Below are 455,713 nucleotides of genomic sequence, written 5' to 3' on the forward strand. Positions count from 1 at the left end.
GAAGGGCCGCAACGGCAAGGTCTGGGTCGCGAGCACATGCTCGACTTCCGAAGTGCCGATGCCCATTGCGATGGCACCGAATGCTCCGTGCGTCGACGTGTGACTATCCCCACAAACGACCGTCATTCCCGGCTGGGTGAGCCCCAATTGCGGTCCGACGACGTGCACGATGCCCTGCTCGATGTCGCCCATCGGGTGTAGCCGGATACCGAATTCGGCGCAGTTGCGCCGCAATGTCTCGACCTGAGTGCGCGATACCGGGTCGGCGATCGGCTTGTCGATGTCGACGGTGGGCACGTTGTGGTCCTCGGTGGCGATCGTCAGATCCGGCCGGCGCACCGGCCGACCGGCCAGCCGCAGGCCGTCGAACGCCTGCGGGCTGGTGACCTCGTGCACCAAATGCAGGTCGATGTAGATCAAGTCCGGCGCGCTGCCGTCACCCGACACCACAACGTGGTCGTCCCATACCTTTTCGGCCAGGGTGCGCGGCTTGCCGCCCGGTGCGTCGGTTCCCATCGTGAACTCGCCTCTATTCGCCTCATTCGCGGCTCGCCGATCAATCTGGGCTGTGATCTCATAATGCGAGACGCTAGTATCTCTCTATGAGACAGCATAGCGGCATCGGCGTCCTGGATAAAGCCGTGGATGTGCTGCACACGATCGCGGAATCTCCCTGCGGGTTAGCCGAACTGTGCGAACGGACCGGCTTTCCCCGGGCGACCACCTACCGCCTTGCCGCCGCACTGGAGGTACATCGCCTGCTGGCGCGCGACGACGAAGGGCGTTGGCAGTTGGGTCCCGCGCTGACCGAACTGGCCGCTCACGTCAACGATCCGTTGCTGGCGGCGGGCGCGGCGGTGCTCCCCCAATTGCGCGAGACCACCGGGGAAAGCGTGCAGCTGTACCGCCGCGAGGGCACCTCGCGGGTCTGCGTGGCCGCCCTGGAACCGTCTGCGGGCCTTCGCGATACGGTTCCGGTCGGCGCGCGGCTGCCGATGACGGCCGGTTCGGGGGCCAAAGTGCTGCTGGCGCACAGCGATGCCGCCACCCAAAAAGCGGTGCTGCCGACGGCGAAATTCACCGACCGAACGCTGGCCGAAGTACGCCGGCGCGGTTGGGCGCAAAGCGTTGCCGAGCGCGAGCCGGGAGTGGCGAGCGTCTCAGCGCCGGTGCGCGATAGCCGCGGCGTGGTCGTGGCGGCCATCTCGGTGTCGGGACCCATCGACCGGATCGGCCGGCGTCCGGGAGCGCGCTGGGCAGCCGACCTGCTCTCGGCCGCCGACGCCATGGCTCGCCGTCTGTAATCGTCTCGAATGTGCGTCCAGGGCGGCGAGTGTGCGTGTGGGACGCCCATGACTTCGGGTGTGCACGCACGGCTTCGGGTGTGCACCCACGGCGGGTCCGCCCGGCGTGTCGTCGCCGCCGGCGCACACTCAAAGCCACCAGCGCACGGTCACCGCTGGGCATTTGACAAACTGACGGAATGGGAACCAATCAGCGCGCGAGCATCGTCATGTCCGACGATGAGATCGCCGATTTCGTCGTCAAGAGTCGCACCGGAACAATGGCCACCATTGGTTCCGACGGCCAGCCGCACTTGACCGCCATGTGGTACGCCGTCGTCGACGGCGAGATCTGGCTGGAGACAAAAGCCAAGTCTCAGAAAGCGGTCAACCTGACCCGCGACCCCCGAGTGACCTTCCTGATCGAGGACGGCGACACCTACGACACATTGCGCGGGGTTTCCTTCGAGGGCGTCGCGGAGATCGTCGACGACCCGGACGTCGCGCACCGGGTCGGGGTCAGCGTGTGGGAGCGCTACACGGGTCCGTACACCGACGAGATGAAGCCGTTCGTCGAGCAGATGATGAACAAGCGGGTCTGCGTGCGGATCGTCGCGCGGCGGACGCGCTCGTGGGATCACCGCAAACTTGGATTGCCGCCGATGCCGGTGGGTGGTTCCACCGCACCGGCCGTGCTGGGGACCGGCCAGTAATTTGTAGCCCCGATGGGATTCGAACCCACGCTACCGCCGTGAGAGGGCGGCGTCCTAGGCCGCTAGACGACGGGGCCAGAACCGATCCGAGCTGCCAGCATAGCTCACCCGACGGGGGCCACCTAATCACTCGGCAGCTGCTGTGCAGCCGGACGGATTTGCTGGGGTACCAGGACTCGAACCTAGAATGGCTGAACCAGAATCAGCTGTGTTGCCAATTACACCATACCCCATTGGCTGCCGAAAACCGCTGGTCAGAGCGGCTTTCGCGGGCTGTTACCAGCCGGGAAGACCGCCGCTGCCAGCCGTTGTTGGCCGACGAGCAGACTACCAAAGATTTAGACCGCGCCAGCGCGCGCGGCCCGCAACCGCCCCAGGCTGCGGTCGCGGCCGAGCAGCTGCAGCGACTCGAACAGCGGCGGGCTGATCGTCGTCCCGGTCGCGGCAACCCGGATCGGGCCGAACGCCTTGCGCGGTTTGAGCGCCAGACCGTCGATCAGCGCGGTTTTGAGGGCCTCCTCGATCGCGGGGACGGTCCAGTCCGGCACGCCGTCCAGCGCCGTCAGGGCGGCGTCCAATACCGCGGCCCCGTCCGGACCCAGCTCCTTGGCGGCGGCCTTGGGATCGATGGCGTATTCGTCGTCGTTGAGGAACTTCAGCAGGTCCCACGCGTCGCCGAGCACCACGATGCGGGTCTGCACCAGCTCGGCCGCGATGGCGAACGCGGCCTCGTCGAGCCCCAGGCGATGCCCGTGCAGCGCGAAGTAGTCGCGCAGCCTGCCGGTGAAGTCGGCCACGTCGAGCATCCGGATGTGTTCGGCGTTGACCGCGTCGGCCTTCTTCTGATCGAAGCGGGCCGGGTTCGAGTTCACGTCGGCAACGTCGAACGCGGCCACCATTTCGTCGAGGCTGAACAGATCGTGGTCGTCGGCGATCGCCCAGCCCAGCAGCGCAAGGTAATTCAGCAGCCCCTCGGGGATGAAGCCCCGGTCGCGGTGGGCGAACAAATTGGACTGCGGGTCGCGCTTGGACAGCTTTTTGGTGCCCTCCCCCAATACCGTTGGCAGGTGCGCGAATTCCGGAACGCGTTCGGCCACCCCGATCCGGATCAACGCCTGGTACAACGCCAGCTGACGCGGCGTCGATGGCAGCAGGTCCTCGCCACGCAACACGTGGGTGATCTTCATCAGTGCGTCGTCACACGGGTTGACCAAGGTATATAAGGGATCTCCGCTCGCGCGGGTCAACGCGAAATCGGGCACCGAGCCCGCCGCGAAGGTGGTGGTCCCGCGCACCAGGTCGTCCCACGCGAGATCCTCGTCGGGCATTCGCAGCCGCACCACCGGCTTACGGCCCTCGGCCAGGAATGCCGCGCGCTGCTCCTCGGTCAGCTCGCGGTCGAAGTTGTCGTAACCCAATTTGGGGTTGCGGCCGGCGGCGACGTGGCGGGCCTCGACCTCTTCGGGCGTCGAAAACGCGTGGTACGCCTCGCCCGCGGCGAGCAGCTTGTCCACCACCTCGCGGTAGATGTCGCCGCGCTGCGACTGCCGGTACGGGGCATAGGGTCCCCCGACCTCGGGCCCCTCGTCCCAATCCAGCCCGAGCCAGCGCAACGCGTCGAGCAGGGCCAGATAGCTTTCCTCGCTGTCGCGCTCGGCGTCGGTGTCCTCGATGCGAAAGACGAAGGTGCCGCCCGTGTGCCGGGCGTAGGCCCAGTTGAACAGCGCGGTGCGCACCATCCCGACGTGCGGGGTGCCGGTGGGCGATGGACAGAACCGGACCCGGACACCCCCCGGCGCGGTCACGACTTCCCTTTTCGGACCACGGGATTGGAGAGCATGCCGATGCCCTCGATGGAGATCGAGACGACGTCGCCGTCCTCGATCGGACCGACGCCCGCCGGGGTTCCGGTGAGGATGAGATCACCGGGCAGCAGGGTCATCACCGCCGAGATCCATTCCACGATCGCGCCCACGTCGTGAATCAACAGCGAGGTCCGGCTGTCCTGTTTGACTTGGCCGTTGACCTCGGTGCGCAGCGCGAGGTCGGCCGGGTCGACGTCGGTGACGACCCACGGCCCCACCGGGCAAAAGGTGTCGTGGCCCTTGGCACGAGTCCATTGGCCGTCGGCCTTTTGCTGATCGCGCGCCGACACGTCGTTGGCGATCGTGTAGCCCAGGATGTTGTCGGCGGCCTGGGCTGCGGCCACATCCTTGCACGGACGGCCGATCACCACGGCCAGCTCCCCCTCGAAGTGCACGGGTGATGCGTTGGCGGGCAATCGAATCGGCACATTGGGCCCGATGATCGCGGTGTTGGGCTTGAGGAAGATGATCGGATCGTCGGCCGCCGAACCCGTTCCGAAGTTTGCCATCTCGGCGATGTGGTCGGCGTAGTTCTTGCCGACGCAGACCACCTTGCCGGCCAGCATCGGGGCCAGCAGCCGGACGTCGGCGACCGGCCACGAGCGGCCGGTGAACGTCGGCGTGCCGAACGGGTGCTCGGCGATCTCACGGGCAGTCATCGCGCTGGGATCCTCCAGCGGACCCTCGATGCTGACGAAGGAAACACCATCCGGACTGGCGATTCGACCTAGGCGCATTCACCAAAGCCTAGTGAGGGCCTGCTCAGCCCAATTCAGCCGGGCGGGACGCGCCGTGTGCGAGCATGAGCGGATGCCCACGGACCCGGAGGTTACGGGCCAACTGAGCGCCGGTGCGCGCTGGTCGATCATGATCGTCTCGCTGTGGGTGACGGCGAGTTCGTTCCTCTTCATCAACGGCATTGCCTTCTTGATTCCCTCGCTGGAGGCCAAGCGCGCAGTCCCGCTGACCGAAGCCAGTCTGCTGTCGTCGATGCCCAGCTGGGGCATGGTCGTGACGCTGATCGGCTGGGGCTATGTGCTCGACCACGTCGGGGAGCGGCTCGTGCTGACGCTGGGCTCGGCGCTCACCGCCGCAGCGACTTACGCCGCCGCCGCGGCCCATTCGATGGTGTTGATCGGTGCCTACCTGTTTCTGGGCGGCATGGCCGCGGCAAGTTGCAACACCGCCGGCGCCCGGTTGGTGTCGGCCTGGTTTCCGCCACACCAGCGCGGCCTGGCCATGGGCATTCGCCAGACCGCCCAGCCGTTGGGTATTGCCCTGGGCGCATTGGTGATGCCCGAGCTCGCCGAACACGGTCTGCGGGCCGGGCTGATGTTCCCGGCGTTCGCGTGCACCGCCGCGGCGGTAGCCAGCGCGATCGGCGTCGTCGACCCGCCGCGCAAGCCACGGCAGGTGGCCACCGAACAGGAATTGGCCAGCCCGTACCGGGGATCGTTGGTGCTGTGGCGAATCCACGCGGTGGCGGGCCTGCTGATGATGCCGCAGACCGTGACCGTGACGTTCATGCTGGTGTGGCTGATGCGCCACCATGGCTGGACGATCGCGGAGGCCGGCGGTGTGGTCACCCTGTCGCAGTTCCTGGGTGCGCTGGGCCGTATCGCCGTCGGACGGTGGTCGGACCGGCTCGGCTCACGGATGCGGCCGCTGCGCATCGTCGCGGTCGCAGCGACGTTGGCGTTGTTGCTACTCACGCTCGCCGATGACGGCGATTGGGGTTTCGAAGTGCCGGTGATGATTGCCGTTTCGGTGATCGCGGTGCTGGACAACGGATTGGAGGCAACGGCGATCACCGATTTCGCCGGGTCGTTCTGGAGCGGACGCGCGCTGGGAATCCAGAACACCACGCAGCGGCTGGTGGCCGCCGCGGGCGCCCCGCTGTTCGGTGTCCTGATCGACGCGGCCAGATATCCGACCGCCTGGGCGTTGTGCGGTCTGTTCCCGTTGGCGGCAATACCGTTGGTGCCGGCCAAGCTGCTGCCGCCGGGCCTGGAAACCAGGGCAGCGGCTAGAGCCCGGCCGCGATCAGTTCGCCGACCTCGGCGGTAGAGCGCCGCTCGCTCCCCCGAGACGCGAGATAGGTCTCGACGGCCCGGTCCACCCGGCTCGCGGCCTCGGTGTCGCCGAGGTGGGCAAGCAGCAGCCCCACCGAAAGAATGGCCGCGGTCGGATCGGCAATGCCCTTTCCGGCGATATCGGGTGCGCTGCCGTGCACCGGCTCGAACATCGACGGGTTGGTCCGGGTCGCATCGATATTTCCACTGGCGGCCAAGCCAATTCCGCCGGACACCGCGGCGGCGATGTCGGTGATGATGTCGCCGAACAGGTTGTCGGTGACGATCACGTCGAAGCGCCCGGGATCGGTGACCAGGAAGATGGTGGCGGCGTCGACGTGTTGATAGGCCACCTCGACGTCGGGGTATTCCGCACCGACCTCGGCGAAGACCCGCGACCACAGTTTCCCGGCGAAGGCCAGCACATTGTTCTTGTGCACCAACGTCACATGCTTGCGACGCTGCCGGGCCCGCTCGAATGCATCGACCACGACGCGGCGCACCCCGAACGCGGTGTTGACGCTGACCTCGGTGGCCACCTCGTGCGGCGTTCCCGCCCGGATCGCGCCACCGTTGCCGGTGTAGGGACCCTCGGTCCCCTCGCGCACCACCACGAAATCGATAGCGGGATCTCCCGCCAGCGGGCTGCTCACCCCCTTATACAGCTTGGCGGGCCGCAAATTGACGTGATGGTCGAGCTCAAAACGCAAGCGCAACAACAGACCTCGCTCCAGCACCCCGCTGGGCACCGACGGGTCACCGATCGCCCCGAGCAGGATCGCGTCATGCTCGCGCAGCTCGGCCAGCGCCGACTCCGGCAGTAGCTCGCCGGTGGCGTGGAAACGCCGTGCGCCCAGGTCGTATTCGGTCTTCTGCACGCCCGGCTTGACCGCATCAAGGATCTTGACCGCCTCGCCGACTACCTCCGGCCCGATCCCGTCACCGCCGATGATCGCCAATTTCATGACAGGTCAACCACTTCCAGCTTGTTGGCGCCGACCGCGGTCGCGATCTCGGACCGGACGTCGCCGGGCACGTCACGGTCGAGCCGTAGCAGAATCGTCGCGCTGGAGCCTTCGGCGTCCTCGGAGAGCTGTGCGGCTTGGATGTTCACCCCGGCCGCACCCAGCAGGGTGCCGATCTTGCCCAGCGCGCCGGGCTGGTCGGCGTAGTTGATCACCAGATTGGTGCCCTGGGCCCGCAGATCGAAGTTGCGGCCATTGATCTGCACGATCTTCTCGACCAGCTGCGGACCCGACAACGTGCCCGCGACATTGATCCGCGAGCCGTCGTGACCGGCCACCCGCACGTCGAGGACGCTGCGGTGATTGGGGCTCTCCGAGGCCGTGCTGATTTCGGCCGTCACACCACGCTCGGCGGCCAGCGCCGGCGCGTTGACGAACGTCACCGGATCCTCGACGACGGCCGAGAACAAACCGCGCAGCGCCGAAAGCTTCAGCACCTCAACATCTTCGGAGGCCAGCTCGCCGCGCGCCTGCACCGACAGCGAGGTGGGAGCGCCATCGGTGAGCGCCGCGGCCAGCAGCCCGAGCTTGCGCGCCAGGTCCAGCCAGGGAGCCACCTCTTCGTTGACCACGCCGCCGCCGACGTTGACCGCGTCGGGCACGAACTCCCCGGCCAGCGCCAGCCGCACACTCTCGGCGACGTCGGTGCCGGCCCGATCCTGCGCCTCGGAGGTGGACGCCCCCAAGTGCGGCGTCACCACCACTTCCGGCAGCTCGAAAAGGGGGCTGTCCGTGCAGGGTTCGGTCGAGAAGACGTCCAGGCCGGCCGCGCGCACATGACCGCTGCCGATCGCCTCGGCCAGCGCAGCCTCGTCCACCAGGCCACCGCGCGCGGCGTTGACGACGATGACGCCCGGCTTGGTCTTGGCCAGCGCCTCCTTGTCGATCAGGCCGGCCGTCTCGGGTGTCTTGGGCAGGTGCACCGAGATGAAGTCGGCGCGGGCCAGCAGTTCGTCCAGGGGCAACAATTCGATGCCGAGCTGGGCGGCGCGGGCCGGCGACACGTACGGGTCGTACGCGATGACGTGGGTGCCGAAGGCCTCGATCCGCGCGGCGACCAGCTGGCCGATGCGGCCCAGCCCCACGATGCCGACCGTCTTGCCGAAGATTTCGGTGCCGTTGAACTTCGACCGCTTCCAGGTGTGTTCCCGCAGGGTGGCGTCGGCCGCGGGGACCTGGCGCGCCGCGGCCAGCAGCAGCGCCAGGGCGTGCTCGGCGGCGCTGTGGATGTTCGACGTCGGCGCGTTGACCACCAGCACGCCGCGCTCGGTGGCGGCGTCCACGTCGACGTTGTCCAGGCCGACGCCGGCGCGGGCGACGATCTTGAGCTTGGGGGCGGCGGCCAGCACCTCGGCGTCGACCGTGGTGGCCGAACGCACCAGCAGCGCATCGGCCTCGGGCACCGCGGCCAGCAGCTTCTCCCGGTCCGGACCGTCTACCCAGCGCACCTCGACCTGGTCGCCCAGGGCGGCGACAGTTGATTCGGCGAGTTTGTCGGCGATTAACACAACAGGCAAGTTCACGCGGCCAGCCTATCGGCTGTAATTGGCCGATGGACGTCACCGTCGTCGGCAGCGGACCCAACGGGCTCTCCGCGGCCGTGATCTGCGCCCGAGCCGGACTCAAAGTGCAGGTCGTCGAGGCGCAGCCCACGTTGGGCGGCGGGGCCCGCACCGCCGCCGACCCAGAATTTCCCGGAGTCCAACACGACATCTGCTCGGCGGTACACCCGCTGGCGCTGGCGTCGCCGTTCTTCGCGGAGTTCGACCTGTCCGCCCGCGGCGTGCAGCTGGCGGTCCCGGACATCGCCTACGCCAACCCGCTGCCGGGCCGGCCCGCGGCGATCGCCTACCGCGACCTCGAACGCACCTGCGCCGAGCTGTCCGACGGCGCGTCCTGGCGACGGCTGCTGGGCCCGCTGGTGGCCGACTGGCAAGCGGTCGTGGATTTGCTGCTCGGCGACAAACGGTCGGTGCCCGGTTCGTTGCCGTCGGCGCGACGCCTGGGGCTGCGGATGCTGACGCAGGGCACGCCGGCGTGGGGATCGTTGGCCGGCGAGGACGGCCGCAGCTTGTTCACCGGCGTTGCCGCCCATGTACTTTCGCGCATGCCGTCCTTGACGGCGGCCGGGGCCGGCTTGATGCTGGCGACGCTCGCCCATTCGGTCGGCTGGCCCATCCCGGTGGGTGGCAGCCAGGCGATCACCGACGCGCTGATCGCCGACCTGCGCGCGCACGGCGGTGAGGTGATCGCCGGGGTCGAAATCACCGAACCGCCGGCCGGTGTCGTCGCCTACGACACGGCACCGACCGCTCTGCTGCGGATATACGGGGACGCGTTGCCGGACCGATACGCAAGATCTTTGCGCCGCTATCGATTTGGACCGGGAGTCGCCAAAGTCGATTTCGTGCTCGGCGGCGAGATTCCGTGGTCGGATGCACGCCTGCGACACGCTCCCACCCTGCACCTCGGCGGCAGCCGGGAGCAGATGGCACTGGCCGAGAAGGAGATCGCGGCCGGACGTCACGCGCAGTGGCCGATGGTGCTGGCCGCCGCCTCGCACGTCGCCGATCCCGGGCGCATCGACGCGGCGGGCCGCCGTCCGTTCTGGACCTATGCCCATGTCCCGGCGGGTTCGACGCTCGATGCCACCGAGGCCGTCACCGCGACGATCGAGCGGTTCGCGCCCGGCTTTCGCGACGTCGTGGTCGCCGCCCGCGCGATCCCCGCCGCGCACCTGAGCGAGCACAACGCCAACTACGTCGGCGGCGACATAGGGATGGGCGGAAATTCCGCGTGGCGCGCGATCGCCGGACCCACGCCGCGGTTAAACCCTTGGCGTACACCGATTCCCAAGACGTATCTGTGTTCGGCGGCCACCCCGCCCGGCGGCGGCGTGCACGGCATGGCCGGCTACTTCGCCGCGCGCACCCTGTTGCGCCAGGAATTCGGCATCGAGAAAATGCCCTTTTTGGGGCCCGACTCCTCGGGCCTAAGCTAACGCCGTGACCAAACTCGCGATCATCTATTACTCGGCCACCGGCCACGGCACCACGATGGCCAACCGCGTCGCCGCAGCGGCCGAGGCCGCCGGCGCCGAGGTCCGGGTGCGCCACGTCGCCGAGACGCGCGACCCGGAATCCTTCGCGCAGAACCCGGCCTGGACGGCGAACTACAACGCCACCAAGGATCTGCCCGCGGCCACCGCGGACGACATCGTGTGGGCCGACGCCGTGATCTTCGGCTCGCCCACCCGGTTCGGCTCACCGGCGGCGCAGTTACGCGACTTCCTGGACTCACTCGGCGGGCTGTGGGCCGACGGCAAGCTGGCCGACAAGGTGTACGCGGGCTTCACCTCCTCGAACACCGTGCACGGCGGCCAGGAGACCACGCTCGTCGCGCTCTACTTCACGCTGATGCACTTCGGCGGCATCCTGGTGCCGCCCGGGTACACCGATCCGTGCAAGTTCGTCGACGGCAACCCCTACGGCGCCAGTCTGGTCACCACGCACGACAACATCGAGGACATCGGCGACGTCACCGGCTACGCGCTGGAACACCTGGCGCGCCGGGTCGTCACGGTCGCCGGGAAGTTGGCCTAGCCCTTGGCCTCGCGACATTGACGTAAGCGTGACGACACGCCGTACTTCGTCGCGCTGGCGTCGATTTCGGCGCACCTGTCGGTGGCCTCGCCCACGATCGACGCATGACGGAAGTGTTCGTTGGCAGCGAAGCGGTCGCGGCCGCCGCGCTCACCGCGCACCGGCTGAGGAGTCGGAACCGGCCGATCTTCCGTGGCGTCTATATGCCGACGTGGTGCGACCCGACGATTGACGACTACATCGTCGGCGCCTGGCTGTGGTCGCGTAAACGAGCGGTGGTAGCGGGTGTGGCAGCGTCGGCGCTGCACGGTGCCCAGTGGGTCGATGCGAAGACGCCCGTCGAGCTGGTCGCGAAAAGCGCGCGGCCACAACACGGACTGATCGTTCGCAACGAGACCCTGCGCGCCGACGAGGTCACGCAGGTCACGCGTCACTCGATCACGCTCCCGGTGACCACGCCCGCGCGCACCGCCTTCGATCTCGGCCGTCACCTGCCGCGAGGTGAGGCGTTGGCGCGACTTGATGCACTCGTGCGTGCCACCCCATTCTCCGTGGAGGACGTCTTATTGCTCGCTAAGAGACACCGGGGCGCTCGTGGCATGCGACGGCTCAATGCTGTACTCCCGTTGATCGATGGCGGCGCAGCATCACCGAAGGAAAGCTGGCTGCGTCTGCTGTTGCTCGACGCCGGATTGCCGAAGCCGACCACACAGATACCGGTGCATCGTGGCTGGCAACTCATGGGCCTGCTCGACATGGGTTGGGAGGACTACTTGGTCGCCGTGGAATACGACGGCGATCAACACCGGACCGACCGACGCCAGTTCGTCAGGGACATCAACCGGATCGAGGCGATGGAAGACCTTGGCTGGGTGGTGATTCGCGTCGTCGCCGAGCATCGCCCGCGTCACATCGTCGACCGGGTTGCTGAGGCGCTGGCGCGCCGTGGTTATCGCCGAAATCGACGTTAGCGCGACGACACGCCGAAAATTGCCGCACTAACGTCGATCTCGACGAAAGTAGTTATGCCGTCTCGGTGATCGGGCGGTCCACCCAGCTCATCAGGTCGCGCAGCTTCTTGCCGGTGACCTCGATGGGGTGCTCGGCGTTCTCCTTGCGCAACTGCTCGAGCTGCTTGTTGCCGCCCTCGACGTTGGCGACGAGCTTCTTGGTGAAGTCGCCATTCTGGATGTCGCGCAAAATCTCTCGCATCCGCTCCTTGGTGCCGGCGTCGATGACACGCGGGCCGGACAGGTAGCCGCCGAACTCCGCGGTGTCGGACACCGAGTAGTTCATCCGGGCGATGCCGCCCTCGTACATCAGGTCGACGATCAGCTTGAGCTCGTGCAGCACCTCGAAGTACGCCATCTCCGGCGGGTAGCCCGCCTCGACCATCACGTCGAAACCGGTCTTCACCAATTCCTCTGTGCCACCGCACAACACGGCCTGCTCACCGAACAGGTCGGTCTCGGTCTCGTCCTTGAACGTGGTCTTGATGACGCCGGCCCGGGTGCCGCCGATGGCCTTGGCGTAGGACAGCGCCAGCGCCTCGCCCTTGCCGGTCGGGTCCTGATCGACGGCGATCAGCGCAGGGACCCCCTTGCCGTCGACGAACTGACGACGGACCAGGTGGCCGGGCCCCTTCGGGGCGACCATCGCGATCGTGACGTTGCCCGGCGGCTTGATCAGGTCGAAGTGAATGTTGAGACCGTGGCCGAAAAACAGCGCGTCGCCGTCCTTCAGGTTCGGTTCGATGTCGTTGGCGAAGATCTCGGCCTGGGCGGTGTCGGGTGCCAGCAGCATGATCACGTCGGCCCACTTGGCGACCTCGGCCGGGGTGTCGACCTCGAGCCCCTGCTCGGAGACCTTGGGCCGCGACTTCGAGCCCTCCTTGAGGCCGACCTTCACCTGCACACCGGAGTCGCGAAGGCTCAGCGAATGCGCGTGCCCCTGACTGCCGTATCCGATCACGCCGACCTTGCGACCCTGGATGATCGACAGGTCTGCGTCGTCGTCGTAGAACATCTCTAATGCCTCTGGCACGGTGAATCTCTCTTTCTGGTTGAACTTTTGGAATATGTATCGCTTATTTGGCGGTGCCGATTCCACGCGGCCCGCGGGACAGCGACACCACTCCCGATTGGACGATCTCGCGGATACCGAACGGTTCCAGCACTCGCAGCAGCGCCTCGAGCTTGCCGCGGGTACCGGTCGCCTCGACGGTCAGCGAATCCAGCGATACGTCGACTACCTTGGCGCGGAACAGGTTTGCCGCTTCGATTACCTGAGCACGGGTACCTGAATCGGCCCGCACCTTGATCAGCGCCAACTCGCGAGCCACCGAGTTGTCCTCGTCCTGCTCGACAATTTTGATGACATTGATCAGCTTGTTGAGCTGCTTGGTGACCTGTTCGAGCGGAGTCTCCTCGGCGGAAACCACGATGGTCATCCGCGACATGTCCTTCTGCTCGGTGGCACCCACAGCCAGCGACTCGATGTTGAAACCTCGCCGCGAGAACAGCGCCGCGACGCGCGCGAGCACACCCGGCTTGTCTTCGACCAACACCGAAAGCGTGTGCGTCCTGGCGTACATCAGGCGTGCCCCTCGGTTTCGTCGTCGAACAGCGGGCGAATTCCGCGGGCGTGCTGGATCTCGTCGTTGCTTGTCCCGGCGGCCACCATCGGCCACACCTGTGCGTCGGCGCCGACGATGAAGTCGACCACGACGGGCCGGTCGTTGATCGCGCGCGCCTGGTTGATCGCGTCGATGACGTCTTCTTCACGCTCGCAACGGATTCCGACACAACCCAACGCCTCGGCCAGCTTCACGAAGTCCGGGATGCGGTGTGAGTGCGTGGCCAGGTCGGTCTGCGAGTAGCGTTCCTCGTAGAACAGGCTCTGCCACTGCCGCACCATGCCCAGGTTGCCGTTGTTGATCAGCGCCACCTTGATCGGGACGCCCTCGATCGCGCAGGTGGCCAACTCCTGGTTGGTCATCTGGAAGCAGCCATCGCCGTCGATCGCCCAGACCTCGGCCTCGGGGCGAGCGACCTTGGCGCCCATGGCCGCCGGGATGGCGAACCCCATGGTGCCCAGCCCGCCGGAATTGAGCCAGGTGCGCGGCTTCTCGTAGGAGATGAACTGGGCCGCCCACATCTGGTGCTGACCCACCCCGGCGACATAGATGGCGTCGGGCCCGGCGATCTTGCCGAGCTGCTCGATCACGTACTCCGGGCTCAGGCTGCCGTCGCTCTGCGGGCCGTAGCTCAGCGGGTACGTGGACTGCACCTCGTCCAGATATTTCCACCAGGCCGTCATCTCGATCTTGCCCGGAGTCTCGTACTGGCGCAGCATCGCGATGAGGTCGGTGATCACGGCTTTGACGTCGCCGACGATCGGCACGTCGGCGACCCGGTTCTTGCCGATCTCGGCCGGGTCGATATCGGCGTGGATGACCTTCGCTTCGGGCGCAAAGGAATCGAGCTTTCCGGTCACCCGGTCGTCGAAGCGGGTGCCCAGCGCGATCAGCAGGTCACTGCGCTGCAGCGCGGCCACCGCGGCAACCGTGCCGTGCATGCCCGGCATGCCCAGGTTCTGCCGGTGGCTGTCCGGGAAGGCGCCCCGCGCCATCAGCGTGGTGACCACCGGGATCCCGGTCAGCTCAGCCAAATCCCGCAATTGCTCGGTCGCCTCGCCACGGATGACGCCGCCACCGACATACAGCACCGGTTTGCGCGCCCGCGCGATCAGCTTGGCGGCCTCACGGATCTGCCGGCTGTGCGGCTTGAGGTTCGGCCTGTAACCGGGCAAGTCCATCTTCGGCGGCCAGGCGAAGGTGCACTGACCCTGCAACACGTCCTTGGGGATGTCGACGAGCACCGCACCGGGACGTCCCGAAGAGGCGATGTGGAAGGCCTCGGCCATGACCCGCGGAATCTCGTCACCGGAGCGCACCAGGAAGTTGTGCTTGGTGATCGGCATTGTGATGCCCGAGATGTCGGCCTCCTGGAAGGCATCGGTCCCGATCAGCGACCGCCCGACCTGTCCGGTGACGGCGACCACGGGAATCGAGTCCATCTGCGCATCCGCCAGGGGGGTCACCAGATTGGTGGCGCCGGGGCCCGACGTGGCCATCATGACGCCGACCTTGCCGGTCGCGTGCGCATAGCCGCTTGCCGCGTGACCCGCGCCCTGCTCGTGCCGAACCAGCACGTGCCGCAGCTTTTTCGAGTCGAATAGCGGGTCATAGACCGGCAGCACCGCGCCGCCGGGGATCCCGAAGATGATCTCGACGTCGAGTTCCTCCAACGACCGGATTACCGACTGGGCGCCGGTAAGTTGTTGCGGTGCAACATGTTTCGCTTGCTTGGCCGGAACTTTTGCGGAGGTTTCCGCGGCGCCCGGCGCCCAGTCGTCGCTGTTTTGCGACTCGGGTGTCTGTGACCTGGTGGGTGCGCTCACTGTGGTGATTGTCCTCTTAGTCCTGATTTGGCTGTGGAAGTTTCGTTGATACGCAAGAAAAAACCCCCGTCAGCTCTCGCTGATCGAGGGTTGCGCGTTGGTGCCGGATCGCTTCACATACTGAAGGAATTAGTCACGCACCAACGCGCCGACTAATTACTACGAGCATCCCGGGCTGTCCGGTGGTATCCATAGCGTTCGACGGTAGCCTTCGCACTGCTCAACCGTCAAATCCGGTGCGGGCCGGACCAATCATGGCCACCCGGGCGGTCATCGGCGGCGGCGCGAAATCGGCGACGCAGGCCGGGGTGAAATGATGCTCGGGTGGCTTCTGGTTCTACCGCCCCGACACCCGCGCGCATAGTGATCAAAATCTCACCGATGGCCCACCTCGCCGTGGGATTTCTGACCCTCGGGCTGCTGATCCCGGTGCTGGCGTGGCCGCTCTCGACCCCGCTGCTGCTGATCCCGGTGCTGTTGTCCGCATTGATCATCCGGCTGCGCACCGTGGCCGACGGCGACGGTGTGACGGTGCGAAACCTGCTCGACAGCCAGACGGTCGGCTGGGACGACATCGAAGGGCTGCGCTTCCACCGGAGTTCGTGGGCACGAGCCAAGCTCAAGAGCGGAGCGGAACTGCGCTTGCCGGCGGTCACTTTCGCGACACTGCCGCAGCTGACGGCGGCCAGTTCCGGGCGAGTGCCCAATCCCTACCGATGACCGCCTGAAAAGGCGATTCAGGCGATCGGATTGACGCCGTTGAGCAGCACCCACACGGCGATACCGGCGGCGATACCGGCGAGCAGGGCGACGAACGACCCGATGAACGGCCGGTGTGCCCATCTCCTGTTGGCGTCCAGGCCATAGCGGCCGGGTCCGGCCAGGATGATCGCCACGGCGAGCAGGATCAGTGTGATCTGGTACTCGTGCCCCTGGGGCAGGAAGTACGAGAAGGTGTGCGGCCGCGCCGAGATGCTGACCAGCAGCTCGTTGATCAGGAACGCCAGCGCGCCCGCCGCGGCCACCGGGGTGAACAGCCCCAGCACCAGCAGCGCGCCCGCGGCGATCTCCCCGCCCGCGCTGACGTAGGACAGGATGTCGGCGTGCTGGTAGCCGGCGTCGGACAGCGAGTTCTTGAAGGCGCCCAACCCCTGACCGCCCCACCAGCCGAAAAGCTTCTGCAGGCCGTGCGCGCCGAGCACCACCCCGAGGCCGACCCGCAACACCAGCAAACCGAGATTCTGGGTGCCGCGCCGCCCGATCGCGCGTTGCCGTTCGTAGTCCTCGCTCGGGTCGATCTCGGCGGGTTCGGCCGCCAGGTGCCGCGGCGCCGGCTGCGGCTGCACGTAAGGCAGCGGCTCCTGCTGGTCGAGGACGTTGTACGACGGCCCGGCGGGGCTGGCGACCTGATTCGGGTCTTGGTACGGGATGACGGAGGTAGTTCCGAAGTCGCCCGGATACCCGACGGGGGTCAGGTCATCTTCGGGGTCGACCAAGCGCGCTGTGGCGGGGCGTCCCGGGGCCGGCTCCGGAACTTCGCCGGGCCGCTGCCAAGGTGCGTCATTCGATTGACCGGTCACGGGTGTCAGGGTAAGGGCATTCAGGCCTGAATTGGGGATTTGAGCGGCGCTTTCGCCGGGTTATTGACGCCCGTACCGCGAAATGGGCGCGGATTGGCCTCAAATGTGCATCGCAGGGTTCCGAAATGGTGAACGCGCGCTGAAAACGGGCCGCCCGCCAACGCCGCCGCGATCGGCGTCCGGACGCCCCGACAGGCACGCCTGTGGCGCCGGTGCCCGCCCTATCCGTAGCCTGTCGATCATGCGTTTGGGGTGGCCGGTTCGGTGCGGGCTCGCTGCGCTGTGCGCGGCCATGCTGGTCGCGACGGGCTGCGCGCGGTTCAACGACGCCGCCTCCGCGCCCTTCACCACCGCCCCCGAACTCAAGCCCCAGCCCAGCTCGACGCCTCCCCCGCCGCCGCCGTTGCCGCCCACGCCGTTTCCCAAAGCCTGCCCCGCCCCCGGGGTGATGCAGGGCTGCCTGGAGAGCACCAGCGGCCTGATCATGGGGCCCGACAGCAAAACCGCTTTGGTCGCCGAGCGCACCACCGGCGCGGTCAAGGAGATCTCCGTCAGCGCCGAGCCCAAGGTGAAACTGGTCATCCCGGTCGACGGGTCCGGGGACGGCGGGTTGATGGATATCGTGCTGTCGCCGACCTACTCCCAAGACCGGCTGATGTACGCCTACGTCAGCACGCCCACCGATAACCGGGTCATCCGCATCGCCGACGGCGATATCCCCAAGGACATCCTGACCGGGATTCCCAAGGGCGCCACCGGGAACACCGGAGCGCTGCTGTTCACCAGCCCGACCACGTTGCTGGTACTGACCGGCGACGCCGGTAACCCGGCGATGGCGGCCGATCCGAAATCGTTGGCCGGCAAGGTGCTGCGCATCGAGCAGCCGACGACGGTCGGTCAGGCGCCGCCGACGACCGCGCTGTCCGGCGTCGGATCGGGCGGCGGATTGTGCGTCGATCCGGTCGACGGCTCGCTGTATGTGGCCGACCGCACCCCGACCGCGGACCGGTTGCAGCGCATCACCAAAGCCTCGGAGGTCTCCACGGTGTGGACCTGGCCGGACAAGCCGGGCGTGGCCGGATGCGCGGCGATGGACGGGACCATCATGGTCAACCTGGTCAACACCAAAATGACGGTGGCGGTAAGGCTTGCGCCGAACACGGGCGCGGTCACCGGTGAACCCGACGTCGTCCGCAAGGACACCCACGCCCACGCATGGGCCTTGCGCATGTCGCCGGACGGAAACGTTTGGGGCGCCACGATCAACAAGACCGCCGGCGACGCCGAGAAGCTTGACGACGTGGTGTTCCCGCTGTTCCCGCAGGGCGGCGGCTTCCCGCGCAACAACGACGACAAGGCTTAGTTTTTTTCCGCGAGCTGGGGCACCTCCCGCTCGCGAGCGTCACGGTACGGCGGAAATTGGGCCGATTATTGTCCCTGGCGTTACGCTCGCGCTTCCAAGCGCTAGGCCTGTCCGCAGGCGGCCAGTACCAGCTCACGCACCCGGGCCGCGTCAGCCTGACCGCGGGTGGCCTTCATGACCGCGCCGACGATCGCGCCGGCGGCTTGAACTTTGCCGCCGCGAATCTTTTCCGCCACATCGGGATTGGCGGCCAGGGCCTCGTCGACCGCGGCCTGGGTGACGGAGTCGTCGCGCACCAGCGCCAGACCGCGGTCGGTCATCACCTGCTCGGGTTCGCCCTCTCCGGCGAGCACACCCTCGACAACCTGGCGGGCCAGCTTGTTGGACAGCTTGCCCTCGTCGACCAGTGCGATCACCGCGGCGACCTGGGCGGGCGTGATGGCCAACTCGTCCAACTCGATGTTCGCCTCATTGGCCTTCTGCACCAGGAAGTTTCCCCACCAGGAACGCGCCTGGGTGCTGGACGCGCCGTGCTTGATGGTCGCGGTGACCAACTCGACCGCGCCGGCGTTGACGAGATCGCGCATCACCTCGTCGGATACCCCCCACTCTTCCTGAATCCGCTTGCGGCTCAACCAGGGCAGCTCGGGGATCGTCTGGCGTAATTGCTCGACCAGTTCGCGGCTGGGCGCGACGGGTTCCAGGTCGGGCTCGGGGAAATACCGATAGTCCTGCGCGGTTTCCTTGGCGCGGCCCGCGCTGGTGGTGCCGCCGGCCTCCTGAAAGTGCCGGGTTTCCTGGGTGATTGAGCCGCCGGACACCAGAACGGCGGCCTGGCGCTGCATTTCGTAGCGCACCGCGACCTCGACGCTTTTCAGCGAGTTGACGTTCTTGGTCTCGGTCCGGGTGCCGAACTCGGTCGCACCGGTCGGCTTCAGCGAGACATTGGAATCACAACGCATCGACCCCTGGTCCATCCGGACGTCGGATACTTCCAAGGCACGCAACAAGTCTCGCAATGCCGTCACGTAAGCCCGGGCGATCTGCGGCGCGCGGGCCCCGGCTCCCTCGATGGGCTTGGTGACGATCTCGATCAGCGGCACGCCGGCGCGGTTGTAGTCGATCAGCGACGTCGTCGCGCCGTGGATGCGTCCGGTCTCGCTGCCCAGGTGGGTGAGCTTGCCGGTGTCCTCTTCCATGTGCGCGCGTTCGATCTCGACCCGCCAGGTGGTGCCGTCTTCCAGCGGCGCCTCGAGGTAGCCGTTGATGGCGATCGGCTCGTCGTACTGCGAGATCTGGTAGTTCTTCGGCATGTCCGGGTAGAAGTAGTTCTTTCGGGCGAACCGGCACCACGGCACGATCTCGCAATTCAGTGCCAGCCCGATGCGAATCGCCGACTCCACGGCCGCCTGGTTGAGCACGGGCAGCGAGCCGGGCAGCCCCAGGCACACCGGGCACACCTGGGTGTTGGGTTCGGCGCCGAAGGTGGTGGAGCAGCCGCAGAACATCTTGGTCGCGGTGGACAGCTCGACGTGCACCTCCAGCCCGAGCACGGGATCGAAACGAGCGATGACGTCGTCGTAATCCAGCAGCTCGGCGGAAGTCACAGTCATGGAAAAGATCCTAATGGTGGCCGGGCGAACCGCAGGGCCGGGCACATTGGCGCACGCTCACGACGAGCGGGGTTCACGCCGGGGCAGCCCGCCCCACGGGCCTGCCGGCGGCAATGTCGCCCACCGCGGCCGCCATCTCTAGATAGGCGCGGCGGCTCTGGTTGCTCAGCCGGTCAAGCCCGAGTTCCTTGCCCTCGCGGATGTGCCGATCGAATGGCAGCACGACGGTGGCGGCGACGCGAGCCGACAACGACTCGAGTTCCTTGCTGGCCACGCCGTCCAGCTTGGCCGGCTCGGTGTAGTTCAAGGCAAGCACCGTCGAGTGCATCAAGCGCCGATATCCGTTGTTCGACAACCACTCCAGTGTTGTCCTGGTCTTGCGCACCGCATCGATGGAGGTCCCGCTGACCACCACCAGGGCTCGCGCCTCGGGCAGAACGGCGTCCATCACATGAGAGTTGATCGCCTTGACGCAATCCACCAGCACCACCGAATAGTGTTTGCGCAGAATCGAGAATGCCTTGGCAATGTCCTGGCGCTCCAGCCGCCAGTCGGTGCGGCCGTAGTCGGGCAGCCCGAGCACCTCCAGGCCGAAGCTGTTCATGTGGGTGTGCGCCCGCACCTGCGCATACCGGGTCACCGAATCGCGGGCGAGCAGATCGGCCAGGCTCAGCGGGTTGCGGCGACCGTGGCGCTGCGCCAGGTCGCCGGCGTCGATGTCGACGGCGAGGACGCGGTCGCCGCGCGCCTGCGCCAACGTCGATCCGAGCGCCTCGACCACCGCGGTCTTGCCGACGCCACCCTTGAAGTTCAGCACCGCGACCGGAAACGCGCCGCCGACGGCGGCACCGATGCGTTCCCGCAGTTGCTGTTCGTACACGGCGTCCTTGCCCGGGCCGACGTCGATGCCGGTCACCCGGCGGAGCACCTCGCGCCAGCCGGGCCCGCTCGGCCTCGCGTTGTCCCGGTGGTCCAGGCCGTCGAGGGCGGTCCCGCCCAGCGTGAGTTCGCGGCGAAACGGCGCGACGCGCCGCGCCCGGATCAGCAGGGCGGGCGTCGGGCGCCCGGACGGACGGTTGCGCGGCTCGGGCACCGTGGGTGCCGTCGGGTCGGCGTCGGTGCGCCAACGCGGTGGGCCCGCCGGATACACCGGAGCGGCGGGCAGGGAATTGACGCCGCGAACCCCTTCGCGGTTACTCATAGCCGCTGGGGTAGCCGTTTCGGCCCGCCAGCTAAACCAGAAGACGGTGCGCGCCGCGGCGGGGGTTAGACCCGGTGGGCTTTCTTGAGGATCCGCGCGGCGCGTTCCCCGATGACCACACAGGGCGCCATGGTGTTGGTAATGGTGATCTGCGGCATGATCGAGCCGTCGGCCACCCTGAGGTTCTCGATTCCGTAGACCTTGAGATCGCCGTCGACAACCGACATCGCATCGCGGCCCATTTTGGCGGTGCCGACCTGGTGGAAAAATGTGGTGGCCGCGTCCCGGACGAACTCTTCCAGTTCTTTTCCCCGCAGGTTGCCCGGCATGACTTCGCGTTTCACGTACGGGCGCAGCGGCGCGCTGTTGGCGATCTCGCGGCACCACTGCACGCAGGCGACGGCCTTTCGCACATCGTCGGGATCGGCCAGCGTGTTGTCCTCGATGCGGAGCGGATCCGTCGGGCCGGGCCCGCCCAGCCGCACCCGGCCCCGGCTCTTCGGATGGGCAATCGCGGCGTGGAAGGTCCATCCCGTTTCGGGAAGGCCGAACCGGGCCGCCGTCTTGTCGGTGGCATAAGGCATCTCCACCTGCCAGGCGAAGACGTCCGGATGGGTGAGCCCGTACGCCTCCGTCTGACCCAGCACGACGACTTCGGCCGCATTGTTGCGCGGTGGTTGCGGCTCGCGGTACTCCCAGATGCAGTCGAAGGCAACGTGGTCTTGCAGGTTGCGGCCGACGCCGGGCAGGTGTTGGCGCACCGGAATCCCGAAGCGGCCCAGCTCGTCTTGATCTCCGATACCGGAGAGCATCAGCACCTTGGCCGTGTTGTTCGCGCCCAGCGACAGCACGACTTCGGCGTCGGCATCGACGCGGTGGGTCGCCCCGTGCTGGCGAATTTCGACGCCAACCGCCTTGCCGTCCTCGACGACGACCCGCTGCACGATCGCATGGGTGAGGACGGTGAGGTTGGGCCGGTCCATCAACGGGAAGACATATGAGCGAAACACGGACTCCCGCTGGCCATTTCGGATCCGGACATCACCGAGCGCCGCGCCTGCGGTAGCCTCCATCAGCCGCCCGTTGGCGGACGGGTACACCTTGGTGCCGGTGGCCGACGCCGCATCGAGCGTCGCCAGCGCCAGCGGGTTGGGGTCCGGTGGCGGCTGGACGAAAACGGGCCCGCCGCTTCCGCGGTAGGCAGGATCCGGGTCGCCCTGCCAGTCTTCGATGTCTCGATAGATGCCGAGCACGGACTCGTAGTTCCATGCCGTATCCCCGGCTTCGGCGGCGAAATGGTCCCAATCGTCGCGGTGGGCCCGGATCCACGCCATCACGTTGATGCTCGAGCTCCCGCCCAGCACCTTGCCCATCGAGTAGGCGATCGAGCGGTCGTTGATGTGCGGGTTCGGTTCGCCGGCGAAGCCCCAGTCACGCTCGGAACCGAGGTTGGCGGGCCATTGTCCGGGGGCGACGACTTCGGCGACGTTGTCGTCGCCGCCGGCCTCGACCAGCAGCACGTCGGCATCGGGGTTCTCGGCCAACCTGCGCGCGACAACCGAGCCCGACGAACCCGAACCGCACACGATGAAGTCGTAGCGCGGCTTCAGCGCGGCCGTCAGCCTGCCCTGGTTCGCCGCGACACGCGTGGCCAGCGTCCGGTCCACGTTGAATTCGATTGCCGTGTCTCGCATTTCCCCCCCGCGTGTGGCGTTTTCTCTCTCACCGCCCACTATCGGCCGCTCCCCGATGCGCGTCTTGCCCGCGCGCGCCAAGAACTTGCCGACTCGCGCAGCGCTCAGCTCAACGCCCAGGCGCGGTACTCCCGCGGCGAAAGGCCGTGCGCGGCCTTGAACAACCGGGAGAAGTGCGCGGCATTGACCAGGCCCCAGCGTGCACCGATCACACCGACCGGAACCGCGACCAACTCGGCGTTCGCGAGGTCCTTGCGGCAGTGCTCGATCCTGCGGTTCCTGATCCACTCGGTGACGGTGTGACCGTCGGTTTCGAACAGCCGCTGCAGCTGGCGAAGCGAGAGGTGAAACGCCGCCGCGATCGCCATCCCGTCCAGCCCGGGATCGCCGAGGTTTCGTTCGACGAAGCCGAATATCCGCAGCATCAAGTCGGGTTGGACCCGACTGCGCCCCTCCGGACGCGCCCGCGCCAACTGCTCGCACAGCGACGCCTCGAGCATGTCGAACAGCGCATCGGCCAACCGGATGCTCGCGGTCTGGGGTTCTTTGATGGTTTGGCGGCCGAGCTCGACGAGGAAGGGAGCCAGCAGCGCGCCCGCTCCCACCCGACCGTCGAAACGTCGAGCCGTGAGCCGGGACAGTTGCGCCGGCGGGATCCGCACCAATTGCCGCGGCAGTATCGCGCTGTACATGTGGAAATCCCCGCTCACCGCGAAATCGAACGGTCGGGTGGTGTCGTAGAACACATAGTCGCCCGGCGACAGGTTTGCCTGGCGGCCGTCCTGACTGATCACGCAGCCACCCGCGACATGCACGGCGACCTTCAGATACTCGGGACCGTGGTGCTCGATGAGCTGCGGGGCCGCGCGCGACAGCTGGCGGGGAGTGCGGCGCAACACGATGTCACCACTGAAGTGCAGCCGGTTCATCCGCACCGTGCCGAGATTGGACGTTTCCACTTTTGCCCGGAAGGAGTCGGCATCGCCGATCGACAGCGCCACCGGAACGAAGGTGTCGCCGACCAGCCGGTGAACCGTCTCGACGCGCGCCGCCGCCGTCGGCCGCACGCATTTACTGTCGGTCATGAACCGTGCAACGCCTCGTCCGCGCGGTTTGTTCACCGCCCGGATGTCAGCCGAAGAAGGCGGCGGCCTCGTCGTGGCGGGCCTCGGGCACCAGCTTGAGGTGGCGCGTCGCGTCGGCCAGCGAGACCCGGCCGATGTCCTGCCCTTGCAACGACACCATCTGGCCGTATTCGCCGGCGTGCGCGGCGTCGGCGGCGTTGACCCCGAACCGGGTGGCCAGCACGCGGTCGTAGGCGGTCGGGATACCGCCGCGCTGCACATGGCCCAGCACGGTCACGCGAACTTCCTTGTTGATCCGCTTCTCCACCGCAACGGCCAGCTGCTGGGCAATGCCGGTGAATTTCTCGTGGCCGAATTCGTCAATCCCGCCCTCCCGCAACGGGATCGAACCAGGGATCGGCTTGGCTCCCTCGGCCACCACGCAGATGAAGTGCGAATCCCCGCGCTGGAAGCGGCGTTTGACGAGCCGGCACACATCCTCGATATCGAAGGGCTGCTCGGGAATCAGCGTCATGTGCGCCCCGGAGGCCAGCCCGGCGTTCAACGCGATCCAGCCGGCGTGGCGGCCCATCACCTCCACCAGCATCACCCGCTGGTGAGACTCGGCGGTGCTGTGCAGGCGGTCGATGGCGTCGGTGGCCACGGTCAGCGCGGTGTCGTGACCGAAAGTCACGTCGGTGCAGTCGATGTCGTTGTCGATCGTCTTCGGCACGCCGACCACGGGAACGTTCTCCTCCGACAGCCAGTTCGCGGCCGTCAGCGTGCCTTCGCCGCCGATCGGGATGAGCACATCGATGCCGTTGTCGTCGAGGGTCTGCTTGATCTGGTCCAGCCCGGCGCGCAGCTTATCGGGGTGCACGCGGGCGGTGCCCAGCACCGTCCCGCCCTTGGCCAGCAGCCGGTCGTTGCGGTCGTCGTTCTGCAGCTGGATGCGCCGGTTCTCCAGCAACCCGCGCCAGCCGTCTTGGAAACCGACCACCGATGAGCCGTACCGGGCGTCGCAGGTGCGCACCACCGCCCGGATTACCGCGTTAAGCCCCGGACAGTCGCCGCCGCCGGTGAGAATTCCGATCCGCATCTGTTCATCTTGCCCGCACCTGCGCTCCACGGCGCGATGTGGGGCACCGCACAGCTAAACCGTCGGCGCCGCCGGCAACGGTCCGCGCGCCGCCTCGTAGGCGGCACCGACGCGATAGAGGCGGTCGTCGGCCAGCGCCGGCGCCATGATCTGCAGACCCACCGGCAGCTGGTCATCCGGCGACAGCCCCGACGGCACCGACATCCCGCAATGGCCGGCCAGGTTCAGCGGCAGTGTGCACAGGTCGAACAGGTACATGGCCAGCGGATCGTCTACCTTCTCCCCCAGCCGGAACGCGGTGGTCGGGGTGGCCGGCGACACCAGAACGTCGACGGATTTGTAGGCCTCGTCGAGATCGCGGGCGATCAGGGTGCGCACTTTCTGCGCCTGGTTGTAGTAGGCGTCGTAGTAGCCTGCCGAGAGCGCGTAGGCACCAATCATGATGCGGCGCTTGACCTCTGGTCCGAAGCCGGCGGCCCGGGTCAGTGCCATCACTTCCTCGGCGCTGTGACTACCGTCGTCACCGACCCGCAGCCCGTAACGCATCGCATCGAAGCGTGCCAGGTTGCTCGACACCTCCGACGGCAGGATCAGGTAGTAGGCCGCCAGCGCGTAATCGAAGTGCGGGCAATCGACTTCGCTCACCTGCGCGCCCAGCGCGGTCAGCTGCCGCACCGCCTCCTCGAACGACGCCAACACTCCGGGTTGGTAGCCCTCGCCGCGCAGCTGGGAGACCACACCGATCCGCACGCCCTTCAGATCGCCGGCCGCACCGGCCCTGGCGGCGCCGACCACGTCGGGCACCGCGGCATCGATGGAGGTGGAGTCCATCCGGTCATGGCCGGCGATCACCTGATGCAGCAGCGCGGTGTCCAGCACGGTGCGCGCGCAGGGGCCACCTTGATCCAGCGACGACGCGCAGGCCACCAGGCCGTAGCGGGACACCGTGCCGTAGGTGGGCTTGACCCCGACGGTCGCGGTCAGCGCGGCGGGCTGGCGAATCGAGCCCCCGGTGTCGGTGCCGATGGCCAGCGGCGCCTGGAAAGCGGCCAGGGCCGCCGCGCTGCCACCGCCCGAGCCACCGGGCACCCTCTCGAGGTCCCACGGGTTACGGGTGGGGCCGTAGGCCGAGTTCTCCGTCGACGAGCCCATCGCGAACTCGTCCATGTTGGTCTTGCCCAGGATCGGGATGCCGGCCGCGCGCAGCCGCGCGGTGACGGTGGCGTCGTACGGCGAACGCCAGCCCTCCAGGATCTTGGAACCGCAGGTCGTGGGCATGTCGACGGTCGTGAACACGTCTTTGAGCGCCAACGGAACGCCGGCCAGCGCCGAGGGCAGCCGCTCACCGGCCGCCACCGCTTCGTCGACCGCGGCCGCCGCCGAGAGCGCTTCGTCTGCGGCGACGTGCAGAAACGCGCTGTAGCGGTCGTCGGTCTCCGCGATCCGGTCCAGGCAGGCCTGGGTGATCTCGACCGACGACAGCTCCTTGGTGGCGACCTTGGCGGCCAGCGTCGCGGCGTCGGATCGGATGATCTCGTTCACTCGCTGTCCCCCAGGATCTGCGGGACGGCGAACCGGCCGTCGACGGCCTCGGGCGCCGCGGCCAGCGCCTCCTGCTGGGTCAGGCACGGCATGATCTCGTCCGGGCGGGTGACGTTGACATCCTTGAGCGGATTGTCGGTCGCCTCGACGCCGGTGACGTCGACCGCCTGGATCTGGCTGACGTGGGTCAGGATGGCGTCGAGTTGGCCGGCGTAGCTGTCCAGCTCGGTATCGGTCAACGCCAGCCGGGCCAGCCTGGCCAGGTGCGCGACCTCGTCGCGGGAGATCTGGGACACGAGCGAAAAGCCTAACCGGAATGCCGCCGCCACCTTGGACCGCGCCCCGCCCGCGCCCCGCGCTGCGGAAATGCCGTCGGCGCGGCTCTGTGCAAAAGTGGGCGCGTGCCGTCGTATCTGTTGCGCATCGAGCTCGTCGACCGCCCGGGAAGCCTGGGCGCGCTGGCGGTGGCGCTCGGTTCGGTGGGCGCCGACATCCTGTCGCTCGACGTCGTGGAGCGCAGCGCGGGGTACGCGACCGACGACCTGGTCATCGAACTGCCCGCCGGCGCGATGCCCGACACGCTGATCACCGCGGCCGAATCGCTGAGCGGCGTGCGGGTGGACAGCGTGCGCCCGCACACCGGGCTGCTGGAGGCACACCGCGAGCTCGAACTGCTCGACCACGTCGCCGCCGCCAAGGACAACGAGGAGCGGCTGCAGGTCTTGGCCGACGAGGCGCCCCGGGTGCTGCGGGTGAGCTGGTGCACGGTGCTGCGCGGTTCCGAAGGGGAGGTGCAGCGCCTCGCGGCCAGCCCGGGCGCGCCGGAAACCCGCGCGGTGTCGGCTCCCTGGCTGCCGATCCAGGAGGCCGCGACGCTGGACGGCACCGCCGACTGGGTGCCGCAGGCCTGGCGCGACATGGACATCACCATGGTCGCCGCGCCGCTGGGCGACCCGCACACCGCGGTGGTACTGGGCCGTCCGGGTCCCGAATTCCGGCCGTCGGAGGTGGCCCGCCTGGGTTACCTGGCCGGGATCGTCGCCACCATGCTGCACTGAATCAGCGCGCCGAGGCGGTGGCCTTGGGCGCCACCGTGTCACCGTCTTCCCACAGCAGCAGCTGACGAACCGCCGGACGCGGACCGTAAGGCCGCAGCATGGTGCTGGCCGGACGCGGGCGCACCACTTGGGGCCACCAGAACCAGCGCCCGAGCAACCTCGCGATAGAGGGCGTCATGAACGAGCGCACGATCAGCGTGTCGAACAACAAGCCGAGACCGATCGTGGTGCCGATCTGACCGAGCACCTGAAATCCGCTGAAAACAAACGCACACATGGTCACGGCGAACACGATGCCCGCCGAGGTGACCACCGAGCCGGAGCCGGCCATCGCCCGGATGATGCCGGTATTGAGGCCGGCATGGATCTCCTCCTTGAATCGGGAGATCAACAACAGGTTGTAGTCGGATCCGACCGCCAGCAGCAGGATGATGGCCAGCGCGAGCACGACCCAATACAGCTGAATGCCGAACAGGTACTGCCACACCAGAACTGACAACCCGAACGAGGCCCCCAGCGAGAGCGCGACCGTGCCCACGATGACCACGGCGGCGATCAGGCTGCGCGTGATGATCATCATGATCAGCAGGATCAGGCTCAGCGCGGCGAATGCCACGATCAGCAGGTCGTATTTGGCACCGTCCGCGATGTCCTTGTATGTCGCCGCGGTCCCGCCGAGATAGATCCCGGCATTCGCCATCGGCGTGCCCTTCAACGCCTCGTGCGCGGCCTTAGCGATCGGATCAATGTGCGAAATGCCTTCGGGCGTCGCGGGATCGCCGTCATGCGTGACGATCATCCGAGCGGCCTTGCCGTCGGGTGAGAGGAACAGTTTGAGCCCGCGCTTGAAGTCGGGGTTGTCGAACACCTCCGGCGGCAAATAGAAGGTGTCGTCGTTTTTGGCCGCGTCGAAGGCCTTCCCCAGCGCGGTCGAGTTTTCCAGCGCGAGCGCGTTCTGCGCGTAGATGCCGGACAGCGTGGCGTAGTTCGCCAGGGTCAGATCGCGATTGGTCTCCTGGCTTTGAATCTGGGGCGGTATCAACGCCACCAGTTTCGGTTGCAGCGCGTCGAGCTTATCCAGGGAAGCCGTGAGGTTTTCGAATTTCTCGGTGAGCTGGTCGATGCCGTCGAGCGCATCGAACAGCGATCTGAACGCGAAGCACGCCGGAATGTCGTAACAGTGCTTCTCCCAATAGAAATAGCTGCGAATCGGCCGGAAGAAATCGTCGAAGTTCGCGATCTTGTCGCGCAGGTCTTTGATCGTGGCGAGCGTGTCGTGGAAGCTTTCCGTCTCGTCGTGGGTGGTGCCGGCCAGCTGCTGCTGTAGGACGAACTGCTGTCTCAAGATGTCGATCGTCTTCGATAGTTCGTTGGCCTGCTTGAGGGCGTCATCGGCCCGATCTCGTTGGTAGGTCAGGTTTTGCTGCTGCGCCGCGCTCTGATTGCTGACCACGAACGCGAGCGAGCTGTGCACGAGCGGGGTACCCAACGGCCGGGTGATGGTCTGCACCTGCGCGACCCCGGGGACGTGGAACACGGCCTTGGCGACCTTGTCCAGGATGAGCATGCTCTCCGGGTTACGCATGTCGTGGTCGGTTTCGACCATCAGCAACTCGGGCTCCAGCCGGGCCCGCGAGAAGTGCTTCTCGGCGGCCGTGTAACCGATATTGGCCGGCGCGTCGGCCGGCATGTAGGGACGAGTGTCGTAACTGGTCTTGTATCCGGGCAACGCGATCAGGCCCACCAGGGCCAGCGCGCACGCGGCCGCGAGAACGGCGCCGGGCCAACGGACGATCGCGGTGCCGATGCGCCGCCAACCGCGGGTTCTCATCGCCCGCTTGGGGTCGAAGATGCCCGCCTTGGACCCAAGGAAGAGGATCGCGGGGCCCAGGGTCAGTGCGGCGAACAGCGCCACGAGCACGCCCAAAGCGGCTGGGATACCCAGACTTTGGAAGTAAGGAAGCCGGGTAAAGCTCAGGCAGGCCGTCGCGCCCGCCACGGTGAGCCCAGATCCCAACACGACGTGGGTGGTGCCGTGATACATGGTGTAGAAGGCATTTTCGCGGTCCTCACCGGCCTCGCGCGCTTCCTGGTAGCGGCCCGCGAAAAATATCGCGTAGTCCGTTCCGGCGGCGATCACCAGCAGCGTCATGATATTCGTCGCATAGGTCGACAACCCGATGATTCCCTCGTTTCCGAGGAAGGCGACAAGACCTCGGGCGGCGGACATTTCGATCATGACCGTGCCGAGAACCAGCAGCGTGGTCAGCACCGAGCGGTAGACGAAGAACAACATCACCGCGATCATCCCGATGGTGATCGCGGTGACCTTGGCCGTCCCCTTGCTGCCCACGTCGAACTGATCGGAGATCAGCGGCGCCGCGCCGGTCACGTACGCCTTGACGCCCGGTGGCGGCTTCATGTGGTCGATGATGTCGCGAATCGCGCCGACACCCTCGTTGGCCAAAGCCGAGCCCTGATTGCCGGCGAGGTTCACCTGAACATAGGCGGCTTTGCCGTCGCTGCTCTGCGATCCCGCCGCGGTCAGGGTGTCGCCCCAGTAGTCCTGGACATGCTCGACGTGCTTGTGGTCCTGCTCGAGCTTGCGGATCATCTCGTCGTAAAAGCGGTGGGCGTCCGCGCCGAGTGGCTTGTCGCCTTCCAGCACGATCATGGCCGAGCTGTCGGTGTCGAACTCGTGGAACGCTTGACCGATGCGCTTAATCGCCTTGAGCGACGGGGCATCTGGCGAGTTCAGCGCCACGTTGTGGGTCTTGCCCACCTCTTCCAGCTGCGGCACCGCGATGTTCGTCAGGGCGGCGAGCGCCACCCAGAAAAGCAGGATCGGCAGCGCGAGCCGGCGGATGTTGCGCGGCACAAAGGGCCGCGTCTGCTGTTCGTTGGTTTGGTTGCTCATCCCGACTTATCCAGACAGAAGGTGTAGGCGTCAACTTTGTTGACGGTCCGTTGGTCTTTGACTTCACCGTTGACGATGATGCGGCACCCGAGGGTGTCTCCAGTGCCTTGCGCCACGACATTGGCCACGACCGCGGGCTCCGTCGTGGTGATCGTGAACGACCACGGCAGCGGCGCGTTCTTCACTTGCTGCGGCTGGGCATTGACGTCGAGGTAGTTGATCGTCGCCGTCGCGCCCGGGGCGCCGAAGACCTCGAGCACCACCGACTTGGGGTTGAACGGCACGATCTCGTTGGCCAGACCGCTGTTGGCCCGCGTGTGATCCTCGGAGCCGAAGATTCCGTGTAGGCGATAGATGCCGAATCCGGCGACGGCGACGACGAGCACCGAGACCACCACGATCCAGCCCTGCCTGAGCAGAGAGGACATTGAAACCGCCTTCACCCGTCGGCCTTTCGATGGTCGGGGCGTTCTCGATCACTCTAGGACTACGACCGTTGCCTCGCGCGAACGCGATCGACCGGTATCACAGTACGGTACTGGACCGTACTGTACAAGAGACGCGGCCGTACACATTCATCGGCTTCATCGGGCGCGGGGTTACCCGCTGGATCGGGTCAGGCCCGGAATCAGGAAGTGGTCCACGAGCAGCTGCACCGTGCGACGCGTGGGCGGCCGGTCGGGAATGATGGACCGGAAGATCAGGTAGCCGGGCAACAGATCCCAGAGCTCATCATCGGCGATGACATCCTGGCTGATCTCGCCACGGTCGACAGCCAGTTGCAGCACGTGCCGAATCAAGGCCTTGCGTTGCTTGAGGAACTGCTCCTGCAGTGCGTCGTTGAGCGCGGGGTGCCGCGACACCTCGACCATCACCGCGCGGATGGTGCTGGCGTGCTGGCGCCCGTGCTCGCCGCAGGCTTCCCCGAGACCGATCAAGTCGCCACGCAATGTCCCGGTATTCGGCGGGACCGCGATCTCGCGGACGCCTTCGATGAAGGCGGCCAGCACCAATTCGGCTTTCGAGGGCCAGCGCCGATAAACCGTGGCCTTGCTGGCGTGGGCGGCACTGGCGACCGCGTCGATCGTCAGCTGGTCGTAGCCGTGTTCCTGCAGCAGCTCCAGTGTCACCGCCAGCAGTTCGGCCTCGCGTGGAGACCATGGCGATGGCTCCGTGTACTGCTCGGCCGTCTGGGTCATAGCGCCCACCATAGAGCCGCAAGGGCAGTACGGACCAGTACTCCGCTGTTAATCGGCTGTGTTGTCGGGCGCCGGGCCGTCGGCCAGCAGCCGGCGAAACCCGTCCTCGTCGAGGATCGGCACGCCCAATTCCACCGCCTTGTCGTACTTCGACCCCGGCGAATCGCCGGCCACGACGTACGCGGTGTTCTTCGATACCGACCCCGCGGCCTTGCCGCCGCGGGACACGATGGCCTCCTTGGCCTCGTCGCGGGAGAACCCGTTCAGTGAGCCGGTGACCACGATGCTCAGCCCGGCCAGGGTGCGCGACGTGCTGGCGTCTCGCTCGTCGGCCATCCGCACGCCGGCCGCGTGCCATTTGTCGACGATCGCGCGGTGCCAGTCGACGGTGAACCATTCGGTGACCGCGGCGGCGATGGTCGGCCCGACGCCCTCGACCGCGGCCAATTCCTCCGTCGACGCCGACTTGATCGCGTCGAGGCTGCCGAACTCCGTCGCCAGGGCGCGCGCGGCCGTCGGCCCGACATGCCGGATCGACAGCGCCACCAGCACTCGCCACAGCGGCTGCGCCTTGGCCTTGTCGAGGTTGGCCAGCAGCCGCTTCCCGTTGGCCGACAGCGTGCCGGCCTTGGTGGTGAACAGCTCGGTGCGCAGTAGGTCGTCCTCGGTGAGGGTGAACAGGTCGCCCTCGTCGGTGATCACCGCGGCGGCCAGCAGCGCGGTGGCGGCCTCGTAGCCCAGACCTTCGATGTCGAAGGCGCCGCGGCCGGCGACGTGAAATACCCTCTCCCGCAACTGCGCTGGGCAGGATCGGGAGTTGGGGCAACGGATGTCGGCGTCGCCCTCCTTGGCCGGGGCCAGCAGGGTGGCGCACTCGGGACATTGTGTGGGCATGACGAATTCGCGTTCGGTGCCGTCGCGCAGATCGGCGACCGGACCGAGCACTTCGGGAATCACGTCGCCGGCCTTGCGGATCACCACGGTGTCGCCGATCAGCACGCCCTTGCGCTTGACCTCGGAAGCGTTGTGCAGGGTGGCCATCCCGACCGTCGACCCGGCGACCTTGACCGGTGTCAGGACGGCAAATGGTGTCACCCGCCCGGTCCGGCCGACGTTGACCCGGATGTCGATCAGCGTCGTCTGCACCTCTTGGGGCGGGTACTTGTAGGCGATCGCCCAGCGCGGGGCGCGCGAAGTCGACCCAAGCCGGCGCTGCAGTGCGACGTCGTCGATTTTGACGACGACACCGTCGATTTCGTGGTCGACGTCGTGGCGGTGCTCGCCCCAGTAAGCGATCCGTTCCAGCGCGCCGGCGGCGTTCTCCACCCGCGAGGTGTGGTCGGAGACGGGCAGGCCCCAGGCGCCCAGCGCCAGATAGGCCTCGTGCAGGGAGGACGGCCGGAAACCCTCGGTGTGCCCGATGCCGTGGCAGATCATCCGGAGCTGGCGGCGAGCGGTCACCGCGGGGTCCTTCTGCCGCAGCGAGCCCGCGGCACTGTTGCGCGGGTTGGCAAACGGCACCTTGCCGTCCTCGACCAGCGCGGCGTTGAGCGCTTCGAAGTCGGCGACCCGGAAGAACACCTCACCGCGGACCTCGAGGACATCGGGGATCGGGTAGTCGTCGGTGGCCGTCAGCCGTTCCGGCACGTCCTCGATGGTGCGCGCGTTGAGCGTGACGTCCTCGCCGGTGCGGCCGTCGCCGCGGGTGGCCGCGCGGACCAGCCGGCCGGCGCGGTAGACCAACGCCAGCGCGACGCCGTCGATCTTGAGCTCACACAAGAAGGGCACGTCGTTGCCGACCTCGGCGTGGATGCGCGTGGCCCACACGCCGAATTCCTCGGTGCTGAACACGTTGTCCAGCGACAGCATCCGTTCCAGGTGCTCGGCCGAGGTGAAATCGGTGGCAAATCCCGCGCCGCCGACCAGCTGAGTCGGCGAATCGGGGGTGCGCAGCTCGGGATGCTGCTCCTCGAGTGCGGCCAGTCGCCGCAGCAGCTCGTCGAAATCCGCGTCGGTGATGATCGGCGCATCCCGCACGTAGTAGCGGAACTGGTGTTCGCGCACCTCGTCGGCCAGTTCGCGCCATTGCCGGCGAACCTCGGGTGGGACGGGGTCAGCTTCTGGCGAACTCACCTTGGCAGGCTATCGAAGGCGCCCGACAGCGTTGCTAGATGGCGTCGGGATCCTCGGCGAACGCCTCCGCGGCCTTGCGGGCCAGCTCGATCGCGGTCCGGGCCCACTGCGGCGTCGCGGCGGCCAGACCGCAGGCCGGAGTGACGCCGATGCGCTCCCGCAGCGCCGAACGGCCGAACCCGAGCCGATCGGTCACCGCGACGACGGCGGTGGCCACCTCCTCGGCGGCCGGCCGCTTATCCGGAGCAGTGGCGGCGACCACGCCCAGCATCACGGCGCGACCCGATTCGACGAAGGCCGCGACGCCGTCGAGGTCGGCGGCCCGCAGCATGGCGACGTCGACCGATATCGCGCTAATTGCACTGCGCGCCAACAGATCCCACGGCAATTCGGCCGCACAGCTGTGCAACATCACCTCGGTGCCCACCGCCTCGGCGCAGCTGTCGAGCAGCGGGCCGGCCACCGATTCGTCGAGCGCGGCAACCGGACTCAGCGCGGTGACCCCGCTCAGCCGGCCACCCAGCGCGGCGGGCAACGACGGCTCGTCGAATTGCACCACCACGGGTGTGTCCAGGCGGCGCGACAGCGCCGCGCGATGGACGGCGACGCCCTCGGCCAGCGATGCCGTCAGGTCACGCAGCGCGCCGGGGTCGGTGATTGCCCGGTGGCCGTTGGACATCTCGAGCCCGGCGGCCAGCGTGATCGGGCCGGGTGCCTGGACCTTGACCACCCGTCCGCCGCCGCGCAGGCCGGCCGTCTCCCAGGCTTCCTCGATGGCGTCCATGTCCTCGTCGAGCAGGCTGACCGCCCGGCGGGTCACCGCGCCCGGCCGGGCGACGATGCGGTAGCCGCGCGGCACGGTGTCGATCGCCACGTCGACCAGGAGCGCGCCCGCCCGACCCAGCAGGTCGGCACCCACTCCCCTGGCGGGTAGCTCGACGAGGTGCGCCATCGCGGCGCCCAATTCACCGACGACGACCTCCGCCGACGGCCGTGCCGCGGTACCGGGCCACGAACCCACGCCGGTGGCGGTCGCGAAAACATTCACCGGGCAACCGTATTCGACGTCACCCTGCGCCCCGCTGGCCAGGGTGTGTTGACGTCGGCCGACGCGACTATTCTCAGGAGTTTAGAGGGGTGCAAAACGGTGTGGCGCAGGGCGAGGTTCGCGTGGCCGCTGCTGATATGTGGCGCGGTGATGCTGACTGCGGCGTGCACCCGGGTGGTGGATGGCACGGCATTGCCGGGGTTTACCGGCGGCGCCCGGGGTATCCGCGGGGTTAATGTCGACACAATTCTGCTGGACCAGTCGCGGATGCAAGCCATCACCGGCGCCGGCGAACACCTGTCGATCATCCCGTCGATGGACGGCAGCGCTCCGGTGGACATCGACACGCTCGCCGAAACCACGCCGCGGCCCTGCCGCTTCCTCTTCGCCGAGACCGCGACGTTTGGTCCCGATATCGAAGAGTTCCACAAGACCACGTTTCAGGATCCGCCCGACGGCGCCCTGATCTCCGAGGGCGCCGCGGCCTATCGCGATGCCGAGACCGCGCAACACGCCTTCACCGCGCTGGTCTCGACCGTCACCGACTGTGCCGGCGGCTCGACCGGCCAGCTGTTCGTCGGCGACTGGAAGGCCGACGCCACCTCGCTGCATCTGGGACCGGGTGGCTGCGGCCGCGACTATCGGGTGCTGTCGGTGGCGTTGCTGGAAGTGACTTTCTGCGGCTTCCCGCAGTCGGTGTCCGACATCGTGATGACGAACATCGTCGCCAACTTCCCGCGCTGACGATCCGGTGTCCTTGTCCGACAACGATTTTCGCTGTCACCAGTGTGCCGTGGTCTCCAATTCGAAGTTGGGGTGGCCGTATTGGATCCACATCGCGACATGCAGGGCGGTAACGGCCGCCGAGACGGCCAGGGCGGTGAGCGCCAGCGCAAACCCTCGCTGCGAGCGATGTTTGACCTGCCACATTCCCACGAGGGCGAGAACGCTGCTCAAGATCGGGCTGGCGTACATGCCCATGATGCTGAGTACGAAGGCCGCAACGGCAAGGCCGTTGGTCTGTGCTTCCTGCGCTGTGATCTGGTTCTCGTTCATCGTCTCTCGTTCCTTCCCCGTTCGGGGGTCAATGCATTACGAGACGAATGTTCTCCGCAAGCTCTTGGAGGATCCTTGGAACGCGAAAGCGGGTGTGGAAATCAGCGCGACGTGCGGGCGATGGTAGCGCTGCCGAGTACTTCGTCGCCGGCCGAATCCGGGCGGTACAGCACGACGGTCTGGCCGCACGCCACCCCGCGCACCGGGACGCGCAACCGCACGCACAGCTCGTCGCCGACCAATTCGGCCACCGCACTCGCGGTTTCACCGTGGGCGCGCACCTGAACCTCGCACTCGATCGGGCCCCGCGGGGCGGCTCCGGCGGTGAAGACAGGATCCCGTCCCGTCAGCGCATGCACCTCGAGATCGGCGGCGCTGCCGACGTGCACCGTCGCGGTGTCGGCATCGATGGCCGTCACGTAGCGCGGCAGACCGTCCGGCCCGGGGCCGGCGATGCCCAAACCCTTGCGCTGCCCGATCGTGAAACCGTGCACCCCGTCGTGATTGGCCAGCACCGCGCCGTCGGAACCCACGACGTCGCCCGGGCGAACGGCGATGCGCTCCCCCAGAAAAGCGCGGGTGTCCCCCGACGGGATGAAGCAGATGTCGTGGCTGTCCGGTTTGTCCGCGACGGCCAGGCCGCGCCGAGCCGCCTCCGCGCGGATCTGCGGCTTGGGGGTGTCGCCGATCGGAAAAGCGGCGTGGCGCAACTGCTCCGCGGTCAGCACGGCCAGCACGTAGGACTGGTCCTTGTCATGGTCGACGGCCCGGCGCAGCCGGCCTTCCGACAGCCGGGCGTAGTGGCCGGTGACAACGGTGTCGAAACCCAGTGCCACCGCGCGCGCGGAAAGTGCGGCGAACTTGATCCGCTGATTGCAGCGCACGCACGGGTTGGGCGTCTCGCCGCGCGCGTAGGACGACACGAAATCGTCGATCACGTCTTCGGCGAACTTCTCCGCGAAATCCCAGACATAGAACGGGATTCCGAGCACATCGGCCACGCGGCGCGCGTCGGAGGCGTCTTCTTTCGAGCAGCAGCCCCGCGAGCCGGTGCGCAGCGTGCCGGGCGCCGACGACAACGCCAGATGCACGCCGACCACGTCGTGTCCGGCATCGACCATCCGAGCGGCGGCGACCGACGAATCGACGCCACCGCTCATCGCGGCAAGAACTTTCACCCGGATGCTCCCGCGGCGGCCAGCGCCGCCCGCCTGGCCCGATCCACCGCGGCGGGCAGCACCCGCAGCACCTCGTCCACATCGGCGTCGACACTGGTGTGCCCCAACGACAGCCGTAGCGATCCCCGCGCGGTGGCGGCGTCGGCGCCCATCGCGATCAGCACGTGCGAGGCCTGCGGGACGCCCGCGGTGCACGCCGACCCGGTCGAGCATTCGATTCCGTTGGCATCCAACAGCATCAGCAGCGCGTCGCCTTCGCAGCCGCGGAAGGTGAAGTGGGCATTGCCCGGAAGCCGCGACACGAATGACCCATTGACACGGACATCGTCGATCTCGGCCAGCACGCCCTCGACCAGCCGATCGCGCAGCGCGCGCAGCCGTACGCCGTTGGCCTCCAGGCCGTCGACGGCCAGCCGCATCGCGGCCGCCATTCCGACTGCACCGGCGACATCCGGCGTGCCGGAACGGATGTCACGCTCCTGTCCACCGCCGTGCAGCAGCGGCGCACAGGCCACGTCGCGGCGCAGCAACAGGGCGCCCACCGCCTGTGGACCGCCGAACTTGTGCGCCGCAACGCTCATCGCCGAGAGCCCGCTGGCGGTGAAGTCGACGGGCAGCTGACCGACCGCCTGTACGGCGTCGCTGTGCATCGGGACGCCGAATTCGGCCGCGACGGCGGCGAGCTCGGCGATGGGCATCACGGTGCCGACCTCGTTGTTGGCCCACATCACCGAGACCAGCGCGACGTCGTCATGGCTCTGCAGCGTCTCGCGCAGCGCCGGGGCCGACACCGATCCGTCGGGTGCGGTGGGCAGCCAGGTCACCTGGGCGCCCTCGTGCTCGACCAGCCAGTCGACCGAATCCAGCACCGCGTGATGTTCCACCCGGCTGGTGATGACGCGCAGCCGGCGCGGATCGGCGTCGCGGCGGGCGCGGTAGATCCCCTTGACGGCCAGGTTGTCGCTTTCGGTGCCGCCCGCGGTGAAAATCACCTCCGACGGGCGCGCACCCAGCTTGTCCGCGATCAGCTCGCGGGACTCCTCGATGCGGCGCCGGGCCGTGCGGCCGCTGGTATGCAGCGACGAGGCGTTGCCGACGGTGCCGTACACGGCCGTCATCGCCTCGATGGCGGCAGGGTGCATCGGGGTGGTGGCGGCGTGATCGAGGTAGACCATGACGCGCCCCAGGATACCGGGCCGGGCCGAACCCCTAAGCGGCCAGCTCGTGGCGTTGACCTGGGCGCCGCGCCACCCCGACGCCCACTGCCGACTGAGAGCGGCGAGCCAGGGCGCGGCGATCGGTGCCCGGCAGCTGCAGAGATTCCACGTGAACATGCGCCAACGTGCGGCGCTGGGTGATCAACCGGCCCATCGCCGCCAGCAAGGTGTCGTCCCCGACGAAGGCCGGCGCGGTCGAAAGCAGGCCGTCGACGTGGTGATATGTCAACCGAAGCGGCTGGACCGGGCGACCGGAGTCGATCGCGGCCTGGAACATCGCCGGGTAGAACGACCCGCAGGCCACCCCGCACCACGTGGTGCCCTCGGGAAAGGCCACCACGGTCTGGCCGGCGCGCAGCCGCTCCGCCACGGCATCCACCACCCCGGGCAGCTGCCGCAGGCTGGCCCGGTCGATCGGAATGATCTTCAGCAGCCGCGCCGTGAGCTCGCCGAACATGTCGGCGCGCGCGACGTACCAGCCGGGCAGCACCGCACCGATGGCGAAGACGTCCAGCCAGGACATGTGCGGCCCGACCACCAGGACGCCGCGCAGGTTGCGGATCGGGGCGCCGGACACGCTGATCCGGATCCCGAAAACCCGCAGCACCATCTGGCAGTAGAACCGCCGGATCCGCAGCTGCGCGGGCGCCGGCACCAGCGCCAACGGCGCCCCCAGCACCAGCAGCACCACCAGCATGAGGCGAAGCGTCACCCGCAGCACCACCAGCCACCGCGGCGACGCGGGGGCGACACCCACACAGGTGCTGTCGCACGTCGCGCGCGGCAGCCAGGCGTGGTCGGTGGCGACCGCGGGAGCGTTCATCGGTCGCCGCCCGCCATCTCCGAAGCCGCCGATACCGATCGCAGTCGTCGCAGATATCGGGTATCGGCCTGGCGTTTGTCCAGCAGCACGCAGAAGTCGCCGACACCGAAGTCCGGGTCCAGGGCGGGCTCGCCGCAGGATTTGGCGCCGAGCCGCAGGTAGCCGCGCATCAGCGCCGGAACCGAGGGCCGCGCCGGCGGCGCGATCTCGTCGAGAGACTTGCCGTCCACCACCACCGGCCGGTGCGGGTACACCCGGTACTCCGGCGGCGCGGCGTGCCGGCTCCGCACGAAATCGCGCACGCCCCGAAGCTGGCTGCCCGCCGCGTCCCCACCCGATTCGAGGTCGCTGTCGCTGCCGATCGGCACCGACACGCACCCGATCACGTAGTCGTAGCCGTAGCGGTCCAGATAGGCCAGGATCCCCGCCCACATCAGCAGCACGACGCCGCCGTTGCGGTGGCCGTCGCGGACCACGGCGCGGCCCATCTCCACCAGTGACGGCCGCAGCGGGTCTAGCGCACCAAGGTCGAATTCCGTCGCGGTGTAGAGGCCCCCGGCCGCAATCGCACCCGACGGCGCCAGCATCCGGTAGCAGCCCACCAGCTCGCCGGTGTCGTCGTCACGGACCAGCAGGTGGTCGCAGAACTCGTCGAAGCGGTCCACGTCCCGGTCGCCCGCACCCGATTCCGGCAGCGCGAAACCGGGCGTGCTGGTGAACACGTCGTAGCGCAGCCGCTGTGCCGCCTCGACCAGACTGGGGTCGGTGGACAGCAACAGCGAGTAACGCGGCCCAGAAGAGCTGGTCGCAGCTCCGTCCGGCCTATCACTCGGTATCAGGACAGAAGCAATGCTCATGTCAACAACGTGGCGCAATCGGGGAGCGAATCGGCATCGACGCTATGACGTGTTGGTGCACGCAAGATGACGAAATGTGTTGTACACGCTTGTTGGTTAGTGGGTCTGCTTGCGCGTATTCGTATGAGCGGCAACGCAATAAACACCTGCACGTCTCTCGCTATTAACGTGCTCGCCAACTTCGAGACCTGCCACCGGCGCGATATCCCGCATCGACTGAAACGCGAATTATGTTCGTAGCCAACGGTTCTCCGCGATGTTACGGTGATACAAGGTCTAATGAGCGACTTTCGGCTCCGATATCACCCGCGATGTCGGAATCGAAATGACAGTGGCGGTCCGGACCCGTTGTGGTGGTGGAAATCACGAAAAAGCCCCCGACGCCGGGCGCGGGGGCTTTTTCGTTGGAAGATCAGCCCTTGCGAGCCTTGATCGCGTCGGTCAGCTGAGGGGCAACCTTGAACAGGTCGCCCACCACGCCGTAGTCGGCGATCTCGAAGATGGGCGCCTCTTCGTCCTTGTTGACCGCGACGATGGTCTTCGAGGTCTGCATGCCCGCACGGTGCTGGATCGCACCCGAGATGCCCAGCGCGATGTAGAGCTGGGGCGAGACCGTCTTGCCGGTCTGGCCGACCTGGAACTGGCCCGGGTAGTAGCCGGAGTCGACGGCGGCACGCGACGCACCGACGGCCGCACCCAGCGAGTCCGCCAGCGCCTCAACCACATTGAAGTTCTCCGCGCTGCCGACGCCGCGGCCACCGGAGACCACGATGGTGGCCTCGGTCAGCTCCGGGCGGTCGCCCGCGACCGCGGGCTCGCGAGCGGTGATCTTGGTGGCGTTCTCCGCGGCGGCCGGCACCTCGACGGTGACCTGCTCACCCGCTCCGGCCGACGGCTCCGCCTCGATCGCACCGGCCCGCACGGTGATCACCGGGGTGTCACCGTTGGCCTGCGCCTCGACGGTGAACGCGCCACCGAAGATGGAGTGGATGGCCTTGTTGCCCTCCTTGACGTCGACCACGTCGACCAGCAGGCCAGAACCGAGCCGGGCCGCGAGCCGGCCGGCGACCTCTTTGCCGTCGGCGTTGGCGGCCAGCAAAACCGCTGCCGGAGAAGCGGATTCGACCAGCGAGGCCAGCACGTCGACGACCGGGGTGACCAGGTACTTGTCGACGTCGTCGGACTCGGCGACGTAAATCTTGGCGGCGCCGGCTTCCTTGAGTGCGTCGGCCAGCGGCGCGGCCGTGCCCGGGGCACCGACCACGACGGCGGACGGCTCGCCCAAAGCGCGAGCGGCCGTGATCAATTCGGCGGTGACTTTCTTCACCGCGCCTTCAGCGTGCTCGACGAGCACCAGTACTTCAGCCATGGGTTATCTCGCTCTTCTCGTCAGTGGGTTAGATGATTTTCTGGCCGACCAGGTACTTGGCGATCTCGTTGCCGCCTTCACCCTCGTCGGTGACCTTCTCACCCGCGGTCTTGGGCGGCTTCGGAGTCGACGACAGCACCGTCGACCCGGCGTTGGCCAGGCCGACCTCGTCGCCCTCGACGCCGATCTCGGCCAGGGTCAGCACCGTGACCTCTTTCTTCTTGGCGGCCATGATGCCCTTGAAGGACGGAAAGCGCGGCTCGTTGATCTTCTCGGTGACGCTGACCACCGCGGGCAGCGTGGCCTCGAGCGTGAACAAGCCGTCGTCGGTCTCGCGCTCGCCGGTGACCTTGTCGCCCTCGATGGACAGCTTGCGCAGGTGGGTCAGCTGCGGCAGGCCCAGGTACTCGGCGATGATCGCCGGGACCGCACCGCCGGTGCCGTCGGTCGCCTCGTTGCCGGCGATGACCAGCTCGGTGCCCTCGATGGTGCCCAGCGCACGGGCCAGGGCCCAGCCGGTCTGGATCACGTCGGAGCCGTGCAGGCCTTCGTCCTTGAGGTGAACGGCCTTGTCGGCGCCCATCGACAGGGCCTTGCGGATGGCTTCGGTGGCGCGTTCCGGACCGGCGGTCAGCACGGTCACCGAGCCCTCGCCGCCTTCCCGCTCCCGGATTTGCAGGGCCTCTTCGACGGCGCGCTCATTGATCTCGTCCAGCACGGCGTCGGCGGCCTCGCGGTCCAGCGTGTAGTCGCCGTCCGTCAGCTTGCGCTCCGACCAGGTGTCTGGGACCTGCTTGATCAGGACCACGATGTTCGTCATGAGTGTGGTTCGTCCTCCTCGACGGAGTCTCGCAGCAGTCAGCCACGAGACTTTCAATACGCGTTTTGCAGCGCACGGTCGTGTTACTACTCGGTAACTTTGTGCAGCCTGCCATCACACCATAGCGGGTCGTACTGCAGGTTCTTGCAGGCCCGCCTCCCCCCGCGAGCGGGGCCTACCCGCGCAACGGTTCGCGAATCCGACACTTCGCGTTAGCCTCCCTATGCAATGAGCGCATTCGTCCCCGACGTTCCCCACGGCACCCCCGACCGCAGTTCACCGGCGGTCTCCCCGGCAAGCCCAGCGGTGTTGACGCTGACGGGCGAGCGCACGATCCCCGACCTCGACATCGAGAACTACTGGTTCCGCCGCCACCAAGTGGTGTACCAGCGGCTGGCAACACATTGTGTGGGCCGTGACGTGCTCGAGGCCGGATGTGGCGAAGGTTACGGTGCCGATTTGATCGCCGAGGTCGCTCGGCGGGTCGTCGCGGTGGATTACGACGAGGCGGCGGTGGCCCACGTCCGCGACCGCTACCCCAGGGTGGAGGTCATCCAGGCCAACCTGGCCGAGCTGCCGCTGCCGGACGCCTCGGTGGACGTCGTGGTGAATTTCCAGGTCATCGAGCACCTGTGGGACCAGACCCAGTTCGTCAAGGAATGCGCCCGGGTGCTGCGGCCTTCGGGGCTGCTGATGATGTCCACGCCCAACCGCATCACCTTCTCCCCGGGCCGCGACACCCCGATCAACCCGTTTCACACCCGGGAGCTGAACGCCGACGAGCTGACCGAGCTGCTGGTCGACGCGGGGTTCGCCGAGGTGGCGGTCAGCGGGCTGTTCCATGGCGCGCGCCTGCGCGAGATGGATTCGCGGCACGGCGGTTCGATCATCGACGCGCAGATCGCATTGGCGGTGGCCGGCGACGAGGGAGCGCCGTGGCCGGCGCAGCTGGCCGCCGACGTCGCCGCGGTCACCGTCGACGACTTCGACCTGGTGGCGGCCGGCGACCGCGACACGCATCCTATTGGGGACAGCCTGGATCTGATCGCGATCGCGGTGCGCCCGTGAGCGATTCCGCGACACCGGTGCCCGGCATGTTCACGCTGGTGCTCCACACCCACCTGCCCTGGCTGGCGCACCATGGCCGCTGGCCGGTCGGCGAGGAATGGCTCTACCAGTCCTGGGCCGCGGCCTATCTGCCGCTGCTGCGGGTGCTGCGCGCCCTGGCCGACGAGGACCGCCACCGCCTGATCACCCTCGGCGTCACCCCGGTGGTCAATGCCCAGCTCGACGACCCGTACTGCCTCGACGGCATGCATCACTGGCTGGCGAACTGGCGGCTGCGGGCGGCCGAGGCCGCCAGCGTGCGGTCGATTCCCAAGTCGAAGTCGGCCGGCTACCAATCCTGCACACCGGAAGCGTTGCGGGAGTTCGGGATTCGCGGATCCGCGGAGGCCGACCAGGCGCTCGACGACTTCGCCACCCTCTGGCAGCACGGCGGCAGCCCGCTGCTGCGCAGCCTGATCGACGCCGGGACCGTGGAATTGCTCGGCGGCCCGCTCGCCCACCCGTTCCAGCCGCTGCTCGCCCCGCGACTGCGCGAATTCGCGCTGCGCGAAGGCCTGGCCGACGCGCAGCTGCGGCTGGCGCACCAGCCCACCGGCATCTGGGCGCCCGAGTGCGCCTACGCCCCGGGCCTAGAAACCGAGTACACGGCCGCCGGGGTCACCCACTTCATGGTCGACGGTCCCTCGCTGCACGGCGAGACCGCGCTCGGCCGGCCCGTCGGCGACACCGACGTGGTGGCGTTCGGGCGCGACCTGCAGGTCAGCTACCGGGTGTGGTCGCCGAAATCCGGCTACCCCGGGCACGCCGCCTACCGCGACTTCCACACCTACGACCACCTGACCGGGCTCAAGCCGGCGCGGGTCACCGGCCGCAACGTATCCTCCGCAGACAAGGCGCCATATGACCCCCAGCGCGCCGACCACGCGGTCGACGTACACGTCGCCGACTTCGTCGACGTCGTGCGCAACCGGCTGCGCAGCGAGTCCGAGCGGATCGGGCGCCCGGCGCACGTGATCGCCGCCTTCGACACCGAATTGTTCGGTCACTGGTGGTATGAGGGCCCGACCTGGTTGGCCCGGGTGCTACGGGCGCTGCCCGCCGCCGGGGTGCGGGTGGGCACGCTCAGCGATGCGCTGTCCGGCGGATTCGTCGGCGAGCCGGTCGCGCTGCCGCCCAGCTCGTGGGGCTCGGGCAAGGACTGGCAGGTGTGGGCCGGCGAGAAGGTGGCCGACCTGGTCCAGCTCAACAACGAGGTCGTCGACACCGCGCTGAGCACCGTCGACAAGGCACTGTCGCAGAACTGCGACGGGCCCACGCCGCGCGATCGCGTGGCCGACCAGATCCTGCGCGAGACCCTGCTGACGGTGTCCAGCGACTGGCCGTTCATGGTCAGTAAGGACTCCGCGGCCGATTACGCCCGCTACCGCGCACATCTGCACGCGCACGCGACCCGTGAGATCGCCGGGGCGCTGGCCTCGGGCCGGCGCGACACCGCGCAGCGGCTGGCCGACGGGTGGAGCCGCGCCGACGGTCTGTTCGGCGCCCTGGATGCCCGAAGGCTGCCCCGATGAAGATCCGGCACCGAGACTGCGGTGGTGGCGCCGAGACTGCGGCCACGGTGTGCTTCGGCGGCAAATCCACGCCCTCGGCGCAGTCTCGGCGACACGGGGGGTGGACGTGAAAATCCTGATGGTGTCGTGGGAGTACCCGCCGGTCGTGATCGGTGGGCTGGGCCGTCACGTGCATCATCTGTCGACCGCGCTGGCCGCCGCCGGGCACGACGTAGTGGTGTTGTCACGCCGCCCGACGGGCACCGACCCCAGCACCCACCCCTCGTCCGACGAGATCCGCGAGGGCGTGCGGGTAATCGCGGCCGCCCAGGATCCGCACGAATTCACTTTCGGCACAGACATGATGGCCTGGACGCTGGCGATGGGTCACGCCATGATCCGCGCCGGGCTCACTCTGAAGAAACCGGGCTCTTCCCGGCCGTGGCGTCCCGACGTGGTGCACGCCCACGATTGGCTGGTCGCCCACCCCGCGATTGCTCTTGCCCAATTCTATGACGTGCCAATGGTTTCCACGATCCACGCGACCGAGGCCGGTCGGCATTCGGGCTGGGTTTCCGGAGCGATCAGCCGCCAGGTGCACGCGGTCGAATCGTGGCTGGTGCGTGAATCCGATTCGCTGATCACCTGTTCGGCGTCGATGAGCGACGAGATCACCGAGCTCTTCGGTCCCGGCCTGGCCGAAACCACGGTGATCCGCAACGGAATCGACGCGGCGCGTTGGCCGTTCGCGCAGCGGCGTCCCCGCACCGGGCCCGCCGAGCTGCTCTACGTCGGTCGCCTGGAGTACGAAAAGGGTGTGCAAGATCTGATCGCCGCGCTGCCACGGATCCGGCGCACCAACCCGGGTACCACGCTGACGATCGCCGGCGACGGTACCCAGCAGGACTGGCTCGTTGAGCAGGCCCGTAAACACCGGGTACTCAAGGCAACTCGCTTCGTCGGACACCTGCATCACGACGAACTGCTGGCGGCACTGCATCGGGCCGGCGCGGCGGTGTTCCCCAGCCACTACGAGCCGTTCGGGCTCGTCGCGCTGGAGGCCGCCGCGGCCGGGGCCCCACTGGTGACGTCCAACATCGGCGGCCTGGGCGAAGCGGTGATCAACGGACAGACCGGGGTGTCGTGCCCGCCGCGCGACGTGGCGGCGCTGGCCGCGGCGGTGCGCACCGTGCTCGACGATCCCGAGGCCGCGCAGCGGCGCGCCCGCGCCGCCCGCGAACGGCTCACCTCTGACTTCGATTGGCAGACGGTGGCAGGCCAGACCGCTCAGGTGTATGTGGCGGCCAAGCGCGGCGAGCGTCAGCAACTGCCCCGGTTGCCGATCACCGAGCACGCGCTGCCCGACCGCTGAGCCTACGGTCGCACATGGTGCGCGTCGAATGTGTTGAGGAAAGTGTGGATCGCGTTATCAGCTGGGAGGGTAGGCGGGTGGCGGGTACGCCCCGCGCAGGGCCCAAGGGAGCCAGTTGAAGACGTACTCGAGCTCGTCGCTTATGTCGTAGTCCGGACTGGGATCCATGTAACGAACCTTTCCTCGACTGATGATGGGTGTGATCTTTGCGAAATTGCTGGTGTCCGAACGATTTAGATGAATGGACGGCGTACGCGACAGAGGGGCGTCCGTGTTGTCACTTGATGGTGCGGGCCAAGTCGCCGGCCATTGCGGCCAGTTGGGGACCCCACGTCGTCCACCCGTGATCCCCGCCGGTCGGAATGTCAAAATGTCCGTTCGTCCCGCCGACTTGGCGGAATTGTTGATAGAACGACCGATTGGTGCCCTGGGCCTGATCCGCGTATCCAATCATCGCGGCCGGGTCGCTGGCAGTCAGCGTGCCCGGACTGAACACCCACAGCCTGGTGTTGTTGTTGACGAGGATAGGAAGGTGTACGTATGGGTCGTGCCATTTCCAGCGGCCCAGCTGGGGCGGACCCCACATATTGGCGGTGTCAACCCCGCCGTATTGCATCATGCCGGCGCTAATGGCTCCGTTAACAGCAGTGCTTGACGGGTATAGGAACCCGGACATCGAACCGGCATATCGAAACCGATCGGGGTGAAAAGCTGCGAGTGTCATTGCCGCAGTGCCACCTTGAGAGGCCCCGACGATAGCATGTCCGCCGGCGGCCAGACCCTTGTTGGCCGACAGCCAGTTGGGTAGCTCGTCGGTGAGAAACGTCTCCCACTGACGGCCGCCGTCGCGTTCCCAGTTGGTGTAGAAGCTGTAGGCGCCCCCGGCCGGTGCGACAACCGAAATGCCTTTGTTACCAAGTGTCGTCATCGCATTGCCTGCGGTCACCCAGTTGCTGACGGCGTCACCGGCGTCGAACGAGTCGAGAAGGTAGACGGCGTGCGGTCCTTGCCCAAGAAATGCGACCGGGATATCGCGTCCCATCGACGGGGAGGGCACCATCAGATATTCAACGCCTGTGTCTGCTCGCGCGCGCGCCTGGATAAGTAAGCAAAGTCCGAGTACGGCGACTAAGAGGATGCGCAGCACTCGGGTCCCTGTCTTCATGTGTGGCACTTCCCCTCTCGCGACTATGCCGGTCTACCTAACCCGACCGAACATCAATTCGGCGCTGGCTGGCCGTAGACGGCCACCGCGACGCTTCGGTCAAGACTGTTCTCCGACCACACCCCGATCTGCGTGTTGGCGCAGTCGGCCATGACCCCATAGGACACTGGGTCGTAGTACCACTGGGTGATGATGTCGAGGTTGTTGATCGCCATTGCCCGTGTGATCGCGACGGTTTCGCTCACCTTGCCGCGGTAGCCCGCCGCCGTCGCACGATCCTGTGGACTCGAACCATCGGAGCCGGTATTCCCATCGAGTACGCGGTTATTCAGCACATCACCGGCGTGCCATTGGGCAGCGAGCTGCAACTGCGGACTGATGGTGATCTTTGAATTGCAGCCGGCTTGCTGTTGAACCGTGTGGACATTGACGACGACACTGTTGTTGAGCCGCTTGTTGTCGGCGGCGGCGACCGCACAACTCCCCTGCACGGCGACCAATCCGATCATGATGGCCACCAAGGCAACGGTGGCAGCCCGAAAGCTCTTCGTCATCGAATTCAATCCCCTATACCGGCAGGAAGTCCGAGATCAGCCAACGGTCGCCGACTCTGTCGAGTGTGACCTTCACGCTGGATGCAGTGTTCGTGGGAGGGTCCGCGCCTATCGTCGTGGTCTGGTCTACGAAAACCAGTACCACCGCGTGGTTTTGGCTCACCGAAACCGAGGCCGCGGCGGGGACCGTGGCGACCGCAGAGATGGCCTTCTGCCTGGCGCCCGGAACCACCACATCGTGGATCAGCGCGCTGTAGGAATCACGGAATTGTCCGGTGAGCCGGTCGCGTGCCGCACTGAGGTCCTTCTCGACGGTGTCTGGCTTGTAGGAGAGCATCGCGATGGTGCTGTCGGTCGCTGCTTGGATCGACTGTGCCCGCGCGACATCGCTCGAGTCGGCGATGCCGCTCTGCCACTTGAGCCAACCGGCGGCCAGCCCAAGCGCCACGGTCAGCGTCGGCAGTGCACCGTAGACCAGTAGGCGCCGCCAGCTGCCGCCAAAACGCCGTGTCGCAGTATTGCCGTTGATCTCGTCGGCTGCATCAGGCATTGGGTCGCCTCCCCTGCGCCGGTTGCGGAGTTTTCTCACGGTACGAAATCGACATTCGACGCCTTGAAGCCAGTTGATGTCTCCTGCACTTCGATACGCATGCGCCACAACCGGGGTTCCTGTTGTGGTGCAGCGGCATTCGAGGTCTTCACTGATACCGCCACCAATACCTTCGCCTTGTCTTTATCGACGGACTCGAGGCCGGCGCCAACTACGGTGCCGACGGTGTCTGTTTGCGCATGCTTGACAAGCTCGATAAATTGCTGCGATCGATTGCGAAAGTCGTCGACGAAGGGCGCGGTCGAGCTGTCCACGATGCGAGCCACGTCTCGTTCGGCCGTGGTATGTCCGATGGTGGTGAGATTGAGCGCGGCCTGCCGAGCGGCCTCCAAGAAGTGGGCGACTTTCTGCTCGGCGCGATGTGCCTGATAAAGATTCCAGACAAACAATCCGCAGACGGCGCCCAGGGCGACGGCCGTGATCACGCAGACAAGGCAGGCCCACCGCCGTGCGTACTTCCGTGTCGAAGGCGCAGGGCACGGTTCGTCGCTTTCACCGGCGTTGCAATCACTCGCGTTGTCGTCGGCGGCAGGCGGGCATGGCGCGGCTTCGGCCTCTTTAGCAAGTGCGCCGTACTCCTCGTCGATCTGGGTGCTGAGCGTCATGTCAGACACTCCTGCGCGTTTTGCGGGCACCGCGGGGCTGGGAAGATGGTGGGTGGCGGCTCGGTAAGCCGATGGGACCTTGATGCCGTGAGAGCTCGAATGTCAGATTGGCGATGGGGGTCTGCTGCGGGACCTCGGTTTGTCCGATGTGGGCGATTGTGCGCCGCGGGAGAACGTGTTTCACCTTGCCAGCCCGATGTCGCGTTCATCTTCGTGTCAGTTCCTTTGGTGCAGGCATGGTCCCGAACCTGTGGTCCGGAATCGGTTCCGTTCCCACGTCGTCGACGAGTCGATGTGCCGCGGGCGTGTGTCGGGGTTGCGGATGGTGAGCACAGTTACGAACCCGTGGGGATAAGGAGGGACTGCCACGTCTTGTTCTCGCGGCCTCCGCGGGCCAGATCGGATTGGGTGTGCTGCTTTCCGTCGGGCCCAATATATGAGCCGGTGATCGGGTCGTATTGCGTAACCGCGATCGGCTCCGGTGAAGGTGGCGCTGGCAGTTGCGGAATCCCCTGCCCGGACAGGGTCGCGTTCGGGTCGCCCTTCCAGTTGAAGCCGTCATTGAGTGGGACATAGTTCTCATCGCTTTCGCACATTGCGGCAGTGGGGGCGCGTTTACCTGGTTTGGTCTCACAAGGGATGTTCCTGACACCCCTTACATTCAGCGGCGAGTCTTGCGGGACGCGGCAGTAGAGGTTGCCCGGTGCCCGGTCCGGCCAGTCGACCGCGGCAGCCGTGCGCAGCTGCTGGGGCGGAAGGTATCCCGTCAGGCACGGCGGAGGTACGTTCAGGTTGAGTGTGAGGTTCAGGTTCAGCCCGGAAAACGGGCTGTTGGTGTCCGATTCGGATAATGCTGAGGCTTGCAATACCTCCACGCTCATCGGAAGCAGGACCAGCAGTTGTTCGACGTCGGCCTGATAAGTGACCAATACCGGAGCAGTTGTCGCGAGGTTGGCGAGCATCACCGGCAGCGTCAGCTGCATCCGCTCCACGAGTTTGCGGGTCTCATCAAGCGCGGCGGGGCCATTTTTGATGATGCCGGTGAGGTCGTGGTCGCGGGTTTGAAGTTGGTTGGAGATGGTGGCCAGATGCGCCGCCCAGGCCCGAATCGCAGGTGCGGTGTCCGTCTGGGTGTCCAATATCGCTGCCGAATTGTCTGTCAGATTTGTCAACTCGTCGAGGTGGCGTCGAGAGTCGATTGCCAGCGCGGTAGATCCCTTGACAATTCGGGCGATCTCGGGCCCCAGTCCACCGAAAGCCGTGTACGACTCATCGATCACCGTTTTGAGATTGTCTCTCGGGATCGCTTGCAGACCGCGGTTGGTTGCGTCAAGCAGCGAGTTGATATCTGGAGGTACCGACCCCTGGGCGATGACATCGCCGTTCCTCAATGGCCGAGATGTGTTGTTGCGGGGCAACAAATCCACGTACTGTTCGCCGAGGGCGGTCTGGCTATGAACTTCGGCAACGAGATCCGATGGGATGGGAATGCTGGATTTCAGTGAGAGCACGGCCTGGACGCCGTTGCCGGTGAGGCGGATGCTTTTGACCTCTCCGACTTCGGTGCCGCGATAAGTGACGTTCGCTCGCGAATAAAGCCCTCCCGAGTCGGGCAGATCCAGAGCGACTTGATATCTGCCGGCGCCGAATTGCAGTTCTGGTAAGCGGATATACCCCAAGGTCATGATCAGTGTCGCTACGAGCGTGATTGCCGCCAACGCCACCAGACGGATCCGGGTATTCGTCGTGAGGTGCAGCGCGCGCATTTTCACCGTCCCTGATCGCGCCGATAGGGAGCCACGAGCGGATTACCGGCGGTGTAAGGGCTTGGGATTTGGCCGATAGTGCGGCCCCATTGCATCTCCAGCTCGGTGAGGTTGCCCTCCCAGCGGGTACCGGTAAAGAAGGTGTTGTCAATCCGGCTTAGTGTGAGATCGATGACCAACGTGCTGTTCGCGTAGTCACCGCGCATCCACTTGGGAAGCCCTTCTTTATGCCAGGGGTAGGTCGACAGCACGCTGAGCGAACGGGTCAACGCTTGACCAGAATCGGCTAGTGATTGCACGACTGGGCCAAGCTGCTTGAGTTCGTTGACGATGCTGTCTTTGGTACGGATCACCACGTCTGCCGAGAGCGCGCTGAACTTGCCCAAGGAGTCGAGTGCATCGGCGAGGTGCTGTCGCTGTTCGCTGAGAACAGCAAGCGCATCGGGGATTACTTTGATCGCTTTGTCGAGAACGGGTTTCTGGTCGGCGATCTGAATCACCAACGCGTTCAAGCTATCGGTGGCGGCGATGATGTCGCCGATCTGGTCATTCAGGTTGCCGGTGAACGTGCTCAATTGCTCGATGAGGCTTCGCAAGTCGTTCTCACGGCCCGCGAAGGCGGTGCTGAGTGATCGCGTAATTTCTTGAATCTGGCCAATTCCGCCGCCATTGAACAGCAGCGAGACTGCCGCAAGGGTTTTTTCGATTGTTGGGTAAGCGCGCCCGGACGACAACGGAATCAGTGAGCCGTTGCGCAACACGCCCTGCGGGGCGGTGCTGGTGGGCGCCGCCAGCTCGATGTGCCGGGTGCCAAACACGCTGGTCTGTCCGACTGTAGCGGTGGCATTGGCTGGCAGATGGATATCACCGTTGATCGTCATCGTCACCAGCGCGTGCCAGCCCTGGCGCTGTATGTCGGTCACGGTACCAACGTTGACGTCGCCGACTCGGACACGCGAATTGCGCTCGACATTGGAAACGTCGGGCAGCTGGGCTTGAATGGTGTATGCACCGGCACCGCGACCTTGCGTGCCGGGCAAAGGGATAGAGTTCGCACCCTGCCACCCGCAGGAAGCCGACCCCATCGTCGCTGCCAGCCCCAGGGCCACGGCAACAATTCCGCGCCGCGCCATCATGATCCGGCTCCGCTGGGAAGCAGCATGTCCTGCAGCCCATTGGCCGGACCGGAGTGCTGTGCCGGGCCTGCGGGTTCAGGGGCAGGTGGTGCCTGTGCCGACGCCGGCTGCGCCTGCGCGGGCGACGGTGCTGAGGGCGGTGGCTGAGGCGCAACATAGTCCGGCCGCAGCCAATCCTCGCTGTAGGTAAGCTCGTTGGGCCGCGCCATCGCTCCGTTGAAGAGGTTCTCTCCCAACGGCGGGAAGTTGTACTGCCGGTTCTTGATGATCGGCGCCAGATATTGGACGCATAACTTCGATGCCTTCTCGGCGCCGAGGCGTGCGGTGGCCTCGATGGCGCCGCAAATGAAGGCGATCGGATTCTCGAAGCCGTTCAACTCCATCGCGCCATATAGTGCTGCTTTTGCGGGGTGATAGATATTGATGAAGTTCTGCAACGTGGTCGGGGCCATGTGCAGCGTCTCTTTAAGATCTCCGAGGCTTTGGACCAGAGCGGTGCTGATTGAGGCCACCTTGTCCGAGGTCGTTCCCAGGGTCTCCCGGTTGGCGGCCACGAAGGATTGGACGTCGCCGACCACGGAGTTGACGTCGCGCACCGCGTCGCCCACCTCGGTGGGATCGTTGGACAACAGTTGGGTGGCGGTGGCGAGATGCTCATTGAGCGAGCGGATGGCCGTCGTGCTGCCCTGCAGTGCCGTCACGAGGATGGACAGATTCTTGACCGTGCTGAAGATATCGTTGCTGTGATCACCGAGCGCCGAAAACGCCTGCGACATAGCGATGATGGACTTCCTGATTGCCTCGCCTTGGCCGCGCAGGTTGTCGGCAGCCGTGTTGATCAGGGCGCCTGCCGTGCTTACACCACCGGGTTGGGTCGGCTCAAGTGCAGCGGTGAGCTTTTGGAGTTGTCGACGCAGGTCGTCGAACTCCACGGGTACCGCGGTGCGTTCCTGGGGGATCACGGTGTTATCTGCCATAACTGGTCCACCCGTGTAGGCGGGTGTGAGCTGCACGGCCCGCACGGGCACCAGCGACGGCGAAAGTATCACCGCGTCCGCGTTGGCCGGCACTTGGTATTTGTCGTCGTACCAGAAGCTGATCTTGACCCGATCACCCTGCGGCTCAATCCGTTCGATCTTGCCGACCGGCACACCGAGAATCTCGACATCATCGCCGACGAAGACCCCGTTGCTGTTAGCGAAGAACGCCACGACCTTCTTGCGGTTAATGTTCTCGGTGAAGTGCACGGCGATGACTGACCCGGCCACCAGCAGCGCCGAAAGCGTCACGGCCACGATCATTCTCGGGCGTTTGATCTTCATCGGCCGTTCCCGTCTGTCGTTGGCGTATCGATCGGCGGGAAGACTACTGGTGTCGAACTCGGCACCGGCGTCGACGCTATTCCCGGCGGCCCAATCCCCGGCGGACCCGGGGGCGGCCCGCCGGGCGGCGGTGCCGGCAGTGGTGGCCGGTAGGGGTAGCGAGGATCGCCGAGATTGCCCGTAATCGAGTCGGGCAGCGTCGTATTCGGTGGTCCGCCCTGTCCCGTCCGAGGGTAGGGCACCGGAAGCGGCGGGGTTCCCGGCTGGCCCACCTGCGGGTCGGCGCGCTGCGAAGGCAGCAAGACATTGGGGTCAAGACCCAGATCGGAAAACGCGGCGTCGATGAACGGCAACATGAACTGTCCCGGCGGCAGGTTCGAAAGATAGGCCTTGAAGAAGGGTGCGGCAGAGACACTTTCGCCAAGCGACATGAGATAACTGTTGAGCATCTTGATGGTTTTCTGCACCACTTCTTTACGGTTGTCGACGATGGTCAAGACGCCGTTCAGCTTCTCCAATGCGGGCTTGAAGGTGTCACGATTGTCGGAGATGAATCCCTTCACTTCTGCCGCGAGGGCCGACACGTTGTGTGAGATCTGATCCAGCGAAGAGCTCTGCGCAAGCAGTTGCCTCAGTAATCCGTTGAGGTTGGTGATAATCCCGACCACTTGGTCACTGCGCTGCGCCAGAACAGCCGTCGCCTTGTTCGCGCTTTCGAGCAGTTTGCGCAGCTGCGCGTCACGCGCGTCCAGGGTGTCGGAGAACCGCGTGACACCTTGGAGCGCAACCTTTAGCGCAGGCGGTGTGTCTTTGAAAGTCTTGGACAACGTCGCCAGCGACGTGGACAGCTGGTCGGTGTTCAGCCCGCTGATTGTCGTCGCGAGCTCACCAAGTGCGTCCGGCAGTTGGTACGCCGAGTGCGTTCGGTTGAGGGGGATCGGACCGTTCTGTCGACCGTTCCCCCGCGGAGTGACCTCTAGGATCTTCGCCCCGAGTAGGGTTTTGGTCTTGACCGCCGCCTCGGTGCAATCACCGAGACGAACACTGTTGTCGATGTTAAACGTGACGAGGACTCGTGGCCCGTCGAGGCCGATGCTTTCGACCTTGCCCACCTTGAGGCCGGAAACCTGCACGGCGGCACCGGGAATCAGCCCTCCTGCCTCTGCGAAGTAGGCCGAGTATTGCTTGGTTTGGTCGATGATCGGCAGCTTGTCGTAGTTCAGCGCGATCGCGGTGATGGCAGCGGTCAACCCGACGCCGATTGCGCCGATGGTGACCGGATCGCGCTCCGCGAACAACCTCACTTTGGTGTGCACCGTCCGCTGGACTGGCCGGTCAGCTTGACGTACACCGGTTGGCCTCCTTTGCCATTGACCTTAAGCAGCAATTGGCAGGTGTAGAAGCTGAAGAAGTCGCCGTATATGCCCTGGCGACTGAGGATCTGGTAGGCGTCGGGCAGCGTGGCGATGAGGTTATCGACGTAGTCATGGTCGGCGAGCACAATCGCTGCGGTGCGATCGGTTTCGTGCACAACTTTTTGCAACGATGGGCGCGACTGCGATAGCAGGTCAGCGATCGAGCCAGCGGCGGCATTCGAGTAAGCGACAGACTTGGCGATGTCGTCCTTGCGCCCAGAGAGTGTGGCCACCAGTTGGGCGAGCGAGTCGACCGCCTTGGCGAACTGTGTGTTTTGGTCACCGAGCGACCCGAGCACCGTGTTCAGGTTGACGATGACCTGGTCGATCAGTTGGTTTCGGTCAGCCAGTGTGTTGGTAAGCGCCGCGGTCTGCTGGAAGAAGCCGCCGATGGTATCGCCCTGTCCTTCGAATGCTGAAATCAATTGGCCTGAAAGTGCATTGATTTGGTCGGGATCCAGCGCGCGAAACAGCGGCCGGAATCCCCCGATCAGCGCGTCCAGGTCAAGCCCCGGCGAGGTGTTCGACTCCGGAATCGTCTCGCCGGGCCTAAGAGTGGTGGTCGCGCCCGCACCTTCCTCGAGCGCCAGGTATCGACCTCCCACCAGGTCGGCATAGTGGATGACCGCTCGGGTGCCCCGATTCAGTACCACCGACTTGTTGGTGCTGAACTGCACTTTGACCGTGGCATCCGGTTGCAGCGCGATGCGTTCGACCTTGCCAACCTCGACTCCGGCGATGCGGACGAACTGCCCTTGCTCGAGTCCTGACGCGTTGGAGAAGATCGCGTTGTACGCGTCGTCATCCTGCAGTCGCAGCTGCCCGAAGATCGCGAACATCGCCAGTGTGAAGAACAGGCACACGATGACGAAGATGCCCAGGCGCCAAAGGATGCCGGTCAGTTTGCCTCTCATGACTGCTGCACGCTCGTTGGTGGCCCGGACGACGGTTGTGCCGGTGTCGATTTCGGTGAGACAGGCCCGGCCCTGGGTGGTTCAGGTGCGGGATCGGAGGGAACGCCCGGGGGTAGACCCGGGTACAGCGGCGTGCCGTCCGGCGCGTACCACGGTGCGCCGTAAGGCGGTCCGCCCGGGTAGGCGGGGGGCGGGCCCGGCGCCGGGCCGGCCGGGGCGCCGTAGCGGATGCTGGGCGGTTCCGGGGTCCCACGGGTGACCGGGAAGAAATTCATCCAGCCCGGGAAGCCGATGCCCAGGTTTGGTACCCAGTCCATCCCGGTACCCCATCCGGTGTTGGTGACAAGCTGGCGGACGGGGAAGTTCTTCGACACGTCCGGCAGCGACCCACAACCCGGTTTGCCGCCGGAACCGCCTTTGGCGGCAACGATCGGCAGGTTGTCCGGATAGCGGTACGGGTCGTCTCCCCAGTCGAGGCCCATCGAGAGGATGCCCGAAAACCCGTTGCCGCCGGCGATACGGTCCCAATGATACTTGTCGATCAAGAGTTGGCTACCCACGATCGAGCAAGTCAATGACGGGTTGTACTTCAGCAACAGCGCTGTGGTCGGTTCGAGGTCGTTAACGGCGTGGATGAGGTTGTCTTTATTGGCGCCAAGCAGTTCGATACCGCTGTGCGTGACGCCGATGACGTTGAGCAGCAACGAATCGAGCTCTTGACGGTTGCTGGTGATGGTGGAGCTCGTGGTGCTCACCGCGTTCAGCGTTTTCATGATGTTCTGTGCCGCATCGCCGTAGGTTGCGCTGAAGCCCTTCAACGAGCGCCAATCGCGCCGGATCTCCTCAGCGCGTGGATTCAATTGAAGTAGAACATGATTCGCATCGGTGATGGCGTCGCCAATTGCTGGACCTTGCCCGCCGACGCCCTGTGCGAACGCGGCAAGCACGCTGTTGAGCTTGTCGGGATCAACCTGGTCCAGCACACTGACGAGATTCTCGAAGACGGTGTTGACCTCGGTCGTCACGTTCTGAGAGCCGATCACGGTTCCGGCGGCGAGGTGCTTTGCACTCGGTTTGTCGGGATAGATCAGATCGACATACTTGGGGCCGAAGATTGTGCTGGCACGAATTCGCGCAGTGACGTTGGCTGGAATCTGCTGAAGTTGATCAGGATCGATCGACAGGTCGAGGCGCACCGAATCAGGCTTGCTACGAATGTCTTTCACGCGTCCGACTTGTACACCGCGCATCTTGACCTTGGCACCGGGTTCCATCACGAGCCCCGCACGCTCGGATGTGAGCACCACCGGAACCGAGTCGGTGAACGTCTGCCTGAACTGTCCGACAGTCACCCCGACAAAGGTCACCACCAGCGCAACGAACGCCAGCGCCCACCAACCGGGATGGAGCTTGCCGTGCGATCGCGATTTCATCATCGACTATCCCGAGAAGTTGAAATGTCCGTTGGGGCCGTAGATTGCCAGTGAGACCAACAGCGTGACGATCACGAGGGTGACGAGAGAGGTACGCACGGCGCGCCCGACGGCGTCGCCTACTCCGGCAGGGCCTCCGGTAGCCGTGAAGCCATAGTAGGTGTGCACCAACATGACGACGGCCCCGACGACGAGCGCCTGCAGGAACGACCACAGCAGATCGGTGGGGTTGAGGAAGGTGTAGAAGTAGTGGTCGTACACGCCCGACGCTTGGCCGTAAACCGTGGTCGTACCGAACCGAGTAGTGATGTAGGCCAACAACACCCCGACGGTGTAGAGCGGTATTACGACGATTATTCCGGCGACCAGTCGCGTTGAGCACAAATAGGCGACGCCGCGGATCGCCATTGCCTCAAGGGCATCGATTTCTTCGTTGATGCGCATGGCGCCCAGCTGGGCGGTTGCCCCGGCGCCGATCGTGGCGGCCAGACCGATGCCGGCGATGAGTGGCCCGAGGAAGCGGGTGTTGAGGATGGCGCTGGTAAATCCGGCCAGGGCGTCGACGCCGACCTGCTGCAATTGGGGGTACAGCTGGATAGCAATGGTCGATCCGGCGGCCGAGGTCAGGAAGCCGATGATGCAGACGGCGCCGCCGATGAGCGCCAAAGCGCCTACGCCGAGGCTCATTTCGGCGATCAGCCGCAGTAATTCACTGGGATAGCGCGTCACTGCCTGTGCGCTACCCGCGATCGTCTCGGCACAGAACTGGATCTGCCGACCCAATTGGTTCCATCCATGCGCGGTCGTGCCCACCGCTCGCCGCAGGCCGGGGTGAAACGTGCTCGGGGTGGATGTCGCGGCCACGGTCATAGCGTCGCCTTCACTCCGACGGCGGTGACGACCACGTTGATGGCAAATAGTGCGAGAAATGTGTAGACGACGGTCTCGTTGACTGCGTTGCCGACGCCGGCGGGTCCGCCGGCCGCCGACATGCCCTTGTAACAAGCGATCAGGCTTCCGGCGAGCCCGAAGACGGCCGCCTTCGACAGGCAAATGAGTACCTCGGGGACACCGACGAGTAGCGGTAGGCCGGCGGCGAAGGCACCAGGAGTGATGTGTTGGACGAAGACTGAGAAGAAATAAGCGGCGATGATCCCGACCATGGTGACCACCGACGCCAGCAGAGTGGAGACGATCGTCAGCGCCGCCACGCGCGGAACGACCAATGCCTGCACGGGGTTGATGCCAAGGACGCGCAGCGCGTCGAGTTCCTCGCGGATCGCGCGGGCCCCAAGGTCCGCGCAGATCGCGGTGGCGGCCGCGCCCGAGATCACCAACACGGTGACGATCGGACCGCTCTGGGTAACAGCGGCTAGCGCGACGCCCGACCCGGACAGGTCGGCCGCCCCGAATTCGACAAGCAGGATGTTCAGAACGTAGGCCGCCAGTACCACCAGCGGGATCGCCATCAAGACGGTAGGCAGGAAGGAAACCCTCGCCGCAAACCACATCTGCTGCAGGAACTCCCGCCACGGCCATGGCGGCCGAAACATCAGAACGAGTGTGTCCAGGCACATCGCAAAAAAGCCCCCGACGGGGCGCACGACGGCCGCCGCCATTCTGCTCGTCGCCGTCATCGAACGGCCGGTTCGACGAGGGGGCCCCGGTTGCAAGTGACGTCGCGGGTGACGGGCGGCCGCAACCCGGACGCCATGGGATTAATCGCCACGCTGAATAATTCGCCGATTTGAGGTAGGGGTCTGCTGATACGCGCCACCGGGCTCACCGAACTGTACCGACGGGGCAACAGCGGCCGACGACGAACACAGCACACCCCTCGTCCGGCGCCGCGGTGCGTGTCGATCCCGTCATTACGCCACTCCCATTCAACAATGTGTTGTTTAACATACAATGTAACATCCAACATGTAAAGCGTCTTATGGCATAATCGCGACGAGGAAGGACGGTGCTTCAGGAGTGGGTGCAACACGACGCGCGCAAACCAGCAACGAAAGTCGGCAACTCCTGATCGCTGCTGCCGCAGAGCTTTTCGCCGAACAGGGCTTCCGGAAAACCACGGTCGCCGACGTCGCGGATCGGGCCGGCATCAGCCGCGGTTCCATCCCGTGGCATTTCGGCAACAAAGACGGACTGCTGGAAGCCGTGATCGAGGACTTCTCGACCAACTGGCGGGACGCGGACCCACCCGACGACGGGCCGGCGGCGGGCTTCGATCAGCTCCTGCACTTCGTGCGACAGCCCGAAACTCGGCTGCTCATCACCCTGCTCGCCGAGGCCGTGGAGCCCAATTCCCCGGTACGCGGCTTCTACGTCGAACTGCATCGCATGATGCGTAAGTGGGTGTCCGACTGGACCATGGGGGCTCCGATACCCGCCGGCGTCAGCTCCGAGGAATTCGGCGTCGCCCTCACGGGCGCGATTATCGGCGCCCACCAGCAATGGCGGGTGTCCCCCGACGACATCGACATCGACTGTGTGTTCGGCACTCTCAAGGTGATCTTCCTTCAGAGCTGATTTCCGTCGGCGTCGAAGACGTCGATGGCCGCCACCGGACACATGCCCGCGGCCTTTAATACCTGGACGGTCTGCCCGCGGGGTTCGGCGTCCAGCAAAGTGACCCAACCACTTTCATCGGCACTAAACACTTTGGGAGCGTGGCGTATACAGTAGCCGCTTGCCATGCAGGTTTCCGACCTCACCTCAACGTGCACGACGTCGCTCACAACGTCACCGGCCGCGATTCCCAGCCTCGCGCAACCACGTTCACGGTGCGCCGTACCGGCGGCCGACTGCCCTCGCGAATGTCGGGGAATGCCGCCAGCAGCTTACCGAGGATGACCGTTCCCTCCAGCCGGGCCAAGGGAGCGCCAACACAGTAATGAATGCCGTGGAAGAACGCGAGATGCTTGTTGTCGGTACGCCGAATGTCGAAGACCGACGCATCCGGAAATGCCCGTGGATCCCGGTTCGCGGCCGGAATACAGGGCATCACAAGAGTTCCCGGTGCCAGCGGGTGCTCGCCCACAACCGTCTCGGTGGTTACCTTGCGGACAGTCAGGTGCAGGGGCGGGTCAAATCGCAGCATCTCTTCGACCGCGGCCGGCATCAGCGCGGGATCACCGACCAAGGCGTCTTTGGCGTCGGGGTGCGCCATCAGCAATGTGATGCCGTTGCCTACCAAGTTGGTGGTGGTCTCGTTGCCCGCGACCAACAACAGCGCCACCTGGGAAACCATGTCGTGCTGGGTGAGCACGTCTCCGTCGAACGTTTTCGTCGCGAGCATCTGGGAGATCAGATCGTCACCCGGCGCGGCACGACGCTGCTCGATCAACTCGCTTAGGTAGTCGAACAGGACCAGGCTGGTTCGGATCGCTTGATCACGACGGTCACCCGTCACCATCAGATCGAATGTCGAGGCATAGGCGAAGGACCATTCGCGGAAGTGTTGCCACATGTCTTTCGGCACGCCCAAGATGCGGGCGATCACCGCGACCGGAACCTCGGCCGCCAAATTCATCAGATCGATTTCCTGTCCCCGCTCGTAGCGGGCCAGCGCCTCATCGGTGATCTCCGCGACGACTCGCCGCCAGCCGCTGACCGCATCCGGGGTGAATGCATGCCGAAAGGTAGACCGCACCTGGGTGTGGCGCGGTGGATCAGACGCCATGAAAAGTCGACTGGCGATGTCGACGAACCGGCGGTGCTCGGGATCGGAGGGATCGTGGATTCCCGGGCCGGTGAGATAGAAAATGTCACTGGAGAAGGTCTTGGGGCCCGCGCCAATCCTTCGGACGTCGTCGAAACGGGTCACCAGCACGGCCTGCAAAATCTCCGCCGCATGAACACCGTCACCCATTTCCCGCAGTGCGTCATAGTACGGAAACGGATCCTGCTTCGCTCCGCCGAACAACTCGCCGAGTAACCGAGCGGATTCACCGGCGCTCGCCGTTGCCTGCTTTTCCGCGTTCGACATCGTCATGTTCCCTCCTTCACAAAGGACCTCGGCCACTCGAAACCATCTCAGCGACTTTATGTTTGAGAATTTTTCCGGCTCCCGATATCGGCAAGCCGTCGACAAAGGTGATGGCCTGGGGCACCTTGTAACCTGCGATCAGCACCCGGCAGTGATCCCGCAGTTCTGTTTCGGACACCACCGCGCCTGGCCGAAGCACGACTGCCGCATGCACCGCTTCTCCCCAGCGCTCATTCGGAATGCCCACGACGGCACATGTTTCGACGCCCGGATGCTCGGACAAAGCGTTCTCGACCTCGGTGGAGTACACGTTCTCACCGCCGGTGATAATCATGTCCTTGATGCGATCCACGATGTGGATGTAGCCGTCGGCGTCGAGATAGCCGGCGTCCCCGGTGTGCATCCATCCCCCGCGCAGCGCCGCCGCGGTCGCCTCAGGCTGGTTGAGATAGCCCACCATCACATTGCCGCCGCGGACCAGCACCTCACCGACCGTTCCGGTCTCAACATCGCGATCCTGCGCGTCAACGACCCGAAGCTCGGTGTTCAGCACACTCGTTCCATTCGAACGGCGTCGGATCGGATCCAAATGGTCCCGCTTTGACAGGATCGCCCCGAACGGCGCGAGCTCGGTCATGCCATACCCCTGTATGAAGCCGGCCGCGCGAAACACACCAATCGCCTTATCCAGCAACGCTTCCGACATGGAAGATGCACCGTAGATGACACTCTGGACCGAGTCGAACGCGGCCGGATCAGGGTCGTTGCCGACCAGCATCTGCACCATCGTCGGCACCAACAGGATGTCGGTGACGCCGTGCTGCAGCGTGGTCTGCGCGACCGATTCGGGAGTGAAGGACGAGAGGGTCACGTGCGTTGAGCCCACCTGGTTGGCCAGGGTCCAAACACCAATCGCGGCCAGGTGGAACATCGGCGCCACGTGCAGGCAGCTGCCGCCCCGGGTCACCAACTCGTGCTCAGTCGCCAGGGCGCCGAACGCGGCGATCAACATGTTGGCGTGGCTCAACATCACTGCCTTGGAACGGCCCGTCGTCCCACCGGTGTAGAACAGTCCAAACAGATCGTCCCCACCGCGCATTCGGTCCGGCAGTGGCGAACTCTGCGCCACCAGCTGGTCGTAATCCAACAATTCCTCCGGCGGGGGCCCGTCCGCCATGTGGATCACCGCCGCCAGCCCGGGTAGACGCTCGCGCAGTTCGGGCACCAAATTGGTGAACGCCTGGTCGACGAACAGGATCTCGACCCCGGACTCGTCCAACGCGTACACCATTTCCGGTAGCGCCCACCGGGTGTTGATGGGGTTGACGACGCCTCCGCTCCACGGTATCGCCATCAAAGCCTCGTGGTAGCGGTCGGAATTGTGGGCGAGAATCCCGACTCGATCGTCGTCGGTGACACCCAGTGCCGCGAGCGCGCCGGCCAGCCTGGCGATCCGGTCGGCGGACTCGGCGACCGTACGAGTTCGCCCGTTGTGTATCGTTGCCGCTCGCTGCGGCTGTAGTCGCAGCGAGCGATGCACGGCCTGGGTCATCCACATCGGTCGGCCTCCGGACGCCGACGGCAAGGCGCCACCGTTTCCCGCAGCACGCTCACTGCCGTTTGGTCCTGGCCGCGAGCCACTCGGCCATTCGGGTGAACAGTTCAACGATACTCAATTGCGGTGTCTCGGTATCGATCTCGCAGTAGCGGCGATAGATGTTGGCGACGATGCGCTCGGCGTCTAGCCAGGTGGCGAACTCGCCGAGGTCGATCCGGTCGGCGGCTTCCAGGAAGGTGTGCCCGGCGCGGTGTGCGGAATCGGCGTACTCCATAACGAAGCGGAGGTAATCGCGGACGCCCCGGATGCCGTCGGCATCACCGACCGGCCCGTGACCCGGGACCACGATCTCTGGATCGAGAGTCAGCATGGCGTCACAGGCTGCCACCCAATTGTCAATCGGACCCGCCCATGCGATTGGAGTACACCCAAAGAACATCAGATCACCAGCGAAAAGCACACCGACATCCGGAACATGTGCCACGGCGTCGGCGCCCGTGTGAGCAGGGCCGAGGTTATAGATGTCGACGCGCCGTCCTCCGACGTCGAGGCTGTATTCCTTGGCGAACGTCACCTCAGGCTGTCGCGCGGTAATGCCCCCAAAATCGAAGCCGCCGAACCGGTCCCGCGCATACGTGGTCAAGACCGGGCCGAGGTCCGCCTTCTGGAAAAACGCCATCATCTCCGGTGCCATGTCATGGGCGATCTCGTCGGCCGTCGCCTCCGCGGCCACAATTCGTACCGACGGGTCCAGCAGCATGGCGCCGTGGGTGTGATCCCCGTTGGAATGGGTGATCAGCGCGTCGCGAATGGGCGCGGTGTCGGTGATGGGGGCGAGCGCGTCCAACATTTCGCGAGTCAGTTGCGCGTCGAAGAGCGTGTCGACCAGCAGGGACTGGCCGTCGCCGGCGACCAAACCCGCATTGCTCCAACCGAATCCGCCGTCAGGCAGGACCCAGGCCCACACCCGGTCAGCAATCGCGTGTAGGCCGCGGGTGAAGGGGAATCGCGCCGCTGCTCGATTTAGTCGCGGGGGTGGTTCAATCGCGCCAGGACGCGGCCGCGCGGTCAGCGGTACCGGTGATGCCGAGGCCCGCACGGTCTGGCGGATGTGGCCCAAGCCCTCTACCTCGAGCGTGACAACGTCACCGTCGTGCAGCCAACCCCGAAACGACGCCAACTCGTTGACGCGAAGGTGCTCGACGAGGGTGCACGTTGGTACTGTCCCTGATCCGAACACCTCACCGGGATACAGCGGAACGCCGCGAGACGCGTACGAAATCACCTCGGCAAACGACCAATCCATCGAGGCGGTCGACCCGGTGCCGACCACGTTGCCGTTCACCGATGCGGTCGCCCTCAGGTCCAGGATGCCGTCGCGGCAGTACGGTGCCAACTCATCAGGGGTGACCAGGAATGGGCCGAGAGTGAGTGCGCTGTCCTTGCCCTTGGCTTGGCCGATACTCAGTTGCGTATCCAGCATCTGGTGGTCACGCGCCGTCCAGTCGTTGAAAATCGTGTATCCGACGATCTGCTGTTCGGCCTGCTCCACCGTGAGGTCGGCGCCGCCACCGGCGATGACGGCGCCGACCTCCAACTCGAAGTCCGGCCAGGCGCTGCCGGGCGCGATCGCCACGTCGTCATAGGGTCCGATCACCGTCGATGGACACGCGAAGTAGAACGCCGGCGCCCGATACCACACGTCGGACAGCTCGCGTGAACGGCCCAGTGCCACTTGGCAATTACGCATGTGCTCAAGGAAGCAGAGGCAGTCGCGAACAACTGGCGGACGGGGAATGGGCGCCATCAGTTGCACATCCGCCAAGGCGACTACCGAGTGCGGGGAATGCTGCACACGGACACCAGCCTCATGCAGCGCCTCCGTGCCGGCGGATATCAGGTCGATCAACGTTGCGCCGGGGGGCAAAGCATGGATCGCGTCGTCGAAGACCACACCGACCAGTGGACCTTCCGCCGCCCGATAGGTGGCCCAGCGCATCAACACCTCCGTTTGTGAACCGCGTTTCTATGTCAGTCAACATACAATCGGTCGATCATCATGTAAAGTCTCGCGATGGTCCGACAATTCGTGGGTTTCGGCAGTCGACACGCAGATCTCGCTGCTAAAGGAGGGTTCGGTGCGAGGCACGGCAAGAGTGGTAGGTGTCGGAATGGTCCCGTTCGCAACACCGAGTAGAAGCCAGACCCACGACGTACTCGCCCGCGGCGCCGTCACGGCGGCACTCGGCAACGCGGGAATCGACTACGGCCCCATACAGCAGGCCTACGTCGGGTATGTGTACGACGACTCGATTAGCGGCCAGTTCACGCTCTACGGGATCGGGACGACCGGCATCCCGGTGATCAACGTCAATAACAACTGTGCGACCGGATCCAGCGCACTGTGGGTGGCCCGTCAAGCTGTCGAAAGCGGTAGCGCTGATTGCGTGCTGGCCGTGGGCTTCGAGCAGATGCAGGGCGACGCCTTGGCCGTGCAATGGGCTGACCGGCCAGATCCACTCACCGAATTCCTCAGTACGGCAACGATTCTGCAGGGAGATGAACCCGGCGTACCGTTGTCGATATCACCATCCCCGACCCCGGGCCAGGAGAGGGTGGTGGTCACAGTAGTTGCCTGCGGCGTCTGCCACACGGACCTGACCTACCGCGCGGGAGGCATTCACGACGAGTACCCGTTCCTGCTCGGCTATGAGGCGGCAGGCACTGTCGAGACGGTCGTCTCTGGCGTAATCAGCATCAGGCCAGGAGATTTCGTGATCCTTAACTGGCGCGCGGCGTGCGGGCAATGCCGAGCATGCAAACGCGCCAGGCCCTGGTACTGCTTCGACGCCCTCAACGCCGCGCAGAAGATGACGCTTTCAGACGGCACTGAGCTCACCCCGCGCTGGGCATCGGCGCGTTCGCGGACAAGACACTGGTGCATGAGGGGCAGTGCCCCAAAGTCGACCCGCGAGCCAACCGGGCCGTCGCTGGCCTACTGGGCTGCGGCGTGATGGGGGGCATCGGTGCGGCGATCAACACCGCAGCGGTGAACCGCGACGACACGGTGGCGGTGATCGGCTGCGGCGGCGTTGGCGACGCCGCGATCGCGGGAGCGCGGCCCGTGGGCGCCAAGGTGATCATCGCCGTCGACACCGACAACACGAAACTGAACTGGGCCCGTCACTTTGGGGCGACCCACACCATCAACGCTCGCGAGCTAGACGTCGTGGAGACGATCCAGGATATGACCGACGGCTTTGGCGCCGATGGGGTGATCGACGCAGTTGGGCGGCCCGAGACGTGGAAGCAGGCGTTCTGCGCTCGCGACCTCGCCGGAATAGTTGTGCTGGTAAGAGTTCCGACTCCCGACATACACATCGACATGCCGCTAGTCGACTTCTTTTCCCGCGGCGGGGCGTTGAAGTCGTCGTGGTATGGAGACTACCTGCCCGAACGTGACTTTCCCACCCTGATCGATCTCTCCCTGCAAGGTCGGCTCCCGCTCCAGAAATTCGTCACGGAACACATCGGACTGGACGGTATCGAGGAGGCGTTCGAGAAGATGCATTCCGGAGCGGTGCTGCGATCGGTGGTCGTGCTATGACGAACGGTATGCAGCGAATTCGTGCGCGGCGTTCGCCCAGTGTGCTGCACAAGATTTCCCGCGTGAGGCTCGGCAAGTCGCTCGCCACAGTGATAGTCGCCGCTGCTGCGGGCTTAGCCCCACAAACCCCCGCGCCGCGAGCACACGCCGCTCCGGCACCGGAGGTGGAGTACATGTACGACGTAGCGGTGCGGCGGCACTACAACTTTCCCAACAATGATGCGCTCGGCTACGGCCGAGGGATTTGCGACGAGGTCAGGAATGGCGATGGCTACGGCCAAGTGATGGGTGACGTCAAGCGTGAGGTGACCTCGAGCGATGAATTCGCGGCCAATTATCTGGTCTCGTACGCTGTCAACCTGTTGTGCCCTGATTTGATCTGGCAGCTGCGAAACTCGGCGGCGGGCTATCGACCACCTCCGCAGTAACCGTGGGGCGAACGGGGCCAGACCGGGGACGGCGCAAATCACAACGATCGAACGCGCCGATACAGCCCGAACGTGTCCGTCACGCGCTGCCCGACCGCTGAGCCCACGCATTGTCGATCCCGGCCGAATAGGCGCAGTAGCGCCAGAGGTGTTCGCGTTCCTGTTCGCCGTGCCGCGTCCAAGGCAGATAGTGCTCCGGGCGGGGCCGCCAGTCATGCCAGAACCCGCCGGAGGGTGGCGCCGGGTCGGTCGCTGCCAGCCAGATCGCGGTGTCGACGCCCTGTTCGGGCGTGCGCGACAGCGGACCGGTGAGCGCCCGGAACGCCGGCAGCGACGCCGCCACCCCGGGAGTATCGGACCACCCGGGGTGCATGGAGTAGACGCGGACGCCGTCGTCGGCCCAGTGCCGGGCCAGGATCGGGGTCAACACCACCTGCATGCGCTTGGTCCGGGCATACGCGGTGGCGCCGCGGTAGGGCTCGTCGAAGTATTCGGGGTCGTCGGTCGGCAGCGAATGGGTGTACATCCCGCCAGAGGACATCAGGATCACCCGCGGGTTCTCCGCGCCGCGCAGGACCGGAAGCAAGCACTCGGTCAGCAGCGCCGGTCCCAGCACGTGCGTGGCCAGGGTGACCTCGTGCCGGTCGGCCGCGAACTCGCGCACCGCCGAGAGATCGGCGACGTCGCACACCTCCACCTGCACGTCGGCGTCCTGGTTCGCGTCGACGATCTCTTTGCGGGCCAGCTCGCCGCTCGTCTCGTCGCGCACCGTCAACAGCACGCTCGCGCCCAACTGCGCCAGGCCCTTGGCAATCGCCTTGCCGATGCCCCGGTTCGCGCCTGTGACCAGCGCGGCTTTCCCCTTCAGCGCGTGCGGCTGCGGGTCTTGGGGCCATCCCCAGCTGCGCAGTTGATAGCCGATGCGGGTATAGCCTCCGACGATCGACCGGTCGAGGGCGGCATCGAGCAGGGACAGCAGGCGAGCGTCAACACCATGCAGTCCGTGGTACCCACCCCGGCGCAAGGCATGCTCTCGCCGGCATTGGGTAACCCTGGACACCATGGGACTGCAATATTCGAGCGTCATCGACGCGCCGCGCGAAGACGTGTTCGCGTGGTACGCACGCCCGGGTGCCTTCGAGCGGCTCTGTCCGCCGTGGTCGCCGATGCGGCTGGTCACCGAGGCGTCCTCACTCAAGGACGGGCGGGCCGAGCTCGCCCTGCCGGCCGGGCTGCGCTGGGTGGCCGAGCACCAGGCCGACGGCTACGACCCGCCGCGGCGCTTCGTCGACACCATCGGCGGCGACGGGCCGGCCTCGCTGCCGGCCCGGGTCGCCGTGCGGTGGCGGCACATCCACGAATTCGACGACCTCGGTGACGACCGGACCGAGGTGATCGACCGCGTCGAGACGCCGGTGCCCGGCGCCGTGTTGCGCCCGATGTTCGTCTACCGCCACCGCCAGCTGGCCGACGACCTGGCCGCCCACCGGGTGGCGGCCCGGCATGGTCTGGGCCCGTTGACCGTGGCGGTCACCGGGTCGTCGGGACTGGTCGGTTCGGCGCTGTCGGCGTTCTTGCGTACCGGCGGACATCAGGTCATCCCACTCGTGCGCCACAGCCCGCACGGCAACGAACGCCGGTGGAATCCCGACGATCCGGACCCGGAGCTGTTGACCGGGGTCGACGCGGTCATTCATCTGGCCGGCGCCTCGATTGCCGGCCGATTCACCGATGATCATCGGAATACGGTGCGCGACAGCAGGATTGGGCCAACGCGTCGACTGGCCGAACTGCTTGCCCGCACCGCGGCCGGCCCGCCGGTGCTGATCTGCGCGTCGGCAATCGGCTACTACGGATACGACCGCGGCGACGAGATGCTCACCGAGGCGAGCGAGCGCGGCGACGGGTTTCTGGCCGACGTCGTCGCCGACTGGGAAGAGGCGGCCGCGCCGGCCGCGCAGGCCGGGGGCCGGGTGGTGCAGGTGCGGACCGGCATCGTGCAATCCCCGCGCGGCGGCACGCTGAAGCTGATGCGTCCGTTGTTCAGCGCCGGGCTGGGTGGCCGGCTCGGCGACGGCCGACAGTGGTTGTCCTGGATCGGGATCGACGACCTGGTCGACGTGTATCACCGCGCACTCTGGGACACCACGCTGTCCGGGCCGGTGAATGCCGTTGCGCCGCAACCGGTTCGTAACAGTGAATACACCCGCACCCTGGGCAGCGTGCTGCGCCGGCCGGCATTGCTGCCCGTTCCGTCGCTGGGACCGCGAATATTGCTGGGCGAGCAGGGCGCCCGCGAACTGGCGTGTGCCAGTCAGCGCGTCGCCCCGCAGCGGCTGGCCGACGCGGGCCACCGGTTCCGCCAACCCGACCTGGATACGGCCCTGCGTCACCTGCTCGGACGCTCCCGGTAGCGCTGGGTCGCGATGCGGCCCGAACACCGATCAAACACTCCGGATGCCGGGCGCTCACCCAGCGGCGCCCGAATCATGGCTGGGGAGCACCCAATTCACCCCGAAAGCGTCGCATCCCGGCGAAGACCCGATGAGCGGCCGCGAGATCCTCGTCGGGCAGGTGCTGCATCGCCTCGCGCGTGTGCGCGCCCAGTGGGGTGAAGAACGGCCGGGCGGTGTCGAGGCCGGGCCCGGTTTAATCGGCTGAAATGGTGGAAACGCTGGTGTCGTGGTGTGGGAGAGTCTGGCCGCCGCCGTGACCGGCCGGCGTTCGTGGCGACTCGGCTTGGCCGCGGTGCTGCTGGGTATCGGCTTCACGGCGTTGATCGGCGCAAACGCGGCGGCCGGCCAGGCACCGCTGTCGGTGCCCGCCGATTCCGACTCCGCCAGGGTCGACGCCCTGGCCCGCCAATTCCCCGGGGGCGATCGGGTTCCGCTGCTGCTGGTGGTCAGCCGCGCCGACGGGGCGCCGCTGGACAGCGCCGACGTGGCCGCGGCCCGGGCGGCCCGCGACCGCATGCAGGGCGTCGTCGCGCCGTTCGGCGCGGCCGACCCGCAGCCGCCGATCGTGTCGTCGGACGGCAAGGCGGCCATCGGCGTGGTGACGATCCGCGCCGACCTGTCCGGCATGGTGCTCAACCAGGGAGTCGCCGCGCTGCGCACCGCCGCCGACGCCGGCCTGCCCACGGATCTGCGGGCACACGTCACCGGAGGCCCGGCATTCGGCGCCGACATCGCCAACGCGTTCACCGACGCCAACATCACGCTGCTGGCGGTGACCGCATCCGTGGTGGCGCTGTTGCTGATCGCGACCTACCGCTCGCCGGTGCTGTGGCTGGCGCCGCTGCTGGTGATCGGATTGGCCGACCGGGTCGCCGCGGCGGTGGGCACGGCGGTGGCGTCGCTGACCGGGCTGAGTTTCGACGGCGCGACCTCCGGGATCACCAGCGTGCTGGTGTTCGGCGCGGGCACCAATTACGCGCTGCTGCTGATTTCCCGCTATCGGCACGAACTTCGAAGCCACCGCGACCACCACGACGCGTTGCGCCTCGCGGTGCGCAGGGCCGGACCGGCGATCGTCGCCAGCAATGCCACCGTGGTGCTGGCCTTGCTCACCCTGCTGTTCGCGTCGACGCCCAGCACCCGCAGCCTGGGAGCGCTGGCGGCCTGCGGCCTGGTGGTCGCCGCACTGTCCGTCTTGGTGGTGCTGCCACCGGTGCTGGCGTTGTGCGGCCGGCGACTGTTTTGGCCCCTGGTCCCCCGTCCCGACGGCGCCGCCACTCTTGATTCCGGGGCGTGGCACCGGGTCGCCGTGCAGGTGGCCCGCCGTCCCGCGCTCGTCGCCGTGGTCTCGATCGCCGTGCTGGCGGGGCTGGCCTGCGGCCTGCTGGGGACTCGAATCGGCTTGTCGCAGACCGAACAGTTTCGGGTGCAGGCGGATTCGGTGTCCGGCTACGACGTGGTGGCCGCGCACTTTCCGGCCGGGCTGGCCAACCCCACGCTGGTCGTCGCGCCGACCGACGCGGCGTCACAGGTGCGCGCGGCGATCGCCGCCACCGCAGGTGTGGTCTCGGTGGCCGATGCGGGCCGGTCACCCTCCGGCCTGATGCGATGGTCGGTGGTGACCGATGCCGCGCCGTCGTCGGATCGCGCGTTCAGCACCATTGCCGCACTGCGTAATTCGACGAAATCCGCCTCGCCGGGCGCGCTGGTCGGCGGACCCGACGCCCAGGCGCTCGACGTTCGAGATGCCGCGGTGCACGACCGGCTGATGCTGATCCCTGCGATCCTCGCGGTGATTCTCGTTGTGCTGTTCGTGTTGCTGCGCTCGGCACTCGCGCCGCCCAACCTGCTGTCCGCGACGATTCTCGGCGCGCTGGCCGCGCTCGGCCTCGGTGCCTGGACAAGCCTGCACGTCTTCGGATTTCCGGCGCTGGACAACAGCACCCCGCTGTTCGCGTTCCTGTTCCTGGCCGCTCTCGGCGTGGACTACACGATCTTTTTAGTCACCCGCGCCCGTGAAGAGGCAGCGCGCCACGGTGCACGCGACGGCATGATCCGTGCGGTGTCGGCCACCGGCGGCGTGATCACCAGCGCGGGAATCGTTTTGGCGGCGGTCTTCTGCGTGCTGGGCGTCTTGCCGCTGATCGTGCTGACTCAGCTCGGCATCATCGTCGGGCTGGGTATTCTGCTCGACACCTTCGTGGTCCGCACCCTCGTCATACCCGCGCTGTTCGCCCTGATCGGCGATCGCATCTGGTGGCCCGCCGACCCGGTCGGCGCCAAAGAGATTGAACCGCAGGACAATCTCATACGACAGGAAGGGAGCAGGCTGTGAAGCGCTCGACTCTCGCCGCGACAACGCTCGCCGTGGCCGTGGCCGCGGGAACCGGAAGTATCGCCAGCCCACGACGCGTTCCCGCGTGGTACACGCGGCTGCGCAAACCCGTCTACCAGCCGCCCGGCGCCGCCTTCCCCGTCGTCTGGACCGCCCTGTACGCCGACATCGCGACCACCTCCGCGGTGACCGTCGACAAGTTCCGCGCCGCGGGACGACACGACAAGGCACGCGGTTATGCCGCTGCGTTGACCGTCAACCTGTTGCTCAACGCCGGATGGAGCTGGCTCTTCTTCCGCTTTCACACGTTGGGAGCAGCCGTGGTCGGTGCGGCCGCGCTCGCGGCCAGCAGCGCAGACCTTGCCCGCCGGGCCGCCGCGGCCGATCCGCGCGCCGGCGCGGCGCTCGCGCCCTACCCGCTGTGGTGTGCCTTCGCCACCGTTCTGTCCGCCCACATCTGGTGGCTCAACCGTCGCGTCCAATAATGCCCGCGCTCTTGTGGTTTCGCCGCGACCTGCGATTGCGCGATCATCCCGCGTTGCTCGCCGCGGCCGAAAGCGGCGACGTGCTCGCCTGCTTTGTGCTCGACCCCCGGCTCGAGAAATCGTCGGGCCGGCGCCGCCTGCAGTTCCTGAGCGATGCGCTGCGCCAACTGCGCGACGACCTGGACGGCCGGCTGCTGGTGACCCGCGGGAACGCCGAAGAGCAGATTCCCGGTGTCGCCCACAAGATCGACGCGACAGCAGTGCATATCTCCGAGGATTTCGCCCCGTATGGAAAGCGCCGCGACGAAAAGGTCCGTGCGGCACTGGGTTCGGTGCCGTTGGTCGCGACGGGATCGCCGTATCTGGTGTCGCCCGGTCGCGTCACCAAGGACGACGGCGAACCCTACAAGGTATTCACGCCGTTTCTGCGGAAGTGGCGCGAGGTCGGCTGGCGCAAGCCCGCACAATCGAGCGCCGATTCGGCACGCTGGCTCGACCCGGCTCGCATCGTCAAACAGTGCACGATCCCCGACCCCGGCGTCGAGCTCGGCTTCGATGCCGGTGAGGCGGCCGCACTTTCGCGATGGGAGCAGTTCACCGGCGACGGGCTGGACCGGTACGCGCAGGATCGCGACCGGCCCAACCTGCCGGGCACCAGCCGGATGTCGGCACACCTGAAGTTCGGCACCATTCACCCCCGAACCATGCTCGCGACAATGAACCTGCGCACACAGGGGGTCCAAACCTATTTGCGGGAGTTGGCCTTTCGCGACTTCTACGCCGCGGTGCTGCATCACTGGCCGGCCAGCGCCTGGCGCAACTGGAACAGCGACTTCGACGACATCGAAACCGACACCGGTGCGGACGCCGACCATCGCTTCCAGGCGTGGAAGGCCGGCGAAACCGGCTTTCCGATCGTCGACGCCGGCATGCGCCAACTCCGCGAGACCGGCTTCATGCACAACCGGGTGCGGATGATCGTCGCGTCGTTTCTGGTCAAAGACCTTCATCTGCCCTGGCAGTGGGGCGCCCAATGGTTCCTGGATCAACTCGCCGACGGCGACATGGCCAGCAACCAGCACGGCTGGCAGTGGTGCGCGGGGTGCGGCACCGACGCCGCGCCGTACTTCCGGGTGTTCAACCCGACCACGCAGGGCGAAAAGTTCGACTCCGCAGGCGATTACATCCGGCGCTGGATCCCCGAGCTGAGCACCGCCGAGGACGTCCATCTACGCAAAGGCGAACGGCCACAAGGGTATCCGGCACCGATCGTCGACCAACGCGCCGAGCGGGCCGAAGCACTGCGCCGCTATCGGAGCATCGGCTCCTAGCCGACGCTCGCGCGGTATCAAGCGATCTGGCGCGGGCACTTTACGGCACATCGAAACAATCTTTTGGCGAAATCACCTACCCACACCTGTTTGGCATGTAATCATCAGCCGATTCACAGTCGTCAAGTCAAAGCGCCAGGGAGGCGATATGGCCCACTCGATCGTTCGGACGTTGCTGATTTCAGGTGCTGCCGCGGGGCTGATGGCCGGCGCCGGCGCTTGTTCGTGCTCGATCGGAGGGTCGTCGTCGCACGCGGTGGCGAAGAACGACGTCGCCAGCCAGATCACCCAGAAGTTGACCGACGCCCAGGGCAACAAGCCCGACTCCGTCGACTGCCCGGCGGATCTGGACGCGAAAGTCGGCGCGCAGCTGAACTGCACGATGAAGGTCAAGGGCACCACCTACGGCGTCAACGTCACCGTGACCAGCGTCGAGGGCAGCAACGTCAAGTTCGACATGGTGGAGACGGTAGACAAAGCCCAGGTCGCCACGGCGATCAGCGACAACATCACCCAGCAGTTCGGGACCAAGCCCCAATCGGTGACCTGCCCCGACAATCTCAAGGGCGTGCAGGGCGCGACGTTGCGGTGCAAGCTCGTTACCGCCGAAGGCCAGACCTACGGGGTGAACGTGTCCGTCACGGGCGTCGACGCCGGCACCGTGGACTACCACTTCGTCGTCGACGAACAGCCGTCATCGCCGTAACGATCAGTAGCCGACCGCCGCGAAGTACCCCACGATGCCCAGCAATTCAGCCAGGGTGGACGCGGCCACCGTCGCCACCGCGTAAGGCCAGCCCGGCCGTCGGCGAACCAGCCGGATGATCGTCACGACACATCCGATAACTGTCAGGGCGGCGGCCACCGATACCGACAGCAGGACCGCTGTGGCGGCCCGGTCTGTGCTGCAACGCGGCGGCGGGCAGTAATCGGTGAAGGCCAAAAACATGAATTCCATGCCGGCGGCCACACCCCAGCCGACGACGGCGACAACCATCAGCACGATTGACAGCGCCGCATCCCACCCGGGACGCGTCGGCTTGGGATCGTAGGGACCCCAGCCGGGCGAGGTCAGTGGGCCGCCTTCTTGCGCTCGATATCGGCCAGGGCGGCGGCCAATTCGGCCCGCTGGGCGGCCGAGCTCTCCCAGGACAGCTGCCGGTTCTTGACCACCTTCGCCGGCGCGCCGACCGCGATCGAATAGTCGGGAATATCGCCGCGTACCACGGCGTGCGAACCCAGCACGCAACCCCGCCCGATCGACGTGCCGCGCAAGACCGTCACCTTGACCCCGACCCACGTGTCCGGTCCGATCCGGATCGGGGACTTGATGATGCCCTGGTCCTTGATCGGCAGGTTGATGTCGTCCATCCGGTGGTCGAAATCGCAGACGTAGCACCAGTCGGCCATCAGCACCGAATCGCCGAGCTCGATGTCGAGGTAGCAGTTGATCACGTTGTCGCGGCCCAGCACGACCTTGTCACCGAACCGCAGCGAGCCCTCGTGCGCCCGGATCGTGTTCTTGTCGCCGATGTGCACCCAGCGACCGATCTCCAACTGCGCCAGCTCGGGTGTCGCATGGATTTCGACGCCCTTGCCGATGAACACCATTCCGCGAGTGATGATGTGCGGATTGGCCAGCTTGAATTTCAGCAGCCGCCAATACCGCACCAAGTACCACGGGGTATAGGCGCGGTTACGCAGCACCCACTTCAGCGAGGCCAGCGTCAAGAACTTGGCCTGGCGTGGGTCTCGCAGCCGCTGGCCCCGCCAGCGGCGGTGGACCGGGGCGCCCCACATGCTCGTCACAGCCGGAAAGCCTAACGCGGTCAATCATGAGTGCGCGAACCGCCACGGGTTACCCTCACCTGTACTCAATCGCTGCCGAACGGCCGGGTCCGCCCTCGCGCGGCCCGCCTTGGACGAAGGATTTGGGAAACCCAAGGTGCTTGCCCGACAACCCATCAGTGGGCTTCGGCGTTGCTCATCCGTGGTGCTGGCAGCCGTGTTGGCGATCGGGCTCGGCGGTTGCGGCAACACCGACTCGTGGGTCGAAGCCGCGGCCGCGCCCGGCTGGTCGGCACAGTACGCCGACGCGGCCAACAGCAGCTACACCACGACCGGCGGCGCCAGCAAGCTGTCCCTGCAATGGACGCGGTCGGTCAAGGGCAGCCTGGGCGCCGGACCCGCGCTGGGCTCGAGCAATTACCTCGCCCTGAACGCGCAAACGCCGGCCGGATGTTCGCTGATGGAATGGGAGAACAACGACAACGGCCGGCAACGGTGGTGTGTGCGGTTGTTCCAGGGCGGCGGTGTCGGCGGTCCCCTGTTCGACGGCTTCGACAATCTCTACGTCGGCCAGCCGGGCGCCTTTCTGTCCTTCCCGGTGACCCAATGGACGCGGTGGCGCCAGCCGGTGATCGGAATGCCTTCCACCCCAAGGTTTCTCGCGGACGGCCAACTACTGGTCACCACACACCTGGGGCAGGTGCTGGTGTTCGACGCACACCGCGGCATGGTCGTCGGCAGCCCGCTGGACCTGGTCGACGGGATCGACCCGACCGACGCGACGCGCGGGCTGGCCGATTGCGCCCCGGCGCACCAAGGCTGCCCGGTCGCGGCCGCCCCCGCCTTCTCGGCGGCCGGCGGCATGGCGGTGCTCGGCGTCTGGCAGCCGGGCGCCCCGGCGGCGGGGCTGGTCGGGCTCAAATACCACCGCGGGCAGACTCCGCTGCTGACCCGGGAGTGGACCACCGACGCCGTCGGCGCCGGCGTGATTTCCAGCCCGGTGCTGTCGGCCGACGGATCGACCGTCTACGTCAACGGCCGCGACCAGCGGTTGTGGGCCCTGTCCGCCGCTGACGGGAAACCGAAGTGGTCCGCGCCGCTGGGATTCCTGGCCCAGACGCCGCCGGCCGTCACCCCGCAGGGGCTGATCGTGTCCGGTGGTGGACCCGACACCCGGCTGGTGGCCCTCAAGGATGCCGGCGATCACGGCGATCAGGTCTGGCGCCGCGACGACGTCACGCCGTTGTCGTCGTCGGGCCTGGCCGGTTCCGGCGTCGGTTACGCGGTGGTGAGCGGGCCGCCCCACGACGACGCGGCGGGCATGTCGCTGCTGGTGTTCGATCCGGGCAACGGCCACACCATCAACAGCTACCCGCTGCCCGCTGCCACCGGCTACCCCGTCGGCATCGCGATCGGCACCGACCGCCGGGTGGTGGCCGCCACCAGCGACGGCCAGGTCTACGGCTTCGCCCCGGCGTAGGCCTGTTAGTTAGATAGCCAGCGGCGGGATCGCGTTGCGCGGCACCTGGGCTTGGCACGGGCCGGCGAACGCGGGCAGCATCTCGCCCGGCGCGAAGTAGAAGATCAGCTGGTCGTCGGTGATCGCGAAGTTCTGATAGTGCGACGGGTCGCGGCCTGACGACGGCAGGATGGCCGCACCGAGGGCGTTCTGCCGTTCCAGATCGGCCTTGACCAGCGGGAAAATCGCCTCCAGCGGCGACGTGTTGGGGACGAACAGGTTGTCGAAGGTGATCGGCTGCTTGGTGGCGAGGTTGTAGTTGAACGCCTTGTACCAGGTGGACGTGTGCGATCCGCCGACGTCCTGGAAGAACTTGAGCACCACGCTGCGGGTGTTGTGCGGCGGCTGACCGGCGAAGCGCTGTTCGGTGGTCGCCTCCATCTGGTACGGCTGGTCGCGCGGCCCGGTGGTTTGCGCGACGGCGAGGAATCCGTCGCGGTTCTGCGTGATGTAGTCGGTCAGCGGCTGCGGGTCGGGGTAGTCGGCCGGAAACGTCACATTCAGCGTGTAGTTCGCGCCGGTCGCACGGATATGGCACATCTGCCCGGCCTCGACGGTGCCGCCCAGGCTGGCACACGATGGCGGGTCGGCGGCGGCCGGCCAGCCGGGCAGAACCGTGGTGATCAGCACCGCGGCCGCGATCAGATAACGCATAACTCGAATTGTCCTCGTCGATTCAAAAGGCGAGGTCCCCCGGAAAGTGACCGCCGACAGCGTACAGGGCGTTACCGCGACGGGCGGCACACATAGGCCGTCGCACGCGAGGCGGCCCCGGTGCCGATGCGGGTGATGACCACCGACAGGGCCTGGCCGCCGCGCGGCCGCAGCCGCCGCCGCAACGCGTCGGGGTCGACCTGCACCCCGCGCGCCAGAATCTCCAGCGCCCCGCAGTCGCGGGCCGTCAGCGCCTGGCGGAGCCGGCGCTCGTCGAACTCCAGCTGCTCGAGCACCTCGAACCCGCGCACATCCGGCGGCAACCGGTCGCCGGACAGGTAGGCGATGTCGGGGTCGAGCTGCCACAGCCCGTGCCGCGCGCCGTAGTGGCGCACCAGGCCGGCCCGGACCACGGCGCCGTCCGGGTCGACAATCCATTGCCCGGCCGGGCGCACTGAACAGTCGTCGGGTTCGGCATCGGTGAGCTGTTCGCCGCGATCCAGGATGCTGGCCCGTCGGCGAACACCCGGCGCGGCCAGCCGGCCCGACCACAGGCACGCTTCGCGCACCGAGCCGCGATACGACGTCACCTCGATTTCGCCGTCGAATCCGAGCCGTCTCAGTTGGTCGAAATCGATTCCGGGAGCGCACTTTACGACGAGGGCGCCGTCCCGGTAGCAGTCGATCAACTCCCCCAGGCCCGGTTGGTAGTCGGCCGGGTTGAACCGGCGTCGCCCACCGCTGCGGCGCGCCGGGTCGACGATCACGACGGCGTCGCGGGTCACCGGGTGCAGCGCGTCGGCGCGGCAGACAACCGCGCCGGGGCCCAGGTTGTGGGCCGCCATCGCCAGCCGCACCGGGTCGATATCGCTGCCCACGACGCGAACGCCCGCGACGCGCAGCGCGGCCATCTCGGTGCCGATCGAACAGGTCGCATCGTGCACCAGCGCGCCGGCCGCGCTCAGCCGTCGGGCCCGATGCAGCGCCACCGGCGCCGCGGTGGCTTGCTGCAACGCTTCGTCGGTGAACAGCCAGCCGGAGACCCCCAGCTCCCCCAACTTGTCGACGGCGCGGCGGCGCAGCAGCGTGGTTTCCACCAGCACCGGCGCCCGATCGCCGAAGCGGGCCCGGGTCGCGGCGATATCGGCGATACGGGTGGCGTCGGTCAACGCGAATTCGGCGACCGCGGTCAGCGCCGCGACGCCCGAATCCGAGCGCAGGTAACCGACGTCGTCGGTGGTGAAGCGCAGGCCTGGAGCGGACTGGTTCAGGAGGGTTTGACCCCGGTGACCATCACGTTGTAGAACCAGCCCTTCGGCGCCAGGTGCCGCCAGATGTTGGCGTCGACCCAGCTCAGCGTCTTCCAGCCGTTGAAGGCGAATTTCGCCCAGCCCCAGCCCAGCCGCCCGGGCGGCACCGACGCCTCGAAGGTGCGCACCGGCCAGCCGAACATCGCGGCGGTGAACTCCTCGCTGGCGGTCTCGACCTGCACGGCGCCGGCGTTGCCGGCCATCCGCTCCAGGTCCTCGGGCGCGAAGGTGTGCAGGTCGACGATGGCTTCCAGCGCCGCGACCCGGGAGGACTCGTCGAGCTCGACCTGCGGGCGCCGCCAGCCGCCCAGGCCGGGCAACTTGGTGACGTTGGTGGCCACCCGCCAGGTCAGCGTGGACAGGCTGCGGGCGTAGACCTCGCCGACATTGGTCGGCTCGCCGGCGAAGACGAACCGGCCGCCGGGCTTGAGCACCCGGATCACCTCGCGCAGCGACAGTTCGACATCGGGAATGTGGTGCAGCACGGCATGCCCGACCACCAGGTCGAAGGTGTTGTCGTCGTACGGGATGCCCTCCGCGTCGGCGACCCGGCCGTCGATGTCCAGGCCCAGCGATTGCCCGTTGCGGGTGGCGACCTTGACCATCCCGGGTGACAGATCGGTGACCGATCCGCGCCGCGCGACGCCGGCCTGGATCAGGTTGAGCAGGAAAAACCCTGTGCCACAACCTAATTCGAGAGCCCGGTCATACGGCAGTTGACGCTGGACCTCGTCGGGCACGGCGGCGTCGAAGCGGCCGCGGGCGTAATCCACGCAGCGCTGGTCGTAGGAGATCGACCACTTCTCGTCGTAAGTCTCGGCCTCCCAGTCGTGGTAGAGCACCTGGGCGAGCTTGGTGTCGTGCCGTGCGGCTTCGACCTGGTCGGCGGTCACGTGCGCCGCCGGAGTTACGTCGGTCATGCAGGGCAGCCTAATAGCCGCCCGATCCGCCTTCGAACGAGGTGAAGTGCTGATCGCCGGTACCGGCCTAACTCCTCGACGTGGCCGATGCTCTTCGGGTCAGCGATGCGGGGCTGCAAGTGCTGGCAGCGCACTGCGAGCCGATTTCGGCGGAGTTGGTGGCGGCGGCTCCGCTGCCCCGCGTTGGGCTACCAATTCAGGCGACATCCGGCGCCGTGGGTGCTGCCCACGCAGCCGTGGGCGGAGCCATCACCGCCTTAGCTCGACGGGTGCAGACAAGTGCAGTCAAATCCGCCATGGCGGGCGCGAAAGACAGCCTCCTGGCGGGTACGTAACTGATGTAACCAACGCGCACCTGTTGTTGATCCAACAACCCGAAGCGTTTTCCTGGTTCGCCAGCAAAATGGCGTTTTACCGCAATTACTACCGTGACGAACTCAGCCCGCCGGCGACCTTCGGTTTATTGCTTTCCGCTCCCGCCGACAAGCTCGGCGAGGTCCGTGAACGCTGGCTATCGGTCGGCGTCCAAATCGCGGAAGTGGACGGATGAGCATTTCCGGACGCGACTGAAACGAACATTCGAAAATCCGAGCTCTTGGGCGTAAGCGAAATTCCCTATGCCCCGACCGGTTTCATCGATAGGTGCTAGTCGCCAACCTAGTTGTTTGGTGGTGGTTGGGGTTGGAAGGGTTGGTACCACCACCATTGGGCGCGTTCGCCGGTGGGTCCGGGGCATGGTGGGACATCGGGCGGGGCAAGATTCGGCGGGCGCGCAAGTGATCCTGGACGGAGCCGTCGGCCGGAGGTGTCGGTGATGGTGAGGTCGTCGGCGGGTCCGGTGATGGTGATGACGCCGCGGTGGTGTGCCCGGTGGTGGTACGGGCATAGCAGTACCAGGTTGGCCAACTCGGTGGGTCCGCCGTCTTCCCAGTGGCGGAGGTGGTGTGCGTGCAGACCGCGGGTGGCGCCACAGCCGGGGACCGCACACGTTCGGTGGCGGTGCTCGAGCGCGCGGCGAAGCCGCCGGTTGACGGTGCGGGTCGCGCGCCCGGCGCCGATCACCTCGCCGTCACGTTCGAACCACACCTCACAGGTGGCATCACAGGTCGGCCGCCGATCCGCGCCAGAAAGCAGCCGTCATCAACTGCCCCAGCGGCACAGCCTGATTGGCCACCAAAACGCTCGACACCGCGGGCGACCCGGGTCCGCCGGGGGCTCAGTGCCCGGCGGAGGTGAGCTGGTGATCCGCCTCGAGCAGCATCCACGCGCTCAGCTGTATCGAGAGATCGCGGCTCGGGTTCGGCGCCGACGCGCGCGACAGGTCCGCGAACTGGGCAACGGCTTCCAGACCCGCCGGCGCGGTGACCGGGCGGTTCCAATGCGCACCGAACAGCGGCAGCCCGTCCACCTCGCCGCGGTTGCCCCACGCCGCCCGCGCGGAGGCGTGCACGAGCTGGGCGGCGGTGGTGTCGCCCAGGGCCAGCGCGGTCTGGGCGAGATACCTGGCGAGGATGCCCATGAACAGCCCGGAGTCATTCCCGTTGCACCCGGCGATCACGCCCCCGTGGGCGAGCCTGTCGGCGGTAGCGGCGACGAGCGCCGCCGCGCGGTCACGATGGCTCGAATCGTTTGTACGCAAGGCTAATTCGGTCTCCAGCCCGATGGCCACGCCCTGACAGTACGTCAGCAGGGAGCGGTCCATCCGCCCGCTGGGTTCGTGCACGCCGTCGAAGATGAGGCCGCTTTCGGGGTCGCGCAGCCGGGTGTGCAGGAAATCGGCGAGTTGTTCGGCGTGGGACAGGTTGCCCAGGCGCGCCATCGCGATGCCGGTCGGTCCGATCCCGGAGGTGCTGTAGTAATCGTGGCCGATCTTCCAGGGCACCGCACCGATGTCCGGGTTCCAGCCGTTGAGCAGGGCGGTCCGCAGCTTCGGAACGGCATCGTCGAACCGGACGCCGAGCAGCCTGTCGGCGCGTTCGAGCGCCAGCACCAACCACGACATGTCGTCGCAGTATCCGTTGGTCCAGCCGGTGAGATTGCGGGTGTGAATGCCGCGCGCGATGGCGCCGATCCGGTCGATGCGTTCGGCGGTGCGTGCGCGGTACGCGGCATCCACCGCGCAGTCCAGCAGGTGGGCCTGCCACCAGTAACACCAACGCGCCAACAACAATTGGTCGAACACCGACGACGGCCAGTGCAGCGTGCCCAGGGCCGTCCCGGGCTGCCACCAGAGCGTGTGCACGTGCCGCTCCATGACCGCCCGCTCGGCCAGGTCCGCGCGCTCCCCGGGTCCCACCGGGCCAGGGGACGACGTCGTCGTAACCGCCGCCGCCTGCGTCGGCTGGTTCACCGCGGTGAGTGCGATGGCGCCCGCGACCGCGAACAACAGACCGCGGCGGCTGATCCCCTTGGTCGGGCGATCCATCCGCTCGAGCTCCCCTTTGCTGAAGAACCATCGCCGGTCGGAAACCGGGCAGCCAATTTTATTCCGACATCAACGAAATCCTGAAGAGCGCGCGTCCTGCCGAAGGTGGAGTCTGCAAACGACGGCTCAGACGTCGGACTCAGAAACCCCGAACACCGCATTGATGCCGGCCTTGGCCGCTGCCAGAGCGTGATGCGGGCCGTCCAGGAAACGACGCGCCCACACCGCGGCGCAGTCGTACACGTCGTCGGGCGCCACCAGCTCGTCGATCAGGCCCAGCTCCAACGCCTCCTCGGCGTCCACGAAACGCCCGCTGAACACCAGTTCCTTGGCCTTGCTCGCCCCGGCCGCGCGGGTCAGGCGGGCCATACCGCGGCCACCGGGGGTTCGGCCGGACAGGATCTCGGTCGCCCCGAACTTCACGTTGTCGCCGCTGATCCGCCAGTCGGCGGCCAGCGCCAGCGTCAGGCCGGCACCCAGCGCGTAGCCGGTGACCGCCGCGACGGTCGGCTTGGGGATGGCCGCGACGGCGTCGACTGCCTCGGTGCGCACGCGGTCGGCGAACTCGGCCTCGGCCGCGGTCAGTTTCTCCAACTCGATCATGTCGTCACCGGCCGAGAAGATCTCGTGCCCGCCGAACAGGATCACCGCCGCGACGTCGTCGCGCTGCCCCACCTCGGCGGCCGCCGCCGCGATCTCGCGGTAGACCTGCCGGGTCATCGTGTTGGTGGGCGGCCGCGACACCAGCAGGACGGCCAGGCCGGCGTCCTGCGAGCCGTCACTGACCACGACGTGGACGAACTCGCTCAATGCCGCCACCCCATGCCGCCCTTTTCGCGGGCCTGGTGGTAGCGGTCGGAGTCGAAGAACTCGAAGATCCAGTTATCGCCCTGGATCTCCAAATGCGGTTGTACCGGCACGATTTGGCGTTCGACGGCCAGCACTTCGGCGACGGTGCGCCCGGTCAGAGAGTCCAGCTGGGTCCAGGTCGGCGGCAGCAAAAAGCAACGCCCGGCCTCGAAGTCGTCGATCGCGGCCTGCGGCGTCGACCAGCCGGCCCGGTCGGATTCGGTGTTCTCCCCGTCGGCCCGCTGACCCTCGGGCAGGGCCCCGACGAAGAAGTAGGTGTCGTAGCGACGGGTGCGCTCGGCTTCCGGCGTGACCCAGTTGGCCCACGGCCGCAGCAGGTCCGAGCGCAGCACCAGGTTTTCGCGGCGCAGGAAGTCCGCGAACGACAGCGTCCGGTCGTCCAGCGCGCGGCGGGCATCGGCGTAGACCGACGCGTCGCGCACGATTCCGTCCGGGTCATCGGCAGGGCCGGCGAACAACACCCCCGACTCCTCGAAGGTCTCCCGGGCCGCCGCGCACACCAGCGCCGCGGCCAGCTCGGTCTCGATGCCGAACCGCTGTGCCCACCAATCCGGCGCCGGACCGGCCCACGCGATATCGGCGTTACGGTCGCGGTCGTCCACCCCGCCGCCGGGGAAAACCATCGTGCCCGGCGCGAACTCCATCTTCGAATGGCGGCGCATCAGGAAGGTCTTCACACCGCCGGGCACGTCGCGGATCAGCATCACGGTGGCCGCCGGCCGGGTCGGCAGCGGCTCCGGGGTGGTGTTCATTCCAGCCTCCTGCGGTGCGCCGCGCGGGAGCGGACCCGCCGCGCGAAATACCGCCCGTCGATCACGTCCAGCGCGATCGACTGACCGAAGGCGGCCGATAGATTCTCGGCGGTCAGCACATCCGACAGCAGCCCCGCGGCCACCACCCGTCCCTCGGACAGCAGCATGCAGTGACTGAAGCCGGGCGGAACCTCCTCGACGTGGTGGGTGACCAAGACCAGGGCGGGCGCGTCGGGGTCGGCGGCCAGATCGGTCAGCCGGGACACCAATTCCTCGCGGCCGCCCAGGTCCAGGCCGGCCGCGGGTTCGTCGAGCAGTAACAGCTCGGGATCGGTCATCAGCGCGCGGGCGATCAGCACCCGTTTGCGTTCACCCTCGGACAAGGTTCCGTAAGTGCGGTCGGCGAGGTGTTCGGCGCCCAGGCTCTCCAGCATGTCGACGGCCCGCTGATGGTCGACGTCCTCGTAGCGTTCGCGCCAGCGGCCCAGCACCGCGTAGCCCGCCGAGATGACCAAGTCGCGCACCACTTCGTCGGTGGGGATCCGCTGCGCCAAAGCCGAAGAGCTGAGCCCGATCCGGGCCCTCAGTTCCGATACGTCGACCCGGCCCAGCTGCTCACCGAGCACGAAGGCGATGCCGGACGACGGGTGCTCGGCCGCCGCGGCGATGCGCAGCAGTGACGTCTTGCCCGCCCCGTTGGGACCGATGATCACCCAGCGCTCGTCGAGTTCGACTGCCCAATCCACCGGCCCGACCATGACGTGCTCGCCGCGTCGCAGCGAGACATTTCTGAAGTCGATCAGCAGATCGGGGTCGGCTTCGGCGGTGCCGGTAGCGAGGCCGGTTTCGGAGCTTTCGGGACCGGTTTCGGGCACCCGATCATCGTGCCGTACCGCGCGAGTGGGATGGCTGCCGGGTCGGTCCAGCGACACCTACTCGGGCGGAATCTCGACGCGGCGCACTTCACCGTCGACGGCATCGGCGGCCTCGATCTCGCCGCGGGTCACGCCGAGCAGAAACAGCACCGTGTCCAGGTAAGGGCTGCTCAACGACGCGTCGGCGACCGCACGCAACGCCGGCTTGGCGTTGAACGCCACTCCCAGCCCGGCCGCGGACAGCATGTCGATGTCGTTGGCGCCGTCTCCGACGGCGACGGTCTGCGCCATCGGCACCCCGGCCTGGTGCGCAAAGTCCCGCAGCGCCTTGGCCTTTCCGGGCCGGTCGATGATCTGGCCGACCACCCGGCCGGTGAGTTTGCCATCGACGATCTCGAGCTCGTTGGCGGCGACGAAGTCGAGCATCAGCTCCTCGGCCAGCGGTTCGATGATGCGCCGGAACCCGCCGGAGACCACGCCGCAGTGATAGCCCAGGCGTCGCAGCGTCCGCAGGGTGGTCCGGGCGCCGGGCATGAGCTCGAGCTGGTCGGCGACTTCGTCGATCACCGTGGCGGGCAGGCCCTCCAGGGTCGCCACCCGCTGCTCGAGGGACTCCGCGAAGTCCAGCTCGCCGCGCATCGCGGCCTCGGTGATCGCGGCGACCTGGCCCTCGGCGCCGGCCTTGGCGGCCAGCATCTCGATGACCTCGCCCTGCACCAGCGTCGAGTCGACGTCGAACACGATGAGCCGTTTCGCCCGCCGCTCCAGGCTGTAGTCCTCGACCGCGATGTCGACACCCTCGTTGGACGAGACCTTGTTCAGCGCGGTCCGCAGCGGGCCGTCGGCTCCCGGCGGCACCGAGACCCGCAACTCCAGGCCGGTCACCGGGTAGTCGGAGACTCCGCGGATCAGGTCGATGTTGACGCCGAGCGCCGCGACTTCGCGAGCGACCGCGCCGAAGGCCCCGGCCGTAATCGGCCGGCCCAGCACGAAGATGGTGTGCGTCGAGGGCTCGCGGATGATCGGCACGGCCTCGCTGCGCTCGATCGTGACGTCGAGCCCCACCGCGTGGATGGCGTCCTCGACATCGTCGCCCAGCACGATGCTTTCGGCGACTTCCGGCGGGCAGCACAGCAACACACCGAGCGTCAGGCGGCCCCGGATGACGACCTGTTCGACGTTGAGCAGGTCGATTCCGTGCCCGGAGAGCGCATCGAACAGCGCCGACGTCACACCCGGTTGATCCACGCCGGTGACGGTGATCAGCACCGACACCTTAGGTGGTGTGTTCACCCGAGATGGGCCATTAGCTGCGGACGTCGACGTCTTCGAGCCGGGTGACGTCGTGGCCCTCTTTGCCATGGCTTCGACCGACGTGCGACTCGGCGCGCATGCGCTCGACCATGTGTGGATAGTGCAGCTCGAAAGCCGGTCGCTCCGAACGGATTCGGGGCAGCTCGGTGAAGTTGTGCCGCGGCGGTGGGCAACTGGTCGCCCACTCCAGCGAGTTGCCGTAACCCCATGGGTCGTCCACGGTGACCACTTCGCCGTAGCGCCAGCTCTTGAAGACGTTCCACACGAACGGGAACATCGAGGCGCCCAGGATGAAGGCCCCCACCGTCGAGACGATGTTCAGGCCCTGGAAGCCGTCGGTGGGCAGGTAGTCGGCGTAACGGCGCGGCATGCCCTGGTCACCCAGCCAGTGCTGAACCAGGAACGTGGTGTGGAAACCGATGAAGGTCAACCAGAAGTGCAGCTTGCCCAGTCGTTCGTCGAGCAGCCGACCGGTCATCTTCGGGAACCAGAAGTAGATTCCCGCGTAGGTGGCGAACACGATGGTGCCGAACAGCACATAGTGGAAGTGCGCGACCACGAAGTAGCTGTCGGTGACGTGGAAGTCCAGCGGCGGGCTGGCCAGCAGCACCCCGGTCAGTCCGCCCAGCAGGAAGGTGATCATGAAGCCGACCGAGAACAGCATCGGCGTCTCAAAGGTCAACTGGCCCTTCCACATTGTGCCGACCCAGTTGAAGAACTTGATCCCCGTCGGCACCGCGATCAGATAGGTCATGAACGAGAAGAACGGCAGCAGAACGGCTCCGGTGGCGAACATGTGGTGCGCCCACACCGCGACCGACAGTGCGGCGATCGACAGCGTCGCGTAGACCAGCGTGGTGTAGCCGAAGATCGGCTTGCGCGCGAAGACCGGGAAGATCTCCGAGACGATGCCGAAGAACGGCAGGGCGATGATGTACACCTCGGGGTGGCCGAAGAACCAGAACAGGTGCTGCCACAACAAAACTCCGCCGTTGGCCGAGTCGTAGATGTGGGCGCCCAGGTGGCGGTCGGCGGCCAGTCCGAACAGCGCCGCGGTCAGCAGCGGGAACGCGATCAGCACCAGGATCGAGGTCACCAGGATGTTCCAGGTGAAGATCGGCATCCGGAACATCGTCATGCCGGGGGCGCGCATGCAGACCACGGTGGTGATCATGTTGACCGCACCGAGGATCGTGCCCAGACCGGCGACGGCGAGGCCCATGATCCACAGGTCGCCGCCGGCCCCGGGTGAGTGGATCGCGTCGGTCAACGGCGTGTAGGCGGTCCAGCCGAAGTCGGCGGCCCCGCCCGGCGTGATGAAACCGGCCATCGCGATCGTCGCACCGAACAGGAACAGCCAGAACGAGAAGGCGTTCAGACGCGGGAACGCCACGTCGGGCGCACCGATCTGCAACGGCAGCACCAGGTTGGCGAAGCCGAACACGATCGGGGTCGCGTAGAACAGCAGCATGATCGTGCCGTGCATGGTGAACAGCTGGTTGAACTGTTCATTCGACAAGAACTGCAGACCCGGCGCGGCCAGCTCGGTGCGCATCAGCAGCGCCAGCAGCCCGCCGATAAAGAAGAAGATGAAGCAGGTGACGCAATACATGATGCCGATCAGTTTGTGATCGGTCGTCGTGATCAGTTTGTAGATCAGGTTCCCTTTGGGACCAGTCCTGGCCGGGTACGGCCGAACGGCCTCGAGTTCTCCCAACGGGGGCGCTTCGGCTGTCAACAGCTCCTCCAAACATCCATCCCAGACAGGGGTTCCCCCAAATCTTAGCCCCCGATCTCGCCGGTGGCAGGCCTGGTCCTACAAACTGTCGTAATTGGGTCATCGCGGCCGCCGGGCCGCGCCGGCAGACCGGTTCCCAGCTGGCCCGATGTTAGCCTCGAACGCGTGCAATCCGGCGGTAGACGACCCACCCCGAGACCCTTCAAGGAGTCCGTCAAGGACCGCTTGATGGCCACAGTCACGGCAGTCGCGATCACGGCGGCCGCGGCCGTGACATGCAGCGGTTGCGGATCCGATTCCAAAGGACCGACGGCGCGCTCGATGGTCACACCGACCACGCAGATCGCGGGCGCCGGGGTGCTGGGCAACGATCGCAAGCCCGACGAGTCGTGCGCGCGGGACGCGGCGCCGGCCGATTCGGGGCCGGCGACCCGGCAGGCCCACAACGCCGCGGGGGTCACGCCGGACTCGGTCCAGGTGCCCGCGGAGGCGCAGCGCATCGTCGTGCTTTCCGGCGATCAGCTCGACGGCCTGTGCGCGCTTGGCCTGCAATCGCGCGTGATCGCCGCGGCGCTGCCGGACGACTCGTCGAGTCAGCCGTCCTATCTCGGCGACGCGGTGCACGCACTGCCCGGCGTCGGCTCCCGGAGCAATCCCGACCTGCGGGCGATCGCGGCGCTGCACCCGGACCTGATTCTGGGCTCGGTCGCGCTGACGCCGAGGACGTATCCGAAGCTGGCGGCGATCGCCCCGACGGTGTTCACCGCGGCACCCGGCGCGGCATGGGAGGATAACCTGCGCATTGTCGGCGACGCGACGGCACGCGGCGGCGCCGTCGACGCGTTGCTCGGCGGTTTCACTCAGCGGGCCAACCAGATCGGGGCCTCCCACGACGCCGCCCACTTCCAGGCGTCGGTTGTCCAGCTGACCACCGACAAGCTGCGGATCTACGGCGCCAACAACTTCCCGGCCAGTGTGCTCGGCGCGGTAGGGGTGGACCGGCCGGCTTCCCAACGGTTCACCGACAAGCCCTACATCGAGATCGGCGCGACCGACGCCGACCTGTCGAAGGGCGTGGATTTCTCCGCGGCCGAGGCCGACGTCATCTACATGTCGTGCGCCACCCGCGCCGCCGCCGACCGTGCCGCGACGATTCTGGACAGCGCCCCGTGGCGCAAGCTGTCCGCCAACCGCGACAACCGGGTCTACATCGTCAACGACGAGGTATGGCAGACCGGCGAGGGCGTGATCGCGGCCCGGGGCATCGTGGATGACCTGCGCCTGGTCAACGCCGCAATCAATTAGCGCCGATTCGGTACGCATACCTCGCCATAGGTTCATGCGTGACCAGCACGATTGGCCTGAAACCTTTACCGTAGCTAAGCTTTTCTAGGACGCAACCGAATCGAAAAGGGATCGCTATGAGCATTGTTTCCGCGTATGCGGCGACTTCGGCGACGGAGCCACTGACCAAGACCACCATCACCCGCCGCGATCCGGGCCCGCACGACGTCGCTATCGACATCAAGTTCGCCGGCATCTGCCACTCCGACATCCACACGGCCAAATCCGAATGGGGTGTGCCGAACTACCCGGTCGTCGTCGGCCACGAGATCGCCGGTGTGGTGACCGCCGTCGGCGCCGAGGTGACCAAGCACAAGGTCGGCGACCACGTCGGCGTCGGCTGCATGGTGAACTCCTGCCGCCAGTGCAGCAGCTGCAAGGCCGGACTCGAGCAGTACTGCAAGGGGGGCGCGACCTTCACCTACAACTCCACCGACAAGGACGGCACCCCGACGTACGGCGGCTACAGCCAGGCGATCGTCGTCGACGAGAACTTCGTGCTGCGCATCCCGAACTCGCTGCCGCTGGACAAGGCGGCGCCGCTGCTGTGCGCGGGTGTCACGCTGTTCTCCCCGCTGCGCCACTGGAAGGCCGGGCCGGACACCCGGCTGGCGATCATCGGCCTCGGCGGCCTCGGCCACATGGGGGTCAAGCTGGGCGCGGCGATGGGCGCCGAGGTGAGCGTGCTGTCACAGTCGCTGAAGAAGATGGAAGACGGGCTCCGCCTGGGCGCCAGCAACTACTACGCCACCTCCGACCGCGACACCTTCACGAAGTTGCGCAGCAGCTTCGACCTGATCCTGAACACGGTCTCGGCGAACCTGAAGCTCGACGACTACGTGGGTCTGCTCGACGTCGACGGCACGCTCGTCGAATTGGGCATCCCCGAGCACCCGATGGAAATCGGCGCGTTCCCGTTGGCGCTGGCACGCCGCAGCCTGTCCGGGTCGAACATCGGCGGCATCGCGGAAACTCAGGAGATGCTCGACTTCTGCGCCGAGCATGATGTGACCCCCGAAATCGAGGTCATCGAAGCGGATTACGTCAACGAGGCCTACGAGCGGGTGCTCGCCAGCGACGTGCGCTACCGCTTCGTCATCGACATCTCAACTCTGTGAGGCGCCCTCGGCCACGTCGTCGCGCCGCCAGCCGATCTCTTCGGCCGCGGCAGCGTGCTCGTCGTCGGGAGCAACCGTGCTGACGCTGATCCCGGCAAGCGGCCAACCGGCGGCGGCCAGGATGGCGGCCACCCGCTGAATGTTTTCTTTGCCGGGGTCGTGGTGGGTCAGCTTGGTGATGAATTCGGCGATCTCGTCCTTGCTGACGACGCCGTCAGCTCCCGGCTGCGATTCCTGCACCGCAATCTTGTGAGCGACCTCTTGAAGTTGCTCGGGGGTCAGGGGGGTGCTCCGCAGCAGAGCGAACAACGCCACCTGGTCGGGGCCGGGAACGCCTTGCGGGTAGCCGACGTCCAGCCAGCGGATCACTGACTTGAGGAATTTCGCGTGCTTGTGAGAGTGATGTTCCGACACCCCCCCAGTCTCGGGGTAGGGGCGCTGCCGTGGCGTCGGACCATGGTGACAATTCACATGCCGTTCACGACCTGAACATCTGACGCTTTGAATCCCGCGCCGGTGGCCGGCGGGCGGCCCGAGCAAAATCCATTCTCTTTGCTGCTCCAGCGAACTACGATGAGCGAGCCGACAACGGCCCGGGCCCGGCCCGGAAGAACGGAGTGGTCATGTCTGGTCTCACGAGCAAACTCCTCGTCGCCCTGGTTCTCACCTTTGCCGCCTCCGCGACCGGGGGATGCACCATCAACTGCCCGGACGGCCTCGGGGTCTGCGGCATTAGCTGACGCCTCCTAGGCCGACGCCGGGTGCCCGGCGAACCGCTGCACGGTGCGGCCAGCGGTGGCGCCCTCCCCTGGCCTCACAACGCGGGTCGCGGCTTGGCGCAGGGACGAACCAGGGCGGCCACGAGGTGGAGGTGTCGTAGTAGATGCACGTCAACGATGCGCCCGTGAGATTGGCGGTTTTCAGATCCGCCCCATACAGCGCGGTTTGATCGAAGTTTGCGCCCGTAAGGTTGGCGCCGGGTCCTCGCGAGCGTCGTCGAGTAGGCCTGTCCCTTGATGGTTCCCACCGCCACGATCGCTCCGGTGACGAGCGCGACGACGGTGGGAATGACGAGTTCGGTTAACCACCAACGTATTCCGTGGCGCTTTCGAACACTGTGCGACGGCGGATTCGGTCGAGGGCGGCCGGCCACCTGGGGTTGCTTGCGCCGCGGCCTACGGCGTTCACCATTGAGCGGCAGCGCCCGCCTCTGACGATCTAGGACGACGACGGCCCGTGCCATGGGGCGCAGGCTAACGTCGGGCGCCTAAGACAGCGCAAAATGTGGGCATCCAGCTGGTTGCCTATCAGCTGTTTTCCTCGCGGAGAGCTTGCATGGCCAAGTTGTTGAGCAATTGCCGGCCGACGTCGGTGCGCAACTGGGGCAGCATCGCCGACACGACACCGGCGGCGGTGAGCGCGAGACGGACCAGACCGTCCGGCGCGGTGGCCGCGTCGCGCAGCACCTCGTCCTCGACGCCGGGATCTCCCGAATGCTGCGCCATCGCCATCCGGGCCACCAGTCGGTTGTCGCGGTCGAGATCGACCTCGTCGGGCGCGGCCGCCGAGGTCAGGGTTTGGCCGATCTCCGCGATTTCGTGCGGTTCGCACAGCTGAGCCACCAGTTGCCACAGGATCGACACGGTGGCGCGGATCAGCTGCCGAACCCGGTCGTCGGGAATGACCTCGTCGTCGATGATCACGCGCATCCCGGCTTCGTCGCCGCGCTCGCCGTGCTGAATCAGCGCCAAAGCGCGACGGAAGTCTGTTGCGCCCACGGGCTCGTCACTGCTCACCCTGTTCATCCTGCCCGAGCCGGGTCTGGCAGTTCTGGCCGTGGCGCAGGCAGCGTCGATCCGCCTGCAGGAAACGAGATTTCGCGCCGGCCGGCGATGCCGCTTTAGAAGTCCCAGTCCTCGTCCTCGGTGACGACGGCCTTGCCGATGACATACGACGAGCCGGAGCCGGAGAAGAAGTCGTGGTTCTCGTCGGCGTTGGGCGACAGCGCCGACAGGATCGCCGGGTTCACGTCGGTCTCGTCGCGTGGGAACAGCGCCTCGTACCCGAGGTTCATCAGCGCCTTGTTTGCGTTGTAGCGCAAGAACTTCTTGACGTCCTCGGTCAGCCCCACCTCGTCGTAGAGGTCCTGGGTGTACTCCACCTCGTTGTCGTAGAGCTCGAAGAGCAGTTCGTAGGTGTAGTCCTTGAGTTCGGTGCGCTTGGTCTCGTCGACCATCGCCAGACCGCGCTGGAACTTGTAGCCGATGTAGTAACCGTGGACGGCCTCGTCGCGGATGATCAGCCGGATCATGTCGGCGGTGTTGGTCAGCTTGGCCCGGCTCGACCAGTACATCGGCAGATAGAACCCGGAGTAGAACAGGAAGCTTTCCAGCAGCGTGGAGGCCACCTTGCGCTTGAGCGGCTCGTCACCGCGGTAGTACTCCATGACGATCTCGGCCTTGCGCTGCAGGTTGGGGTTCTCCTCCGACCAGCGGAAGGCGTCGTCGATCTCGGCCGTCGAGCACAGCGTGGAGAAGATCGAGCTGTAGCTCTTGGCGTGCACCGACTCCATGAACGCGATGTTGGTGTAGACGGCCTGCTCGTGCGGCGTCAGCGAATCGGGAATCAGGCTGACCGCGCCGACGGTGCCCTGGATGGTGTCCAGCAACGTCAAGCCGGTGAAGACGCGCATCGTGAGTTGCTTCTCGTTGGCCGTCAGCGTTCCCCACGACGGGATGTCATTGGACACCGGCACCTTCTCGGGCAGCCAGAAGTTTCCGGTCAGCCGGTCCCAGACCTCGGCGTCCTTCTCGTCTTGCACCCGGTTCCAGTTGATCGCCGAAGCGCGGTCGATCAGCTTCATGTTTTCGGTCACCAGAACCCCACTTCACACGCTGTTTTGGCTGCTGAACTGCTTGCTGTTACTCGGACCACAAACACTACCCCTGGGGGCCGACAAGCCGCTGCAACACAAGAAGTTGTGTCTACGTGTCGCAGCGTTTAGACGGAATCAGTCCAGTCCGGCATCCCGCAGAGTATGCGTCAGCCCGTCTTCCAACGCGCTGAGCGCGATGTCGGTCAGGCGGCTCAGCTCGTCGATGTCCTCGCCGCCTTTACTCATCCACGCTTCCAGCGAGGCAAACACCGCGGTGGCCAAACTGTGTGCCGCGATGTCGGCGATCATGGCCCCGTCGGCAGTCGGCTGTGATCGTTCGTGGATGAATCGGCTGATCTCGTCGGCGACCTGATCGCGCATTCGCCCGATGTGCGTGGTGATGATGTCCTGGTCGAGGTCGCGGGACCGAATGGTGGCGGCCTCGCGGACCATCGCGAAGTCAAAAGGGAAGGCGTCCACGGCTTTTCGTACCGATGCGGTGATCGGTTCCCCGTGCGGGCGCAGCGCCAGCGCGCGAGCGAACCACTCGAAACCGATATCGTAATCGGCGAAGATCACCGCGTGCTTGGACGGGAAGTGCCGATAGAAGGTCCGCTCGGTCACGCCGACGTCGGCGACGATGTCGGAAACACTGGTTTGGTGCACGCCGTCCGCGACGAAGCGCTTCATCGCCGCCTGTATCAGGGCCTGACGCGTGCGCTGCCTACGAGTTTCCACGCCGTCAGCATCCACTAAATGTCACCATTGACGCAAATATGTCACATGTGACATTGTGCCTCTGTCGACGGACTATCACCGGAGGAGTGGGCATGGCGGACTATGACGCGATCATCATCGGAGCAGGTCACAACGGTTTAGTCGCCGCGAATGTGCTGGCCAAGAGCGGCGCGAAAGTGCTGGTGCTCGAACGCGCGCACTTCCTCGGCGGCATGGCCGCGACCCGGGAACTCTTCGACGGCTACAAGCACAGCGTCGGCGCCTGGGCCGTGCTCATCTGGCGCCAAGAGATGACCGAACGCCTCGAGCTGACCAAGTGGGGCTTCGAGCTGATGGATCAGTGGACGTCGACGTGCACGTTCGGCGACGCCGCGGACACCCCGTTCGTGATGTACAACGACCTGGAGCGGATGGGACGCCATCTCCTCGAGGATCACGGAGCCGACGTCGCGACCGGCCTGGGCGGGTTGTTCGCCCACATCGGGCGCTTCGCACCGTATTTCGTCGACTCGGCGTTCGGCCCGCCGCTGGACATCATCGAGGTGATCGCCTCCCAGCCCACGCCGCAGGACCGCCACGACTTCGCCCAGATGTGGTACGGCAGCACGATGGACACGGTCCGCCGCTTCCTGGCACCCGACCAGGGACGCTGCATCCAGGGCTCGCTGGCCGCGATGTCCATCGACGCGTTCGACGGCGGCCCGTGGACCCCGGGCTCGAATGCGTCGACGCTGTACCACTACCTGATCGGTGGCGGCAACGTCGAATACATCATGCCGCGCGGCGGCATCGGCTCACTGAGTACGGCACTGTGCAAACGCGCCGAGTCGCTGGGCGCCGAGGTGCAGATGAAGCAGCACGTGAAGGAGATCCTGGTCGAAGGCGGGCGCGCCGCCGGAGTCCAACTGCGCGACGGCACAACGATTTCCGCCGACGTCGTGCTGTCGTCGCTCGACCCGTACACCACGTTCGTGAATCTGGCCGGCGCGCAGAACTTTCCGCCCGACTATATCCGCAAGATCAAGGAGATCAACTTCAATCTGGGATACATCCAGGCGCACCTCACCATTGATCAAGCGCCGCAATGGATCGAGCGCCTGCAGCCCTACATGCAGGACAATGGGCAATGGTGTCCGACCGTCGCCTATGCACCGTCGCCGGAATACATCAGCGACGCATGGGAGCAATACCGCAAGGGCATGCTGCCCGATGCGCCTCCCACGTACCTGTACATCCCCAGCATGGTCGACTCCTCGCTGGCGCCCGAAGGCAAGCACAGCGCAACGATTTTCACGCCCTACTTCCCCACCGGGCTGGACGCCGACGAAAACCGAAGCTGGAAAGAGCAATACGCGGACACCTGCGTGAAAATCTTTGACACGTATGCGCCGGGCTTCGCCGACTCCGTCACCAACCGCGTGGTGTTCTCCAACCGCTACTTCGGCAGCACCTTCAGCGCACACGCCGGCGACTACTCGCATGGCCTGCTGCAGCCCAACCAACTGTGGACCGGGCGGGTGGTCGAGGGCGCCGACAAGTTCGCCACCCCGGTCGAGGGGCTCTACCTCTGCGGCCAGTGCACGCATCCGGGTCCGGGAGTGACCGGCATCCCAGGGTGGAACGGCGCGGAGGCCGCGATCGAGCACCTCAACGCGCGCGTCGCGCAATAGCTGCTGCCACTGTTCTCAGCCTTAGTGCCCTTACCGTTAGGCCATGGCTGAGTCCGCGCTGCTTCCGGAGCACCCGGAGTTGCGCATGCTGGCACAGGCTTTGGAAGATATCGGTGCCATTGCCGAGATCTTCGACGATAAGTGGCGAATCGTGTTCACCTCGAGTGAAGACGCACTGGCGCGGGGCCTAGACCCGGCGGCGATGCGCAATCACTACGGACTGTCGCTGGCGGTTCGGCCGCACCATCACCCCGAATGGGTCACCGGGCCCCGGACGCGTTGCTTTACCGAACCCATTGCGGAACTAACCACCAACGAAAAAGCGATCCGCGACGCAGGTTCGATCGCGGTAGCGGAGCTATAGGCGAAACCCTTTCACACGATGTACCATTTGGTACATGTTTAACGAGGACAGTATCGAGATCGATGCGCCCCCGCAGCTGGTTTGGGATGTCTTCAGCGACGTCGAGCACTGGCCCGACTGGACCGCGTCGGTGACATCCCTGGTCGGACTGGACGGACCCGGCCTCGCCGTCGGCAACCGGTTCACGATCAAGCAGCCCGGCATGCAGAAGCTGGTGTGGAAAGTCACCGAGATCGAGCCGGGTACGTCCTGGACCTGGGTGCAACGCTCCCCCGGCGTCAATGTCATCGCCCGCCACTTTGTGACCGCGCGCCCCGGCGGCGGCACGTTGGTACGCCAGGAACTCGATCAGCGCGGCTTCCTCGGCGCGCCGGTCGGGTGGCTGATGGTCAAGAAGACCAGGCGGTTCCTCGAGATGGAGGCCCGGGGCCTCAAGGCCCGGTCTGAGGAGCGCAGTCGCGCCAATGGCCCGCACGCCTGACCTGGCGCGACGGCGCGAACTGCTCGACGCCCTGATCGACGCGTTCGCCGACGGCGGCATCGGCGACCGCTCACTGCGCGAAGTAGCCGGCGCGGTCGGCACCAGTCATCGAATGTTGCTGCATCACTTCGGGTCTCGAGAGGAGCTGCTGCTGGCGGTCGTCGAGGAGGTCGAGCACCGCCAGATGGGCCTGCTCTCGGAATTGCCGACGGACCCGGCCGAAGGCTTCGCCGCGATGTGGTCCGATCTACGCCGGCCCGATCTGCGCCGGCTGGAACGCCTCTTCTTCGAGTGCTACGCCCGCGCCGCCCAGGGCGAAACACCTTTCGCCCGAATGGTTCCCGGCGCCGTCGACGGCTGGCTCAGCGCGGTGGATGCCATCGGACAAGAGCCGACAGACTCTGCGATGGCGCGGCTCGGGCTGGCCGTCACCCGCGGACTGCTGCTGGACCTGGTGGCCACCAACGACGATGCCGGCGTGGACGCGGCCGCAAAGGCTTTCGCCGACCTGCTCAGGCTTTGGGCAACACCGAAATAAGGGTATCGACGAGTTCCTCGGCATTGGTGTGCCACTTGTCCAAATCCATGTGGCCGCTCAGGTCCAGACCCGTGATGCCATGGGCGCTGGTCAACAGCAGCGCTCCGTAGCGTCTCGCCTGCGCCGGACCGGTGATGCGACCGACGAGGTCGAGAAACAGATCCTGCGCCCGTTCGGCCACCTGCATCGCCTCGGTCGGGTCCCCCGCCGGCGGGGTGAACATCAGCCGGTACAGGTGCGGGCGGGTGCGGCCGAGGTCAATCAACGAAAGCAGCCCGGAGCGCAAAGACTTCTCGGGCGAGTCGTCGCTATTGGCCAAAGCCTCTAGTAGGTCGCCCAATTCGCTCAACGCGCTGGTGGCCAGGACCGCGAGCAACGATTCCTTGTCGGCGAAGTGGCGATACGCCGCCGAGTGCGAAACACCAGCCCGAGCGCCCACCTCGCGCAGCGTGACCGCCTCGACGCCGCCGAGGTCGAGTAATACCCCCGCGGCCTCGAGCAGCGAGCGGCGAGTCGCCGCAGCACTCTCCGCTCGTGTGGTCACCCGCCGAGCATAAGCCAGCCATCCAGTTGACAATGTCAACTGGAACGCCTAACTTCAGTTGACAACGTCAACTCAAACACTGCCGCCGGATGGAGATCGTCATGAATTCCTCGAATCGAACCGACCGTCAAGAGCTGATCGTCGTGACCGGCGCGTCCACCGGAATGGGCGCAGCAACGGCTAAAGAGCTGGCCCGCAGAGGTTTTCACGTGCTCGCCGGTGTGCGCCGCGACGCCGATGCCGACGCGTTGCGGGCCGACGGGCCTGAGGGGCTAGAACCGGTCATCCTCGACATCACGATGGAATCGGATGTGGCCGCGATCGCGGACCGCGTCGCGAGCGACCCGCTGCGCCGGCCGCTGCGGGCGCTGATCAACAACGCCGGCATCGCGATCAACGCGCCGGTGGAGACCTTGCCGATTATCCAGTGGCGCAAGCAGTTCGAGGTGAACCTGTTCGGCCACATCGCGATGACCCAAGCCCTACTGCCGGCCCTGCTACTCAGCTCGGGCACCGTCGTGAACATCAGTTCCGTCGGCGGGAAGGTGGTCTTGCCGACCTACGGCGCCTACGCCGGTTCAAAGTTCGCGCTCGAGGCGGTCAGCGATGCCCTGCGACGGGAGGTCGCAAAGCTCGGCATCAAAGTCGTCGTCGTCGAACCCGGCGGGGTCAAGACCGAGATGGTCGAACGGGGAATCGCCACCGCCCAAGAACTGAAAGCCAACATGACCGCTGCCCAACTCGCACGCTACGGCGACCTGACGACGGCCGTTACGGCGCAAGCAGAATCCTTCACCGAGGCCGGCGTTTCGGCCGAGCACGCCGCAAAGGTCATCGCCAAGGCGGCCACCTCATCTCGCCCGCGCACGCGTTACACGATTGGGCGTGACGCCGCGATCCTGCTGCGGGTCAGCCGCCTCGTCTCCGACCGGGCGCTGGATCGGATCGTGCGCATGAACCTGCGGTCTTTTGTCAAGGATTCAAGCGAAAAGACCAGCGCCGCAACGGCTTCCGTCGGCACATAGCCGCTCCGCCCGGGTACGACCGACGGCGATGCTTCAGTCGGAGGTGTGCACGATCAGAACGTCGGTCTTGGCCTTGCGAGAGACTTCGGATGGCACCGATCCCAGCAGCCGCCCGGCGACGCTGGCGAGTCCGACGTTGCCGATGACCAGCAGGTCGGCTTTGGCCTCTTCGGCCAGGTTGACCAGCGCGGTGATGGGGGCACCGACGATCGACTTCTCCTCGACGTTCTGGGCGCCGGCTTTGCGCGCCCGGATCGCGGCTTCCCGCAGGATTGCGTAGAAGGGGGCCTCGCCCACCGTCCGGTAATCCTGACCGTGGTCGCTTCCGGGCGGGATGGCGTAGCGGCCCTTCTCCTCGGGGACCGGGAGATGCGCCGTCGCAATGATCAACTTCGCGCCGTGATCAGCAGCGATCGCGCCCGCGCGGTCCACCGCACGCAACGACGACTCCGAGCCATCGGTGCCGACTACGACAGTTTGATAGGCGCTCATTTTCCTCCAATGTCCCAGACGAAGCCCTGAACTCCCAGACTAAAACGAATTGGTATAGGTGAATAGCCTGGGATTATGCCTACCCGGCGGGGCTCAGCTCTGAGCGGCCGCCGAGTCGCTTGGCGCGCGAGCCGCCGCGTACCCCGAAGAATTGATACTCGTCGGCCTTGACCGAGTGGGTCGCCCGCCAGTATTGCCAGGTGTAGCCACCCCACAACACGGTGTTCTTGCCGTGCTCGTCGAGGTACCAGCTGCTGCAACCGCCGCTGTTCCACACCGAGCCCTTCAGCTGCTCCTGCAGCTCATCGTTGAACTTGTCCTGGGCCGCACGAGTCGGCGCCAGTGCTTGCGCACCGAATTCGTCGCACTTCTTGATCGCATCGGCGACGTAGCGGATCTGGGACTCGATCATGAACACCACCGAGTTGTGCCCCAGCCCGGTGTTGGGACCGAGCAGGAAGAACAGGTTGGGCATGTCGGAAACCGTGATCCCCCGATGCGCACCAATGCCCTCCCGGTTCCACCGGTCGACCAGGTCCTCACCGTGACGTCCCTTGATCTGCACGTAGGTGTACGAGTCGGTGACGTGAAAGCCGGTGCCGTAGACGATCACGTCGACCGGACGTTCGGTGCCGTCGGCCGTCACGATGCCGTCGGGCGTGATCCGGCTGATGCCATCGGTGATCAGCTTGGTCTTGGGGTCGGCGACCGCCCCGTAATACGTCGACGAGTTCAGGATTCGCTTGCAGCCGATGCGGTAGTTCGGGATCAGCTTGCGGCGCAGCTCGCGATCCTTGACCGAGCGGCGGATGTTGTATTTGCAGTACGCCTCAATGAATTTCAGCGCGTTCGGCCGCTTGGTCATGCCGAAGGCCAGCGCCTCCTGCCCCCAGTAGATGACCAGCCGCACCAGCGCCCGTAGCCCGGGAACGTTCTCCATGGCCCGGCGCACCGCAACCGGGAGGTCCGGGTTCGACCGCGGGACCACCCACGGCGGGGTGCGTTGGTAGAGCTGAAGTTCGCCGACCTGCCCGACGATCTCCGGCACGATCTGGATCGCGCTGGCGCCGGTGCCGATCATCGCCACCCGCTTGCCGGTGAGATCGACGCCGTGGTCCCACTCCGCGGAATGGAAAGCGGGACCGCGGAATTCGTCGCGGCCCTCGATCTCGGGGATCGACGGGATGTGCAACGCGCCGGCGCCCGAGATCAGGAACTGGGCGACGTATTCGCGCCCATCGGTGGTGAACACATGCCAGCGGTGCTCGTCGTCGTCCCAGTGGCCGCGGTCGACCAGCGAATTGAACTCGATGTAGCGGCGCAGCCCGTACTTCTCGGTGACTCCCTTGAGGTAGTCCCAGATCTCGGGCTGGTAGGAGAACGGGTTCTTCCAGTCCGGCTTGGGTTCGAAGGAGAACGAGTACAGGTGCGACGGGATGTCGCAGGCGCACCCGGGGTAGCTGTTGTCGCGCCAGGTGCCGCCGACGTCGTCGGCCTTCTCCAGGATCACGAAGTCGACACCCTGCTGCTGCAGCTTGATGCCCATACCCAGGCCGGAGAACCCGGTCCCGATGATCAGCGCGCGGGTATGCACCGGCTGCTGCGCCGGCGATGTCGGTTCGGCTTGTGTCAATGCGTCGGTCACAGTGGATCGGTCCTTCTATCGGCCTGTCAGCTATCGCGTCAGCCGGCGCACCTCATGTCTACCCGCGGCCTGCTGACGCGAATACCCAGTACCCAGGGTATCGGATACATTGAGCGTGATCGATGACGAGGGTGTTGTCAACGCCCGTGCAAGCGCTCAGCTGGCCGCGGGATTGCTTCGCACGGCGCTGTGGACCGGCTGATCGGGGTCAACCGCGATGCCCAGCGCCTCGGCGGTGCCGACGATGACCCCCATCATGATCGTGGTCAGATGGGCGACGAACTGCTCACGCGGCATGCGCCGCGGGCTGCCTGGCTCGCCCAGCCACCACTCGGTGGACGACGCCGCGGATCCGAACGCGGCGTGCGCGGCCAGCTCGAACGCGGCGTGGTCGAGCTTGAAGTCCTTGAGCTCGTTGTCGAACATGTCGGCCATGGTCAACGTGATCTGACGGCCCTCGTTGAGGGTGCGCACCGTCGACTCGGTGGTCGCTCCGGAACGCGCCGAGATGAACACGCGCAGCACGTTGGGATGCCTGTCGACCAGGGTGACGTACTCCTCGACGCTGCGCCGGACGATCTCGCGCGCCGAGTCGTTGGCCAGGTCGATCGACGGGAAGATCCCCGCCCACAGCATGTCGCGCAGTCGCTCGCCGATCGCCTGGAACAGGTCCGACTTGTCGTGGAAGTGGCGGTAGATCTTCGGCTTGGCGGTGCCGGCCTCTTCGGCGATCTCGCGCACACTGAGCTCCGGGCCCAGCCGGTCGATCGCCCGGAACGCCGCCTCGACGATTTCGCCGCGCACCTTCTTGCGGTGCTCACGCCAACGCTCGCTGCGCGCGTCGACCTTGACTCCCGGCTTCACGCTCGGGTGGGGTCTGGCGGGTCGGGGCATTCTCACCACGTCAAGCACCATACCCCTCTGCCGCTCGTGACCTGCGCATATCATCACGCCGCGCGCAGCACCTCACCTGGATAGCGACCGAACTCGAGCCGGTAGTCGGCGGCGAACCGAACGTCACAACCCGTTTCGCCGTCGCACACACTCGGCGCCGGGATCAGAGCATGCAGGACACGCAGCCCTCGACCTCGGTTCCTTCCAGCGCCATCTGCCGCAGCCGGATGTAGTACAGCGTCTTAATTCCCTTGCGCCAGGCGTAGATCTGCGCCTTGTTGACGTCGCGGGTGGTGGCGGTGTCTTTGAAGAACAACGTCAGGCTCAGCCCCTGGTCCACGTGCTGGGTGGCCGCGGCATAGGTGTCGATGATCTTCTCGTAGCCGATCTCGTAGGCATCCTGGTAGTACTCCAGGTTGTCGTTGGTCAGATACGGCGCCGGGTAGTAGACCCGACCGATCTTGCCTTCCTTGCGGATCTCGATCTTGGACGCGACCGGGTGGATTGAGCTGGTCGAGTGGTTGATGTAGGAGATCGACCCCGTCGGCGGCACGGCCTGCAGGTTCTGGTTGTAGATGCCGTGCTGTTGCACCGACTCCTTGAGCCGCTGCCAATCCTCTTGCGTCGGAATGCGAATCCCCGCCTCGGCGAACAGTTCCCGCACCCGCTCGGTGGCCGGCTCCCACACCTGATCGGTGTACTTGTCGAAGAACTCGCCCGACTTGTACTTCGAGCGCTCGAAGCCACCGAACGCGTGACCGCGTTCGATCGCAATGCGATTCGATGCCCGCAGCGCGTGATACAGCACGGTGTAGAAGTACATGTTGGTGAAGTCGATACCTTCTTCGGAGCCGTAGAGAATCCGCTCGCGAGCCAGGTAGCCGTGCAGGTTCATCTGCCCAAGGCCGATGGCGTGAGAGTCGTTGTTGCCCTGCTCGATTGAGGGCACCGACCAGATGTGCGTCTGGTCGCTCACCGCGGTCAGCGCCCGGATCGCCACCTCGATCGTCTGGGCGAAGTCCGGCGAGTCCATCGTCTTGGCGATGTTCAGCGACCCGAGGTTGCACGAAATGTCCTTGCCCACTTTGGCGTAGGACAAATCGTCGTTGAACACCGACGGCGTGGAGACCTGCAGGATCTCCGAGCACAGGTTCGAGTGGGTGATCTTGCCCTCGATCGGGTTGGCCCGGTTCACCGTGTCCTCGAACATGATGTACGGGTAGCCGGACTCGAACTGCAGCTCGGCCAGCGTCTGGAAGAACTCCCGCGCCTTGATCTTGGTCTTGCGGATGCGCGCGTCGTCGACCATCTCGTAGTACTTCTCGGTCACCGAGATGTCGGCGAACGGCACGCCGTAGACGCGTTCGACGTCGTACGGCGAGAACAGGTACATGTCCTCGTTCTTCTTGGCCAGCTCGAAGGTGATGTCGGGAATCACCACACCGAGGCTCAGCGTCTTGATCCGGATCTTCTCGTCGGCGTTCTCGCGCTTGGTGTCCAGGAACCGGTAGATGTCGGGGTGGTGCGCGTGCAGGTACACCGCGCCCGCGCCCTGGCGCGCACCCAGCTGGTTGGCATAGGAGAACGAGTCCTCGAGCAGCTTCATGATCGGGATGACACCCGAGGACTGGTTCTCGATGTTCTTGATCGGCGCGCCGTGCTCGCGAATGTTGGTCAACAGCAACGCAACTCCGCCGCCGCGCTTGGACAGCTGCAGCGCCGAGTTGATCGAGCGCCCGATCGACTCCATGTTGTCCTCGATGCGAAGGAGGAAACAGCTTACTGGCTCACCGCGTTGCTTTTTCCCCGAGTTCAAGAACGTCGGGGTGGCCGGCTGGAACCGGCCGTCGATGATCTCGTCGACGAGCTTCTCGGCCAGGGTGGTGTCACCGGAGGCCAGCGTCAGGGCGACCATCACCACCCGGTCCTCGAACCGTTCCAGGTAGCGCTTGCCGTCGAACGTCTTGAGCGTGTACGAGGTGTAGTACTTGAAGGCCCCGAGGAAGGTCGGGAACCGGAACTTCTTGGCGTAGGCCCGATCCAGCAGCGTCTTGACGAAGTTGCGGCTGTACTGGTCGAGCACTTCGCGCTCGTAGTAGTTCTCCTTGATCAGGTAGTCGAGCTTCTCGTCCTGATTGTGGAAGAAGACCGTGTTCTGGTTGACGTGCTGCAGGAAGTACTGATGCGCGGCCTCGCGGTCCTTGTCGAACTGAATCTTGCCGTCGGCGTCGTACAGATTCAGCATCGCGTTGAGCGCGTGGTAGTCGGTCTCCCCCGGCAACGCATGGGCTCCGGTGGTTACAGGCTCTGCAGTGACGGTTGGTGGCACGTCTGGTCCTTCCAGAATTCTTCCAAGCCCGCGCGAACGGCGTCCACGTCGTCCGGGGTACCCATCAGTTCGAAGCGGTAGAGGTAGGGCACGTCGCATTTGCGGGAAACCACGTTGCCCGCATAGGCGAATTCGGCACCGAAGTTGTTGTTGCCCGCGGCGATGACGCCGCGGATCAACGACCTGTTGTGCTCGTTGTTCAAAAAGGCGATGACCTGCTTGGGGACATAGCCACCGTTGTTGATGTCCGGAGTGGCCTTACCGCCGCCGTACGTGGGCAGTATCAATACGTACGGTTCGTCGACCTCGATGCGGCCGTGCAGCGGGATTCGCGTGGCGGGAACACCCAGCTTCTGAACGAAGCGGTGGGTGTTCTCCGACACCGACGAAAAATAGACCAGGTTGCGCTGCGTGCTATCCATGGCACCGCAACCTCCTTACTTGCTCATCTACTGCATCAGGCGCTGAGCGCGGCTCCAGCGAGCGCCTTGATGCGATCGGGACGGAAGCCCGACCAGTGGTCGTTTCCTGCCACCACGACGGGAGCCTGCAGATAGCCCAATGCCATCACGTAGTCGCGCGCCTCGGTGTCCAAGCTGATGTCGACCTTCTCGTAGGCCAGACCCTGCTTGTCGAGCGCCTTGTAGGTGGCGCTGCACTGCACACATGCCGGCTTGGTGTACACGGTGATGCTCATTGAAGCCGCTCCTCTGCGGGGAAGAAGGTCGGAAAATTTGCTATGGACTGGCAACTGCTTGGGGCACTACATCGCCGGTATGTTCAGCGATCCGTCAAGCCCCCAGATTCCCGTCCTGCGACTCTCGATTCGAAGCCGTGACTTCGACGAGTTCGAGCCGATTCCGGGAGGTTCCGTGGGCCGCGCTGGCTTGGTGAACCTGGGATCTGCCGGCTCGCCAAACACTACACCTAGTGGCTGACAAGATCTGCAGATACAAGATGTTCTGAATAACAATTCTGAAATTCCCTGGTCGCAAGCCCTGTCACACCGACACGGCTCGGCGTGTCGCAGATCACAAACCTTGCCCGGGACGCCCATGCGTAGAGGTATAGCACCGGCCACCGACAACCGGTGCGCCGTCCAGTCGGATCACGACGCCCCGCCCGCCGCTAGCAAAGCCGCGAGCACGTGCTGGCGGCTTTAGCTATTCACTTTCTCGAACGCTGCTGGTCACCGGGCGGACGGCTTGTCGGATACCGCCAAAATTCAGCCGACTTCGGCCGCGAGCTTGCCGACCGCATCCCGCACGTTCGCCACCAGTTCCGCATTCTTGGCAGGCGGCTTGCCCTCCAAGGTCGCGAACGGCACCGACAGTTTGATGCCCTCGATGACCCGCGCGCCGGCGATGCCGAATGACTTGCGGGTGTCGTCGTGCGCCCATACTCCGCCGTAGCGGCCGAACGCTCCGCCGATGACCGCCAGCGGCTTGTCCTTCAGGGCACCGTCGCCGAACGGGCGGGACAGCCAGTCGATGGCGTTCTTGACGACCGCCGGGTAGCTGCCGTTGTACTCCGGAGTGACGACCAGGGCCGCATCCGCCTCGGCCGCCGCGGCGCGTAACGCAACGACCGGAGCCGGCGTCGTGGCCTCGGCATTCATCGAGTCGTCGATTTCCTCGTTGTAGAACGGCAGATCGCCCAGCCCCTCGAACACGGTCACCGTGACATCGTCGGGAGCCACGGCAACCGCCAGTTCGGCGATCTGGCGGTTTATCGATGCCGCCCGCAGGCTGCCTACCAACGCCAAGACTTTGATCCGCGCCACTGTTTCGTTCCCTTCGGTTAATGGTCTACATCTTCGCATGACGTAAGCGGACTATAGTCCGATTTATTCCGGTCGCGTTAAAGTGCAGTGGTGAGCGGTGTCGAGAGATTGGGCGAGTTGCCCGTGTCGGCTCCGCGGGAGCTGCCACAGGAGCGAGGTGACGCGGCACGCAACCGGGAGCTGTTGCTGCAGGCGGCTCGCCGCCTGGTCGCCAAGCGCGGCGCGGGCGCGGTCACGATGGACGACGTCGCGGCGGCCGCCGGTGTCGGCAAGGGCACGCTGTTCCGCCGGTTCGGTAGCCGGGCCGGCCTGATGATGGTGCTGCTCGACGAGGACGAACGGGCCAGTCAGCAGGCCTTCCTGTTCGGTCCGCCACCCCTTGGACCGGACGCCCCGCCGATGGACCGGCTGGTGGCATTCGGCCGCGAACGGCTGTGCTTCGTACACGCGCACCACGCGCTGTTGTCGGCGGCCAAAGGCGAACCGCTCACCCGCCACGCGGGGGCCGCGGCGGTGCAGCGCACCCATGTGCGGGTGCTGTTGCAGGCCGCCCACACCAGCGGCGATCTCGATGTGCAAACCGACGCGCTGTTGGCCCTGCTCGACGTGGATTACGTTGAGCATCAACTGAATTACGGCGGCCATACGCTGGAGAGCCTGGGCGATGCCTGGGAAGGCCTGGCGCGCAAGCTGTGCGGGCGGTGACCTGACGGACATGGCCCCGCCGACGTCGAGCTGGGTCCTGCATGTCGATCTCGACCAGTTTCTGGCCTCGGTCGAGCTGCGCCGCCATCCCGAGCTGGTGGGTTTGCCCGTAATCGTCGGCGGCAGTGGTGATCCCACCGAGCCGCGCAAGGTCGTCACCTGCGCGTCGTATCAGGCCCGCGAGTTCGGGGTGCACGCGGGCATGCCGTTGCGCACCGCGGCCCGGCGCTGCCCGGACGCCACCTTCCTGCCGTCGGATCCGGCCGCCTACGACGAGGCCTCCGATCAGGTGATGGGGTTGCTGCGCGATCTGGGACACCCGGTCGAGGTGTGGGGCTGGGACGAGGCCTACGTCTCGGTGACAGCGGCCGATCCCGCCGACGTCGCGGAACAGATTCGCACCGTTGTCCTTTCGGAAACCGGGCTGTCCTGTTCGGTCGGCATCAGCGACAACAAGCAGCGGGCCAAGGTGGCCACCGGGTTCGGGAAACCCGGCGGCGTCTTTACGCTCACCGACGCGAACTGGATGGACGTCATGGCCGATCGTCCGGTCGACGCGCTGTGGGGCGTGGGCCCTAAGACGGCGAAAAAGCTTGCGGCGCTGGATATCACCACGGTGCGAGAGCTGGCCCATAGTGATGCCGAGCTGCTGACCTCCACCTTCGGGCCACGTACCGGCCTGTGGCTGCTGCTGCTTGCCAAGGGCGGCGGCGACACGGAGGTCAGCGCCGAGCCGTGGGTCCCGCGCTCGCGCAGCCACGTCGTCACGTTCCCTCGCGACCTCACCGAGCGATCCGAAATGGATTCGGCCGTAACAGAATTAGCGAGTCGAGCCCTGGAGGAAGTCACGGCGGCCGGGCGCGTCGTCACGCGGGTGGCGGTCACCGTACGCACCGCGACCTTCTACACCCGCACCAAGATTCGCAAGCTGCCGTCGCCGACCACCGATGCCGACGCCATCGTCGCGGCAGCGCTGGGCGTCCTGGATCTGTTCGAACTCGACCGTCCGGTCCGGTTACTCGGGGTGCGACTCGAATTGGCCATGCCGGCCTAGTTGCACCGGAGCGGGGCGCAGCGCCCGGGTGAAGATGACGTTCACCCGGCGCATCGCCACGCTGTAGGGCCACCACGCCAGCCGCTTGAATGCGTAGAGCGCCCGGATGTCCGGCGACGTGTAGATCAGGTATCTGTTCTTCGCCACTCCGGCCAGGATCTTCTCGGCGGCCCGTTCCGGCGACACCGCATGACCGCTGAAGCGATCGACCCACCGGCCGACCCTGGGGTCTTCGCGGTCGACGCCGGCGATCTCGACCGTGTCGACCAGCGGCGTCTTCACGGCCCCGGGCACCACGACCGAGACCCCGATGCGGTGGGCTGCCAGGTCGAAGCGCAACACCTCGGACAGGCCGCGAAGTCCGTACTTGCTGGCGCTGTAGGCGGCATGCCACGGCAGTGCGACCAGCCCGGCCGCCGACGACACATTGACCACATGCCCACCGCGGCGAGCCGCCACCATCGGGGGCACGAACGTCTCGATGACGTGGATCGGCCCCATCAGATTGATCGAGACCATCTTGGTCCACTGCTCGTGGCTGAGCCGGTCGACGGTCCCCCAGGCCGACACTCCCGCGATGTTCATCACGACATCCATGCTCGGATGCGCGGCATGGACGTCGGTGGCGAACGCCGCGACCTCGTCGTAGTCGGCGATATCCAGCACGCGGTGCGCAGGCACTTGCGCGCCCAGCGCGCGGGCGTCGGCCACGGTCTGGGCCAGCCCGTCGGCGTCGCGATCCGTCAGGAACAACTCGGCCCCGTGCGCCGCCAGCCGCAACGCGGTGGCCCGGCCGATGCCGCTGGCCGCGCCGGTGATCAGACTGCGCTTCCCCGCGAAATACCGCGCGGATCCCCTCTGCGCCATGAGGGAGACGATACCGCCGGTAACGCGCTGGGCCGCGTTACCCGCGGCCGCCACCCCACAAGGAGTTCAGCCACAACTGCTCGAGCAGCCGGACGCGCCGGTCGAGGTCGCCGTCGCGGCCGATGAAGATCGGGTCGCCGGTCAGCATCAGGGAGGTGGTCCCGATCAGGGTGCGCACCAGCGTCGGGATGTCGTCGCTGATCGGATTCGCGGTCCCGGCCGCCATCTCCGCTTCGACGATCGCGACGATATCGCGCAGCACCACCTCCAACTGCTGCTCGAGCATTTTTTGGATTTCGACGTCGGTGTAGCGGGCGGCGTTGCAAGCCGTCATCACCGGGTCGTTGTGCGCGTAGACCGCGGCGGCGCTGCCGACCATCCGCTTGGCGAACTGCTCCGGCGACTCGTCGGGCTGACGGGGAGCGAAAAACTGCGTGAGTTCTTCAAGCTCCTGGGTGGCCTCCGCGACGATCTGCGCGAGCACCGCGTACTTGGAGTCGAAATAGAAGTAGAAGCCGGACCTGCCCACCCCGGCGCGAAGACTGATGGTGCTGACCGACAGCTCCGCGAAGGGCCGCTCCTGCAGCAATTCACGCACCGCAGCCATGATTGCCTGCCGGTGCTTGTCGCCGCGTCGCCGCGTCGCCGGCTCGCCCGGCTCCGCGTGGCTGCTCATCCCCTGACCTTGCACCACGCCACTCCAAAAGCAAACTTGACAGCCGTCAACTTTTTCCCGAAGGATAGTGGCAAGTGACGGATGTCACCAGCCCCGGGTCCGCAAAAGGAGCGTCCATGCCTGCCACCATCAGCACCCCGCACTACCTGCTCGACCAGGCAAAGCGCCGGTTCACACCGTCGATCAACAACTTCCCGGGCATGGGCATCGTCGAACGCAGGTTGCTGAACCATAAATTCCCGGAGCGCAAGCTCGCCGACCCGCCGCCGGGCAGCGACCTCAAAGCGGCCGTGGGCGATGCGGGACTGCCGGTCATCGGGCACATCATCGAGATGCTGCGCGGCGGACCCGACTATCTGAAGTTCCTCTACGAGACCAAGGGTCCGGTGGTCTTCGGGGACTCACCGGTGCTGCCGGGCATCGCCGCCCTGGGCCCGGACGCCGCGCAGGTCGTCTACTCCAACCGCAACAAGGATTTCTCCCAGCAGGGCTGGGTCCCGGTGATCGGGCCGTTCTTCAACCGCGGCCTGATGCTGCTCGACTTCGAAGAGCACATGTTCCACCGGCGGATCATGCAGGAAGCCTTCGTCCGTTCCCGGCTGGTCAGCTATGTCGAACAGATGGACCAGGTGGTCTCGAAGACGATCTCCAACGACTGGGTGGCCAACGACGCGCGCTTCCTGCTCTACCCGGCGATGAAGGAATTGACGCTCGACATCGCCTCGATGGTGTTCATGGGCCACGAGCCGGGCACCGACCACGACCTGGTGACCAAGGTCAACAACGCGTTCGCCATCACCACCCGCGCGGGCAACGCGATCATCCGCACCCCGGTGCCGCCGTTCACCTGGTGGCGGGGCCTCAAGGCGCGCGAGCTGCTGGAGAACTATTTCCGCGAGCGGGTCGCCGAACAACGCGCCAACCCGGGCACCGACCTGCTGTCGGTGTTGTGCCTGACCGAAGACGAGGACGGCAACAAGTTCTCCGACGAAGACATCGTCAACCACATGATCTTCCTGATGATGGCCGCACACGACACGTCGACGTCGACGGTGACGACGATGGCCTACAACCTGGCCAACCACCCGGAGTGGCAGCAGCGTTGCCGCGAGGAATCCGACCGGCTCGGCGACGGTCCCCTCGACATCGACTCGCTGGAGAAGCTGGAGTCGCTCGACCTGGTGATGAACGAGTCGATCCGGCTGGTGACACCCGTGCAGTGGGCGATGCGGCAGACGGTGCGCGACACCGACCTGCTGGGCTACTACATCCCCAAGGGCACCAACGTCATCGCGTACCCGGGTATGAATCACCGCTTGCCCGAATTGTGGAAGGACCCACTGAAATTCGACCCGGAACGGTTCACCGAGCCGCGCAACGAGCACAAGCGGCACCGCTACGCGTTCACGCCGTTCGGCGGGGGCGCCCACAAGTGCATCGGAATGACGTTCGGGCAGTTGGAGATCAAGACGATCCTGCACCGGCTGCTGCGCAAGTATCGGCTCGAGCCGCCCCGCCCCGGCTACAAGTGCGAGTGGGATTACGGCGGCATGCCGGTGCCGAAGGACGGCATGCCAATTCTGTTGCGCCCGCTCTGAACTCGGAAATCAGGCCATCAGTCGGTTCGCGCACGCGATCAGCGCGCGTAACGCCGACTGCGTCGGATCCTCGGACAGGCCCACTGCCCATTCGGCACGGATGCCGTCGCTGCCGCGGATAAACGTGGCGGTATACCCGTCCGAAGCCATCTGATGAAACTTCAATGTCTCGATCGCGATCCCGCGCTCGTGCAGCATCGCGGTGAGCGCGGCGATCGGCCCGCTGGCAGCGGCGGTCGACGTGCGGATGCAATCGCCGACGGTGATCATCGCCCGGAAATTGCGGGCCTGCGGACCGAGCCGCCCGGTGGGCCGATCGGTGTCGGCGCACACCCAGTGCCCCAGTCGCAGCGGGCCGGCGGTGTGGCCGTAGGCCGTCACGAAGTTTTCCCACGTCATCGCGCCGGCCTGTTCCCGCAGGCCGAGCGGTAGGGGGACCCCGAAGTTATCGCCGAACCACGCGTTGGCGTCGCGCCGGCAGGCGGGAACCCTGGTGGGATTGCGCTCCGAACGGGAGAACGGCCTAGAAAAGGGCTCGGAAGAGGGCTTTGTGCGGGGCTGGGTAAGAGGCACGGTGTCGGTCTTCTCTGGTCGAAAGGAGCGACCGACGGTAGTAGCTTCCGACCCACAGCGGGGGGTCGGTCTGGATCAGACCCCGCTGCGGGTGCTGGCTACTACGGCACTCTTCAGAAGACGCACGAACGCGACAGTAGACGCCGTTCGCGCGCTGGTGCAACTTCATTTCGGGCAGCGTGTCCCGCATTACACGCATAAAGCAGGTTTACACGTGTCGAATAGTGGCTATCCCGTCGTCGCCTCATCCCATTCCCCCGACGAAAGGCGCGACGATGAAGTCGAGGGCAGCCGAGAAGGCGCTTGACGCGGCGGCAATGGCGAGGGGGCTGATCGAGGTGTTGCTGGTACCGACGAGATTGTCCTCCGCGTGGGAACAGGTAGCGGCCGCACAAAACTGATCGATCAAACAGGTTTACCCGTGTCGAACAGCGGCTATCCCCTCGTCGCCTCAGCCGCAAGCGGCTTGCATCCCCTCAGATGAAAGGCAAACGACAATGAAGTCGATGACCGCCAAAAAGACCCTCAAGGTTGCCGCGGCGGCGGCCGGTCTGGTCGCAGTGATGCTGGTACCGACGGGATGTTCAACGGCGGTGGGCGGCACGGGTGGCAGCGGCGGGCTGACCATCAACCTCCCCAGCCTTTAGCGCGACGAACACCGGCGATCCGGCGCCAACCATCGCGTTGCCGCCGGGAGGTTTCTACCGCGTGAACAGCACTCTTTCCTGTCCGCGGCGCCCGCGACCTGCGGGATTTCCCCGATTACGTTGTGCCAGTACAGGTATGACAAAACAAATCGTGAGAAACGTCACGAAATCTGGTTTACACATGTGCAACAGGGGGCATGCGGAGATGTCCGTAACCGTAACGGCTATTTGTCCCCTCTCGGAAAGGCAAGACGATGAAGTCGCAATCCACCAAGAAAACCCTCAAAGCCGGCGCAGCCGCCCTCGGGCTGGCCGCAATGCTGATACTGCCGACTGGATGCTCGACCGCAGCGGGCGGCGCGGGCGGCGGCGGCGTTCTTGGCGGTAGCAGCGGCGGTACCTGCATATTGATCGTCTGCCTGTAACCGTTCGGGCAGGCGGCCCGCCGGGAACATAGGTTCCCGGCGGGCCGCCTTCCTTTTCAGCGTCAGCCGATTTTCCCGGCCGCAGAATTCAGCCGCAGGTAGGCCTGAATCGTCGTTCCGGTGCTGGCGGTGTGGGTGCGGACCAGATCCGAGATCGCGTTGACCAGAAACAACCCGCGGCTGGCCGGGCCGGTCGGGCCCGGGTCCAGGCGTCCCACCAGCGGGTCGTCGAGGCGCCCGTTGTCGCGCGCCTCGCACACCAGGTGATGGTCGTCGCGCCAAAAGGCCAGCCGGCACGCACCATCGGTGTACATCAGGCTGTTGGTGGCCAACTCGGTGGCGACCAGCTGCAGATCTTCGATGCCGTCCTGGGACAGCCCGACCCAGCCGGCATAGTTCACCGCGAACGACCGCGCCGGGCGCAGGTCCGCGGATTTGCGGACCATGTAGGTCACCGCGCCGGGATTAGCGGTTAAGGGCTGATTGCACCGCGCCAGCACGTCATCCGGCGCGTAATCGGCGCTGTGTTGCAGCGAACCGCATTTCCACAGCAGCGGATGAGTCGCGCGGGCGCCTGCCAGCACATCGTCGTCCAGCCGTTCCGCGTCGTAGAGACACAGCGCGCTGAGCTGCCGATCTTCAAACGCGCTGTTCACCAGCGCCTCGTGCTGCATGCAGGCCAGGAACTCGTCCGCACTGCGCTCGGGCCAGCAGACCTGGCTCACAATCCGCCCACGCCGGTCCGCGTTCTCCTCGACAAAGGAGCCCTCGAGCGCCAGAAACCGGCTCGGGTTGCGCGCCACCTCGGCGATGTCCACCAGCTGCAGCCCGGCCGTCGAGCGGTCGCCACCCAGCGCGGCGCGCAGCAAGCCCAAATAGTCACGCGGTACCGCCACGAGGACCGGCTCGTCCATCGCCAAGCCTTCGAGGACGAAGGGCACCACGACGTCCAGGTACTCCCGTTGCGAGTGATAGAGGAGCGCGGAATGAACGAAGGCTTGCCGCCCGTTCTCCGTGCTCCTCACCATTTCGGCGCTCCCGCTTTCCGTTACCAATGCCAACCCCCTGCTGGACCGGCTCCCCTTCGTATCCCCGCGCCCCATTGCCTTTCCCAATACCCCGCGCGTGCATTCCTTATGCAGAAAAGTCGTCACGAAACCGCCTCGGCTAGGCGGGATGTTCGTCACAGCCACCAAGAGGCGGCGGCGTCGAGATGACGGCGAATGCGGTAGCGCGCCAAGCTGTCGTCGCCCGCGGTGATCGCCTCGAGTATCCGCGAGTGCGCGTGCTCGACGGCGTCGACGTCGCTGCGGGCGGGCGGCTCCTGGCCGGTGCTGGTCCAGTGCCGGCGGAACAACTCCACGATGATCCGCAAAAACAGGTCCAACAGCGCGTTGCCGGCCAGTTGCGCCAGTCCGTGGTGGAACCGCAATTCCTCGGATGTCGCCTGACGGGCATCGTCGGCGGCGTGCGCAGTGCCGTCGAGCGCGGACCGGTGGGTATACAGGAAGGCCGCCACCTCGGGTTCGGCACGCCGTTTGACGACCTTGGCGACGTTGTCGATCTCGATGGCGTCGCGGACACAACGCAGGTCTTCGCGGCTCGGCTTTCGGTACTGCAGGTATAGCGCGATGGTGTCGATGCTGGCTTGGGCATGGGGCTTGGCGACGACCAGCCCGCCGCCGGGTCCGCGGCGCATCTGCGCGACCGAGTGATATTCGAGCAGTCGCACCGCTTCCCGTAACACCGCACGGCTCACCCGGTAGCGCTGAAGCAACGCCGTCTCGGTGCCGAAGACCGAACCGATCTGCCAGTCGCCGGAGCCGATCTCGTCGCCGATCGTGGCCGCAAGCACCTCGGCCAACTTGCCGCGTGGGACTTCCCCGTCGGCCTGCTCACGCCGGTGACCGGGTCGCGCGGCCCGGCCCGCACCTGGGTGATGCTCTTGCAGCCAGGCATTCACGGCTTCGACGTGCCGTTCGGACAGCGTCTTGGCCCGGGCCGAATCGCCGGCGGTCACGGCGGCCACGATTTCGCAGTGGTCGTGGTGCATGTAGTCGAGCGCCTCGATGGCCTCGCTTGCCGAGTCGGTGCGCGATCGCAGGGCGTAGCGGGTGGTGAGCCTCATCAACACGTCGATAAATAGTTGGAGCACCGGGTTCTTCGACTGCTCCGCCAGCGCGATGTGAAACTCGTCGCGCGGCGCCGGCAGACCCGGCCGCCAGTGTTCCTCCTCGCGCAGCACCGCACGCAACCGCTCGATGCCGGCTTCGTCGATCCGCTCGGCCGCAAGCGAGGCCGCCAACGGTTCGAGCACCAGCCGCGCGTTGAGCAGATCGGCCAGGGTGGTGCCCAGGTATTCGAGATAGATGACCACGGCGCGAGTTGCGGGTCCGGCGTCGGGCTCACTGATCAGCAGACCGCCGCCTGGTCCGCGGCGCATCCGGGCCACCCGATGGTGCTCGACGAGGCGGACGGCCTCGCGCAGCACCGACCGACTCACGCCATAGCGCTGTTGCAGGGCTTGTTCGGAACCCAGCGATTCGCCGACCGGCCAGCCGCGGCGAACGATGTCCGCCTCGATTTGGCGGGCAATCGTCGAGGCCAGCTTCTTTGTCCCGCCCGCGGGCGGGATGGGGCTTATCTGATGCTCAATACTGCTCTCCCACAAGCATTCTCAGCAGGTGAGCAGCATGCAACCCGCGACCGGACCCCCGCCCACGGAAACCACGCCTACCTCGGGGCGCTGCGTCACCTGCCGGTCGGCCGCCTCGCCGCGCAACTGCAGGCATCCCTCGTGCAGCGCCCAGTAACCGTGCATGCGCCCGGCCGAGAGTTGACCGCCGTAGGTGTTGAGCGGCAGCTGCCCGTCGCGGGCGATCCGCGCGCCGCCCTCGACGAACGGACCGGCCTCGCCGTCGCCGCAGATTCCCAGGGCCTCCAGCCAGGCAAGGGTGAGATAGGTGAAGCCGTCGTAAAGCTGGGCGACCGCAAGGTCGGCGGGTTTCAGCTCGGTGCGCGACCACATCTGCGCGGCCGCATCCGACATCGCCATCTTCGGGTAGTCGTCGCGGTGGAACCAGCCGCCCGCGCCGTCGGACCCGCCGATCGCCTCCACTCGCACCGGTCGGTGCGGGCAGTCGGGTCCGTATTCCGCGTTGGACACGACCACCGCGATCGAGCCGTCGATGGGCACGTCGCAGTCCAGCAGCCCGAACGGCGTGGACACCAGCCGCGCCCCCAGGTAGTCGGCCATGGTCATCGGCTCGCGGTAGACCGCAAGGGGATTCAGTGCGGCGTTGCGCCGGCCGTTGAGCGCCAACCAACCCAACTGTTCCTTGGTGGTTCCGTACAGGTCCATGTGGCGGCGGCAGTTCAGCGCCAACCAGTTCGCCGCGGAATATGCCTGGGCCGCAACGAGATCGTTGACATCATCCATCGCACCAACGGCGGGTTTCTCGGCACCCTCGGGAGTTTCGAACATGCGCGCCAGCGGCGCTGCGGGCGCGTTTTCCTCCTTCTTGACCGGCACTGTGCCGCCGAGCATTTGGATGGTCCGGTAGATCACGACGTGCCGGGCGCGTTTCTCGGACACCGCGCGGCATGCCGACATCACCGGGCTGAGCAGTCCGCCGGTACCGAAACCGCTGCCGCAGTCGGCCGCTTCGATACCCAGTTCGGCATTGACCTCCTCGGCCGGAGTGTCACCCAATGTCGCGATGCCGTCGATGTCGACGGGCGCCAGGCCGGCGTCGGCGATCGCACCACGCACCGCTTCCATCGTGAGGTCGCGCCCCGGGATGCCGGTCCGTCGGCCGATTCGGGAAATCCCGATACCGGACACGATCGCGTCTTTCTCGAAATACGTCATCCGCACCGCCCGTCAGAGGAGAACCCGTCGAACCAGCACCATACCCACACCGAACCAATAGAGTGTACTGTATTGCCCGTGTCAGCCGAGTCGACGTCACCGCTGCTCATCGAGCATTGCTCCGATTGCGCACGCTGGGTGCATCCCGCAACCGGGGAATGCCGGGAGTGTGGCGCCGCGTTGGTCGCCCGCCCGATTTCCGGAGCGGGCACGGTGTTCACCTACACGGTCAACCACCATCCGTACAACCCGGAGATCCCGGTCCCCTATGTGATCGCCATCGTCGAGCTGGCCGAACAAGCCGGGCTTCGGGTCGCCGCCAATATCGTTGACTGCGAACCGGATTCGGTGACGTGCGGGATGCCGGTCAGCATCAAGCCGGAGAAGGGCGCGGGCGGCGCGCCGTTGTTCGCACCGGCGGCCGGCTGATCAGCGCTTGCGGGCGGTCACCAGCAAGTACTCCCACTCCATCGTCGAGGACCCGGCCAAGTATCGGTCGCCCAGCTCGGCCAGCTGCGTGTCCAACGCGGCAACACGCTCAGGCTGGTCTGCGATACCTCGGTACGCGGCGAGCGTCGGCCCGTAATTCGCCTTGAAGAAGTCCCGGAAAGCTGCCCCATCGGCAAAGCAATCCACTTGCAGCACACGGCGTTCCGCGCTGAACTCGACGACGCGGTCTGACAGCAGCGCACGCACGTAATCGGACTCGCCCCACATCGTCGCGGGCTGCGCACCGGGTGGTGGCGCCGCAACGTAGGGCTTCATCGTCGCGAACATCCGACCAACGAATCCTTCCGGTGTCCAGCTGATCAACCCGATCGTCCCGCCGGGGCGACAGACCCGCACCAGCTCGTCGGCGGCGCGCTGGTGGTGCGGCGCGAACATCACGCCGATGCAGGACAGCACCGCGTCGAACCCGTCGCTCTCACACGGCAGCGCTTCGGCGTTGGCCTCGAGCCACTGCAGCTTGACGCCGCGGGTCCGAGCGATCGCTTGACCGCGGTCCAACAGGTCGGGGCACAGGTCGCTGGCCACCACATCGGCGCCGGTCAGCGCCGCCGGTATCGCCACATTGCCGCTGCCCGCGGCAACGTCGAGCACCCGGTCGCCCGCGCCGATCCCACTCGCCCGCACCAGTATCGGCCCCAGCGGTGCCGCCACCGCGTCGGCCACCGCGCTGTAGTCGCCCAACGCCCACACCGCGCGATGCTTGCTTTCTTCGGCAGTGCGGTCGGCTTTCGTTGCTGCGGTCATGATGGCTTTCCCTTCTGGTCGTTGGCCACCATCGTCAAACTGTCCGATGAACCGATTCCAGTGCCAGATCTGAACCCCTCGAGGTACACAATCTGTACTAGTCAATCCCTCCGCCAGGGCGTCTACTGAACACACGTGAGGTGGAAGGTGCCCAGATGTCGAAGTATGGTCAGTTCTGTCCGGTCGCCAAGGCGATGGAATTGCTCGACGAACGATGGACACTGCTCGTCGTGCGTGAATTGCTGCAAGGCAGTGCGCATTTCAACGATCTACGGCGGGGAGTGCCGAAGATGTCCCCGGCATTGTTGTCCAAGCGGCTGAAGTCGCTCAGCCGCGCCGGTGTTGTCGAGCGTACCGATGTCGACGGCCGAACCTCGTATGCGCTGACACCCTGCGGGCGCGAACTCGCGCCGGTGGTGGATGCGCTCGGCGAGTGGGGCCTTCGTTGGATGCCCGAGATCGGAGATGACGACCTGGATCCACACCTGTTGATGTGGGATATCCATCGTTCGATCTCCATCGATGAGTGGCCGCGGGCGCGCACTGTGGTGGCGTTCCACTTCACCGAGGTGGCGCTCAAGGCCTCGCGCTGGTGGCTGATGGTGTCCGAAGGAGCCTCGGACGTCTGCGATTTCGACCCGGGGTACGAGGTCGCAGCGACGGTCGAGACGCCCTTGCGCACGCTTACCGAGTTGTGGCGCGGCGACGTCTCGTGGTCACGCGCCATGCTGAGTGGCGCAGTGACGATCCGCGGAAGCGCCGCGGTTCGCCGGGCCGTGCCGGCCTGGATCGGTCAGTCACGATTGGCGGCGGTTCCCCGCCCAGCCTGACCGTCGGGGCTAGTTGATCAGCGGGTCACGCGGCATGCCGAGAATCCGCTCGGCGATCTGATTCCGGGTGACTTCCGAGGTACCGCCGGCGATCGCCATGCCGCGCGCGCCCATGATCAGCCGGCCCGGCGCCGCTCCAGCCCCGTCGACCAGCGCGACCTCGGGCCCGGTCAGGGCAGCCATGATCGCGGCGCCCTCCACCATGTGCTCGGCCAGCTTCAGCTTGGTCACGTTGCCTTCCGGCCCCGGTCCCGCCCCTTCGACGCTGCGGGCTACCCGGCGCAGGTTCAGCACCCGCAACGCGGTTTCGTTGGCAAGGTAGTACCCGACCCGAATATCCGCGCCCGCCAACCGATCTGAGTGCTGCTGGGCCAACTCCACCAGTGCGGTCGCCAAGCCCTCGTAGAACGACCCGCTGCCGCCGATGCTGACCCGCTCGTTACCCAGCGTCGCCCGAGCGACCGTCCACCCCGAGTTGGGTGTCCCGACGACGTCTTCGTCGGGAACGAACAGGTCGTTGAAGAACACCTCGTTGAAGTCCGAGCCGCCGGTGATCTGCCGCAACGGCCGCACCTCGACCTCGGGCGCCTTCATGTCGACGATCACCGTGGTGATGCCGGCGTGCTTCGGGGCATCCGGGTCGGTGCGCACCGTGGCCAGACCGCGCGCGCAGTAGTGCGCCCCGCTGGTCCACACCTTCTGGCCGTTGATCTTCCAGCCGCCCTCGACCCTGGTGGCCTTGGTCTTGATGGACGCCGCGTCCGAGCCCGCCTCGGGTTCGGAGAAAAGCTGGCACCAGATCTCGTCCTTGCGCAACGCCTTCTCGACGAATCTTTCGATCTGCCAGTCGGTTCCGTGCTGAATGAGGGTCAGGATCACCCACCCGGTGATGCCGTAGTCCGGGCGCTTGATGCCGGCCGCGCGGAACTCTTCCTCGATGACCAATTGCTCCACCGCATCGGCGGCCAGACCCCACGGCTTGGGCCAGTGCGGCATCACATAGCCGGTCGCGATCAGCTTGTCGCGTTGCGCCTGCTTGTCCAGGGCGGCCAGCTCGGCGGCGTCGGCGTGGATCCGGGTGCGCAGTTGCTCGGCCTCGGGCGGCAGATCCAGGCTGTTTTCCCGGACCGTGCCCGCGGCGGTGCGATTGAACACATCGCGGGCCGGGGTGTCGCCGCCGAACAGCGCCGACGTCACCAGCGCACGGCGCAGATGCAGATGCGCGTCGTGCTCCCAGGTGAAGCCGATGCCGCCGTGCACCTGAATGTTGAGTTCGGCATTGCGCGCATAGGCCGGAAATGCCAGTGCCGCAGCGACTGCCGCGATCAGGCGGAACTGCTCCTCGTCTTCGGAGGCCGCCCGCGAGGCATCCCAGACCGCGGCCGTCGCCGACTCCACCGCAACGAGCATGTTCGCGCAATGGTGCTTGACCGCCTGGAAGGTGGCGATGGTGCGGCCGAATTGCTGGCGCACCTTGGCGTAGCCGACAGCGCTGTCCACGCAATCGGATGCGCCGCCCACCGCCTCGGCGGCCAGCAGGGTCCGCGCCCGGGCGAGTGCCGATTCCCGCGCCCCCGCGATGATGTCGCCGGGGCGCACGCTGACGTTGGTCAGGCGGACGCGCCCGGAACGCCGAGTCGGGTCGAGGTTGTCGGGCACCTCGACCGACACCCCGGCGCGGCCGCGGTCCAGCAGCAGAATGTCGTCGCCGGCCGCGATCAGCAGCAGCTCGGCCAGCCCCGCCCCCAGCACCACGCCGGCCTCGCCCTCGGCGACACCGCCGTTGACCTGCACCCGGCTGTCCAGGCCGATGCCCGCGGTGACGGTCCCATCGATGAGGCCGGGCAGTAGCCGTGACTTTTGTTCGGCCGAGCCGTCTTTGGCGATCACGGCCGAGGCGATCACCGTCGGGACGAACGGACCCGGGGCAACCGCGCGGCCGAGCTCCTCGATGACCACGACCAGCTCGGGCAATCCGTAGCCGGAGCCGCCGTGTTCCTCGTCGACGTGCAGGCCGAGCCAGCCGAGTTCGACGATGTCGGGCCAGAACGTGGGCCGGCTCTCGTCGGGGCTGTCCAGCAGCGCGCGCGCCGCCGGGCGTGCCTTCTGCGACGTCAGGAATGCCCGAGCGACCTCGGCGAGCTCGCGATGGTCGTCGGTAAGTGCGATACCCATGGGGACCTCCCTCGCGCCAGTACCCGCCCCGCAGCGTTGCCGGGTGGTCGGCCGGCCCCGCTCCGAGGGGGAGCGGGGCGGCTGCCTAAAGAGTGTACTTATTGCGCTCGGGCCTCTAGCGGGCCCCTACACGGGGTCGCTACTTGGGCGCGAAGCGCTGTCCGGCGTCCAGCCGCAGGCACTGGCCGTTGAGCATCGGGTTGTCGACGATCGCCAACGCCAGCTTCGCGTATTCCTCGGGCCGGCCCATCCGCTTGGGGAAGGCCGCGTCGCGCGTCAGCGTCGCCGCCATCTCGTCGGGAACCATCGAGGTCAGCCCGGTGAGGAACAGGCTCGGGGCGATTGCCAGCGCGCGGATCCCCATCGATCCCAGGTCGCGGGCCATCGTCAGACACATGCCCGCGATCGCCGCCTTGGCGGCGGTGTAGGCGACCTGTCCGATCTGGCCTTCGAAGGCGGCGATCGAAGCGGTGTTGATGATGACGCCGCGCTCTTCGTCTTCGGGCTCGTTCTTGGCCATGTGCGCGGCGGCGAGCCTGCTGATGTTGAAGGTGGCGATCAGGTTGAGATCGATGACCGATTGGAAGGATTCGAGGTCGTGGGGGCCCGACTTGGTCAGCGTGCGCTTCGCGATGCCGCCACCGGCAGTGGTGACCACGACGTGCAGGCCGCCCAGCTTGTCGACCGCGGTCTGCAAGATCTCCTCGGTGCCAGTGAAGTCGGTGACGTCGACCGGGTAGAACGCGCCGCCGATACCCTCGGCAACCGCTTTGCCGTCGGAACCCTCGCGGTCGAAGATGGCGACATCCGCCCCGCGCTCGGCGAACAGTTCGGCCGTGGCACGACCCATCCCCGACGCGCCGCCGATGACGACGGCCTTCTTCCCATTGATCTCCATCCGGACGTCTCCTTTTTGGTTGTCAGATCCTGAGCAATCTGTAACGTTACGTTGGAACGCTAGCGTGTCCGCCCGGAAGGGTTGTCACCGAGCCATGCCAAGCTGACGATCGTGCTCCTTCTCGAGGTGGTAGCGACGTCGGCTGACGTCGGCGCCACGTCGTCCCGGCTGACCAAGGTCGCGCGCATCGCCGACCTGCTGACCCGCGCCGCACCCGTCCCCGAAGTGGTCGCGATCGTCGTGTCCTGGCTCTCCGGCGAGCTCCCGCAACGTCAGATCGGCGTGGGCTGGGCGTCCTTGCGGTCGCGCCCACCCGCGGCCGCCGAGCCGAGGCTCACCGTTACCGGCGTGCACGCCACCTTCACCGAGATCGGTGCCGTCGCGGGCAAGGGATCGCAGGCGCGCCGCGCCGGCCTGCTCGCGACATTGTTCGCCGCCGCAACCGAATCCGAGCAGACGTTCCTGGTCCGGCTGCTGTCCGGCGAACTGCGCCAGGGAGCCCTTTCCGGGATCATGGCCGACGCGGTGGCCAAGGCCGCCGACATCCCGCCCGCCGCTGTCCAGCGCGCGGCGATGCTGGGCGGCGATCTGCCCTCGGCGGCAGCCGCCGCCCTGTCCGGTGGCACGGTCGCGCTGCAGGCGTTCACCCTGCGGGTGGGCCGGCCGGTCGGACCGATGCTGGCGCAGACCGCGACCACCGTGGCCGACGCGCTCGAACGCCACGGCGGTGCAACGATTTTCGAGGCAAAGCTGGACGGTGCGCGGGTGCAGATCCACCGCGCCGGAGACGTGGTCACCGTTTACACCCGAAGCCTGGACGACGTCACCGCCCGGCTGCCCGAGGTGGTGGAGGCGACGCTGGCGCTGCCCGTCACCGACCTCATCGCCGACGGCGAGGCGATCGCGCTGCGGCCCGACAACCGGCCGCACCGCTTCCAGGTCACCGCATCCCGGTTCGGCCGATCGGTGGACGTGGCTGCGGCCCAAGCGGCGCAACCGCTTTCGGTGTTCTTCTTCGATGTCCTGCACCGCGACGGCGCCGACCTGCTCGACGCACCGACCACCGAGCGGCTGGCCGCGCTGGACGCGCTGGTGCCGGCCTCCCAGCGGGTGGACCGGTTGGCCACCTCCGATCCCGATGCCGCCGCGGCGTTCCTGGAGGCGACGCTGGCCGCCGGTCACGAAGGGGTGATGGCAAAGGCCCCCGGCGCGCCCTACCTTGCCGGCCGTCGCGGCGCGGGCTGGCTCAAGGTCAAGCCGGTGCACACGCTCGACCTGGTGGTGCTCGCCGTCGAATGGGGTTCGGGACGCCGCACCGGCAAACTGTCCAATATCCATTTGGGCGCCCGTGACCCGACAACGGGCGAATTCATCATGGTGGGAAAGACTTTCAAGGGCATGACCGATGCCATGCTGGACTGGCAAACGACGCGGTTCACCGAACTCGCCGTCGGATCGATGGATGGCTACGTGGTCGAGTTGCGGCCCGAGCAGGTCGTAGAGATCGCGCTCGACGGCGTGCAGAAATCGACCCGGTACCCGGGCGGTCTGGCGCTGCGGTTCGCCCGGGTCGTGCGCTACCGCGACGACAAGAGTCCGGCCGAGGCCGACACCATCGACAACGTCCGTGCGCTGTATTGATTCACCCCGGCGACCGGTCGCGCGTCGTCGTAGGGTTTGACCGTGACTGTGCACGACAGAGATGTCAGCTACATCCGCACCGATGACGACCTGCCGCCCGTCGCCATCATCGACCGCTCCCCCATCAGCCTCCGGCACAAGATCGTCTTCGGGATCATCGCGGTGATCGGTGCCGTCACCTGGGCGATCATCGCGTTCGTTCGCGGGGAACCGGTGAACGCGGTCTGGATCGTGATCGCCGCGATCTGCACCTACATCCTCGGCTTCCGGTTCTATGCGCGGTTGATCGAGATGAAGGTCGTCCGCCCACGCGACGACCACGCCACGCCCGCCGAGATTTTCGACGACGGCGCCGACTACGTGCCGACCGACCGCCGCGTGCTGTTCGGCCACCATTTCGCGGCGATCGCCGGCGCGGGACCGCTCGTCGGGCCGGTGCTGGCCACCCAGATGGGCTACTTGCCGTGCAGCATCTGGATCATCGTCGGCGCGGTTTTCGCCGGCGCCGTCCAGGACTACATGGTGCTGTGGATCTCCACCCGGCGCCGGGGCCGATCGCTGGGCCAGATGGCCCGCGACGAGCTGGGCAACATCGGCGGCGCCTCGGCGATCGTCGGCATCCTCGTGATCATGCTGATGATCATCGCGGTGCTGGCACTGGTGGTGGTGCGTGGTCTGGCCCAGAGCCCGTGGGGCGTGTTCTCCATCGCGATGACCATCCCGATCGCTATCTTCATGGGCTGCTACCTGCGGTTCCTGCGACCCGGGCGGGTGGGCGAGGTATCACTGATCGGCTTCGTGTTGCTGATGGCCGCCGTCGCGTCGGGCAATTGGGTCAGCGAAACCTCTTGGGGCGCATCATGGTTCACCCTGTCCGCGGTGACGGTCTCCTGGCTGATCACCATCTATGGCTTCGTGGCGTCGGTGCTGCCGGTGTGGTTGTTGCTTGCGCCGCGCGACTACCTGTCGACGTTCATGAAGGTCGGCGCCATCGCCTTGCTGGCGGTGGGCATCTTTATCGCGCACCCGCTCTTGCAGGCGCCCCCGGTCTCGCGGTTCGCCTTCAGCGGCGACGGCCCGGTGTTCCCCGGGGCGCTGTTCCCGTTCCTGTTCATCACCATCGCGTGCGGCGCACTGTCCGGTTTTCACGCACTGATCTCGTCGGGCACGACACCGAAGCTGCTGGAAAAGGAAAGCCAGATGCGTTTCATCGGCTACGGCGGCATGCTCACCGAATCGTTCGTCGCCGTGATGGCGTTGATCAGCGCGTCGATCCTGGACCAGCACGTGTACTTCGCCCTCAACGCCCCCGCCGCACAGACCGGCGGCACCGCGGCCACGGCGGCGCATTACGTCAACGGACTCGGCCTGTCCGGAGCTCCGGCGACCGCGGACCAGCTCAATCAGGCCGCCGCGGGTGTGGGCGAAAAGTCGATCGTGTCGCGCACGGGCGGAGCTCCCACGCTCGCGGTCGGCATGTCCGAGATCCTCTACCGCGTGTTCGGCGGCGCGGGTCTCAAGGCGTTCTGGTATCACTTCGCGATCATGTTCGAGGCGCTGTTCATTCTGACCGCCGTCGATGCGGGCACCCGGGTCGCGCGTTTCATGCTGTCTGACGCACTAGGCAACCTGGGTGGTCCGCTGGCCAAGCTGCAGAACCCGAGCTGGCGCCCGGGCGTGTGGGGTTGCAGCCTGGCCGTCTGCGCGGGCTGGGGCGGCATCCTGCTGATGGGCGTGACCGATCCGCTCGGCGGCATCAACACGCTGTTCCCGCTGTTCGGCATCGCCAACCAGCTGCTCGCGGCGATCGCGCTGACCGTGATCACGGTGATCGTCATCAAGAAGGGCCTGCTGAGGTGGGCGTGGATTCCGGGCGTCCCGCTGCTGTGGGATCTGACGGTCACGCTGACCGCGTCGTGGCAGAAGATCTTCTCCGCCGATCCGGCGATCGGCTACTGGTCACAGCACGCGCAGTATTCGGCCGCCAGGGATGCGGGTAAGACGGCCTTCGGGTCGGCCAAGAATGTCCACCAGCTCGACGAAGTCATCAGGAACACCTTCGTCCAGGGCACGCTGTCGATACTTTTCGCGGTCGTGGTGGTCATCGTGCTGGTCGCCGGAATTATCGTCTCGCTGAAGGTAATTCGCGGTGGCGGTAGGCCGTTAACCGAGGATGACCCGATACCGTCGAAGGTGTTCGCGCCCGCGGGCCTGATCGCCACCGCCGCCGAGCGGGAGGTGCAACGGCAGTGGGAGGCGCCCCGGGCAGCGCTGCCCGACGAACGCCACGCCGGACAACGCTAGAGTCCCCAAGTCGCCTGCACCGCCCTAAGATTGTGCGCAATGAGAGTCGGTATCGACTTCGGCACCACCCACACTGTCGTCGCGCTTGTCGACCGGGGTAACTACCCGGTCGTCTCGTTCGACGGCGTCGATGCCTGGCCTTCGCTGATCGCCGCCAATGCGGACGGGGAGCTGCGCTTCGGCGTGGACGCCGCCGCCGTGCGCCACGATCCACGGTGGTCGGTGCTGCGATCGATCAAACGCCTGCTGGGCGACGCCGGACCACAAACCGAGGTGACGCTGGCCGGCCGCAGCTACCGGTTGACCGAACTGCTCACCAGATTTCTGGCTCAGCTGAAAAGTGATCTGCTGCAGCGCTCGAACGGCAGCCTGACGCCGGGTGACACCATCGAGGCGGCCATCAGCGTGCCCGCCAACGCCTCCAGCGCCCAGCGCCTGTTGACGCTGGATGCGTTCGTGGCGGCGGGTTTTCACGTCGTCGCGCTGCTCAACGAGCCGTCCGCCGCGAGCCTGGAATACGCCCACCGATACCGCTCCACCATCACCGCCAAACGCGAATACGTCCTGATCTACGACCTCGGCGGCGGCACCTTCGACGCGTCGCTGCTCAAGATGACCGGATATTCGAACGAGGTGGTGATCAGCGAGGGCATCCAGCAGCTGGGCGGTGACGATTTCGACGAGGCGATTGTGCGGCTCGTCGTCGACGGCGCGAAACTGCGCGACGTGGGCGCCGGCGCTCTCGCCCTGCTTCGCGAGGAGTGCGCGGTGCGCAAGGAGGCCGTCGGGCCACAGACGCGCCGCTTCCTGGTGGACATGACGGGGATCGAGGACGCGGTCGATCGGCCGCCGTTTTCGTGCGGCATCGACGACGTCTACTCGGCGTGCGCGCCGCTGGTTACGCCCACGATCGACCTGCTCAACCGCATCCTGCACGGCGGCAGCACGGACGTGGCGTGGTCGGAGGTCGCCGGCATCTACGTGGTGGGCGGGGCCGGCGGGTTTCCGCTCATCTCGCGGATGCTGCGCGCCTCCTTCGGTGACAAGCGGGTCAAACGCTCACCGCACCCGTTTGCCGCCACCGCTATCGGCCTGGCCGTGTTCCTTGACAAAGAGTCCGGTTTCGCGTTGTCCGAACGCTTTTCGCGACACTTCGGCGTTTTCCGCGAGGCCGAGGCCGGCGCCGGCGTCGTCTTCGATCCGATCGTGGGCAAGGACGTCTCGCTGCCCGCCGACGGCGATACCCCGCTCGTGGTTCGACGGACATATCGGGCGGCGCACAACATCGGGCACTTCCGCTTCGTGGAGTGCAGTCGCCTGGTCAACGGCCGCCCCGACGGGGACGTGACCCCCTACGATCCGGTTCTCTTCCCCTTCGACCCCGCGCTCTACGACCGCGACGACCTCGGACGCCAGCCGGTTGGCCGGTGGACGGACGGGCCGGACGTCGAGGAGCGCTACGTCGTCGCGCCCAGCGGCGCCGTCGAGGTGACGCTCACGACGCAACCGGGCGGTTTCATGCGGACCTTCCGCCTGGAGCGCGCCGCCGGGTAGTAATCCGGCTTCATGACACGGCGGCGGCCGGCGAGACGCTTTGCTCGAAGCCGATCGAATTCGCCAGCTCTCCATGGTCTTTCGAATACGTGCGGTAGCCGGCCTCGCTGCGGGCACAATGAGTAGCGAATCGCCCGACACCGAAAAGGACCGCCCATGCCCACCTGGCTCATCACCGGCTGCTCGACCGGACTCGGCCGAGCGCTCGCCGAAGCTGTCATCGAGGCCGGACACGATGCCGTCGTCACCGCACGCGACGCCGCCAAGGTCGCCGATCTCGCGGACATCGCGCCCGATCGGGTGCTGCCCGTCGCGCTCGACGTCACCAAGCCCGACCAGATCGACTCGGCCGTACAGCAGGCGCAGCAGCGGTTCGGCGGGGTCGACGTGCTGGTCAACAACGCCGGCTACGGATATCGCGCCGCGGTCGAGGAAGGCGACGGCGCCGAAGTCCGCACCCTGTTCGAGACGCACTTCTTTGGCGCGGTCGCGATGATCAAGGCCGTCCTACCCGGCATGCGGGCCCGCCGCAGCGGCGCGATCGTGAACATCTCCTCGATCGGTGCGCAATTGACACCGGTGGGCTCGGGCTACTACGCCGCCGCGAAGGCAGCGCTCGAGGGCATGAGCGGCGCACTGCGCGGCGAGTTGGCACCGCTCGGCATTTCGGTGACAGTCGTTGAGCCGGGTGCGTTTCGCACCGACTTCGCCGGACGCTCGCTCGTCCAGTCGACCACCGTCATCGACGACTACGCCGCAACCGCGGGACAACGTCGCAAGGAAAACGACACCATGGACGGCAACCAGGCCGGCGACCCCGCCAAGGCCGGCGCCGCGATCGTCACCGCCGTCGAATCGGGCGAGCCGCCGGCATTCCTGCTGCTGGGTCCCGACGCGCTCGCGTTCTATCGCTACACCGCGGACGCCCGTGCGAGCGAGATCGCGAAATGGGAACAGCTGACCAGCGGCACGAACTTCGACTGACTCAGGACCGTTCGTCCGAAGCGATCCGTTTGGCAAGCGCCCGTGACTGTTTGGCCACGTAGCCGATCAGCGCGGGCACGACGCCGCCGTCACGCATGTGTCGTGCTCGAGGCCCGCCGGATAGCGGCTCGTGCCATCGTCATGATTGGCGTGCTCGCAGATCCCTACGAAGAATTTTGCCCGTCGGCGATTTCGGGATCTTCTCGACGAACTCTACCTGACGAATCTTTTTGTAAGGAGCCACTTTTCCCGCGACGAAGTCAATGACCTCACCTTTCGAAAGCGCCACGCCACTTTGCCTTACCACAAAGGCCTTCGGGATCTCTTCACCCGAAACGTTGTGGGTCACACCGACAACCGCGACGTCAGCGATGCCTGGGTGGGTCAACAGGAGCGCCTCGAGTTCGGCCGGCGCGACCTGATAACCCTTGTACTTGATGAGCTCCTTGAGCCGGTCAACGATGTACACGCAGCCGGCGGCGTCCACCCGCGCCAGATCACCGGTATGCAGAAATCCGTCCGCGTCGATGATCTCCGCGGTCGCGGCAGCGTTTCCCAGATAGCCCGCCATCACATTGGGGCCGCGGAAGCACAGTTCACCCGGCTCGCTCAAGCCCGAAGAGGGAACGGGTATTTCGTCCCCGGTCTCGATGTCGACGAGCTTGCTCTCCGAGTTCGGAACGGTCCACCCGCACGAGCTGATCGGAGCTTCCACGCCCTCGGGGTGCCGGCCTTCCAGCGGAATCACGTGGCTGGCCGGGCTTAGTTCGGTCATCCCGTATGCCTGCACGACGCGGCATCCGAGCCGTTCCGTGACCGCCTTGGCCAGTTCCTCGTCCAGGGGCGCGGCCGCCGACGTGAGGGTATGCAGGGAAGACAGGTCAAACGAATCGACCATCGGGTCCTTGGCCAACGCGACGGCCACCGGCGGTGCGATGTAAGCCTGTGTGACACGGTAGTTCTGGATGTGGGCCAAAAACGCGGCCAGGTCGAAGGCGGGCATGACGACGAGCCGCGCCCGGTTTCGCATCGCGGCACACAAAAGCCCGGTCAACCCGTAGCTGTGAAAGAAAGGAACCACCGCGATCAGTGTCTCATCGGGAACCACGCCTGACACTGGGTGCAATTGGGCTACGTTGGCGACGAGGTTGCGATGGGTCAGCATCACGCCCTTGGGTTTCCCGGTGGTCCCCGAGCTGAAGGGAAGCACGGCCACATGCGTCGCAGGATCGAAGGCGATCTCCGGACCTGCACTGCCACTTGGATTTACAAGGGCGTCAATATCGAGCAGCAGCACGTTGTCACTCGATAGGCCCGCCGCGTTAGCCGCCTCCTCGGCCTGCTCACGGAATCGTGGTGCTGCGATCAGCAGTCGTGCACCGGAATCTCGCAATTGACATGCGATCTCGTCCACGGTGGACAAGACGTTGATCGGCGTGGCCGTCGCGCCCGCCCGCAGGATTCCGTGCAACGCGGCCGCGAACGCCGCGCTGTTCGGCGACAGCAGCGCCACCACATCGCCGACACCGATGCCACGTTGAGCCAACTCGCAAGCGAAGGACTGGATCTGGGCGACCAGCGCGCGGTAGCTCAGCTCGGTCCCGGTCGCGGCCTCGACAAGGGCAACGCGATCGATGTCGGCCTCGCCGAGGTCGCCGAAGACGTACTCGTACACACCTGTGTCCGGAATGACAACGTCGGGAAACGGGCTTACGAAATTCATGATGACTCCTGTGCATCTGGGATGGTTCAGTCGCGACCGGCTTCGATGATCTTGTCGGCCAAACCAATTGGATCGGTGAAGATGACTTCGTGATTTCCCGGCATCTGGACGAGCCGGTACATCCCGAGCCGGCCGGACATGCGGGGATGCCAGCCCCACTCACCGGGCGGCAGCGTTATGTCCTCGGTACACACGACGTAGCTTTTCGGCGTGTCGAGCGCGTAGAACTTCTCCAAGTCCAGGGGTTCGCAGAACGGCCGGAAGGGCTGGGGCGATAGCCGATCGTAGGTCCAGCATGCCGTCGCCAACTCCGTACCGTTTACGAATCTCTGCCGCCAATACTCAAACGGCATCGTCACCGTGTCGTCTGCCGACTCCGAGGCCAACTGAGTCAGCATCGCTCGGTCTTCGGGCGGAATATTGTCGAGCAGACATTCGCCGTCATTGAGCACAAACCCGCTCACGAACACCAGGCGACTGACGTGCTCCGGAATGGCCTCGACCGCCTTGCAGATGATGGTGCCACCGAAACTGTGGCCGACCAGTACGATATCGCTCAGCCCGTTGTCGAGAACGAAATCCACGATCGATCGGGTCGCCTCCGCGTGGGTCACCGATCTGTCCGCATTCGGCCCATGACCGGCGATCGCCGGAGCAAACGCTTTGTGCCCTTTGGCATTCAAACGCTCGATGACACGATCCCACGACGAACCGTCATGCCACGCCCCGTGCACTAAGACAAACGTCGACATCCCCTGCCCCTTTCACACCAGCGGGGCAATGCGTTCGGACACGCCCAGCAGCGACTTTCCGTAGATCTCGTAACCGACAAAGGAATTCAATGCGGCGTGGCGCGCGGCGACGTTGGCGTCGCGCCAATACTGCTGCATCGCACTGGAATCGGCGAAGCTACCCGCGCCGTGAACATTGATCAGCGTCTGTATCGCTTCGAGCACTTGCCGGGCGGCATAGCCACACTGCGCGCGCACCAGAGCACGAAGTGGGTACCCAGCCTCGCCGTTGACGATCTCACCCGCGTCCAATGCGTCGGCGACCTCGTAGGCGTGCAGCCTGGCGGTCCGCAGCTTGAGCTTCGCCTCGGCGACCTGTATCTGCACTCCCGCCGAATCACTCTGGTGGGCAAAAGATGTGTTGGACAGCGACTTCGACGGAGCCGTTTGAAGCACCAGGTCCGCGGCCGCCTGACCGAGACCGAGCAACGGCCCCAAGAGAAGCAGGGCGGCCATCGGAGCCAACGGCAGGTGATACCCGGAGTCACTGTCCGATATCCGTCCGGTCGCCAGCGTGCCGAATGCGATCGCGCGGTGTTGCGGCACGAACACCTCTTCGGCCAACAATGTTTGACTTGCGGTACCGCGCATGCCGGCCGTGTGCCAGGTGTCGCGCAGCCGCACTTCGGACGCGGGCACGAAACACAGGAACGTCTCCATGTCGGCGCCGTCCTGACCGGGCACCACGACGCCAATCGATGCCCAGTCGGCATGCGGGGCGCCCGATGCGTATGACCAGCTTCCGCTGATCGAGAATCCGCCATCCACGCGTCGCGCGCTGCCCGGGGCCAGCCCGCCGGCGATCCGGGAGTCGGGCACACCGAAGATCTCGGATTGGGCCTTCTCCGAACCATGCCGCGCCACGACCGCGGCCGTGGCTGCGATGCTCACCAGCCACGCCGCCGATGCATTTGCCTGGCCGAGCGTTTCAGCGATCTCGAGCATCGTCCGTTGCCGGGCGTGCACTCCCCCGAATCGACGCGGCTTGAGCAAGCGAAAGAAGCCGGCGTCGGTCAGCGCATTAATCGCTTCGTCCGGCAGCTTGCGCATGGCTTCACTTGCCAACGTGCTTTCGCGAAGCAGCGGCTGCAATCGCACCGCATCCGCCAACAGCTCCTCGTGTGCTGCGGGACACTGTGCTGATGATGTAGTCATCTCACTCCGATCGCGTCTACGAAATCCGTTGTCGGATAACGCTTTCACAGCGAGGCTAGAGTCGCTAGAGCCGCGATACCTCTTATCAGTACAGTTCGCGCAACGTTTGAGACACTTTGCTACGCGTACTTAGGTTCGTCCTCCTACCGGGGCCGGCAACCCGCGAACGCCCAAAAGTGCTAATCCGCAATAAATGTGACGTCCGACACATTAAGCGATCCGTACCGGCATGCGCCGCGAATGCCCGAGTAGTCCGCTCAAGCGGACTGCGATGCGGGAGAAGCGGAGTTCGAAATGGGCGAGAAAAGCCAACCGTCTATGGTTGAGGAACTCAAGACAACCGATGCCTTCAAGCAGGTCGCCAAATTCTTTCCGTGTCTGCAAACACTTGGCCCCTTGGACCGGCGCAAGCCGTTTTCGCTGACCCAACGTGCCGCCACCGTCGGGCCGATCAGCGTCCTTGACCTCGCCTTCAATGTGGATGCCTGCATCCGCTGCCCCTACGACCGGCCGTTTTACCAAGTCAATATTTTCGCGTCCGGACAATTGCAGCTATTCCAGCGCGGCACCTCGATTACCTATGCGCCCGGGCTTGCCAATATTTGTCTTCCCGAGGGGGAACTGCACGTTCCCCGCTGGCCAGCGGGCTGCCGAATGGTCGCATTGCGGGTAAGCCGCAATGCGCTCGAGGACACGCTCGGCGAGGCGCTCGGACGCCCGTTGACCACGCAAATCGAATTCGACCCGTCCATGGTTACTACCAAAGGGCCCGCACGCAGCTGGATGCACATGTTCACCGTGTTCGCCCACGAGCTCTTTCGAACTGATAGCGCCCTGACACAACCGTTGGTGGCGACGCCCTTCGTGGACAGCTTGCTTCACGCATTGCTGCTTGCCGCCGACCACCCATACCGGGGTGTGCTAGCAGAACGTACCAAACTTGTTGCACCCCAAACGATTCGGCCCGCAGTCGACATCATAGAGTCGGAGCCCCATCTGCCGCTGACGGTCTCTTCCCTGGCCGCCGAATGTCACGTCAGCTCGCGCGCCCTGCAGCAGAGCTTCATTCGCCACATGGGCATGTCGCCGATGACGTACCTGCGGCAGGTGCGGTTGAGGCGCGCGCATCAGCAGCTGCTCGAGTCGGATCCCTCAATCGAAACCGTGGCCTCGATCGCCAAGCGCTGGGGGTATTCGAACGCCGGACGGTTCGCCGCGGCGCACGCCTCCCGGTACGGCGAAACACCGGCGGCGACGCTGCGTCGCTCGGGACACGCGACGTCCCTAACGCAACCCGACACGACGACGGCGTAACCAGGGCGCCGATCGCCGGACAAGACCGAGAATGGCTTCGCTCTTTTGGAGAGGGTTATTCTCCAAAGTCGAGAGACGAATTACGATCAATACGGATCCGCCGTCTCGAACCCCTCGCACAACGATCGGAGCCCAACATCGACGCCTGGATTCTCGATGCGGTACGCACGCCCCGTGGGCGGGGCCGCCCAGACGGCGGGCTGCACAACGTACATCCGCAGACGCTCTTCGCGACCTGCCTCACGGCGCTGGCCAAACGCACCGGTTTCGACCCCGCTGACGTTGATGACGTGATCGCCGGCAACGGCATCCTGTCCGGTGACCACGGCGACGACATCGCGCGCCTGTCCGTTCTGTTGGCAGGCTGGCCCGAGACCGTGCCCGGGATGACGCTCAACCGCTTCTGCGGTTCGGGTCAGCAAGCGGTCACCGTCGCGGCGTCCTCGATCGCCGCGGGCGCCGACGATCTGGTGATCGCCGGCGGCGTCGAATCTATGTCGCGGTGGGGCGTCACAGCCGGTGTGCCGACGATCGACGGCAACAACGCGGACTTGCGTGCGCTTTATCCGACTGTTCCGCAGGGCATTTCGGCTGATCTCATCGCGACTCTCGAGGGCTTCACCCGCGAGGTCGTCGACACCTACGCCGCACTGAGCCAGAACCGGGCCGCCGCCGCGATCGACGAGCGAAGATTCGATCGCTCCCTGGTCGAAGTGGCCACACCCGACGGCACACTCGGCCGCGACGAGCACCCCCGCCCCGGGACCTCCCCCGAGACGCTGGCGCGGCTGCGGCCGGCGTTCGCGGCGATGGGCGCGACGGGTGTCGACGGCGAGCACCGCACGTTCGACGAGATCTGCCTGCAGCGCTACCCCGGCATCGACCACGTCGAGCACGTTCACCACGCGGGAAACTCCTCCGGGGTGGTCGACGGCGCGGCAGCCGTGTTGCTCGCGTCGCCGAACTGGGCACGCACCAACGGGGTAAAGCCGCGTGGTCAGATCCGGACGGCCGCGGCGATCGGCAGCGAACCGATCATCATGCTCACCGCACCCGGACCGGCCGCGCAGCGCTGCCTGCAGCGCGCCGGCATGACCGTGGCGGACATCGACCTGTGGGAGATCAACGAAGCATTCGCCGCCGTCCCGCTCAAGACGATCCGCGACCTCGACATCGATCCGGACCGGGTCAATGTCAATGGGGGCGCGATCGCCCTGGGCCACCCCATCGGCGCGACGGGCGCGATGTTGATCGGGACCGTTCTCGATGAACTCGAACGTCGGGACCTGACAACAGGACTGGTGACCATGTGTACCGGCGGCGGCATGGGTACGGCGACGATCATCGAGCGGGTGTGACGATGCCGAACACGCTCGAACTCGACCGGCCGCGCGACGGCGTCGTCGTCCTCCGGCTGAACCGCCCCGAGCGGCTCAACGCGATCAACGAGGTTATGCAAACCGAATTGATCCAATTGCTAGGCGATTTGGCCGACGACGGCGCAGTACGCGCCATCGTTCTCACTGGCGCCGGTCGGGGCTTTTGCGCCGGGCTCGACATGCGCGACTTCGGGCCCAGCATGGTCGAGGCCGACGCACCCGCGCTGGACCGGATGCGCTTTCAGGAAGGAATGGCCGCACTGGCCGAAGCCCTGCGCGCGCTGCCCCAGCCCGTGATCGCCGCGGTCAATGGCCCGTGCGTCGGCGCGGGATTCGCGCTGTGCCTTGCCTCCGACATCCGGATCTGTTCGGCGACAGCATCGTTCGGCAACGCCGCGATCCTGCTCGGGTTGTCGGGCGCCGAGATGGGCATGAGCTACCACCTGCCCCGCATCGTCGGGACCAGTGTCGCCGCCGACTGGATGCTCACCGGGCGCACGGTCTCGGCGACGGAGGCCGACCGGCGCGGCCTGATCAGCGAGCTCGTCGAACCGGATCGGCTGATCGACCGCGCGATCGAGCTGGCGTCGCTGATCGCGGACCTGTCGCCGCTCGGCGTGCAGCTGACCAAGCGTGCGCTGCAGGTCAACACCGACGCCGCGAACCTGTCCGCGGCGCTCGAACTCGAGAACCGCAATCAGGTGATCTCGCACGCCACCGAGGAAGCGGCCGCACGCCGGCAAAAGTGGTTTTCGGGACCGAGGCGGTGAGCGGTCCCCTGCGCGGGGTCCGCATCGTGATGATGGGCGGCCTCGGGCCGGCCCCGTTCTGCGGGATGTTGTTGGGGGACCTGGGCGCTGACGTCATTCGCGTCGATGCGCTGGCGGGCGTGGACGGTCCACTCCCCGTCGACTACACGGTGCGCCGCAGCCAGCGGTCCGTTGCCGTCGACGTGAAGGATCCCCGCGGCCGCGACCTGGTGCACCGGTTGGTCGCCGACGCCGACGCCTTCGTCGACGTGTATCGCCCCGGCGTGGCCGAACGGCTGGGCATCGACCCCGATGCGTTGCGGGCGCACAATCCTGGTCTCGTGTACGCGCGCATGACCGGCTACGGACAGGACGGGCCGCTTGCCGGACATGCCGGCCATGACATCAACTACCTCGCGCTGGCCGGTGCCCTACATGGCATCGGCACCGCTGAATCACCCATTCCGCCACTCAATTTGGTCGCGGACTACGGCGGCGGCGGAATGCTGCTGGCGGTCGGCCTGCTCAGCGCGATTCTCGAGGCCCGCGAGTCGGGCGAAGGTCAGGTGCTCGACGTCGCGATGGTCGACGGAGTCGCGACCCTGCTGGCGCCGTACTTCGGGATGGTGCCCGCCGGCACCTGGCGCGACCGTCGCCAGGACAACCTGCTAGACGGTGCCGCGCATTTCTACGGCGCCTACGCCACCGCGGATGGACAGCACGTCGCCGTCGGTGCGATGGAACCCAAGTTCTACGCCGAACTCTGCGATCGTCTTGGCGTCGACGTGCCGCATGACGACGACGAGCCGGCCACCTGGGCAGCACACCGCGCGGCGCTGGCGGCCCGCTTCGCCGAGAAGTCCCGCGACGAGTGGGAACGACTCCTCGACTCACCGGGATGCTGTGCGACACCGGTGCTTTCGCTAACCGAGGCGCCGCGCCATCCACACCTTGTCGCGCGGGAAACCTTCCTCGACGTCGACGGGATCACCCAGCCCGCGCCGGCCCCACGCTTTTCGCGCACCGTGGCAGATGCGCCCTCGTCGCCGTCGTTGCCGGGCGACCACACCCACGCCGTGCTGCGCGAAATGGGATTCGACGAGCACGCCGTCACCGAACTGGTGCACGCCGGCATCGTGGTACAGAGCGCGGCGCCAAGCGTTGACGAACGAAGGAGATGACAGATGTCGTGGGATTTCTCCACCGATCCGCAGTGGGCACAACAACTCCAATGGGTCGAGGATTTCGTGCGCACCGAGTGCGAGCCGATCGACCTGATCGTCAAGGAGTCGCACGACCTCAACGATCCGGTACGCCAGGCGCTGATCCCCCCGTTGCAGGAGATCGTGAAGGAGCGCGGGCTGTGGGCCACCCACCTCGGGCCGCACCTGGGTGGTCCGGGATTCGGCCAGGTGAAGTTGGCGCTGCTCAACGAGATTCTGGGCCGCTCGGAATGTGCGCCGATCGTGTTCGGTTCGCAGGCACCGGATTCCGGCAACAGCGAGATCCTCGCGCACTACGGCACGCCAGAGCTCAAGTCGCGCTACCTCGAGCCGCTGCTGGACAACCGCATCGTGTCCTGCTTCTCGATGACCGAACCGCAGGGCGGCGCGGACCCCAAGGTGTTCACCACGTCCGCGGTCCCCGACGGCGAGCACTGGATCATCAACGGGGAAAAGTGGTTCTCGTCGTTTGCCTCGATGGCGTCGTTCATCATCGTGATGGCGATGACCGACCCCGATGCGCCACCGTATCAACGGTATTCGATGTTCGTCGTGCCCGGCGACACGCCCGGCATCAACGTGATGCGCGACGTCGGACTGGGGTATCAGCCCCCCGGCGGCGGGCGGGAGGGCTACGTCCGCTACGAGAACGTCCGGGTGCCGGCCGATCACATGCTGGGCCCGCGGGGCGGGGCATTCGTGGTGGCGCAGACCCGTCTCGGCGGCGGTCGCATCCACCACGCGATGCGCACGGTCGGCTTGGTTCGCCGGATCTTCGACATGCTCTGCGAGCGCGCCGTGTCGCGCTATACCCAGGGCGAGGCGCTCTCCAACAAGCAACTCGTGCAGGAGATGATCGCCGATTCGTGGATGGAGATCGAAGCATTCAGGCTGTTGACCCTTCAAACCGCTTGGAAGATAGACCAATTCAACGACTACAAGGCGGTGCGCGCTGACATCTCCGCGGTCAAGGCGATGATGCAGAAGGTGCTGCACGACGTGTCGGCACGGGCGCTGCAGCTACATGGATCGTTGGGGACCACGCATGAGATGCCGTTCGTGCAATACCTGGTGGAGTCCTTCGTGCTCGGCCTCGCCGACGGCCCGACCGAAGTGCACAAGGTGACGCTGGCCCGCATGTTACTCAAAGACCGGCAGCCCGCGCCCGATCTGTTTCCCTCCGAACATCTGCTGCGGTTGCGCGCGGCCGCGGAGGCCAAGTTCGCCGACAAACTGGCAGGCATCCCGCGCGGTTAAACCGCTTTGGTTTCGCCGACGTAGGACAACACCACGTCGGACTGATCGGTCATTCGGGTCAGCGTCGCATAGGAACGGATGAACGACTGCCCCACGCAACCGTCGATCTTGACGTGGAAGTTGCTGATCATCACCCACGGATTGGAACCCCTGAACTGCTTTTTGGTTACCGGTATCACGATCACGAAACCGGGCTTGAGTCCCACGTTGATCGAGCCGCCCACCGGGGCGGAAAGCACCGGCAGGAAGTTTCCCGGTACGGGAAACGCGCCGGTGAATCCCAACGATGGTGTGAGACCGGCATTGCCGCCCAACTCGACGCCATTGGACGTGCTCATGTCGATTCCACAACCGATCTCGTAACCCACTTCGAGCAGGCCCTGCCCCGGTTCGGGCCCCCGCAGCGAACCGACGAATATTCCGCTCGAGAGGTATTCACGAGACGAGACGGCGGTGGTCAACGGGGCCACCGGAACTTGCATCTCGTCCTTGGCGCCCAGGCCCAGGATCCAGCCGTCGGGAGTATTGACGGTTACCGGAGGATTCGACGGCACCCGTCCGTCGTCTGCAGCCGTGGCGGCAACCGGCTCGGCCTGCGGATCGCCACCCGCTGCCGGAGCCACGATCACCGACACGGCGACGCACACGGCAACCACCGCAGCACGACGTACGACCTGGGCAATCGGCCTCACGCGCAACAACGTATGTGCCGCGATATTCGAGGCCGCAAATTTGCTGGCCGGTCCGGTGAAATTGTGTTGCGTTTGTAACTGATATGCGATGTTGCGCTGGCACTGCCGGTTGGTTGCCGATCTTTATCGATATTCGGCATTCCACGCCGCTAGAATTGCGAGCGTGACGCACCGCAGACGACAGGGAGGGCGGCGATGAATATTTGTTCGTACGCTCGCGGACTTGTTGCCGGTGCGATCAGCGTCATGGCCCTCGGGTGCGGTACCGGTCTGGCGCACGCCGACCCGAGCAGCCCACCGATGCCCCCCACCCTGAACCAACTCGAGATCGCGGACGCTCCGTCGCTGTTCACCAATCCGGCCGATCGGGGCCGTCCATTGGAGAAGAACTGGGACGGTTTCGGAATGTATTGCCAAAATATCTTCGTCCGGTGCGGGTAATCGGCTCGCGGTCCGGTCGGCTCACTCCACCATTGACCGCGCCCGCGCCAGTAGCCGCGGCAGCGCCGGCGCCATAGCTTCCCATTCCTCGCGGGGCGCAGGCCTGCGGCGGTTGTGTTTGACGATCAGCGACCAGGTCGCCGCCGACTTGAAACAGGCCAGCGCGCTGAACCAGGCCAGGTCGACGACCTCGTGCCCCAGCTCGTGCTGGTAGATCTCGGCGAGTTCGGCGACCTGCGGCGCGAGACCGGCCGACGCCGGAACACGTTGGTAGGTCTGCGGATCGCAATTGATCAGAAACCAGCCCGCATCGATTCGCGGATCACCGACCGACCAGATCTCCCAATCGATCACCGCGTTGACGCTCGCCCCGGCGGTCAGCAGGTTACCCAGCCGAAAGTCACCGTGTACCACGCTGGGTGCGACAGCGGTTGGTGCGCAACGCAATAACGCGTCGCGCACACCCTGCCAGCCGGGCACGAGTGCGGTGTCGACGGTCCGCAACGTCTGGCACCAGCGCTCGACCTCCGAGACCGGATCGATGACCGGTTCCCCTTCCAGCCCGAGATCGCTCGGTGACAGACCATGCAGCGCGGCCATCACCCGGGACGCGTTTCGGTAGCGATCTGCCACCTCCGGTGATGACGGACAGCCGTCGAACAGCGGCTCTATGCAGTCACCGTCGACGTGTGACATCACGAATAGCGGAGGGATCAGGGGTGGATCTCCCGAGTCCTCCCACAGCACGTCGGGCACCGGAACCCGGCTTGTGGCAAGGGCTTTGAGAATACGGGCCTGCCGCAGCACATCGCGGTGCGCGATCGGCTCGACACCGGGCGGGGCGAGCTTGATCACCACCGGTCTGCCGGATCGCGAGCCTCGAAAGGTCAAGCTGGAGGCGCCACCGGCCAGCGCTGTGACGTCCGTGACGCCGGCTCCCGTGAGTCGCCGGCGCAGCTCGTCGCAATCGACGTCGACCATCAGCCGGCGGGCTGAAACCAACCGACCTCGGCGAGGAAGGTCTGGGTATGCGCGATCCGGCCGGTCAGGGTTTTCGGGTCGCCGGTGCACAACCGCAGTGCGGTCTCGGTGATCAGTTCGATGTCCTCCGTGTCGGTCTTGGCCAGGTCGAGGGTGCCCGCCCCCGGGGTTGCCACGGGATTGGACGGAGCGGCCGCGTTGACGGCGATGCCGTCGTCGTACAGTTCCGCGGCAAGGCTTTTCGTCAGCCGGTTAAGTGCCGCCTTGACCGTCCCGTAGATGCCGAAGCCGGCGGTTCGGTCGAATTCGGAAAAGGGAGGACCGGGCGGTAGGTCGCCGCCGACCGATGTCAGGTTCAGGATCCAGCCCCGCCCCCGGTCGCGCATCGCGGGAATTGCCAACTGGCTCAGATGCAATGGCCCTAGCACATGCATTTCCATCATGAGCCGGGCGCGCCGCTCGGGAAACCCGTCCAGGGGCCGCAGGAAGGTGACCGCGGCGTTGTTCACCAGGATGTCCGGAGCGCCGACGGTGTCCACCACTTCGCCGAACAGCCGCTCGCGCTCCTCGGCCTGGGAGAGATCGGCTTGGACGGCAATGGCCCGGCCGCCCGCGGCGACGATCTCGTCGACGGTCTCGCGCAGCGATCCGTGGTACTTCGGATCGGGGTCCATCGTGCGCGCGGTCAGCGCGACCGTGGCGCCTTGCGCGGCAAGCCGTGCCGCGATCGCCTTGCCCAGCCCTCGGCTGCTGCCGGTGACCAGAGCCACCAGTCCGTCGCATCGTTGGTTCGCGGTCATCGTCGACCCTCCTCGGGACGGTTGGGGAAACGGAAATGGCTTCTCCAAACTAGAGAATGCCATTATCACTGATCCACCGGGAGTACCAGCACGGTGTCCCGGCATCGTGGCCTAAATCGTGGGGACTGTGTCTTTTTAGCCACTCACACCATGGCGGCAGCGGCTCTTACGTTCTGTTCATGCAGGTCATACCCACTCTCCCCGACACGTCCGTCGCACAAGCCGCCACTCGGCTGGCGCAGTCGACCGAGTCACCGTCAGTGTTCAACCACAGCGTCCGCAGTTACCTGTTCGGTGAGTTGGTCGCCGCACACGAGGGCATCCGCCCGGGCGCCGACTACGACGGGGACGCCCTGTTCCTGGCATGCGTGCTGCACGATCTCGGTGCCGGCTCCGCGGCGCCGGGCAAGGAAAGGTTCGAAGTGGAAGGCGCCGACCTCGCGGCGGCACTGCTGACCGAACACGGCTGCGAGCGACGGCTCGTCGACGGCGTGTGGGAGGCCATTGCCTTGCATACGTCGACGGGCATCGCCGACCGGCGCGGAGCCCTGTGCCACTTGTTGAGCAGCGGCGCGAGTATGGATTTCGGTCTCAACGCCGAGTTCATCGACGAGGAAATCGCCGCCGCGATCCATGCCTGCTATCCGCGGATGTCCATGGCACGCACGCTGCTGGATGCCATCGCCGCGCAGGCACAGCGCAGCCCCGGGGCGGCGCTGCCCTATACATTCCCCAACCAGGTGCTGCGTGAACGCCAGACCGATGGCATCACCCTGCTCGAACTCGCGGCCGCGCACGGCCGATGGGGCGACTGATCAGATTTGGCGTCGACGCCGAGCGTCGATCGAATAGCGGCCGCCCCCGAGGAAGACCAAAAGGAAGAAGCCGAAGCAGAACAGGATCGCCGGCGTTCCGCCGTTGCCCGCCGGTCGATCACCGATCGGCCACAGCGTATGTGGCTGATGCATCCAGAAATAGGCGATCGCCATTTCGCCCGAAGCGATGAATGCCGCAGCGCGAGTGAACAATCCGGTGCCGACCAGTAGGCCCGCAACGAGTTCGATGACTCCGGCGTACCAGCCGGGCCACCTCCCGACCTCCTCGGGCGATATCGCGCGGACGGGCCAGCCGAACAACAGCATCGAGCCATACCCGGCGAAGAGGAAGCCGTAGACCAACCGGAACAGGCTCAGCACCACCGGCGCACACCGGTCCAGGCGCTGGTTGAGTTTTGTCGTCACACGGGCAACGGTACGGCCGTCGGCAAGGGGGTGGTGTAGACACATCCGTATGCAAGGAGGCGCACTCACGTACCTGCTCCTGTTCGGCGCGATCATCGCGGAGGTGGTGGCGACCAGCCTGCTCAAGAGCACCGAGGGCTTCAGTCGCCTGTGGCCGACCGCGATCTGTCTGGTCGGCTACGGCGTCTCTTTTGCGCTGCTGGCGTGGTCGATCCAGCGGGGTATGCAGACCGACGTCGCCTACGCGCTGTGGTCGGCGATCGGCACGGCGGCCATCGTGCTGATCGCCGTACTGTTTCTGGGCTCCCCGATTTCGGTGACGAAGGTGATCGGAGTCGGGCTGATCATCGTCGGCGTGGTCACGTTGAACCTGTCCGGCGCGCACTGAACGCGCCGACGGCTTGCGTCCAGACGAGCAATCGCTGCCAGAGCCGCAACCGGCTCGACGCCATGTTGTGGCAGTGCGCGCTGTCGGGCAACACCACCGTGGTGATGTCGGAGCTATTGCAATAGAGGGCGGCCTCGGCGCGCGGGTTCGGCGAGACGTCAACCACGCCATAGCCGAGCAGCACCGGGACGTCGATCAGCGCGGCGCGCTCGGCGACGACGCCGGGAATCATGGCCGTCCCGAATATCCGCGGCACCACCGACTTCGCGGTCACGCAGTCGGCTGCCACGACATCGGCGGGAACGTCGTCGAGATGAAACCAGCTCTGCAAGTGCTCGCGCGGGCCTTCGAAATAGGCTTCGGGAAGAGCCGACAGGATCTCCCGCGCCAGCACCGCGCGACCGTCCGCGTTAGCAGCGCGGGCAATGAACGCCGGGTCCAGGTTCAGCGGTGCGACATGCTGATTGGTGCATCCCAAAATCGCCAGCCCCGCATAGCTGCCGAACAGCGCATGCTGAGTGATCGCCAGGTAGCCGCCCAGCGAATGCGCGACGGCAATCGGCGGCGCGTGGTCCCCGGTCGCGGCGGGCAGCTCGGAGATAGCGCGAGCGAGCGCGGCAGCGATAACGGCGAAGTCGAAATCACGTGCGGGCTTTGAGCTTTCGCCGGTTCCCAATGGATCGACCGTCAGCACCGAATAACCGTTCTCGGTCGCGAATTCGGCGAAGCTGTAGCCGCTGTGGCCGACGACATGCAGATCCCAGTATTCGCGGCTGTAGGTACCACCGGGCAGGCAGACGAATACCGCCGGGGCCGCATCGCGGTTGCGCGCCGGGTAGTAGGTCGCGGCCAGAAATGCCTGCTCCCCGATCACTTCGCTGACGTCGAAACGCAACGGCGTGCGCAGGGGGGCAGAAGTCACGACCAGACCCTAACGCCTGTTGCGGCGCCCGGACCGGGACTCCAAGAATTCGTAGAGGCCGGGACGAGAGCCTCTTCTCGTGATCAGGATTGCCACCGTCGCCGGCGCCGCCGCCGTCGCGATTCTGACCGGTGCCGCCACGCTAGGCCTGGCGGTAGGCACGGCCCAGGCCACTCCCGGTAACGCTCCCAGCGGCGCGGGCATCCGCTACGGCGATCCGACGGCGGCCGCCCCGTTCTGGCGCTACCAGCAATACGACGACGACTGCGTCGAGATGGCGGTCGCCGATGTGGTTGGAGAACTCACCGGCGCTCAGCCGTCCGAGCACGAAATCGTCGCGCTGGCTCGGTCGACGCCCAGCAGCGTGCACCCGGGTCCGGTCTACAAGAAGCCGACGAGGCACCGCAGCGGCGACGGCACCTCGTTCGACGATGAGCCGACGCTGCTGGCGCACTACGGAATCCGCGCGGTGAGCACCGACAGGGAAAGTGCCGCAACGACCCACGTTCCGACGGGCATGGCGGCGCTGGAGCAGGATCTGGCCAAGGGCCGCAAGGTCATTGCCGGGGTCAACGCCGAAGTCATCTGGGGCGATCCCGTCGAGGACAAGGACTCGCACGGCAACCCCCTGGCCAACCACGCGGTGGTGGTCACCGGTATCGACACCGCGGCCGGCGTCGTGCACCTCAACGACAGCGGCAGCGAGCAGGGCCGCGACGAGCAGGTGCCGATCGACGTCTTCGTCCGCTCGTGGGATGGCAGCGACGATCAGATGACGGTCACCGACTAGGCGCGGGCCGTCAGCGGCACGCTCAGCAGGCTGATCAGCGCGTCGGTCAGCACAGGTGGGCGTTCCTCCATGATGTAGTGGTCGCCGCCTCGCAGCCGGATCAATTCGGCGTGCGCAATGCGCTCGGCCAGTTCGCGCGCGGTGCTGAACCGGATATAGGGATCGCGGTCGCCCCAGATCACCGAGACCGGGCACCCAATGGACCGCCATCGCAAACAGCTGTTGCCAGCGCGATAGTTTGCTGGCATTGTCAGGATCAAAGTGGCTGTATCACAACATGTCTCAAAACCACCGCGGTCGGGCGGGTGTCTTTGACGCGCTGGGAAGGGGAACGTCATGAAGATGCGGGCGGCTCGGATGCACGGATACAACGAGCCGCTGCGGCTCGAGCAGATCCCCGTCCCCGACATCGGCCCGAACGAGGTCCTGATCAAAGTGGCGGCCGCCGGCATGTGCCGCAGCGACTACCAACTGGTCGACGGCTATTTCCGCGAAAACTTTCCGCTCACGTTCCCCATTACGCCGGGTCACGAGGTGGCGGGACGAGTGCACGCGGTGGGTGCCGAGGTGCCCGCATCGGCGGGCCTGGCCGAGGGCACGCTGGTGGTGGTCAACCCGAACTGGGGTGACGGGCAATGCCGGCAATGTCACGAGGGCAATGAGCAACTCTGCGCCGCCGGGCAGCTGGCGGGGTTCGGGCCGCCCGGTGGTTTCGCCGAGTACATGCCGGTGCAATACCGCCATGTCGTCGCGGTACCGGCGCGGGCCGATCACACCCCACAGATGCTGGCCCCGCTGACCGATGCCGGGCTGACGCCCTACCGCGGCATGAAAAAGCTTGCCGCGGCCGGAAAACTCGGCGGGGGCCGCACCGTGGTCGTCAACGGCATCGGCGGGCTCGGGGGCTACGGGGTGCAGTACGCCCGATTGCTCGGCGGCGGGGCGACGGTGGTGGCATTCGCCCGCAACGATGACAAACTCGCCGTCGCAAAGGAAAACGGCGCCCATTTCACCGTCAACACGCGAAACAAGACGGCCGAAGAGGTACGGAACGAACTGGAAGACCTGACCGGCCGCCGAGAAGTCGACGCGGTGCTTGACTGCGCGGGAGCCAAAGAGTCATTGGAGCTTGGGTTTTCGATCCTGGGGAAGGAAGGCGCACTCACCTGTGTCGGCCTGATCGGGCAGCAGGGCGCACAGGTACCCATATTTCCGTTCGTGAGCGGAGAGAAGTCGTACTCGGGATCGTTCTGGGGCAACCACAACGACTTGACCGAGGTTCTCGCGCTCGCCAGCCAGGGGCTGATCAAACACCACATCGTCCCGGTCGAATTGGACGACATCAACGAGCGCCTGGATGCGTTGGGGCGCGGCGACGTCGTCGGACGCGCCGTCGTCATCTTCGACTGAACTAGGCGGCATCCTGGGCGGGCCTCGGGTGCCTGGTGGACGGGTCTTGGCAGGCGTGGTTGATTCCCGGCAGCACCTGGTGTGCGACGTCCGCGCCGGTGCGAATGGTCACCCATGCGGTAATTCCACCGATCAGGCAGACACCCGCGGTCATGAGCATCGCCAGCGAGAAACCAGGGCCGAGTGGTTGGCCGGGTCCCGCGCTGATGCCGGCGGCGACCGGCAGCACGGCGACGGCGAGGAGTCCGGCGACGCGCGAAATGGCGTTGTTGACACCGGATGCGGTGCCCGCGTAGTCGTCGTGAACGGCGGCGAGGACCGCCGCGGTCAGTGGCGCGACCGTGATCGCGAGCCCGAGGCCGAACGCGACCACGGCGGGCAGCACCGCACCCGGATACGTCGTCCCGGGCACGATGCGTGCCATCAGAGCCACGCCGAGGGCGGCGACGAACGGTCCGACCGTCATCGGGATTCGCGGGCCGGTTCGCTGCGCGAGCTCGCCTATCCACGGGGAGCCGATCAGCATGATGATCGTCATGGGTAGGGTCGCCAGCCCACTTTCCAGCGCGGTGTAGTGCAGGCTTTGTTGAAGCTGCAGGACCAATAGGAACAACGCACCACCGACTGCCGTGTATACGGCCAACGTGGTGAGGTTGGCGCCGGCGAACTGCCGGGAACGAAAGAGCTTGAGCGGCAAGAACGGTGACTGCACCCGTCGTTCGATCAGCGGGAAGGCGGCCAACCCGGCCACACCGATCGCGACGCCGGCGACGGTCGTCAAAGTCCAACCGCGGGACGGAGTTTCGATCAGCGCGTAAACCGCCCCGGCCAAACCGACGGCGACAGCGGCGGTTCCGAGTACGTCCGGGCCTCCGGCGGCGGTCGGATTCCGGGATTCTGGGACGTGGCGCACGGCGATCCATGCCACCGCCACCGCGAGCGGAACATTCAGGAAGAACACCCAGCGCCACGACGCCGAGTCCACCAGCCAGCCACCGATGAACGGGCCCAGCGCCGTCGTCACCCCGGACATACCCGCCCAGATTCCCACCGCGCGACCCCGGTCGTCATCGCTGATCCCGGCGTCGATCAAGGCAAGGCTGCCCGGCACCAATGCGGCCGCGCCGACACCTTGGACCAGCCGGGCGACGATCAACCAGCCGATGGTCGGGGCCAGGCCGCAGGCCAATGACGCAGCGGTGAAAACGGCCAGCCCGACAAGAAAGACACGGCGCCGGCCGTAGCGGTCGCCGGCCGCGCCCCCGGAGAGAAGCAGGGCGCTCAGCGTCAGCAGGTAGCCATCCAGCACCCACTGCTGGCCGGTCAGATCCGCGGCCAGCTCCCGCCCGATCGTCGGCAGCGCAACGTTGACGACGGTGCCGTCCAGCATCGCCAGGCCCGAGCCGAGGACCGCCGCCGCGATCAGCCAGCGTGCACCGGCCGACGCCAACGGCAGTTGGCGTGGCTGGACGATGCCACCACACGTCGGGTGATCCACTGCAGAGAATCCTGCCCGCTCTGGGGCTCCCCCGCCAACGCCGTTTCGTCGCCGGTGCGTGGGGTTGCGTTCACGTAGCGGTCGTCAATTTCGCGCCTGGTGTGCAAAAACCGCTGCCAGACTGACGAACTGCGCGGCAGGGCAGATCGGTGCGATACTGCCACCACATCTAGGGAGTAGGACTCACATGACCGATCTCGATCAGACCCCCTCCGACGCAGTGTCTGCCGCCGGTTCCCGACCGGCGGACCTGGCCGAGCACTCCCGCACCGGGATGGGCGCCCCCGCGCTGCAGCGCGCGATCACCGACCACCTGCGCTACTCGATCGGGCGCCCGGCGGCTGCCCTGCGGCCCGAGCACTACTATCGGGCGCTGGCGCTGGCCGTGCGGGACCGCATGCAGGACCGCCGGGTGGCGTCCACGCAAACGTCACTCGATCTCGGACGCAAGGTCACCTGCTATCTGTCGGCCGAATTCCTGATGGGTCCGCAGCTGGGCAACAACCTGCTGAACCTGGGCCTGGAGGGCGCCGCCAAGTCCGCGCTGGCCGCGATGGGACAACGGCTTGACGAGGTGCTGGCCTGCGAGGAGGAACCGGGACTGGGCAACGGGGGCCTCGGCCGGCTCGCAGCGTGCTACCTGGACTCGCTCGCCACGCTCGAGCGTCCGGCAATCGGCTATGGAATCCGCTACGAATTCGGCATTTTCGACCAGGAGATCCACGACGGCTGGCAGGTCGAGCAGACCGACAACTGGCTGGATCGCGGAAACCCCTGGGAGATAGCCAAACCCGACGTCAACTATCTGGTCAAGTGGGGCGGCCACGTCGAGCACTACACCGACGAGGGCGGACGTGAGCGCTCTCGATGGGTGCCCGGGTTGTTGCTGAAAGGCGTCGCGTACGACACGCCGATCCAGGGCTATGGCGTCAACACCTGCAACGTGCTCACGTTGTGGAGCGCGCGAGCGGTCAAGTCGTTTGCGCTGGATGCCTTCAACACCGGCGATTACTACAAGGCGGTCGAGGACGAGGTCACCTCGGAAACGGTCACCAAGGTGCTCTACCCCAACGACGAGCCCGAAGCGGGTAAGCGGCTGCGCCTGCTGCAGCAGCACTTCTTCGTGTCCTGCTCGCTGCAGCACGTGCTGCACATCATGGACGATCTTGCCGACGCGGGTGTGCGGGAGCTCCCCCAGCGATTCGCCTTGCAGCTCAACGATACTCACCCGTCTATCGGGGTCGCCGAGTTGATGCGACTGTTGATCGACGAACGACACCTGGAGTGGGAGGAGGCGTGGAACATCACCGTCGCGACCTTCGCCTACACCAACCACACGCTGCTGCCGGAAGCACTGGAAACCTGGCCGCTGGAGATGTTCGGCCAATCGCTGCCGCGACACCTGGAGATCATTTACGAGATCAACCGGCGGTTCCTCAACGAGGTGCGCACCCGGTTCCTCGGCGACGCGGATCGCGTCCGCCGGATGTCGCTGATCGGCGAGGACGGCGGCAAAAACGTCCGGATGGCACACCTGGCCACCGTCGGCAGCCATGCCATCAACGGCGTCGCAGCGCTGCACTCGGAGTTACTGAAAGACAGTGTGCTCAAAGACTTCTACGAGATGTGGCCGGAGCGGTTCAGCAACAAGACGAATGGCGTGACACCGCGGCGTTTCCTCGCTCTGTCCAATCCCGGGCTCCGCGAGCTGCTGGACCGCACCATCGGAGATGGCTGGCTCAAGGACCTAGGCAAGCTGCGTGGACTGGAACCGTTCGTCGACGACTCCTCCTTCCGGGAGCAGTGGCGCGACATCAAACGCACCAACAAAGCGCGGCTGGCCAACTTCATCCACGACACGACCGGTGTCGAAGTGAACCCGCAATGGATCTTCGACATCCAGGTCAAGCGAATTCACGAGTACAAGCGCCAGCACCTCAACGTGCTGCACATCATCGCGCTCTACTACCGGCTCAAGCAGAACCCAGAGCTCTCAATTCCGCCGCGGGCCTTTATCTTTGGCGGTAAGGCAGCGCCCGGCTACTTCTTGGCCAAGCGGATCATCAAGCTGATCAACGCCGTTGGAGAGACGATCAACAGCGACCCGGACGTCAACAAGTTCCTGAAAGTCGCGTTCATACCGAACTTCAACGTGCAGAACGCACACATGATCTATCCGGCCGCCAACGTATCCGAGCAGATCTCCACTGCCGGCAAGGAGGCCTCGGGTACCGGAAACATGAAGTTCATGATCAACGGCGCCCTGACGATCGGCACCCTCGATGGCGCCAACGTCGAGATTCGCGAAGAAGCCGGGGCGGAGAACTTCTTCCTGTTCGGCCTGACCGTCGACGAGGTCGAGGCGCTCAAGGCGAGCGGCTACCGTCCGGCGGATTACATCGACGGCAACGACGAGCTGCGCGCGGTGCTGAATCTGATTGCCGACGGGACCTTTTCGCACGGCGACACCGAGGTGTTCAAGCCGCTGGTGGACAACCTGCGCTACGACGACCCGTTCCTCGTGTGCGCGGACTACGCCTCCTACGTGGAATGCCAGGCGCGGGTCAGCGCCGCGTGGCAGGACGGGGAGTCGTGGACCAAGATGTCGATCCTGAACACCGCACGCAGCGGCAAGTTCTCATCCGATCGCGCCATCGCGGAGTACTGCGACGACATCTGGAAGGTCTGGCCGCTGACGGTGAAGATCTGAGCCGTACGGCTACGGCGCCCGCCCGGGTGCCGTAGCCGGCGGTTGTCCGCGCTAGCGGGTCTCTTTCGCGACGTAGACGATGATGTAGCCCACCGGGATACCGGTGCGCGCGGCGATGCATTCGCGCGCCACCAAGTCGACCGTGGCCCGGCGACTAGCGCGTGCGGCCGCGGCGATTTCGGGGATCCGGATGAGCCACCCATCGGTCTCTCGAGTGATCTCGATGTCGAAGCACTGACCGACCTTCGGGAAGGTCACACGCGCAACGCTGCGCGGCGATTGCGCACGTCGCAGGGTGGGCTGAATAAGCATCTGCTTTTCCTGAGTCGACAATGGGCCGCGCGCAAGAATAATGCGAAACGGTGCCAAACACCTAATCGGCTGGGGCCCCTGGGTCCCTGGCCGTGATCTGACCGTTGCGTGACCGTTAGTCAGGTATAGCCCGGCAGGTCCGGCACACCGCTGGAGGTCAGCCAGCCGCCGCCGTCGACGACCAGTACGGCACCCGTCACATAGGACGCCGCGTCGCTGGCCAGGAACAACACCGTCTCGGCGACTTCGGTGGTCGAGCCGGGGCGCCGCAGTGGGTTCTGGATGGCGCGGTGCTGGTCGTCGCCGGCGATCCTGCGGACGCCCTCCGTCCCCGACATCGCCCCGGGGGCAACGACATTGACCCGAACCCCGTCGGGCCCCCACTCGATCGCACAGGCGCGGCTGAACGCGTCCACGCCGGCCTTGGCCGACACAACGTGCGCTTGCAGGGCCATGCCACGGTACTGGATCGCCGCGCTGATGTTCACCACGGCGCCGCCGTGCTCGCGCAGCCAGAGGTCATATGCCGCCTTGGAGACGTTGAACGTTCCCACCAGGTCGATGTCGACCACCGCTTTGAAACCGTTCGGACTCAGGCCGCTGATCGGGACGGGGAAGTTCCCGGCCGCGTTATTGACGACGACGTCGAGGCGACCGAAGGCGGCCAGCACATCCTCGACGACGAGGGTGACCTCGTCACTGCGGCGGACGTCGCAAACGCCGTATACGGCCTCAATCCCCTCTTCCCGCAACGCCCTAACCGCGGCCTGAAGATTGGGCTCCTTGCGGCTGCAAATGGCCACCCGGGCGCCGTGAGCGCCCAAAACCCGGGCGATCTCCAGACCCAGCCCGGTGGCCCCACCGGTGATCAGCGCCACCTTGCCTTGCAGGAGGTCTGCGCGAAAAGGACTCGGGTGCAACGTCATTGGGATTCCAGTTCGGAAATCAGGTCCGCGAGGGCAAGGATCCGCGCAGCGTCGCGCACGTGCAGGCTTTCGATCATGCGGCCATCGACGGTGATGACGCTGTTCCCCGCCGCCTGGGCCTCCTCGTAGGCCGAGACGATCTTGCGCGCGTCGGCCAATTCCCTCTCCGAGGGGCCGAACAACTCGTTCGCCGGTGCAACCTGGGAGGGATGGATCAGCGTCTTGCCGTCGAAACCCATCTCGCGACCCTGTTGCGCCTCGGCCCGGAAGCCGTCCTCGTCGGCGATGGCGTTGTACACGCCGTCCAGGATGGCTTTTCCCGCCGCCCGCGCACCCAATACCGCCAGCGACAACGCCGGTGTAACCGGTGCACGCCCGGGAACGTGCAGGCCGTGCAGGTCGTTCACCAGGTCGTTGGTGCCGATCACCAGCACCGTCAACCGATCGCTGGCCGCGGCGATCTCCTCCGCCCGCAAGATGGCCCGCGGCGTCTCGATCATCGCCCACAGCCGCAACGACGGCGGCGCATCGAGCGCGTCGAGCGCGGCGGCCAGCGCTTGGACCTCGTTACCGGTCTCCACCTTCGGCACGAGCACCCCGTCGGCGGCCGAACCGGCCACGGCGGCGAGATCGTCGTCGTGCCAGTCGGTACCCACGCCGTTGATGCGAATCACGACCTCGCGAGGCCGATAGCCGTCGGACGAGACGGCGTCGCACACCCGCGCTCGGGAGTGGACTTTGGCGTCGGGGCCCACCGCGTCCTCGAGGTCGAATATCAGCACGTCGGCCGGGAGTGATTTCCCCTTCTCGAGTGCTCGATCTTTGTTGCCGGGGAGGTAGAGAGCGGATCGGCGCGGGCGCGGCGTCGGTGCCATGGGGCCAGCGTAGGGCTTTGGCCTCGCCCGCCCGGAGAGTGGTGGCGGCCCGCATTGCGGAATCGGCACGGTTTTGTCGCACAATTCGCGTCATTCCAAAGACTCGCGAAATCAGACGATGAGAAACCGTGTTGACGGGTTTATGCTGATATTCGCGGCGCAATGCCGACCAAAAAGGTAGGTCGAAGCATGAGCACGGACAAAGTTAACCGCGGCATCCTCCTCACCATCATGGCGCTCGTAACCATCGCGTACGTCGCGTTGTACGAGCACGCCTCCGCCAATTTCAGGCTGTACGTGCCTCTCTGCATGGCAGCCTTGGTGGGCCTGCTGATCCACGACGCCGTGAGCAGCCACAAGCCCCGGCGGCACTGAGCGTTCGATCTTGCCGCCGTTGCCGCTTTGAACAGCGGAGATAGATCCCGGTGGGTCCTCGTCGCGGATTGGTGATCCGAAAACCCATCCGTAGGGCGCACAGCCACGAATCACCTCATGTGGGTCCACTTCAGCGCGCCGACGATCTGGCGGTGCGGGTTTTCTGGTTTCTCGGCGACCACTGGCTCGGCTACCGGTCGCCCACAGATGAGGAGGTAGCCGAGTTGCGCTGCGCAGCGTTCCACTTCTGGAAAGAGGCATACAGCGGTGACCCGCTGTTGGCCAAGGCCGGCGACATGGCTGACGCCGTCCTCGAGTTGTTGTCCCCGCTACGCGGGCCGGACAGCGCCGCGAACTTGAAGAACGCCAGCGACGCGTACCAGCGAGCGAGGTTTTGCCGATGACCAGACGGATCGTCAGTCGCACCGATCTTCATTCGGTGCCTGCCAGCGCCGATGACACCGGTGACCTCTCTCCGCAGGGGGTGGGTTGGTTTCGGTTCTACTTCGATGACGGCCGGTGGGAGTGGTCCGAGCAGGTGCAGCGGTTGCACGGGTACGAGCCCGGTGCCGTGACGCCGACGACCGAGCTGGTGCTCTCGCACAAGCATCCCGACGACCGGGATCAGGTCGCGGCGACCATCGACTCCATCACGCATACCCGTGGGGCGCTGAGCAGTCGGCACCGCATCATCGACACCGCGGGCACCGTGCGCTGGGTGGTCGTCATCGGGGATCAGTTCTTTGACCGTCGTGGCGTGGCGATCGGCACCCACGGCTTCTACGTCGACGTCACCCCCTTGCGCCATTCACGCGAGGACGCCATCACCACGCGCTTGGGCGAGATCGCGGACAAACGTGCCCCGATCGAGCAAGCCAAAGGCATGCTGATGCTCGTCTACGACCTCGACGACAATGCCGCATTCGATTTACTCAGCTGGCTGTCCCAGAAAAACAACATCAAATTGCGCGTCCTCGCCGAACAAATCGCCGCCACTTTGCGGGCGACCGCGACCGGCGCAATCGTCGATAAAACAATTTTCGACCACGCACTGATGACCGCACATCGTCTCGCCGATTAGGACGAAGCCAGTTCGTCGAGACTCGGGGAAGCTGTGGAACTCTCCGACGTTGATACCTGCGTGACCGCAATTGGCTTTCACGAGGGTGAAGTAGCGACGCAACGACGAGCCGGAGTCGAAGTTCAGGCACGTCGGCTCGAAAAAATGCTCGATGCGACCGGTTTGTCCAGGGGCGCCACCCAATTCCTGGCGGCGCAACGGTTTGCCGTGTTGACCGGACGCGACCGGGAGGGCGTCTTGTGGACCTCGCCGTTGTCGGCGGAGCCGGGGTTCCTGCGCGGCGCCGGCGACACACTGCGGATATCGGCACTGCCCCGCCAGGGTGATCCCCTGCACGGGCTCGCCGTCGGCCAGCAGGTTGGGTTGATCGCCATCGATTTCCCCACTCGGCGCCGAATGCGGATCAACGGGACGCTCATCGAGGTCGACACCGCGGGCATGACGGTGCAGGTGGACCAGGCCTACGGAAACTGCCCGCAGTACATCCACCGGCACGAGGTGGATGCCGCCGTGATCACCGCTCCCTCGGTTGACCCAAGGCGCACAACGACTTTGAGCACCGAAGAGCAAGCAATGATCGCGGCATCGGACACGTTCTTTCTGGGCACCACCCACCCCACCCGGGGCGCCGATGCGTCCCATCGCGGCGGTCCGGCGGGATTTGTTCGGGTCGACTCTCCCGGCCGGTTGTGGTGGCCGGATTGCCCGGGCAACAACATGTTCAACAGCTTCGGCAACCTGGCCGTCGATGACGAGGCCGCGCTGCTCTTCGTCGACTTCCCAACCGGTGCCACGTTGCACGTGTCGGGTACCGCGCGGGTGCAGTGGACTGCCCCCGGCGCGGATGGCGACGATGGCGGTGTGGGTCGTCGCGTCGAGTTTTCGGTCGGCGCCGTTATTGCGTCGTCACTGCAGCGCGGTGGGTACGCCTCGCTGCCCGAAACGAATATCGAACGACCGCAGTAGTTTCGTTGATATCAGCCCGGCTGCGCTCTCCTGGCATCACGCCCAGGCCCGAAGGCACGCTCGGGTCCGCTGGGCTCCCTCGGGCGACGGATCGAACGGAATGGCGACGAACTCGTCCACTCCCGCATCGCGGAGCCCGTCGAGTTGCTGGGAGACGGTGGACTCGTCGCCGATCAACGCGGCGTCCTCCGGGCCGGAAAAGCCCTCTCTGTCAAGCATCGCGCGATAGGACGGCAGGTGGCCGTACATCGCGAATTGCTCGGCGGCCAGTGCACGAATCTTGGCGACATCGTCGGTCACACTGACCGGCAAGGCGGCGGCCACCGCGACCGATCCGTCCGGGCGTCCGGCCTCGGCGGCCGCGTCGCGCAGGGTGGGTCCGACGTGTTCGCGCAGCGTCTTCGGGCCCGTCATCCAGGTGATGGTTCCCGCGGTGCGCTTGCCGGCAACTCGCAGCATCTGCGGACCCAGCGCCGCGACGTACACCTGCGGCGTCGGGGCGTTCGGGATCTGCAGCGCTCCCCTGGTGGTGACGAGTTCGCCGGGCGCGTCGGCGGGTTCGCCGGCGAGCAGGGGCAGCAGGCCGTCGAGGTACTCCGACAGTCGTTTCACCGACCTGTCCCATGAGATGCCCCACATCCCCTCGGTCACCGCACGGTGAGTGACGCCGATGCCCAAGGTGAATCGTCCGGCGCCAATGATGTTGAGCGTCAAGGCCCGCTGCGCCAGCAACGACGGATGCTGGTTCTGGATTGGCACCACGCCGCTGGCGACTTCGATGTCGGGAACTTCGCGCAGCGCGGCCGCCAAGACGGTCAGCAGGTCGACGTCGAACGGCATCTGCGTCATCCACAGCCGAGCGAACCCTGCCTCGCGCGCTTGGGTTAAGTCCCGGATACAGGATTCGATCGGCGTCTTGTTGTTGAGGTTGGTGATCAGGCTGATTCGCATGGATGTGACCTTTCGCCGTATTGGGCGCAGCTTACGCTCGGTTGCCTTTTACACCTTGGCCTTTCGGGGCAGGCGCGGCACAAACCGGGGCAGCTGGCCTTCAGTCTGTGCATATATCGCTTCGGGCATGTTCCGTCCGGGCAACCTTGTTCGACATGCGTCAGAGCATTCTAGAACCGCCTTGGCATCTCCGGTGCGACTAACGGACGGGGAAAATCGACAGGAAGCGGAGGTGAAGCGACGACTGCCGGCCGCGCCCTCGCGGGCCTATCAGGCGACCGCCAGGCCAGATTCAAGCTGCAATTTATGGTCGCGACCGGGACCATCATGCTGTGCTGACGAACCTAACCGTAATGCAGTCGTCGAAGCCTGCTCAGCATGCGTTCACTCCCAATTCCCTCTCACTCGGCAAGGTGTGCGCCTTCACGTTAAGGTCGTCGGAGCCGGGGGTGGCGTCGCGAGCTGACGGACGAAGGGTGGGGGGGGGCATGTTTTTGGGTACCGTCGACGACTGGACTGCCGATGGCACCGTCATGTCCTGGTGTCCCACGGCGACGACTTATGCGTGCGTAGCCGATGCTCAGCCCCACCCCGCCCCGGTGAGTTACCAACAGTCGCAACATCTTCGATACTACCGGCACCAAGTCGGCCGCGGCCACGATATCCCACGGTTGTGCATCGGAGCCTGGGAAATCGAAGGCACCTGCGATATCGAGGCGATGACGCAGGCCGTGAATAGCCACGTCCGGCGGCATGACACCTACCACGACCGGTTTGACTTCGGCGACAACGACGAGATCCACCGCTACGTCATCTCCGACCCGGACTTCATCACTCTGGCACCAACGGATCTCGGCATGATGGAGGCACATCAGATCCGCAAACTGCTCCTCGATACCCCCGATCCGCTGCGCTGGGATTGCTTCACCTTCGGCATCGTGCAGCGCGAAGACCGGTTCACCGTCTTGATCGCCATCGATCACTTGCGCGCCGACGGAATGTCGGCCGGCGTGATCTTCCTCGACATCCAGACGACGTACTTCGCCACGCTGCAGAATGACGGAGCGACGCTGATACCCACGGCCAGCCACCGCGAGTACAGCGCGAATCAGCGAGCGTACACCGCGAACCTGAACGAAGAATCACCCGAAATCCAGTCCTGGCGAGCATTTCTCGCGGCGAACAACGGCGTGTTGCCGAGATTCCCACTGGAACTGGGCGACGCGACCCCGGACACCTCGGGGGCCATCGACGTGTTCGACTTGATCGACGCAGATCAGGGCGGACGCTTCGAAGCGGCATGTCGCGCGGTGGGGACGCGATTCAGTGGCGGTGTGTTCGCCTGCGCCGCCCTGGCCGAGCATCGGTTGACTGGAGCAGCAACGTATTTCGGACTCACACCGTTCGACAACCGCCGCAACCCCGACCATGCCCTCACGGTCGGCTGGTTGGCCAGCTTCGTTCCGTTGACGATCCCCACCGCCGGCGCTTCATTCGACGAGGTCGTCAGGGCCGCCCAGGCGTCCTTCGACGCGAACACCGCCCTCGGCGCGGTACCGTACTATCACCTGCTCGCGACGCCGGACGGATCGTCGGGTGACATCAAGGTTCCGGACCGTCCCGTCCCGATGCTGTCCTACATCGACATCCGTAAACTGCCGTTCGGCAACGATTTCGACGGTCTTCGCGCCGGCATCTGGGGTGACAATCGCCTCTCGGAAACGGTGTGCATGTGGGTCAATCGCATGCACGACAAGACACAACTGGTGGTCGGCTACCCCGGCACCGAGATCGCCCGTAAGTCGGTGCGGCGCTATGTCCAGGCAATGCGTGCCGAGTTCACCCGAGTGTCCGACGGCGCCCTTCAACGGCAATGACGCGGCTGGCGCTGCTGGACCAGGCGGCCTTCCTACGGCTGCGGGCCACCGAGCAGGGCAGCGCGGTGCAGTGCACGTGGATATACGACCGCGACATCAACATCGACGAACTGCGCAGCGTCCAAACCCGGCTCGGCGATGGCCTGCTCGGACGACGGATCGAGCGCTCGCCGTTGCCATTCGGCCGTCATCGCTGGGTGCTCGACCGTCACTCACCCGACATTGCGCTAGAGCCCCGACAGCCGCGGTCGGAGATCGGCGCGTGGATTGATCGGCGCGCACGCGTTCCCGTCGACCCCGAATACGGGCCCACGTTCCATGTGGCCGTGCTGCCGTTGGACGACGGCGGCACCGCGGTCACCTTGGTTTCATCACACTGCATCGTCGATGGACTCGCGTTGGCAACGGCGATCACCGAAGCGGTCAACGGGGAACGACGCAATCTCGGTTACTCACAACCGAATTCACGTAGCAAATGGCGCGCGGTGGCCGAAGACCTGGCCCATACCGTCGTCGCGCTACCCGCGGTCATTCACGCACTGATCGCGACTCTGCTGATCGTGCTCAAGGCCTCCTTCGGCCCGCGCGCCGCGCCCGGAGCACCGCGGCGCGTGACGCACGACGATGACCAGACCGCGCCCCCGGCGGTGACTCTGCAGACCGACGCCGCGGCCTGGGATGCGCGTGCGCGCAGCATAAACGGAAGCAGCAATACGCTTTTCGTCGCCTTCATGGCCCGCCTGGCGCACCGGATAGGCAGGGTGGCATCGGACGGAAACTCCGTGACGATCGTGCTTCCGGTCAGCGACCGCACGTCCACCGACGACGATCGCGCCAACGCGCTGACCTCGATCACGCTCACAGTCGACGGCCGAGCGGCGGTCGACGACTTGAATGACGTACGCGCGGATGTCAAGAGCCTGCTGACGTCCCTGGAAGACCAGCCCAACGAGATGCTGGCCGGGCTGCCGCTCATCCCGTTCACGCCACGATGGCTGGTCCGGCGGGCCGAAGGCACAGCCATGTCAACCGGCCAACTGCCGGTGGGCTGCTCCAACATGGGTACCTTCGATGCCGCCCTCGGCCGTATCGACGGTGCGGATGCGACCGAGGTGTCGGTGCGGCTGGTCGAGCAAGGGATGACCCGCAGCCGCATCGAGCAGATGCGCGGCCAATTGTTCTGCGCCACAGGCACAATCAGCGGTAGCCGATTTCTTGCCGTCAGCGCCTACCAGTGCGGCGCGGACAACACCGCCGCCGCAACGCGCGAGCTCGCATGCGGCGCGCTGGCCGACGTCGGGCTGCACGCCACCACCGTCCACCACGGCGGTGGCTGATGGTGAGCCTGGGACTGCCGACGAAAAACCGTGGACGACAGCGCTTTTACGCCGGTTTTGGTGTCACGATTGCGATCTGGTCGGCGATCGTGCTGTGGTTCGCGATAGACATCGTTCAGCTCGACGTGTACTGGATGTCGTACTACACGGCCACCTACGCACACGGCTTCGTGCGCCGCGGTCTCGCCGGTGAATTGGTGGGTTTGTTCCCGGGCCACTACTTCGCGGTGAGCCTCAGCCTGCGGTGGCTGTCGACGACGGTGTACCTGTGCGGCCTGGCAACGGTCGCGGCCGTGGTACTCGTGCGGCGCCGGTCGGAGCGCAGCCTGATGGTCGCAATGCTGATTCCGTTGCTGCCGTTCGGTGTCCCGTTCGCGGCCTATTCCGCCCGGCCGGACCTGTTCGGCGCAGCAGCCCTGGCGCAGTTCGCCTCGGCGTTGATGTTCGCGCGCTCCCGCGCCGTTGCGATCAGCTGCTGCCTGGCTTACGGGGCCGCGGCCGCCGCGTTGACGCTGGTGCACGAGGCGGTCGGGCTGCTGTTCGCGTTCGGAGCCGTGCTGGCCGTCATCGTCCTCGGTGGCGCGCTGGGAGCCAGCCAGAGCTTGGGCGCGTTCTTGGCGGTGACGCCGGGCGCGGTGACCGCCGCTGCCGTGGCGGCGTTCGGCCGCCACGGCCTCGCCTCCCGATTGTGTTCGGAGGTTCCGCATCACCCGATGCCGAACGTATTCGGCACAGTCACCTCGCCGCCGGCGTTGTTGCGGTACGTGCTCAGCGGGCGACCACCACCGCAAAGCGACTACCACGACTGGGTGTGCCGCAATGTGATGCCGACCTACGACGACGGGATCGTGGATGCCATCCGAAGTGTCGGCCACATCGGAGTAGCCGGCCTGACCGCCTCCCTGGCGTTCGGCGCCGTCGGGCTCGTCGCGACGATGTGGGGCCTCAGCGAGGTTTCCGGCGTGCCTCTGCGTGCGTTCGCCGAAGCGGTGCGGGGCCGAACGACGTGGGTTCTCACGGCGCTGTTGTTGTTCGTCCCGATCTTCCTCACCGGCTACGACTGGACCCGCTGGCTGACGACCGTGTCGTTCGATATGGGGGTGGTGTTTATCCTCTTCGCGGCGCGCAGGCCCGAGATCGAGCAGGAACCCACGCCAAAATCGTTGCGAGTGTTCACTTTTCTGGTCGTCGGACTCGGGCTGGTCGTGATTGGAAGCGTTCCGGGTTTCGGTGTACCGCGAATGGTCTAGCCGCGGCTAGGGTGTGCGTCTAGGGCGACGACACGCCGCGGGAGGCCGCCCTGGGAGCACACTCAAAGCCGCAACGCTCCGTCAGGGATGCCAGGGACCCTGGCCGTGCCAGTGGAACGAGTCGTGGGGTTCGCCGTCGTTGTAGAAGTCGTCGTGGCAATGCCCGCCGTTCCAGTTAAATCCCCACCCCTGATTCCACGGTTGGCCAGGACACCAGTGGTAATCCGGCAACGGTGCGGGCGCGGCCGGTGCCGGCGCGACGCCCAGACCGATGAAACCCAAACCTGCAGTGAGAATGGTCGCGCCTACCGCGGTAGACATCATTGCGTTCACACTTCCTTCGATGGCGGCGCGTCACCGCGCGGCGACAGACAAAGTGGACGGATACCTGAATGGGCGGGTCGAACAGGCCCGCTAGGGACTTTCTTCAACCAGGGTGTCTTCGATGCCTTTCGGCTGCCAGGACCGCCGTCCTCCTTGCAGCTTGGCCATTACTGCACGAGACATCCGCGACAGCAGGGGTGATGCACGCCGGTGCGGTTTTCGGCGTACTCGGGTACCGCGAAGGCCCGCACGGCAGGGATCCCAGGCTCGGTTCCGGCTGTCCGCCCGCACGAACGGCGGTGATGAAGTCCTGCTCGACCGTCCACCGGGTTTCAAGGCCGGCGGGTAGTTCGGATGTGTGCAGTTCGTCGTCGTCGCGTCGAGCGCCACGGATCTGGTCGGTGATGAAGTTGAATTGCAGCGTCCCGGACCGCCCGATCGATCCGTCGCTGTCGCCGAGGTGCCTTATACCGGTGGAGCTAAGGGGATTCGAACCCCTGACCCCCACACTGCCAGTGTGGTGCGCTACCAACTGCGCCATAGCCCCGAGAAGTTGTGCCAATCGAAGCTACACCACTGGCCACTGTCCATCAAAGTTGCTGGTCAGGCGGCATCGAGCTCGGCCTCGGGCGGTAAGAATTCCAGCACCGGCCGTGTTTCCGGTGACACCACCCAACCGACGGCCGCGATCACCAGCACAATCCCGCTGATCGTGAAGCCCCAGCCGTAATTCAGCTGCTCGGCGACCCAGCCAACCGCCATGGACCCGACGATCGCCCCGAGATCCGTGACCATCTGCACCGCAGCCACGGGAAGGCCCGCGCGGGCCTCGCTACCCAGGATGTCGGCGACCGCGGCCTGCAGCGGTGACATGAAGATGCCGGTCGTCGCGCCGCTCACGAACGCCGCGACCATGAACGCCGCCAGCGACGACGCGAGACCAAGCCAAACGGTCGCCACCCCGGACGTCGTCAGGCCGATGATCAACAGCGTGCGCCGTCCCATCCGGTCAGACAGGTAACCGCTGGGCACGACGGCCACAGCGTTACCGGCCGCGAACGCCGCGAGCGTCCAGCCGATGACGCCGACGTTGCAGTGCATCACGTCGGAGAGAAACAGCGGGACCAGCGCGATGCGCAGCCCGAACGCCGACCAGCCCGTCGCGAAATTGGACAGCAGCGCCGACCGATAGGCACGAACGCGCAGCGCCTCTCGCATCGTCACGGTTGATCGGGTCGGGGGCGGCGGCGCGGCCAGCGCCGAATTCCGCAGGCTGTAGAACAGCACCACCGCCACACCCAGCAGCGCGACGCCGTACACGACGAACGGCGCGGTCAGCCCCCAGCCCGCCGCCAGGCCGCCAACCGCCGGCCCACCGACCGCGCCGATCATGAACGAGGTGGTGAACAGGCCCGCGATCCGCCCGCGCGCGTCGGCCGGGCTGATGTGGATCATTAGTCCCAGCGCCGAGACGTAGAACATCGTCGACCCGATGCCGCTGAGGACACGGAAGAGCAGTAGTTGCCAATATGCCTGGGAATACGCACACGCGGCGGTGGACAATGCCACGATCAGCAAACCACCGATATAGATGCGCCGCTCACCCAGGCGCTGTGCCAGTAACCCGCTTACCGGTGCGAAACACAACCGGCTCAGCGAAAAGACGGTGACCAGGAAAGTCACCGCTTTGATGCTGACCCCGAAGGTTCGCGCGAAGGTCGGCAGTGCCGGCGATACGACGCCGTAGCCCAGCGCGATCATGATGTTCGCCCAGCTGAGGATCCAAACTTCGCGCGGCAGCTGAACAGAACGTGATCCGCGCCCCCCTGCGCGGGCACGACAGAGGGTAAAGGTCACCCAATGACTTTATTAACTACCTCGCGCGCACTTTCTTGCACCTCGGCCAAATGCTCGGGCCCGTTGAAGGATTCCGCGTAAATTTTGTAGACATCCTCGGTGCCCGAAGGCCGCGCAGCAAACCACGCATTGGCCGTCGTCACTTTCAGTCCGCCCAGTGCGGCGCCATTGCCGGGCGCGGCGGTCAACTTGGCGGTGATCGGCTCCCCCGCCAACTCCGTCGCGGTCACCTCTTCGGGCGACAGCTTGGAGAGCCGGGCCTTTTGCGCGCGGTCGGCGGGCGCGTCGACCCGCGCGTAGTACGGGGTGCCGTACTTGCCGGCCAGCTCTTCGTACCGCTGCGACGGCGTGGATCCGGTGACGGCCAGGATCTCGGAAGCCAGCAGCGCCAGGGTGATGCCGTCCTTGTCGGTGGTCCACACCGAGCCGTCGCGCCGCAGGAACGACGCCCCCGCCGACTCCTCGCCGCCGAAACCGATGGTGCCGCCGATCAGGCCGTCGACGAACCACTTGAATCCGACGGGCACCTCGACGAGTTTGCGTTCGATCCCGGCGACCACCCGGTCGATGATCGACGAGCTGACCGCGGTCTTGCCGACCGCGATGCCCGCCGGCCAGGACGGCCGATGGGTGTAGAGGTAGTCGATGGCCGCGGCCAGATAATGATTCGGGTTCATCAGCCCCGCGTCGGGAGTGACGATGCCGTGGCGGTCCGAGTCGGCGTCGTTGCCGGTGGCGATCTGGTAGCGGTCCCGGTTGGCGATCAGCGAGGCCATCGCGTTCGGGGAGCTGCAGTCCATCCGGATCTTGCCGTCGTGGTCGAGCGTCATGAATCGCCACGTCGCGTCGACCAGCGGATTGACCACGGTCAGGTCGAGGTTGTGCCGTTCGGCGATGGCACCCCAGTAATCCACGCTGGCCCCGCCCAGCGGGTCGGCGCCGATCCGCACCTCGGCCTTGCGGATCACGTCGAGGTCGACCACGTTCGGCAGGTCGTCGACGTAGGCGTCCATGTAGTCGTGGCGCTGCGCTGTCTGCAGCGCGCGGGCCAACGGAATCCGCTTTACCCCCGAGCCGCCGTCACGCAGAATCTCGTTGGCGCGCTTAGCGATTGCGTTGGTCGCGTCGGTGTCGGCCGGGCCGCCGTTGGGCGGGTTGTACTTGAAGCCACCGTCGTACGGGGGGTTGTGCGACGGTGTCACGACGATCCCGTCGGCCAGCGTGTCGGTACGGCCGCGGTTGTAGCTGAGGATGGCGTGGCTGACCGCCGGAGTCGGCGTGTAGCGGTCGGCCGAGTCGATCATGGCGACCACGTCGTTGGCGGCCAGCACCTCGAGCGCTGACACCCACGCCGGCTCCGAAAGCCCATGGGTGTCCCGTGCGATGAACAACGGCCCGGTGGTGCCGTGCGCGGCCCGGTACTCGACGATCGCCTGGGTGATCGCCAAGATGTGGTCTTCGTTGAAGGCGCCACCCAGGGCCGAGCCGCGGTGGCCCGAGGTGCCGAAGACCACCTGCTGGGCGACGTCGTCGGGGTCGGGTTGGATGGAGTAGTACGCCGTGACTAAATGGGGTAGGTCGACGAGGTCTTCGGGCTGGGCCGGTTGACCGGCTCGCGGGTTGGCCATGTCTACAGATTGTGCCCGTGTCGGACGCGCCCGTCGCTCTACGCTGCGTAGCGCATTGGCAAACGAAAGGGAACCAACGAGTGCCACGACCTGACTATCGCGAGTTGGGCGCGGTGTTCGCCGGCGGAGCGGTGGGCTCGATGGCCCGCGCGGCGCTGAACACTCTCGCCCAGCCCGACCCGGCGACGTGGCCGTGGCCGACGTTCGCGGTCAACATCGTGGGCGCCTTCCTGGTCGGCTACTTCACCACCCGCCTACTGGAACGATTGCCGCTGTCGAGCTACCGGCGGCCGCTGCTCGGCACCGGATTGTGCGGCGGCTTAACGACGTTTTCGACCATGCAAGTCGAGACGCTCAAGATGCTCGAACACGGTCACTGGCTGCTGGCGCTGGCCTACACCGCCACCAGCATCGTGCTGGGCCTGCTGGCCGTGCATCTGGCCACCGCTTTGGTACGCCGGGTGCGGGTGCGCTCATGACGGCGACGATCTTGGTCTGGGCCGGTGTCGCGCTGATCGGCGGCATCGGCTCGGTGTCACGTTTTCTCGTCGATCGCACGGTCACCCGCCGGGTGGCGCGACCGTTTCCGGTCGGCACGCTGGCGGTGAACATCAGCGGGGCCACGCTGCTCGGATTCCTCGGCGGCCTGGCGTTGAGCAAGGAAGCGGCATTGCTGACCGGCACCGCCTTTGTCGGCGCCTACACGACCTTCTCCACCTGGATGCTGGAGACTCAGCGCCTCGGCGAGGAGCGCCGAACGTGGGCGGGGGTGGCCAATATCGTGGTCAGCGTCGTACTCGGCGTCGCCGCGGCATTACTCGGACAATGGTTGGCGGAGCAGCTATGAACCAGCCCTGCCTGAAGTTGACCGCGTACTTCGGCGAACGCCAGCGGGTCGTCGGCGACGATGGGCGCTTTCTGGCCGACGCGATGTTCGACGTGTTCGGCGCCAACGATGTTGCGACCAGCGTGATGCTGCGCGGGATCGCCAGTTTCGGGGCTAGCCATGAGCTGCGCACCGACGTGTCGTTGAGCCTGTCCGAGGATCCTGCGATCGCGATCGCCGCGGTCGACGTGGAACCCAAGATCCGCTCCCTGGTCGACGAAGTGGCCGCGCTGACCGCCCGGGGATTGTTGACCCTGGAGCGGGCCCGGCTGGTCACGCGGGAACGGGGTACCGGCGCGCTCGGCGACTTCGACACGCACAACGGCGACGCCGCAAAGCTGACGGTGTATGTCGGCCGCCAGGAGCGCGTCACCGGCAAGGCGGCCTACTACGCGGTCTGCGAATTGCTCTATCGGCACGGATTCGCCGGTGCCATAGCGCTTCTCGGCGTCGATGGCACCGCACACGGACAGCGCCACCGGGCGCACTTCTTCGGCCGCAACGTCAATGTCCCAATGATGATCATCGGGACCGGGACGACCGAGCAAGTTTCTTCTGCCGCAACGGAATTGGCCGACGTATTGGCCGAGCCGCTGCTGACGGTCGAACGGGTGCGATTGTGCAAACGCGACGGCGAGATGTTCGCACGCCCACAACAGCTGCCGACGACGGACGACCAGGGACGCACCCTGTGGCAAAAATTGATGGTGTACACCGCCGAAGCCACCCGGCATGACACGCTGCCCATCCACCGCGCCCTGGTGCAGCGACTGCTGCATTCCGGCACGGCGCGCGGGGCGACGGTGCTACGCGGCATCTGGGGATTTCACGGTGACCATAAACCGCACGGCGACAAGCTATTCCAGGTCGCACGCCGGGTCCCGGTGACGACGATCATCGTCGACACACCGGAGTCGATCGCGCGCAGTTTCGACATCGTCGACGAGCTGACCGGCCGTCACGGGCTGGTCACCAGCGAAATGGTTCCGGCGGTGCTGTCGCTCGACGAGAAGCGACGCGTCGGCGACATTTCACTGGCACAGCTCGACTACTGACGCCAAACCCGTTCGGGTGCAACCTCTCAACGATGCGGATGACACGGCGGGATCAGGGCTTTGTCCTCGTCGATCAGCTGGCCCATGATCGTGTGGTAAACGGCTTGCCGGGTAAGTAGGTCATCGGTGGACGGGGGCGCGAACGAGTCGCGTCGCAGCTCGGTCACCAGCGCTACCGCATCTGTGGCGATCTTGGCGATGCGGTGCAGATGCGGTGCAAGTTCGGGCGCCGACACCTGCTGCGAATAGGCGACGAGCTGATCCGACCAGTCCCGGTACTTGTCCAGGCCGGGGCCGCCGGGAGTGATCAACGAGGCATCGAGCATCTCGGGGTGCTCATGGATGAAGCCCACGACCGCGTTGGCGGTGCGGCAGTCCCGGCTCGGCTGGTCCCGCTGATACACCGCGAAAACCCCCGCGAGCACGGCCGCGATGACAACCACGGCAAAAGCGATCCGATACCGCAAACCCGGCGGCGGGGCTACGGAGTCGTTCGCCTGCGCCAGCAGCGCGAGCGCTTGCGGGCTGGCGTTTGCCGCAGAGCGCAACAGCTCGAGGCGTGCCGGTAACGGACGCGCTTTGTGGATCGCCCAGGCCATTCGAGCCGCCATCAGCAACGCCAACGCGGACCAGGTCAGGCCGGCCCGCGCGTTGTTGCCGACGAATTCGAGCACCGCGGCCACCACCCACAGGGCCGGCACGCTCCATGCCGCCCTGCGCTGCCACCCCGGCACCCGGCGGCCGTAGGCCATCGAAAGGTCGCCGAGGCGGATGGCTGCCGCCAACACGGCGGGGTCCGAGGGAACCTCACCGCGGCGCAGCGCCTTGACGGCTTGCGAGCGTTGCGCCAGGTCCAGTCCGGTCACGGTGCGCGCATAGCTTTGCTGAATCGGGCGCCGGGCACGCGTCATCAACGCGGTGACGATCACGCTGAACACCAGCACCGACAGCAGCGGCCAGGTCCAACCGGAGGCCGCGAAGCCTGGGAGCCCCAGCCCACAGATCACCGAAAGCGTGACCGTGAACGTTGCCGCATTCACCAGCCACAGGACCCACCACGGCGCCACTACAAGCCGAGCCCACATGGCTACTCACTTTCGCAGAGACAGCTCAGCTCTGGCGGGCCCGGGGCACGTCGTCGGGGGTGCGGGGCAGAACGTACAGTGCCATCCGCCGGTTTGACATATCGTGCTCGCCGAGGAATACGCAGCCGCCTCGCTCGCAGAACTTGCGCGCCAAGACGTTGCGGTGGTCGGGATCGAACATGATTCGGCGACAGCGCGGTTCAAGGCTGAAGATGCTGACCAACAAGTGCGGCAGCAGGTAGCTGACGTGCCCCTGGCTCAGGTAATCCAGATCGGCCACCGCGACGTGCAGGCCCAAATCGTAGGGGTCGTACTCATATCTCGTCGCGATGGAATCCTTTGCTGCCCTGTAGAGTTCGAGGTATCCGTGGTCCACCCCGTCCAGGCTGGCCACGAAGGGGCGGGAGAAACTGCTGTCGAGTTGCGCACGCAGGTAGCGGCGCCAGCGCTCCGGCGGCCAGGGATACTCCCATGATTCGGCCAAGTGCGGTCGATTCATCCACGCGGACATCATCTCGGCATCGGCGTCCGGGTCGGCGAGACGCAACCCGTACGGCTCGGGCAGTTGCGGTATCGGCGGCGGCGCGACATCCCGGACCTCGGCGCTGATGTCGATCAGTTGCCGGGGCAGGATCACTTCAAAATCTGTCATGTCTTTCGCGCAGCCTACCCCCATCGTTGCAGGCCTAACCGCGATTCCTGATCCACCGATCGGCAAGCGCGGCAACCCAGCCGGCGACCGCGTCCGAGCGCTCGGGCGGGGACTCGACCAGCACCAGTTCGTCGACGCCCAATTCGGCTAACACATCGACGTCGCCCTCACGCGGATTGCGCAGCGCCACAGCCAACCGCAGCTCGGCACGGTCGCGACCCCCCTCGGCGCACCAACGTTCCAGCTTGTCGACGCAGTCGCGCACCGCCGCCACATCCTCGAGGTTGAATCCGTACCAGCCGTCTCCCCAGCTTGCCACCCGCCGCAGCGCCGAATCGCTGTTGCCTCCCAACATAATTGGGATGCGACGATCGCGAACCGGCTTGGGATTCACCCGAATCGAATCAAAGCCGACGAACTTCCCGTCGAACGAGGCGACGTCGTCGCGCCACAATGTTCGCATCGCCGCAACGTATTCGGCCGTGCGTGCCGCGCGATGCTCGAATGGCACTGAGAGAGCGGCGAACTCCTCTTTGGACCACCCGACCCCCACGCCCAGCGTCAGGCGCCCGCCGCTCAATCGATCCAGGCTGGCGGCCTGCTTGGCCACCACCACCGGATTGTGCTCGGGCAGCAGTAAAACGCCCGTCGCGATCGTGATCCGCGACGACGCCGCCGCGGCGAACGCCAGCGCAACCATCGGATCAAGCCAATCCGCTTGTGCCGGAACGGCAATGACCCCGTCATCGGAATACGGGTAGTGCGAGGCGGGGCGGTCCACCATGACAACGTGCTCACCCGCCCACAGGGTGGCAAAACCGCATCCGTCCGCGCACGAGGCGACGGCGTCGATCACCGCCCGGTCGGCGCCGGCGCCGATCCCCAATGCATGCAATCCGAGCTGCATCGCACGATCGTCTCACGCCGAGTTTCAGCGGCCCCTGAGCAACTTCGCCAGGACCGCCGCGTGGCTTCCGTCCAGTTCACGGGTGGCACTCACCAGGGTCACGACCCCGCGTTCGGTGAGCTGGCGCAGCTCGTCGAACGCGGCGTTGTCGCTCAGTTCCGCCCGGTAACGCGACGCGAATTCGTCGAAACGTTCCGGCCGGTGGTGGTACCACTCGCGGAGTTCTCTTGACGGCGCAACGTCCTTGCACCAGATGCCCACCCGCGGGTCGTCCTTGCGAATTCCCCGCGGCCAGATGCGATCAACCAGAACGCGCTGGCCGTCGTCGGGATCGACATCGTCGTACACCCGAGCCATCCGGATTCTCTGCGATTTCACGAACAGCGCCTCATCGTCTACCCGACGTTACCCGGGTTTCGTCACACCCGTGGGTGGCCAATGCCGGTTATCCACAATCGGCGCCTTTGCCGGTGTTCGAGTCAGTGGATTCCGCTATACTCGAACATATGTTCGATGATGAACGGGCGTTGATCGAGCGCATAGCGGAGCTCGAGCGGATCAAGTCCGCGGCGGCGGCGGGTCAGGCGCGGGCCGCTGCGGCCCTGGACGCGGCACGCCGAGAGGCCGAAGCGGCCGCGGGTGTGCCGGCCGCTCGACGCGGGCGCGGGGTGGGCGGCGAGATCGCGCTGGCGCGGCGGGATTCGCCCGCTCGGGGCGGGCGGCATCTGGGCTTTGCCAAAGCCTTGGTGCACGAGATGCCGCATACGCTGGCGGCGCTGGAATGCGGCGCGCTCTCGGAGTGGCGGGCCACCGTGATCGTGCGCGAAAGCGCGTGTCTGGACGTTGAGGACCGTCGCAGGTTGGATGCCGAGTTGTGCGCCGACCCGACGAGTCTGCACGGCATGGGCGAAGCGCGACTGGCCGCCGCGGCCAAGGCGATCGCCTACCGGCTGGACCCGCATGCCGTCGTCGAACGCGCCGCCAGGGCCGAGCACGACCGCACGGTCACCATCCGCCCGGCCCCGGACACCATGACATATCTGACGGCGTTGTTGCCGGTAGCGCAGGGAGTGTCGGTGTATGCGGCGCTGCGCCGCGAGGCTGATACCCGCGGCGACGGGCGCTCGCGCGGGCAGGTGATGGCCGACACCCTGGTTGAGCGGGTCACCGGGCGCGACGCGGCGGTGCCCGCGCCCATCGCGGTCAACCTGGTCGTTTCGGACGAAACGCTGCTCGGTGGCGCCGCCACGGCGGGCGACATCTGCGGCTACGGTCCCATTCCGGGCGCGGTGGCCCGCGCCATGGTGTCCCGCGCGGTCACCGACCGGCGCTCCCGAGCGACGCTGCGCAGGCTCTATGCCCATCCCCGGTCCGGGGCGCTGGTCGCGATGGAGTCACGGGCGCGGCTTTTCCCGCGTGGTCTGGCCGCCTTCATCGAGTTGCGCGATCAACGCTGTCGCACACCGTACTGCGACGCGCCGATCCGACACCGCGACCACGCCCAACCATGGGCCGCTGGCGGACCTACCGCCGCAACCAACGGTCTCGGCGCGTGCGAGCGCTGCAACTACACCAAAGAGGCCGACGGCTGGCGGGTCACCACCAACATCGACGAAACCCACACCCACACAGCCGAATTCACCACCCCAACAGGCCACACCTACCGATCAACAGCCCCACCACGGGCACCCACAATCACAATCAGCAACCTCGAAGCCCGAATCGGCATCGCACTCGCCCGGCACGCCGCCTAGGTCGCGGTGAACCGAACTCTCCGTAGTCTGGACGACATGAGTGTTGCATCGGAGGTCAGCATCCCCCTGCAAGACCGCTTCGCCCGCGAGCTGCCCGAGATGGGTGTCCGCTGGCAGTCCGAGACGAGCCCGGACCCGCAGCTGCTCGTTCTCAACGAGTCGGTGGCCGCCGGGCTCGGCCTCGACGCGGCGTGGTTGCGCAGCGACGACGGCCTGCGCTTTCTCGTCGGCAACCTGCTGCCCATCGGGGCGGTTCCGGTGGCGCAGGCCTATGCCGGGCATCAATTCGGCGGCCTTGTCCCGCGGTTGGGCGACGGGCGGGCACTGCTGCTCGGTGAGTTGTCCGACGAGCACGGACGCGTTCGCGACATACACCTCAAGGGCTCCGGCCCGACTCCGTTCGCCCGCGGTGGCGATGGCCTCGCGGCGGTAGGGCCGATGCTGCGCGAATATGTGATCAGCGAAGCGATGCACGCCCTGGACGTGCCGACGACACGCTCGCTGGCCGTGGTCGGCACCGGACGGCCGATACAGCGCGACACAGTCCTGCCGGGTGCCGTGCTGGTCCGGGTCGCCAGCAGTCACCTACGGGTCGGCAGCTTCCAATACGCCGCCCTGACCCGCGACGTCGATTTGCTGCGGCGCCTCGCCGACCACGCGATCGCCCGCCACCATCCCGGCGCGGCGCAGGCCGAACATCCTTACCGGGCACTGTTCGAAGCGGTCGTCGCCGTCCAGGCCTCACTGATCGCGCGATGGATGCTGATCGGATTCGTCCATGGGGTGATGAACACCGACAACACCACGATCTCCGGCGAAACCATCGACTACGGCCCCTGCGCGTTCATGGAGGCTTACGACCCGGACACGGTCTTCAGTTCGATCGACCAGTGGGGGCGCTACGCGTACGGCAATCAGCCCGCCATCGCGGGGTGGAATCTGGCCCGGTTCGCCGAGGCGCTGCTTCCGCTGCTCGCCGACAACGTCGAGGAGGGAATCGCGTTCGCCGAGCAGGCGTTCGGCGTATTCCAGACCGAATACGACGCCACCTGGTCGTCCGGCATGCGCGCCAAGCTCGGGCTACCCGCCGACGTCGACGCCGGGGCGCTCACGTCGTTGATCGACGAGTTGCTGCGCCTGCTCAAGGAAAGCCACGTCGACTACACCTCGTTCTTCCGCCACCTCGGCCGGGCGGCCCGGGGCGACGCCGAACCCGCGCGCGGCGGCTTCGTCAACCTCGCCGGCTTCGACGAGTGGATGTCGCGCTGGCGCGCGTTGGGCCCCGACGCCGCATCGATGGATCGCTCCAACCCGATCTACATTCCGCGTAACCACCTGGTCGAGGAGGCCCTGACCGCCGCGACGGCAGGCGATCTGGGCCCGGTGCGGCAGCTGCTGGAGGCGGTGAGCGCGCCCTACGACGAACGGCCGGGTTTCGAGCGCTACGCGAGTCCGGCCCCCGAAGATTTCGGCACGTACCAAACCTTCTGCGGCACTTAGCCTTACGCCAACTTCGCGAACTCGGCCTGCAGCCCGTCCAAATAGCGAAGCGTCTCGTCTCGGGGCTCGGTCGGCAGATCCACCAAGATATGCTCGGCGCCGAAATCGAGATAGCCCTGAAGTTCTTTCGCCGTCGGTTCGCCGCCATGGAAGTTGATCGAAGGCACCTCCGGACCGGCCACCTCACGCAATTGCTCGAGCTGAGGCGACAGCTCCTGTACCGACGGCGTCATCGAGAGCCAGCCGGCATGGAGCCGGGCGATGCGCTTGAAACCCGCCGGTCCCCCGCCCAGGTAGAGCGGTGGATACGGTTGCTGCACCGGCTTGGGCCAGCTGTAGATCGGATCGAAGTCGACAAATTCCCCGTGGAATTCCGCCTTCTCCTGCGTCCAGATCTGCATCATCGCGTCGAGCCGTTCGTCGACCACTCGCCCCCTGACCGCGGGATTCACACCGTGGTTCGTTATTTCCTCGCGCAACCATCCGACGCCCACGCCGAAGCGAAACCGCCCCCGCGACACCACATCCAGCGATGCGACTTCTTTGGCCGTGTGAATCGGGTCGCGCTGCACCACCAGCGCGATACCGGTGCCCAACAGTAGATTTTGGGTCACGGCCGCCGCCGCCGTCAGCGCCACGAATGGATCCAGCGTGCGGTAGTACTTCGGCGGAATCGGGCCGCCGCTCGGGTAGGGGGTTTTCGTATCGACCGGGATGTGCGAGTGCTCGGCCAAAAACAGCGATTCGAACCCCCGCTCCTCGAGCGCACCGGCAAGCTCGACGGGACCGATTCCCTCGTCGGTGACAAAAGTCAGGACACCGATACCCACCGTTGCTCCCTTCCCCGATTGACTCCTCACCAGTCAACCGCATCGACGCTCGCGTGTCACCGGATCAGATCCCAGGTGGGCCGAAGTCGTGCGACAGTTTGACCGATGACGAATAACGTCGCGGTAATCGGCGCCGGGCCAGGCGGACTGGTCGCCGCGCGCTGGCTGTTACACCAGGGACTTGAGCCGACCATCTTCGAGCAGGCCCCCATGCTGGGTGGGCAATGGGCGGGTCTGGATGGTCGCAGCGGCGTGTGGCCGAGCATGCACACCAACAGCAGTCGCACCGTCACAGCCTTCAGCGACCTCGATCACACGACGGACCATGTCTACTTGTCCAACCGCGAGGTCCTCGACTATTTGCACCGCTACGCAGACACGTTCGGCCTGACGCCGCGCATCCGGCTCGGTACCCGGGTCGAACTGATCAAGAAGGATCCAGCCGGCTGGGTTGTCACTCACGCCGGCGCCGACGAGCGCTTTGAACGAATTGTGGTGGCCAGCGGTCGATTTCATGCCCCCGCCATCCCTGCCGTGCCGGGGCTCGAGACCTTCTCCGGCCCCGTTGGCGTCATCTCCACCTATCACTACCGGGACGGATCGACGTATCGCGGCAAGCGAGTGCTCGTCGCCGGCTGTGCGATCAGCGCCCTGGAAATCGCGTCTGAGGTCGCCGAGCTCGGCGCGGCGCGCGTCGTCGTGACCCAGCAGCGGCAGCGCTATATCGCGCCGAAGTTCGCCGCCGGCGTTCCCTCCGACCACCGGCTCTACACCCGGTACGGCGCCTTGGCCACCGAGCATCTGGCCGCCGCCGAAGTCGACCAGATGCTCAAGGAGATCGTCGTCGGCGCCGCGGGCAGCCCGGATCAGTACGGCGCGCCCGCACCCCACCCCTTGTTGTCCACCGCCGGCGTGACGCTCAGTCAGCACTATCTACCACTGGTGGCCGAGGGCCGAATCTCGGTGCGCCCCTGGATGAAATCCGTTGCAGGCCCAATCGTGACGTTCGCCGACGGGCAGGCCGAGGAGTTCGACGGGATCGTCTTCGGCACCGGCTACCAGCTGTGTCTGCCCTTCCTGAGTGACGATATCCGGGCGATCCTCGACCTCGACACGGTGCATATGAACGCCGACCGCTACACCTTTCACCCCGACCTGCCGGGCCTGGCATTCATCGGCCTGTGGGACCAGTCCGGCGGATACTTTGTGCCGCTGGAACTTCAGGCCAGATGGGTCGCGTACACGTGGGGCGCCACGATCCCGGCAATCGGTGCGAACGACCAACGGTCGGCGATCGATGCGTATCGCGCCAATCGAGGAACATCGCAGAAAACCCGAATGGACCTCGCGGCGCTGACCTTCGCCCGCGCCGCCGGGGTCGAGCCCCGCCTGGGCAACTGGCCGCGGCTGCGCCGCGCCCTACTGTTCGGCCCCCTGGCGCCGAGTTGCTTCCGGCTCGAGGGCCCGGATGCCTTGCCAGATGCGGCCGAGCGGTTCGCCCGCGATGCCGCCCGCTTCGGAGCGATCACGTCAAACGACATGACCGAACGCGAAGCGAGCCAATGGTCGCGGGTCCAAGCCGCCGACCGGGGCCTCAGGCCGTCGGCGTCGCCGCTGCTTTAGGCCCGCGCCGCGCCGCGCCCCACAACCCGACGCCGATACCGATGACGGCGCCGCCCAGGCCGATCAGCTGTTGTGACCGCCTGAGCTCGCGGTGGACACTCAGCCCACCCAACAGGTCAGCCGCGTCGGCCCCGCCGGACGCGAGGAACCAGCCGCGAGTGTTCTTGCCGCGCAGCGCCGCCGAGGCGAGCAGCCCGCCGATCAACGCATCGCGGTATCCCATCGATCGCAGCAGCAGTCGTGCCGTCGGGGTCGGCTCCCCCGGGTCGCCCCACAGCTTGTTCGCACCGAGGGGATCGACGAGAAAATGGACACCAGAAGCGAGTCGGATACTGCCCGCGACAAGCGCGGCACGGTCGATCGGCATGGCCGCAGCCTATCCCTGCCTCACCGGGCCGCGGTAACCCCGTCCGCTCCCGCGCCGACGGCGTGTTTGGCAAGGCGGGCCGCGCCGGGAGCGCAGCTTTCCACGACCGCCTGTAGCTCGTCCGCGGACAGCCGAGCGGAGGCGCCGGTGAACTTCGGGTCGATAACGCTGGTGCCGAATTCAAGCCACTTCGCGTCCGCTTCGACACCCAGGAAACCCGCCAGCTGCACCAGCGACGAACGGGTGTCGGCGACCAGGCCCGCGTAGGACAGCGGAAGGTAACGGTCCGCGGGCAAGTCGGCGAGCTCGGATTCGCCGGTGACGATCAGCTCGCTCCACATCCGGGCAAAGCGCGTGATGGGCAGGTTCTGGCCCATCAGGGTGTCGACCTCGCAGGTGTCACCGACCAGCGACGCGAGCTCGATCGGTATCGCCGTCGGATCCAGCCGCAGGCCGGGGTGTCGGCGCTCCGGGTCGAGATCCAGCAGCTCCAGCGCGTCTTGAATCAGTGCCATCAGGCGAAATCCGGTGTGTTCGCTCATCGAGACCGCGGTGTCCGGGCCGTTGCGGAACAGGTGCACGAACTTTGCATCGGGGAATGTCTCACGTAGCCACGGGACACTGCTCAACGACATCGCGGACCGCTCCACCACCACGGTCCCGCCGAAATGCCTTGCGAGCCAGGCGAAGAGCCGCCCATAGTGTAGCCGCGACGTTTGCTCCGGCCACGACGGAACCTCCGCGGCAAGGGCATCGAATACTCCGTCGGGGTCCGACGACAGATGCGGCAGCGTCATCATCGAAATCGCGGGGATCCCGGTCGTGTTCGCGTCGAATCGAATGCCCTGCAGCCGCGGATAGATGAACTCCGGCATGGCCGAACCACCCCGGACCATGGAGTCGAAGATCGGGTGCGGCTCGGCCAGCATCCGCCAGAATTGTTCGCCCGACAGTACGTGGTCGGCCGCCGACGATGCGCGCACCGATAGGTAGAACTCGTTGAGGCTGAGCACATCTGGGTGAGCGGTGAGGATTCGCGACAGCGCGGTCGATCCGCTTCGCCCCACCGTGACGATGAATGTCAGCCCTCGAATCGGGTGCGCCGCGTCAGCGCCGTGCGCGGTGACGTCGAATGGACCGCCGACGGGGACCAGGGGCGCGACCGCCGACGCCGACTCCCGGGGTTCGTGCTTCTCGGGTTTGAACGTGAGGTAGCGCTTGTAGCGGCCCACGCTGCCCAGCAGGTAGTCGAAGTCGACGATGGTCTGGCGATGTGGCTCGCCGATGATCGCTCGCGTACCGGTCGTGTCGTACGTGCGGCTGTGCCCCAGGTACGGGAAAAATCCACTGGCCCACCGCAGTCGTCGTTCCAGCAGATTGGGGTCCTCGATCGGGCCCTCGACCAGCGTCAAGGGGATCGGCGAGAGCGCGTTGAAGAGGTCCACCAGCGTCTGTACCGCGACGTCGTGGTGGTGCACGACGTGGTAGGTGCTCAGGCCATCGGGAGCCAGCCGCATCAGGCGGACCATCTCGTCGGCGGCTTCGTCGGCCGGCATGTAGTTCAGATGGCCGTTGTGATCGCCGCTGAGTCTGATCGACATTTTGGTGCGCATCGGCCGCCCGGAGACCGAGAACAGGCGCATGCCGCTGTCCGCGGACGTGGACAGAAAGGAAAGCGGGTGCAGCGGGAAGTCCGGATGCGGCGGGCGATCGACGATCAGGGCGCTCGGCCGCAGCACGACGACCCGGCGCCCGGTGCGCCACGCCCAGTCCCGCACCAGCGACTCGGACTCGAACTTGGACTGCTCGTAGTTGTTCTCGAAGCCTTCGTCGTCTCCCAACTCGGTCTCGCAGATCAGACCCGAGCGGCGCTTGCCGGCGACGAAGGCGGTGGACACATGGAAAAGATCGGGCTGGCGCGATCCGGCCTCGGCGAGTTCGAGGATGCGAGTGGTCCCGCCGACGTTGGTGCGGCGCAGGTCGGCGAGGTCGGCGTCCAGCTCGATGCTGCCGGCGCAGTGCAAGATGGCATCGGCGCTGTCCGCGAGTTCCCGGAATCGGTCATCCGATAGCCCCAATTTGGGCGCGGAGAGGTCCACCGGCACGACGGCGAGCCGTTGGCGCAGCTCGTCCTCCGTCCACACCTGCCCATCGGTGACCGCCAGTGGGAGGGCCTTGCCGATGCGGGCGATTGGGTCCGACTGCGGCCGGGTAAGCAGGGTGAACGTCTCGTCGCCCCGAAGGAGTTCCCCCAGGATATGAATCCCGAGAAACCCGGTCGCGCCGGTGATCGCCCAGTGCATTGACACCCGTCCTCGCGCGAAACGTCGCGCCGAAACTGCCCGAATAGCCCCCTCGCGAACTTACTTGCCCAGCAGAGGTGCCGCCATCTGGTATGGATATTGGATCCCATTACCGCAGTTCAACGCGGTAGCGCGGCTGAGCAAGGCCTGTCCGCTACCGTCGGCTGTAATAGGTTTCTCGTCGCCGCCGATTCATCAATGAGAGACTTTGGAAGCGTTGCCTGGACATCACCTGCTCTCACGGCAGGCTGACTGCACCACCAGAGGAGACGAGAAATAGTGACAGCAGCTGCTGGCGCACCGGGGAGGACGGCGTGGTCCATGAGGATCACGGCGGACGTGCACGCCGACAACTACTGCTGGCTGAGGGCCGTATGAGCGATCCACGCGTGGACGACCAACGTCGCACGCCCTTTGTCGCACGGACGATCCATCAATTGTCTGTGCCCATCATCTTGGCGTGGCTGGCCCTCACCGTGATCGTGACGATGGCCATCCCCTCGCTCGAGAAGGTCGAGCAGGAGCGTTCGGTCTCGCTGAGCCCGAAGGATGCGCCGTCGATCCAGGCCATGCAGCGCTTGGGTAAAGACTTCAAGGAATCCAATTCCGACGCCTTGGCGATGATCGTCCTGGAAAGCCAGCAGCCCCTGCGCGACGATGCCCACCACTACTACAACCAATTGCTCAAACAATTGGAAAGCGATCCGGACCATATCCAGCACATTCAAGACCTGTGGGGAAATCCGGTCACGGCGAGCGGCGCGCAAAGCGAGGACGGTAAAGCCGCGTACGTGCAGCTCAAGCTTGCCGGCAACCAGGGCACGAGCCTGGCGAATGAGTCAGCCGACGCCGTGCGCCACATCGTGGATCGGATTCCTCCCCCGGCCGGGCTCAAGGTCTATGTCACCGGCCCGGCGCCGCTCATTTCGGACCTGAATCACAGCGGTCAGAAGACAATCCTCAAGGTCACGCTGGTGAGCCTCGCGGTGATCTTCATCATGCTGCTGCTCGTCTACCGGTCGCTTACCACCGTCATTCTGCTGCTGCTGATGGTCGGAATAGAACTGCAGGTGGCGCGCCAAATCGTCGCGTTCCTTGGGGATATCGGCGCCATCAGTCTTTCTACTTTCGCCGTCAATCTGCTGATCACTCTCGCGCTCGCGGCGGGAACCGACTACGGAATCTTTTTCGTCGGCCGCTATCAAGAGGCACGCCAGGCCGGCGAAGATCCGGCAACGGCCTATTTCACGACGTACCGCAGCACCGCCAAGGTTGTCTTGGCGTCCGGTTTGACGATCGCCGGATCGGTTTTCTGCCTCAGCTTCACCCGGATGCCCTATTTCCAGACGATCGGTATCCCCTGTGCGGTGGGCATGCTGGTTGCGGTGGCGATTGCGCTCACGCTCGTCCCGGCCGTTCTCGCCATCGGTGGCCGAGTCGGTTTGTTGGAGCCCCGGCGAAAGATCACGGATCGTCGTTGGCGCAGGATCGGCACGGCGGTCGTCCGGTGGCCGGGACCCATTTTCGCCGCGGCGTGCGCGGTCACTCTGGTGGGCCTGCTCGCCCTGCCGGGATATACGACGAACTACCACGACCGGGTGTATCTGCCCGAAGACCTGCCGACCAACCAGGGCTACGCGGCCGCAATTCGACACTTCCCACTGGGCCGGATGTTGCCCGAGTTCGTGTTGATCGAGGCCGATCACGACATGCGCAACCCTTCAGATTTTCTGGTCTTGGAACGCCTGGCCAAGGGCGTTCTCTCGGTTCCGGGCGTATCCCGGGTGCAATCCGTCACCCGACCGGCGGGAACCGCGATGGCGCACACGACGATTCCGTTCCGGTTCGGCGTCATGAACGCAAGCCAATTGGTGAACCTCGAATATCAAAAAGCTCGCATGAACGACATGCTCGTGCAGGCCGACGAGCTGAACAAAACGATCAGAATCACGACAACGCTGTATCACCTGATTCTTGAGCTCAACGCCGTGACCCATGACCTGGCCGGCAGGACGCACGAAGTTCAGCAAATCACCGGCGAGCTACGAGATCAGATTTCTAACTTCGAAGACTTCCTCAGACCGATCCGCAGCTACTTCTACTGGGAAAAGCACTGCTACGACATTCCCGTCTGCTTTGCGATCAGATCGCTTTTCGATTCGTTCGACGGCATCGACGCGATCAACGACAAGCTGGGCGAACTGGTCATCAACATCGACAAGATCGACGTGCTGATGCCGAAACTGGCCGCCGAGCTGCCGATTCAGATCGAAACCATGAAGAGCATGCGCAACATGATGCTGACCATGCATTCGACGATGACCGGCATCATCGGTCAGGCCGACTCGCAGGGCAATATCTCCACCGAGATGGGCGAGGCGTTCGACGCAGCGAAAAACGACGACACGTTCTACCTGCCGCCGGAGATTTTCAAGAACCCCACCTTCGAGCGCGTCATGGGACTGTTCATGTCGCCGGACGGCAAAGCGGCGCGCATGACCATTTCGGATAGGGGTGATCCCGCAACTCCCGAAGGTATTGCGCGCGTCCAGGCGATCAAGACCGCGGCCGAGGAGGCGCTCAAGTCGACACCGCTGGAAAGCGCCAGCATTTACGTCGGCGGCGTCTCGGCGACGTACAAAGACCTGCAAGACGGCTCCCGGTACGACCTGATGATCGCCGGAATCGCTTCCCTCTGCCTTATTTTCGCGATCATGCTGATGATCACCCGAAGTTTTGTGGCCGCGATGGTGATTGTGGGAACGGTCGTCACGTCGCTGGGGGCGTCCATCGGATTGTCCGTACTGCTCTGGCAGCACATCATCGGGCTCGGGCTGGAATGGCTCGTGTTGCCGATGTCCGTCATCATCCTGTTGGCGGTGGGATCCGACTACAACCTGCTGCTCGTCTCGCGAATGAAGGAAGAGCTCGGCGCCGGTATCAACACGGGCATTATTCGGGCGATGGGCGGTACCGGAAAGGTCGTCACGGCCGCCGGCCTGGTATTCGCCGTGACCATGGCCTCGATGGTGGTCAGCGATCTGACGGTGATCGGGCAAATCGGGACCACGATCGGTCTGGGCCTGCTGTTCGACACCTTGATCGTGCGCGCGTTCATGACGCCATCCATCGCCGCGCTGCTGCGACGCTGGTTCTGGTGGCCGTTGAAGGTGCGGCCGCGTCCGGCCAGTTACCTGCTTCGGTCCGAGGGGTCCCGTCCGCTGGTGCGTGCCCTGCTCGGCACCCGGGCGCCCGACTAACACCCCAAGCAGTCGTTCGCGGCCCGTACCATGGCCGACATGTCCGAGCCGGTACCAGCTACCGACAAGACTGTCGGGCTCGACGGTAGCGAGACCGTCGCCGCGCCCACTGCCGCGGAACCCGAGGCGGCCACGTCGGCGAACTCCGCCGGTTTCGCGTGGTCGCGCGACGACGACGTCGATGCGCCGAGCGACGCGGCGAACCCGCGCCAATCGTGGCGCGCCACCTGGCGCACCGCTGCCGCCCTGCTCGCGGCCGGGCTCGTGATCGCCGGTGCGATAGTCCTCGGGCGTTCACTGTTGACCACCCATCCCAAGGCGGCGGCGCTCGCAACCACCGCGACACCCACCTCCAAGGCGGCCCCGGCTCCAGGAACGGCGGCGACGGCCGCCCCGTCGTCGATTGTGTCGACGCCGGGTCAGGACAAGAAATACGTTCAGGATCTCAACGACCAGGGCATCTCCTTCGCCGATCCGGATGCCGCGATCTACAACGGCAAGATGGTGTGCGAGAACATCCGTCTGGGCATGACGGTGCAGCAGATAATCGCGGATTTCCGGGCGAGCAACCCCGCGCTCGGCAGCCATGCCGAGTCGTACGTGACCATCTCGGTCCACGCCTACTGCCCGCAGAACAGCAACCTCGTTGGCAGCGGGCCCTAGGCGGGACGTGGACGCCGTATGGGCAACTGATCACACCGGCCGCATCGGCACCAAAACGGTTGAACTAGAACACTTCTGAAATGCGACACCGTATGCGCCATCGAAATTCCAAACCATGTGGCGTCAGGTTCACGACGCCGATGTGGCGGGTGTGATCTACGCCCGCCCGAAGACGGCGAACCACATCGCGATGTATTGGCAGAGCGCCGCGATCGCGGTGCACGCATGGAACAACTCGTGATAGCCGAACGTCCTCGGCCACGGGTCGGGCCGGCGCAACCCGTAGAACACCGCGCCGATGCTGTACAGCGCGCCGCCGACGGCCAGCAAGACGGTCGCGGCCACGCCGGCGTTGTGCAGGATCAGCGGGCTGTACCAGATCGCAACCCAGCCGAGTAGCAGGTACAGCACAACCCCGAGCCACCGCGGCGCCGACGGCCAAAACAGGGTCAGCGCAATTCCGGCCGCCGCGCCACCCCACACGATCGCGAGCACCACGTACCCGGTCCCGCGCGGCATATCCAGCCTTGCGAACGGTGTGTAGCTGCCGGCGATGAACAAAAAGATCATCGAGTGGTCGAGCCGTCGCATCCACTTTCGGGCGGTCACCGACTCCCAATAGACGCGGTGGTAAATAGCGCTGACGGCGAACATCGCCACAATCGACAAGGTGTATGTCAGCGTCGAGTGCCCGGCCCGCTTGGATTCCAGCGCCCACGACGCCGCCGCCAGCACGGTACCCGCAATGAATGCGCATACGGCGCAATAGACGTGGATCCAGCCGCGCAGCCGCGGCCTCGCCAGGACCGCCGAATCGCTTTGATAACTCATTGTCCCCCCACGAATTTCATCGTCCTGCCGTAGCGTGGGCAATGGTTGTGTCGCGCCTATGAATTACCTGTACGCGCGTGACGCGAGGACCGGTGATATGTTCCGGCCACGACGTCACGGCCGCGCCCAAGGAGGATCGCTATCCGGACGAGCATCTGGTTTCGCTGGATGGCCAGGTACGGTGCGCCGCGCGCGTTCTTGGCGGTGCAGGCTCGCCGCGGACAACCCCTGGCCCGGTTTCTGCTGGGCCGGGCCCGCGGAGGCGAGAGCTATCGCCTGGTCGAGGACATCAGGCAACAGGGCCGCCTGGTGCGGCGGCCGTTTGTGTGGGTGAGCGCCGACCACGAAATCTGCCGGACGGTGTTGCGCGACGACCGGTTCGGGGTTACTAACATCGTAAATGCCCCTCTCCCCCAACCTTTTCCGGCATTACTGGAACGAACGGATCCCGGCCTGCCCAATCCGGTGGAGCGTCCGGCGATGGTGATGTCGAATCCCCCGGATCACACCCGGTATCGGCGCTTGTTCGCCCAGAGCTTCACGCCACGCGCCATCGACAAGCTCGGTACTCGGGTCGAAGAAATCACGGCCGAACTGCTCGATCGTTTGGAACACAACCCGCGACCCGACCTGGTCGCCGACTTCGCCACCGAACTGCCGGTCGCTGTGATCACCGAGATCCTGGGGTTGCCAACCGACGCGCGCCCGCAGGTGCGCGAGTGGGGCTATGGCTTGGCCCCGCTCTTGGATTTCGGTACCAACTGGAAGACGTTTCGCCACGCTGTCGAGCAGCTACGCGATGTCGACCGCTACGCCGCCCAATTCATCGAACGGGCGCGTGACGGTGACTCGCATGACGATCCATTCGGCCGCGTGGCCGCCGGCGGCGAGCTGACCCATCGCGAATTCGCCGCCAACGCAGCACTTCTGGTCGGCGCCGGGTTCGAGACGACGGTGAATCTGATCGGCAACGGAATCGTCCTGCTGCTGCAGCATCCCCAGCAGCTGGCACTACTACGCGACGACCCAGACCTCTGGCCGGCGGCGGTCGAAGAGATTCTGCGATTCGAAAGCCCCGTGCAGATGCTCGTGCGCACCGCGCGCCGCGACGCCGAAGTCGCTGGGGAGCACATCCGCGCCGGCTCGATGTTCGTGCTGTTGATGGGCGGCGCCAACCGCGATCCACGCGTATTCAGCGACCCCGGCCGGTTCGACATCACCCGATCCAATGCTCGAGACCACGTGGCATTCGGATCGGGCATCCACGGTTGCCTCGGCGCGGCGTTGGCGCGGATCGAGGGCGCCATCGCCCTGCGCACCCTATTCGAACGATTCCCCGGCCTGAGCCTGCGCGACCAGCCCGAACCACTCGGGCTGGTCACCTTGCACGGATATAAACGCCTACCGGTCGAATTGCGGGGAGACGCGCAGTCCGTCGACCTACGATGACGCCGGCGGCGGAGTCAGTTCCCCTGCGTGTTGGGGGCAGTAGGCGTTCACCGCGATCGTGGTGAACTGGACCGGGCTGTCCCCCTTGAATGCGGGGTTGCTCTCCTCCAGGTCCTTGATGACCTCGGTCTCGGGCATGCCTTCATCCATCAGTTTGCATTCGCTCTTGCCGACCCCGATGGCGACGCTCGGCGTCTGATAGGTGATGCCGGCGTTCTTCAGCTCGGTCAAAAAGTTCGTATCCGGACTCGGATCAGCCTGTGCCGGTGCGGCAACGGCGATGACAGCAGCAAAACTCGCAAAAACGACAACCCCTCGCATCGCTTCATCTTCCTATAGGCCGGCGCCGCTGTCTCGTCGACGTTTTTGGGATCGGTAGTCGCGGCCGCCCGATGTACTCATCGCAATCGCAAGGCCACCCAAGCAGCGAATGTGCAACAAATCGGGACAACGAAAGGAGCCCCTCCGTGACCAGCCTCTACGCGCTCAAGCCATGGTTCACCAAGCGTTTGACACCCATCGTCGACGCCGCAGTGGCGCGGCGGGTCTCCCCGGATGTGTTCACCGCTGCCGGCGTGACCGCGGCCGCTGGGGCCGGGGTGGCGGTCGCGTTCGGATGGTGGCCGCTCGCCGCGCTGTTCATGGTGCTCCGGCTGGCCGGGGCCAACCTCGACGGCGCGGTCGCCCGCGCCCGTGGCGTGAGCCGGCCCTGGGGGTTCGTCGTCAACGAGATCGGTGACCGCGCGGCGGATCTGCTCGCCTTCGCCGGCCTGGCGGTCTGGGCGGCCCGGCAGTACGGAGCCGGACTGCACTGGCTGTCCTGGCTGGTGTTGCAGGTGCTTGTCGCCGCGCTCGCCGCGACGCTTCCGACGTTCGCGTCGCTGGCCGCGGCGGCCGCGGGCGCAACGCGACGCAACGGTGGCCCGCTGGGCAAGACCGAGCGTTGCCTGTTCGTGGTGCTGGCCACCGCCTTTCCGGTCATCATGCCCGTGCTGCTGGCGCAGCTGGTGAACGGTTCACTGATCACCACGGTGCTGCGACTGCGGGCGGCGCGCCGCGAGCTGAGAGCTCAGCGCGTCGTCTTGGTGGAGCACTTCGACGCGGTAACGCAGCCGATCAGCACGATCACCCAACCGCTGAACCTCGTCACGCAACCCCTCACGGCAGTGGCAGCATGACCGCGAACCGGATGCCGAGCGTGCTTCGGCACTGGCTCTGGCGGACCGTGTGCGCCGCGTCGGGTGGGCTGACTGTGAGCGGACGCTGGCGCACCGCGGGTGGTTGCGTGGTCGTGGCCAATCACAGCTCGCATGCCGACTCCGCGGTACTGCTGGCGGCGCTGCCGCCGGCCACTCGGCCGGTGATCGGCGCGGCGGCCGACTATTGGTTCGCCGTGCCCGCGCGGCGCGTCGTCGCGACCTCGCTTATCGGCGTCCTGCCGGTGCGCCGATCCGGTGACGGCACCTATGCCGCGCTGCTCGCCGCGGCGGGCCCGGCCCTGAAGGCCGGACGCACCGTCGTCATCTACCCCGAGGGGACCCGATCGACCGACGGCACCATCGGCGAGTTCCGATCCGGTGCACTGCGACTGGCGCGCGATTGCGGCGTACCGATCGTTCCCGTCGCGATCGCCGGAACCGCCGACGTGCTGCCGAAGGACGGCCGCTACTCCCCCGCCCCGATGCGCGTCCACCTGGGCGCCCCCCTCGACCCGCACACCACGTCGGGCCCTCAATTGCGGGCGCACGTGCTGGCCTTGGGCGGGCATTCGGAGGCCGATGCCACCGACCGCTACGCACTCGCGTCCTGAGATGACGATCGTCGAGAACTACCTGTCGTTCGTCCACCGCGATCGGCGGATGCCGCTCAACGTCGATCTGGGTCCACTGCACATCCACGTCTACTCCCGGGCCGTGTTTCTGCTGTGGGTCACGGTGGCGATCCTGGCCCTGGCTGGCATCGTCGTTCTCGTCGCGCGCAAGCGGGAGCTGATCCAGAAGTGGCGCACCTGGGCGCTGATCGCACCCGTGGTCGGCCTCCCGGTGTGGCTCGGCCACGGCACCACCGCCGCGCTGGCGGCGGCACTGGCCGTCGTCGCGGTGACCGAATACGCGCGATTGGTGCGGGTGCGCCGACTGGATACCTGTGTGCTGGTGGCGCTGGCGGTGCTCTACCCGCTCGCCGCCTGGTTGCGCCCGTCGCTGTTGCAGCTCGCGCCCGTCGCCGTGCTGCTGTGCGCGGCGCCCTCGGTGCTCGACGGCGACGTTGAGCACGGCGCCAAGCGCACTGCTTTCGCCGGGTTCGGATCTGTGTGGATCTGCTGGTCGCTTGCACACCTCGTCATGGTGTGGCCGGACGCGTACTTACTCTGCTTCGCCGTCGCCGCCACCGACGTCGCCGCCTGGTGTGGCGGAAAGGGGTTGCGCCGCATGGCGTGGGCGCGTCAGCCGTTGTCGCCGTTGAGCCCCAACAAGACGGTCGGCGGGATGGTCGGCGCGATCATCGGGGCGTTCGTCATCCTCTCGCTGCTGGGCACTATTTCGATCGGACTGCTCGTCGCCGTCTCCATCGGTGGCCTTTTCGGCGACCTGCTGGAGTCCATGCTGAAGCGCCAAGCCCAGGTCAAGGACGCCGGCTGCTGGCTGCCGGGCTTCGGAGGTCTGCTCGATCGGATCGACTCGTTGCTACTGGTACTCCCCCTGGCCTATCTATTCGGATGAGGACTCACATGATGACCTATTCTCTGGTGCCCACGATCGCCGGCCGCCTCCCGCGGGCCATCACGATCGGCGGTCTCGACGTTCGCGACGTGAGTCTTACTCTCGAGCGCAATATTGTTGCACTGGACCGTATTTCGTTCACCGCACGTCCCGGCACGTTGACGGCGGTGATCGGCCCTTCGGGTGCGGGCAAGTCCACGCTTGCCAAAGTGATCACCGGAGCCGCACGTCCGACCAGCGGTGTGGTGGCATTGGACGGGCGCGACCTGCACACCGCGTCGTACGCGTCGTGGCGCAACCGGATCGGGATGGTGCCGCAGGACGACGTGGTGCACCCTCGGTTGACCGTCAGGCAGGCGCTGGAATTCGCCGCGGAACTGCGGATGCCCGCCGACACCGGCGCCGGCGATCGCGGTCAGGTAATCGCCTCGGTGCTCGAGGAGCTCGAGCTGACACCCCACACCGCGACCCGCATCGAAAAGTTGTCGGGCGGGCAGCGCAAGCGGGTGTCAATTGCCTTGGAGCTGTTGACACATCCCTCGCTGCTGGTGCTCGACGAACCCACGACGGGGCTGGATCCCGCGCTGGACCGCGCCGTCATGACAATGCTGCGCCGGCTCGCCGACGCGGGTCGGATGATCGTGGTGGTGACGCATTCGTTGACGTTCCTCGATGTGTGCGACCAGGTACTGCTGCTGGCCCCCGGCGGCAAGACCGCATTCTGCGGTCGCCCGGGAGAGATCGGATCGGCCATCGGAGCCCGCGACTGGGCCGACATTTTCGGCATCGTCTGCGCCGATCCCGACGGCATTCAACGGCGCTTCATGCAAGACGTCGGATCGCAGGCTGAACTCACGGCGATGCAGGTCATCTGCGATCTGCCCGCGGAGCCGGGCGAACCCGCACGGGCCGGCCGATGGCGCCAGCTGTCAACGCTTGCCCGCCGCCAAGTCCGGCTCCTTATCGCCAACCGCGGTTACTTCGCATTCCTCGCCGTACTGCCGTTCATCGTCGGGCTGCTGCCGCTGACCGTGGCCGGTCACGCCGGACTCGGCCAGGCGGATGCCTCCGTGCCGCTGGAAGCCAAGCATGTCATTGCGTTGACGAGCTTCGCCGCAATCCTGATGGGCATCACGCTCACCGCACGCGACCTTGTCGGTGAGCGCGCGATCTTTCATCGCGAGCACGCGGCCGGATTATCTACCGCCGCATACCTTCTGGCGAAGCTCGTGGTGTTTGGTGGAGTCGCGATGATGCAGTCGGCGATCCTGGTTCTGATCGTCACGGCGCCCGGGATCGGTAAGCCGGGGCCGTCGGGGGCTGCGGCACTGGGCAGCCCGATGTTCGAGCTGTTCGTTGGCGTAGCGGCGACGTGTGCGGTGGCGATGGTTGCGGGGCTGGCGATTTCGGCGTTGGCGCGCACCAGCGATCAGGTCATTGTGCTGCTGGCGATGACGCTGATGGCGCAGCTGGTGCTCGCGGGTGGGTTCATCCCGGTGACGGACCGGCCGCTGTTCGAGACCCTCGCCTGGTTCACCCCCGGGCGATGGGGCTTCGCGGCCACCGCGTCGACGGCAGATCTGACTCACCTCGTGGTGGGAATCGCGAAAGATCCCCACTGGCAGCACTCGGCGTCGTCATGGTTCTTCGACATGAGCATGTTGGGAGTGCTCGCCGTGGTCTTCGCCGGTGTCGCGTGGTGGAAAACGCGCACCAAAATGCGTGGCTGATCTAGACGTCGTAGTAGAGCTCGAACTCGTACGGGGTCGGCCGCAGGTTAAAAGGCGCGAGCTCGTAGTCGCGCTTGAAGTTGATCCACGTCTCGATCAAGTCGGGCGTGAAAACGCCTCCCTCAGTGAGGTATTCACTGTCCTGCTCCAACCGGTCGATCACCGCCGCCAGCTGGGTGGGTGCCTGCGGGATCTCCGCGGCCTCCTCGGGCGGCAGCTCGTAGAGGTCCTTGTCGACCGGCGGTGGTGGCTCGATCTTGTTCTTGATGCCGTCCAGGCCGGCCATCAGCATGGCCGCGAACGAGAGGTAGGGGTTGCCCGACGAGTCGGGAGAACGGAATTCCAGCCGCTTGGTCTTCGGGTTGGTGCCGGTGATCGGGATGCGCACGCACGCCGAGCGGTTGCGCTGGCTGTAGACCAGGTTGATCGGCGCCTCATAACCCGGGACCAGACGCTTATACGAGTTCACCGTCGGGTTGGTGAACGCCAGCAGCGACGGCGCGTGGTACAGCAGGCCACCGATGTAGTGTCGGGCGGTGTCCGACAGCCCGGCGTACCCGGTCTCGTCATACATCAAGGAGTTGCCGTCTTTCCACAGCGACTGGTGGCAGTGCATGCCGGAGCCGTTGTCACCGAACAACGGCTTGGGCATGAACGTCACGGTTTTGCCGGCCTGCCACGCGGTTTGCTTGACGATGTATTTGAACATCTGATGATCGTCAGCCGCGTGCAGCAACGTGTTGAACTTGTAGTTGATCTCGGCCTGGCCCCCACTGCCGACCTCATGGTGACCCTTCTCCAGAAGAAAGCCCGCGTTGGTCAGATGGGTGAGAATGTCATCGCGCAGGTCCACGTAGTGGTCGGTGGGGGCAACCGGAAAGTACCCGCCCTTGGGACGGACCTTGTAACCGAGGTTCGGGCTGCCGTCGGACTCGTTCGCTTCTCCGGTGTTCCACCACCCGGATGTCGCGTCCACCTTGTAGAAGGAGCCGTTGGTGCGCGAGTCGAAGCTGACCGAGTCGAAGATGTAGAACTCGGCCTCCGGGCCGAAGTACGCGGTGTCCGCGATGCCCGAGCTGATCAGGTAATTCTCGGCCTTGCGGGCGACGTTGCGGGGGTCGCGCGAGTACAACTCGAACGTGAAGGGGTCGTGCACGAAGAAGTTCACGTTGAGCGTCTTGCGGGCCCGGAACGGATCGATCGTCGCGGTCTCCGGATCGGGAAGCAGCAACATGTCGGACTCGTGGATCGACTGGAACCCGCGAATCGACGAGCCGTCGAACGCCAAGCCCTCCTCGAAGACGTTCTCGTCGAAGGCGTATATCGGAATTGTGAAGTGCTGCATGGTGCCTGGCAGGTCACAGAAGCGAACGTCGACATACTCAACGTGCTCATCTTTCGCGAGCCTGAAGATGTCGTCGGGTGTCTTTTCGGACAATGAATGCTCCTTTGCGTTATAGCGCGACAGCGCTTTCTACGCCTCGACTATTTCGTCCGCGTGACGAGCTCAAGTCGAACCTGTTGCACCTCAAAAAGACTTGCGGGACATCGCCGTTGACTTCTTTTGCCGGACTCCTTCCGGTGGCATGTTTCGGCATTGTGTCCGATAGTCATATGAGCCAGCGGACGCTGGTGGCAGCAGAGGTCGGAGTATTCATGGCGCACCACACGAAGTCGCAGCCGAATGGCGAACAGCCGGAGCACGTTCGGCAGCTCGACATCGATTAGTTTGTCGCGATCGACCTTGGCGACGAGCGGACGAATCGACAGCACAAAATGGGCGAGCTCTTTCAATTCCATCGCGAAATCATCGTCAGCGGCGACGACCCGCTGTCGAAGACGATCGCCGAGGAACTAAGGGGTGCGGGTGCGCGGATCATCAAGATCAACACCGCCGCCGATCTTCTGGGCGCCGGGGTCCATCGCGCGCGCGCCGTCGTCTGCGCTGGACCCAATGACGCGGTGAACCTCGAAATCGCGTTACTGGCACGGGAATACAGTCCGGATGTCCGCGTGGTGGCACGTCTGGCCAACGACGTGCTACGCGAAGCGGTGACCTCGGTCAACGGCCCCGGCGCGATCTTGGACGTCGCCGACCTCGCGGCACCATCCCTCGTCGAGGCAGTGCTGTCGCGTAACGCGCATCAGTTCGACACAGCCGGTATCGAATTCGTCGTCTGGGGATCCGAGGCGCCTTATAACGCGACGCTGCGCGAGATCTACGCCGACCTGGCTCCGGTGGCGGTGGTCCACGGCAAGAACTCACCCGCCCCCGGCGAGGTGGTGCCATGCCCCGGACGGGATCTGCAGGTCTACGCCGGCGACTGGACCTCGATGATCGGCGTCAAAGACGAATTGGAAGCCCGCGGGATCACGGTGCCCCCCGCGACCGCGACGCGCTCGCGTCACTCCCGGGTGCGGCGCGCCATCGATGCCGCGCGCGCCATGCGCGACGACGTGAACCCGCTGCTTTTCCCCTCGTTGGCCTTCGCGCTGTTCCTCACTCTCGGCTCCACTGCCGTGGAACACTTCGCCTATCAGCATCAGCGGATGTCGTGGATCGATGCGCTGTACTTCACCTCCGAGACGATCACGACCGTGGGCTACGGCGAATTCGGTTTCGGCCAGGAGTCCCTATTCCTGCGACTGTTCAACGTCGGGCTGATGTTCGGTGGTGCGATCGTCACCGCCATCCTCGTCGCGTTTCTCGCCGACCTGATGCTGTCCCGCCGCTTCGTCCAGACGGCCGGGCTGCGCCGGGCACGCCATATGCGCGACCACATCGTCGTGATCGGGCTGGGCTCGATTGGCGTCCGCGTCGTCAGCGATCTGACGACCGCCGGATACGACGTCCTCGTCATCGAGCCGAACGTGAACAACCGTTTTCTGTCTACCGTGGCCGAGCTGGACGTGCCGGTGATTTTCGGAGATTCGGCGATGCGCCAGACGCTGGAATCGGCCCGTGTCGATCGCGCCCGCGGAGTGGCGGTGGTGACCCAGGATGACATGGAAAACATCGAGACCGGGATCGTCTTGCTGGAGATCTTGGGATCCGACACCAAGGTGCCGATCGTCATGCGCGTTCAAGGCCGCGCGCTGGGCACCGCCGTGAATCGGCGGTTCGGTTTTGAAAACGTGCGGTCGATCGTCGACCTGGCGGCCCCGTGGTTCATCGGCGCGGCGATGGGCCTGCAGGTGCTGGGCACGTTTTGGGTTGGGCAGCGCTCCTTCATGGTCGGCGGAATGCTCGTGGCGGCGGGCAGCGAGCTCGATGGCCTGCGGATGGTCGACTTGTCCACCCAGGTGCGGGTCATCGCGATCACTCGACCGGAAGGGCCTGTTCGGCTGCGCCCCCGCCGCGACGCCCTGCTGAAGGCCGGCGACACCGTCTACGTCATCGGCCCGTACCGCGAGTTGATCGCGACACTGCGCAAGGGCCAGCCCCCGCCGCTGACCGCCGTCAACGGTGAGCGCGCAATGACGCTGGCCGCGGCACGTTCGGCGCACCGGCCGGACGCGCGCCCGCCGCGATGGGCGCCCGACCTGGAGGCTTGAGTCGCGCTGCGCTGGTCGCGGCGCAAATATAGTCGGATGGTCGACGGTGCCGGTGGAGGCGTATGGACATGCCCTTTGACGATGCAAGTGCGTCGCTTTCGGCTGCCGAACACGCGGATTCGCTGGTTGCCGCCGCCCGCAGCGACCCGGCGGCGCGGCTGGCGCTGCTGCGCCGGCTCTACGAAGTTCCGCGCGGTGTGGATCGGGGCTACTTGCCCTACCGGCGCGCGGCATCGGCGTTCATGGGATGGCAGCTGCGTCGTGGGCTGCTCAACCCCCACGACGACTCGTGCCCGGGCAGCCCATGGTGGCGGGCCGTGAACGAGACCCTGTTGCACGACACGGCGGAGGCCCGGGCTTTCGCATTCGGGCATCGGGGCGAGCCCAGTTCGCCCGCGGTCAGCACTCACCTCGAATTCATCCGACAACCAACCGCACGCAACTGGTATCGCGCGCACAACGCCTCGATCGCCGCGGGCTATTTGGCCAACGAGGCGCTAGCCCGTCAGGAAACGCGGGTGGAACGGTTCTTCATCAACGTCGTCCTCATCCGGGTGCTCTACGCCCATGCCCTGGTGGCCGCGCCACACCTGGCCATGGGCTGGCTTGCCCCGTTTGCGCGCCCCCTCGGCGACCCCCGCTTGGGCATGACCGGGATCTTCTTGTCGCTTTCGCGCATCCTCCCGGACCGCTATCCGCTGGGCGATGACGTCGAAACGTACATCGCGCTCGAGCACGGCTTCGGCCACTTGCTCGACGTCGGGGTCATCCAGCCCAGATGGGGCCGCCTCTACGAGTGGTCCTCGGACGAGCTGGGTCGCCCGGGGCTTCGCGACCTGCTGGCGGGTAACACGCCCACGTATGCGTGGGATGTCGAAGACGCCGAAGTCTGGCGGTTCACGCCGTCGCGACTGGCCCGTGCCGCGCGTCGGATCGTCCCGGCCTGAGCTCTTCTCAGAGTGCCGCGGAGCATCGAAACCGCTTTCCTGCCAACCGTTTTAGGGCAGGGCGTCACGCCTTGGCGAAGCAGTACATCCGATAGTCGGTGGATCCGCCGCTTTGCATGTCCTGGTAGACCCGCCACACGAGCACGTAGCCGTTGACCAAGAGCCACCTGTGCAGCACTGCCGGCACGAGGCGATCGACCGCGCGTACCCACCACTGCGAATTTCTCTCCATGCCGCGCACGACCTGCTCATTGATCGTCGTGTGGGAAAGCTCGGCCATCGGCGCATTGGCCAGTTGCGCTTCCCACCCGGCAACGGTGTCAGCGAAGCGGAAGTCGGCATACAAGAAATGCCCTCCCGGGCGCAGCACACGGCCCACCTCATCGAGGAAACGCGGAAACTCGCGGTAGAGATGCGAGGACTCGATATTGATCACCGCGTCGAATGATTGGTCGGGGAAAGGCAGATGCTCGGCGTCGCCTTTCACGAATTCCAGGCCGTCGAGATGGTGCCTTTTTTGGCAGAACGCGATGCCGACCGGATTCAAGTCCAGTCCGGTGTAGCAGGCCGGATGCACGGTACGCATCAGGTAGGAGGCTCCGCCGCCGTGGCCACAACCGACCTCCAGCACCCGCTTGCCGGCCAGGTCGACCTGGGTCGCGGTGCGGTGGTAGAGCTGGATAAAGTACCGGTCGTGCTCGTCGGCAGCCGATAGCGGCACGCCCATCGGCGGATCTTCCTCGTACCCGTAATTGAGGAACAACACATCGTCCGAACGAAGCCGACGAGTCAAGTATGGATAGAAATATTGGTAAATGAACTGGATGAATTTCGCTTTAATCGTCCAAATCGGTGACGGACGAAACTCCGGGGCCTCGAGTTCCATGGACGGAGTGTAGTGCGGTAGTTCACCGCGCGAGAGAATTTATCCGAATTCGCACGTCGGCGATGACGGCCCCGGCACCTCAGCCGCGGTAGCTATCCACCTTCGCGGCGAAGTCATCGAGCAACCGAAGCGATTCGTCGAGCGGCCGGCTGGGCAACAGCAGTGCTAGCCGTTCGAAGCCCAATCCCTCGGCCGCGCGCCAATAGTCGGGGTCGGTCGGTGTGCCGAACATTGCCAGTGGCACGTCGCGTCCGCTGCCCTCGCGCATCTGATCAATGCGATGGCGTAGCCGCTCCAGCGGGAGCGGGTTCGATAGCCAACCGGCGTCGTGGCGAATCACCCGTTTGACCGTGGCATCCGAGTCGCCACCGATGAAGATCGGCGGGTGCGGTTTCTGAACCGGCTTGGGGCGCTGGTAGGAAGCGTCGAAGTCGACGTACTTGCCGTGGTACTCAGCGGGTTCGGTTGTCCACAGCGCTTTGATGGCCTCGATGCGTTCGTCGAGCAGCGCGCCGCGGGTCTTCGGGTCCGTGCCGTGATCGCGTAGCTCCTCGATGTTCCAGCCAGCACCGACGCCGAACACGAAGCGGCCGCCGGAGATCAAGTCGATGCTGGCCGCTTCCTTTGCGGTGGTGATCGGATCGCGCTGGATGAGCAGCGCGATCCCGGTGAACAACTCGATGGACGAGGTCACCGCTGCCGCTGCGGCCAGCGTCACAAACGGATCGAGTGTCCGGTAGTAGATCGAGGGCAGTTCGCCGCCCATCGGGTAGGCAGACTCCCGACTCGCCGGAATATGCGTGTGCTCGGCGATCACCAGCGAGGCGAAACCCCGCTCTTCGATCGCGCGTGCCAAGGACAACGTGTCGATGGTGTCGTCGTTGACGAACGTTGCGATTCCGAACTTCATAGTCGCCCTTATCTGTCGGCTGCCGTCTGTCGAGATGGGCAACGCGCGCAAGCACGACGCTAATCCCGATGAGGTGGCGGCGGTACCGGTGTGGCTGCCGTCGTCACACCAGCAACGGTGGCCTCCAGCGGGACGGCCTTCGCTATTGCCCGCCTCCGAGCGACAAACCTCGCCACGGGTCGATTGTCGCTGTGAGGCAGGCACATCGGGCACCACGCTAGAGAGCGACTCAGGCGAGGACTACAGCGGTTCGCCAATGTCGGGCAGTAACGCAATGTCTTGCGGCTGGCCGGGGTTGAGGGCCGAGATCTGCGGGTCGTTCCAGGTCTTGATAGTGCCCTTGTACATTGCCGCCAGCACTTTGCCGTCCAGTTTGAGGTGCTCGGTGAGGGCGGGCAGGTTGTAGCTGATGTGCGGCGCCGAAACCGCCACGACGATGTTCATCAGCCCGGGTGTGCGGTCATATCGCGCTCGGACAGGTAGGCGCCCGAGGCGCCGATGTTGACGTCGCCGCTCGCCGCTTGTGCGATTCCGGAGAGGTCCTTGGAACCGGTCTCCTATAGCGTGACCTTTGACGTCGGGGGTGCTGGGGCAATTGTCGGCGCGGGAGCCGCCGACGAACCGCTGGGTTTGCCCGACCCGCAGGCCGCCACGGCCGAGACCAGCGACACCGCAACCAACACCATGCCGTAACGAATCTTCACGCCCTCACCCTTGTTTTCAGCTCCTTGTCGTCGCTCATCTCTATCATCGGTGCATGCACAGGGCGTTATCGATCATCGCTTCCGCGGCTAACTTCCGGGGCCTGCGAGACGTTTCCACGGCATGAAGATCGCGTTCATCTTTCTCCCGCTCTACTTCGGGCTCCTTCTGGGCTTCTTCACGCACCGCTTGGCGCTAGGGCTGGTGGGTGCCTGTTGTGGGCTACTTTTCGCCGGCTTGATACAGCCGGCCTACCGTCGGTCGCGGCGCCGACTGCACACCCAGGCGAGCATCGACGAGATCGACGCGATGGACGGCGTGGAGTTTGAGGACTACGTCGCCGCACGCATGCAACACGCGGGCTGGGAGGTCAGCTTCACGCCCGCCGTGGGCGACTACGGCGTCGACCTGATCGCGCAAAAAGACGGCCAGTACGCGGCGATCCAGTGCAAGCGGTACGGAAAGGCGATCGGTGTCGCCGCCGTTCAGCAAGTGGTAGCGGGCGCGCGTCATCATGGGTGCACGCGCAGCATCGTGGTGAGCAATCAGGAGTTCACCACTGCCGCAAAGCAATTGGCCTACACCCACGGCTGCCAATTGATCGGCCGCAAGGCGCTGCAGAGCTGGGTTCCCGCGCCGATGGGAAAAACGTTGCGTGACTGAGGATCTGGATACAACGCGATCATCGACGGCCGGGAGGCCGCCACGTCCGCATCGCCATATCGAGCTGTTCGTCTTCGAGCGCGTCGACCGCCAACCGAGTCTGGTCGCTGCGACTTCGCATACCATCGAGCATGATGGCCACGTACCGTCGCCACAACTCGCCATTGATAAAGCCGGCACACTCGCCCACAAAGCCCGCCAGCAGCCCAATGATGGGCATATCGGTAGCGGACAGGTCTGACCGCAGATAACCATCTGCCTGCGCACGCTCAAGGAGTACGGAAAGCACCGGCACGAACCTTACTCGCGCCGCCTGCAACCGCCCCCCGCCGTAGGGCTTGACCGCCGGATGCGCCAGCACATTGTGATACCACGCCGGGTGCCGCCGTAGTTCGACACAACCAAAATCACACGGTCACCGTCGATGAAATAGATCAACGGTGTGGCAACGATGCCAATCCAAACCGTGAAGAACCGAAGCGCTCTCACCGTTCAGGCGTCCCACCGCTTAAGAACTCGCACCTACCTGCGCAGCGGCCCTGGTCAAAGCTTTGGGCGTCAAGAGGATTTGCTCGAAACTGTGGAACCCGCCACTCTACCAAGCATTTTGAGCCTCGCTTGACGGCGTCAAGCGGCGAAGTCGCCGACGATGGTCATTTTGTTTCCGTCTGAGGCGGTGGCGAAGCCGGCCGTGGTGTACGCGCAGTTCAGGATGATCGCACGGTGCGGAGGGCTTTGCATCCACAAGTCCAGCGCTTTGCTCGGATTCGCAGCGGACCCGGTGCCCCAGAAGACGACCTCACCGCTGTATGGGGTCCGGTAGCCCGCATCCGTGATCCGCACCTGCGGCGACGAGCCGTCCGAACCGATATGACCGTTCCCACCGTTGCGCAGCATGTCATCGGCGTGCCGTTGCGCAGCTTCGGTCAAACGCGGATCGCTACCGACCGCCCCGCACCCGTCGCGGACCCGGTTGATGCCGCCGTACAACGCGGCCCCTGGACCGTCGGCGCGCGCAGCGAAAGTCCCGGTACCGGGAGCGGTTACGAACAACGCGCCCAGCGCGAACACGACGATAACCTTGACTTTCATCGTCATCTTGCCGGTTGCCATGCATTGCTTTTCGATATTTGGCCAGCAAACGTTACCGTCTCGTGATCACGATGCGGTGGCGGGTCTTTCTGCGCTGGGGTGCAACGCATTACGGGCGACCTAATGCCCCAACGGCCTCAGCGATCGACCCCTGCGTGACCGGAGCGAACCAGCGCGTTGCCGGGAAGCAAGAACCCGGGCAGCTGGCGCTTTCGGACCGCCCGCAGCGCCCCTGAAGGGACCACCCGCTTGAAGAAAACACCGGCGTCAAACGCTGTGCGTACTTCCTTGACGTAGGAACTCGGGATGCCGAATCGGATCAGGCCTTGGCTGACGTCAACCAGGTCAGCCCGCCGAAAGGTCTCCACCAGCGCTGCGTGGGGTCGGGCCGAGCGGTATCTGGAGAGTCGATGATGTTCAGCAATGACGAGCGCCAGCTCGTCGGACCAACTCTCCCGGCCGGTCTCTTGCAACCATGCGTCCTGCGCCTCTATCGACGGCACCAGATAGTCGAGCGTGTCGAATGCGGCCAAGTCATGAAATGCCGCGGCGATCGCGAGCTTGTCGTCGAGGTCGGGCGCGGATGGAGTGAGCGCGCGGGCGAAGTTCACGATGCGGTACACGTGCGCTTTGTATGCGTCGTAGCCGGTGTTGTCGCCGCGGGCGTGCCAGCGGTGAGACTCGAGGATCTCGTCGGCCAAGGGCAAGCTGCGGAGAATCTCCGGCGTGGTCACGGCTTTGAGCGTACGTGCGGTCCTGCCGTTCTCCACTGGTCGAGCTGCCGGGAATCGAAGCCGGCGCGTTAGCGAAGCGACCACCGCCGACTCAAAACGTCCAGCTCTTTTGCGGATCGATGACGAAGCCGTGCCGCTGCGCAGTGGCGTCAAAGGCGACCAGGACGATCGCGACCCGCCCCGCGCCCGGCCGGTGACCGAAAGTCAGAACTTTGCCAAGCCTCGCGACGAAGCGAGAAGGTTGGGCGGATGACCTTTCGGCGCGAGCGCCCGGTGCTGCTGGGTCGATCTCCGAAAATTTAAGGCGAATGCCTCATGCACCGCAATCGGCCTGAGGTCGACGATTCAAGCATCGAAAGATTCGACACCGCACGCGAACCGCTGTCGTGAATCAGCAGCGCGCGCGAAAGAGTTTGGAAGGCAGTCATGTTCACCATCGAAGAACTCGCCGAAATTCCGCTCTTCTCGACGCTGAAAGAGAAAGAACTGGAATACCTGGCCGGCGCCGTCGAGGACATCCACCTTGTCGCCGGGGAGTACGTGGCCCACGAGGGCGAAGGCCGATCCCTGGCAATCGTAGTCGAAGGTAAGGCCGAACTGACGAAGCTGGTGAATGGCGTTGAGCAGGTAATTGGCGTGCGACTTCCGGGTGAAGTCGGAGGTGAGGTCCCGATGACGCTCGGCACGCCGCTGCCCGCCAGCATGCGAGCCGCCGAGCCCTCGCGCGTACTGAAAGTGACGGTCGAGGTATTCCACACGCTGGCCGCCATGGCCCCCCAGATCTCCGAAACGGTCGGTGCCGCCGCGTTGGAGCGCATCGAGATGCTCAGAAACGCCACCGCGCAGCGACGCGAACCCGCGATGTCCGTGATCGGCCCGCGCGTGGACCCGGGAGTGCATAAGTGCGACACCTTCCTGCATCGCAACCAAATTCCCTACGAACGCCTAGACCCCGACGATCCCGCGGCTGTCGCACGCACCGGAGGCAAAGCCTCCGCGTATCCGGTTGTGGCGCTGCGCGATGGCACCGAGCTGGTTGCGCCGACGATGCGCGCCGTCGCGACCGCGGCCGGGCTCACGGTCGAACCAAGCCGTGAGCAGTACGACGTGCTGATCGTGGGCGGCGGGCCGGCGGGTCTGACCGCGGCGGTCAACGGCGCCTCCGAGGGCCTGCAGACCGGACTGATCGAATCCTTCGCCCCGGGTGGGCAGGCGGGCACCTCCACCCGGATCGAGAACTACACCGGATTCCCGTTCGGCGTCTCGGGCGACGAGCTCGCGAGCCGGACGCTGCAACAAGCGAAACGGTTGGGCGCCGAGATCGTCGTGACCCGTCGGGTCGAAGGCGTCGACCCAACCGAAATGACCGTCACGCTGGACGGGGGCACCGTGCTGCGAACGAAGTCGATCATCCTCGCGATGGGCGTGGAATGGCGCCGCCTGCACGTCGATTCGATCGATCGATTCGTCGGCTCGGGTGTCTATTACGGCGCGGCACGCAGCGACGCCGCTCTTGCGCAAGGCAACGACGTGTATCTGATCGGTGCGGGCAACTCGGCCGGCCAGGCCGCGATCTTCTTCTCGCAGCACGCCCGATCGGTCACGCTCCTGGTGCGGGGCGAGTCGCTCACCGAGAGCATGTCTCAGTACCTCATCGAGCAGATCGCAACGAAAGCCAACATCCGGGTGGAAACGCGAGTCGAGGTCGTCGCCGGCCACGGCCACGAACAACTCGAGGCGATCGAGGTCACCGACCGAAGCACCGGCATCTCGTCGCGACGGGACGCGAAGGTGCTGTTCGTCCTCATCGGGGCCCAGGCGGCGACGGATTGGCTCCCGCCGCAGGTCTCGCGCGACCAGCACGGCTTCGTCTTGACCGGAACCGACGCGATGAAGGCGGGACAGTGGAACGCCGATCGCGAGCCGTTCGCCCTCGAAACCAGTGCCCCAGGGATTTTCGCGGTCGGGGACATCCGCTCCGGATCGGTGAAGCGCGTCGCCGCATCCGTGGGTGAAGGCGGCGTCGCAATCGCCCTCGTGCACCGCTGCCTTCAGTTCGCTGACTAGCTGCGCGCCGGCTAGTGGCCAGCCTCGATGGCGGCGACAGTGGCGGCCGCGTCGGGCCCACAGACGCTGCGGAGGTTGACTGTTCCGGCTGTACGCAGATCTTCGATGCGCCGCTTGAGGTCGCCAGAAGAGAGGTGGGCGTACAGGTTTGCACCCGGGCACGAGGTCGAGGCCAGGTCGCGATGGCCGGCCAGAGTGTCGGACGCGATATGAAACGTTTGGGTTGCCCAGGCGAACGCGAGTGCGGCGGAATGGAGTTGAGCTTCGGAGACGACTTCTTGGTCGAAGTCTCCTTCGCAGAGGACCAGGAAGTGGCCCGTCGTGTCGTAGTCCGTCGCGGTGTCACCGGCGATCTGTGGCGTGCGCAGTTCATAGATGTTGCCGTCGCGGTCGATGCCGACGTGATAGGCGATGTCGACCCATCCCTTTTGGTCTTGGTGGTAGCGCTGATCTTGGCGGAGCCGACCCGGGGCGTTGCGGTTGTCGCCGAGGACGACGGCCTCGTGATGCAGGGTCATGCGGGTGATGGTGTGAGGCTTGCCGCCTGGGCGGGCGGGACGAGCACCCCAGGCATCTCGACACAACATGTCGGCCGACACCGCCGCGATCGGGCGTGCAGGCGCGGGCGATGGGACTGCAGGAGCCGTCCACGGCGGGCTGGGGCGCGGGGCGGACTCAGGTGCAGGTTCCGAGCACCCGCCCAGGATCGCCGCGGCCCCCGCACCACCGACCAGCCGCAGCAGCCCTCGACGGCTGATCGGCTCGGGGCCGGAGCCGTGCCGGCCGGAAGCGACTGTGTCCACCACAAGCACCATACGAAGCGCCACGGTCGCTGAGGGCTGCAACGGCGAAACGGGACACCCGAGCATCGATGAGTCAGGGGCGACGTGCGCGGCCCAGCCGGCGTATCGGGTGGGCCAGGCTGGTCGCGATGGTTTGCCCGAGGAATCCCGTGGCATCGAAGTATTCGCGCCAGTGCGTGATCTTCCCGGCATCGAAGGTCAGCACCCCGGCCACCGGGGCGGCGGCAATGAGCGTTCCGTCGGCTCGCCTGAGGCGATCGATGCGCGCGGTATGCACGACGTCGTCGTTGCTGGCGATGCTGAGGATCTCGACGTCGATCGTCGCAAGCCCCAAGACCCGATGCGCGATGCGGAGAAAGCGCACTGCTTGACGCGGGCCGGTGAGCTTGGGAATCGGGCGTTGATCCCAGACACCTTCGCTGGCAAGCGCATTGAATGATTCGCACATCGCGTCGAACGACTCGCCCCACGCCGCGAAGAATTCGAGCGCCAGCAGCTCATGCTGATCATGCGTCGTCATGACGGACACGTGGCCATCTCCTATCCAATTTGCTAGCGATCGTTCGCCGATCGTGATGATCCTCAGTGACGCCGTCAAGCGCTCACCGATCCTCATCCTTCCTCAGTTGGCGACATCGTGGCCAACGGGGCTGGGAATCCGACATCACGATTATTTAGCACCGGTTCAATGCCGGGATGACGCACTTGAGATGCGAAGACTATTCCGATGTGAGTGCTGTCGCGTTAGGATTCTAATTTCAATTCAACAATGTGGCTTGCGGCGGAAGGGAGCGCCATGTCGTACCGGGTGCAATTGCTGTGTGCATGGGCCGGTCCGGCCACCGTGGTGGTGACCCTGCTCGGATGGCTGATCGCCGGCATCCTGCCGATCCCGCTGGGATCGTCGAGCAGCACCCAGGAGGTCGTCAGCTTCTACGGCCACGACACGCGCGTGCTGAGCGGGCTGGTCATCGCGCAACTCGGCATCTGCCTGGTCTTTCCACTGATCGGCTTGATCGGCTATTTCCTGCTGCGCATCGAGGGCCGACGGCCGATCTTGACTTTCGTGCAACTGGTCACGGGAGCAGCAACGGGCGTACTGCTGCTGCTCCCCATGTTGTTGATGGCCGTGATCTCGTTTCGGCCCTATCGCAATCCCGAAATCACGGTGACGCTCAACGACATCGCGTGGCTGGTGTTCCTCACCCCGATCGCGCCGTTCATCATCCAGAACGTCGTCATCGGGATCGCCATCCTCAGCGATCGGGCGCAGACCCTGCCGCGCTGGGTCGGCTACTTGAACTTCTGGATTGCGGCTTCATTCCTCCCCGACGTCCTGGCCTTCTTTTTCCACAGCGGCCCGTTGTCGTGGCGCGGAGTCCTGGTGTTCTGGCTAGCCCTAACGACTTACAGCGTTTTTCTCATCGGCATGGGGCTGGTCATGCGATCCGCGATATTGCGATCCGCTAGCGCAGCGGACCCAACCACCCTGGGGGCCAACGCATGACAGTCGAAACCGACCAACATCGTTCCACCCGTCCGCCGTTCGACCCGGTCAGCATCTCGCCGGTCAGCTTCTGGCAACGCACCGCCGAAGAACGCGAACCACATTTCAAGATCCTGCGCGACGAGCGCCCACTCAGCTGGCATCCTCCCCTTGAAGGCACACTGATCCCCGCGCCGGTTGACGGGGTCTGGGCGATTACCCGCAATGAGGACATCGCCTACGTCAGCAAGCATCCGGAGATCTTCTCGTCAGCCCAAGGGGTGCAGATCGAGGCTGTCCCCGACGACATCCTCGATGCCGCCGAATCGTTTCTGGGCATGGACGGCGCGAGGCACTCAAGCCTGCGACGGCTGATCAGTTCGGTGTTCACGCCGCGACAGGTGGCAGCGATTCAGGACCAGGTCACCCAGCAGGCCGTCAAAATTGTCGACGACCTCCTCGGCACCAGCGAAGGCGATTTCGTCGAGCAGGTGTCCAAGCCATTGCCGATGTGGACGATCTACGAAATGGTCGGTCTTCCCGCCGAGCGGCGCGACGAAGCGGCCCTGCACGCCGACGGCATGGTGTCCTGGGCCGACGCCGACGTCGCTGCCGGGCGCGAACCTGGTGCGGTGGTTACTGATTCGCTCGTGGGGCTTCTCACGCTCGGCCTTGAACTGGCCGAGGAACGGCGCGCGCATCCCGAGAACGACTTGATGTCGCGACTGGTGGAGGCCGAGGTCGAGGGCCGGTGTCTCACCGACGACGAACTGGGCGCTTTCTTTGTCCTTCTCTCCGTTGCCGGCAACGACACCACCCGCAACACGATGACGCTGACCACGATGGCCCTGCAGCAATACCCCGAGCAACGCCAACTGCTGGTCGACGACTTCGACGGCCGTATCAAATGCGCCATCGAGGAGTTTGTTCGTTGGGCGACCCCGGTGATGACGTTCCGCCGCACCGTCATCCAGGACACCGAGCTACACGGCCAGCGAATCAGCGAGGGCGACTGGGTCGTCATGATGTATTCGTCGGGCAACCGTGACGAACGAGTCTTCACCGACCCGAATGTCTTTGACATCCAACGCAAACCGAACCCCCACGTCGCGTTCGGCGGAGGCGGACCGCACTACTGTATGGGCGCATTTCTGGCGAAGATGCAACTGGAAGCCTTCTTCCGCGAACTGATCTTCCGCGCCCCGACGCTGCGCGTCGGTCAGCCCGAATACCTCACCGGGAATTTCGTGCGCGCCGTCAAATCCCTTCCCTACACTCTCGGCTGACCGGCGCCACCGCGTGCCTAGCGGCTACCAATTGCTCGGCGAGTAATCCTTCAGGAAGCAGCCGCGCAGGTCTTCGCCGGCCTCCCCGCGCACGATGGGGTCGTACACGCGGGCGGCGCCGTCGACCAGGTCGAGCGGGGCGTGAAAACCCTCCTCCGCGAGCCGCAGCTTCGTCGGGTGTGGACGTTCGTCGGTGATCCAGCCCGTATCGACAGCGGTCATCAGAATGCCGTCGCGCTCTAGCATTTCGCCGGCGCTGGTGCGAGTGAGCATGTTCAGCGCGGCCTTCGCCATGTTGGTGTGCGGATGGCCCGGGCCCTTGTATTTGCGGCTGAACTGCCCCTCCATCGCGGACACGTTCACGACGTACTTGCGGCGGGCGGCCGATGCGGCCATTGCCGGGCGCAGCCGGCTCACCAGAATGAATGGCGCGGTCTGGTTGCACAGCTGAACCTCGAGCAGTTCCATCGGGTCGACCTCGTGCACGTGTTGGGTCCAACTGTTGATGGACGCAGTGTCGGGCAGCAGGCCACCGGCGTCGATGGCGGTGCCCGCCGCGATCCGATCCGGCGATGCGCTTCGCGCGGCGAGGGCCAATTCGGTTACGGCGTGCGGAGTTTGGTGCTCCGCGAGGCTTCCGGCAAGTGCCGCGGGATGGGCGTCGCTGACGCGGTCGAACGTGACCACGTCGACGAGTTCCGGCGCCGGGGTGCGCTCCGCCTCGACGAGCGCCGAGTAGGAGCCGGGAGCTCGGCGCACCGTTTGGGCGGCGTTGTTGATCAGGATGTCGAGCGGACCTTGCCCGGCGACGGTGTCCGCGAGCGCGACCGCCTGAGCCGGGTCGCGCAGGTCGATGCCCACGACGTGTAGCCGGTGCAGCCAGTCGGCACTGTCAGGCATCGTGGCGAAGCGGCGCACGGCGTCGTTCGGAAACCGGGTGGTGATGGTCGTATCGGCCCCGTCGCGCAGCAGCCGCAGCGCGATGTACATGCCGATCTTGGCGCGGCCACCAGTGAGCAGGGCACGCCTACCGGTGAGGTCGGTGCGCGCGTCGCGCTTGGCGCGGTTGAGCGCGGCACACTCCGGGCAGAGCTGGTGGTAAAAGGCGTCTACGACGGTGTAGTGGTTCTTGCAGATGTAGCAGGCGCGGGACCGGCGCAACGTGCCGGCGGAAGCGCCAACCGCCGTGGACACCAACGGCAGGCCCTGAGTCTCGTCATCGATGCGCCCGGGCGCGCCGGTCGCGGTCGCGGCGACGACGGCGCGGTCGGCGGCCGCGATTTCGTCGCGCTTGGCATTGCGGCGGGCCTTCTTGACTGACTTGAAGATGCCCGCCGTGGCCCGGCGCACCGTGACGGCATCGGGATGCTCGGGCGGCAACGACTCGATATCGGCCAGCACCTGCAGGCATATGTCGAGCTTGTCCGGGTCGATCGCGTTCACGTAGGAAGGGTACGGCGTCACTCCCGCAAGTCGCGTATTGCTCGGCTTCCGCGGTCGGAGGTCACCCGACGACGGTGAGGACGCCGATCGAAGCGGCGGTAGATTGCCTGGGTGACCGATGACCGGGTTTCTGTTCAGATCAGCGCCAGCGGTGTAGCCGATGTAACGATGGTTCGCGCCAGCAGGCACAACGCGCTCGACCAGCCGATGTTCGAAGGATTGATCAAGGCCGCCGAGCAGGTGGCCGCCGATGCAACTGTGCGCGCCGTGGTCCTTCACGGTGAGGGTAAAAGCTTCTGTTCGGGGCTGGACGTCGCCAGTTTCATGGCGGGAAGCGCAGGCACCGGTGTCCTGCTTTCCCGCGACGAAGGCCGGCTGGCGAATTTCGCTCAACGGGTGGCCTACGACTGGTCGCTGGTGCCGTCCCCGGTGATCGCCGCGATTCACGGCAACTGCTTTGGCGGCGGTCTGCAGATCGCACTCGGCGCCGACATTCGGATCGCGGCACCGGACTCGAAGCTGTCCATCATGGAGATCAAATGGGGACTCGTGCCGGATATGGGAATCACGCAATCACTGCCGCGGCTGCTACCGATCGACGTCGCCAAGGAATTGACGTTCAGCGGGCGAATCGTCTCCGGTAGTGAGGGATTAGCGCTTGGGTTGGTGACACGCACCGCAGAGGATCCGCTGGCTGCGGCGTTGGAATTGGCCGCGGAGATCGCCGCAAAGTCCCCCGACGCCGTCCGCGCCGCCAAGCGGCTCTATGACCAGACCTGGCCCGGAAACGACCCCGCGGGCGCGCTGATCTTGGAATCCGAGCTGCAATCTGGGCTGATCGGTTCGCCCAACCAGATCGCGGCGGTCACCGCCGGAATGTCCGGAGAGCCACCGGTTTTCACCGATCCAACGTCGTGAACTGCTTTCCACTGCACGCTCGATGAGGTCGAGGACTGCTCGCCGTTCCTGCAACACTTGTTATCCCCCTTCGCAGTTGCGAGCGGAACCCCCTACATGCGGCCGCCGGAGTTTGCGTCGATCCAGTCGGCGTATCGAGTAGTGAAAATGGTGGCGTTCGCATCGGGTGCGAGGGTGTGATCGTCGATCACCGCGCCGAAGTATGGCGCCCGGGCGTCAGTGAGGACCCGACGTTGATCACCATTGGCGGCAAGGCCCATGCGGACAAAGTCGTCCATTCCCATCGCTTCGGGTCCTGCGATCTCCGTTACTTCGTTGGTCGGACGCCCGACAGCCGCGCCGGCCACGGCGGTGGCGACATCGTCGGCGGCGATCGGACGGAACAGCGCGTGTGGCAGCCTGACGAAGTCTCCGTCTGTCGCGGAATCGGCTAAGCCGATGGCGAATTCGTAGAACGGAGTTGCTCGCACGATCGAATATGGCTGGCCCGAATCTGTGATCAGGTTTTCCTGGGCCGCTTTCGCGGTGTTGTAGCCGCTATCCGGCATGATCTGCGCGCCCACTACCGACAACGCGACATGGTGTTTGACTCCCGCTTCCCGTTCAGCGGAAAGAAGATTCCTGGTCGTGGTTGTGAAGAAATGCATCACGGGCTCATCGTCGAACAATGGTGAATCGGCGACGTCAACCAGGACATCCGCCCCGGCGACGGCGTCGGAGAGGCCTTCACCGGTGAGTGAATCGACACCTGATCGGCGTGAAGTGGCGACCACGTCATGTCCCTGCGCACAGAGCTTGGTCGCTACTTTCGAGCCGATAAGCCCGCTACCGCCAATGACTACGACCTTCATGTTGAACCTTTCAGAGTTGCGTTTGACTGGTCATTCAAACTCATCCAGCCCCACCGACTTTGCTTGGGTATGAAGGGATTTCAATCCCCACGGTTCATCGTCAATAGGTTCACCGGGGAATTTCAAGTCGAAGCGTCTGCACAGTTCGGGGACACTGTCGACATCCATCTCCAGTTCGTACCGCGCACAGAGTTCATCCAGGGTCTCTGTCGAGATCTTATCTATGCCGCCGAGGTCAGACAGCTCGTCGAAGAACTGCTCAAATCCCGCGGGGGAAATAATCTCCAGGATCCGGGCGGGTTCATCGCCCGCGTTCCAGAATGTGTGCCACTGGCCTCGCGGCTTGAAAATGAAGTCGCCGGACCCACCGTAGAGCACCTCGTCGCCAAGCAGCGCGCCCACGCGTCCGTCGATGACCCAGCTGTACTCATCTTCGTTGTGGTGGCGATGAAGCGGTGCGGCTAGTGCGCGGGGTGACATCGGATGCTCGAGGACCGAGACGCGTCCTTGTGTCTGAGCCCAATCGACGATGTGGCGGACACCTATCGTCCCATTGAACACCGACTTTCCTTCCGTGCGGCCGACAGACTTAGCCGGCGGGCCGCCCGGCCTCAAGATATCGATCGTCACTGCAGCCCTTCCTTCTCGTTATCAGTTATCCAGCACGCCAAGGTATTTCAGTCCTGCTTCAGTTGCGTCCGGCCACGAAGCCGCCGTCGACGTTGAGAATCGCGCCGGTGACCCAGCTGGCCGCATCGGAGAGCAGATAGGTGACGGCGTTGGCGACGTCGGCAGGGGTGCCGACCCGCCCCAGGGGATGAAGCGGCGCGAAAGTGTCGAGTGTGGCGTCGATCTCGTCCTTGGGGACCCAACGCTCGAGCGCGGGGGTCTTGACGGCGGCCGGCGCCACCGCGTTGACGCGGATCTTGTGCCCGGCCAGCTCGATGGCGAGGTTATGGGTGAGCGCATGCAGCCCGGCTTTTTGCATCGAGTGCCCGCACGATGGGGTCACGCCCACGGCCTGATGTGCCCACATGCTGCCGATGTTGACGATGGCGCCGCCCTCACCCTTGGCGATCATTCCGCCAATGACGGTCTGCGTCAGGAAGAACAAGGCATAGTTGAGCTCCATGTACGAGTCGTAGAACTGTTCGTCGTACTCGAGAAACGGCTTCGGGATGAAGAATCCGGCCGCATTGACGAGGAGCGTCGCGTCACTGTGATGCTCGGAAAGCGCGCGCTGGATATCCGCGACCGCGGCGCGATACGTCAGCTCGGCGGCGATGCCCCAGCCTTCACCACCGCGGCGCTTCAGCTCAGCGACGGTGTCGTCGACACGCGCTTTCGAGCGTCCGACGATCACCGCGGTCCCGCCGTGATCGACGACGTCGATGGCGACCTGCCGGCCGATGCCGGCACTGCCGCCGACAACAACAACCTTCTGGGCCTCAAAATGCATTCGGGCAGCCTTCCTGGTTCTCCTGACGGCTCCGACCGCCGTCCTTCGCAGCTACAACGCGCGATGTCCGCAGCCGGGGCCAGCGGCCCCACAAACGGGGGTGACAATCCCGCGATGTCTGGTCGTACTGAGACTGCGGCCAAGCGGGGTGAGCTGTCATCACCCGAACGACCTGTTCACCCGGGTGATTAGCACATCTCCGCGAATCCGGGCGTGGATGGATGAGGCTGTGCCATCGGCAATTTGCGCTTACGTCAAATGTGTCCGCTAACTCGGCGTCGTTCTCAAATCAGCACCGATTTCTAGGGCCAAGGCGCGTACCCTGACCTTTATGGTTAAGGCCAAGACCAAGATCAAGACCTGCGTGCATTGCGGCCACACATTCGACGCGAGCGGCCGACAGCGTGACCTGTCCGATCCCGACTGGCATCCGCACGCATCAAACTATTGTTCGCATGAGTGCAGTGACCAGTTCTATTGCGATCTGTCGCATAACTGCTCGACCCACGTGAAAGAAAAGGCTCGACGCGAAGCCGCCAAGGCGCGCCAAACGTAAATCTTTGCGTCCCAGTTCGATGCACGCGTCGGCGTGCGGTACCGGATGCTACGGCTACGGCTCCGCGGGGACAGCATGCCGCGGCTGGTGTAAGAGTGCTCGAACCAGCGGACGCGGCCCGATGGACCGAAGCATCTGGCTGGCCGGGCGGACCCGTACCCGCTTCGGCCACCAGAACCAGCGTCCCATCACCGTCATGATCGAAGGCGTGATCAGCGTTCGGACGACGAAGGTATCGAACATCAGGCCGAGTCCGATCGTCGTGCCGAACTGGCCGATCGCCCGGAGATCGCTGGTGATCATCGTGGCCATGGTGACGGCGAACACGAGACCGGCCGCGGTCACCACCGGGCCGGTGAGACCCATCCCGCGGATGAGTCCCGTTTTCAGGCCGGCTCCGATCTCTTCTTCGATTCGAGACACCAACATCAAGTTGTAGTCCGACCCCACCGCCAAAAGCACGATAAGTGCGAATTCGGTTGCTACCCAGTGCAACTGGAAATTGAGAAGGTGCTGCCAGATCAGTGTCGAGAACCCGAAGGCAGCCCCCAGCGACATCACGATCGTGCCGACGATGACGCCCGCCGCGACCAAAGCACGGGTGACGATCACCATGATGATGAAGATGAGCACGATCGAGGCGATCCCGGCGATCAGCAGGTCGTACTTAGCGCCGTTGGCAATGTCGTAAAACGTTGCGGCCGTGCCGCCGAGGTAGATGTCGGCATTCTGCAGCGAAGTGAGTTTCAGTGCCTCCTTGGCCGCATTACGCTCCTTATCGACGGACGAAATTCCTTCCGTCGTCGCCGGATCCACCGAGTGAGTGATGATGAAGCGAGCAGCCTTGCCGTCGGGCGACACCATCAAGCTCAGCCCCAGTTGGAAGTCCGGGTTCTGGAAGATTTCGGGCGGCAGGTAGAACAGGCTCTCGATCTGAGAGTCGTTGAAGGACTTACCCATCACGGCGTTCGTGTCGGTCAGCCGGTCGAACTGATCGACCAGGTTGTCGAACGTGCTGTAGATGGTCAGAGTCGTATCGCGGATCGCCTTTGTGACGGCGATATTCTCAGGGATGATCGCCAGCAATTCGCGCGTCGCGGTAGCCGTGTTGTTGAGGTCGCTGGTCAGGGCGTGGAACTTTTCGGCCAGTTGATCGAAACCGTCGAGGGCGTCGAACAGGCTTCGCAGCGACCAGCACATGGGGATGTCGTAGCAGTGCTTCTCCCAGTAGAAGTAGCTGCGAATCGGTCTCCAGAAGTCGTCGAAATCCGCGATGTGGTCCCGGATTTCGTCCGTGATGGCCGCCGTCTCTCCCGTGGTTTTCGAGCTGTGGTCCGCGGCGTCCGCGAGCTTCTGGGTCACCGCGTACTGGCGCTCCAACAGGGTGATCTGGGTGTCGAGGAAGCCGGTGATCTTCTTGATGTCGCCGACACGGTCCTTGAGGTAGTTCAGGTTGCTGCGGATGGGCGCGGTTTGCACACTGAGCTGGAACGGAACTGATCCATCTTGGATCGGCGGTCCAAGAGGTCTGGTGATGCTCTGCACCCGTTCGATGCCGGGCACCCGGAAGATGGCTCCGGCAATCTTGTCCAGGACCAGCATGTCGGTCGGATTGCGCAGGTCGTGGTCCGATTCGATCATCATCAGGTCAGGGTTCAGCCGGGCCTGGGTGAAGTGTCGATCGGCCGCGTCGTACGCCTGAACCGAGGACGCACTCTTCGGTAGGTAGTACAAGTCGTTGTAGCGCGGGTTGAAGCCCGACAATCCCAGGGCGCCGACAATCGCCATGATGACGGAGGTGGCGAGGATGGGTGCCGGCCACCGCACGATGGCCGTCGCCAGTCGGCGCCACCGGGTGTAGTTGAACTTTCGCTTCGGATCGAATAGACCGAAGCCGCTCGCGAACGCGATCAACGCCGGCGTCAGGGTCACCCCGGCGACCACCACCACCAGCAGACCGATTGCGCACGGATACGCCAGCGAACTGAAGTAGGGCAGCCGAGTGAAATGCAGACACGCCAGCGCCCCGACGATCGTCAAACCCGAACCCAGCACCACCTTGGTGACCCCGGCGAAGGTGTCGTAGTAGGCGGCTTCGCGGTCTAGTCCCCGCTCACGACCCTCCTGATAGCGGCCCACCATGAATATCGCGTAGTCGGTGCCGGCCGCGATGGCCAATGCGGTTAGCAGGTTGACGGCAAAGGTCGACAGCCCCATGATGCCGGTGTCGCCCAGCAGCGCTACCACGCCTCGGCCGGTGGCCAGTCCGACGAACAGAATCACCATCGTCAGCAGCACAGTGCCGATGGACCGATAAACGAACATCAGCATGATCGCGATGATGATGATGGTGATGATCGTCATCTTGAACAGGCTCGCGTTACCCACGACGATCGTGTCGTCGGTCAGGGCTCCCTGACCTGCGACGTAGGCCTTCACCCCCGGCGGCGGCTTCGAGTCCGCAACGATCTGGCGAACCGAGTCAACCGATTTGTCGCCGACGGCGCCGCCCTGGTCGCCGCGCAGGTTGACCTGGACGTAGGCGGACTTATGGTCATAGCTCTCCACACCCGAGGCCGTGAATCGCTGCCCCCAGAAATTCAGCGCATGCTCGACGTGCTTGGTGTCCTGCCGCAGCTTCTTGACCAGCTCGTCGTAATACCGGTGAGCGTCTGGACCGAGAGGCTGGTCACCGACCAGGGTCACCAGGACGAGGTTGTCGGAGTCGTACTCCTTGAATTTCTCCCCGATGTGCTTCATCCCGGTCACCGAGGGCGCGTCGGAGGGCGAGAGCGGCACCGAGACGTCCTCGGCCACCTTCTCCAACTGTGGGACGAAGATGTTGACGCCGACCGCGATCAGCAGCCAGATCACGATGATCGGCAGTGCCAGGATGCGAATGGTGTGGGCGATACGCGGTTTGCGTTCAACTTCGGTGCGCGGCGCGACAGGGATCTCGTCCGTGTCGCTCGCGTCGCTCGTGTTGTCCGTCATGCGGACTTGTCCAAGCAGGAAACCTGCGCGTTGCGGGTGTTGACCTGCCGTTCATCGACCAATTTGCCGTCGACGGTGATTCGGCAACTGATCGTGGGGCCGTCACCCTGGGCGACCACGTAGGCGAAGATGCCGGGCATCTCCGCGACGATCGTCTGGGACCACGGCAACGTGGTGAAGTTGGCTTTCTGCGGTTGTGCCTCGGCATCCATCCAGTTGACGACGCCGGTGGTCCCCGCTGGTCCCAGGATTTCGTAGACAGCGGTCTTCGCCGCGTAAGGCGGGGTCGCGTCGCGGGGATCGGGCTTGGGCAGGCCGGGCCCTGGGAAGACGCCGTGGAGCCGGTCCACCGCGACGCCGCCGATGATCACTGCCACGGCCACGACCAGCGGAACCCACGCACGCTTGAGAAGTGTTAACACCGCGCCCCCCGGTTAGCAGTGCTCGTTGGACTGATATTAAGGCATTTCGTCGCGTGCGCCACCGCTACGCAAACGCCGTTGCGGTCGGGTTGATTCCCGCGCTGACCGCCAGATCGATCGTCGAGTGTGCGCATGATTACTCCGGAGCAGACGATTCGGTCGCCGCGGAGGGGCTGCTCGTCAGGGCGGGTTGCACACCGGGACGGTCGCGGCACAACGCCGCGATGTCGCATGGCACCGGTTGGTAGCCGGCAGGGGGATTGGTGATCGACAACGCGGCGCACAACGCGCCCAGGGCGAATAGTGTTGCGCTCACCCCTAATACGTGGGCGAATCCGGTGGCGCTCGCCGTGCCGACGCTGATCAGGCCGATGGAGCCGATCGCGATCAGCGTGGCCAGCCGCGAGACGGCGTTGTTGATCGCCGAGGCCAGGCCGCTGTATTCGGTCGGCACCGAGGCCAGCGTCACCGACATCAGCGGTGTGATGGTCGCGACCAGCCCGATGGCCAGCACGGTCATCCCGGGGAGCAAGTCGGTGATCGCGTGGAATCCCCTGGGCTTCGGGCGGATCAGCAGTAGCCCGATCCCGGCCACCGCGGGACCGGCGATCAGGAACGCGCGTGGTCCCACCCGCGCGGCGATGCGGCCGACATGCCGGGCGAACACGAACGACATCGCCGGGATCGGCAGGGTGGCCAGTCCCGCTGCGGTGGCCGAGTAGCCGCCGATCTCCTGGGTGTAGAGGGCAATCGCCATCGATCCCAGCGTCAACCCGCCGTAGACGAACGCTGTGACCAGGTTGGCGGCACCGAAGTTGCGAAAGGCGAACAGCGGCAACGGAAGCATCGGCTGCCTGCTGCGGCGCTGCCAGCCGACGAAGCCCGCCAGTGCGGCCAGCCCCACCACCAGCGGTGTCAGGATCATCGGGTCGGTCCAGCCGTCGCGTTGCGACTCGATCAACGCGTAGACGGTCGCGGCCAGCCCGACCGCCGACAGGCCCACCCCGGCGGTATCGACACGGGCCCCTTCGAGCCGCCCCGACATCGGGCACAGCCAGAACGTCAGCGCATACCCGACCGCCATCGGGATTGCCGACAGCACGAAAATCCAACGCCAGCCGAGGAAATCGACGCACAGTCCGCCCAGCAGTGGGCCCAACGCGAAGGCGATTCCCGTCCACCCGGTCCAGACGCCGATCGCGGCGGACTGGCGTGCCTTGTCGAACACCGTGCTGATCAGCGCCAGCGAGCCCGGCACCAGGAACGCCGCGCCGAGGCCCTGGATCAGACGCGCGGTGATCAGCATCGCCGGTGAGGTGGCAGCCGCCGCCAGAACCGAGCCCACCCCGAAAGCCAACAACCCGAACCGCATCACCGGAACGCGTCCGAACAGATCCGAAATGGACCCGCCCGGCAGAATCGCGGCCGCCATCGCCAACAGGTACCCGTCGACGATCCATTGCTGCAACGCCAGGCCGCCGCCGAGGTCGTGCACGGTGGCCGGCAAAGCCAGGTTGATCACGGTGGAGTCGAGGAACGCGACCATCGACACCATCACCGCGACCACCATCGCGCGGCTGGTCGGAGCCACGTCGCGCAACGTCATTGCGAGGGCCGTTCGGCACGCGGCGGCGACTGAGCGCCAGACGCGGTGCAAGCGTTGGTCATCGGCGTCTCCTCAGAGCACCTCGATCATGTCGGCAGGATGGCGACTACTTCGACTTCCAGGCGCAGGTTGGGCCAGACCAGCCCGTCGATGATGGAGAGCATCGCGGCGGGCTGGTGCTGGATGATCTCTGGGAACAGGGCCAGGTAGGCGGGCAGATCGTCGCGGCTGGTGAGCCATTGGCGCACGCTGACGATGTCGGTGAGCGTGGCGCCGGCCTTGCCGAGCGCGTTTTCGACATTGGCCCAGCACAGCCGGGCCTCGTCGGTGAAGTCCTCGGGCGGGGTGCCGTCCTCGCGCAGCCCGGGTGTTCCGGAGACGAAAATCTGTGTGCTGCTTCCGGATACGGTGACGGCGTCGGCGTATCCGGGAGCGATGTGAGCTCCCACTCCGGTGAGGATCGGGGTAATGGTGGTCATCTCGAGACTCCTTGGTGATGTTGGGATTTCGGTGTGAGAGGGCAGATGTCTTTCGCGACGCTCACTCCGCGGGGCTCGTCGCCCGCGACGACTCGCGCGAGGGCGGCGGCGGCCTGATCCAGGCCGCACGACCGCGGGGACGGCATGCTCAACCGGCCGGAGTCGAGTAGCGCGGTCAGGCGGCCGAGTTGGGCGCCGTCGGATCGGACGTAGACCGCGGTGACGGCGATGCCGCGGGTGGATGCGGACGGGTCGGGGGTGATGGTGGCCAGCCGGGCGCCGTCGTCGAGCGCGGTCATCGCCGCGGCAGCACCCCCAGGTGCGGCGTTGGCGACGGCGTCGATGCGGCCCTTCGCCAACGCCCTTGCATGGAGTGGCCACATCGGGTCGCGGTAGTCGATCACGTCGCGAGCGCCATACCCGCGGACTCGGTCGGCGCTGCCGGGGCCGGCGGTGGCGAGCACATCGACGCCGCGCAGGACGGCCAGCTGGACGATCAGCCCGCCCGTGATTCCGCCCGCGCCATGAACGAGCAACGTCTCGCCACCGTGCAGGGCCAACGCCTCGCAAACCACCTGCTCGGCCGTCAACGCCGGCACCGGAAAGATCGCCGCGATCTGCCACGTAACCCCGGCCGGTTTGCGAGCGAGCGACCCGACGGGCGCGATCAGCAAGGGCGCCCAGGTGCCTTGGTCGCGCAGCGGCACGGGGTGGCACAGCACCTCGTCGCCAACACCGAATCCGCCCGGCTGGGCGCCGACGGCCTTGATGACCCCGGCCGCCTCGACGCCGAGCGCCAGCGGCGGCCTCGCGCCGACATCCCAACCGCCCGTCCGAATGATGTTGTCCCAGTTACCCACCCCGGCACCACGAACGTAGATGAGGACTTCGTCGGCCGCCGGCGGTCGCGGCTCGTCCACTTCGAAGGTCTCCACTCTGCCGCCGAGCATGCGGACCCCCGCTACCCGCATGGTCATGGACTCCTCCTGCTATGTCGTATCGCGGCAAGGGATTTCGCGTCGCTACCGCGGCGGCTCGTCGTCCGTGGTCAGCGGGCCGTCTCCGGTGTCGACCAGGAAGACCGCGAGCAATTCAGCGGGTTCGGTGGCGCTGGCATTTTCACTGACCGTGTGGTGCGCGCCCGGGGCTTCACTCCACGTCTCACCGGCGTGATAGACGCGTGCCGGCTCACCTTCGAGTTGGCTGCGGATCGCTCCGGAGATCACGTACGCCATGATGAACGCCGAGTTCGCGTGGTGGTGTGCACCGCTTTTACCTCCGGGCGGGTAGCTGACGGTGACCGCTTCAAGTGACTTGCCCGGAACATTGGTGGGTTGATTGAAAACTGGTCGGACAACCGGGCTTTGATCCGAATTCTGTGGCGCCGGCGCGGCGTGGGCCGCGGGCGCGAGCAGCACCGCAAGTGCCAGTGCGGCGAGCGGTATTTTCAGCGCCATCACTTGGCTGCTCCTTTTCAGTCTTCGGCCACGCGCAGGATCGTCTTGCCGGGGATGCGCTTGCCCGGAGCGAACGCGGCGGCAGCTTCGGCGAGTGGCAACACGGCGCCCACCACTGGTTTGAGGCGTCCATCCCGCACCCGCGCGGCGAGATCGGCGAGCCGGGCGCGATCGGGTTCGACAAGGAAGAAAAGTGCCCGCCCGTCGTACGGCCGGTTCTTCGGCGGCTCGGCGATGGTGACGAGCGTTCCGCCGGCCCGCACCAGATCAGCCGACCGGGCGAGGACGTCTCCGCCGATCACGTCGAACACCACGTCGACTTCACCTACATCCTCTAGCTTTTCGGCGTCCAAGTCGACGAAGGCGTGGGCGCCGAGCTCCAACGCCTGGGCTCGGTCCGCGGCCCGGCCGGTGCCGATGACACGCGCACCGACCTCGCGAGCCAGCTGCGCTGCGATCGACCCGACCCCACCGACGACGCCGTGGATCAGGACTGTCTGTCCAGCCGCGAGACGGCCGTGGTCGAACAGGGCTTGCCACGCGGTTAATCCGGAGATCGGCAGCGCCGCGGCCACCGTGTGGTCAATGTCGACTGGCAGCGGTGCGAGATTGCGGGCGTCCACAGCGGTGTACTCGGCCAGCGAACCGTTGCGAGCCCAGTCGGCGAGCCCGAACACCCGCTGACCCACGCTCAACCCGGTCGTGCCGTACCCCAACTCGGCCACGACCCCGGACAGTTCGTGGCCGGGGACGCTCGGCGTCCGGTCACGACCCGCGTGGTCGATCCAGGTGTGCGGCCAGTCAAGCTCTCCGCGGGTGAAACCCGCGGCGTGTACCCGCACGATGACGTCGTTGTCGGCCGCTTGCGGGTAAGGAAGCTCCGTCAGCGAGAAGCCGGCGACGCCGGCGTCATGATCTGAAACAGTGATGGCTCGCATTACAGGTCCTTTCTGATGTGAGTTGTTGTCGTCGGGTCGGCCGCGGGCTGCGGTTGTACGCTGACGAGCTCGAGGCCTAGCTCGCGGACCAGGTCGAGAAGTCCATAAAGCTGTGACTGGTCGCGGATTTCACCGGTGAACACGGTTTCATTCGCGCCGGCCTCGAGGCGCATCCCTTCAAATGCGCATCCGAGCCGGTCGGTCAAGCGGCCTTGAATGCACATCCGGTACGTCGTCGGCTGCATTTGTCCTCCGCTCGCGAACTGCTGAACCAGCATTTATCGTCGCGAGATGAGTCGTCATCACCCGGCGAGCTAATTCACCCGGGTGAGTACAACGCATCACTGGGCGGATCGGCACGCAGCAGGGATTTACCTGGCAACGCCAAGAAATCCAGCTTCGAAAACCTTAGGTTTCTTGGCTATCCGGTTGCTTCGCGGATGTAGCGGCCAATCTGGCGCAGCGAGCGGATGGCTTCGGGGATCAGCGGCGCGGCGAATTGGAACACATGGATTTGGCCCGGCCACACCTGCACTTCGACTGGCACGCCTGCGGTGGCCAGTCGTTGGGCCGCCAGCTGTGCGTCGTGGAGCAGCACCTCACTACCGGACACATGGATCAACGTGGGTGGAAGGCCGGGTTCGATGTGATCGAGTGGCTCGTAGAGCGCATCGGGATGCCCAGTGGCGTCGCGGTGTGCTGCGGCGCGGGTGATCAAGCGGTGGAAGGCGTCGAAGGCTCTGGGCGCAAACATCGCATCCGAGCCGATGTTGGGGTGGGTCGTCTTGGGTTGTGTGGCCAGTTGCAGCAGCGGTGACATGGCCACCAGCGCCGCCGGTTGCTCATCGCACTCGAGCAGGCGTTGGGCCAGCGCCAGCGCCAGGTAGCCGCCGGCGGAATCGCCGGCCAGCACGATCTGGTCGGGTTGATAACCTTTTCGGCGCAACCATCGGTAGCCGTCGTAGCAGTCGTCGATCGCGTCGCTGATCGAATGTTGCGGAATCTTACGGTAATTGGGTACCAGCACAGGGCTGTCGGCGAACCTGGACAGCGTGCTCACCAGCCGGCCATGCGAGTAGGCGCCGCAGGTGAGGAAGGCCCCGCCATGCAGATACAGCACGACCCGGCGGGTGCCGTCGGCCGGTAGCACTCCGGCGGCGCGGATTAGCTGCGCGGTGCAATGCGCCAGCGCGATGCCGGCGCGCACCGTGCCCGGTGGCGGCGTGACGGCGCGGGCGGCGATCTCGACGACGCCCCAGGGCCACGGCGCCGAGGGCAGGTAGCTGCCCACACTCAAGGTGGGCCGGATCATCAGGCGGGCGCTCAGCCAGGCGATGCGACCGGCCATGCTCGGACCGTCCTGGACGACGTCGACGACGGCGCCCGCGCGGTATGAGTGCCGCCGAGCTTTTCGTGCCCCGGCTGCTCTTAGACCGGGGCGCGGTGAACCCCACACCGTGGCGGGTGCGCTCATGTCAATACTTCCGGACCGGGCTCATCGTGCCCTCCGTTAGTTGAGGGACGGCCCGCATGCCTCGCAGAGGCGGGCGCTCTGCAGGTCACGGCGCTCCCAGACGGCGGCTCGTCCCCGGGCCAAAGTTCTCCGGCTTCGCCTGCCCGCGTAGGCCATCGACCCGGCCGCGACCACGGATCCCGCACAAACGGCGGCGGCGATACCGAATTCGACTGGCTGACCGTTGATCAACATGAGGGCCGCGTAATCTCCGGACACCACGGCCGCGAACAGCGAGGTAACCCGTATTCGGGTCATGATTTCGGCCCCTCGGGCCCGATCGGCCGCACAGCGAAAACGCTGCGCAAATATCCAGTGGGGCGCCCGCAGGTGGTGCACACCGGGCGGGTGCCCCATCTGGACGCCACAGCCCGTTTGTCGCCCACATAGGTCGCCATCGCCCATTGCACGGTAGCCAGACAGTCTTGACAGAGCGTCTCGACGAGGTCGCCATCTGGGCTTAGCCCCATCTGGTCGCATCCGTCGACGGCGTGGATCTCGGCGATGGCCACCGCCGGCGCACCGCATGTACTGCCGCTCGGCACCCGCTGGGCGCTACAGATGGGCTGTAGCGCATGAAGTTGATCCTCGATCGCCGGGATGGCGTCCATCGCGGCATCTCCTTTCCAATGCGCCCAATGCCGTACAAAGGCGGCCGCGTCACGCAATCGATGCGGCAGCCGCGCTGTTCGCGCGGGGGCTGATCCGTATTCGGCAGGCGCGCGTTGAAATCGTCGACGCTTCATCTGGTTTCTCCAATTTGTTGCGATGGCGTTCCGCGGTGATCAACGCAGCCACCGGCATCGCGACCCGTTGCTCGCTTGTGGGGACCCGAACACAGATTTGAAAAACATGGCCGGCTCCACCCGTCCGCTCGACATCTGTTAAGCGAGCATCAAGCGATGTGGGATGAGCGGTCATCACCCGGCGAACTGATTCACCCGGGCGATTTGGCGCACGACCAGCGAGGGAGGACTCCATTTATTGTTTCGGCAACGGCGATTAGAGGAAGAAACGCCCGGAAACCGGGGCCGCTAGGAAACGAAGCCGCAAATGTTCACGCGCTTCCTTGAAAGCGATCGCCCTTTCGACAAAGAGGTGCCTGCAGATGGGCTGCCCGCAATGGCACCCGCGGTGGGCCGAGTTCACACGTGGCGCCCGATTTGTCGAGACGGCGGGCATGCTGCGAATCGGAAGCGGTCAGCGGTTCATCGCGCTGCCTCAGAGACTTGCGCGACGGTTCGCGAGAATGATCGTCAGCCAATGCTTTTGGACATACAAACATAGCGGTGCTATGCCATAGCGTAGTCAAGACTCTGGGCGCCCGTCACCAAACCGCTTGGCAGATCAGGCGATTCCGTAATCCCGCATCTTGCGATAGATCGTCGCCCGCGACATCCCCAAGGCTATCGCCGCCTGCAGCTTGTTGTTGGCGTTGTCCTCCAAGCTGCGGACGATGGCGTCTCGCTCAAGCGCCTCCAGCTGGGTGAGCTTGCGCTTCGCAAGCGATCGACACTCCGGCGGCAGCTTGTCGGCACCGATAACGCCTGAACGTTGTCGCGCAACGGTTTCCGCGACAACCCGCCGCAACTGTGCCACGTTGCCCGGCCAGGGAAGCTTACTGAGTTGACGCATCGCATCGGCTCCAAGGCGCACATCAGCGCCGGAGGTCAGCTCGCGCAACAGGAACGGCACCAGTACTTCGATGTCCTCAATCCGGTGTCGCAGCGCGGGCACGGCCACGGTGTGGGTAAACAGTGGCAGCAGCAGCTCAACCTTCGGTGAAGGCGCCGACGAACTCATCGTCGCTGCGATCCATCCGCGACTCGCACGCGATTGCAGCACCGGAACGACCGCTGCCAGCGTTCCCTCGTCGATGCAATCCACGTCGGAAATCACCGCGGCAAAGTCGTCGCCATCGGTTTGCGTCACGATCTCGGCGACGAAAAGCGCTGGCGTCGATATTGTTTCAGCCCGGATTACCCGCACCGTCTTTGTCGGATGGACGTACTGTGCGACGGCTTGAGCCAACTTGGCTCGTCCCGATCCCCTCTCGCCCTCGAGCAGTACCCAATCTCGGTCTCGACAACATCGCTCGACCTGCTCACAGCTGCGTCGCCATGCGCTGCTGCGCCCAACGAGGCCAGGAACGTGCGACGCGACCGATTGGCGAATCCCGACACGGGAAGCTGTCGCTTCGGTCGGCAGGTGCACATGGAAAACGACGTTTGTCCTGCCACGGACCTCCGCATGGTCGACGACAGAGATGTTGGCCGTAGTTCCACTCGGCAGCACCGCCAGCGGCTGTCGCGTGGCCGTGGTGTGAAGCAGATCCGAGGCGTGTTCGAGCAGAGCGATTTGGTCATTGATGTCGAGTGTCTGGCGCAGGAACCGGTTCATCAGCAACACGTCGCCACCGATCGCCAGCACACCGAGCGGGAATCGTCGCGCCTGGTCGCGATACGCCCGCAGAAGAGCGATCTCACTCGCGTGGGCCGACTCTTGCAGCCGGTCCTCGATCTGGCTGCCCAGGCTCTTGACCAACGGCAACAAGACCGGATTCGAGCGGCTGGCCCAGCAGGTGAGATCAACGATTCCGACGATCTTCTGGGTTATCGGGTCACGGATTGGCGCACCAGCGCAGGCAAGCTCGACCAGCGGCCCAACGAAATGCTCGCCTCCACGAATGAACACGGGGCGCCCGATCTCGAGCGCCGTGCCGATCCCGTTCGTACCGGCGAATTCCTCGGCGTAGCTGTAGCCGGGGGCAAGGCTCACCGAATCCAGTGCCTCCATGAAGGCCCCTTCGGAAGCTGAGCGTTCGATCACTACGCCGTCGGCCGAGGTGAGGATGACCGACATTGCCTCGGTGGTCACGTCCTGCGTGATCCCCCGTAGCACAGGCTCTGCGGCGTGAACTAGTCGCGAGCCGGTATCCGGCTGCCGAACAAAGGGCAAATCGAGCCGGTCGGGGTGAACCCGCATCGCCTGGGACCGACGCCAGGAGTCCAGCACGCCGGAGGGCAAGGCATCCGCCGCCAAGGACCCCTCGCACAGAAACCGTTCCCGCACCCGCCGAACGTCGGTTTCGACGTCGGCCCGCAAACTCATCGACGCATGCACCTCGCTCCGACCGCGCGGTGCAGCCCGCCCCCGAATACCGGCGTCCTTTGGTTGAAACGCGCAAGCCTGCTCAGAATGAGGTGTTCAGTATACGTCCGCGGCGGTGTCATGTGTCACGTCAGTTAATCACCGGACCGGACGACATGACGGGTACGCAGGCAGCGGCATCTGGGGATCTTCCACAACTCCGTTGCGGAGAAAGATGCGACCATCTGCGTGCCATGGACCTGATTGGCCAGTATCACCTGAGCAAAGTTTTTACCAAGCTTGGCGTCAGCTGACGCAGCCAGCTGCAGACGGCATTTCGCTAGCGTCGCCGCAGCGCAGACGCACGTCGCGGGCTTTGGCGCGGCCCGGCTCAGCGAAGAGCGCGCATTCGTCAGCGGCGGCGACTAGTGCGACTATTTGGGTGAAATGGAGCTGATCGACCGATTCGCCGAGCGCACCCTGCTCGACTCAGTGCTGCACGACGCCGGGTCGGGCCAAAGCCGGGTACTTGTCCTCCACGGTGATCCGGGCGTCGGCAAGTCGGCGTTGACGGACTATGTGGCACAGCAGGCCGGGGGCTGCCGAGTGGTCCGCGCCGCCGGCGTCGAATCCGAGATGGAACTCGCCTTTGCTGCGCTACACCAGCTGTGCGCACCGCTGCTGGATCGCCTCGACCACATCCCGGCACCGCAGCGGGATGCACTGAACATCGCATTCGGGATGAGCGCGGGCCCCGCTCCCGACCGGCTGGTGATCGGGCTCGCCGTGCTGAGCCTGTTTTCCGATGCCGCTGAGGACCGGCCTTTGGTCTGCTTGATCGACGACCTGCAGTGGCTCGATAACGCCTCAGCGCAGATACTCGGATTTCTGGCCCGACGACTGGCCGTCGAACCGGTGGCTTTGATCATGGCGACACGCGTCATCAAGCCAGAACTGGCCAAGTTGCCGAGTCTGGAAGTCGGCGGACTACGCGACGGAGATGCCCGGGCGCTGCTGGACCGAGCGTGGGCCGCGCCGTTGGATGAGCGGGTCCGTGATCAGCTGGTCGCGGAGACGCGCGGCAATCCGCTTGCACTCATGGAGCTACCTCGCGGACTCGCAGATAACGAGCTGGCCGGCGGATTCGGGATGCCCAGTGCGCTAAGGCTTTCCAGTCGCATCGAAGAGAGCTTTCAGCGCCGCACGGCCGCTTTGCCCGAGGAGACCAGACGACTGCTGCTGATCGCGGCCGCCGAGCCGACCGGCGACCCAATCCTATTGTGGCGAGCGGCCGGCCAGCTTGACATTGGCACCGACGCCGCCGCACCCGCTACCGAGGATGGGTTGGTCGACTTCGGTACCCGAGTGCGATTCCGACATCCGCTGGTGCGTTCGGCCATATACCAGTCTGCGCCCGTTCAAGACAAACGGACGGTGCACCGCGCCTTGGCCGATGTGACAGATCCGGATAGCGAACCCGACCGCCGCGCCTGGCATCGGGCCGAGGCGACCGCCGGACCGGACGAGGACGTCGCCGAAGAACTCGAGCGCTCGGCCGACCGCGCCCAGGCACGCGGAGGATTCGCAGCGGCGGCCGCTTTCCTCGAACGCGCGACCATGCTGACGCTGGAACCTGCTCAACGGAGTGCGCGGGCGTTGGCCGCAGCGTCGGCAAAGGTGCGAGCGGGTGCCTTCGACGCGGCGGTGCATCTTCTCGCCGTGGCCGACGCCGGGCCGCTCAGCGATTTGCAGCACGCCCACGCCGACCTGATCCGCGCACAGTTGGCCTTCGTCACCAACCGGGGCAGCGATGCACCACCACTGCTGCTCAAGGCCGCCCAACGGCTTGAGCCCATCGATGACGCGCTCTGCCGCGCGACTTACCTGGAGGCGCTGGGCGCGGCGATGTTCGCCGCCCGGTTGGCAGTAGGTGGCGGCGTTCTCGAAATCGCGCGCGCGGCTGAAGCGGCTCCGCAGCCGGCAACCCCGCGCCTGGCCGACCTGCTTCTCGATGGTTTTGGCGCATACTTCACCGGCGGATATGCGGCGGGTGTGCCGCCTTTGCGCCGTGCGGTCAAGGCTGCCCGCCGAAAAAAGTCTGCCGACGACAAGCTGCGTTGGCTTTGGCTGGCTGGTATCGCCGCATTGCACGTCTGGGATGACGAGAGCTGGGATATCGTCTCGGCGCATCACATCGACCTGGCCCGCGCCGCCGGAGCGCTGACTGAGCTGCCGTTCGCGTTGATTTCGCGTGCGGTGATGTTGCTGTTTGTCGGCGAATTGAGCGCTGCCGAATCGCTGATTCACGAAACTGAAACGATCACCGAGGTGACTGGCGACACCGTCGTCGCTCCCCGCGCCGTGTTGGGCCTCGCCGCATTTCGCGGCCGCGAAGGCGAGGCATCGATGTTGATCGGCGCCATCACGAAAGACGTCATACGGCGCGGCGAAGGGGTCGGGCTGACCATTGCCGAGTGGGCGGAGGCGGTCCTCAACAACGGCCTCGCCAACTACGACAAAGCGATGACCGCCGCGCAGCGCGCCGCCGAACACCCTACTGACATCGGCGTATCGGCTTGGGGAACGGTCGAGCTGGTTGAGGCTGCCGCGCGCAACGGTGCGCCGGACATCGCGGCCGGCGCCCTCGCGCGGCTCTGCGAAATGACCCGCACCAGTGGCACCGATTGGGCGCTGGGCATCGAGGCACGCTCCCGCGCGCTACTCGCCGCCGACGCCGAACCGTTGTATTGCGAGGCGATTGAGCGCCTTGCCCGCACCCGCCTGCGCGTCGAACTGGCCCGCACCCACCTGCTCTACGGCGAATGGCTGCGACGACAGCGCCGCCGCACCGACGCACGAGTACAACTACGCACCGCCCACGACATGTTCGACACCATGGGCATGGCCGCCTTCGCCGAACGGGCCCGCCGCGAGCTGCTGGCCACCGGCGAAACCGCTCGATCACGCACACCCACCACCAGCGCCCAACTCACCCCGCAAGAAGAACAGGTCGCGCGGCTCGCCGCAGCGGGACTGACCAACCCCGAAATCGGCGCGCGCCTTTTCATCAGTGCCAAAACGGTCCAATATCACCTGAGCAAAGTCTTCACCAAACTCGGCATCACCTCACGCAGCCAGCTTCCTTGACCTGCCTAGGGATACACGTGGGCACCGGCGCGCCGCCATTGACCAGCCAGTCTGGCGGACGGCGACCAATGACTAGTCAATGTGCTAGGTGCACCGACTAGGCATCGGCCGATGCGAACGCGGAACACCCTGTCGCATCCTTTGCTCATTAACGAAATCCTTGCTCGAGACGGGCCGACGAATCGTCTACTACGCCGACGTCGAGGCCAAGGGAGGAAACGTGTCTCAGTTTGAGACGCTCACTCACCTCATGTTGAGACGCTCACTTGCCGCCCGCGGCGGTGTCATGGATCTCGACAGCTAATACACCGGACCGGATCGGAAGAGTGACGGGGAGGCAGCGACGGCACACGCCGTCGATCACGAAGGCGGCTCGGCTGTAAGGAGATCCGACGCCGCCCATCCCGGCAAAAGCACCCGATGCGGCGCAACAACCAAATGTGACCAGCGAAAGGCATGGGGGAATGACTGTCTATCAGCTGACCGATCGCCTACATGGCCGTACCGTATGCGTCCAAGCAGATCGCATCGCGCCGACGGTGGCCTCATGGCTGGCCGAGTTGGGCGCCTGCAGTCCATTGGCAGAAGAACTCAGCCGAGCCGTGCGCGACGGTGACTGGCCTGCAACATACGGCATAGCCGACTATCTGTCGGTCAAAGTCCAGGTAGCAGCATGACATCGCGGTCGGTTGCTGCCGAGTTGGGATGGGACAGGCCCAAACGCGCTGTCCACGAGACTCCATTCGGCTTGCGGCAGTCTGGGACCACCGATGTCCGGTACTGGGTGGGGCGCGATCTGCAGACGCTTTTTGCCCTCATGCTGCGACGCTTACTCGCCGCCCTGGGCGGTGTCATGGGTCGCCGGAGCCAATACACCGATGCAAAAAGGGGAGAAATACGGTGAGCGGGCACGGCGTGAGCGCGGCTCACGAAACAAACATTGAGCCGTTGGCGGGATGCGAATCGGCAAGCCCAAACGGCCACCGCCAGCGTGCGCCGGAGATAGTGGCAGAGAACGCGTCTGATTCAATGGGGTCGGCGATCACCAGTTCACCCAAGGCAATTGGGAGTCCGGCCCGATCGCAGCGCAGAACGAGCCCGCCCGACTCCGCAGAGAACAACTGGGATGCCGAGAAGCCAGCGGCGGCGACCCAGGGCGCGATGCCGAATGTTTTCGCTCAGCCGCTGGGTTCAACGAATTCCTGGAGTTCGGACATGACCGGCTCAGATGGACGCACCGGTAGCGGCGGCGGAGAAGGCGCTGCGCGAGCAGTTTTGCTCGCCACCAAGCTGCATGTCCCGGCCGTCGGGGCCCAGCTCGTTCAGCGGGCCGCCCTGCTAGACGCACTGTCGGCGGGACGCCTGCGCAAGCTGACCCTATTGAGTGCGCCGGCGGGATGGGGCAAGACGACGCTACTGGCGCAGTGGGCCCTGGGTGCAAGCGAGGACCAGCGATTCGGTTGGCTTTCGCTTGATTCCTCCGACAACGACCCGGTGTGGTTCTGGATGTATGTGTTAGCCGCGCTGCAGAAGATCAGTCCCGGGGTGGGGTCTCGCGCGGTCGAACTCCTTGCGATGGGCGCCGATCCGGTGCAGGTCGTGCTGCCTACCCTGTTGAACGATCTGGACACGATCGCCAGCCCGATGGTGCTCATCCTCGATGACTACAACCTGGTGGTAAGTCGAGCGGTCCATGAGCAGCTTGCATTCTTCATCAGCCGTATTCCCGAAACTCTTCACCTGGTGTTGTCCACCCGATCGGATCCGATATTGCCGTTGGCTCGGCTAAGAGCCAGCGGCGAGCTCGTCGAGGTCCGAACCGACGATTTACGTTTCGGGGCTGTTGAGTCGGACCAGCTGCTGAACGATGTCCTCGGGCTGGACTTGCCTGATGCGGATGTTCAGCTTCTGCACCGACGCACCGAAGGGTGGGCTGCCGGCCTCTATCTCGCCGCCCTCTCGCTCGCCGGGCGTGCCGATGCCTCGGCGTTCATCAGAACCTTCGCGGGCGATAACCGTCATATCGTCGACTACCTGATGGCCGAGGTGCTCGACGGCCAGCCACCGCCGCTGCGGAGTTTCTTGCTACGTACCTCGGTTTTGGGACGACTCAGCGGTGAGCTGTGCGACGCGCTCTTGCAAACGTCCGGCTCGGCCTCGGTTTTGCAGAAGATCGAACGCGAAAACCTGTTTGTGGTGCCCCTGGATACATCGCGGCATTGGTATCGCTATCACCAGCTGTTCCGGGAACTGCTGCGCACCGAGCTGCGGCGCGGCGAGCCCGATCTCGTCGCGGATCTGCACCGACGAGCCGCGGCCTGGTTCGAGACCGAGGGACTGATCGATGAGGCGGTCCGCCACTTGGTCGCCGGCGGTGACATCGCGCGCAGTGCCGATTTGATCGCCGCGGACTGGGTCGACGAATTCAACGGGGGCGGCGTGTCGACGGTCTCCGGCTTGCTGGATTTGCTTCCCGAAAAGGCCGTTTTACAGGATCCGCGGCTGAGCGTGGCCCGCGCCTGGATCGCCCTAAGCCTGGGTCAACTCGATGACGCCGCCGAGTGGATTGAGGCAGTCGAGACCGGATCCCCGCCCGATGATGATGCCATCGGCGCTCAGGTTGTCGTGTTGCGCGCGGTTCACTCGTTCAAGACGGCAAAGGTTGCCACGGCGCTCGAGGAGAGTCGCCGGGCGATCACCCTCGATCTCGGGGAAGCGCCGCCTGGCCGAGCAAGCGCCTACTGCATTTATGGGTCCGCGCTGTACTTCTCGGGCAACACCCACGAGGCACAAGCCGCTTTCCGGCGGGCCGCGGAACTCGCAGAAAAGGCGGGCGATCGTCGCGCCCGCATCTACGCGTTGGGTCATCTGGCGCTGATTTCGGCCGAACATGGCCAGCCCGCAGCCGCCGAACGTGACATCCGCCGCGCCTCCGGCAGCTCCCGGGACCTGGCGGATGCAGAACACCTCGTGGACACGATGGTGTCCCTTGCTGCGGCCAAACTCCTTCGTATACAAGGAAATTCGGTCGCGGCAGCGGCCGCCGCCGACACAGCCGCCAGGTCGGCCCGCCAAGGCGGGGCAATTCTCGAGGTCGCCAAGACGCTGTTGGTCAGGGCGGAGATCGCTGAGCACCTCGGCGACCACGACACCGCAGAGGCCATCCTCGAAGAAGTCGGCACCCTGGTGCGCGGGTGCGCGGACGCCGGCATCGACTCGACGCTGTTCGGTTCGGCCGAGCGGGGTACGGGCGTCACGGTGACTTCGCGCAACGATGTCGCGGTCGTCGAGGAGCTGACTCCCAAGGAGCTTGAGGTTCTTCGCTTACTTCCCACCAGGTTGTCGCGACGTGAAATCGGTGCGCGGCTATACGTTTCGCTCAATACTGTAAAGACCCACCAGCGCGCCGTATACCGCAAACTCGGCGTCGAGCACCGCAGCGCGGCGGTCAGCCGGGCGCGAGAACTCGGCCTGCTGTAATCCGCCTGCCGCCAGATATTGTCAGTGTTTGGACGTGCCTGCGCTCCACGCAGTTCTGCCGGTAGAAACAGGGAAGTCCGCGATCAGGTGCAAGCTCACCCAGGTGAATTGCGCGCGCGGATGAGGACAACTCACCCCCTGCGCGGAGATAGTAGTCCGCGATCGCGAACCGCCTGAATCACCGTCTCGACCAACCGTGCCGCCATCGAAGGCAGTGCGAGTTCGGCAGCCGATGCGGTGAAAGGACACACATGCACAAAAAGGAGACCGCATGTCACAGAAAGAGGCCACCGCCATGACGACTGATGGCCCAGGGAAGTCTCTAACGACCGGCATCGCGCCTCTGCTCGCACGGTACGGTCTAGTCATAGTCCTGGCCTGGTTCGGCGCCATGAAGTTCACTTCCTATGAATCCCACGGTATTTCGCACTGGGTGGCCAATAGCCCCCTTTTGAGTTGGGTTTACCACATCATGTCCATCGACGCCTTTGGTCGATTGAACGGATCAGTAGAATTGATTACTGCCGCACTGCTGGCCGTCAAGCCGTGGTTCCCGAAGGTTTCCGTGGTGGGCGGCATCTTCGCCTCCCTATTCTTCCTGACCACACTGAGCTTCATGATCACGACACCCGGCACCGGCGAGGCGTCGGCTGGTGGCTTTCCCGTGTTGTCCGCCGACGGGGAGTTCTTGATGAAGGACATTGCGCTCCTCGGCTTGGCGCTGTGGCTGCTGGCGGACGCGATAGACGCAACTCGCAGACAGGCGACGCTCGCCAAGATCGACTCACGCCCCCGCTGATGAGGTTGCGTAGGTTCCGTCTTTGCCGCGGCATGGCGGCCGGCTGTTACGACATGGAAGGGACACTTGATAGTGAGTGAATCACCAAGGCCCATGGGCAGTATCGAACGCAGTGCCCACGATGGACTGCGGACGATCATCACCGACAACGCTCAAGAGTGCCGGTTCGAAGCCACGGTAGGCGGCCAGGTGATCGGTCGGCAGCCCTACCGGCGCTACCGCGGCCATATCGTGTTGATGGCCACCGAAGTCGATACGCAATGGCGTGAGCGGGGCGTTTCCTCGGCGATGATCAGTGGTGTGCTCACGCTGATCCGGCAGGCCGGACACACGGTCATTCCGCGGTGCAAGATCACGGGTGACTACATTCTGCGCCATCCCGAATACCAAGACCTGGTGGCCGGACAGTATCAGGGATTGCTGCGACCCGTGTCGCGGCCCGCTGCGCCGGCGGATCCAGACAGCACCTGATCGGGGCCTTCCGACTCGACGCAATTCGAAAGGGCGGACATGCCTGAGGTTTGTCGGGTATGCGGGCCGACGACTTGCTTGTAACGCTGACCGCCGACCGGACTTCGACTATCCCGAACGTCGGCAGCCATCGAACCGAGCTCCAGGACCATGCCGATCACCCGCTCCCATCCATTACCAGAACGGAAATCGCGCCTTTGGCTTCGAAGACCGCGAGGTGAATCCGATCGGAGGTTTCGTGTCCGTGCTGTCGCAGCACGGCTTCGAGATCGGCACTGGTTAGTCCGCACCGACGCAGGTTGCGTCGGTCGACGTGTCCGTTGCGGATCAGCACCTTCAGCGGTGGATCGATGAAACGCCGAATCCCCGGAATGAAGCGCAATCTCGCTAGTACCGCGTGGGCCGCGAGAAGGCAGATGAGCGCCGTACTTGCGTTGAGCCACGAGGTGTCGCTGGCGGTAGCAGCCCGACCGACGATGGCTCCGGCGGCGACCGCAGCGATCCAGTCGAATGGAGCGAATTCGGCGAGGGTGCGGCGCTCCATGAAGCGAAACAGGACTGCGGCCGTGAGGAACAGCGCCGAGGTTTTGACGGCGGCGTCGACGGCCCCGGTCGGGTTACCGATCAGGACATGAAGTATTCGATCCACGGGTGCCTCCGTTTCAGGAGTGAGCCATCGATTCTTGCCGCCTTTGCCGTCGGCGTGTCGGCTGTACTGGGGTCAGGTAACCAATGTGGAGACGTCCAAAACCATTGGCAATCAGCCCATTCGCCGAAGACGTGCACGGCAGGATAGCAATGTCGGTGTCCACTTCGCGTCGTCACGAGGCGCCTCGGTGCGTCTGGACGACGCTTCACTCACCGGATCTACTTGCCGCCGGTCTCGACGACGGCGACGACTTCGATCTCGACGCGCTGGTTGGGCAGTGCGAGCGCCTCGACGCCCAGCGCGGTCCACAGCGGCAGACTTTCGCCGAATCGCTTGCGGAACTCATCCACCATCACCGACATGTGTTCACCACCAATGGAATCATCGTCCGTGGGAACGTGGTAGGAGTGGACGTTCACGACGTCGCGCCAGCTAGCGCCCGCTTCGGCGAGAGTCTTTTCGACGTTGTCGCACGCCTTGACGATCTCGTCCTGCAAAGATGTGGGCGACAAGGTGAAGTCCGCGTCCCAACCGCCTTGGCCGGAGATTTCGATGCGATCGCCGATGCGTAGGGCTTGCCTGTAGGAGTTGCGGGTACGGGCGATCTCACCGTATCCGGGGGTGTCGAAGAATTCGGTCTTGGTCATGCGAGCGTTTCCTCTCATTTCGTGTTAGATGTGTTGTGCGCGAAGCGCGGTCGGCCAGTGCGCCAAAACTGGGTGCGCTAGCGGTTGGCCCGTCAGTTCTCATTGCCTCCCGGTGTGGTTGGGGTTTCGCCTCTGATGGCGACAATGGCCGCCGCGTCCTCCACTGCGACGTGGTTGGCGGCGCAAAGTACGGCGCGCACGTCGCCGGCGGGTACGACCGCGGCGCCGGAGGCATCGGCGAAGACGTAATCGCCGGGACGGACCGCCACCCCCGCGACCACGACCGGACGGTTCGCCTCGTAGGGCGTGACGACGTCGCCGCCCCACCGCGTTGTTTCGCCTCGGCAATAGACGGCGAGATCGTAGAGTTCGAGCTCGGCGAAGTCGCGCAGCCGTCCATCGGCGAGAATGCCGGCGAGCCGGTGGTTTCGGACGCGCGACAGCTTTGCCCCACCGCCCAGTGACGCATCGGTGTGGCCGTTGCTGGCCAGCACCAGCACGCGCCCGTCGGAGCCGCCTTCGATGGCGTCGTAGAACAGTTTCTTGAAGTTGTAGCGCTCCGGCGGGAGAGCTTCCCGGCATGCCGGGAAGTAGGAGATGGTCACGGCAGGGCCGAAAAGCCGGCGTCCGGGTGTCGGGCTGACCAAGTCGAGTAGATGACACCGATGTTGGTGACGGCGCCCCATGGCGTCCACGATGTCGGCGGTGCGCACGCGCCCGGCGAGCGCGTCGAGGGATTCCATCAGCGGACCGGGATCGGGGCACGCCAGGATTGGGCGCCGCGGAAGTCGAGCCCCCCATCGGTGGACGTTTGCACCAGCCGGGCCAGGACATCTTCGCAGACCGGGTAGCGCACCACGATGCCTGGCGCACGGTGGTAGCCACCGCGAAGGTCGCGCAACGAAAGGTTGGCGTTATAGCCGCTGCGTCCGCGAAAGCCTTCGTTGACGATACTCATTGGTGCTCCGCGTTGACTGTCATTCTGCGCCTGCCGCCTCCGGTAGCCGGACGAATTGACTGGCCGTGAATTCGGCGTCGGCACCGCAAACGAATCCCATTGACAGCACGGCGCGGGGGAAGAAGAGGTCGGTGAGATATGCGAGTGCGACCGCCCAGCGGTTGACGAGCCGTGGCAGCGCGTACAGGTGATAGGCGCGGGCGACAAGCTTTGCGGGATAGCCGGATAGGTGCACGCCCAGCGGGTTGGCGACGGCGTAGCGGGGACCCAAGTCGACGACCAAACCCTGGTCGCTGTGGCGGTAGTCTTTGCACTTGCCGTAGCCGAGGCTCGCGGCGACGTTGCGGGCCAACGTCTTACCTTGTCGGGTGGCGTGCTGGGCGGTGGGCGGGGCGATCGTGCCCGGCTTGGTCAGGTCCGGAACGGCGGCGGCGTCGCCCGCGGCAAACACTTCGGGGTGACCCGGTACCTGCAAATCGGTCTGCACCTTCAGCCGGCCCCGCTCGGTTTCCAAGCCCAGCGTGGCGATCAGCGGTGACGGGGTCACGCCAGCCACCCACGCCACCGTGTGAGTGTCGATGCGCGAACCATCGCTGAGCACCACGTGATCGGCGTGAACTTCCCTGACGGTCGTGCCGAGCCGGACATCGATTCCGCGAGCGCGCAACACGCGCATCGCCGCATCGCCGAGCTTCTGCCCCAGCTCGGGCATGACGTGGTCGGCCAAGTCCAGCAGCACAAACCGCACCGAAGCCCGATCGAAGCCCATCTGCTTTGCCGCCGCGTCGGCGAGCGCGCGCAGCTGCGCCGCCAATTCGGAACCGGAATACGACGCGCCGACAACGACAATCGTGCGCCGGGCTGCCGCGCGTGCCTCGTTTTCATCGACGTGAGCCAGTTCCAACTGCTCGATCACATGATCACGCAGATATAGCGCCTCGGCCGTCGACTTCAGCCCGTGCGCGTGGGTAGCCAAACCGGGCGTATCGAAAAGCCGGGTCACCGAGCCCGGCGTCAAGACGAGCCGATCCCACGATAGCGTCCCTACCCCGCCCTCCGGATCCGTGAACGAGAGCGTATGCCGATCAAAGTCAACGCTGTCGACCCGGCCACGCACCGCCCGAACGCCCTTGAGTGTTCCGGCCAGCGGAACACAGACAAACCGTGGGTCGACCAGTCCACCGGCCACATCGGCCAGCAATGGCGTGTACTGCATGTAGTCAACCGGCGAAACAATGGTCACCCGCACATCCCAAGCGCGCGCCCTGTCGAACCGCCGGGCCAGTCGGCGCGCGCACTCGAAAGCGGCGAACCCGCTGCCGACGATCACAACCGAGGTGGTCGGTTCCGTCTTCTCCGGTTGACTGTGAGATGGGAACGCGTTCATATCTCTTCTCCTGCATTGGATTCGGGCATCCACATGGTTCCGGGGATCGATCGCACGAGGTCGCAGTGTTCCTTGGCGGCCACGGCGTCCTGGACTGCGCGCAGGTCCCGGTCCCTTCGGATCTGTGTCGTTTGCAACGCCTTTCGCGACGGCGCTCAACATGTTGTTCGTTGCAGAGGTTGGTCGGTAGTGAGCATCGCCCGACCCCGGTCCATCCGTCATCATCCCTCAAGACAATTCACCCGGGTGATAACGCTCAAGCCGCGATGGCGATGGCTGCATCAAAGGGGCTCATTGGATCCGGGGGTGCAACTTCCACGGCTATAGCCACCACAGGATCACCGGCATTCCGACGATCGCAATCGCTCGTCGGGCGACGCGATGCGGCATCCCCACCACCGGAACCACGGAGGCGTCGTCGGCCTAATCGGTTCGTGCATCAATTGAGTTCATCGCGGGCTATGAGTCGGCGGGCCGCCTCGGTGATCGAGCCGGACAGCGACGGATAGATCGCAAGCGTCTGCGCCAAATCGTCAACGGTGATCCGGTTTTGAACAGCTATCGCGATCGGCAGTATCAGTTCCGAGGCGATCGGCGCGACCACTACACCACCGATAACCACGCCGCTGTCTTGCCGGCAAAATAGTTTGACGAAGCCCTGACTCAGCCCTGACATTTTCGCCCGCGCATTGGTTTTCAACGGCAGCATGATGATGCGCGCCTGAACCGAGCCGTCGTCGATCGCATCCTGCGAGACGCCGACCGTCGCGAGCTCGGGGTGTGTGAACACCGTGGCCGCGACAGTGCGCAACCTGAGCGGGTTAACGGCTTCACCGAGCGCGTGGTACATCGCGATCCGGCCTTGCATCGCTGCAACCGAGGCCAACGGCAGCTGACCAGTGCAGTCCCCCGCCGCGTAAATGCCCGCGACGGGTGTCCGCGATACCCGGTCGACGGCAATGTAATTGCCGGGCCCGGGTTCAATGCCCACGCGCTCTAGACCTAGCCGGCCGGTGTTGGGCAGTGACCCAAGAGTCATCAATGCATGGCTGCCCTCGACGGTGCGGCCGTCGGTCATTGTCACTAGAACCCCGTCGTCGGTGCGCCGTACGGATTGTGCCCGGGCCTTTTTGATCAGTTTGACGCCGCGTCGGGCAAACGATTCCTCGAGCACCCGCGCGGCATCGGCGTCCTCGCACGGCAACACCCGGTCGCGGCTGGCTACTATGGTGACGGTCACACCCAATTCGGTGTAGGCGTTGGCGAATTCGGTGCCGGTCACCCCGCTACCCACCACGACGAGGTGGTCGGGCAGCGAGTCCAGGTCGTAGAGCTGACGCCAGGTCAGGATGCGCTCGCCGTCGGGATGCGCCGACGGCAGGATCCGAGGCCTGGCGCCGGTGGCGATCAACACCACGTCGGCCTCGCGGATCGTGGTGCGGCCGTCGAGTGCGGTCACCTTGACGTGGTGATACGCCAGACCGGGAGCGGCATCAACTAGCTCGCCGCGGCCCGCGATCAACTCGACGCCCGTACTCAGCAGCTGGGCGGTGATATCCATCGATTGCTCGGTAGCGAGCGTCTTGATCCGCTGATGTATTTCTGCCAAACAGACTTTGGCGTCGTCGATGTGGATGTCGAACCCCAGGCGGGTTGCCCGTCGCAGTTCGGTGCGCAGCCCCGTAGAGGCGATAAAGGTCTTCGATGGCACGCAGTCACACAGCACCGCGGCGCCGCCGACCCCGTCGGAATCGACGACAGTGACGCGGGCGACGGCGGGACCGCGTGCGGCGGCGACCAGTGCCGCCTCGTATCCGGCCGGGCCGCCGCCGAGGATCACAATGCGGGTCACCACAGCTCAAACCTCACCTACTGGCCGCACGACAGGTCATCAGAGACGCCATCCCTCGCCGGCGCCGATGTCTTCGTCGACGACGATATGCATGGCAGCTTCCTCAGCCGAGGCGGCGCCGCCGTCGATGCCGACGTCGTGGGCAAGGTAATCCGCACCTGGGTCCGTAGGGTCGACGTCGTAGGCGACCAGCCGGCCCGCGCGCATGTCGCCTACCTGATCGTCGATTCGCTCGCCGTCGCTGTCGGCGCTATCACCGATTCCGTCGCCATCCCACTGATCGGTCACGTCGGGCACCTCACGGGCCAGTCGACGGGCCAGACTTTCATGGGTACGCGCTTCCCTCGCGGTCAGACCCCACGCCAGCAGTTCACGCGGGCGTTCCGGCGGTGAGTAGCCTTCGTCGAAGTCGATGCCGGTCTGTTCTGAGTCCAGGCTTTCTTCTGGTTCGAGCAGATGGGCCTGCACATCATCGAATTCGGAAGTCCCCATCAGCGCCGTCTCCATTCCGCATCGGCAAGGTCTTGTTCGCGCCGCGACGTCTCGCGCCGCCTCGACGGTTGTCTCAACCGAGCGCCTCAACAAGTCCGCGGCAGGCTCGTTCACAACGACGGCATACGTCGGCGCATACGCGGCAATGCTCGTGTTTCGCCGCATGCCTGTCGCACTCGTCTGCGCTTGTCCTACAGGCGGTAGCGCAGGTTTGGAGCACCGTCGCAGTCAAGTTGGCGTCGTAACCCGTGTGTCGGGACAAGACGCGGCCGGTTGTCGCGCAGACATCCGAGCAGTCAAGGCAAGTACGAATGCATTTGGTTAGGTGATTGACGTCGTCTTCACTGAGGCAAGCGTCTGCACACGCGGTGCAGGCTTGGTCGCATTCAATACACGCGTCGATACATGCGACCAGCTTGGCTGTATCAATCTGGCCTAGATCTCGCGGATACGTCTCCAGCATTCTACTGGCGGCGCTCACTGTGTCCTCCTTGTTCAGGGCGATCGTTGTCTTACACCACAGAACGCGGCTGGGCGCGTGTAGATGTTGAGAGCATGGCGCCCACAGGGGTGAACTGTCGTCGCCCACCTCCGTCACTCACCCGGGTGATGGACGACAGCCTCGACCACGCGCCGGCCGCTCTTTGTGCGCAAAAAACCCAACAGTTTTCGTCATCGAAGCGCCCACCCCGGCCCCGCTCGTGAATGTTCCAGTGGCAGTTATCGCGCGTTCGCTCCTGCGCGCAGGTGGGCCTCTGTGCGCATCCGTTCGATCATGTGCGGATAGTGCAGTTCGAAGGCGGGCCGCTCAGAGCGGATGCGGGGCAGTTCGGTGAAGTTGTGCCGCGGAGGTGGGCTGCTCGTTGCCCACTCCAGGGAGTTGCCATAGCCCCACGGATCGTCGACGGTTACCGGTTCGCCGTAGCGCCAGCTACGAAACACATTCCACACAAACGGCAGTATCGAAGCCCCGAGGATGAATGCCCCGATCGTTGAGACGACGTTCAGCCCGGTGAACCCGTCGGTGGGCAGGTAGTCGGCGTATCGCCGCGGCATCCCCTGATTGCCAAGCCAGTGCTGAACCAAAAATGTTGTGTGAAAGCCGATCAGCGTCAGCCAGAAGTGCAACTTGCCCAGCCGTTCATCGAGCAGCCGCCCGGTCATCTTAGGGAACCAGAAATACACCCCGGCGTAGGTGGCGAACACGATGGTGCCGAACAGCACGTAGTGGAAGTGGGCGACCACGAAGTAGGTGTCGGTGACGTGGAAGTCGATCGGCGGGCTGGCCAGCAGCACACCCGACAAACCGCCCAACAGGAATGTCACCAAAAAGCCCGTCGCGAAAAGCATTGGGGTTTCGAAGGTCAGCTGGCCCTTCCACATGGTGCCGATCCAGTTGACGAACTTGATTCCGGTGGGGACCGCGATGAGGTAGGTCATGAACGAAAAGAACGGCAGCAGCACCGCGCCGGTGGCGTACAGATGATGGGCCCACACCGCAATCGACAGTGCGCCGATGCTGATGGTGGCATACACCATGGTCGTGTAGCCGAACATCGGCTTGCGGGAGAACACCGGGATGACCTCGCTGATGATGCCGAAGAATGGCAGCGCGATGATGTAGACCTCAGGGTGGCCGAAAAACCAGAACAGATGCTGCCACAACAGAACTCCGCCGTTGGCCGGGTCAAATACGTGTGCGCCGAGGTGGCGGTCGGCGGCCAACCCGAACAGTGCGGAGGTCAGCAGCGGAAAGGCCACCAGCACCATGATGCTGGTCACCAGGATGTTCCAGGTGAAGATCGGCATCCGAAACATCGTCATGCCCGGCGCGCGCAGGCACACCACGGTGGTGATCATGTTGACCCCGCCCAAGATGGTGCCCAACCCACCGACGATCAGTCCCAGGATCCACAGGTCACCCCCCGGCCCCGGCGAGTGGATCGCGTCGGACAACGGGGTGTAGGCGGTCCAGCCGAAGTCCGCGGCGCCGCCGGGTGCGAGGAAGCCTGCCAGGGCGATCAGTGCGCCAAACACAAAGAGCCAGAATGACAATGCGTTGAGCCGGGGAAACGCGACATCGGGGGCACCGATTTGCAGGGGCAGCACCAAGTTGGCGAACCCGAACACGATCGGAGTCGCGTAGAACAGCAACATCACCGTGCCGTGCATGGTGAACAGCTGGTTGTACTGCTCGTTGGACAAAAACTGTAGCCCGGGTGCCGCCAATTCCGCGCGCATCAACAGCGCCATCAGGCCGCCGATGAAGAAGAAGCTGAAGCAGGCAACGAGGTACATGATCCCGATCAGCTTGTGATCGGTCGTCGTGATCACACGATAGATGAAGGTGCCCTTGGGGCCGATGCGCGCCGGGAAAGGCCGACTGGCACGAAGCCCTCCCAACGGGGGCGCCGAGGTGGACATGGGTCGGTCTCCTAGCCGGGTGAAAGTTGATGCCTCACGGAATCTCTAGCGTTGAAGTGCCCGCGACCAGGAGGATGCGAACTTGGACACGCCTTCATGTTCAAGTACAACGAACACATCGGGCAGATCGATACCAACAGCAGTCAGCCGGTCAACGGCTTCGTGCGCCTGCGTCGCCTTGCCCGTCACGTTGTCATCGGCGGTGACACCGCGCTCGGCCACCGCCTCAAGTGTCGCCTCAGGAATGGTGCTGACCGTGTTGGGCGCGACGAGTTCGGTGACATACATCGTGTCGGGGTACGCGGTATTTTTGACGCCGGTAGAGGCCCATAATGGGCGTTGCACGCGAGCACCCGCGGCGCGCAGCGCGGCGTAGCGCGGCTCGGCTTCGAAGACCTGCCGGTAGGCGGCGTAGGCCAATCGCGCGTTGGCGACGCCCGCCTGTCCCCGCAGTGCGAGCGCCTCATCGGTGCCGATCGCCTCAAGTCGCTTGTCGACCTCGGTGTCCACCCTGGACACGAAAAGTGATGCTACCGAATGTATTTGAGATAGATCAGCGCCGGCGTGCCGGGCGGCTTCGATGCCGGCCAGGTAGGCATTCATCACCGCTCGGTGTCGCTGTACGGAAAAGATCAACGTCACGTTGACGGAGACACCTTTGGCCAGCGCCGCGGTGATCGCAGGCAGTCCCGCCGCGGTGGCCGGTATTTTGATGAACACGTTGGGCCGGTCGACGATCTTGGACAACTCGACGGCCTGCGCGACCGTCGCATCGGTGTCGTGCGCCAGCGACGGATCTACTTCAATGGACACTCTTCCGTCGACGCCGTCGGAGGCCTCCCACTGCGGGCGCAGCACATCGCAGGCCGCCCGGACGTCGTCGGTGATCGCGGTGCGGACCGCGGTTTCGAGGTCGATTCCGCGGGCCGTCAGCCCAGCGAGCTGGGCATCGTAGGTGCGGCCGTGGGTTAGCGCGCGCTCAAAGGTGGACGGGTTAGTGGTCACGCCGACAACGCTTCTCGTGTCGATCAGCCGCTGCAGCTTGCCGGATTGCAACAGGTCGCGAGACAAGTCATCCAGCCAGACCGACACCCCGGCCGCCGACAATCTAGCCAGATTCGGGCTCTGCGTCATCCGTTCACCGCACGTTATTGAGTGGGCGTGGCATGTTCTGCCGTAGCTGCCCCCGCGCCGGCGCCGTCACCGCGGTCGGGCAACGCCCACTCGGGGCGGACGTAGTGGCAGGTGTAGCCGGATGGGTAGTGTTGCAAGTAATTCTGGTGCTCGGGTTCGGCTTCCCAAAACTCGCCGGCCGGGTTGACTTCGGTGACGACTGCGCCGGGCCAACGCCCCGAACCCTCGATCTCGGCGATGGTGTGCAGTGCGGTCTGCTTTTGCTCGTCGTCCAGATAGAAAATCGCCGACCGGTAACTGGTCCCGACATCGTTGCCCTGACGGTTCTTGGTGGTCGGGTCGTGGATCTGGAAGAAGAATTCCAGCAGTGCCCGGTAATCGGTCTCGTCTGGGTCGTAGGTGATTTCGAGCGCCTCGGCGTGGCCGGGGTGATTGCGGTAGGTGGGGTGTCTGTTGCTGCCGCCGGTGTAGCCGACACGCGTGGACACGACACCGGGCTGCCTGCGGAACAGATCCTCCATGCCCCAAAAGCACCCACCGGCGAGAACGGCAATCTTGTTGTGGTCAGTCATGATTTCTCCTCGCCGACGCTATGGTGTTGCTCCGACGTGTCTTTGGTGAACAAGCCCAGATATTGCCCATAACCCTGGGCTTCCAGGTCGTCGCGGTGGATGAATCGCAGCGATGCTGAGTTGATGCAGTAGCGCAGCCCGCCGGCTTCGGCGGGACCGTCCGGGAATACATGCCCCAGATGGCTGTCGGCGTGGGCTGACCGCACCTCGACCCGATCCATGAAGTGGCTGCGGTCGCGCCGCTCAACAAGGCTGTCGGCGTTGATCGGCTGGGTGAAACTGGGCCAGCCGCTTCCGCTGTCGAATTTGTTCACCGAGGCGAAAAGCGGTTCGCCAGACACAATGTCAACGTAGATGCCGGGTTCGTGGTTGTTGCAATGCTCACCGGTGAACGGAAGCTCGGTACCGTTCTCCTGGGTGACCTGGTACTGCTCGGGGCTCAGCGCGTCAACCGCGGCAGGGCTCTTGCGGTATTGGTGTGACACGGATATTCCTCCAGCGGGTCAGTTGCGGCCGGCCATGATGCCGCCGTCGACGTTGAGAATGGCGCCGGTGACCCAGCTGGCCTCATCAGACAGCAGATACGTCACGGCGTTGGCGACGTCGGCGGGGGTGCCCACTCGTCCGAGGGGATGAATTGGCGCGAAAGTGGCTAGCGTGGCGTCGATCTCGTCCTTCGGGATGAAGCTCTCGTAGAGCGGGGTCTTGACGACGGCCGGCGCCACCGCATTGACCCGAATCTGATGCCCGGCAAGCTCGATCGCCAGATTGTGCGTCAGCGCATGCAGCCCAGCCTTTTGCATCGAGTAGACCGACGAGGGGGTCAGACCGATCGCCTGATGTGCCCACATGCTGCCGATGTTGACGATGGCCCCGCCCTCACCCTTGGCGATCATGCCCGCGACGACGGTTTGCGTCAGGAAGAACAGCGCATAGTTGAGCTCCATGTAGGAGTCATAGGACGCGGCGTCGTACTCGAGAAACGGCTTGGGGATGAAGAATCCGGCAGCATTGACCAACAGCGTCGCATCGCCGTGCTGCTCGGAAAGCGCACGCTGCACATCCGCAACGGCGGCACGATCGGTGAGTTCGGCGGTGATACCCCAGGCTTGGCCACCCCCGTCGGTCAGTTCGGTCACGGTGTCATCGACACGTTCTTTCGACCGGCCGACGATCACCGCGCTCCCGCCGTGAGCGACCACGTCGATCGCGACCTGCCGGCCCATACCGGCGCTGCCGCCGACAACGATGACCTTCTTGGAATCGAAGTGCATGGTGAGAGACCCTCCTGCTGTTCATTTCGACGACTCCTGCTGGGCCATCAACTGGCCTCACTCTGCTGGCTGGCCGGGCGAGCCGTCATCACCCAAGCGTTGTTTCACCCGGGTGAGTTCGGCCGTGGCCCCGGGCCCAACCGAGCGTTGCCGCTGTCACGGGGTCGCGCCGGGGCGAAGCTGTGGGTAGCGAGCTCGTCCTGGCGCCGATTCGCCGCACCGACGACGGCGACGACGGACTGCAGGTCGCGAGCCCGATCACGCTGTCGGCCACCCCGGTGACTTACCGAACCCGAGCACCCCGGCTCGGCGAACACAGCAGCGACATCCGGGCGTGGCTGGACACCACCGCACGCGGCCACTCCCGGCCGGGAGAGCAGGACGTCGTCACCCTGGATTGCCCGAAGCCGCCGGGCTGGTCGGACTCGTCGGAGTCGTCGGACTCGTTGGAATCGTCGGAGTCGTCGGAGTCGCGGCACTCGTCGAGGTCGTGGGGCTCGTCGAGGTCGTGGGACTCGTAGGCCGCGTAGGGCTTGTCGGGGTCGTGGGGCTCGTCGGGGGCGTCGTACTGGCGGGTGTGGTAGTCGCAAGGCCCGGGCCCACGCCACACCAGTCCGCGACGTCTTTCGGGTACTGCTCGAGCGGTGGAGGACAACGCTGCCCCGGCGGGAAATTGGCGCCGGCGTTGAGCAGATCGCAGGGCACGTAGACCTGCTTGCCCGAGGGAATGTTGGTCAGGCACTTCGTCGGCGGCTGGCCATGGGCGTTGACGGGAACGATGGCAGCCACCACCACCACCGCGCCGAGCACCCATGCAAGACGGCGACAGGTCATGAGCCCTCCTCACCCTAGCCGCGAAGGTTCATCACTGGAGTTCACTGGTGGCAAACCCAAGCAAACGAAATACGACCTCCGCAACACGAGCGCCCATCGTATGACGACTAAAGAGTTAGTCCCCGCTCGGGAACGGGTCGTTTTGACCGCTAGCATAGGGGTCAGGCCGAGTCCTTCTGCGGCTCGGCAGCAGTTCCTTGAAGACCCCCAGCCGGCCGCCTCTATCTTCCCGCCTGAAGTGTTTGAGCATGGTGCGGGCGGCATTTTGGCCGGGCATCCCGCTGATGCCGGCGACCGGATGCGTGCCCGATCCCGTCAGGTAAAGGCCCGCGACTGGGGTGCGGTAGCCGGCGAACCCGGCCACGGGTTTATTGGGGCCGAAACGGGTGATGGTGGGGTCGACGTGGTAAACCGAGCCGTCGATCGCCCAGAACCGTTCCTCGATGTCGGGCAGCACCAGCGGACGCACGGCGACCTGCATGTCGGCGACGCCCTTGTAGTAGATCTCGGCGTCCCGGAGGATGCTGTCGGTGATCTTCTTGCGCGCGACGTCCCAGCCGTCCTGAGGGAACGACGGTGTGAGGCCCGTCCAGAACCACCACAGGTCCTTGCCCGGCGGTGACATCGACGGGTCGAACGAGTTGGTCACTTGGGCCAATCCCGGGATCGCGTCGGGCACCTCGCCGCGCACGCAGGCCTTCGCGGCGTCCAGCGCCTGCTGATAGGTGTGGTAGCAGTTGCACGCCTGGCGCATATCGATGCCGTCGCCACGCCACTTCTCGTGTTTGGACATATCGACGCGACCGGACAGCGCGACGTTGACCTTCGCATCGGCAATCCCCCGTTTGCGCGTCGGGATGTGGTCAGCGGCGTTTTGCTTCTTGGGTTCCAAGACACCGCGGGGCAGTAAGCGGGTCAGCGTGGTCTTGGGACTGCAGGCGGTCAAAACCGCACGGCGGGCCAGGATTTCGGCCCCTCCCCTGATCCGGACGCCGGTGCAGCGGTTGTTGGCGACGATCAGCTCCTCGACCGGCGAATTGGTGATCACGTCACCGTGGTTGTCCCTGATGACGCCGATCAGCGCTTTGGGCAGCGACCCGGTGCCGCCGTGGAACATCGCCACGCCATACCTTGACAGCACACCGAGATAGATCAGCGACCAGCCCGACATGTCGGCGTCGAACGGCATAAAGGGCAGACCCGTTAGCATCGGTGCACGGATCATGTCGTGCTCGAAGCTCTCCTCGACGGCCTCGGCCTGCGAGCTCGACATCCAGCGGCCCAGGGCCACCAGCTGTCTGCGATTTTTCATCAGCGCACGCGCTGACTTGAGAATGCTGCTGATCTCCGGCCCGACCACGTTGGTCTGCATCATCGGCAAGCCGATCTGCACGGCAGCATCGATCACCTCATACAGCTCGAGCAGCGCCCGAGCATCTTTCTTGGAGAAGTACTCGAGTTCGGCCGCGGTCTTTCGCGGATCACGCCACAGCCCCAGCGACGCACCATCGGCCGACAACTGGAAATGCGCTGGGTCGATCACGGTTTGACGCAGCCCATAATTCCGGGACAACCCCAGGTCTCGGTCGATCGTCGTCGTGCGAAACAACGACGCTTGGATCGACGCCTCGTTGATCATGTACTCGGGAGCTTCGGGAGCAAACGGGTTGGTCGACGTCATGCCGCCCGCGGTCGGAGAGGCCTCCACGACGAGCACATCAAGGCCGGCCTTCGCCAGGTAAGCCGCGGCGACCAGACCGTTGTGTCCGGACCCGACGACGACAACATCTGCTTCGCGTGGCGTGGGAAAGTCCTTCATTACCCATCCATTCACTTGGAGGAAACAAATTTAAGAGATATTAAATTCGATAGTCCGACCACACCCCGGTGCCCACGGACATTCGGATTACTCGGGCGGGGGGCGAGACTTCGTCGCCGCCTGGGATGGACCGTCCACGAAACCGGCAGCGGGCCGGTAGAGCGTGTTCCAGAAGATGTCGGTGTAGTCGTCGAGCCGATCCTCGTAAGCACCATCGTCGAGAGGCGGTGTGGCGGAAAGGGTTCGATGCACCATGCTGGCCAGCCACATCGCAACCTCCGCGGCGGGCAACTCGGGCTGGATCCAGCCGCCATGGCATCCGCGCTCGATGTGCCCGCTGAGATCATCGATGCTGGTGCGGACAAATGCGCGATAGGCGGCGTCTGCGCGCGTGTCGAACAAAGCCGTGTCGCGCGCCGCGGCCAGCACCGCCGAGTGCGGTCGATAGCGCGCCAGAGCCGCGGCGACATCCTTCCGTAGCTCCGCTCGGGTGGGCGCCCTATCCCGCACAGTCCACTCGGTAGGTACCGATCCTGCCGCCACACGTACATCCTCGAGCCAGGCCACCAGTAGATCGACCTTGTCGTCGAAATACGCATAAAAGGTGGTGCGAGTGAGATCAGCTGCGGCGCTTAATTTCTCAACGCTGATCTCGGTATAGCGCGTCCCGGCCGCATGAAACTCCTCGAGGGCACGCCTCAGCTTGTCACGGGTCGTAATGCGCCGCGACTCACGGTCGCTCTGTTTGCTACGGGTGGTCGGAGGCATCATGCTGCGTCGTGTCGTGAGTGGGTGCGTACAGGGTGTTCCACACGATGGTGGTGAGGCTGTCGACCCATCTCTTGGGATTGTCCAACTGCCCAGTGGCGGCGAGCTCGTAGAGACCGCTCTGGGTCATCGAAGCCAAAAGCTCCGCGGTTCTGCGTGATTCAAGGCTGGGATCGAGGCTTCCTCGGGTCTGCCCGCGAGCTAACTCTGCGGCGTATCCGCGAAGTCCGTTCTCGAACAGCGACGAGAAGTGCTGGCGGACACCGGAATCATGGGTGGCCACCTGCTCGACCGCGCGCAGCAGGTGGCGGTGTTGCCGGTAGGTGGCGAAGATGCGCTGGGTAACTGATCTGAGCTGTTCCCAGGTGCCGTCGCGCGGCAGTGTCCACCATGCGAGCGTGGCGTCGAAGAGTTCCACGACCGCGTCCTCGGTTAGTGCGCGCAGGAGATCGCCGGTGTCTTCGAAGTAGACGTAGAACCGCGACCGCGAGATGTCGGCCGCGCGGCTGAGCGTGGCGACGCTGAGGTCGGAGTAGACGGCGCCTTCTTCGAGAAGAACCTCCAGGGCCGGGGAAAGCCGGGCGACGATCGCGTGGCGTCGCTCTTCTCGGTTGCGTTGCCGCGCCGACTCAAGCCGCGTCAGATCCGCGGGCTGGTCTGCAAGCATCGTCCACATAGTATGCAACCCACTCAGCTCTCGACCCGGACGCGCCGCAGCCACATCAACCCGCTCCCACCGGGCGACGGGCCAGCATCACCGGGCGGCGGGCCGCAATCGTCAGCGCCTCCGCGAGTTCCCTGGCGGAGCGCTCGCCGGCCGCAACGGCGGTGTTGACATTGCCGGACGAGTTGTACGACCCCGCGAGATGGATGCGACCGCCCCGGCGGCGGGTGGCGTGGAAACGGCCGAGCTCGCGGTAGAGGCCGGGGTGGCTGTACACCAGGACCGGATACCAACGGTTCACGCGGACGAACTCGATCTGGTCGGCAACACCGGGCATCAACGGTTCGGCGTCCCGCAGCAGTCCGGCCAGCACCGCGTCGTCATCGTCGTCGGCGTGCTCGACGGCCCATTCGTTCATGGAATACAGGCCGATCAGACCTTTGCCCGCCGGCGCGCGCCCCGGCGCCTTGTTGTGCTCGGCAATGATCGCAAACAATGCGTCCGAGGACGGCCGCGGAAAGACGACGAAGGACGCCGGCATGCCGGCCGGCGGCCGGGACAGCCCGACGTTGATGTTGATGCAGGAGGTGTAGCGCAGGTCTCGCAGGAACGCGGCACGATCGGGCTCGAGTTGCGGGAGCAGATCGGGAACTTCGTTGCCCATCGAGCTGACAATCGCGCCCGCGCCGGTCTCGGTGTGCTGGCCGTCGGGGCCGGTCCAGGTGATTTCGACGCCGTCGGGGCGCTCGATGACTTCCTCGACAGTGACCCCAAGCCGCACGTCCAACGGCGCGGCCAGCCGCTGCATGAACGACGAGTACCCGTCACGAAACGCAAAGAGCTTGGTACCCAACACCTTCTGCCACAGGAAGAAGAACTCCACGACCGAGATGACGTCGCCGGGCACACCGGCGCCCGCACGCACCGTCGGCTCTATCAGGTAGTCGTAGAGCTCCCCATCGATCCCACGCCGAGCGGCATAGGCGGCAGGCGTCTCGCGGTCATAGGCACTGGCAATCGAAAGATCCTCGTAGCTCAGCAGTTTCCCGATTCGCAGCGCATCGATCGCCAGCTTGACGACCTGGAACTTGGCGCGCACGGACAGGAGTTTGGTTCGGGCGGCGTCCAGCGCGAGATTGTCGGCCCGGAGTAGATGCAACGTCTGGTCGCGGACGAAACCCATCAACGAGTTCGACGGGATCAGCGCGTCGCGCATGCCGATCTCGTCGACCAATCGCATGACCGCCGCATACGCCTCGGGAAGCACGGTTGCGCCCGTCTCCATCAGGAAGCCGTCCCGCTTGACCGTCAAGAGCTGGCCACCCACCCGGTCGCGCCGCTCCAGCACGACGACCTGACGCCCTTGCTTGTTCAGTCGGTGCGCAGCAGCGAGGCCCGATGGACCCGCGCCGACCACGAAGACCGGTCCTGAAGCGGCGGAATCCGACATTGCGACCTCCTTGTCGACAACGTGTTGACATGCTGACCTTACATGGTGTCTTGACTTTGCGACACTATGTAAGGACATACTGTAAGTTCTTCGCTGGACCAGCCTCAATGACGAGAGAACGGACTTCTGCCGTGAGCAATGTTTTGGCCTTTGCGGACCCCGCCGCCCAGGACGCGGCGCAGACCGGCGGCAAAGGAGCCAACCTTGCCGCGCTGACCGCGAAGGGTTTCCCGGTCCCGCCGGGGTTCGTGATCACCACCGCGGCATACGACAGCTTCATCGAGCAGTCCGGGTTGAACGACCCCATCGCCGCCTTGCTGGGCGAAGCCGATTACGACGATGCCGCGGCGTTCGAACAGACCACCGCGCGGATCCGCAGCGCCATCGTCGAGGCACCGCTGCCCCCCGAGCTGGCCGCGGACATCGCCGCGCGCTACCGGCAGCTGCCCGATGACTGCTACGTGGCGGTGCGGTCCTCGGGAACGGCCGAGGACCTAGCCGGAACATCATTTGCGGGGTTGCACGACACCTACCTGGACATCCGTGGCACCGATGCGGTCATCGACGCGGTTCGGCGCTGCTGGGCGTCGATGTGGACCGCGCGCGCGACGCACTACCGGCGCAACGCCGGCATCGACCATGGCAGCGCCAAGATCGCCGTCGTGATCCAGGAAATGGTCGAATCCGACGTCTCCGGTGTACTTTTCACCGCCAACCCCGTGACGGCGGACACCGACCAGATGGTGATCAACGCCAACTGGGGTCTGGGCGAAAGCGTGGTCGCCGGGATCGTCACGCCAGACTCCTGGGTGCTCCACAGCGAAACACTCGAGCCCGTCGAGCGCATCCTCGGGAACAAGGAAGTCTCCATCGTCCGTCATCCCGATGCGGCCCACGGCACGCTCAGCCGCGAGAACGCCGCGGAGGACCGCGGGCGGTTCACCCTCGCCGACGAACAGCTCGCCGAACTCGGCGCGCTGGGCAGGCTGGTGCAGAGCGCGTACGACGAACTGCCGCAAGACATCGAGTGGGCCATCGCGCGGGGCCGGCTGTACCTGCTGCAATCGCGACCGGTTACCGGCGTCGACCTGTCCTGGGACAGCCACGTCGACGACTGGCAGACGCTGCCCGACCACGACGACGCCGTGTGGACGCGGACCTGGGCCGACGAGCAGTGGACCGGTGCGGTGACGCCCCTGTTCTATTCGTGGCGGGCAGAGATGTTCACCCGCGCCTACTCGCGCTGCGCGGACCTGTGGGGAATACCAGAAATGAAGCGCGGCCGGATGTTCAAATTTCACAAGGCCGAGGCGTACTTCCACTGCGGGCTGGAGCGGGCCATCATCGAGCACACCGTGTTTCCGGCTTTCCGTCCGGGGCCCAACGTGCTCAACCACGTGCCTCCCACCTGGCATGGTGAGATTTTGTCGTCGCCCTTCAGCATTGCCCGGTACTTGAAGATGCACGCCCGCATCACCGCGGCGGGCGATCCCGCCAACACCCCGTACGCTTTCCTGAAGACCTTCGACGACTGGTTTTACAACCGCGTCGATGAGGCTTCCGGTCTACCCGACGAGCAGCTTCGGAAGCTCTCCGACCGGGCGCTGGAGCGCCATGTCGAAGACCTATTGGAGCTGGAATTTTCTTTTGCAGAACAGCTTTGGGCGGGCTATTACCTCTACGCCAGGGACGCGTTTTCCTTCCTCGGCTGGATGCTGGCCAATTGGTACACCGGCGACAACCCACTGGCCTTCGGTGAGCTGCTCTCCGGGACCGCCCGCCGCACGGCCACCCTTCAGGAAAACGTCGAGCTGCTTGCCTTTGCGGAAGAGATCCGCGGATCAGAGCAATTGCGAACACTTTTCGGCGCCCACGAAGGAAACGCATTTTTCACCGCGCTCGAAGAATCCGGGCCGGGCCGCGATTTCTTGAGCCGATACCGGGCATTCGCCCGGGCCAACGCGCACCGGGGACACGCCGAGCGCGATATCTACTACCCGCGAAGACTCGAGGACCCCTCGATGGACTACCGGGCGTGGCAGACGATGTTGTCCAGCCCCGAGGCGCTCGATCCGGAAGGCAACGAGCAACGCGTCAACGCCCGGCGCAACGCGGTCCTGGCCGAGGTCGTCGACAACATCAAGCAGCGTCCCTTCGGGTTCCTGCGGGCCGAGCTGTTCAAACTGGTGCATGACTGGCTGCTGAAGTTCCTGATCGTCCGTGACGACGAGAGGTATTACATCGACCGCTCGACGTATGCGGCCAAGCGCGCATTCCTCGAGATCAGCCGCAGGCTTCAGGAGCGCGGCATCCTCGGCAGCGACCGTGACTTCCAATTCCTCAGCCGCAACGAACTTTACGAGGTACTGCGGCGCGGTGAGGCGACGCCGTTGGTCAAAGCCAAGATTGCCGGGAGGATGCGGGACTTCGACCGCTTCGTCGCGCGAGAGGCCAAGCTGCCCGTCTACCTGCAGGCCGGCAAGCCGGTGACGCTGACGGATACCGACACCGAAGGCGACCTGACCGGCGTCGGAACCAGCCACGGCACCATCACCGGCAGGGCCCGGGTCCTGCACAGCGTCGAGGAGATCGGGCGCGTCCAAAAGGGCGACATCCTGGTCACCAACCACACCGATCCCGGGTGGACTCCGGTGTTCCTCGTCATCTCCGGGATCGTGCTGGAAACCGGTGGGATGCTGGCACACGGTTCGCTGTTGGCTCGCGAATACGGTTTCCCCGCAGTACAAATCGCCGGTGCCACCGAGCTGATCCCCGACGGGGCGCTGATCACGGTCGACGGCGACACCGGCCGGGTTCACATCGAGACCGAGGACGAAGAGGTCGAGGTCGCGGAGATGGCGGAGGTGGCCCGATGATCGAAAGCGACCTCCGGCGTGATCAGCTGCACCTGCCGGTGCCCTTGCCTGCCGAGTACAGCGAGAACTTGATCCTGATGGGCTACGACGAGGCCAGCAAGCATGCGTTCTATTGGCATTGGAGTCGCATGCACACCGATCCGAACCGCTGGGAAGGCCTGGTGGTGATCTACCGTCCCGGTGGAGAGATTCTGTGCCGCAGGGAATTCGGAGCGCACGGCAACAATCTCGATGTAGCGAGCTCGGGTAACTGTTCGTTCACCGTCGAGGAACCCCTGCAACGCTGGCACGCCCGGTTCAGCGGACACGCGACCAAAACCACGACCGACATCGCGGCCAGCGCTATCGTCCCCGACGGCCCAACGGTGTCGCTCGAGGTCGACATGATTTTCGATGGGGTGTTCGGCACCTTCAGCGCCGGTGCCGCGATGGACAACCAGGACTGGGGTGATGGCCACCTGGAGCAGGGCGGCCGCGTGACCGGCGACATCGTCATCGACGGGGCCGAGGCCATTCACGTTGACTGCCTCGCGTTTCGCGACCACACCTGGGGACGGCGGAACTACCTGACGCTGGACCGGCATGCCTGGTGCTACGGGTTTTTCCCGAGCGGTCGGGTTTTTCTGGTTCTCGAAGCCTGGCACGACAGCGATCACGGCCCGGAGCATGCCAAGTTCGGATTCGTCGTCGAAGACGGCAAGATGGTGCCGGCATCGCCGATCAGGACTCCCGGGCTCGAGGATCCGGCGGGAACGCCCAGGACGTTCACCGTGGAACTCGATAGCGAACTCGGTCCGATGTCCATAGACGTCACGATGATGCATGCGATGTCCTTCCACCTGGCGCATCCACTCGAAATGCCCTTGGGCACAAGCTGGACCGATGAACGCAACACGATCAATGTCGAGGGGCCAACGGTTGTGGAGTGGAACGGCGAGCGTGGCACCGGATGGGTGGAACGCACGAACCGGGCCGGCCGCCTGGCACGGAAGGTTGGTTCATGACGTATCGCGTAGTGCAATGGGCGACAGGCTCGGTAGGAAGCTGGAGCCTCCGACAGATCATCGACCACCCCGATCTCGAACTCGCCGGGGTATGGGTGTCCTCGGCCGCGAAGGACGGTCGCGACGCAGGCGAATTATGCGGACGACCACCCACCGGCGTACTGGCCACCACGTCCCGGCAGGCGATCCTCGACCTCGACGCCGATGTGGTAGTCCACTGCTCGGTGGGCGTCGGCCCGCAGGGACTGCTGCCATTCGACGACGACGTGATCGCCCTGCTGGAATCCGGCAAAAATGTCATCTCGACGGCATCGTATTTCTCCCCGCTGATCGAAGGCCCGGAGCGAATGGCGAAGCTGGAAACGGCCTGCGCCAAAGGCAGTTCCACCCTGTACGGAGCGGGGATCGACCCAGGATTCGTGTGCGACCGGGTGGCAGCTTTGCTCAGCGGGAGCGTCGCCAAGATCGACAAAATCCGCATGATCGAGTCGATGGACGTGTCGACCAATCCGGGCGAACTGCTGCTTTCCGAGGTCGGGTTCGGCAAGCGGCCCGAGGAGCGCAGCCTGGACTCCCCCGGGGTCCTGTACTACGGGCTGCGCCTGCTGCCGGCCGCAGTCGCCAAACTCGCCGACCTGCTTGGTGTCGAACTCGACATGGTGATGCCGAGCAGGGCAGACGTGGTCCTCACCGATCGCGAAATGGACGTCGCCATGGGCACTCTCAAGGAGGGCACGATCAGGGCCGTTCTCCACGAATTCTCCGGGATGCGCGGCGGCGAAGCTTTCATCACGCATCAGTGGGTCACTTACATGGGCGACGAGGGAATGCCCGAGGATTGGGTACTCGCCCCGAAGGGCGAGAAGGGCAAGCCACCACCATATTTCGTGAGAGTCGAGATCGACGGCCACCCCGGACTCAAAGTCGACATGGTCTACACCGACGACGAAGACGCATCCTCGTTCTCCTTCCCCACCGCCACGGTCTGCATCAATTCCATCCCCGACGTCGTCGCCGCTCCGCCAGGATTCCTGCAGGAGAAGATCTTCGGCCACTGGCGGTCAGGCTGACACCAGTTATCAATCATTCTGCTGGTATATGTGTTCGGCCCCAACGGATTTAGTCGCTGTGGGCGATTGTTCGCGGCGCAGCAGCTCGATCTCGGCGGCGAGGTCATCCAGCGTCTTGGCCGCGGCGTCCGGGTGAGTCTCCTGATGCCGGACGGCGCCGAGGAGCAGCACGGTGTCAACCAGGATCCATGCGGCGAACACGAACACGATCAGCCACCAAGCGAGCAGACCGTTCCATGCAAACGGACCGGTCTTGAAGAAGTAGATGAACGCGGCGGGGAAGAACATCATCACAATCCAGAAGTTGAAGTAGCCGGCCCAGCGCGGGAAGGCGGGGACCGGCCGAGCGTCCTTGAGAATCGCGGCGCCCATGACGAAGCCTTGGATCACCGCGGTGGACAGGATGCCCAGGAACGGCAGCCAGGCAAGGTCATTGAGACGCTGGATAATCTCGGGGTCACCCTCGGGCCGGAATGCGGCTACCTGCCAGAAGGCGCACGGGAAGATCAACTCGAGCACCAAGCACGCCCCACACATGATCATGGTGTAGGTCAACGGCGAGGTTCGGCCCTCGATCCGCTTCATCTGAACTGCCCACGCCGCGCACCATGGGAGCATCAACGCTCCCGCCAACATGTTGATGAGCATGCCGATGCGGATGCCAGAGGTGTTGCCCGCAAAGAATTCCTTGATCTCCTGCGGACCCAACTGTGGCGACGGTGGCGGGACGAAACGAGCGATGCCCCAAAAGCCGAGGAAGAACAAGGCTACCCACGCGAATCCGAGGTAGGCGCTGACCTTCTGCGTACGAATCCCCACGAGCTCTTCTCTCCTCCCGGCCGCGATGCCACGTTCTCGCGCTCTCCATCGGAGCGCGCTAAAAGGCTACTCCGTGCCGAAGGCAAAAACCGTTGTCGAATCGTAGGTCTGGCCCGGGTTGAGCGTGGTGGCTGGGAAGCTCGGGTGATTCGGCGAATCCGGGTAGTGCTGGGTCTCCATCGTGAATCCCGCGCCCTGCCGGTAGACATGCCCGCTAGTGCCCGCGAACGCCCCGTCGATGAAGTTGGACGTATAGAACTGCACACCGGGCTCGGTTGTGGAGACGGTCAGGGTGCACCCCGTCTGCGGATCCTCGGCCCTGGCCGCTTCCACCAGCCCGGTGTTGTTGCCGCGGTTGATCACCCAGTTGTGGTCGTAACCGTGGGCCAATAACAGCTGCGGGTCATTCGCGGTGATACGCGCGCCGATCGGGGTCGGCGCGGTGAAGTCGAACGGTGTGCCCCGCACCGGGGCGATCTGGCCGGTCGGGATCTGCGTGGGGTCGGTGGGCGTGTAGTTGTCGGCATGGATGGTGACCCGCTGGCCGTAGCTGTCGAGCGTGTCCTCGCCGGCCAGGTTGAAGTAGCTGTGATTGGTCAGGTTGATCACGGTCGGCGCATCGGTGGTCGCACGGTAGTTGATGCGCAGTTCGTTCCGCTGGTTCAGGGTGTAGGTGACGGTGGTCGTCAGCGTTCCCGGGTAGCCCATTTCGCCTGCGGGACTCACATATTGGAGCTTCAGGCCCACGCTGTCGTTCGTGTTCTGCTGACTGGCCTGCCACACCTTCGTATCGAAGCCCGCGGTGCCGCCGTGCAGGCTGTTGCCGTTATTGTTGATCGGCAGGTGATACTCGTTGCCGTTCAACGAGAAAGCGCCCTTGGCGATCCGATTGCCGTAGCGGCCGACGATCGCGCCGAAATAAGTCTTGGCTGATCCGGTGTTGTCGAGGTAACCGGCCAGGGTCGGGAAGCCCAGCACCACATTGCCGACATGCCCGGCGCGATCGGGGACCTCGATCGACTGAATGATGCCGCCGTAGGTCAGGATTCGCACGCGCATGCCGTGCCCGTTGGTGAGCGTGTAGCGGGTCACCGGCGTCCCATCCACCTGACCGAACGGCTCGCCGGCGATCGACGGCGGCTCCGCGGGTGTGGTCGTCGTGTTGCTGCATGCCGCCAAACCCGCGACACCGGCGACGGCGATCAGCCGAAGCAGTCGATTGCCGCCCACGGGCGCTCCCTCACACTCGTTCTGCGCGCACCTGTGCGCCAGAATTACGCCCACTGAGGCTAATGCCGGCCATCGGTTGACGTATGAAAAAGGGCCGCATCTCCGCGACCCATTTGTCGAGCTGCCGGGAATCAAGGACCTTGTGCATCAGTCTCGGTTTGGCTGCTCAAACCACAGCAGACCGCCCGGCTCGGTTGAGCCTATGCCGTATCCGGCTAGCCACAAGCCGTAGTCCGTCTCATAGCGGTCGACCGAACCCACGGACATGTCGACTGCGGGGTACGGATTGCTGTCCTCAGGCTCGCCACGGTGTGCAGCAGCCCGGCCAATGCAAAATGGGCAGCCGTCATGATCATCGAAGAACTCCAGTGCCCGTCCGGTAATCCGCACCTTCCTGCCGTCGGGTAACTCGAACTCCGCGTCGTCAGCATCCTGGTCGTCGTCCATGCCGCTATCGTCGCAGCCACCACCGACGAAAAAGGGCCGCATCTCTGCGGCCCTTCGGTGGAGCTGCCGGGAATCGAACCCGGGTCCTACGGCATTCCCTCAAGGCTTCTCCGTGCGCAGTTCGCTATGCCTCTACTCGGATCTCCTGATCACGCGAACTAGCCAGGACGACGATCCCAGTCGCTGTTGGTGTCCCGATGAGTCCCGCGACCGAACTCATCGGTGGATCCCTCTAGCTGATGCCGGGGTCCGGGGCGAGGGCGTTCCCGGTCCGACAGACTAGCTTCGCTTAGGCAGCGAGAGCGTAGTCGCGCTGATGAGAATCGGCGCTTATATGGTTGCAACGACGCTTACGGTGGTCTCTTGCCTGCACCGGCACGCTTCCCTTGATTCGATGCGCGAAGTCGAAACCGTTCAGCCCCTTGTCTTGTGTTTTCGCACATCCCTGCCGCTTTTCGGCAGGACACTCCATTGTACGGCCCTACCAACCAGCGGCAACGGAATTATCTTCCCGGGCCAGGCTGCGGTCAGATCACAAAGTTCAGCCGCTCGACGATCCGCGCCGCAACATCCCTGTCACCACCGAGTTCGATGTCCTGCGGGCGCGCCGGGCACATCGGGCGCCCGCCGGCGAGCCTGGTGAACTGCAGGGCGTCCACCCGCACGGTCGCCGTCGGCTCCTGCCCGCCGAAATCTGCCACCACCTGGGCGCGCCCGTCGACACTGACCCGGATGCTGCGCGCCAGCGGACCGGTCAGGTCGAAAAGGATGCGGGAACCGTCGGGCGCCTTGGCCAGCTTGCCGACGACGAAGCCCAGGGTGGCCGCGACCTCGTCCAGCGACAGTCGCGAGGCAGCACCTTCCAGCTCGGCGTCCGACGACGGACGCTGAATCGCCAGGCGGATGTCCTGCTCGTGCATCCAGCAGTCGAAGACCCGGATCCGCATGAACCGCCCGTAACTCTCGGGACCCGCGGGCGTGATGGTCTCGGCGTTCCAAACTTCCTCGGACATGTCCTGCAGGACCTTGCGGCGTCCGTCGGTTACCGAGCGGTATTGCTCCAGAACGCTGCTGCCGGATTGCGTGCCGAGGTGGCGCACCCAGCACTCGTTCATTGCCCCTATGTCGTTGCGCACATGGTCGAGCGCCTTGACGTCGATGTCCGGTTCGGGCGCGGCGATGCCCGAGAGGAACGACTCGGTGCCGATGACGTGCGACACCACACCCTGCACGTCCCAGCCCGGCAGCGGCGTCGCCGCCCGCCACTGGGCCTCGGGCAACCCGGCGAGCAGCGCATCGATGGAGTCCCACACCGCGAACAGACCGTTGAGCACATCGGACTTGTCGAGAACGGTGACAACACGTGCGGCCATGGTCGGATGCTAGGCCGATTAACGGCCCAGCGTTAGACCCAGCCGCGCCAAAATCAGGCCGGCGATCGTCAGCATGCCCGCCACCGCGACCGTCCAGACAAACGCGCCGAAGGCCGTCACGAATGCGCCGAGGGCAATCACCAGCAATGCATGGATGAGGCGGGCGACGACAAAGCCCCGCCCCCGCAACACCGACACCAGCACCGAGCGGGGTATCTCGCGGAGCAGGCGACCCAGAATGAAGATCAGCGCCGCGGTCACCAATCCGGTCGCCCCGCGCAGCCCCACGGTGGAATGACCGTCGTGCTGGGTGAACCCGACAATTTGGGTCAGGATCGCGAGAACAGTCGCGACGACCGTCAGCCGCCGCAACATTTTCGCCAGCACGGCGCCGATATTCCTGCGGACGAGATCGCCCAGCGCCGGGTCGCTGCCGGCGGCACCGAGAAACCCGCGCAGGGCGTGGCCGAAGTTGCCGCGCTGCAGCCGATTGACGGCCATATTGTTCAGCGCGGCGGCGTGGTTTGCATCCAGCGCCAGCGCTTGCCGGTAGGAGTCCGTCGATTCCCGGATACGGCCCATGTCATGCAGGATCGAGCCCCGCAGCACCAGCCCGTCGGGGCTGGCCGGGTCGAGCCGCAACGCCTCGTCGACGACCACCAGCGCGGAATTCAATTGGCGGGATTTTTGCAGCAGCCGTGCGTAAACCCGATGTTGCAGAGGCTCATTCGGATGAGTTTCCACTCCCTGCCACGCCATCCAGAGCGCGTCACCGTGACGACCGAGGCCATCGAGCGACAACGCATAGATCCGCATGGCCAACTCGTGCTGCGGCGTGGCGGCAAGTGCGGCGTATGCGCTGCGCGAAGCACCGTCATAGTTTTCCAGCAGGTATTCAGCGCGAGCGTGTTGCGCCAAAAGGCCGGGATCGCTTGGGTTTTGCGCCAGGGAACGGCGCAGAATATCCCGTGCGCGTTCGTAATTCTCGGTGTCGAAGTACGCCTCGGCAATATGAATGGCCTGGTCGGCTTGGTTGACACCGGGCTCCGATGCCATCGACGGCTACCGAATTTTCCTGCGCCGCAGGTATTTTGCCAGATCGTCGTAGGTTCCGTCGTTGTTACCGAATTCGACGATGTTGCGCGCGACTTCGAACCACGGCCCGGTGCTCGGACGGATCTGCGCCGCCGCTTCGTCCACATCGGCCATCGTCACCGGGCGAACCTGCCCGCTGCGCATCGACGCCGACATCGCCAATTGCGTTGCGCTGTCGCATACATGCGCCAGGTCGGCGCCCGAAAACCCGTCGGTGCGCTTCGCGATCGACTTCAGGTCGATACCCGCCACCGGCCGATCTTTGAGGTGCGAGCGCAGAATCCCCGTCCTGGCTTCGGCGTCGGGCAATCCCACGAAGATCATCCGGTCGAACCGGCCGGGCCGCCGCAACGCGGGGTCGACATCCCAGGGCGCATTGGTGGCACCCAGCACATACACCCCGTCGTTGGTGGACGTCGCCGAGTCCATTTCTTCGAGCAAGGTGTTGACGACCGGCCGCATCCCGGAGCTGCCGCTCAACGCCGAACGCCGATGCCCTAACGCGTCCAATTCGTCGAAGAACAGCACGCACGGAGCGTTGCGGCGAGCGCTGTCGAAAACCGAACGGATGCTGCGTTCACTCTCCCCGAACCAATGGTGCAGAACATCGGCGATTCCCACCTGATAGAAGTTCGCCCCGAGTTCACCCGAAATCGCTTTGGCGATATAGGTTTTGCCGCAGCCGGGTGGCCCGTACAGCAACAGGCCACCGCGTGCCGAGACCTTGTACGCCTTCATCAGCTCGGGATTGCGGATCGGGCCGAGCAGCGAAAGTTCAATTTGGCGTTTGACATCGGCCATGCCCGCGACATCGTCGAGGCGTACCGCGCTGCGCTCCAGGACGTCGAAGTCGCCTTCGTTGACGACATCGGCGGGCGCGTCGACGAAAGCCGGCTCGATGATGTCGGCGACTTGCCGCTCGGCGCTGGACCAATCGAACTGCGCGTCGCCGGCTGATCGCCCGGTCACCGGCGTCCCCTCGGTGGCCGGCTGCGCAGGCGCCGCGAGCGCGGTGCTGCAGCGCTGCACCAGGCTCAGCGCGTCGGCGTTGCCGGCGTCTTGGCTCAGCGCCGCGCTGCAGTGGCCCAGCGCCTCCGCGTAGCGCCCCCGGTCGGCCAGCAGGCCGGCCAGATGCAACCGCAACTCCACCCCGTCGGGGCTGCGTTCCACGGCAGCGGACAGCTCCCGAATAACCGGGTCTTCACCCAACGTTTTCTCCCGACCTAGTCCCGCCGGGACCATAGTAGGTCGCGCCAGCGAAGTTAGTTGGCGGCGATCATGGCCACCGACCCCATGGCCAACACCATGCCGATCCCCTGCCAGCGGGTCACCCGCTCGCGCAACACCATCATCGCCAGGACGACGGTGGCGGCCGGATACAGCGAAATCATGATGCTGGCCAACGACAGCAGCCACGACTGCAGCGCTATCAACTGGGTCACGAGGGCACAGATGTCCAGCAGCGCAATGGCCAACGCCAGCTTCATCGATTCGCCCCGCGGCAGCCGCAGATTGCGTCTCGAGGCGGCCAGCACGGTGATCACCACGGTGGCCGACAGCCGCGCGAACATCAGCGGCCAAAGCTTGGAGTCGTGCGGTGACTGGTGCAAGAACACCAGGTCCAGCCCGAACGCACACCCGGCGAAAATCGTGAGCCAGGCCACTTTGGGGGTGAACCGGAACTGTGTCTTGCCCTCGACCGACGCCTCACGGCTGACCAGCATCACCGCGATGACGGCCAGCACGACCCCCGCCGACGCAGCTGGGCCGGGCCTCTCCCCCATCGCGACCCCGACGGCCACGGGTACCGCGGCATTGAGCACGCCCGCCAGCGGCGCGACCACCGAGATGGGGCCGGAACCCAGCGCCGCGTAGAACGCCCACATGCCGAACGCCTGACCGACGCCGTAGAGGCAGCCCCAGAAGATCGCGCCGGAATGGATCGGACCTCCCGCTGCGAGAGCGATCAGGCCCAGCAACAGAGCCTCGAGCGGGTACGCGGCGAGCATTACGCGCAGCGCCGCGACCCGCCGAGCTGCCACGCCGCCCATAAAATCGCTGACCCCGTACGAGACGGCGGACAGCTGCGCGTAAGCGGCTCCGATCAGTTCATACCCTTTGCTCGGCGACCCAGTTCACGTAGTACTTCACGCTGGGCGTCGCGGCGCGCCATGTCCTGGCGCTTGTCATGTGCTTGCTTGCCTCGCGCTAGTGCGAGTTCGACCTTGACCTTGCCCTCTGAGAAATACAGCGAGAGAGGAACTAGCGTCAGGTTACCATCTCGGATTTTTCCGATGAGTGTGTCGATTTGTCGCCTGTGCAACAACAGCTTCCGATTGCGACGCGGATCATGGTTTGTCCAGCTACCGTGTTCGTACTCGGGAATGTGCAAGTTACGCAACCACACTTCGCCGTCGTCGACGGTCGCGAACGCATCGGCCAGCGAGGCTTGTCCTTGCCGCAGACTCTTCACTTCGGTACCGACTAAAGCCACTCCGGCCTCGAACGACTCCAGGATCGAATAGTTGTGCCGCGCCTTGCGATTGGAGGCGACAATCTTTTTGCCGCCCTGCTTGCCACCAGTCGCCTTGCCCCCGCTGGACTTTCCGGCCACAGCTAACGCCGTACGTACAGGCGCAGCGTCGCGTAAGCCGTCAAGCCCGCCATCGACACGCCGAGCAGGAACAGAATCGGAGAGATGTAAAGGATGTCGGCGTAGTCAACGCGAGCGATCAAATTGGCTTGGTAGAACTGGTTTAACGCGTTGTCCAGGAACAATGCGCGCACCACGAGCAAACCGCCAATCGCAATCGCCACACCGAGGGCCGCCGCGAACATCGCCTCCACCAGGAACGGCAACTGCGTGTACCAACGACTGGCCCCCACCAGCCGCATGATCCCGATTTCGGTACGCCGCGTATAGGCCGCAACCTGAACCATGTTGGCAATCAACAGAATCGCGCCGACAGCCTGCACCAATGCGACGGCGAACGCGACATTGCTCAATCCGTCCAAGACCGCGAACAGCCGGTCGATCAGGTCTTTCTGGTTGAGAACCGAGAGCACTCCGGGCTGTCCCTGCATCGCAAGGTCAAAGTCCTTGTGCTGCTCGGGATTGTTCAACTTGACGATGAACGACGCGGGAAAGGAATCCTTGCCCGCAACGTCCTTGTACTGCGGGAACTTTCGGATGGCGTCGTCGTAGGCATCCTGACGATTAAGGAAGCGAACCGATTTGACGTCATCGCGGCCCTCGATCTTCGTGCGCAACGCCTTGCACGGATTGGTGCTGCACGCCGGGTCGTTCGCGGATACGTCTTCGGTGAGAAACACCTGCGTCTCGACGCGGTCGAGGTAGATGGCGCGGGAGTGCTCGGCCAACCGAACCACCAGCAGACCACCGCCGAACAGCCCGACCGAAATCGCGGTCGTCAGGATCATCGCGACCGTCATCGTCACATTTCGACGAAGACCGGTCAGGACCTCGTTGAGCAGGAAGCCGAAGCGCACTAGCGGTCCATCCCGTAGACGCCGCGCTGCTCGTCGCGCACTAGCCGGCCCAGCGACAACTCCACGACGCGCTGGCGCATCGAGTCGACGATGTGGTGGTCATGCGTCGCCATCAGCACCGTCGTCCCGGTGCGGTTGATCCGCTCCAGCAGATCCATGATGTCGTTGCTGGTATCGGGGTCCAGGTTGCCGGTGGGCTCGTCGGCCAGCAGGACCAGCGGGCGGTTCACGAACGCACGCGCGATCGCCACCCGCTGCTGCTCACCACCGGACAGCTCGTTGGGCAGCCGATTGGCCTTGCCGGACAGGCCGACCGTCTCGAGCACGTCGGGCACGACCCGATTGATCTGCTCGGCGCGCTTGCCGATGACTTCCAGCGCGAAGGCGACGTTTTCATACACCGTCTTCTGCTGTAGCAGACGGAAGTCCTGGAAAACGCAGCCAATCACCTGGCGCAGCTTGGGCACATGCCGGCCCGGCAGCTTGTTGACGTGGAACTTCGACACCCGCACGTCCCCGGTGGTCGGCGTCTCCGCGGCCAGCAGCAGCCGCATGAACGTCGATTTGCCCGACCCCGACGGGCCGATCAGGAAGACGAACTCACCCTTGTCGATTTTGACGTTGACGTCGTCTAACGCCGGACGGGCCGACGCTTTGTACTTCTTGCTGACATGGTCAAGGGTGATCATCACGGCACGCCAGTGTAGCGGTGAATTTCGCTGAACCGCGAAGATCAGCGCGCCGGTGGCGCCGATGTGGGCGACGGTCCCGGCCCCGGCATTGGCTGCTGCGGGGGTGGTGAACTGGGGCTGGAGCTGGGCGGACAGAAGGGCGGCGGCAGCAGGCAGGGCAGCTGGAACGGCGGCGGTGAGGTGGTCGTTGGCGGCGGTGGTTCCGTGGTGGTCGGCGTAGGCGGCACCGTGCTCGTCGGCGTCGGGGTGAACGTTTTGGTTGGTGCAGGATTCTCCACCCTGGTGCGGGGCACCCAGGTGTAGTTCGGGTCGGGCACAAAACCCGGCGGCACGACCTGCGGAGCGGCCGGCTTGGGAGCCGGCTCGGGGCGATTGGCGTCGTAAACCCACCAGACGGCGAGGAAGGCGAGGATCAGCGCCACCGTCGAGGTGCGCATGCGGCCGCCGAACACATAGCGCGGCCAGCGGCGGTCCTCGTCGCGGTTCTTCTCGAGGACGTTGAGGGTCAGCTTCACGGTTTCACCGACTCGTGCGCGATCTCGTGTGCTGCCTCGGCGGCCTGCGCGGCAGGGACGCCGGGGTCGTCCTCGACGACGCTCACCGTCGCCTCGGCGGTCGTGACGATGCCGGCGCGGCCGAGTGCCCGCATGACCAGCACCCGCAACTGGCGGCCCGCCTCGAACTGTTTGCCGGGCAGCGTGCGGGCCACCATGCGCAGCGTGACGGTGTCGACTTCGATGCTTTCCAGGCCCATCAGAGTGGGCGCGTCCAGTAGCAACTCACCGAGCAGCGGGGTGTCCATCGCGTGGTCGCACACCTCGTGCAAGACCTCGTTGACCCGGTTGAGGTCGGTGCTGGTCGAGACGGGGATGTCGACCACCGCGCGCGCCCAGTCCTTGGACAGGTTGATGGTCTTGACGATCTGGCCGTTGGGGATGGTGAACAACTCGCCGTCCGACGAGCGCAGCCGGGTCACCCGCAACGTCACGTTCTCGACCGTGCCGCGCGCCTCGGCGTTGATCCCAGCGACGGTCAATGAGACCAGGTCACCGAAGCCGTACTGCTTCTCGACGATGATGAAAAAGCCCGAGAGCAGATCCTTGACCAGCTGCTGAGCACCGAAACCCAGCGCGGCACCGATGACGGTGGCCGGCGCGACCAGACCGCCGACCGAAAAGTTCAGCACGTCGCTGATCTGGACCACGCCCCAGATCGCGATCAGCACGATCGACACCCACTGGATCACCGACGCCACGGCCTGGCGGTGCTTGGTCGCCTCCGAACGCACCAAGGCGTCGCTGGAGGCGAAGCCGACGTCGAGCTGTCTGGTGACCTGGTCGGCCACCCAGGTGACGCCGCGGACCGCGAGCACCGCGGCGATCAGCAACATCACGATGCGCAGGCCCTGGTCGAGGATCCAGCCACCGATGTGGCCGTGCCAAAAGCCGTGCCACTGCTGCGTCATCGAGAAGGCAAGAAGAGTTGTATTAGTCGTCATCTTTTCGGTTGCGCCACCGGATCCCCGCTTCCAGGAATCCGTCGATGTCCCCGTCCAAGACGGCCGCGGGATTGCCAACCTCGTACTCGGTCCGCAGATCCTTGACCATCTGATACGGATGCAATACGTACGAGCGCATCTGGTTACCCCAGGAGCTGCCGCCGTCCCCTTTCAGCGCGTCCAGCTCAGCACGTTCTTCTAAACGCTTGCGCTCCAACAACTTTGCTTGAAGAACCCGCATCGCCGCAACTTTGTTCTGCAATTGCGACTTTTCGTTCTGGCAAGTCACGACGATACCGGTTGGGATGTGGGTGAGTCGAACCGCCGAGTCGGTGGTGTTCACCGATTGGCCGCCGGGACCGCTGGATCGGTACACGTCGACACGCAGATCGCCTTCGGGAATATCGATGTGATCGGTGGTCTCCACGACCGGGAGCACCTCGACTTCGGCGAAGGATGTCTGACGCCGGCTTTGGTTGTCGAACGGGCTGATCCGCACCAGCCGATGGGTGCCCTGTTCCACCGACAGCGTGCCGTAGGCAAACGGTGCGTGGACTGCGAAGGTGGCGCTTTTGATCCCGGCCTCTTCGGCGTAGGACGTGTCGAACACCTCAACGCCGTACTTGTGTTGCTCGGCCCACCGGATGTACATCCGCATCAGCATCTCGGCCCAGTCCGCGGCGTCCACCCCGCCGGCGCCGGAGCGGATGGTGACCAGCGCCTCGCGCTCGTCGTACTCGCCCGACAGCAGGGTGCGCACCTCGGCGGCCTCGATGTCGGCACGCAAGGCCTTCAGCTCGGCGTCCGCCTCGGCCAGCTCGTCGGCGCCGCCCTCCTCGGCGGCGAGCTCGTAGAGCACCGGCAGGTCGTCGACCCGCTGGCGCAGCTGCTCGATGCGGCGCAGCTCGCCCTGGGTGTGCGACAACTCGCTGGTCACGCGCTGCGCGTTGGCCTGGTCGTCCCACAGTTTGGGATCGGAGGCCTCGTGTTCGAGCTTCTCGATGCGGTGGCGCAGACCGTCGACGTCGAGCACCCTCTCCACCGTGGTCAGGGCGGAGTCGAGGGCGGCGATATCGGCTTGACGGTCGGGTTCCACAGCCGACCACGTTACCGGCGCGCAGGTCGGCGGCGAATGCTCAGGTCGCGACGCGCAGCTCTTCGACAACCCGCCGGGGTTAACCGTCTAGCATCGAGTCACCATCATGTGCGCCCGCGACTGCGACGCCCAGCCCGTTCTCAGCCCCTTGCGTCGCAGCCGGGCACGGACAGAAGGCTTGGGTATGCGTCGATTTCATGTCGCCATCGTCGGCTCCGGACCGTCGGGGTTCTTCGCCGCAGCGTCTTTGCTGAAGGCCGCCGATACCTCCGACGAGATCGACGTCGCGATCGACATGCTCGAGATGTTGCCGACGCCGTGGGGGCTGGTGCGCTCGGGTGTCGCGCCCGATCACCCGAAGATCAAGTCGATCAGCAAGCAATTCGAAAAGACCGCCGCCGATCCGCGCTTCCGGTTCTTCGGCAACGTGGTGGTCGGCGACCACATCGAGGCCGCCGAACTCGCCGAGCAGTACGACGCCGTGATCTACGCGGTCGGGGCGCAGTCCGATCGTTCCCTCAACATCCCCGGCGAGGAGCTGCCCGGCAGCGTTGCCGCCGTGGACTTCGTCGGCTGGTACAACGCGCACCCGAACTTCGAGCAGATCTCCCCCGATCTGTCGGGGGCTCGGGCCGTGGTCATCGGCAACGGCAATGTCGCCCTCGACGTCGCACGCATCCTGATCACCGCCCCCGACGCGCTGGCGACCACCGATATCGCCGATCACGCGCTGGAATCGTTGCGTCCCTGCGGCGTCGAGGAAGTGGTGGTCGTCGGCCGGCGCGGACCGCTGCAAACCGCGTTCACCACGCTGGAGTTGCGCGAACTCGCCGACCTGGAAGGCGTCGACGTGATCGTCGACCCCGCGCAGCTCGACGGCATCAGTGACGAGGATGCCGAGGCCGCCGGCAAGACCACGAAGCAGAACATCAAGGTGCTGCGCGACTACGCCCACCGCGAACCCCGCCCGGGAAACCGCAGGATGGTGTTCCGGTTCCTGACGTCGCCGATCGAGATCAAGGGCGACGAGCGGGTCGAGGGAATCGTGCTCGGCCGCAACGAGTTGGTCGCCGACGAGAGCGGGCGGGTGTCGGCCAAGGACACCGGAGAACGCGAGGAGCTACCGGCGCAACTGGTCGTGCGCTCGGTCGGCTACCGCGGCGTGCCCACCCCGGGCCTGCCCTTCGACGAGAAGAGCGCGACCATCCCCAACACCGACGGCCGTGTTGCGGGCCGCCGCAACGAATACGTGGTCGGGTGGATCAAGCGTGGGCCGACCGGAGTCATCGGCACCAACAAGAAGGACTCCCAGGAAACCGTCGACACCCTGATCAACGATCTGACCGGCGCCGACGAACCGTCCGGATTCCCCGATGACCATGCCGACAAATTGGCCGGCTGGCTGGCCTCGCGCCAACCGAAGCTGGTCACCTCGGCGCACTGGGACATCATCGATCGCCATGAGCGTGCGGCCGGCGAACCGCACGGCCGCCCGCGCGTCAAACTGCCGAGCCTGGAGAAGCTGCTACGGATCAGCCACGGCTGATCGTATCCAATAGCGTTGGGGCTGGGCTTGATTCAGCGCCTGACGACAACGAGGCCCGCGCCGGCGAGCAACAGGACGATCGCTGAGGCGATGGCCCACCCGGCGCCGGCCAGCCACCAGACGATGCCCAGCACCGCGAGCGCCGGCGACACCGCGAACAGCACCAGGACCGGGTGCTGCCGGATCACTGCAAGTGCACTTCTCGCCCGGATCGGGTCGATCTCTTTGCCCGCCATGGCTAAAGAATGCCACCTGGCACCCACAATGCAAGAAGCAAATGGATCCCGCGCCGATCCGGCACCACAACCGCTTTCGCCATCTAGCCCGCGGGGGCTTCGGGCGGGGCGAACTTCCAATTGTCGGGATTCTTCGAGGAATACACCACCTGATGCAGCTCGCCCATGCTCGGCCACTGGTCGACGTCGACCGCCATCCGCCAGTAGACGGGAAACTCGTTGACGGTGGGCCCGTTGATGACACCGGCGATGGTGACGTATTGCTGGCCGGTGACGTCGGGCCGGGGGCTTACGCCGGTCACCAACAACGTGCCGCTGAGGAGCTCGCCGCGCGGGCCGCGCGGAATGAACCGCTGGGCAAGAAATCCCCCCAGTACCGCGACGAGCAGAAGCAGCAGACCGAATTCCCACACGCCGCCATCGTAGGACGACCGGCACCACGTTCGGGTGAGTTGACCTAGGACCCTACTGTCGCACTTGGATTCGCCGTAGCGTCGACCTCGAACCGCCGAGGAAAGGTGAGGTCGATGACTGATGAGCCCGCGGTCGTCTTGTCCGAAGACGAGAGTTGGCGCAGGTTGGGCGGGGTCGCCCTGGGCCGGCTGGTGACGAGTTTCGCCGGCGAGCCCGAGATCTTCCCGGTGAACTATGCGGTGCAAAACCGAACCGTGCTGTTTCGCACGGCCGAGGGCACCAAGTTGTTTTCCGCCGTCGGGCACAGCGTGGTGCTGTTCGAAGCCGACGACCATGACGTCGCGCAGGGCTGGAGCGTGATCGTCAGGGGCCGCGCCCGGGTGCTGCGGACCGCCGCGGAGATCGAGGAAGCCGAACGCGCCCAGCTGGTGCCGTGGACCGCGACCGTCAAGAAGCACTACGTCCGGGTGACCCCGACCGAAATCACCGGGCGTCACTTCACCTTCGGCCCGGAACCCGACCCGAACGCAAGCTTTGCGTGATCCGGTCAGCCCGCGAGCAGCGCGTCGAGTTCTTGCGCGTCACCGCCGGTCAGCCGCCGGTGCATCGCCCACGCGATCCTGGCGGCCTGCACTTTGGCCCGCTCGGCCGCCGGCCCCCGATACATCTCGTCGACGGTGTTGTGCCAGACGGTCAGCCAGCGCACAAAATGCTTGCTGGACAACGGAGTTCGTCGGTGAATGACACGGTGAACGGTGAGCGCACTGCCACGATAGCGGCCCGCGCGAAACAGCACGGTCTCCCAGAAGTCGCACATGACGGGGATGTGCGCGTCCAATCCCTCCGACCGCAACTGCGCGAACGGCTCGATCAGTACCTCGTCGATCAGCACCCGGTCATAGAAGCGACGCAACAGTGCCTCGACGTCGGCGCGATCGACCAGATCGTCCATCGTCACACCACCAGGGACAACGGTCCGCGCGCGTAATGAGCCTTGCGCCGTTTGCTGATGGCCACCAGGCGAGCCACCGCGGCTTCGATCCCGCGAGCCAGCTCGTCGACATCGGCTACCCCGTCGTAGTCGGCGAGAATTCCGATGAACAGGTCGTCGGCATAGCTGAGCATCGCGACACCGGTACGCAGCTGCATCGCGATCGGCGGGACCGGAAACACACCCAGCACCTTTTTGCCCATCACTCGCAGCCGCCGCCGCGGACCGGGAACGTTCGTGGCCACGGTCACAACACCGCGCTGCGGCAGCCGTGTCAACAACCCGAGCGCCCACGCGGTGAACGCGAACGGGACATGATTTGCCATGGACACGAACGCATTTCCGGCCTGCCGTTGTCCGCCGGCCTTCGTCCGGTCCAATCGCGCATGCACGGCCCGTAGCCGCCGGACCGGATTCTCTTCGTCGATCGGCAACTGTGGCAGCATCACCGAAACCCGGTTGTCGGTCTTGTCGAACGCATCGGTAGACCGCATCGACACCGGCACCAAGGTGCGCAATGAACCGGGCTGCAGCCGCTCGCCGCGCCTGACCAGCAGATTGCGATAGCTTTCCGTAATCGCCGCTAACGCAACATCATTGATGGTCACGTCGAAAGCTCGGCACACCTGCTCGACGTCGGCCAGGGATACCCGCGCGCCGCTGTATCGGCGCAAATCGCTGATCGGCCCGTTCAAGGTCGACGGAGCCGGACGCAGCAGACCGAGCGCGATCTCCGCGGCGCCCTGGGCCGCTCGCGCGACGCCCGCGGTCACAGAGGCCGACATGCTCCACAGCCCGCCCAGTATCGCCAACGGGTTGACCTCCACTGCAGGTCTTTTCGCTTCCTTCGCGGCCCTGACGTGCCGGGCAAAAGTGTCACCGACGCCGTCATCGCACAGCCCGGCGAGCATGTGCGTGGCCGCGATCCCGTCGGCCATGCAGTGATGAATCTTGGTCAGCATCGCCCAGCGTCCGTCGCTGAGACCTTCGATCACCCAGATCTCCCACAACGGTCGATCCCGGTCCAGACGCCGCGCCATCAAATCGGCGACCACCCGGAACAACTCCGGATCATCTCCGGGCTGTGGCAGCGCCACGCGCCGCACATGCCGGCCGATATCGAAGCTCGGATCGTCCACCCATTGCGGAGCGCCGAGGTCGAACGGCCACAACCGCAGCCGCTGTCCGAACCGCGGGCAGGCGCGAATCCGCTCGGCGAATTGCGACATCAGCGCGCTCTGGTCTGGCGCCGGGCCTTCGATGACCGCCAGGCCGCCGATGGCCAGGCTGACCCGCGGATCGGCGTCTTCGGCTTTGAGGAAACCGGCATCGAGTGTGGTCAGGCGGTTCATGATTAGCGACCCTCCGAGCTACGTGAGGCTTATCTGCAACCCGCAGTTACATCATCTCGCCGCAAGGTGTTTCGTGTTAGGGCCAAAAGTCCCTTCGTCGCGGGGTCCGGATTCACTACAGTGCGGACCCCGAAGCCCCTGTGCCCCAGGGGCATTGGCCCCAGATCAGTGCCATTGGTCCCTATTGATCAGATCCGGCGGGCAATACTGTTGCCTCCGCGGCACAACCAGCATTGGATGTTTATGTGGCGTCGCCACGCTTCGACGCCGTGAGGGCTCATCGTCCGACAGAAAGGTCGTCGAAATGGCCACTGACCAGAGCGTCCAACAGAAATCCTCGCAGCCCCTGATCGGAAAGGGATGGCTCCAGGGTGTTGCGCTGGTCATGATCTTCGGTTTTCTCGTGATGGGCATCCTGGCCTATCGCACCTATACCGCGGCAATGCCCATGCCGGACAAGGTGGTCAGCGAATCGGGCCAGGTGTTGTTCACCGGCGACGACATCACCCGCGGCCAGGAACTGTTCCAGTCCCGCGGCCTCATGCAGTACGGGTCGATCCTGGGCCATGGCGCCTACTTAGGACCCGACTACACCGCCGACTACCTGCGCATGGCAACCGACGACGTGGCCGATCAGCTGCGCGCGCAGGGTATGGCGGATCCGCGCGATCGGGTGGTCACCGAATTCCGGACCAACCGCTACCACGCCGATACCAAGACGCTGGTCTTCACCGACCGCCAGGCCGCGGCGTTTGACCACATTCAAAACCACTACGCGGCTTACTTCGGCGAGAACTCAACCAAATACGGGCTGCTGCCGCAGTTCATCACCGACAAGGCACAAATCCGTGACTTGACAGCGTTCTACGCCTGGACGGCATGGGCTGCGGCCGCCGAGCGCCCCGGCCACCAGTACAGCTACACGAACAACTGGCCGGCCGAGAAGCGGGTCGACAACGGTCCCACCGCCGCGGTGATCGTGTGGTCGGCGTTGTCGCTGATCGCACTGTTGGGCGGCATCGGAGTCATGTTCGCGATCTACGGACGGTGGAGTCAGCAAGTCGGCTGGCACAGCGCCGAGGCATCCAACCTGTCCTTCCGCCAGCCCGGCGAGGTGAGCCTGACACCGGCGCAACGGGCCTGCATCTGGTTCTTCGCGGTGGTGTCGGTCTTATTCCTGGCGCAGACGCTGCTGGGCGCGGCCGCCGAGCACTACCGTGCCGACTTGTCGACGTTCTTCGGTCTGGATCTGGCTCGGATGCTGCCCTACAACCTGGCCCGCACCTGGCATGTGCAGCTGGCGCTGTTCTGGACCGCCGCCGCATTTCTCGCCGGCGGTATCTTCCTGGTGCCGTTCATCGCCCGTCGCGAGCCGAAACGTCAGGGGCTGCTCGCTTATGTGCTGTTGGGCGCGGTCGCACTGGTGGTGTTCGGCTCGCTGATCTCCGAAGCGCTGTCCATCTACGGCGTCATCCCCCCGGGCGGGCTGTTCTCGCAGCAGTGGGAGTACCTCGACCTGCCCCGGTTGTGGCAGATCCTGCTGATCGTTGGGCTGTTCGTGTGGATCGCGATCATCTGGCGTGGCATGCGCGCCCGGCTCAAAGGCGAATCGAAGTTGAACATGCCGTGGTTGTTCTTCTTCTCGGGGCTGGCGATCCCGGCGTTTTATGCCGTCGGGCTGCTCGCCGGTAGTGACACCCACTTCACGGTCGCCGACTTTTGGCGGTTCTGGGTGGTGCACCTGTGGGTCGAGGACTTCCTCGAGCTGTTCACCACCGTGATGGTGGCCTACATGTTCGTGCTGCTGGGCGTGGTGCGCGAGCGAATTGCGTTGGGCGTCATCTTCCTTGACGTCATCCTGTATTCAGCGGGCGGTGTCATCGGCACCATGCACCACCTCTACTTCTCCGGAACTCCAGTCGAGCACATGGCACTGGGCGCCTTCTTCTCGGCGGCCGAGGTGATCCCGCTGACCTTCCTGACAGTCGAGGCGTGGGCGTTCCTGCAGCTGGGTGCGCGCCAGCAGTCGGGTGACGCGAACCCGTTCCCGCACCGCTGGGCCGTGATGTTCCTGGTCGCGGTCGGTTTCTGGAACTTCCTGGGAGCGGGCGTCTTTGGGTTCTTGATCAACCTGCCGGTGGTGTCCTACTACCAGATCGGGACCGCGCTGACCGCCAACCATGCGCACGCGGCGATGATGGGCGTGTACGGCATGCTCGCCGTCGGCCTCGCGATGTTCGCGTTCCGCTATGTGATTCCACCGGACAAGTGGCCCGAAAGGCTGGCCCGAATCTCGTTCTGGTGCATGAATATCGGGCTGGCGTGGATGGTGTTCGCCACCTTGTTGCCGCTGGGTGTGCTGCAGCTCTACCACTCGGTCGGCGACGGGTACTTCGAAGCACGATCACTGGGCTACATCACCAAGCCCGGCAACGCGGTTCTCGAATGGCTGCGCCTCCCTGGCGATGTCATCATGATCGTCGGAGGTGTCCTGCCCTTTGTCTGGATCGCGTGGACCGCGCTGCGCCACTTCCGTTCCGGTACGACGGTCGAGGAGCTGCCCGAGCACGCGCTCTACGCCGAGGTCGGACCCACCGCGCCGGCGAAGGACTGATCGATGTCACCGCCGGCCACGTCGGTGTGGCTGATCGCCGGGTATTCCCTGGCACTGGTGGCCATCGGCTGGAGCTTCGACGCGATGGCCCGGCACGCGTCGGCGCGCGCGGCGGGGTGGCGCACCGGCCAATTCGTATACCGCCCCGACCACGACGCATGGGTGTGCCCACAGGATCACTGGTTGTGGCCGAGCTCGTTCGATCCCAAACACCGGGTGATGCGGTACCGCGCTTTGCCCGTGGTGTGTAACAGCTGCCCGGTCAAAGCGAATTGCACGACGTCGGATCACGGCCGCGAGATCAGTCGCGATATCGACCCGTGGCCGCATTCGGATGCCGGACGGTTCCACCGCGGGATCGCTTGCTGCGTAGCCGCATTGGGAGTGATCCTACCGCTGGCCACCTTGGTGGCCAACCATTCCGTCAGCGATCTGCTGGTGCTGACAGGAACGATTCTGGTCGTGGTGGCGCTGGGCCTGCCGCTGGCCCGCCACCTGTGGAACACGCCGTCCAACGCGCCCGAGCACCTACCGCACCGCACCGCGATCGAGGACCAGGTGGCCGCCGCGATCGACCGGTATTCCACCCGCTGGGGCAGCTGGGAAGGCAAGAAGGAGAAGGCAAAGTGACTGGACTGGCAATCGCGATTCTCGTCGTGATGATCGTTGTACTGGTCGTCGTTGCGTGGTGGTCGCTGACGGTGCTGCGTGAATACGAGCGCGGGGTGGTGTTCCGGATGGGCCATGTCCGCCCGCTCTACCATCCCGGGCTTCGGCTGCTGATCCCTTTGGTGGACAAGATGATTCGGGTCGACCAGCGGCTGGTGACATTGACCATTCCGCCGCAGGAGGTGATCACCCGCGACAACGTCCCGGCCCGCGTGAACGCCGTCGTGATGTTCCAGGTGATGGACCCGTTGAAGGCGATTCTGGCGGTCGAGAACTACGCGGTCGCCACGTCGCAGATCGCCCAGACAACGCTGCGTTCGCTGCTGGGCCGCGCCGATCTCGACACGTTGCTGGCACACCGCGAAGACCTCAACAGTGACCTGCGCACCATCATCGAGAAGATGACCGAGCCGTGGGGCGTCGAGGTTCGGGTGGTGGAGATCAAGGACGTCGAGATACCCGAGTCCATGCAGCGGGCGATGGCCCGCGAGGCGGAGGCTGAGCGTGAGCGCCGCGCCAAAGTCATCAACGCTCGCGGGGAACTGCAGGCCTCCGAGGAGCTGCGCGAAGCGGCCGAGACGCTGTCGAAGAGCCCGGCGTCATTGCAATTGCGGTATCTGCAAACGCTGTTGGAGCTGGGAGCCGACCAGAACTCGACAGTGGTGTTTCCCCTCCCGGTCGATATCATCACGCCGTTTCTGCGCAACCCCGAGGCGCTGAAGGGTGTCGTCGACAACTTCAATCACCGGGGATGACGGGCGCCGCGAGCGCCGTGGTAGGACTGCTGGCATGAGTCAGGACGATCTCGCGTTGGCGATGACGCTTGCCGACCGTGCGGACGCACTGACCCGCGACCGGTTCGGCGCGCTCGACCTGCGGATCGACACCAAGCCGGACCTGACCCCGGTCACCGATGCAGACCGGGCGGTCGAGGCCGAGGTACGTGAGGTGCTGGGCCGCGAGCGGCCCGACGACAGCGTCGTCGGCGAGGAGTTCGGCGGGACCACCACATTCACCGGCCGGCAGTGGATCATCGACCCGATCGACGGCACCAAGAACTTCGTGCGCGGGGTTCCGGTGTGGGCCAGCCTGATCGCACTGCTCGACGACGGCGTCCCGGTGGTCGGCGTCGTGAGTGCACCTGCGCTGCAACGTCGGTGGTGGGCGTCGCGCGGCCAGGGCGCCTTCGTCTCGGTCGACGGCGCCGGGCCGCGACGCTTGTCGGTTTCCTCGGTGGCGCAACTGGATTCGGCGAGTCTGTCGTTTTCCAGCCTGTCGGGTTGGGCCGAACGCGGCCTGCGGGACCGCTTCATCGAGCTGACCGACGCAGTATGGCGGGTGCGCGCGTATGGCGACTTCTTCTCGTATTGCCTGGTCGCCGAGGGGGCCGTCGACATCGCGGCCGAACCGGAAGTCTCGGTGTGGGATCTGGCCGCGCTCGACATTCTGGTGCGCGAGGCGGGCGGAACGTTCACCGGCCTGGACGGCGTCGCGGGTCCACACCGCGGCGATGCGGTAGCGACAAACGGCCTGCTACACGAGCCAGTACTGCGCAGCCTCGGTGTGAACTAGCTAACAAGCGCTCTTTATCTTACTCCGGAGTAAGATAGGTTCTCGACTGCATCGCCCCAACTACAGAGGCTGCTGAAATGACGGACACTGTCTCCGGCTCAGATACTTCCAGCCCGCGCAAAAAACGGCGCGGCCGCAAGACCGGTGTCGGGCTGCAACCGCACCGACGCACCGGGATTGACATCACCCTGGCGGTGCTCACCCCGCTCGTCGGCCGTGAGTTTCTGGACAAATATCATCTGCGCGACCCGCTGAACCGGGGCCTGCGCTATGGCACCAAGACGATCTTCTCCACCGCCGGCGCCGCGTCCCGGCAGTTCAAGCGGGTCCAGAACCTGCGCAGTGGGCCCACCCGGCTGAAGTCCAGCGGCAAGGACTACTACGACCTGAGGCCCGACGACGAACAGAAGATGATTGTCGAAACCCTCGAGGAATTCGCCGAAGAGGTACTGCGGCCCGCGGCGCCCGACGCCGACGAGGCGGCAAGCTACCCGCCCGACCTGATCGCGAAGGCCGCCGAACTCGGCATCACCGCCATCAACATCCCCGAGGACTTCGAGGGCATCGCCGCGCATCGTTCCAGCGTGACCAACGTGCTGGTGGCCGAGGCGTTGGCCTACGGCGACATGGGCTTGGCGCTGCCCATCCTGGCGCCGGGCGGCGTGGCATCGGCGCTGACCCACTGGGGCAGCGCGGATCAGCAGGCCACCTATCTGCCCGAGTTCGCCGGCGAGAATGTCCCACAGGCCTGCGTGGCCATCGCCGAACCACAACCGCTGTTCGACCCCACCCGGCTGAAGACCACCGCGGTGCGCACGCCGAGCGGATACCGGCTCGACGGCGTGAAGTCGTTGGTCCCGGCTGCGGCCGACGCCGAGTTGTTCGTCGTGGGAGCGCAACTGAACGGCAAGCCGGCGCTGTTCATCGTCGAGTCGGGCGCCAAAGGCCTTACCGTCAAAGCGGATCCGAGCATGGGAATTCGTGCGGCTGCCCTGGGCCAGCTCGAGCTCACCGGGGTCTCGGTGCCACTGAATGCCCGGCTGGGCGAAGACCACGCCACCGGTGAGGACTACTCCGAAGCGATCGCGCTGTCCCGGCTGGGCTGGGCGGCGCTGGCCGTCGGCACCTCACACGCCGTCCTCGACTACGTCATCCCGTATGTGAAAGAACGCGAGGCATTCGGCGAGCCCGTCGCCCGCCGTCAGGCCGTGGCGTTCATGTGCGCCAACATCGCCATCGAGCTCGACGGGCTGCGGCTGATCACCTGGCGCGGCGCGGCGCGTGCCGAGCAGGGCCTTCCGTTCGTCCGCGAAGCGGCACTGGCCAAGCGGCTGGGCGCCGACAAGGGCATGCAGATCGGCCTTGACGGCGTGCAACTGCTCGGCGGCCACGGCTATACCAAGGAACACCCCGTCGAACGGTGGTACCGCGACCTGCGGGCCATCGGGGTCGCCGAGGGCGTCGTAGTCATCTAGCTCCGCACTAGCGAAAGATCAATCATGGCAATCAATCTGGAACTGCCCCGCAAGATGCAAGCGGTGATCGACAAGGCGCACCAGGCCGGCGCGGAAATGATGCGACCGATCGCCCGCAAGTACGACGTGCACGAGCACGCCTATCCGGTGGAGCTGGACACGCTGGCGAGCCTGTTCTCCGGAGCCGCCGAATCCAATGCCGTGGGGCTCGCCGGGGCCGAGGCCTTCCGCAGCAGCGAGAGCAAGGAAGAAAACCGCAACGGCTCCAACATGGCGGCGGTGCTGCAGACGTTGGAAGCCAGTTGGGGCGACGCGGCGATGATGCTGTCGATCCCGTATCAGGGCCTGGGCAACGCGGCGATCAGCGGTGTGGCCACCGACGAGCAGCTCAACCGGCTGGGCCGGGTCTGGGCCGCGATGGCCATCACCGAGCCGAGCTTCGGATCCGACTCGGCGGCGGTGTCGACGACCGCCAAGCTGGACGGCGACGAATACGTCATCAACGGCGAAAAGATCTTCGTCACAGCGGGTTCGCGCGCCACGCACATCGTGGTGTGGGCGACGCTGGACAAGTCGCAGGGTCGCCCGGCCATCAAGTCGTTCATCGTGCCGCGCGAACATCCCGGCGTCAGCGTCGAGCGACTGGAGCACAAGCTCGGCATCAAGGGCTCCGACACCGCGGTGATTCGGTTCGACAACGTGCGCGTCCCCAAGGACAACCTGCTCGGCAATCCCGAAATCGAATCGGGCAAAGGGTTTTCCGGCGTCATGGAGACCTTCGACAACACCCGGCCGGTCGTCGCCGGCATGGCCATCGGAATCGCCCGGGCCGCCTTGGAGGAACTGCGCAAGATCCTGACCGAGGCCGGGGTGGAGATCGACTACGACCGGCCCGCACACGCCCAATCCGCCGCGGCGGCCGAATTCCTGCGCATGGAAGCCGACTGGGAATCCAGCTACCAGCTGACGCTGCGTGCGGCGTGGCAAGCCGACAACAAGATCCCCAACTCCAAAGAAGCGTCGATGGCCAAGGCCAAGGCCGGCCGGGTGGGCACCGACATCACCCTGAAGGCGGTCGAATTAGCCGGTACCACAGGCTATTCGGAGCAAACGCTGTTGGAGAAGTGGGCACGCGATTCGAAGATCATGGATATCTTCGAAGGCACCCAGCAGATTCAGCAGCTGGTGGTCGCCCGCCGGCTGCTGGGTCTGTCGTCCGCCGAACTCAAGTAGCGATCGGACGCGGCGGGCCGGCGTCGTCGCGCCCGAGCAGGTCGAGCTGCCACCACGCGACGTCGTGCCAGGCGCCCAATTTCCACCCCACCCGCCGGTAATGACCCGCCGGCGCAAAGCCGAACGCCGCATGCAACGCATTGCTGGCCTCGTTGGGTTGCGCAATGCCGGCGAACGCCTGACGAAAACCCCTCTCCGCCAACCGATGTAGTAATTCGGTGTAGAGCATCCGGCCGCCACCCGCGCGTCGCCGATCCTGGGCGAGATAGACGGTCGTCTCGACCGCCCACCGATAGGCAGCACGCGGATTGAACTGTTGCGCATAGGCATAGCCGACGATTTTTCCGTCCGCCTCGAGCACCAGCCATTCGTGCATCGCCAGCGCCCTTTCGATGCGCTCGGCCATCTCCGGCGCCGTCGGCGCGTCGGTCTCGAACGAGATCGCGGTGTCCAGCACGTAGGGCCGATAGATTTCCGCACACGCCGCGGCGTCGGCCGCGGTCGCGCGTCGAACGCGCATCAGGCAGCGACTGCGTTCAGTTGCTCGCGGGTGTCCCCGTCGAGCTCGATCGAAGCGACATCCAGATTCTCCTCGAGATGCCTCAGCGAGGAGGTACCCGGAATCAGCAGCACGTTGGGCGCCACACTCAGCGTCCACGCCAGCGCGACCTGCGCGGGTGTGCGCCCGAGTCGCTTGGCGGCACCCTGTACCAGCTCATGACTGAGCACCGGGTTCGGCTGAACGAACGCCGCGCCCAACGGGAAGAACGGAACGAACGCGATTCCGCGCCGGGTGCACTCCTCCAGCACCGCGGCGGAGTCCCGGTGGATCAGGTTGAAAGCGTTTTGCACACAAGCGATCTCGGTGCGATCCAGGGCATGCAGCAGGTGCTCGCGGTTGATGTTGCTGAGCCCGATCCCACCGATCAGTCCCTCGTCACGGGCCTCGATCATGACCGAGAGCTGATCGTCGAACAGCTGGTCGGGGGCGTCGCTCTCGAACAGACGCAGATTTACCGCGGCCAATTGGTCGACGCCGAGCGTCCGCAAGTTCGTCTCGATGTCGCGGCGCAGGTCCGCCGGCTCCTCGATCGGCAGCCAGGCGCCGGCGTCGTCGCGACGCCCGCCGACCTTGCTCACCAACGCCAGGTTCTCCGGGTACGGGTGCAGCGCCTCGCGGATGAGCTCATTGGCGACGTCGGGGCCGTAGAACTGGGCGGTGTCGACGTGGTTGACGCCGCGTTCGACGGCCCTGCGCAACACCGCTAAGGCCTCGTCCCGATCGCGCGGCGGCCCCATCACACCAGGACCGGGCAGTTGCATCGCCCCAAACCCGACACGGGCAACCGAATAGCGGCCAAGCGGAAAGGAATCCATACGGTGAGGTTAACGGCGTGCTCCGGTTCACGAGGCACGGCGTCGGCCGATGACGCCTTCCGTCCATGCCCGCTCTTCGGTGTAGAGCGCTTCGTCCTCGGTTTGCACGCGTTTGCCCTTGCCGGCGCCTTGCCCCTGACCGCCTTGACCGCCCATCGGCATGCCGCCGCCCATACCTGCGCCCGTCCCATTCAGCGCGGCGTACGCGGCCGGGACCGCGACCTTGCCCGGGCCCACGCCCGGCGCCGCCGGGCCGGCCCCCGATGGCGCTCCCGCAGGCGCCCACGTCGGCTTCGGCAGGCTCGGCACGCCGACCCCGCCACCCCCGACCGAGGCCGGCTTGACCTGCGCCCCTTTCGGCAGGCCTTTGCCGGCCGCGGGAAGCGGCGGAACAGCGGTCGGCATCGATGCGTTGGGCATCGCCGGCATCCCGGCGCTCGGAAGTGTGGGCATCCCGGCGCCCGGGAGGCCGCCGGCCAGTTCATCCGCCAGGTTCCCGGGGTCGACACCGTCTGGGATACCGGTTCGGCCGTTGAAGTCGACCGCGTCTGCCGCCCCGGCCGCGGTCGGGAACATCGGCGGGTTCAGCGGCGGCAATACCGTCTTGTCGCGGTAAAACCGCAGCGCCGTCTCCGACTTTTTCTGCAGAATTGCGTACCACTCAATCGAGGTGTCGATGAGGGCCTGCATTTTGCATTCCACACCGGTCTTGTAGGTGTTTTCGACAAACAAGATGTCACCTGGCCCGGGGTGCTCTTCGGGAATGAGATAGTTTCCATCGAAATCCTGGGTCGCTGTCCCGCTGGCGGGCCGGATCTTTTCCTGGGCGTCGACGATGTCGTTGGCCTGGTCGCGAAGCGAGCAGCACAATTGCACCATCGAAGCTATCCACTGCCGTTGTAGTTCGAAATTTTGCTCGACGGCCGTCCTCGCGTCACCCTCCCAGGAAGTAAACGGGCGAAACCGGGAAGCAACCTGCTGCAGCGCAAACTGGAACGCGTGCCATTCCTGGACGAACGCCTTGCACGTCGCACCCTGGTCGCCGGCTTCGATCGCCATCGTCGCCTGCCTGACCTCGTAGTAAGGGTCAACCGCGACCGGCGGCGCCGGCCGGGGTGCGGGCGGGTCAAAGGGCATGTCCGAGTCGTCGGAGGCCGACACTAGGCCATTTCCGCCGACGGAAGCCGGCATGGGGCGGTCGTCGTTCATGGCGTCCGCGGCTCCCTCATCGACCTCTTCGTAGGCTTTGGCCGCATTCCGCAGGGTTTTCGCGAGGGTTTTCCATTCCCGCTCGCAGCCCTTCAGGTACAGCCGGATTGAGTCGGCGGAAAGCCCGAGTTGCGTGACGGCGTCCGAGGCCATCGAAAGGCCGCACGGCGCCACCGGGTTGGCGGACGGAATGGGAGGGAGTAGTTCCTCGATTTCGTTGGCCCGGGCGATCAGCTCGGCGTATTCCACATTGAGCGCCTGCGGCTGTGTCATGGCAGCTCATCTCCTCTGCGCGGATGTTTTGTATTGGCGTTTTGGCTGCTTCGGCGTGATCACCTAGGACTATTCCGGCGCAGGCGGCTGGGGTCTCTCGCGCAAAAGTGGGGTTCGGGGGATGAGATGTCCTCCCCCTATTGGGGGAGGAAGGCGCGCAGCCGCTTGGCGCAAACCACCTCCCGGCAGACCCGGCCAAGCAAGAATGAGGACGCGCCCGCCCAGGCGGCGAGCGCAGACGACATCTCCGAGGGCCCGTGGAGCAGCCGATGTCACATCAACCAGACCGCGTCAAAGTGATCGTCGCCGATGACCACCCGGTCACCCGGGAAGGCGTCGTGCGGGCACTGAAGTCGAGCGGAAGGATCGAGGTGATCGCTGAGGTCGCCGACGGCCGGGCGGCCCTGACCGCGATCCGCGATCTAGGGCCCAGGGTGGCCCTGATCGATTACAAGATGCCCGAACTCGACGGACTCGACGTGGTCCGAGCGGTGGTACGCGACGGCTTGGACACCCGTGTCATGTTGCTCAGTGCCTTTGACGACAGTGCGGTGATCTACCAGGCCCTGGCCGAAGGCGCCGCGGGTTACCTGACGAAAGACTCCGACAGCGAAGAGATCGTGGCAGCGGTGCTCAAATGCGAGAAGGGTGCGACGTATCTGCCTACAGAATTAGCGGGGGCGCTGGCGGGTGAGGTGAAACTTCGAGCCCGCGGTGATTCCGCGTTGTTGACCCCACGCGAGAGCGAGGTGGTGCGACTGATCGCGGAAGGCTTGTCCGTCCCCCAGATTGCGGCACGCCTCGTCGTGGCGCCCAGCACCGTCAAGACCCATGTGCAAAACCTGTACGACAAGCTCGGCGTCTCCGACCGGGGAGCGGCGGTGGCCGAGGCGATGCGGCGCCGGCTGCTGGAGTGAACTCAGCGCTGCAGCGGCCATTCGACGCAGATGTGGGCTCCCGACGCAACGTCGACTATTTTGAGCGTGCCGCCGGCTGCTTCCACCCGCGCCCGTTGCGAAGCCAGACCGATATGTCCTTCGGCGAGGCGGCGCATCATCGCATCAGCCGTTATCCCGATGCCGTCGTCCGCCACATCGAGACGGCAGACGTGATCGTCGACATTGAGCTTCACCGACGCGTGATTGGCCTGGGAATGCCGGACCACATTTGCCAACAGTTCGCGGACCACACCGAAAACCATTGGGTCGATTGAATTTCTGCGTGGGCAGTCGATTTCGGTCGTGATCGTGACGCCCGAGCGCTCGGCGGTGGCGGTCGCCAGCTTTTCGACCGCGGCACCCAGCCCGACCTGCTCGAGCACGGCCGGATGAAGCTCGAAGGTTGCCTCCCGCAATCGCCGGGACGCGTCGTCGAGGCTGGCGACCGCACGGTGCAGTGGCTCGGCCGGAGATTTCTTGGCGAAGTCGACGACGTCGCGCCGGGCCGCGAGGACGTCTTGCAGCGGCCCGTCATGGATCGCTTCCGAAATCTCTCGCCGTTCCCGCTCCGAGGCCGCCATCGTCTCAGCGAGCAGCGCCTCCCGCGAAGCGGTGATTCGGGCCAGTTCGGCAACGTATCGCCGGCGAAAGAGGACGGCATGTAGCGCTGTGCCACATAGGAATCCGTAGATCAGCACGATGACGAAGGTCTTCGGCCAGCCCAGTTGATGCGGAATGACGGGGTCTTGAAGTATCGATACGGTGAATGCGGCGAAGGCAAAGGTCAGGCCCACGGTGGCGCGCCGTCCCGATAGGTCCAGCGAAACCATGCGCGGCACCAACACCATCAACAACAGCGGAATGTGCCCACCGGGTGACAACAGTTTGAAGCCGACAATCGCCACCACGTCAACCATCGCGAGGATGAACAGCGTGCGGTCCGTCGCCATCGACCGGCTTGCGGAGGAATACACCAGAATCAGCACGCTCAACGCAATGAGGGCATAACCCACGGCCACCGCATCGTCCGGAGCCCATCTCGGGGCACGGTAATCCGTATGGACCACGACGGCCCCGATCATGATGATCACGACGACCATCCGCTGCACCGACACGACTCGCAGTGAACGCCAACGATGTTCACGGAACACCGCGTCCAGCTCCGTGCCGGTGATCTCGGTGTCGTTGGCCGAGACTTCGCGTGACGGCTTCAACTGCCATCCTCTGACTCGTGTTGTGACTCGTCAAAGGCTATACGGGCGACCGAAAAGCGACCAAGCGAAAGCTCGGCATCGGTCAGGGCTAACGTCGTCGTATGGACACTTTTCAGGCGTTGGTAGCCCGTCAGGATGGTGACCGGATCACCGCGTCGGTCGAGACGCTCAGCCCGTCCGACCTGCCGCCCGGTGAAGTGACGATCCGGGTGCTGTTTTCCAGCGTCAACTACAAGGACGCGCTGGCGCTGACGCCCAGGGGCGGCGTCGTGCGCGACTATCCGATCGTGCCGGGCATCGACCTCACCGGCGAGGTCGTCGAGTCTCGGTCGCCGGACTTCAGCGTGGGTGACAAGGTGCTGGCCCACGGGTACCAGATCGGCACCGGCCACCACGGCGGCTACGCCGAGTACGCGCGGCTGCCGGCCGATCAGGTGGTGACACTCGGCGCGCTGAGCCCGCGCGAGGGCGCGGCCATCGGAACCGCCGGCTTCACCGCCGCGATGAGCGTGCAGGCGCTGATCGATTGGGGCATCGCGCCCGACGACGGGCAGATCGTGGTCACCGGCGCCTCCGGCGGTGTCGGCTCGGTCAGCGTGGACATGCTCGCCGCCGCGGGCTACCAGGTGGTCGCCTCCAGCGGTAAAGAATCTGCCGCCGGAATGCTGAAAGAGCTTGGCGCCAAAGAGATTATCGGCCGGCTACCCGCCGATCCCGACGCCAAGCCTCGTCCCCTGGCCAAGGCGCGATGGGCGGGCGCGGTCGACTGCGTCGGGGGCGCGACATTGGCCGATGTGCTCAGCACCGTCGAATACGGGGGCGCGGTGGCGGCCAGCGGCCTCACCGGCGGGCCCGCGCTGCACACCACCGTGATGCCGTTCATCCTGCGCGGCATCTCCTTGCTCGGCATGGATTCGGTGCTGATGCCGATCGCGCGGCGCCGCAAGCTGTGGGCGCTGCTCGGCGCCTCGCTCAAGCCGCGGCACCTGGACTCGGTCACCAGCGACGTCGACGTCAAGGACGTCGTCGGCGTGTTGGATCAGCTGCGCGCGGGCAGCTACTCCGGCCGCGCGGTGGTACGTGTCGCCGGCGGATTCTGAGCTGGCAGTAGGCTATTCGAGCGCCGGCCGGAGGCTTCCGGCCCTATCTACAACGGAGGCAACATGCGCGCAGCACGCGTGACTCGGCTTGATGGTCCAGACGCGATCGAGGTGGGCGAGGTTGACGAACCCACCGGCGACGGGATCGTCGTCGAGGTGCACGCCGCCGGTGCCGCGTTCCCGGACGCGCTGCTGACCCGCGGCCTCTATCAATACCGGCCCGACCCGCCGTTCATCCTGGGAGCGGAGATCGCCGGGGTCGTTCGATCGGCGCCGGACGGCGCGCATGTGCAGCCCGGCGATCGGGTTGTCGGTCTGACAATGCTCAGCGGAGGCATGGCCGAGGTCGCGGTGCTCGCCCCCGACCGGGCGTTCAAGCTGCCGGACAACGTGAGCTTCGAGGCGGGCGCCGGCTTGCTGTTCAACGACCTGACGATGTACTTCGCGCTGACGGTGCGCGGCCGCCTGCAACCGGGCGAAACCGTGCTGGTGCACGGCGCGGCCGGCGGGATCGGGACCTCGACACTGCGACTGGCGCCGGCGCTCGGAGCGTCGCGCACCATCGCGGTGGTCAGCAGCGAGGAGAAGGCCCAGATCGCCACCGCGGCAGGCGCGACCGACGTGGTGTTGGCCGAGGGCTTCAAGGACGCGGTCAAGGAATTGACCGGCGGCCGCGGCGTCGACATGGTCGTCGACCCGGTCGGCGGTGACCGGTTCACCGATTCGCTGCGCTCGCTGGTCGCGGGCGGGCGGCTGCTGGTCATCGGCTTCACCGGCGGCGAGATCCCCACCGTCAAGGTAAACCGGTTGCTGCTCAACAATATTGACGTTGTCGGTGTCGGTTGGGGCGCCTGGGCGGGAACACACCCCGGATCACTGGAAGAGCAGTGGGCCGGACTCGAGCGCCTGCTCGCCTCGGGGCAGCTGGCCGCGCCGCAGCCGGAGGTGTACCCGCTGGAACAAGCCGCCGCCGCGGTCGCGTCCATGGAGAACCGCACCGCCAAAGGAAAAGTCGTCCTGCGCGTCCGCTGACCCCATCTGATCCGCGACACTTAAACGTCTGCGACGACACGCCGTCGCGGTCCGCAATGGCTTAAGTCTCGGCACCAGGACCGCAAGCACGGCCTCACCCTTGTGCACGCCCAAAAGAGAAAGTAATGTCACTTTCAGTTTTGTCGTCAGCTCCGAGGAGTGTCACCCATGGAATCCTTCGTTCACCTGCGCAAAGGCAAGACACCGCATCGCCTGCACGCCGACCTCGACGGCCTTAAGGACGACGAGCTGGGCCGCGGCGGATTCACCGGGCGTACCGCCAACATCTACCGCCGCCACGACCCCACCGCCTACCGGGCGTCCGGACCGCTGCGCCCCGTCGACGTGCTGTCCAGCGAGCTCAAACCCAGCGACGCCACCGACGCCCAAGGTGGACCGCTGCTGATGTTCAGCAACGACGACTGCCGGGTACTGCTGAGCCGCCGCCACGAGCCGATGCCCTACTTCGCCCGCCACGTCGACGGCGATCTGCTGTCCTTCGTCCACCAAGGCACCGGGCTGCTGGAGACCGAGTTCGGTCCGCTGCGCTACCGGGAGGGCGACTGGGTCTACATCCCGAAGGCGTGCACCTGGCGCCAGGTGCCGGATCGCGAAACCACGCTGCTGATGATCGAGGCCACCGACGAGTTCCGGGTGCCGCCGCCCGGCCCGCTGGGCCGTCACTTCCCGTTCGACCCGTCGCAGGCCACGATTCCCGAACCGGCTCCGATCGAGGACGACGGCCGCGACGAGTACGAGGTCCGCCTCGTTCACGAGGGCGGTCCGACAACGCTTGTTTACCAACATAATCCACTCGACGTCGAAGGCTGGCGCGGCGACAACTTCGCGTTCACCTTCAACATCGACGACTACAACGTGATCACCTCCGACAGCGTCCACCTGCCGCCGACGGTGCATCTATTCATGCAGGCGACCGGCGTGTACGTGATGAACTTCCTGCCCAAGCCCGCCGAGGGTGTCGTCGGCACCGAACGCACGCCCTGGTATCACCGCAACGTCGACTACGATGAAATCGCGTTCTTTCACGGCGGCTCGCTCTACGGCATTCCGATGCCCCCGGGCCTGATTACCCATGCGCCGCAAGGCGTTCACCACGGCGCACCAGAGAAGGCGCGCGAACGAGCACGCCGCAAGTTCGACGAGCATTCGCGCGTCGACTGGCAGGTCATCGCCGTCGACACCCGCCGGCGACTGACACCGTCACCCGAAGTACTGGCCAACGATCTAGGACAACACTGATGAGTCAAGCCGTGAAGCGATCCGTCAAGCACGACTACGAACGAATCCCGTATCTGGTTGCCTTCCAGAACAATTCCGGCGTCCGCGACGTCTACGGCGGGCTGGCCGAGATCACCGTGCTGGAGAGCTATCTGCTCAAGCCGAAAGACAAGCCGTCGGACACTGTGCTGGTGTTCATGCACCCGATCGGCGGCGGCGCCTATCTGCCGATGATCAACGCGCTGGCCCGGGCCGGCCACCACGTCATCTACTGCAACAGCCGGTTCCGCGGCACGGACTCGGCGCTGCTGATGGAGAAGGTCGTCGAGGATCTGGGCGAGTGCATCACGGACGCCAAGAACCGGTTGGGCTACGCCAAGGTGGTGCTGGCCGGGTGGAGCGGCGGCGGCTCGTTGTCGGTGTTCTACCAGCAGCAGGCCCAGCACGCGACGATCACGTCGAGCCCGACCGGCGACGGGCCGGACCTCACCAAGCTGGAGCTGCCCGCCGCCGACGGCATCATGCTGCTGGCCGCGCACATCAGCCGGCACGGCACGCTGACCGAATGGCTCGACGCGTCCATCCTCGACGAATCCGATCCCACCAAGCGTGATCCCGAGCTGGATCTCTACAACCCCGACAACCCCAACCAGCCGCCCTACACCGAGGAATTCCTGGCCCGGTACCGTCAAGCGCAGATTGACCGCAACCGCCGCATCACCGCATGGGCCAAAGAGAAACTGGCTGAATTGACCGCTCAGGGCCGCCCCGACGACGAGTTCGGATTCGTCGTGCATGGCACGATGGCCGACCCCCGCTGGCTGGATCCGACCGTCGACCCCAATGAGCGCACGCCGGGCACCTGTTATCTGGGCGACCCGCGGGTGGTGAACATGAGCCCGGTCGGGCTGGCCCGCTTCTCGACGCTGCGCGGCTGGCTGTCGCAATGGAGCTACGACGAAGCCCGCGGCGACGGCGTGGACTGCGGGCGCGACATCGCGATCCCCGCGCTGGTGATCGGCAACCTGGCCGACGACGCCTGCACACCCAGCCACACCCGGAGGCTATTCGAGGCGATCGGGCATCCCGACAAGGAGATGCACGAAATCCCCGGCGCCACACACTATTACGCCGGCCCGGACCAGCGCGACAAACTGCGCCAGGCCGTCGACATCGTCACCGATTGGCTGGTCCGGCACGATTTCGCGAGCGCCGAATGACCCCAAGCGGACCGCTGGACGGCATCCGGGTGCTCGAGCTGGGCACCTTGATCGCGGGTCCGTTCGCCGGCCGCCTGCTCGGCGACATGGGCGCCGACGTCATCAAGGTGGAGCCGCCGGGCGCCCCGGACCCGCTGCGCTACTGGGGCCAGGCCGAACACCAGGGGCACCACGTGTTCTGGACCGTGGCCGCGCGCAACAAGAAGGCCATCACGCTCGACCTGCGCCGGCCGCGGGGCCGCGAGCTGTTCCTCGAGCTCGTCGAGAAGTCCGACATCGTGGTGGAGAACTTCCGTCCGGGCACGCTGGAGAAGTGGGACCTGGGCTACGACGTGCTCAGCGCGCGCAACGCCGGCATCATCCTGGTCCGGGTGTCCGGCTACGGGCAGACCGGGCCCGACGCCCACAAGGCCGGCTACGCCTCGGTGGCCGAGGCCGCCAGTGGATTGCGGCACCTCAACGGCTTTCCCGGCGGACCACCACCCCGGATTGCGCTCTCCCTCGGCGACAGCCTGGCCGGCATGTTCGGCGCCCAGGGCGCGCTGGCCGCGCTGTACCGCCGCAGCGTGACCGGGCGGGGACAGGTCGTCGACGTCGCGCTGACCGAATCATGCTTGGCCATCCAGGAATCCACCATCCCCGACTACGACGTTGGCGGCGTGGTGCGCGGACCGTCGGGCACCCGGCTGGAAGGCATCGCGCCGTCCAACATCTATCGCAGTGCCGACGATTCGTGGGTGGTGATCGCCGCCAACCAGGACACCGTTTTCGCCCGGCTGTGCGCGGCGATGGGCCGCCCCGAGCTGGCCGGCGACGACCGGTTCGCCACGCACACCGCGCGCGGGCGCAACCAGGACGAGCTCGACAAGATCATCGGCGCGTGGGCTGCCGAGCGCCAGCCCGGCGACATCGTCGAAACCCTTTCTGCCGCAGGCGTGATCGCGGGTCCCATCAACACCGTCGCGGAGGTCGTCGACGACCCTCAGCTGCGGGCGCGCGGCATGCTGGTCGAGCACTACGACGAACGCATCGAACGCAATGTGTTGGGGCCCGGTGTTATTCCGGTGCTGTCGGAATCGCCGGGCAGCGTCCGCTGCGCCGGGCCCGCCTGCCCGGGACAACACAACGACGACGTCTACGCGGGGCTGCTGGGCAAGACCGCCGAGGAGCTCGAGGCATTGCGCGGTGAGGGGGTGCTGTGAACCTGCACGTCGATATCCGTGAGGTGGCTCTGCGCGACGGGCTGCAGATCGAAAAGCCAATCCCGTTGTCCGCCAAGCTGGAACTGCTCGCCGCGGTGGCCGCCACCGGCGTGCGCGAGGTCGAGGTCACCGCGTTCGTGTCCCCGACGAAGGTGCCGTCGATGGCCGACGCCGCCGAACTCGCCGCCGAGCTGCACAACTACCCCGACATCGAATTCTCCGCCCTGGTCGCCAGCCCCAACGGCGCCAAGCGCGCCGTTGGGGCCGGACTGCGGTCGATCGAATACGTGGTGGCCGCCGACGATACGTTCAGCAAGGCCAACGTCGGGCGCACCAGCGCGGAAGCCACCGACCAGATCGACGAGATCCTCGCGATCGCGCACGGCAACTCTGGCTTTCCGGTCACGGTCGAGGTTGTCATCGCCACCGCGTGGGATTCGCCGTTCGAAGGCCCCACCCCACCGCAGCGGGTGCTGGAGATCGCCGCGGCCGCCCGCGACCGCGGGGCCGACCGCCTGTCGATCGCTGATACCATCGGCACCACCACCCCGGGCCGGGTGAGTTCGCTGATCGCCCAACTGCGTCCGGTGATCGGCGACCTGCCGCTGGGCGCACACTTCCACAACACCCGCGGCGCCGGGCTGGCCAGCGCGTACGCGGCGGTCACCGCCGGCGTCACCCGGCTGGACTCCTCGGTCGGTGGGCTGGGCGGCTGCCCGTTCGCGCCGGGCGCCACCGGCAACATCGCCACCGAGGACCTGGTCTACCTGCTGACCGACAGCGGCATCGACGTGGACGTCGACCTGCAGGCCGCGATCGCCGCCGCCGATGTCGCGAAATCGGCTGTCGGCCATGACCTGCCGAGCGCGCTGCTGCGCGCCGGCGACCGGATCCGGAACTGATGTCCTCACCCGTCCCCGACGCGTCGCGGGCGCTGACATCCAAAGGCCGTCAGACCAGACAGGCCATCGAACAGGCAGCGCGAAAACTGTTTGCCGAACGCGGCTTTCACGGCACCACGCTGGCCGACATCACGTCGGCCGCCGGAAAATCACCGGCGGTCTTCTACCGTTACTTCGCCGACAAGGAAGACCTGTTGGCCGCGCTGGCGGAGTCGTTCCTGCACGATGTGGTGGCCCCGTCCGGGTTGAGCGTGCACCTGCCGGAGTCCGCGGATGACAACGCGTTCTTCACCTCGGTCGTCACCGGTTACTGGAACATCTTCAAGCAGAACATCGGCATCATGATCGCGGTCTCACAGCTGGCCGCCACTCAACCGCGGTTCGCGGCCGTGCAGAACGAGTTTCGAAAGTTCGGCATGGACATCGTCGCCGCCTCGGTGCGGCGCGCCCAGGAGCAGGGCTACGGCAACGAGCTCAACCCGCAACACACCGCGGCGGCCATCGCGCTGCTGTTCGAGAACTTCACCACCGTCTTCGTCGGGCAGTCCGGTCTCGGAATCCAGATCAGCGACGAGGACGCCATCACCACCCTATCGACGGTTTGGAAGAAGACTCTCTACGGCGTGTAAGGAGATCATCGTGGATTTCACCCTCCCAGAACATCTTCCGGGTGTGCTGGCCGAGATGGATGCGTTCATCGAGGCGGAGATCAAGCCGCTGGAACGCGAGAACATCCAGTATTTCGACCAGCGCCGGGAGCATGCCCGCACCGATTGGGACAACGACGGCATCCCGACGCAAGAGTGGGAGGAGCTGCTCGCCGAGATGCGCCGGCGTGCCGACAAGGCGGGCTGGCTGCGGTACGGACTGCCGGCCTCGCTGGGCGGCCGCGACGGTACCAACGTCGACATGGCCGTGATCCGGGAACACCTGGCGCACAAGGGGCTTGGACTGCACAACGACCTTCAGAACGAGTCGTCGATCGTCGGGAACTTTCCGCAGGTGATCATGATGGAGCGCTTCGGCACCGACGAGCAGCGCCGGGTGTGGTCCGAGGCGTTGATCACCGGCGAACGGTCCATGGCGTTCGGACTGACCGAGCCGCAGCACGGATCCGATGCGACCTGGCTGGAGACCCACGCCCAACTCGATGGCGACAGCTGGGTGATCAACGGCTCCAAGCGATTCAACACCGGCGTGCACCGCGCCACCCATGACTTGGTCTTCGCCCGGACTTCCGGCGAGCCGGGACAAGCCCGGGGTATCACCGCGTTCCTGGTCCCGACCGACACGCCCGGATTCACGGTCCCCTACTACTGGTGGACGTTCAACATGCCCACCGACCACGGCGAAGTCGAATTGACCGATGTGCGCATCCCCGCCGACGCGGTGCTCGGGGAGGTCGACCGCGGCCTGGAGGTCGCGCAGACGTTCCTGCACGAGAACCGGATTCGCCAGGCCGCGAGCAGCCTGGGCGCGGCGCAATACTGCATCGACCGGGCCGCCGAATATGCCGCCAAGCGCACCGTGTTCGGCAAGCCGTTGTCGGTCAACCAGGCCGTGCAATGGCCGCTGGCCGAGCTGCAGACCGAAGCGCAGATGGTGCGGTTGCTGGTGCAATTCGCCGCCTGGCACCTGGACCGCGACCACCACATGGAGGTGTCCGACAAGGTATCGATGGCGAACTATCGCGCCAACCGGCTGGTCTGCGACGCCGCCGACCGTGCCATGCAGGTCTACGGTGGCCTCGGCTACAGCCGTCACGAGCAGTTCGAGCACATCTACCGCCACCACCGCCGCTACCGGATCACCGAGGGGGCCGAGGAAATTCAGATTCGCCGAGTGGCGCAGCGGCTGTTCAAGTTTGGCAAGCAGTGACCGAGGAGCTGGACACCAACCTGGCCTCGGTGTTGGCGCCGGTACTCGGCGCCAACACCACGATCGAAAACCTGCGCGCGCTGACCGGTGGTGCCAGCCGCAGCACGTGGGCGTTCGACGCGGTCACCGACGGCCAACGCCGCGCGCTGATCCTGCGCACCGGGCCACCCGATGAGGTGCACGCGGGTATGGAACTCGAAGCCCGCGCTCAGGCCGCTGCCGCCGCTGCCGGCGCGCCGGTCCCTCACATCCTGGTGGCCGACGATTCGCCTGCCGCACTGGGCAATCCGTTTCTCGTCTGCGACGAGATCAAGGGCGAGACCATCGTCCGGCGCATCCAACGCCAGCTCGACGGCGCCGACGGTTACACCCGCCGAACCGAGCTGCTCCGGCAATGCGCGCAGGCGCTGGCCGCCATTCACCGGGCCGACCCGCAGATCCCCGGCCTGGCCTACGAGGACCAGCTCGTCGAATACCGCGAGCGGCTCGACGCGATGAACGACACCACCGCCACCTTCGAGTGGGCGTTTCGCTGGCTGAGCGCCCACCGCCCGCAACCGTCGGCGAGGGTTCTGGTGCACGGGGACTACCGGATGGGAAACCTCATCGTCGACGGATCCGACCTGGCCGCGGTGCTCGACTGGGAGCTGGTACACCTCGGCGAGGCGTACGAAGACCTGGCTTGGTTCTGCATCCGCGCCTGGCGGTTCGGCGCACCGGCCAGCCTCGGCGCCGGCGGCCTCGGCAGTATCGAAAGCTTCGTGCGCGACTACGAGCAGGCCAGCGGCACCACCGTCGACCGGTCGGCGCTGCACTGGTGGCTGGTGCTGGCCACGCTGCGCTGGGGTGTCATCTGCCGCTTCCAGGCGGAGCGGCATTTGAGCGGTCAATCCCGCTCGGTCGAGCTGGCGACGATCGGTCGCCGGGTGAGCGAGACGGAGTGGGACATCCTGAACCTGCTCGAGGAGGTTCGGTCGTGATCGGCGCTTACGGCCGTCCGCTGGCGGCCGAACTCGTCGCTGCGGTGGCCGAATTCCTGGAAACCGACGTCCGGGCGGCGACCAGCGGACAGGTCAACTTCCACTCCCGGGTGGCCGCCAACGCATTGCGCATCGTCGAGCGCGAACTGCTCGACGAGAGCGAGGCCGAATCGCGAGCCGCGCTGGCCGGCTTGGGTTTCGCCGACGAGGAGCAGCTTGCCGCCGCCATCCGGGCCGGCGAGCTCGACGAGCGTGCCGGCGAAGTCCTGGCCGGCCTGAGAACCCTGGTGCGCAATCGGTTAGCGGTCGCCCATCCCGGATACGACAGCGAATAGGAGCCGCCATGCCCGCTGCTACTGCCGAGGTCGTCGTCGACACGGCCGACCGGCTCTTCGCGTTGATCGTCGCCGGCGACAAGACCGCGGTCGCTCGAATGTTCAGCGACGACATCGCGGTGTGGCGAGTGGGCTCGCGCCGGGACGACGACAAGGCCCGCGCGCTGAAAGTCATCGACTGGTTCATCGATGTGACCACCGAGCGTCGCTACGAGATCCTCGACCGCCGCCTCTTCGACGACGGATCGATCAGCGGCTTTGTCCAGCAGCACGTCCTGCACGCCACCGGCCATGCCGGCCAATCGATCTCCTTGCGCGTTTGCATCGTGATCAGGGTGGGCACAAATGGTCTGATCGACCGGATCGACGAATACTTCGACCCCGCCGGAATAGCGCAGCTGATGAGGTGAGACGGACGATGACGACGCTGGAAACACTGCTGAACGATCCCGCCCTGGCCGGGGTGTGGAACATCGTTGCGGACCGGTCGGCCGTGACCTTCAAGATCAGGAACATGTGGGGCCTGGTGAACGTCAAAGGCCGCTTCACCGAGTTCGCCGGCGACGGACAACTCACCGGCACGGGCGCGGTCTTCGGTCGCCTCGACATCCGCACCGCGTCGGTGAACACCGGCATCGGCCGTCGCGACGAGCACCTGCGCTCGGCCGATTTCTTCGATGTCGAACGCTTTCCCGAGATCAGCGTCGTCGTCACCGCGGTGCACCCGACCGAGGGCAAGGCCGCGGATCTGCGCGCCAGCTTCACCATCAAGGGCGTCACCGCGCCGGTACCGCTGCCCGTCACGGTCACCGAGGCGGGTGACGGTTCGATCCAAATCTCGGGCGAAACCAAGATCGATCGATCCCAGTTTGACATCGGCTGGAACAAGTTCGGCATGATCGCGCCGACGGCCGAGGCGGCGGCGCAGGCCGTTTTCGTGCGGTCCGGCCAATAAAGCCGGGCGCGCACCAGTAGCATCTGGACCGTGCCCGACGCCACCATCGCTCTGCGGATACTCGTCTACAGCGACAACCCCAACACCCGCGACAAAGTGAAGCGGGCCCTGGGCAAGCGCCTGCACCCGGATCTGCCCGAGTTGAACTACGTCGAGGTGGCCACCGGCCCGATGGTGATCCGCACCATGGATGAGGGCGGCATCGACCTGGCCATCCTCGATGGCGAAGCGACGCCGACCGGCGGCATGGGAATCGCCAAACAACTCAAAGACGAACTCGAAACCTGCCCACCGATCCTGGTGCTCACCGGTCGCCCGGACGACGCGTGGCTGGCGACCTGGTCACGCGCCGAGGCCGCGGTGCCGCATCCGATTGACCCGATCGTGCTGGGTCGCACGGTGCTCGGGTTGCTGCGCGCTCCCGCCATCTAGCCCACGGCTGCGCTTCCGTAACGGACCCGGGTCGTCCCGGTCCGCTTGTCTCCGTACCGCTCAATGAATGTCGCGCAACGCCGGCCGGGCGTTCCCGGCTGCCCGCCGGTCGGTTGTTGTCTAAACTCGGCGAAGACCACAGCCGAGTGATTACCATCACCCCGAGCACGTGTCCCAGCCACCTCAACGCTATGTTGAAGATCACTGTGACGGGCTACAGACCCAGCTCGTCACAGCAGCCCGGTCGCCGCCTGGTCGCTTTATAGGCGGCCCACGACGGATCTTGGAGCGAGTTGAACGTCTACATACCCATCCTGGTGCTAGGCGGAATCGCCACCGCCTTTGCTGTCGGCTCGGTCGTGATCGCGAGCCTGGCCGGCCCATCCCGGTACAACAAGTCGAAGCTGGCGGCCTACGAATGTGGAATCGAGCCGACCGAAACGTCGGTGAGTGGCCCGCATGCGACGCCCGGGCAGCGGTTTCCGGTGAAGTATTACCTGACCGCAATGCTTTTTATCGTCTTCGACATCGAAATCGTGTTCTTGTATCCATGGGCCGTCAGCTACGACGCACTGGGAACGTTCGCTCTGGTCGAGATGGTGGTGTTCATGCTCACGGTCTTCGTGGCCTACGCCTACGTGTGGCGCCGCGGCGGCCTGACATGGGATTGAGGTAAATCGTGGGCCTGGAAGAACAGCTACCCGCCGGCATCCTGCTCGGGACTGTCGAGAAGATCGCCGGCTACGTCCGCAAGAACTCGCTGTGGCCGGCAACATTCGGATTGGCCTGCTGTGCGATCGAGATGATGGCAACGGCCGGACCGCGGTTCGACATCGCACGGTTTGGCATGGAGCGGTTTTCGGCCACACCGCGTCAGGCCGACCTGATGATCGTGGCCGGACGGGTGAGCCAGAAGATGGCCCCGGTGCTGCGCCAGATCTACGACCAGATGGCAGAACCCAAATGGGTGCTGGCCATGGGCGTCTGCGCGTCGTCCGGCGGAATGTTCAACAACTATGCGATCGTTCAGGGCGTGGACCACGTGGTTCCGGTGGACATCTACCTCCCCGGTTGCCCGCCTCGTCCGGAGATGCTCCTGCACGCAATTCTCAAGCTGCACGAGAAGATTCAGGAAATGCCGCTGGGCGTGAACCGCGAGCATGCTATCGCTGAAGCCGAGCAAGCGGCACTGGGCGCCCGGCCCACCATCGAGATGCGCGGGCTGCTGCGATGAGCTCACCGGAGCAGGACCCGAAGGTAGCCGCCAACGAAGTGGGCGGCACGGTGCCCTCGCCTGACGAAGAAGTGATCAGCGTGCGCCGCGGCATGTTCGGCATTTCGGGATCGGGTGACACGTCCGGATACGGACGCCTGGTGCGGGAGGTCACCCTCCCGGGCAGCAGCCCCCGGCCGTACGGCGGCTATTTCGACGACGTGGTCGACCGGCTCACCGACGCACTGAAGGCCGGCGACATCGAATTCGGAGACGCCATAGAGAAAGTCGTCGTCGACCGCAACGAACTGACGTTGCATGTGCGCCGCGAGGCACTGCCGCACGTCGCCCAGCGGCTGCGCGACGAACCCGAACTGCGCTTCGAGATGTGCCTGGGTGTCAACGGCGTGCATTACCCGCACGAGACCGGCCGCGAATTGCACGCCGTCTACCCGCTGCAGTCGATCACGCACAATCGCCGCGTGCGGCTGGAAGTGTCTGTGCCCGACGGTGATCCGCACATCCCGTCGCTGTATGGGATCTACCCGACCAACGACTGGCACGAGCGCGAGACGTATGACTTCTTCGGCATCATCTTCGACGGGCATCCGTCGCTGACCCGCATCGAGATGCCGGACGACTGGCACGGCCATCCGCAACGCAAGGACTACCCGCTCGGCGGAATTCCCGTCGAGTACAAGGGAGCACAGATACCCCCGCCCGACGAGCGGAGAGCGTACAACTAATGAGCACAATCACTGACTCGACGCACGATGGCGGCGCCGAAACTGTCGTGGTCGCCGGTGGACAGGACTGGGGGCAGGTCGTCGAGGCCGCCCGCGCCGCGGATCCCGGTGAACGCATCGTCGTCAACATGGGGCCCCAGCACCCGTCCACGCACGGGGTGTTGCGGCTGATCCTCGAGATCGAAGGCGAGACCGTCACCGAGGTCCGCTGCGGAATCGGCTACCTGCACACCGGAATCGAGAAGAATCTCGAATACCGGTACTGGACGCAGGGTGTCACCTTCGTGACCCGGATGGATTACCTGTCACCGTTTTTCAACGAGACCGCCTACTGCCTCGGGGTCGAGAAGCTGCTCGGCATCACCGATGAGATCCCGGAGCGGGTCAACGTCATCCGCGTCCTGATGATGGAGCTCAACCGGATCTCCTCGCATCTGGTCGCATTGGCCACCGGCGGTATGGAACTGGGCGCCATGACGCCGATGTTCGTCGGCTTCCGGGGACGCGAGATCGTCCTGACCCTGTTCGAAAAGATCAGCGGCCTGCGGATGAACAGCGCCTACATTCGCCCGGGTGGGGTGGCGCAGGACTTGCCGCCGGGCGCCGAAGCCGACATCGCCGACGGCCTCAAGGGACTCAAGCAGGTGCTGCGTGAAATGGGCGATCTGCTCAACGAGAACGCCATCTGGAAAGCGCGGACCGAGGACGTCGGCTACCTCGACTTGGCCGGCTGCATGGCGCTGGGCATCACCGGTCCGATCCTGCGCGCCACCGGGTTGCCGCACGACCTGCGCAAGAGCGAACCCTACTGCGGGTACGAGAACTACGAGTTCGACGTGATCACCGCCGATACGTGTGATGCCTACGGGCGCTACATCATTCGCGTCAAGGAGATGTCGGAGTCGATCAAGATTGTCGAGCAGTGCCTGGACAAGTTGAAGCCGGGGCCGCACATGGTCGAAGACCGCAAGATCGCCTGGCCCGCCGACCTGAAGGTAGGTCCCGACGGCATGGGTAATTCGCCCGAACACATCGCCAAGATCATGGGCGGCTCGATGGAAGCACTGATCCACCACTTCAAGTTGGTCACCGAGGGCATCCGGGTGCCGGCCGGCCAGGTCTACAGCGCGGTGGAATCACCCCGCGGAGAACTCGGCGTGCACATGGTCAGTGACGGCGGAACCCGGCCCTACCGAGTGCATTACCGGGATCCGTCCTTCACCAATCTGCAGTCGGTCGCCGCGATGTGCGAGGGCGGGATGGTCGCCGACCTGATCACCGCCGTGGCCAGCATCGACCCGGTCATGGGCGGAGTCGACCGATGACCGCACCCGTGGGAGGCAACGGCTCGGGCGAGCGGGTGTTCATCCGGCTGGGGCCGCCGCCCGAAGAACCCAACCAGTTCGTGGTCGAGGGTGCGCCGCAGTCGTATTCGCCGGAGGTCCGGGCGCGCCTCGAGGTCGACGCCAAGGAGATCATCGGCCGCTACCCCAACAAGCGCTCCGCGTTGTTGCCGTTGCTGCACTTGGTCCAGGCGGAGGATTCCTACCTGACTCCGGCGGGCCTGGAGTTCTGCGGCGAGCAGCTAGGGCTGACCGGCGCCGAGGTATCGGCGGTGGGCAGTTTCTACACGATGTACCGCCGCGGCCCCACCGGCGATTACCTGGTCGGCGTCTGCACCAACACGTTGTGCGCGGTCATGGGCGGCGACGCGATATTCGATTCGCTCAAAGAGCATCTCGGCATCGGCAACGACCAGACCACCGCCGACGGGTCGGTCACGTTGCAGCACATCGAATGCAACGCGGCATGCGACTTCGCGCCCGTGGTGATGGTCAACTGGGAGTTCTACGACAACCAAACGCCGCAGTCCGCGCGCGATCTCGTCGACTCGCTGCGCGCCGGCAAGCCCGCGGCACCGACCCGCGGCGCTCCGTTGTGCAAGTTCCGCGAGACGTCGCGCATCTTGGCCGGCCTCCCCGACGAGCGCCCCGACGAAGGCCAGGGTGGCGCTGGCGCAGCCACTTTGGCCGGGCTGCAGGTGGCGAAGGAGAAGGGCATGGAACCCCCGCCGGCTCCCGGAGGCAAATCATGACCACCCCGCTGACCCCGGTCATCAGCCGCTACTGGGACGACCCGAAGTCGTTCACGCTGGAGACCTATCAACGTCACGACGGCTACCAGGCGCTGAAGAAGGCGCTGGCGATGGAGCCCGACGCGGTGATTGGGGCCGTGAAGGACTCGGGCCTGCGCGGTCGCGGCGGCGCCGGCTTCTCGACCGGAACGAAGTGGTCGTTCATTCCGCAGGGCGACTCCGGCCCGGCCGCCAAGCCGCACTACCTGGTGGTCAACGCCGACGAATCAGAACCCGGTACATGCAAAGACATCCCGCTGATGCTGGCGACGCCCCACCTACTGGTGGAGGGCGCCATCATCGCCTCCTACGCCATCCGGGCCAGCCACGCCTTCATCTACGTGCGCGGCGAAGTCGTGCCGGTGTTGCGCCGGCTGCAGAACGCGGTGGCCGAGGCCTACGCCGCCGGCTACCTGGGCCGCGACATCAACGGATCCGGCTACGACCTGGAGCTGGTGGTGCACGCCGGTGCGGGCGCCTACATCTGCGGTGAGGAAACCGCGCTGCTGGAGGGACTGGAGGGCCGACGCGGCCAGCCCCGGCTGCGCCCGCCGTTCCCCGCCGTCGCAGGGCTTTACGGCTGCCCCACGGTGATCAACAACGTCGAGACCATCGCCAGCGTGCCGTCGATCATTCTCAATGGGGTCGAATGGTTCCGGTCGATGGGCAGTGAGAAATCGCCTGGCTTCACGCTGTATTCGCTGTCCGGGCACGTCACCCGCCCCGGCCAGTACGAAGCCCCGCTGGGCATCACGCTGCGCGAGTTGCTCGACTACGCCGGTGGGGTCCGCGCCGGACACCGGCTGAAATTCTGGACACCGGGCGGATCGTCGACACCGCTGCTCACCGACGAACACCTCGACGTGCCACTGGATTACGAGGGCGTGGGTGCCGCCGGCTCGATGCTGGGCACCAAGGCGCTGGAGATCTTCGACGAGACCACCTGCGTGGTGCGCGCGGTGCAGCGCTGGACGTACTTCTACAAGCACGAGTCGTGCGGCAAATGCACACCGTGCCGCGAGGGCACGTTCTGGCTGGACCAGATCTACACACGGCTCGAGACCGGCAAGGGCACCCACGAAGATCTCGACAAGCTGCTGGACATCTCCGATGCGATCCTCGGAAAGTCGTTCTGCGCGTTGGGCGATGGCGCGGCCAGCCCGGTGATGTCATCGATCAAGCACTTCCGCGACGAGTACATCGCCCACGTCGAAGGAGGCGGCTGCCCGTTCGACCCGCGAGACTCCATGCTGACGGCGAACGGAAAGGCGTGACGCTTTCATGACTAGTGCGGCCAAAACCGAGACCGGTGGCGAGACGACGCCGCCCGACATGGTCAAGCTGACCATCGATGGCAACGAAATCACGGTTCCCAAGGGAACACTGGTGATTCGCGCGGCCGAGTTGATGGGGATCCAGATTCCCCGGTTCTGTGATCACCCGCTGCTCGATCCGGTCGGCGCCTGCCGCCAGTGCATGGTCGAGGTCGAGGGCCAGCGCAAGCCGATGGCGTCATGCACGATCGTCTGCACCGACGACATGGTGGTGCGCACCCAGCTGACCTCCGAGGCCGCGGACAAGGCGCAGCACGGCGTGATGGAGCTGCTGCTGATCAACCACCCGCTGGACTGCCCGATGTGCGACAAGGGCGGCGAGTGCCCGCTGCAGAACCAGGCAATGTCCAACGGCCGCACCGATTCTCGCTTCGACGACGTCAAGCGCACCTTCGCCAAGCCGATCAACATCTCCTCGCAGGTGCTGCTGGACCGCGAGCGGTGCATCCTGTGCGCGCGCTGCACGCGGTTCTCAGAGCAGATCGCCGGCGATCCGTTCATCGACATGCAGGAGCGCGGCGCCCTGCAGCAGGTCGGCATCTACGCCAACGAGCCGTTCGACTCCTACTTCTCGGGCAACACCGTGCAGATCTGCCCGGTGGGCGCCCTGACCGGCACCGCCTACCGATTCCGGGCCCGCCCTTTCGATCTGGTCTCCAGCCCCAGCGTGTGCGAGCACTGCGCCGGCGGCTGCGCCGAGCGAACCGACCACCGCCGCGGCAAGGTGCTGCGCCGGCTGGCCGGTGATGACCCCGAGGTCAACGAGGAGTGGAACTGCGACAAGGGCCGGTGGGCGTTCCGGTACGACACCCAGCCCGACGTGCTCACCACTCCCCTGGTCCGTGACGACGACGGCACGCTGCAGCCGGCGTCGTGGGCACACGCGATCGTCGCGGCCACGAGAGGACTCGAGGCGGCCCGCGGACGCACCGGTGTGCTCGTCGGCGGCCGCGGCACCTGGGAAGACTGCTACGCATATTCGAAGTTCGCGCGAATTGTGTTGGACACCAACGACATCGACTTCCGGGCTCGCCCATCCTCACCCGAAGAGGCGGAGTTCCTGGCGGCGCGGGTCGCGGGCCGACAGCTCACGGTCAGCTTCTCGGACCTCGAGTCGGCGCCGGTGGTGGTGCTGGTCGGGTTCGAGCCCGAGGACGAGGCACCGATCGTGTTCCTGCGGCTGCGCAAGGCCGCCCGCAAGCGCGGCGTGCCGATTTACGCGGTCGCGCCGTTCGCCACTCGCGCGCTGACGAAGATGTCGGGCCGGCTGCTGCAAACCGTGCCCGGCGCGGAACCGTCCACGCTGGACGGCCTGGCCACCGGCGAGGTGGGCGAGCTGTTGTCGAAGCCCGGAGCGGTCATCATGGTCGGCGAACGCCTGGCCACAGTGCCGGGCGGATTGTCCGCGGCGGCCCGGCTCGCCGACGCAACCGGCGCCAAGCTGGCCTGGGTGCCGCGGCGCGCCGGAGAACGAGGCGCGCTGGAGGCCGGAGCACTGCCCGGGCTGCTGCCCGGCGGTCGTCTGGTGGCCGACGACACCGCCCGCGCGGAGGTGGCCGCGGCGTGGAATGTCGACGAATTGCCTTCGGCCGCTGGGCGTGACGTCGACGGTATTCTGGCCGCCGCGACGGACGGAAGCCTGGGCGCGCTGCTGGTCGGCGGTATCGAGCCCGCCGACTTCGCCGATCCCGATGCCGTACTCGCCGCGCTGGACGCGGCGAGCTTCGTCGTCAGCCTGGAACTGCGGCAAAGCGAGGTCACCGAACGCGCCGACGTGGTGTTCCCCGTCGCACCCACGACGCAGAAGGCCGGCGCATTCGTCAACTGGGAGGGCCGATTCCGGCCCTTCGAGCCCGCGCTGCACGGCAGCACCCAGCGGGCCACCCAATCCGACCATCGAGTCCTCGACACGCTAGCCGACGAGATGGGCGTGTATCTCGGCATGACCAATGTCGCGACGGCCCGCGAAGAAGCCGCGGCGCTGGGCAACTGGGAGGGCGAGCGGGCAGGCGGCGCAACGGTCCAAGCACCGAAGCCCCCGCGGCCCGGTCAAGGCGAAGCCGTGCTCACCGGCTGGCGGATGATGCTCGACAACGGCCGCGCGCAAGACGGCGAACCGCATCTGGCGGGAACGGCACGTAAACCCGTCGTACGGCTGTCGGCCGGCACCGCGACCGAAATCGGCGCGGCCGAGGGCGGCACCGTCACGGTCAGCACGCCGCGCGGATCAATCAGCTTGCCGCTGAACATCACTGACATGCCCGACCGGGTGGTGTGGCTGCCGCTGAACTCGCCGGGTTCGGCGGTGCAGCGGGACCTGGGCGTCACGATCGGCAGCGTCGTGAAGATCGGAGTGGGCAAATGAGCGACTTCGGGCATGACCCCTGGTGGCTGGTGCTCGGCAAGGCGCTGGCCATCTTCGTGTTCCTGATGCTGAACGTATTGCTCGCAATCCTGCTCGAGCGCAAGATCCTTGGCTGGATGCAGCTGCGGCCCGGCCCCAACCGGGCGGGCCCATGGGGCGCCCTGCAGAGCCTGGCCGACGGAATCAAGCTCGCGCTCAAGGAGAGCATCACTCCCCGCGGCGTCGACTGGTTTGTCTACATGGCGGCGCCGGTCATCTCGACGATCCCCGCGTTCACCGCGTTCGCGTTCATCCCGTTCGGCCCCGAGGTGTCGGTGTTCGGGCACCGCACCCCATTGCAGCTGACCGACATGCCGGCCGCGGTGCTGTTCATCCTGGGGCTGTCGGCGATCGGTGTCTACGGCATCGTGTTGGGCGGCTGGGCATCCGGCTCGACCTACCCGCTGCTGGGTGGGGTGCGGTCCACCGCGCAGGTCATCTCCTACGAAGTGTCGATGGGGCTGTCGTTCGCGGCGGTCTTCCTGTTCGCGGGCACCATGTCGACATCCGGAATCATCAAGGCGCAGGACGGCGTCTGGTACGTATTCCTGTTATTGCCGTCGTTCATCATCTATCTGATCTCGATGGTCGGCGAAACCAACCGCGCCCCCTTCGACCTGCCGGAGGCCGAGGGCGAACTCGTCGCCGGCTTCCACACCGAGTACTCGTCGCTGAAGTTCGCGATGTTCATGCTGGCCGAATACGTGAACATGATGACGGTTTCGTCGCTCGCCACGCTCATGTTCTTCGGCGGCTGGCATGCCCCGTGGCCGCTGAACATGTGGGACGGCGCCAACAGCGGCTGGTGGCCGGTGCTCTGGTTCACCCTGAAGATGTGGACCTTCCTGTTCATCTACATGTGGCTGCGCGCCAGCCTGCCCCGGCTGCGCTACGACCAGTTCATGGCGTTGGGCTGGAAACTACTCATCCCCGCGTCGCTGGTCTGGGTGCTGATCGCGGCGGTCATCCGCACGCTGCGCAACCAGGGCTACGCGCATTGGACTCCCCTGCTGGTGGTCTGCAGCCTCGTCTTCGCCGTGGCGCTGATTCTGTTGCTGCGCAAGCCATTCAGCACGCCGGGCAATCGTGCACTGGCGCGAGAGCTTCGCAAACGTAGCGACGCCCTACCGCCACCACCGGCATTCCCGACACCACCGCTGCCGGGCAAAGCGCTGACGGCGTCTGTCAGTGCGAGCAAGGAGAAAGCACATGGCTAAATTCCTGGACGCCGTGGCCGGATTCGGCGTGACATTCGCCGCGATGTTCAAAAAGACTGTCACCGAAGAGTATCCGGAGAAGCCCGGCCCGGTCGCACCGCGCTACCACGGCCGTCATCAACTCAACCGGTACCCCGACGGCCTGGAGAAGTGCATCGGCTGCGAGCTGTGCGCCTGGGCCTGCCCGGCCGACGCGATCTACGTCGAGGGCGCCGACAACACCGACGAGGCAAGGTTTTCGCCGGGAGAGCGTTACGGCCGGGTCTACCAGATCAACTATCTGCGGTGCATCGGTTGCGGCCTGTGCATCGAGGCCTGCCCCACCCGCGCCCTGACCATGACCAACGACTACGAGATGGCCGACGACAACCGCGCCGACCTGATCTACGAAAAGGACCGGCTGCTGGCGCCGCTGCTGCAGAACATGCTCGCGCCGCCGCACCCCAGGACCGACGGCGCCACCGACAAGGACTACTACCTGGGCAACGTCACCGCGGATGGCTTGCGCGTCAACCAGAACGCCGGAGAAACAAGGTGACCGCCGTACTTGCCACCAACCTGGCGACCGACGTCATCGTTCGTACCTCGACCGGAGAGGCGGTCGCCTTCTGGGTGCTGGGCGCTCTCGCCGTGATCGGCGCGATCGGAGTGGTCACGGCGGTCAACGCGGTGTACTCGGCGATGTTCCTGGCGATGACCATGATCATCCTGGCGATCTTCTACATGATCCAGGACGCACTGTTTTTGGGCGTGGTTCAAGTCGTCGTCTACACCGGCGCGGTGATGATGCTGTTCTTGTTCGTGCTGATGCTGATCGGCGTGGACTCCGCGGAATCGCTGAAGGAAACGCTGCGCGGACAGCGCGTCGCGGCGGTGATCACCGGGGTCGGGTTCGGCATTCTGCTGGTCGCCGCCATCGGCAAGGTGACGACCGGGGGCTTCGTCGGACTGACCACCGCCAACGCCAACGGCAACGTCGAAGGCCTGGCGGCACTGATCTTTTCGCGCTACCTGTGGGCTTTCGAGCTGACCAGCGCGCTGCTGATCACCGCCGCGGTCGGGGCGATGGTGCTGGCGCACCGCGAGCGTTTCGAACGCCGCAAGACGCAGCGCGAACTTTCCGAGGAGCGATTCCGGTCCGGCGGCCGCCCGACCCCGCTGCCCAACCCCGGCGTCTACGCGCGTCACAATGCGGTGGACGTGGCCGCGCTGCTGCCCGACGGCTCGTACTCGGACCTGTCGGTGTCGAAGATGCTGCGGACCCGTGGCGCGGACGGCAAAGAAACCCCCCGCCAGCAGGCCATCAAAGGCGGTGCATCGTGAATCCGGCCAACTACCTTTACCTTTCGGCGTTGCTGTTCACCATCGGGGCCTCCGGTGTGCTGTTGCGCCGCAACGCCATCGTGATGTTCATGTGCGTCGAGTTGATGCTCAACGCCGTGAACCTGGCGTTCGTCACCTTCGCGCGCATGCACGGCCACCTGGACGGGCAGATGATCGCGTTCTTCACGATGGTGGTGGCGGCCTGCGAGGTCGTCATCGGCCTGGCCATCATCATGACGATTTTCCGTGCCCGTAAATCGGCGTCGGTCGACGACGCGAACCTACTCAAAGGTTAAAGATTGCCGCGATGACACACTTGACCTGGCTGCTCGTGGCACTACCGCTGGCGGGTGCCGCAATCTTGCTGTTCGGCGGCAGACGCACCGACGCATGGGGACATTGGCTGGGCGTGCTCGCCGCGCTGGGAGCGTTCGGGGTGGGCGCCACGCTCCTGTCGGACTTGCTGAGCCGCGACGGGGAGCATCGCGTCATCCACCAGACGCTGTTCACCTGGATTCCGGTCGACAATTTCCAAGCCGACCTCGGGCTGCAGATCGACCAGTTGTCAATCTGTTTCGTGCTGCTGATCACCGGCGTGGGATCGCTGATCCACATCTACTCGGTCGCCTACATGGCCGAAGACCCGGACCGCCGGCGGTTTTTCGGATACCTCAACCTGTTCCTGGCCTCGATGCTGCTGCTGGTCGTCGCCGACAACTACCTGGTGCTCTACGTTGGCTGGGAAGGCGTCGGTCTCGCGTCCTACCTGCTGATCGGTTTCTGGTACCACAAGCCATCGGCGGCCACGGCCGCGAAGAAGGCGTTCGTGATGAACCGGGTCGGTGACGCCGGCCTGGCCCTGGCGATGTTCATCATGTTCGGCACGTTCGGAACGCTCTCGTATGCCGGCGTTTTCGCCGGCGCCCCCGCCGCCAGCCGGGGCGTGCTGACCGCGATGGGCTTGCTGCTGCTGGTGGGCGCCTGCGGTAAGTCCGCACAAGTCCCGCTGCAGGCCTGGTTGGGTGACGCGATGGAGGGCCCCACCCCGGTGTCCGCGCTGATCCACGCCGCCACCATGGTGACCGCCGGTGTGTACCTGATCGTGCGGTCCAACCCGCTCTACAACCTCGCTCCCGGAGCACAACTCGGCGTCGTCCTCGTCGGCGCCGTCACCCTGCTGTTCGGGGCGTTCATCGGCTGCGCCAAGGACGACATCAAACGCGCGCTCGCGGCGTCGACGATGAGCCAGATCGGCTACATGGTGCTGGCCGCGGGTTTGGGTCCCGCCGGTTACGCGTTCGCGATCATGCACCTGCTCACCCACGGTTTCTTCAAGGCCGGCCTATTCCTCGGCTCGGGCTCGATCATTCACGCGATGCACGAGGAACAAGACATGCGCCGCTACGGCGGGCTGCGCGCCGCCCTGCCCATCACATTCATCACCTTCGGCCTGGGCTACCTGGCAATCATCGGCGTGCCGCCGTTCGCGGGCTTCTACTCGAAGGACGCCATCATCGAAGCGGCATTGGGCGAGGGCGGCGTCCGCGGCTACACGCTGGGCGGGGCCGCGCTGCTGGGCGCGGGCATCACCGCGTTCTACATGACCCGCGTGATGCTGATGACCTTCTTCGGCGAAAAACGTTGGGCGCCGGGCAGTCACCCGCACGAGGCACCCGCCCTGATGAGCGGGCCGATGATCCTGCTCGCCTTCGGCTCGGTGTTCTCCGGCGGCCTGTTCGCCATCGGAGGCACCCTGCCGCACTGGCTGGAACCGGTCGTCGGTGCGCATGAGGAAAGCGCGCACGCCGTTCCGGCCTGGGTCAACACCGCGCTCGCGCTCGGGGTCGTCGCGATCGGAATCGCGGTGGCTTATCAGAAGTACGGCAGGGCCGAGATTCCCAGAGTTGCTCCCGTCCAGGTGTCGGCACTCACCACGGCCGCACGCAGAGACCTGTACGGCGATGCCTTCAACGAGGAGGTATTCATGCGCCCTGGCGCGCAGCTGACCGACGCGCTGATCGAAGTCGACGACGCGGGTGTGGACGGCTCGGTCAACGCGCTGGCCGCACTGGTCAGCCGGACCTCGAATCGCTTGCGGGGGCTACAAACCGGCTTCGCGCGCTCCTACGCGCTGTCGATGCTGGCGGGCGCCACTCTCCTGGTCGCGGCGATCCTGGCGGTGCAACTGTGGTGAGCTCGAACATTCCGTGGCTCTCGGTGCTGTGGCTGGTGCCGCTGGCGGGTTCGATCCTGATCATTCTGTTGCCGCCCAGCCAGCGACAGCTCGCCAAGTGGGCCGGCGTGGTGTTCAGCGTCGTGACGCTGGCGGTGGCGCTCGTCGTCGCGCTCGGCTTCAAAACCGGCGGCTCCCCTTACCAATTCCTGGAAAAGCATCCCTGGATTCCGGCGTTCGGCGCCGGCTACAACCTCGGCGTCGACGGCATCGCGGTGATCCTGGTGCTGTTGACCGCCATTCTGATTCCGCTGCTGTTGGTGGCGGGCTGGAACGACGGTGGCGAGGGCACCCGGGGCGTGCACGCCTACGTCGCTCTGACCCTGGCCATCGAGTCGATGGTGCTGATCTCGGTGATCGCACTGGATGTGCTGCTGTTCTACGTGTTCTTCGAGGCCATGCTGATCCCGATGTACTTCCTGATCGGAGGCTTCGGCAAGGGCACCAATCGGTCCAAGGCCGCGGTGAAGTTCTTGCTGTACAACCTCTTCGGCGGTCTGATCATGCTCGCGGCGGTGATCGGGCTGTATGTCGTGACCGCACAGCACGGCTCGGGCACGTTCGACTTCCGCGAAATCGTCACGGGCATCTCCTCGGGCCGCTTCGCCGGCGTGGACCCCGCGGTGTTCAAGGCGCTGTTCCTGGGCTTCATGTTCGCCTTCGCCGTCAAGGCGCCGCTGTGGCCGTTCCACCGCTGGTTGCCCGACGCCTGCGTCGAGGCCACCCCGGCGACCGCGGTGTTGATCACCGCGGTGATGGACAAGGTCGGCACGTTCGGCATGCTGCGCTACTGCCTGCAGCTGTTCCCCGATGCCTCAACATATTTCCGGCCGCTGATCGTGACACTGGCCATCATCGGGGTGATCTACGGTGCGATCGTCGCGATCGGGCAAAAAGACATGATGCGCCTGATCGCATACACCTCGATCTCACACTTCGGGTTCATCATCGCCGGCATTTTCGTGATGACCACCCAGGGGCAGAGCGGTTCGACGCTGTACATGCTCAACCATGGCCTGTCCACGGCGGCGGTGTTCCTGATCGCCGGATTCCTGGTGACACGGCGCGGCAGCAGGCTGATCGCGGACTACGGCGGGGTGCAGAAGGTCGCGCCGATTCTGGCCGGCACCTTCCTGGTCTCGGCGATGGCCACGCTGTCATTGCCCGGCCTCGCACCGTTCATCAGCGAATTCCTGGTCCTACTGGGCACTTTCAACCGGTATTGGCTGGCGGGTGCGTTTGGGGTGACCGCGCTGGTGCTGGCGGCGATCTACATGCTGTGGCTCTACCAGCGGATGATGACCGGGCCGGTGGCCGAAGGCAGCGAGCGAATCACTGATCTACGGCTGCGCGAGCTGATCGTCGTAGCACCGCTGCTGGCGCTGCTGTTCATTTTCGGCGTCTACCCCAAGCCGGTGCTCGACATCATCAATCCCGCCGTGGATCACACCATGATCACCATCGGCCAGCATGATCCCGCGCCGAGAGTGCCAGTGGGCGTACCCCGGACAGCCGAAGGACCGCACCAATGACCCTTCCCACCCCCAGCATCGAATACTTCCTGCTGTGCCCGATGCTCATCGTCTTCGGCATCGCGGTGGTCGGTGTACTGGTTGAGGCGTTCGTGCCCAGGAACATTCGCTACGTCTCCCAGGTGACACTGGCCCTCGGCGGATTGATCGGGGCGTTCGTCGCCGACATCGTGGTCAGCCGTTCCCTTCCGGCGGCCGGTCGCAGCGCAGTGTTGGGTGCGGTGGCCATCGACCGGCCGGCGCTGTATCTGCAAGGCACCGTGGTGCTGGTGGCGCTGCTGGCCGTCATCTTCATCGCCGAGCGCAGCAACATGGCCGCAACCGCCAACAAGGTGAAGGTCGCGGCGGGTGTGTCCGGGCAGGCCTCCGGATTGGATGCCTTCACCCCGCAGGCGTCCGCGGTCCCCGGCAGCGACGCCGAACGTGAGGCCGAACGGGCCGGGGCCGCTCAGACCGAGCTCTTCCCGCTCCTGATGCTGTCCGTCGGCGGCATGATGGTGTTCCCCGCCGCCAATGACCTGTTGACGATGTTCGTCGCGTTGGAAGTGCTGTCGCTGCCGCTGTATCTGATGTGCGGGCTGGCGCGTCACCGCCGGCTGCTGTCGCAGGAAGCGGCGATGAAGTACTTCCTGCTGGGCGCCTTCTCGTCGGCGTTCTTCCTCTACGGTGTGGCGCTGATCTACGGCGCGACCGGCACGCTGTTGCTGCCCGGCATCCGGGACGCCCTTGCGGCCCATGGTGATAGCTCGATGGCGTTGGTCGGCGTCGCGCTGCTGTCGGTCGGGCTGTTGTTCAAAGTGGGCGCGGTGCCGTTCCACTCGTGGATCCCCGACGTGTATCAGGGCGCGCCGACGCCGATCACCGGGTTCATGGCGGCGGCCACCAAGGTCGCCGCATTCGGCGCGCTGCTGCGAGTCGTCTACGTAGCGTTGCCTCCGCTACACGAGCAGTGGCGTCCCGTGTTGTGGGCGATTGCGATCCTGACGATGGCCGTCGGCACCGTCACCGCGGTCAACCAGGTCGACGTCAAACGCATGCTGGCCTATTCGTCGGTCGCCCACGTCGGATTCATCCTCACCGGTGTGATCGCCGACAATCAGGCCGGCCTCGCCGCCACCCTGTTCTACCTGGTCGCCTATAGCTTCAGCACGGTCGGCGCGTTCGCCATCGTCGGCCTGATTCGCAACTCCGACGGCGTCGAGGACGCCAGGCTGTCACACTGGGCCGGGCTCGGTCAGCGTTCTCCCATTGTGGGCGTGATGCTTTCGATGTTTCTGCTGGCCTTCGCCGGTATCCCATTGACCAGTGGATTCATCAGCAAGCTCACGGTGTTCAAGGCAGCGGCACAGGGCGGCGCCGTGCCGCTGGTCATCATCGGTGTGATCGCCAGTGGGGTCGCCGCGTATTTCTACGTCCGGGTGATCGTGCTGATGTTCTTCACCGAGCCGACCGACGACACCCCGCAGGTCGTGGCACCGGGCATCCTGAGCAAGATCGCGATCGCGCTGTGCGCCGCGATCACCGTGATTCTGGGGATCTTCCCGCAACCGCTGCTCGACCTCGCGGATCACGCCGCACAGTTGCTGCAGTAACCCGCCGCCTCGGGGGCGCTCCCACAATCAGGTCGGATGCCTTCTCTCCGATCATGATTGCGGGCGCGTTGGTGTTGCCGGCGGTGATGGTCGGCATGACCGATGCGTCGGCGACGCGCAGTCCGTCGACCCCGCGCACCCGCAGATCTGGCGCCACGACGGCGTCGTCGTCGACGCCCATGCGGCACGTCCCGACTTGATGGTGGTACGTGCCGACGGCACGCCGGACGTAAGCGCGCAGATGGTCACGGGTGCGTGCCGCCGGCCCGGGCGCGACCTCGGCAGGCCGCCAGTCGCGGAAAGCCGGGCTGGCCCCGATCTCTCGGCAGATCTCCACCGCGTCGACCAACGCCTCGAGGTCGTAGGGTTCGGCCAGGACGTTGGGATCGCAGTGGGGCGCGGTCGCCGGATCGGCCGAAGCCAGCCGCAGTGTGCCCCGCGACCGGGGACGAATGATGCCGGGCGCGATCGTATATCCGTTGTGCGGCACAGGATAACCATCCGCCGGATATACCACGTGCATGAATACCGGCTGCAGGTCGGGGCCGGGACCGCGCCAATAGGCGCTGGAGGTGAACAGTTGGCACTCGAGCAGGTTGTGGTGCGGCGCCTCGATCGGCCGAGATGCCTCGTAGATATTGCTCACCAAAAGGTGGTCGTGCAGGTTCTCGCCCACCCCGGGAAGATCGACGGTAGCCTCCACCCCGATCTCGGCGAGATGCTCGGCGGGGCCAATACCGCTGAGCATCAACAACTTTGGCGATCCGATCGTGCCGGCACTCAACACCACTTCGCTCTCGGCCGAAGCCTGAAGTATCTGCCCGCGCACGGAGTACTGCACGCCGACCGCGCGGCCGGCGCGGATGATGACATGGTGCACGAGCGCCCCGGTGGTGACGGCCAGGCGCGGATTGCCCCGCGCCGGGGCCATGAAGCCGCGCCACGCGCTGGCCCGGCGTCCGTTGCGGGTGGTCAATTGGCTGTAGCCGACACCGGTCTGGCTTGGTCCGTTGAAATCGTCGATCACTTGGTGGCCCAGGGCATTCGCGGCTTCGACGAACGCAACCGACGTCGGGTTCGGTCGAGTGATCCGCTCGACCGGCAATGGTCCGCCCGCGCCGTGCCAACGGCTCCCGCCGTCCACGTGGTCTTCCGAGCGCAGAAACAAATTGAACACGCTCTCGAAATCCCAACCCGTACAACCTAGTTGGGCCCAACCGTCGTAATCGCTGCAGTGTCCGCGCATGTAGATCTGGCCGTTGAGCGAGCTGCTGCCGCCCAATACCTTTCCCCTGGGCCAATACAGCCGTCGATTGCCGGCGTGCCGTTGCGGGGTAGTCACGAATGCCCAGTCCGCAGCGCTGTGCAGCAACGCGGGCCATCCGGAACTGGCGTGGATATCGGGGTTGATGTCGGCGGGTCCGGCCTCCAGCACGTGCACCGAGTAGCCGCGGTCGAGTAATCGACGCGCGATCACACTGCCAGACGCACCCGCGCCCACCACAATGTAATCGGTCGTGTGTGTTCGCTGGCTCATCGTGGCCTCCCCCCGTCGTACGGCGTCGTCTCGTCACACCGCGTGCCACCACATACTGCTCACGCGCCGACCGGGCGGCCAGGACCAAAAACCTTGCAGGTACGTGGAACGACCTACAAAAACAACCAAAGCCAGCACAAACTCGCGATGACTCGCAGCGTTGTCACGCCCAACGCGTGATCAGCCCACGAACGGGCGGGTGGCCAGTACGTAGATCGCCAACACCGCCAACGGAGCCACCAGAGGTACCCACGGCAAGTTCAGCGGAAACGCTATCGCCACCATGCCCACAACGGTAAATCCCACGGCGCCAACAAGTGTCGGCCAACTCGCCATGACGACCGCGTCGGCCATTCCGGCCGCATGCCGGGAGATCAGGTAGGCGGCCGCACACAGCCCCGACAGTCCCACGAACACATGAGAAGGATTCCAGACCACGATTGCGATCACCGAAAGCAACACGGCAACCGTTGCGGCGGGCCGGAACACGACACCGACCCCCACCGCGGCCAGCGCTGCAATCCCGATGCCCACCGCCGGTCCGTGGGCACCCGCCGCGACCAGGCCGACCATCAACAGGCCGAATGTCGTTGCCAGAGCGTGGACCCCGAATCGCGCGACGGACGACATGACTACCCTCGCAGCCGTCCGCGCACCCGGTGGCGGCGATCCGGCATCACGCCCATCGACTGTTCCAGGGTGTGATCGCCCTGCCAGGAGACGATGTCGACACCGATGGTCGCCATGTCGCGATACATGGCCGAGCGCTGCAACGCCCACAGCCGATCCACCAGTGGCTCCTGTTCGTCTTCGAACGGCGAAACATCGAGGGCGTCGACGGCGATCACGACATGGCCGCGCTTGCGCAGATCGATCAGCGCCAGTGCGAATTCCGTGTCGAGCAGTGTCGAGAACGCGATGACGATCGCCCCGGCGGGAACCGCCGCGCGCGGCGCCAGTGTGCCGGTGGTGTTTTCGAATCGGTCGCCCGCGGCAAGCACGGTATCGAGGACACGATAGAACTGCCGCTGACCGATGTCGGCGCCGAGCCAGCGCGGCCGATTTCCGCCGAGCGTCACGATTCCGGCGCGATCGCCATAACGCAGCGCGGTCTGCACCACCTGAGCCGCACCACGCACCGCTCGTTCGGTGGCATCGGTCGCCGGACCCGCGGGCTGCCGATACCCGTCGAGCAGGACCACGACGTCTGCGGCGCGGTCGGTCAATCGCTCCGTCACGTGCAACTGCCCACGACGCGCGCTCACCGGCCAATTCACCGCCCGCAGTTGGTCGCCCGGAACGTAGGGGCGGATATCGGCATACTCGACGCCCGGGCCGATATGCCCGGTCAGGTGGGCGCCGAGGCGGTTGAGCAACTCGGTTCGCGGGATGGGCGTCGACTGCGGCGGCGTCAACGGAAACACGATGACATCGGCGGCATCGACGATCGCCGTTCCCGTGAGCAGCCCACCGCGCGCAACCGCGTCGAGTCGGGCGCTGATCGAGTATCTACCCCAGCGCTGCGCGGTTGCCGCAACGGTTTTCGCGTGCGGGGAATCCGAATCGAGCGCTTCGAGCTGCATGCCCTCGACGGCGGGCACCGTCAGCTCGATTGCCCAGCCGACGGGCGCCCCGGCTTCCGGCGTTGCCGACAGCGTCACCCGCGCCCGCTCCCCTTCGAAGCATCGCTGCGACTCCGGTCCACCATGCACGTGGATCGTCGGCACGAGATGTTGCCAGCTGATCGAGCACAGCACGCCGAGCAGAGGCGCTGCGAACGCAATGAGCTGCCAATGCGCACCGATCACGGCTGCAACGAGCGCAACACCCGCGCAGGTCGCAATTGCCTGTGTCAATGGCGATGCACGCCAGCGGAACTCGGCTGTTTTCACGGCGATCTCATCCGGCGCCCTCGTTGGTGCGAGGTACCGGTAAGCGCCGCAACAGTTCTCCGACGACGTCGGCGCCCTGAATCTTGCGCACCCACATCTCCGGGCGCAGGGTGATCCGGTGTGCGATTGCCGCGATGGCCAACGCCTTGACGTCCTCGGGTATCACGTAGTCGCGACCAAGCAACAGCGCCCGGGCCCGGGCGAGCTGAACGAGGTCGAGTTCGGCACGCGGGCTGGCGCCGACCGCGACCTGCGGATGGCGCCGGGTGGCGGTGGCCAGCGACACCACGTAGTGCAGCACGTCCTCGTGCACCGTCACCTGCTCGACCGATTCGCGCATCGCCAGCAGATCCTGGGCGTCGACCACTTGATTGACCGTCGGCTCGGCCGAACCGCGTTCGAGGCGCCGCCGCAGCATCGAGGTCTCGTCGCGCTCGGATAGGTAGCGCAGTTCCAGCCGCATCGCGAATCGATCCAGCTGCGCCTCCGGTAACGGGTAGGTGCCCTCGTACTCGATCGGGTTGTCGGTAGCCAGAACAATGAATGGCGTTGGCAGCTTGTGAGTTTCACCGTCAATGCTGACCTGGCCTTCGGCCATCGCCTCGAGCAGCGCCGCCTGGGTCTTGGGCGGGGTGCGGTTGATCTCGTCGGCAAGCAGCAGGTTGGTGAAGATCGGGCCCGCGCGGAACGCGAAGTGGCCCGATTGCATGTCGTAGATCGTCGAACCGAGCAGGTCCGCCGGCAGCAGATCCGGCGTGAACTGTACCCGGGTGAATCGCAGACCCAGTGCCGCGGCAAAGGATCTCGCGATCAATGTCTTACCGAGTCCCGGCAGGTCTTCGATGAGTACGTGGCCGCGCGCGAGGACCGCGGTGAGGATGAGGGTGAGCGCGGAACGCTTGCCCACCACCACGCGTTCGATTTCGTCGAGCACCGCCTCGCAGTGTGCGGTGGTCGTACTGGCCGGCATCGCGGTCGGCATCGTCGCACCCCCTGTCATACCTGCTCCAATTTCCGGAGGATCTCTTCGAACGCGGCCCGGCCGGGCCCGGGCTGGTGGTCTGCGGCGCGTCTGATGTTGTTGGGATTGACCCATTCCCACAGTTCGGCGCCGAACAGCATGCGGCCGGTCGATTGGAATGCCGCCGGGTCCTTGGCCAGTCGTTGGCCCGTCGCGATTTCGTACCGACGGGCGAGCATCGGACGCAGATGCCGATCCCAGTCCGCCCGGGTGGACTCGGACCAGCGAATCGTCGTCTCGGTGGTGGCAAGCCAGCGGCGCAACGAATCCCCGAGATCGTCGGGGTCCGCGTCGGCCGGGGGCTCGATGCCCCGCCCCAGCAGCCGGCGGACATCGAGCAGCACCAGGGCCAGGGCGAGGCCCGACGCCACCAGCACGAAGGCGCGGTCATGCACGATCAGCACTAGGAGTTCCGCCCCCACGATCAAGCAAACACCCAGAGCTATCAGCCTTTTCATGCGGGGCTCCGAATCTCCGCGAGAACCAGACGCAGCACCTCGACCGCTACGTCCCGATGCCCCTCATTCATCACATGAGGACTGAATCGTGCTTCCTCGAACAGGTTCACCAACTGAACGGCGTTATCAATATGCAGCGCATGGCGTTCGACGGCGCGGGCCAGCACCTCGGTCGGAGTGTCGAAGTCCTGGGGAGCGGCCCCGGGAACATTCGCGAGCTCACGTTCCATCGCGGCATAGCACGCGATGATCGCCTCTCGCGGTTCCCGACTGCGATCCGCCATCTCGGCCAGTCCCAGTTCGGCGGCCCGCACCAGGGATTCCGAAGGCCGGGACGGCGGCACATACTCGGCGTCGTCGTGATCGACGAGGATGTGCGGCGTCGCGGCGCGGTATCGCCGTCGCGACATGATCAGCGTCGCGACGACGAGGAGCAGCATCACCGGAATCGTGGCGGCCAGCAGAATTCCCAGCATCTCGCCGTCGTCGTTGTGCGGGGGTGGGTGCTGCGGCACGGGTGCGGCCGTGTGTGATGCCGCGCCGGTGTCCGGTGCCCGCGGTGCGGGACCGGCGCCGTGCGGCGGCGAAAATCGGGCCAGCAACATCGCAATCAACAGCCACGCGAAAATTACCGCGAGCCCGATCAACAGCACGCGCCAGCTCGGTCGCCCCCGGCCGGTACCCAGCATCCCGGAGATGTCGCCCGCCTTCGGCGCCATCGCCCGCGGATCCCGTAGTCGCGCTATCACCGAGACCGCGAGCAACGCGAGTGACGCACTGAGCAGGACGACGATGAATACCAGCGCCGCCCGGCCACTGCCGTCGGCGTGCGGCGCACGATCGCGCGCCGGAAGATATCCGCGCAGGGCAGCGGCAACGACGATCAACAGCACGATGAGCGCAACGACGCGCCCCGTCGGCTTATCGGGCATCTGCCACACCGCTCGCCGGTTTTCCTATGCCGTTGCGGCACAGGCTTGATTCATACTTGCACGCGGGCTAGCCGACGGTAAAGGGCCGGAAGCTGCCGTCGAGAACCTCGTGATGACCGATGGTGCGCCCGGTGACGAGGGCGGGGTCCACGAGCACCAATTGCGCTGCCGCCCGCGCGAATTCATCTTCGGTTGCCGTGTCGTTGAAAGCTGTTGCGTAGTACGACAGACCGGGTGTCATGATCGGCTTCGACGGTGCCAGCGCGTTGACGGCGATGTGGTGGTCGGCCAGATCGAACGCCGCGCACTGGGTCAGATGCTCGAGTGCGGCCTTGGAGCCCCCGTAACCAGGTAGGACACCGCCACTTCGCTCGGGATAGGGCCCGTCGCCGGGTAACCGCGACGCCACGGAAGTGATGTTGATGATCGAGCCGCCACCGGCCTCGATCATGTCCGGGGACACCATCTGCATCAGCTCGTAGGCCGCGAACACGGCGATGTCGAAATGGCGGCGAAACGCGGACAACGGCGTGCTGACGAACCCCGGCCAGCCGGGTTTGGCGGCGCCGGCCGGTTTGGCGGGCTGCACGCGCGGCTGTGCCCCCGGCACCGGCGGGCGCCCCGGCGCGGTGAAGGCCGCGTTGTTGATCAGAATAGTGATGGGCCCCAACGCATCTCGTGCTTCAGTTACCAGCCGGGCAACGTCGTCTCGGTCGGTCAGATCGGCACGGACCGGCACCGCGCGCCCGCCGGCCGCCGCGATGGCGGCCACGGTCTCGCCGATGGTTCCCGGCAGCCGGTCGTCCCACACCTGCTCGGTGCGCCCGGCCACCACCACCGCTGCGCCCTCGGCGGCGAGCGCCAGCGCGATCGCCCGGCCCAGCCCACGGCTGCCGCCGGTGACGATCGCCGAACGCCCCGCGAGTCGCCGCGTCATCGCGTCACCCCATGCACGACGATCGCGGTGGTCTGATCCACCCACGCCTCGTCCAGCTTCTCGTCCGGGCGCAGCAGCATCCGCAGCATGGTCGCTCCACCGATCAGCTCGATCAACCGGTCCGGGTCGACGTCGGGATGCGCTTCACCTCGGTCGACGGCCTCGCGCAGTCGCACCTGGACCGCCGCGAACAGGTCGGTGAAACGCGACATCACCCGCGCGTTGAGTTCGGGATCGGCCGACATATCCGCCACCAGCCCGGGCAGCGCGGCGCGCACCACCGGGCTGGTGAAGACATCCCGCGCCGCCGCGATCATCATCCGCAGATCGGCGGCGAAGTCACCGGCCGGCGTCTCCAGCGCGCTGGGCGCCGTCGGGAACGCCGTCTCGTGGACCAGTTCGGCCTTGCTCGACCACCGGCGATACAGCGCCGATTTCGTGGTGCCGGCCCGCTCGGCAACGGCGGCCAGGGTGAGATTCGAATAGCCGATTTCCACAAGCAGTTCCGCGGTGGCCGCGAGGATGGCAGAGTCAATACGCGGATCCCGGGGGCGCCCAGCACCTGGGGCCTTGTCAAGGTCGGACGGGTCTGCTTTCATAACGCTACCTACCGTATCGTAATTGCCGCGAAAGGTCTCAACGTGGCCAATGAACCTGTGCTCGACAACGTCGACCGACTGCAGCGCTCCAGCCGCGATGTCACGACGCTGCCGGCGGTGATGTCGAAGTGGCTGTCCACCGTCCTCCCCGACGGCGCGAAACCCGACGTCACGGTCGAAAGCGGCATCGACTCGACGGGCATGTCGTCGGAAACCATCATCCTGACCGCGCGGTGGCAGCAGGGCGGGCAGTCGATCGAGCAGAAGCTGGTGACACGGGTGGCGCCCAGCGCCGAGGACGTGCAGGTCTTCCCCACCTACCGACTTGATCACCAATTCGAAGTGATCCGCAAGGTCGGCGAACTCACCGACGTCCCGGTTCCGCCGGTGCGCTGGCTCGAACCCTCCGGCGAGGTGCTGGGCACGCCCTTCTTCGTGATGGACTACGTCGCCGGCGAGGTGCCGCCGGACGTGATGCCCTACACCTTCGGCAACAATTGGTTCGCCGACGCGGCGAAAGAGCGGCAGCGCGAACTGCAGGATGCGACCGTCGGCGTGCTGGCCAAGCTGCACTCAATCCCCAACGCGGAGAGTACGTTTGGATTCCTCACCGACGGTAAGGGCGAGACCGCGCTGCGCCGGCACTACAACTGGGTGCGGGACTGGTACGACTTCGCGGTGCCCGACATCGGCCGGTCGCCGCTGTTGGAGCGCACCTTCAGGTGGCTGGAAGACAACTGGCCGGCGGAAGTGGACGCGGGTCAGCCCGTGCTGCTGTGGGGCGACGCCCGGGTGGGCAACGTGTTGTACCGCGACTTCCAGCCGGTGGCGGTACTGGACTGGGAGATGGTGACGTTGGGCCCGCGTGAGCTCGACGTCGCGTGGATGATCTACGCGCACATGGTGTTCCAGGAACTCACCGGGCTTGCCGGATTGCCGGGATTGCCTGACGTGATGCGTGAGGAGGATGTTCGCGCCACCTACCGGCGGCTGTCCGGCGTCGAGGTGGGCGACCTGCGCTGGTTCTACGTGTACTCCGGCGTGATGTGGGCGTGTGTGTTCATGCGCACCGGTGCGCGGCGAGTGCACTTCGGCGAAACCGAGAAACCCGACGACGTCGAGTCGCTGTTCTACCACGCCGGATTGATGAAACGTCTTATCGGAGAGGACCAGTAATGCTAGGACCGCTCGACGAGTACCCGGTACACCAGATTCCCCAACCGATCGCATGGCCCGGCTCCTCGGACCGCAACTTCTACGATCGGTCCTACTTCAACGCCCACGACCGCACCGGAAACATCTTCCTGATCAGCGGCATCGGCTACTACCCCAACCTCGGCGTCAAGGATGCCTTCGTGCTCGTCCGGCGCGGGGACTCGCAGACCGCGGTGCACGTTTCGGACGCGATCGACCAGGACCGGCTCAACCAGCACGTCAACGGCTACCGCGTCGAGGTGATCGAACCGCTGCACAAGCTGCGCATCGTCCTCGACGAAACCGAAGGCATTGCAGCCGATCTCACCTGGAAGGGTCTGTTCGACGTCGTCCAGGAACAGCCCCACATCCTGCGGTCCGGCAACCGGGTCACGCTGGACGCCCAGCGGTTCGCACAGCTCGGCACCTGGAGCGGACACATCGTGATCGACGGCGAGGAGATCACGGTCGACCCCAACACCTGGCTGGGCAGCCGCGACCGGTCCTGGGGCATCCGCCCGATCGGTGAGGCCGAACCGGCCGGCCGGCCGGCCGACCCGCCGTTCGAGGGCATGTGGTGGCTATACGTGCCAATGGCTTTCGACGACTTCGCCATCGTGCTGATCATCCAGGAGGAGCCAGACGGGTTCCGCTCGCTCAACGACTGCACCCGAATCTGGCGCGACGGCCGCGTCGAGCAGCTGGGCTGGCCGCGGGTCAAGATCCACTACACCTCGGGCACCCGCATTCCGACCGGCGCCACGATCGACGCGACCACCCCGGACGGCTCCCCCGTGCACTTCGACGTGGAGTCCAAGCTGCCGGTACCCATCCACGTCGGCGGTGGCTACGGCGGCGACTCGGACTGGATACACGGCATGTGGAAGGGCGAGAAGTTCGCCGAACGCCTGACGTACGACATGACCGACCCGGCGATCATCGGGCGCGCCGGCTTCGGCGTGATCGACCACGTCGGCCGCGCGGTCTGCATCGAGGGCGACAGGCCCCCGGTCGAGGGTTGGGGGCTCTACGAGCACGGCGCGCTGGGCCGTCACGACCCGTCCGGCTTCGCCGACTGGTTAACGGTCGCGCCGTAACCCTTTTCGCGTCCGTGGTGCGGAGGTTCAGCGCCGGTAGGCCGCGCCCGGGTGATCGGCCGGCAATAGCGGTCCCGCGCCGCCCAGTCGCTCGCGCAAGGTGCCGCGTGCGAAGTGTTCCGGTACCCGGCCGCGTCGACGCAGTTCCGGCACAACCAGTTTCGCGAAGTCGCCGAAGGTGCCCGGCGTCGTCACGTAGGCGAGGTTGAATCCGTCGACATCGGCTTCCTCGACCCAACGCTCGAGTTCGTCGGCGATCTCGGTGGGCGAGCCCACCAGCACCGGGCCGCGACCGCCGATACCGATCTCTTCGGCGAGTTCCCGCGCCGTCCAAGTTCGCTCGTCGGTGGCGAACGACGCTAGCGCCGAACGGTTGGCGCCGGTGCGAGCAGCCCCGCCGTCGCGTAGGTCGGCAACAGCCCGATCGCGGTCGTGACGAGGCCCATCGTCAGCAAGGCGATTACCAGAACGGCCTTGCGGCCCAACCGTCCCCGAAGTGGCCCGACACCACCGCGCCTATCGGCCGGGCCCCGAATCCCGCCGCATAGGTGGCGAAGGAGGCCAGCGTCCCGGCCGTCGACGAAACATGCGGAAAGAAGAGCGGTTTGAACACCAGCGCCGACGCCGTCGCGTACAGATAGAAGTCGTACCACTCGATCGTGGTGCCGATCATGCTGCCCAGAGCCACGGTTCGCAGCTGTGTTCTTGTATTGGCAGTAGCGGCCGGCTCGGTGATGATCACGTGATCGCAGATTAGCCAAGGCACCCCGGTCGGCATACGGTTGCCGTCGCCGTGCTGCGAACACCGCTCTACCGCAGCTACCGGGCAATGCGGTTGACTAGAGGGCGTGACAAAGCCGTCGTGGACTGTCGATGTTGTGGTGGTCGGCGCCGGCTTTGCCGGCCTTGCCGCGGCGCGAGAGCTGACGCGACAGGGCCACGACGTAGTGGTCTTCGAGGGTCGCGACCGCGTCGGCGGGCGTTCGTTCACCGGTAGCGTCGCCGGATTGCCGGCCGACATGGGGGGCGCGTTCGTCGGCCCGACCCAAGACGCCGTGCTCGCATTGGCGGCCGAGTTGCAGATCCCGACCACGCCTACCTACCACGACGGCAAGAACGTCATCCACTGGCGCGGCTGGACCCGGTCCTATCACGGCACCATCCCCAAGCTTTCGCTGACCGGGTTGCTCGATATCGGCCGGCTGCGTTGGCAATTCGAGAGGATCGCGCGCAGCGTTCCGGTCGACGCACCGTGGCAGGCGCACCGCGCGCAACAGCTCGACGGCCTGTCGTTCGGGCAGTGGTTGCGGTCGGTGCGTGCCACCGCCTCGTCCCGCGACCTGATGGCCATCATGGCCCGGGTGACCTGGGGTTGTGAACTCGACGACGTGTCGATGCTGCACGCGGCGCGCTACATCCGCGCCGCGGGCGGTCTGGATCGGATGCTCGATACCGTGGACGGCGCCCAGCAGGACCATTTCGCCGGCGGCACCCAGCAGATCGCCCGGGCGGCGGCGGACGAACTGGGCGCGCGCGTCGTGCTCAGCGCGCCGGTGCGCCGCATCGAGCGGCACGGTTCCGGCGTCACCGTCACCTCCGACCGGGGCGCGGCCGACGCGGGATTCGTCATCGTCGCGATCCCGCCGGCCCATCGCGGGGCCATCGAATTCACTCCCCCGCTGCCCGCCGAGTACCAGCAGTTGGTCCAGCGGTGGCCGCAGGGCCGGCTCAGCAAGGCCTTCGCGGCGTACTCGACCCCGTTCTGGCGGGCCAACGGTTTCTCGGGACAGGCGCTGTCCGACAAAGGCCCGGTGTTCATCACCTTCGACGTCAGCCCGCGGGCCGACGGGCCGGGCATCCTATTGGGCTTCGTCGACGCCCGGGCGTTCGATTCCCTACCCACCGACCAGCGGCGCCGCGATACGTTGCGTTGCTTCGCGTCGCTATTCGGCGACGAGGCACTGCGCCCTCTCGACTATGCGGATCATCGTTGGGGCACTGAGGATTTCGCGCCGGGTGGCCCGACCGCGGCGGTACCGCCCGGCTCGTGGACGCGGTTCGGGCGGTGGCTGCGCGAACCGGTCGGGCCCATTCATTGGGCCGGCACCGAGACCGCCGACGAGTGGACCGGGTTCTTCGACGGCGCCGTCCGGTCCGGACGGCGAGCGGCGGCCGAGATCACCGCCCTGCTATGAGCTGATCCGCGCGACCGGCAGGGTGACGGATTCGGCCAGTAACCGCAGCTGCCCGGTGACCTCCCGGTGGTGTTCCAGCATCGAGCAGTGACCGCCGGGCAACTCGACCAGGCCGACCACGTTGGGCGCGGTGCGGGCGATCTCGCGGGATGCGGCGATCGGCGTCAGCCGGTCGTCTTGGCTGCCGATGACCAGCGTCGGGACGGCCAACCCGGACAGGTCGAGGTATTTCGAGCCCAGCGATTCGACGAGCGTCCTCGCACAGCCCCCGCGCCCGGCCGGTGCTGTCTGCACGAACAACTCGTGAATGAGCTTGGCTACGCTCGGGTCGGCATCCTTGCCGACGGCCAGCATCGCGACAAATGAGCGACTGGCCAGCAGGGCCGCACTCGGAATCGGGAACCCGCCGAACAGGTTGATCAGGTGCCGCGCGGCAATCGACCGCGCGGGCGACAGTCGGCCCGGCACCGAGAACAGCTTCACCTGGCGCACCAGGTCGCCGCTGGTCGTGTTGATCAGCGCGACGGCATCGGCGCGACGCTGGACCTTGTGGCGATAGCGGGCCGACCACGCGGCAATCGTGATACCGCCCATCGAGTGCCCGGCGAGCACCGCCCGCTCGTGCGGCGCGACCGTCGCCTCCAACACGCAATCCAGATCGGACGCAAGATGTTTGAGGCTGTAGCCGCAGCGCCGCGGGACCCCGCTGCGGCCGTGGCCGCGGTGGTCGTACGCGATCACTCGGTACTCGGTGGCCAAGTCGGCGATCTGGTAGGCCCACGCGCGGATCGCGCAGGTGATGCCGTGAGTCAGCACGATCGGGTAGCCGTCCGGCGGGCCGAAGACCTCCGCGTGCAGCGGGGTGCCGTCGACCGCGCGGACGGTCAGGGTGCGGCTTGGCGGCAGTGCGCCGGGCAGTGGGTCGATCACACGTGTCGATCGCCGAGCACTCATCGCCAGCTCCCCCCTCGAACACGGCCCCCTTGCCGCACTCCGGATGTGGCGATCTTATAACGGCACGGTCGTCCAACTATGCAATTTCGGCCAATCCAGCGCGCCGAATCTCAGCACACAATTCGCCGGTAACCACCAAACCCCGGCGCGGTGCCGGTTACCGTGTGAGAGGCTGATTGTCATGTTCCCGATGTCCCGTCGGGCGGTGCTCACAGCAACGATGAGCGCGGTCACTGGCGGGCTGGTGGCTGCCTGCACATCGGGTAAACATTCAGCGTCGCCGCCTTCACCGCCGGAGATCAAACCCGACACCCAGTCGGTCCTGATCGTCGGCGCCGGCATGGCGGGCCTGGCCGCCGCGCGCAAGCTCGTCGACGCGGGATGGCCGGTGCGCCTGATCGAGGCCCGCGACCGCGTCGGTGGCCGCGTCGCCACCAACCGCGACTGGGGCGTGCCGATCGAGATGGGCGCGTCCTGGATCCATGGCACCGCCAGCGATCCGATGATGGAATTGGCCCGCAAGGCGCACGCCGAGGTCATCCCGACCGACTATTACGGGTGGGCGAAGCTCGCAGTGGATCGCCGGCTGCCGCCGATGGACTACGACGCCGACCCCTGGCATCAGTTCGTCGAGCGGGCCTGTGACCGTGTCACCGGCGGGAGCCTCGGCGCCGCGATCGACGCCGCGGCCAAACGGGCCGCGCTTTCCAGTTCGGATCGCGCCCAGCTGGCCTTCTTCGTCGCCACCGAGATCGAGGACGAATACGCGGCCGGCGCAGACCAGTTGTCCGCCACCACATTTGACACCGGCGACTACGCCGACGGGGACCAGGCCGTCATCACTAACGGCTACGACGCCCTGCCGACGCTGCTCGCCGACGGACTTCAGATCGTCTTCAATGCGCCGGTCACCGCGATCACTCGACGAGACAACTCCGTCATCGTGCACGCCGCAAACCAATCCTTCGAAGGACCCGCCGCGATCGTCACGGTTCCCCTCGGGGTACTCAAGGCCGGTTCGATCACCTTCGACCCGCCGCTTCCCGACGGCCATGCGCGCGCGGTGAACGCGCTGGGATTCGGTGTGCTGTCCAAGAGCTTCTTCCGGTTCGACCGGCGAACGTGGAAGACGGACAACGCCTTTTACCTCTTCCTGGGCACCGACCCGGGCGCGTGGGCGCAGTGGTTCACCCTGTCCAACTCCGCCGGACCGATCGTGGTGGCTTTCAACGCCGGCGACCGCGGCCGGGCGGTAGAGGCGTCGTCGGCCGCCGACGTGACGGCCCGTGCGCTACCGATCGCCCGCCAGCTGTTCGGCGACGACATCGCGCCGGTGGACGTCCGGACCTCGAGTTGGAGCACCGACCCGTACGCGCGGGGCAGTTACTCGTTCCACGCGCCCGGTTCCGGGCTCGACGACCGCCGGCGGCTGCGCGAACCCATCGGCGACCGGCTGTACCTGGCGGGTGAGGCCGTCGACACCAAGAATCCGTCGACCGTCATCGGCGCCTTGGTCAGCGGCCGCAACGCCGCCGACCAACTGATGCAGCGGCTGCAGAACTAGCGCGAACGCGACGCTACGCCGACGCGTTGTCGCGTCGCGTGTCCGCACCGGGCTCGGGGCCGGTCGCGGTACCGCTGGCGAGTAGCCGCAGCGCCTGGTCGGATCGCGAGCCCGGTTCGGCGGTATGGCCGATCAACGACAGGCCGCCCCCGCTGGTGATATCCAAGACGTTGTAGATCAGCGACAGTTCACCGATGTCGGGATGCCGAAATCGCTTGACACCGTGCCGATGCGCCTTGACGTTGTGCGCGGCCCAGCTGGTACGGAATTGGCCGCTGCGGGTCGCCAGCTCGTCGACCAGGTCGGTGACGGCCGACGAGCCGGGCGAGCGTACCGCTTCGGCCCGCAGCAGCGAGACGACATCGTCGGCTTCGCGGGCCCAGTCGGGGAAGAACTGCTTGGCGGCGGCATCGAGAAACATGAATCGGACCAGGTTCGGCGTCGCCTTTGCGCCGGCGAAGACCGGTGCGTACAGCGCGCGCCCGAGTGCATTGGCGGCCACCAGATCGAGGTGACCGCTGATCACGATCGCCGGCGCGGTGACCATGCTGTCCAGCAATGCCCGCACGCCGCCGGGAACGGTTTGGTCCGTGGCGCGTCCCGGTCGGGTTCGGTCGCCCTTGCTGGTGGCAGCGCGAACAAGATCGAACAGATGGGTTTCCTCTGCCTCACCGAGTTGCAGGGCTCGGGCGACCGCATGCAGGACGTCCTCGGAGACGCCGGCCACGTTTCCCCGCTCGACCTGGGTGTAGTACTCGATGCTCACGCCGGCCAGCTGGGCGACTTCTTCGCGCCGCAGTCCGGGCACGCGCCGGCGGCGGCCCGGCGGCAGTCCGACTTGCGCGGGCGAGATTCTGGCCCGTCGGGACATCAAGAAATCCTTGATGTCCTTGGCAATGTCCATCTCCCCCGAATACCCGCACAGGCAAGCAAACATCCGCACCTGTTGACCGACTGTTGGTCTTGTAAACCGACCACTGGTCGGTTACCGTCGGATCATCCGTGAGTGGAGGTAGCCATGAGCCAGCCAGATCCGTCGCAGTTTCGTACCCGGATGTTCGCGCGCGCGTTCGGCCCGTTTTTTCTGATCGTGCCGTCCATCATCGCGGTGCGCGCGTCATCGCAAATGCCGGTGTTACTACACGAATTCAGCACCAGTCCGATGTGGCAGTGGGTGCTGGGGGCCGTGCTGCTGATGTGGGGCAGCGTCATCATCGCCTTCCACCAGTATTGGCGAAGCGTCGCAGCGGTTTTGGTGTCGTTGCTGGGGTGGTTTCTCGCCATCCGGGGCATCCTTGTGCTGGCGATTCCCGACGTCTACGACTCGGCCGGTAAGTCGTTGCAAGAGAACGCTATTCCGTTGGTGCGCGCCATCTTCGGCGCGATCGCATTGGTGGGCCTGTACCTGACCTACGTGGGCTGGATCGCCAAACCCGCCGAGCCGGATCGAGCGGATGCCGCGGGTAGTTAAGCATCCCGACATTCGCCGTGCCGAGATCCTGGATCGGGCCACGGCGCTGTTCGTTGCGCGCGGGTACGACAATGTCAGCCTCAACGATCTGATCGCCGACGCCGGAGTCTCCAAAGGAGCTTTCTACCACTGGTTTCCGTCGAAGGAAGCGCTCATCACCACACTGGCCGAGCGCAGCGTCCGCGGCCAGCTCGCCGTCCTCGAGGAGGCCTCCGCCCATTGCGAAGGCAACGCTTTGGATCGGCTCAACACGCTGCTGCAGGCCGGGTTCGACGTCAAGATGCGGACCGGCACACCCGAGCAATTGGCCGCGATGGTCTCGCTGCTACGGCCCGTAAACGCGCATCTGTACGGACGCATCATCGCGGTGAGCGAAGAGCTGACGCGACCGCTGCTGACCCGATTGATCTGCGACGGAGTGGCCGAAGGCATCTTTGACACCTTCGACGCCGAAGGGGTGGCCGACATGATCCAAGGCCTCGCCGCACGCCTCAACACCAACGTCGTCCAGATCATCGATGCCCCCGACGAACCCGGCAGGCAGCGCGCCATCGATGTCCTGACCGACAGATGCAGGCTGCACGGGTTGGCCGTCGACCGGGTTCTCGGGCTTCCCGACGGAAGCATCGCGGTGCTCAGTCGGGCACAGCTCGAGGCGATGGTGGCGGCTTTGCCGCGCGATTACTGAGCCCGGGATTGGGCATAGCTGATACATGACGGCTAACGATCCCCCGCAACAGAGACAGCGCTCGACGACCGACAGCATCGCCACGGTCGCCATGTTCGTGCTGGCCGCGATCGCGGGAGCCCTGTCCATCACCTTTTCCTTCTTCTTCGTAATGGCGACCGATTCGTGCGCCGGCAAGAACTGCGACACATCGGCGCTCGATTGGGCCTACGCGGTGACGTGGGGCGGTGTCGGGATCGCGGCCGTCGTCGCCGTCGGCGGCATCATCGTCGCGGCGGCGCGCAAGCGGGTCATGTGGGTATGGCCCACCATTGCGCTGGTCCTGATCGTCGTGGCGGGCGTGATCGGATCACAGCTGGCCAACTCCGTCACCACGCACCATTGATGCACGCGCTAAAGGGTTGCGCTACAGCAGAATTCGGCGCTACTTTTCCAGCGCCTTCGCGCACGCGTCCAGGATCGCGACAAAACTCGAGCGCAGCAGCCGGCGGGTGAGCGCCTCCAGCGCCTTGCCTCCGGCCGCGGCCGGATGGGTGTAGTTGGTCAGCCAGTCGACATGCGTCCCATCGCCGGCGGCCGTGAACGTCAGGGTGCCGCCGTCGTGATCGAACGGCGGGATCGACTTGACGATCAAGTAGGTGTAGCTGTGGGGCCGATCGTAGGCCGTCAGCTCTTCGCGAAACCAGCTGCCGACCGCGATCACCTCGCGCAACGCTCCCGGGCCCGGACCCGACGTGCCCTTGGCCCAGTAACCCTTGAGCGCCAACGGCGAGGCGGCCAGATTGACCGGATCGGCCAGCCAGTCGAACACTTGCTCCACCGGCGCGGCGATCGTGCGTTCCACATGAATCTCGACCATCGGCACTAATGCTAGCCGCCGCCCGGGCGCGCGACTGCTGGCAACGATCAACATCTTTGCGGTGACGCAGAACACCCCAATTGTCGCCTTAGAGAAATCATAAGGAGATTTTGCTGGTACCCGCTTGAGTTGGTCACGATTAGGTCACGACGTGCGGGTACCGACAGCCAGGGCGTGACCGAGCCGAGAACTAGCGTCAACCCGCCGGTTAGCTACGCGCGCCGGCTCGGCGTTGCCGACGTTGACCTCAGCTACCTTGGACTTCGGGGAGTCGGGCGTCCCCGTGAATCAATTCGGATCGAAGGGCAAGGCTAATCATGAATTTCAGCAGTATCGTCGCGCGCCGGCGCGTCGCCGGCATCAGCGCGGGCTGCCTGCTCGGGGGAATGGCCATGGGCATCGTCGCCGCACCGTCGGCGGTTGCGGCCCCCGACTGCAGCCCCGCCGGCGTCAACGCCACGGTTTCCTCGACGCAGGACGCGGCACAGCAGTATCTCGCCGCCCACCCGGGCGCGAACCAGGTGGTGACGGCCGCGTTCAACCAGCCGCGTGGGGAGGCCGCGTCCAGCCTGCGCGGCTACTTCACCGCGCACCCGCAGGAGTACACCGACCTGCGTGGCATCCTGGCGCCGATCGGCGAAACCGAGCGTCAGTGCAACGTCTCGGCACTGCCGGGGAACCTGGAATCGGCCTACCACGAATTCATGGCCGGCTGATTCCGCCCGCAGCGACCCGCCACAACGCCGTGGCGGGTCGTTTTGCGTTTCCCGTGGATCGGTGTGAACCGCGCCATGGGCGGGTAATTCCCAGTCAGCCAATGGGTCTGGAGGTGACGATGCGGTTGCGCCGAAGCACGCTCGGCGGTCCGGGGATCGCGCGCAAACGCCGGGGCAAAGGGTTCGCCTACTACGGACCCGACGGCAACCCGCTGACGGACGAGGCCGCCCTGCAACGGATCAAAGACCTGGTGATCCCGCCGGCGTGGAAAAAGGTGTGGATCTCGCCGCACACCAACGGCCACATCCAAGCCGTCGGCACCGATGTCGCCGGGCGCCGCCAGTATCTCTACCATTCCGCCTGGCAGCAGGAGCGAGCCGAGGAGAAGTTCGACCGCGTCCTGGATCTGTCGACCCGGTTGCCGGATTTCCGCGCCCGCATTGTCGCCGACCTCGCTCGTCGGGGCGCGACGCGGGAGCGCGTGCTGGCGCTGGGACTGCGGCTGCTGGACCGTGGCTACTTCCGCTCTGGGGGTGAGCAATACGCCGACGAACACGAATCCTACGGAATTGCCACCCTGCTGTGTGAGCACGTGACGGTGCACCGCGACACCGTCGAATTCGACTACCCCGCCAAGAGCGGCGTGCAACGCACCGTGGCGGTGCCGGACGCCGGAGTGGTCCGTGCGGTGCGTTCACTGATGCGCCGCCGTGACCGCAGCGCGCGGTTGCTGGTGTACCGCAACGCATCCGAATGGACCGAGGTTCGGGCCGAGGATCTCAATGTCCGGTTCAAGGAACTCGTCGGCGACGAATTCACGGTGAAGGACCTGCGGACATGGCACGGAACGGTGCTGGCGGCAGCGGCATTCGTCGACGCGGATCCACCCGTATCCCAACGCGTGATCAAACGCGTCGAGGCCGCGGTGATGAAGGAGGTCGCCGAGGAACTCGGCAACACTCCCGCGGTGGCACGCGGGTCGTATGTCGATCCGCGAGTCGTCGCCGCCTACGAGCAGGAAATCACCATCGCCACGGCCGCCCGGCGCGCCCAGCGCGCCCGTCGGCCCGACGCGGCGCAGGAGATCCTCGAAAAAGCGACTCGCATGCTGATACGGCGAATAGCGAAGGATGGCAACGGATCCCGGACACCCACCCTCGCCAAGACGGCCTGACCCATGCGGATGACGGCGCTAGAGCTGGTTTTCGCGACCGACGAGTGCCCAGACCGTTTTCCCCGACGACTTCGGCGTGCTGCGCCATACGCGACAAAGTGCGGAAACGATCGATAGGCCCGACAGGGTTTCGCTGCCACTTTCATCCTCGAGCCGGCCGGCCGGCACCTGGCTGTCGTCTTCCACCGCCACTACGACGGTGTCTTGCAGGCTTTCGACAATCAGCACCGGCGCGCTGTCGGTGTGCTTGAGGACGTTGTCAACCAGGATGGTGGCGATCGTGCCCACGACGGGAATCAGACAGCCCTGGGCCCACGCGGTAAGCCATTGCCCGATCAGGGCGCGGGCGAGCCCCAGACTGACCGCTCTTGCCGGAAGCTGGGTTCGCAGCCGCCGTCGGTCCCGCAACGGCCGCTTGATGGCGGCAGCCAGCGCCGCCTCGCGGCCGGAATACAGCGGAACGCATCGGGCGATACCGGTCGCGGTGATCGACCGCCGATACGCAGAGTGCTGACACACCAGCAGGATCGGTACATCGGGCCACGCCGTGACATGCCAGCGAGCGCTGGTAAACACCGACCATGCGGATTCCGCGGGCACCGATAGGCCGTTGACGTCGGCGATTACCGCTCGCGGCTCATCCAGCGCAGCGTCGATCACGGCGTCGCGAAGCGTGCGGTAGGTGGCGCTGTTCAGCAGTCCGGTCACCTTCAGAACCGCGACATCATGCGTATGTTCCACGCACACGCCGACGGACGAGCCGGCCTGAGTCACCCTTTTCGACTACCCGTCCCCTCGGTAGGTAACCGCAGGCGATCGACGCTTCGTGCACCGGTCGATCGGCATGATTTCGCCGGCCCGGTTTCACCCCGGTCAGGCGGGGAATTCTCGCCAAGGTGTCCCATCAATGACAGGAGGGTGACCGTCGTGCCGAACCCGTCGATCAAGAACGAGAAGATGTATCGCGAACTGCGCAAACAGGGCAATTCGGAGGAAAAGTCCGCGCGAATCTCCAACGCCGCCGCGGCACGGGGCAAGTCCTCGGTCGGCCGCAAGGGGGGCAAGTCCGGCTCGTACACCGATTGGACGGTGCCGGCACTGAAGAAGCGCGCCAAAGAGCTTGGAATGTCCGGCTATTCGGGCCTTACGAAAGACAAATTGGTCGCCAAGCTGCGTAACCACTGAGTCCGCGCCGGCCTTCAGCCGGTAAGACCAAGCCGGTCGGCCAGCACCAAAAAAGCGACCGCGTAATCGTTGTCAACGGTCTGGGACCGGATGCGGCCCCAGTCGAGCCGTTCGCGAATCGCCCGCACCGCGGGCAGTAGCGTGGCGAAATCGCAGTGATGCTCGTGCAGCGCGCGCAGTTTCTGGATCAGCACCATCGTGGGCGGCAGCACCGGCATCGCGATAGCCAGTACGTCGCGCAGCTCGGCGCACTCCAGCATCGCCGAATCCACCGGTTCGCCGTTGAGTCGGTGCAGCACGTCGACCAACGTTTCGCCGATCCGCGCCTTGAAGAGCCAATCCTCCGGGGGATTCTCGATCGCGAACCCGGCGGCGCGCAGCGTCGCGGTCGCGGTCGCCACATCGGCCTCGGCGACCACCAGATCGACGTCATGACTGGGTTCGGGTGCGCCGTAAGCCCACAACGCGTAACTGCCGGCCAGCGCAAAGCGGGGCCCATCCTGCTTGAGCGCCGACGCGGCAGCACGCAGCGCCTCGCGCAGGTGTGCCCGGCAGTCCGGCGAATTCGACGAGGTCTCGGTGGGTGCCATCGTGACTAGGTCATACCCGGCCGGCCGGGCGGGCAACCCGTTTGTCATCTGTTTAAAGAGGGGCGAATTGGGCAATCGCCAGGTATGCCGCTGCCACCGCTTCGCGTCTACGATCGGGCTGTCGTGGTGGTTCCCGCCCACAACGAAAAGGCACGTCTCCCGGCATGTCTGCGGGCCGTACTGACCAGCGCGCTGTGTGTGCCGATTCCGGTCTCGGTAGTAGTGGTGCTGGACGCCAGCGACGACGACAGCGCGAAGCTGGCGGGCGAATACGGGCCGGATGTGCACTTCGTCAGCGTCGACGCCCGCAACGTCGGTGCCGCACGGGCGGCGGGTTTCGGCTACGGCCGGTCGCTGTGCCGCGACGAGGACGAGTGCTGGTACGCCACCACCGATGCCGACAGCCGAGTGGACCCCGGCTGGCTGATCCATCAGCTGGAGCTCGGCGCGGACATGGTGTTGGGCGTGGTACGGGTGGTCAACTGGCGCCACCATTCCCCCGACCTCGCCGCGCGTTATACACGGGCTTACGAGTCGAATCGGGACGGCCAGCACGACCACGTCCACGGCGCCAACATGGGTTTCAGTGCGCGCGCCTACTGGCGGGTCGGCGGCTTTCGCACGCTGACCTCCGGTGAGGACGTCGATCTGGTCGAGCGATTCGAGGCCGCCGGTTATCGCATTCACCGCGACACCGACTTGTCGGTCATCACATCGGCACGAACCCGGGCCCGCGCGCCACGCGGATTCGCGCATTATCTAAGACAATTCGGGACACCGGCGGTGGGTGATCGCGCGTGACCGCAGGGTTGATCAAACACTGGCTGGATTCCGGACGGCTCGAACTGCCGCTGCCCGCGTCGGGACGCACGCTGGAACGCTGGCAACGTCTGGCCCTGCTCGCCGAAGAAGACGTCGTCGCGGCCCGCATTGTCGAAGCCCACGTCGACGCCGTTGCGATCATCGACGAATTAGGCGGCAAGCCACCCGATCTCGGTCAACTGTGGGGGGTGTGGGCGGCCGAATCACCGGACGCCGTGGTGACGGCCACCAACGTGAAGGGCGCGTTCACCCTGAACGGCACCAAGGTTTGGTGCTCGGGCGCCGGATTCTGCACCCACGCCCTGGTGACCGCCCGACTGTACGACGGCCGGCGCGGCCTGTTCGCGGTCGCGGTCGCCGACCCTGCGGTGAAGGCACTGCCGTCCACCTGGTGGAACGCCGGGATGGCCGGAAGTGACACTCGGCCCGTGCAGTTCACCAATGCCCAAGCCGTCTCGGTCGGCGACCCGGGTGACTACCTGAACCGGTCCGGCTTCTGGCACGGCGCGATCGGCGTCGCGGCATGCTGGCTCGGCGGTGCGCGCAGGGTTGCCGAACCGCTCTATCGCTGTGCCGCAAGTGAATCAGCGGACGCGTATTCGTTGGCGCATCTGGGCGCGGTCGACGCGGCGCTCGCCGCCGGCGACGCGATGCTGACCACCGCGGCAACCCACGTCGATGCCGACCCGTTCGACCGGTCCGACAGTGCCGAACTGCTCGCGCGCCGGGTTCGGGCGATCGTCGAACACGCCGCCGACGAGGCGATCACCCGCACCGGCCGTGCGTTGGGGCCCGGTCCCCTGTGTCAGGACGGCCGGCATGCCCAGCGGGTGGCCGATCTGAGCATCTACATACGGCAAAGCCACGCCGAGCGGGATCTGGCCGCGCTCGGGGGGCTCGCGGGTCAGCGGCGCTGAGGGCGACGTGCAGACGCTCCCGGCTGGCAACTGCGCCAGATTTGCGGCCAAGCCGCTGACGCACAGCGGTACACCGGCACCGGTATGGCTGGCCACCCTCGACCGAGGACCGCTGCCGCCGCTGGATCTCCGCGACTGCCCCGGTCTGGTCGTCGTCGCGCCCCACCCCGACGACGAAACGCTGGGCCTGGGAGCCACGATCGCCCAACTCGTCGCCTCGGAGGTCGACGTCCAGGTCGTGTCCGTCAGCGACGGCGGGGCGGCCCACCCCGGTTCGACCCCGCTGGACCGGATGCGCATGGAGGCCACCCGGCAACACGAACTACGCAGAGCAACAGGAATTTTAGGGGTTTCCTCGCCCGTGTCGCTGGGCCTGCCGGACGGTCAGCTCGCCGACCACGAGGACAAGCTCACCGACTTGCTCGTCGAATTCCTCGACGCCGCCCCGGTGCGCCCGTGGTGCGCCGCCACCTGGCGAGGTGACGGGCATCCCGACCACGAGGCAGTCGGGCGTGCCGCGGCCACGGCCTGCACCCGCACCGGCGCCGTACTGCTGGAGTATCCAATCTGGATGTGGCACTGGGCAATTCCCAACGATGCGGCGGTGCCTTGGGACCGCGCCCGTGCGGTAGCCGCGCCGGACTGGGCGGTTGCCCGTAAACGCCTGGCCGCGCAATGCTTTCGCAGCCAATTCGAATCCAACGCCGGCTCACCGCCCGTGCTACCGACGTACGTGCTGCCTCGGCTGATGGCAGTGGGAGAGGTGATGTTCCGCTGAGTGCGCGCCTACCCGACGGGTATTTCGACCAGATGTATGCCGCCACCGACGATCCGTGGCAGCTGTCGACGCGATGGTACGAGCGGCGCAAATACGCAATCACACTGGCCATGTTGCCCGATCGCCATTATCGGCATGCCTTCGAGCCCGGCTGTTCGATCGGCACCCTGACCGCACAGCTGGCACTGCGCTGTGATCACGTGACCGCGGTGGACGTCGCTGACGCGGCCGTGCGCAGCGCGGACATGCGGCTCCGGCAAGCCGGATGCCGAGACCGGGTGACGCTGGCCCGGTCTTCTCTCGATGCGGCGTGGCCGCCCGGACCCTTCGATCTGCTCGTGCTCAGTGAAATCGCCTACTACCTCGAGGCGGAAACGCTGGCCGCGGTGCTGGACACCGAATGCGTTCGGTTGCCCACCGGCGCGAATGTTGTTGCCGCGCATTGGCGCCACCCGGTGGCCGACTATCCGCTCACCGGCGATGCGGCGCATGCCATCATCGCGCGGACACCGGGCCTGACATCGCTGGGCCGATACCAGGACCGCGACGCCGTCATCGAGGTGTTCGACACCGGCGACGGCCGATCGGTGGCAGCACGCGAAAAGGTCCCCGGAGCCCAGTAGCAAAACAGTGGGTATCGAAAACCTATGCGCGTAGCGACCTTCAACATCCTGCACGGGCGCACCGTGGGCAACGGGGTCGACCCGCAGCGGCTGCGTGACTGCGTCCGGCAACTGGATCCCGACGTCCTGGCCTTGCAGGAAGTCGACTGTGATCAAGCACGTTCCACGCGCGCCGACCTCACCGCGTTGGCGGCCGAGGCGATGGGAGCCGTGGAGCATCGCTTCGTGGCCGCGATCTCCGGCACTCCCGGCGCGACCTGGATGGCCGCCACCGGCGACGAACAACCCGGGACCGCAGCGTATGGGATCGCGCTGCTGTCCCGGTTCCCGGTGCGTAGTTGGCAAGTGGTGCGCTTGCCGCGCATTCCGATGCGGTTTCCGATGTACCTGCCCGGGCCCAACCGCGTGATGATCGTCGACGAAGAACCCAGGGCGGCGGTCGTTGCCCGGCTGGACACACCATTGGGCCCGCTGACGGTGGCCAATACGCATCTGTCCTTCGTGCCGGGCTGGAATCGGCGCCAATTGCGCCACCTGATCCACGATTTGCGTGGATTTCCGGGTCCGCGACTGCTGATCGGCGACCTCAACATGACACCCCCGGCGGTACGCCGCTGGTCGGGCATGCGGGCGCTGGCGGTGGCCGACACGTTTCCCGCTGTGGTCCCCGATCGCCAGCTCGACCACATCCTGACCGATGACCGCAACTTGCGCAGCGGAGACACCGAGGCCGACCCGATGCCGATCTCCGACCATCGGCCGCTGGTGGTCGACCTCGATCGCGCGTGAGTGGCCGTTTGGCGCCATAGCCAGCGGGTAGAACCCTGCATTCCCGCCCGGGGCTGCACCTACTGGAACGGCGCGGCGATGGAATCGACCGACTACGTCGATCTCGACGAAATCCCCGAAGCGGTGACCTCGCCGACCGCCGCGGCGGCGCGAAACGCCGCGCACTTGGCCCGCACCCTCAAGTCAGCGCAACTCGCCGTACGAATAATGTTGATGCATAGCTAATTTCGACCCGACCCTGCTCACTTATCTCGGATCGGTGTGTCCGGGCCGCCAATAGCAATGAGCCGTTGCCGGACCCGTTCGATGTCTTCCAGCGACGGCATCTCATGGATGCTCCGGGTGATCTCCACGCCGATATCGGCGTTGTCGACCGGACGTCCGCGTGTCGCGAGCTCGCTGGCGATCTCGGCGACTTCGTCGTCGGAAACGCGGCGCGGCAACAGGGCCAGCAGCGGGAAGTAGCCCGCGGCCGGTACGCAGGTCGGGTAACCGACCCGCAGAAACGCGAGAATGGTCGACACGCGATCGCCCAGGCCCATCCTTGACTACCTCACTGCCCCTGCCGCGGGCGCGACGTCCGCGGTCCCTGCCAGGTATAGCCAGGTGCCGCGCGTTGAAACGCCGACACGTGATTCGTGACCGAACGTTGCCCTGCGCGCTGAATGTGGCCGGCACAACAGTGGGCCGGCCCCATCCGAGACTGGGAACTACTGGTGTTCCTTCTGACGCTCCTCGGCAGCCTTGGCGCCGCCACGGGCGGCCTCGGCTTCGGCTTCCTTCTTGGCGGCCTCGCGCTGAGCATCGGCCTTGTCCTGCTGGGCCTTGCCCTCCTCGACGACGTCGTCACGGCCCATCAGCGATCCGCCGACCTCCTTGGCCTTTCCCTTGACGCCCTCGACAACTCCCTTGATTCCTTCTTCCGGGCCGCTGTTGTGATCGCCCATGGCTCGATCTTCCCTCTGGTTCGTTGCGCTTGCGCTCGTCTGAGCGCGAATCTGATTGATCAGCTCGGGTCTCAATTGCGAACTGCGCAGACAAATCGCCTGCCACGTCGATCAATTCGTTCGCTTACAGGGGCTTCCCCCGATGTGGCCGGCTAAACGGCAGCCCGAAATCCCGCCCAATCCCACCGTGTCAACGCGTCGCATCGGGCCCTGGATCACTCGGCCGAGTCTGAGCGTCCGAGATAGCCGGCTGCGAAGGCTCACCGCCGCGGCGTACCCGTGGGCGGCCGGCTCAAACGGCGGCCGACCGCGCAGGTTCGATCAGCGCCCCGGATTTCACCAGAGCCTCGATCTGGTCTGCGGTCAGCCCGATCTCTTTGAGGATCTCTTCGTTGTGCTCGCCCTGGCGGGCGGGCAGCTGGGTGGTCAGGGTGTCGTCGTGGTCGCTGAAATGCCAGGGCGGTGCGGGGATGGTGATGCTGCCGCCGTGCCGGTCGGACACTTCGCGGGTGACGCCCCAGCCCTTGGCCCAATCGGTTTCGCTGAACTCGGCCATGTCGCGCAGTTGACCCGTGGCGATCTTGGCCTCGTCGAACTGCGCGTCCAGCGAGTCCATGGAATCGAAGGTATAGATCCAGGTCTGCACGATCGCGTGCAGTGCCTCCAGGTTCTGGCGGCGTAGCTCCGGTGTGCGGAACCGCGGGTCGTCGGCGAGATCGGCACGCCGCATCGCGTGCAGGTAGAACGGGAAACTCATGCTCCCCACCAGACTCATTGGCGAAACGAACTGGTGGCCTTCGGGACTGGTGAAGAATACGCAGTCGGTGGCGCCCAGGATCGGCGTCTCCTCGCCGAGGTCGACGTCCGAAAGGTCATAGTGCACACGCTCGTTGAGCGACGTCAGTACCGCCGCCATCGCCACGTCCACGTATCGACCTTCGCCGGTGACCCGCCGATGCTGCAAGGCCGCCAAGACCGCGATGGCGGCATGCAGGCCCGCGTAGATGTCGCCGTGTGACAACGAGTCCGACCGGCGATCGGCACCGTCAACCCCGAACTGCCGCAACGTGTTCTGGGTGAACCCGACCTCGGCCTGCACGGTGGGCGCGTACGCCATGCGAGTTCGCCACGGCCCCGTCTGCCCGTATCCGCTGATCGAGGCGTAGACGACCGCAGGGTTGCGCGCCGCCACCGACTGATAGTCCAGGCCGAATGACGCCAGCGCGCCCGGGCGGAAGTTTTCGACGATGATGTCGGCCGTATCACACAGCTGCAGCACCGCGTCGCGCGCCTCGGGCACGTTGAGGTCGATGCTCAAGTTGCGTTTGCCCGCGTTCTGTTGGGCGTAGTAGCCGCTGATCTCGTCCCGGCGCGGAAACGCCAGGCGGCTGATGTCGCCGCGGGGCGGTTCGATTTTGATCACCTCGGCGCCCAGGTCGAGCAGATGCTTGGTGCAGTGCGGGCCGGCCAGCACCCGGGTGAAGTCGATCACCCGGACACCCTCGAGCGGGAGCGCCATGACTACCGCCCCCCGAACCGCGCGGCGCCGGGGCCTTCGGCGGCCAGCGAGGCCAGCCCGATCTTGAGGTCCTCGGATTTCCAGATCTCCTTCTGCAACTCCTGCATCGCCTCGTCGGTCTCCGCTACGCCGTGCGAGACGGCGTGCGAGACAATGGCTTTCGTGGACGCGTGGGCGACGGTCGGCCCGTTGGCGAGCTCATGGGCGAGCGCACTGGTTACCGCTGCGAGTTGTTCGTCGGCGACCACGCGGTTGATGATGTTCCACCGTTCCAGCGTGCGGGCGTCATAGCGACGGCCCAGCAGCGCCATCTCCTTGGCCCGCGCCGCGCCGGCACGCTGGGTAATCCGTTGAATGCCACCCATCAACGGGTTCAACCCGAGCGAGGCCTCGATGTTGCCGATCTTGGCCGACTCGCTGGCGACGATCAGATCGCAGGCCATCGCCAGCTCCAGACCGCCGCCCAGGCACGCACCGTGCACGGCGGCGACGATCGGGATCGGTAGCGAATCGAATTCCCGGAGCAATTCGACGACCCCGATCATGGGCGCCTCGCCGCTCTCGGCGCTGTCGAACAGTGATACGTCGGCACCGGCGCAGAAATTGCGCAGGCTGCTGCGCAGCAGCACGGCACGGGCCGGTTGCGCGGCGGCCCACCGAACTCCGTCGAGCAACGCGTCGAACAACGCGGTACCCAAGAAGTTGTGCGGGGCGTGCTGCATGGTCAGCACGGCGACGTGCCCGTCCATCTCGCGGGCCACCGGCGCCGAATCCCGGTCCGGGGCATGCACCGGCGATATCGCACCGGCCGGTTGATCCAGGGTCTGCTCGGTCATGGGAATTCCTCAAATTCTTACTATGTCGTCCGTCATACTTATGACGAACACCACCATAAGATCTATTGAGCTAGATCGTCAAGAACTATGTATGATGGGCGACATGCCAAAGCGAAGTGACAGCAAGGACCGGATGATCGTGGCGGCCCGCCGGCTGTTTCGCGAGCACGGCTACTTCGGGACCGCGCTGTCCGACGTCGTCGCCCAGAGCTCGGCACCTCGGGGCTCGCTGTACTTCCACTTTCCCGGCGGCAAGGAAGAACTCGCCACCGAGGTAGCGCTGGCGCACTCCGCCGACGCCATCGCCCATATCAACCGGGCCGCGGGCACCACCAGCACCGCCGCCGAGTTGATCGCCGCGTTCCTCGGCCGTCCCCGCGACGAGATCATGGCCAGCGACTACCGCGAGGGCTGCGCCGTCGCCCCCATCGTCATCGAATCCACCCCGGCCTCGGCGCAGCTCACCGACACGGCCCGGCGTGGCTTTCAGGATGTCGTCGCCACCTTGGCCGCCCGCCTCGCCGAGAAGGGCCTTCCCGAAACCCGGGCCCGCCAACTCGCCCTCAACGCCGTCACCGCCATGGAAGGTGCACTCATTCTCAGCCGGGCGCTGCGCAGCCCCGAGCCGTTCGATGCCGCCATCGCCGAACTCACCGCCAGCGCCGACGCCGCAGCCGGGACACCTGTCCAATGACGACAACAACAGCAGATGAATTGCGCGCCAACCTGATTGGCGCCTGGGAGCTGCAATCGTACGAAAGCAGCGCGCTGGACGGATCCGACGTGAGCTACCCGTTGGGCGCCGATGCCCGCGGCGTCATCATGTACACCCCGGACGGCTACATGTCGGCCCAATTGATGCGCGCCGGCCGAACACCCTTCGACCGCGACGATCCACATCATGCGCACGACAACGAGCTCGCCGCGGCGGCCGGTGGATATATGAGCTACGCCGGCCCGTTCTCCGTCGTCGACGACGGCCTGATCGCTCATCACGTCGAAGTCAGCTTGCTGCCCAACTGGATCGGTGGAATCCAATACCGCAAGGCCCGATTGCGAGACTCCTTGCTGGAACTCGGCCCGCCCGAACCGATCGTGCTCAACGGCGTGCCGCGCAACGCCAAGCTGGTGTGGCGGCGCACCTGAGCGCAGAACTACCGATGGCCTAGGTCCCGGTACTAAAGTCTGGGCAGGATCGCAGACGAAGGAGGCCGAGACGAACCCTCAGGATCCGTTCGGACACAATCCTTTTAGCCCGGAGTCCCTGAGCTACGATCCGCTGGGCCGCGCCCCCTACACCCCGCCGCCGGTATTCCTGCCACCACCCCCGCCGCCGCAGCCCCCGCCCGTCAATACCTTCGCGACGCTGTCGGTGGTGTTCGCGTTCGTGTTCGCCCCTGTCGGAGCGATTCTCGGGCATCTCGGCCTGGCGCAGATCCGGCGCACCGGCGAGCTCGGACGTGACCGGGCACTCGTCGGGTTGTCCTTGTCGTATGCGTTCATCACCCTCACCGTCATCGCCCTGGCGGCGTGGGCCACGCTGTCCACCCTGGCCGGCTCGCGGCCGCACCAGAGCGCCGCGCCGGCTATCACGGCCACCCCCGGCACCACCACCGAGGCGCCGCCGCCACCCAAGGTCGCGCCGGATGACGTCATCAGGCTGCTACCGAAGCTCGATGCCCTGAAAAGTCTTACCAACGACCAGAACCTGGAGGCCGGCCAAACCTGGGACCGGCCAAGTAAAAGCGATACGGACGCCACGATCGATCGTCCGCAGTGCTGGGGCGCCGTGATGCCCGGCGCCCCGGAGGCCTACGACCTCAACACCATCCTGCGCTATCGCGCGGAGGCGTTCTCCGATACCCAGACCCTGCTGAAGTCGATCCAGATCATCCAGGCGGTGATCGGGTTTCGTGATTCGCCGACCGCCCAATCACAAGTGACGAAGCTGGTCGACGGCTGGCGCGATTGCGGCGGGGCACCCGTGACGCTGACCGACCGGGGCGGTCCGACGTACACCTTGACGCTCAGCCCTCCTGCCGACGCCGGCAACGGCATCACCACGATGGATCTGGCACCCAAGGGCCTCAAGGTGCGGTTTGTCCGGGCAGCCGCCGCGAAAGCCAACGTCGTGGTCGACCTCTACGCCGTCAGCCTCGGCACGACCGATGCCAGCGGCCCCCGGCAAACGGCCGTGAGCATCGCCAACTACATCCTCAACAAGATCCCCGACTAGGGCATCGAAATGGCCACCGCAGTACGGTGGGCACATGAAATACCTCGAGGTCGACGGAGTGGGAACAGTCAGCCGGATCGGGCTGGGCACTTGGCAGTTCGGCTCACGCGAGTGGGGCTACGGGGACGAGTACGCCGCCGGCGCTGCCCGCGACATCGTGCAACGCGCCCGCGCGATGGGGGTGACGCTGTTCGATACCGCCGAGGTGTACGGGCTGGGCAAGAGCGAGCGGATTCTCGGCGAGGCGCTTGGCGACGAGCGCGCCGAGGTTGCGGTGGCCAGCAAGATCATGCCCGTCGCGCCGTTCCCCGCGGTGATCAAACAGCGTGAGCGCGCCAGTGCGCGCCGGCTGCAGCTGGACCGCATCCCGCTCTACCAGATCCATCAGGCCAACCCGGTGGTCCCCGATTCGGTGATCATGCCGGGCATGCGCGACCTCCTCGATGGCGGCGACATCGGCGCCGCCGGCGTCTCGAACTATTCGCTGGATCGCTGGCGTAAGGCCGACGCCGCGCTGGGCCGTCCCGTCATCAGCAATCAAGTCCATTTCTCGCTCGCCTTTCCGAAGGCGCTCAAGAAGCTGGTGCCGTTCGCCGAGAAGGAGAAGCGCGTCGTGATCGCCTACAGCCCGCTGGAGCAGGGGCTGCTCGGCGGCAAGTACAGCGTCGACAACCGTCCCGGCGGAATCCGCGCGATCAACTCACTATTCGGCACCGAAAACCTGCGCCGTCTCGAGCCGTTGCTGCAGTTGCTGCGCGACGTCGCGAAGGAGGTCGACGCCAAGCCGGCCCAGGTCGCGCTGGCCTGGCTGATCAGCTATCCAGGCGTGGTCGCGATTCCGGGTGCATCCAGCGTCGAACAACTCGAGTTCAACGTGGCCGCCGGCGACATCGAGCTGCCCATCGCATCCCGCGACGCGCTCACCGAGGCGGCGCTGGCGTTCCGGCCGGTGTCACCGGTTCGCTTCGTCACCGACCTGGTGCGGGAAAAGCTAGGGCGTCGCTGACGCGGGGGCGAGTGCCGGGGTGCCGGCGGGGGCGCCCCTGGCGATCACGATCGGCATCGAGGTCGATGAGTTGGTGCTCAGGATCGTGTGCACGATTGCGATCAGGTCCTCGATGGGCATCAGCTTGCCGGGCATGCAGCGATCCGACACCCACACCGGGACCGCCTGCATGGCCAGTTCCATATCCCACCCGGCGTTCATGCCGGTCGCCGCCTCGCCCTCGCCGCCGGCGCACTCCCCCACGATGAGGTTGGTGAAGCCCACGTCGGGGTGTTCGGCACGCCACGCGTCGACCAGCCGCTCGAGGGCGGCCTTGCTGACGCCGTAGGCGCCCAGACCCTGCCAGGACGGTCCGTAGGGACCCGCATCCGAGGACAGGTATACGGCCTTGCCGGCGGACGCGGTCAGGTGCGGTATCGCTGCCGACGTCACCAGCGACGCCCCGATGACATTGGTGTCGAAGATGCGGCGCCAGGTTGCGGCGTCGGTGTCGACCAGGCGGACCAGCGGGCTGATGGCGGGCGTGAACACCACGTTGTCGATGCCGCCGAGGGCCTGCGCCGCCTCGTCGATCGCCGATCGACATGAGGCCTCGTCGGTGATGTCGCACTCGACGGCGATCGCGCCCGACCCGGCCTCCTTTGCGGCGGTCTCGAGGCGCTCACGCCTGCGGGCCAGCAGCGCGACCTGATCGCCGCGCTGGGCAAGTCCGATTCCGATACAGCGCCCAAGGCCACTCGATGCGCCAACCACCACTGTCCGTGACATATTTGCCCTCTCCTGTAACGAGCCCGCTGCAGGCACAGCGTATCTAGCAGGGACGGCACATGTACCGCCGGGCACATCTTCGGCCAGGGGCCATGTCAAACATGTTGCGCGCCTTAAGAAGTGGACAGCGATCAGGCGCGCCGCGAGCGCCGCAGGGATCGCTCCACCGAGAAGCGGGTAACGGCATCGCGACCGCCCGATTTCTGCTGATACATTGCCGCGTCGGCACGCGCGATGACCGAGGAGACCGGCTCTGCGTGCAAGGCGATGGTCGCGCCGATGCTCAGGGTCGCGTGTATCGCATGTCCTCCCACGTCGATGGGTTCGCCGGCTCGGTCGCGAATCTTGTCGGCGGTGGTGGCGACCTCATCGATGCCGTGGACGCCGGGCAGCAGGATCAGGATTTCATCGCCGCCGGTGCGCCCGACGGTGTCCTCCCGACGGACACTTTCGCGGATCCGGGCCGCCAGCGTGGCAAGCACGACGTCGCCAACGCCGTGTCCCCAGGTGTCGTTGATGTCTTTGAAGTGGTCGACGTCGCAGAACAAGATGCCGACGTATGTTCCGGCGGGTCGCTGCTCCTGGAGAGCGGCCTCGAGACGCACCATGGTCTCGGCCCGATTGGCCAGTCCGGTCAGGGTGTCGAAGCGGGCCAAGCGTTCGAGCCGCCGCTCGGTTTCGACCTGGTCATCCGCAAGCCGTAGCGCGGCGATCATGCCGTCGGTATTGCCTTCGGCGTCGACGTACGGCTTCGCGTGGCCGTCGACCCAGCGGTATCCGGAGTCGACGGACAGGATCCGGAATCGGTGGATGACCGCCTCGCCGTCGGCGACGCGCTGCAGCGCGGTCTGGACCGCGTCGCGGTCGTCGGGATGAATGCGGTCGCTGAAGCCCGAGTTCAGCCAGTGCTGCGGCGGGCCACCCAGCGCGGCGACGACCGACGGTGAGACCCACGAAGCCTCACGCCCGTGCAGGTGCACGATGACGTCCACGGCGTTGTCCGCCAGGATCCGATAGCGCATCTCGGCATCCGCGCGCAGCTTGCTGACCAGCTCCTTATCGATCAGCAGTTGTTGCTCACGCTGACTCAAGTAGAACGTGACCGCTCCGACGACAAGCGTTCCCACCACGATCGGCAGACTCCACTCCGTGTGCTCGCCGGGCAGGCCGAGGCCGAGGAAGATCGCCCTGGACAGCGCCACGACGATGGGAAAAGCGGCCAGAATGCCCGCCAATCGGACCAGCGAGCGCCAGTCGGGTCGGCCGAAGAGCCAGGTGAGCGGAAACCGGTCCGGGCGGGCCAGCGCTGCCGCCCCGACGAGCAGGAGTAGAGCCACGGCCGTCGAAAGCGCTTGGCCGGTTGACGGCGAGACGCCGACCATGGCCATCGCGTCGAACAGGTAGGCCGCGGCGGTGACGAGCGGGGCGACCGCGCCGAGGGTCAGACATGCTGGCCAGATCCAGCGGGTTCTGCGATCGACGCGCATCAGCGCCACCGCGGCGGCCACCAGCAGCAGTGGCGCTGCCGTCTGCGGGCCCGGACGTCCCGGCCACGACGCTTGGCGCACGCGCACCGCGTCGGAAAACCAGAACTGGTCCAGGCCGAACGACCCATCGGTGGCGTACTCCGCGAGCACCGAGATGGCGAACGCAATCACCGCAACAGCCAGGAGCCGGCCCGTCCACACTCGCCGGCGTGACGGAGATCCCTGCTGCGCCAGGGCCGCGGCACCCAGCGCGGCCAAGCACAAAGCGGTCCACGGCGTCATCACCGGCCAAGTGGGATAGACCCGCGTCAACAGGTCGACGTCGGCCGTCCAACCCACCCAGGTTGCCGTGGCTACGACAACGACGACGGTGGCCTCCGCCCGCGCGAACCGCGTCAGCGCCGACTGCGGACGTGCTTTCGTGTCAGGCACGGCCATCAGCAGTTCCCCCCTGACGCGGCAGCGGGGAACCATATTGTCCGGCCGCCACGCCAAAAAGGATATTTTGCGCCGACAAGCCGATCAATGTCATCACATCGGCAAGAACACCGGTCGTCGATCGTCGCGCCTAGCCGGCCGGAACCACTTGCAGCACCACAGCGGTGTGGGGCTCCACGGTCAGCGCCCCGCCCCCGGGCACCTCTTCCGCGGGCGTGGTCTCCTGCGGTCCGGTGTACACCACGAGATTCCACGCGGCGCCGAATTCCTTTGGCGGAAGGGTGAATTCGAGTGGCTCGTAGTGGGCGTTGAAACACAGCAGGAAAGAGTCGTCGAGCACCCGCTGTCCGCGCGCATCGCGGCCGGGAATGCCGTGTCCATTCAGGAATACCGCGACGGACTTGGCGAAGCTCGCACCCCAGTCCTCGTCGGTCATCTCGTCCCCGTCCGGGGCGAACCAGGCGATGTCGGGCAGGCCGTCCTGGCCACGGCGGCCCACCGGCTTACCACTGAAGAATCGCCGCCTGCGAAACACCGGGTGGTTGGCGCGCAGCGCCGACACCGTGCGGGTGAACTCCAGCAGGTCGGTGTCGGCATCGGCCCAATTGATCCAGGTCAGCTCGCTGTCCTGGCAGTAACCGTTGTTGTTGCCTTGCTGAGTGCGGCCGAGCTCGTCACCGTGGCAGATCATCGGCACACCCTGCGACAGCAGCAGCGTGGTGATGAAGTTGCGCTCCTGGCGGGCGCGCAGTTCGTTGATGCCGGCATCGTCGGTCGGCCCCTCGGTGCCACAGTTCCACGAGCGGTTGTGGCTCTCGCCGTCGTTGTTGTCCTCGCCGTTGGCCTCGTTGTGCTTCTCGTTGTAGGAGACCAGGTCGCGCAGCGTGAACCCGTCGTGGGCGATGACAAAGTTGATCGACGCCACGGGCCGGCGCCCAGTGTGTTCGTAGAGGTCGGCCGATCCGGACAGCCGGTAGGCGAACTCGTCGAGGGTGGCGGGCTCGCCACGCCAGAAATCGCGGACGGTGTCACGGTATTTTCCGTTCCACTCCGTCCACTGCGGCGGGAAGTTGCCCACCTGGTAGCCGCCGGGTCCGACGTCCCACGGTTCGGCAATCAGCTTGACCTGGCTGACGGTCGGATCCTGTTGCACGAGTTCGAAGAACGTCGACAGCTTGTCGACGTCGTAGAACTCGCGGGCCAACGTCGAGGCCAAGTCGAACCGGAAGCCGTCGACGTGCATCTCGGTCACCCAGTAGCGCAACGAGTCCATGATCAGCTGCAGCGAATGCGGATGACCGACGTTGAGGCTGTTTCCGGTGCCGGTGTAGTCCATGTAGTGCTGCTTGTCGTCGTCGACCAGCCGGTAGTACGCGGGGTTGTCGATACCGCGCATCGACAACGTGGGGCCCAGGTGGTTGCCCTCGGCGGTGTGGTTGTAGACGACATCGAGGATCACCTCGATGTCCGCTTCGTGCAGGGCGCGCACCATCGCCTTGAACTCCTGCACCTGCACCCCTGGAGAGGTGCCGCTGGAGTACTTGAAGTCAGGCGCCAAAAACCCAATTGTGTTGTAGCCCCAGTAATTCGACAGCCCACGTTCGACCAGGGTGGAGTCGTTGGCGAAGTGGTGCACGGGCATCAGCTCGATCGCGGTGACACCCAGGCTCTTGAGGTGATCGATGATCACCGGATGCGCGACGGCTCCGTAGGTGCCGCGTATCTGCTCGGGGATATCGGGATGAGTCTGCGTGAGCCCCTTGACGTGTGCCTCGTAGATGACCGTATCGGCGTATTCGTGACTCGGTGGGCGGTCATTGCCCCAGTCGAAGTACGGGTTGATCACCACGGACTTGGGCATGCTCGTCGCGGAATCGTCGTCATTGCGGCTGTCGGGCTCGCCGAAGTTGTAACTGAACAGGGTCTGGTTCCAGTCGAACGTTCCGTCGATGGCCTTCGAATACGGGTCCAGTAGCAGCTTGTTCGGGTTACATCGAAGCCCCTCGGCGGGGTCGTACGGACCGTGGACGCGATAGCCGTAACGCTGGCCGGGCTCGATCGCCGGTATGTACCCGTGCCAGACGAAGTAGTCGACCTCGGGCAGGGTGATCCGCGTCTCGGCGCCATCGGCGTCGAACAAGCACAGCTCTACGCGCTCGGCAATCTCGCTGAACAGCGTGAAGTTGGTGCCGGCGCCATCGTATGTGGCGCCCAGCGGGTATGCCTTGCCCGGCCACAGTTCACCGGTGGGCGTCGGAGCAGGCGCGTCTGCTCTGGTCATGGCGCCCTTCATACCCTGTGGATGCGGCGCCCAAACTGTGAGCTTACCCCGGTTGACTCGGAGTCATCCCAAAGATGCTCGTGGACAAAGGCTTTGCGGCCTCCCGGGGGCGAAATCGGCGATACCGATCAGGTCGTTCCCCCGCCCGCCGGTTCGATTTTGGAACTCTTGGCCTTCGCGGCCTTGCGCAACGTGCGGTTCGTCGAGCGCAGATCGGTGTTCGTCGCGGACAGTTCCGCATTGTCGTCTTCGAGGTTGAGGATGCGTGCGATGCCGGCCAGATTGACGCCGGCGTCGACCAGCGCGCTGATGCGCCGTAGCCGGGCCAAGTCATCGGCACTGTAGCGCCGGGTCCCGCCCTCGCTTCTCGACGGCGTGAGAAGGCCGTGCTGCTCGTAGAGGCGCAGCGACTGTACCGGGACACCGGAAAGCTCGGCGGCGACGGAGATTCCGTACACACCACGGTCAGACGCCGGCGCGCCGGCCCAGTCCGGGGCATCGGCCATTGAGTACCTCCCCGCTCGTTCGTACAGAAAATCTATTTATCACACTTGCATCGAAATTTCGATGGTGTTATATAAAACCTATGCCTATCAACATAGATAATACCGATAGGCGATAACAGATTGGAGTGAACGATGGCTGCAATGCTGATGCGTACCGACCCCTTCCGTGAGCTGGACCGCTTCGCCCAGCAGGTACTGGGTACGGCCGCCCGTCCCGCGGTGATGCCGATGGACGCCTGGCGCGAGGACGAAGAATTCGTTGTCGAGTTCGACCTGCCGGGCATCGACGCCGACTCGCTGGATATCGACATCGAACGCAATGTGGTGACGGTGCGGGCCGAGCGTCCGGCCGTTGACCCCAACCGGGAGATGCTGGCCACCGAGCGGCCACGCGGAGTGTTCAGCAGACAGCTGGTGCTCGGCGAAAACCTCGACACCGACGGGATCGAGGCTTCCTACACCCAGGGCGTGCTGCGCCTGCGCATTCCGGTGGCGGAAAAGGCCAAGCCGCGCAAGATCAGCGTCGGCCGTGGCGAGCGACACCAGGCCATCGATGACCGCGACGCAAAGCGTGAGGTCATCGACGCCTAGTCGATTGACGAGCGGCGGCGGCCGCAGTGCGCGCACTCAACAGCCGCCGCCCACCGCTGCTAACCGACCAGCGCCGACTGTTATGACATGATCTGGAACGCCCTCGGCGTTGAGCAGTCAGCGCCATTGATACCGACGCCGTGGTTTCGCGATTTCGCGCTCGTTCACCCCCTATATTCGGAGGTGCGCGCGTGGCGCGGTCGGTCGTGTCCGGTGACCTGAACCCAAGGAGACGTGTTCCGCGATGAGTTGGGACCTCAACGGCCAATCGGCCGACGTCGAACAAGCCCTGGCCGGCGGTGCGCCACAACGAGCAGGCTGGTTCCGGTTCTACTTTTCCGAACAACGCTGGGAGTGGTCCGAACAGGTACAACGATTGCACGGCTACGAGCCCGGCACCGTCACCCCGACCACCGAACTGGTGCTGTCGCACAAACATCCCGACGACCGTGGGCAGGTCGCGGCGACCATCGATCAGATGCTGGACACTTACCAGTCATTCAGCACCCGCCATCGGATCATTGACACCCGCGGACAGGTGCGTCACGTCGTGGTCGTCGGTGACCAGCTTCGCGACGACCAGGGCGCCGTGATCGGAACACACGGGTTTTACGTCGACGTTTCCCCGCCGCCCGATCAGGTGCGCGAAGACCTCGTCACCGCGAAGCTGGCCGAGATCGCCGAGCAGCGCGCCGGCATCGAGCAAGCCAAAGGCATGTTGATGCTCGTCTACGGCATCGACGCAGACGCGGCCTTTGACCTGCTCAAGTGGCTATCTCAGGAAGCCAACGTCAAGCTGCGGCTGCTGGCCGAAAGAATTTGCGATGAATTCCGGCGTTTCGGCCCGGGCTTCGCCTCGCAATCCGAATTCGACCACCTACTGCTAACCGCGCATCAGCGCGTCGCTGATCGGAAATCCTAAGGGCCGAAAGAGCCTCGGCTCTTGAGATTGTTACTTTTTGCTCGGAATAACGATGACGACGATCAGCGTAAGGATGGAGAAGAACAGCCCGAGAATCCCCCATCCCAGCGGATTGCGGCCTTTCATCGCGGCAATGAGGCCGCACACGATCGCGGCGATGATGCTTCCGATGAAGACGAAAATTCCCTTGATCCCACGCAGAATAAACCCTGCCGCAACGGGATCCGAACTAGCCAGAATGACCGAGTGCAACATGCCAGTCCCTTTCTTTGCGAGAAGTTGTTACGGAATACCCTCGCAAAGCCCCACCAAACAAACGGTTAAGGCTGCTTAGAGTTCGCCGGAGAAATCGGCGGTGATCCAGCGGTCGGGCCGGATGGTGAAGAGCACGCTTTCCTGCCCCTCGATGCTGCTGACGAACGCCCGCCCACCCTCCTCGCCGAGGTAGCGGATCGCGATCTCTTCGCGCACGTCGAGCGGGGTCGGCTTGGTGGTCTCGACCACGGTGCCCTCGACGACCACATATTGATACGGCGGCTCTTCGCGCTGGACGACCAGCGTCACCACGCCGGCCCGCTCGATGAGCTTGGCCTTGCGAGACGACGCGCCGGTGTTGACCCGGATGTTTCCGCCCGGCTCGTAGTCGTACCAAATCGGGACACTGGCCGGCGGACGGCCGTCGTCGGCGGCGACCGACAACACACTGACGTGCAGTGCTGCGAGGAACTCTTCACGCTGGGGGATGTTGAAAGCAGTCATGGCCAAATTGAACACACCAGCCCCGTCCGGCTATTCCCTCACGACAACGGGTGGGCTCCCCTTGCCCGCCCGGTCAGGTGCCCGCGATCCAGGCTTGTTCCTGGCCGGGCTCGGGTAGGACGCGCCCGCCTTCGACGGCGAAACTGGCTGGGCTGCTTTCGAAAACCACCAAAACCTGTTCGGCGGGCACACCCGCTATCCGGGTGACGGCGGAGGCGATTTCGGTGGCAAGCCGGGTGACCTCGGTCTTAGGGTGGCCCTCGCGTATCCAGCCGCTGACCAGGACCGGGCTGGCCGGCGCACCGTCGGTGTAGAGGTTGTCCCCGGACAATTCGTGAAAAGCCACATTCACATAAGTACTGGGCACGTGATTGATCTGTGAATGGATGGTCGCGATCTCACGCGCGAGCGCCGCCTTGATCGAGCGAGGCAACGTTGATTCGGTGGTTGTGCAGGTATAGATCGGCATACTTGATCTTTGGACGAGCGCCGGCGGTTGTCGATGTTTCGCCGACAATCCTGCGGCTCATCCGGTGTACTCCGAAACAACGGCAAGACGTGCTGGTGACACGTAACGAGTGGTCGCAAACTCCTACGGTGTCAGTTGGTGAACAACGCGGGAATCTTCACCACCAGCTCGTAGAGGCCATAGACGAATGGCACCCCCACCCACAACCAGCTGGCCAGACCCAGCAGCTTGCCGCGTGGCGATGTCGTCTCGATCGATTGCGCGGTCATTGCCCAGCCTCTCCGGAGATCACGCTCGCCGGCTTTCGCGTATCCACCCCTGCCACAACGAAGCTGGGCGGCCGCGGAGTACGAATCAGCTCATTGCAGACCACGCCGATCAGCAACAGGATCACCATGATCGTGAATGACCATCGATAGCGCTCGGGGCCTACCACATGGGCCGCAATGCGATTGTCGGCAATCGCGTTGACGATCACCGGTCCGAGCACGCCCGCGGTCGACCAGGCGGTCAGCAACCTGCCGTGGATCGCGCCGACTTCGAGGTAGCCGAAGAGGTCACGCAGGTAGGCCGGCGCCGTCGCGAAACCCGCGCCGTAGAACGACAACAGCAGGATGCACACCACCAGGAACAGCGGCTTGCTCGTGTTTTGCGCGACGATCAAGACGCCGTACAGCATCGCCCCGACACCGAGATAGAGCCGGTACATGTTCTTGCGGCCGACCGCATCCGAGGCCGTGGACCAGAGTATGCGTCCCAATGAGTTTGCCAGCGACAGCATCGCGACGAATCCCGCCGCGGCCGCCGTCAGCGCAGCGGGAGAAGTCGCATGAGGAAAGTAATCCCGGTAGATGGGTGCCGCCCGCTCCAGGATCCCTATTCCCGCAGTGACGTTGAAGCACAACACAATCCACAGCAGCCAGAACTGGGGCGTCTTGATCGCCTCGTTGGCGGTGCGATCCGGCCCCGCGGCGTGCGGCATCTTAGACGCGGCGACCCTGACAATGGGTGGTTCCCATTCGTGCGGTGGCACTCGGACCAGCAGGACGCCCACCGACATCAGCACGGCGTACGCCACACCCATGACCAAGAACGTCTCCGCCAGTCCGTGCCGATCGGTGCCGAACCATTTCATCAACTGCGACGACCATGGAGAGGCGATGAGCGCACCGCCGCCAAATCCCATGATGGCGAAGCCGGTCGCCATGCCCGGCTTGTCGGGGAACCATTTCATCAGGGTGGAAACCGGTGAGATGTAACCGATTCCGAGGCCGATCCCACCGAGGACGCCATAGCCGAGGATGATCAGCCACATCTGGCCGATCTCGGCCGCCGCCGCCGCGACGAGCAAACCGCCGCAAAAGCAGGTGGTCGCCACGAACATCGCCCACCGGGGGCCTCGCCTTTCGACCGCCGTGCCGAAGACGGCTGCCGACACGCCCAGCATGACAATGCCCAGCGTGAACGGCATGGCACTCAAAAGCCCCGATGCTCTTAGCGATTCATGCAACGGAAGCTTGAAAACGCTCCAGGAGTACACGCTGCCGATCGCCAGATGTATCGAGAGCGCGGCAGGTGGAACGAGCCACCTACTCCATCCTGGGCCGGCAACGATTCGATCACGCGACAACACCCCAGCAGACTCCATTGTCCTCTTTTCACAGCGGGCTCCGCGCGCATCAGAACGCCCGGTGGTTTCCTGTCAGTAGCCAATTGGTAAGCAAGACAGAAACATCCCGGAGCATCTTGACGACGCTTTCGTGGAGCGACTGCCGATCCTTCTCGGCGAGTCCACCCGATGTTAGCGATCCAGGTCACACCATGAAGTCGAGGAAGTGTGATGAAAACGCTTCTAGTCAACGAAACTAACGAGTTGCCCGGCCCATCAAGAGCGGGTGGACGATGCGCGGCATTCCGCGCCACACGGCTTCCTCGGCGTCGACAGCAAATCCGCACGCGCGCATCAACTCCGCGGTCGGGCGGTTGCAGCAGCATCCGCCGGCGAAGGCGCGCCAGGGGCGGAACAGGTAGTCCTGCCACGCCGCAAGCAACCGTGAATTCGCCCGCACGTGTTCGACGAACAGCAACTGCCCGCCGGGGCGCAACACGCGAGCGATCTCGCGCAGCGCGCGTTCGGGATCCTCGACGGTGCACAGGACAAGTGTTGAGACGACGGTGTCCACGGACTCATCGGTCAGTGGTAAACACTCCGCGGGCGCGTTGACGATCCGCGCCGGACGGGCATGTCGCCGCAAGCGACGGGCGAGCTTGCGGCGCATTGCGGGCTCCGGCTCCATCAGCACGAGGTCATCGATGCCGTCGGAGTAGTGTGCGATGTTCAGCCCGGTTCCGGCACCGATCTCGACGACGCGTCCCCGCGCGCTACTCACCACCGTGCGTCGCCGGCGGCGCATGCCTGCCAGTTCGCCGAGCCACACGAACGGGTCGTACACCAACGCCATGATCCGCAGCCACGCCGCGGACGGCGGTCGCACTGCTAGTTCTATTTCGCTCGCGGTCTCAGTCATGGGCGCAAACGTAGACGGGGCCACGGGGCGCGCGCATCGCCCAAGGCGGCCATCTTTTGCCGATGGCCCGTTTCGGCTAGCTCAGAGGAGCCCGAGACGCGCGGCCTCGGCAACGGCGGCCGTGCGCGAGGTGCGCCCGAGCTTGCGGCGGATGTTCGCGACATGACGATGCACTGTGTGCGGGCTCAGCACCAGGTGCTCGGCAATCTCGCGATCGTTCAGACCGCGCGCGAGGCAGCCGAGAATCTCCCGTTCGCGCGCGGAGAGTAGGACCGGCTCCGGCTTGCTCGCGTGCTGCGGCAACGGCGACGGAGGTCCCAACGCCTCACGGCATGCGCGCGCAACGGAATCCACATCGCCGTGCCACGGGAAGTGGGCGCTCCCGGGCAGCGAGATCAGCGTGGCGCCGGGGATCGCGGCCGCGACCTCGCGCCCGAGCCGGTGCGGCACGGCGCGGTCGTCGCGACGATGCACGACCAGCGTTTCAGCGCTTACGTCAGCAAGGTACGCCCGTACGTCGAGGCGATAGACGAGACCCAACAATGCGGCGGCGGCCTCGGCGGTCGCGGCTTCGCGCTGCAACCGCGCAAAGCGTTGGTGCTCCGCGGATTCGGCCGCACCGAGGAACATATTGCTGAGCAGACGGGAGCCGAGTCCCCAATGCGCGCGGACCGCCGCGACGATCGCGTCGCCCACTTCCGGTGCGGTGATCGCCGAGCCGTCGGCGTACGACCCGTACAAGACCAACCGGTCGACGCGCTCGGGATACGTTGCGGCAAAGGCGATTGCGGTGCAGCTCCCGCAGGATCCGCCCAACAGCGATACGCGCTCGTAACCGAGTTCGTCCAGGAGCGCGCGCAGCATCGCCACTTCGCCGTCCAGGGTCAGGTCCGAATCTCGCACCGTGCGGTCAGACATGCCGACGCCGAGCCGGTCGTAGCGAACCATGGTGTATCCGCCGGCGACGCCTTCCCAGAATCGCCGGAAGCCGGCACCCTCCCAGTCGAGTTCGAGATGGCTCACCCACCACGCCGGAGCCACCAGCGGTGGGCCGTCCCCGCGGACGTCGAACGCCACGCGGCGGTCGCCAACGCGCAGGAACCGGATCTCGGACTTTGCCAGCATCGCAACGAGCGTACGACGTTCTGGCCGGCGAAAGAACCGTTATCGAAAGGCTAGAGCAACCCGAGGAGTTGCAGGTCCGTGACGTATTTGACGATGATCGGCGCGGACACATGCGGGATGTCGTTGTCGGCCCCGATTTTGGCTTCCTGCACCGCGGCGCGGAATCGGTCGGTCGGCGCGGCGGACCCACGAGTGGGCACCGCAGGACGCACCTGCCGGAGGTCGCGAGACTGCAAGATCTGCAGCACCGTGTGCTTTCGCTGTCGATCGGGCAGCGCCCGCAGGCCGGTCTCAAACCGCTGCAACCATTCGTCGAAATCGTCGATGCGCTCGATGGCGTAGCCGGCCTCGATCAACCAGTCGACGTACGTGTCGAGCCCGATCCCGTCATCGTGCGGGTTCATCACGTGATAGGTCTGGAACCCGTCGACCATCTGGGCTCCTAAGGTGGCGATCGACTCGGCGACGAATTCGACGGGCAGCCCATCGAAATGGGCCCGCTGCCGGTTCCCATTGGCATCGCGCTGGTAGAACGAACCGGGCGCAATGCCGGTGGCCACCACGCTGAGGACCATCCGCGTGACCACGTCCGAGACGTTGAGCTGGCCGACAAAACTCGTGTCGGCCAAGATCATGCCACTGCGGAACACCGAAACCGGAAGCCCGCACAAGTCGTTGGCCTCCCGCAGCAGCACCTCACCGGCCCATTTGCTATTGGCATAACCGTTGACGGAACTGCCGTCGTTGAGTCGAGTCTTGCTGATGACCCGGATGTCGGCGGCCTCGGTGAACAACGACGGCTCAATCGGGTCGCCCACGTTGGCCGTGGACACGTAGCCGTAGGGCTTCAGTCTTGTGGTCAGCGCCAACCGAATTAGTTCGGCGGTACCCGCGACATTGGGGCCGAACAGCTCACTGTAGGGCAGCACACCGCTGACCACCGCGGCCGAATCGACTATCAAATCGACCGAGTCGGCTAGTTGCCGCCAGGTCCGTTCGTCGAGGCCCAGGCTGGCTAGGGCCTTATCCCCCGCGATGACCCGCAGATGGTCGGCGGCCAATTCCTGGAAGTGCGCCATCAGTCGCGGGTCGCCGCTATCGAAGATCTGCTCCAGCCGACGCTGAGCGTCTTCGTCGGTCTTGCCCCGGACCAGACAGATCAACGTGCCGTCGACCAGTTCGAGCTGCTCGAGCCATTGCAGCACCAGGTAGCGCCCGAGGAAGCCCGTCGCACCGGTCAATAAGACCGTCCGCACCTGCGCACTCGGGCCCGGCAGCGCGGCGGCCGCCGAAAGCGTTGCGGCGTCGATGAATTTGTCCAGGGTGAGATCGGCGGCGTTGACCTCGGTGGGTTCGGCACCGTGCACCGTCACATAGCGCGGATCCAGGGTGTGGCGATCCACCTGCTGGCTCAGCGCGCTCACCGATGGCCCGTCGAAGAGGATGCGCACGGTGAGGTGTGTGTCGAGGGCTTTGTTGATCGCGGCGATCAGGCGCATCGCCGAAATGCTGTCCCCGCCGAGGTCGAAGAAGGAGTCGTCAACCCCGACCCGCTCGAGACCGAGTGTCTGGGCGTAGATGTCGGCCAGCGATTCCTCGACCGCGTTACTCGGGGCGCGGTACTCGCTTTCCCGGTATCGCGGTGCCGGCAAGGCGCGGGTGTCGAGTTTGCCGTTGACCGTCAACGGCAGCGCGTCGACGACGACGATCGCGGCCGGCAGCATGTAGGCCGGCAACCGCTTGGCCAGCGCGGTGCGCGCACCGGCGATGTCGACCGCCCCGGCCGCCGCTTCTATGATGTAGCCCACCAGACGCTTGTCACCGGGGCGGTCCTCGCGCACGATTACCACCGCCTGATCCACGCCAGCCAAACCGCTTAGCGCAGCTTGGATTTCGCCCAACTCGATGCGGTACCCGCGGATCTTGACCTGCTCGTCGGCCCGGCCCAGGTAGCGCAGCTGGCCGTCGGAACCCCAACACACCAAATCCCCGGTGCGATACATCCGCACCCCAGAAGCGAACGGACAGGCGACAAACCGCGCCGCCGTCAACCCCGCCCGGCGCAGATAGCCCAACCCCACACCGCGGCCGGCCACATACAACTCACCGACCACCCCGGGTGGGACCGGCCGCAACCACGCGTCGAGCACGAACAACGCCGCGCCCGGTATCGGCACCCCGATGGGCACCACCCCGGCCCCGGCCTGCAGCGGCACACTGACCGTCACACACAGCGTGGTCTCGGTCGGCCCGTAGGCGTTGGTCATCACCCGCCCCGGCGCCCAACGATCCACCAATTCGACCGCGCACGGCTCCGCGGCCACCACCAAAGCCGCCGACTCCAAACCTTCCAGCGACAACGCCGATACCGCAGACGGGGTTTGATGCAGGACGGTGACTTGCTCGTCAATCAGCAAGGCCTGGAAGTCTTCTGGGAAGGCGGCCACCGACTCGGGGACGATCAGGAGCCGACTGCCATGAAGCAATGCACCCCAGATCTCTTCCACCGAAGCGTCGAACGCATAGGAGTACCACTGCGACCACACCTGCCCCGGACCCGACGGCAGACCGACATGCAACGGCTTCAACAGTTGAGTCACGTTGTGGTGAGTGGTCGCTACTCCTTTGGGCACACCCGTGGTGCCCGAGGTGTACACGATGTGGGCGACGTCATCGGCAGCGGGCACCGGCAGCGCCGCAGTGGAGTGCGTGGCGATAACGGGATCGTCGACATCAATCACCACCAGCCCGTGGCCATCAAACCGCGAAGCCAGTTCAGCGGTGCTGATCGCCGCGATCGGCGCAGCATCAGCGAGCATGAAGTCGATGCGCGAATCGGGCACCGCGGAGTCGATCGGTAGGTAGGCCGCCCCAGACTTCAGCACAGCCAAAATAGCCACGATCGCCTCGGGAGAGCGTGAAAACATCAGCGCCACACACTGACCCGGACCCGCACCCCGACCAACCAGCAAGTGCGCCAATCGATTAGACGCCTCGTCGAGCTCTCGATAGGTCATCGAGCGGCCCGCGCAGCTGATCGCCAACAACTCGGGCGTGCGAACCGCCTGTGCGGCAAACAATTCCGGAATCGACTCCCCGACCTCCGGCCGGGTCAACACCGCGCGGTTGCCCCAGTCGTCCAACCGCGCGATCTCACGTCCGTCGAGGAGGTCGATCGACGATAACCGCCGCAACGGATCGGCCGTCATGGCCACCAACAGCCGCTCCAACCGATCGGCAAGTGCCCCAACGCTTTCCGCATCAAAAACATCGGTGCGGAATTCCACCGACCCACCGATCCCGGCGGGTGCACCGTCCTCGGTCCAGCGTTCGGCCAGCGAAAACGCCAGGTCCATGCGGGCGCTCTGGGTATTTGCCTGCATCGGGATGATCTGTAGATCGCCCAAGGCCAGCCCCGCGGTGGGGTCGGTGCCCCATCCGGGCAGGTTCTGCCACACCAACCCGACCTGGACCAGCGGGTGACGGCTCATGGACCGGATCGGGTTGAGCCGCTCGACGAGCATCTCAAACGGCACGTCTTGATGTTCGAGAGCGTCCAGACTGCGAGCCCGAACCTGGGTCAATAGGTCAGCGACGGTGGGATCCCCGGCCACTTCGACGCGCAGCACCAGCGTGTTGACGAAAAAGCCCACCAACTCGTCCAGCGCGGGATCATTACGACCGGCGATCGGAAAGCCCACCGCCACATCCGAACTCGCGCTCATCTTCGACAGCAATACCGCGAGCGCCGCCTGGACCACCATGAAACTGGTCGCGTTGTGCTCGCGGGCCACCGCCCGTACTCGCTGCTGCAACTCCGACGGCCACTGGACCGTAACGCTCGACCCATGGAGATCGGCGACCGGCGGATAAGGCCGGTCGGTGGGCAGTGACAGCTGCTCGGGCATCCCCGCCAGTGCGTCCTGCCAATAGGCCAGCTGCGCGGAGATGGGGCTGTCGCTGTCGTCGAGATCCCCGAACTGGGTGTGCTGCCACAGCGTGTAGTCGGCGTATTGCACCGGCAACGCGGCCCAACCGGGCGCCTGCCCCGCACACCGACTGGCATAGGCCACGCTCAGATCACCCACCAGCGGGTTCACCGACCAGCCGTCGGCGGCGATATGGTGCGCCACGGCGACAAGGACGTGTTCATCATCGGTGACCATGAAAAGCTTTGCCCGCAACGGGATCTCAGTCGCCAAGTCGAACGTGTGCCGCGCGGCTGAGTCCACCTCATTGCTCAACCGGGCCGGTGACCACCCGTCGGCATCGACCACAGCCCAGCCGAAGTCCGCTCGCTCGGGTGCCAGCACCTCCTGGTACGGCACACCGTCACGATGCGGGAATACGGTGCGCAGCGATTCGTGCCGAGCCACCACATCGGCCAGCGCCGCGCCCAACGCATCGACATCGAGCCGCCCACGCAGCCGCAACGCCACCGCCATGTTGTACACCGGCGACGGCCCTGCAACTGGCCAAGAAACCACAACCGACTCTGGCCAAACGACAACGGAATCACCGCGGGCCGCTCGCCGGCCACCAACGGCGCCCGACCGCCCGCATGCACGCGAACCCGAGGCGCCAATTCCGAAATCGTTGGGGTGCCGAACAGGGTGCGCACGGCGAGGTGGGTGTCGAAAGTTTTGTTGATCGCCGCGATCAAGCGCATGGCCGATAGGGAGTCGCCGCCGAGGTCGAAGAAGGAGTCGTCGATGCCGACGCGTTCGACGCCGAGTACTTGGGCGTAGATCCCGGCCAGGATTTCCTCGACCGCGTCGCTGGGGGCGCGGTAGTGGTCGACGTCGGAGTATTCCGGGGAGGGCAGCGCGCGGGTGTCGAGCTTGCCGTTGACCGTCAACGGCAGCGCATCCATCACGACGACCGCGACCGGCACCATATACGACGGCAGCCGCTGGGCCAGCTGGGCGCGGATCTCGGCCGGGTCCGCGGCCCCGGTCACATACCCGACCAGACGCTTATCACCCGGACGGTCCTCACGGGCGATCACCACCGCCTGATCCACGTGATCCAAACCGCTTAGCGCTGCCTGGATCTCACCAAGTTCGATGCGATACCCGCGGATCTTGACCTGCTCGTCGGCCCGCCCCACATACCGCAGCTGCCCATCGGCACCCCAGGACACCAAATCCCCGGTCCGATACATCCGCGCCCCGGGCCCACCGAACGGACACGCCACAAACCGCGACGCCGTCAAATCCGGGCGCCCGACATAGCCGCCGGCCACCCCGGCACCGGCCACATACAACTCCCCGACCACCCCGGGCGCCACCGGGCGCAACCAGCCGTCCAGCACGAAGAACGCCAAATGCGCCAACGGCACCCCGATCGGGCTGGTGTTGCTGTCCACATCGGCGTCCACGATCTCGCGGAACGACGCATGCACCGTCGTCTCGGTGATGCCATACATGTTGATCATCCGCGGCAATCCCGGATGATTGTGCAACCACGTCTGCAGCCGTTGCGGCTCCAACGCCTCCCCACCGAAGACCACGGTCTGCAACTTGAGCTGCTGACCCAGCTCGGGCTGCAGCGCGTCGGCGGCCTGCAGCGCGTAGAACGCCGAAGGCGTCTGGCTCAGCACGCTGACCTGTTCGCTGACCAGCAACGCATGCAGGTCTTCCGGCGAGCGGACCACGGCGTCGGGCACCACGACCACCCGGCCGCCGTGCAGCAGCGCACCCCAGATCTCCCACACCGAATAGTCAAACGCCAACGAATGACACTGCGTCCACACCTGCCCCAGTTCCATCTCGGCGTCCAACGACTCCAACAACTGGGTCACATTGCGGTGCGTGACCGCCACACCCTTGGGCTTACCCGTGGTGCCCGAGGTGTAGATGATGTAGGCAACGTGATCGGCCGCGGGTATCGGCAATGCGGTGTTCGGTGCGGCGCCGATCGCCGGGTCCTCGACATCGAGGACCGCCACATCAGCGCCCTCCAGCCGCGCGCGCAGGTCCGCGGTGGTCAGGGCGGCGATGGGCGCGGAGTCCGACAGCATGAACTCCATCCGCGCCCCCGGATGCGCGGGATCCATCGGCAAATACGCCGCCCCCGTCTTCAGCACCGCCAGCAACGAGACGATCGCTTCGGCAGATCGGTTGAGCAGCACCGCCACCCGCTCACCCGGACCCGCCCCGCACCCGGATAGCACGTGCGCCAACCGGTTTGCGGCCTCGTCGAGTTCGCGGTAGGTCCACGACCCGTCTCCGCTGTTGACCGCCACGGCCTCCGGGGCGCGCGCGACCTGCGCGGCGAACAGTTCCGGAATCGACACCGGGGCGCTGGCGGGCAGCGTCAACACCTCCCGGTTGCCCCACTCCTGCAACCGCGCATGCTCATCACCATCAAGCAAATCAATCGACGACAACCGACGCGACGCATCAGTCGTCATCAACACCAACACCCGCCGCAACCGCTCCACCAACGAGTCCACGGTCGCGACATCGAACACGTCGGTGCGGAATTCCACCGCCCCGCCGATCCCGGCCGGCGTGCCGTCTTCGGTCCAGCGTTCGGCGAGTGAAAAGGTCAGGTCCATGCGCGCGGTGTGAGTGTCCAGCGGCATCGGGGTGATCTGCAGATCACCCAGAGCCATCCCCGCGTCGGGGTCGTGATGCTGCCCGGGCAGGTTCTGCCACGCCAACCCGACCTGAATCAGCGGGTGACGGCTGAGGGATCGAACGGGATTGAGCCGCTCCACCAACAACTCGAACGGGACGTCCTGATGCTCATAGGCGGCCAGGCTGCGCTGACGTACCTGGTCCAACACCTCAGCGACGGTGGGATCCCCGGCCACTTCGACGCGCAGCACCAGCGTGTTGACGAAAAAGCCCACCAACTCGTCAAGAGCGGGATCATTACGACCGGCGATCGGAAAGCCCACCGCCACATCCGAACTCGCGCTCATCTTCGACAGCAATACCGCGAGCGCCGCCTGGACCACCATGAAACTGGTCGCGTTGTGCTCGCGGGCCACCGCCCGTACTCGCTGCTGCAACTCCGACGGCCACTCGACGGTCACGCTCGAGCCACGGAGATCGGCGACCGGCGGATAAGGCCGGTCGGTGGGCAGTGACAGCTGCTCGGGCATCCCCGCCAGTGCGTCCTGCCAATAGGCCAGCTGCGCGGAGATGGGGCTGTCGCTGTCGTCGAGATCCCCGAACTGGGTGTGCTGCCACAGCGTGTAGTCGGCGTATTGCACCGGCAACGCGGCCCAACCGGGCGCCTGCCCCGCACACCGACTGGCATAGGCCACGCTCAGATCACCCACCAGCGGGTTCACCGACCAGCCGTCGGCGGCGATATGGTGCGCCACGGCGACAAGGACGTGTTCATCATCGGTGACCATGAAAGCTTTGCCCGCAACGGGATCTCAGTCGCCAAGTCGAACGTGTGCCGCGCGGCTGAGTCCACCTCATTGCTCAACCGGGCCGGTGACCACCCGTCGGCATCGACCACAGCCCAGCCGAAGTCCGCTCGCTCGGGTGCCAGCACCTCCTGGTACGGCACACCGTCACGATGCGGGAATACGGTGCGCAGCGATTCGTGCCGAGCCACCACATCGGCCAGCGCCGCGCCCAACGCATCGACATCGAGCCGCCCACGCAGCCGCAACGCCACCGCCATGTTGTACACCGGCGACGGCCCCTGCAACTGGCCAAGAAACCACAACCGACTCTGGCCAAACGACAACGGAATCACCGCGGGCCGCTCGCCGGCCACCAACGGCGCCCGACCGCCCGCATGCACGCGAACCCGAGGCGCCAATTCCGAAATCGTTGGGGTGCCGAACAGGGTGCGCACGGCGAGGTGGGTGTCGAAAGTTTTGTTGATCGCCGCGATCAAGCGCATGGCCGATAGGAGTCGCCGCCGAGGTCGAAGAAGGAGTCGTCGATGCCGACGCGTTCGACGCCGAGTACTTGGGCGTAGATCCCGGCCAAGATTTCCTCGACCGCGTCGCTGGGGGCGCGGTAGTGGTCGACGTCGGAGTATTCCGGGAGGGCAGCGCGCGGGTGTCGAGCTTGCCGTTGACCGTCAACGGCAGCGCATCCATCACGACGACCGCGACCGGCACCATATACGACGGCAGCCGCTGGGCCAGCTGGGCGCGGATCTCGGCCGGGTCCGCGGCCCCGGTCACATACCCGACCAGACGCTTATCACCCGGGCGGTCCTCACGGGCGATCACCACCGCCTGATCCACGTGATCCAAACCGCTTAGCGCTGCCTGGATCTCACCAAGTTCGATGCGATACCCGCGGATCTTGACCTGCTCGTCGGCCCGCCCCACATACCGCAGCTGCCCATCGGCACCCCAGGACACCAAATCCCCGGTCCGATACATCCGCGCCCCGGGCCCACCGAACGGACACGCCACAAACCGCGACGCCGTCAAATCCGCCCGGCGCACATACCCCATGCCCACACCACGACCGGCCACATACAACTCCCCGACCACACCAACCGGTACCGGCCGCAACCAGGCGTCCAATACAAACAACGCCGCACCCGAAACCGGCGCACCGATCGGCACCACCCCGGTTCCCGCCTCGAGTGGCTCGCTGATCGCGACGTCCACCGTGGTCTCGGTCGGACCGTAAGCGTTGATCATTATCCGACCCGGCGCCCACCGGTCCACCAGCTCGGGCGGACATGCTTCACCGCCCACCACCAGCGCCGCAGACTCCAAACCTTCGAGAGACAGCGCCGCCAAAGCAGAAGGGGTCTGGCTCAGGACACTGACTTGCTCGGCAATCAGCAAGGCGCGCAGGTCATCCTGGGCGCCGACCACCGACTCCGGCAGCACCACGAGCCGCCCCCCATGCAACAACGCACCCCAGATTTCCCGGACTGAGGCATCGAATGCATAAGAATGCCACTGCGTCGATACCTTCGCCGAACTCGGCGTTGTCAGGGCGGCATCCAGTCCCTGCATCAATTGGGTGACGTTATGGTGAGTGACCGCAACCCCTTTGGGGACACCTGTCGTTCCCGAGGTGTAAATAATATGGGCCAGGTCATCGGCGGCCGGCATCGCCGGCGCATAGCTGGGTTGGGCATCAACAACCGGGTCATTGACATCAATCACCGGCAGTTGGTGCCCGTCGAGCCGCGTTCGCAGTTCGGCAGCGCTCAACGCGGCGATCGGACGCGCATCACCAATCATGAACTCAATGCGCGCATCCGGTACCGCAGGATCAAGTGGCAAATATGCCGCCCCCGACTTCAGTACCGCCAAAATCGCGACAATCGCCTCGGCCGACCGCGGCAGCAGCACCGCAACACACTCGCCGCGGCCAGCACCCGCAGCAATTAACAAGTGCGCCAGCCGATTAGCGGCTTGGTCTAACTCGCGGTATGTCAGCGACCGGCCCGCACAGGTTACCGCCACCGCTTCCGAACTGCGAGACACCTGAGCAGCGAACAACTCCGGAAGCGACACCCCGACGACCGGCGCAGTCAACACCGCCCGATTACCCAACACATCCAACCGAGCGCGCTCGCCGATATCAAGCAGATCCATCGACGACAACCGCCGCGACGAATCGGCCGTCATCGCCACCAGCACCCGCTTCAAACGATCAGCAAGAACCCCAACGCTTTCCGCATCGAAAACATCGGAGTCGTATTCGAGGCGCAGCAATAGTTCGGGGCCGGGCGTCGCTTGCAGAGTCAGTGGGTAGTGAGTGGATTCACGAGTAGTGAACTCCGTGATAGCGAGCTCGCCGAGTTCCACCGACGCCGCGGCGTCGATCGGGTAGTTCTCGTAAACGAAGAGGGTGTCAAACAACTGGTGGTGGCCGGTGACGCGATGGATCTCGGTCAGCGCCAAGTGTTCATGGTCCAGCGTGCGCTGGTAAGCATTGTGCAGTTCGTCGAGTAGACCCGCGATTGTGGTCTGCGCGGTGACGCGTGCCCGCACCGGTACCGTGTTGATCAACAGTCCGACCATCGATTCGATCCCGGCGACGTCGGCTGTGCGCCCCGAGACCGCGGCGCCGAACACCACGTCATGCTGTCCGGTCAGCCCCATCAGCAGCTGCGCCCAGCCGGCGCGCAAGACGGTATTGACGGTGGTGTGGTGCGTCCGGGCCAGCTGATCGAGAGCCCGAGTGATCGGCACGGACAACCGGAACGATTGCGCGCCTTGCTGTCCCAGCCGGTGCGTATGCGAGGCGCCCACCAACGTCGGCGTGTCGAATCCGGTCAGCGCCTCCGCCCAGACCGCGCGGGCGGAATCGAGATCCTGATCGGCCAGCCAGGTTACGAATCTGCGGTAGGGCACGGCCGCGGGCAGGTGCTGTTCGTTATAGACGGCAAAGATCTCGTGCAGCAGGATCGGCAGTGACGAGCCATCGAGCACGACGTGGTGGTTGGTGAGGACGAACCGGTACCGGTCAACGGCGGTTCGGACCAGCGCCGCCCGGAACACCGGCGGGTCGGCCAGCTCGCAGACCCCGGCACGTTCGCCGGCACACAACCGCTGGAGCTGCTCGTCGACATCGACCTGGTCGGCGCCGAGATCGACGTAGCGCCACGGCACCGCGGCGTCGGCCGGGATGATCTGCACGGGTGGATCGATCTCCGTGGAGAAGCGGGCGGCCAGATTGGGATGGCGGTTGACCACGGCTTGCACCGCCTCGCACAACCGCTGCGGATCAAGCGGGCCGGCGATGCCGATGCTCAGCTGAATCGCGTACGGATCGACATCGTTGCCGTGCGCGGCCGTGGCGTGGAAGAGCAGTCCCTGCTGTAGCGGAGTCAACGGCAAGACATCGGCAACGGGATACTGCCGCTCGAGTTCGCCGATCTGCTGCTGGGTAAGACGCGCGGGGACGACATCCGATGGGCTCAGGCCGCCGCCCCCGCGGCGCACGTGCGCGCAGATACCGGCCAGGGCCTCAAACCACAACTCGCTCAACCTGTTTGCCTGGTCATGGTCGACCACGGAGGGCGCCCAGGTCCACTGGGCCTGCAGCTGTGGACCCGCCTCAGTGACGAGTGTGCCGGCGTTGAGGGCCACGGTGTGGGTCAGCGGCATCGGCACTGCGGTCGCGACAGCGGTGGCCGACAAGCCGTTGGGGTCGGGCAGCCAGACATCGCCGGTCAGCTCGGACGTGCCGCCCAGCCGCCCCAGGTAGTTGAACAGGAGCGCCGGGTCGGAATCCCCCAGATTCACCTCGGTGTTCGCGTATCGCAACAGCCCATAAGTGATGCCCTCGGGGAGCGCTCGCAGCTGTTCTTTGGCGTCTTTGATCGCCACCCCCAGCGCCGCCTCGCCGGCGACTACCTGTTCCCAGTTCAGCCCGCCAACGCTCAGCGCCACAGGGTACTTGGCGGTAAACCACCCCACCGTGCGCGATAGGTCCACCGTGGAGCTCAGCTCCTCGTGGCGCCCGTGACCTTCCACGTCAATCGCTATCGGCGACTTGGCGTTACCCAGCAACTGCGCAATCGCCAGCCCGAACGCGATCAACAAAACGTCTTGCACGCCGGCATGAAACGCCGCGGGCACCTCGCTGAGCAGCATGCGGGTCGTCTCGGCGTCCAGCACCACGGACAAGTGTCCTGCGCCGGCATAGGTATCCGCATCGCTGTGCACCGCAGGCAATGCCGGCGGGATCGCCGCCACTTCCTGCCAGACCTGCTCGTGGGCAACGACTTCCGGGCGGTAGGCGTATTCGGTTAGCAATGACGACCACTTGACAAACGACGTGCCGCCCGCCGGCAACGCGATAGGCTGCCCGCCGCGGTGCAGAGACCATGCAATGTTGATGTCTTCCAACAAGATTCGCCAGGAAACCCCATCGACGGCCAGGTGGTGAACAATCAACACCAGCTGACCGGTGGTAGCGACCCAGAGCGCGCTGAGCATGACGCCGGCATCCGGATTCAGCCGTGCCCGCGCCTCGACCAGCGCTTCATCGGACAACACGTCCACCGATCGCACGCACCCGCCGGCGTCCACCGAGCCCGGATCGGGCACCCACAGCGACCATCCGCCGGCGCCATCGTCGTCCACGTGCAGCCGCAGCATGTCGTGCCGATCCAGCAGGGCCTGCAGGACGGCCACCACATCGGCCTCGCCCACGCCGGCGGGAGCCTGCACCACCATGGTCTGGTTGAACTGATCGACCGGACCCTCAATGCTGTGCAGCCACCGCATGATTGGGGTCGCGACGACCTCACCCACACCCACATCGGCCACGAAGTCGTCGGTGGACACCGTGGCAGCCCGGGCCAGCCGGGCCACGGTCTGCTCGACGAAGATGTCACGCGCACGGCACATCACGCCGGCGGCCCGCGCCCGCGCCACAACCTGCAACGACATAATGCTGTCGCCGCCCAAGTCGAAGAACGAGTCGTCGATCCCGACCCGCGGTAGCCCCAGAACTTGGGCATAGATGCCTGCCAGAATCTGTTCGACCCCGTCGGCAGGGGCGCGGTATTTCCCGGCGGCGTATTCGGGCGCCGGGAGGGCACTGATGTCGAGCTTGCCGTTGTCCGTTAGCGGCAGCGCGTCAATGGTCACGATCGCCGACGGGACCAGGTAGGCGGGCAGCCGATCGCCGAGCCGGGTGCGGATCCGGGCGGGGTCGGCGGTGCCGGTGATATATCCGACCAGGCGCTTGTCACCGGCGCGGTCCTCGCGAGCGATCACCACCGCCGCAGCGACGCCATCCAGTGCGGCCAGGGCGGCCTGCACTTCGCCGGGTTCGATGCGGTGGCCACGGATTTTGACCTGCGCATCGCCACGTCCGAGGTAACGCAGTTGCCCATCGGGGCCCCAGGACACCCGGTCGCCCGTGCGATACATCCGTGTCCCGGGGCCGCCGTAGGGGTTGGCGACGAAGCGTTCCGCGGTCAGGTCGACCCGGCCCACGTAACCGTGCGCCAGCGCGGGCCCGCTCAAATAGAGCTCGCCGACCACCCCGACGGGAGCCGGGTTCAGGCGCGCATCGAGCACCAGCGCGCGCACCCCCGGAATGGGAGCACCAATGCCGATCGGCTGCCCCGGCCGAAGCGGCGTACTGCACGTGGCCCAGATGGTGACCTCGGTGGGGCCGTAGGCATTGAACATCTGCCGGCCCGGCACCCAGGCCGTGGCCAGGCCCTCCGGGCAGGCTTCCCCGGTGGTGATCAGGGTTTGCGCGCCGGCTAACCGGGCGCGATCCAGCGACGAGAGCACCGTCGGGGTCAGTACCGCGACATCTATCCGCTGGTCGTACAGCAACGCCGTCAACGCCTCTCCGGCGGAGGCTTCCGGTGGCGCCACCACCAAGGTCGCTCCTGCACCCACCGCCAGCAACAGCTCGCCGACGGACACATCGAAGGTTGGCGAGGCCACCATCAGCACCCGCGCAGCGGGGGTCAGTCCGAACGCACGGTGGTGGTCGGCCACCCCGAGCAAACCGGCGTGGCTGACCGCCACCCCTTTGGGGACGCCGGTGGATCCGGACGTGAAGATCACATGGGCGGTGTTGTCCGCCCGTAACGGGGCCAGCCGGTCGGCGTCGGTGATGGGGTCCGCGGACCGCCCGGACACGTCCAGACCGTCGACGGACACCACCGGACGCGACCCGGCACCGGCCAGGGTGTCGCGGCCACGGGTCAGCACACACACCGCCGCCACCGTGTCCAGCACCGTTGCTATGCGCTCAACCGGATGGGCCGGATCTACCGGCACATACGCCGCACCAGCCTTGAGCACCGCCCACCAAGCCACAACCAGTTCCAGGCAGCGGTCCATCGCCACGCCCACCGCGCACTCCGGGCCGACCCCGGCCTCGATCAGCACCCGCGCCAACCGCGTGGACCGCTCGTCAAGCTCGCGATAGGAGACGCTCCGGGAACCGTCGATCACCGCCACCACATCGGGACCGGCCGCAACCGCCGCGGCCAACAGCTGCGGCACCACCCCAACCGGTGCGGTCACCTCAGCGCCGGACCACGCCGACAGGACCAGATCACGCTCGCCGTGATCCAGGACCGACACCTCGCCCACCACCACCGACGGATCCGCCACCAAGAGACGGTCGAACAGCGATTCCAGGCGGGCGATGTGCCCGTCGATCTCGTCGGCGGTGTAGCGCTCCGGATTCCACGCGAAGTGAACTCGCGGTGCGCCGTCACCCAGCCGTGGATAGATGTTGACCGCGACGTCTTGGATGGGGAAGTTGGTCAAGATGTTGCTGGTGGCCTCGGAAGACCCGAAATAGATCGGGGCCGCGAAGTCGAGAACGTTGACCACCGGACCGAACTCGACGTTCATGTCGGGATGAGTTCCATCGCCGACGATCTCCGGGAAACGCCGAAACTGTTGATGCCGCAGTGCACCGATGACGGCCGTACCAACCCGATCAGTGACTGCACCGATGGTGTCGGCTTCGCAGACATCGATGATCAGCGGCACCATGTTCGACACCATGCCCGCACAGCTTTTCAGCGCCGCAGTCGTGCGCGCCGAAACCGGTAGTGACAGCGAGACAGTCTGCCGCCCGGTCGTTTTCGCGATGAACACCGCCATTGCCGCGACAACCCTCGCGACGTCGAAGGGGCCCTGCGCGTTCTCCGACAACCGATGCGTGCAGGCCAGCTCGCGCACCAGCGCGTGGCGCGGCGCCACCGACCGCTGCATCCCCGCCAGGTCCGTGACTTCCAGAGACCCGCGCACCACCGACTTCCAGTACTGGGCATCGGCATCGCTGCGTGACGACTCCTGATACCTCTGATCCGCGGCACGGATCACGGCGAACTCCGAAAAATCGACTTCGCCGGTATTGGCAGGCGCTCCCGAATAGACGGCCGCGACGTGCCGCATGAAATTGTTGGCGCCATAGCCGTCCATCAGGACGTGGTGCACCCGCACGTAGAAGTAGGACAAGTTCTCGGCGACTCGCAGGAGCACGAAGTTCGTGAGCCGGTCACGGTCCAGATCGACCGGCCGACGGTAGTCGTCGTTCATCCAGGTGCGAGCAGAACCTACTGGGTCGGACTCGGTGCGCAGGTCAATACATTGCAGGGTTTGCGGAACCGAATGGTCGAGCACGAAAACGGGTTCGCCATCGACCAGGGATAGCCGAGCACATGGTGTGCCGAACCGCGTTGCCGCCGATTCGCATGCGGCCATGAGCCTTTCAGCATCGACTTCGTGATCGATCTCGACGTAACCGGCAAAGTTGTACGGGACTTCGGGTCGCAGTTCCTGGGCAGCCCATATCGACCGCTGAGCAGGGGTCAACGATCCCAACAGGTCCGGTTGCGCACCGTAATTGAGCATCTGATGACGAACTTTCTATTTGGGCCGGCGTCCCGGCGCTCGCAACCTTAGCGTCGTTGAGTTGGCTTGCGGCACAACATAAAAAGGAACAATCATCCGGTTCGACCCGCAGCCAGTTTCGCACGCAAGCCGCTGTCGTCGTCAAATAGATTGTGCTGCATCGTGTTACCTCATCGCCGAGTGAAGACGTCGCGATAAGGCGCGACGGGAGTAGTCACGCCCAGCTCGATCGCCGCAGCGGAATGTTCGGCCGCGCCGGAGTCTCTGGTCGATAGCCGCACTATGTGTGGCTATCCAGGTAGCCCCCGCGTCGAAAGAATTTCTCCCCATTGCATTCCACTCCGTCCGACGAACGGACCCGAGTGATCAGCAGGCCGCGGTTGCCTCCCCGACGCGTGTTGGGCCCGCACGCCACCACACCGCCCTCTTCCTGCACCATCACCCGACCCGGCGTACCGCCGTAACAGGCATCGGAAACGCGCGCCTCGAGGATCTCGATCCGCTCCCCGCGATAGAAGCAGTAGGCCCGGGGATAGGGATCGGACAGTGCGCGCACGAACCGCTCGAGATCCTCGGCCGGCCAGCTCCAGTCGATCAAACTGTCGCGCTCCGAACGCTTGTGGAAGTACGACCGTTCAGACTTGTTCTGCGGCCGAAAGACCGCGACACCGGACTCCAGCGCAGTCAGCGCTTCCGCCAGCACATCAGGGATCAGGTCCATTCCTCGCAGTACTAATTCTGTGCCGGTGTCGGTGGGGCCGATCGGCACCGCCCGCTGGACCAGAATGTCCCCGGTGTCCAGGCCGTCATCCATCCGGTGCACGGTCAATCCGAACTCGGACTCGCCGCTGATCAAGGCCCACAGCACCGGTGAAAACCCGGTGAACCTCGGCAACAACGAATCGTGAAAGTTCAGGGTTCCGTGCGGCGGAAGGTTGTACAGTTCCGCCGGCATCCGGTAGTACCAGCTGTTGACGACGATGACATCGGGTTCGGCGCGCTTGACCAGGTCGATAGTTTCCGCATCAACCGTCTCGGTGACATGCAAAGGGATGCCGTGCTTGCGCGCGAGTTCGTCGACCGGTGCCGACCAGATGGCCTTATAGGACTCGTCGCTGGCCGGGTGGGTCACGGCAAGCATGACTTCATGCTCGAGATCAATCAACGCCTGAAGGGTCTTATGGCCCCAGGCCTGGAACCCGAAAAACACAATGCGCATCAAGCAAAACCCACTAACTCGTTGCCCGCCCGGCACGGGCTCTTGCTAAGCACCGCCTGCCAGCGGAAGATGTTACCTTAGCCTCGCCTAACTCAGCGAACGGACCGTTGTAGTTAGAAAGGGGCGGATCAACTCCCGGGCGTTTGCGGCTGCCCCGTTGGTTCTCTCGACAGAAATACCGCCGAGACGCTCGCGCCAACCGCCAGTGCGGCGGCCGCGGCAAACACTGTCGTGTAAGCGTGCGCCAGCTGCGCCCCGCCACCGCCTTCGTGGCGATGGAGCTGATTGGTCAACAGCACCGCCATCAACGCGGCCCCGGCGGCGCTGCCCACCTGATCGTTGACGCTTCGCAGCGTTGCACCCCGAGCAATCTGACGCGGCGCCAACGACTGCACGCATGCCGCCGACAGTGGTGTCGCGGCGCACCCAACACCGATGCCCACAATCATCAGGCCGGCCAGCAACGTCGGTGAGTAGGCCGCTTGCCGGGCGACACCGAGGGTGAAGATGCCCAGGCCCGCCGCCATCAGCGGGAAGCCGATCTTGACAATCCTGCCGGGCCCGAACTTGTCCATGAGTGCCCCGGCAACGGGCGTGCTCACTACGACGCCGATGCCCATCGCGATCAGGTGCAATCCCGACTGCATCGGGGTCTGGTGCAGCGCGACCTGAAAATAGCTCGGAACTACCAGCAATATCCCTACGTAAGTGACCGCGAAGATCAGCAGCGTTACGTTGGCCTGCCTGACCACCTGGTTCTTCAGCAGTCGTAGGTCGATAAGTGGGTGATCCGTGCGACACCAGGCGTGCAAAACAAAGGCGGCGATCAACGCCAGGCCGGTAATCAGGGGGATCAGCACATGGCGATCGGCGATCGTGTGACGCCCCGGAATGGCCGATACCCCAGCCAGCAGGGTCGCCATGCCGGGTGACAGCAGCAGCGCGCCGGTGACATCGAGTGCCTCCGACGGTGCGCTACGATCCTTGGGAAACATGACTGCCGCGAGCACGAAGGCGATCAGCCCGATCGGCAGGTTGATCAGAAATATCCACTTCCAGCCGTAGGTGCCGATCAACCAGCCGCCCAGAATCGGTCCGCCAACGGGGCCGAGCAAGAAGGGAATTGCTCCTACCGCGATCAAGCGCCCGAGGCGCTTGGGGCCTGACTCGCGGGTCAAGATCACATAGCTCAGCGGTGTCATAATGCCGCCACCGGCTCCCTGGAGCACGCGGAAAATGATGAGCAGCAATATGTTTGGAGCCACCGTGCACAGCAGCGAGGCCAGCGTGAACAACAGGACACCGCCCATGAACAGCCGCTTGGTGCCGAACCGGTCGGCCGCCCAACCGGTGATCGGGACGACGGCAGCAAACGCGAGCATGTAGCCGGCCATCGTCCATGAGACGACGACCTGAGTAGATCCGAATTCGACGGCAAATGTTCGTTGGGCGACGGCGACAGCGGTACCGTCCAAAAATCCCATCATGCTGGCCAGGCCGCACACCGCACCGATCCGGAGCAGCCTGGCGTCGAGCTTGTCGGGATAGTCGGCATCACCCACGCCCGATTGCCCGATGGTTGCCGAAGACGCGTCGTTCATAGCGTTGCCGAGCATATAGACGGCGGCCGAGGGCGGTTTGCCGACGTTGCGTTAGCGTCGTGGGTGTGACCCTCAAAGACATCGCCCTGACCACCCTCGAGGGCCAGCCGACCACGCTGGCCGAATTGTCCGACGGCGCAACCCTGGTGGTGAACGTCGCCTCCAAATGCGGGCTGACCCCGCAGTACACCGCGCTGGAGAAACTGGCCAAAGACTATGGCGACCGCGGCCTGACGGTCGTCGGCGTCCCATGCAACCAGTTCATGGGCCAGGAGCCGGGCACGGCCGAGGAGATCCAGGAGTTCTGCTCGACGACCTATGGCGTGACGTTCCCGTTGCTGGCGAAGACCGATGTCAACGGCGATGGCCGCCACCCGCTTTACGCCGAATTGACCAAGGCCGCCGACGCCGACGGCGGCGCGGGCGACATTCAGTGGAACTTCGAGAAGTTCCTGCTCTCGCCCGACGGCGAGGTGGTCAACCGCTTCCGGCCCCGCACCGAGCCCGACGCCCCCGAGGTCATCACCGCCATCGAGGCCGTGCTACCCCGATAGACGGTCGGGCTACGCGATGCCCAGGTAGACGAATTGGATCACTGTGGTCACCGCGCAAAGCGCCAACACTGCCGCCATGATGCAGTAGTCGATCCGACCCGGGCGGCAGTGACCGGCCGAAAGCTGGCCGTACCCGCCGCGCGCCGTGATCGCGTCACCCATCTCGTCGCCACGGCGCAATGCCACGGTGATCACGGCAGCCATCACGTCCACGCCTTCGGCGAACCACCACCGGACGCGTGACCGCATTCCCGACACCGCCGCCCGTGGGCGCAACCGCCGGGCCGCATACAACACCCGGAATTCTTCGACCAGCATCGGAAACGCCCGCAAACCCAGCGCAACCGCCACCGACCAGGCCTCGATCGGAATCCGCATGCGCTGCAACGGTTTACCCAACCGGGCCAGCGCGGGCGCGATCTCGGCGACGTTGGTGGTCCACGAGACCAGCGCACCCAGGGCCAGGACGATCACCGTCATCGCCAAGAACTGCAGTAAATGCAACAGCCCACCGAGCGGTACCCGCACCGAGGCGACCGTCATGACCGGACCGCCCCCGGCCAGGGCAGCGGCCCCGATGGTCAGCAGCAGTGTCAGCCACGCCCAGCGCGGAATCGTCGGCGCCGCACCACGCGGGATGCGTGCCCACCGCAGCGCACCGACCATCACACCGGCTGCCACCGCGATCGTGGCCCATCCCGGACAGATCGCGAGCATGGCCGCAATCGCGGCGACGACAACCAGTTTCGTGCCCGCCCACATCCGATGCACCGCGGTGTCGCCGGGCACCGGTGTCAACAGCACCGGGGCTCGCCGCTCCCGTCGCCGCGGCTGATCCACCGGCCGCCGTGGGCCAAGAGCGCTGCTCGACACCGCCGCCGACACCGAGCCGCCCGTGAGGTGCACCGAGCGCGGGCAGACCTCCTGCAGGCCCGAGAAGTCGTGCGATATCACGATGACGGTCAAACCGGTCTCGCGACGCAGCTCCGCCAGCAGCCGCACCAGCCCCTCGGCGCTGGCCGCATCCAACCCGGCCAGCGGCTCATCGAGGATCAATGCTCGCGGCGAACGGATCAACAAGCCGGCCAACACAACTCGGCGCATCTGCCCGCCGCTGAGCTGATCGATGCGCCGATCCGCCAAGTCCGGATCCAGCCCGACCATCATCAGCGCTGACTCGATACGCGCGCGATCGTGCGCGCTGAACAATGCCGCGGAAGCGATCTCGAGCCCAACTCGCTCACGCATCAGTTGCAGCCGCGCCGCCTGAAACGACAATGCCACCGCACCGACCTGCTCAGAGGCCGGTCGCCCGTCGATGAGGCAGCGACCGGACGTGGGTTCGATCAGCCCGGCCATGATCCACGCCAGCGTCGACTTTCCCGATCCGTTGTCGCCGTGAATCAGGACACCCTCGCCCTCTTCGACGACAAGATTGACGTCGCGCAGCGCCGTCTTGGCCCACGGCCCGCCGCGGCCGTACTCGTGCCAAATCCCTTCCAGTTCAAAAATTATCGAGCAGGCTGAACCCGTCGTACGAAGCCCCGGCGAGGGCGTGGCGGCCGCAAGGATCATCTCGGCGTCTGATGCATTGCCGTCGAGCCGCAGCACCCGATCGGCCGCGTCGGCCTCGCGGCGGTGGTGGGTGATGTGAGCCAGCGACATGTCTCGATGCCGAGTCAGCCCGGACAGCACCGCCATCAGGGACTCCCGCCCGCGCGGGTCCACCATGCTGGTGACCTCGTCGGCGATCAACAAGGACGGCCGGCGCGCCAAAGCCGCGGCGATCGCCAGCCGCTGTAGCTCCCCGCCCGACAGGCCATTCGTGTCGCGCTCGACCATCCCGTCGAGTCCCACCTCGGCCAGCAACCCGGCGACGTCGACGTCCGTCGTGGGTGGCAGTCCCCAGACGACGTCATCGGCGACGCGTGTTCCCAGTACTTGGCTTTCGGGATGCTGCATGATGACCGCGGTGCCGCCGACGCGCCCCAATCCCACCGTTCCCGCGCGCTCGATCGTGCCCGCGGTGGGCTCGCGCCCGGCCAGCACCAACATCAGCGTCGTCTTGCCCGATCCGTTGGACCCGGTGATCGCGAGGTGCTCCCCCGGCGCCACCGTCAGCGACACCGGTCCCAGGGCATCGCGGTCGGTATCGGGATAGCGGAACGTCACATCGTCGAGCCGGGCCGGTACCGGTGCCACCGGTCCCTCATGCTCGGGTGCGTCGAGCTTGTGCACGTCCGGGATACCGGCCAACCTGTTCAACACCCGCGACAACGCCCACCACCCGATCAGCGTGGCGATGCTAATCCCGACCACCGACGAGGCACCGATGAGCACCGGCCAGTTGCCCAGTGCCATGGTGTAAACGGACTTGAGCAACCGCGCCGGGGCGCCGAGGTGCGGGATCCAGGACAATACCGCGACCGTGCCGTCGACATTGGCCGTCAACGAGTCAAAAGCCAGCCGCCGCAGCGGCGCCAGCACCGCCAGTGCCGCAACGGTTCCCACACCCAGCAGGCCACCGGCGGCCGCGCCGACCCCGGCCACCGTCAGCGCACCCATGTCGCGCCGCCTGACGATCCCGGTCAGTCCACCCACGTATGCGCAGGCCGCCACCGCCGGGACGCCCTCGGCGCCGGCGACCAAGAACGCGATCGTGCACCCGGCCACGGCGGCAACAGCGAGCACCGAGAGGCGGTAGCGGTACGCCAACAACCCCATCGGCACACTGCCCAATACCGACAATGCGCCCGCGAACGGAATGACCGTCCCCAGGATCGCCGCGGCGGCCACCAGAGCGGCGGTCACTGCGGCCTGAGCCATCTCGAGCGGCGCCACCCCGGGCGCCACGGAGCGGACCGACCGCACGTCGAGGTCACGGAAACCAACAGTCATCTATCCACTGTGCGCAGTCGCTGCTGAGAACTCACTGAGACGACGGCCGCAGCAAGACTCGTTCTTCGACAAACACCTGGCCATCGGGCATGGAAATGGCCCCGGAGAATTCTCCAAGGGCCACTCGCTAGTAGCGGGGACAGTGTGGTGTTTCAGGACATGCGAATAGGGTGTCTCAAGACATCGGAATAGGTATGTCGGCCAGTTTCAGCGGGTGTCGAAGGCTCGTCTGGTCATCACCGCCGTCCTCGTCGAGGGCCGTTCGCAGTCGCAGGTCGCCCGCGATTACGGGGTTTCCCAAGGGTGGATATCGCGGCTGCTCAAGCGCTACACGCTCGAAGGCGAGGCCGCATTCGAGCCACGATCGCGACGGCCCCATAGCAGCCCGACACGGCTCGCGCAGACCACGATCGAGCTGATCATCGACATCCGACGCACCCTGGTCGGCAAAGGGCTCGACGCCGGGCCGCACACCATCGCCTGGCACCGGAACACCACCACCGGCTACGGGTTTCGGTGGCCTCCATCAGCCGCCACCTCGCCGCGGCGGGACTCGTCCAACCCAGCCCACAAAGCGGCCCAAAGCGTCCTACATCCGCTTTGCCGCCGAACAACCCAACGAACGCTGGCAAGCCGACTTCACCCACTGGTCTTTGGCCAATAACACCCACACCGAAATCCTGTGCTTCATCGACGACCACTCCCGCTACGCACTATCGGTCACCGCCCACCGCCGCGTCACCGGCCCCATCGTCGTCGACGAATTCAAGAAAACCTATGCACGCCATGGCATTCCACACTCCACCCTGACCGACAACGGCATGGTCTTCACCACCCGATTCGCCGGCGGCAAAGGCGGACGCAACCAATACGAAGCCGAACTGCACCGCCTGGGCGTGCGCCAAATCAACTCCACCCCAACCACCCCACCACCTGCGGCAAAGTCGAACGATTCCACCAAACCCTCAAACGCTGGCTCACCGGCCAACCCCGCCCCACCACCCTGACCCAACTACAAACCCAACTCGACGCCTTCATCGACGAATACAACCACCGCCGCCCCCACCGCGCCCTACCCCACCGCGCCACCCCAGCCACCATCTACACCAGCCGGCCCAAAGCCGACCCAGCAACCCGCATCGACACCCACAACCGAGTACGCACCGACCGCGTCGACCAAGCCGGATCTGTCACCCTGCGCGTCAACGGACGCCTGCACCACATCGGCGTCGGCCGCATCCACTACCGAACCCGCGTCCTGATCCTGGTCCAAGACCTCAACATCAAAATCATCAACGCCGCCACCGGAGAACTACTCCGCGACTTCACCCTCGACCCCACCAGCGACTACCAACCCACCGGCGCCCCCAAAGGCCCCACACGGAAAAAGGCCCGAACCTAACGCAGGTTCAGACCTATTCCGATGTCTTGCGACACCACACTAGTAGCGGGGACAGGATTCGAACCTGCGACCTCTGGGTTATGAGCCCAGCGAGCTACCGAGCTGCTCCACCCCGCGTCGGTAAATGCAAGGTTACCGGCCCGGTGTCGAGCCGACCAAATCGCGGGCTCAGCGGGGGTATCAGCACTGACCTCAATGGGAAGGCGGGTTCAGCCCGTACCGCTGCGCGATGTCGTCCATCCAGGCCGGCGACCCGTAGGTCAACCCGTACTTGTCCGCGAGCTTGCCGAACTCGGGCAGCAGGTGCAGCGGCGTGCCCGCCGGGTCCTGCGCATGCTCGACGAGCAGCTCACCGAGCTCCCGGAAGTAGTTCTCGAACCCGCCCGGGGTGATGATCTCGACGATGCGGCCCGGCTCGCTGCCGGCGTTCCACATCGCGTGCATCTGCCCGCGCGGCTTGGTGATGTAGCCACCCGGACCGAGGACCACCTCGCTGTCGTCGGAGCGGAAGCCGATCTCCCCCGCCAGCACGATCGAGTGCTCGTCCTCGCGGGTGTGTCGGTGCGCTGCGGTGAGCAAGCCGACCTCGAACGGGTGCTCGACGATGGACACCTCCCCGCCGTTGGTCTTGCCGGACAGTTTGAACACCGCCCCGAAGCCCGGGAGTTGGACGACGTCGCCCTCCCCCGGCTGCACCACAGTCACCCCGATTTGAGTCGGCTCGGTCATCAGAGATCGCCTCCTGGAGTCGGCCGCCTAGGCGGTGCCGTTTTCGGACTTGAGCAGCCACGCCTCTTTTTCCAGTCCGTCAATGATCGCATGCAGCAGGTCAGCGGTCGTGGGATCGGCGTCGTCGACGGCGTCGTGCACCGCGCGCATGGTGCTCACGACGGCGTAGATCCGATTGCTGATCATGTCGACCGCCTGGCTAACGCCGAGCAGGCCCGGCGGTATGGCGGGAACGGCGGTCGTCGCAACGACTGTGTCGGAGCGACCATCGGGAACCGCGTCCAAGGCGCGCATGCGTTCGGCGATGGTGTCGCTGGCCGCACGCGCCGTGTCGACGATGGCGTCGAGCTGCAGGTGCAGATCACGGAAGTTCGTCCCGACGACGTTCCAATGCGCTTGTTAGGCTTGCGGATGTAGCTCGATCAAGTCGACCAACACGGTCTGTAGGTGGTCGTAGAAACCGGCCGGGCGTGAAACGACTTGACCTCGTCGGCATTACGACGATGTGCGGACAGCGAAGTGATCATGGTGCACTCCTCTTGTGTTCGGTTGCGGCCGTTAGATAGGCCTGGTAATCCCCCGAGCCTTTCATCCGGCGCATCGTGTCCGCGTGAGCGGCCGGGTCCGCGCAGGGCGCCGTCGCTACCATCGGTCCCGTGCCCGCCTTGAATTTGTCGTATTCGAGCGCGCGGGCCTGCCGGTACAGCCGGGCGAACTCGCGGATGAGTTCCGGATCGTCGACGGCCAGGAAGTGCCAGCGTTGGGTGTTGCCGCCGTTGGGAGCGCGCACGGCCGCATCGAGAATGCGGGCCTGCGTCTCCAGCGGAATCGGCTCCGGCCGCAGCCGTCGCATCATCCGGGTGGTGTAAAGGCCTTCATAGATGTCCATTTCACCGTTCCCTTCCGCTACTCGGGCAACGTGCTGTTGAGAATGAGGTCGACCATGTTCCCCCGCTCGAACGTTGGGTCAAAGCGCGCCAGCACGTCGTCGTTCATCGTCCCGAAAGTGGTGGCCGGACGATGCTTCATACCGTCGTTGAAGGCGACCAGGATGCGGTTCTTGAAGTCCGGACGCGGATGGGCGGCAATCACCGCGTCAATGGCGTCCGGGGCGAGCTGCTCTCGGCCGACGCCGACCACATCGGTCTTGACACCGGCTGCGAGCAGGGCGGTTTCGGGGTCGAGACGCGCGGGAACTTCGGGTGTCGTGTGCAGCGCGATACCGAGCCAGACCTTGTCGGCATCGGCTTGTCCGACACCATGTTTGAGCAGGAAGTCGCGCGCCGCGTCGGCACCGTCCATCTCGAAGCGCTGGGTCGACGTGCGGTAATGTGCGGAGAGGCCGAGGTCGTGGAACATCGCTGCCACGTACAGCAGTTCGGGGTCCGGTTGCAGGCCAAGCCGACGACCGTGCAGCGCGCCGAATAGGAATGTGCGGCGGGAATGGTGAAAGAGCACGTCTTCTTCGGCGCTGCGAATGAACTCGGTTGCCTCGCGGACAAGTGGGGTGTCGGGTATCGCGATGCCGGCGACGGTTTCGATTGACCGAGTGGCCATAATTGCCTCTCATTCCATGCCTTTCGCTAAAGTTTGCGCCGCCGCGGGGCTATCCGGCTGGGGCGATACGGCCGCTTTTCCCACAGAATCCGACATACGTTAGGCGGCGAGGATCGCCTTGGCCACCTCGTCGGGGTGGGTCAGCAACCCGTTGTGCGTGCCGGGAACGACGATGGGCTGCACGCCAATTCGGGCGGCGGATTCGTCCGCCGGCCGCGGCATCGCCCGATCGTCGGCACCGGTGATGTAGGTCATCGGGATACCGAGGTCGAGCGGGTGGATGTCGAGGGAATCGAGAAAGTACCTGCCGGGCTGCAGCGTCAACATGTTGGCCACGAACCGCTGCAGGTCAGCAGAGACGCCTTGCATCAACTCCTGCTCGACGTATTGCAGGGTGGCCGGAACGGCCCCTACCGGGGATTCCGCTATCCAGCGCAACGCGGACAGGCGCTTGTCAGGCGGGTTTTCGTCGACCAGGGACCTGCCCGGCAGCGGCACGTGCCCGTTGTAGTAGACGAGTCGCTCGACCCGATCGGGAAGCAACGCCGCGGCGCCGGTGGCGGGGTAACCGCCCCAGCTGTGCGCAACCAACACCACGTTGCCGGATTCCAGCCGGCGCACTTGGTCGACGATGTACTCGATCGCATCCTGGAGTCGGTATCGCCGCGAAGGATCGTCGCCGTCGTTCATCCCGGGCAGCGTCAAGGTGATCGCCCGATGACCCGCGGCCCGGAGCCGTTCGGCGACCAGTCGCCACGACCATGCTCCATGCCACGCGCCCGGAATAAGTACGTAGGTTGACACTCGTCTCACCCGGCCATCCGCAGCATTGTCGACGGGCGGATCAACTCCGCGCGAGGACCGACCATGTTCATCAAGCGTAGGAATCGCTGGACCATCGTTGGATCCGTCTGCGCCGCAACAATCATTCGGTCCACCAGAGCGTTCCGCAGCCGCACGGACACAGTTCTTTTCCCGGCTATTTGCGGCAACGCCAAATCAGAGCTCACTGCCGTCTGCCAAGCCACGCCAATCTCTTTGGCAGCAGCACGGAAATACCGCCGCGGTAGGCCTTCGTCGCCCTGCGCAAGGCAGTCACTCAGGATCAGCGCTTCGATGGCCGCAACCGACATCCCCTGGCCATAAAGAGGATTGAAGCTGCAGACGGCGTCTCCCATCACGAGCAGACCGTCGGGGATGCGGGACAGCTTGTCGTAGCGTCGCCACCGATTAGAGGGAAATCTGTACTGCGTAACGTCTGCGAGTGGTTCCGCGGACCGCAAGGCGGCCAGCACGTGTGGGGGCGCGACGCCGGTCAGGCAATTGAGCAGAGCGGCAATATCTTTGGGCGCTTGCTGCCCGGCCAGTGTTTGCACCGCAAGCATGTAGGTATTGTTCTCCCCCGCGAACATCGCGAATGCCATTGGGCTGCTGGGCTCTGCCGCGGTGAGCGTGACGTTCTCCCACAATGCGCCCGGCGGGAGATAAACCGGCAGGCCGGCGTAGGTGACGTGCACCTTCAGTTGGTCTTCGCGCGGCCGGCCGTAGCCGAGTTCCTGCAGAAAGATCGGTGTTCGCGAACCGCGCCCGGTGGCGTCCACGACAAGATCCGCCGTGAGGGTGTCTTCGGCGCCAGAGTCGCGCCGCGCCAACACAACACCGGTCACGCGGCCCTGGTTCTGGGTCGCCGGCAGCCGCACCGCCTCGCAACCCTGCAGAAATTCCACGTTGGGAGCCGCACGCACACGGCGACGCAAACTCCACTCGAGAAACGGCCGGTGCGCGTAGTGGATGACGATGGACTCGGGATCGGGAACTTGGCCGGAACGCAGCAACTGGTGCCCGCCGAAATTGATGCAGAGCCGCGACAGGTCACCGTCGCCCCAGACGCGGGCGCCGCCGGCGAGCAGCTCATCGAGGAAGCCGGGGAATAGTTGGTCCAGAATCCGTGTCAGCCGGGCCGCCGGGATGTGCGGCAGGCCGCCTTGCGGCACCCCGCGACGCGTCTGCGGTCCGTACGGAAGGATGTCGCGTTCGACCACGATCACGGAGCGGTAGAAGTCGGCAAGTACTCGCGCGGCCAGCAACCCGGTAATGCTGGCCCCGAGAACTATTGCGGTATCCCTAGATTCGGACGAGCTTGTCTTCACGATGACTCCTGTGCTGGTGCCCGCGAAAACGGGCCGGCGCTGTGGCAGCACGCCGGCCCGTCGCTTAGCGGTGCCCTACTCGGGCCAGGTGTTGCTGAGGATGATGTCGACGAAGTTGTCGCGGACGAATGTCGGATCGAAGTGCGCGAGCACGTCGTCGTTGACCGTGCCGAAGGTGCTGTGCGGTCGGTGCTCCATCCCATCGTTGAACGCAGCCAGGATGCGCCGCTTGAAATCCGGACGCGGATGAGCAGCGGTGACCGCGGCGAGCGCCTCAGGCGAAAGCTCGTCGCGGTCGATCCCCAGCACGTCGGTTTCGACGCCCGCCGTCACCAGCGCGACTTCGGGTGCCAGGAACTCGGGGATCCCGGGCGTCGTATGCAACGCGATGCTCAGCCACACCTTGTCGGCGTCGGCCTGATCGACGCCGCGCTCCAACAGGAACTGCAGCGCAGCGTTGGCGCTGTCGACCTCGAAACGCAGCTGCGAGGTGCGGTAGCGCGAGGTGAGGCCGATGTCGTGGAACATCGCCCCGGCGTAGAGCAGCTCCAGGTTGGGTTCCAGTCCGCGCCGGCGTCCCTGCAGGGCCCCGAACAGAAACACCCGGCGGGAGTGGTCGAAGAGCAGGTCGTCTTCGGCATCGCGGATATGGGCGGTGATCGCGCGCACCAGTGCGGTGTCGGGTATCTCGATGTCGGCAATGGTGTCCATCAACTGACTATCCATGGTCTCGCCTCCTCGTCGCTGTTGGTTGCCAGTTTGCGGGCGGATGTGCAAATCGACCCTTGTCGTTCCAGCCGTCTTCTCCACAGAAAGCGACACAATGGTTTGGTGGCCGAAGCCGGAGCGCGTTCGCGGGTGGTGGTAATCGTCGTCTTCGACGGGGTGACGCTGTTGGACGTCGCGGGAGCCGGTGAGGTCTTCGTCGAGGCCAACCGGTTCGGCGCCGACTACCGGCTCAAAATCGCGTCGGTGGACGGGTGCGACGTGACCAGCTCGATCGGGACGCGATTGGGCGTCACCGACCGCCTGTCGGCCATCGATTCGGCCGATACCGTCATGGTCGCCGGCAGCGACAACCTGCCCGGACGAGCGATCGACCCCGCGTTGGTGGAGGCCGTCAGATCCGTGGGGGCACGGACCCGCCGGCTGGCCTCGATATGCACGGGTTCGTTCATCCTCGCGCAGGCCGGCCTGCTCAGCGGCCGGCGCGCCACCACGCATTGGCACGAGACGCGGCGGTTGGCCCGGGCGTTCGGGGATGTCACCGTCGAGCCGGACGCGATCTTCGTCCGCGACGGCGACGTCTTCACCTCCGCCGGAGTTTCCTCGGGCATCGACCTGGCCCTGGCGTTGGTCGAAATGGATTACGGGACGGAGCTGGTCCGCGACGTGGCCCGGTGGTTGGTCGTCTATCTCAAACGCGCGGGCGGGCAGTCGCAGTTCTCGGTGCTGGTCGAGGCCGACCCGCCGTCGGGATCGCCGCTGCGCACGGTCACCGATGCGATCACGGCCGATCCCGCGTCCGATCACAGCGTGTCGAAGCTCGCGGCCAAGGCGTCGTTGAGTACCCGTCAGCTGACCCGGCTATTTCAGTCCGAGCTGGGGATGACGCCGGCGCGCTACGTCGAGCTGGTGCGCATCGACTTCGCCCGCGCCGCGCTCGAAGCCGGCCGAAGCGTCACGGAGACAGCGCATCTCGCGGGTTTCGGCAGCATCGAAACCCTGCGCCGGGTGTTCGTCAACCACCTGGGCATCAGCCCGAAGGCCTACCGGGACAGGTTCCGCACGGCCTGCGCGTGAAATTCAGGGCGGCCGAACCGAATTCGCGAGGCCTTGGGACGACCACCGCGGTGTTCACAGTCTGCGCAGTCCACGAAGGATGCTGCTGAACGGAAGGCTCGCAGCGAGACCACGGCTGAGGCTGCGCTGGATACCGCTGACATTACTCATCACCGCGTACTGCAAGCCATGGTCCCGCCATTCGGCGACCTGCTCGACAACCTCGGCGGGGGTTCCGGCGAGCAGCGTCTCGCGCAGCACCGACGTCGGCACGTCGGCGGTCAACGACAGCACCTTCTGCTCGTCCAGTGTCTGCGGGATGATGTCTTGCCCACCCGCAAAGTCCTCGCCCAGTGGATGACACACGCCGTGGCGGGCCCACACTCGTGCGGACGAGTTGAGCGCAATCGCCTTGATGGGATGGGCATTCAACGCTTCGTCGATGTGGTCGCGGTTGTAACCGGTCAAGACGAAAAACATACCCGCGGCGGTGACGGAGAGCGGATCCCGCCCGGCGTCGGAGGCCGCGGACCGGATTGCTTGCAAGCCGGCGGCGTAGTCCTTCGGTCGGTACTGGAAGGCGGCCGGGAACCATCCGTCGGCGTAGCGGCCCGTCGCGCGCAACATACGCGGTCCGTGCGACGCGATCCAGATCCTCGGCCAGGTCCCTCGGTAGGGAGGTAACCTGAACGCCGCATTGTGCAATGGGAAGAACGACGAGTCGCGGGTGATCAGTTCGCCGCCGGAGTCCCACAACGCTCGAATGGTCGCAACGGCTTCTTCGAAGCGCGCCACCGGTTTTGACCAATCCACGCCGTAGGGTTCGTTACTCGCGCGTGCGCCCGTCCCGATTCCGAGGATGGTCCGTCCGCGCGTCAGTAGATGCAATGTGGCGGCCGCCTGGGCGGTCACGGCGGGGTTGCGGCGGCCGGCGTCGGTGACTCCGATCCCAAGTCGGCGCCTCCCCCACTGGTTTCGAGCGACCAAATGTCCCAGCACCGTCCAGGGGTCGTAGTGCGCCTCGATGTCGGAGACCAGGCGCGCAGCCCCAACATACTTGGGCGTCATCACTGCCGGGGGAAACAGCGAATTGATGTGGTCGGGTAGCCAGTACGAGTCCGCCCCGGTACCGACCGCGCTGAGATAACCCAAGCTCACCAACGCCGTCGGTGCGCAGCGGGTGTGCAGCGGCTGCTCGATCAATCCGACCTTAAGCATCAGACACCCTCGTCCTGCGCCGCGACGCTTTGATCACCCGGGCCACCATCGAGGGCCGCAACAACCGCGAAGGCGGCTCGATCATGTTGAGCGAGAGCAGGAATTGCTGGATAAGAGCCGGCTCGACCTCGGCGGCGGCGAGCACCCGGTCCAAGTAGGCATTGGTGAGCCGAACGGAGGTGGGCCGCTTGCCCGGTATTTGCGGCAAGGCCAGGTCCGAACTCACCGCCGCCCGCCACGCCACACCAATCTCTTTGGCCGAGCGACCGAAAAACCGCCACTGCAGCCCCGCCCGCCCTTGGCTCAGACAATCCCGCAACACGAGCGCCTCGATGGCGGCGACCGACATGCCCTGCCCGTAAAGCGGATTGAAGTTGCACAACGCGTCGCCGATCACGATGAGCCCATCGGGCATCGAGGCCAGTTTGTCGTAGCGGCGCCACCGGTTGGACCGAAACCGGTACTGGGCGACATCCGCCAGTGGTTGGGCGCAGCGCGCGGCGGCCAGCACGTGCGGGGGCGCCAACTCGCTCAGGCAATTCAGCAGGGAGGCGTGATCGGAAGGCGCCGCGTGCCCCGCCACCGTTTGAACAGCGAGCATGTAGGTGTCGTCTTGCCCGGCGAACATCGCATACCCACGCGGCCGGCTCGGCTGGGGCGCGGCGAAGGCGATCAATTCTCGTAATGTCCCGCGGGGCAGCTGAACCGGCAAACCGGCATAGGTGACGTGCACCGTCAGTTCGTCTTCTCGCGGTCGCGGAAAGCCGAGCTCTTCGAGCAGCGCCGGTGTGCGCGAGCCGCGGCCGGTCGCGTCCACGACGAGATCGGCACTCAACGTCGTCTCCGCTCCGGAGTCCCGCCGTGCCACCACGACGCCGGTCAGACGATCACACCGGGCCGTCGAGGTCATGCGCACCGCGTCGTGGCCGTCAAGGAACTTGACGTTGGGCAGCGCCGTCACCCGGCGGCGCAGACTCCACTCCAGGAACGGCCGATGCACGAAGTACATGGCGAGCCGCTGGGGGTCGGGAATTGTGTCCGCGCGCTGGAACTGGTGGCCGTTGAACGTGATACACAGCCGCGAGAGGTCACCGTCGTTCCATACTCTGGTGCCGGCGACAACCAACTCGTCGAGAAATCCCGGGAACAACTCATCCATGATCCGCATGCCACGCGCCGCCGGAATGTGTGGCATGACGCCTTGCGGTACGCCACGGCGGGTCACCGGCTGGTCCGATAATTCGTCCCGCTCGACCACGGTGACCTCGCTGTAGAAGTCGCTCAGCACCCCGGCGGCCAGCAACCCGGCGACGCTGGCCCCGAGAACGACTGCGGTTGAGCAGGGTTCGGACAAAATGATCTATCTCCTTGGCAGGGCGAATCATGTGGCGTTGCCTAGGGTCTAGCGGGAAAGAGCAGACATAGGCGTGCGCGAGGCTCCTGCGGTGTACATGAGACACACCCGAGTTCGGCGCGCCCATTTCCGGTTTGACGCCATGTCGCTTTTTGTGGGCAAGACGTCCGATGTGCACCGGATGCGGAATCATCGCAAGCCAGACACTGATCGTGTGGTTGCACCACGAGCACCCGCGTCTTCGCGCGCACACAGCCCGGCCGAAAACGCACGTATGAGGTCGCCGGCCTTCATAACGCCCGAAAACGTGTCTTATTGGCTGGGTTTCGCACCCGCCGAGCGGATCACGGGGTCGAATAGCACTCTGTCGGCGGCCATCTGGAACTTCGGCGATGCCCCCGTGTACGAACTGCCCGGGCCCGCAGTCGAGAACACCGACCTGATCGCCCTTCCGATCAGCGGGCATCATCACCACACCTATTTCGGTGACGGCCGCCGCAAATGGAGCCGGGCACACCCGCCGTTCCACCTGAACATCGTGGTCGCCGGCGAACAACCAAGAGGAATCTTCCGCTCCGAGCGGCCATTCAGCTATCTGCACGTGTATCTGCCGCACGCCATGATCGAGCGGGCCGCGGTCGAGAGCGGCGCGATCAAGGCGGGTCGTACCGTCACTCTGATCGATCCGATGTGTGCCCGGGATCCGCTCGCCGAGGAGATCTGCCGAGGCATCGTCCGCGAGTTCAAGCAACGCGATGGGTGTTCCCGGATGATGATCGAGTCGCTGGGCTGTCAGCTCGCCGTTCGCCTGGTGCGGCAGCATTCGAACGTATCCGGATCGACCGCCTTTGCGGCGAAAAGCGTTCTAGGCCACCGCGATTGGCGCTTGCGCCGCGCGATCGACTACCTGGAAGCTCATCTCTCGGCAGACGTGGGCCTGCACGAGCTCGCTAAAGTCGTCGGCTTGTCGGCGGGGCGATTGACCGAGCTCTTTCGCGAGGGCACGGGCGAGCCGCCGCATCGGTGGCTGATGAACCGCCGTCTCACCCGGGCATGCGAACTGCTGGCCAACCCTTCGCTGACGATCACCGAGATCGCACACGAATGCGGATTCGCCAGTTCGCAACATTTCGCCGTGGTGATGCGCCGACGGCTGGACACCACGCCGACCGCCTACCGAGGACGAATCCTGACCTAGACCCCCGCTACTTCGTGTTGTTGTACTTGGTAATCGCGTCGTCGAGCCGCTGTAGCGCCGCGCCGTAGCCGGCGAAATCGCCCTTCTTCTGCGCGTCCCGCGCGGCGTTGATCGCGGTCTGAATCTCCTGCAGGGCAGCGGCTTTCGCCGGCGACAAGGTCGTCGATCCGTCCGGGGGCGGGGGCACCGCCGTCGGCGGCGACCCAGGACCGGGCGCCACGGCCGGCGTCGGCGGAGTCGCGGGCGGGGTCGCGGGTGCACCCGAATCGGTGGGAACAATCCCCGTCGCGGCCGCACCGGCACCGGGCCCGAACAACCCGGTGAGCGCGTCGCCGACGGTGGGGCCGTAGCCGATCTTGTCGTTGTACATCATCGCCACCCGGATCAACCGCGGATACGACGAGGCGGCGTCGCTGGCCCCCGGAGAGGCGTAGACGGGTTCGACGTACAGCAGGCCACCCTGGGCAACCGGCAGGGTCAGCAAGTTGCCCCAACGTATTCGGTTCTGATTGTCACGCCCGATCACACCGAGGTCTTGGGACACCGCCGGGTCGGTGGTGATCGCGTTATTGGCGAGCTTAGGACCGTTGACCTGACCCGGGATCGTCAGCACCGTGATCCTGCCGTACGTCGCGGGATCAGAGCTGGCACTGATGTAGGCGGCCAGATAGTCGCGTTTGAACCTGTTCATCGCGCTCGTCAACTGATATGACGCCGTATTGTCGTTCTTCGCAATGTTTTTCGCGACGATGTAATAGGGCGGCTGATAGCTGCTGGCCGTCGGGTTCGGGTCCAGCGGCACATCCCAGAAGTCAGAGGTGGAGAAGAACGTCACGGGGTCGTTGACGTGATATTTCGCCAGCAGCATCCGCTGCACCTTGAACAGGTCCTCGGGATAGCGCAAGTGCTCGGCAAGCTCGGGGGTGATGTCGCTCTTGGGCTTGACCGTGCCCGGGAAGACCTGCATCCAGGCCTTCAGCACCGGGTCCTGCTCGTCCTGCTGGTAGAGCGTCACGGTCCCGTCGTAGGCGTCGACCGTGGCCTTCACCGAGTTACGGATGTAGGAGACCTGTTTGTCCGGACCCAGCTTGTTGAACGCCACCTCGGTGGAGTCGGCGGTCGCGGACTCCAGCGAGGTGAGTTCGGAGTAGGGGTAGTTGTCCAACGTGGTGTAGCCGTCGATGATCCACACCAGGCGCTTGTTGACGATCGCCGGGTACACCGCGCTGTCGGTGGTCAGCCACGGCGCCACCGCCTCCACTCGCGCCGCCGGATCGCGGTTGAACAGGATCTTGCTGTTGGAGCCGATCACGCTGGAAAACAGGAAGTTTCGCTCGGCGAACTTTGCGGCGAACACGCTGCGGGACAGCCAGTCACCGATCGGGACTCCCCCGAGCCCGGTGTAGGTGTAGTTCTTGGTTTCGGTGTTGGTTTCGTAGTCGTATTCGCGGTCGTTGCCGTTGCGCCCGACGATCGCGTAGTCCGCCGAGGTGTTGGAGATAACCGGTCCGAAGTAGATTCGCGGCTGGTCCAGCGGAGCGGGACCGTCGGACACCACGCTGCCGTTGGCGCCGACGACGTTGGCAAGGAACTCCGGGTAGCCGCCGTTCTGGGTGGGATCGTTGGCGATGCCACGCACCGTGTTGGCCGGCGACGCGATGAACCCGTTGCCGTGGGTGTAGACGGTGTGCCGGTTGATCCAGTCGCGCTGGTTGTCGATCAGCCTGTCCGGGTTGAGTTCTCGGGCCGCGACCACGTAGTCACGCAGCGAGCCATTGCGGTCCAGGTAGCGGTCGATCGACAGCTGGTCGGGGAAGTAGTAGAAGTTCTTGCCCTGCTGGAACTGGGTGAAGGCGGGGCTGATGATCGTCGGGTCGAGCAACCGGATGTTCGAGGTCGTCGCGCGGTCGGCCGCGACCTGCTGGGCGGTGGCCTGGCCGTCGCCGCTGTAATTGCGATACGTCACCTGGTCGGACGTCAGCCCATACGCTTGTCGCGTCGCGGTGATGCTTCGGCCGATGTATTCGCTTTCCTTTTGCGCGGCATTGGGTCTCACGCTGATCTGCTCGACGATCAACGGCCAGCCGGCGCCCACGATCAACGACGACAGCAGCAGCAGGACAAGGCCGATCGCCGGAATCCGTAAGTCCTTGAGCACGATCGCCGAAAAGACCGCGGCCGCGCAGATCAGTGCGATCGCCATCAGGATCAGCTTGGCCGGCAACACGGCGTTGATGTCGGTATAGCCGGCACCGGTGAACGGCTTGCCGCCACGTGTGTGTGACAGCAACTCGTAGCGGTCCAGCCAATAGGCAAAGGCTTTCAGAACCACCAGCGTGCCGATCAGGCTGATCAACTGAACCCGCGCGGAACGGCTCAGGGCGCCGGTACGGCCGGACAGCCGAATACCGCCGAAGATGTAGTGCGCCAGCAAGTTCGCGATGAATGCCAGGAACACCGACACGAACAGGTAGCTGAGCACCAGCCGGTAGAAGGGCAGCTCGAATGCGTAGAAGCCGAGATCCTTACCGAACTGCGGATCCCTGATCCCAAAGCTCTGGCCGTGCAGGAACAGCTGGATGCGCACCCAGTAGCTCTGCGCGATAACACCGGCCAGCAGGCCGATCGCCGACGGGATACCGATGGCCACCAGCCGCAGCCGCGACATCACCACGGTGCGATAGCGCGCGACGGGATCGTTGTCGTTACTGGGGACGAACACCGGGCGGGTGCGGTAGGCCAGCGCGAGCCCGGCGAACACGATGCCGCCGACCAGCAGGCCGGCGATCAGGAAGACGACGATGCGGGTCGTCAGCACGGTGGTGAACACCGAGCGGTAGCCGAGCTCGCCGAACCACAACCAGTCGACGTAGGCGTCGATGAGTCGCGGGCCGGCGAGCAGCAACGCGATCACACCGAGCGCGATCAAAATCAGAATCCGGCTGCGCCGAGTCAGCTTCGGCATCCTTGCGGTGGGCCGCATCCCCACTAGCTACGCTCCCTGATCAATGTGAGCTGGACGTCACAACTGTACGCAGAATTGCGGGCTAGCAACTTGGCGCCTGACCCCCTTGCTGGATCGCGTGTAGCGCATCGACGGCTTGCCCAAGCGTCTCGACCTTGATCAAGCGCAGGCCGTGCGGGTTGTCCGCGCTCGCTTCGTAGCAATTCTTTGCCGGCACCAGGAACACGGTGGCGCCGGCCTCCTGGGCGGCAACCATCTTGTGCGTGATGCCACCGATCTGGCCGACCTTGCCGTCCGACGAGATGGTGCCGGTGCCCGCGATGAACGTCGAACCGGCCAGATCGCCGGTGGTGAGCTTGTCGACGACGGCCAGGCTGAACATCAGGCCGGCCGAGGGCCCACCGATGTTGGCCAGGTTGAAGTCCACCGCGAACGGCGCCCACGGCGCGTCGAGCACCGCGACACCCAGGAAGCCGTAGTCGCGGTCTTTGTTGCTGCCCAGCGTGATTTGCGCGACGCCGGCCGGCTCGTTCTTGCGGCGGAAATCGATCGTCACCACCTGCCCGGGCTTGGTGGCCTTCAGTAGTCCGGTGAACTGCTCGACGTTGACCACCGGAGTGCCGTTGACCGCATCGATCGCATCGCCGGCCTTCAGTTTGTCGGCTGACGGTCCAGCGTCGGTGACGGTCGCGACGGTGACGGCGGGTGCGTATTTCAGATAGCCCAGTGCGGCATACGCGGCACTGTCCTCGGAGTCTTTGAAATCGGCGTTGTTGGCCTTGTCGACGTCCTCGCGGGATTTGCCGGGCGGGTAGATGAGGTCACGCGGTACCAGCTGTTCCTGTCCGGAGAACCACAGCGTGAGGGCTTCGCCCAGGGTCAGATCGTCGCGCTGGGACACCGTCGTCATGTTGAGATGACCGGTCGTCGGGTGAGTTTGGGTGCCTTCGATCGCGACCACTTGCTTACCGTCGACCTCGCCGAGCGTGTCGAAGGTCGGGCCGGGGCCCAGCGAGACGAACGGCACCGTCACCACCGCGAGCAACACGCCGAAGACCAGGATGGGCACCAGCGCGACCACCAACGTCAGAATCCGCCTGTTCACGCCGCTTACCCTAACCGGACACCGGGGTGGCGTCTTTCAGCTACAAGCGTGATGCCGGATGGCGCCTTCTGTTCCGGCGGTGAGTACCGTTGAGGTCATGGCTGACCTGCCTTTCGGCTTCTCACACGGAGAAGACCCCGAGCGCGACAAGCACGGGAAGAAGAACCCCGAGTCCGGCTCGGGCCCGTCCGACCCGCTCGGCGCATTCGGCATGGGCGGGGATTTCAGCATGGGTGACCTGGGCCAAATCTTCACGCAGCTGGGTCAGATGTTCAGCAACGCGGGCACCGGGCCGGCCGGGGGCACCCCGTCGGGACCCGTCAACTACGACCTGGCCCGGCAGGTCGCGTCCAGCTCGATCGGGTTCGTCGCACCGATCCCGGCGGCGACGAACTCGGCGATCGCCGACGCGGTACGCCTCGCCGACACGTGGCTCGACGGCGTCACCGCGCTGCCCGCCGGCACCAGCAAGTCGGTCGGCTGGAGCCCCAACGACTGGGTGGACAACACCCTGGAGACCTGGAAGCGGCTGTGCGACCCGATGGCCCAACAGATTTCGACGGTCTGGGCGTCGTCGCTGCCCGAAGAGGCCAAGGCCATGGCGGGCCCGCTCATGGCGATGATGTCGCAGATGGGCGGTATGGCGTTCGGCTCGCAGCTGGGCCAGGCGCTGGGCCGGTTGTCCCGCGAGGTCCTGACATCGACCGACATCGGTTTGCCGCTGGGACCCAAGGGCGTGGCGGCGATCATGCCGGACGCGGTGGAAGCGTTCGCCGCCGGGCTCGAGCAGCCCCGCAGCGAGATCATGACGTTTTTGGCCGCCCGTGAAGCGGCCCACCACCGGCTGTTCAGCCACGTTCCCTGGTTGGCCAGCCAGCTGCTGGGCGCCGTCGAGGCCTACGCGGCGGGCATGAAGATCGACATGAGCGGGATCGAGGAGCTGGCGCGGGACTTCAACCCCGCCTCGCTATCCGATCCGGCGGCGATCGAGAACCTGCTCGGCCAGGGCGTCTTCGAGCCCAAGGCCACACCGGCACAGACCCAGGCGCTGGAACGGCTGGAGACCCTGCTGGCCCTGATCGAGGGCTGGGTGCAGGTCGTGGTGACCGCGGCCCTGGGCGACCGGATTCCGGGCGCGGCCGCACTCAGCGAGACGCTGCGCCGGCGTCGGGCCAGCGGCGGCCCGGCCGAGCAAACGTTTGCCACGCTGGTCGGCCTGGAGTTGCGGCCACGCAAGATGCGGGAGGCCGCCGCACTCTGGGAGCGTCTGACGGAGGCCGCCGGCATGGATGCACGCGACGGCGTCTGGCAACATCCTGATCTGTTGCCGGGAACCGAGGACCTCGACGAGCCAGCCGGCTTTATCGATCGCGTTATCGGCGGCGATACCAGCGGAATCGATGAGGCCATCGCCCAACTCGAGCAGGACGACCCCGGTTCTGTCGATGGCTAACGGGTTGCCCAACCCAACTTAGCAAACATTTATTCACAGCGGACCGGCAGCCCGTTGTTATGGAAACGTTACGCGAACGGCGTTAGATCGCTTGTTGAACCTCTGTTGAACAAAGCGAGAACGCTATGGATTATGCTTTGCTGTGTCCGGAGATCAACTCCGCGCGGATGTATGCCGGCCCCGGGTCGGGGCCGATGCTCGCCGCCGCGGCAGCCTGGGACGCGGTGGCCGCCCAGCTGGAATCGGCCGCCAGCGGATACGCCGCCGAGATCGCGGGGCTGACCGGCCGATGGTTCGGCCCCTCGTCGCTGTCGATGGCCGCCGCGGCCGCACCCTATATCGCTTGGCTCCAAGCGGGTGCGGCCCAAGCCGCCCAAACCTCCGCTCAGGCGTACGCGGCGGCGGCCGCGTACGAGGCGGCCTTCGCCATGACGGTGCCCCCGCCGCTGATCGCGGCCAATCGGGCCCGGCGGACAGCGCTGATCGCCACCAACTTCTTCGGGCACAACACCGCCGCGATCGCGGCGACCGAGGCCGAATACGCCGAGTTCTGGATCCAAGACGCCACCGCCATGTACGCCTACGCCGCGGACGCGTCGGCCGCGAGCACGCTGACGTCGTACCGCGAGCCGCCCCGCACCACCAGCGACTCCGGGCCGGCCGGCCAGACTCGCGCGCTGGCCCAGAGCGCCGCGAACACCAGCAGCGGCCAGACCCGGGCCGCGATGCAGCAGCTGAGCTCAACCAACGCCGCGGGCCACGACATCCCGGCCGGCGGCACCGCGGACGTTCCGGCCGGCAGCACCGTCACCATCGGCACCTACACCCAGATGGTCGTCGACAGCGGCTCGGTCACCATCACCATCCCGGATGGCGGCGGCGTCAACGTCTTTGCGCTGTCGCCCGTCACCGTCTACCCGGGCGGCACATTCTTCGCCGGGTCCGGGTGGGTAGGAATTCCGCCCAACACGATCATCGCCCCCACTTCCGGCGCCGTCACCCTTACGCCCGTGGGCGGCACCACCGGCGTGGGCGTCGGCTCGCTGCTCGGCAGTGGCTCCGTCACGATCGGCGCCCAATCCGGCGTCATGACCTTGGGCAACACCGCCACCGGCCTCGTCGGCTCGGCCGGCACGACCATCACCAACCTCGCCGGCACCGTCGCCTACACCACACCGAGCGCCGGTGTGCCCGCAGCGGTGGCGGCCCTGGGCGGTTCCCCGGGCCTGGCCGGAACCGCGGGAATCCAGCCTCAGCTCAATGCCGAAGGGCTCGGGCAATGGGCTCGCGCCCTGTCGGGCGCCGACCTGGCCGAAGGCTCGGCCGGACTGGGGGCATTATGACAATCATTGGCAGACAACGTAATTCGCTTAGCTGGTGATCTTGGTGATCTGGGCGTCGGGCAACGCCCTGACCGCGTCCGGCAGCGGCCGAAGGTAGATGTGAACCGCGTCGAGGAACTTGGGGCCGCTGCCGTCGGTCACCACCCAGTGCAGGAAGGCCTGCATCGTCTGCGCGACGGCAGGGTCCTTCTGCTTGCTGTAAACGATCGCGTACTCGTAGTTGGCGATCGGGTACCCGTCCGCGGCGGGGCCGTTGACCAAGGAGACCACCTGATTCGCCGGTGTTTGCGAGGCGGACCCGGCGGCCTCGGCCTCCACGCTCTCGGCGTCGGGCAACACGTAATTGCCTGAAGCATTGGCCAATTGGGCTTCGATCAGCCCCTTCTGCGCGGCCTCCGCCTGGTAGGGGGTGCCGAGATACGCGATGCAGCTACGGCGTCGAGGAGCCCGCGATCACTATGGCAGTTCCGTCCTTGGACCGCAGGAGCACATGGGTGACGGCTTCTTTGGATAACCGAGCGAGGCGTCCTGTCGCCCGCTGAGCGGTTGCGTGAATACCACTGCGTTTGTTTGCTGGGAGTGCTACGGTGTCGGCGAATCGATCGTCCGACTGGCTTTGGCGGCAACATGTTCAACTCCCAAATAGCGACCTCGGTGCGCACCGCATTGGTTTGCGCTTGCGTCGCCATGGCCAACGTTTCGTTGCTGTCGGCATGCGGCTCGGCGCCGCCGGCGACGAGTGCCGCCAAGACGTCACCCGTCGCCGCGACCGACAGTCCTTCGGCGAAGCCGACCACGGTGGGCGGCGGCGTGTACGGGGACCCGCAGGCGGCCGCCAAGTACTGGGTGCAGCAGTCGACGGAGGACACCTGCGGGCTGGCCTCGGTGGCCGATGTGGTCTGGGAGGTCACCGGCAAGGCCACGACGGAGGACCAGATCATCAAGCTGGCGCAGAACACCCCTTCGGTGATCCGCGACGGCCCGATTTACCTGCCCACCGGCGACCCGGGCCACGAAACCGAGAAGGGTGGCATCGACGCGGCCGACACGGTGGTGCTGCTCGACCACTACGGCATCAAATCGCGCATGACCTGGGACAAATACCCCGACGAGGTGACGCTGCCCGCGTTAGAGCAGTACCTCGGCGCCAACCGCAAGGTCATCGCGTGGGTCAACGGCGGCACCATCTTGGACAGCAACGACCAGCGCAAGACGGCCGATCACCTGCTCGTCGTCACCGGGATCGACACCAACAACGACACCGTGCACCTCAACGATCCCTACGCCGATAACGGCGACACGAAGGTCAGCATCACCAGATTCATGACCGCTTGGACAACCGGGCAGCACACGATCGTCGTTACCGCTGCGCCCGGCTGACCATCGCCCGGTCCTGTGGATAACTGACCGGGCTGTTGCCCCGGCCGTGGCACAGTCTGGATTCATGCCGCGGGACGCTGTGTATGCGCTGGACCCGGCGATGCCGGTGCTGCTGCGCCCCGACGGCGCCGTGCAGGTGGGTTGGGATCCCCGCCGCGCGGTACTGGTCCGTCCACCGCGTGGCCTGGCCGCGGCGGCGCTGGCCGCGCTGTTGCGCGCGATGCGATCACCCTTGCCGATCACCGAGCTGCAGCGCCAAGCGATCGAACGGGGGTTGACCGACAACGACGGCCTGACCGACCTCGTCGCTCAGCTGATGAGCGCCCGGGTGGTGACGCGCGGGCGCCGGCAGGACGGCGGCCGGGCCGCCTCGATCCGGATCCACGGCCGCGGGCCGCTATCGGACCTGCTGATGGAGTCGCTGCGGTGCTCGGGGGCGCGGATCGCGCACAGCAGCCAGCCGCACGCCGCGGTGTCGCGCGCGACCGTCGACCTGGTGGTGCTGGCCGACTACCTGATCGCCGACCCGCGCATGGTGCGCGATCTACACACGCAGGGCGTCGCCCACCTCGCGGTCCGGGTACGCGACGGCACCGGGCTGGTCGGCCCGCTGGTCATCCCCGGCGTGACCAGCTGCCTGGGCTGCGCCGACCTACACCGCAGCGACCGAGACGCCGCGTGGCCCGCGGTCGCGGCACAGCTGCGCGAGAGCGTCGGTGTGGCCGATCGCGCCACCCTGCTGGCGACCGCGGCGCTGGCGCTCAACCAGGTCAATCGGGTGATCGCCGCGGTGCGCGGCCACGATGACGGGCCCGATCCCGGGCCACCGCGGGCGCTGAACGCCACGCTGGAATTCGACCTGGACGCCGGCGCCATTGTCGAGCGGCAGTGGACCAAGCATCCGTTGTGTCCGTGCTGAGCGGGCCGTCGTCCGAGTGGCCGGGAAAGTTCGGCTCAGCGTGACCACCGGTCGTTGCGAGACCTCACTGTTGCGTAGATCAAGCACGGCACTGGCGTTTCGTCATGGATGATGGGTGTGTGTCTGAGATCAAACGGGGGCGCGCTGCGCGCAACGCGAAGTTAGCGACTATTCCGGTCGGCTTTGCTGCGCGGTCCGCACTGGGCTTTGGCAAGCGGCTGACCGGCAAGTCGAAAGACGAAGTCCAGGCCGAGCTGCTGGAGAAGGCCGCCAACCAGCTGTTCCAAGTGCTTGGCGAGCTCAAGGGTGGGGCGATGAAGGTCGGCCAGGCCCTCTCGGTGATGGAAGCCGCGATTCCCGAGGAGTTCGGCGAGCCCTACCGCGAAGCTCTGACGAAGCTGCAGAAGGACGCGCCGCCGTTGCCGGCCGACAAGGTGCACCGGGTACTCGACGCGCAGCTGGGCACCAAGTGGCGGGGCCGGTTCAGCTCGTTCGACGACACCCCGGTGGCCTCGGCCAGCATCGGCCAGGTGCACAAGGCGGTGTGGTCCGACGGTCGCGAGGTGGCCGTCAAGATCCAATACCCGGGCGCCGACGAAGCACTACGGGCCGACCTGAAGACCATGCAGCGGATGGTCGGGGTGGTCAAACAGCTGGCGCCCGGCGCCGACGTCCAGGGCGTGGTCGACGAGCTGATCGAGCGCACCGAAATGGAACTCGACTACCGGCTCGAGGCCGACAACCAGCGCGCATTCGCCAAGGCGTACCACGAACATCCGCACTTCGCGGTGCCGCGCGTGGTGGCCAGCGCGCCCAAGGTGGTGGTTCAGGAGTGGATCCAGGGCGTGCCGATGGCCGAGATCATTCGCCACGGAACCCCCGAGCAGCGCGACCTGATCGGCACCCGGCTCCTCGAGCTCACCTTCGACGCGCCCCGCCGGCTGCAGTTGCTGCACGGCGACGCGCACCCCGGTAACTTCATGCTGCTGCCCGACGGGCGGATGGCCGTCATCGACTTCGGTGCCGTGGCGCCCATGCCCGGCGGTTTTCCGATCGAGCTCGGAATGACCATCCGGTTGGCCCGCGACAAGAACTACGACCTGCTGTTGCCGACGATGGAAAAGGCCGGCTTCATCCAGAAGGGCCAGCAGGTGTCGGTGCGCGACATCGATGACATGCTGCGCCAGTACGTCGAACCGGTCGAGGTCGAGGTCTTCCACTACACCCGTAAATGGCTGCAGAAGATGTCCGCCGTCGAGATCGACCGGTCGGTGTCGCAGATCCGGACGGCCCGGCAGATGGACCTGCCGCCGAAGCTGGTGATCCCGATGCGGGTGATCATGTCGGTGGCCGCGATCCTCTGCCAGCTCGATGCCCACGTGCCGATCAAGGGGTTGTCCGAAGAGCTGATCCCCGGCTTCGCCGAACCCGACGTCGCGGCCATCTAGGCGGCGACCACATCCTTGCGGGGACGCCCGCGCGGCCGTTTGAAACCCACGACCGAGCCCCGCTCGAATATCTCGCCGCCCCACACACCCCACGGTTCGGCACGGTCCAGCGCCGCGGCTAGGCACTGACGGCGCACGGGGCAGTCCGTGCACAGCGTCTTGGCGCGCTCCAGGTCCGCCGGGGTCTCGGCGAACCATAGGTCGGGATCACCGGCGTGGCATGGCAACACCGGCTGCGGCTGTCTGGGGACTGTCGGTGCCGACATGTCCTGCTCACCTGCTTCCTGGTTGGTTTTCGGTGATCCGGACCAGGTTGCGGGTTGCCGACCCAAAACTATGGCCACGGATCCTGATGACTTCGGGTCCGTGGCCATGTGGTGAAAACGGGGCTGTTAGGTAAGACCCCAATCCACGGACTCGCGAGTCGCGGCGGCGGCGCGATGCTTAAGCGCGGCCGCCGGCGTAGCGGCGGCGTGGGCAGCGTGGGAGGTCCACGCGGTCAGCACCGCGCCGGCCACGCCTACCTCGAACGAGTCGTTGATCATCGTGGCCACCTCCTCTCGCCTGTGCGCATGCCAGCTCGCGCCGGCAGCAGATTGCGTTTCCGAGAGTAGATGGTAGCCGACGGTACTGACAACCGATTTTCTGACCTGCGGGTTTGCCGCCGTCCGGGCGGCGCAATCGGTCAGGAGCGGCCGCGCACCATCTCCAAGACGTCGGGACCGTACTGCTCGAGCTTGCGTGCGCCGATACCCGGGATCGCGATCAGGGCCGCTTCGTCGTCGGGCAGCAGTTCGGCGATCGCGATCAGCGTGTTGTCGGTGAAGACGACGTACGCGGGCACCTTCTGCTCCTTGGCGACGTCCAACCGCCACTCCTTGAGCCGCAGCAACAACGCCTCGTCGATGTCCGCCGAGCACGTCTCGCAGCGGCGCAGCATGACCGCCGTCGGCGTGGTCAGGTTGTTGTTGCAGATCCGGCACCGCGACGGGCCTTGCTTGCGCCGGGATTTGCCCGGCGCCGGGTCGGTACGCGTCTGCGGCGCAATTCCGTTGAGAAACCGCGACGGCTTGCGGGTCTGCCGACCGCCCGGGCTGCGCGACAGGGCCCAGGACAGCGCCAAATGCACTCGGGCCCTGGTGATTCCGACATACAGCAGGCGACGCTCTTCTTCGACCGGTTCGCTCTCGGCGCCGTGGGCCAGGGCGTGCGAAATGGGCAGGGTGCCGTCGGCCAACCCGACCAAAAACACCGCGTCCCATTCCAGGCCCTTGGCGGCGTGCAGCGACGCCAAGGTGACGCCCTGCACCACCGGTGGGTGCCGGGAGTCGGCCCGGATCAACAGCTCGGCCACCAGGCCCGGCAGTTCCAGCTCCGGGCGCTGGGCCACCTCGTCGTCCACCAATTCCGCCAACGCGGTCAGCGCCTCCCAGCGCTCCCGGGCCCGGGTCCCGACGGGTTCGGAGGCCGTCAGCCCCAGCGGTTCCAGCACCGCGCGGACCACCTCGGGCACCGGACCCTCGGCGCCTCGCTCGGCGGCGCGCCGCAAGGCCACCATCGCCTGCTTGATCTCCTGGCGGTTGAAGAAGCCCTCGCCGCCGCGCACTTGGTAGGCGATGCCCGCCTCGGTCAGGGCCTCCTCGTAGATCTCGGACTGCGCGTTGACGCGGTAGAGCACCGCGATTTCGGACGGCGCGGTGCCGGATTCGATCAGCCCGGCGATCGTCTTCGCGACCGCGGCCGCCTCGACGGTTTCGTCGGGATGCTCGTGAAACGTCGGCACGGGACCCGGCGCCCGCTGGCCGGACAGCTGCAGCTTGCTGCCGGCGACCCGGCCGCGGGCCGCGGCGATCACCTGGTTGGCCAGCGATACGACCTGCGGGGTGGACCGGTAGTCGCGCTCCAGGCGCACCACCGTCGCGTCCGGGAACTGCCGCGAGAAGTCGAGCAGGTAGCGGGGCGAGGCGCCGGTGAACGAGTAGATGGTCTGGTTGGCGTCGCCGACGACGGTCAGGTCGTCGCGATCGCCCAGCCACGCCGACAGCACCCGCTGCTGCAGCGGGGTGACGTCCTGGTACTCGTCGACGACGAAGCAGCGGTAGCGGTCGCGGAATTCCTCGGCGACCGCGGCGTCGTTTTCGATCGCGGCCGCGGTGTGTAGCAGCAAGTCGTCGAAGTCGAGCAGCGTCAGCGATTCGTCGCGGACCTTGAGGGCCTCGTAGGCGGTGTAGACGTCGGCGACCTTATTGGCGTCCAGCGGGATGTCACGTCCGGCGGCGGCGACCTCGCTCGGGTACGCCTCGGGGCCGATCAACGAGGCCTTGGCCCACTCGATCTCGCCGGCCAGGTCGCGCACGTCGTCGGTGCTGACATTGAGCCGGATGCGGCTGGCCGCCCGGGCCACGATGGCGAACTTGGTGTCCAGTAGCTGCCAGCCGGTGTCGCCGACCACCCGCGGCCAGAAATATCGCAACTGCCGGTGTGCGGCCGAGTGAAAGGTCAGCGCCTGCACGGCGCCGACGCCGGATCCGTTCTGCGCCGCGACGGCGTCCAGCGTCCGCAATCGGGACCGCATCTCGCCGGCCGCGCGCTGGGTGAACGTGACGGCCAGCACCTGCCCGGCGGCGACATGGCCACTCGCCACCAGCTGGGCGATGCGGTGTGTGATGGTGCGAGTCTTGCCTGTTCCGGCGCCCGCGAGCACACATACCGGTCCGCGCGGCGCCAGCACGGCTTCGCGCTGTTCGTCGTCCAGTCCGGCGGTCAGTGGGTCGGCGACCAACGGCATGCCGTCCATCTTGGCAGCGGTCGCCGACAAACCCGGTGTTTCGCCACGCCGAACCCGCCCGCCCGGGTGGCGCCCCTGGTGCGGAACGCGCGGTCGCCGGGCTACGTTATCGGGTTATGAGCAACGCTCCGATTACCGTTTACACGACGTCATGGTGTGGTTATTGCCATCGGCTCATGACCGTGCTCAAGTCCAACGGAATCCCGTACGAGACGGTCGACATCGAAGACGACCCGGCGGCCGCGGAATTCGTCGGTTCGGTCAACGGTGGGAACCGGACGGTGCCGACGGTGAAGTTCGCCGACGGCTCGACGCTGACCAACCCGAGTGCCGCCGAGGTGAAAGCGAAGCTGGCTCAGGTCGCCGGCTGAGCCGCGCGACTTACGATACGAACCATGGCGCCGAATTTGCGTTCGCGACAAAACAGCCCAATTCGCAAATTCTCGGCGGCCGCGATGGGTTGCGCCGCGGTGATGTTGATGTCGGCTTGCTCGCATTCGAGCACCCCGGCCAAGTCGCACCCCACCGTCACCCACGTCGACGACATGATCGTCGGCCTCGATGACGTCCGGCGCATCGCCAAGGCCGACGATCTCGCGCGTGCCGAGGCGGACCTGAACAAGCCGGCCCCGTCGGACGCCAACGCGCCGGGACCGTGTCGGGTGGTGGGACACAACGACCTCACCTTCGGCAGCAACTGGACGGAGTTTCGGGCCGCGGGGTTCCACGGCGTCACCGACGACATCCAGCCGCTGGGCCGGGCGATGATCAATGGAGTCACCCAGGCGGCGGGGCGCTACGCGAATCCCGATGCGGCGCAAGGCGCATTCCATCAGCTGGAATCCTCGCTGCAAGCGTGCGTGGCCCTGCAAGACCCGAACTACAGCTTCACCCTCGATCGACCGGATCCGTCGACGCTGAAGCTCAGCGCCGACCAGTGGAGCCATCTGTACCGCACCAAGTCTGCGTATCTCGTGTCGGTCGGCGTGGTCGGGCTCGAGTCCGCGGATCAGATCGCGAACTCCGTCCTGCAGATCATCACCGATCGCATCGGTTAGCGTCTCAGTCGAGCTCGGCCCAGGATTCGATGATCACCCGTGCGATCGAAATCGACCCGGGCAGAAGCAGTTTCGACTCCGACGAACTGCTCCAATCGCCGACCGCAAGCGCCGCGCGCACCTCGTCGCGAGTGAACCAGGCCGCCTCGGCGATCTCACCGTCGTTGAACGCGAACTCCTCGTCAGGGTCGCCCAGCGCATGGAAGCCGACCATCAGCGAACGCGGAAACGGCCACGGCTGGCTGCCCAGGTAGCGAACGTCGCTGACGTTCAGGCCGATTTCCTCACGGATCTCCCGGACCACGCAGACCTCGAAAGACTCTCCGGCTTCCACGAATCCGGCCAGCAGGGAGAACATTCGCTCGGGCCACACCGCCTGGCGGGCCAGCACCGCGCGGTCGCCGCCGTCGTGCACCAGGCAGATGACCGCCGGGTCGATGCGCGGGAACTCCTCGTGCCCGGTGACCGGGTTGACTCGCGACCAGCCCGCCCGGGCCGGTTTCGTCGGGGAGCCGTCGACCGCGCTGAATCGCGCCCTGTCATGCCAATTCAGCAGCGCGACGGCCGACGACACCAGTTGGCTGCTGGTGTCGTCGAAGATCGGGCCGAGACTGCGCAGGTTCAGCACTTCGGTTTGGACGTCCGGGTCCTCGGGCGATTGCAGCGCTCCGCGGATGGCCCAGACGTGCTGGCCGTTCTCGATGCGGCCGAGGAATACCGCGTCGTGCGGCGGCTTTTCGCCAAGTTCGGCCGCCGCGCCGAGTACCACCCGGCCATTGGCGACCAGCACCTGGTTGCGCGAATCGACCCGCAGCAGCGCCGCAGCCGCCCATCCGACAGTGGCCGCTTCGACGTCGGTGCGCAGTTGGTCGGCCCGGTCGGCGCCGACGCGCGAGAGCAACGGGACACTGCTGAGCTGGAAGTCCACTAGTGCCCCGCGTTTTTGATGTAGAGCAGCCGGTCGGTGGCCTCGATGGCATCCACTTCTGGTGCGCCGATGCGAAGCAGATGTCCGTCCCGCACGACGCCGAGCACGATGTCGCGCAGGTGCCGCGGCGATCCGCCGACTTCGCTCGCCTCCACTTCGCGTTCGGCGATGGCCAGCCCGGCGTCCGGGGTCAGCAGGTCTTCGATCATCTCCACGACGCTGGGCGTGGTGGTGGCAAGACCGAGCAGCCGGCCCGCGGTTTCCGATGAGACCACCACCGAGTCCGCGCCCGATTGCTGCAGCAGGTGCGAATTCTCGGCCTCCCGGATCGCGGCCACGATCTTGGCCTTGGGCGCGATCTCTCGCGCCGTCAGCGTCACGAGCACGGCGGTGTCGTCGCGGCTGGTGGCGACGATGATCGACGACGCGTGCTGGGCCCCGGCCAGCCGCAGCACGTCGGACTTGGTGCCGTCGCCGTGCACGGTGACCAGACCCGCGGTGGTGGCGTGCTCGAGGGCGCCGCGATCGGTGTCCACGACGACGATCTCGCCTTGGGCCGCCTCGTCACTGGCGATGGCTGCCACGGCCCGTTTCCCCTTGGTGCCGTACCCGATCACGATGGTGTGGTTGCGCACTCTGTTCCTCCAACGCTGGATTTTCCACCCCTGCCGGGACCGCTCCGAGAGCACCTCGAGCGTTGTTCCGACCAACACGACCAGGAACGCGATCCGCAGCGGAGTGAAGACGACGGTGTTGACCAGGCGTGCGGTTTCGGTGTACGGCGTGATGTCGCCGTAGCCGGTCGTCGACAGCGACACCGCCGAGAAATAGAGGCAGTCCAGGAACGTCAGCCGATCGCCGCGCACGTCGCGATAGCCATTGCGGTCGAGGTAGACGACGAAGGCGGCACCGAACAACAGCACCAGCGCGATGACCAGCCGCCGGGTGATGACGCGGGCGGGGCTGCCGTGGTCCTCGGGGATGCGCAGCACGCCGACCAGCAGGTGACCGGGCTGGGTGGTCAGTCTCTCGTCGAGACCCCGCAGCCGTGGCAATCTACCCTTGGGCACAGCGGTCCATCGTTGGCCGGACAACACCGCACGCCACACGCACGACTCAAATGTAACCACGATCGCCGGTCGGCAGACACTTGATCGCCTCAGACGGCGACACCGCGCTCGCCCGCGGCGTCGGGCTGGGGGTACCGCCCGCTCGCCGGGGCCAGCCCGGCCAGCTCGGTGAGATCGGGTAGTTCGTCGGGGACGACGGTGACACCGGTGCGCACGTAGTGGAACGCGGTCCGCACCGAGGACTCCGGGCATCCGGACAACGCCGCCCACGCCAGGCGGTAGACGGCGAGCTGGACGGCGGCCTGCCGCATCGCCTCGGCACCGCGCGGAGGTTCGCCCGTTTTCCAGTCCACCACCGTGGCGCCACCGTCGGGTTCGGCGAAGACGGCGTCGATGCGCCCACGCACCACGGTGTCGCCGATCGGCATCTCGAACGGGACCTCGACGGCAATGGGTGTGCGGGCCGCCCACTGCGACCGGGTGAACGCCTGCTGCAACACGGCCAGTTCCCCGGTGTGGCCCACATCGGAGTCGGCCGCACCCGGCAGGTCGCCCAGCTCGAACAGCCACTCGGTTCCGTAGAACTGTTGTACCCAAGAGTGAAAGGCGTTGCCCAGCAATGCATGTGGATCGGGGCGGGTCGGCAGGCGATGCACCAGCCGCTGCACCGCACCCTCGGGGTCGCGGGCCAGGTCCACCAGGCCGCTGACCGACAACTGGCTGGGCAGAGCGCGGACAACCCGTCGTTCGGCGCGGGCGCGCTCGGCCAGCAGCGCGTCGACGTCGGCAGCCCAGCCGTCGACGTCGACTTCGACGTCGACACAGTCTTGCGTCGCGCCGGCCGCCATAGCCCCGGCCACCAGCGCCGCTCCGCGTTCCACGTCGGGACGGCGCCGGGCCAGCGGATCGGCGGGCCATACCGCTTCGATTGCACTGTCGCGCAGCGGGTTCCGATCACCTTCGGCGGGTGCGGGGGCCCACTGCTCCACCACGCCGCAGGGATTACCCTCCGCGACCGATCGGTCGATGACGTCCTTGAGTTCGCACAGGAAGTCCGACGGCCCACGCGGTTTGATCCCGGTCGGGCCCCAGTGATGACCGGAGACCAGCAGCGTGTCCTCGGCCCGAGTGATCCCGACATACAACAGCCGGCGCTCTTCGTCGACGCGGCGCTGCTCCAGCTGGCGGCGATGCTCGGAGATCTCGTCCGACAGCTGCTTTCGATTGGTGACGTCCGAGAGGTCCAGCACCGGGATGCCCAGCGCGCCCGCCGAGGCGCGGTCCCCGCGCAGCAGCGGCGGTAGTTCGGCGGCGTCGGTGAGCCAGCTGCTGCGCGACGCGGTCGACGGGAATATTCCGCCGGACAGGTGCGCCACCGCGACGACCTCCCACTCCAGGCCCTTCGCGGAGTGCACGGTGAGCACCTGGACCCGGTCCCGAGCAACCGTCAACGGCGCAGGCGCCAAGCCGTTTTCGACGACCTCGGCGGCGTCCAGGTAGGCCAGCAGCCCCAGGACGGATGCCGCGGCGGACGCGTCGGTCGCGGTTGTGCGCTCCGCATATCCGGCGACCACGTCGGCGAAGGCGTCGAGGTGTTCGGCGCCGGCCCAGCCGCCATGGCCTGCGGCCGCGCGGACTTCGCAGTCGAGGCCCAGCGTGCGTCGCACCTCGGCGACCAGGTCGGGCAGCGAATGACCGAGGTGACCGCGCAGCGCGCTCAGCTCGGCGGCCAGCGCGGTGATGCGTTGATATCCCGTGACCGAATACGAGTTGGCCGCGCCGGGATCACCGATCGCGTCGGCCAGGCACGCGGTGTCGGCCCCTAAGCCTGAGGGACCGGCCGCCATCGCGATCGACTGTGCCGAGGATGCGTCGGCGGGGCGCCCCGCACCGAGGGTCGCCGCGCGCTGCCAGAGCGCGGCGATGTCCCGGCCGCCCAGTCGCCAGCGTGGCCCGGTCAGCACCCGCATCGCCGCCGCACCGGCCGTGGGGTCGGCGACCAGGCGCAGCATGGCCACCAGTTCGGCGACCTCCGGGATGGACAGCAGGCCGGCCAGCCCGACGACCTCGACCGGGATCCCGCGGGCGCGCAGCGCCTCGGCGACGGGTGCGGCATCGGCGTTGCGGCGCACCAGCACCGCGGCGGTCGGCGGGCTGACGCCGTCATCGCGCGACCGCTGGTAGTGCTCGTGCAGGTGGTCGGCGATCCACTCGCGCTCGGCCTGCGCGTCGGCCAGCAGTGCGGCGCGGACGGTGCCCGGCGGGGCGTCCGGGCGCGGCCGCAGGGCATGCACGGCCACGGATCGGCGTCGCGCCTCGGCCGAAATGGCGTTGGCGATGTGCAGCGTGCTGGGCGGGTTGCGCCAGCTGGTCCGCAGCTCCAGCACCGGCGCGGGTGTGCCGTCGGATTGCGGGAAGTCGGTGGTGAACCGGGGCAGATTGGTTGCCGAAGCGCCGCGCCAGCCGTAGATCGACTGAATCGGATCGCCGACGGCCGTGAGCGCCAGCCCATCGTCGACGCCGCCGCCGAACAGGGCCGACAACGCGATGCGCTGGGCGTGTCCGGTGTCCTGGTACTCGTCGAGCAGGACCACCCGGTAGCGGTTGCGCAAGTCCTCCCCGACTTGCGGGAAGTTCGCGGCAAGCCTTGCCGCCGAGGCCATTTGCACGCCGAAGTCCATGACCTTCGCGCTGCGCATCCGCTCCTGCAAGGCATCCAGCAGCGGTACCAGCTCGGTGCGCTCGGTCTGGGCGGCCAGCAGCCGCAGTAACCATTGGCTCGGTCCGCGGTCGCGTTGGTAGGGGCCGGCGGGCAGGGCGTGGACCAACCGCTCTAACTCCAGGTGGGTGTCGCGGAGCTGGCCGGTGTCGACCAGGTGCTCGGTGAGCTGGCCCCACAGCCGCAACACCATCGAGGTGACCGCGGCCGGCGTCTTGTCGGTGCTCAGCTGCCCGCCGTAGCCGTTGACCACGTCGAACGCCAGCTGCCACAGCTCGGTCTCGCTGAGCAGGCGGGTGTCGGGTTCGATCGACAGCAGCAGACCGTAGTCCCGCAGCAGCGAGCCGGCGAACGCGTGATAGGTGCTGACCGCCGGGGCGCCCGCCGATTCGAGGGTCACCGTGCCGGCCGTGCCCAAGCCGATACCGGCCAACCGGGCCAGCCGGGAGCGGACCCGGCGCAGCAGCTGTCCGGCTGCCTTGCGGGTGAACGTCAATCCCAGCACCTGACCGGGCTCGGCGTACCCGTTGGCGATCAGCCACACCACCCGCGCGGCCATCGTCTCGGTCTTGCCCGCGCCCGCACCGGCGATCACGACGAGCGGTCCCGGCGGCGCGGCGATGACGGCGGCCTGTTCGGCTGTGGGCGGGAAAAGCCCTAGCGCACTGGCTAATTCGTCCGGGCTGTAGCGCGGGGTCATGACGCCGAACCTTCGCCGTAGGCCGGGCACGACGGACGGACCGGGCAGTGCGAGCAGCCGTCGTTGCGCCGGGCGACGAATTGTGGACCGGCGGTCGCGTCGGCCGCGCGCGTGACGAGGTCGCGCCATTCGTCGCGGGCGGCCGGCGTCAGCGGATCCTGCTCTCGCACGGTGGCGCCCGCCGCCCCGCTCTTGGCGATGTAGACCAGCCGCGCGCCGCCGGGCTCATCGCCATCGGGCACGAGGCCTTCGGCCACCGCGAGCTGGTACATCGCCAGCTGAGCGTGCTGCTGGGCGTCGTCCTTGGTGACCGGCGTTTTGCCCGTCTTGATGTCGACGATCACCAGCCGGCCGGACCCGTCGCGTTCCAGCCGATCTACCCGGCCGCGCAACCGGACTTCGCCACCGTCGGCACGCGGCGTGCCGAGGACTCCGTCGACGTCCACCTCGACGCCGACCTCTCGCAGCTCGCTCCGCGTCTGCGCTCGCCACTCGACGAACGCCTCGATCATGGCGCGGTGCCGGGTCAGCTCGTTGGCCGAATGCCATCGGGCGTCGAAAGGCAGGTGCTCCCAAGCCCTTTCCAGCTCCGCCAACAGTTGCGTCTCGGTTTTGCCCGGCTCGGCGATCAGTGCGTGCAGCACCGAGCCGATTGTCGACCGCAGCTCTCGCGGGTTGGTCCCGCCGTGCCGCTCGACGAGCCAGCGCAGCGGGCAGTCGTTGAGGGTCTGCAGCGTCGATGGCGTCAACGTGACCGGATCGCGGCCGTCGCGCAGCGGATCGCTGGTGCTGACCGCGGTCAGCCCGTGCCAGCCCGACGGGTCGGCGCCGGGCACACCGGCGGCGGCCAGCCGAGCCAATTGCGTTGCCGCACAATGGCGAGCGGCATCGTCGACCGCACCGTCCGGCGCGCAGACGACACCGCGCAACCGGCCGACCAGCGCCGCGGTGGACAGCACGCGTGGTGCTGAAATCGGCTGTACACCAGGGCTATTAGCGTCCTCATCGGCCCACTGCGCGACCTCGAAGAAGAACGGCGAGGGCAGCGCGGCTCCCCCGTCCGCGCCGTCGCTGTCGCTGTCGACCGCGGTCACCAGCAGTCGACGCCGGGCCCGGCCCATCGCGGCCACCAGCAGCCTGCGCTCCTCGGCCAGCAGCGGCGCGCGCACCGAGGCGTCGGCGCCGACACCGTCCATGACGTCGAGCAGCCGCTGCGTGGCCAGCACACCACCGCGCGGAACGGTGTTGGGCCACAACCCATCCTGCAGGCCGGCGATGACCAACACGTCCCATTCGTGCCCCAGGGCGGCGTGGGCGCTGAGCACCTGGACCTGCTCGGTCGTCGACGCGGGCTCGGTCTTGACGCCCGGCAGCTGCAGCGCCGCGACGTGCTCGAGCAGACCGCGCAGTGACGCCCCGGGGGTGCGCGACACGTATTGATCGGTGACGTCGAACAATGCCGTCACTGCCTCGAGGTCCCTGGTGGCCTGGGTCGCGGCGGAGCCGCCACGCTCGCTGGCCGCCAACCAGCGGCGTTGCAGACCTGACCGGTGCCACGCCGCCCAGAGCGTGTAGCGCGGGTCTTGCCCGTCGCGGTGGCAGCGCGCGGCCGCGTCGAGGACGCCACGTATGCGCTGCAGCGGCCGGGACCCGGACGTCGGCGCCCCGGCGCCCAGCGCGGCCACCAATACGTCGCCGAAATCCCCTGCCACGTCAGCGGGTTTGCCGCGCGTCAGCGTTCGGCGCAGCTGCCGCAGCGAGACCGGGTCGACGCGGCCGATGGGCCCGGTCAGCAATGCCAGCGCCCGGTCGCCGTCCAGACCCTCGGCCGTCGCGGCCAGCACCGTGAGCATTGCCCGCACCGCGGGCCCCTCGGTCAGCGACCCGCTCACCGCGGATGCGGCCACCGGCACCCCGGCGGCCGCCAGCGCTCGCGGCAACCGGGCGCCGGCTCGCGGCACCGACCGCACGATCACCGCCATCTGCGACCACGGCACGTTGTCGACGAGATGCGCACGCCGCAGCGCGTCGGCGATCATCGCGGCCTCCGCGTGCGCCGAGGCCGCCAGCCGAACGCTGACGGATCCCTCCTCGGCGCCGGTGCCCTCGATCGCCCGGCCGTCGCTGCTGCCGGGTAGCCGTCGCGCGATCCCGGTGACGGCGCGCGCCACCGCCGGCGCACACCGATGCGACCGCGTCAGCGTCACCGACGGGGCTTCGCCGTCCAACAGCCCGGCCGGCTCGCCGCCGCGGAAGCCGAACACCGCCTGGTTGGGATCCCCGGCGACCAGCGCCAGTTCGCTTCCCGCCGCCAGCACCCGGACCAGGCGGGCCGCCTGCGGGTCGAGTTGCTGCGCGTCGTCGACCAACAGAACCCGGATGCGGGCGCGCTCGGCGGCCAACAGTTCGGCGTCAACCGCGAACGCCTCCAGAGCGGCACCGACCAGTTCGGCGGCACCCAGCGCCGGCGTCGTCGCCGTTCCGACCGCCGCGCGAAGCAACATCACCTGCTCGTACTGTTGCGCGAATCGGCCCGCCGCGGTCCATTCCGGCCGTCGGGACCGCCGGCCGAGGCGCTGCAGCTCTTGTGGATCCACACCCCGTTCCGCGCAGCGCGCCAACAGGTTTCGCAATTCGGTGGCGAATCCCGCGGTGCTCAGGGCGGGCCACAGATGCGCCGGCCACGCACAGGTGCCGGCCTCCTCGAGGTCGCCGGCCAGCAGCTCGCGGATGATGGCGTCCTGTTCGGCGCTGGTGACCAGCCGCGGCGGAGCGTCGCCGGCGCGTTCGGCCGCCCGGCGCAACACCGCGTAGGCGTAGCTGTGCACGGTGCGCACGACCGGCTCACGGATCGCCGAGGTGCCCGGGCCGGTCGCGCGCAGCAATGCCATCGTCAACGCGCTGCGCTGCCGCATCCCGATCCGGCCCGAACCGGTAAGCAGCAGAACCGATTCCGGATCGATGCCGCGGTCGACCGCAGCGACCGCGGCATCGACGAGCAGGCTGGTCTTTCCGGTGCCCGGGCCGCCCAGGATGCGGACCGAGCCGCGGGCATCCGGCGCCAGCACGGCTCCCGCCTCGGCACCCCAAGTCAACGACATACGGGCATGACATCACGAGGGTCTGACAAGTCGGTTCGGCTACGACCGGCGGTGTCGCCCGGGCCTGGCATCATCGACGCGTGACCACCGACCTTCACGTGCACCGCTTCGGTCCGTCGGGCCCGGTGCAGCTGCTCGCCCTGCACGGACTGACCGGCCACGGCCAGCGGTGGCAACAGTTGGGCGAGTATCTGCCCGAAATCACCATCGCCGCTCCCGATCTGCTCGGCCACGGCAGGTCGTCATGGGCCGCCCCGTGGACCATCGACGCCAACGTCGCGGCGCTGGCCGCGCTGCTCGACGAGGTGGCGCAGGCCCCGGTCCTGGTCGTCGGGCACTCTTTCGGCGGCGGGCTGGCAATGAACTTGGCCGCGACCCGGCCGGACCTGGTGGCGGCGCTACTGCTGCTCGACCCCGCGGTCGGCTTGGACGGCGGCTGGACCAGCCGGATCGCCGAGGCGATGTTCTCCTCACCCGACTACCCGGATCCCGCGGAAGCCCGGATGGAAAAGGCAACCGGCTCTTGGGTGGACGTCGATCCCGCGGTGCTCGACGCCGAACTCGACGAGCATCTGGTCCGGCTACCCAGCGGACGGTACGGCTGGCGGGTCAGTCTGCCCGCGATGATGTCCTACTGGAGCGAGTTGGCCCGTCCCACCGTGCTTCCGCCCGCGGGAACCCCGACGACGTTGGTGCGCGCGGCGTGGACGTCGCCGCCCTACGTCACCGACCAGCTCGTCACGGGTCTGCGGGAACGACTGGGATCCGATTTCGAGCTGCTGACCTACGAGTGCAACCACATGGTGCCCGGCGCCAAGCCGACCGAGGTCGCCGCGCTGATCCGCAAGCAACTCGGAGCGCGCTGACCCATGGCGCCGGTGACCGAGGAGCAAGTCGAACGGGTGCGCGCGCTGGTGGCCGCGATCCCCTCCGGCCGCGTCTGTACCTACGGCGACATCGCCGCTGTCGCAGGGCTTTCCAGCCCGCGGATCGTCGGGTGGATCATGCGGACCGACTCCTCCGACCTGCCCTGGCACCGGGTGATCACCGCATCCGGACGCCCGGCCCGGCATTTGACGACGCGGCAACTCGAACTACTGCGCGCCGAAGGAGTTCTCGCCGTCGACGGCAGGGTTGCGCTCGACGAGGTTCGGTACGAGTTTCCGCCGGACTAGATGTACTGCCCAGGCAGGTTGGTTGAGGAAGTGTGACGACACGCTGTAGCGGTCGTTGATGGGTGAAGGTCTCCTGTCGTGGAGTGGAGCTGCTACCACTGCACCCACAACGAACAGGAGACCTTCGTGGTCCACGCTAATGCCGTATTGACCCCTCGTGGGCGGTTGTTGCTCGCGCGCCGCATTGTTGACGAAGGCTGGCCGATTGCCCGGGCAGCCGAACATTTCCGTGTGTCCTGGCCAACCGCCAAGCGTTGGGCTAGCCGCTATGTGGCCATGGGTGTGGTCGGGATGGGCGATCGGTCGAGCCGGCCACACCACTGTCCCAGCCGCACTCCAGAGGTTGTTGTCCGGCGGATCGTGGCGTTGCGGTGGCGGCACCGCCTCTCGCCGTTAGCGATCGCGTCGCGTCTGTCGATGCCGGCCTCGACGGTTCACGCGGTGCTGGTTCGGTGTCGACTGAACCGGTTGTCCCACATCGATATCCGCACGGGTGAGCGGATTCGCCGCTACGAGCACGAACACCCAGGCTCGCTGATCCACGTCGATGTCAAGAAACTGGGCAACATTCCTGTTGGCGGCGGGTGGCGGTTCGTCGGACGTGCGCAGGGCAGCAAGAATCGCGCGGCGACGCCTGGCATCCGCCGCAGCCGCAATCGCGATGAGCTGCTCGGCCACGCCTTTGTCCATACCGTCGTCGACGACCACTCCCGGGCGGCCTATGCCGAGATCCACGACGATGAAACCGCCGACACTGCTATAGCGGTCCTACGCCGAGCAGTGAGTTGGTTCCGCGCGCGGGGAGTCGTCGTTGAACGAGTGATTTCCGACAACGGCAGCTGTTATAAGTCCAAGGCCTGGCGACACGCGTGTTCAGAGCTCGGCGTCAAGCCAAAACACACCCGCCCATATCGGCCTCAGACCAACGGCAAAGCAGAGCGCTTCCACCGCACAATGGCAGCAGAATGGGCATTCAGCCGTCACTACCACAGCGAAGCCCAGCGCCGGTCCGCATTAGCACCCTGGCTGCATACCTACAATCACCATCGGCAACACTCAGCGATCGGGAAGGTCCCGCCCATCACACGGTTGACCAACCTGCCTGGGCAGTACACCTAGAGCACCAGGCGGATCAGGGCCGCCGTGCGGGCCAGGCCCGGGAATGCTTCGGCGGTCGAACGTGGATGCAGTGCGTGCACCGCCAGACGGAACATCAACGCGCGCAACAACATCTGTGGCCATTCCGGCAGGGCGTTCCAGCGTTCGATCAGTCCGTCGTCGGCCTCACCCCAGGACAGCGCGTCGACGACGACCACACCGGCGGCCCACGACGCGGGACGCCAGTACGGCGTGATGTCGGTGATGCCCGGCGCCGCGGTGCCGACGAAAAGCACCGTCCCGTAGAGATCGCCGTGCACCAGCTGGTTGGGACTCTTGGTCGGCTTGCGCAGCGTGGCGAGCTGGGTGATCAGCTCGACCGAGCGCTCGGCGTCGGCGCTGGGCGGAGCGGTACGCGCGCCCGGCGGAATCGACTGCAGCGGTCGCTCTTCCCACGCGCTGCGGTCGGCGGCGATGAACACGTCGACGTCCGCCCATGGCGTGGTCGGTCCCTGGGTGAGGAATCGGGGGCGCTCCAGTTTGCCGGTGGCCTCGTGCAGGCGCACCGCCGCCGAGACGACTTCGTCGTGGCGGGGCTCCGGCGTGCCGGCGACAAACGTGTCCGCTCGCCATCCCGAGACCACGTAGCGGCCGTCGGTCGAGCGGACCGGCCGGGCCAGCCGCACGCCGTCGACGAACAGCGTTTCCCGCACCCGCGCAGACCAGGCCGCGCGCGCATGGTCCGCCACGGTGGAGAGGACGACTTCCCCGCATCGCCAGCCGCCCTCCCAGCTGGCGCCCAGGGCGATGGGCTTGACGCCGGCCAAACCAAACGCCGAAAGCACGTGCTCCGGCGGTGGTTCGACGTTCACGGGAGTTAGCCTAGCCGGGCGACGATGCGCGTCGTCACGACGCGCTGGGGAGCCCCGCAATCCAGCTCAGCCGGACGACGATGCGCGTCGTCACGATGCGCCGATGCGTCAGTACATGACCATGTCGGGCTGCATCTGTTGCGCCCACGCCACGATTCCGCCCTGCAAGTGGACGGCATCGGCAAAACCGGCCTTCTTGACCGCTGCAAGCGCCTCGGCCGAGCGCACGCCCGTCTTGCAATACAGCACCGCCTTGCGGTCGTGCGGCAGCTTTGCCAGACCCTCGCCGGAGCTGATCAACGACTTGGGGATCAGCTGGGCGCCGTCGATGTGATTGATGTCCCACTCGACCGGCTCGCGAACGTCGATCAGGGCCAGCTTCTTGCCCGAGTCGAGCAGCGCCCGCAACTCCCGCGGGGTGATCGTCGAGCCGGTGGCGGCCTGCGCCGCGCCTTCGGAAACCGCACCGCAGAATGCCTCGTAGTCGATCAGCTCGGTGATCTTCGGCGTGGCCGGGTCCTTGCGGATCTTGATCGTGCGGTAGCTCATCTCCAGCGCGTCGTAGATCATCAACCGGCCCAGCAGTGGCTCGCCGATACCGGTGATCAGCTTGATCGCCTCCGTGCCCATCACCGACGCGATCGACGCGCAGATGATGCCCAGCACGCCTCCTTCGGCGCACGAGGGCACCATGCCGGGCGGCGGCGGCTCCGGGTAGAGGTCGCGGTAGTTCAGGCCACGCTCATTGCCGGCCTCATCGGCCGGAGCGTCTTCCCAGAACACCGAAACCTGACCCTCGAAGCGGTAGATCGACCCCCAGATGTATGGCTTTCCGGCCAGCACCGCGGCATCGTTGACCAGGTACCGGGTGGCGAAGTTGTCGGTGCCGTCCACAATCAGGTCGTACTGCCCGAACAGGTCGACGGCGTTGCTGGCCTCCAGCCGGAATTCGTGAAGTCGCACCTCGACCAGCGGATTGATCGCGTGGATCGAATCGCGGGCCGACTGCGCCTTGGCGCGTCCGACGTCGGCGACGCCGTGGATGATCTGGCGCTGCAGGTTCGACTCGTCGACGACGTCGAAGTCGACGATGCCGATCGTCCCGACGCCGGCCGCGGCCAGGTACAGCAGCGCCGGGGCGCCGAGTCCGCCGGCGCCGATCACCAGCACCCGCGCGTTCTTCAGCCGCTTCTGCCCGTCCACACCAATGTCCGGAATGATCAAGTGGCGGCTGTAGCGCGCCACTTCGTGGCGACTCAGCTCGCCGGCAGGCTCAACTAGTGGCGGCAACGATGTGGACACCCGACATCTCCTCGGTCGACTTCGCTACTCAACAATTACAGTCAACGCCTCAATCGCCGAGATTGCTTCCCCCAGGCGATCGAGCCTGCGACAGCGGCGTCGAGCCTGCGCACAGATCGCGGTTTGCCCATTGACCCAAGCCCTGAGCGCAGTCTCGGCGCGCCGCAGCAGGGTCAGGCGATCGGATACGGCCAGGGGTTGAAGCGGCAGGTCTTGCCGTCGGCCTTGACGTATTCGGGGTCGAACTTCGCGGCGTCGTCGTTGGACGTGGAGAAGGTCTGCTGCATCATCACCGGCGCCAATCCGCCCTGCTTGTCGCAGGGTTCGTGGCGCACGTAGCCGATGGCGTGGCCCACCTCGTGATCGATCACGTACTGCCGGTACGAGCCGACGTCTCCCTCGAACGGCACGGCGCCGCGCACCCAGCGCGCCTCGTTGATGAACACCCGCGCCTCCCGGTTCGGGCCGTAGACCGGGTTGTAGCAGGAGGTCTCCAGCCGGAATTCGTAGCCGCACCCCTCGCGCACCGTCACCGGCGACACCAGCGAAATGCGGAAGTCGGGTTTCCCGTTGTCGATCCTGACGAACGCGAATTGCGGATTGTGCGTCCAGCCTTTGGGGTTGGCCAGCGTCTGATCGACCATCGTGGCGAAAGCGTCTTCACCGCCGAACATCGCGGGGTCCAGGCCGTTCTCGACCTCGACGGTGTACCGGAACACCTTGGCCGTGCCCTGACCGATCTGCGGCGTGGTGCCGGGCACGACGCTCCAGGTCTTGTCGCCGGCTTCGGTGAACGGGCCGCCATCCGGCAGTGTCCCGGCGGGGAGGTTGGCGTCGAAGGTGGCCAGGCCGCGCGGCGGTGCGTCGAGGATGGCCGTGCCCACCGCCCCGATGGCTGGGGGCCCCTGGATGGCGGGCTTACTTGCCGTCGGTTGCGGCGCGCCGACGCCGGTCACCGTCTGGTAGAGGACCACCGCGGTCAGCGCCACCAGAACGGGCAGCGCATAGGCGCGCCAGCCGTACGTGGAGATGAACCGGCCCAGCCACGTTTGCTTCCGCCACTGGCGGCCACGGTCGCGATCGGCCCGGGCGCGCCCGGTGCCCAACGCGATCGGGTCCCGCAGCGCGCGAAGCGGTTCTCGCCACTCGTCACGCAGCACCGGCACTCGACCGGGGCCGGGCACGGGCGGCTCGGACGTCATTGCCCCAGGATGGCACAGCCGGGACCGTGGGTGCCCCTGGCGCGCCCTACGACACCGGTTCAGCCTGCGTCGACAGTGCCGATGCCGGTCGCAGGTACCCCATGGGTAGTAATGTCTGTGCGACGAGCGGCGCGCGGCTGGCCCGTCGATGCGGATGGTCGGCCGCCACAATTCAAATGAGGATCAAGTGAGCGATCTCGCCAAGTCGGCGGCACGGCGTGCCGTCAGAACGGGTGACCGGGGTCGGCCGAGTGACGGCATAGCGACCTCGAACCGGCGGGGTAACCGGTTGCCGCGCGACGAACGTCGCGGCCAATTACTGATCGTAGCCAGCGATGTGTTTGTCGACCACGGCTATCACGCGGCAGGCATGGACGAGATCGCCGATCGGGCAGGGGTCAGCAAACCCGTTCTGTATCAACACTTTTCCAGCAAGCTCGAGCTGTATCTGGCGGTGCTCGATCGCCACGTCGAGAACCTGGTTTCGGGCGTGCAGAACGCCCTGAGCACCACCACCGACAACCGGCAGCGGTTGCGTGCGGCGATCCAGGCGTTCTTCGATTTCATCGAGCACGACAGCCAGGGCTATCGGCTGATTTTCGAGAACGACTTCGTCACCGAGCCCGAGGTCGCCACCCAGGTGCGAGCAGCCACCGAATCGTGCATCGACGCGGTTTTCGCGCTGATCAGCGCCGATTCCGGACTGGATCCGCACCGCGCCCGAATGATCGCGGTGGGATTGGTCGGCATCAGCGTCGACTGCGCCAGGTACTGGCTGGACTCCGACCGCCCGATCTCGAAATCGGACGCCGTCGACGGCACCGTCGCGTTCGCCTGGGGAGGGCTGTCACACGTGCCGCTTACTCGCTCTTAGCGGCCTTCCCGGTCTTCGCCCCGGCGTCCGCTCCGATTCCGAAGCCGACCCGACGGCCGTCGGCGGCACCGATCTCGACGTAGGCAATCTTGGCGGTGTGGATCAGGAAGCGGCGGCCCTTCTCGTCGGTCAGGCCCAGCAGTCCCGAGCCTTCACGAAGTGCGGCGCTCACGGCATCTTCGACCTCCGCGGGCGTCTGGGCGCTGGCGAACACCAGCTCGCGCGGACTGTCCGTGATACCGACCTTGACCTCCACGATGGCCCCTTCCGTTGATATTCCGTCGCAGGCGTGTCAGCTGCAGGTTAATGGACGCCGCCGGTGCACTCCGAGCAGAGGGGCACCGGGGACGGTTCGCGGTCAGCGAAACCGTTTCTAACGACAGATAACGATTGGCTCCCAGCTGGGTCAAGGTGGCGCACGGCGCCCGTTCTTGTACCTTCACGTCCGTAACATCGGCATCATCAGAAACACACTCGACGATCGCAACGGCCTAGCTTGTGGCCCCGGCCACGACTACCCCGATGACGACTACGACGGAGCCGACTACGACGGCTACGACGATGACGAGTACGCCGACGACGAGGACCACGAGGAGTACGAGGAGTACGACGAGCTCAAGGAGCTCCTCTGGCCCATCGGAGGCATGCGCCCGGCCGTCGCGGTGCTCGGTGCAGTAGTGGCGATCGGCGCGATCGCGACCGCGGTGATCATCAACAGCGGCGACAGCGCGTCGACGAAGGCCACCATCGCGCCACCGGCTCCCACGACGGTGAGCGCCGCACCCCGGACCACCAGCCCGCCGAGCGCGTCACAGCGCCCGGCACCGAGCACCTCGCGGGCGCCGCAGCTACCACCGGAAACGGTCACCACCTTGGCGCCGCCGAGCGCGGCGCTGACGACTCCGCCGCTGGCCGTGCCGCCTCCCGCGGTCGTATCGCCCAGGGCCACAGTCAATCCGAGCACCATCTACTACAGCGTGACCGGGACGAAGACGCTGCTGGATCTGGTGAACGTCGTCTACACCGACGCCCGTGGCTACCCGCAGACCGAGTTCAATGTGTCGCTACCGTGGACGAAGGTGGTCGTGCTGAATCCGGGCGTGACGACCCAGTCCGTCGTCGCGACCAGCATCGTGGGCAAGCTCAATTGCGCGATCGTCAACGCCTTGGGCCAGGTCGAGGTGGCGTCGGCCAACAACGCGAACCTGGCGACCTGCACCAAGTAGGACTCAGCTCAGACCGAGCTCGCGCATCCGCCGGTCGTGGGTTTGCTGCAGACGCTCGAAAAACGCGCCGAGCTGACCCAGGCCGCCGGCACCCGACAACACCAGGTCGACCAGCTCGTCATGATCGGCCAGCAGATATTGGGCCTGGGTGATGGCTTCGCCGTACAGCCGGCGGGCCCAGAGCGCCAGCCGGCTGCGCTGTTTGCCGCTGGCGGTCACCGCGGCACGGACTTCGGCGACGACGAACTGCGAGTGCCCGGTTTCCGACAGGGCCGCGCGCACCACGTCGGCCACCTCGTCGGGCAGCCCGCCGGCGATCTCGAGGTAGAGGTCGGCGGCCAGCGCGTCACCGACATAGGTCTTCACCAGTGCTTCCAGCCAGGTGCTGGGCATCGTCAGCCGGTGGTAGTTCTCGATCGCGGAGACATACCTCGACATCGCCGAAACGACGTCGACGCCCCGCTTTTCCAGGGCATCGTGGAGCAGCTCGTAGTGCTTCATCTCGGCGGCCGCCATGCTCGCCATCGAGATCCGTCCCCGCAGGTCAGGGGCCATACGGGCCTCGTCGGTCAGCCGGTAAAACGCGGCCACCTCGCCATAGGCGAGCACCGCGAACAGCTCGTTGACGCCCGGATGTTCCGCGGTCAGTCCTACGGAAGGCGAATCGTCTACTCGGTCGGCAGAGGAGGCCGAAGTCATGGGCATCACTGTAGTCGGCGGACCTGGAAGAAGATGGGTGTGAGCTGTCGACCAGCTATCATGCAGATAGATAGCGGCTGTATTTCTTCAGACCGGCGCTATCGGCGAAATGTGCGTGCACCGCTGGCCCGCCCAAATCTCAGCAGGGCCTGGCGACTCGGAGACGTATTCGGAGTCGGAACTCGTGCGCGCGTGACCGCGACAGAGAACCGACCAAATCGAATAAGTCACCGAAAGGTACATCACTCACGCATGACTGCATTGACAAGCAAAACTGAACCGACATTTGCCGCGCTCGGCGTCCGCGAAGAAATAGTCCGGGCCCTCGCCGAAAAGGGCATCGAGCACGCCTTTGCCATCCAGGAGCTCACCCTCCCGATGGCGCTGGCCGGCGACGACGTGATCGGCCAGGCCCGCACCGGTATGGGCAAGACCCTCGCGTTTGGCGTCCCGCTGCTGCAGCGCATCACCAACGGCGTCGGCGCACGGCCGCTCAACGGCACGCCGCGCGCCCTGATCGTGGTGCCCACCCGCGAACTCTGCCTCCAGGTCACCGAGGACCTGGCCGCCGCCGCCAAGCATCTGACCGCCGACGAAGGCCGCCGCCTGTCGGTGGTGTCGATCTACGGCGGACGGGCCTACGAACCCCAGATCGACGCGCTGCGCACCGGTGCCGACGTCGTGGTGGGCACCCCGGGCCGGCTGCTCGACCTCTCCCAGCAGGGGCACCTGCAGCTGGGCGGGCTGTCGGTGCTGGTCCTCGACGAGGCCGACGAAATGCTGGACCTGGGCTTCTTGCCGGACATCGAGCGCATCCTGCGCCAGATCCCGGCCGACCGGCAGTCGATGCTGTTCTCGGCGACCATGCCGGACCCGATCATCACGCTGGCCCGCACCTTCATGGTGCAGCCCACCCACATCCGCGCCGAGGCGCCGCACTCGGCGGCCACCCACGACACCACCGAGCAGTTCGTCTTCCGCGCCCACGCGCTGGACAAGGTGGAGATGGTCAGCCGGATCCTGCAGGCCGACGGCCGCGGCGCGACGATGATCTTCACCCGCACCAAGCGCACCGCGCAGAAGGTCGCCGACGAGCTGGCCGAGCGCGGCTTCAAGGTCGGCGCCGTGCACGGCGACCTCGGGCAGATCGCCCGCGAGAAGGCACTCAAGGCGTTCCGCAACGGCGACGTCGACGTGCTGGTGGCCACCGACGTCGCGGCCCGCGGCATCGACATCGACGACATCACCCACGTAATCAACTACCAGATCCCCGAGGACGAGCAGGCCTACGTGCACCGGATCGGCCGTACCGGTCGCGCCGGGAAGACCGGTATCGCCGTCACCCTGGTCGACTGGGATGAACTGCCGCGCTGGACGGCGATCGACAAGGCGCTGAACCTGGGCTCCCCCGATCCGGCCGAGACCTACTCCAACTCGCCGCACCTGTACACCGAGCTGGGCATTCCGACCGAGGCCACCGGGACGGTCGGCACGCCGCGGAAGTCGCCGGTCAAGCGCCGCGAAACCGACCGCGGCGCGCCTGCGGAGAAGCCGGCGCGCGCCCGCCCGGCCAACCGGCGCCGCCGCACCCGCGGTGGCCAGCCGGTGAGCGGCCACCCGGCCGGCAACGGCAGCGACGGCGAATCCGCCGCGGAGTCGCCGTCGGACTCGGCGTCCGGCAATGGCACCAACGGCAATGCCAACCGTCGCCGCCGTCGCCGCCGCAAGCCGGCGGAAGCCACCACGCACGCCAACTGAGCCAACACCCAGGCATGGTCAAACCCGAACGCCGGACCAAAGGCGATCTGTTGGCCGCCGCGGCGATCGCGGTCGTCGTCGCCGCCACGGCGTCGCTGATCTGGTGGACCAGCGATGCCCGGGCCACCATCAGCCGGCCCGCCGCGACGCCGGCGCCCAACCCGACCTTGGCCAAGCAGGTGCCGGCCAGCCTGAAGCAGCTGTGGACGGCCCCCAGCGCCGCCACCACGGCACCGGTGATCGTGGGCGGGACCGTGGCCACCGGCGACGGCCGACAGGTGGACGGGCGCGACGCCGGCACCGGCCAGACGCGCTGGAGCTACTCCCGCGACGCCGACTTGTGCGGCCTGTCCTGGGTCTACCACTACGCGGTCGCGGTGTACCGCGACGACCGCGGTTGCGGTCAGGTCAGCACCGTCGACGGGTCCACCGGTCGCCGCGGGGCCGCCCGCAGTAGCTACGCCGACCCGCAGGTGCACCTGTCCTCCGACGGCACGACGGTGTTGTCGGCCGGCAACACGCGCCTGGAACTGTGGCGTTCGGACATGGTCCGGATGCTTGCCTACGGCGAGACCGACGCCCGGGTGAAACCGTCGTCGCGGGGCCTGCACTCGGGATGCAAGCTGTACTCGGCGGCGGCCAGCTCGTTGCAGGTTTCGGTGCTGGAGAAATGCGCCAACCAGGCCGATTTGCGGCTCGCTCTGCTGCGCCCCGGCAAGGAAGACGACGAGCCGTCGCAGCATCTGGTCTCCGAGCCCGGAATCGGGGTGAACTCGGGTGCCCGCGTGCTGACCGTCTGGCAGAGCAACACGGCCGTGTATCTGCCCGGAACAGCCGGCGCGCAGCCCAGGGTCGACGTGATCGATGAAATGGGCACCACGGTGGCGAGCGCGCTGCTGCCCAAGCCGCCGTCGAATTCGGCGGTGTCGCAAGCGGGCAACCTGATGACGTGGTGGACCGGCGATTCCGTTCTGGTTTTCGACGCGAGCAGTCTGAACCTGCGCTACACCATCGCCGCGGGCGACACGACGGTCCCGTTGGGCCCCGGCACCATGATGGCGGGCAAGCTGCTCATCCCGGTCACCGGCGCGATCGGCGTCTATGACCCCATGACTGGAGCCAACGAGCGCTACATTCCGGTGGACCGGGCGCCGAGCAATCGCGCCGTCGTCCCGGCCGTGTCGGGCTCGCGGGTGTTCGAGCAGCGCGGTGACACCGTGGTTGCCCTGGGCTAGACCCCGGCCCGGTGCTACGCCTCGACCGCGAAGGTCGGCAGCGGTTTGCCGGACTTCCAGTGCTTGATCAACGCCTGCGCCAGCGTGGAGTAGGCCACCGCGCCCTTGTTCTTGCGCCCGGACATCACCGATGAGCCCGACGCGCTGGCCTCGGCGAAGCGCACGGTGCGCGGGATCGGCGGCGCGAGCACCGGCAAGTCGTAGCGGTCCGCGACATCGAGCAGCACATCGCGGGTGTGGGTGGTTCGCGAGTCGTACAACGTCGGCAATGCACCCAGCAGCCGCAGCTTCGGGTTGGTGATCTGCTGGACATCGGCGACGGTGCGCAGGAATTGGCCGACGCCGCGATGGGCCAGCGTCTCGCACTGCAACGGCACGATCACCTCGTCGGCGGCCGTCAGCCCGTTGAGGGTGAGCACGCCGAGCGACGGCGGGCAGTCGATGATGACCACGTCGAATTGGTCGGCGACTTTGGCCAGTGCGCGCTTGAGCGCGTACTCACGGCCGGCCCGCATCAGCAGCATCGCCTCGGCGCCCGCCAAGTCAATGTTGGCCGGCAGCAGCGTCATTCCCTCCATCGTGGTGACCAGGGCGGCGCTCGGTTCGATCTCACCGAGCAGCACCTCGTGCACCGACGCCGGCAACTTGTCGGGATCTTGACCGAGCGAGAACGTCAGGCAACCCTGCGGATCGAGGTCGACAAGCAATACTCGCCGTCCTTTTTCCACCATCGCCGCGCCCAGCGAGGCAACCGTCGTCGTCTTGGCGACGCCACCCTTCTGGTTGGCTACCGCCAATATGCGCGCTTCACTCACACCTGCCATCCTGGCACGTTCCGGGCCGGGAGCTAAGGACGACCGCCCCGCAAGTCTGGGGCAGAATCACTCGACATGGGCTTGCACAACCACCGACTGGTCCTACTCCGCCATGGCGAGACCGAGTGGTCAAAATCCGGCCAGCACACCGGCCGGACCGATATCGACCTGACCGAAAACGGCCGAACGCAGGCCAAGCTGTCTGGCACCGTGCTCAGCGGGCTGGGCCTGGACAATCCACTGGTGATCAGCAGCCCGCGCACACGCGCCAGGGTCACCGCCGACTTGGCGGGCCTGACCGTCGACGAGGTCTCGCCGCTGCTCGCCGAATGGGATTACGGCGAATACGAAGGCGTCACAACCGAAACGATCCGCGAAACGGTGCCCGACTGGCTGGTGTGGACGCACGGCTGCCCCGGCGGTGAGAGCGTCGCGCAGGTCAGCGACCGCGCCGACGCGGCGATCGCGCTGGCGTACCAATACATGGAATCGCGTGACGTGGTGTTCGTCAGCCACGGTCACTTCTCCCGCGCGGTGATCACGCGCTGGGTCGAACTGCCGCTGATCGAGGGCCGCCGATTCGGCATGCGCACCGCCTCGGTCGCGATGTGCGGCTTCGAGCATGGGGCACAGCAGCTTCTCGCCCTCGGGCTGACCGGTCAGACGGTGTGAGCTCGGTCGAACCGCCGTTCGCACTGTGCGGCCCGCGAGGCACCCTGATCGGCGAGGGCGTGCGGACGCGCTACCGCGACGTGGGCGCCGCACAGGCCGCGCTGATCTCGGGGTCGGCTCCAATAGTGTTGGGCGCGTTGCCTTTTGATGTGCAACGACCCGCAGCATTGCTGGTGCCCCAGACGGTGTCGCGCAGCGTCGGGGCGCCCGACTGGCCGACGGACCCGCTACCCGGCGTGCGCATCGTCGCCGCGATCCCGCCGCCGGCCGACTACCGCGCCCGGATCAGCCGCGCCCGCGATGAGCTGAGGGCACCGAACACGTCACTGAGCAAGGTGGTGCTGGCCCGGGCTTTGCAACTGACCGCCGACGACGCGCTGGACGCCCGCGTCATTCTGCGCCGCCTGGCGGCCAACGATCCGGCGGCCTACTGCTACCTGGCCGACCTGACCGCTGCCGGCCCCGAGTACGCGGGCGCGGCACTGGTGGGCGCGAGCCCGGAGCTGCTGGTCGCCCGCTCCGGCGACCGGGTGAGCTGCCAGCCGTTCGCGGGTTCGGCTCCACGCGCGGCGGATCCGCAACGCGATGCCGCCAACGGCGCCGCGCTGGCCGCGTCCGCCAAGGACCGCCACGAGCATCAGCTGGTCATCGACACGATGCGGGCCGCGCTGGAACCGCTGTGCGACGAGCTGACCATCGCACCCGAGCCGCAGTTGAGCCGCACCGCCGCGGTATGGCATCTGTGCACACCGATCAGCGGCCGGCTGCGCGATAAGTCAACCACCGCAATCGATTTGGCGCTGGCATTGCATCCCACGCCGGCGGTCGGAGGGGTACCGGCCAAGGCCGCATCGGAATTGATCGCCGAACTCGAAGGCGACCGCGGTTTCTATGCCGGCGCGGTGGGCTGGTGCGATGCCAGCGGCGACGGCTACTGGGTGGTGTCCATCCGCTGTGCGCAGCTGTCGGCCGATCGCCGCGCCGCGCTGGCCCGCGCCGGCGGCGGCATTGTCGCGGAATCCGATCCCGATGCCGAAGTTGACGAAACCACAACGAAATTCGCCACGATACTTAACGCGCTGGGAGTTGAGCAGTGAGCGAAACCATCCGTCGCGCCAGACCCGAAGATGCGGCCGCCATTACCGACATGATCCACGCGCTGGCCGAATTCGAGCACGCCGCCGACGAATGCACCGTCACCGAAAACCAAATCTCCACAGCACTTTTCGGCAACTCGCCGATCGCATATGGACATGTCGCCGAAGTCGACGGCGAGATCGCCGCGATGGCGCTGTGGTTCATCAACTTCTCCACCTGGGACGGCGTCGGGGGCGTCTACCTCGAAGATCTGTTCGTACGGCCCGGATTTCGCCGTCGCGGCCTGGCCCGCGCACTGCTGGCAACCCTGGCGGCCGAATGCGTCGACAACGGCTACACGCGGTTGTCGTGGGCGGTGCTGAACTGGAACGCCGACGCGATCGCGCTGTACGACGAGATCGGCGGGCAACCACAACGAGAGTGGACCACCTACCGGCTGTCCGGGTCGGCACTGTCCGAGCTGGCCGGCCCGCGCTGATCGGCCCCGGCGACCCAGCGCAGCGCCGAGGGACTGAAGAGCAGGAGCAATGCCGTCAGCGCCACGACGGCCAGCGGTATGCCGAAGGCCGGCCGGTGCGAACCCACCGCGAGGTACCAGGCCACCGGCAACAGCAGCAGCTGGGTGAAGACCGCCAGCCCGCGTCCCCAGCGCCGGCCGACGACCAGTGCGCGGCCGGCGGCCAGCACCACGGCGCCGATCACCAGGAACCAGAGTGCGGTGCCCACACCGTTGACCACCCGTTGGTCGGCTCCGGCAATCGCGCGCACCACCAGGGCCACGGCCATCACCAGTGCGGCCAGGCCCTGCGCCGCGACGATGAATCCCGCGCGACGAACGGCCGACGGGGGCGGCGGTACCTCCTGGTTGCGGGGGGCGCGGTTCACAGCGTCAGCGTAGCCACGCGCTACGCCCCACCCTCGCACCCGCGCTTCCCCCGCAGCGCGGCCTTAACCGCCCCGCATAAGCTCGTGCGTCATGCGAGCCGTGCTGATCGTGAATCCCGCAGCCACGTCCACCACGCCCGCCGGCCGCGATCTGCTGGCGCATGCGCTCAAGAGCCGCCTCGACCTCACCGTCGAGCACACCAACCACCGCGGTCACGGGACCGAACTCGGTCGCGCGGCCGCCGAGAGCGGGGTGGACCTGGTCGTCGTGCACGGCGGCGACGGCTCGGTGAGCGGAGTCGTCAACGGCATCCTGGGCCGTCCCGGCACGACGCCGCCGGCGCACGTCCCCGCGGTCGCGGTGGTACCAGGCGGATCGGCGAATGTGCTGGCCAGGTCGCTGGGAATCTCCCGGGACCCGGTCGCCGCCACCAACCAGCTGATCCAGCTGATCGACGACTACCGCCGCCACCAGACCTGGCGACGCATCAGCCTGATCGACTGCGGCGAGCAGTACGCGGTGATTAACGCCGGAATGGGCGTCGATGCCGAGGTGGTCGCCGCGGTGGAGGCCCAGCGCAACAAGGGCGTCAAGGTCACGCCGCTGCGCTATTGGCGGGTCGCGGTGCCCGCCACGCTTCGCTACAGCCGCCGCGCGCCGGACATGACGCTGGAGCTACCCGGCCGTGATCCCGTCTCGGGCGTGCAGTTCGCCTGGGTCTCCAACACGACGCCGTGGACCTACAGCAACAGCCGGCCGATGGTGACCAACCCGGGCTGCAGCTTCGAGTCGGGCCTCGGGGTGTTCGCGGTCACGAGTTTGAAGGTGATTCCCACTCTTCGATTACTCCGTCAGATCCTGGCGAAGAACCCGAAGCCGGAAGCCAAACAACTTGTCCGCGATGACGACACACCTTGCCTGCGAATCACGTGCAGCGGCGAACCGGTCGCCAGCCAGTACGACGGGGAGTACCTCGGCCCGCGCGATTCGATGACGTTCCGGGCGGTGCGCGATGTGCTTCCGGTGGCGGCGCCTCCGCAAAGCAAACCGTCCTGAGCTGCGCAAACGCCGACCAAAACGGCCGGCTGAGCCGAAAATTCTCGGCAAGGTAATCGGCGAATGTAGTACAACGGAGTGAGGGCTTGACTAAGCCTTAACCAAAGTGAGATAGCCCACGCACTAACTCACGCTATTGACATCTGTTGTGCCTGTGAAACGATCGAAAGGTTGCATGCAGCGATTGTGGGGGTACCGAACGGACCCTTACTCATGCAAGCGTTAAGAGCCGAAGAATAACGCAAGTGCGCGATGCTGCGCACATAGTGAGGAGTAACTACTTATGGATTGGCGCCACAAGGCGGTGTGTCGCGACGAGGACCCGGAGCTGTTTTTCCCGGTTGGGAACAGCGGCCCGGCGCTCGCGCAGATCGCTGACGCGAAACTGGTCTGCAATCGGTGTGCGGTGACCACGGAGTGCCTCGGATGGGCACTGAACACCGGTCAGGACTCCGGCGTGTGGGGCGGTATGAGCGAAGACGAGCGGCGTGCGCTCAAGCGCCGCAACGCCCGGACGAAGGCCCGCAGCGGAGTCTGACCCCAGTCTCTGAACAGCGCGGCCCCGACAAGCTGTCGGGGCCGCGCTGTTGCGTGGGCAGTTACAGCAGCAGCCTGGACCGACGGCCGATCGGCACCCGCAGCACCACGTCGGTGCCGCCCTGGGGTCCCCGACGCATCCCGAGCGTGCCGTCCAGCTCGGCCGCCACCAGGGTGCGCACGATCTGTAGGCCCAGGCTGTCGGATTTCTCCAGGCTGAAGCCTTCGGGCAGCCCGCGCCCGTCGTCGTGCACCACCACATCGAGCCAGCGCGCCGAGCGCTCGGCGCGAATCGTCACCGACCCTTCCTGGGCAGCCGGGTCAAACGCGTGCTCGATCGCGTTCTGCACCAGCTCGGTGATCACCATGATCAGCGCCGTGGCGCGGTCGGAGTCGAGCACGCCCAGATCACCGACGCGGTTGATCCGGATCGGCCGGTCGACCGAGGCCACGTCGTTCATGATCGGCAAGATCCGGTCGATCACCTCGTCGAGGTTCACCTGCTCGTCGACCGACATCGACAACGCGTCGTGGACCAGGGCGATCGACGACACTCGGCGCACCGATTCGATCAGCGCCTCGCGACCTTCGGCGTTCACCGTCCGGCGGGCCTGCAGGCGCAGCAGCGCCGCGACCGTTTGCAGGTTGTTCTTCACGCGATGGTGGATCTCGCGGATCGTGGCGTCCTTGGAGATCAGGGCCCGGTCGCGGCGTTTCACCTCGGTCACATCGCGAATCAGCACCGCGGCGCCCACGCCGGCGCCGTGCACCACCAGCGGCAACGTCCGCAGCAGCACCGTGGCACCGCCGGCATCGACCTCCATGCGCATGCTCTTGCCGCCGGCCAGCAAGTCCTGCACGTGCTCGGCCATCTCTTGGGCTTCAAACGAGTCCGAGATCAGCGGCCGCGTGATCCGGATGAGGTTGTGACCCTCCAACTCGCTCGTCAGTCCCATGCGGTGGTACGCCGACAGGGCGTTGGGGCTGGCGTAGACGACCACACCGTCGACGTCGATGCGGATGAATCCGTCGCCCACGCGTGGCGTGGAGCGCGACATGGCGACGTCACGCACGTCGGGAAAGGTGCCGTCGGCCAGCATGTGCACCAGATCCGCGGCGCAGTCGCGGTAGGCGGTTTCCAGGTGCCCGGAATTCTGATTAGCCGTCAGCGTGGTTTGGTGCTGGGTGAGAACCGCCACCACCTGATCGGCGTAGCGCACCGGCGACGCCGCGACGTGCGGCCCGGGAAGTTGCCACAAATCTTGTTGTTGCGCACCGGTTTCCAGCTGCGGGGCGCCCGAAGCGAAGGTCTCCGCGACCAGCGGTAGCCGCTCGGCTTCCACGACGCTGCCCACCGAGTCGGTCTGCAGCACCGTGGGCGCGGTGTTCGGCCGGCATTGCGCCACACAGACCAGCACGCCGTCGTCGCGGCGCACCCACATCAGGTAGTCGGCGAACGACAGGTCGGCCAACAGCTGCCACTCCCCGACCACCGCGTGCAGGTGGTCCACGGCGTTGCCGGGCAGGACGGTGTGTTCGGCCAGCAGGTCACCGAGCGTGGACATCAAATGCTCCCGCGTCGTTCCACGGTGGTAGGTACGAAGCGCCGAACGGTCAGCTGATCACGGCGATGAGGTCGCCCGCCTGAATGACGTCGCCCACGGCCACGCTGACCTGGCTGACCGTGCCGTCGACTTCGGCCAAGACCGGAATCTCCATCTTCATCGACTCCAGCAGCACCACGACATCGCCCTTGCCGATTTGGTCGCCCTCGTTGACAACGACTTCGAGCACGCTGGCCACGATCTCGGCCCGAACATCCTCGGCCATCTTCACCCCACTCGTTTCGGCCATCGCGCATGCTGGCTGGTCTGGGCTTCCATCAAGCTCATGTATATCGAACCACAACATCATCGGGCATACCGGCGCGCGGGCCAGCGCCCGGTGGGGTGAAAAAGCACACGCGCAGCCGTGAGAGAATTGTCGGCAACCTGACGGGTGCCCGGCGCCCGGATCATGAACGAACGACGGAGGTTCTCCCATGGCCAAGCGTGGCCGCAAGAAGCGTGACCGCAAGTACAGCAAGGCCAACCACGGCAAGCGTCCCAACGCCTAGCCGCTGGTAGTCGCGCCGCGGCGCCGGTACTACACGTCCCGGATGATCGTGGTGCGGCGGATCTCGAGCCGTAACCGCTCGCGCAGGCCCTCGGGGGCCTTGTCACCACTGCATTTCGTCGCGATCAGCGCCTTGAACTGCTCTTCAATCCCGAACAGCCGCAGGCATGGCGGGCATTCGTCGAGATGCTGCTTGAGCTTTTTTCGTGTCTCGGCGGTGCATTCGCCGTCGAGCAGCGTCCATACCTCGGCGATCAGTTCGGCGCACTCTGCCTTCGTGCGCGGCTCCGCACCCGCCGAGGCGCCATCGGGCGAGAACTCGCTCATGACGACACCTCCTCGTGCGCCTGTGGACCCCGGATGAAGCCGCGCTCCTTGGCCACGTCTTCCAGCAACGAGCGCAGCTGACGTCTGCCCCTATGCAGCCGAGACATTACCGTCCCGATCGGGGTGTCCATGATCTCGGCGATCTCCTTGTACGGGAAACCTTCGACATCGGCGTAATAGACGGCCATCCGGAACTCTTCCGGCAGCGCCTGCAAGGCCGCCTTGATCTCGGTGTCCGGCAGCGCCTCCAGGGCCTCGACCTCGGCCGACCGCAAACCCGTCGAGGAATGCTCGGCGTTGGAGGCCAGCTGCCAGTCGGTGATCTCCTCGGTCGGATACTCCGCGGGCTGGCGCTGCTTCTTGCGATAGCTATTGATGTAGGTGTTGGTCAGAATCCGGTACAGCCAGGCCTTGAGGTTGGTGCCGGCCCGGAACGACCGGAACCCGGCGTAGGCCTTGACCATCGTTTCCTGAAGCAGGTCCTCGGCGTCAGCGGGGTTGCGCGTCATGCGCAGCGCGCCGCCGTAGAGCTGATCCAACAGCGGAATCGCATCGCGCTCGAAACGCGCGGTCAACTCCTCATCGGTTTCGTCAACCGGCGTGAGCCCGGCGTTGTCGGAACCGGTCACGGCGTCTGGGCCATCGTCTAAGTCGGCCATCTCGATTAACACGGTCCCTTCTGTTGCAGCATCGCCGCGTACCACCCCGAGCGACACCGGACTCGCAAATAAGCGAACCAACTGCTCCTCGCCTATCGAACTGCCTAACAGGCTTGTCGCCGTTGACACCAGATCCTCCTCCCAATCTAAGGGTTACGACCGACAATGTTTGCCCGGGCCGCTCACATGCGTTTCAGAGACCGTCAGGAGTAACAGCGCGAGCCGACGTGCTATTTCCGTCCCGACCCGACCGGCACGGTCCCGCAATCCGACCCGATGGAGCCGGGAGTTAGTGTGACGCCATGTCTCTCAACGGCAAGACCATGTTCATCTCCGGCGCCAGTCGCGGTATCGGCCTGGCAATTGCCAAGCGCGCAGCACAGGACGGCGCCAATATCGCCCTGATCGCCAAAACCGCCGAGCCGCACCCGAAACTGCCGGGAACGGTGTACACCGCCGCCAAGGAACTCGAGGAGGCCGGCGGGCAGGCACTGCCGATCGTCGGGGACGTCCGTGACCCTGATTCCGTCGAATCCGCGGTGGCCAAGACCGTGGAGCAGTTCGGCGCCATCGACATCTGCGTGAACAACGCGTCGGCGATCAACCTGGGGTCCATCGCCGAGGTCCCGATGAAGCGGTTCGACCTGATGAACGGCATCCAGGTGCGTGGCACGTACGCCGTCTCGCAGGCGTGTCTGCCGCACATGAAGGGCCGGGAGAACCCGCACGTCCTGACGCTGTCACCACCGGTGCTGCTCGGGCAGGAGTGGCTGAAGCCGACGGCGTACATGATGGCCAAGTTCGGCATGACGCTGTGCGCCCTGGGAATCGCGCAGGAGATGCGGGAAGAGGGCATCGCGTCCAACACGTTGTGGCCGCGCACGCTGGTGGCCACCGCCGCGGTGCAGAACCTGCTCGGCGGCGACGAGGCGATGGGCCGGGCCCGCAAGCCCGAGATCTACTCCGACGCCGCCTACGTCATCCTCAACAAGCCGTCCAAGGAGTACACCGGCAACATGCTGCTGTGCGAGGACGTGCTGCTGGAAAACGGCGTCACCGATTTGTCCGTCTACAACTGCGTGCCGGGCGGCACCCTCGGCGTCGACTTCTGGGTGGACGGCGTCAACCCGCCGGGGTACTCGGGTCCCTAAGGGGCAGTAGCGTGGCCGCCACCGCGACACCGGCACTGGCGGCGCTGACCAAGGCCGGCGTGCCGCACGACGTGGTGAAGTTCAACCACGATCCACGGGAGCACTCGTTCGGCGTGGAAGCGGTAAATGCCCTAGGCGCCAACGGCATTGCGCCCGGGCAGATCTACAAGACGCTGGTGATCGCGGTGCCCAGCGGGCTGGCCGTCGCGATCGTGCAGGCCGGCGCCCGGCTCTCGCTGAAGGCGGCCGCCGCGGCGCTGGGCGTGGCCAAAGCCGCGATGGCCGAGCCCGCGGTCGCCGAACGAACCACCGGTTATATCGTCGGCGCGGTCTCGCCATTCGGTCAGCGCAAGGCGCTGCCGACGGTCGTCGATTCCAGCGCGCTGGCCTTCGAGCGGGTGTTCTGCAGTGCCGGCCGCCGCGGTTGGGACGTCGCGGTGGCCCCGGCGGACTTGATCCGGGTGACCGGCGCCGTCACCGCCGACATCCAGGCCTAGCTAGCCCTTGGTGAGGGTGAACTGCGCGACGTCGGTGTAACCCGCACGGAAAAGGTCCGCGCAACCGGTCAGGTACTTCATGTACCGGTCGTAGACCTCTTGCGACTGAATCGCGATGGCCTCGTCGCGACGCGCCTGCAGGGCGGCCGACCAGTTGTCGAGGGTGCGGGCGTAGTGCAGGCGCAGCGGTTGGTAGAGCTCGAGGCTGAAGCCGGCGCGCTTGGCGTGCTCCTCGACGGACCTCGCGTTGGGCAGGTCTCCGCCCGGGAAGATCTCGTCCATGATGAATTTCATGAAGCGGATCTTCGTCATGGTCAGCGGCAGCGCGCGCTCGGCGAATTCCACTTCGCTGGGCTTGATGATGGTGTGCAGCATCATCACCCCGTCGTCCGGCAGTGCCTCGTAGGCGGTTTTGAAGAAGTCGTCGTAGCGGTCGCGCCCGAAGTGCTCGAAGGCGCCGATGGAAACGATGCGGTCGACCTGTTCGTCGAACTGTTCCCAGCCCCGCAGCAGCACCCGCTTGGTACGCGCTGACGAGTGCTGGTCCAGACGCTGCTGGACGTGCGCCTGCTGGTTGCGGCTCAGCGTCAGGCCGACGACGTTGACGTCGTGGCCCTCGAGCGCGCGGACGATCGTGGTGCCCCACCCACAGCCGATGTCGAGCAGGGTCATGCCGGGTTGCAGCCCGAGCTTGCCCAGCGAGAGGTCGACCTTGGCGAACTGCGCCTCTTCGAGCGACATGTCCTCGCGCTCGAAATAGGCGCAGCTGTAGGTGCGCGTCGGATCCAGGAACAGCGCGAAGAAATCGTCGGACAGGTCGTAGTGCGCCTGCACGTCTTCGAAATGCGGTTTCAGGCCGGGAATTTCGCTTTCCTTTGAAGACAAAAGGCACAACTTTCCAGATCGGGTTTATTGGACTTTGCGGCGTCCGATCGAAGTTGACCGACTCCCCCGGTGTGACAGTCTATATACCCCGTGGGAGCGCTCCGCCCAGCCCGCATCCAGCTAACTCCCGCAGAGATAGATCGAGCCCATGGCCAGTCCGCCGTGCACCCCGTTGAAGGTGGCAATCGAGCAGTCCGTGCGGGCCAGCTCCATCGCGATCATGCCGTCGAGCAGGTAGCGTCGCCCGCCGCAGCCGTAACCGTGGTACGGCAGTCCGGCGAGGCCCAACTCGCGCATGCCGGGCACGACCTCGAACGGAAACGTCGCGCGGGACCAATGCTCGAGCAGGACGGGCGCCACGTCGGTCTTCATGAACTTACGCACCGCATGAAGCAGCGCACGTTCATCGTCGGTGAGCAGGTACTCGTACGAGTAGAAGTCCGACGTGTCGATATCGTTGTGGCTCACGGTCTTTCACCTGACTCGTGCAGGAAACTCTCGATGACGGGAGCAAGTTCGACGGCGTTGTGCACCAGGTCGATATGCCCACCGGAATGCAGGTGCAGCCGCGAATGCGGCAGCAGTGCGTGCAGGATGTGCGCGTTGACCACCGGAATGATCGGGTCATCGGTGCCCGCGACGATCAACGTCTCCTGCCGTACCGCCGGTAGCGCGAACAGGCTGGTCCAGACCGAACCCGCGAGAAGTTGGTGCAGGTAGCCAAGTTTGGAACCGGCGTGCAATTGCCGCACGAACAGTTGCGCGACGTCGTCACCATGGGCGCGGACGGTACCGCCGTATAGCTCACCGGCAATGGATGCAGCATAGCCTGGATCCGAGAACCTGCGTGGGTAACCATTTTCGTCAGCACCCGCGGGTGGGCGGGCACCATCAGCAGGCCGGTACCCGTCGCCACCAACACCAGGCGCCGACACCGGCGCGGATTCTGGAAGGCGAACTGCTGGGCAAGCGCCCCGCCCCAGGACAGGCCGAGCACGTCCACCACGCCGATTCCCAGCTTGGACAGCACCCGCCCAAGCACCCAGGCCAAGTAGGGAAAACCAAAGGGGGCAACGGATGTCGGCGATCCCCCGGTGCCGGGGACGTCGAATCTGACCACCGCCGAACTCGGATCCAACTGCTCCACTAGCGGATCGAGCACTTCCAGGCTGGCCCCAATGCCATTGCAGAGCACCAGCGGTACGCCGGTCCCGGGCCGCACGTTCATCCGGATCCGTTGCCCGCCGGCGGTGATATATCGGTGTTCGCCAATGGTGCTCACCGGTGCCAGCCTGCGCGCGGCGCTCATTTCTCCATCACATAACTGCCCGGGGCCGGGCCCAGCGGTGGCAGGTCCTCCCCGCCAAGGGTTTTCGGGGCGTCGATCTCCGGGCCGCTGCGCTCGGCGAGCCAGGCCACATAGTTCGGCCACCAGGAGTCGGCCGACTTCTCCGCGGCATCGAGCCATTGTTCGGGATCCTCCACGTCGACCGGACCGGTCCGGTACGACGCCTTCGGGTTGCCGGGCGGATTCACCAGCGCGGCGATGTGGCCGCTGGTGGACAGGACGTAGCGGTTGTCCTTGCTGCCCAGCAGACGCGCGCTGCGATAGGTGGCCTGCCACGGGGAGATGTGGTCGGCCACACCGCCGATGACATACGCGTCGGAGGTGATCTTGGCCAGATCGACCGGGCTGCCCAGCATGCTGACCGCCCCGGGAGTGACCAGCGCGTTGCCCAGGCCCATCTGCACCATGTCGCGGTGCAGCGCGGCGGCCATCCGGGTGGTGTCGGCATTCCAGAACAACACGTCGAAGGGCGCCGGCTTGCGGCCCTGCACATAGTTGTTCACCACGTACCGCCAGACCAGGTCGGTGGGCCGCAGCCAGGCGAACATCTCCGCCATGTCGCGCCCGTCGAGATAACCCTTGCGACGGGAGACCCTTATCGCCGCCTGGGCGGCGCGGTCGCTCATCGCCGCGGCCGCGAAGCCGGCCCGGTTCTCGTCCAGCACGGTGACCGCCAGGGTCAGGCCCGCGACCCGGTCTTGCTCGCCGATCTCACCGAGGTGGGCCGCGGTCATCGCCGCGAGGATGCCGCCCGAGCAGGTGGCCAGCAGGTGCGTGCTATCCGTCCCGGCGATTTTCTGCACCGCGTCCATCGCCTCGATGATCGCCGCACCGTAGGCGTCGAAGCCCCAATCACGCTGGCGTGCTTGCGGATTGCTCCAGGAGATGACGAACACCTGCTGGCCTTGCTGTACAAAGTATTCGATCATGCTGCGGCCGGGCGCGATGTCCATGATGTAGTACTTGTTGATCACCGGCGGCACCATGAGCAGCGGTATGGCGCGCACTTTGGGCGTCTGCGGGACGTACTGGATCAGTTCGAACATCGAGGTTTGCAGCACTACAGCCCCCTTGGTGACGGCCACGGTCTCGCCGACCGCGAAGGCGTCGGGCTCGACCATCGCCGGCACGCGAGGCTTCGAAAGCATGTCTCGGGCAAAGGCCTTCGTGCCCCGCACCGCGCTCAGGCCGCCGGTGTCGATCAGCGCCTTCCAGCCCAGCGGGCTGATCAGGGGATTGTTGGTCGGCGCCAACCCCTCGACCAGGTTGTCCATCACAAAGCGCATCTTCTCGCTATCGCGCCAGTCAAGCCCGACATCGGTGAGCAGCCCTTCGGCGGCCTCGGCGCCGGCCAGGTAGGCCTGCATGATTCGGTGCAGCAACGGATTCTGTTGCCACGCAGGGTCGCTGAATCGCTTGTCGGCGCGCGCCGGCGCACGGTGCGACTTACCCGCGGCGATACCGCCGAGCTCGCGCGTCAGCGTGCCGGCCCGGTCGGCGACGGCACCCGGATGCTGAGCGAGGCCGGCACCGAAGCGGGCCCAGGTGGCGTTCGGCATCATTCGGCTGGCGAATGGCTTGGTGGCGGTGGTGAGTAGCAGGTCGAGCGGAGCGGCCAGCTCGTCGGCTTTGACTACGGCATTGGGGGGATTGGGTGATCTAGCCATCGCTATCTTTTGCCTTCGCTTGTCGGAATGGTGATTTCGCGCTTCAGCAGCTTGCCGGTGGGCCCCTTGGGCAGGTCGTCGACCAGCCAGACCAGGCGCGGATATTTGTAGGCGGCCACCCGCTCCTTGACGTACTCGCGCAGTTCGTCGGCCGTGACCGTGGCGCCCTTCTTCAGAGCGATTGCGGCACCGACTTCCTCACCGAGGGAGTCGTGCGGGACGCCGATGACGGCGGCCTCAGCGACCGCCGGGTGCTCGTAGAGCACCTCCTCGATCTCGCGGGGGTACACGTTGTACCCGCCCCGAATGATCAGGTCTTTGGTCCGGTCGACGATGTAGAAATAGCCATCCTCATCGATTCGGCCGACGTCACCGGTGCGCAGCCAGCCGTCGGGAGTGATCGTGGCCTGGGTGGCATCGGGGAGGTTCCAGTACCCCTTCATCACGTTGTGGCCGCGGATCTGTATTTCGCCCGTGTCGCCCTGCGGAACCTCAGCCCCATCCAGGTCGACCACCCGCATTTGTACGCCCTCGATCGGGGTTCCGATCGAGCCGGCCTTGCGCGGCCGGTGGGGATGATTGAAGGCGGCCGCCGGAGAGCTCTCGGAGAGGCCGTAGCCCTCGAGAACGGTGCAGCCGAACGCCTTTTCGAAGTCGGTGAGGACTTGCACCGGAAGAGCCGCACCACCCGAGACGCAGGTCCGCAAACTCCGCGTCGCTTCGGGGGCGGCCTCTTCGGACACGCTCAGTAGTGCCGAGTACATCGTCGGCACGCCCTCGAACACCGTGACGCCGTCGCGCTCAATCACTTCGAGAGCCTTGCGCGGATCGAACCGGGGGATCAGCGTCAGCGTCGCGCCCGCGAGGACGGCCCCGTTGAGCCCGCAGGTCAGGCCGAAGACGTGGAACAGCGGCAGGCAGCCCATGATGACGTCGTCCGGACCGGCTTCGACCAGGGTGCGCACGGCCACGTCGGCGTTGCGGCCCAGATTGGCGTGGGTGAGCATGGCGCCCTTGGGTTTTCCGGTCGTGCCCGAGGTGTGCAGGATGACCGCGACGTCGTCGTCGGCGCGCTCGACCGGGGAACCCTGAGCCGGCAGCGCGGCGGTCAAGTCGGTCAGCCCGGCGTCATCGACAACCCAGCACCGTGCACCGACCTCCGCCGCACCGGCGGTGGCCTGGTCGGCGAAGGCCGGCGTCGCGAACAATGCCTTGGCACCGCTGTTGGACAGGTAGAACGCCACCTCGCGGGCCTTGAGCAGTGGGTTCATCGGGACCGCGACGGCGCCGCGGTAGATGATGCCGTAGAACGCGATCGCGAAGGCCGGAGTATTGGGCAGCATGATGCCCACCCGGTCGCCCGGCTCGACGCCGGCTTGCTCCAGCAGTGTCGCCACCCGGGCGGCCGCGTCGTCGAGCTCGGCGAAGGTGAATTGCAGATCGTCGCAGCGCAGCGCGACGCGTTGAGGGTTGCGGTTCTTCGATGCGACGAGATTGGCACTGAGGGCGGTCATGGGATGCCTTTCGCAAATGTTCTGTGGTGCTGTTTCCATCGTCGATCCGGAATCTGCGCAGGACAATGTCGCCGAATACAACAGCGGAACGGTTTCGGTGTGACCGTTCACATCGGGCAATGCCCGGAATAGGGTTTCGGATATGAGCGTCGCATCGAAGACCGACGGTGTCCGGCGCGACGCCGCCGCCGATCGCTATGTGGTCGAACTCGGCAGGCTCATGCTGGCGCGCGCGCCGAGATTGGGCACGAAGATGGCGGATCTGCTCTGCCGGGAGATCGACGCCTACCGCGACGGCAACATCGTTGCGAAGGATCACGTGATCGAAAGTTGCGTGGCGAACCTGACGTTCATCTTCGACTCGCTCAACCGTGAGGGCGATGCCGACGTCGCGCCCGCGGAGCGCACCGGTACCGAACGCGCGGTTGCCGGTGTACCCCTGCCGGCCGTGATGACCGCCTACCGAATCGGATTCCGATTCATGTGGGAACAGACGCTTGCCACCGCGCGCGCCGCGGCAATTCCCACCGACTCCATCCTGGACGCCACGGCGCGGGTGTTCCTCGCCCAGGAGATCTTCACCCAGGCAATGAGCAACGCCTACCGTCAGCAGTTGACGGCGCAGATTCTCGAGCGCGAGGAAGAACGATCGGCACTGGTGGAAGCGCTGCTGTCGCGGCGGATCACTGACGGTCAAAGCCTTTGGGAGGCAGCAGATTTGCTGCGGCTGCCCACCTCGGGACCCTATGCCGTCGTGGCCGCGGAATTGCCCGCCATTGGCAAGCTGGGACTTCCGGCGATCGAGAACAAGCTATCCGCCCGTGACATCCGTTCCGCGTGGCGACTGTTGCCCGACCTACAGGTCGGCATCGTCCATTTGAGCGGGCCGGCACCGGAAGCCCTGGGCACGCTCGTTGAGGTGCTCGGCCATGCCGCGACCGCCAGGGTCGGCATCAGCCCGCCCTTCCAGGAGCTCGCCGAAACCAGCGACGCGTTGCGGTTAGCCCGGTTGGCGGTCACCGGGAAGGCCGCCGGCGACTCACTGATCACCGTCTTCGACGACAGTCCGCTCGCCGTCGCGGCGGTCAGTGCCCCGGAGGTCATGGCGCGGATCAAATCACTGGTGCTGCAGCGACTCGACGAGCTGCCCGACGAGGAACGCACCATTCTGCTCGGCACGTTCCGCGCCTGGGTGGAGGTCGGCGGTTCCGCGAACGAGACCGCCGCCAAAATCTATTGCCACCCCAATACCGTGCGGCATCGGCTGCACCGGATCGAGGAGTTGACCGACCGATCGCTTTCTCGGCCCCGAGACATCGCCGAGCTGTGTCTGGCTCTCGAGGTCGACGCGCGACTGCCCTAGGCGGCCTTGGTCCGGCTGCGAACCTGGAACGCGCTGATCACGTCGACGACGCCGATGGCGATCAGCCAGCAGCCGGCGACCAGGGTCAGCACAGCGATCGAGTGCAGCGGCGAGACGATCAGTACCGCGCCACCGACCACGATGACCAACCCCGACAGCGCCTGCCAGCCGCGGCCCGGCATGTGGTCCAACGACAACGCCGCGGCAAGCAGGGTCATCCCGCGGAACAGCCAGCTGATGCCGATCCAGATGGCCAAAAGCGTGACTGCCTCGAATTCTTCACGGAAGCAAAAGAATCCCAGAATCAGCGACACGATGCCGGTGATAAACGTCAGCACTCTCATCGCGGCACCGGCGTGCGAGCCGAAGGCGGCGAACACGTAGCCGACCCCGGAAACCACCAGGTAGATGCCGAACAGGACACCTGCAACAAACAGTGTCTGACCTGGCCAGGCCAGCACTATGACACCCAGCGCAACGGCCAGGATGCCGGTAAGAAGGAGGACCTGCCAGGCACTGCGGGCAAGTGCTTGCAAAGGACCTTCGAAAACGGTGTCGTCGCGAATAGTCATCTCAATATCATTCGCCAGAATAGGTGAAAAGAAAATGTCCGACGCGACACAATTGCGCATCGCGCACGGGTATAGCGAACAATGACGGACGCGAGGCGCCGAGGTATTGTGCGCTCGCGGTAACGTGCACAGTAACTATGAGTACCGCAGTGGTGGTAGGTAGCGGGCCCAACGGGCTCGCCGCCGCCATCTGCCTGGCCGCCAAGGGCGTGCAGGTCACCGTCCTCGAAGCCGCCGACGAGGTTGGCGGCGGTACCCGCAGCAACGAGGCCATCATTCCCGGCCTGCTGCACGACCATTGTTCGGCGATTCACCCGATGGCCGTCGGCTCGCAGTTCCTGAGCGCCTTCAATCTGCAGCGGTACGGATTGTCGTGGCGCTGGCCGGAGATCGATTGCGTCCATCCGCTCGACGGCGGCAGCGCGGGCGTGCTGCACCGCTCGGTCGAGCAGACGGCGGCGGGCCTGGGTCGCGACGGGGCGCGCTGGCGCCTCGCGTTCGGCTATCCCGCCGGCCATTTCGATGCGCTCAGCGACGACATCATGGGCCCGTTGCTGCGGATCCCGCACCATCCGCTGATGCTGGCCCGGTTCGGGGCGCCCACCGTGCTTCCCGCATCGACGTTCGCGCGGGTGTTCCGCACCGACGAGGGCCGGGCGTTGTTCGGCGGCGTTGCGGCCCACGCCTTCCGGCCGCTGCACTACCCAATGACGTCCGCCATCGGGATGGGCATCATCGCGGCCGGCCACCGGCACGGCTGGGCGGTGGCCGAGGGCGGATCTCAGTCGATCGCCAACGCGATGGTCGCGCTGCTGAGCGATCTGGGCGGCAAGATCGAAACCGGTGTCCGGGTGCAGAATACGTCGCAGCTGCCGCCGGCCGACGTCACGATGTTCGACCTGGCGCCCAGCGCGGTCGCCGGCATCCTCGGAGACCGGCTGCCCCGCCGAATTTCGGCCGCCTTCACCAGGTTCCGGCGTGGCCCCGGCGCGTTCAAGGTCGACTTCGCCGTCGAGGGCGGCGTGCCCTGGACGAACCCGGACGCGCACCGGGCCGGCACGGTGCATCTGGCCGGCACCTTCACGGAGCTCGCCGCAACCGAGCGCGACATCCACGCCGGGCGGATGCCCGAGCGGCCGTTCGTGTTGATCGGTCAGCAGTACCTGGCCGATCCGCAACGTTCGGTGGGCAATACGCATCCGGTGTGGAGCTACGCCCACGTCCCCAACGGTTACACCGGGGACGCTACGGAGGCGATCATCGCCCAGATCGAGCGGTTCGCGCCCGGCTTCACCGAGCGCATCGTCGGCCACGCCGTGCGCGGCACGACGCAGATGGCCACCTTCAACGCCAACTACGCCGGCGGCGACATCATGACCGGCTCAAAGGACATCCGCCAGCTCACCTTCGGCCCACGAATCACGCTGTCGCCCTACACTATTGGCGTACCTGGCATGTACATCTGCTCGGCGGCCACCCCGCCCGGCCCCGGCGCGCACGGCATGTGTGGCGCCAACGCCGCCAAACTCGCCCTCGACGACCTGGCTCGCGTCTAACTCGCGCCACGAGCGTAGCGCCACGGCGAAAAACCCGGCCATATCTCGCCGTGGCGCTACGCTCGCGCGCCAGACACTAGAAGGTCACCACGACCTTGTCGGCGGCGCCGGGCGTGCTGGCGAGTTCGAGCGCCTCGCCGACGTTCTCGAACGCAATGGTGTGACTGACGATCAGCGCGTACTTCTTCCAGTTCGCGACGATGTCCTTGGTCACCTCGAAGATCTCGTCGGGATATCCCATGGATCCGACGATGGTGATCTCGTTGCTCATGATGTTGACGAACTCGACGGGTACCGGTTCCTTATGGACGCCAACGATTCCCAGGGTTGCGCCCTTCTTGGCGGCGGTCAGCGCGGTGTCGATGACCGCCGACGCCCCCGCGGCGTCGAGATAGATGTCGGTGCCGGCCTTGCCGGGAAACATCGACTCGCCCGCACCATGCAGTTCGATGAGGCGCTTCACGACACGCTCCTCGGCGGAGTTGATGACCGCGTCCGCGCCGATCTGCAGTGCCTTCTCCAGCCGGGAGGGGATCAGGTCCACGACCACGACATGGCTTACGCCAAGGGATTTGAAGGCAAGTGTGGCGCCCAGCCCGACCGGCCCGGCACCGAACACGACGACCTTGTCCGTCGGCTTGGGCTTGCACTGGTTGGCGCCGTGGCGGGCGACGGCCATCGGCTCGTTCAGCGCGGCCACCTCCCACGGGATGTGGCTGGGAATCACTTCGAGACTTGTTCCGCGCACCGCGTTTTCGATCAACAGGTAATCAGCGAGCGCACCGGCCGGACCTCCGTTGCCGATGATGCCGCTCGGCGCGACCATCGGATTGATCACGACGTGATCGCCGATGGCGATGCCGGACACCTGGTCGCCGACCTCGACGACCTCGCCGGCCGGTTCGTGTCCCAGCGGCGTGTGTCCCTGGCGCGGCGGGATGCCGCCGATCGTGATGTAGAACGCGTCGGAGCCACAGATTCCGCAGGCCCGCATCCGGACCAGGACGTCGTTCGGACCGGCCTGCGGACGCTCGGCATCGAGGACCTCGGCCCTACCCGGTCCGGTCACCACGGAAATTTTCATGGCGCTGCCTCGAGTTCGATGTCGAAAGTGTCCAGGTATTCGGCGAATACCGGCTCGAGCTGTTCGACGGTCAGGCCGTATTGATCGAGGCTGTACGAGTTGAGCCCGTAGTGGTCCTGCGGATGTTTGGCGAGCCAATTACGCATGCGCGCTTCGGCTTCCGCGGTCAGCGGATCGCCGGCCCACTCGTAGAGTCGGCGCATCACGTCCATCGGGTCGCGCATCATCTCGTGGTAGTACATGTGGAAGAAGCGGTCGTCGCCGATGCACTCGCGGGCCCGCAGCGGCCGGTCCACGTGGTAGCGCATCTGCCACATTGCGTTGCGCCCCATGGCTTCCAGATCGATGGCCTCGGGTTGATGCGTCATCCCCTTGGGCAGCTTCCACAGGTTGGCCAGCGACCCGGTGGCCTTGTACGGGTCGCGATGCGCCCACACCAGCCGGGCGTCGGGGAAGACCTTCAGCAACGCCTCGATGTGCACCGAATGCGACGGCATCTTCAGGCTCCAGGCACCGGGGGCGGTGGACTGCAGCACCTGCAGGTAGCGCTTCTGGTACTCGTAGGTGGTGGTCATGTCGGTCTCGTCGAACAGCCATTCGGAGTAGCGCGTGCTCGACAGGAACGAGTCCCAGGACAGGCCCTTGAAGTCCTGGTTGTGAATGAACATGTCCTCGGTCGGGCCGTCGGCGTCTTCCCAGTGCGGCAGTGCCACTTTCGCCTTCGTCACCATCTCCAGGATCTTGCGCTGCTCCTCCAGCAGGGCCAGGCAGCGCGGGTCGGTGCGCAACGTCTCGGTGGGCGCCGGTGGTATCGGATCCACGCACTGCCAGTGCAGCAGCGATCGTCGTCCCGGGTCCTGGTCGAGCAGATAGCTGATCACGGTGGTTCCGGTGCGGGGCATGCCGAGCACGATCAGCGGCCGCTCGACGGGCGCGTCGAGCACCGCGGGATGCTCCTGGATGTAGCCGTGGACCTGCAGCCGCCGGCCCAGGGCGTCGGTCGAGTCGTTCAGGATGCGTTCCCGGCCGTACTGGGTGAATGCCGGCGAGTTGTTGACGTCGTCGAGGATCAGCTGTAGTCCGTCACGCCAAGAGTCGGAATCGATTTCGGTCAGGCCGGTGCGTTGTGACGCCAACTTGAGCACGTCGTCGCTGGTCGCGAGGTTGTCGAATTCGCTCATGTTTCAGACCGTCAGGTATCCGCCGTCGACGGCGATGGTGCTGCCGGTGATGTACGACGCGGCGTCGGTACACAAGAACAGCGCCGCGCCCGCGCAGTCCTGCGGTGTCCCGGGTCTGCCCAACGGTGTGTGGAAGCCGATCTCGACGTCCATGATCTCCGGAACGCCCATGGCGGGGTGCGTCATTCGGGTGTCGATCAGCCCGGGCGCGATGGTGTTGACGCGGATCCCGTCGCCGGCCCACCGGCGCGAGAGGTTCATCGTCAGAGCGATCAGGCCCATCTTCGAGGAGGCATACCCCGGGACGAACACCGCCGACCGGAAGGCGGACATCGAGACAACGCTGACGACGCTGGCGCCGCCGGGTGCATTGCTCGCCTTCAGGCGGTCGTAGCAGCGCATCGTTAACCGCATGGGGCCCAACATGTTCTGCGCCACCGACGCGACGTAGCCGTCCGGGTCGTATTCGTCGCCGGCGGGGTACGGACCACCGGCGTTGTTGATCAAGACGTCGAGATCACCGAGTGAGTCCGCCAGCGCGTCGACGGCGTCGGGATCTTGGATCTGGCACTGGCGGTAGGTGAATGCGCTCAGGTCGGTTTCGGGATAGTCGGCGGTCGACGCGCGGGTGCCGGTCACCGTGACGGCGGCGCCCGCCTTGGCGAACTCGGCGGCGATCGCGTTGCCGATGCCGCTGGTTCCGCCGGTCACCAGCACGTTGGCGCCGGTGAAGTCGAACCTGATGGAGTTCATGCGGATCCTTTCGAGGTCCTCAATTCCTTGATGGATTTGGTGAGCCAGGCTTTTTCCCAGAAGTTTTCGGTGTCGGCGAGCAACGACTCGTGCGCGTCGGCGGCCACCGCGCGCGCCGCCGGGTGCGCGGGTTGGGCGGTGAGAATGAGGTCGGTCAGGTGTATCGCCTGCAGCGGACGTCCGTTGTCGACGTGGGCGCGGGCCGCCTCGACCAGTGCGTCGGCGCCGGCGGCGTCAACCACATCCCCCGCAACGGAATCCGGTGCCACCCCGTAGAGCTCGGTGGTGGAACGGTGCCGGAACCATCCGGTGTACATCTCCCAGATGGCGCGCACATTCCAGGCGGTCTTGCCGTAGCCCTCGCCGACGTCGAGTTGCTCGGGCACCGTGACCTCGCGCATCGCGGCGTGGATGTCGGCGCCGGAATTCATCAGCTCGGCGGTGCGATCGTGCACGGCCTGCATCGCGTCGCGCATCGCGGTGACCTCCTCGGCGATGCGGTCGGCACCCTCGATCGGGTCGAAGTGGCCGGTGATCAGTCGCAGCGGCCCGTATTCCAGCACGGCGTTCAGCGACTCGATGTAGAGAATCGGGTCGCGGTACCGGTCGCCGCGGATGGTCATCAGATTCGGCACGTGACCGAAGAGTGGACCGAACAGGTTACCGCTGAACAGGATTCGATCCTCGGGCAGCCACACGACCAGCGCGTCGGTGGTCTCGCCGCCCGGCGTCCAGGCCAACTCGATCCTGCGTCCGCCGACGGTCAATTCGTGGCGGCGGTCGAACGTCGTGGTCGGCTCCGGAAACGAGAAGTCGATCGTCGCCGGATCGATGGTCTTGAAGTGCTCGAGCACGGCGTCGGAGAACTTCTGGAAGGCGAACGACGTCTTGGGCACGCGATAGCCCATCAGCAGATTGTTGTCGTCACGCCAGTACCGGTAGTTGCGGTGCATGATCACGTCGGTGCCGTCGTCGCGCAGGGTGTGCACCCCGCCCCAATGGTCGGCGTGGCCCTGGGTCACGACGATGGCGCGCGCCGGGCCCGGCACCTCGGCAAAGGCCTTGCGGTGCAACGGGCCCTCGAACACCAGTCCCGCGTTGACGATGACCCGTCCGTCATCGGTGGCGACCGCGTACGAGTTGGAGACGCCGGGCGACATCCAAATGTCGTCGCCGAGCGGCGTCGCGGGAGTGTCGGTCGCCGCTGCCAGATCGGCGGCCCCGGGACGCTCCCGATGAATTCCAGCCATGACTTGCGATCCTCTACAGTTCTAGAGGTAAAGTCAATATCCATGGGACTGCGCGGTCTGGCCGAACGGGTAGCGGTGGTGGTCGGCGGCGCCACCGGCATCGGTGCCGCGACGGCTACCCGGCTCGGGGCGGAAGGCTGCCGGGTCGTCATCGGCGACGTCGCCGCCGCCGCCGCGGAGCAGACCGCCGCCGGCATCGCCGGAGCCGGCGGCACCGCCGTCCACGTTACGTTCGACCTCGCCGATCCGGCGTCCGTGTCGGCGCTGATCGATTCGGCCACAACAACTTACGGCGGGGTCGACCTGCTGTTCAACGTCGGCGCCGACATGAGCACGATCCGGGCCGACACCGATATCGTCGATATCGACTTCGACGTGTGGGACCGCGTGATGACCGTCAACCTGCGCGGCTACGTCGCCGCCATGAAATACGCCATCCCGCGAATGCTCGCCAGTGGGGGCGGCGCGATCGTGAACATGTCCTCGGCGGCAGCGTTCCAGGGCGAGCCCGCGCGACCCGCCTACGCTACGGCGAAGGCCGGAATCGGCGCGCTGACCCGCCATGTCGCGTCCCGGTGGGGCAAGGACGGCATCCGCTGCAACGCCGTGGCACCCGGCTTCACCGCGACCGAGTCCATCCGCTCCGTTCCGCAATGGCCGGACCTGCAGGCCGGCGCGCTGAAGCGCATTCGCGGAACCCGCGTCGGCGCTCCCGAGGACATCGCGGCACTGGTCGCCTTCCTGCTGTCCGAGGAGGGCGAATGGATCAACGGTCAGGTCGTCAACATCGACGGCGGCACCGTCCTTCGGTGACCATGGCAGCCAGCACCCGATCCCGGAAACGCAACGGCGACGAACGCCGGCGCCAGCTGTGTGACGCCGCGATCCAGGTGCTGGCCGAGCAGGGATCCCGCGGCCTGACGCATGGGCAGGTCGATCGCTGCGCCGGAGTGCCGGAGGGCACCACGTCGTACTACTACCGCACCCGGGCGGCGCTGCTGCGCGGCGTCGGCTGGCGGGTCGCCGAAATCGACGTTGCCAACCTGCAATCGGTGATCGACGAACCCCCAGACCCGCTCGCACCGTTCGCGCACCTGGCGGAGCTGACCATGATGCAGGCCGATGGGCCCGGACTGATGCTGAACCGGGCTCGGCATGAATTGCTACTGGGAGCGGTGCGCGATCCCGGTCTCGCCGAGACGTCACAGACCTTCGTCGCCCAGATGAACGCGATGACCCGCGAGGCGATCGCCCACCTACAGCCGGGCACCGACGATCCCGAACTTCTCGACGCACAGACGACGGCCGTCACCACGTTCATCGCGGGCGTGTTCACCCGACTGGCCGGCGGAGACCGCACGATCAGCAACGCCGAACAACTCACCCGGCTGCTGGAGGCCGTCGCCACCGCGGTTTCGCTGCAGCGGGCATAAACATCGCGGCGAAAAGCCCTATGCGGTCGCCTGACAGGGCCTAACGTGTTGCCCATGAACATGAAGCGACTTTTCGCCGCCGGTGTGCTGGCCTTCGCCGGGTCGATGACGGCCGGACTGGGGGTCAGCAACGCCGACACGATTCAGACCGAGGGCAGCTACCCGACGCGGCAGGCCTGTCAGGACGCCGGCCCGGGTGTGAAGGCCTCGACACCCGGGGGCTGGAATAACTTCTGGTGCGTTCCGGACCGTAACGCGCAGGGCAACTGGCGCCTGGTTCTCAGCAACTAGTACGCATAAAAGCCCTCGCCGGTTTTGATACCGAGCTTGCCGGCGTCGATTTGGGACTGCAGCAAGTCCCGCACGTGCTTCGGCAGGTGTGGATTCTCTGCGGCGTAGTGGTTTTCGATGTCGAGCACGACGTCGAGGCCGACCAGGTCCATCATCTGAAACGGGCCGACCGGCACGCCCAGGGCGAGCTTGAACAGCCCGTCGATGTCCTCGGGGCGGCCGACGCCCTCGGCAACCACGGCCAGCGACTCGCGCTTGATGGCGGCCCAGACCCGGTTGAAGATGAAACCCATGCTTTCCTTGCGTACTTCGAAGGGATGCACGCCGAATTCGGGCAGCACGGCCAGCAGGGTGTCGAGCAGGCCGCGCGCAGTCTCACCATCGGACATCAACTCGACCGCGTTGATATCCGGTGGCATGTAGAAGTGCATGTTGCACAAACGTGTTTTGTCCCTGATGTTTTCGGCCATCAGTCGAGATGGGATCGACGACGAGTTGGTCCCGAAAATGGTGCCCGCCGGCGCCGCTTGGTCGATCTCGCCCCACAGTGGAATCTTGATCTCGAGCTTCTCGGGGACCGACTCGACGGCCAGCCAGGTTCCGTCCAACGCCTCGTCGAGCGATCCGGTGGTGGTCACGACGCCGACTTCGCCAAATCCGCGGTCGGCCACCAGCTTCGGAAGCGCCTGAGCCACGTACTGCGTGGCTTCGTCACGTTGTTCTTTGCGCCGCGCGTAGATTCGCACGGTTCCGCCGCGGCTGGCGAGCATCAGGGCGATGCGGCGACCCAAGGTGCCGGCCCCGATCACCGCGACGGGGCGGTTTTGGATGTCTTCGAATGCGTACGTGTAGGAACCAGTCACATACGCATGCTAAGTCCGCGGCCGCGTGCCGCGATCCGTCGCTCATCGACAAAGAATCGCCGAACGTTGTCTCTGATGGACAAGAGCAACGCATTGCACCTCTCAAAACTCTTGCGTCACAGCGCGGCCTGCGTTGCGATCGCCGTGGCCTCTTGTGTATCTATTGCCCGCCTCTCAGCGACAATCGCGGGTTTCCGGATTACCGAAAACTTGCGCCACAGCGGTTTCAATAGAACAAAGGCGCGCTAGAGCAGCGTGATCTGTTCGGGCTCCGGCTCGGCGGGCTCGAGCAGTTGGGGCCCGTTATTGCGGATGCTGTTCACCAGCCGCGACACCTCGCGCAGCTCGATGCCGCGCACATCCGGCACACGTGCAAGCAACTCGGCGTCCAGCGGGGCGTCGGGGTTCAGCCAGGCGTCCCAGTCGCGCTCGGCCAGGATCAACGGCATCCGGTCGTGGATCGCGGCGAGCTCACCCACGGCGTCGGTGGTGATGATGGTGCAGCTGAGCAGCGGATCGGCCTCCTTGTCGGGTCTCCAGACCGACCACAGGCCGGCCATGAACAGCGGCTCGCCGTCGTCGCGGTGCATGAAGAACGGCGTCTTGGCGGTCTTCTTGCCCGCGGCGCCGTCCGGGTTGGGCCGCCATTCGTACCAGCCGTCCATCGGCACCAGGCAACGCTTGCTCTTGGCCGAACCGCGGAAAGCCGGCGACGTGGCCACCTTGTCAGCCCGGGCGTTGATCAGCAGCGGGCCCTTGGAATCCGGGCCGCCGTCGGGACCGGCCTTGACCCACGGCGGAACCAGTCCCCAGCGCATCAGCCGCACCCGGCGAGTGGGCTCGTCGTCCGGCTCGCTGTGGCGGGACACCACCGTCGCGACCGTGGTCGTCGGGGCGACGTTGTAATTGGGCTCCGCCGCGCGCTCCGAGGTACCGGTAGCTTCGTCGATCGCCTTGATCTTCTCGGCCAGCAGGGCCGGATCCGTCGTGACCGCAAACCGTCCACACATGACATCCATGGTGCCCGGTACCCACGACACCCGCCGACACGGCAGGATGAACCCGTGAGCACCGACCCCTGGACGGCCCCGATCGCGCCGACACCAGTGCACGCGACCGTGACCGTGCCGGGCTCGAAATCGCAGACCAACCGGGCGCTGGTGCTCGCGGGACTATCGAGCGCGCAGGGCCAGCGTGCCTCGACCATCGGCGGCGCACTGCGCAGCCGCGATACCGACCTGATGATCGGTGCGCTGACCGCCCTGGGACTGCGTGTGGACGGGGACGGCACCGAGCTGACGGTCAGCGGCCGGCTCGACCCGGGTCCCAGCGCGCGCGTGGACTGCGGCCTGGCCGGCACGGTGTTGCGATTCGTTCCGCCGCTGGCGGCGCTGGCCAATACGCCGGTGGAATTCGACGGCGACGACCAGGCCCGGGTCCGTCCGATCGCGCCGTTGCTGGACGCGCTGCGCGACCTGGGCGTCCCGATCGAGGGCACCGGTCTGCCGTTCCGGGTGCTGGGCAGCGGATCGGTCGCCGGCGGCACGGTGGCCATCGACGCGTCGGGGTCATCGCAGTTCGTCTCCGGGCTGTTGCTGTGTGGTGCGTCGTTCAGCAACGGCCTGACCGTGCAACACACCGGTTCGTCGTTGCCATCGCAGCCCCACATCGCGATGACCATCGTGATGTTGCGGCAGGGTGGCGTCGACGTCGACGACTCGGTGCCCAACCGCTGGCACGTCCGACCCGGCATGGTCGCGGCGCGGCACTGGGATGTCGAACCCGATCTCACGAACGCGGTTCCGTTCCTTTCTGCGGCCGTGGTCACCGGCGGCACCGTACGCATCACCGGATGGCCGTCGACCAGCGTGCAGCCCGCCGACGACATCCTGGACGTCTTGGGCAAGCTGAATGCCATTGTCACCCAGACTGATTCATATCTCGAAGTGCAGGGCTCGGCCGACGGCTACCCGGGCTTTGATGTCGACCTGCGTGCGGTCGGCGAACTGACGCCGTCGGTCGCCGCGCTGGCGGCGCTGGCAACCCCGGGCTCGGTGTCACGGCTTTCCGGCATCGCTCATTTGCGCGGCCATGAGACGGACCGGCTCGCCGCATTGAGCACCGAGATCAACCGCCTGGGGGGTGACTGCCAGGAGACCGCCGACGGCCTGGTAATCACCTCGACGCCACTGCATTCCGGCATCTGGCGCGCCTACGCCGACCACCGGATGGCGATGGCCGGCGCGATCGTCGGGCTGCGCGTTACCGGAGTACAGATCGACGACATCGGCGCCACCACCAAGACATTGCCGGAGTTCGCCCAGCTGTGGGTGCACATGCTGGCCGACGGGGAGTCCAGCGTTTGAGGCCGGGCGACTACGACGAATCCGACGTCAAGGTCCGATCCGGCCGGGGTTCACGGCCCCGGACCAAAACCCGTCCCGAGCACGCCGACGCCGAGGCCGCCATGGTGGTCGGCGTCGACCGCGGCCGGTGGGGATGCGTGCTGGGCGGTCGGCCCGATAGCCGGGTTACCGCCATGCGGGCCCGCGAGCTGGGCCGTACCCCGATCGTGGTCGGCGACGACGTCGACGTGGTGGGCGATTTATCCGGGCGGCCGGACACTTTGGCCCGCATCGTGCGTCGCGGGCCGCGACGCACGGTGTTGCGGCGCACCGCCGATGACACCGACCCCACCGAGCGGGTGGTCGTCGCCAACGCCGACCAACTGCTGATCGTGGTGGCACTTGCCGATCCGCCGCCGCGCACCGGCCTGGTCGACCGCGCGCTGATCGCCGCCTACGCCGGCGGGTTGACGCCGATCCTGTGCCTGACCAAGACCGACCTCGCCCCGCCCGAGCCGTTCGCAAAGCAGTTCGCAGACCTGGATTTAACGGTGGTCGCCGCGGGCCGCGACGATCCCCTGCTGGCAGTGGTGGACCTGCTCGCCGGCAAAATCACCGTGCTGCTCGGACATTCCGGCGTCGGCAAGTCAACTTTGGTGAATCGGATTGTGCCAGAAGCAGATCGGGCGGTCGGCGAGGTCACCGATATCGGCAGGGGCCGGCATACCTCGACGCAATCGATCGCACTCCCCCTGGATCCGAGCAAGGTGGGTTCGGGCTGGGTGATCGACACCCCGGGCATCCGCTCGTTTGGGTTGGCCCACATCCAGCCCGACGACGTGTTATTGGCTTTCTCGGATCTTGCTGAGACCGTGCAGGATTGCCCGCGGGGCTGCGGCCACATGGGACCGCCGGCCGACCCGGAATGCGCGCTGGACACACTCTCCGGTCCCGCCTTTCGCCGCGTGGAGGCGGCCCGCCGATTGCTCGGAGCGCTCAGGGAGACGTAGCCTCACCCCCAAGGAGGACCCATGACCGGTGACCAATCCCCATTGGTCTTGCTGCATCCGTTTCTCTTGTCAGGCGACGTGTGGCAGGACGTGTCAGCGCTGTTGTCGAGCCGGCACCAGGTGTTCACACCCAGCTTGCTCGGTCATCGCGGAGGGCCACAGGTTCGACGCCGTCCCGCCACGATATGGGATGTGATCGACGCGGCGCAGGCCTATCTCGACGAGAACGGACTGCAGCGTCCGCACCTGGCCGGAAATTCGCTGGGTGGATTCGTGGCCATCGAACTCGCCCGGCGCGGCCGGGCATCCACCGTCACGGCATTCTCGCCGGCAGGTTTCTGGTCGACGGGGCACGGGCCGGCGCACGCGCAGGCGGCAAGGAAAATCCGCAGGATCGACATAGGGGCTCGGCTCACCGCCCTCGCCGGGCCGGTTGGCCACCTGATGTTCAAGCCGGCAATCGTGCGTCGGCTTTCGCTGCGATTCTTCAACAGCGCCTGCCACGGCGATCGAGTGGCCGCAGACAAGCTCGTCGAGCTGAATCGGACGGTCGCCGCATGCTCAGTCAGCAAGGAGGTTCTCTCCACCGAAGCTGAGCAAGTCGCCCCGCTGGATCCACCGCCATGCCCGATTACCCTGGCGTGGTCGGAGAAGGATGCGATCTTCCCCGTCAGTACATTCGGCAAGGTCGCACGTGAGCGCCTGCCCGGTGCGACGTTCGAGATCCTGCCCGACGTCGGGCACGTTCCCATGTTCGACGATCCCGAATTGGTCGCGCGCACCATTCTCACCGCGACCGGTGGTTGAGCAGCAGGTCAGCCGTTGGGCGACTTAGCCAGCCGCATGCCGAGCTCGTCGGACGGCACCAAATGGCCCTCGGCGCACCGAATCTCGACGCTCGCCTCGGCGCCACAACCCAGATGGGTCAGCCGCAGCTTGTGGCGGCCCGGCAAGTGATGGCGTCCCCACTCGAACAGTGACCAGACCACCGGCATGAAGTCGATGCCCGCCTCGGTCAGCACGTACTCCTCGCGGCTGCGTTGCCCCGGCTCCCGATACGGCCGGCGCGCCAGCAGCCCGAGGTCGACCAGCTCCGTCAGCCGCGCCGAGGTGGCCGCCTTGGTGATGCCGACCCGGCGCGCGAAGTCGTCGAACCGGGTGGTGCCGTAGTACGCCTCGCGCATGATCAGCATCGCGGACTTGGTGCCGACCACCGTCATCGTCTTCTCGATCGCGCACTGACCGACCGCCGACCATTTGTCGCGATCCGCCAGGGCGCCCTGCAGAAATGTCATGTAGATCACCTCCCATCTGGGTTGATTTTAGTATACCTAGGCGTTTTGCTAAGTATATCGATTCATACCCAGGTCTCCAGGAGGAGCCATGTCCGCATTTCAAGGTCGCGACGCCGTAATCGTCGGCGCCGTCCGCACCCCGATCGGTAAGGGCAAGGCCAGCGGCGCATTGCACGACGTGCTGCCCGTCGATCTGCTGGCGCACAGCCTGCGCGAACTCGTGGCCCGCACCGGTGTGGACCCGGCGCAGGTGGACGACGTCATCGCCGGGGCCGTCACCCAGGTCGGCGATCAGGCGGTCAACATCGCGCGCAACGCGCTGCTGGGGGCGGGCTTCCCCGAATCGGTTCCCGGCGTCACGATCGACCGCCAGTGCGGCAGCAGCCAGCAGGCCATCAGCTTCGCCGCCCAGGGTGTTATCGCCGGCGCTTACGACCTGGTGATCGCCGCGGGCGTGGAGTCGATGAGCCGCGTCCCGATGGGCACCCAGGTATTGCCGGGCAGCGACCCGTTCGGCGAAGGCATGGCCACCCGTTACCCCGAAGGACTTGTGCCGCAAGGTATCAGCGCCGAGCTGATCGCGGCGAAGTGGGGCTTCACACGCACCCAGCTCGACGAGTTCTCCGCCGGCAGCCACGACAAGGCCGCCCGCGCCACCAAGGACGGGCTGTTCGAGAACGAGCTGATCCCGATCGCCGGGCTGCACACCGACGAGATCATCCGCCCCGCCACCACGGTCGAGACGCTGGCCGCACTGAAGCCGGCGTTCTATAGCGAGGAGATGGAAAAGCGCTTCCCGCAGATCAATTGGGAGATCACGCCGGGTAACTCGTCGCCGCTCTCGGACGGCAGCGCAGCGGTGCTGATCACCACCAGTGAGGTCGCCAAGAAGCTGGGCCTGAAGCCGCTGGCACGCATTCACACCACGACCGTCGTCGGCGACGACCCGCTCTACATGCTGACCGGCGTCATCCCCGCGACCGAGAAGGTGCTGTCGAAGTCGGGTCTCACACTGGCCGACATCGACCTGTTCGAGGTCAACGAGGCCTTCGCGCCCGTCGTCCTCGCCTGGGCTCACGACACCGGGGCGGATCTGGCCAAGACCAACGTCAACGGCGGCGCCATCGCGATCGGACACCCGTTGGGCGCCAGCGGGGCTCGCATCATGACCACGATGGTCAACGCTTTGGACCAGCGCGGCGGGCGCTACGGCCTGCAGACGATGTGTGAGGGCGGCGGCATGGCCAATGCCACCATCGTCGAGCGGCTCGGCTAGTCGACGGCATGGTCGCGGGCCGGTGATGTTGGGTGCCGACCCGCGGTGGACAAACCGGCTGCAGCTCTAGCTCGATGGTCGCCACCCGACCGATTCGGTGAGGGCGTGAGCTACCGGTTTACCCCGCGGTTGCCGTCTCCACGGGATGTGCCGGCGGGTCCGCAATTCGAAATGGGCACGAGATTACGTCATTTCGGCAACGGCGCGGCGAATCTTTGTTCGACCGGAAGCCGGTTACCGTGTCGCGGTGCGACATCGCTGCAGCTGCAAGCCGCTGGCTTCCCGGCGTGCCGTGCTGAAATACGCCGCGGCTGCGCCGGCTGTCCTCGGTCTGGGGATGGCCGCGGGGGTTCTCGGCGCCCCGGCGCGCGCACCCGCGGACCCCAACGTATCGGTATTGGCGACGGCGCCGGGCCACCCGGTCAACATCATCAGCCGCGCCGGGTGGGGCGCCGATGAGTCAATTCGGCGTGGAATACCGCGCTGTGGCAACGGGATCAGGGCCGGGATCGTGCACCACTCTGCGACCGGCAACGGCTACGCGCCGACAGATTCGGCGGCCATCGTGCGCTCGATCTACGAATGCCACACGTTGGCACACGGCTGGGGCGACATTGGCTACAACGCGCTGGTCGACAAGTACGGCCAGATGTTCGAGGGCAGGTTCGGCGGCATCACCAAACCCGTTGAGGGCATTCACACCGGCGGCTTCAACACCGACACCTGGGCGGTGTGCATGATCGGCGATTTGAGCCAGGCGCCCCCTACCCCCGAACAGTTGCGGGCGGTCGGCCAGTTGCTGGGATGGCGGCTCGCGATGGACGCGGTGAACCCCAACGGCACCGTCGTGCTGACTTCCGCCGGCGGCCCCGACACGCGATTCCCGCAAGGCGCCACGCCAACCTTGCCGAGCATTTTCGCCCACCGCGACGTCGGCGACACCGCCTGTCCGGGCAACGCCGGGTACGCCTTTATGGAGCGGATCCGCGACATCGCCGCCCGGTTCAGGCAAGTGCCCAACGCGCAGGACTTGGCGGAGTCGATGCAGGGCGGAGCGATCTACGCCCGCTGGCAGGCGATGGGCGGCATGACAGGCCCGCTCGGCGCACCCACGTCACCCGAAGCGCCCAGTGGTGATTCGATCCGCTATGTCGTCTTCGCCAATGGCGCGATCTATTGGTCACCGGCCACCGGCGCTCAGCCGCTCAGCGGCAGGATCTACGAGGCCTGGGCCACGCTGCGCTACGAGCGCGGCCCGCTGGGCCTGCCGACCAGCGCCGAGATTCAGGAGCCCGAATGGATCGTGCAGAACTTCCAGCACGGCACCCTGAACTTCAACCGGCAAACCTCAACCGTCATGACTGTGATGGACGGGGTAGCCAGTGTGGTACCACCACCGCCCGTGGGCGGACCGCCCGTGCAGCTTGAACGGTTCTCAGTAGCACGCAATCCCGTTGTCTAGCGGTCCGCTAGTCCAAGTGTCGGGAGGGAGAGTTTGGCTCCTGGCCTTCCAGGTTTCTCCTCGGTGACTACCTACCCTTGAAACGCGGTTCGCGTTTAGCCGCGAACGCGGCCAGCCCTTCTTTGGCATCGTCGGAGCGCATCACCTCGACGACCAATCGTTGCTCGATCCTGCGAGCATCTTCCTCGTCGATCCAGCCGCTATTGATCACCGAGGCCTTGGCATTTCGTACCGCCAGGGGGCCATTCGCTGCGACGCGCGCCGCTATCTCGCGGGCTTTGTTCAACGACTGCCCCGTCGACACCACGTGACCGACAAGACCGAAGTGGTAGGCCTCCGCCGCGGTCAACGGCTCACCGGTCAAGATCATCTCCATGGCCTTCGTGTAAGGGATTTGACGCTTGAGCCGAACCGTGGATCCCGCACCCGCGATCAGACCGAACTTGGCTTCGGGCAATCCGAAGACGGCCTGCTCCTCAGCAATGCGAATATCGGTCTGCTGCAACATTTCACACCCACCACCCAGGCACGCGCCGTTGACTGCCGCAATCAGCGGCGTGGCCAGGCTGCGAGTCAACAGCAAACCGTCGGTGATGACCGATCCACGAGACTTCGGTGGCGCCTGCTCCGCATTGGCATCGGATGGGACCTTGGCGCGTTTCACCATCCACCCGTCGGCGAGATCGCCTCCTACACAGTAGGAGTCACCGGAGCCGGTGAGGATCGCGGCACGGATGCCGTCATTTGCGTCGATCTCGTCCCACGCCTGCGCCATCAGGGTAATCATGTCGACGGTCAAGGCGTTCTTTCGGCGCGGATTGTTCATGGTCAGGATGACAACGTCGCCGTCGCGCTCAAAGGTGAGGTGTTGATCGCTCATCCGCTGCTCCTCGATTCCCTGGCGCGCCTCTGACAACGCTTCGCTCACCAGGCAAGGTTATGCGGCTCGGAGTTTCTCACCCGTCAAGCCGCCTCACGATCACCCCATCGGGCGATTACCTGGCCGTCGAAGTCGAGCATTTGGTCGAGGCTGGGGAACATTGCGAAGGCATCCACGATCGCCTCATCAGCACCGGACCCGGCGAGGCGCTCGAGCCTGCCGGCAACCGAGTCAACGGTCGTGCCCGGTTCGAGGTTGATCCGCATGGCCGTCTTCAGCGCGTCAGGATCGCGGCCGGCGTCCTGCGCCGCGCGCAATCGACCACAAGTGGTCGGTGACCTCGTCCTGCAATCCCTCGACCCCGAGCCAGCCGGTGCCGCTGCGGCCGACCCGGCGCATCGCGGCCTCGCTGACGCCGCCGATCCAGATGGGCGGACCGCCGGCCTGGACCGGGCGCAGGTCGGCATGGACCGGCGGCAGTGAGAAGAAATCGCTTTCCCAGGACACCGGGGTGGTCGTCCACCACTTCTGCGGGAACGCCAGCAGGTCATCGAGCATCTGCCCGCGCCGGCGCCAGTTCGCGCCGCGGGCGATGTCGTGCTCGTCCTTCATCCACCCGATTCCCACGCGGACGTCGGGCCGTCGCTGAGCACGTCCAGCGTGGTCAGCAACCGGGCCAGGTGCACCGGCTCGTAGTAGAAGGTGCTGAGCGTGCTGGCGTTGAGCCGCACCCGGTTGGTGGCCGTCGCGGCGACGGTCCACAAAAGCACCGGATCGAGGTAGCGAGTCATCTGCGGCGGGTACGGCTGCTCTTTGCCCGGATAGGTGCTGTGCATATCGACCGGCGTGACCAGTCGATCGCCGACCCACAGCGTGTCGTAGCCGAGGTCCTCGAGCCCGCGGCGGAACGCGCTCAGACCGGCGGCGCTGCTGATGGGGGGCCCGACTTTGGGAAGTGCGAAACCAAGCTTCTTGTGAGAGTCCCTCCTGTCATTTTAATGATCCATCAACCACTATGTGGGCGAGGGTCAGCGGGGTACGGCCGCGCCGAGGGCGAAGTCGAAGTTCCCCACTCCGTGGCGGGCGAGGCCCATCATGACCAGGCCCGTTCCTTCTAGCCAGTGCGCCATGCGCAAGTCGCCGACGTCCAGCGGGCGCAGCCCGAGGCTCTCGATGAGCGTCGCCACTCCCGCCTTGGCGCGGGCGTCGTCGCCGGCCATGAAGACGTCGAGCGGCCGGCCCTGGGCCAGCACGACACCGAAGATGGTGTTGAAGGCCTTCACCACGCTGGCGCTGGCCGGGGCCACCTTAGCAACTTCCTGCGCGACCGAGGTGTCATCGGGAATGGCCAGCCCGTCGGCCGTGGCGTTGAACGGGTTGCTGATATCGACGACGACCTTGCCCGCGAGGGCGTCTCCGTACTGTGCAACGACCGGAACGACGTTGGCGTACAACAACGCAACGATGACGATGTCCCCGGCCGGGACGGCGCCGAACTCTCCCGTCGTGGCGCTGCCGCCGAGTTCCTTGGCCAGGTCAGCGGCCTTGGTCTGATCGCGGCCGATGACCTCGACGGTGTTGCCGCCCGCTACCGCGAGGGTGCCGATGGCTTTGGCCATGTTTCCGGTGCCGATGATGCTGATGATGCTCATGAGGTGTCCCGTCCTGACTGACGATCGAAAAGGTTGACGACTCAACCTTAAGATAGGTTTGTTGATGCGTCAACCAATCGGGTAGCATGGGGCCGTGGAACCGAACTGGCTGAGCCCTCGTGAAGATCGCGCGTGGCGGGCCTTCCAGCACGCGCATCATCAGCTCGGCGCGCACCTGAACCGCGGCCTGCAGGAGTCGGGCCTGTCGGGGGCCGACTACCAGGTCCTGGCGGTGCTCTCGGAGCACGACGGGGACCGCATGCCCGCGCGCGAGCTGTGCAACGCGCTGGGCTGGGAGAAGAGCCGTGTCTCCCACCAGGTGCGGCGCATGCAGGACGACGGGCTGATCGGTCGCGAGCCCAACCCCGACGACGCCCGCAGCACCTTGGTCTGCCTGCTGCCGGCCGGCCGCGCCGCCATTGAGAAGGCGGCGCCGCGGCACGTGGAGGACGTCCGCCGGAACTTCATCGACCTGCTCAGCCCGGCCGAGCTCGACATGCTCGCCGCCCTGAACGAAAGAGTGCTGCGCCACCTGGCCAAAGACGACGACTCCCCCGCCGAAGATGCCCGCCTCAGCCGCGACTCAGGTGAGCCCTGATCGCGGAGATGGTAGCGATCATCGCGTCGGCACTACCGCCGCCGAACGCGGCGACACTGGCGAAACCGTGGGTAAGCGCATCGAACTGTCGGTGATCGACCTCGACTCCGGCCGAACGCAACGCCGCGGCATACGCATTGCCTTCGTCCCGCAGTGGATCGAAGCCGGCGGTGATCACCAAAGCGGGCGCCAGACCGGACAGATCATCCGCCCGCAGCGGCGATAGGCGCGGATCGTAGGCGGCAGCATCGGTACCGCCCAGATATAACTCGGTAAACCAATCCCGGTCGCGCTTGGACAGAAAGAACCCGTCGGAGAACAACTTTCGTGACTGAGTTTCCTCGGACAGGTCGAGCACCGGGTACAGCAGCACCTGCAGCACCGGTTGCGGAATGCCCTCGTCGCGGCTGCGCAGCGCGACCAGTGCGGCCAGGTTTCCGCCGGCGCTGTCACCGCCGATGCCGATCCGCGACGCACCCAGTTCGGCGGCATGGTCCAGTGCCCAGCGATAGGCCGCGACGCAGTCGTCGACGGCAGCCGGCGCCTTGTGCTCGGGCGCCAGCCGGTAGTCCACCGACAACACATGTACCGCGGCGTCGCGGCAAATCATCCGGCACAGCCCGTCGTGAGATTCGATGTCCCCCACCACAAATCCGCCGCCGTGGAAGAAGACAAGCAGCGGCGCAGCGCCCTCCACCCGCGGCCGGTAGTGCCGTACCGGCAGCGGGCCGTCGGGACCGGGAATCGTGAAATCGCTTGTAGGAAGGGCAATGTCGGCGGCCATCACCACGTGCGAATCACGCATCAACGCGCGGGCGATCTCCGGATCACCAGAGGCTGACAGGCCGCCGGTGCCACTGCGCCGTTGGGCGGCGAGCATCAGGTGCAGCGTCGGGTCAAGGGTGTTGCCGTCGATGGTGACTGTTTTGCCGCCGACGAGAAAACCCTTCAGCCACGGCGGAATCCACGGCATCACATTTGTGCCGACCCGAAGCGCCGCGTTGGTCACCGCGGTCGAGCGCGCCTTGGACTGCTTGCCTGCCAAAACCGCCCCCTGTGTCATGTCCGACTTCCTGGCACAGTAGCCGGAACATATATTTGGTTCAAGGGGCCGGCGCGTTACCCATTCGCGTCAGTCGGGCTGGGTGGAATCAGAGCCAGCCGGTGCGCGCGGCCGCGACGGGCTCGGCGGGCGCCGGGGCCAATTCCCCGTCTCGCACGCCGTCGAGCATCCGTTTCACCGCGGCGACGATCTCCGGCGCTGCCGCGGCGAGTCCGGCCTTGTCGGCCTCGGGGACCTCATCGGCATCGACGCCCGCCCGGGTCAGCACGGCGACCGGATCGGCCAGCTGACCGGCCAACCAGGACACCGGATCGGCCGACAGCTCGGGGACGAAGTTCCGGCGTCCGGGCTCCCAGCCCGTGAATCGGGGATGGTGATGGGCCCGGTCCAGTGTCCCCGGTGGGCTCTCGGTCGACCCGAACAGGTCGACCCGCCACACCGGGCGGTTGAACGCGATCGGGATACCGGCATAGATCGATCCGTGCGGCTCGGCCCGGTCCACTACGCGCAGTTCCAGCCTGACTCCCCGCTCCGGGGTTTCCTGACCTTCGTTCGGGGTCGGGTCGACGAAGAACATGTCCCCGACGACGACGCCTAGGGTTTCGAATCCAAACGCTGCGAGCATATTTCCGAGAATAGACCTAAGCGGCCGCGGAGCCAGGACTACGAAGTCACGGACCGGGCGGCATCCAATAGCCCGGCGAGATGCTTCCAGTAGAGCCAGTCGTCAACAGCGCCGCGCAGGGCAACCGGGTCGGCCGCGGCGTGGGCGTCGTTGCCGGCGAGTTCCTTCCCCCCGGGAACTTGTTTGTCGACGGCCACCTTGTGCGCGTCCACGATGGCGACTACCCGTTGAGACATCTGCCGGCACACCAGCGCCATGCCGGCCAGCCAATCCGACTGCAGGGCGAAGAGGTCCTCGACGCGCGATCGCACGGCGCGCCCACGACCGTACTGCTTGACCTTGGTACCCTACGGGGGTACCGTGCGCCACATGTCAACCGGTGCAGCCACCTCTTGATCGGCGATTTCCCGCTGCGGGGGATCGTCACCGCACTCTTTGGTGTCAGCATTGCGACGTACGTCTATCTCCTTGTTGTGCAACGTGATCGCCCGACGAGCGCGATCAACCACCTGTTGCACCTGACGATGGCGACGGCAATGATCCTGATGGCCTGGCACGTCGGCATGGATCTGTCGACCGCCGGGCCGATGATCTTCTTCGCCTTGGCGGGCGCCTGGTTTGCTCGCGCGGCTTGTCGAGCGTCGTCCGCCACCAGCGAGCGACTCACCAACTCGTACTACGCCGTGATGACCGCGACGATGGCGTGGATGTACGCGGCGATGAGCGACAACCTGCCGGGCCAGGCCAGCCATCCGACATCGGACTCGCTGGCCATGAATATGCCCGGCATGGAGATGCCCGGACACCAAATGTCCAGGGGACCAGCCGGACCCGGGTGGATCACCGCGGTGAACTGGATCGCTGCCCTCGGGTTCGCCGTCGTGGCGCTGTATTGGTCATGCCGGTACACGGCCCGACGGCAGTCCACGCGCTTGGAATCGCTCTATCAAGCGTGCACTGCCGCCGGCACCGCGATGATGTTCGTTGCCCAGCTCTAGGCGCAGCGCCTAGGCCGCCAGGTCGTCGGCATCCTTGCGCAGCTGCTCCATTTTCTTCATGGCGCGCTTGGTGCGGCGCCAACCCCGAACGGTGGCAATGGCGGTCTTGAGTCCGCGCCGCCGGCCGGTCTCCGGATCGGTCCCCGCGAAATCGGCCTCCAGCTCGGCGAACATGCGCTCGCTTCGGGTTTCCGGCGCATCGTCGGCGTTGTCCAGCAAGTACTTGTTGGGCAACGACAGCTTGGCCATCGTGCGCCAGGTCTTGCCGTACTGCACCAGGAATGAGCCTGTGGTGTAAGGCAAGTCGTACTTGTCGCAGATCTCGCGCACCCGCACCGAGATCTCGTGCAGCCGGTTGCTCGGCAGATCGGGGTACAGATGATGCTCGATCTGGTGGCACAGGTTGCCGCTCATGAACCGCAACAGCCATCCGCCTTCGAAGTTGGCGCTGCCCAGCATCTGGCGCAGGTACCACTGGCCCTTCGTTTCGCCGATCATGTCGGTCTTGGTGAATTTCTCTGCGCCATCAGGGAAGTGGCCGCAGAAGATCACCGCGTTGGCCCACACATTGCGGATCACGTTGGCAACGGCATTGGCCTTCAACGTGGACGTGTACGTCGCGCGGGGCGACAGCGAGGTCAGCGCCGGGAATGCGACGTAGTCCTTCAGCACCTGGCGGCCGGCCTTGGCGAAGAACTCCTCGGTCCGCTCTCGGGCCTCGTCCTGGTCCATCCGCTTCTTGAGGATCTTGCCGATCTCGACGTGTTGCAAGCCGACGCCCCACTCAAAACCGAGAGCCAGCAAGGTGTTCCACACCAGATTGAAGAGGTTGTACTTCCTCCAGCGCTGATCCCGGGTGACACGCAGCATGCCGTAGCCCACGTCGTCGTCCATCCCGAGAATGTTCGTGTACTTGTGGTGCACGAAGTTGTGGGTGTAGCGCCAGTGCTTGGACGACCCGCTCATGTCCCACTCCCACGAGGAGGAGTGAATCTCCGGGTCATTCATCCAGTCCCACTGGCCGTGCATGACGTTGTGGCCGATCTCCATGTTCTCGATGATCTTGGCCACGCCCAGGGTCACGGTGCCGGCCCACCATGCCGAGCGCCGCGAACTCGCGGCCAGCATGAGTCGGGCGGATACCTCCAGCGCACGCTGCGCGGCGATGGTGCGACGGATGTAGCGGGCGTCCCGCTCGCCGCGTGAGTCTTCTATGTCCTGGCGGATAGCATCCAGCTCAACGGCCAGGGCTTCGATATCAGCGTCGGTCAAATGCGCGAATACGTCGACGTCTGTGATCGCCATCGTTCTCACCTCCCGGCGTTCGATTTCGATTCTGTGGTCAGTACCTACGCTATCGTAACCTACGACGCCGTAGGTTACCTATGAGTAGCGTTTAAATGTCGAGCACACAATTGCCGGATGCGGCCGAAACGCAGGTCTGTACTCGACTCCCGGGCTCGTGTTCCTGCCCGGTCCGCAGGTCACGGACGTGACCTTCCACCAGCGGCACCACGCACGACTGGCAGATACCCATCCGGCAGCCGAACGGCATCTGGATTCCTGCGCCCTCCCCCGCGTCCATCAACGAGGTCGCGGCGTCGGCAGCCACCGTACGCCCGCTTCGGCCGAAGGTCACCGTTCCGCCCTCACCGGCGGGTGCGGCCTTGGCGACTGCGAATCGCTCGAGATGCAGGCGGTCACCGACGCCCGCGTCCGTCCAGACCTGCTCGGCCTGGGCCAGCATGCCCTCCGGACCGCAGGCCCAGGTTTGACGTTCGC

The 455,713-nt window shown here is 66.0% G+C and carries 433 protein-coding genes, 4 tRNA genes, 1 other RNA gene and 21 pseudogenes (2 of these 459 cut by a window edge); 190 read left to right on the forward strand and 269 right to left on the reverse strand.

Translation table 11 applies throughout. The features are described from left to right. Positions 1-516: the 5' portion of a 3-isopropylmalate dehydratase large subunit gene (leuC, locus tag G6N55_RS08475; protein ID WP_085226230.1), read on the reverse strand. 912 nt of this gene lie to the left of the window's left edge; only the first 516 of its 1,428 coding nucleotides appear in the window; it begins with the start codon at positions 514-516; the stop codon falls past the left edge of the window. 86 nt (positions 517-602) lie between these two features. On the opposite strand from leuC, the gene G6N55_RS08480 reads away from it, so the two are divergent. Both G6N55_RS08480 and G6N55_RS08485 read left to right on the forward strand, forming a co-directional pair. Further along, a complete protein-coding gene (locus G6N55_RS08480; RefSeq protein ID WP_085226229.1) occupies positions 603-1,304 on the forward strand; it encodes an IclR family transcriptional regulator in 702 nt (233 codons plus the stop codon). Positions 1,305-1,483: 179 nt separating this feature from the next. Continuing rightward, on the forward strand, positions 1,484-1,996 hold the full coding sequence (locus tag G6N55_RS08485; RefSeq protein WP_085226228.1) for a PPOX class F420-dependent oxidoreductase: 513 nt from the start codon (positions 1,484-1,486) through the stop codon (positions 1,994-1,996). A gap of 4 nt (positions 1,997-2,000) precedes the next feature. Here G6N55_RS08485 and G6N55_RS08490 read toward each other — a convergent pair. The 4 genes from G6N55_RS08490 to G6N55_RS08505 all read right to left on the reverse strand — a co-directional run bounded on the left by G6N55_RS08490 (position 2,001) and on the right by G6N55_RS08505 (position 4,598). After that, a tRNA-Glu gene (locus tag G6N55_RS08490) sits at positions 2,001-2,073 on the reverse strand. 84 nt (positions 2,074-2,157) lie between these two features. Then, positions 2,158-2,229: transfer RNA gene (locus G6N55_RS08495), tRNA-Gln, on the reverse strand. 105 nt (positions 2,230-2,334) lie between these two features. Continuing rightward, a complete protein-coding gene (gltX, locus tag G6N55_RS08500) occupies positions 2,335-3,801 on the reverse strand; it encodes a glutamate--tRNA ligase (protein ID WP_085226227.1) in 1,467 nt (488 codons plus the stop codon). After that, a complete protein-coding gene (locus tag G6N55_RS08505) occupies positions 3,798-4,598 on the reverse strand; it encodes a fumarylacetoacetate hydrolase family protein (protein ID WP_085226225.1) in 801 nt (266 codons plus the stop codon). Before G6N55_RS08505 ends, gltX begins: the two co-directional genes overlap by 4 nt. A 73-nt stretch (positions 4,599-4,671) precedes the next feature. Here G6N55_RS08505 and G6N55_RS08510 point away from each other — a divergent pair, with 73 nt between their 5' ends. Continuing rightward, on the forward strand, positions 4,672-5,928 hold the full coding sequence (locus tag G6N55_RS08510) for an MFS transporter (protein WP_085226224.1): 1,257 nt from the start codon (positions 4,672-4,674) through the stop codon (positions 5,926-5,928). Here the strand turns inward: G6N55_RS08510 and G6N55_RS08515 are convergent. Then, positions 5,888-6,898, reverse strand: a complete 1,011-nt coding sequence (locus G6N55_RS08515; RefSeq protein WP_085226223.1) for a 3-isopropylmalate dehydrogenase — start codon at positions 6,896-6,898, stop codon at positions 5,888-5,890. The two genes, G6N55_RS08510 and G6N55_RS08515, sit on opposite strands and share 41 nt — an antisense overlap. After that, the gene (gene serA / locus G6N55_RS08520; protein WP_085226222.1) at positions 6,895-8,481 is read right to left on the reverse strand and encodes a phosphoglycerate dehydrogenase; all 1,587 of its coding nucleotides are present in this window, start codon (positions 8,479-8,481) and stop codon (positions 6,895-6,897) included. The genes G6N55_RS08515 and serA overlap by 4 nt, the downstream gene beginning before the upstream one ends. Positions 8,482-8,510: 29 nt before the next feature. Here serA and G6N55_RS08525 point away from each other — a divergent pair, with 29 nt between their 5' ends. The 3 genes from G6N55_RS08525 to G6N55_RS08535 all read left to right on the forward strand — a co-directional run bounded on the left by G6N55_RS08525 (position 8,511) and on the right by G6N55_RS08535 (position 11,531). Continuing rightward, positions 8,511-9,959: a phytoene desaturase family protein gene (locus tag G6N55_RS08525; protein ID WP_085226220.1), complete on the forward strand. Its 1,449-nt coding sequence runs from the start codon at positions 8,511-8,513 to the stop codon at positions 9,957-9,959. Positions 9,960-9,963: 4 nt separating this feature from the next. Beyond that, the gene (gene wrbA, locus G6N55_RS08530) at positions 9,964-10,560 is read left to right on the forward strand and encodes an NAD(P)H:quinone oxidoreductase (RefSeq protein WP_085226219.1); all 597 of its coding nucleotides are present in this window, start codon (positions 9,964-9,966) and stop codon (positions 10,558-10,560) included. A 104-nt stretch (positions 10,561-10,664) separates the two neighbouring features. After that, positions 10,665-11,531, forward strand: coding sequence for a hypothetical protein (locus tag G6N55_RS08535; protein WP_085226218.1), 867 nt, complete (start codon positions 10,665-10,667; stop codon positions 11,529-11,531). Between the two features lie 52 nt (positions 11,532-11,583). Here G6N55_RS08535 and ilvC read toward each other — a convergent pair whose 3' ends face one another. From ilvC to G6N55_RS08550, 3 genes are all read right to left on the reverse strand, one after another. After that, positions 11,584-12,585, reverse strand: a complete 1,002-nt coding sequence (gene ilvC, locus G6N55_RS08540) for a ketol-acid reductoisomerase (RefSeq protein ID WP_085226217.1) — start codon at positions 12,583-12,585, stop codon at positions 11,584-11,586. Between the two features lie 61 nt (positions 12,586-12,646). Further along, positions 12,647-13,153 (reverse strand): acetolactate synthase small subunit, encoded by a 507-nt coding sequence (ilvN, locus tag G6N55_RS08545; protein ID WP_085226216.1) that lies wholly within the window; start codon positions 13,151-13,153, stop codon positions 12,647-12,649. After that, positions 13,153-15,021 (reverse strand): acetolactate synthase large subunit, encoded by a 1,869-nt coding sequence (locus tag G6N55_RS08550; RefSeq protein ID WP_085226215.1) that lies wholly within the window; start codon positions 15,019-15,021, stop codon positions 13,153-13,155. The genes ilvN and G6N55_RS08550 overlap by 1 nt, the downstream gene beginning before the upstream one ends. Positions 15,022-15,402: 381 nt before the next feature. Here G6N55_RS08550 and G6N55_RS08555 point away from each other — a divergent pair, with 381 nt between their 5' ends. Beyond that, positions 15,403-15,741 (forward strand): PH domain-containing protein, encoded by a 339-nt coding sequence (locus G6N55_RS08555; protein WP_085227071.1) that lies wholly within the window; start codon positions 15,403-15,405, stop codon positions 15,739-15,741. 17 nt (positions 15,742-15,758) lie between these two features. On the opposite strand, the gene G6N55_RS08560 is transcribed toward G6N55_RS08555, so the two are convergent. Further along, the gene (locus G6N55_RS08560) at positions 15,759-16,601 is read right to left on the reverse strand and encodes a DoxX family protein (RefSeq protein ID WP_085226213.1); all 843 of its coding nucleotides are present in this window, start codon (positions 16,599-16,601) and stop codon (positions 15,759-15,761) included. Positions 16,602-16,842: 241 nt separating this feature from the next. On the opposite strand from G6N55_RS08560, the gene G6N55_RS08565 reads away from it, so the two are divergent. Then, positions 16,843-17,964 carry a PQQ-dependent sugar dehydrogenase gene (locus tag G6N55_RS08565; RefSeq protein WP_085226211.1) on the forward strand — a complete coding sequence of 374 codons (1,122 nt, stop codon included), beginning with the start codon at positions 16,843-16,845 and terminating at the stop codon, positions 17,962-17,964. Between the two features lie 101 nt (positions 17,965-18,065). Here G6N55_RS08565 and gatB read toward each other — a convergent pair whose 3' ends face one another. The 7 genes from gatB to gatC form a co-directional block, all read right to left on the reverse strand. Beyond that, positions 18,066-19,577 carry an Asp-tRNA(Asn)/Glu-tRNA(Gln) amidotransferase subunit GatB gene (gatB, locus tag G6N55_RS08570; protein ID WP_085226210.1) on the reverse strand — a complete coding sequence of 504 codons (1,512 nt, stop codon included), beginning with the start codon at positions 19,575-19,577 and terminating at the stop codon, positions 18,066-18,068. A 73-nt stretch (positions 19,578-19,650) separates the two neighbouring features. Continuing rightward, positions 19,651-20,778, reverse strand: a complete 1,128-nt coding sequence (locus G6N55_RS08575) for a MinD/ParA family ATP-binding protein (protein WP_085226208.1) — start codon at positions 20,776-20,778, stop codon at positions 19,651-19,653. 65 nt (positions 20,779-20,843) lie between these two features. Beyond that, positions 20,844-22,400 carry a GMC family oxidoreductase gene (locus G6N55_RS08580; protein WP_428838901.1) on the reverse strand — a complete coding sequence of 519 codons (1,557 nt, stop codon included), beginning with the start codon at positions 22,398-22,400 and terminating at the stop codon, positions 20,844-20,846. A gap of 176 nt (positions 22,401-22,576) precedes the next feature. Continuing rightward, on the reverse strand, positions 22,577-23,557 hold the full coding sequence (locus G6N55_RS08585; RefSeq protein WP_139827059.1) for an AraC-like ligand-binding domain-containing protein: 981 nt from the start codon (positions 23,555-23,557) through the stop codon (positions 22,577-22,579). 46 nt (positions 23,558-23,603) lie between these two features. Next, complete coding sequence (locus G6N55_RS08590; protein ID WP_085226202.1) at positions 23,604-24,635, reverse strand: ATP-dependent 6-phosphofructokinase; 1,032 nt, start codon at positions 24,633-24,635, stop codon at positions 23,604-23,606. A 54-nt stretch (positions 24,636-24,689) separates the two neighbouring features. Then, the gene (gene gatA, locus G6N55_RS08595) at positions 24,690-26,177 is read right to left on the reverse strand and encodes an Asp-tRNA(Asn)/Glu-tRNA(Gln) amidotransferase subunit GatA (protein WP_085226200.1); all 1,488 of its coding nucleotides are present in this window, start codon (positions 26,175-26,177) and stop codon (positions 24,690-24,692) included. Then, positions 26,174-26,473, reverse strand: coding sequence for an Asp-tRNA(Asn)/Glu-tRNA(Gln) amidotransferase subunit GatC (gene gatC, locus G6N55_RS08600; protein WP_085226199.1), 300 nt, complete (start codon positions 26,471-26,473; stop codon positions 26,174-26,176). The genes gatA and gatC overlap by 4 nt, the downstream gene beginning before the upstream one ends. 105 nt (positions 26,474-26,578) lie before the next feature. Here gatC and G6N55_RS08605 point away from each other — a divergent pair, with 105 nt between their 5' ends. Further along, positions 26,579-27,235 (forward strand): ACT domain-containing protein, encoded by a 657-nt coding sequence (locus tag G6N55_RS08605; RefSeq protein WP_085226197.1) that lies wholly within the window; start codon positions 26,579-26,581, stop codon positions 27,233-27,235. Position 27,236: 1 nt separating this feature from the next. Here the strand turns inward: G6N55_RS08605 and G6N55_RS08610 are convergent, their stop codons facing one another. The 5 genes from G6N55_RS08610 to G6N55_RS08630 all read right to left on the reverse strand — a co-directional run bounded on the left by G6N55_RS08610 (position 27,237) and on the right by G6N55_RS08630 (position 34,532). Then, complete coding sequence (locus G6N55_RS08610; protein WP_085226195.1) at positions 27,237-30,152, reverse strand: MMPL/RND family transporter; 2,916 nt, start codon at positions 30,150-30,152, stop codon at positions 27,237-27,239. After that, entirely contained in the window at positions 30,149-30,580 is a 432-nt protein-coding gene (locus G6N55_RS08615; protein WP_179968132.1) for an MmpS family transport accessory protein, read from the reverse strand. Before G6N55_RS08615 ends, G6N55_RS08610 begins: the two co-directional genes overlap by 4 nt. Before the next feature lie 171 nt (positions 30,581-30,751). Next, positions 30,752-31,363 carry a TetR/AcrR family transcriptional regulator gene (locus G6N55_RS08620; protein ID WP_139827058.1) on the reverse strand — a complete coding sequence of 204 codons (612 nt, stop codon included), beginning with the start codon at positions 31,361-31,363 and terminating at the stop codon, positions 30,752-30,754. A gap of 36 nt (positions 31,364-31,399) precedes the next feature. Further along, positions 31,400-33,484, reverse strand: a complete 2,085-nt coding sequence (ligA, locus tag G6N55_RS08625) for an NAD-dependent DNA ligase LigA (protein ID WP_085226192.1) — start codon at positions 33,482-33,484, stop codon at positions 31,400-31,402. 34 nt (positions 33,485-33,518) lie between these two features. Continuing rightward, positions 33,519-34,532: a uroporphyrinogen decarboxylase/cobalamine-independent methonine synthase family protein gene (locus G6N55_RS08630; protein WP_085226190.1), complete on the reverse strand. Its 1,014-nt coding sequence runs from the start codon at positions 34,530-34,532 to the stop codon at positions 33,519-33,521. 150 nt (positions 34,533-34,682) lie between these two features. On the opposite strand from G6N55_RS08630, the gene G6N55_RS08635 reads away from it, so the two are divergent. After that, a complete protein-coding gene (locus G6N55_RS08635; protein WP_179968133.1) occupies positions 34,683-35,276 on the forward strand; it encodes a sensor domain-containing protein in 594 nt (197 codons plus the stop codon). A gap of 36 nt (positions 35,277-35,312) precedes the next feature. Here the strand turns inward: G6N55_RS08635 and G6N55_RS08640 are convergent, their stop codons facing one another. The 7 genes from G6N55_RS08640 to G6N55_RS08670 all read right to left on the reverse strand — a co-directional run bounded on the left by G6N55_RS08640 (position 35,313) and on the right by G6N55_RS08670 (position 41,852). Beyond that, positions 35,313-35,588: a DUF4190 domain-containing protein gene (locus tag G6N55_RS08640; protein WP_085226187.1), complete on the reverse strand. Its 276-nt coding sequence runs from the start codon at positions 35,586-35,588 to the stop codon at positions 35,313-35,315. 101 nt (positions 35,589-35,689) lie between these two features. Next, positions 35,690-36,766, reverse strand: a complete 1,077-nt coding sequence (gene mnmA / locus G6N55_RS08645) for a tRNA 2-thiouridine(34) synthase MnmA (protein ID WP_085226185.1) — start codon at positions 36,764-36,766, stop codon at positions 35,690-35,692. Beyond that, on the reverse strand, positions 36,763-37,941 hold the full coding sequence (locus G6N55_RS08650) for a cysteine desulfurase family protein (protein WP_085226183.1): 1,179 nt from the start codon (positions 37,939-37,941) through the stop codon (positions 36,763-36,765). Before G6N55_RS08650 ends, mnmA begins: the two co-directional genes overlap by 4 nt. A gap of 34 nt (positions 37,942-37,975) precedes the next feature. Then, complete coding sequence (locus G6N55_RS08655) at positions 37,976-38,806, reverse strand: lysophospholipid acyltransferase family protein (RefSeq protein ID WP_085226181.1); 831 nt, start codon at positions 38,804-38,806, stop codon at positions 37,976-37,978. Next, complete coding sequence (locus G6N55_RS08660) at positions 38,803-39,663, reverse strand: GNAT family N-acetyltransferase (protein WP_085226179.1); 861 nt, start codon at positions 39,661-39,663, stop codon at positions 38,803-38,805. The genes G6N55_RS08655 and G6N55_RS08660 overlap by 4 nt, the downstream gene beginning before the upstream one ends. Positions 39,664-40,075: 412 nt before the next feature. Then, the gene (locus G6N55_RS08665) at positions 40,076-41,032 is read right to left on the reverse strand and encodes an electron transfer flavoprotein subunit alpha/FixB family protein (protein ID WP_085226177.1); all 957 of its coding nucleotides are present in this window, start codon (positions 41,030-41,032) and stop codon (positions 40,076-40,078) included. 28 nt (positions 41,033-41,060) lie between these two features. Further along, positions 41,061-41,852 carry an electron transfer flavoprotein subunit beta/FixA family protein gene (locus G6N55_RS08670; protein WP_085226176.1) on the reverse strand — a complete coding sequence of 264 codons (792 nt, stop codon included), beginning with the start codon at positions 41,850-41,852 and terminating at the stop codon, positions 41,061-41,063. Between the two features lie 228 nt (positions 41,853-42,080). On the opposite strand from G6N55_RS08670, the gene G6N55_RS08675 reads away from it, so the two are divergent. The 3 genes from G6N55_RS08675 (at position 42,081) to G6N55_RS08685 (ending at position 45,842) form a co-directional block, all read left to right on the forward strand. Next, on the forward strand, positions 42,081-42,920 hold the full coding sequence (locus tag G6N55_RS08675) for a class I SAM-dependent methyltransferase (protein ID WP_085226174.1): 840 nt from the start codon (positions 42,081-42,083) through the stop codon (positions 42,918-42,920). Further along, positions 42,917-44,491, forward strand: coding sequence for a 1,4-alpha-glucan branching protein domain-containing protein (locus G6N55_RS08680; RefSeq protein ID WP_085226172.1), 1,575 nt, complete (start codon positions 42,917-42,919; stop codon positions 44,489-44,491). Before G6N55_RS08675 ends, G6N55_RS08680 begins: the two co-directional genes overlap by 4 nt. Positions 44,492-44,597: 106 nt before the next feature. Continuing rightward, entirely contained in the window at positions 44,598-45,842 is a 1,245-nt protein-coding gene (locus G6N55_RS08685; RefSeq protein WP_085227067.1) for a glycosyltransferase family 4 protein, read from the forward strand. A 57-nt stretch (positions 45,843-45,899) separates the two neighbouring features. Here the strand turns inward: G6N55_RS08685 and G6N55_RS30230 are convergent, their stop codons facing one another. The 13 genes from G6N55_RS30230 to G6N55_RS08750 form a co-directional block, all read right to left on the reverse strand. Next, positions 45,900-46,010, reverse strand: a complete 111-nt coding sequence (locus G6N55_RS30230) for a hypothetical protein (RefSeq protein ID WP_139827057.1) — start codon at positions 46,008-46,010, stop codon at positions 45,900-45,902. Positions 46,011-46,119: 109 nt separating this feature from the next. Next, the gene (locus tag G6N55_RS08695) at positions 46,120-47,007 is read right to left on the reverse strand and encodes an esterase family protein (RefSeq protein ID WP_085226170.1); all 888 of its coding nucleotides are present in this window, start codon (positions 47,005-47,007) and stop codon (positions 46,120-46,122) included. Between the two features lie 53 nt (positions 47,008-47,060). Beyond that, the gene (locus G6N55_RS08700) at positions 47,061-47,561 is read right to left on the reverse strand and encodes a CAP domain-containing protein (protein WP_169718518.1); all 501 of its coding nucleotides are present in this window, start codon (positions 47,559-47,561) and stop codon (positions 47,061-47,063) included. Positions 47,562-47,574: 13 nt separating this feature from the next. After that, the gene (locus G6N55_RS08705) at positions 47,575-48,111 is read right to left on the reverse strand and encodes a hypothetical protein (RefSeq protein WP_085226168.1); all 537 of its coding nucleotides are present in this window, start codon (positions 48,109-48,111) and stop codon (positions 47,575-47,577) included. 35 nt (positions 48,112-48,146) lie between these two features. Beyond that, positions 48,147-48,776, reverse strand: a complete 630-nt coding sequence (locus tag G6N55_RS08710) for a hypothetical protein (protein WP_085226166.1) — start codon at positions 48,774-48,776, stop codon at positions 48,147-48,149. A gap of 335 nt (positions 48,777-49,111) precedes the next feature. After that, a complete protein-coding gene (locus G6N55_RS08715) occupies positions 49,112-50,533 on the reverse strand; it encodes an MCE family protein (protein ID WP_372517570.1) in 1,422 nt (473 codons plus the stop codon). A gap of 11 nt (positions 50,534-50,544) precedes the next feature. Then, positions 50,545-51,675: an MCE family protein gene (locus tag G6N55_RS08720; protein ID WP_085226162.1), complete on the reverse strand. Its 1,131-nt coding sequence runs from the start codon at positions 51,673-51,675 to the stop codon at positions 50,545-50,547. Continuing rightward, positions 51,675-52,979 (reverse strand): MCE family protein, encoded by a 1,305-nt coding sequence (locus G6N55_RS08725; RefSeq protein ID WP_232078949.1) that lies wholly within the window; start codon positions 52,977-52,979, stop codon positions 51,675-51,677. The genes G6N55_RS08720 and G6N55_RS08725 overlap by 1 nt, the downstream gene beginning before the upstream one ends. Before the next feature lie 17 nt (positions 52,980-52,996). After that, the gene (locus G6N55_RS08730; protein ID WP_085226158.1) at positions 52,997-54,304 is read right to left on the reverse strand and encodes an MCE family protein; all 1,308 of its coding nucleotides are present in this window, start codon (positions 54,302-54,304) and stop codon (positions 52,997-52,999) included. Beyond that, on the reverse strand, positions 54,301-55,329 hold the full coding sequence (locus tag G6N55_RS08735) for an MCE family protein (RefSeq protein ID WP_085226156.1): 1,029 nt from the start codon (positions 55,327-55,329) through the stop codon (positions 54,301-54,303). The genes G6N55_RS08730 and G6N55_RS08735 overlap by 4 nt, the downstream gene beginning before the upstream one ends. After that, a complete protein-coding gene (locus G6N55_RS08740) occupies positions 55,326-56,762 on the reverse strand; it encodes an MCE family protein (RefSeq protein WP_085226154.1) in 1,437 nt (478 codons plus the stop codon). Before G6N55_RS08740 ends, G6N55_RS08735 begins: the two co-directional genes overlap by 4 nt. Positions 56,763-56,768: 6 nt before the next feature. Next, the gene (locus tag G6N55_RS08745) at positions 56,769-57,632 is read right to left on the reverse strand and encodes an ABC transporter permease (protein WP_085226152.1); all 864 of its coding nucleotides are present in this window, start codon (positions 57,630-57,632) and stop codon (positions 56,769-56,771) included. Next, positions 57,629-58,399: an MlaE family ABC transporter permease gene (locus G6N55_RS08750; protein ID WP_085226150.1), complete on the reverse strand. Its 771-nt coding sequence runs from the start codon at positions 58,397-58,399 to the stop codon at positions 57,629-57,631. Before G6N55_RS08750 ends, G6N55_RS08745 begins: the two co-directional genes overlap by 4 nt. Before the next feature lie 340 nt (positions 58,400-58,739). Between G6N55_RS08750 and G6N55_RS08755 the strand changes: the two genes are divergently transcribed. Then, on the forward strand, positions 58,740-59,297 hold the full coding sequence (locus G6N55_RS08755) for a TetR/AcrR family transcriptional regulator (protein ID WP_085226147.1): 558 nt from the start codon (positions 58,740-58,742) through the stop codon (positions 59,295-59,297). On the opposite strand, the gene G6N55_RS08760 is transcribed toward G6N55_RS08755, so the two are convergent. Genes G6N55_RS08760 through G6N55_RS08775 form a run of 4 tightly spaced genes read right to left on the reverse strand, consistent with a single transcriptional unit; the run spans position 59,288 to position 64,313 of the window. Further along, positions 59,288-59,506 carry a ferredoxin gene (locus G6N55_RS08760; RefSeq protein ID WP_332103814.1) on the reverse strand — a complete coding sequence of 73 codons (219 nt, stop codon included), beginning with the start codon at positions 59,504-59,506 and terminating at the stop codon, positions 59,288-59,290. The genes G6N55_RS08755 and G6N55_RS08760 overlap by 10 nt on opposite strands. Continuing rightward, the gene (locus tag G6N55_RS08765) at positions 59,503-60,762 is read right to left on the reverse strand and encodes a cytochrome P450 (protein ID WP_085226145.1); all 1,260 of its coding nucleotides are present in this window, start codon (positions 60,760-60,762) and stop codon (positions 59,503-59,505) included. The genes G6N55_RS08760 and G6N55_RS08765 overlap by 4 nt, the downstream gene beginning before the upstream one ends. A 10-nt stretch (positions 60,763-60,772) precedes the next feature. Beyond that, entirely contained in the window at positions 60,773-62,314 is a 1,542-nt protein-coding gene (locus G6N55_RS08770) for a long-chain-fatty-acid--CoA ligase (protein ID WP_085226143.1), read from the reverse strand. 52 nt (positions 62,315-62,366) lie between these two features. Then, positions 62,367-64,313 carry a fumarylacetoacetate hydrolase family protein gene (locus G6N55_RS08775; protein WP_085227062.1) on the reverse strand — a complete coding sequence of 649 codons (1,947 nt, stop codon included), beginning with the start codon at positions 64,311-64,313 and terminating at the stop codon, positions 62,367-62,369. 172 nt (positions 64,314-64,485) lie between these two features. Here G6N55_RS08775 and G6N55_RS08780 point away from each other — a divergent pair. From G6N55_RS08780 to G6N55_RS08790, 3 genes and pseudogenes are all read left to right on the forward strand, one after another. Continuing rightward, a pseudogene (locus G6N55_RS08780) lies at positions 64,486-64,779 on the forward strand (thiolase family protein); the annotation flags it as partial. A gap of 110 nt (positions 64,780-64,889) precedes the next feature. Continuing rightward, positions 64,890-65,921 (forward strand): annotated as a pseudogene (locus tag G6N55_RS08785) (S-(hydroxymethyl)mycothiol dehydrogenase); the annotation flags it as partial. Further along, positions 65,918-66,349 carry a DUF732 domain-containing protein gene (locus G6N55_RS08790; protein ID WP_232078950.1) on the forward strand — a complete coding sequence of 144 codons (432 nt, stop codon included), beginning with the start codon at positions 65,918-65,920 and terminating at the stop codon, positions 66,347-66,349. The pseudogene G6N55_RS08785 and the gene G6N55_RS08790, both read left to right, overlap by 4 nt. 79 nt (positions 66,350-66,428) lie before the next feature. On the opposite strand, the gene G6N55_RS08795 is transcribed toward G6N55_RS08790, so the two are convergent. Further along, on the reverse strand, positions 66,429-67,412 hold the full coding sequence (locus G6N55_RS08795; protein ID WP_085226141.1) for an SDR family NAD(P)-dependent oxidoreductase: 984 nt from the start codon (positions 67,410-67,412) through the stop codon (positions 66,429-66,431). Between G6N55_RS08795 and G6N55_RS08800 the strand changes: the two genes are divergently transcribed. Beyond that, positions 67,411-68,763 carry a TIGR01777 family oxidoreductase gene (locus tag G6N55_RS08800; RefSeq protein ID WP_085226139.1) on the forward strand — a complete coding sequence of 451 codons (1,353 nt, stop codon included), beginning with the start codon at positions 67,411-67,413 and terminating at the stop codon, positions 68,761-68,763. The genes G6N55_RS08795 and G6N55_RS08800 overlap by 2 nt on opposite strands. A gap of 73 nt (positions 68,764-68,836) precedes the next feature. Here G6N55_RS08800 and G6N55_RS29725 read toward each other — a convergent pair. After that, positions 68,837-68,992 (reverse strand): annotated as a pseudogene (locus G6N55_RS29725) (MarR family transcriptional regulator); the annotation flags it as partial. Positions 68,993-69,031: 39 nt separating this feature from the next. Here G6N55_RS29725 and G6N55_RS08805 point away from each other — a divergent pair. The 4 genes from G6N55_RS08805 to G6N55_RS08820 all read left to right on the forward strand — a co-directional run bounded on the left by G6N55_RS08805 (position 69,032) and on the right by G6N55_RS08820 (position 73,662). Continuing rightward, positions 69,032-71,140, forward strand: coding sequence for an MMPL family transporter (locus G6N55_RS08805; protein ID WP_085226137.1), 2,109 nt, complete (start codon positions 69,032-69,034; stop codon positions 71,138-71,140). After that, positions 71,137-71,625: a TspO/MBR family protein gene (locus tag G6N55_RS08810; RefSeq protein ID WP_085226135.1), complete on the forward strand. Its 489-nt coding sequence runs from the start codon at positions 71,137-71,139 to the stop codon at positions 71,623-71,625. The genes G6N55_RS08805 and G6N55_RS08810 overlap by 4 nt, the downstream gene beginning before the upstream one ends. Then, positions 71,625-72,956 (forward strand): cryptochrome/photolyase family protein, encoded by a 1,332-nt coding sequence (locus G6N55_RS08815; protein ID WP_085226133.1) that lies wholly within the window; start codon positions 71,625-71,627, stop codon positions 72,954-72,956. The genes G6N55_RS08810 and G6N55_RS08815 overlap by 1 nt, the downstream gene beginning before the upstream one ends. Positions 72,957-73,104: 148 nt before the next feature. Beyond that, the gene (locus tag G6N55_RS08820; RefSeq protein WP_085226131.1) at positions 73,105-73,662 is read left to right on the forward strand and encodes an anti-apoptotic protein; all 558 of its coding nucleotides are present in this window, start codon (positions 73,105-73,107) and stop codon (positions 73,660-73,662) included. 3 nt (positions 73,663-73,665) lie between these two features. On the opposite strand, the gene G6N55_RS08825 is transcribed toward G6N55_RS08820, so the two are convergent. After that, positions 73,666-73,953 (reverse strand): hypothetical protein, encoded by a 288-nt coding sequence (locus tag G6N55_RS08825; RefSeq protein WP_232079041.1) that lies wholly within the window; start codon positions 73,951-73,953, stop codon positions 73,666-73,668. Between the two features lie 74 nt (positions 73,954-74,027). After that, on the reverse strand, positions 74,028-74,765 hold the full coding sequence (locus G6N55_RS08830; RefSeq protein ID WP_085226129.1) for an acyltransferase: 738 nt from the start codon (positions 74,763-74,765) through the stop codon (positions 74,028-74,030). Between the two features lie 181 nt (positions 74,766-74,946). On the opposite strand from G6N55_RS08830, the gene G6N55_RS08835 reads away from it, so the two are divergent. Further along, positions 74,947-76,224, forward strand: a complete 1,278-nt coding sequence (locus G6N55_RS08835) for an outer membrane protein assembly factor BamB family protein (RefSeq protein ID WP_139827056.1) — start codon at positions 74,947-74,949, stop codon at positions 76,222-76,224. Between the two features lie 9 nt (positions 76,225-76,233). On the opposite strand, the gene G6N55_RS08840 is transcribed toward G6N55_RS08835, so the two are convergent. The 3 genes from G6N55_RS08840 to G6N55_RS08850 all read right to left on the reverse strand — a co-directional run bounded on the left by G6N55_RS08840 (position 76,234) and on the right by G6N55_RS08850 (position 79,147). Next, positions 76,234-76,917: an esterase gene (locus G6N55_RS08840; RefSeq protein ID WP_085226125.1), complete on the reverse strand. Its 684-nt coding sequence runs from the start codon at positions 76,915-76,917 to the stop codon at positions 76,234-76,236. Between the two features lie 71 nt (positions 76,918-76,988). Further along, the gene (locus G6N55_RS08845) at positions 76,989-78,167 is read right to left on the reverse strand and encodes a class I SAM-dependent methyltransferase (RefSeq protein WP_232079042.1); all 1,179 of its coding nucleotides are present in this window, start codon (positions 78,165-78,167) and stop codon (positions 76,989-76,991) included. Between the two features lie 17 nt (positions 78,168-78,184). Then, the gene (locus G6N55_RS08850) at positions 78,185-79,147 is read right to left on the reverse strand and encodes a class I SAM-dependent methyltransferase (protein WP_085226123.1); all 963 of its coding nucleotides are present in this window, start codon (positions 79,145-79,147) and stop codon (positions 78,185-78,187) included. 361 nt (positions 79,148-79,508) lie between these two features. Between G6N55_RS08850 and G6N55_RS08855 the strand changes: the two genes are divergently transcribed. Beyond that, positions 79,509-79,697 carry a hypothetical protein gene (locus G6N55_RS08855; protein WP_163667237.1) on the forward strand — a complete coding sequence of 63 codons (189 nt, stop codon included), beginning with the start codon at positions 79,509-79,511 and terminating at the stop codon, positions 79,695-79,697. Positions 79,698-79,804: 107 nt separating this feature from the next. On the opposite strand, the pseudogene G6N55_RS08860 reads toward G6N55_RS08855, so the two are convergent. The 7 genes and pseudogenes from G6N55_RS08860 to ctaD (G6N55_RS08890) form a co-directional block, all read right to left on the reverse strand. Then, positions 79,805-80,281, reverse strand: a pseudogene (locus tag G6N55_RS08860) (HNH endonuclease); the annotation flags it as partial. An 82-nt stretch (positions 80,282-80,363) separates the two neighbouring features. Then, positions 80,364-81,572 carry a glycoside hydrolase family 76 protein gene (locus G6N55_RS08865; protein WP_085226116.1) on the reverse strand — a complete coding sequence of 403 codons (1,209 nt, stop codon included), beginning with the start codon at positions 81,570-81,572 and terminating at the stop codon, positions 80,364-80,366. 132 nt (positions 81,573-81,704) lie between these two features. Then, a pseudogene (locus tag G6N55_RS08870) lies at positions 81,705-82,382 on the reverse strand (enoyl-CoA hydratase); the annotation flags it as partial. Then, complete coding sequence (locus G6N55_RS08875) at positions 82,379-83,194, reverse strand: NUDIX hydrolase (protein WP_085226112.1); 816 nt, start codon at positions 83,192-83,194, stop codon at positions 82,379-82,381. The gene G6N55_RS08875 and the pseudogene G6N55_RS08870, both read right to left, overlap by 4 nt. Then, positions 83,191-84,069, reverse strand: coding sequence for an ABC transporter ATP-binding protein (locus G6N55_RS08880; protein WP_085227054.1), 879 nt, complete (start codon positions 84,067-84,069; stop codon positions 83,191-83,193). Before G6N55_RS08880 ends, G6N55_RS08875 begins: the two co-directional genes overlap by 4 nt. A gap of 57 nt (positions 84,070-84,126) precedes the next feature. Beyond that, a complete protein-coding gene (gene serB / locus G6N55_RS08885) occupies positions 84,127-85,362 on the reverse strand; it encodes a phosphoserine phosphatase SerB (protein WP_085226110.1) in 1,236 nt (411 codons plus the stop codon). Between the two features lie 13 nt (positions 85,363-85,375). After that, positions 85,376-87,121 (reverse strand): aa3-type cytochrome oxidase subunit I, encoded by a 1,746-nt coding sequence (gene ctaD / locus G6N55_RS08890; RefSeq protein WP_085227052.1) that lies wholly within the window; start codon positions 87,119-87,121, stop codon positions 85,376-85,378. Between the two features lie 228 nt (positions 87,122-87,349). On the opposite strand from ctaD (G6N55_RS08890), the gene G6N55_RS08895 reads away from it, so the two are divergent. Then, positions 87,350-88,426, forward strand: a complete 1,077-nt coding sequence (locus tag G6N55_RS08895) for an iron-siderophore ABC transporter substrate-binding protein (RefSeq protein ID WP_085226108.1) — start codon at positions 87,350-87,352, stop codon at positions 88,424-88,426. Positions 88,427-88,542: 116 nt separating this feature from the next. Next, positions 88,543-89,583 (forward strand): NAD(P)-dependent alcohol dehydrogenase, encoded by a 1,041-nt coding sequence (locus G6N55_RS08900; protein ID WP_085226106.1) that lies wholly within the window; start codon positions 88,543-88,545, stop codon positions 89,581-89,583. On the opposite strand, the gene G6N55_RS08905 is transcribed toward G6N55_RS08900, so the two are convergent. The 5 genes and pseudogenes from G6N55_RS08905 to G6N55_RS08925 all read right to left on the reverse strand — a co-directional run bounded on the left by G6N55_RS08905 (position 89,572) and on the right by G6N55_RS08925 (position 93,196). Then, positions 89,572-89,997: a DUF3349 domain-containing protein gene (locus G6N55_RS08905; protein ID WP_139827054.1), complete on the reverse strand. Its 426-nt coding sequence runs from the start codon at positions 89,995-89,997 to the stop codon at positions 89,572-89,574. The two genes, G6N55_RS08900 and G6N55_RS08905, sit on opposite strands and share 12 nt — an antisense overlap. A gap of 318 nt (positions 89,998-90,315) precedes the next feature. Then, positions 90,316-90,546: pseudogene (locus G6N55_RS30310) on the reverse strand (pentapeptide repeat-containing protein); the annotation flags it as partial. Between the two features lie 344 nt (positions 90,547-90,890). Next, positions 90,891-91,379: a hypothetical protein gene (locus G6N55_RS08915; protein WP_139827053.1), complete on the reverse strand. Its 489-nt coding sequence runs from the start codon at positions 91,377-91,379 to the stop codon at positions 90,891-90,893. A gap of 104 nt (positions 91,380-91,483) precedes the next feature. After that, entirely contained in the window at positions 91,484-92,458 is a 975-nt protein-coding gene (gene nrdF, locus G6N55_RS08920) for a class 1b ribonucleoside-diphosphate reductase subunit beta (RefSeq protein ID WP_179968134.1), read from the reverse strand. A 135-nt stretch (positions 92,459-92,593) separates the two neighbouring features. Beyond that, positions 92,594-93,196: a TetR/AcrR family transcriptional regulator gene (locus tag G6N55_RS08925; RefSeq protein ID WP_139827052.1), complete on the reverse strand. Its 603-nt coding sequence runs from the start codon at positions 93,194-93,196 to the stop codon at positions 92,594-92,596. Between the two features lie 92 nt (positions 93,197-93,288). Between G6N55_RS08925 and G6N55_RS08930 the strand changes: the two genes are divergently transcribed. From G6N55_RS08930 to G6N55_RS08945, 4 genes are read left to right on the forward strand one after another with little or no spacing between them, the layout of a single operon-like run. Further along, positions 93,289-94,866 (forward strand): phytoene desaturase family protein, encoded by a 1,578-nt coding sequence (locus G6N55_RS08930; protein ID WP_163667243.1) that lies wholly within the window; start codon positions 93,289-93,291, stop codon positions 94,864-94,866. A gap of 43 nt (positions 94,867-94,909) precedes the next feature. After that, positions 94,910-95,230, forward strand: a complete 321-nt coding sequence (locus G6N55_RS08935) for a hypothetical protein (protein WP_085226096.1) — start codon at positions 94,910-94,912, stop codon at positions 95,228-95,230. Between the two features lie 34 nt (positions 95,231-95,264). Next, on the forward strand, positions 95,265-95,711 hold the full coding sequence (locus tag G6N55_RS08940; RefSeq protein ID WP_085226094.1) for an SRPBCC family protein: 447 nt from the start codon (positions 95,265-95,267) through the stop codon (positions 95,709-95,711). Beyond that, positions 95,695-96,249, forward strand: a complete 555-nt coding sequence (locus tag G6N55_RS08945) for a TetR/AcrR family transcriptional regulator (protein ID WP_085226092.1) — start codon at positions 95,695-95,697, stop codon at positions 96,247-96,249. The genes G6N55_RS08940 and G6N55_RS08945 overlap by 17 nt, the downstream gene beginning before the upstream one ends. Here the strand turns inward: G6N55_RS08945 and G6N55_RS08950 are convergent. Then, entirely contained in the window at positions 96,224-96,793 is a 570-nt protein-coding gene (locus G6N55_RS08950) for a TetR/AcrR family transcriptional regulator (RefSeq protein WP_085226090.1), read from the reverse strand. The genes G6N55_RS08945 and G6N55_RS08950 overlap by 26 nt on opposite strands. Positions 96,794-96,894: 101 nt before the next feature. Here G6N55_RS08950 and G6N55_RS08955 point away from each other — a divergent pair, with 101 nt between their 5' ends. Beyond that, positions 96,895-97,818 carry an SDR family NAD(P)-dependent oxidoreductase gene (locus G6N55_RS08955; RefSeq protein ID WP_085227046.1) on the forward strand — a complete coding sequence of 308 codons (924 nt, stop codon included), beginning with the start codon at positions 96,895-96,897 and terminating at the stop codon, positions 97,816-97,818. A 33-nt stretch (positions 97,819-97,851) separates the two neighbouring features. On the opposite strand, the gene G6N55_RS08960 is transcribed toward G6N55_RS08955, so the two are convergent. From G6N55_RS08960 to G6N55_RS08990, 7 genes are all read right to left on the reverse strand, one after another. After that, on the reverse strand, positions 97,852-98,310 hold the full coding sequence (locus G6N55_RS08960; RefSeq protein ID WP_085226088.1) for a universal stress protein: 459 nt from the start codon (positions 98,308-98,310) through the stop codon (positions 97,852-97,854). A 79-nt stretch (positions 98,311-98,389) separates the two neighbouring features. Then, entirely contained in the window at positions 98,390-99,955 is a 1,566-nt protein-coding gene (locus G6N55_RS08965; RefSeq protein ID WP_085226086.1) for a flavin-containing monooxygenase, read from the reverse strand. Between the two features lie 156 nt (positions 99,956-100,111). Further along, complete coding sequence (locus G6N55_RS08970; RefSeq protein WP_085227044.1) at positions 100,112-100,849, reverse strand: TetR/AcrR family transcriptional regulator; 738 nt, start codon at positions 100,847-100,849, stop codon at positions 100,112-100,114. 163 nt (positions 100,850-101,012) lie between these two features. Continuing rightward, a complete protein-coding gene (nrdE, locus tag G6N55_RS08975; RefSeq protein ID WP_085226084.1) occupies positions 101,013-103,178 on the reverse strand; it encodes a class 1b ribonucleoside-diphosphate reductase subunit alpha in 2,166 nt (721 codons plus the stop codon). After that, a complete protein-coding gene (gene nrdI / locus G6N55_RS08980) occupies positions 103,148-103,600 on the reverse strand; it encodes a class Ib ribonucleoside-diphosphate reductase assembly flavoprotein NrdI (RefSeq protein ID WP_085226082.1) in 453 nt (150 codons plus the stop codon). The genes nrdE and nrdI overlap by 31 nt, the downstream gene beginning before the upstream one ends. Positions 103,601-103,635: 35 nt before the next feature. Next, complete coding sequence (locus G6N55_RS08985; RefSeq protein WP_085226080.1) at positions 103,636-103,875, reverse strand: redoxin NrdH; 240 nt, start codon at positions 103,873-103,875, stop codon at positions 103,636-103,638. Between the two features lie 528 nt (positions 103,876-104,403). Continuing rightward, a complete protein-coding gene (locus G6N55_RS08990; protein ID WP_085226078.1) occupies positions 104,404-105,000 on the reverse strand; it encodes an NAD(P)H-dependent oxidoreductase in 597 nt (198 codons plus the stop codon). 51 nt (positions 105,001-105,051) lie between these two features. On the opposite strand from G6N55_RS08990, the gene G6N55_RS08995 reads away from it, so the two are divergent. After that, a complete protein-coding gene (locus G6N55_RS08995) occupies positions 105,052-105,666 on the forward strand; it encodes a TetR/AcrR family transcriptional regulator (protein ID WP_085227042.1) in 615 nt (204 codons plus the stop codon). A 10-nt stretch (positions 105,667-105,676) separates the two neighbouring features. Then, on the forward strand, positions 105,677-106,720 hold the full coding sequence (locus G6N55_RS09000) for a DNA polymerase IV (protein WP_085227040.1): 1,044 nt from the start codon (positions 105,677-105,679) through the stop codon (positions 106,718-106,720). Here G6N55_RS09000 and G6N55_RS09005 read toward each other — a convergent pair. Both G6N55_RS09005 and G6N55_RS09010 read right to left on the reverse strand, forming a co-directional pair. Continuing rightward, a complete protein-coding gene (locus G6N55_RS09005) occupies positions 106,682-107,587 on the reverse strand; it encodes an SDR family oxidoreductase (protein WP_085227038.1) in 906 nt (301 codons plus the stop codon). The two genes, G6N55_RS09000 and G6N55_RS09005, sit on opposite strands and share 39 nt — an antisense overlap. Positions 107,588-107,624: 37 nt before the next feature. Next, on the reverse strand, positions 107,625-108,263 hold the full coding sequence (locus G6N55_RS09010; protein ID WP_085226076.1) for a TetR/AcrR family transcriptional regulator: 639 nt from the start codon (positions 108,261-108,263) through the stop codon (positions 107,625-107,627). A 116-nt stretch (positions 108,264-108,379) separates the two neighbouring features. Between G6N55_RS09010 and G6N55_RS09015 the strand changes: the two genes are divergently transcribed. Continuing rightward, positions 108,380-109,861, forward strand: a complete 1,482-nt coding sequence (locus G6N55_RS09015) for a cytochrome P450 (protein WP_085226074.1) — start codon at positions 108,380-108,382, stop codon at positions 109,859-109,861. A gap of 9 nt (positions 109,862-109,870) precedes the next feature. On the opposite strand, the pseudogene G6N55_RS09020 reads toward G6N55_RS09015, so the two are convergent. Next, positions 109,871-110,368: pseudogene (locus G6N55_RS09020) on the reverse strand (homocitrate synthase); the annotation flags it as partial. Between the two features lie 341 nt (positions 110,369-110,709). Here G6N55_RS09020 and G6N55_RS30095 point away from each other — a divergent pair. The 3 genes from G6N55_RS30095 (at position 110,710) to G6N55_RS29360 (ending at position 111,506) form a co-directional block, all read left to right on the forward strand. Next, positions 110,710-110,835, forward strand: coding sequence for a hypothetical protein (locus G6N55_RS30095; RefSeq protein WP_264000905.1), 126 nt, complete (start codon positions 110,710-110,712; stop codon positions 110,833-110,835). 105 nt (positions 110,836-110,940) lie between these two features. Continuing rightward, complete coding sequence (locus G6N55_RS09025; protein ID WP_163667248.1) at positions 110,941-111,081, forward strand: hypothetical protein; 141 nt, start codon at positions 110,941-110,943, stop codon at positions 111,079-111,081. Positions 111,082-111,335: 254 nt separating this feature from the next. Continuing rightward, a complete protein-coding gene (locus G6N55_RS29360) occupies positions 111,336-111,506 on the forward strand; it encodes a hypothetical protein (RefSeq protein WP_169718517.1) in 171 nt (56 codons plus the stop codon). Positions 111,507-111,568: 62 nt separating this feature from the next. Here G6N55_RS29360 and G6N55_RS09030 read toward each other — a convergent pair whose 3' ends face one another. The 3 genes from G6N55_RS09030 to G6N55_RS09040 form a co-directional block, all read right to left on the reverse strand. Continuing rightward, positions 111,569-112,534, reverse strand: a complete 966-nt coding sequence (locus tag G6N55_RS09030; protein WP_085226072.1) for an anti-sigma factor RsbA family regulatory protein — start codon at positions 112,532-112,534, stop codon at positions 111,569-111,571. 155 nt (positions 112,535-112,689) lie between these two features. Next, positions 112,690-114,150, reverse strand: coding sequence for a FadR/GntR family transcriptional regulator (locus tag G6N55_RS09035; protein ID WP_085227037.1), 1,461 nt, complete (start codon positions 114,148-114,150; stop codon positions 112,690-112,692). A 33-nt stretch (positions 114,151-114,183) separates the two neighbouring features. Next, positions 114,184-115,377, reverse strand: a complete 1,194-nt coding sequence (locus G6N55_RS09040; RefSeq protein WP_085226070.1) for a thiolase family protein — start codon at positions 115,375-115,377, stop codon at positions 114,184-114,186. A 78-nt stretch (positions 115,378-115,455) separates the two neighbouring features. Here G6N55_RS09040 and G6N55_RS09045 point away from each other — a divergent pair, with 78 nt between their 5' ends. Beyond that, positions 115,456-115,806: a Zn-ribbon domain-containing OB-fold protein gene (locus G6N55_RS09045; RefSeq protein WP_085226068.1), complete on the forward strand. Its 351-nt coding sequence runs from the start codon at positions 115,456-115,458 to the stop codon at positions 115,804-115,806. Here G6N55_RS09045 and G6N55_RS09050 read toward each other — a convergent pair whose 3' ends face one another. Further along, positions 115,807-116,631: a class I SAM-dependent methyltransferase gene (locus G6N55_RS09050; RefSeq protein ID WP_085226066.1), complete on the reverse strand. Its 825-nt coding sequence runs from the start codon at positions 116,629-116,631 to the stop codon at positions 115,807-115,809. A gap of 155 nt (positions 116,632-116,786) precedes the next feature. Here G6N55_RS09050 and G6N55_RS09055 point away from each other — a divergent pair, with 155 nt between their 5' ends. Beyond that, entirely contained in the window at positions 116,787-117,461 is a 675-nt protein-coding gene (locus G6N55_RS09055) for a winged helix-turn-helix transcriptional regulator (protein ID WP_085227035.1), read from the forward strand. A 9-nt stretch (positions 117,462-117,470) separates the two neighbouring features. Here G6N55_RS09055 and G6N55_RS09060 read toward each other — a convergent pair whose 3' ends face one another. Together G6N55_RS09060 and G6N55_RS09065 are read right to left on the reverse strand one after the other, a co-directional pair. Continuing rightward, positions 117,471-119,636, reverse strand: a complete 2,166-nt coding sequence (locus tag G6N55_RS09060) for an acyl-CoA dehydrogenase (RefSeq protein ID WP_085226065.1) — start codon at positions 119,634-119,636, stop codon at positions 117,471-117,473. 139 nt (positions 119,637-119,775) lie between these two features. Beyond that, entirely contained in the window at positions 119,776-120,534 is a 759-nt protein-coding gene (locus G6N55_RS09065; RefSeq protein ID WP_085226063.1) for an SDR family NAD(P)-dependent oxidoreductase, read from the reverse strand. Between the two features lie 111 nt (positions 120,535-120,645). Between G6N55_RS09065 and G6N55_RS09070 the strand changes: the two genes are divergently transcribed. From G6N55_RS09070 to G6N55_RS09085, 4 genes are all read left to right on the forward strand, one after another. Beyond that, positions 120,646-122,175 carry an ATP-dependent DNA ligase gene (locus tag G6N55_RS09070; RefSeq protein ID WP_085227033.1) on the forward strand — a complete coding sequence of 510 codons (1,530 nt, stop codon included), beginning with the start codon at positions 120,646-120,648 and terminating at the stop codon, positions 122,173-122,175. Positions 122,176-122,211: 36 nt separating this feature from the next. Further along, positions 122,212-124,479 carry a carbon starvation CstA family protein gene (locus G6N55_RS09075; protein WP_085226061.1) on the forward strand — a complete coding sequence of 756 codons (2,268 nt, stop codon included), beginning with the start codon at positions 122,212-122,214 and terminating at the stop codon, positions 124,477-124,479. A gap of 39 nt (positions 124,480-124,518) precedes the next feature. Next, positions 124,519-126,033, forward strand: coding sequence for an Hsp70 family protein (locus tag G6N55_RS09080; RefSeq protein ID WP_085226059.1), 1,515 nt, complete (start codon positions 124,519-124,521; stop codon positions 126,031-126,033). A gap of 156 nt (positions 126,034-126,189) precedes the next feature. Continuing rightward, entirely contained in the window at positions 126,190-127,017 is an 828-nt protein-coding gene (locus G6N55_RS09085; RefSeq protein WP_085226057.1) for an oxidoreductase, read from the forward strand. Positions 127,018-127,156: 139 nt separating this feature from the next. Here the strand turns inward: G6N55_RS09085 and G6N55_RS09090 are convergent, their stop codons facing one another. From G6N55_RS09090 to G6N55_RS09100, 3 genes are read right to left on the reverse strand one after another with little or no spacing between them, the layout of a single operon-like run. Further along, positions 127,157-128,740, reverse strand: coding sequence for an AMP-binding protein (locus G6N55_RS09090; RefSeq protein ID WP_085226055.1), 1,584 nt, complete (start codon positions 128,738-128,740; stop codon positions 127,157-127,159). 26 nt (positions 128,741-128,766) lie between these two features. Beyond that, positions 128,767-129,492, reverse strand: coding sequence for an alpha/beta fold hydrolase (locus tag G6N55_RS09095; protein ID WP_085226053.1), 726 nt, complete (start codon positions 129,490-129,492; stop codon positions 128,767-128,769). Positions 129,493-129,504: 12 nt separating this feature from the next. Further along, positions 129,505-130,686 (reverse strand): acyl-CoA dehydrogenase family protein, encoded by a 1,182-nt coding sequence (locus tag G6N55_RS09100; RefSeq protein WP_085226052.1) that lies wholly within the window; start codon positions 130,684-130,686, stop codon positions 129,505-129,507. Positions 130,687-130,980: 294 nt separating this feature from the next. Between G6N55_RS09100 and G6N55_RS09105 the strand changes: the two genes are divergently transcribed. From G6N55_RS09105 to G6N55_RS09125, 5 genes are all read left to right on the forward strand, one after another. Continuing rightward, positions 130,981-132,000 (forward strand): AraC family transcriptional regulator, encoded by a 1,020-nt coding sequence (locus tag G6N55_RS09105; RefSeq protein WP_085226050.1) that lies wholly within the window; start codon positions 130,981-130,983, stop codon positions 131,998-132,000. 149 nt (positions 132,001-132,149) lie between these two features. Then, positions 132,150-133,358, forward strand: a complete 1,209-nt coding sequence (locus tag G6N55_RS09110; protein ID WP_264000922.1) for an acetyl-CoA C-acetyltransferase — start codon at positions 132,150-132,152, stop codon at positions 133,356-133,358. Next, a complete protein-coding gene (locus G6N55_RS09115; protein WP_179968135.1) occupies positions 133,355-134,149 on the forward strand; it encodes an enoyl-CoA hydratase/isomerase family protein in 795 nt (264 codons plus the stop codon). Before G6N55_RS09110 ends, G6N55_RS09115 begins: the two co-directional genes overlap by 4 nt. Further along, positions 134,146-135,309 carry a CaiB/BaiF CoA transferase family protein gene (locus tag G6N55_RS09120; RefSeq protein WP_085227031.1) on the forward strand — a complete coding sequence of 388 codons (1,164 nt, stop codon included), beginning with the start codon at positions 134,146-134,148 and terminating at the stop codon, positions 135,307-135,309. Before G6N55_RS09115 ends, G6N55_RS09120 begins: the two co-directional genes overlap by 4 nt. A gap of 3 nt (positions 135,310-135,312) precedes the next feature. After that, on the forward strand, positions 135,313-136,608 hold the full coding sequence (locus G6N55_RS09125; RefSeq protein WP_085226046.1) for an acyl-CoA dehydrogenase family protein: 1,296 nt from the start codon (positions 135,313-135,315) through the stop codon (positions 136,606-136,608). Here the strand turns inward: G6N55_RS09125 and G6N55_RS09130 are convergent. Further along, positions 136,605-137,291, reverse strand: a complete 687-nt coding sequence (locus tag G6N55_RS09130) for an MspA family porin (RefSeq protein ID WP_372517569.1) — start codon at positions 137,289-137,291, stop codon at positions 136,605-136,607. The two genes, G6N55_RS09125 and G6N55_RS09130, sit on opposite strands and share 4 nt — an antisense overlap. Before the next feature lie 204 nt (positions 137,292-137,495). Between G6N55_RS09130 and G6N55_RS09135 the strand changes: the two genes are divergently transcribed. Continuing rightward, positions 137,496-137,741 (forward strand): hypothetical protein, encoded by a 246-nt coding sequence (locus G6N55_RS09135; protein WP_139827050.1) that lies wholly within the window; start codon positions 137,496-137,498, stop codon positions 137,739-137,741. Between the two features lie 21 nt (positions 137,742-137,762). Here the strand turns inward: G6N55_RS09135 and G6N55_RS09140 are convergent, their stop codons facing one another. Both G6N55_RS09140 and G6N55_RS09145 read right to left on the reverse strand, forming a co-directional pair. Further along, positions 137,763-138,722 carry a phosphotransferase family protein gene (locus G6N55_RS09140; protein WP_085226042.1) on the reverse strand — a complete coding sequence of 320 codons (960 nt, stop codon included), beginning with the start codon at positions 138,720-138,722 and terminating at the stop codon, positions 137,763-137,765. Next, the gene (locus G6N55_RS09145; protein WP_085226040.1) at positions 138,722-139,522 is read right to left on the reverse strand and encodes an SDR family NAD(P)-dependent oxidoreductase; all 801 of its coding nucleotides are present in this window, start codon (positions 139,520-139,522) and stop codon (positions 138,722-138,724) included. Before G6N55_RS09145 ends, G6N55_RS09140 begins: the two co-directional genes overlap by 1 nt. A 179-nt stretch (positions 139,523-139,701) precedes the next feature. On the opposite strand from G6N55_RS09145, the gene G6N55_RS09150 reads away from it, so the two are divergent. Beyond that, entirely contained in the window at positions 139,702-140,337 is a 636-nt protein-coding gene (locus G6N55_RS09150) for an HD domain-containing protein (RefSeq protein ID WP_085226038.1), read from the forward strand. On the opposite strand, the gene G6N55_RS09155 is transcribed toward G6N55_RS09150, so the two are convergent. Beyond that, entirely contained in the window at positions 140,338-140,808 is a 471-nt protein-coding gene (locus G6N55_RS09155) for a DoxX family protein (RefSeq protein WP_085226037.1), read from the reverse strand. It lies immediately after the preceding gene. A 4-nt stretch (positions 140,809-140,812) separates the two neighbouring features. Here G6N55_RS09155 and G6N55_RS09160 point away from each other — a divergent pair, with 4 nt between their 5' ends. Continuing rightward, positions 140,813-141,151 (forward strand): DMT family transporter, encoded by a 339-nt coding sequence (locus G6N55_RS09160; protein ID WP_085226035.1) that lies wholly within the window; start codon positions 140,813-140,815, stop codon positions 141,149-141,151. Here the strand turns inward: G6N55_RS09160 and G6N55_RS09165 are convergent. Then, on the reverse strand, positions 141,123-142,073 hold the full coding sequence (locus tag G6N55_RS09165; protein ID WP_085226034.1) for an alpha/beta hydrolase: 951 nt from the start codon (positions 142,071-142,073) through the stop codon (positions 141,123-141,125). The two genes, G6N55_RS09160 and G6N55_RS09165, sit on opposite strands and share 29 nt — an antisense overlap. 82 nt (positions 142,074-142,155) lie before the next feature. Between G6N55_RS09165 and G6N55_RS09170 the strand changes: the two genes are divergently transcribed. Continuing rightward, a complete protein-coding gene (locus tag G6N55_RS09170; protein ID WP_372517568.1) occupies positions 142,156-142,863 on the forward strand; it encodes a cysteine peptidase family C39 domain-containing protein in 708 nt (235 codons plus the stop codon). On the opposite strand, the gene G6N55_RS09175 is transcribed toward G6N55_RS09170, so the two are convergent. Continuing rightward, complete coding sequence (locus G6N55_RS09175) at positions 142,860-143,045, reverse strand: alpha/beta fold hydrolase (RefSeq protein WP_085226031.1); 186 nt, start codon at positions 143,043-143,045, stop codon at positions 142,860-142,862. The two genes, G6N55_RS09170 and G6N55_RS09175, sit on opposite strands and share 4 nt — an antisense overlap. 154 nt (positions 143,046-143,199) lie before the next feature. Between G6N55_RS09175 and G6N55_RS09180 the strand changes: the two genes are divergently transcribed. Next, positions 143,200-144,273 carry an NAD(P)-dependent alcohol dehydrogenase gene (locus G6N55_RS09180; RefSeq protein WP_085226029.1) on the forward strand — a complete coding sequence of 358 codons (1,074 nt, stop codon included), beginning with the start codon at positions 143,200-143,202 and terminating at the stop codon, positions 144,271-144,273. Between the two features lies 1 nt (position 144,274). Here the strand turns inward: G6N55_RS09180 and G6N55_RS09185 are convergent, their stop codons facing one another. Then, on the reverse strand, positions 144,275-145,771 hold the full coding sequence (locus tag G6N55_RS09185; RefSeq protein WP_232078952.1) for an MFS transporter: 1,497 nt from the start codon (positions 145,769-145,771) through the stop codon (positions 144,275-144,277). A 274-nt stretch (positions 145,772-146,045) separates the two neighbouring features. On the opposite strand from G6N55_RS09185, the gene G6N55_RS09190 reads away from it, so the two are divergent. Next, positions 146,046-148,481 (forward strand): glycogen/starch/alpha-glucan phosphorylase, encoded by a 2,436-nt coding sequence (locus G6N55_RS09190; RefSeq protein ID WP_232079044.1) that lies wholly within the window; start codon positions 146,046-146,048, stop codon positions 148,479-148,481. A gap of 51 nt (positions 148,482-148,532) precedes the next feature. Here the strand turns inward: G6N55_RS09190 and G6N55_RS09195 are convergent, their stop codons facing one another. From G6N55_RS09195 to G6N55_RS09205, 3 genes are all read right to left on the reverse strand, one after another. After that, positions 148,533-148,739, reverse strand: coding sequence for a long chain fatty acid-CoA synthetase Faa4p (locus tag G6N55_RS09195; protein WP_085226025.1), 207 nt, complete (start codon positions 148,737-148,739; stop codon positions 148,533-148,535). Between the two features lie 173 nt (positions 148,740-148,912). Next, complete coding sequence (locus G6N55_RS09200) at positions 148,913-149,719, reverse strand: SDR family oxidoreductase (RefSeq protein WP_085226024.1); 807 nt, start codon at positions 149,717-149,719, stop codon at positions 148,913-148,915. Then, complete coding sequence (locus tag G6N55_RS09205) at positions 149,716-150,594, reverse strand: HpcH/HpaI aldolase/citrate lyase family protein (protein WP_085226022.1); 879 nt, start codon at positions 150,592-150,594, stop codon at positions 149,716-149,718. The genes G6N55_RS09200 and G6N55_RS09205 overlap by 4 nt, the downstream gene beginning before the upstream one ends. A 189-nt stretch (positions 150,595-150,783) precedes the next feature. Here G6N55_RS09205 and G6N55_RS09210 point away from each other — a divergent pair, with 189 nt between their 5' ends. The 4 genes from G6N55_RS09210 (at position 150,784) to G6N55_RS09225 (ending at position 153,016) form a co-directional block, all read left to right on the forward strand. Then, positions 150,784-150,969, forward strand: coding sequence for a hypothetical protein (locus G6N55_RS09210; protein WP_085226020.1), 186 nt, complete (start codon positions 150,784-150,786; stop codon positions 150,967-150,969). A 119-nt stretch (positions 150,970-151,088) separates the two neighbouring features. Continuing rightward, a complete protein-coding gene (locus tag G6N55_RS09215; RefSeq protein WP_085226018.1) occupies positions 151,089-151,373 on the forward strand; it encodes a hypothetical protein in 285 nt (94 codons plus the stop codon). After that, positions 151,370-152,050 (forward strand): PAS and ANTAR domain-containing protein, encoded by a 681-nt coding sequence (locus G6N55_RS09220; RefSeq protein ID WP_085226016.1) that lies wholly within the window; start codon positions 151,370-151,372, stop codon positions 152,048-152,050. Before G6N55_RS09215 ends, G6N55_RS09220 begins: the two co-directional genes overlap by 4 nt. Positions 152,051-152,194: 144 nt before the next feature. Next, entirely contained in the window at positions 152,195-153,016 is an 822-nt protein-coding gene (locus G6N55_RS09225) for a pyridoxamine 5'-phosphate oxidase family protein (RefSeq protein ID WP_232078953.1), read from the forward strand. A gap of 36 nt (positions 153,017-153,052) precedes the next feature. Here G6N55_RS09225 and G6N55_RS09230 read toward each other — a convergent pair whose 3' ends face one another. Then, positions 153,053-153,967, reverse strand: coding sequence for a TIGR03564 family F420-dependent LLM class oxidoreductase (locus G6N55_RS09230; RefSeq protein ID WP_085226014.1), 915 nt, complete (start codon positions 153,965-153,967; stop codon positions 153,053-153,055). A 488-nt stretch (positions 153,968-154,455) separates the two neighbouring features. On the opposite strand from G6N55_RS09230, the gene G6N55_RS09235 reads away from it, so the two are divergent. From G6N55_RS09235 to G6N55_RS09245, 3 genes are read left to right on the forward strand one after another with little or no spacing between them, the layout of a single operon-like run. Then, positions 154,456-155,844: a condensation domain-containing protein gene (locus G6N55_RS09235; RefSeq protein ID WP_085226012.1), complete on the forward strand. Its 1,389-nt coding sequence runs from the start codon at positions 154,456-154,458 to the stop codon at positions 155,842-155,844. Next, entirely contained in the window at positions 155,841-157,181 is a 1,341-nt protein-coding gene (locus G6N55_RS09240; protein WP_085226010.1) for a hypothetical protein, read from the forward strand. The genes G6N55_RS09235 and G6N55_RS09240 overlap by 4 nt, the downstream gene beginning before the upstream one ends. Continuing rightward, the gene (locus G6N55_RS09245) at positions 157,181-158,431 is read left to right on the forward strand and encodes a hypothetical protein (protein ID WP_085226008.1); all 1,251 of its coding nucleotides are present in this window, start codon (positions 157,181-157,183) and stop codon (positions 158,429-158,431) included. Before G6N55_RS09240 ends, G6N55_RS09245 begins: the two co-directional genes overlap by 1 nt. Positions 158,432-158,512: 81 nt before the next feature. Here the strand turns inward: G6N55_RS09245 and G6N55_RS09250 are convergent, their stop codons facing one another. The 4 genes from G6N55_RS09250 to pgm form a co-directional block, all read right to left on the reverse strand. Further along, complete coding sequence (locus G6N55_RS09250; RefSeq protein ID WP_197747393.1) at positions 158,513-158,755, reverse strand: hypothetical protein; 243 nt, start codon at positions 158,753-158,755, stop codon at positions 158,513-158,515. Positions 158,756-159,229: 474 nt separating this feature from the next. After that, positions 159,230-159,302 (reverse strand) — tRNA-Ala (locus tag G6N55_RS09255). 56 nt (positions 159,303-159,358) lie between these two features. Then, positions 159,359-160,516 (reverse strand): MFS transporter, encoded by a 1,158-nt coding sequence (locus tag G6N55_RS09260; RefSeq protein ID WP_085226006.1) that lies wholly within the window; start codon positions 160,514-160,516, stop codon positions 159,359-159,361. Positions 160,517-160,608: 92 nt separating this feature from the next. Next, positions 160,609-162,240, reverse strand: coding sequence for a phosphoglucomutase (alpha-D-glucose-1,6-bisphosphate-dependent) (gene pgm / locus G6N55_RS09265; protein ID WP_085226004.1), 1,632 nt, complete (start codon positions 162,238-162,240; stop codon positions 160,609-160,611). A gap of 80 nt (positions 162,241-162,320) precedes the next feature. Here pgm and crcB (G6N55_RS09270) point away from each other — a divergent pair, with 80 nt between their 5' ends. The 3 genes from crcB (G6N55_RS09270) to G6N55_RS09280 are packed head-to-tail and all read left to right on the forward strand — an operon-like array spanning position 162,321 to position 164,181. Next, positions 162,321-162,719: a fluoride efflux transporter CrcB gene (gene crcB / locus G6N55_RS09270; RefSeq protein ID WP_085226002.1), complete on the forward strand. Its 399-nt coding sequence runs from the start codon at positions 162,321-162,323 to the stop codon at positions 162,717-162,719. After that, positions 162,716-163,087 carry a fluoride efflux transporter CrcB gene (crcB, locus tag G6N55_RS09275; protein ID WP_085226000.1) on the forward strand — a complete coding sequence of 124 codons (372 nt, stop codon included), beginning with the start codon at positions 162,716-162,718 and terminating at the stop codon, positions 163,085-163,087. The genes crcB (G6N55_RS09270) and crcB (G6N55_RS09275) overlap by 4 nt, the downstream gene beginning before the upstream one ends. After that, positions 163,084-164,181, forward strand: a complete 1,098-nt coding sequence (locus G6N55_RS09280) for a DUF190 domain-containing protein (protein WP_085225998.1) — start codon at positions 163,084-163,086, stop codon at positions 164,179-164,181. Before crcB (G6N55_RS09275) ends, G6N55_RS09280 begins: the two co-directional genes overlap by 4 nt. 26 nt (positions 164,182-164,207) lie before the next feature. On the opposite strand, the gene G6N55_RS09285 is transcribed toward G6N55_RS09280, so the two are convergent. The 4 genes from G6N55_RS09285 to G6N55_RS09300 are packed head-to-tail and all read right to left on the reverse strand — an operon-like array spanning position 164,208 to position 167,182. Beyond that, positions 164,208-165,266, reverse strand: a complete 1,059-nt coding sequence (locus G6N55_RS09285) for a hypothetical protein (RefSeq protein WP_139827047.1) — start codon at positions 165,264-165,266, stop codon at positions 164,208-164,210. Between the two features lie 25 nt (positions 165,267-165,291). After that, positions 165,292-165,918 carry a GNAT family N-acetyltransferase gene (locus G6N55_RS09290; RefSeq protein WP_085225994.1) on the reverse strand — a complete coding sequence of 209 codons (627 nt, stop codon included), beginning with the start codon at positions 165,916-165,918 and terminating at the stop codon, positions 165,292-165,294. 34 nt (positions 165,919-165,952) lie between these two features. Next, positions 165,953-166,825: an LLM class F420-dependent oxidoreductase gene (locus tag G6N55_RS09295; protein WP_085225992.1), complete on the reverse strand. Its 873-nt coding sequence runs from the start codon at positions 166,823-166,825 to the stop codon at positions 165,953-165,955. Positions 166,826-166,849: 24 nt separating this feature from the next. Further along, entirely contained in the window at positions 166,850-167,182 is a 333-nt protein-coding gene (locus tag G6N55_RS09300; RefSeq protein ID WP_085225990.1) for a DUF488 domain-containing protein, read from the reverse strand. A gap of 149 nt (positions 167,183-167,331) precedes the next feature. Here G6N55_RS09300 and G6N55_RS09305 point away from each other — a divergent pair, with 149 nt between their 5' ends. Next, on the forward strand, positions 167,332-168,579 hold the full coding sequence (locus tag G6N55_RS09305) for an HNH endonuclease (protein WP_085225988.1): 1,248 nt from the start codon (positions 167,332-167,334) through the stop codon (positions 168,577-168,579). A 36-nt stretch (positions 168,580-168,615) separates the two neighbouring features. Next, positions 168,616-170,079 (forward strand): protein adenylyltransferase SelO, encoded by a 1,464-nt coding sequence (locus tag G6N55_RS09310; protein WP_085225985.1) that lies wholly within the window; start codon positions 168,616-168,618, stop codon positions 170,077-170,079. A gap of 2 nt (positions 170,080-170,081) precedes the next feature. On the opposite strand, the gene G6N55_RS09315 is transcribed toward G6N55_RS09310, so the two are convergent. After that, positions 170,082-170,909 (reverse strand): LLM class F420-dependent oxidoreductase, encoded by an 828-nt coding sequence (locus G6N55_RS09315; RefSeq protein WP_085225983.1) that lies wholly within the window; start codon positions 170,907-170,909, stop codon positions 170,082-170,084. Between the two features lie 105 nt (positions 170,910-171,014). Here G6N55_RS09315 and G6N55_RS09320 point away from each other — a divergent pair, with 105 nt between their 5' ends. Beyond that, entirely contained in the window at positions 171,015-172,532 is a 1,518-nt protein-coding gene (locus tag G6N55_RS09320; RefSeq protein ID WP_085225981.1) for a flavin-containing monooxygenase, read from the forward strand. On the opposite strand, the gene G6N55_RS09325 is transcribed toward G6N55_RS09320, so the two are convergent. Then, complete coding sequence (locus tag G6N55_RS09325) at positions 172,504-172,899, reverse strand: DUF4267 domain-containing protein (protein WP_085225979.1); 396 nt, start codon at positions 172,897-172,899, stop codon at positions 172,504-172,506. The genes G6N55_RS09320 and G6N55_RS09325 overlap by 29 nt on opposite strands. A 20-nt stretch (positions 172,900-172,919) precedes the next feature. Continuing rightward, positions 172,920-175,202: an SDR family oxidoreductase gene (locus tag G6N55_RS09330; RefSeq protein ID WP_085225977.1), complete on the reverse strand. Its 2,283-nt coding sequence runs from the start codon at positions 175,200-175,202 to the stop codon at positions 172,920-172,922. A 374-nt stretch (positions 175,203-175,576) separates the two neighbouring features. On the opposite strand from G6N55_RS09330, the gene G6N55_RS09335 reads away from it, so the two are divergent. Both G6N55_RS09335 and G6N55_RS09340 read left to right on the forward strand, forming a co-directional pair. Then, positions 175,577-178,462: an MMPL/RND family transporter gene (locus tag G6N55_RS09335; RefSeq protein ID WP_085225975.1), complete on the forward strand. Its 2,886-nt coding sequence runs from the start codon at positions 175,577-175,579 to the stop codon at positions 178,460-178,462. Between the two features lie 39 nt (positions 178,463-178,501). After that, positions 178,502-179,125, forward strand: a complete 624-nt coding sequence (locus G6N55_RS09340) for a DUF732 domain-containing protein (protein WP_232078954.1) — start codon at positions 178,502-178,504, stop codon at positions 179,123-179,125. 156 nt (positions 179,126-179,281) lie between these two features. On the opposite strand, the gene trhA is transcribed toward G6N55_RS09340, so the two are convergent. Then, on the reverse strand, positions 179,282-179,956 hold the full coding sequence (gene trhA / locus G6N55_RS09345; protein ID WP_085225971.1) for a PAQR family membrane homeostasis protein TrhA: 675 nt from the start codon (positions 179,954-179,956) through the stop codon (positions 179,282-179,284). 141 nt (positions 179,957-180,097) lie between these two features. Between trhA and G6N55_RS09350 the strand changes: the two genes are divergently transcribed. Further along, positions 180,098-181,405: a cytochrome P450 gene (locus G6N55_RS09350; RefSeq protein ID WP_372517567.1), complete on the forward strand. Its 1,308-nt coding sequence runs from the start codon at positions 180,098-180,100 to the stop codon at positions 181,403-181,405. Here G6N55_RS09350 and G6N55_RS09355 read toward each other — a convergent pair. Beyond that, positions 181,397-181,726 (reverse strand): DUF732 domain-containing protein, encoded by a 330-nt coding sequence (locus tag G6N55_RS09355; protein WP_085225967.1) that lies wholly within the window; start codon positions 181,724-181,726, stop codon positions 181,397-181,399. The genes G6N55_RS09350 and G6N55_RS09355 overlap by 9 nt on opposite strands. 146 nt (positions 181,727-181,872) lie before the next feature. On the opposite strand from G6N55_RS09355, the gene G6N55_RS09360 reads away from it, so the two are divergent. Genes G6N55_RS09360 through G6N55_RS09375 form a run of 4 tightly spaced genes read left to right on the forward strand, consistent with a single transcriptional unit; the run spans position 181,873 to position 185,855 of the window. Then, entirely contained in the window at positions 181,873-182,583 is a 711-nt protein-coding gene (locus G6N55_RS09360; protein WP_085225965.1) for a CDP-alcohol phosphatidyltransferase family protein, read from the forward strand. Next, the gene (locus tag G6N55_RS09365; protein ID WP_085225963.1) at positions 182,580-183,215 is read left to right on the forward strand and encodes a lysophospholipid acyltransferase family protein; all 636 of its coding nucleotides are present in this window, start codon (positions 182,580-182,582) and stop codon (positions 183,213-183,215) included. Before G6N55_RS09360 ends, G6N55_RS09365 begins: the two co-directional genes overlap by 4 nt. Position 183,216: 1 nt before the next feature. Further along, the gene (locus G6N55_RS09370) at positions 183,217-184,125 is read left to right on the forward strand and encodes a phosphatidate cytidylyltransferase (RefSeq protein WP_085225961.1); all 909 of its coding nucleotides are present in this window, start codon (positions 183,217-183,219) and stop codon (positions 184,123-184,125) included. 8 nt (positions 184,126-184,133) lie between these two features. Then, positions 184,134-185,855: an ABC transporter ATP-binding protein/permease gene (locus G6N55_RS09375; RefSeq protein ID WP_232078955.1), complete on the forward strand. Its 1,722-nt coding sequence runs from the start codon at positions 184,134-184,136 to the stop codon at positions 185,853-185,855. Between the two features lies 1 nt (position 185,856). Here G6N55_RS09375 and glnA read toward each other — a convergent pair whose 3' ends face one another. Together glnA and G6N55_RS09385 are read right to left on the reverse strand one after the other, a co-directional pair. After that, positions 185,857-187,293: a type I glutamate--ammonia ligase gene (glnA, locus tag G6N55_RS09380; RefSeq protein ID WP_085225957.1), complete on the reverse strand. Its 1,437-nt coding sequence runs from the start codon at positions 187,291-187,293 to the stop codon at positions 185,857-185,859. Positions 187,294-187,340: 47 nt separating this feature from the next. Next, on the reverse strand, positions 187,341-187,655 hold the full coding sequence (locus tag G6N55_RS09385) for a hypothetical protein (RefSeq protein ID WP_139827046.1): 315 nt from the start codon (positions 187,653-187,655) through the stop codon (positions 187,341-187,343). On the opposite strand from G6N55_RS09385, the gene G6N55_RS09390 reads away from it, so the two are divergent. Continuing rightward, positions 187,632-189,410 carry an NAD-binding protein gene (locus G6N55_RS09390; protein ID WP_085225955.1) on the forward strand — a complete coding sequence of 593 codons (1,779 nt, stop codon included), beginning with the start codon at positions 187,632-187,634 and terminating at the stop codon, positions 189,408-189,410. The genes G6N55_RS09385 and G6N55_RS09390 overlap by 24 nt on opposite strands. A 68-nt stretch (positions 189,411-189,478) precedes the next feature. Then, a complete protein-coding gene (locus tag G6N55_RS09395; protein ID WP_085227020.1) occupies positions 189,479-190,357 on the forward strand; it encodes a hypothetical protein in 879 nt (292 codons plus the stop codon). A 64-nt stretch (positions 190,358-190,421) separates the two neighbouring features. On the opposite strand, the gene mtf2 is transcribed toward G6N55_RS09395, so the two are convergent. The 3 genes from mtf2 to G6N55_RS30315 form a co-directional block, all read right to left on the reverse strand. Further along, positions 190,422-191,207, reverse strand: coding sequence for a fatty-acid O-methyltransferase Mtf2 (gene mtf2 / locus G6N55_RS09400; RefSeq protein ID WP_085227018.1), 786 nt, complete (start codon positions 191,205-191,207; stop codon positions 190,422-190,424). 115 nt (positions 191,208-191,322) lie between these two features. Continuing rightward, positions 191,323-192,153 (reverse strand): LLM class F420-dependent oxidoreductase, encoded by an 831-nt coding sequence (locus tag G6N55_RS09405; protein WP_085225953.1) that lies wholly within the window; start codon positions 192,151-192,153, stop codon positions 191,323-191,325. 240 nt (positions 192,154-192,393) lie between these two features. After that, entirely contained in the window at positions 192,394-192,597 is a 204-nt protein-coding gene (locus G6N55_RS30315) for a hypothetical protein (protein WP_179968136.1), read from the reverse strand. 120 nt (positions 192,598-192,717) lie between these two features. Between G6N55_RS30315 and G6N55_RS30320 the strand changes: the two genes are divergently transcribed. After that, entirely contained in the window at positions 192,718-192,846 is a 129-nt protein-coding gene (locus G6N55_RS30320) for a hypothetical protein (RefSeq protein ID WP_372517566.1), read from the forward strand. 132 nt (positions 192,847-192,978) lie between these two features. Then, positions 192,979-193,518, forward strand: a complete 540-nt coding sequence (locus tag G6N55_RS09415) for a restriction endonuclease (RefSeq protein ID WP_085225952.1) — start codon at positions 192,979-192,981, stop codon at positions 193,516-193,518. A 19-nt stretch (positions 193,519-193,537) separates the two neighbouring features. Here the strand turns inward: G6N55_RS09415 and G6N55_RS29465 are convergent, their stop codons facing one another. The 3 genes from G6N55_RS29465 to G6N55_RS09430 all read right to left on the reverse strand — a co-directional run bounded on the left by G6N55_RS29465 (position 193,538) and on the right by G6N55_RS09430 (position 195,344). Beyond that, positions 193,538-193,879 (reverse strand): hypothetical protein, encoded by a 342-nt coding sequence (locus tag G6N55_RS29465; protein ID WP_085225950.1) that lies wholly within the window; start codon positions 193,877-193,879, stop codon positions 193,538-193,540. A gap of 266 nt (positions 193,880-194,145) precedes the next feature. Further along, entirely contained in the window at positions 194,146-194,616 is a 471-nt protein-coding gene (locus G6N55_RS09425) for a CAP domain-containing protein (RefSeq protein ID WP_179968176.1), read from the reverse strand. A 131-nt stretch (positions 194,617-194,747) separates the two neighbouring features. Continuing rightward, complete coding sequence (locus G6N55_RS09430) at positions 194,748-195,344, reverse strand: HD family phosphohydrolase (protein ID WP_085227014.1); 597 nt, start codon at positions 195,342-195,344, stop codon at positions 194,748-194,750. A 426-nt stretch (positions 195,345-195,770) separates the two neighbouring features. Here G6N55_RS09430 and G6N55_RS09435 point away from each other — a divergent pair, with 426 nt between their 5' ends. Next, complete coding sequence (locus G6N55_RS09435) at positions 195,771-197,411, forward strand: FAD-dependent oxidoreductase (RefSeq protein WP_085225948.1); 1,641 nt, start codon at positions 195,771-195,773, stop codon at positions 197,409-197,411. Positions 197,412-197,422: 11 nt separating this feature from the next. Here G6N55_RS09435 and G6N55_RS29735 read toward each other — a convergent pair whose 3' ends face one another. Both G6N55_RS29735 and G6N55_RS09445 read right to left on the reverse strand, forming a co-directional pair. Next, complete coding sequence (locus G6N55_RS29735) at positions 197,423-197,929, reverse strand: N-acetylmuramoyl-L-alanine amidase (RefSeq protein WP_232078956.1); 507 nt, start codon at positions 197,927-197,929, stop codon at positions 197,423-197,425. Between the two features lie 358 nt (positions 197,930-198,287). Beyond that, a complete protein-coding gene (locus tag G6N55_RS09445) occupies positions 198,288-198,734 on the reverse strand; it encodes a limonene-1,2-epoxide hydrolase family protein (protein WP_085225944.1) in 447 nt (148 codons plus the stop codon). A 276-nt stretch (positions 198,735-199,010) separates the two neighbouring features. Between G6N55_RS09445 and G6N55_RS09450 the strand changes: the two genes are divergently transcribed. Together G6N55_RS09450 and G6N55_RS09455 are read left to right on the forward strand one after the other, a co-directional pair. Continuing rightward, positions 199,011-199,721: a hypothetical protein gene (locus G6N55_RS09450; protein ID WP_232078957.1), complete on the forward strand. Its 711-nt coding sequence runs from the start codon at positions 199,011-199,013 to the stop codon at positions 199,719-199,721. Further along, positions 199,718-200,986 carry a cytochrome P450 gene (locus G6N55_RS09455; protein WP_085225942.1) on the forward strand — a complete coding sequence of 423 codons (1,269 nt, stop codon included), beginning with the start codon at positions 199,718-199,720 and terminating at the stop codon, positions 200,984-200,986. Before G6N55_RS09450 ends, G6N55_RS09455 begins: the two co-directional genes overlap by 4 nt. Positions 200,987-201,010: 24 nt before the next feature. On the opposite strand, the gene G6N55_RS09460 is transcribed toward G6N55_RS09455, so the two are convergent. Continuing rightward, on the reverse strand, positions 201,011-202,429 hold the full coding sequence (locus G6N55_RS09460) for an SDR family oxidoreductase (RefSeq protein WP_085227010.1): 1,419 nt from the start codon (positions 202,427-202,429) through the stop codon (positions 201,011-201,013). 111 nt (positions 202,430-202,540) lie between these two features. On the opposite strand from G6N55_RS09460, the gene G6N55_RS09465 reads away from it, so the two are divergent. After that, the gene (locus tag G6N55_RS09465) at positions 202,541-203,347 is read left to right on the forward strand and encodes a crotonase/enoyl-CoA hydratase family protein (protein WP_085225940.1); all 807 of its coding nucleotides are present in this window, start codon (positions 202,541-202,543) and stop codon (positions 203,345-203,347) included. Between the two features lie 92 nt (positions 203,348-203,439). Here G6N55_RS09465 and G6N55_RS09470 read toward each other — a convergent pair whose 3' ends face one another. The 3 genes from G6N55_RS09470 to G6N55_RS09480 are packed head-to-tail and all read right to left on the reverse strand — an operon-like array spanning position 203,440 to position 205,657. After that, positions 203,440-204,198: an SDR family oxidoreductase gene (locus G6N55_RS09470; protein ID WP_085225938.1), complete on the reverse strand. Its 759-nt coding sequence runs from the start codon at positions 204,196-204,198 to the stop codon at positions 203,440-203,442. A 30-nt stretch (positions 204,199-204,228) separates the two neighbouring features. Beyond that, entirely contained in the window at positions 204,229-204,828 is a 600-nt protein-coding gene (locus G6N55_RS09475) for a cupin domain-containing protein (protein WP_232078958.1), read from the reverse strand. A 58-nt stretch (positions 204,829-204,886) separates the two neighbouring features. Beyond that, complete coding sequence (locus G6N55_RS09480) at positions 204,887-205,657, reverse strand: SDR family NAD(P)-dependent oxidoreductase (RefSeq protein WP_085225936.1); 771 nt, start codon at positions 205,655-205,657, stop codon at positions 204,887-204,889. Between the two features lie 331 nt (positions 205,658-205,988). Here G6N55_RS09480 and G6N55_RS09485 point away from each other — a divergent pair, with 331 nt between their 5' ends. Continuing rightward, positions 205,989-206,213 (forward strand): ferric uptake regulation protein, encoded by a 225-nt coding sequence (locus G6N55_RS09485; protein WP_085225934.1) that lies wholly within the window; start codon positions 205,989-205,991, stop codon positions 206,211-206,213. Positions 206,214-206,267: 54 nt separating this feature from the next. On the opposite strand, the gene G6N55_RS09490 is transcribed toward G6N55_RS09485, so the two are convergent. From G6N55_RS09490 to G6N55_RS09545, 12 genes are all read right to left on the reverse strand, one after another. Next, positions 206,268-209,207, reverse strand: coding sequence for an MMPL/RND family transporter (locus G6N55_RS09490; RefSeq protein ID WP_085225932.1), 2,940 nt, complete (start codon positions 209,205-209,207; stop codon positions 206,268-206,270). After that, a complete protein-coding gene (locus G6N55_RS09495) occupies positions 209,204-209,629 on the reverse strand; it encodes an MmpS family transport accessory protein (protein ID WP_085225930.1) in 426 nt (141 codons plus the stop codon). The genes G6N55_RS09490 and G6N55_RS09495 overlap by 4 nt, the downstream gene beginning before the upstream one ends. A gap of 136 nt (positions 209,630-209,765) precedes the next feature. Beyond that, positions 209,766-211,235, reverse strand: coding sequence for an MFS transporter (locus G6N55_RS09500; protein WP_085225928.1), 1,470 nt, complete (start codon positions 211,233-211,235; stop codon positions 209,766-209,768). Between the two features lie 86 nt (positions 211,236-211,321). Then, the gene (locus tag G6N55_RS09505) at positions 211,322-211,714 is read right to left on the reverse strand and encodes a RidA family protein (protein WP_085225926.1); all 393 of its coding nucleotides are present in this window, start codon (positions 211,712-211,714) and stop codon (positions 211,322-211,324) included. Continuing rightward, a complete protein-coding gene (locus G6N55_RS09510; RefSeq protein ID WP_085225924.1) occupies positions 211,711-212,691 on the reverse strand; it encodes an NADP-dependent oxidoreductase in 981 nt (326 codons plus the stop codon). Before G6N55_RS09510 ends, G6N55_RS09505 begins: the two co-directional genes overlap by 4 nt. 45 nt (positions 212,692-212,736) lie before the next feature. Beyond that, positions 212,737-213,171 carry a cupin domain-containing protein gene (locus G6N55_RS09515; RefSeq protein WP_085225922.1) on the reverse strand — a complete coding sequence of 145 codons (435 nt, stop codon included), beginning with the start codon at positions 213,169-213,171 and terminating at the stop codon, positions 212,737-212,739. Positions 213,172-213,188: 17 nt separating this feature from the next. After that, a complete protein-coding gene (locus G6N55_RS09520; protein WP_085225920.1) occupies positions 213,189-214,109 on the reverse strand; it encodes an NADP-dependent oxidoreductase in 921 nt (306 codons plus the stop codon). Next, complete coding sequence (locus G6N55_RS09525) at positions 214,109-214,354, reverse strand: hypothetical protein (protein ID WP_232078959.1); 246 nt, start codon at positions 214,352-214,354, stop codon at positions 214,109-214,111. Before G6N55_RS09525 ends, G6N55_RS09520 begins: the two co-directional genes overlap by 1 nt. A 176-nt stretch (positions 214,355-214,530) precedes the next feature. Then, positions 214,531-215,583: an alpha/beta hydrolase fold domain-containing protein gene (locus tag G6N55_RS09530; RefSeq protein ID WP_085225918.1), complete on the reverse strand. Its 1,053-nt coding sequence runs from the start codon at positions 215,581-215,583 to the stop codon at positions 214,531-214,533. Between the two features lie 36 nt (positions 215,584-215,619). Continuing rightward, positions 215,620-215,880, reverse strand: a complete 261-nt coding sequence (locus G6N55_RS09535; protein WP_085225916.1) for a hypothetical protein — start codon at positions 215,878-215,880, stop codon at positions 215,620-215,622. Beyond that, complete coding sequence (locus tag G6N55_RS09540) at positions 215,877-216,233, reverse strand: phosphoenolpyruvate carboxylase (protein WP_232078960.1); 357 nt, start codon at positions 216,231-216,233, stop codon at positions 215,877-215,879. Before G6N55_RS09540 ends, G6N55_RS09535 begins: the two co-directional genes overlap by 4 nt. Before the next feature lie 736 nt (positions 216,234-216,969). After that, the gene (locus G6N55_RS09545; protein WP_085227006.1) at positions 216,970-218,733 is read right to left on the reverse strand and encodes a sigma-54-dependent Fis family transcriptional regulator; all 1,764 of its coding nucleotides are present in this window, start codon (positions 218,731-218,733) and stop codon (positions 216,970-216,972) included. 426 nt (positions 218,734-219,159) lie between these two features. Here G6N55_RS09545 and G6N55_RS09550 point away from each other — a divergent pair, with 426 nt between their 5' ends. From G6N55_RS09550 to G6N55_RS09570, 5 genes are all read left to right on the forward strand, one after another. Continuing rightward, positions 219,160-221,859, forward strand: coding sequence for a helix-turn-helix transcriptional regulator (locus G6N55_RS09550; RefSeq protein ID WP_085225912.1), 2,700 nt, complete (start codon positions 219,160-219,162; stop codon positions 221,857-221,859). A 464-nt stretch (positions 221,860-222,323) separates the two neighbouring features. After that, positions 222,324-222,536, forward strand: coding sequence for a hypothetical protein (locus tag G6N55_RS09555; RefSeq protein WP_085225910.1), 213 nt, complete (start codon positions 222,324-222,326; stop codon positions 222,534-222,536). A gap of 538 nt (positions 222,537-223,074) precedes the next feature. Next, positions 223,075-225,339 (forward strand): LuxR C-terminal-related transcriptional regulator, encoded by a 2,265-nt coding sequence (locus tag G6N55_RS09560; protein ID WP_085225908.1) that lies wholly within the window; start codon positions 223,075-223,077, stop codon positions 225,337-225,339. Positions 225,340-225,610: 271 nt separating this feature from the next. Continuing rightward, positions 225,611-226,138, forward strand: a complete 528-nt coding sequence (locus G6N55_RS09565; protein WP_036467633.1) for a YkgB family protein — start codon at positions 225,611-225,613, stop codon at positions 226,136-226,138. Positions 226,139-226,231: 93 nt separating this feature from the next. Then, positions 226,232-226,609, forward strand: coding sequence for a GNAT family N-acetyltransferase (locus tag G6N55_RS09570; protein ID WP_232078961.1), 378 nt, complete (start codon positions 226,232-226,234; stop codon positions 226,607-226,609). Positions 226,610-226,766: 157 nt separating this feature from the next. Here G6N55_RS09570 and G6N55_RS09575 read toward each other — a convergent pair whose 3' ends face one another. From G6N55_RS09575 to G6N55_RS09635, 13 genes are all read right to left on the reverse strand, one after another. Beyond that, on the reverse strand, positions 226,767-227,258 hold the full coding sequence (locus tag G6N55_RS09575) for a DUF421 domain-containing protein (RefSeq protein WP_036467629.1): 492 nt from the start codon (positions 227,256-227,258) through the stop codon (positions 226,767-226,769). 218 nt (positions 227,259-227,476) lie between these two features. Beyond that, the gene (locus tag G6N55_RS09580; protein ID WP_085225906.1) at positions 227,477-227,905 is read right to left on the reverse strand and encodes a Rid family hydrolase; all 429 of its coding nucleotides are present in this window, start codon (positions 227,903-227,905) and stop codon (positions 227,477-227,479) included. 92 nt (positions 227,906-227,997) lie between these two features. Next, positions 227,998-228,648, reverse strand: a complete 651-nt coding sequence (locus tag G6N55_RS09585; RefSeq protein WP_036472211.1) for an RraA family protein — start codon at positions 228,646-228,648, stop codon at positions 227,998-228,000. After that, entirely contained in the window at positions 228,648-228,863 is a 216-nt protein-coding gene (locus G6N55_RS09590; RefSeq protein ID WP_085225904.1) for a DUF6510 family protein, read from the reverse strand. Before G6N55_RS09590 ends, G6N55_RS09585 begins: the two co-directional genes overlap by 1 nt. Before the next feature lie 19 nt (positions 228,864-228,882). After that, on the reverse strand, positions 228,883-230,250 hold the full coding sequence (locus tag G6N55_RS09595) for an NAD(P)/FAD-dependent oxidoreductase (RefSeq protein ID WP_085225902.1): 1,368 nt from the start codon (positions 230,248-230,250) through the stop codon (positions 228,883-228,885). 439 nt (positions 230,251-230,689) lie between these two features. Beyond that, complete coding sequence (locus tag G6N55_RS09600; RefSeq protein WP_085225900.1) at positions 230,690-232,105, reverse strand: NAD(P)H-quinone dehydrogenase; 1,416 nt, start codon at positions 232,103-232,105, stop codon at positions 230,690-230,692. A gap of 36 nt (positions 232,106-232,141) precedes the next feature. Beyond that, positions 232,142-232,609, reverse strand: coding sequence for a DUF5709 domain-containing protein (locus tag G6N55_RS09605; RefSeq protein WP_085225898.1), 468 nt, complete (start codon positions 232,607-232,609; stop codon positions 232,142-232,144). Between the two features lie 58 nt (positions 232,610-232,667). Further along, positions 232,668-233,075 carry a four-helix bundle copper-binding protein gene (locus G6N55_RS09610; protein ID WP_085225896.1) on the reverse strand — a complete coding sequence of 136 codons (408 nt, stop codon included), beginning with the start codon at positions 233,073-233,075 and terminating at the stop codon, positions 232,668-232,670. A 239-nt stretch (positions 233,076-233,314) separates the two neighbouring features. Further along, positions 233,315-235,018, reverse strand: coding sequence for an aa3-type cytochrome oxidase subunit I (gene ctaD / locus G6N55_RS09615; protein ID WP_085225894.1), 1,704 nt, complete (start codon positions 235,016-235,018; stop codon positions 233,315-233,317). Between the two features lie 45 nt (positions 235,019-235,063). Further along, the gene (tal, locus tag G6N55_RS09620) at positions 235,064-236,152 is read right to left on the reverse strand and encodes a transaldolase (protein ID WP_085225892.1); all 1,089 of its coding nucleotides are present in this window, start codon (positions 236,150-236,152) and stop codon (positions 235,064-235,066) included. A gap of 14 nt (positions 236,153-236,166) precedes the next feature. Next, entirely contained in the window at positions 236,167-236,724 is a 558-nt protein-coding gene (gene msrA, locus G6N55_RS09625; RefSeq protein ID WP_085225890.1) for a peptide-methionine (S)-S-oxide reductase MsrA, read from the reverse strand. Continuing rightward, positions 236,721-237,209, reverse strand: a complete 489-nt coding sequence (gene msrB / locus G6N55_RS09630; RefSeq protein ID WP_085225888.1) for a peptide-methionine (R)-S-oxide reductase MsrB — start codon at positions 237,207-237,209, stop codon at positions 236,721-236,723. Before msrB ends, msrA begins: the two co-directional genes overlap by 4 nt. Before the next feature lie 18 nt (positions 237,210-237,227). Then, positions 237,228-237,998 carry an SDR family NAD(P)-dependent oxidoreductase gene (locus G6N55_RS09635; RefSeq protein ID WP_085225886.1) on the reverse strand — a complete coding sequence of 257 codons (771 nt, stop codon included), beginning with the start codon at positions 237,996-237,998 and terminating at the stop codon, positions 237,228-237,230. 182 nt (positions 237,999-238,180) lie between these two features. Between G6N55_RS09635 and G6N55_RS09640 the strand changes: the two genes are divergently transcribed. Next, positions 238,181-238,519, forward strand: coding sequence for a hypothetical protein (locus tag G6N55_RS09640; RefSeq protein ID WP_163667251.1), 339 nt, complete (start codon positions 238,181-238,183; stop codon positions 238,517-238,519). Positions 238,520-238,947: 428 nt separating this feature from the next. Here the strand turns inward: G6N55_RS09640 and G6N55_RS09645 are convergent, their stop codons facing one another. The 4 genes from G6N55_RS09645 to G6N55_RS09660 form a co-directional block, all read right to left on the reverse strand. Further along, complete coding sequence (locus G6N55_RS09645) at positions 238,948-240,651, reverse strand: phytoene desaturase family protein (RefSeq protein WP_085225882.1); 1,704 nt, start codon at positions 240,649-240,651, stop codon at positions 238,948-238,950. A gap of 87 nt (positions 240,652-240,738) precedes the next feature. Beyond that, on the reverse strand, positions 240,739-241,422 hold the full coding sequence (locus G6N55_RS09650; RefSeq protein ID WP_139827044.1) for a TetR/AcrR family transcriptional regulator: 684 nt from the start codon (positions 241,420-241,422) through the stop codon (positions 240,739-240,741). Then, positions 241,400-242,086, reverse strand: coding sequence for a TetR/AcrR family transcriptional regulator (locus G6N55_RS09655; protein WP_139827043.1), 687 nt, complete (start codon positions 242,084-242,086; stop codon positions 241,400-241,402). The genes G6N55_RS09650 and G6N55_RS09655 overlap by 23 nt, the downstream gene beginning before the upstream one ends. 55 nt (positions 242,087-242,141) lie before the next feature. Continuing rightward, positions 242,142-243,533: a protoporphyrinogen/coproporphyrinogen oxidase gene (locus G6N55_RS09660; RefSeq protein ID WP_163667255.1), complete on the reverse strand. Its 1,392-nt coding sequence runs from the start codon at positions 243,531-243,533 to the stop codon at positions 242,142-242,144. A 131-nt stretch (positions 243,534-243,664) separates the two neighbouring features. Here G6N55_RS09660 and G6N55_RS09665 point away from each other — a divergent pair, with 131 nt between their 5' ends. Genes G6N55_RS09665 through G6N55_RS09675 form a run of 3 tightly spaced genes read left to right on the forward strand, consistent with a single transcriptional unit; the run spans position 243,665 to position 248,483 of the window. Then, positions 243,665-246,409, forward strand: a complete 2,745-nt coding sequence (locus G6N55_RS09665) for a PEP/pyruvate-binding domain-containing protein (protein WP_163667259.1) — start codon at positions 243,665-243,667, stop codon at positions 246,407-246,409. After that, positions 246,406-247,413, forward strand: coding sequence for a DUF7064 domain-containing protein (locus tag G6N55_RS09670; protein ID WP_085225875.1), 1,008 nt, complete (start codon positions 246,406-246,408; stop codon positions 247,411-247,413). The genes G6N55_RS09665 and G6N55_RS09670 overlap by 4 nt, the downstream gene beginning before the upstream one ends. Continuing rightward, complete coding sequence (locus G6N55_RS09675; RefSeq protein WP_139827042.1) at positions 247,410-248,483, forward strand: NAD(P)H-dependent amine dehydrogenase family protein; 1,074 nt, start codon at positions 247,410-247,412, stop codon at positions 248,481-248,483. Before G6N55_RS09670 ends, G6N55_RS09675 begins: the two co-directional genes overlap by 4 nt. 9 nt (positions 248,484-248,492) lie before the next feature. On the opposite strand, the gene G6N55_RS09680 is transcribed toward G6N55_RS09675, so the two are convergent. The 14 genes from G6N55_RS09680 to prfB all read right to left on the reverse strand — a co-directional run bounded on the left by G6N55_RS09680 (position 248,493) and on the right by prfB (position 260,243). After that, positions 248,493-249,302, reverse strand: a complete 810-nt coding sequence (locus tag G6N55_RS09680; RefSeq protein ID WP_085225871.1) for a hypothetical protein — start codon at positions 249,300-249,302, stop codon at positions 248,493-248,495. 66 nt (positions 249,303-249,368) lie between these two features. Further along, a complete protein-coding gene (locus G6N55_RS09685; protein ID WP_085225869.1) occupies positions 249,369-250,532 on the reverse strand; it encodes an aldose epimerase family protein in 1,164 nt (387 codons plus the stop codon). Between the two features lie 147 nt (positions 250,533-250,679). Continuing rightward, complete coding sequence (locus G6N55_RS09690; RefSeq protein ID WP_085225867.1) at positions 250,680-250,979, reverse strand: hypothetical protein; 300 nt, start codon at positions 250,977-250,979, stop codon at positions 250,680-250,682. Between the two features lie 55 nt (positions 250,980-251,034). Beyond that, positions 251,035-251,401: a transfer-messenger RNA gene (gene ssrA, locus G6N55_RS09695) on the reverse strand. Between the two features lie 105 nt (positions 251,402-251,506). Further along, positions 251,507-252,352 (reverse strand): maleylpyruvate isomerase family mycothiol-dependent enzyme, encoded by an 846-nt coding sequence (locus tag G6N55_RS09700; RefSeq protein WP_085225865.1) that lies wholly within the window; start codon positions 252,350-252,352, stop codon positions 251,507-251,509. 18 nt (positions 252,353-252,370) lie between these two features. Continuing rightward, positions 252,371-253,408, reverse strand: coding sequence for a tetratricopeptide repeat protein (locus G6N55_RS09705; RefSeq protein ID WP_085225863.1), 1,038 nt, complete (start codon positions 253,406-253,408; stop codon positions 252,371-252,373). A 6-nt stretch (positions 253,409-253,414) separates the two neighbouring features. Next, entirely contained in the window at positions 253,415-254,656 is a 1,242-nt protein-coding gene (locus G6N55_RS09710) for an ATP-binding protein (RefSeq protein ID WP_085227003.1), read from the reverse strand. A gap of 53 nt (positions 254,657-254,709) precedes the next feature. Further along, positions 254,710-255,498, reverse strand: a complete 789-nt coding sequence (locus G6N55_RS09715) for an EamA family transporter (protein WP_085225861.1) — start codon at positions 255,496-255,498, stop codon at positions 254,710-254,712. 53 nt (positions 255,499-255,551) lie between these two features. Beyond that, entirely contained in the window at positions 255,552-256,061 is a 510-nt protein-coding gene (smpB, locus tag G6N55_RS09720; protein ID WP_085225860.1) for an SsrA-binding protein SmpB, read from the reverse strand. Positions 256,062-256,063: 2 nt separating this feature from the next. Then, positions 256,064-256,957 carry a permease-like cell division protein FtsX gene (ftsX, locus tag G6N55_RS09725; protein ID WP_085225858.1) on the reverse strand — a complete coding sequence of 298 codons (894 nt, stop codon included), beginning with the start codon at positions 256,955-256,957 and terminating at the stop codon, positions 256,064-256,066. After that, positions 256,957-257,646, reverse strand: coding sequence for a cell division ATP-binding protein FtsE (gene ftsE, locus G6N55_RS09730; RefSeq protein WP_085225856.1), 690 nt, complete (start codon positions 257,644-257,646; stop codon positions 256,957-256,959). The genes ftsX and ftsE overlap by 1 nt, the downstream gene beginning before the upstream one ends. A 44-nt stretch (positions 257,647-257,690) precedes the next feature. Next, positions 257,691-258,164, reverse strand: coding sequence for a hypothetical protein (locus G6N55_RS09735; protein WP_085225855.1), 474 nt, complete (start codon positions 258,162-258,164; stop codon positions 257,691-257,693). Further along, positions 258,161-259,147 carry a mechanosensitive ion channel family protein gene (locus G6N55_RS09740; RefSeq protein WP_232078962.1) on the reverse strand — a complete coding sequence of 329 codons (987 nt, stop codon included), beginning with the start codon at positions 259,145-259,147 and terminating at the stop codon, positions 258,161-258,163. Before G6N55_RS09740 ends, G6N55_RS09735 begins: the two co-directional genes overlap by 4 nt. After that, entirely contained in the window at positions 259,137-260,243 is a 1,107-nt protein-coding gene (gene prfB, locus G6N55_RS09745) for a peptide chain release factor 2 (RefSeq protein WP_085225851.1), read from the reverse strand. Before prfB ends, G6N55_RS09740 begins: the two co-directional genes overlap by 11 nt. A 184-nt stretch (positions 260,244-260,427) precedes the next feature. Here prfB and G6N55_RS09750 point away from each other — a divergent pair, with 184 nt between their 5' ends. Continuing rightward, positions 260,428-261,789 (forward strand): FAD-dependent oxidoreductase, encoded by a 1,362-nt coding sequence (locus tag G6N55_RS09750; RefSeq protein WP_085225849.1) that lies wholly within the window; start codon positions 260,428-260,430, stop codon positions 261,787-261,789. Positions 261,790-261,821: 32 nt separating this feature from the next. Here the strand turns inward: G6N55_RS09750 and G6N55_RS09755 are convergent, their stop codons facing one another. Together G6N55_RS09755 and G6N55_RS09760 are read right to left on the reverse strand one after the other, a co-directional pair. Next, the gene (locus G6N55_RS09755) at positions 261,822-262,025 is read right to left on the reverse strand and encodes a hypothetical protein (protein ID WP_085225847.1); all 204 of its coding nucleotides are present in this window, start codon (positions 262,023-262,025) and stop codon (positions 261,822-261,824) included. A gap of 83 nt (positions 262,026-262,108) precedes the next feature. Beyond that, positions 262,109-262,438, reverse strand: a complete 330-nt coding sequence (locus G6N55_RS09760; protein WP_085225845.1) for a hypothetical protein — start codon at positions 262,436-262,438, stop codon at positions 262,109-262,111. Between the two features lie 114 nt (positions 262,439-262,552). Here G6N55_RS09760 and G6N55_RS09765 point away from each other — a divergent pair, with 114 nt between their 5' ends. Further along, positions 262,553-262,981: a pyridoxamine 5'-phosphate oxidase family protein gene (locus G6N55_RS09765; RefSeq protein ID WP_085225843.1), complete on the forward strand. Its 429-nt coding sequence runs from the start codon at positions 262,553-262,555 to the stop codon at positions 262,979-262,981. A gap of 5 nt (positions 262,982-262,986) precedes the next feature. Here G6N55_RS09765 and G6N55_RS09770 read toward each other — a convergent pair whose 3' ends face one another. Then, the gene (locus G6N55_RS09770) at positions 262,987-263,391 is read right to left on the reverse strand and encodes a group III truncated hemoglobin (RefSeq protein WP_085225841.1); all 405 of its coding nucleotides are present in this window, start codon (positions 263,389-263,391) and stop codon (positions 262,987-262,989) included. A 2-nt stretch (positions 263,392-263,393) separates the two neighbouring features. After that, positions 263,394-264,782: a WS/DGAT/MGAT family O-acyltransferase gene (locus G6N55_RS09775; RefSeq protein WP_085225839.1), complete on the reverse strand. Its 1,389-nt coding sequence runs from the start codon at positions 264,780-264,782 to the stop codon at positions 263,394-263,396. 304 nt (positions 264,783-265,086) lie between these two features. On the opposite strand from G6N55_RS09775, the gene G6N55_RS09780 reads away from it, so the two are divergent. From G6N55_RS09780 to G6N55_RS09805, 6 genes are all read left to right on the forward strand, one after another. Then, the gene (locus G6N55_RS09780; protein WP_085225837.1) at positions 265,087-267,396 is read left to right on the forward strand and encodes a nitric-oxide reductase large subunit; all 2,310 of its coding nucleotides are present in this window, start codon (positions 265,087-265,089) and stop codon (positions 267,394-267,396) included. 3 nt (positions 267,397-267,399) lie between these two features. Next, the gene (locus G6N55_RS09785) at positions 267,400-268,026 is read left to right on the forward strand and encodes a hypothetical protein (RefSeq protein WP_085225835.1); all 627 of its coding nucleotides are present in this window, start codon (positions 267,400-267,402) and stop codon (positions 268,024-268,026) included. Next, positions 268,023-268,820 carry a slipin family protein gene (locus tag G6N55_RS09790; RefSeq protein ID WP_085225833.1) on the forward strand — a complete coding sequence of 266 codons (798 nt, stop codon included), beginning with the start codon at positions 268,023-268,025 and terminating at the stop codon, positions 268,818-268,820. Before G6N55_RS09785 ends, G6N55_RS09790 begins: the two co-directional genes overlap by 4 nt. A 34-nt stretch (positions 268,821-268,854) precedes the next feature. Beyond that, a complete protein-coding gene (hisN, locus tag G6N55_RS09795; RefSeq protein ID WP_085225831.1) occupies positions 268,855-269,637 on the forward strand; it encodes a histidinol-phosphatase in 783 nt (260 codons plus the stop codon). Between the two features lie 77 nt (positions 269,638-269,714). Further along, positions 269,715-271,112 (forward strand): acyl-CoA dehydrogenase family protein, encoded by a 1,398-nt coding sequence (locus G6N55_RS09800; RefSeq protein WP_085225829.1) that lies wholly within the window; start codon positions 269,715-269,717, stop codon positions 271,110-271,112. A gap of 24 nt (positions 271,113-271,136) precedes the next feature. Next, a complete protein-coding gene (locus tag G6N55_RS09805; protein ID WP_085225827.1) occupies positions 271,137-272,345 on the forward strand; it encodes an acyl-CoA dehydrogenase family protein in 1,209 nt (402 codons plus the stop codon). On the opposite strand, the gene G6N55_RS09810 is transcribed toward G6N55_RS09805, so the two are convergent. From G6N55_RS09810 to espB, 3 genes are read right to left on the reverse strand one after another with little or no spacing between them, the layout of a single operon-like run. Beyond that, positions 272,338-272,865: an arsinothricin resistance N-acetyltransferase ArsN1 family B gene (locus G6N55_RS09810; RefSeq protein WP_085225825.1), complete on the reverse strand. Its 528-nt coding sequence runs from the start codon at positions 272,863-272,865 to the stop codon at positions 272,338-272,340. The two genes, G6N55_RS09805 and G6N55_RS09810, sit on opposite strands and share 8 nt — an antisense overlap. Next, positions 272,865-273,722: an oxidoreductase gene (locus tag G6N55_RS09815; RefSeq protein WP_085225823.1), complete on the reverse strand. Its 858-nt coding sequence runs from the start codon at positions 273,720-273,722 to the stop codon at positions 272,865-272,867. The genes G6N55_RS09810 and G6N55_RS09815 overlap by 1 nt, the downstream gene beginning before the upstream one ends. A gap of 27 nt (positions 273,723-273,749) precedes the next feature. Further along, a complete protein-coding gene (gene espB / locus G6N55_RS09820; RefSeq protein ID WP_085225821.1) occupies positions 273,750-275,204 on the reverse strand; it encodes an EspB family ESX-1 secretion system-associated protein in 1,455 nt (484 codons plus the stop codon). 269 nt (positions 275,205-275,473) lie between these two features. Here espB and G6N55_RS09825 point away from each other — a divergent pair, with 269 nt between their 5' ends. Then, positions 275,474-276,121, forward strand: a complete 648-nt coding sequence (locus G6N55_RS09825; protein ID WP_085227001.1) for a response regulator — start codon at positions 275,474-275,476, stop codon at positions 276,119-276,121. 2 nt (positions 276,122-276,123) lie between these two features. On the opposite strand, the gene G6N55_RS09830 is transcribed toward G6N55_RS09825, so the two are convergent. Next, positions 276,124-277,356: a sensor histidine kinase gene (locus G6N55_RS09830; protein WP_232078963.1), complete on the reverse strand. Its 1,233-nt coding sequence runs from the start codon at positions 277,354-277,356 to the stop codon at positions 276,124-276,126. 101 nt (positions 277,357-277,457) lie between these two features. On the opposite strand from G6N55_RS09830, the gene G6N55_RS09835 reads away from it, so the two are divergent. From G6N55_RS09835 to nuoN, 27 genes are all read left to right on the forward strand, one after another. Further along, positions 277,458-278,456, forward strand: coding sequence for an acrylyl-CoA reductase family protein (locus G6N55_RS09835; protein ID WP_085225820.1), 999 nt, complete (start codon positions 277,458-277,460; stop codon positions 278,454-278,456). A 63-nt stretch (positions 278,457-278,519) separates the two neighbouring features. Further along, a complete protein-coding gene (locus tag G6N55_RS09840; protein WP_085225818.1) occupies positions 278,520-279,488 on the forward strand; it encodes an NADPH:quinone oxidoreductase family protein in 969 nt (322 codons plus the stop codon). Between the two features lie 168 nt (positions 279,489-279,656). Continuing rightward, positions 279,657-280,748 carry a homogentisate 1,2-dioxygenase gene (locus tag G6N55_RS09845; RefSeq protein WP_085225816.1) on the forward strand — a complete coding sequence of 364 codons (1,092 nt, stop codon included), beginning with the start codon at positions 279,657-279,659 and terminating at the stop codon, positions 280,746-280,748. Beyond that, positions 280,748-281,947, forward strand: coding sequence for an alpha/beta hydrolase (locus G6N55_RS09850; protein WP_085225814.1), 1,200 nt, complete (start codon positions 280,748-280,750; stop codon positions 281,945-281,947). Before G6N55_RS09845 ends, G6N55_RS09850 begins: the two co-directional genes overlap by 1 nt. Further along, the gene (locus G6N55_RS09855) at positions 281,944-283,149 is read left to right on the forward strand and encodes a CaiB/BaiF CoA transferase family protein (RefSeq protein ID WP_085225812.1); all 1,206 of its coding nucleotides are present in this window, start codon (positions 281,944-281,946) and stop codon (positions 283,147-283,149) included. Before G6N55_RS09850 ends, G6N55_RS09855 begins: the two co-directional genes overlap by 4 nt. Next, the gene (locus G6N55_RS09860; protein WP_085225810.1) at positions 283,146-284,051 is read left to right on the forward strand and encodes a hydroxymethylglutaryl-CoA lyase; all 906 of its coding nucleotides are present in this window, start codon (positions 283,146-283,148) and stop codon (positions 284,049-284,051) included. Before G6N55_RS09855 ends, G6N55_RS09860 begins: the two co-directional genes overlap by 4 nt. After that, positions 284,051-284,680: a TetR/AcrR family transcriptional regulator gene (locus tag G6N55_RS09865; RefSeq protein WP_085225808.1), complete on the forward strand. Its 630-nt coding sequence runs from the start codon at positions 284,051-284,053 to the stop codon at positions 284,678-284,680. The genes G6N55_RS09860 and G6N55_RS09865 overlap by 1 nt, the downstream gene beginning before the upstream one ends. A 10-nt stretch (positions 284,681-284,690) precedes the next feature. After that, the gene (locus tag G6N55_RS09870) at positions 284,691-285,929 is read left to right on the forward strand and encodes an acyl-CoA dehydrogenase family protein (RefSeq protein ID WP_085225806.1); all 1,239 of its coding nucleotides are present in this window, start codon (positions 284,691-284,693) and stop codon (positions 285,927-285,929) included. Further along, on the forward strand, positions 285,926-286,909 hold the full coding sequence (locus G6N55_RS09875) for a phosphotransferase family protein (RefSeq protein WP_085225804.1): 984 nt from the start codon (positions 285,926-285,928) through the stop codon (positions 286,907-286,909). The genes G6N55_RS09870 and G6N55_RS09875 overlap by 4 nt, the downstream gene beginning before the upstream one ends. After that, on the forward strand, positions 286,906-287,244 hold the full coding sequence (locus G6N55_RS09880; protein WP_085225802.1) for a DUF6285 domain-containing protein: 339 nt from the start codon (positions 286,906-286,908) through the stop codon (positions 287,242-287,244). Before G6N55_RS09875 ends, G6N55_RS09880 begins: the two co-directional genes overlap by 4 nt. 8 nt (positions 287,245-287,252) lie before the next feature. After that, positions 287,253-287,654 carry a nuclear transport factor 2 family protein gene (locus G6N55_RS09885; protein ID WP_085225800.1) on the forward strand — a complete coding sequence of 134 codons (402 nt, stop codon included), beginning with the start codon at positions 287,253-287,255 and terminating at the stop codon, positions 287,652-287,654. Positions 287,655-287,662: 8 nt separating this feature from the next. Further along, entirely contained in the window at positions 287,663-288,199 is a 537-nt protein-coding gene (locus tag G6N55_RS09890; protein WP_085226997.1) for a YceI family protein, read from the forward strand. Between the two features lie 30 nt (positions 288,200-288,229). Further along, positions 288,230-288,631, forward strand: coding sequence for an Rv3143 family two-component system response regulator (locus G6N55_RS09895; RefSeq protein ID WP_085225798.1), 402 nt, complete (start codon positions 288,230-288,232; stop codon positions 288,629-288,631). Positions 288,632-288,924: 293 nt separating this feature from the next. After that, complete coding sequence (locus G6N55_RS09900) at positions 288,925-289,302, forward strand: NADH-quinone oxidoreductase subunit A (RefSeq protein ID WP_085225796.1); 378 nt, start codon at positions 288,925-288,927, stop codon at positions 289,300-289,302. An 8-nt stretch (positions 289,303-289,310) separates the two neighbouring features. After that, positions 289,311-289,865 (forward strand): NuoB/complex I 20 kDa subunit family protein, encoded by a 555-nt coding sequence (locus tag G6N55_RS09905; RefSeq protein WP_085225794.1) that lies wholly within the window; start codon positions 289,311-289,313, stop codon positions 289,863-289,865. Then, complete coding sequence (locus tag G6N55_RS09910) at positions 289,862-290,590, forward strand: NADH-quinone oxidoreductase subunit C (RefSeq protein ID WP_085225792.1); 729 nt, start codon at positions 289,862-289,864, stop codon at positions 290,588-290,590. The genes G6N55_RS09905 and G6N55_RS09910 overlap by 4 nt, the downstream gene beginning before the upstream one ends. Beyond that, positions 290,590-291,915 carry an NADH dehydrogenase (quinone) subunit D gene (gene nuoD / locus G6N55_RS09915; protein WP_085225779.1) on the forward strand — a complete coding sequence of 442 codons (1,326 nt, stop codon included), beginning with the start codon at positions 290,590-290,592 and terminating at the stop codon, positions 291,913-291,915. Before G6N55_RS09910 ends, nuoD begins: the two co-directional genes overlap by 1 nt. Then, on the forward strand, positions 291,912-292,685 hold the full coding sequence (gene nuoE / locus G6N55_RS09920) for an NADH-quinone oxidoreductase subunit NuoE (protein ID WP_085225777.1): 774 nt from the start codon (positions 291,912-291,914) through the stop codon (positions 292,683-292,685). Before nuoD ends, nuoE begins: the two co-directional genes overlap by 4 nt. Further along, the gene (nuoF, locus tag G6N55_RS09925) at positions 292,682-293,998 is read left to right on the forward strand and encodes an NADH-quinone oxidoreductase subunit NuoF (RefSeq protein WP_085225775.1); all 1,317 of its coding nucleotides are present in this window, start codon (positions 292,682-292,684) and stop codon (positions 293,996-293,998) included. The genes nuoE and nuoF overlap by 4 nt, the downstream gene beginning before the upstream one ends. A gap of 7 nt (positions 293,999-294,005) precedes the next feature. After that, entirely contained in the window at positions 294,006-296,423 is a 2,418-nt protein-coding gene (locus G6N55_RS09930; RefSeq protein ID WP_085225773.1) for an NADH-quinone oxidoreductase subunit G, read from the forward strand. Continuing rightward, a complete protein-coding gene (gene nuoH, locus G6N55_RS09935; RefSeq protein WP_085225771.1) occupies positions 296,420-297,679 on the forward strand; it encodes an NADH-quinone oxidoreductase subunit NuoH in 1,260 nt (419 codons plus the stop codon). The genes G6N55_RS09930 and nuoH overlap by 4 nt, the downstream gene beginning before the upstream one ends. Next, positions 297,672-298,217: an NADH-quinone oxidoreductase subunit NuoI gene (nuoI, locus tag G6N55_RS09940; protein ID WP_085225769.1), complete on the forward strand. Its 546-nt coding sequence runs from the start codon at positions 297,672-297,674 to the stop codon at positions 298,215-298,217. The genes nuoH and nuoI overlap by 8 nt, the downstream gene beginning before the upstream one ends. Beyond that, positions 298,214-299,002 (forward strand): NADH-quinone oxidoreductase subunit J, encoded by a 789-nt coding sequence (locus G6N55_RS09945; RefSeq protein WP_085225767.1) that lies wholly within the window; start codon positions 298,214-298,216, stop codon positions 299,000-299,002. The genes nuoI and G6N55_RS09945 overlap by 4 nt, the downstream gene beginning before the upstream one ends. Further along, complete coding sequence (nuoK, locus tag G6N55_RS09950; protein WP_025735676.1) at positions 298,999-299,298, forward strand: NADH-quinone oxidoreductase subunit NuoK; 300 nt, start codon at positions 298,999-299,001, stop codon at positions 299,296-299,298. The genes G6N55_RS09945 and nuoK overlap by 4 nt, the downstream gene beginning before the upstream one ends. Before the next feature lie 11 nt (positions 299,299-299,309). After that, positions 299,310-301,196 carry an NADH-quinone oxidoreductase subunit L gene (gene nuoL, locus G6N55_RS09955; RefSeq protein ID WP_085225765.1) on the forward strand — a complete coding sequence of 629 codons (1,887 nt, stop codon included), beginning with the start codon at positions 299,310-299,312 and terminating at the stop codon, positions 301,194-301,196. Then, entirely contained in the window at positions 301,193-302,767 is a 1,575-nt protein-coding gene (locus G6N55_RS09960) for an NADH-quinone oxidoreductase subunit M (RefSeq protein ID WP_085226995.1), read from the forward strand. The genes nuoL and G6N55_RS09960 overlap by 4 nt, the downstream gene beginning before the upstream one ends. After that, positions 302,764-304,359 (forward strand): NADH-quinone oxidoreductase subunit NuoN, encoded by a 1,596-nt coding sequence (gene nuoN / locus G6N55_RS09965; protein WP_085225763.1) that lies wholly within the window; start codon positions 302,764-302,766, stop codon positions 304,357-304,359. Before G6N55_RS09960 ends, nuoN begins: the two co-directional genes overlap by 4 nt. Here nuoN and G6N55_RS09970 read toward each other — a convergent pair. The 8 genes from G6N55_RS09970 to G6N55_RS10005 all read right to left on the reverse strand — a co-directional run bounded on the left by G6N55_RS09970 (position 304,286) and on the right by G6N55_RS10005 (position 311,735). After that, positions 304,286-305,896: a GMC family oxidoreductase gene (locus tag G6N55_RS09970; protein WP_085225761.1), complete on the reverse strand. Its 1,611-nt coding sequence runs from the start codon at positions 305,894-305,896 to the stop codon at positions 304,286-304,288. The genes nuoN and G6N55_RS09970 overlap by 74 nt on opposite strands. Positions 305,897-306,076: 180 nt before the next feature. Further along, complete coding sequence (locus G6N55_RS09975) at positions 306,077-306,526, reverse strand: hypothetical protein (RefSeq protein WP_085225759.1); 450 nt, start codon at positions 306,524-306,526, stop codon at positions 306,077-306,079. A 2-nt stretch (positions 306,527-306,528) separates the two neighbouring features. Next, complete coding sequence (locus G6N55_RS09980; protein ID WP_232078964.1) at positions 306,529-307,788, reverse strand: DUF58 domain-containing protein; 1,260 nt, start codon at positions 307,786-307,788, stop codon at positions 306,529-306,531. A 7-nt stretch (positions 307,789-307,795) separates the two neighbouring features. Then, complete coding sequence (locus G6N55_RS09985) at positions 307,796-308,758, reverse strand: AAA family ATPase (RefSeq protein ID WP_085226993.1); 963 nt, start codon at positions 308,756-308,758, stop codon at positions 307,796-307,798. Positions 308,759-308,784: 26 nt separating this feature from the next. Beyond that, positions 308,785-309,267, reverse strand: coding sequence for a hypothetical protein (locus tag G6N55_RS09990; RefSeq protein WP_085225755.1), 483 nt, complete (start codon positions 309,265-309,267; stop codon positions 308,785-308,787). After that, complete coding sequence (locus G6N55_RS09995; protein WP_085225753.1) at positions 309,264-310,199, reverse strand: DUF4129 domain-containing protein; 936 nt, start codon at positions 310,197-310,199, stop codon at positions 309,264-309,266. Before G6N55_RS09995 ends, G6N55_RS09990 begins: the two co-directional genes overlap by 4 nt. A gap of 67 nt (positions 310,200-310,266) precedes the next feature. Beyond that, entirely contained in the window at positions 310,267-311,136 is an 870-nt protein-coding gene (locus G6N55_RS10000; protein ID WP_085225751.1) for an SDR family NAD(P)-dependent oxidoreductase, read from the reverse strand. Then, positions 311,133-311,735 carry a TetR/AcrR family transcriptional regulator gene (locus tag G6N55_RS10005; protein WP_036467503.1) on the reverse strand — a complete coding sequence of 201 codons (603 nt, stop codon included), beginning with the start codon at positions 311,733-311,735 and terminating at the stop codon, positions 311,133-311,135. Before G6N55_RS10005 ends, G6N55_RS10000 begins: the two co-directional genes overlap by 4 nt. 42 nt (positions 311,736-311,777) lie before the next feature. Here G6N55_RS10005 and G6N55_RS10010 point away from each other — a divergent pair, with 42 nt between their 5' ends. Both G6N55_RS10010 and G6N55_RS10015 read left to right on the forward strand, forming a co-directional pair. Further along, positions 311,778-312,911 (forward strand): phosphotransferase family protein, encoded by a 1,134-nt coding sequence (locus G6N55_RS10010; protein WP_085225749.1) that lies wholly within the window; start codon positions 311,778-311,780, stop codon positions 312,909-312,911. Then, entirely contained in the window at positions 312,911-314,026 is a 1,116-nt protein-coding gene (locus tag G6N55_RS10015; RefSeq protein WP_085225747.1) for a hypothetical protein, read from the forward strand. The genes G6N55_RS10010 and G6N55_RS10015 overlap by 1 nt, the downstream gene beginning before the upstream one ends. 27 nt (positions 314,027-314,053) lie before the next feature. On the opposite strand, the pseudogene G6N55_RS10020 reads toward G6N55_RS10015, so the two are convergent. Further along, a pseudogene (locus G6N55_RS10020) lies at positions 314,054-314,410 on the reverse strand (5,10-methylene tetrahydromethanopterin reductase); the annotation flags it as partial. Then, positions 314,404-314,699: pseudogene (locus G6N55_RS10025) on the reverse strand (MFS transporter); the annotation flags it as partial. The pseudogenes G6N55_RS10020 and G6N55_RS10025, both read right to left, overlap by 7 nt. A gap of 175 nt (positions 314,700-314,874) precedes the next feature. Between G6N55_RS10025 and G6N55_RS10030 the strand changes: the two are divergent. Next, on the forward strand, positions 314,875-316,221 hold the full coding sequence (locus tag G6N55_RS10030) for a flavin monoamine oxidase family protein (RefSeq protein ID WP_085225745.1): 1,347 nt from the start codon (positions 314,875-314,877) through the stop codon (positions 316,219-316,221). Here the strand turns inward: G6N55_RS10030 and G6N55_RS10035 are convergent. Continuing rightward, entirely contained in the window at positions 316,216-317,175 is a 960-nt protein-coding gene (locus G6N55_RS10035; protein ID WP_036467487.1) for an alpha/beta fold hydrolase, read from the reverse strand. The two genes, G6N55_RS10030 and G6N55_RS10035, sit on opposite strands and share 6 nt — an antisense overlap. A 220-nt stretch (positions 317,176-317,395) precedes the next feature. On the opposite strand from G6N55_RS10035, the gene G6N55_RS10040 reads away from it, so the two are divergent. Beyond that, positions 317,396-318,739 (forward strand): flavin monoamine oxidase family protein, encoded by a 1,344-nt coding sequence (locus G6N55_RS10040; RefSeq protein ID WP_232078965.1) that lies wholly within the window; start codon positions 317,396-317,398, stop codon positions 318,737-318,739. Between the two features lie 13 nt (positions 318,740-318,752). Here G6N55_RS10040 and G6N55_RS10045 read toward each other — a convergent pair whose 3' ends face one another. Next, a complete protein-coding gene (locus tag G6N55_RS10045) occupies positions 318,753-319,643 on the reverse strand; it encodes a helix-turn-helix transcriptional regulator (RefSeq protein WP_085225741.1) in 891 nt (296 codons plus the stop codon). Positions 319,644-319,757: 114 nt separating this feature from the next. Between G6N55_RS10045 and G6N55_RS10050 the strand changes: the two genes are divergently transcribed. The 3 genes from G6N55_RS10050 to G6N55_RS10060 are packed head-to-tail and all read left to right on the forward strand — an operon-like array spanning position 319,758 to position 321,283. Then, complete coding sequence (locus tag G6N55_RS10050; RefSeq protein ID WP_036467477.1) at positions 319,758-320,210, forward strand: hypothetical protein; 453 nt, start codon at positions 319,758-319,760, stop codon at positions 320,208-320,210. After that, the gene (locus G6N55_RS10055; RefSeq protein WP_085225739.1) at positions 320,194-320,898 is read left to right on the forward strand and encodes a TetR/AcrR family transcriptional regulator; all 705 of its coding nucleotides are present in this window, start codon (positions 320,194-320,196) and stop codon (positions 320,896-320,898) included. Before G6N55_RS10050 ends, G6N55_RS10055 begins: the two co-directional genes overlap by 17 nt. Before the next feature lie 25 nt (positions 320,899-320,923). Beyond that, positions 320,924-321,283 carry a hypothetical protein gene (locus tag G6N55_RS10060; RefSeq protein WP_085225737.1) on the forward strand — a complete coding sequence of 120 codons (360 nt, stop codon included), beginning with the start codon at positions 320,924-320,926 and terminating at the stop codon, positions 321,281-321,283. A 39-nt stretch (positions 321,284-321,322) separates the two neighbouring features. Here the strand turns inward: G6N55_RS10060 and G6N55_RS10065 are convergent, their stop codons facing one another. Then, positions 321,323-321,757, reverse strand: coding sequence for an SRPBCC family protein (locus tag G6N55_RS10065; protein ID WP_036472199.1), 435 nt, complete (start codon positions 321,755-321,757; stop codon positions 321,323-321,325). Between the two features lie 317 nt (positions 321,758-322,074). On the opposite strand from G6N55_RS10065, the gene G6N55_RS10070 reads away from it, so the two are divergent. Together G6N55_RS10070 and G6N55_RS10075 are read left to right on the forward strand one after the other, a co-directional pair. Then, positions 322,075-322,473, forward strand: coding sequence for a heme-binding protein (locus G6N55_RS10070; protein ID WP_036467469.1), 399 nt, complete (start codon positions 322,075-322,077; stop codon positions 322,471-322,473). A 119-nt stretch (positions 322,474-322,592) separates the two neighbouring features. Then, positions 322,593-323,648, forward strand: a complete 1,056-nt coding sequence (locus G6N55_RS10075; protein WP_085226991.1) for a DNA topoisomerase IB — start codon at positions 322,593-322,595, stop codon at positions 323,646-323,648. An 18-nt stretch (positions 323,649-323,666) separates the two neighbouring features. On the opposite strand, the gene G6N55_RS10080 is transcribed toward G6N55_RS10075, so the two are convergent. Then, on the reverse strand, positions 323,667-324,422 hold the full coding sequence (locus G6N55_RS10080) for an STAS domain-containing protein (RefSeq protein ID WP_085225735.1): 756 nt from the start codon (positions 324,420-324,422) through the stop codon (positions 323,667-323,669). A gap of 153 nt (positions 324,423-324,575) precedes the next feature. Here G6N55_RS10080 and G6N55_RS10085 point away from each other — a divergent pair, with 153 nt between their 5' ends. Then, the gene (locus tag G6N55_RS10085) at positions 324,576-324,833 is read left to right on the forward strand and encodes a DUF7218 family protein (protein WP_036467466.1); all 258 of its coding nucleotides are present in this window, start codon (positions 324,576-324,578) and stop codon (positions 324,831-324,833) included. Between the two features lie 14 nt (positions 324,834-324,847). Here the strand turns inward: G6N55_RS10085 and G6N55_RS10090 are convergent, their stop codons facing one another. Then, positions 324,848-325,423: a hypothetical protein gene (locus G6N55_RS10090; RefSeq protein WP_036472197.1), complete on the reverse strand. Its 576-nt coding sequence runs from the start codon at positions 325,421-325,423 to the stop codon at positions 324,848-324,850. A gap of 84 nt (positions 325,424-325,507) precedes the next feature. Here G6N55_RS10090 and G6N55_RS10095 point away from each other — a divergent pair, with 84 nt between their 5' ends. The 6 genes and pseudogenes from G6N55_RS10095 to G6N55_RS10120 form a co-directional block, all read left to right on the forward strand. Further along, positions 325,508-326,224 (forward strand): glycosyltransferase, encoded by a 717-nt coding sequence (locus G6N55_RS10095; RefSeq protein ID WP_085225733.1) that lies wholly within the window; start codon positions 325,508-325,510, stop codon positions 326,222-326,224. Beyond that, entirely contained in the window at positions 326,221-327,162 is a 942-nt protein-coding gene (locus tag G6N55_RS10100) for an acyl-CoA dehydrogenase family protein (RefSeq protein WP_085225731.1), read from the forward strand. The genes G6N55_RS10095 and G6N55_RS10100 overlap by 4 nt, the downstream gene beginning before the upstream one ends. 7 nt (positions 327,163-327,169) lie before the next feature. Next, complete coding sequence (locus G6N55_RS10105; protein WP_085225729.1) at positions 327,170-327,940, forward strand: PIG-L deacetylase family protein; 771 nt, start codon at positions 327,170-327,172, stop codon at positions 327,938-327,940. A 32-nt stretch (positions 327,941-327,972) separates the two neighbouring features. Further along, positions 327,973-328,563, forward strand: coding sequence for an SAM-dependent methyltransferase (locus G6N55_RS10110; protein ID WP_232078967.1), 591 nt, complete (start codon positions 327,973-327,975; stop codon positions 328,561-328,563). Positions 328,564-328,587: 24 nt separating this feature from the next. Then, on the forward strand, positions 328,588-329,352 hold the full coding sequence (locus G6N55_RS10115; protein ID WP_085225727.1) for an endonuclease/exonuclease/phosphatase family protein: 765 nt from the start codon (positions 328,588-328,590) through the stop codon (positions 329,350-329,352). Between the two features lie 39 nt (positions 329,353-329,391). Beyond that, a pseudogene (locus tag G6N55_RS10120) lies at positions 329,392-329,577 on the forward strand (hypothetical protein); the annotation flags it as partial. Positions 329,578-329,594: 17 nt separating this feature from the next. Here the strand turns inward: G6N55_RS10120 and G6N55_RS10125 are convergent. From G6N55_RS10125 to G6N55_RS10140, 4 genes are all read right to left on the reverse strand, one after another. Then, positions 329,595-329,894: a DUF3349 domain-containing protein gene (locus G6N55_RS10125; protein ID WP_085225725.1), complete on the reverse strand. Its 300-nt coding sequence runs from the start codon at positions 329,892-329,894 to the stop codon at positions 329,595-329,597. A gap of 168 nt (positions 329,895-330,062) precedes the next feature. After that, positions 330,063-330,299: a microaggregate-binding protein 1 gene (gene mbp1 / locus G6N55_RS10130; protein WP_085225723.1), complete on the reverse strand. Its 237-nt coding sequence runs from the start codon at positions 330,297-330,299 to the stop codon at positions 330,063-330,065. 292 nt (positions 330,300-330,591) lie between these two features. Then, entirely contained in the window at positions 330,592-331,818 is a 1,227-nt protein-coding gene (locus G6N55_RS10135; protein WP_036467445.1) for a CaiB/BaiF CoA transferase family protein, read from the reverse strand. A gap of 2 nt (positions 331,819-331,820) precedes the next feature. Beyond that, the gene (locus tag G6N55_RS10140) at positions 331,821-332,654 is read right to left on the reverse strand and encodes an enoyl-CoA hydratase/isomerase family protein (protein ID WP_085225721.1); all 834 of its coding nucleotides are present in this window, start codon (positions 332,652-332,654) and stop codon (positions 331,821-331,823) included. A 103-nt stretch (positions 332,655-332,757) separates the two neighbouring features. On the opposite strand from G6N55_RS10140, the gene G6N55_RS10145 reads away from it, so the two are divergent. The 4 genes from G6N55_RS10145 to G6N55_RS10160 all read left to right on the forward strand — a co-directional run bounded on the left by G6N55_RS10145 (position 332,758) and on the right by G6N55_RS10160 (position 335,896). Then, complete coding sequence (locus G6N55_RS10145) at positions 332,758-333,348, forward strand: TetR/AcrR family transcriptional regulator (RefSeq protein ID WP_085226988.1); 591 nt, start codon at positions 332,758-332,760, stop codon at positions 333,346-333,348. Continuing rightward, a complete protein-coding gene (locus G6N55_RS10150; protein ID WP_085225719.1) occupies positions 333,345-333,800 on the forward strand; it encodes a lipocalin-like domain-containing protein in 456 nt (151 codons plus the stop codon). Before G6N55_RS10145 ends, G6N55_RS10150 begins: the two co-directional genes overlap by 4 nt. A gap of 118 nt (positions 333,801-333,918) precedes the next feature. Beyond that, positions 333,919-334,890, forward strand: coding sequence for a sensor domain-containing protein (locus G6N55_RS10155; RefSeq protein WP_163667725.1), 972 nt, complete (start codon positions 333,919-333,921; stop codon positions 334,888-334,890). 34 nt (positions 334,891-334,924) lie between these two features. After that, a complete protein-coding gene (locus tag G6N55_RS10160; protein ID WP_085224038.1) occupies positions 334,925-335,896 on the forward strand; it encodes an aldo/keto reductase in 972 nt (323 codons plus the stop codon). Here the strand turns inward: G6N55_RS10160 and G6N55_RS10165 are convergent. The 4 genes from G6N55_RS10165 to G6N55_RS10180 all read right to left on the reverse strand — a co-directional run bounded on the left by G6N55_RS10165 (position 335,882) and on the right by G6N55_RS10180 (position 341,376). Then, positions 335,882-336,652, reverse strand: a complete 771-nt coding sequence (locus G6N55_RS10165; RefSeq protein WP_139826955.1) for an SDR family oxidoreductase — start codon at positions 336,650-336,652, stop codon at positions 335,882-335,884. The two genes, G6N55_RS10160 and G6N55_RS10165, sit on opposite strands and share 15 nt — an antisense overlap. 143 nt (positions 336,653-336,795) lie before the next feature. Then, a complete protein-coding gene (locus G6N55_RS10170) occupies positions 336,796-338,589 on the reverse strand; it encodes a sensor domain-containing diguanylate cyclase (protein ID WP_085224047.1) in 1,794 nt (597 codons plus the stop codon). A 130-nt stretch (positions 338,590-338,719) separates the two neighbouring features. Then, positions 338,720-340,870 (reverse strand): glycogen debranching protein GlgX, encoded by a 2,151-nt coding sequence (gene glgX / locus G6N55_RS10175; protein WP_085224045.1) that lies wholly within the window; start codon positions 340,868-340,870, stop codon positions 338,720-338,722. 128 nt (positions 340,871-340,998) lie between these two features. Then, positions 340,999-341,376 (reverse strand): MerR family transcriptional regulator, encoded by a 378-nt coding sequence (locus G6N55_RS10180; protein ID WP_085224034.1) that lies wholly within the window; start codon positions 341,374-341,376, stop codon positions 340,999-341,001. Between the two features lie 141 nt (positions 341,377-341,517). On the opposite strand from G6N55_RS10180, the gene G6N55_RS10185 reads away from it, so the two are divergent. Both G6N55_RS10185 and G6N55_RS10190 read left to right on the forward strand, forming a co-directional pair. Beyond that, entirely contained in the window at positions 341,518-341,967 is a 450-nt protein-coding gene (locus G6N55_RS10185; protein WP_085224032.1) for an Hsp20/alpha crystallin family protein, read from the forward strand. 244 nt (positions 341,968-342,211) lie between these two features. Then, entirely contained in the window at positions 342,212-342,889 is a 678-nt protein-coding gene (locus G6N55_RS10190) for a PAS and ANTAR domain-containing protein (RefSeq protein WP_085224030.1), read from the forward strand. A 30-nt stretch (positions 342,890-342,919) separates the two neighbouring features. Here the strand turns inward: G6N55_RS10190 and G6N55_RS10195 are convergent, their stop codons facing one another. The 14 genes and pseudogenes from G6N55_RS10195 to G6N55_RS10245 all read right to left on the reverse strand — a co-directional run bounded on the left by G6N55_RS10195 (position 342,920) and on the right by G6N55_RS10245 (position 365,909). Beyond that, positions 342,920-343,144, reverse strand: coding sequence for a deoxyribodipyrimidine photolyase (locus G6N55_RS10195; RefSeq protein ID WP_085224028.1), 225 nt, complete (start codon positions 343,142-343,144; stop codon positions 342,920-342,922). Positions 343,145-343,219: 75 nt separating this feature from the next. After that, positions 343,220-343,648 (reverse strand): pyridoxamine 5'-phosphate oxidase family protein, encoded by a 429-nt coding sequence (locus tag G6N55_RS10200; RefSeq protein ID WP_085224043.1) that lies wholly within the window; start codon positions 343,646-343,648, stop codon positions 343,220-343,222. A 73-nt stretch (positions 343,649-343,721) separates the two neighbouring features. Then, a complete protein-coding gene (locus G6N55_RS10205) occupies positions 343,722-344,117 on the reverse strand; it encodes a tautomerase family protein (RefSeq protein WP_085224027.1) in 396 nt (131 codons plus the stop codon). Positions 344,118-344,248: 131 nt separating this feature from the next. Further along, positions 344,249-344,386, reverse strand: coding sequence for an MFS transporter small subunit (locus G6N55_RS29365; protein ID WP_169718507.1), 138 nt, complete (start codon positions 344,384-344,386; stop codon positions 344,249-344,251). Further along, positions 344,383-345,765 (reverse strand): OFA family MFS transporter, encoded by a 1,383-nt coding sequence (locus G6N55_RS10210; protein WP_085224025.1) that lies wholly within the window; start codon positions 345,763-345,765, stop codon positions 344,383-344,385. The genes G6N55_RS29365 and G6N55_RS10210 overlap by 4 nt, the downstream gene beginning before the upstream one ends. A gap of 217 nt (positions 345,766-345,982) precedes the next feature. Continuing rightward, on the reverse strand, positions 345,983-346,645 hold the full coding sequence (locus G6N55_RS10215) for a class I SAM-dependent methyltransferase (RefSeq protein WP_085224023.1): 663 nt from the start codon (positions 346,643-346,645) through the stop codon (positions 345,983-345,985). A gap of 81 nt (positions 346,646-346,726) precedes the next feature. Continuing rightward, positions 346,727-347,770 carry an alpha/beta fold hydrolase gene (locus tag G6N55_RS10220; RefSeq protein WP_085224021.1) on the reverse strand — a complete coding sequence of 348 codons (1,044 nt, stop codon included), beginning with the start codon at positions 347,768-347,770 and terminating at the stop codon, positions 346,727-346,729. A 50-nt stretch (positions 347,771-347,820) separates the two neighbouring features. Beyond that, entirely contained in the window at positions 347,821-349,194 is a 1,374-nt protein-coding gene (locus tag G6N55_RS30445; RefSeq protein ID WP_456299225.1) for a thioester reductase domain-containing protein, read from the reverse strand. Next, positions 349,171-354,185, reverse strand: a pseudogene (locus G6N55_RS30325) (amino acid adenylation domain-containing protein); the annotation flags it as partial. The gene G6N55_RS30445 and the pseudogene G6N55_RS30325, both read right to left, overlap by 24 nt. Then, positions 354,177-355,597, reverse strand: a pseudogene (locus G6N55_RS30450) (condensation domain-containing protein); the annotation flags it as partial. The pseudogenes G6N55_RS30450 and G6N55_RS30325, both read right to left, overlap by 9 nt. Then, positions 355,586-361,709, reverse strand: a pseudogene (locus tag G6N55_RS30330) (amino acid adenylation domain-containing protein); the annotation flags it as partial. The pseudogenes G6N55_RS30450 and G6N55_RS30330, both read right to left, overlap by 12 nt. Before the next feature lie 111 nt (positions 361,710-361,820). Beyond that, positions 361,821-363,074 (reverse strand): annotated as a pseudogene (locus tag G6N55_RS30455) (condensation domain-containing protein); the annotation flags it as partial. A 280-nt stretch (positions 363,075-363,354) separates the two neighbouring features. Continuing rightward, the gene (locus G6N55_RS10240) at positions 363,355-364,293 is read right to left on the reverse strand and encodes a methionyl-tRNA formyltransferase (RefSeq protein ID WP_085224220.1); all 939 of its coding nucleotides are present in this window, start codon (positions 364,291-364,293) and stop codon (positions 363,355-363,357) included. 128 nt (positions 364,294-364,421) lie between these two features. Next, positions 364,422-365,909, reverse strand: coding sequence for a DHA2 family efflux MFS transporter permease subunit (locus G6N55_RS10245; RefSeq protein WP_085224218.1), 1,488 nt, complete (start codon positions 365,907-365,909; stop codon positions 364,422-364,424). Positions 365,910-365,959: 50 nt separating this feature from the next. Here G6N55_RS10245 and G6N55_RS10250 point away from each other — a divergent pair, with 50 nt between their 5' ends. Next, positions 365,960-366,448 (forward strand): glutathione peroxidase, encoded by a 489-nt coding sequence (locus tag G6N55_RS10250; RefSeq protein ID WP_085224222.1) that lies wholly within the window; start codon positions 365,960-365,962, stop codon positions 366,446-366,448. Between the two features lie 9 nt (positions 366,449-366,457). Here the strand turns inward: G6N55_RS10250 and G6N55_RS29740 are convergent, their stop codons facing one another. Together G6N55_RS29740 and G6N55_RS10255 are read right to left on the reverse strand one after the other, a co-directional pair. Next, positions 366,458-367,333, reverse strand: a complete 876-nt coding sequence (locus tag G6N55_RS29740) for a CbiQ family ECF transporter T component (RefSeq protein ID WP_372517631.1) — start codon at positions 367,331-367,333, stop codon at positions 366,458-366,460. Continuing rightward, a pseudogene (locus G6N55_RS10255) lies at positions 367,310-369,274 on the reverse strand (ABC transporter ATP-binding protein); the annotation flags it as partial. The gene G6N55_RS29740 and the pseudogene G6N55_RS10255, both read right to left, overlap by 24 nt. A gap of 286 nt (positions 369,275-369,560) precedes the next feature. Here G6N55_RS10255 and G6N55_RS29745 point away from each other — a divergent pair. The 3 genes and pseudogenes from G6N55_RS29745 to G6N55_RS29755 form a co-directional block, all read left to right on the forward strand. Continuing rightward, positions 369,561-370,010 (forward strand): helix-turn-helix domain-containing protein, encoded by a 450-nt coding sequence (locus G6N55_RS29745; RefSeq protein WP_232078970.1) that lies wholly within the window; start codon positions 369,561-369,563, stop codon positions 370,008-370,010. Further along, positions 370,000-370,215 (forward strand): annotated as a pseudogene (locus G6N55_RS29750) (IS481 family transposase); the annotation flags it as partial. The gene G6N55_RS29745 and the pseudogene G6N55_RS29750, both read left to right, overlap by 11 nt. Continuing rightward, positions 370,215-370,367: pseudogene (locus tag G6N55_RS29755) on the forward strand (hypothetical protein); the annotation flags it as partial. The pseudogenes G6N55_RS29750 and G6N55_RS29755, both read left to right, overlap by 1 nt. Before the next feature lie 51 nt (positions 370,368-370,418). On the opposite strand, the gene G6N55_RS29760 reads toward G6N55_RS29755, so the two are convergent. The 9 genes and pseudogenes from G6N55_RS29760 to G6N55_RS10300 all read right to left on the reverse strand — a co-directional run bounded on the left by G6N55_RS29760 (position 370,419) and on the right by G6N55_RS10300 (position 375,910). Further along, complete coding sequence (locus G6N55_RS29760; RefSeq protein WP_232078818.1) at positions 370,419-370,619, reverse strand: hypothetical protein; 201 nt, start codon at positions 370,617-370,619, stop codon at positions 370,419-370,421. Positions 370,620-370,791: 172 nt separating this feature from the next. Beyond that, positions 370,792-370,865, reverse strand: a tRNA-Met gene (locus tag G6N55_RS10265). A gap of 75 nt (positions 370,866-370,940) precedes the next feature. After that, the gene (locus G6N55_RS10270; RefSeq protein WP_085223054.1) at positions 370,941-371,477 is read right to left on the reverse strand and encodes a cupin domain-containing protein; all 537 of its coding nucleotides are present in this window, start codon (positions 371,475-371,477) and stop codon (positions 370,941-370,943) included. A 27-nt stretch (positions 371,478-371,504) separates the two neighbouring features. Next, positions 371,505-372,004 (reverse strand): annotated as a pseudogene (locus tag G6N55_RS10275) (Dps family protein). Between the two features lie 38 nt (positions 372,005-372,042). Further along, a pseudogene (locus G6N55_RS10280) lies at positions 372,043-372,366 on the reverse strand (nitroreductase family protein); the annotation flags it as partial. 17 nt (positions 372,367-372,383) lie between these two features. Further along, complete coding sequence (locus G6N55_RS10285) at positions 372,384-373,034, reverse strand: HD domain-containing protein (protein WP_085223055.1); 651 nt, start codon at positions 373,032-373,034, stop codon at positions 372,384-372,386. A gap of 99 nt (positions 373,035-373,133) precedes the next feature. Next, the gene (locus G6N55_RS10290) at positions 373,134-373,838 is read right to left on the reverse strand and encodes an alpha/beta fold hydrolase (protein WP_085223056.1); all 705 of its coding nucleotides are present in this window, start codon (positions 373,836-373,838) and stop codon (positions 373,134-373,136) included. A gap of 5 nt (positions 373,839-373,843) precedes the next feature. Next, a complete protein-coding gene (locus G6N55_RS10295) occupies positions 373,844-375,184 on the reverse strand; it encodes an FAD-dependent oxidoreductase (RefSeq protein ID WP_179968137.1) in 1,341 nt (446 codons plus the stop codon). Between the two features lie 75 nt (positions 375,185-375,259). Continuing rightward, a complete protein-coding gene (locus G6N55_RS10300) occupies positions 375,260-375,910 on the reverse strand; it encodes an HD domain-containing protein (protein ID WP_085223057.1) in 651 nt (216 codons plus the stop codon). Positions 375,911-376,015: 105 nt separating this feature from the next. Here G6N55_RS10300 and G6N55_RS10305 point away from each other — a divergent pair, with 105 nt between their 5' ends. Further along, a complete protein-coding gene (locus G6N55_RS10305; protein ID WP_179968138.1) occupies positions 376,016-376,987 on the forward strand; it encodes a GlxA family transcriptional regulator in 972 nt (323 codons plus the stop codon). Between the two features lie 54 nt (positions 376,988-377,041). Here the strand turns inward: G6N55_RS10305 and G6N55_RS10310 are convergent, their stop codons facing one another. Together G6N55_RS10310 and G6N55_RS10315 are read right to left on the reverse strand one after the other, a co-directional pair. Beyond that, positions 377,042-378,184, reverse strand: a complete 1,143-nt coding sequence (locus tag G6N55_RS10310; RefSeq protein WP_085223059.1) for an LLM class flavin-dependent oxidoreductase — start codon at positions 378,182-378,184, stop codon at positions 377,042-377,044. Then, complete coding sequence (locus G6N55_RS10315; protein ID WP_085223060.1) at positions 378,177-379,538, reverse strand: FAD-dependent oxidoreductase; 1,362 nt, start codon at positions 379,536-379,538, stop codon at positions 378,177-378,179. The genes G6N55_RS10310 and G6N55_RS10315 overlap by 8 nt, the downstream gene beginning before the upstream one ends. Positions 379,539-379,845: 307 nt before the next feature. Between G6N55_RS10315 and G6N55_RS10320 the strand changes: the two genes are divergently transcribed. Next, the gene (locus tag G6N55_RS10320) at positions 379,846-380,736 is read left to right on the forward strand and encodes an AraC family transcriptional regulator (protein ID WP_232078971.1); all 891 of its coding nucleotides are present in this window, start codon (positions 379,846-379,848) and stop codon (positions 380,734-380,736) included. A gap of 7 nt (positions 380,737-380,743) precedes the next feature. Here the strand turns inward: G6N55_RS10320 and G6N55_RS10325 are convergent, their stop codons facing one another. Both G6N55_RS10325 and G6N55_RS10330 read right to left on the reverse strand, forming a co-directional pair. After that, the gene (locus G6N55_RS10325; RefSeq protein ID WP_085223062.1) at positions 380,744-383,725 is read right to left on the reverse strand and encodes a UPF0182 family protein; all 2,982 of its coding nucleotides are present in this window, start codon (positions 383,723-383,725) and stop codon (positions 380,744-380,746) included. A 58-nt stretch (positions 383,726-383,783) separates the two neighbouring features. Then, the gene (locus tag G6N55_RS10330) at positions 383,784-384,806 is read right to left on the reverse strand and encodes a YlbL family protein (RefSeq protein WP_085223063.1); all 1,023 of its coding nucleotides are present in this window, start codon (positions 384,804-384,806) and stop codon (positions 383,784-383,786) included. A gap of 79 nt (positions 384,807-384,885) precedes the next feature. On the opposite strand from G6N55_RS10330, the gene G6N55_RS10335 reads away from it, so the two are divergent. Both G6N55_RS10335 and G6N55_RS30100 read left to right on the forward strand, forming a co-directional pair. After that, positions 384,886-386,259 (forward strand): zinc-dependent metalloprotease, encoded by a 1,374-nt coding sequence (locus G6N55_RS10335; RefSeq protein WP_139826908.1) that lies wholly within the window; start codon positions 384,886-384,888, stop codon positions 386,257-386,259. A 125-nt stretch (positions 386,260-386,384) separates the two neighbouring features. Further along, entirely contained in the window at positions 386,385-387,602 is a 1,218-nt protein-coding gene (locus G6N55_RS30100; protein ID WP_085223066.1) for a PPE family protein, read from the forward strand. Between the two features lie 27 nt (positions 387,603-387,629). Here G6N55_RS30100 and G6N55_RS10345 read toward each other — a convergent pair whose 3' ends face one another. Further along, the gene (locus tag G6N55_RS10345) at positions 387,630-387,965 is read right to left on the reverse strand and encodes a type 2 periplasmic-binding domain-containing protein (RefSeq protein ID WP_372517577.1); all 336 of its coding nucleotides are present in this window, start codon (positions 387,963-387,965) and stop codon (positions 387,630-387,632) included. 324 nt (positions 387,966-388,289) lie between these two features. Here G6N55_RS10345 and G6N55_RS10350 point away from each other — a divergent pair, with 324 nt between their 5' ends. From G6N55_RS10350 to G6N55_RS10360, 3 genes are all read left to right on the forward strand, one after another. Continuing rightward, positions 388,290-388,982, forward strand: a complete 693-nt coding sequence (locus G6N55_RS10350; RefSeq protein ID WP_232078972.1) for a C39 family peptidase — start codon at positions 388,290-388,292, stop codon at positions 388,980-388,982. A 64-nt stretch (positions 388,983-389,046) separates the two neighbouring features. Further along, complete coding sequence (locus G6N55_RS10355; protein WP_085223072.1) at positions 389,047-389,901, forward strand: cyclodehydratase; 855 nt, start codon at positions 389,047-389,049, stop codon at positions 389,899-389,901. A 104-nt stretch (positions 389,902-390,005) separates the two neighbouring features. Continuing rightward, positions 390,006-391,349, forward strand: a complete 1,344-nt coding sequence (locus G6N55_RS10360; RefSeq protein ID WP_085223074.1) for a macrolide-binding ATPase MABP-1 — start codon at positions 390,006-390,008, stop codon at positions 391,347-391,349. Here the strand turns inward: G6N55_RS10360 and G6N55_RS10365 are convergent. The 3 genes from G6N55_RS10365 to G6N55_RS10375 form a co-directional block, all read right to left on the reverse strand. Continuing rightward, on the reverse strand, positions 391,346-391,615 hold the full coding sequence (locus G6N55_RS10365) for a WhiB family transcriptional regulator (protein ID WP_085223076.1): 270 nt from the start codon (positions 391,613-391,615) through the stop codon (positions 391,346-391,348). The genes G6N55_RS10360 and G6N55_RS10365 overlap by 4 nt on opposite strands. A gap of 126 nt (positions 391,616-391,741) precedes the next feature. Further along, entirely contained in the window at positions 391,742-391,894 is a 153-nt protein-coding gene (locus G6N55_RS10370) for a hypothetical protein (protein ID WP_163667267.1), read from the reverse strand. A gap of 140 nt (positions 391,895-392,034) precedes the next feature. Next, positions 392,035-394,137 (reverse strand): ATP-dependent DNA helicase UvrD2, encoded by a 2,103-nt coding sequence (locus G6N55_RS10375; RefSeq protein WP_163667728.1) that lies wholly within the window; start codon positions 394,135-394,137, stop codon positions 392,035-392,037. Between the two features lie 116 nt (positions 394,138-394,253). On the opposite strand from G6N55_RS10375, the gene mrx1 reads away from it, so the two are divergent. Next, positions 394,254-394,508: a mycoredoxin Mrx1 gene (gene mrx1 / locus G6N55_RS10380; protein WP_085223080.1), complete on the forward strand. Its 255-nt coding sequence runs from the start codon at positions 394,254-394,256 to the stop codon at positions 394,506-394,508. A 24-nt stretch (positions 394,509-394,532) separates the two neighbouring features. Next, entirely contained in the window at positions 394,533-395,195 is a 663-nt protein-coding gene (locus tag G6N55_RS10385) for a sensor domain-containing protein (RefSeq protein ID WP_085223082.1), read from the forward strand. 4 nt (positions 395,196-395,199) lie between these two features. Here G6N55_RS10385 and nudC read toward each other — a convergent pair whose 3' ends face one another. The 4 genes from nudC to G6N55_RS10405 all read right to left on the reverse strand — a co-directional run bounded on the left by nudC (position 395,200) and on the right by G6N55_RS10405 (position 403,713). Then, a complete protein-coding gene (gene nudC / locus G6N55_RS10390; RefSeq protein WP_085223084.1) occupies positions 395,200-396,123 on the reverse strand; it encodes an NAD(+) diphosphatase in 924 nt (307 codons plus the stop codon). Beyond that, a complete protein-coding gene (locus tag G6N55_RS10395) occupies positions 396,123-397,193 on the reverse strand; it encodes a potassium channel family protein (RefSeq protein WP_085223095.1) in 1,071 nt (356 codons plus the stop codon). The genes nudC and G6N55_RS10395 overlap by 1 nt, the downstream gene beginning before the upstream one ends. 89 nt (positions 397,194-397,282) lie before the next feature. Continuing rightward, a complete protein-coding gene (locus G6N55_RS10400; RefSeq protein ID WP_085223086.1) occupies positions 397,283-400,612 on the reverse strand; it encodes an ATP-dependent helicase in 3,330 nt (1,109 codons plus the stop codon). Next, on the reverse strand, positions 400,609-403,713 hold the full coding sequence (locus G6N55_RS10405) for an ATP-dependent helicase (protein ID WP_085223088.1): 3,105 nt from the start codon (positions 403,711-403,713) through the stop codon (positions 400,609-400,611). The genes G6N55_RS10400 and G6N55_RS10405 overlap by 4 nt, the downstream gene beginning before the upstream one ends. Before the next feature lie 80 nt (positions 403,714-403,793). Between G6N55_RS10405 and G6N55_RS10410 the strand changes: the two genes are divergently transcribed. The 3 genes from G6N55_RS10410 (at position 403,794) to G6N55_RS10420 (ending at position 406,007) form a co-directional block, all read left to right on the forward strand. Next, on the forward strand, positions 403,794-404,579 hold the full coding sequence (locus G6N55_RS10410; protein ID WP_085223090.1) for an alpha/beta fold hydrolase: 786 nt from the start codon (positions 403,794-403,796) through the stop codon (positions 404,577-404,579). A 3-nt stretch (positions 404,580-404,582) separates the two neighbouring features. Continuing rightward, positions 404,583-404,888 (forward strand): MGMT family protein, encoded by a 306-nt coding sequence (locus G6N55_RS10415; RefSeq protein ID WP_085223092.1) that lies wholly within the window; start codon positions 404,583-404,585, stop codon positions 404,886-404,888. Positions 404,889-405,014: 126 nt separating this feature from the next. Then, a complete protein-coding gene (locus G6N55_RS10420; RefSeq protein ID WP_163667730.1) occupies positions 405,015-406,007 on the forward strand; it encodes an IS481 family transposase in 993 nt (330 codons plus the stop codon). On the opposite strand, the gene G6N55_RS10425 is transcribed toward G6N55_RS10420, so the two are convergent. The 3 genes from G6N55_RS10425 to G6N55_RS10435 all read right to left on the reverse strand — a co-directional run bounded on the left by G6N55_RS10425 (position 406,004) and on the right by G6N55_RS10435 (position 409,362). Further along, a complete protein-coding gene (locus G6N55_RS10425; protein ID WP_085220088.1) occupies positions 406,004-406,858 on the reverse strand; it encodes a TIGR02569 family protein in 855 nt (284 codons plus the stop codon). The genes G6N55_RS10420 and G6N55_RS10425 overlap by 4 nt on opposite strands. 108 nt (positions 406,859-406,966) lie before the next feature. Beyond that, positions 406,967-408,160, reverse strand: coding sequence for an adenylyltransferase/sulfurtransferase MoeZ (gene moeZ, locus G6N55_RS10430; RefSeq protein ID WP_085220087.1), 1,194 nt, complete (start codon positions 408,158-408,160; stop codon positions 406,967-406,969). Between the two features lie 173 nt (positions 408,161-408,333). After that, complete coding sequence (locus G6N55_RS10435) at positions 408,334-409,362, reverse strand: DUF3152 domain-containing protein (protein WP_085220086.1); 1,029 nt, start codon at positions 409,360-409,362, stop codon at positions 408,334-408,336. Between the two features lie 187 nt (positions 409,363-409,549). Here G6N55_RS10435 and G6N55_RS10440 point away from each other — a divergent pair, with 187 nt between their 5' ends. Next, positions 409,550-410,236: a TetR/AcrR family transcriptional regulator gene (locus tag G6N55_RS10440; protein WP_085220115.1), complete on the forward strand. Its 687-nt coding sequence runs from the start codon at positions 409,550-409,552 to the stop codon at positions 410,234-410,236. Here the strand turns inward: G6N55_RS10440 and G6N55_RS10445 are convergent. Further along, positions 410,223-410,492, reverse strand: coding sequence for a DUF3107 domain-containing protein (locus G6N55_RS10445; protein WP_085220085.1), 270 nt, complete (start codon positions 410,490-410,492; stop codon positions 410,223-410,225). The genes G6N55_RS10440 and G6N55_RS10445 overlap by 14 nt on opposite strands. A gap of 196 nt (positions 410,493-410,688) precedes the next feature. Between G6N55_RS10445 and G6N55_RS10450 the strand changes: the two genes are divergently transcribed. Beyond that, positions 410,689-411,462, forward strand: coding sequence for an MmpS family transport accessory protein (locus G6N55_RS10450; protein ID WP_372517581.1), 774 nt, complete (start codon positions 410,689-410,691; stop codon positions 411,460-411,462). A 3-nt stretch (positions 411,463-411,465) separates the two neighbouring features. Here the strand turns inward: G6N55_RS10450 and G6N55_RS10455 are convergent, their stop codons facing one another. Further along, positions 411,466-412,161, reverse strand: a complete 696-nt coding sequence (locus G6N55_RS10455; RefSeq protein ID WP_085220084.1) for a ferritin-like fold-containing protein — start codon at positions 412,159-412,161, stop codon at positions 411,466-411,468. Between the two features lie 252 nt (positions 412,162-412,413). Between G6N55_RS10455 and G6N55_RS10460 the strand changes: the two genes are divergently transcribed. Together G6N55_RS10460 and G6N55_RS10465 are read left to right on the forward strand one after the other, a co-directional pair. Beyond that, positions 412,414-413,919, forward strand: a complete 1,506-nt coding sequence (locus tag G6N55_RS10460) for a DEAD/DEAH box helicase (RefSeq protein WP_085220083.1) — start codon at positions 412,414-412,416, stop codon at positions 413,917-413,919. A 14-nt stretch (positions 413,920-413,933) separates the two neighbouring features. Continuing rightward, complete coding sequence (locus G6N55_RS10465) at positions 413,934-415,154, forward strand: Rv3212 family protein (RefSeq protein ID WP_085220082.1); 1,221 nt, start codon at positions 413,934-413,936, stop codon at positions 415,152-415,154. Between the two features lie 14 nt (positions 415,155-415,168). Here G6N55_RS10465 and G6N55_RS10470 read toward each other — a convergent pair whose 3' ends face one another. Continuing rightward, the gene (locus tag G6N55_RS10470; RefSeq protein WP_085220113.1) at positions 415,169-415,969 is read right to left on the reverse strand and encodes a ParA family protein; all 801 of its coding nucleotides are present in this window, start codon (positions 415,967-415,969) and stop codon (positions 415,169-415,171) included. 75 nt (positions 415,970-416,044) lie between these two features. Between G6N55_RS10470 and G6N55_RS10475 the strand changes: the two genes are divergently transcribed. From G6N55_RS10475 to G6N55_RS10485, 3 genes are read left to right on the forward strand one after another with little or no spacing between them, the layout of a single operon-like run. Continuing rightward, the gene (locus tag G6N55_RS10475) at positions 416,045-416,641 is read left to right on the forward strand and encodes an acid phosphatase (RefSeq protein ID WP_085220081.1); all 597 of its coding nucleotides are present in this window, start codon (positions 416,045-416,047) and stop codon (positions 416,639-416,641) included. Further along, complete coding sequence (locus G6N55_RS10480) at positions 416,638-417,738, forward strand: isochorismate synthase (protein ID WP_085220080.1); 1,101 nt, start codon at positions 416,638-416,640, stop codon at positions 417,736-417,738. Before G6N55_RS10475 ends, G6N55_RS10480 begins: the two co-directional genes overlap by 4 nt. Continuing rightward, the gene (locus G6N55_RS10485; protein ID WP_085220079.1) at positions 417,735-418,217 is read left to right on the forward strand and encodes a GNAT family N-acetyltransferase; all 483 of its coding nucleotides are present in this window, start codon (positions 417,735-417,737) and stop codon (positions 418,215-418,217) included. Before G6N55_RS10480 ends, G6N55_RS10485 begins: the two co-directional genes overlap by 4 nt. Here G6N55_RS10485 and G6N55_RS10490 read toward each other — a convergent pair. Next, positions 418,169-418,624: a hypothetical protein gene (locus tag G6N55_RS10490; protein ID WP_085220078.1), complete on the reverse strand. Its 456-nt coding sequence runs from the start codon at positions 418,622-418,624 to the stop codon at positions 418,169-418,171. The genes G6N55_RS10485 and G6N55_RS10490 overlap by 49 nt on opposite strands. 91 nt (positions 418,625-418,715) lie before the next feature. Between G6N55_RS10490 and G6N55_RS10495 the strand changes: the two genes are divergently transcribed. Both G6N55_RS10495 and whiB1 read left to right on the forward strand, forming a co-directional pair. After that, positions 418,716-419,681 (forward strand): diacylglycerol/lipid kinase family protein, encoded by a 966-nt coding sequence (locus tag G6N55_RS10495; RefSeq protein ID WP_085220077.1) that lies wholly within the window; start codon positions 418,716-418,718, stop codon positions 419,679-419,681. A 283-nt stretch (positions 419,682-419,964) separates the two neighbouring features. After that, positions 419,965-420,219 carry a transcriptional regulator WhiB1 gene (gene whiB1, locus G6N55_RS10500; RefSeq protein WP_085220076.1) on the forward strand — a complete coding sequence of 85 codons (255 nt, stop codon included), beginning with the start codon at positions 419,965-419,967 and terminating at the stop codon, positions 420,217-420,219. 61 nt (positions 420,220-420,280) lie between these two features. Here the strand turns inward: whiB1 and G6N55_RS10505 are convergent, their stop codons facing one another. Continuing rightward, complete coding sequence (locus G6N55_RS10505) at positions 420,281-421,783, reverse strand: sensor histidine kinase (RefSeq protein ID WP_085220075.1); 1,503 nt, start codon at positions 421,781-421,783, stop codon at positions 420,281-420,283. Between the two features lie 49 nt (positions 421,784-421,832). Next, on the reverse strand, positions 421,833-422,048 hold the full coding sequence (locus G6N55_RS10510) for a biotin/lipoyl-binding carrier protein (RefSeq protein WP_085220112.1): 216 nt from the start codon (positions 422,046-422,048) through the stop codon (positions 421,833-421,835). Between the two features lie 211 nt (positions 422,049-422,259). On the opposite strand from G6N55_RS10510, the gene G6N55_RS30335 reads away from it, so the two are divergent. Further along, on the forward strand, positions 422,260-422,334 hold the full coding sequence (locus tag G6N55_RS30335) for a 50S ribosomal protein bL37 (protein ID WP_089025046.1): 75 nt from the start codon (positions 422,260-422,262) through the stop codon (positions 422,332-422,334). A gap of 29 nt (positions 422,335-422,363) precedes the next feature. Here the strand turns inward: G6N55_RS30335 and rsrA are convergent, their stop codons facing one another. After that, positions 422,364-422,660, reverse strand: a complete 297-nt coding sequence (gene rsrA, locus G6N55_RS10515) for a mycothiol system anti-sigma-R factor (protein WP_085220074.1) — start codon at positions 422,658-422,660, stop codon at positions 422,364-422,366. Beyond that, positions 422,657-423,319: a sigma-70 family RNA polymerase sigma factor gene (locus G6N55_RS10520; RefSeq protein ID WP_163667270.1), complete on the reverse strand. Its 663-nt coding sequence runs from the start codon at positions 423,317-423,319 to the stop codon at positions 422,657-422,659. The genes rsrA and G6N55_RS10520 overlap by 4 nt, the downstream gene beginning before the upstream one ends. 302 nt (positions 423,320-423,621) lie before the next feature. Here G6N55_RS10520 and G6N55_RS10525 point away from each other — a divergent pair, with 302 nt between their 5' ends. Both G6N55_RS10525 and G6N55_RS10530 read left to right on the forward strand, forming a co-directional pair. Next, complete coding sequence (locus tag G6N55_RS10525; protein ID WP_085220072.1) at positions 423,622-424,470, forward strand: SDR family oxidoreductase; 849 nt, start codon at positions 423,622-423,624, stop codon at positions 424,468-424,470. Positions 424,471-424,481: 11 nt separating this feature from the next. Beyond that, entirely contained in the window at positions 424,482-424,967 is a 486-nt protein-coding gene (locus tag G6N55_RS10530; protein ID WP_085220071.1) for a YbaK/EbsC family protein, read from the forward strand. On the opposite strand, the gene G6N55_RS10535 is transcribed toward G6N55_RS10530, so the two are convergent. From G6N55_RS10535 to G6N55_RS10555, 5 genes and pseudogenes are all read right to left on the reverse strand, one after another. Continuing rightward, positions 424,968-425,852 (reverse strand): cyclopropane mycolic acid synthase family methyltransferase, encoded by an 885-nt coding sequence (locus G6N55_RS10535; protein ID WP_085220070.1) that lies wholly within the window; start codon positions 425,850-425,852, stop codon positions 424,968-424,970. A 120-nt stretch (positions 425,853-425,972) separates the two neighbouring features. Continuing rightward, complete coding sequence (locus G6N55_RS10540; protein WP_232078973.1) at positions 425,973-426,320, reverse strand: acyl-CoA dehydrogenase family protein; 348 nt, start codon at positions 426,318-426,320, stop codon at positions 425,973-425,975. Continuing rightward, positions 426,317-427,161, reverse strand: a pseudogene (gene phaZ / locus G6N55_RS10545) (poly(3-hydroxyalkanoate) depolymerase). Before phaZ ends, G6N55_RS10540 begins: the two are co-directional and overlap by 4 nt. Beyond that, complete coding sequence (locus tag G6N55_RS10550; protein ID WP_085220069.1) at positions 427,158-428,867, reverse strand: PHA/PHB synthase family protein; 1,710 nt, start codon at positions 428,865-428,867, stop codon at positions 427,158-427,160. Before G6N55_RS10550 ends, phaZ begins: the two are co-directional and overlap by 4 nt. Positions 428,868-428,869: 2 nt before the next feature. Next, positions 428,870-430,381 (reverse strand): long-chain-fatty-acid--CoA ligase, encoded by a 1,512-nt coding sequence (locus G6N55_RS10555; protein WP_085220068.1) that lies wholly within the window; start codon positions 430,379-430,381, stop codon positions 428,870-428,872. Between the two features lie 142 nt (positions 430,382-430,523). Here G6N55_RS10555 and G6N55_RS10560 point away from each other — a divergent pair, with 142 nt between their 5' ends. Next, positions 430,524-431,744 carry a PucR family transcriptional regulator gene (locus tag G6N55_RS10560; RefSeq protein ID WP_085220067.1) on the forward strand — a complete coding sequence of 407 codons (1,221 nt, stop codon included), beginning with the start codon at positions 430,524-430,526 and terminating at the stop codon, positions 431,742-431,744. Here the strand turns inward: G6N55_RS10560 and G6N55_RS10565 are convergent. Continuing rightward, positions 431,741-432,316, reverse strand: a complete 576-nt coding sequence (locus G6N55_RS10565) for an HdeD family acid-resistance protein (RefSeq protein ID WP_085220110.1) — start codon at positions 432,314-432,316, stop codon at positions 431,741-431,743. The genes G6N55_RS10560 and G6N55_RS10565 overlap by 4 nt on opposite strands. 137 nt (positions 432,317-432,453) lie before the next feature. Between G6N55_RS10565 and G6N55_RS10570 the strand changes: the two genes are divergently transcribed. After that, entirely contained in the window at positions 432,454-433,872 is a 1,419-nt protein-coding gene (locus G6N55_RS10570; protein WP_085220066.1) for a phytoene desaturase family protein, read from the forward strand. Between the two features lie 76 nt (positions 433,873-433,948). Here the strand turns inward: G6N55_RS10570 and G6N55_RS10575 are convergent, their stop codons facing one another. Genes G6N55_RS10575 through G6N55_RS10590 form a run of 4 tightly spaced genes read right to left on the reverse strand, consistent with a single transcriptional unit; the run spans position 433,949 to position 438,140 of the window. Next, a complete protein-coding gene (locus G6N55_RS10575; protein WP_085220065.1) occupies positions 433,949-434,956 on the reverse strand; it encodes a zinc-dependent alcohol dehydrogenase in 1,008 nt (335 codons plus the stop codon). After that, positions 434,953-436,137, reverse strand: a complete 1,185-nt coding sequence (locus G6N55_RS10580) for a sulfotransferase family protein (protein WP_085220064.1) — start codon at positions 436,135-436,137, stop codon at positions 434,953-434,955. The genes G6N55_RS10575 and G6N55_RS10580 overlap by 4 nt, the downstream gene beginning before the upstream one ends. Positions 436,138-436,140: 3 nt before the next feature. Further along, positions 436,141-436,890 carry an SDR family NAD(P)-dependent oxidoreductase gene (locus tag G6N55_RS10585; RefSeq protein ID WP_085220063.1) on the reverse strand — a complete coding sequence of 250 codons (750 nt, stop codon included), beginning with the start codon at positions 436,888-436,890 and terminating at the stop codon, positions 436,141-436,143. Further along, positions 436,887-438,140: an alkyl sulfatase dimerization domain-containing protein gene (locus G6N55_RS10590; protein WP_085220062.1), complete on the reverse strand. Its 1,254-nt coding sequence runs from the start codon at positions 438,138-438,140 to the stop codon at positions 436,887-436,889. The genes G6N55_RS10585 and G6N55_RS10590 overlap by 4 nt, the downstream gene beginning before the upstream one ends. 42 nt (positions 438,141-438,182) lie before the next feature. On the opposite strand from G6N55_RS10590, the gene G6N55_RS10595 reads away from it, so the two are divergent. The 3 genes from G6N55_RS10595 to G6N55_RS10605 are packed head-to-tail and all read left to right on the forward strand — an operon-like array spanning position 438,183 to position 439,864. After that, a complete protein-coding gene (locus tag G6N55_RS10595) occupies positions 438,183-438,953 on the forward strand; it encodes an SDR family NAD(P)-dependent oxidoreductase (RefSeq protein ID WP_085220061.1) in 771 nt (256 codons plus the stop codon). Between the two features lie 2 nt (positions 438,954-438,955). Next, positions 438,956-439,573 carry a TetR/AcrR family transcriptional regulator gene (locus G6N55_RS10600; protein WP_085220060.1) on the forward strand — a complete coding sequence of 206 codons (618 nt, stop codon included), beginning with the start codon at positions 438,956-438,958 and terminating at the stop codon, positions 439,571-439,573. Positions 439,574-439,627: 54 nt separating this feature from the next. Beyond that, positions 439,628-439,864 carry a hypothetical protein gene (locus G6N55_RS10605; protein ID WP_085220059.1) on the forward strand — a complete coding sequence of 79 codons (237 nt, stop codon included), beginning with the start codon at positions 439,628-439,630 and terminating at the stop codon, positions 439,862-439,864. Here G6N55_RS10605 and G6N55_RS10610 read toward each other — a convergent pair. Both G6N55_RS10610 and G6N55_RS10615 read right to left on the reverse strand, forming a co-directional pair. Beyond that, complete coding sequence (locus tag G6N55_RS10610) at positions 439,861-440,727, reverse strand: 3-hydroxyacyl-CoA dehydrogenase family protein (protein WP_085220058.1); 867 nt, start codon at positions 440,725-440,727, stop codon at positions 439,861-439,863. The genes G6N55_RS10605 and G6N55_RS10610 overlap by 4 nt on opposite strands. A 245-nt stretch (positions 440,728-440,972) precedes the next feature. Continuing rightward, entirely contained in the window at positions 440,973-441,737 is a 765-nt protein-coding gene (locus G6N55_RS10615) for an SOS response-associated peptidase (protein ID WP_085220109.1), read from the reverse strand. A gap of 54 nt (positions 441,738-441,791) precedes the next feature. Here G6N55_RS10615 and aroA point away from each other — a divergent pair, with 54 nt between their 5' ends. Genes aroA through G6N55_RS10630 form a run of 3 tightly spaced genes read left to right on the forward strand, consistent with a single transcriptional unit; the run spans position 441,792 to position 444,889 of the window. Next, positions 441,792-443,093, forward strand: coding sequence for a 3-phosphoshikimate 1-carboxyvinyltransferase (aroA, locus tag G6N55_RS10620; RefSeq protein ID WP_139826658.1), 1,302 nt, complete (start codon positions 441,792-441,794; stop codon positions 443,091-443,093). Further along, the gene (rsgA, locus tag G6N55_RS10625; RefSeq protein ID WP_085220057.1) at positions 443,090-444,082 is read left to right on the forward strand and encodes a ribosome small subunit-dependent GTPase A; all 993 of its coding nucleotides are present in this window, start codon (positions 443,090-443,092) and stop codon (positions 444,080-444,082) included. The genes aroA and rsgA overlap by 4 nt, the downstream gene beginning before the upstream one ends. 21 nt (positions 444,083-444,103) lie before the next feature. Continuing rightward, the gene (locus G6N55_RS10630) at positions 444,104-444,889 is read left to right on the forward strand and encodes an alpha/beta fold hydrolase (RefSeq protein WP_085220056.1); all 786 of its coding nucleotides are present in this window, start codon (positions 444,104-444,106) and stop codon (positions 444,887-444,889) included. Between the two features lie 8 nt (positions 444,890-444,897). Here G6N55_RS10630 and G6N55_RS10635 read toward each other — a convergent pair whose 3' ends face one another. Further along, entirely contained in the window at positions 444,898-445,377 is a 480-nt protein-coding gene (locus G6N55_RS10635; RefSeq protein WP_085220107.1) for a winged helix-turn-helix transcriptional regulator, read from the reverse strand. An 88-nt stretch (positions 445,378-445,465) separates the two neighbouring features. Between G6N55_RS10635 and G6N55_RS10640 the strand changes: the two genes are divergently transcribed. Beyond that, the gene (locus tag G6N55_RS10640; protein WP_085220055.1) at positions 445,466-446,653 is read left to right on the forward strand and encodes a thiolase family protein; all 1,188 of its coding nucleotides are present in this window, start codon (positions 445,466-445,468) and stop codon (positions 446,651-446,653) included. A 349-nt stretch (positions 446,654-447,002) separates the two neighbouring features. Continuing rightward, a pseudogene (locus G6N55_RS10645) lies at positions 447,003-448,115 on the forward strand (N-acetylmuramoyl-L-alanine amidase); the annotation flags it as partial. A 67-nt stretch (positions 448,116-448,182) separates the two neighbouring features. Here the strand turns inward: G6N55_RS10645 and G6N55_RS10650 are convergent. The 5 genes from G6N55_RS10650 to G6N55_RS10660 form a co-directional block, all read right to left on the reverse strand. After that, positions 448,183-448,995: an enoyl-CoA hydratase-related protein gene (locus tag G6N55_RS10650; RefSeq protein ID WP_085220053.1), complete on the reverse strand. Its 813-nt coding sequence runs from the start codon at positions 448,993-448,995 to the stop codon at positions 448,183-448,185. A gap of 83 nt (positions 448,996-449,078) precedes the next feature. After that, complete coding sequence (locus tag G6N55_RS29770; protein ID WP_232078974.1) at positions 449,079-449,312, reverse strand: hypothetical protein; 234 nt, start codon at positions 449,310-449,312, stop codon at positions 449,079-449,081. Beyond that, positions 449,278-449,607 (reverse strand): LLM class flavin-dependent oxidoreductase, encoded by a 330-nt coding sequence (locus G6N55_RS30105; protein ID WP_264001521.1) that lies wholly within the window; start codon positions 449,605-449,607, stop codon positions 449,278-449,280. Before G6N55_RS30105 ends, G6N55_RS29770 begins: the two co-directional genes overlap by 35 nt. After that, a complete protein-coding gene (locus G6N55_RS30110) occupies positions 449,604-449,930 on the reverse strand; it encodes an LLM class flavin-dependent oxidoreductase (RefSeq protein WP_332103836.1) in 327 nt (108 codons plus the stop codon). Before G6N55_RS30110 ends, G6N55_RS30105 begins: the two co-directional genes overlap by 4 nt. 93 nt (positions 449,931-450,023) lie before the next feature. After that, positions 450,024-450,647, reverse strand: a complete 624-nt coding sequence (locus G6N55_RS10660; protein ID WP_085220052.1) for an NADPH-dependent F420 reductase — start codon at positions 450,645-450,647, stop codon at positions 450,024-450,026. 94 nt (positions 450,648-450,741) lie between these two features. Here G6N55_RS10660 and G6N55_RS10665 point away from each other — a divergent pair, with 94 nt between their 5' ends. Further along, positions 450,742-451,245 carry a MarR family winged helix-turn-helix transcriptional regulator gene (locus G6N55_RS10665; protein ID WP_085220051.1) on the forward strand — a complete coding sequence of 168 codons (504 nt, stop codon included), beginning with the start codon at positions 450,742-450,744 and terminating at the stop codon, positions 451,243-451,245. On the opposite strand, the gene G6N55_RS10670 is transcribed toward G6N55_RS10665, so the two are convergent. The 3 genes from G6N55_RS10670 to G6N55_RS10680 all read right to left on the reverse strand — a co-directional run bounded on the left by G6N55_RS10670 (position 451,220) and on the right by G6N55_RS10680 (position 453,244). Then, positions 451,220-452,308, reverse strand: a complete 1,089-nt coding sequence (locus G6N55_RS10670) for an alpha/beta hydrolase (protein ID WP_139826657.1) — start codon at positions 452,306-452,308, stop codon at positions 451,220-451,222. The two genes, G6N55_RS10665 and G6N55_RS10670, sit on opposite strands and share 26 nt — an antisense overlap. Before the next feature lie 88 nt (positions 452,309-452,396). Then, positions 452,397-452,933: a hypothetical protein gene (locus G6N55_RS10675; protein WP_085220050.1), complete on the reverse strand. Its 537-nt coding sequence runs from the start codon at positions 452,931-452,933 to the stop codon at positions 452,397-452,399. A 38-nt stretch (positions 452,934-452,971) separates the two neighbouring features. Continuing rightward, positions 452,972-453,244 carry a hypothetical protein gene (locus G6N55_RS10680; RefSeq protein ID WP_085220049.1) on the reverse strand — a complete coding sequence of 91 codons (273 nt, stop codon included), beginning with the start codon at positions 453,242-453,244 and terminating at the stop codon, positions 452,972-452,974. 81 nt (positions 453,245-453,325) lie between these two features. Between G6N55_RS10680 and G6N55_RS10685 the strand changes: the two genes are divergently transcribed. After that, positions 453,326-453,931 carry a DUF5134 domain-containing protein gene (locus tag G6N55_RS10685; protein ID WP_085220048.1) on the forward strand — a complete coding sequence of 202 codons (606 nt, stop codon included), beginning with the start codon at positions 453,326-453,328 and terminating at the stop codon, positions 453,929-453,931. A 9-nt stretch (positions 453,932-453,940) separates the two neighbouring features. On the opposite strand, the gene G6N55_RS10690 is transcribed toward G6N55_RS10685, so the two are convergent. Continuing rightward, complete coding sequence (locus tag G6N55_RS10690) at positions 453,941-455,236, reverse strand: fatty acid desaturase family protein (RefSeq protein ID WP_085220047.1); 1,296 nt, start codon at positions 455,234-455,236, stop codon at positions 453,941-453,943. Positions 455,237-455,327: 91 nt separating this feature from the next. Further along, a protein-coding gene (locus tag G6N55_RS10695) for a ferredoxin reductase (protein ID WP_085220046.1) crosses the window boundary here: on the reverse strand, positions 455,328-455,713 show its 3' portion. The gene runs 766 nt beyond the window's last position; only the last 386 of its 1,152 coding nucleotides appear in the window; its start codon lies beyond the right edge, outside the window; it ends in the stop codon at positions 455,328-455,330.

The organism is Mycobacterium florentinum (assembly GCF_010730355.1).
Taxonomy (GTDB): Bacteria; Actinomycetota; Actinomycetes; order Mycobacteriales; family Mycobacteriaceae; genus Mycobacterium; species Mycobacterium florentinum.

What these genes read in the sequence shown, in the direction of transcription:
- G6N55_RS08480 (WP_085226229.1), top strand. Translation starts at nt 603, where the DNA reads ATGAGACAGCATAGCGGCATCGGCGTCCTGGATAAAGCCGTGGATGTG.
- G6N55_RS08485 (WP_085226228.1), top strand. Translation starts at nt 1,484, where the DNA reads ATGGGAACCAATCAGCGCGCGAGCATCGTCATGTCCGACGATGAGATC.
- G6N55_RS08505 (WP_085226225.1), bottom strand. Translation starts at nt 4,598, where the DNA reads ATGCGCCTAGGTCGAATCGCCAGTCCGGATGGTGTTTCCTTCGTCAGC.
- G6N55_RS08510 (WP_085226224.1), top strand. Translation starts at nt 4,672, where the DNA reads ATGCCCACGGACCCGGAGGTTACGGGCCAACTGAGCGCCGGTGCGCGC.
- G6N55_RS08515 (WP_085226223.1), bottom strand. Translation starts at nt 6,898, where the DNA reads ATGAAATTGGCGATCATCGGCGGTGACGGGATCGGGCCGGAGGTAGTC.
- G6N55_RS08525 (WP_085226220.1), top strand. Translation starts at nt 8,511, where the DNA reads ATGGACGTCACCGTCGTCGGCAGCGGACCCAACGGGCTCTCCGCGGCC.
- G6N55_RS08535 (WP_085226218.1), top strand. Translation starts at nt 10,665, where the DNA reads ATGACGGAAGTGTTCGTTGGCAGCGAAGCGGTCGCGGCCGCCGCGCTC.
- ilvC (WP_085226217.1), bottom strand. Translation starts at nt 12,585, where the DNA reads ATGTTCTACGACGACGACGCAGACCTGTCGATCATCCAGGGTCGCAAG.
- ilvN (WP_085226216.1), bottom strand. Translation starts at nt 13,153, where the DNA reads ATGTACGCCAGGACGCACACGCTTTCGGTGTTGGTCGAAGACAAGCCG.
- G6N55_RS08555 (WP_085227071.1), top strand. Translation starts at nt 15,403, where the DNA reads ATGGCCCACCTCGCCGTGGGATTTCTGACCCTCGGGCTGCTGATCCCG.
- G6N55_RS08565 (WP_085226211.1), top strand. Translation starts at nt 16,843, where the DNA reads ATGCGTTTGGGGTGGCCGGTTCGGTGCGGGCTCGCTGCGCTGTGCGCG.
- gatB (WP_085226210.1), bottom strand. Translation starts at nt 19,577, where the DNA reads ATGACTGTGACTTCCGCCGAGCTGCTGGATTACGACGACGTCATCGCT.
- G6N55_RS08575 (WP_085226208.1), bottom strand. Translation starts at nt 20,778, where the DNA reads ATGAGTAACCGCGAAGGGGTTCGCGGCGTCAATTCCCTGCCCGCCGCT.
- G6N55_RS08585 (WP_139827059.1), bottom strand. Translation starts at nt 23,557, where the DNA reads ATGACCGACAGTAAATGCGTGCGGCCGACGGCGGCGGCGCGCGTCGAG.
- G6N55_RS08590 (WP_085226202.1), bottom strand. Translation starts at nt 24,635, where the DNA reads ATGCGGATCGGAATTCTCACCGGCGGCGGCGACTGTCCGGGGCTTAAC.
- G6N55_RS08610 (WP_085226195.1), bottom strand. Translation starts at nt 30,152, where the DNA reads ATGAGCAACCAAACCAACGAACAGCAGACGCGGCCCTTTGTGCCGCGC.
- G6N55_RS08615 (WP_179968132.1), bottom strand. Translation starts at nt 30,580, where the DNA reads ATGTCCTCTCTGCTCAGGCAGGGCTGGATCGTGGTGGTCTCGGTGCTC.
- G6N55_RS08620 (WP_139827058.1), bottom strand. Translation starts at nt 31,363, where the DNA reads ATGGTGGGCGCTATGACCCAGACGGCCGAGCAGTACACGGAGCCATCG.
- G6N55_RS08635 (WP_179968133.1), top strand. Translation starts at nt 34,683, where the DNA reads ATGCTGACTGCGGCGTGCACCCGGGTGGTGGATGGCACGGCATTGCCG.
- G6N55_RS08640 (WP_085226187.1), bottom strand. Translation starts at nt 35,588, where the DNA reads ATGAACGAGAACCAGATCACAGCGCAGGAAGCACAGACCAACGGCCTT.
- G6N55_RS08650 (WP_085226183.1), bottom strand. Translation starts at nt 37,941, where the DNA reads ATGGTCTACCTCGATCACGCCGCCACCACCCCGATGCACCCTGCCGCC.
- G6N55_RS08655 (WP_085226181.1), bottom strand. Translation starts at nt 38,806, where the DNA reads ATGAACGCTCCCGCGGTCGCCACCGACCACGCCTGGCTGCCGCGCGCG.
- G6N55_RS08660 (WP_085226179.1), bottom strand. Translation starts at nt 39,663, where the DNA reads ATGAGCATTGCTTCTGTCCTGATACCGAGTGATAGGCCGGACGGAGCT.
- G6N55_RS08665 (WP_085226177.1), bottom strand. Translation starts at nt 41,032, where the DNA reads ATGGCTGAAGTACTGGTGCTCGTCGAGCACGCTGAAGGCGCGGTGAAG.
- G6N55_RS08670 (WP_085226176.1), bottom strand. Translation starts at nt 41,852, where the DNA reads ATGACGAACATCGTGGTCCTGATCAAGCAGGTCCCAGACACCTGGTCG.
- G6N55_RS08675 (WP_085226174.1), top strand. Translation starts at nt 42,081, where the DNA reads ATGAGCGCATTCGTCCCCGACGTTCCCCACGGCACCCCCGACCGCAGT.
- G6N55_RS30230 (WP_139827057.1), bottom strand. Translation starts at nt 46,010, where the DNA reads ATGGATCCCAGTCCGGACTACGACATAAGCGACGAGCTCGAGTACGTC.
- G6N55_RS08695 (WP_085226170.1), bottom strand. Translation starts at nt 47,007, where the DNA reads ATGAAGACAGGGACCCGAGTGCTGCGCATCCTCTTAGTCGCCGTACTC.
- G6N55_RS08700 (WP_169718518.1), bottom strand. Translation starts at nt 47,561, where the DNA reads ATGACGAAGAGCTTTCGGGCTGCCACCGTTGCCTTGGTGGCCATCATG.
- G6N55_RS08705 (WP_085226168.1), bottom strand. Translation starts at nt 48,111, where the DNA reads ATGCCTGATGCAGCCGACGAGATCAACGGCAATACTGCGACACGGCGT.
- G6N55_RS08710 (WP_085226166.1), bottom strand. Translation starts at nt 48,776, where the DNA reads ATGACGCTCAGCACCCAGATCGACGAGGAGTACGGCGCACTTGCTAAA.
- G6N55_RS08720 (WP_085226162.1), bottom strand. Translation starts at nt 51,675, where the DNA reads ATGGCGCGGCGCGGAATTGTTGCCGTGGCCCTGGGGCTGGCAGCGACG.
- G6N55_RS08725 (WP_232078949.1), bottom strand. Translation starts at nt 52,979, where the DNA reads ATGATCGTGGCCGTGACGCTTTCGGCGCTGCTGGTGGCCGGGTCAGTC.
- G6N55_RS08735 (WP_085226156.1), bottom strand. Translation starts at nt 55,329, where the DNA reads ATGAGAGGCAAACTGACCGGCATCCTTTGGCGCCTGGGCATCTTCGTC.
- G6N55_RS08740 (WP_085226154.1), bottom strand. Translation starts at nt 56,762, where the DNA reads ATGAAATCGCGATCGCACGGCAAGCTCCATCCCGGTTGGTGGGCGCTG.
- G6N55_RS08745 (WP_085226152.1), bottom strand. Translation starts at nt 57,632, where the DNA reads ATGACCGTGGCCGCGACATCCACCCCGAGCACGTTTCACCCCGGCCTG.
- G6N55_RS08750 (WP_085226150.1), bottom strand. Translation starts at nt 58,399, where the DNA reads ATGACGGCGACGAGCAGAATGGCGGCGGCCGTCGTGCGCCCCGTCGGG.
- G6N55_RS08765 (WP_085226145.1), bottom strand. Translation starts at nt 60,762, where the DNA reads ATGACGATGTCGAACGCGGAAAAGCAGGCAACGGCGAGCGCCGGTGAA.
- G6N55_RS08770 (WP_085226143.1), bottom strand. Translation starts at nt 62,314, where the DNA reads ATGTGGATGACCCAGGCCGTGCATCGCTCGCTGCGACTACAGCCGCAG.
- G6N55_RS08775 (WP_085227062.1), bottom strand. Translation starts at nt 64,313, where the DNA reads ATGCGCTGGGCCACCTATCGGGCGGCGGAAGGTCCACTGGTCGGTGTG.
- G6N55_RS08790 (WP_232078950.1), top strand. Translation starts at nt 65,918, where the DNA reads ATGACGAACGGTATGCAGCGAATTCGTGCGCGGCGTTCGCCCAGTGTG.
- G6N55_RS08800 (WP_085226139.1), top strand. Translation starts at nt 67,411, where the DNA reads ATGGGACTGCAATATTCGAGCGTCATCGACGCGCCGCGCGAAGACGTG.
- G6N55_RS08795 (WP_085226141.1), bottom strand. Translation starts at nt 67,412, where the DNA reads ATGGTGTCCAGGGTTACCCAATGCCGGCGAGAGCATGCCTTGCGCCGG.
- G6N55_RS08815 (WP_085226133.1), top strand. Translation starts at nt 71,625, where the DNA reads ATGCCCGCGCTCTTGTGGTTTCGCCGCGACCTGCGATTGCGCGATCAT.
- G6N55_RS08820 (WP_085226131.1), top strand. Translation starts at nt 73,105, where the DNA reads ATGGCCCACTCGATCGTTCGGACGTTGCTGATTTCAGGTGCTGCCGCG.
- G6N55_RS08825 (WP_232079041.1), bottom strand. Translation starts at nt 73,953, where the DNA reads ATGGTTGTCGCCGTCGTCGGCTGGGGTGTGGCCGCCGGCATGGAATTC.
- G6N55_RS08840 (WP_085226125.1), bottom strand. Translation starts at nt 76,917, where the DNA reads ATGCGTTATCTGATCGCGGCCGCGGTGCTGATCACCACGGTTCTGCCC.
- G6N55_RS08850 (WP_085226123.1), bottom strand. Translation starts at nt 79,147, where the DNA reads ATGACCGACGTAACTCCGGCGGCGCACGTGACCGCCGACCAGGTCGAA.
- G6N55_RS08865 (WP_085226116.1), bottom strand. Translation starts at nt 81,572, where the DNA reads ATGGATCGCCCGACCAAGGGGATCAGCCGCCGCGGTCTGTTGTTCGCG.
- G6N55_RS08875 (WP_085226112.1), bottom strand. Translation starts at nt 83,194, where the DNA reads ATGAACACCACCCCGGAGCCGCTGCCGACCCGGCCGGCGGCCACCGTG.
- G6N55_RS08895 (WP_085226108.1), top strand. Translation starts at nt 87,350, where the DNA reads ATGGCCACAGTCACGGCAGTCGCGATCACGGCGGCCGCGGCCGTGACA.
- G6N55_RS08900 (WP_085226106.1), top strand. Translation starts at nt 88,543, where the DNA reads ATGAGCATTGTTTCCGCGTATGCGGCGACTTCGGCGACGGAGCCACTG.
- G6N55_RS08930 (WP_163667243.1), top strand. Translation starts at nt 93,289, where the DNA reads ATGGCGGACTATGACGCGATCATCATCGGAGCAGGTCACAACGGTTTA.
- G6N55_RS08935 (WP_085226096.1), top strand. Translation starts at nt 94,910, where the DNA reads ATGGCTGAGTCCGCGCTGCTTCCGGAGCACCCGGAGTTGCGCATGCTG.
- G6N55_RS08940 (WP_085226094.1), top strand. Translation starts at nt 95,265, where the DNA reads ATGTTTAACGAGGACAGTATCGAGATCGATGCGCCCCCGCAGCTGGTT.
- G6N55_RS08945 (WP_085226092.1), top strand. Translation starts at nt 95,695, where the DNA reads ATGGCCCGCACGCCTGACCTGGCGCGACGGCGCGAACTGCTCGACGCC.
- G6N55_RS08955 (WP_085227046.1), top strand. Translation starts at nt 96,895, where the DNA reads ATGAATTCCTCGAATCGAACCGACCGTCAAGAGCTGATCGTCGTGACC.
- G6N55_RS08960 (WP_085226088.1), bottom strand. Translation starts at nt 98,310, where the DNA reads ATGAGCGCCTATCAAACTGTCGTAGTCGGCACCGATGGCTCGGAGTCG.
- G6N55_RS08970 (WP_085227044.1), bottom strand. Translation starts at nt 100,849, where the DNA reads ATGCCCCGACCCGCCAGACCCCACCCGAGCGTGAAGCCGGGAGTCAAG.
- nrdI (WP_085226082.1), bottom strand. Translation starts at nt 103,600, where the DNA reads ATGGATAGCACGCAGCGCAACCTGGTCTATTTTTCGTCGGTGTCGGAG.
- G6N55_RS08985 (WP_085226080.1), bottom strand. Translation starts at nt 103,875, where the DNA reads ATGAGCATCACCGTGTACACCAAGCCGGCATGTGTGCAGTGCAGCGCC.
- G6N55_RS08990 (WP_085226078.1), bottom strand. Translation starts at nt 105,000, where the DNA reads ATGCGAAGATGTAGACCATTAACCGAAGGGAACGAAACAGTGGCGCGG.
- G6N55_RS09000 (WP_085227040.1), top strand. Translation starts at nt 105,677, where the DNA reads ATGGCCCCGCCGACGTCGAGCTGGGTCCTGCATGTCGATCTCGACCAG.
- G6N55_RS09005 (WP_085227038.1), bottom strand. Translation starts at nt 107,587, where the DNA reads ATGGCGCAGAGGGGATCCGCGCGGTATTTCGCGGGGAAGCGCAGTCTG.
- G6N55_RS09010 (WP_085226076.1), bottom strand. Translation starts at nt 108,263, where the DNA reads ATGAGCAGCCACGCGGAGCCGGGCGAGCCGGCGACGCGGCGACGCGGC.
- G6N55_RS09015 (WP_085226074.1), top strand. Translation starts at nt 108,380, where the DNA reads ATGCCTGCCACCATCAGCACCCCGCACTACCTGCTCGACCAGGCAAAG.
- G6N55_RS30095 (WP_264000905.1), top strand. Translation starts at nt 110,710, where the DNA reads ATGAAGTCGAGGGCAGCCGAGAAGGCGCTTGACGCGGCGGCAATGGCG.
- G6N55_RS09025 (WP_163667248.1), top strand. Translation starts at nt 110,941, where the DNA reads ATGACCGCCAAAAAGACCCTCAAGGTTGCCGCGGCGGCGGCCGGTCTG.
- G6N55_RS29360 (WP_169718517.1), top strand. Translation starts at nt 111,336, where the DNA reads ATGAAGTCGCAATCCACCAAGAAAACCCTCAAAGCCGGCGCAGCCGCC.
- G6N55_RS09030 (WP_085226072.1), bottom strand. Translation starts at nt 112,534, where the DNA reads ATGGTGAGGAGCACGGAGAACGGGCGGCAAGCCTTCGTTCATTCCGCG.
- G6N55_RS09040 (WP_085226070.1), bottom strand. Translation starts at nt 115,377, where the DNA reads ATGACGTATTTCGAGAAAGACGCGATCGTGTCCGGTATCGGGATTTCC.
- G6N55_RS09050 (WP_085226066.1), bottom strand. Translation starts at nt 116,631, where the DNA reads ATGACCGCAGCAACGAAAGCCGACCGCACTGCCGAAGAAAGCAAGCAT.
- G6N55_RS09055 (WP_085227035.1), top strand. Translation starts at nt 116,787, where the DNA reads ATGTCGAAGTATGGTCAGTTCTGTCCGGTCGCCAAGGCGATGGAATTG.
- G6N55_RS09060 (WP_085226065.1), bottom strand. Translation starts at nt 119,636, where the DNA reads ATGGGTATCGCACTTACCGACGACCATCGCGAGCTCGCCGAGGTCGCT.
- G6N55_RS09065 (WP_085226063.1), bottom strand. Translation starts at nt 120,534, where the DNA reads ATGGAGATCAATGGGAAGAAGGCCGTCGTCATCGGCGGCGCGTCGGGG.
- G6N55_RS09080 (WP_085226059.1), top strand. Translation starts at nt 124,519, where the DNA reads ATGAGAGTCGGTATCGACTTCGGCACCACCCACACTGTCGTCGCGCTT.
- G6N55_RS09085 (WP_085226057.1), top strand. Translation starts at nt 126,190, where the DNA reads ATGCCCACCTGGCTCATCACCGGCTGCTCGACCGGACTCGGCCGAGCG.
- G6N55_RS09090 (WP_085226055.1), bottom strand. Translation starts at nt 128,740, where the DNA reads ATGAATTTCGTAAGCCCGTTTCCCGACGTTGTCATTCCGGACACAGGT.
- G6N55_RS09095 (WP_085226053.1), bottom strand. Translation starts at nt 129,492, where the DNA reads ATGTCGACGTTTGTCTTAGTGCACGGGGCGTGGCATGACGGTTCGTCG.
- G6N55_RS09100 (WP_085226052.1), bottom strand. Translation starts at nt 130,686, where the DNA reads ATGACTACATCATCAGCACAGTGTCCCGCAGCACACGAGGAGCTGTTG.
- G6N55_RS09105 (WP_085226050.1), top strand. Translation starts at nt 130,981, where the DNA reads ATGGGCGAGAAAAGCCAACCGTCTATGGTTGAGGAACTCAAGACAACC.
- G6N55_RS09125 (WP_085226046.1), top strand. Translation starts at nt 135,313, where the DNA reads ATGTCGTGGGATTTCTCCACCGATCCGCAGTGGGCACAACAACTCCAA.
- G6N55_RS09135 (WP_139827050.1), top strand. Translation starts at nt 137,496, where the DNA reads ATGAATATTTGTTCGTACGCTCGCGGACTTGTTGCCGGTGCGATCAGC.
- G6N55_RS09140 (WP_085226042.1), bottom strand. Translation starts at nt 138,722, where the DNA reads ATGGTCGACGTCGATTGCGACGAGCTGCGCCGGCGACTCACGGGAGCC.
- G6N55_RS09145 (WP_085226040.1), bottom strand. Translation starts at nt 139,522, where the DNA reads ATGACCGCGAACCAACGATGCGACGGACTGGTGGCTCTGGTCACCGGC.
- G6N55_RS09150 (WP_085226038.1), top strand. Translation starts at nt 139,702, where the DNA reads ATGCAGGTCATACCCACTCTCCCCGACACGTCCGTCGCACAAGCCGCC.
- G6N55_RS09155 (WP_085226037.1), bottom strand. Translation starts at nt 140,808, where the DNA reads ATGTGTCTACACCACCCCCTTGCCGACGGCCGTACCGTTGCCCGTGTG.
- G6N55_RS09160 (WP_085226035.1), top strand. Translation starts at nt 140,813, where the DNA reads ATGCAAGGAGGCGCACTCACGTACCTGCTCCTGTTCGGCGCGATCATC.
- G6N55_RS09180 (WP_085226029.1), top strand. Translation starts at nt 143,200, where the DNA reads ATGAAGATGCGGGCGGCTCGGATGCACGGATACAACGAGCCGCTGCGG.
- G6N55_RS09190 (WP_232079044.1), top strand. Translation starts at nt 146,046, where the DNA reads ATGGGCGCCCCCGCGCTGCAGCGCGCGATCACCGACCACCTGCGCTAC.
- G6N55_RS09200 (WP_085226024.1), bottom strand. Translation starts at nt 149,719, where the DNA reads ATGACGTTGCACCCGAGTCCTTTTCGCGCAGACCTCCTGCAAGGCAAG.
- G6N55_RS09205 (WP_085226022.1), bottom strand. Translation starts at nt 150,594, where the DNA reads ATGGCACCGACGCCGCGCCCGCGCCGATCCGCTCTCTACCTCCCCGGC.
- G6N55_RS09210 (WP_085226020.1), top strand. Translation starts at nt 150,784, where the DNA reads ATGAGCACGGACAAAGTTAACCGCGGCATCCTCCTCACCATCATGGCG.
- G6N55_RS09220 (WP_085226016.1), top strand. Translation starts at nt 151,370, where the DNA reads ATGACCAGACGGATCGTCAGTCGCACCGATCTTCATTCGGTGCCTGCC.
- G6N55_RS09225 (WP_232078953.1), top strand. Translation starts at nt 152,195, where the DNA reads ATGCTCGATGCGACCGGTTTGTCCAGGGGCGCCACCCAATTCCTGGCG.
- G6N55_RS09230 (WP_085226014.1), bottom strand. Translation starts at nt 153,967, where the DNA reads ATGCGAATCAGCCTGATCACCAACCTCAACAACAAGACGCCGATCGAA.
- G6N55_RS09235 (WP_085226012.1), top strand. Translation starts at nt 154,456, where the DNA reads ATGTTTTTGGGTACCGTCGACGACTGGACTGCCGATGGCACCGTCATG.
- G6N55_RS09240 (WP_085226010.1), top strand. Translation starts at nt 155,841, where the DNA reads ATGACGCGGCTGGCGCTGCTGGACCAGGCGGCCTTCCTACGGCTGCGG.
- G6N55_RS09245 (WP_085226008.1), top strand. Translation starts at nt 157,181, where the DNA reads ATGGTGAGCCTGGGACTGCCGACGAAAAACCGTGGACGACAGCGCTTT.
- G6N55_RS09250 (WP_197747393.1), bottom strand. Translation starts at nt 158,755, where the DNA reads ATGATGTCTACCGCGGTAGGCGCGACCATTCTCACTGCAGGTTTGGGT.
- G6N55_RS09260 (WP_085226006.1), bottom strand. Translation starts at nt 160,516, where the DNA reads ATGATCGCGCTGGGCTACGGCGTCGTATCGCCGGCACTGCCGACCTTC.
- pgm (WP_085226004.1), bottom strand. Translation starts at nt 162,240, where the DNA reads ATGGCCAACCCGCGAGCCGGTCAACCGGCCCAGCCCGAAGACCTCGTC.
- crcB (WP_085226000.1), top strand. Translation starts at nt 162,716, where the DNA reads ATGACGGCGACGATCTTGGTCTGGGCCGGTGTCGCGCTGATCGGCGGC.
- G6N55_RS09280 (WP_085225998.1), top strand. Translation starts at nt 163,084, where the DNA reads ATGAACCAGCCCTGCCTGAAGTTGACCGCGTACTTCGGCGAACGCCAG.
- G6N55_RS09285 (WP_139827047.1), bottom strand. Translation starts at nt 165,266, where the DNA reads ATGTGGGCTCGGCTTGTAGTGGCGCCGTGGTGGGTCCTGTGGCTGGTG.
- G6N55_RS09290 (WP_085225994.1), bottom strand. Translation starts at nt 165,918, where the DNA reads ATGACAGATTTTGAAGTGATCCTGCCCCGGCAACTGATCGACATCAGC.
- G6N55_RS09295 (WP_085225992.1), bottom strand. Translation starts at nt 166,825, where the DNA reads ATGCAGCTCGGATTGCATGCATTGGGGATCGGCGCCGGCGCCGACCGG.
- G6N55_RS09300 (WP_085225990.1), bottom strand. Translation starts at nt 167,182, where the DNA reads ATGGCTCGGGTGTACGACGATGTCGATCCCGACGACGGCCAGCGCGTT.
- G6N55_RS09305 (WP_085225988.1), top strand. Translation starts at nt 167,332, where the DNA reads ATGTTCGATGATGAACGGGCGTTGATCGAGCGCATAGCGGAGCTCGAG.
- G6N55_RS09310 (WP_085225985.1), top strand. Translation starts at nt 168,616, where the DNA reads ATGAGTGTTGCATCGGAGGTCAGCATCCCCCTGCAAGACCGCTTCGCC.
- G6N55_RS09320 (WP_085225981.1), top strand. Translation starts at nt 171,015, where the DNA reads ATGACGAATAACGTCGCGGTAATCGGCGCCGGGCCAGGCGGACTGGTC.
- G6N55_RS09325 (WP_085225979.1), bottom strand. Translation starts at nt 172,899, where the DNA reads ATGCCGATCGACCGTGCCGCGCTTGTCGCGGGCAGTATCCGACTCGCT.
- G6N55_RS09330 (WP_085225977.1), bottom strand. Translation starts at nt 175,202, where the DNA reads ATGCACTGGGCGATCACCGGCGCGACCGGGTTTCTCGGGATTCATATC.
- G6N55_RS09335 (WP_085225975.1), top strand. Translation starts at nt 175,577, where the DNA reads ATGAGCGATCCACGCGTGGACGACCAACGTCGCACGCCCTTTGTCGCA.
- G6N55_RS09340 (WP_232078954.1), top strand. Translation starts at nt 178,502, where the DNA reads ATGTCCGAGCCGGTACCAGCTACCGACAAGACTGTCGGGCTCGACGGT.
- trhA (WP_085225971.1), bottom strand. Translation starts at nt 179,956, where the DNA reads ATGAGTTATCAAAGCGATTCGGCGGTCCTGGCGAGGCCGCGGCTGCGC.
- G6N55_RS09355 (WP_085225967.1), bottom strand. Translation starts at nt 181,726, where the DNA reads ATGCGAGGGGTTGTCGTTTTTGCGAGTTTTGCTGCTGTCATCGCCGTT.
- G6N55_RS09365 (WP_085225963.1), top strand. Translation starts at nt 182,580, where the DNA reads ATGACCGCGAACCGGATGCCGAGCGTGCTTCGGCACTGGCTCTGGCGG.
- G6N55_RS09370 (WP_085225961.1), top strand. Translation starts at nt 183,217, where the DNA reads ATGACGATCGTCGAGAACTACCTGTCGTTCGTCCACCGCGATCGGCGG.
- G6N55_RS09375 (WP_232078955.1), top strand. Translation starts at nt 184,134, where the DNA reads ATGATGACCTATTCTCTGGTGCCCACGATCGCCGGCCGCCTCCCGCGG.
- G6N55_RS09390 (WP_085225955.1), top strand. Translation starts at nt 187,632, where the DNA reads ATGGGCGAGCTCTTTCAATTCCATCGCGAAATCATCGTCAGCGGCGAC.
- G6N55_RS09385 (WP_139827046.1), bottom strand. Translation starts at nt 187,655, where the DNA reads ATGGAATTGAAAGAGCTCGCCCATTTTGTGCTGTCGATTCGTCCGCTC.
- G6N55_RS09395 (WP_085227020.1), top strand. Translation starts at nt 189,479, where the DNA reads ATGCCCTTTGACGATGCAAGTGCGTCGCTTTCGGCTGCCGAACACGCG.
- G6N55_RS09405 (WP_085225953.1), bottom strand. Translation starts at nt 192,153, where the DNA reads ATGAAGTTCGGAATCGCAACGTTCGTCAACGACGACACCATCGACACG.
- G6N55_RS30315 (WP_179968136.1), bottom strand. Translation starts at nt 192,597, where the DNA reads ATGAACATCGTCGTGGCGGTTTCGGCGCCGCACATCAGCTACAACCTG.
- G6N55_RS09415 (WP_085225952.1), top strand. Translation starts at nt 192,979, where the DNA reads ATGAAGATCGCGTTCATCTTTCTCCCGCTCTACTTCGGGCTCCTTCTG.
- G6N55_RS09425 (WP_179968176.1), bottom strand. Translation starts at nt 194,616, where the DNA reads ATGACGATGAAAGTCAAGGTTATCGTCGTGTTCGCGCTGGGCGCGTTG.
- G6N55_RS09435 (WP_085225948.1), top strand. Translation starts at nt 195,771, where the DNA reads ATGTTCACCATCGAAGAACTCGCCGAAATTCCGCTCTTCTCGACGCTG.
- G6N55_RS29735 (WP_232078956.1), bottom strand. Translation starts at nt 197,929, where the DNA reads ATGACCCTGCATCACGAGGCCGTCGTCCTCGGCGACAACCGCAACGCC.
- G6N55_RS09445 (WP_085225944.1), bottom strand. Translation starts at nt 198,734, where the DNA reads ATGACGACGCATGATCAGCATGAGCTGCTGGCGCTCGAATTCTTCGCG.
- G6N55_RS09450 (WP_232078957.1), top strand. Translation starts at nt 199,011, where the DNA reads ATGTCGTACCGGGTGCAATTGCTGTGTGCATGGGCCGGTCCGGCCACC.
- G6N55_RS09455 (WP_085225942.1), top strand. Translation starts at nt 199,718, where the DNA reads ATGACAGTCGAAACCGACCAACATCGTTCCACCCGTCCGCCGTTCGAC.
- G6N55_RS09470 (WP_085225938.1), bottom strand. Translation starts at nt 204,198, where the DNA reads ATGAAGGTCGTAGTCATTGGCGGTAGCGGGCTTATCGGCTCGAAAGTA.
- G6N55_RS09480 (WP_085225936.1), bottom strand. Translation starts at nt 205,657, where the DNA reads ATGCATTTTGAGGCCCAGAAGGTTGTTGTTGTCGGCGGCAGTGCCGGC.
- G6N55_RS09485 (WP_085225934.1), top strand. Translation starts at nt 205,989, where the DNA reads ATGGTTAAGGCCAAGACCAAGATCAAGACCTGCGTGCATTGCGGCCAC.
- G6N55_RS09490 (WP_085225932.1), bottom strand. Translation starts at nt 209,207, where the DNA reads ATGACGGACAACACGAGCGACGCGAGCGACACGGACGAGATCCCTGTC.
- G6N55_RS09500 (WP_085225928.1), bottom strand. Translation starts at nt 211,235, where the DNA reads ATGACGTTGCGCGACGTGGCTCCGACCAGCCGCGCGATGGTGGTCGCG.
- G6N55_RS09505 (WP_085225926.1), bottom strand. Translation starts at nt 211,714, where the DNA reads ATGACCACCATTACCCCGATCCTCACCGGAGTGGGAGCTCACATCGCT.
- G6N55_RS09510 (WP_085225924.1), bottom strand. Translation starts at nt 212,691, where the DNA reads ATGACCATGCGGGTAGCGGGGGTCCGCATGCTCGGCGGCAGAGTGGAG.
- G6N55_RS09515 (WP_085225922.1), bottom strand. Translation starts at nt 213,171, where the DNA reads ATGGCGCTGAAAATACCGCTCGCCGCACTGGCACTTGCGGTGCTGCTC.
- G6N55_RS09520 (WP_085225920.1), bottom strand. Translation starts at nt 214,109, where the DNA reads ATGCGAGCCATCACTGTTTCAGATCATGACGCCGGCGTCGCCGGCTTC.
- G6N55_RS09525 (WP_232078959.1), bottom strand. Translation starts at nt 214,354, where the DNA reads ATGCAGCCGACGACGTACCGGATGTGCATTCAAGGCCGCTTGACCGAC.
- G6N55_RS09530 (WP_085225918.1), bottom strand. Translation starts at nt 215,583, where the DNA reads ATGAGCGCACCCGCCACGGTGTGGGGTTCACCGCGCCCCGGTCTAAGA.
- G6N55_RS09535 (WP_085225916.1), bottom strand. Translation starts at nt 215,880, where the DNA reads ATGACCCGAATACGGGTTACCTCGCTGTTCGCGGCCGTGGTGTCCGGA.
- G6N55_RS09540 (WP_232078960.1), bottom strand. Translation starts at nt 216,233, where the DNA reads ATGGACGCCATCCCGGCGATCGAGGATCAACTTCATGCGCTACAGCCC.
- G6N55_RS09545 (WP_085227006.1), bottom strand. Translation starts at nt 218,733, where the DNA reads ATGAGTTTGCGGGCCGACGTCGAAACCGACGTTCGGCGGGTGCGGGAA.
- G6N55_RS09550 (WP_085225912.1), top strand. Translation starts at nt 219,160, where the DNA reads ATGGAGCTGATCGACCGATTCGCCGAGCGCACCCTGCTCGACTCAGTG.
- G6N55_RS09555 (WP_085225910.1), top strand. Translation starts at nt 222,324, where the DNA reads ATGACTGTCTATCAGCTGACCGATCGCCTACATGGCCGTACCGTATGC.
- G6N55_RS09560 (WP_085225908.1), top strand. Translation starts at nt 223,075, where the DNA reads ATGACCGGCTCAGATGGACGCACCGGTAGCGGCGGCGGAGAAGGCGCT.
- G6N55_RS09565 (WP_036467633.1), top strand. Translation starts at nt 225,611, where the DNA reads ATGTCACAGAAAGAGGCCACCGCCATGACGACTGATGGCCCAGGGAAG.
- G6N55_RS09570 (WP_232078961.1), top strand. Translation starts at nt 226,232, where the DNA reads ATGGGCAGTATCGAACGCAGTGCCCACGATGGACTGCGGACGATCATC.
- G6N55_RS09580 (WP_085225906.1), bottom strand. Translation starts at nt 227,905, where the DNA reads ATGACCAAGACCGAATTCTTCGACACCCCCGGATACGGTGAGATCGCC.
- G6N55_RS09585 (WP_036472211.1), bottom strand. Translation starts at nt 228,648, where the DNA reads ATGGAATCCCTCGACGCGCTCGCCGGGCGCGTGCGCACCGCCGACATC.
- G6N55_RS09590 (WP_085225904.1), bottom strand. Translation starts at nt 228,863, where the DNA reads ATGAGTATCGTCAACGAAGGCTTTCGCGGACGCAGCGGCTATAACGCC.
- G6N55_RS09595 (WP_085225902.1), bottom strand. Translation starts at nt 230,250, where the DNA reads ATGAACGCGTTCCCATCTCACAGTCAACCGGAGAAGACGGAACCGACC.
- G6N55_RS09605 (WP_085225898.1), bottom strand. Translation starts at nt 232,609, where the DNA reads ATGGAGACGGCGCTGATGGGGACTTCCGAATTCGATGATGTGCAGGCC.
- ctaD (WP_085225894.1), bottom strand. Translation starts at nt 235,018, where the DNA reads ATGTCCACCTCGGCGCCCCCGTTGGGAGGGCTTCGTGCCAGTCGGCCT.
- tal (WP_085225892.1), bottom strand. Translation starts at nt 236,152, where the DNA reads ATGACGCAGAGCCCGAATCTGGCTAGATTGTCGGCGGCCGGGGTGTCG.
- msrA (WP_085225890.1), bottom strand. Translation starts at nt 236,724, where the DNA reads ATGACTGACCACAACAAGATTGCCGTTCTCGCCGGTGGGTGCTTTTGG.
- G6N55_RS09635 (WP_085225886.1), bottom strand. Translation starts at nt 237,998, where the DNA reads ATGCACTTCGATTCCAAGAAGGTCATCGTTGTCGGCGGCAGCGCCGGT.
- G6N55_RS09645 (WP_085225882.1), bottom strand. Translation starts at nt 240,651, where the DNA reads ATGAAGGACTTTCCCACGCCACGCGAAGCAGATGTTGTCGTCGTCGGG.
- G6N55_RS09650 (WP_139827044.1), bottom strand. Translation starts at nt 241,422, where the DNA reads ATGATGCCTCCGACCACCCGTAGCAAACAGAGCGACCGTGAGTCGCGG.
- G6N55_RS09655 (WP_139827043.1), bottom strand. Translation starts at nt 242,086, where the DNA reads ATGCTTGCAGACCAGCCCGCGGATCTGACGCGGCTTGAGTCGGCGCGG.
- G6N55_RS09660 (WP_163667255.1), bottom strand. Translation starts at nt 243,533, where the DNA reads ATGTCGGATTCCGCCGCTTCAGGACCGGTCTTCGTGGTCGGCGCGGGT.
- G6N55_RS09670 (WP_085225875.1), top strand. Translation starts at nt 246,406, where the DNA reads ATGATCGAAAGCGACCTCCGGCGTGATCAGCTGCACCTGCCGGTGCCC.
- G6N55_RS09675 (WP_139827042.1), top strand. Translation starts at nt 247,410, where the DNA reads ATGACGTATCGCGTAGTGCAATGGGCGACAGGCTCGGTAGGAAGCTGG.
- G6N55_RS09690 (WP_085225867.1), bottom strand. Translation starts at nt 250,979, where the DNA reads ATGGACGACGACCAGGATGCTGACGACGCGGAGTTCGAGTTACCCGAC.
- G6N55_RS09700 (WP_085225865.1), bottom strand. Translation starts at nt 252,352, where the DNA reads ATGGCCGCACGTGTTGTCACCGTTCTCGACAAGTCCGATGTGCTCAAC.
- G6N55_RS09705 (WP_085225863.1), bottom strand. Translation starts at nt 253,408, where the DNA reads ATGGCATCGGAGCCCGGTGTCAACCAAGCCGACCAGGCCATTCATATT.
- G6N55_RS09715 (WP_085225861.1), bottom strand. Translation starts at nt 255,498, where the DNA reads ATGGGCGGCGTGGCAGCTCGGCGGGTCGCGGCGCTGCGCGTAATGCTC.
- ftsE (WP_085225856.1), bottom strand. Translation starts at nt 257,646, where the DNA reads ATGATCACCCTTGACCATGTCAGCAAGAAGTACAAAGCGTCGGCCCGT.
- G6N55_RS09740 (WP_232078962.1), bottom strand. Translation starts at nt 259,147, where the DNA reads ATGACGACTAATACAACTCTTCTTGCCTTCTCGATGACGCAGCAGTGG.
- G6N55_RS09750 (WP_085225849.1), top strand. Translation starts at nt 260,428, where the DNA reads ATGCGTCGATTTCATGTCGCCATCGTCGGCTCCGGACCGTCGGGGTTC.
- G6N55_RS09755 (WP_085225847.1), bottom strand. Translation starts at nt 262,025, where the DNA reads ATGGCGGGCAAAGAGATCGACCCGATCCGGGCGAGAAGTGCACTTGCA.
- G6N55_RS09765 (WP_085225843.1), top strand. Translation starts at nt 262,553, where the DNA reads ATGACTGATGAGCCCGCGGTCGTCTTGTCCGAAGACGAGAGTTGGCGC.
- G6N55_RS09770 (WP_085225841.1), bottom strand. Translation starts at nt 263,391, where the DNA reads ATGGACGATCTGGTCGATCGCGCCGACGTCGAGGCACTGTTGCGTCGC.
- G6N55_RS09775 (WP_085225839.1), bottom strand. Translation starts at nt 264,782, where the DNA reads ATGAACCGCCTGACCACACTCGATGCCGGTTTCCTCAAAGCCGAAGAC.
- G6N55_RS09780 (WP_085225837.1), top strand. Translation starts at nt 265,087, where the DNA reads ATGGCCACTGACCAGAGCGTCCAACAGAAATCCTCGCAGCCCCTGATC.
- G6N55_RS09785 (WP_085225835.1), top strand. Translation starts at nt 267,400, where the DNA reads ATGTCACCGCCGGCCACGTCGGTGTGGCTGATCGCCGGGTATTCCCTG.
- hisN (WP_085225831.1), top strand. Translation starts at nt 268,855, where the DNA reads ATGAGTCAGGACGATCTCGCGTTGGCGATGACGCTTGCCGACCGTGCG.
- G6N55_RS09800 (WP_085225829.1), top strand. Translation starts at nt 269,715, where the DNA reads ATGACGGACACTGTCTCCGGCTCAGATACTTCCAGCCCGCGCAAAAAA.
- G6N55_RS09805 (WP_085225827.1), top strand. Translation starts at nt 271,137, where the DNA reads ATGGCAATCAATCTGGAACTGCCCCGCAAGATGCAAGCGGTGATCGAC.
- G6N55_RS09810 (WP_085225825.1), bottom strand. Translation starts at nt 272,865, where the DNA reads ATGCGCGTTCGACGCGCGACCGCGGCCGACGCCGCGGCGTGTGCGGAA.
- G6N55_RS09815 (WP_085225823.1), bottom strand. Translation starts at nt 273,722, where the DNA reads ATGGATTCCTTTCCGCTTGGCCGCTATTCGGTTGCCCGTGTCGGGTTT.
- espB (WP_085225821.1), bottom strand. Translation starts at nt 275,204, where the DNA reads ATGACACAGCCGCAGGCGCTCAATGTGGAATACGCCGAGCTGATCGCC.
- G6N55_RS09825 (WP_085227001.1), top strand. Translation starts at nt 275,474, where the DNA reads ATGTCACATCAACCAGACCGCGTCAAAGTGATCGTCGCCGATGACCAC.
- G6N55_RS09835 (WP_085225820.1), top strand. Translation starts at nt 277,458, where the DNA reads ATGGACACTTTTCAGGCGTTGGTAGCCCGTCAGGATGGTGACCGGATC.
- G6N55_RS09840 (WP_085225818.1), top strand. Translation starts at nt 278,520, where the DNA reads ATGCGCGCAGCACGCGTGACTCGGCTTGATGGTCCAGACGCGATCGAG.
- G6N55_RS09845 (WP_085225816.1), top strand. Translation starts at nt 279,657, where the DNA reads ATGGAATCCTTCGTTCACCTGCGCAAAGGCAAGACACCGCATCGCCTG.
- G6N55_RS09850 (WP_085225814.1), top strand. Translation starts at nt 280,748, where the DNA reads ATGAGTCAAGCCGTGAAGCGATCCGTCAAGCACGACTACGAACGAATC.
- G6N55_RS09855 (WP_085225812.1), top strand. Translation starts at nt 281,944, where the DNA reads ATGACCCCAAGCGGACCGCTGGACGGCATCCGGGTGCTCGAGCTGGGC.
- G6N55_RS09865 (WP_085225808.1), top strand. Translation starts at nt 284,051, where the DNA reads ATGTCCTCACCCGTCCCCGACGCGTCGCGGGCGCTGACATCCAAAGGC.
- G6N55_RS09885 (WP_085225800.1), top strand. Translation starts at nt 287,253, where the DNA reads ATGCCCGCTGCTACTGCCGAGGTCGTCGTCGACACGGCCGACCGGCTC.
- G6N55_RS09890 (WP_085226997.1), top strand. Translation starts at nt 287,663, where the DNA reads ATGACGACGCTGGAAACACTGCTGAACGATCCCGCCCTGGCCGGGGTG.
- G6N55_RS09910 (WP_085225792.1), top strand. Translation starts at nt 289,862, where the DNA reads ATGAGCTCACCGGAGCAGGACCCGAAGGTAGCCGCCAACGAAGTGGGC.
- nuoD (WP_085225779.1), top strand. Translation starts at nt 290,590, where the DNA reads ATGAGCACAATCACTGACTCGACGCACGATGGCGGCGCCGAAACTGTC.
- nuoE (WP_085225777.1), top strand. Translation starts at nt 291,912, where the DNA reads ATGACCGCACCCGTGGGAGGCAACGGCTCGGGCGAGCGGGTGTTCATC.
- nuoF (WP_085225775.1), top strand. Translation starts at nt 292,682, where the DNA reads ATGACCACCCCGCTGACCCCGGTCATCAGCCGCTACTGGGACGACCCG.
- G6N55_RS09930 (WP_085225773.1), top strand. Translation starts at nt 294,006, where the DNA reads ATGACTAGTGCGGCCAAAACCGAGACCGGTGGCGAGACGACGCCGCCC.
- nuoH (WP_085225771.1), top strand. Translation starts at nt 296,420, where the DNA reads ATGAGCGACTTCGGGCATGACCCCTGGTGGCTGGTGCTCGGCAAGGCG.
- nuoI (WP_085225769.1), top strand. Translation starts at nt 297,672, where the DNA reads ATGGCTAAATTCCTGGACGCCGTGGCCGGATTCGGCGTGACATTCGCC.
- nuoL (WP_085225765.1), top strand. Translation starts at nt 299,310, where the DNA reads ATGACACACTTGACCTGGCTGCTCGTGGCACTACCGCTGGCGGGTGCC.
- nuoN (WP_085225763.1), top strand. Translation starts at nt 302,764, where the DNA reads ATGACCCTTCCCACCCCCAGCATCGAATACTTCCTGCTGTGCCCGATG.
- G6N55_RS09970 (WP_085225761.1), bottom strand. Translation starts at nt 305,896, where the DNA reads ATGAGCCAGCGAACACACACGACCGATTACATTGTGGTGGGCGCGGGT.
- G6N55_RS09975 (WP_085225759.1), bottom strand. Translation starts at nt 306,526, where the DNA reads ATGTCGTCCGTCGCGCGATTCGGGGTCCACGCTCTGGCAACGACATTC.
- G6N55_RS09985 (WP_085226993.1), bottom strand. Translation starts at nt 308,758, where the DNA reads ATGCCGGCCAGTACGACCACCGCACACTGCGAGGCGGTGCTCGACGAA.
- G6N55_RS09990 (WP_085225755.1), bottom strand. Translation starts at nt 309,267, where the DNA reads ATGAAAAGGCTGATAGCTCTGGGTGTTTGCTTGATCGTGGGGGCGGAA.
- G6N55_RS09995 (WP_085225753.1), bottom strand. Translation starts at nt 310,199, where the DNA reads ATGCCCGATAAGCCGACGGGGCGCGTCGTTGCGCTCATCGTGCTGTTG.
- G6N55_RS10000 (WP_085225751.1), bottom strand. Translation starts at nt 311,136, where the DNA reads ATGACGCGGCGACTCGCGGGGCGTTCGGCGATCGTCACCGGCGGCAGC.
- G6N55_RS10005 (WP_036467503.1), bottom strand. Translation starts at nt 311,735, where the DNA reads ATGAAAGCAGACCCGTCCGACCTTGACAAGGCCCCAGGTGCTGGGCGC.
- G6N55_RS10015 (WP_085225747.1), top strand. Translation starts at nt 312,911, where the DNA reads ATGCTAGGACCGCTCGACGAGTACCCGGTACACCAGATTCCCCAACCG.
- G6N55_RS10035 (WP_036467487.1), bottom strand. Translation starts at nt 317,175, where the DNA reads ATGAGTGCTCGGCGATCGACACGTGTGATCGACCCACTGCCCGGCGCA.
- G6N55_RS10040 (WP_232078965.1), top strand. Translation starts at nt 317,396, where the DNA reads ATGAGCGCGGTCACTGGCGGGCTGGTGGCTGCCTGCACATCGGGTAAA.
- G6N55_RS10045 (WP_085225741.1), bottom strand. Translation starts at nt 319,643, where the DNA reads ATGGACATTGCCAAGGACATCAAGGATTTCTTGATGTCCCGACGGGCC.
- G6N55_RS10050 (WP_036467477.1), top strand. Translation starts at nt 319,758, where the DNA reads ATGAGCCAGCCAGATCCGTCGCAGTTTCGTACCCGGATGTTCGCGCGC.
- G6N55_RS10055 (WP_085225739.1), top strand. Translation starts at nt 320,194, where the DNA reads ATGCCGCGGGTAGTTAAGCATCCCGACATTCGCCGTGCCGAGATCCTG.
- G6N55_RS10060 (WP_085225737.1), top strand. Translation starts at nt 320,924, where the DNA reads ATGACGGCTAACGATCCCCCGCAACAGAGACAGCGCTCGACGACCGAC.
- G6N55_RS10065 (WP_036472199.1), bottom strand. Translation starts at nt 321,757, where the DNA reads ATGGTCGAGATTCATGTGGAACGCACGATCGCCGCGCCGGTGGAGCAA.
- G6N55_RS10070 (WP_036467469.1), top strand. Translation starts at nt 322,075, where the DNA reads ATGAATTTCAGCAGTATCGTCGCGCGCCGGCGCGTCGCCGGCATCAGC.
- G6N55_RS10075 (WP_085226991.1), top strand. Translation starts at nt 322,593, where the DNA reads ATGCGGTTGCGCCGAAGCACGCTCGGCGGTCCGGGGATCGCGCGCAAA.
- G6N55_RS10090 (WP_036472197.1), bottom strand. Translation starts at nt 325,423, where the DNA reads ATGGCACCCACCGAGACCTCGTCGAATTCGCCGGACTGCCGGGCACAC.
- G6N55_RS10095 (WP_085225733.1), top strand. Translation starts at nt 325,508, where the DNA reads ATGCCGCTGCCACCGCTTCGCGTCTACGATCGGGCTGTCGTGGTGGTT.
- G6N55_RS10110 (WP_232078967.1), top strand. Translation starts at nt 327,973, where the DNA reads ATGTATGCCGCCACCGACGATCCGTGGCAGCTGTCGACGCGATGGTAC.
- G6N55_RS10115 (WP_085225727.1), top strand. Translation starts at nt 328,588, where the DNA reads ATGCGCGTAGCGACCTTCAACATCCTGCACGGGCGCACCGTGGGCAAC.
- G6N55_RS10125 (WP_085225725.1), bottom strand. Translation starts at nt 329,894, where the DNA reads ATGGGCCTGGGCGATCGCGTGTCGACCATTCTCGCGTTTCTGCGGGTC.
- mbp1 (WP_085225723.1), bottom strand. Translation starts at nt 330,299, where the DNA reads ATGGGCGATCACAACAGCGGCCCGGAAGAAGGAATCAAGGGAGTTGTC.
- G6N55_RS10135 (WP_036467445.1), bottom strand. Translation starts at nt 331,818, where the DNA reads ATGGCGCTCCCGCTCGAGGGTGTCCGGGTGATCGACTTCACCCGGGTG.
- G6N55_RS10140 (WP_085225721.1), bottom strand. Translation starts at nt 332,654, where the DNA reads ATGACCGAGCAGACCCTGGATCAACCGGCCGGTGCGATATCGCCGGTG.
- G6N55_RS10145 (WP_085226988.1), top strand. Translation starts at nt 332,758, where the DNA reads ATGCCAAAGCGAAGTGACAGCAAGGACCGGATGATCGTGGCGGCCCGC.
- G6N55_RS10150 (WP_085225719.1), top strand. Translation starts at nt 333,345, where the DNA reads ATGACGACAACAACAGCAGATGAATTGCGCGCCAACCTGATTGGCGCC.
- G6N55_RS10160 (WP_085224038.1), top strand. Translation starts at nt 334,925, where the DNA reads ATGAAATACCTCGAGGTCGACGGAGTGGGAACAGTCAGCCGGATCGGG.
- G6N55_RS10170 (WP_085224047.1), bottom strand. Translation starts at nt 338,589, where the DNA reads ATGGCCGTGCCTGACACGAAAGCACGTCCGCAGTCGGCGCTGACGCGG.
- glgX (WP_085224045.1), bottom strand. Translation starts at nt 340,870, where the DNA reads ATGACCAGAGCAGACGCGCCTGCTCCGACGCCCACCGGTGAACTGTGG.
- G6N55_RS10180 (WP_085224034.1), bottom strand. Translation starts at nt 341,376, where the DNA reads ATGGCCGATGCCCCGGACTGGGCCGGCGCGCCGGCGTCTGACCGTGGT.
- G6N55_RS10185 (WP_085224032.1), top strand. Translation starts at nt 341,518, where the DNA reads ATGCTGATGCGTACCGACCCCTTCCGTGAGCTGGACCGCTTCGCCCAG.
- G6N55_RS10190 (WP_085224030.1), top strand. Translation starts at nt 342,212, where the DNA reads ATGAGTTGGGACCTCAACGGCCAATCGGCCGACGTCGAACAAGCCCTG.
- G6N55_RS10195 (WP_085224028.1), bottom strand. Translation starts at nt 343,144, where the DNA reads ATGTTGCACTCGGTCATTCTGGCTAGTTCGGATCCCGTTGCGGCAGGG.
- G6N55_RS10200 (WP_085224043.1), bottom strand. Translation starts at nt 343,648, where the DNA reads ATGACTGCTTTCAACATCCCCCAGCGTGAAGAGTTCCTCGCAGCACTG.
- G6N55_RS10205 (WP_085224027.1), bottom strand. Translation starts at nt 344,117, where the DNA reads ATGCCGATCTATACCTGCACAACCACCGAATCAACGTTGCCTCGCTCG.
- G6N55_RS29365 (WP_169718507.1), bottom strand. Translation starts at nt 344,386, where the DNA reads ATGACCGCGCAATCGATCGAGACGACATCGCCACGCGGCAAGCTGCTG.
- G6N55_RS10210 (WP_085224025.1), bottom strand. Translation starts at nt 345,765, where the DNA reads ATGGAGTCTGCTGGGGTGTTGTCGCGTGATCGAATCGTTGCCGGCCCA.
- G6N55_RS10215 (WP_085224023.1), bottom strand. Translation starts at nt 346,645, where the DNA reads ATGACTGAGACCGCGAGCGAAATAGAACTAGCAGTGCGACCGCCGTCC.
- G6N55_RS10220 (WP_085224021.1), bottom strand. Translation starts at nt 347,770, where the DNA reads ATGCTGGCAAAGTCCGAGATCCGGTTCCTGCGCGTTGGCGACCGCCGC.
- G6N55_RS10240 (WP_085224220.1), bottom strand. Translation starts at nt 364,293, where the DNA reads ATGCGCATTGTGTTTTTCGGGTTCCAGGCCTGGGGCCATAAGACCCTT.
- G6N55_RS10245 (WP_085224218.1), bottom strand. Translation starts at nt 365,909, where the DNA reads ATGCTCGGCAACGCTATGAACGACGCGTCTTCGGCAACCATCGGGCAA.
- G6N55_RS10270 (WP_085223054.1), bottom strand. Translation starts at nt 371,477, where the DNA reads ATGACCGAGCCGACTCAAATCGGGGTGACTGTGGTGCAGCCGGGGGAG.
- G6N55_RS10285 (WP_085223055.1), bottom strand. Translation starts at nt 373,034, where the DNA reads ATGGCCACTCGGTCAATCGAAACCGTCGCCGGCATCGCGATACCCGAC.
- G6N55_RS10300 (WP_085223057.1), bottom strand. Translation starts at nt 375,910, where the DNA reads ATGGATAGTCAGTTGATGGACACCATTGCCGACATCGAGATACCCGAC.
- G6N55_RS10310 (WP_085223059.1), bottom strand. Translation starts at nt 378,184, where the DNA reads ATGCTTAAGGTCGGATTGATCGAGCAGCCGCTGCACACCCGCTGCGCA.
- G6N55_RS30100 (WP_085223066.1), top strand. Translation starts at nt 386,385, where the DNA reads ATGGATTATGCTTTGCTGTGTCCGGAGATCAACTCCGCGCGGATGTAT.
- G6N55_RS10350 (WP_232078972.1), top strand. Translation starts at nt 388,290, where the DNA reads ATGGCCAACGTTTCGTTGCTGTCGGCATGCGGCTCGGCGCCGCCGGCG.
- G6N55_RS10355 (WP_085223072.1), top strand. Translation starts at nt 389,047, where the DNA reads ATGCCGCGGGACGCTGTGTATGCGCTGGACCCGGCGATGCCGGTGCTG.
- G6N55_RS10360 (WP_085223074.1), top strand. Translation starts at nt 390,006, where the DNA reads ATGGATGATGGGTGTGTGTCTGAGATCAAACGGGGGCGCGCTGCGCGC.
- G6N55_RS10365 (WP_085223076.1), bottom strand. Translation starts at nt 391,615, where the DNA reads ATGTCGGCACCGACAGTCCCCAGACAGCCGCAGCCGGTGTTGCCATGC.
- G6N55_RS10370 (WP_163667267.1), bottom strand. Translation starts at nt 391,894, where the DNA reads ATGATCAACGACTCGTTCGAGGTAGGCGTGGCCGGCGCGGTGCTGACC.
- G6N55_RS10375 (WP_163667728.1), bottom strand. Translation starts at nt 394,137, where the DNA reads ATGCCGTTGGTCGCCGACCCACTGACCGCCGGACTGGACGACGAACAG.
- mrx1 (WP_085223080.1), top strand. Translation starts at nt 394,254, where the DNA reads ATGAGCAACGCTCCGATTACCGTTTACACGACGTCATGGTGTGGTTAT.
- G6N55_RS10385 (WP_085223082.1), top strand. Translation starts at nt 394,533, where the DNA reads ATGGCGCCGAATTTGCGTTCGCGACAAAACAGCCCAATTCGCAAATTC.
- G6N55_RS10400 (WP_085223086.1), bottom strand. Translation starts at nt 400,612, where the DNA reads ATGACCCCGCGCTACAGCCCGGACGAATTAGCCAGTGCGCTAGGGCTT.
- G6N55_RS10405 (WP_085223088.1), bottom strand. Translation starts at nt 403,713, where the DNA reads ATGTCGTTGACTTGGGGTGCCGAGGCGGGAGCCGTGCTGGCGCCGGAT.
- G6N55_RS10415 (WP_085223092.1), top strand. Translation starts at nt 404,583, where the DNA reads ATGGCGCCGGTGACCGAGGAGCAAGTCGAACGGGTGCGCGCGCTGGTG.
- G6N55_RS10435 (WP_085220086.1), bottom strand. Translation starts at nt 409,362, where the DNA reads ATGACGTCCGAGCCGCCCGTGCCCGGCCCCGGTCGAGTGCCGGTGCTG.
- G6N55_RS10455 (WP_085220084.1), bottom strand. Translation starts at nt 412,161, where the DNA reads ATGACTTCGGCCTCCTCTGCCGACCGAGTAGACGATTCGCCTTCCGTA.
- G6N55_RS10460 (WP_085220083.1), top strand. Translation starts at nt 412,414, where the DNA reads ATGACTGCATTGACAAGCAAAACTGAACCGACATTTGCCGCGCTCGGC.
- G6N55_RS10465 (WP_085220082.1), top strand. Translation starts at nt 413,934, where the DNA reads ATGGTCAAACCCGAACGCCGGACCAAAGGCGATCTGTTGGCCGCCGCG.
- G6N55_RS10475 (WP_085220081.1), top strand. Translation starts at nt 416,045, where the DNA reads ATGGGCTTGCACAACCACCGACTGGTCCTACTCCGCCATGGCGAGACC.
- G6N55_RS10495 (WP_085220077.1), top strand. Translation starts at nt 418,716, where the DNA reads ATGCGAGCCGTGCTGATCGTGAATCCCGCAGCCACGTCCACCACGCCC.
- whiB1 (WP_085220076.1), top strand. Translation starts at nt 419,965, where the DNA reads ATGGATTGGCGCCACAAGGCGGTGTGTCGCGACGAGGACCCGGAGCTG.
- G6N55_RS10505 (WP_085220075.1), bottom strand. Translation starts at nt 421,783, where the DNA reads ATGTCCACGCTCGGTGACCTGCTGGCCGAACACACCGTCCTGCCCGGC.
- G6N55_RS10510 (WP_085220112.1), bottom strand. Translation starts at nt 422,048, where the DNA reads ATGGCCGAGGATGTTCGGGCCGAGATCGTGGCCAGCGTGCTCGAAGTC.
- rsrA (WP_085220074.1), bottom strand. Translation starts at nt 422,660, where the DNA reads ATGAGCGAGTTCTCGCCCGATGGCGCCTCGGCGGGTGCGGAGCCGCGC.
- G6N55_RS10520 (WP_163667270.1), bottom strand. Translation starts at nt 423,319, where the DNA reads ATGGCCGACTTAGACGATGGCCCAGACGCCGTGACCGGTTCCGACAAC.
- G6N55_RS10525 (WP_085220072.1), top strand. Translation starts at nt 423,622, where the DNA reads ATGTCTCTCAACGGCAAGACCATGTTCATCTCCGGCGCCAGTCGCGGT.
- G6N55_RS10550 (WP_085220069.1), bottom strand. Translation starts at nt 428,867, where the DNA reads ATGGCTAGATCACCCAATCCCCCCAATGCCGTAGTCAAAGCCGACGAG.
- G6N55_RS10555 (WP_085220068.1), bottom strand. Translation starts at nt 430,381, where the DNA reads ATGACCGCCCTCAGTGCCAATCTCGTCGCATCGAAGAACCGCAACCCT.
- G6N55_RS10560 (WP_085220067.1), top strand. Translation starts at nt 430,524, where the DNA reads ATGAGCGTCGCATCGAAGACCGACGGTGTCCGGCGCGACGCCGCCGCC.
- G6N55_RS10565 (WP_085220110.1), bottom strand. Translation starts at nt 432,316, where the DNA reads ATGACTATTCGCGACGACACCGTTTTCGAAGGTCCTTTGCAAGCACTT.
- G6N55_RS10570 (WP_085220066.1), top strand. Translation starts at nt 432,454, where the DNA reads ATGAGTACCGCAGTGGTGGTAGGTAGCGGGCCCAACGGGCTCGCCGCC.
- G6N55_RS10575 (WP_085220065.1), bottom strand. Translation starts at nt 434,956, where the DNA reads ATGAAAATTTCCGTGGTGACCGGACCGGGTAGGGCCGAGGTCCTCGAT.
- G6N55_RS10580 (WP_085220064.1), bottom strand. Translation starts at nt 436,137, where the DNA reads ATGAGCGAATTCGACAACCTCGCGACCAGCGACGACGTGCTCAAGTTG.
- G6N55_RS10585 (WP_085220063.1), bottom strand. Translation starts at nt 436,890, where the DNA reads ATGAACTCCATCAGGTTCGACTTCACCGGCGCCAACGTGCTGGTGACC.
- G6N55_RS10590 (WP_085220062.1), bottom strand. Translation starts at nt 438,140, where the DNA reads ATGGCTGGAATTCATCGGGAGCGTCCCGGGGCCGCCGATCTGGCAGCG.
- G6N55_RS10595 (WP_085220061.1), top strand. Translation starts at nt 438,183, where the DNA reads ATGGGACTGCGCGGTCTGGCCGAACGGGTAGCGGTGGTGGTCGGCGGC.
- G6N55_RS10600 (WP_085220060.1), top strand. Translation starts at nt 438,956, where the DNA reads ATGGCAGCCAGCACCCGATCCCGGAAACGCAACGGCGACGAACGCCGG.
- G6N55_RS10605 (WP_085220059.1), top strand. Translation starts at nt 439,628, where the DNA reads ATGAACATGAAGCGACTTTTCGCCGCCGGTGTGCTGGCCTTCGCCGGG.
- G6N55_RS10615 (WP_085220109.1), bottom strand. Translation starts at nt 441,737, where the DNA reads ATGTGTGGACGGTTTGCGGTCACGACGGATCCGGCCCTGCTGGCCGAG.
- G6N55_RS10630 (WP_085220056.1), top strand. Translation starts at nt 444,104, where the DNA reads ATGACCGGTGACCAATCCCCATTGGTCTTGCTGCATCCGTTTCTCTTG.
- G6N55_RS10635 (WP_085220107.1), bottom strand. Translation starts at nt 445,377, where the DNA reads ATGACATTTCTGCAGGGCGCCCTGGCGGATCGCGACAAATGGTCGGCG.
- G6N55_RS10640 (WP_085220055.1), top strand. Translation starts at nt 445,466, where the DNA reads ATGTCCGCATTTCAAGGTCGCGACGCCGTAATCGTCGGCGCCGTCCGC.
- G6N55_RS10650 (WP_085220053.1), bottom strand. Translation starts at nt 448,995, where the DNA reads ATGAGCGATCAACACCTCACCTTTGAGCGCGACGGCGACGTTGTCATC.
- G6N55_RS30105 (WP_264001521.1), bottom strand. Translation starts at nt 449,607, where the DNA reads ATGAAGGACGAGCACGACATCGCCCGCGGCGCGAACTGGCGCCGGCGC.
- G6N55_RS10660 (WP_085220052.1), bottom strand. Translation starts at nt 450,647, where the DNA reads ATGAGCATCATCAGCATCATCGGCACCGGAAACATGGCCAAAGCCATC.
- G6N55_RS10670 (WP_139826657.1), bottom strand. Translation starts at nt 452,308, where the DNA reads ATGACACAGGGGGCGGTTTTGGCAGGCAAGCAGTCCAAGGCGCGCTCG.
- G6N55_RS10675 (WP_085220050.1), bottom strand. Translation starts at nt 452,933, where the DNA reads ATGCTCGCAGCGTTTGGATTCGAAACCCTAGGCGTCGTCGTCGGGGAC.
- G6N55_RS10690 (WP_085220047.1), bottom strand. Translation starts at nt 455,236, where the DNA reads ATGGCGATCACAGACGTCGACGTATTCGCGCATTTGACCGACGCTGAT.